This is a genomic window from Streptomyces sp. ITFR-6 (genome assembly GCF_031844725.1).
In the GTDB taxonomy this organism is placed as follows: domain Bacteria; phylum Actinomycetota; class Actinomycetes; order Streptomycetales; family Streptomycetaceae; genus Streptomyces.
On the sequence record NZ_CP134612.1, the window covers coordinates 1,376,800 to 1,828,546 of the forward strand.

At 70.3% G+C, this 451,747-nt stretch carries 419 protein-coding genes, 2 tRNA genes, 1 other RNA gene, 29 pseudogenes and 1 riboswitch (2 of these 452 running past the window's edge); of the genes and pseudogenes, 155 read left to right on the forward strand and 296 right to left on the reverse strand.

Translation table 11 applies throughout. The annotated features are described in order from the left end of the window. A protein-coding gene (locus RLT59_RS05925; protein WP_311302409.1) for an ROK family protein crosses the window boundary here: on the reverse strand, positions 1 to 264 show its beginning. Its footprint begins 1,095 nt before the window's first position; only the first 264 of its 1,359 coding nucleotides appear in the window; its start codon is at positions 262 to 264; its stop codon lies off the left edge, out of view. A gap of 540 nt (positions 265 to 804) precedes the next feature. Between RLT59_RS05925 and RLT59_RS05930 the strand changes: the two genes are divergently transcribed. Continuing rightward, positions 805 to 3,255: a DUF8508 domain-containing protein gene (locus RLT59_RS05930; RefSeq protein WP_311302410.1), complete on the forward strand. Its 2,451-nt coding sequence runs from the start codon at positions 805 to 807 to the stop codon at positions 3,253 to 3,255. Positions 3,256 to 3,293: 38 nt separating this feature from the next. Here the strand turns inward: RLT59_RS05930 and RLT59_RS05935 are convergent, their stop codons facing one another. The 3 genes from RLT59_RS05935 to RLT59_RS05945 are packed head-to-tail and all read right to left on the reverse strand — an operon-like array spanning position 3,294 to position 5,717. Next, positions 3,294 to 4,217, reverse strand: a complete 924-nt coding sequence (locus RLT59_RS05935) for an alpha/beta fold hydrolase (protein WP_311302411.1) — start codon at positions 4,215 to 4,217, stop codon at positions 3,294 to 3,296. A gap of 22 nt (positions 4,218 to 4,239) precedes the next feature. Further along, complete coding sequence (locus RLT59_RS05940; protein WP_311302412.1) at positions 4,240 to 5,487, reverse strand: beta-ketoacyl-[acyl-carrier-protein] synthase family protein; 1,248 nt, start codon at positions 5,485 to 5,487, stop codon at positions 4,240 to 4,242. Then, positions 5,484 to 5,717, reverse strand: coding sequence for an acyl carrier protein (locus RLT59_RS05945; protein WP_311302413.1), 234 nt, complete (start codon positions 5,715 to 5,717; stop codon positions 5,484 to 5,486). Before RLT59_RS05945 ends, RLT59_RS05940 begins: the two co-directional genes overlap by 4 nt. A 378-nt stretch (positions 5,718 to 6,095) precedes the next feature. On the opposite strand from RLT59_RS05945, the gene RLT59_RS05950 reads away from it, so the two are divergent. Next, positions 6,096 to 7,649: a peptidoglycan-binding protein gene (locus tag RLT59_RS05950; protein ID WP_311302414.1), complete on the forward strand. Its 1,554-nt coding sequence runs from the start codon at positions 6,096 to 6,098 to the stop codon at positions 7,647 to 7,649. A gap of 60 nt (positions 7,650 to 7,709) precedes the next feature. Here RLT59_RS05950 and RLT59_RS05955 read toward each other — a convergent pair whose 3' ends face one another. Together RLT59_RS05955 and RLT59_RS05960 are read right to left on the reverse strand one after the other, a co-directional pair. Then, positions 7,710 to 8,573: a haloalkane dehalogenase gene (locus RLT59_RS05955; RefSeq protein WP_311302415.1), complete on the reverse strand. Its 864-nt coding sequence runs from the start codon at positions 8,571 to 8,573 to the stop codon at positions 7,710 to 7,712. Between the two features lie 31 nt (positions 8,574 to 8,604). Then, on the reverse strand, positions 8,605 to 9,426 hold the full coding sequence (locus tag RLT59_RS05960; RefSeq protein ID WP_311302416.1) for an SDR family oxidoreductase: 822 nt from the start codon (positions 9,424 to 9,426) through the stop codon (positions 8,605 to 8,607). A 96-nt stretch (positions 9,427 to 9,522) separates the two neighbouring features. Here RLT59_RS05960 and RLT59_RS05965 point away from each other — a divergent pair, with 96 nt between their 5' ends. Continuing rightward, complete coding sequence (locus RLT59_RS05965; RefSeq protein WP_311302417.1) at positions 9,523 to 10,131, forward strand: TetR/AcrR family transcriptional regulator; 609 nt, start codon at positions 9,523 to 9,525, stop codon at positions 10,129 to 10,131. Between the two features lie 68 nt (positions 10,132 to 10,199). Here the strand turns inward: RLT59_RS05965 and RLT59_RS05970 are convergent, their stop codons facing one another. Beyond that, on the reverse strand, positions 10,200 to 10,778 hold the full coding sequence (locus tag RLT59_RS05970) for a dihydrofolate reductase family protein (RefSeq protein WP_311307627.1): 579 nt from the start codon (positions 10,776 to 10,778) through the stop codon (positions 10,200 to 10,202). Positions 10,779 to 10,983: 205 nt separating this feature from the next. Between RLT59_RS05970 and RLT59_RS05975 the strand changes: the two genes are divergently transcribed. Both RLT59_RS05975 and RLT59_RS05980 read left to right on the forward strand, forming a co-directional pair. Further along, positions 10,984 to 12,060, forward strand: a complete 1,077-nt coding sequence (locus RLT59_RS05975) for a hypothetical protein (RefSeq protein WP_311302418.1) — start codon at positions 10,984 to 10,986, stop codon at positions 12,058 to 12,060. 134 nt (positions 12,061 to 12,194) lie between these two features. Further along, the gene (locus tag RLT59_RS05980; protein WP_311302419.1) at positions 12,195 to 13,442 is read left to right on the forward strand and encodes an MFS transporter; all 1,248 of its coding nucleotides are present in this window, start codon (positions 12,195 to 12,197) and stop codon (positions 13,440 to 13,442) included. A gap of 3 nt (positions 13,443 to 13,445) precedes the next feature. On the opposite strand, the pseudogene RLT59_RS05985 reads toward RLT59_RS05980, so the two are convergent. From RLT59_RS05985 to RLT59_RS06040, 12 genes and pseudogenes are all read right to left on the reverse strand, one after another. Then, positions 13,446 to 14,163, reverse strand: a pseudogene (locus tag RLT59_RS05985) (urease accessory protein UreD). Beyond that, the gene (gene ureG, locus RLT59_RS05990) at positions 14,160 to 14,834 is read right to left on the reverse strand and encodes an urease accessory protein UreG (RefSeq protein ID WP_311307628.1); all 675 of its coding nucleotides are present in this window, start codon (positions 14,832 to 14,834) and stop codon (positions 14,160 to 14,162) included. The pseudogene RLT59_RS05985 and the gene ureG overlap by 4 nt, the downstream one beginning before the upstream one ends. A gap of 49 nt (positions 14,835 to 14,883) precedes the next feature. After that, a pseudogene (locus RLT59_RS05995) lies at positions 14,884 to 15,592 on the reverse strand (urease accessory protein UreF). A gap of 10 nt (positions 15,593 to 15,602) precedes the next feature. Beyond that, positions 15,603 to 17,292, reverse strand: a pseudogene (locus tag RLT59_RS06000) (urease subunit alpha). Position 17,293: 1 nt separating this feature from the next. Continuing rightward, on the reverse strand, positions 17,294 to 17,632 hold the full coding sequence (gene ureB, locus RLT59_RS06005; protein ID WP_311302420.1) for an urease subunit beta: 339 nt from the start codon (positions 17,630 to 17,632) through the stop codon (positions 17,294 to 17,296). After that, positions 17,629 to 17,931 (reverse strand): urease subunit gamma, encoded by a 303-nt coding sequence (locus RLT59_RS06010; RefSeq protein WP_311302421.1) that lies wholly within the window; start codon positions 17,929 to 17,931, stop codon positions 17,629 to 17,631. The genes ureB and RLT59_RS06010 overlap by 4 nt, the downstream gene beginning before the upstream one ends. Positions 17,932 to 18,174: 243 nt before the next feature. After that, on the reverse strand, positions 18,175 to 21,930 hold the full coding sequence (locus RLT59_RS06015; RefSeq protein WP_311302422.1) for a S8 family serine peptidase: 3,756 nt from the start codon (positions 21,928 to 21,930) through the stop codon (positions 18,175 to 18,177). Between the two features lie 117 nt (positions 21,931 to 22,047). Further along, positions 22,048 to 23,199, reverse strand: coding sequence for an XdhC family protein (locus tag RLT59_RS06020; protein ID WP_311302423.1), 1,152 nt, complete (start codon positions 23,197 to 23,199; stop codon positions 22,048 to 22,050). Positions 23,200 to 23,234: 35 nt separating this feature from the next. Continuing rightward, positions 23,235 to 24,692, reverse strand: a complete 1,458-nt coding sequence (locus tag RLT59_RS06025; protein ID WP_311302424.1) for an NCS2 family permease — start codon at positions 24,690 to 24,692, stop codon at positions 23,235 to 23,237. Positions 24,693 to 24,916: 224 nt separating this feature from the next. Continuing rightward, positions 24,917 to 27,301 carry a xanthine dehydrogenase family protein molybdopterin-binding subunit gene (locus RLT59_RS06030; protein WP_311302425.1) on the reverse strand — a complete coding sequence of 795 codons (2,385 nt, stop codon included), beginning with the start codon at positions 27,299 to 27,301 and terminating at the stop codon, positions 24,917 to 24,919. A gap of 3 nt (positions 27,302 to 27,304) precedes the next feature. Next, entirely contained in the window at positions 27,305 to 27,898 is a 594-nt protein-coding gene (locus RLT59_RS06035) for a (2Fe-2S)-binding protein (protein ID WP_311302426.1), read from the reverse strand. A gap of 2 nt (positions 27,899 to 27,900) precedes the next feature. After that, complete coding sequence (locus tag RLT59_RS06040) at positions 27,901 to 28,791, reverse strand: FAD binding domain-containing protein (RefSeq protein WP_311302427.1); 891 nt, start codon at positions 28,789 to 28,791, stop codon at positions 27,901 to 27,903. A 257-nt stretch (positions 28,792 to 29,048) separates the two neighbouring features. On the opposite strand from RLT59_RS06040, the gene RLT59_RS06045 reads away from it, so the two are divergent. Both RLT59_RS06045 and RLT59_RS06050 read left to right on the forward strand, forming a co-directional pair. Continuing rightward, positions 29,049 to 30,797 carry a PucR family transcriptional regulator gene (locus RLT59_RS06045; protein WP_311302428.1) on the forward strand — a complete coding sequence of 583 codons (1,749 nt, stop codon included), beginning with the start codon at positions 29,049 to 29,051 and terminating at the stop codon, positions 30,795 to 30,797. Positions 30,798 to 31,027: 230 nt separating this feature from the next. Further along, entirely contained in the window at positions 31,028 to 31,813 is a 786-nt protein-coding gene (locus RLT59_RS06050; protein WP_311302429.1) for a hypothetical protein, read from the forward strand. 35 nt (positions 31,814 to 31,848) lie between these two features. Here the strand turns inward: RLT59_RS06050 and RLT59_RS06055 are convergent, their stop codons facing one another. Next, entirely contained in the window at positions 31,849 to 32,601 is a 753-nt protein-coding gene (locus RLT59_RS06055; protein ID WP_311302430.1) for a GntR family transcriptional regulator, read from the reverse strand. Between the two features lie 144 nt (positions 32,602 to 32,745). Between RLT59_RS06055 and RLT59_RS06060 the strand changes: the two genes are divergently transcribed. After that, positions 32,746 to 33,606 (forward strand): (2Fe-2S)-binding protein, encoded by an 861-nt coding sequence (locus RLT59_RS06060; protein WP_311302431.1) that lies wholly within the window; start codon positions 32,746 to 32,748, stop codon positions 33,604 to 33,606. A gap of 191 nt (positions 33,607 to 33,797) precedes the next feature. Beyond that, positions 33,798 to 34,886 carry a DUF2637 domain-containing protein gene (locus tag RLT59_RS06065; protein WP_311302432.1) on the forward strand — a complete coding sequence of 363 codons (1,089 nt, stop codon included), beginning with the start codon at positions 33,798 to 33,800 and terminating at the stop codon, positions 34,884 to 34,886. Positions 34,887 to 35,012: 126 nt separating this feature from the next. Here the strand turns inward: RLT59_RS06065 and RLT59_RS06070 are convergent, their stop codons facing one another. After that, positions 35,013 to 35,411 (reverse strand): ATP-binding protein, encoded by a 399-nt coding sequence (locus tag RLT59_RS06070; protein ID WP_311302433.1) that lies wholly within the window; start codon positions 35,409 to 35,411, stop codon positions 35,013 to 35,015. A 233-nt stretch (positions 35,412 to 35,644) separates the two neighbouring features. On the opposite strand from RLT59_RS06070, the gene RLT59_RS06075 reads away from it, so the two are divergent. Continuing rightward, entirely contained in the window at positions 35,645 to 36,037 is a 393-nt protein-coding gene (locus RLT59_RS06075) for a guanyl-specific ribonuclease (protein ID WP_311302434.1), read from the forward strand. A gap of 104 nt (positions 36,038 to 36,141) precedes the next feature. On the opposite strand, the gene RLT59_RS06080 is transcribed toward RLT59_RS06075, so the two are convergent. From RLT59_RS06080 to RLT59_RS06095, 4 genes are all read right to left on the reverse strand, one after another. Then, positions 36,142 to 38,529: a M9 family metallopeptidase gene (locus RLT59_RS06080; RefSeq protein WP_311302435.1), complete on the reverse strand. Its 2,388-nt coding sequence runs from the start codon at positions 38,527 to 38,529 to the stop codon at positions 36,142 to 36,144. Positions 38,530 to 38,862: 333 nt separating this feature from the next. Next, entirely contained in the window at positions 38,863 to 39,534 is a 672-nt protein-coding gene (locus RLT59_RS06085; protein WP_311302436.1) for a GntR family transcriptional regulator, read from the reverse strand. 98 nt (positions 39,535 to 39,632) lie between these two features. Beyond that, entirely contained in the window at positions 39,633 to 40,169 is a 537-nt protein-coding gene (locus RLT59_RS06090; protein WP_311302437.1) for a hypothetical protein, read from the reverse strand. A gap of 80 nt (positions 40,170 to 40,249) precedes the next feature. Continuing rightward, positions 40,250 to 42,502, reverse strand: coding sequence for a glycoside hydrolase family 3 N-terminal domain-containing protein (locus RLT59_RS06095; RefSeq protein WP_311302438.1), 2,253 nt, complete (start codon positions 42,500 to 42,502; stop codon positions 40,250 to 40,252). A gap of 178 nt (positions 42,503 to 42,680) precedes the next feature. Here RLT59_RS06095 and RLT59_RS06100 point away from each other — a divergent pair, with 178 nt between their 5' ends. Then, a complete protein-coding gene (locus RLT59_RS06100; protein WP_311302439.1) occupies positions 42,681 to 43,283 on the forward strand; it encodes a TetR/AcrR family transcriptional regulator in 603 nt (200 codons plus the stop codon). Between the two features lie 4 nt (positions 43,284 to 43,287). On the opposite strand, the gene RLT59_RS06105 is transcribed toward RLT59_RS06100, so the two are convergent. After that, a complete protein-coding gene (locus RLT59_RS06105; RefSeq protein WP_311302440.1) occupies positions 43,288 to 43,623 on the reverse strand; it encodes a hypothetical protein in 336 nt (111 codons plus the stop codon). A 5-nt stretch (positions 43,624 to 43,628) separates the two neighbouring features. Beyond that, complete coding sequence (locus RLT59_RS06110; RefSeq protein WP_241199923.1) at positions 43,629 to 43,823, reverse strand: hypothetical protein; 195 nt, start codon at positions 43,821 to 43,823, stop codon at positions 43,629 to 43,631. 168 nt (positions 43,824 to 43,991) lie between these two features. On the opposite strand from RLT59_RS06110, the pseudogene RLT59_RS06115 reads away from it, so the two are divergent. Both RLT59_RS06115 and RLT59_RS06120 read left to right on the forward strand, forming a co-directional pair. Beyond that, positions 43,992 to 44,829: pseudogene (locus RLT59_RS06115) on the forward strand (helix-turn-helix domain-containing protein). Between the two features lie 29 nt (positions 44,830 to 44,858). Then, positions 44,859 to 45,038: pseudogene (locus RLT59_RS06120) on the forward strand (DUF397 domain-containing protein); the annotation flags it as partial. Positions 45,039 to 45,101: 63 nt separating this feature from the next. Here the strand turns inward: RLT59_RS06120 and RLT59_RS06125 are convergent. The 5 genes from RLT59_RS06125 to RLT59_RS06145 all read right to left on the reverse strand — a co-directional run bounded on the left by RLT59_RS06125 (position 45,102) and on the right by RLT59_RS06145 (position 50,193). Beyond that, positions 45,102 to 46,103, reverse strand: a complete 1,002-nt coding sequence (locus RLT59_RS06125; protein WP_311302443.1) for a proline racemase family protein — start codon at positions 46,101 to 46,103, stop codon at positions 45,102 to 45,104. A 90-nt stretch (positions 46,104 to 46,193) separates the two neighbouring features. Beyond that, on the reverse strand, positions 46,194 to 47,102 hold the full coding sequence (locus tag RLT59_RS06130; RefSeq protein ID WP_311302444.1) for a dihydrodipicolinate synthase family protein: 909 nt from the start codon (positions 47,100 to 47,102) through the stop codon (positions 46,194 to 46,196). 115 nt (positions 47,103 to 47,217) lie between these two features. Next, a complete protein-coding gene (locus tag RLT59_RS06135) occupies positions 47,218 to 48,678 on the reverse strand; it encodes an FAD/NAD(P)-dependent oxidoreductase (protein WP_311302445.1) in 1,461 nt (486 codons plus the stop codon). Then, the gene (locus RLT59_RS06140; protein ID WP_311302446.1) at positions 48,659 to 48,997 is read right to left on the reverse strand and encodes a (2Fe-2S)-binding protein; all 339 of its coding nucleotides are present in this window, start codon (positions 48,995 to 48,997) and stop codon (positions 48,659 to 48,661) included. Before RLT59_RS06140 ends, RLT59_RS06135 begins: the two co-directional genes overlap by 20 nt. Further along, positions 48,994 to 50,193, reverse strand: a complete 1,200-nt coding sequence (locus RLT59_RS06145) for an NAD(P)/FAD-dependent oxidoreductase (protein WP_311302447.1) — start codon at positions 50,191 to 50,193, stop codon at positions 48,994 to 48,996. The genes RLT59_RS06140 and RLT59_RS06145 overlap by 4 nt, the downstream gene beginning before the upstream one ends. Positions 50,194 to 50,492: 299 nt before the next feature. Between RLT59_RS06145 and RLT59_RS06150 the strand changes: the two genes are divergently transcribed. After that, positions 50,493 to 51,098, forward strand: a complete 606-nt coding sequence (locus RLT59_RS06150) for an ALF repeat-containing protein (protein WP_311302448.1) — start codon at positions 50,493 to 50,495, stop codon at positions 51,096 to 51,098. A gap of 65 nt (positions 51,099 to 51,163) precedes the next feature. Here the strand turns inward: RLT59_RS06150 and RLT59_RS06155 are convergent, their stop codons facing one another. From RLT59_RS06155 to RLT59_RS06165, 3 genes are all read right to left on the reverse strand, one after another. Continuing rightward, positions 51,164 to 52,906 carry a pyruvate dehydrogenase gene (locus RLT59_RS06155; protein ID WP_311302449.1) on the reverse strand — a complete coding sequence of 581 codons (1,743 nt, stop codon included), beginning with the start codon at positions 52,904 to 52,906 and terminating at the stop codon, positions 51,164 to 51,166. 113 nt (positions 52,907 to 53,019) lie between these two features. Next, positions 53,020 to 54,624, reverse strand: coding sequence for a protein phosphatase 2C domain-containing protein (locus RLT59_RS06160; RefSeq protein ID WP_311302450.1), 1,605 nt, complete (start codon positions 54,622 to 54,624; stop codon positions 53,020 to 53,022). Positions 54,625 to 54,764: 140 nt separating this feature from the next. Next, complete coding sequence (locus RLT59_RS06165; RefSeq protein WP_311302451.1) at positions 54,765 to 58,532, reverse strand: S8 family peptidase; 3,768 nt, start codon at positions 58,530 to 58,532, stop codon at positions 54,765 to 54,767. A gap of 211 nt (positions 58,533 to 58,743) precedes the next feature. Between RLT59_RS06165 and RLT59_RS06170 the strand changes: the two genes are divergently transcribed. The 3 genes from RLT59_RS06170 to RLT59_RS06180 all read left to right on the forward strand — a co-directional run bounded on the left by RLT59_RS06170 (position 58,744) and on the right by RLT59_RS06180 (position 62,859). Further along, positions 58,744 to 59,733: a helix-turn-helix domain-containing protein gene (locus RLT59_RS06170; protein WP_311302453.1), complete on the forward strand. Its 990-nt coding sequence runs from the start codon at positions 58,744 to 58,746 to the stop codon at positions 59,731 to 59,733. A gap of 82 nt (positions 59,734 to 59,815) precedes the next feature. Then, positions 59,816 to 60,298: a DUF456 domain-containing protein gene (locus RLT59_RS06175; RefSeq protein ID WP_311302454.1), complete on the forward strand. Its 483-nt coding sequence runs from the start codon at positions 59,816 to 59,818 to the stop codon at positions 60,296 to 60,298. Positions 60,299 to 60,477: 179 nt separating this feature from the next. Further along, on the forward strand, positions 60,478 to 62,859 hold the full coding sequence (locus RLT59_RS06180) for a glycosyl hydrolase family 95 catalytic domain-containing protein (protein ID WP_311302455.1): 2,382 nt from the start codon (positions 60,478 to 60,480) through the stop codon (positions 62,857 to 62,859). A 3-nt stretch (positions 62,860 to 62,862) separates the two neighbouring features. On the opposite strand, the gene RLT59_RS06185 is transcribed toward RLT59_RS06180, so the two are convergent. Both RLT59_RS06185 and rsgA read right to left on the reverse strand, forming a co-directional pair. Beyond that, positions 62,863 to 64,230, reverse strand: a complete 1,368-nt coding sequence (locus RLT59_RS06185; protein WP_311307629.1) for a DNA-3-methyladenine glycosylase 2 family protein — start codon at positions 64,228 to 64,230, stop codon at positions 62,863 to 62,865. A gap of 69 nt (positions 64,231 to 64,299) precedes the next feature. Beyond that, positions 64,300 to 65,469, reverse strand: a complete 1,170-nt coding sequence (gene rsgA / locus RLT59_RS06190) for a ribosome small subunit-dependent GTPase A (protein ID WP_311302456.1) — start codon at positions 65,467 to 65,469, stop codon at positions 64,300 to 64,302. Between the two features lie 387 nt (positions 65,470 to 65,856). Between rsgA and RLT59_RS06195 the strand changes: the two genes are divergently transcribed. Next, the gene (locus RLT59_RS06195; protein ID WP_311302457.1) at positions 65,857 to 66,357 is read left to right on the forward strand and encodes a DUF5949 family protein; all 501 of its coding nucleotides are present in this window, start codon (positions 65,857 to 65,859) and stop codon (positions 66,355 to 66,357) included. A gap of 128 nt (positions 66,358 to 66,485) precedes the next feature. Here the strand turns inward: RLT59_RS06195 and RLT59_RS06200 are convergent, their stop codons facing one another. The 6 genes from RLT59_RS06200 to RLT59_RS06225 all read right to left on the reverse strand — a co-directional run bounded on the left by RLT59_RS06200 (position 66,486) and on the right by RLT59_RS06225 (position 69,629). Next, positions 66,486 to 66,893, reverse strand: a complete 408-nt coding sequence (locus RLT59_RS06200) for a rodlin (RefSeq protein ID WP_311302458.1) — start codon at positions 66,891 to 66,893, stop codon at positions 66,486 to 66,488. Between the two features lie 119 nt (positions 66,894 to 67,012). Next, positions 67,013 to 67,204 (reverse strand): hypothetical protein, encoded by a 192-nt coding sequence (locus tag RLT59_RS06205; protein WP_311302459.1) that lies wholly within the window; start codon positions 67,202 to 67,204, stop codon positions 67,013 to 67,015. Between the two features lie 163 nt (positions 67,205 to 67,367). Continuing rightward, complete coding sequence (locus RLT59_RS06210; RefSeq protein WP_123527393.1) at positions 67,368 to 67,778, reverse strand: rodlin; 411 nt, start codon at positions 67,776 to 67,778, stop codon at positions 67,368 to 67,370. Positions 67,779 to 67,960: 182 nt separating this feature from the next. Further along, entirely contained in the window at positions 67,961 to 68,251 is a 291-nt protein-coding gene (locus RLT59_RS06215) for a hypothetical protein (RefSeq protein ID WP_311302461.1), read from the reverse strand. Positions 68,252 to 68,699: 448 nt separating this feature from the next. Further along, entirely contained in the window at positions 68,700 to 68,933 is a 234-nt protein-coding gene (locus RLT59_RS06220) for a chaplin (RefSeq protein ID WP_311302462.1), read from the reverse strand. A 294-nt stretch (positions 68,934 to 69,227) separates the two neighbouring features. Continuing rightward, positions 69,228 to 69,629 (reverse strand): rodlin, encoded by a 402-nt coding sequence (locus RLT59_RS06225; RefSeq protein ID WP_311302463.1) that lies wholly within the window; start codon positions 69,627 to 69,629, stop codon positions 69,228 to 69,230. 470 nt (positions 69,630 to 70,099) lie between these two features. Between RLT59_RS06225 and RLT59_RS06230 the strand changes: the two genes are divergently transcribed. After that, the gene (locus RLT59_RS06230; protein ID WP_311307630.1) at positions 70,100 to 70,924 is read left to right on the forward strand and encodes a chaplin; all 825 of its coding nucleotides are present in this window, start codon (positions 70,100 to 70,102) and stop codon (positions 70,922 to 70,924) included. A 101-nt stretch (positions 70,925 to 71,025) separates the two neighbouring features. Here the strand turns inward: RLT59_RS06230 and RLT59_RS06235 are convergent. The 5 genes and pseudogenes from RLT59_RS06235 to RLT59_RS06255 all read right to left on the reverse strand — a co-directional run bounded on the left by RLT59_RS06235 (position 71,026) and on the right by RLT59_RS06255 (position 77,460). Beyond that, positions 71,026 to 71,792 (reverse strand): annotated as a pseudogene (locus RLT59_RS06235) (dihydrodipicolinate synthase family protein). A gap of 27 nt (positions 71,793 to 71,819) precedes the next feature. Further along, positions 71,820 to 72,827, reverse strand: coding sequence for an ABC transporter ATP-binding protein (locus RLT59_RS06240; protein ID WP_311302464.1), 1,008 nt, complete (start codon positions 72,825 to 72,827; stop codon positions 71,820 to 71,822). Continuing rightward, positions 72,824 to 74,794, reverse strand: a complete 1,971-nt coding sequence (locus tag RLT59_RS06245; protein ID WP_311302465.1) for a dipeptide/oligopeptide/nickel ABC transporter permease/ATP-binding protein — start codon at positions 74,792 to 74,794, stop codon at positions 72,824 to 72,826. The genes RLT59_RS06240 and RLT59_RS06245 overlap by 4 nt, the downstream gene beginning before the upstream one ends. A gap of 1 nt (position 74,795) precedes the next feature. After that, positions 74,796 to 75,722: an ABC transporter permease gene (locus tag RLT59_RS06250; protein WP_311307631.1), complete on the reverse strand. Its 927-nt coding sequence runs from the start codon at positions 75,720 to 75,722 to the stop codon at positions 74,796 to 74,798. A 142-nt stretch (positions 75,723 to 75,864) separates the two neighbouring features. Further along, positions 75,865 to 77,460: pseudogene (locus RLT59_RS06255) on the reverse strand (ABC transporter substrate-binding protein). Between the two features lie 172 nt (positions 77,461 to 77,632). Here RLT59_RS06255 and RLT59_RS06260 point away from each other — a divergent pair. The 3 genes and pseudogenes from RLT59_RS06260 (at position 77,633) to RLT59_RS06270 (ending at position 81,299) form a co-directional block, all read left to right on the forward strand. Next, on the forward strand, positions 77,633 to 78,364 hold the full coding sequence (locus RLT59_RS06260) for a FadR/GntR family transcriptional regulator (RefSeq protein ID WP_311302466.1): 732 nt from the start codon (positions 77,633 to 77,635) through the stop codon (positions 78,362 to 78,364). A gap of 311 nt (positions 78,365 to 78,675) precedes the next feature. Continuing rightward, positions 78,676 to 79,989 (forward strand): annotated as a pseudogene (locus RLT59_RS06265) (exo-alpha-sialidase). Positions 79,990 to 80,057: 68 nt separating this feature from the next. After that, positions 80,058 to 81,299, forward strand: a complete 1,242-nt coding sequence (locus RLT59_RS06270) for an FAD-dependent monooxygenase (protein WP_311302467.1) — start codon at positions 80,058 to 80,060, stop codon at positions 81,297 to 81,299. Between the two features lie 74 nt (positions 81,300 to 81,373). Here RLT59_RS06270 and RLT59_RS06275 read toward each other — a convergent pair whose 3' ends face one another. Beyond that, a complete protein-coding gene (locus RLT59_RS06275) occupies positions 81,374 to 82,060 on the reverse strand; it encodes a FadR/GntR family transcriptional regulator (protein ID WP_311302468.1) in 687 nt (228 codons plus the stop codon). Between the two features lie 151 nt (positions 82,061 to 82,211). Here RLT59_RS06275 and RLT59_RS06280 point away from each other — a divergent pair, with 151 nt between their 5' ends. From RLT59_RS06280 to RLT59_RS06295, 4 genes and pseudogenes are all read left to right on the forward strand, one after another. Then, the gene (locus tag RLT59_RS06280; protein ID WP_311302469.1) at positions 82,212 to 83,171 is read left to right on the forward strand and encodes a dihydrodipicolinate synthase family protein; all 960 of its coding nucleotides are present in this window, start codon (positions 82,212 to 82,214) and stop codon (positions 83,169 to 83,171) included. Beyond that, positions 83,168 to 84,185: pseudogene (locus tag RLT59_RS06285) on the forward strand (ROK family protein). Before RLT59_RS06280 ends, RLT59_RS06285 begins: the two are co-directional and overlap by 4 nt. Before the next feature lie 80 nt (positions 84,186 to 84,265). Further along, positions 84,266 to 84,874: pseudogene (locus tag RLT59_RS06290) on the forward strand (N-acetylmannosamine-6-phosphate 2-epimerase); the annotation flags it as partial. 70 nt (positions 84,875 to 84,944) lie between these two features. Continuing rightward, positions 84,945 to 86,411: a sialate:H+ symport family MFS transporter gene (locus RLT59_RS06295; RefSeq protein WP_311302472.1), complete on the forward strand. Its 1,467-nt coding sequence runs from the start codon at positions 84,945 to 84,947 to the stop codon at positions 86,409 to 86,411. 24 nt (positions 86,412 to 86,435) lie between these two features. Here the strand turns inward: RLT59_RS06295 and RLT59_RS06300 are convergent, their stop codons facing one another. Both RLT59_RS06300 and RLT59_RS06305 read right to left on the reverse strand, forming a co-directional pair. After that, on the reverse strand, positions 86,436 to 87,662 hold the full coding sequence (locus tag RLT59_RS06300) for an acetyl-CoA C-acetyltransferase (protein WP_311302473.1): 1,227 nt from the start codon (positions 87,660 to 87,662) through the stop codon (positions 86,436 to 86,438). Positions 87,663 to 87,700: 38 nt separating this feature from the next. Further along, positions 87,701 to 88,597 carry a LysR family transcriptional regulator gene (locus RLT59_RS06305; protein WP_311302474.1) on the reverse strand — a complete coding sequence of 299 codons (897 nt, stop codon included), beginning with the start codon at positions 88,595 to 88,597 and terminating at the stop codon, positions 87,701 to 87,703. A 182-nt stretch (positions 88,598 to 88,779) separates the two neighbouring features. Between RLT59_RS06305 and RLT59_RS06310 the strand changes: the two genes are divergently transcribed. Together RLT59_RS06310 and RLT59_RS06315 are read left to right on the forward strand one after the other, a co-directional pair. Next, a complete protein-coding gene (locus tag RLT59_RS06310) occupies positions 88,780 to 90,321 on the forward strand; it encodes a 3-hydroxyacyl-CoA dehydrogenase (protein WP_311302475.1) in 1,542 nt (513 codons plus the stop codon). Positions 90,322 to 90,332: 11 nt separating this feature from the next. Further along, positions 90,333 to 90,776, forward strand: coding sequence for a VOC family protein (locus RLT59_RS06315; RefSeq protein WP_311302476.1), 444 nt, complete (start codon positions 90,333 to 90,335; stop codon positions 90,774 to 90,776). Positions 90,777 to 90,835: 59 nt separating this feature from the next. Here the strand turns inward: RLT59_RS06315 and RLT59_RS06320 are convergent, their stop codons facing one another. From RLT59_RS06320 to RLT59_RS06330, 3 genes are all read right to left on the reverse strand, one after another. Continuing rightward, entirely contained in the window at positions 90,836 to 91,063 is a 228-nt protein-coding gene (locus tag RLT59_RS06320; RefSeq protein WP_311302477.1) for a hypothetical protein, read from the reverse strand. A gap of 1,088 nt (positions 91,064 to 92,151) precedes the next feature. Continuing rightward, positions 92,152 to 92,421: a DUF3253 domain-containing protein gene (locus RLT59_RS06325; RefSeq protein ID WP_311302478.1), complete on the reverse strand. Its 270-nt coding sequence runs from the start codon at positions 92,419 to 92,421 to the stop codon at positions 92,152 to 92,154. 96 nt (positions 92,422 to 92,517) lie between these two features. After that, positions 92,518 to 92,838, reverse strand: coding sequence for a hypothetical protein (locus RLT59_RS06330; protein ID WP_311302479.1), 321 nt, complete (start codon positions 92,836 to 92,838; stop codon positions 92,518 to 92,520). 581 nt (positions 92,839 to 93,419) lie between these two features. Here RLT59_RS06330 and RLT59_RS06335 point away from each other — a divergent pair. Beyond that, the gene (locus tag RLT59_RS06335; protein WP_311302480.1) at positions 93,420 to 93,548 is read left to right on the forward strand and encodes an LPFR motif small protein; all 129 of its coding nucleotides are present in this window, start codon (positions 93,420 to 93,422) and stop codon (positions 93,546 to 93,548) included. Positions 93,549 to 93,665: 117 nt separating this feature from the next. Here the strand turns inward: RLT59_RS06335 and RLT59_RS06340 are convergent, their stop codons facing one another. Further along, positions 93,666 to 94,394: a DUF6597 domain-containing transcriptional factor gene (locus RLT59_RS06340; RefSeq protein ID WP_311302481.1), complete on the reverse strand. Its 729-nt coding sequence runs from the start codon at positions 94,392 to 94,394 to the stop codon at positions 93,666 to 93,668. Positions 94,395 to 94,459: 65 nt separating this feature from the next. Between RLT59_RS06340 and RLT59_RS06345 the strand changes: the two genes are divergently transcribed. Further along, complete coding sequence (locus RLT59_RS06345) at positions 94,460 to 94,843, forward strand: CU044_2847 family protein (protein ID WP_311302482.1); 384 nt, start codon at positions 94,460 to 94,462, stop codon at positions 94,841 to 94,843. Between the two features lie 9 nt (positions 94,844 to 94,852). On the opposite strand, the gene RLT59_RS06350 is transcribed toward RLT59_RS06345, so the two are convergent. Next, positions 94,853 to 96,016 (reverse strand): YihY/virulence factor BrkB family protein, encoded by a 1,164-nt coding sequence (locus tag RLT59_RS06350; RefSeq protein ID WP_311302483.1) that lies wholly within the window; start codon positions 96,014 to 96,016, stop codon positions 94,853 to 94,855. A 17-nt stretch (positions 96,017 to 96,033) separates the two neighbouring features. Here RLT59_RS06350 and RLT59_RS06355 point away from each other — a divergent pair, with 17 nt between their 5' ends. The 14 genes from RLT59_RS06355 (at position 96,034) to RLT59_RS06420 (ending at position 109,613) form a co-directional block, all read left to right on the forward strand. Continuing rightward, positions 96,034 to 97,671: an acyl-CoA dehydrogenase family protein gene (locus RLT59_RS06355; protein ID WP_311302484.1), complete on the forward strand. Its 1,638-nt coding sequence runs from the start codon at positions 96,034 to 96,036 to the stop codon at positions 97,669 to 97,671. A 265-nt stretch (positions 97,672 to 97,936) separates the two neighbouring features. Further along, positions 97,937 to 99,217: a GAF domain-containing protein gene (locus RLT59_RS06360; RefSeq protein WP_311302485.1), complete on the forward strand. Its 1,281-nt coding sequence runs from the start codon at positions 97,937 to 97,939 to the stop codon at positions 99,215 to 99,217. 106 nt (positions 99,218 to 99,323) lie between these two features. Beyond that, positions 99,324 to 99,953, forward strand: coding sequence for a GNAT family N-acetyltransferase (locus tag RLT59_RS06365; RefSeq protein WP_311302486.1), 630 nt, complete (start codon positions 99,324 to 99,326; stop codon positions 99,951 to 99,953). Positions 99,954 to 100,114: 161 nt separating this feature from the next. After that, the gene (locus RLT59_RS06370) at positions 100,115 to 100,198 is read left to right on the forward strand and encodes a putative leader peptide (RefSeq protein ID WP_309486338.1); all 84 of its coding nucleotides are present in this window, start codon (positions 100,115 to 100,117) and stop codon (positions 100,196 to 100,198) included. Between the two features lie 114 nt (positions 100,199 to 100,312). After that, complete coding sequence (locus tag RLT59_RS06375; RefSeq protein ID WP_311302487.1) at positions 100,313 to 102,010, forward strand: nitrite/sulfite reductase; 1,698 nt, start codon at positions 100,313 to 100,315, stop codon at positions 102,008 to 102,010. Further along, positions 102,007 to 102,186 carry a hypothetical protein gene (locus RLT59_RS06380; RefSeq protein WP_311302488.1) on the forward strand — a complete coding sequence of 60 codons (180 nt, stop codon included), beginning with the start codon at positions 102,007 to 102,009 and terminating at the stop codon, positions 102,184 to 102,186. The genes RLT59_RS06375 and RLT59_RS06380 overlap by 4 nt, the downstream gene beginning before the upstream one ends. Continuing rightward, a complete protein-coding gene (locus RLT59_RS06385) occupies positions 102,183 to 102,899 on the forward strand; it encodes a phosphoadenylyl-sulfate reductase (RefSeq protein WP_311302489.1) in 717 nt (238 codons plus the stop codon). Before RLT59_RS06380 ends, RLT59_RS06385 begins: the two co-directional genes overlap by 4 nt. Positions 102,900 to 102,922: 23 nt before the next feature. Then, the gene (cysC, locus tag RLT59_RS06390; RefSeq protein WP_399124909.1) at positions 102,923 to 103,468 is read left to right on the forward strand and encodes an adenylyl-sulfate kinase; all 546 of its coding nucleotides are present in this window, start codon (positions 102,923 to 102,925) and stop codon (positions 103,466 to 103,468) included. Further along, on the forward strand, positions 103,465 to 104,400 hold the full coding sequence (cysD, locus tag RLT59_RS06395) for a sulfate adenylyltransferase subunit CysD (RefSeq protein ID WP_311302491.1): 936 nt from the start codon (positions 103,465 to 103,467) through the stop codon (positions 104,398 to 104,400). Before cysC ends, cysD begins: the two co-directional genes overlap by 4 nt. A gap of 1 nt (position 104,401) precedes the next feature. Then, positions 104,402 to 105,745 (forward strand): sulfate adenylyltransferase subunit CysN, encoded by a 1,344-nt coding sequence (locus RLT59_RS06400; protein WP_311302492.1) that lies wholly within the window; start codon positions 104,402 to 104,404, stop codon positions 105,743 to 105,745. Positions 105,746 to 105,988: 243 nt separating this feature from the next. Next, positions 105,989 to 107,104, forward strand: coding sequence for an aliphatic sulfonate ABC transporter substrate-binding protein (locus RLT59_RS06405; protein WP_311302493.1), 1,116 nt, complete (start codon positions 105,989 to 105,991; stop codon positions 107,102 to 107,104). A gap of 40 nt (positions 107,105 to 107,144) precedes the next feature. Continuing rightward, positions 107,145 to 107,936 (forward strand): ABC transporter ATP-binding protein, encoded by a 792-nt coding sequence (locus RLT59_RS06410; protein ID WP_311302494.1) that lies wholly within the window; start codon positions 107,145 to 107,147, stop codon positions 107,934 to 107,936. Then, complete coding sequence (locus tag RLT59_RS06415; protein ID WP_311302495.1) at positions 107,923 to 108,843, forward strand: ABC transporter permease; 921 nt, start codon at positions 107,923 to 107,925, stop codon at positions 108,841 to 108,843. The genes RLT59_RS06410 and RLT59_RS06415 overlap by 14 nt, the downstream gene beginning before the upstream one ends. An 8-nt stretch (positions 108,844 to 108,851) precedes the next feature. Next, entirely contained in the window at positions 108,852 to 109,613 is a 762-nt protein-coding gene (locus tag RLT59_RS06420) for a sirohydrochlorin chelatase (protein ID WP_311302496.1), read from the forward strand. Positions 109,614 to 109,619: 6 nt separating this feature from the next. On the opposite strand, the gene RLT59_RS06425 is transcribed toward RLT59_RS06420, so the two are convergent. Both RLT59_RS06425 and RLT59_RS06430 read right to left on the reverse strand, forming a co-directional pair. Beyond that, positions 109,620 to 110,288, reverse strand: coding sequence for a mycothiol-dependent nitroreductase Rv2466c family protein (locus RLT59_RS06425; RefSeq protein WP_311302497.1), 669 nt, complete (start codon positions 110,286 to 110,288; stop codon positions 109,620 to 109,622). Between the two features lie 68 nt (positions 110,289 to 110,356). Continuing rightward, entirely contained in the window at positions 110,357 to 110,515 is a 159-nt protein-coding gene (locus tag RLT59_RS06430) for a hypothetical protein (RefSeq protein WP_311302498.1), read from the reverse strand. A gap of 76 nt (positions 110,516 to 110,591) precedes the next feature. Between RLT59_RS06430 and RLT59_RS06435 the strand changes: the two genes are divergently transcribed. Continuing rightward, the gene (locus tag RLT59_RS06435) at positions 110,592 to 111,461 is read left to right on the forward strand and encodes an aldo/keto reductase (RefSeq protein WP_311302499.1); all 870 of its coding nucleotides are present in this window, start codon (positions 110,592 to 110,594) and stop codon (positions 111,459 to 111,461) included. 14 nt (positions 111,462 to 111,475) lie between these two features. Next, on the forward strand, positions 111,476 to 112,312 hold the full coding sequence (locus RLT59_RS06440) for an ABC transporter ATP-binding protein (RefSeq protein WP_311302500.1): 837 nt from the start codon (positions 111,476 to 111,478) through the stop codon (positions 112,310 to 112,312). Between the two features lie 27 nt (positions 112,313 to 112,339). Here the strand turns inward: RLT59_RS06440 and RLT59_RS06445 are convergent, their stop codons facing one another. From RLT59_RS06445 to RLT59_RS06460, 4 genes are all read right to left on the reverse strand, one after another. Beyond that, positions 112,340 to 112,726 (reverse strand): nuclear transport factor 2 family protein, encoded by a 387-nt coding sequence (locus tag RLT59_RS06445; RefSeq protein WP_311302501.1) that lies wholly within the window; start codon positions 112,724 to 112,726, stop codon positions 112,340 to 112,342. Further along, entirely contained in the window at positions 112,723 to 113,274 is a 552-nt protein-coding gene (locus RLT59_RS06450; protein WP_311302502.1) for a DUF1697 domain-containing protein, read from the reverse strand. The genes RLT59_RS06445 and RLT59_RS06450 overlap by 4 nt, the downstream gene beginning before the upstream one ends. A 91-nt stretch (positions 113,275 to 113,365) precedes the next feature. Next, the gene (locus RLT59_RS06455; protein WP_311302503.1) at positions 113,366 to 114,568 is read right to left on the reverse strand and encodes a S8 family peptidase; all 1,203 of its coding nucleotides are present in this window, start codon (positions 114,566 to 114,568) and stop codon (positions 113,366 to 113,368) included. A gap of 218 nt (positions 114,569 to 114,786) precedes the next feature. Beyond that, complete coding sequence (locus RLT59_RS06460) at positions 114,787 to 115,782, reverse strand: helix-turn-helix transcriptional regulator (protein ID WP_311302504.1); 996 nt, start codon at positions 115,780 to 115,782, stop codon at positions 114,787 to 114,789. Positions 115,783 to 115,907: 125 nt separating this feature from the next. On the opposite strand from RLT59_RS06460, the pseudogene RLT59_RS06465 reads away from it, so the two are divergent. After that, positions 115,908 to 116,317 (forward strand): annotated as a pseudogene (locus RLT59_RS06465) (VOC family protein). Between the two features lie 186 nt (positions 116,318 to 116,503). On the opposite strand, the pseudogene RLT59_RS06470 reads toward RLT59_RS06465, so the two are convergent. The 4 genes and pseudogenes from RLT59_RS06470 to RLT59_RS06485 all read right to left on the reverse strand — a co-directional run. Next, a pseudogene (locus RLT59_RS06470) lies at positions 116,504 to 117,685 on the reverse strand (IS701 family transposase); the annotation flags it as partial. Between the two features lie 67 nt (positions 117,686 to 117,752). Beyond that, positions 117,753 to 119,045: an ABC transporter substrate-binding protein gene (locus RLT59_RS06475; protein ID WP_311302505.1), complete on the reverse strand. Its 1,293-nt coding sequence runs from the start codon at positions 119,043 to 119,045 to the stop codon at positions 117,753 to 117,755. Then, positions 119,045 to 119,884, reverse strand: coding sequence for a carbohydrate ABC transporter permease (locus RLT59_RS06480; RefSeq protein WP_311302506.1), 840 nt, complete (start codon positions 119,882 to 119,884; stop codon positions 119,045 to 119,047). Before RLT59_RS06480 ends, RLT59_RS06475 begins: the two co-directional genes overlap by 1 nt. Further along, positions 119,881 to 120,831, reverse strand: coding sequence for a carbohydrate ABC transporter permease (locus RLT59_RS06485; RefSeq protein ID WP_311302507.1), 951 nt, complete (start codon positions 120,829 to 120,831; stop codon positions 119,881 to 119,883). Before RLT59_RS06485 ends, RLT59_RS06480 begins: the two co-directional genes overlap by 4 nt. A gap of 126 nt (positions 120,832 to 120,957) precedes the next feature. Between RLT59_RS06485 and RLT59_RS06490 the strand changes: the two genes are divergently transcribed. Then, complete coding sequence (locus RLT59_RS06490) at positions 120,958 to 121,824, forward strand: phosphotransferase enzyme family protein (RefSeq protein WP_311302508.1); 867 nt, start codon at positions 120,958 to 120,960, stop codon at positions 121,822 to 121,824. Positions 121,825 to 121,835: 11 nt separating this feature from the next. On the opposite strand, the pseudogene RLT59_RS06495 reads toward RLT59_RS06490, so the two are convergent. Beyond that, a pseudogene (locus RLT59_RS06495) lies at positions 121,836 to 122,276 on the reverse strand (3'-5' exonuclease); the annotation flags it as partial. Between the two features lie 65 nt (positions 122,277 to 122,341). On the opposite strand from RLT59_RS06495, the gene RLT59_RS06500 reads away from it, so the two are divergent. The 5 genes from RLT59_RS06500 to RLT59_RS06520 all read left to right on the forward strand — a co-directional run bounded on the left by RLT59_RS06500 (position 122,342) and on the right by RLT59_RS06520 (position 129,454). Further along, entirely contained in the window at positions 122,342 to 123,532 is a 1,191-nt protein-coding gene (locus RLT59_RS06500) for a tyrosine-type recombinase/integrase (RefSeq protein ID WP_311302509.1), read from the forward strand. 90 nt (positions 123,533 to 123,622) lie between these two features. Continuing rightward, positions 123,623 to 125,095 carry a site-specific integrase gene (locus tag RLT59_RS06505; RefSeq protein ID WP_311302510.1) on the forward strand — a complete coding sequence of 491 codons (1,473 nt, stop codon included), beginning with the start codon at positions 123,623 to 123,625 and terminating at the stop codon, positions 125,093 to 125,095. Positions 125,096 to 125,103: 8 nt separating this feature from the next. Then, positions 125,104 to 126,813, forward strand: a complete 1,710-nt coding sequence (locus RLT59_RS06510) for a hypothetical protein (RefSeq protein ID WP_311302511.1) — start codon at positions 125,104 to 125,106, stop codon at positions 126,811 to 126,813. Next, positions 126,810 to 128,996 (forward strand): site-specific integrase, encoded by a 2,187-nt coding sequence (locus tag RLT59_RS06515; RefSeq protein ID WP_311302512.1) that lies wholly within the window; start codon positions 126,810 to 126,812, stop codon positions 128,994 to 128,996. The genes RLT59_RS06510 and RLT59_RS06515 overlap by 4 nt, the downstream gene beginning before the upstream one ends. After that, positions 128,993 to 129,454, forward strand: a complete 462-nt coding sequence (locus tag RLT59_RS06520; protein WP_311302513.1) for a hypothetical protein — start codon at positions 128,993 to 128,995, stop codon at positions 129,452 to 129,454. The genes RLT59_RS06515 and RLT59_RS06520 overlap by 4 nt, the downstream gene beginning before the upstream one ends. A gap of 38 nt (positions 129,455 to 129,492) precedes the next feature. Here the strand turns inward: RLT59_RS06520 and RLT59_RS06525 are convergent, their stop codons facing one another. Next, on the reverse strand, positions 129,493 to 129,891 hold the full coding sequence (locus RLT59_RS06525) for a YunG family protein (protein WP_311302514.1): 399 nt from the start codon (positions 129,889 to 129,891) through the stop codon (positions 129,493 to 129,495). Between the two features lie 234 nt (positions 129,892 to 130,125). Between RLT59_RS06525 and RLT59_RS06530 the strand changes: the two genes are divergently transcribed. The 3 genes from RLT59_RS06530 to RLT59_RS06540 all read left to right on the forward strand — a co-directional run bounded on the left by RLT59_RS06530 (position 130,126) and on the right by RLT59_RS06540 (position 134,248). After that, positions 130,126 to 130,419 (forward strand): hypothetical protein, encoded by a 294-nt coding sequence (locus tag RLT59_RS06530; RefSeq protein ID WP_311302515.1) that lies wholly within the window; start codon positions 130,126 to 130,128, stop codon positions 130,417 to 130,419. Between the two features lie 119 nt (positions 130,420 to 130,538). Then, the gene (locus RLT59_RS06535) at positions 130,539 to 132,227 is read left to right on the forward strand and encodes a hypothetical protein (RefSeq protein ID WP_311302516.1); all 1,689 of its coding nucleotides are present in this window, start codon (positions 130,539 to 130,541) and stop codon (positions 132,225 to 132,227) included. Further along, the gene (locus RLT59_RS06540) at positions 132,227 to 134,248 is read left to right on the forward strand and encodes a hypothetical protein (RefSeq protein WP_311302517.1); all 2,022 of its coding nucleotides are present in this window, start codon (positions 132,227 to 132,229) and stop codon (positions 134,246 to 134,248) included. The genes RLT59_RS06535 and RLT59_RS06540 overlap by 1 nt, the downstream gene beginning before the upstream one ends. Positions 134,249 to 134,441: 193 nt before the next feature. Here the strand turns inward: RLT59_RS06540 and RLT59_RS06545 are convergent, their stop codons facing one another. Continuing rightward, the gene (locus tag RLT59_RS06545) at positions 134,442 to 134,627 is read right to left on the reverse strand and encodes a hypothetical protein (protein ID WP_311302518.1); all 186 of its coding nucleotides are present in this window, start codon (positions 134,625 to 134,627) and stop codon (positions 134,442 to 134,444) included. A 174-nt stretch (positions 134,628 to 134,801) separates the two neighbouring features. Between RLT59_RS06545 and RLT59_RS06550 the strand changes: the two genes are divergently transcribed. Further along, positions 134,802 to 136,301, forward strand: coding sequence for a S1 RNA-binding domain-containing protein (locus RLT59_RS06550; RefSeq protein WP_311302519.1), 1,500 nt, complete (start codon positions 134,802 to 134,804; stop codon positions 136,299 to 136,301). A 9-nt stretch (positions 136,302 to 136,310) separates the two neighbouring features. Here the strand turns inward: RLT59_RS06550 and RLT59_RS06555 are convergent, their stop codons facing one another. The 3 genes and pseudogenes from RLT59_RS06555 to RLT59_RS06565 form a co-directional block, all read right to left on the reverse strand. Next, a complete protein-coding gene (locus RLT59_RS06555; RefSeq protein ID WP_311307632.1) occupies positions 136,311 to 137,024 on the reverse strand; it encodes a 3'-5' exonuclease in 714 nt (237 codons plus the stop codon). 86 nt (positions 137,025 to 137,110) lie between these two features. Further along, positions 137,111 to 137,422 (reverse strand): annotated as a pseudogene (locus RLT59_RS06560) (exonuclease domain-containing protein); the annotation flags it as partial. 83 nt (positions 137,423 to 137,505) lie between these two features. After that, positions 137,506 to 138,738, reverse strand: a complete 1,233-nt coding sequence (locus tag RLT59_RS06565; RefSeq protein ID WP_311302520.1) for a DUF5919 domain-containing protein — start codon at positions 138,736 to 138,738, stop codon at positions 137,506 to 137,508. 378 nt (positions 138,739 to 139,116) lie between these two features. Between RLT59_RS06565 and glgX the strand changes: the two genes are divergently transcribed. Beyond that, complete coding sequence (gene glgX, locus RLT59_RS06570) at positions 139,117 to 141,291, forward strand: glycogen debranching protein GlgX (protein ID WP_311302521.1); 2,175 nt, start codon at positions 139,117 to 139,119, stop codon at positions 141,289 to 141,291. 91 nt (positions 141,292 to 141,382) lie between these two features. Further along, positions 141,383 to 143,764: a malto-oligosyltrehalose synthase gene (gene treY / locus RLT59_RS06575; protein WP_311302522.1), complete on the forward strand. Its 2,382-nt coding sequence runs from the start codon at positions 141,383 to 141,385 to the stop codon at positions 143,762 to 143,764. On the opposite strand, the gene RLT59_RS06580 is transcribed toward treY, so the two are convergent. Together RLT59_RS06580 and RLT59_RS06585 are read right to left on the reverse strand one after the other, a co-directional pair. Further along, the gene (locus RLT59_RS06580) at positions 143,736 to 144,752 is read right to left on the reverse strand and encodes a cytochrome P450 (RefSeq protein ID WP_311302523.1); all 1,017 of its coding nucleotides are present in this window, start codon (positions 144,750 to 144,752) and stop codon (positions 143,736 to 143,738) included. The genes treY and RLT59_RS06580 overlap by 29 nt on opposite strands. A 140-nt stretch (positions 144,753 to 144,892) precedes the next feature. Further along, positions 144,893 to 145,858, reverse strand: coding sequence for a LysR family transcriptional regulator (locus RLT59_RS06585; RefSeq protein ID WP_399124922.1), 966 nt, complete (start codon positions 145,856 to 145,858; stop codon positions 144,893 to 144,895). Between RLT59_RS06585 and lpdA the strand changes: the two are divergent. Continuing rightward, positions 145,748 to 147,134 (forward strand): annotated as a pseudogene (lpdA, locus tag RLT59_RS06590) (dihydrolipoyl dehydrogenase). The gene RLT59_RS06585 and the pseudogene lpdA overlap by 111 nt on opposite strands. A 6-nt stretch (positions 147,135 to 147,140) precedes the next feature. On the opposite strand, the gene RLT59_RS06595 reads toward lpdA, so the two are convergent. Continuing rightward, positions 147,141 to 147,707 carry an FHA domain-containing protein gene (locus RLT59_RS06595; RefSeq protein WP_311302524.1) on the reverse strand — a complete coding sequence of 189 codons (567 nt, stop codon included), beginning with the start codon at positions 147,705 to 147,707 and terminating at the stop codon, positions 147,141 to 147,143. Between the two features lie 205 nt (positions 147,708 to 147,912). Here RLT59_RS06595 and RLT59_RS06600 point away from each other — a divergent pair, with 205 nt between their 5' ends. Both RLT59_RS06600 and RLT59_RS06605 read left to right on the forward strand, forming a co-directional pair. Then, positions 147,913 to 148,866, forward strand: coding sequence for a GNAT family N-acetyltransferase (locus RLT59_RS06600; protein WP_311302525.1), 954 nt, complete (start codon positions 147,913 to 147,915; stop codon positions 148,864 to 148,866). Between the two features lie 43 nt (positions 148,867 to 148,909). Next, positions 148,910 to 149,803 carry an aminoglycoside phosphotransferase family protein gene (locus RLT59_RS06605; protein ID WP_311302526.1) on the forward strand — a complete coding sequence of 298 codons (894 nt, stop codon included), beginning with the start codon at positions 148,910 to 148,912 and terminating at the stop codon, positions 149,801 to 149,803. Between the two features lie 9 nt (positions 149,804 to 149,812). Here the strand turns inward: RLT59_RS06605 and RLT59_RS06610 are convergent, their stop codons facing one another. Next, complete coding sequence (locus RLT59_RS06610) at positions 149,813 to 151,168, reverse strand: GH1 family beta-glucosidase (RefSeq protein ID WP_311302527.1); 1,356 nt, start codon at positions 151,166 to 151,168, stop codon at positions 149,813 to 149,815. 195 nt (positions 151,169 to 151,363) lie between these two features. On the opposite strand from RLT59_RS06610, the gene treZ reads away from it, so the two are divergent. Next, a complete protein-coding gene (gene treZ, locus RLT59_RS06615) occupies positions 151,364 to 153,124 on the forward strand; it encodes a malto-oligosyltrehalose trehalohydrolase (RefSeq protein WP_311302528.1) in 1,761 nt (586 codons plus the stop codon). Between the two features lie 89 nt (positions 153,125 to 153,213). Further along, the gene (locus RLT59_RS06620; protein ID WP_311302529.1) at positions 153,214 to 154,230 is read left to right on the forward strand and encodes an aldo/keto reductase; all 1,017 of its coding nucleotides are present in this window, start codon (positions 153,214 to 153,216) and stop codon (positions 154,228 to 154,230) included. Between the two features lie 21 nt (positions 154,231 to 154,251). Here the strand turns inward: RLT59_RS06620 and RLT59_RS06625 are convergent, their stop codons facing one another. Together RLT59_RS06625 and RLT59_RS06630 are read right to left on the reverse strand one after the other, a co-directional pair. Further along, complete coding sequence (locus RLT59_RS06625; protein ID WP_311302530.1) at positions 154,252 to 155,382, reverse strand: M24 family metallopeptidase; 1,131 nt, start codon at positions 155,380 to 155,382, stop codon at positions 154,252 to 154,254. 92 nt (positions 155,383 to 155,474) lie between these two features. After that, positions 155,475 to 156,109, reverse strand: a pseudogene (locus RLT59_RS06630) (nucleoside/nucleotide kinase family protein). A gap of 68 nt (positions 156,110 to 156,177) precedes the next feature. Between RLT59_RS06630 and RLT59_RS06635 the strand changes: the two are divergent. Continuing rightward, entirely contained in the window at positions 156,178 to 156,564 is a 387-nt protein-coding gene (locus RLT59_RS06635) for a VOC family protein (protein ID WP_311302531.1), read from the forward strand. A gap of 15 nt (positions 156,565 to 156,579) precedes the next feature. Here RLT59_RS06635 and RLT59_RS06640 read toward each other — a convergent pair whose 3' ends face one another. After that, positions 156,580 to 157,239 carry a LuxR C-terminal-related transcriptional regulator gene (locus RLT59_RS06640; protein ID WP_311302532.1) on the reverse strand — a complete coding sequence of 220 codons (660 nt, stop codon included), beginning with the start codon at positions 157,237 to 157,239 and terminating at the stop codon, positions 156,580 to 156,582. Between the two features lie 11 nt (positions 157,240 to 157,250). Continuing rightward, positions 157,251 to 158,435, reverse strand: a complete 1,185-nt coding sequence (locus RLT59_RS06645; protein WP_311307634.1) for a sensor histidine kinase — start codon at positions 158,433 to 158,435, stop codon at positions 157,251 to 157,253. Positions 158,436 to 158,446: 11 nt separating this feature from the next. On the opposite strand from RLT59_RS06645, the gene RLT59_RS06650 reads away from it, so the two are divergent. Then, complete coding sequence (locus RLT59_RS06650) at positions 158,447 to 159,586, forward strand: ABC transporter permease (protein WP_311302533.1); 1,140 nt, start codon at positions 158,447 to 158,449, stop codon at positions 159,584 to 159,586. A gap of 116 nt (positions 159,587 to 159,702) precedes the next feature. Here RLT59_RS06650 and RLT59_RS06655 read toward each other — a convergent pair whose 3' ends face one another. The 7 genes and pseudogenes from RLT59_RS06655 to RLT59_RS06685 form a co-directional block, all read right to left on the reverse strand. Next, complete coding sequence (locus RLT59_RS06655; RefSeq protein ID WP_311302534.1) at positions 159,703 to 160,629, reverse strand: LysR family transcriptional regulator; 927 nt, start codon at positions 160,627 to 160,629, stop codon at positions 159,703 to 159,705. A gap of 43 nt (positions 160,630 to 160,672) precedes the next feature. Then, on the reverse strand, positions 160,673 to 161,866 hold the full coding sequence (locus RLT59_RS06660; RefSeq protein ID WP_311302535.1) for a glycine C-acetyltransferase: 1,194 nt from the start codon (positions 161,864 to 161,866) through the stop codon (positions 160,673 to 160,675). A 38-nt stretch (positions 161,867 to 161,904) separates the two neighbouring features. Beyond that, positions 161,905 to 162,933, reverse strand: a complete 1,029-nt coding sequence (gene tdh, locus RLT59_RS06665) for an L-threonine 3-dehydrogenase (RefSeq protein ID WP_311302536.1) — start codon at positions 162,931 to 162,933, stop codon at positions 161,905 to 161,907. A gap of 287 nt (positions 162,934 to 163,220) precedes the next feature. Beyond that, a pseudogene (locus RLT59_RS06670) lies at positions 163,221 to 164,037 on the reverse strand (alpha/beta fold hydrolase). A 70-nt stretch (positions 164,038 to 164,107) separates the two neighbouring features. Then, positions 164,108 to 166,222: a bifunctional serine/threonine-protein kinase/ABC transporter substrate-binding protein gene (locus RLT59_RS06675; protein ID WP_311302537.1), complete on the reverse strand. Its 2,115-nt coding sequence runs from the start codon at positions 166,220 to 166,222 to the stop codon at positions 164,108 to 164,110. A 5-nt stretch (positions 166,223 to 166,227) separates the two neighbouring features. Next, positions 166,228 to 168,381 carry a bifunctional serine/threonine-protein kinase/ABC transporter substrate-binding protein gene (locus RLT59_RS06680; protein WP_311302538.1) on the reverse strand — a complete coding sequence of 718 codons (2,154 nt, stop codon included), beginning with the start codon at positions 168,379 to 168,381 and terminating at the stop codon, positions 166,228 to 166,230. 48 nt (positions 168,382 to 168,429) lie between these two features. Next, positions 168,430 to 169,209 carry a hypothetical protein gene (locus tag RLT59_RS06685; protein ID WP_311302539.1) on the reverse strand — a complete coding sequence of 260 codons (780 nt, stop codon included), beginning with the start codon at positions 169,207 to 169,209 and terminating at the stop codon, positions 168,430 to 168,432. A gap of 592 nt (positions 169,210 to 169,801) precedes the next feature. Here RLT59_RS06685 and RLT59_RS06690 point away from each other — a divergent pair. The 3 genes from RLT59_RS06690 to RLT59_RS06700 all read left to right on the forward strand — a co-directional run bounded on the left by RLT59_RS06690 (position 169,802) and on the right by RLT59_RS06700 (position 170,795). After that, positions 169,802 to 170,005, forward strand: coding sequence for a hypothetical protein (locus tag RLT59_RS06690; RefSeq protein WP_311302540.1), 204 nt, complete (start codon positions 169,802 to 169,804; stop codon positions 170,003 to 170,005). A 149-nt stretch (positions 170,006 to 170,154) separates the two neighbouring features. Next, positions 170,155 to 170,277: a cupredoxin domain-containing protein gene (locus RLT59_RS06695; protein ID WP_311302542.1), complete on the forward strand. Its 123-nt coding sequence runs from the start codon at positions 170,155 to 170,157 to the stop codon at positions 170,275 to 170,277. Between the two features lie 44 nt (positions 170,278 to 170,321). Then, entirely contained in the window at positions 170,322 to 170,795 is a 474-nt protein-coding gene (locus RLT59_RS06700; protein WP_311302543.1) for a hypothetical protein, read from the forward strand. 33 nt (positions 170,796 to 170,828) lie between these two features. Here the strand turns inward: RLT59_RS06700 and RLT59_RS06705 are convergent, their stop codons facing one another. From RLT59_RS06705 to RLT59_RS06715, 3 genes are all read right to left on the reverse strand, one after another. Beyond that, the gene (locus RLT59_RS06705; protein WP_311302544.1) at positions 170,829 to 171,638 is read right to left on the reverse strand and encodes a hypothetical protein; all 810 of its coding nucleotides are present in this window, start codon (positions 171,636 to 171,638) and stop codon (positions 170,829 to 170,831) included. A 40-nt stretch (positions 171,639 to 171,678) separates the two neighbouring features. Then, a complete protein-coding gene (locus tag RLT59_RS06710) occupies positions 171,679 to 172,125 on the reverse strand; it encodes a hypothetical protein (protein ID WP_311302545.1) in 447 nt (148 codons plus the stop codon). 148 nt (positions 172,126 to 172,273) lie between these two features. Further along, positions 172,274 to 172,726 (reverse strand): MarR family winged helix-turn-helix transcriptional regulator, encoded by a 453-nt coding sequence (locus RLT59_RS06715; protein ID WP_311302546.1) that lies wholly within the window; start codon positions 172,724 to 172,726, stop codon positions 172,274 to 172,276. Positions 172,727 to 172,919: 193 nt separating this feature from the next. Between RLT59_RS06715 and RLT59_RS06720 the strand changes: the two genes are divergently transcribed. Then, positions 172,920 to 173,540, forward strand: a complete 621-nt coding sequence (locus tag RLT59_RS06720; protein WP_311302547.1) for an L-threonylcarbamoyladenylate synthase — start codon at positions 172,920 to 172,922, stop codon at positions 173,538 to 173,540. A 38-nt stretch (positions 173,541 to 173,578) separates the two neighbouring features. Here the strand turns inward: RLT59_RS06720 and RLT59_RS06725 are convergent, their stop codons facing one another. After that, on the reverse strand, positions 173,579 to 174,040 hold the full coding sequence (locus tag RLT59_RS06725; RefSeq protein ID WP_311302548.1) for an ATP-binding protein: 462 nt from the start codon (positions 174,038 to 174,040) through the stop codon (positions 173,579 to 173,581). Positions 174,041 to 174,193: 153 nt separating this feature from the next. Here RLT59_RS06725 and RLT59_RS06730 point away from each other — a divergent pair, with 153 nt between their 5' ends. From RLT59_RS06730 to RLT59_RS06750, 5 genes are all read left to right on the forward strand, one after another. Further along, complete coding sequence (locus RLT59_RS06730; protein WP_311302549.1) at positions 174,194 to 175,018, forward strand: helix-turn-helix domain-containing protein; 825 nt, start codon at positions 174,194 to 174,196, stop codon at positions 175,016 to 175,018. After that, positions 175,015 to 175,263: a DUF397 domain-containing protein gene (locus tag RLT59_RS06735; protein WP_311302550.1), complete on the forward strand. Its 249-nt coding sequence runs from the start codon at positions 175,015 to 175,017 to the stop codon at positions 175,261 to 175,263. Before RLT59_RS06730 ends, RLT59_RS06735 begins: the two co-directional genes overlap by 4 nt. Before the next feature lie 267 nt (positions 175,264 to 175,530). After that, positions 175,531 to 177,999, forward strand: coding sequence for a GTPase-associated protein 1-related protein (locus RLT59_RS06740; protein WP_311302551.1), 2,469 nt, complete (start codon positions 175,531 to 175,533; stop codon positions 177,997 to 177,999). A 120-nt stretch (positions 178,000 to 178,119) separates the two neighbouring features. Continuing rightward, entirely contained in the window at positions 178,120 to 178,578 is a 459-nt protein-coding gene (locus RLT59_RS06745; RefSeq protein ID WP_311302552.1) for a hypothetical protein, read from the forward strand. A 787-nt stretch (positions 178,579 to 179,365) separates the two neighbouring features. Next, positions 179,366 to 180,172 (forward strand): hypothetical protein, encoded by an 807-nt coding sequence (locus tag RLT59_RS06750; RefSeq protein WP_311302553.1) that lies wholly within the window; start codon positions 179,366 to 179,368, stop codon positions 180,170 to 180,172. Between the two features lie 13 nt (positions 180,173 to 180,185). Here the strand turns inward: RLT59_RS06750 and msrB are convergent, their stop codons facing one another. The 4 genes from msrB to RLT59_RS06770 form a co-directional block, all read right to left on the reverse strand. Continuing rightward, positions 180,186 to 180,593 carry a peptide-methionine (R)-S-oxide reductase MsrB gene (gene msrB / locus RLT59_RS06755; protein ID WP_311302554.1) on the reverse strand — a complete coding sequence of 136 codons (408 nt, stop codon included), beginning with the start codon at positions 180,591 to 180,593 and terminating at the stop codon, positions 180,186 to 180,188. Between the two features lie 10 nt (positions 180,594 to 180,603). Then, positions 180,604 to 181,998: a UDP-N-acetylmuramate--L-alanine ligase gene (gene murC, locus RLT59_RS06760; protein ID WP_311302555.1), complete on the reverse strand. Its 1,395-nt coding sequence runs from the start codon at positions 181,996 to 181,998 to the stop codon at positions 180,604 to 180,606. Positions 181,999 to 182,039: 41 nt separating this feature from the next. Then, positions 182,040 to 182,492 carry an indole-3-glycerol phosphate synthase gene (locus RLT59_RS06765; RefSeq protein WP_311302556.1) on the reverse strand — a complete coding sequence of 151 codons (453 nt, stop codon included), beginning with the start codon at positions 182,490 to 182,492 and terminating at the stop codon, positions 182,040 to 182,042. Between the two features lie 147 nt (positions 182,493 to 182,639). Then, complete coding sequence (locus RLT59_RS06770) at positions 182,640 to 183,404, reverse strand: pyrimidine reductase family protein (protein ID WP_311302557.1); 765 nt, start codon at positions 183,402 to 183,404, stop codon at positions 182,640 to 182,642. A gap of 36 nt (positions 183,405 to 183,440) precedes the next feature. Between RLT59_RS06770 and zapE the strand changes: the two genes are divergently transcribed. The 9 genes from zapE to RLT59_RS06815 all read left to right on the forward strand — a co-directional run bounded on the left by zapE (position 183,441) and on the right by RLT59_RS06815 (position 193,329). Next, positions 183,441 to 184,535, forward strand: coding sequence for a cell division protein ZapE (zapE, locus tag RLT59_RS06775; protein ID WP_311302558.1), 1,095 nt, complete (start codon positions 183,441 to 183,443; stop codon positions 184,533 to 184,535). Between the two features lie 84 nt (positions 184,536 to 184,619). Continuing rightward, the gene (locus RLT59_RS06780) at positions 184,620 to 185,045 is read left to right on the forward strand and encodes an OsmC family protein (RefSeq protein ID WP_073734893.1); all 426 of its coding nucleotides are present in this window, start codon (positions 184,620 to 184,622) and stop codon (positions 185,043 to 185,045) included. Positions 185,046 to 185,239: 194 nt separating this feature from the next. Then, positions 185,240 to 186,100: a polyphosphate polymerase domain-containing protein gene (locus RLT59_RS06785; protein ID WP_311302559.1), complete on the forward strand. Its 861-nt coding sequence runs from the start codon at positions 185,240 to 185,242 to the stop codon at positions 186,098 to 186,100. Beyond that, entirely contained in the window at positions 186,097 to 186,774 is a 678-nt protein-coding gene (locus RLT59_RS06790; RefSeq protein WP_311302560.1) for a DUF4956 domain-containing protein, read from the forward strand. The genes RLT59_RS06785 and RLT59_RS06790 overlap by 4 nt, the downstream gene beginning before the upstream one ends. Then, a complete protein-coding gene (locus tag RLT59_RS06795) occupies positions 186,771 to 188,423 on the forward strand; it encodes a CotH kinase family protein (protein WP_311302561.1) in 1,653 nt (550 codons plus the stop codon). The genes RLT59_RS06790 and RLT59_RS06795 overlap by 4 nt, the downstream gene beginning before the upstream one ends. 206 nt (positions 188,424 to 188,629) lie before the next feature. After that, positions 188,630 to 189,349 carry a response regulator transcription factor gene (locus tag RLT59_RS06800; protein WP_311302562.1) on the forward strand — a complete coding sequence of 240 codons (720 nt, stop codon included), beginning with the start codon at positions 188,630 to 188,632 and terminating at the stop codon, positions 189,347 to 189,349. After that, positions 189,346 to 190,890: a sensor histidine kinase gene (locus RLT59_RS06805; protein ID WP_311302563.1), complete on the forward strand. Its 1,545-nt coding sequence runs from the start codon at positions 189,346 to 189,348 to the stop codon at positions 190,888 to 190,890. The genes RLT59_RS06800 and RLT59_RS06805 overlap by 4 nt, the downstream gene beginning before the upstream one ends. Before the next feature lie 80 nt (positions 190,891 to 190,970). Next, positions 190,971 to 192,344, forward strand: coding sequence for an alkaline phosphatase PhoX (locus tag RLT59_RS06810; protein ID WP_311302564.1), 1,374 nt, complete (start codon positions 190,971 to 190,973; stop codon positions 192,342 to 192,344). A gap of 136 nt (positions 192,345 to 192,480) precedes the next feature. After that, positions 192,481 to 193,329, forward strand: a complete 849-nt coding sequence (locus RLT59_RS06815) for a polysaccharide deacetylase family protein (protein WP_311302565.1) — start codon at positions 192,481 to 192,483, stop codon at positions 193,327 to 193,329. Between the two features lie 20 nt (positions 193,330 to 193,349). Here RLT59_RS06815 and RLT59_RS06820 read toward each other — a convergent pair whose 3' ends face one another. From RLT59_RS06820 to RLT59_RS06835, 4 genes are read right to left on the reverse strand one after another with little or no spacing between them, the layout of a single operon-like run. Then, the gene (locus tag RLT59_RS06820) at positions 193,350 to 193,529 is read right to left on the reverse strand and encodes a hypothetical protein (protein ID WP_311302566.1); all 180 of its coding nucleotides are present in this window, start codon (positions 193,527 to 193,529) and stop codon (positions 193,350 to 193,352) included. 13 nt (positions 193,530 to 193,542) lie between these two features. Further along, positions 193,543 to 194,214: an ABC transporter gene (locus RLT59_RS06825; protein WP_311302567.1), complete on the reverse strand. Its 672-nt coding sequence runs from the start codon at positions 194,212 to 194,214 to the stop codon at positions 193,543 to 193,545. Next, complete coding sequence (locus tag RLT59_RS06830) at positions 194,211 to 195,116, reverse strand: ABC transporter ATP-binding protein (RefSeq protein ID WP_311302568.1); 906 nt, start codon at positions 195,114 to 195,116, stop codon at positions 194,211 to 194,213. Before RLT59_RS06830 ends, RLT59_RS06825 begins: the two co-directional genes overlap by 4 nt. Positions 195,117 to 195,127: 11 nt before the next feature. Next, entirely contained in the window at positions 195,128 to 195,805 is a 678-nt protein-coding gene (locus tag RLT59_RS06835) for an AIM24 family protein (protein ID WP_311302569.1), read from the reverse strand. Between the two features lie 71 nt (positions 195,806 to 195,876). On the opposite strand from RLT59_RS06835, the gene RLT59_RS06840 reads away from it, so the two are divergent. The 3 genes from RLT59_RS06840 (at position 195,877) to RLT59_RS06850 (ending at position 199,210) form a co-directional block, all read left to right on the forward strand. Further along, a complete protein-coding gene (locus tag RLT59_RS06840) occupies positions 195,877 to 196,683 on the forward strand; it encodes a peptidyl-tRNA hydrolase (RefSeq protein WP_311302570.1) in 807 nt (268 codons plus the stop codon). 180 nt (positions 196,684 to 196,863) lie between these two features. Next, positions 196,864 to 198,174 (forward strand): MbnB/TglH/ChrH family RiPP precursor modification enzyme, encoded by a 1,311-nt coding sequence (locus tag RLT59_RS06845; RefSeq protein WP_311302571.1) that lies wholly within the window; start codon positions 196,864 to 196,866, stop codon positions 198,172 to 198,174. Position 198,175: 1 nt separating this feature from the next. Next, entirely contained in the window at positions 198,176 to 199,210 is a 1,035-nt protein-coding gene (locus RLT59_RS06850; RefSeq protein WP_311302572.1) for a TIGR04222 domain-containing membrane protein, read from the forward strand. Between the two features lie 182 nt (positions 199,211 to 199,392). Here RLT59_RS06850 and hemQ read toward each other — a convergent pair whose 3' ends face one another. Then, on the reverse strand, positions 199,393 to 200,127 hold the full coding sequence (gene hemQ / locus RLT59_RS06855) for a hydrogen peroxide-dependent heme synthase (RefSeq protein WP_311302573.1): 735 nt from the start codon (positions 200,125 to 200,127) through the stop codon (positions 199,393 to 199,395). Between the two features lie 4 nt (positions 200,128 to 200,131). Next, positions 200,132 to 201,607, reverse strand: coding sequence for a protoporphyrinogen oxidase (hemG, locus tag RLT59_RS06860; RefSeq protein ID WP_311302574.1), 1,476 nt, complete (start codon positions 201,605 to 201,607; stop codon positions 200,132 to 200,134). 129 nt (positions 201,608 to 201,736) lie between these two features. On the opposite strand from hemG, the gene RLT59_RS06865 reads away from it, so the two are divergent. Further along, entirely contained in the window at positions 201,737 to 202,714 is a 978-nt protein-coding gene (locus tag RLT59_RS06865) for a DUF4349 domain-containing protein (RefSeq protein WP_311302575.1), read from the forward strand. A gap of 83 nt (positions 202,715 to 202,797) precedes the next feature. Then, positions 202,798 to 204,180 carry an FAD-dependent oxidoreductase gene (locus RLT59_RS06870; RefSeq protein WP_311302576.1) on the forward strand — a complete coding sequence of 461 codons (1,383 nt, stop codon included), beginning with the start codon at positions 202,798 to 202,800 and terminating at the stop codon, positions 204,178 to 204,180. Between the two features lie 22 nt (positions 204,181 to 204,202). Here RLT59_RS06870 and hemE read toward each other — a convergent pair whose 3' ends face one another. Beyond that, a complete protein-coding gene (gene hemE, locus RLT59_RS06875) occupies positions 204,203 to 205,276 on the reverse strand; it encodes a uroporphyrinogen decarboxylase (protein ID WP_311302577.1) in 1,074 nt (357 codons plus the stop codon). 92 nt (positions 205,277 to 205,368) lie between these two features. Between hemE and RLT59_RS06880 the strand changes: the two genes are divergently transcribed. From RLT59_RS06880 to RLT59_RS06910, 7 genes are all read left to right on the forward strand, one after another. After that, positions 205,369 to 206,028, forward strand: coding sequence for a DUF3000 domain-containing protein (locus RLT59_RS06880; RefSeq protein WP_311302578.1), 660 nt, complete (start codon positions 205,369 to 205,371; stop codon positions 206,026 to 206,028). Positions 206,029 to 206,310: 282 nt separating this feature from the next. Continuing rightward, positions 206,311 to 206,973: a helix-turn-helix transcriptional regulator gene (locus RLT59_RS06885; RefSeq protein WP_024488613.1), complete on the forward strand. Its 663-nt coding sequence runs from the start codon at positions 206,311 to 206,313 to the stop codon at positions 206,971 to 206,973. Positions 206,974 to 207,088: 115 nt separating this feature from the next. After that, complete coding sequence (locus tag RLT59_RS06890) at positions 207,089 to 208,363, forward strand: HRDC domain-containing protein (protein ID WP_311302579.1); 1,275 nt, start codon at positions 207,089 to 207,091, stop codon at positions 208,361 to 208,363. A gap of 240 nt (positions 208,364 to 208,603) precedes the next feature. Then, positions 208,604 to 209,830, forward strand: a complete 1,227-nt coding sequence (locus RLT59_RS06895; protein WP_311302580.1) for a thiolase family protein — start codon at positions 208,604 to 208,606, stop codon at positions 209,828 to 209,830. Beyond that, the gene (locus tag RLT59_RS06900; RefSeq protein WP_311302581.1) at positions 209,827 to 211,956 is read left to right on the forward strand and encodes a 3-hydroxyacyl-CoA dehydrogenase NAD-binding domain-containing protein; all 2,130 of its coding nucleotides are present in this window, start codon (positions 209,827 to 209,829) and stop codon (positions 211,954 to 211,956) included. The genes RLT59_RS06895 and RLT59_RS06900 overlap by 4 nt, the downstream gene beginning before the upstream one ends. Positions 211,957 to 212,147: 191 nt before the next feature. Further along, positions 212,148 to 212,984 carry an alpha/beta fold hydrolase gene (locus RLT59_RS06905; protein WP_311302582.1) on the forward strand — a complete coding sequence of 279 codons (837 nt, stop codon included), beginning with the start codon at positions 212,148 to 212,150 and terminating at the stop codon, positions 212,982 to 212,984. After that, positions 212,977 to 213,537: a TetR/AcrR family transcriptional regulator gene (locus RLT59_RS06910; protein ID WP_311302583.1), complete on the forward strand. Its 561-nt coding sequence runs from the start codon at positions 212,977 to 212,979 to the stop codon at positions 213,535 to 213,537. Before RLT59_RS06905 ends, RLT59_RS06910 begins: the two co-directional genes overlap by 8 nt. A gap of 13 nt (positions 213,538 to 213,550) precedes the next feature. Here the strand turns inward: RLT59_RS06910 and RLT59_RS06915 are convergent, their stop codons facing one another. Further along, complete coding sequence (locus RLT59_RS06915; protein WP_311302584.1) at positions 213,551 to 214,630, reverse strand: PLL family lectin; 1,080 nt, start codon at positions 214,628 to 214,630, stop codon at positions 213,551 to 213,553. A gap of 206 nt (positions 214,631 to 214,836) precedes the next feature. Between RLT59_RS06915 and RLT59_RS06920 the strand changes: the two genes are divergently transcribed. Further along, on the forward strand, positions 214,837 to 215,928 hold the full coding sequence (locus RLT59_RS06920; protein ID WP_311302585.1) for an LCP family protein: 1,092 nt from the start codon (positions 214,837 to 214,839) through the stop codon (positions 215,926 to 215,928). Between the two features lie 28 nt (positions 215,929 to 215,956). On the opposite strand, the gene RLT59_RS06925 is transcribed toward RLT59_RS06920, so the two are convergent. From RLT59_RS06925 to ngcE, 12 genes are all read right to left on the reverse strand, one after another. Continuing rightward, positions 215,957 to 216,685, reverse strand: a complete 729-nt coding sequence (locus RLT59_RS06925) for an SDR family oxidoreductase (protein ID WP_311302586.1) — start codon at positions 216,683 to 216,685, stop codon at positions 215,957 to 215,959. After that, complete coding sequence (locus RLT59_RS06930; RefSeq protein ID WP_311302587.1) at positions 216,682 to 218,196, reverse strand: amino acid permease; 1,515 nt, start codon at positions 218,194 to 218,196, stop codon at positions 216,682 to 216,684. Before RLT59_RS06930 ends, RLT59_RS06925 begins: the two co-directional genes overlap by 4 nt. 158 nt (positions 218,197 to 218,354) lie before the next feature. Beyond that, positions 218,355 to 220,334 carry a 1-deoxy-D-xylulose-5-phosphate synthase gene (dxs, locus tag RLT59_RS06935; RefSeq protein WP_311302588.1) on the reverse strand — a complete coding sequence of 660 codons (1,980 nt, stop codon included), beginning with the start codon at positions 220,332 to 220,334 and terminating at the stop codon, positions 218,355 to 218,357. A gap of 201 nt (positions 220,335 to 220,535) precedes the next feature. Next, complete coding sequence (locus RLT59_RS06940) at positions 220,536 to 221,048, reverse strand: hypothetical protein (protein WP_311302589.1); 513 nt, start codon at positions 221,046 to 221,048, stop codon at positions 220,536 to 220,538. Continuing rightward, on the reverse strand, positions 221,045 to 221,383 hold the full coding sequence (locus RLT59_RS06945; protein WP_311302590.1) for a PadR family transcriptional regulator: 339 nt from the start codon (positions 221,381 to 221,383) through the stop codon (positions 221,045 to 221,047). Before RLT59_RS06945 ends, RLT59_RS06940 begins: the two co-directional genes overlap by 4 nt. Before the next feature lie 131 nt (positions 221,384 to 221,514). After that, positions 221,515 to 222,840, reverse strand: coding sequence for a sugar ABC transporter permease (locus RLT59_RS06950; RefSeq protein ID WP_399124949.1), 1,326 nt, complete (start codon positions 222,838 to 222,840; stop codon positions 221,515 to 221,517). Continuing rightward, positions 222,837 to 223,631 carry an ATP-binding cassette domain-containing protein gene (locus tag RLT59_RS06955; protein WP_311302591.1) on the reverse strand — a complete coding sequence of 265 codons (795 nt, stop codon included), beginning with the start codon at positions 223,629 to 223,631 and terminating at the stop codon, positions 222,837 to 222,839. The genes RLT59_RS06950 and RLT59_RS06955 overlap by 4 nt, the downstream gene beginning before the upstream one ends. 226 nt (positions 223,632 to 223,857) lie before the next feature. Then, positions 223,858 to 224,955, reverse strand: coding sequence for a substrate-binding domain-containing protein (locus tag RLT59_RS06960; RefSeq protein WP_311302592.1), 1,098 nt, complete (start codon positions 224,953 to 224,955; stop codon positions 223,858 to 223,860). 123 nt (positions 224,956 to 225,078) lie between these two features. Further along, complete coding sequence (locus RLT59_RS06965) at positions 225,079 to 226,278, reverse strand: ROK family transcriptional regulator (RefSeq protein WP_311302593.1); 1,200 nt, start codon at positions 226,276 to 226,278, stop codon at positions 225,079 to 225,081. A 213-nt stretch (positions 226,279 to 226,491) separates the two neighbouring features. Beyond that, positions 226,492 to 227,409 carry a carbohydrate ABC transporter permease gene (locus RLT59_RS06970; protein ID WP_399124952.1) on the reverse strand — a complete coding sequence of 306 codons (918 nt, stop codon included), beginning with the start codon at positions 227,407 to 227,409 and terminating at the stop codon, positions 226,492 to 226,494. Positions 227,410 to 227,503: 94 nt separating this feature from the next. After that, the gene (locus RLT59_RS06975) at positions 227,504 to 228,427 is read right to left on the reverse strand and encodes a carbohydrate ABC transporter permease (protein WP_311302594.1); all 924 of its coding nucleotides are present in this window, start codon (positions 228,425 to 228,427) and stop codon (positions 227,504 to 227,506) included. 50 nt (positions 228,428 to 228,477) lie between these two features. Next, on the reverse strand, positions 228,478 to 229,920 hold the full coding sequence (ngcE, locus tag RLT59_RS06980; RefSeq protein ID WP_311302595.1) for an N-acetylglucosamine/diacetylchitobiose ABC transporter substrate-binding protein: 1,443 nt from the start codon (positions 229,918 to 229,920) through the stop codon (positions 228,478 to 228,480). Between the two features lie 501 nt (positions 229,921 to 230,421). Between ngcE and RLT59_RS06985 the strand changes: the two genes are divergently transcribed. Further along, positions 230,422 to 234,267 (forward strand): GH92 family glycosyl hydrolase, encoded by a 3,846-nt coding sequence (locus RLT59_RS06985; RefSeq protein ID WP_311302596.1) that lies wholly within the window; start codon positions 230,422 to 230,424, stop codon positions 234,265 to 234,267. Between the two features lie 239 nt (positions 234,268 to 234,506). Then, positions 234,507 to 235,220 carry a hypothetical protein gene (locus RLT59_RS06990; protein ID WP_311302597.1) on the forward strand — a complete coding sequence of 238 codons (714 nt, stop codon included), beginning with the start codon at positions 234,507 to 234,509 and terminating at the stop codon, positions 235,218 to 235,220. Positions 235,221 to 235,627: 407 nt separating this feature from the next. Here the strand turns inward: RLT59_RS06990 and RLT59_RS06995 are convergent, their stop codons facing one another. After that, on the reverse strand, positions 235,628 to 236,269 hold the full coding sequence (locus RLT59_RS06995) for a histidine phosphatase family protein (RefSeq protein WP_311302598.1): 642 nt from the start codon (positions 236,267 to 236,269) through the stop codon (positions 235,628 to 235,630). 211 nt (positions 236,270 to 236,480) lie between these two features. Here RLT59_RS06995 and RLT59_RS07000 point away from each other — a divergent pair, with 211 nt between their 5' ends. Continuing rightward, positions 236,481 to 236,864: a VOC family protein gene (locus tag RLT59_RS07000; protein ID WP_311302599.1), complete on the forward strand. Its 384-nt coding sequence runs from the start codon at positions 236,481 to 236,483 to the stop codon at positions 236,862 to 236,864. 21 nt (positions 236,865 to 236,885) lie between these two features. On the opposite strand, the gene RLT59_RS07005 is transcribed toward RLT59_RS07000, so the two are convergent. Beyond that, positions 236,886 to 237,590: a helix-turn-helix transcriptional regulator gene (locus RLT59_RS07005; protein WP_311302600.1), complete on the reverse strand. Its 705-nt coding sequence runs from the start codon at positions 237,588 to 237,590 to the stop codon at positions 236,886 to 236,888. 102 nt (positions 237,591 to 237,692) lie between these two features. Here RLT59_RS07005 and RLT59_RS07010 point away from each other — a divergent pair, with 102 nt between their 5' ends. Beyond that, the gene (locus RLT59_RS07010; protein WP_311302601.1) at positions 237,693 to 238,946 is read left to right on the forward strand and encodes an MFS transporter; all 1,254 of its coding nucleotides are present in this window, start codon (positions 237,693 to 237,695) and stop codon (positions 238,944 to 238,946) included. 41 nt (positions 238,947 to 238,987) lie between these two features. Here RLT59_RS07010 and RLT59_RS07015 read toward each other — a convergent pair whose 3' ends face one another. Then, complete coding sequence (locus RLT59_RS07015; protein WP_311302602.1) at positions 238,988 to 239,473, reverse strand: hypothetical protein; 486 nt, start codon at positions 239,471 to 239,473, stop codon at positions 238,988 to 238,990. A gap of 123 nt (positions 239,474 to 239,596) precedes the next feature. Here RLT59_RS07015 and RLT59_RS07020 point away from each other — a divergent pair, with 123 nt between their 5' ends. From RLT59_RS07020 to RLT59_RS07030, 3 genes are all read left to right on the forward strand, one after another. Then, positions 239,597 to 239,932 carry a hypothetical protein gene (locus RLT59_RS07020; protein ID WP_311302603.1) on the forward strand — a complete coding sequence of 112 codons (336 nt, stop codon included), beginning with the start codon at positions 239,597 to 239,599 and terminating at the stop codon, positions 239,930 to 239,932. Positions 239,933 to 240,062: 130 nt separating this feature from the next. Continuing rightward, complete coding sequence (locus tag RLT59_RS07025) at positions 240,063 to 241,049, forward strand: SDR family NAD(P)-dependent oxidoreductase (RefSeq protein ID WP_311302604.1); 987 nt, start codon at positions 240,063 to 240,065, stop codon at positions 241,047 to 241,049. Between the two features lie 140 nt (positions 241,050 to 241,189). Further along, positions 241,190 to 242,110: an FG-GAP repeat domain-containing protein gene (locus RLT59_RS07030; RefSeq protein WP_311302605.1), complete on the forward strand. Its 921-nt coding sequence runs from the start codon at positions 241,190 to 241,192 to the stop codon at positions 242,108 to 242,110. 99 nt (positions 242,111 to 242,209) lie between these two features. Here the strand turns inward: RLT59_RS07030 and acnA are convergent, their stop codons facing one another. From acnA to RLT59_RS07045, 3 genes are all read right to left on the reverse strand, one after another. Beyond that, positions 242,210 to 244,924 (reverse strand): aconitate hydratase AcnA, encoded by a 2,715-nt coding sequence (gene acnA / locus RLT59_RS07035; protein ID WP_311302606.1) that lies wholly within the window; start codon positions 244,922 to 244,924, stop codon positions 242,210 to 242,212. Positions 244,925 to 245,154: 230 nt separating this feature from the next. After that, positions 245,155 to 245,595, reverse strand: coding sequence for a glutaredoxin domain-containing protein (locus RLT59_RS07040; protein ID WP_311302607.1), 441 nt, complete (start codon positions 245,593 to 245,595; stop codon positions 245,155 to 245,157). A gap of 39 nt (positions 245,596 to 245,634) precedes the next feature. Then, the gene (locus tag RLT59_RS07045) at positions 245,635 to 245,952 is read right to left on the reverse strand and encodes an alpha/beta hydrolase (RefSeq protein ID WP_311302608.1); all 318 of its coding nucleotides are present in this window, start codon (positions 245,950 to 245,952) and stop codon (positions 245,635 to 245,637) included. Between RLT59_RS07045 and RLT59_RS07050 the strand changes: the two genes are divergently transcribed. The 3 genes and pseudogenes from RLT59_RS07050 to RLT59_RS07060 form a co-directional block, all read left to right on the forward strand. After that, positions 245,951 to 246,655 (forward strand): methyltransferase domain-containing protein, encoded by a 705-nt coding sequence (locus RLT59_RS07050; protein WP_311302609.1) that lies wholly within the window; start codon positions 245,951 to 245,953, stop codon positions 246,653 to 246,655. The two genes, RLT59_RS07045 and RLT59_RS07050, sit on opposite strands and share 2 nt — an antisense overlap. A 26-nt stretch (positions 246,656 to 246,681) precedes the next feature. Beyond that, complete coding sequence (locus RLT59_RS07055; protein WP_311302610.1) at positions 246,682 to 247,092, forward strand: VOC family protein; 411 nt, start codon at positions 246,682 to 246,684, stop codon at positions 247,090 to 247,092. Positions 247,093 to 247,112: 20 nt separating this feature from the next. Next, positions 247,113 to 247,343 (forward strand): annotated as a pseudogene (locus RLT59_RS07060) (AraC family transcriptional regulator); the annotation flags it as partial. 95 nt (positions 247,344 to 247,438) lie between these two features. On the opposite strand, the gene RLT59_RS07065 reads toward RLT59_RS07060, so the two are convergent. Then, positions 247,439 to 248,089, reverse strand: coding sequence for an MOSC domain-containing protein (locus RLT59_RS07065; protein ID WP_311302611.1), 651 nt, complete (start codon positions 248,087 to 248,089; stop codon positions 247,439 to 247,441). A 255-nt stretch (positions 248,090 to 248,344) separates the two neighbouring features. Here RLT59_RS07065 and RLT59_RS07070 point away from each other — a divergent pair, with 255 nt between their 5' ends. Next, a complete protein-coding gene (locus RLT59_RS07070; protein WP_311302612.1) occupies positions 248,345 to 249,874 on the forward strand; it encodes a type II toxin-antitoxin system RelB family anti-toxin in 1,530 nt (509 codons plus the stop codon). 449 nt (positions 249,875 to 250,323) lie between these two features. Then, positions 250,324 to 251,145 carry a GH25 family lysozyme gene (locus RLT59_RS07075; protein WP_311302613.1) on the forward strand — a complete coding sequence of 274 codons (822 nt, stop codon included), beginning with the start codon at positions 250,324 to 250,326 and terminating at the stop codon, positions 251,143 to 251,145. 73 nt (positions 251,146 to 251,218) lie between these two features. On the opposite strand, the gene RLT59_RS07080 is transcribed toward RLT59_RS07075, so the two are convergent. The 7 genes from RLT59_RS07080 to RLT59_RS07110 form a co-directional block, all read right to left on the reverse strand. Then, the gene (locus RLT59_RS07080; RefSeq protein WP_311302614.1) at positions 251,219 to 252,145 is read right to left on the reverse strand and encodes an endo-beta-N-acetylglucosaminidase H; all 927 of its coding nucleotides are present in this window, start codon (positions 252,143 to 252,145) and stop codon (positions 251,219 to 251,221) included. A gap of 346 nt (positions 252,146 to 252,491) precedes the next feature. Next, positions 252,492 to 252,845: a monovalent cation/H(+) antiporter subunit G gene (mnhG, locus tag RLT59_RS07085; RefSeq protein WP_073734802.1), complete on the reverse strand. Its 354-nt coding sequence runs from the start codon at positions 252,843 to 252,845 to the stop codon at positions 252,492 to 252,494. Then, positions 252,842 to 253,177, reverse strand: a complete 336-nt coding sequence (locus RLT59_RS07090) for an MrpF/PhaF family protein (RefSeq protein ID WP_311302615.1) — start codon at positions 253,175 to 253,177, stop codon at positions 252,842 to 252,844. Before RLT59_RS07090 ends, mnhG begins: the two co-directional genes overlap by 4 nt. After that, a complete protein-coding gene (locus RLT59_RS07095; RefSeq protein ID WP_311302616.1) occupies positions 253,174 to 253,818 on the reverse strand; it encodes a Na+/H+ antiporter subunit E in 645 nt (214 codons plus the stop codon). The genes RLT59_RS07090 and RLT59_RS07095 overlap by 4 nt, the downstream gene beginning before the upstream one ends. Beyond that, positions 253,815 to 255,467, reverse strand: coding sequence for a Na+/H+ antiporter subunit D (locus tag RLT59_RS07100; protein ID WP_311302617.1), 1,653 nt, complete (start codon positions 255,465 to 255,467; stop codon positions 253,815 to 253,817). Before RLT59_RS07100 ends, RLT59_RS07095 begins: the two co-directional genes overlap by 4 nt. Positions 255,468 to 255,478: 11 nt before the next feature. Further along, positions 255,479 to 256,213, reverse strand: a complete 735-nt coding sequence (locus RLT59_RS07105; RefSeq protein WP_311302618.1) for a Na(+)/H(+) antiporter subunit C — start codon at positions 256,211 to 256,213, stop codon at positions 255,479 to 255,481. Further along, positions 256,210 to 259,128 carry a Na+/H+ antiporter subunit A gene (locus RLT59_RS07110; protein WP_311302619.1) on the reverse strand — a complete coding sequence of 973 codons (2,919 nt, stop codon included), beginning with the start codon at positions 259,126 to 259,128 and terminating at the stop codon, positions 256,210 to 256,212. The genes RLT59_RS07105 and RLT59_RS07110 overlap by 4 nt, the downstream gene beginning before the upstream one ends. A 337-nt stretch (positions 259,129 to 259,465) precedes the next feature. Here RLT59_RS07110 and RLT59_RS07115 point away from each other — a divergent pair, with 337 nt between their 5' ends. The 5 genes from RLT59_RS07115 to RLT59_RS07135 are packed head-to-tail and all read left to right on the forward strand — an operon-like array spanning position 259,466 to position 264,956. Then, positions 259,466 to 262,375 (forward strand): nitrate- and nitrite sensing domain-containing protein, encoded by a 2,910-nt coding sequence (locus RLT59_RS07115; RefSeq protein ID WP_311302620.1) that lies wholly within the window; start codon positions 259,466 to 259,468, stop codon positions 262,373 to 262,375. Then, a complete protein-coding gene (locus RLT59_RS07120; RefSeq protein WP_311302621.1) occupies positions 262,372 to 262,809 on the forward strand; it encodes a roadblock/LC7 domain-containing protein in 438 nt (145 codons plus the stop codon). The genes RLT59_RS07115 and RLT59_RS07120 overlap by 4 nt, the downstream gene beginning before the upstream one ends. Next, positions 262,806 to 263,207, forward strand: coding sequence for a DUF742 domain-containing protein (locus RLT59_RS07125; protein WP_399124962.1), 402 nt, complete (start codon positions 262,806 to 262,808; stop codon positions 263,205 to 263,207). Before RLT59_RS07120 ends, RLT59_RS07125 begins: the two co-directional genes overlap by 4 nt. 6 nt (positions 263,208 to 263,213) lie before the next feature. Continuing rightward, positions 263,214 to 263,789, forward strand: coding sequence for a GTP-binding protein (locus RLT59_RS07130; RefSeq protein ID WP_311302622.1), 576 nt, complete (start codon positions 263,214 to 263,216; stop codon positions 263,787 to 263,789). A 33-nt stretch (positions 263,790 to 263,822) separates the two neighbouring features. Next, the gene (locus tag RLT59_RS07135; protein ID WP_311302623.1) at positions 263,823 to 264,956 is read left to right on the forward strand and encodes an FAD-dependent monooxygenase; all 1,134 of its coding nucleotides are present in this window, start codon (positions 263,823 to 263,825) and stop codon (positions 264,954 to 264,956) included. A gap of 67 nt (positions 264,957 to 265,023) precedes the next feature. Here RLT59_RS07135 and RLT59_RS07140 read toward each other — a convergent pair whose 3' ends face one another. Together RLT59_RS07140 and RLT59_RS07145 are read right to left on the reverse strand one after the other, a co-directional pair. Next, complete coding sequence (locus RLT59_RS07140) at positions 265,024 to 265,425, reverse strand: RidA family protein (RefSeq protein ID WP_311302624.1); 402 nt, start codon at positions 265,423 to 265,425, stop codon at positions 265,024 to 265,026. After that, positions 265,422 to 266,549, reverse strand: coding sequence for an acyl-CoA dehydrogenase family protein (locus RLT59_RS07145; protein ID WP_311302625.1), 1,128 nt, complete (start codon positions 266,547 to 266,549; stop codon positions 265,422 to 265,424). Before RLT59_RS07145 ends, RLT59_RS07140 begins: the two co-directional genes overlap by 4 nt. Positions 266,550 to 266,735: 186 nt before the next feature. Here RLT59_RS07145 and RLT59_RS07150 point away from each other — a divergent pair, with 186 nt between their 5' ends. The 3 genes from RLT59_RS07150 to RLT59_RS07160 are packed head-to-tail and all read left to right on the forward strand — an operon-like array spanning position 266,736 to position 270,073. Beyond that, complete coding sequence (locus RLT59_RS07150; protein WP_311302626.1) at positions 266,736 to 268,373, forward strand: AMP-binding protein; 1,638 nt, start codon at positions 266,736 to 266,738, stop codon at positions 268,371 to 268,373. Positions 268,374 to 268,377: 4 nt separating this feature from the next. Then, the gene (locus tag RLT59_RS07155) at positions 268,378 to 269,193 is read left to right on the forward strand and encodes a PaaX family transcriptional regulator (RefSeq protein ID WP_311302627.1); all 816 of its coding nucleotides are present in this window, start codon (positions 268,378 to 268,380) and stop codon (positions 269,191 to 269,193) included. Positions 269,194 to 269,236: 43 nt separating this feature from the next. Continuing rightward, the gene (locus RLT59_RS07160) at positions 269,237 to 270,073 is read left to right on the forward strand and encodes a GNAT family N-acetyltransferase (RefSeq protein WP_311302628.1); all 837 of its coding nucleotides are present in this window, start codon (positions 269,237 to 269,239) and stop codon (positions 270,071 to 270,073) included. 87 nt (positions 270,074 to 270,160) lie between these two features. On the opposite strand, the gene RLT59_RS07165 is transcribed toward RLT59_RS07160, so the two are convergent. After that, a complete protein-coding gene (locus RLT59_RS07165) occupies positions 270,161 to 272,464 on the reverse strand; it encodes a bifunctional salicylyl-CoA 5-hydroxylase/oxidoreductase (RefSeq protein WP_311302629.1) in 2,304 nt (767 codons plus the stop codon). Continuing rightward, positions 272,461 to 273,288 carry an enoyl-CoA hydratase family protein gene (locus tag RLT59_RS07170; protein ID WP_311302630.1) on the reverse strand — a complete coding sequence of 276 codons (828 nt, stop codon included), beginning with the start codon at positions 273,286 to 273,288 and terminating at the stop codon, positions 272,461 to 272,463. The genes RLT59_RS07165 and RLT59_RS07170 overlap by 4 nt, the downstream gene beginning before the upstream one ends. Before the next feature lie 252 nt (positions 273,289 to 273,540). On the opposite strand from RLT59_RS07170, the gene RLT59_RS07175 reads away from it, so the two are divergent. Then, positions 273,541 to 273,975, forward strand: coding sequence for an ATP-binding protein (locus tag RLT59_RS07175; protein ID WP_311307638.1), 435 nt, complete (start codon positions 273,541 to 273,543; stop codon positions 273,973 to 273,975). A 31-nt stretch (positions 273,976 to 274,006) separates the two neighbouring features. Here the strand turns inward: RLT59_RS07175 and RLT59_RS07180 are convergent, their stop codons facing one another. The 7 genes and pseudogenes from RLT59_RS07180 to RLT59_RS07210 form a co-directional block, all read right to left on the reverse strand. After that, the gene (locus RLT59_RS07180) at positions 274,007 to 275,425 is read right to left on the reverse strand and encodes an amino acid permease (RefSeq protein ID WP_311302632.1); all 1,419 of its coding nucleotides are present in this window, start codon (positions 275,423 to 275,425) and stop codon (positions 274,007 to 274,009) included. 179 nt (positions 275,426 to 275,604) lie between these two features. Continuing rightward, entirely contained in the window at positions 275,605 to 276,609 is a 1,005-nt protein-coding gene (gene argF / locus RLT59_RS07185) for an ornithine carbamoyltransferase (RefSeq protein ID WP_311302633.1), read from the reverse strand. A 111-nt stretch (positions 276,610 to 276,720) separates the two neighbouring features. Next, positions 276,721 to 277,953 carry an arginine deiminase gene (locus RLT59_RS07190; RefSeq protein WP_311302634.1) on the reverse strand — a complete coding sequence of 411 codons (1,233 nt, stop codon included), beginning with the start codon at positions 277,951 to 277,953 and terminating at the stop codon, positions 276,721 to 276,723. Between the two features lie 92 nt (positions 277,954 to 278,045). Further along, the gene (locus RLT59_RS07195; RefSeq protein WP_311302635.1) at positions 278,046 to 280,664 is read right to left on the reverse strand and encodes a polynucleotide kinase-phosphatase; all 2,619 of its coding nucleotides are present in this window, start codon (positions 280,662 to 280,664) and stop codon (positions 278,046 to 278,048) included. Then, complete coding sequence (locus RLT59_RS07200; RefSeq protein WP_311302636.1) at positions 280,661 to 282,148, reverse strand: 3' terminal RNA ribose 2'-O-methyltransferase Hen1; 1,488 nt, start codon at positions 282,146 to 282,148, stop codon at positions 280,661 to 280,663. The genes RLT59_RS07195 and RLT59_RS07200 overlap by 4 nt, the downstream gene beginning before the upstream one ends. Positions 282,149 to 282,191: 43 nt before the next feature. After that, positions 282,192 to 283,232: a homocysteine S-methyltransferase gene (gene mmuM / locus RLT59_RS07205; RefSeq protein WP_311302637.1), complete on the reverse strand. Its 1,041-nt coding sequence runs from the start codon at positions 283,230 to 283,232 to the stop codon at positions 282,192 to 282,194. Between the two features lie 16 nt (positions 283,233 to 283,248). Next, positions 283,249 to 284,076 (reverse strand): annotated as a pseudogene (locus RLT59_RS07210) (LLM class F420-dependent oxidoreductase); the annotation flags it as partial. Between the two features lie 1,259 nt (positions 284,077 to 285,335). On the opposite strand from RLT59_RS07210, the gene RLT59_RS07215 reads away from it, so the two are divergent. Further along, entirely contained in the window at positions 285,336 to 285,578 is a 243-nt protein-coding gene (locus tag RLT59_RS07215; protein ID WP_311302638.1) for a GntR family transcriptional regulator, read from the forward strand. A 108-nt stretch (positions 285,579 to 285,686) separates the two neighbouring features. Further along, positions 285,687 to 286,664: a helix-turn-helix domain-containing protein gene (locus tag RLT59_RS07220; RefSeq protein WP_311302639.1), complete on the forward strand. Its 978-nt coding sequence runs from the start codon at positions 285,687 to 285,689 to the stop codon at positions 286,662 to 286,664. Positions 286,665 to 286,859: 195 nt separating this feature from the next. On the opposite strand, the gene RLT59_RS07225 is transcribed toward RLT59_RS07220, so the two are convergent. The 85 genes from RLT59_RS07225 to RLT59_RS07635 form a co-directional block, all read right to left on the reverse strand. Beyond that, positions 286,860 to 287,015: a hypothetical protein gene (locus tag RLT59_RS07225; protein ID WP_311302640.1), complete on the reverse strand. Its 156-nt coding sequence runs from the start codon at positions 287,013 to 287,015 to the stop codon at positions 286,860 to 286,862. A gap of 50 nt (positions 287,016 to 287,065) precedes the next feature. Beyond that, positions 287,066 to 287,725, reverse strand: coding sequence for a DUF2637 domain-containing protein (locus tag RLT59_RS07230; RefSeq protein WP_311302641.1), 660 nt, complete (start codon positions 287,723 to 287,725; stop codon positions 287,066 to 287,068). 91 nt (positions 287,726 to 287,816) lie between these two features. Beyond that, positions 287,817 to 288,569 carry a hypothetical protein gene (locus RLT59_RS07235; protein WP_311302642.1) on the reverse strand — a complete coding sequence of 251 codons (753 nt, stop codon included), beginning with the start codon at positions 288,567 to 288,569 and terminating at the stop codon, positions 287,817 to 287,819. A 242-nt stretch (positions 288,570 to 288,811) separates the two neighbouring features. After that, positions 288,812 to 289,042: a hypothetical protein gene (locus RLT59_RS07240; RefSeq protein ID WP_311302643.1), complete on the reverse strand. Its 231-nt coding sequence runs from the start codon at positions 289,040 to 289,042 to the stop codon at positions 288,812 to 288,814. Next, complete coding sequence (locus RLT59_RS07245) at positions 289,039 to 289,263, reverse strand: hypothetical protein (RefSeq protein WP_311302644.1); 225 nt, start codon at positions 289,261 to 289,263, stop codon at positions 289,039 to 289,041. The genes RLT59_RS07240 and RLT59_RS07245 overlap by 4 nt, the downstream gene beginning before the upstream one ends. A gap of 68 nt (positions 289,264 to 289,331) precedes the next feature. After that, on the reverse strand, positions 289,332 to 289,514 hold the full coding sequence (locus tag RLT59_RS07250; protein ID WP_311302645.1) for a hypothetical protein: 183 nt from the start codon (positions 289,512 to 289,514) through the stop codon (positions 289,332 to 289,334). A 100-nt stretch (positions 289,515 to 289,614) separates the two neighbouring features. Continuing rightward, the gene (locus RLT59_RS07255) at positions 289,615 to 289,887 is read right to left on the reverse strand and encodes a hypothetical protein (protein ID WP_311302646.1); all 273 of its coding nucleotides are present in this window, start codon (positions 289,885 to 289,887) and stop codon (positions 289,615 to 289,617) included. A gap of 10 nt (positions 289,888 to 289,897) precedes the next feature. Beyond that, positions 289,898 to 289,961, reverse strand: an RNA gene (locus RLT59_RS07260) — hammerhead ribozyme type II. A gap of 174 nt (positions 289,962 to 290,135) precedes the next feature. Further along, positions 290,136 to 290,549 carry a hypothetical protein gene (locus RLT59_RS07265; RefSeq protein WP_311302647.1) on the reverse strand — a complete coding sequence of 138 codons (414 nt, stop codon included), beginning with the start codon at positions 290,547 to 290,549 and terminating at the stop codon, positions 290,136 to 290,138. A 122-nt stretch (positions 290,550 to 290,671) separates the two neighbouring features. Continuing rightward, positions 290,672 to 290,857, reverse strand: coding sequence for a hypothetical protein (locus tag RLT59_RS07270; protein WP_311302648.1), 186 nt, complete (start codon positions 290,855 to 290,857; stop codon positions 290,672 to 290,674). Further along, complete coding sequence (locus tag RLT59_RS07275; RefSeq protein WP_311302649.1) at positions 290,854 to 291,174, reverse strand: hypothetical protein; 321 nt, start codon at positions 291,172 to 291,174, stop codon at positions 290,854 to 290,856. Before RLT59_RS07275 ends, RLT59_RS07270 begins: the two co-directional genes overlap by 4 nt. Continuing rightward, positions 291,171 to 291,692: a hypothetical protein gene (locus RLT59_RS07280; protein ID WP_311302650.1), complete on the reverse strand. Its 522-nt coding sequence runs from the start codon at positions 291,690 to 291,692 to the stop codon at positions 291,171 to 291,173. Before RLT59_RS07280 ends, RLT59_RS07275 begins: the two co-directional genes overlap by 4 nt. Before the next feature lie 52 nt (positions 291,693 to 291,744). Continuing rightward, positions 291,745 to 291,882 (reverse strand): hypothetical protein, encoded by a 138-nt coding sequence (locus RLT59_RS07285; RefSeq protein ID WP_311302651.1) that lies wholly within the window; start codon positions 291,880 to 291,882, stop codon positions 291,745 to 291,747. Positions 291,883 to 291,918: 36 nt separating this feature from the next. After that, a complete protein-coding gene (locus tag RLT59_RS07290; protein ID WP_311302652.1) occupies positions 291,919 to 292,704 on the reverse strand; it encodes a sigma-70 family RNA polymerase sigma factor in 786 nt (261 codons plus the stop codon). Between the two features lie 200 nt (positions 292,705 to 292,904). Next, on the reverse strand, positions 292,905 to 293,120 hold the full coding sequence (locus RLT59_RS07295; protein WP_311302653.1) for a hypothetical protein: 216 nt from the start codon (positions 293,118 to 293,120) through the stop codon (positions 292,905 to 292,907). Positions 293,121 to 293,714: 594 nt separating this feature from the next. Further along, positions 293,715 to 294,131, reverse strand: a complete 417-nt coding sequence (locus RLT59_RS39310) for an HNH endonuclease (protein WP_399124974.1) — start codon at positions 294,129 to 294,131, stop codon at positions 293,715 to 293,717. Continuing rightward, positions 294,128 to 294,811 (reverse strand): HNH endonuclease, encoded by a 684-nt coding sequence (locus RLT59_RS07300; protein WP_311302654.1) that lies wholly within the window; start codon positions 294,809 to 294,811, stop codon positions 294,128 to 294,130. Before RLT59_RS07300 ends, RLT59_RS39310 begins: the two co-directional genes overlap by 4 nt. Further along, positions 294,795 to 296,651: a DNA polymerase gene (locus tag RLT59_RS07305; RefSeq protein WP_311302655.1), complete on the reverse strand. Its 1,857-nt coding sequence runs from the start codon at positions 296,649 to 296,651 to the stop codon at positions 294,795 to 294,797. Before RLT59_RS07305 ends, RLT59_RS07300 begins: the two co-directional genes overlap by 17 nt. Further along, positions 296,648 to 299,140 (reverse strand): phage/plasmid primase, P4 family, encoded by a 2,493-nt coding sequence (locus tag RLT59_RS07310; protein WP_311302656.1) that lies wholly within the window; start codon positions 299,138 to 299,140, stop codon positions 296,648 to 296,650. The genes RLT59_RS07305 and RLT59_RS07310 overlap by 4 nt, the downstream gene beginning before the upstream one ends. Before the next feature lie 95 nt (positions 299,141 to 299,235). Beyond that, positions 299,236 to 299,445: a hypothetical protein gene (locus RLT59_RS07315; RefSeq protein WP_311302657.1), complete on the reverse strand. Its 210-nt coding sequence runs from the start codon at positions 299,443 to 299,445 to the stop codon at positions 299,236 to 299,238. Next, a complete protein-coding gene (locus tag RLT59_RS07320) occupies positions 299,442 to 299,846 on the reverse strand; it encodes a hypothetical protein (RefSeq protein ID WP_311302658.1) in 405 nt (134 codons plus the stop codon). The genes RLT59_RS07315 and RLT59_RS07320 overlap by 4 nt, the downstream gene beginning before the upstream one ends. After that, positions 299,836 to 300,303, reverse strand: coding sequence for an HNH endonuclease (locus tag RLT59_RS39315; RefSeq protein WP_399124977.1), 468 nt, complete (start codon positions 300,301 to 300,303; stop codon positions 299,836 to 299,838). The genes RLT59_RS07320 and RLT59_RS39315 overlap by 11 nt, the downstream gene beginning before the upstream one ends. Next, positions 300,300 to 300,590 carry a hypothetical protein gene (locus tag RLT59_RS07325; RefSeq protein WP_311302659.1) on the reverse strand — a complete coding sequence of 97 codons (291 nt, stop codon included), beginning with the start codon at positions 300,588 to 300,590 and terminating at the stop codon, positions 300,300 to 300,302. Before RLT59_RS07325 ends, RLT59_RS39315 begins: the two co-directional genes overlap by 4 nt. Beyond that, entirely contained in the window at positions 300,587 to 300,757 is a 171-nt protein-coding gene (locus RLT59_RS07330) for a hypothetical protein (protein WP_311302660.1), read from the reverse strand. The genes RLT59_RS07325 and RLT59_RS07330 overlap by 4 nt, the downstream gene beginning before the upstream one ends. A gap of 133 nt (positions 300,758 to 300,890) precedes the next feature. Next, complete coding sequence (locus RLT59_RS07335) at positions 300,891 to 301,136, reverse strand: hypothetical protein (protein WP_311302661.1); 246 nt, start codon at positions 301,134 to 301,136, stop codon at positions 300,891 to 300,893. Beyond that, on the reverse strand, positions 301,133 to 301,345 hold the full coding sequence (locus RLT59_RS07340) for a hypothetical protein (RefSeq protein ID WP_311302662.1): 213 nt from the start codon (positions 301,343 to 301,345) through the stop codon (positions 301,133 to 301,135). Before RLT59_RS07340 ends, RLT59_RS07335 begins: the two co-directional genes overlap by 4 nt. After that, positions 301,345 to 301,539, reverse strand: coding sequence for a hypothetical protein (locus tag RLT59_RS07345; RefSeq protein WP_311302663.1), 195 nt, complete (start codon positions 301,537 to 301,539; stop codon positions 301,345 to 301,347). The genes RLT59_RS07340 and RLT59_RS07345 overlap by 1 nt, the downstream gene beginning before the upstream one ends. Beyond that, entirely contained in the window at positions 301,536 to 301,700 is a 165-nt protein-coding gene (locus tag RLT59_RS07350; protein WP_311302664.1) for a hypothetical protein, read from the reverse strand. Before RLT59_RS07350 ends, RLT59_RS07345 begins: the two co-directional genes overlap by 4 nt. Then, positions 301,697 to 302,077: a phiSA1p31-related protein gene (locus tag RLT59_RS07355; RefSeq protein WP_311302665.1), complete on the reverse strand. Its 381-nt coding sequence runs from the start codon at positions 302,075 to 302,077 to the stop codon at positions 301,697 to 301,699. The genes RLT59_RS07350 and RLT59_RS07355 overlap by 4 nt, the downstream gene beginning before the upstream one ends. Before the next feature lie 72 nt (positions 302,078 to 302,149). Next, a complete protein-coding gene (locus tag RLT59_RS07360) occupies positions 302,150 to 302,707 on the reverse strand; it encodes a phiSA1p31-related protein (protein ID WP_311302666.1) in 558 nt (185 codons plus the stop codon). A 69-nt stretch (positions 302,708 to 302,776) separates the two neighbouring features. After that, positions 302,777 to 303,046 carry a hypothetical protein gene (locus RLT59_RS07365; protein WP_311302667.1) on the reverse strand — a complete coding sequence of 90 codons (270 nt, stop codon included), beginning with the start codon at positions 303,044 to 303,046 and terminating at the stop codon, positions 302,777 to 302,779. Beyond that, a complete protein-coding gene (locus RLT59_RS07370; RefSeq protein ID WP_311302668.1) occupies positions 303,043 to 303,696 on the reverse strand; it encodes a DNA (cytosine-5-)-methyltransferase in 654 nt (217 codons plus the stop codon). Before RLT59_RS07370 ends, RLT59_RS07365 begins: the two co-directional genes overlap by 4 nt. Next, positions 303,593 to 304,093: a DNA cytosine methyltransferase gene (locus tag RLT59_RS07375; protein WP_311302669.1), complete on the reverse strand. Its 501-nt coding sequence runs from the start codon at positions 304,091 to 304,093 to the stop codon at positions 303,593 to 303,595. The genes RLT59_RS07370 and RLT59_RS07375 overlap by 104 nt, the downstream gene beginning before the upstream one ends. Positions 304,094 to 304,175: 82 nt before the next feature. Then, positions 304,176 to 304,658, reverse strand: a complete 483-nt coding sequence (locus tag RLT59_RS07380) for an HNH endonuclease (protein ID WP_311302670.1) — start codon at positions 304,656 to 304,658, stop codon at positions 304,176 to 304,178. An 11-nt stretch (positions 304,659 to 304,669) separates the two neighbouring features. Continuing rightward, positions 304,670 to 305,401 carry a recombination directionality factor gene (locus RLT59_RS07385; protein WP_311302671.1) on the reverse strand — a complete coding sequence of 244 codons (732 nt, stop codon included), beginning with the start codon at positions 305,399 to 305,401 and terminating at the stop codon, positions 304,670 to 304,672. 98 nt (positions 305,402 to 305,499) lie between these two features. Further along, positions 305,500 to 306,135: a hypothetical protein gene (locus RLT59_RS07390; RefSeq protein ID WP_311302672.1), complete on the reverse strand. Its 636-nt coding sequence runs from the start codon at positions 306,133 to 306,135 to the stop codon at positions 305,500 to 305,502. Next, positions 306,128 to 306,673, reverse strand: a complete 546-nt coding sequence (locus tag RLT59_RS07395) for a C40 family peptidase (RefSeq protein WP_311302673.1) — start codon at positions 306,671 to 306,673, stop codon at positions 306,128 to 306,130. Before RLT59_RS07395 ends, RLT59_RS07390 begins: the two co-directional genes overlap by 8 nt. Further along, entirely contained in the window at positions 306,670 to 307,068 is a 399-nt protein-coding gene (locus tag RLT59_RS07400) for a hypothetical protein (RefSeq protein ID WP_311302674.1), read from the reverse strand. The genes RLT59_RS07395 and RLT59_RS07400 overlap by 4 nt, the downstream gene beginning before the upstream one ends. Continuing rightward, on the reverse strand, positions 307,065 to 307,277 hold the full coding sequence (locus RLT59_RS07405; protein ID WP_311302675.1) for a hypothetical protein: 213 nt from the start codon (positions 307,275 to 307,277) through the stop codon (positions 307,065 to 307,067). The genes RLT59_RS07400 and RLT59_RS07405 overlap by 4 nt, the downstream gene beginning before the upstream one ends. 1 nt (position 307,278) lies before the next feature. Beyond that, positions 307,279 to 307,449: a hypothetical protein gene (locus tag RLT59_RS07410; protein ID WP_311302676.1), complete on the reverse strand. Its 171-nt coding sequence runs from the start codon at positions 307,447 to 307,449 to the stop codon at positions 307,279 to 307,281. Beyond that, positions 307,446 to 307,604, reverse strand: a complete 159-nt coding sequence (locus RLT59_RS07415) for a hypothetical protein (RefSeq protein ID WP_311302677.1) — start codon at positions 307,602 to 307,604, stop codon at positions 307,446 to 307,448. The genes RLT59_RS07410 and RLT59_RS07415 overlap by 4 nt, the downstream gene beginning before the upstream one ends. Next, complete coding sequence (locus RLT59_RS07420) at positions 307,604 to 307,798, reverse strand: hypothetical protein (protein ID WP_311302678.1); 195 nt, start codon at positions 307,796 to 307,798, stop codon at positions 307,604 to 307,606. Before RLT59_RS07420 ends, RLT59_RS07415 begins: the two co-directional genes overlap by 1 nt. After that, entirely contained in the window at positions 307,798 to 307,980 is a 183-nt protein-coding gene (locus RLT59_RS07425; RefSeq protein ID WP_311302679.1) for a hypothetical protein, read from the reverse strand. The genes RLT59_RS07420 and RLT59_RS07425 overlap by 1 nt, the downstream gene beginning before the upstream one ends. Further along, positions 307,980 to 308,327, reverse strand: a complete 348-nt coding sequence (locus RLT59_RS07430; protein WP_311302680.1) for a hypothetical protein — start codon at positions 308,325 to 308,327, stop codon at positions 307,980 to 307,982. Before RLT59_RS07430 ends, RLT59_RS07425 begins: the two co-directional genes overlap by 1 nt. Continuing rightward, entirely contained in the window at positions 308,324 to 308,491 is a 168-nt protein-coding gene (locus tag RLT59_RS07435) for a hypothetical protein (RefSeq protein WP_311302681.1), read from the reverse strand. Before RLT59_RS07435 ends, RLT59_RS07430 begins: the two co-directional genes overlap by 4 nt. Continuing rightward, entirely contained in the window at positions 308,488 to 308,739 is a 252-nt protein-coding gene (locus tag RLT59_RS07440; RefSeq protein WP_311302682.1) for a hypothetical protein, read from the reverse strand. Before RLT59_RS07440 ends, RLT59_RS07435 begins: the two co-directional genes overlap by 4 nt. Positions 308,740 to 308,763: 24 nt before the next feature. After that, positions 308,764 to 309,489: a DNA-methyltransferase gene (locus RLT59_RS07445; protein ID WP_311302683.1), complete on the reverse strand. Its 726-nt coding sequence runs from the start codon at positions 309,487 to 309,489 to the stop codon at positions 308,764 to 308,766. Between the two features lie 190 nt (positions 309,490 to 309,679). Continuing rightward, positions 309,680 to 310,024, reverse strand: coding sequence for a DUF7574 domain-containing protein (locus RLT59_RS07450; RefSeq protein ID WP_311302684.1), 345 nt, complete (start codon positions 310,022 to 310,024; stop codon positions 309,680 to 309,682). 65 nt (positions 310,025 to 310,089) lie between these two features. After that, on the reverse strand, positions 310,090 to 310,353 hold the full coding sequence (locus tag RLT59_RS07455; protein ID WP_311302685.1) for a hypothetical protein: 264 nt from the start codon (positions 310,351 to 310,353) through the stop codon (positions 310,090 to 310,092). Beyond that, positions 310,350 to 310,607 carry a hypothetical protein gene (locus tag RLT59_RS07460; protein ID WP_311302686.1) on the reverse strand — a complete coding sequence of 86 codons (258 nt, stop codon included), beginning with the start codon at positions 310,605 to 310,607 and terminating at the stop codon, positions 310,350 to 310,352. The genes RLT59_RS07455 and RLT59_RS07460 overlap by 4 nt, the downstream gene beginning before the upstream one ends. Further along, entirely contained in the window at positions 310,604 to 311,125 is a 522-nt protein-coding gene (locus RLT59_RS07465) for a hypothetical protein (protein WP_311302687.1), read from the reverse strand. Before RLT59_RS07465 ends, RLT59_RS07460 begins: the two co-directional genes overlap by 4 nt. Continuing rightward, complete coding sequence (locus tag RLT59_RS07470) at positions 311,122 to 311,826, reverse strand: PD-(D/E)XK nuclease family protein (protein ID WP_311302688.1); 705 nt, start codon at positions 311,824 to 311,826, stop codon at positions 311,122 to 311,124. The genes RLT59_RS07465 and RLT59_RS07470 overlap by 4 nt, the downstream gene beginning before the upstream one ends. 357 nt (positions 311,827 to 312,183) lie before the next feature. Further along, positions 312,184 to 312,918, reverse strand: coding sequence for a hypothetical protein (locus RLT59_RS07475; RefSeq protein WP_311302689.1), 735 nt, complete (start codon positions 312,916 to 312,918; stop codon positions 312,184 to 312,186). A gap of 79 nt (positions 312,919 to 312,997) precedes the next feature. Beyond that, positions 312,998 to 313,462 carry a hypothetical protein gene (locus RLT59_RS07480; RefSeq protein ID WP_311302690.1) on the reverse strand — a complete coding sequence of 155 codons (465 nt, stop codon included), beginning with the start codon at positions 313,460 to 313,462 and terminating at the stop codon, positions 312,998 to 313,000. Between the two features lie 313 nt (positions 313,463 to 313,775). Then, a complete protein-coding gene (locus RLT59_RS07485) occupies positions 313,776 to 314,006 on the reverse strand; it encodes a hypothetical protein (protein WP_311302691.1) in 231 nt (76 codons plus the stop codon). Then, positions 314,003 to 314,677 carry an HNH endonuclease gene (locus tag RLT59_RS07490; RefSeq protein WP_311302692.1) on the reverse strand — a complete coding sequence of 225 codons (675 nt, stop codon included), beginning with the start codon at positions 314,675 to 314,677 and terminating at the stop codon, positions 314,003 to 314,005. The genes RLT59_RS07485 and RLT59_RS07490 overlap by 4 nt, the downstream gene beginning before the upstream one ends. Positions 314,678 to 314,733: 56 nt before the next feature. Continuing rightward, positions 314,734 to 315,000, reverse strand: coding sequence for a hypothetical protein (locus RLT59_RS07495; RefSeq protein ID WP_311302693.1), 267 nt, complete (start codon positions 314,998 to 315,000; stop codon positions 314,734 to 314,736). A gap of 11 nt (positions 315,001 to 315,011) precedes the next feature. Beyond that, positions 315,012 to 315,605: a deoxynucleotide monophosphate kinase family protein gene (locus RLT59_RS07500; RefSeq protein ID WP_311302694.1), complete on the reverse strand. Its 594-nt coding sequence runs from the start codon at positions 315,603 to 315,605 to the stop codon at positions 315,012 to 315,014. Between the two features lie 86 nt (positions 315,606 to 315,691). Beyond that, positions 315,692 to 317,587 carry a glycerophosphodiester phosphodiesterase gene (locus RLT59_RS07505; protein WP_311302695.1) on the reverse strand — a complete coding sequence of 632 codons (1,896 nt, stop codon included), beginning with the start codon at positions 317,585 to 317,587 and terminating at the stop codon, positions 315,692 to 315,694. Between the two features lie 65 nt (positions 317,588 to 317,652). Beyond that, entirely contained in the window at positions 317,653 to 317,982 is a 330-nt protein-coding gene (locus RLT59_RS07510; RefSeq protein WP_311302696.1) for a hypothetical protein, read from the reverse strand. Positions 317,983 to 317,986: 4 nt separating this feature from the next. After that, positions 317,987 to 319,171 carry a peptidoglycan-binding protein gene (locus tag RLT59_RS07515; protein ID WP_311302697.1) on the reverse strand — a complete coding sequence of 395 codons (1,185 nt, stop codon included), beginning with the start codon at positions 319,169 to 319,171 and terminating at the stop codon, positions 317,987 to 317,989. 78 nt (positions 319,172 to 319,249) lie between these two features. After that, the gene (locus tag RLT59_RS07520) at positions 319,250 to 319,858 is read right to left on the reverse strand and encodes a hypothetical protein (RefSeq protein ID WP_311302698.1); all 609 of its coding nucleotides are present in this window, start codon (positions 319,856 to 319,858) and stop codon (positions 319,250 to 319,252) included. A gap of 20 nt (positions 319,859 to 319,878) precedes the next feature. After that, entirely contained in the window at positions 319,879 to 320,136 is a 258-nt protein-coding gene (locus tag RLT59_RS07525; protein WP_311302699.1) for a hypothetical protein, read from the reverse strand. Beyond that, positions 320,133 to 321,242, reverse strand: a complete 1,110-nt coding sequence (locus RLT59_RS07530) for a DUF5047 domain-containing protein (RefSeq protein ID WP_311302700.1) — start codon at positions 321,240 to 321,242, stop codon at positions 320,133 to 320,135. The genes RLT59_RS07525 and RLT59_RS07530 overlap by 4 nt, the downstream gene beginning before the upstream one ends. A gap of 2 nt (positions 321,243 to 321,244) precedes the next feature. Further along, positions 321,245 to 323,482, reverse strand: a complete 2,238-nt coding sequence (locus RLT59_RS07535) for a hypothetical protein (RefSeq protein ID WP_311302701.1) — start codon at positions 323,480 to 323,482, stop codon at positions 321,245 to 321,247. After that, a complete protein-coding gene (locus RLT59_RS07540; protein WP_311302702.1) occupies positions 323,479 to 323,637 on the reverse strand; it encodes a hypothetical protein in 159 nt (52 codons plus the stop codon). Before RLT59_RS07540 ends, RLT59_RS07535 begins: the two co-directional genes overlap by 4 nt. Then, the gene (locus RLT59_RS07545) at positions 323,637 to 328,826 is read right to left on the reverse strand and encodes a peptidoglycan DD-metalloendopeptidase family protein (RefSeq protein WP_311302703.1); all 5,190 of its coding nucleotides are present in this window, start codon (positions 328,824 to 328,826) and stop codon (positions 323,637 to 323,639) included. Before RLT59_RS07545 ends, RLT59_RS07540 begins: the two co-directional genes overlap by 1 nt. A gap of 400 nt (positions 328,827 to 329,226) precedes the next feature. After that, positions 329,227 to 329,547, reverse strand: coding sequence for a hypothetical protein (locus RLT59_RS07550; RefSeq protein ID WP_311302704.1), 321 nt, complete (start codon positions 329,545 to 329,547; stop codon positions 329,227 to 329,229). 105 nt (positions 329,548 to 329,652) lie between these two features. Then, the gene (locus RLT59_RS07555) at positions 329,653 to 330,246 is read right to left on the reverse strand and encodes a phage tail tube protein (RefSeq protein ID WP_311302705.1); all 594 of its coding nucleotides are present in this window, start codon (positions 330,244 to 330,246) and stop codon (positions 329,653 to 329,655) included. Between the two features lie 60 nt (positions 330,247 to 330,306). Further along, complete coding sequence (locus tag RLT59_RS07560; protein ID WP_311302706.1) at positions 330,307 to 330,672, reverse strand: phage tail termination protein; 366 nt, start codon at positions 330,670 to 330,672, stop codon at positions 330,307 to 330,309. Further along, positions 330,665 to 331,024, reverse strand: a complete 360-nt coding sequence (locus RLT59_RS07565) for a hypothetical protein (protein WP_311302707.1) — start codon at positions 331,022 to 331,024, stop codon at positions 330,665 to 330,667. The genes RLT59_RS07560 and RLT59_RS07565 overlap by 8 nt, the downstream gene beginning before the upstream one ends. Then, positions 331,024 to 331,383 (reverse strand): hypothetical protein, encoded by a 360-nt coding sequence (locus tag RLT59_RS07570; protein WP_311302708.1) that lies wholly within the window; start codon positions 331,381 to 331,383, stop codon positions 331,024 to 331,026. The genes RLT59_RS07565 and RLT59_RS07570 overlap by 1 nt, the downstream gene beginning before the upstream one ends. Then, the gene (locus tag RLT59_RS07575; protein WP_311302709.1) at positions 331,380 to 331,757 is read right to left on the reverse strand and encodes a hypothetical protein; all 378 of its coding nucleotides are present in this window, start codon (positions 331,755 to 331,757) and stop codon (positions 331,380 to 331,382) included. Before RLT59_RS07575 ends, RLT59_RS07570 begins: the two co-directional genes overlap by 4 nt. Continuing rightward, positions 331,738 to 331,977, reverse strand: a complete 240-nt coding sequence (locus RLT59_RS07580) for a hypothetical protein (protein WP_311302710.1) — start codon at positions 331,975 to 331,977, stop codon at positions 331,738 to 331,740. Before RLT59_RS07580 ends, RLT59_RS07575 begins: the two co-directional genes overlap by 20 nt. Before the next feature lie 23 nt (positions 331,978 to 332,000). Next, the gene (locus RLT59_RS07585; protein ID WP_311302711.1) at positions 332,001 to 333,017 is read right to left on the reverse strand and encodes a major capsid protein; all 1,017 of its coding nucleotides are present in this window, start codon (positions 333,015 to 333,017) and stop codon (positions 332,001 to 332,003) included. 15 nt (positions 333,018 to 333,032) lie between these two features. Continuing rightward, on the reverse strand, positions 333,033 to 333,431 hold the full coding sequence (locus tag RLT59_RS07590; protein WP_311302712.1) for a head decoration protein: 399 nt from the start codon (positions 333,429 to 333,431) through the stop codon (positions 333,033 to 333,035). A gap of 22 nt (positions 333,432 to 333,453) precedes the next feature. Continuing rightward, positions 333,454 to 334,017: a hypothetical protein gene (locus RLT59_RS07595; RefSeq protein ID WP_311302713.1), complete on the reverse strand. Its 564-nt coding sequence runs from the start codon at positions 334,015 to 334,017 to the stop codon at positions 333,454 to 333,456. A 41-nt stretch (positions 334,018 to 334,058) separates the two neighbouring features. Continuing rightward, entirely contained in the window at positions 334,059 to 334,868 is an 810-nt protein-coding gene (locus tag RLT59_RS07600) for a hypothetical protein (protein WP_311307639.1), read from the reverse strand. Next, entirely contained in the window at positions 334,849 to 336,363 is a 1,515-nt protein-coding gene (locus tag RLT59_RS07605; RefSeq protein ID WP_311302714.1) for a phage portal protein, read from the reverse strand. The genes RLT59_RS07600 and RLT59_RS07605 overlap by 20 nt, the downstream gene beginning before the upstream one ends. 13 nt (positions 336,364 to 336,376) lie before the next feature. Further along, entirely contained in the window at positions 336,377 to 338,023 is a 1,647-nt protein-coding gene (locus RLT59_RS07610; protein ID WP_311302715.1) for a terminase large subunit domain-containing protein, read from the reverse strand. 91 nt (positions 338,024 to 338,114) lie between these two features. Then, complete coding sequence (locus RLT59_RS07615) at positions 338,115 to 338,579, reverse strand: phage terminase small subunit (RefSeq protein WP_311302716.1); 465 nt, start codon at positions 338,577 to 338,579, stop codon at positions 338,115 to 338,117. Between the two features lie 47 nt (positions 338,580 to 338,626). Continuing rightward, positions 338,627 to 339,232, reverse strand: coding sequence for a bifunctional DNA primase/polymerase (locus tag RLT59_RS07620; protein WP_311302717.1), 606 nt, complete (start codon positions 339,230 to 339,232; stop codon positions 338,627 to 338,629). 264 nt (positions 339,233 to 339,496) lie between these two features. After that, entirely contained in the window at positions 339,497 to 340,426 is a 930-nt protein-coding gene (locus RLT59_RS07625) for an HNH endonuclease (protein ID WP_311302718.1), read from the reverse strand. Positions 340,427 to 340,519: 93 nt separating this feature from the next. Next, positions 340,520 to 340,741: a hypothetical protein gene (locus tag RLT59_RS07630; RefSeq protein ID WP_311302719.1), complete on the reverse strand. Its 222-nt coding sequence runs from the start codon at positions 340,739 to 340,741 to the stop codon at positions 340,520 to 340,522. A 17-nt stretch (positions 340,742 to 340,758) separates the two neighbouring features. After that, positions 340,759 to 341,076 (reverse strand): HNH endonuclease, encoded by a 318-nt coding sequence (locus tag RLT59_RS07635; RefSeq protein WP_311302720.1) that lies wholly within the window; start codon positions 341,074 to 341,076, stop codon positions 340,759 to 340,761. 213 nt (positions 341,077 to 341,289) lie between these two features. On the opposite strand from RLT59_RS07635, the gene RLT59_RS07640 reads away from it, so the two are divergent. Next, the gene (locus RLT59_RS07640; protein WP_311302721.1) at positions 341,290 to 341,778 is read left to right on the forward strand and encodes a DUF4352 domain-containing protein; all 489 of its coding nucleotides are present in this window, start codon (positions 341,290 to 341,292) and stop codon (positions 341,776 to 341,778) included. A gap of 50 nt (positions 341,779 to 341,828) precedes the next feature. Here the strand turns inward: RLT59_RS07640 and RLT59_RS07645 are convergent. From RLT59_RS07645 to RLT59_RS07745, 21 genes and pseudogenes are all read right to left on the reverse strand, one after another. Next, positions 341,829 to 341,905: transfer RNA gene (locus RLT59_RS07645), tRNA-Pro, on the reverse strand. A 292-nt stretch (positions 341,906 to 342,197) separates the two neighbouring features. Next, a tRNA-Trp gene (locus RLT59_RS07650) sits at positions 342,198 to 342,281 on the reverse strand. A gap of 6 nt (positions 342,282 to 342,287) precedes the next feature. Further along, a complete protein-coding gene (locus RLT59_RS07655) occupies positions 342,288 to 342,659 on the reverse strand; it encodes a hypothetical protein (RefSeq protein ID WP_311302722.1) in 372 nt (123 codons plus the stop codon). 685 nt (positions 342,660 to 343,344) lie between these two features. Continuing rightward, positions 343,345 to 345,081, reverse strand: coding sequence for a recombinase family protein (locus tag RLT59_RS07660; RefSeq protein WP_399126849.1), 1,737 nt, complete (start codon positions 345,079 to 345,081; stop codon positions 343,345 to 343,347). A 1-nt stretch (position 345,082) separates the two neighbouring features. Beyond that, positions 345,083 to 345,214: pseudogene (locus RLT59_RS07665) on the reverse strand (LLM class F420-dependent oxidoreductase); the annotation flags it as partial. A gap of 91 nt (positions 345,215 to 345,305) precedes the next feature. Continuing rightward, positions 345,306 to 345,842 (reverse strand): DUF6099 family protein, encoded by a 537-nt coding sequence (locus tag RLT59_RS07670; RefSeq protein ID WP_311302724.1) that lies wholly within the window; start codon positions 345,840 to 345,842, stop codon positions 345,306 to 345,308. Positions 345,843 to 345,967: 125 nt separating this feature from the next. Beyond that, positions 345,968 to 346,327: a nucleotide pyrophosphohydrolase gene (locus tag RLT59_RS07675; RefSeq protein ID WP_311302725.1), complete on the reverse strand. Its 360-nt coding sequence runs from the start codon at positions 346,325 to 346,327 to the stop codon at positions 345,968 to 345,970. Continuing rightward, positions 346,324 to 347,517 (reverse strand): AAA family ATPase, encoded by a 1,194-nt coding sequence (locus RLT59_RS07680; protein ID WP_399124998.1) that lies wholly within the window; start codon positions 347,515 to 347,517, stop codon positions 346,324 to 346,326. Before RLT59_RS07680 ends, RLT59_RS07675 begins: the two co-directional genes overlap by 4 nt. Before the next feature lie 290 nt (positions 347,518 to 347,807). Beyond that, positions 347,808 to 348,206, reverse strand: coding sequence for a cell division protein SepF (locus RLT59_RS07685; protein WP_073734778.1), 399 nt, complete (start codon positions 348,204 to 348,206; stop codon positions 347,808 to 347,810). A gap of 104 nt (positions 348,207 to 348,310) precedes the next feature. After that, the gene (locus RLT59_RS07690) at positions 348,311 to 349,585 is read right to left on the reverse strand and encodes a cytochrome P450 family protein (protein ID WP_311302727.1); all 1,275 of its coding nucleotides are present in this window, start codon (positions 349,583 to 349,585) and stop codon (positions 348,311 to 348,313) included. Further along, complete coding sequence (locus RLT59_RS07695) at positions 349,582 to 350,196, reverse strand: GTP-binding protein (protein ID WP_073734776.1); 615 nt, start codon at positions 350,194 to 350,196, stop codon at positions 349,582 to 349,584. The genes RLT59_RS07690 and RLT59_RS07695 overlap by 4 nt, the downstream gene beginning before the upstream one ends. After that, the gene (locus tag RLT59_RS07700) at positions 350,174 to 350,527 is read right to left on the reverse strand and encodes a DUF742 domain-containing protein (protein ID WP_311302728.1); all 354 of its coding nucleotides are present in this window, start codon (positions 350,525 to 350,527) and stop codon (positions 350,174 to 350,176) included. The genes RLT59_RS07695 and RLT59_RS07700 overlap by 23 nt, the downstream gene beginning before the upstream one ends. Then, entirely contained in the window at positions 350,524 to 350,949 is a 426-nt protein-coding gene (locus tag RLT59_RS07705; RefSeq protein WP_311302729.1) for a roadblock/LC7 domain-containing protein, read from the reverse strand. The genes RLT59_RS07700 and RLT59_RS07705 overlap by 4 nt, the downstream gene beginning before the upstream one ends. Continuing rightward, positions 350,946 to 352,313 (reverse strand): ATP-binding protein, encoded by a 1,368-nt coding sequence (locus tag RLT59_RS07710; RefSeq protein WP_311302730.1) that lies wholly within the window; start codon positions 352,311 to 352,313, stop codon positions 350,946 to 350,948. The genes RLT59_RS07705 and RLT59_RS07710 overlap by 4 nt, the downstream gene beginning before the upstream one ends. Before the next feature lie 120 nt (positions 352,314 to 352,433). Continuing rightward, a complete protein-coding gene (locus RLT59_RS07715; protein ID WP_311302731.1) occupies positions 352,434 to 353,468 on the reverse strand; it encodes an MBL fold metallo-hydrolase in 1,035 nt (344 codons plus the stop codon). A 329-nt stretch (positions 353,469 to 353,797) separates the two neighbouring features. Then, a complete protein-coding gene (locus RLT59_RS07720; RefSeq protein ID WP_311302732.1) occupies positions 353,798 to 354,973 on the reverse strand; it encodes a ricin-type beta-trefoil lectin domain protein in 1,176 nt (391 codons plus the stop codon). Positions 354,974 to 355,121: 148 nt separating this feature from the next. Next, positions 355,122 to 356,297 (reverse strand): Gfo/Idh/MocA family protein, encoded by a 1,176-nt coding sequence (locus RLT59_RS07725; RefSeq protein WP_311302733.1) that lies wholly within the window; start codon positions 356,295 to 356,297, stop codon positions 355,122 to 355,124. A 69-nt stretch (positions 356,298 to 356,366) separates the two neighbouring features. Further along, positions 356,367 to 358,007 (reverse strand): type 2 periplasmic-binding domain-containing protein, encoded by a 1,641-nt coding sequence (locus RLT59_RS07730; RefSeq protein WP_311302734.1) that lies wholly within the window; start codon positions 358,005 to 358,007, stop codon positions 356,367 to 356,369. A gap of 54 nt (positions 358,008 to 358,061) precedes the next feature. Beyond that, entirely contained in the window at positions 358,062 to 359,021 is a 960-nt protein-coding gene (locus tag RLT59_RS07735) for a carbohydrate ABC transporter permease (RefSeq protein WP_311302735.1), read from the reverse strand. Continuing rightward, positions 359,018 to 360,028 carry an ABC transporter permease gene (locus RLT59_RS07740; RefSeq protein ID WP_399125003.1) on the reverse strand — a complete coding sequence of 337 codons (1,011 nt, stop codon included), beginning with the start codon at positions 360,026 to 360,028 and terminating at the stop codon, positions 359,018 to 359,020. The genes RLT59_RS07735 and RLT59_RS07740 overlap by 4 nt, the downstream gene beginning before the upstream one ends. A gap of 450 nt (positions 360,029 to 360,478) precedes the next feature. After that, on the reverse strand, positions 360,479 to 361,279 hold the full coding sequence (locus tag RLT59_RS07745) for a DeoR/GlpR family DNA-binding transcription regulator (RefSeq protein ID WP_311302736.1): 801 nt from the start codon (positions 361,277 to 361,279) through the stop codon (positions 360,479 to 360,481). Between the two features lie 184 nt (positions 361,280 to 361,463). Between RLT59_RS07745 and RLT59_RS07750 the strand changes: the two genes are divergently transcribed. Continuing rightward, positions 361,464 to 362,348 carry an SIS domain-containing protein gene (locus RLT59_RS07750; RefSeq protein WP_311302737.1) on the forward strand — a complete coding sequence of 295 codons (885 nt, stop codon included), beginning with the start codon at positions 361,464 to 361,466 and terminating at the stop codon, positions 362,346 to 362,348. Positions 362,349 to 362,352: 4 nt separating this feature from the next. Further along, positions 362,353 to 363,309, forward strand: a complete 957-nt coding sequence (locus tag RLT59_RS07755) for an acyl-CoA thioester hydrolase/BAAT C-terminal domain-containing protein (protein ID WP_311302738.1) — start codon at positions 362,353 to 362,355, stop codon at positions 363,307 to 363,309. Here RLT59_RS07755 and RLT59_RS07760 read toward each other — a convergent pair. Together RLT59_RS07760 and RLT59_RS07765 are read right to left on the reverse strand one after the other, a co-directional pair. Continuing rightward, positions 363,291 to 363,830 carry a hypothetical protein gene (locus RLT59_RS07760; RefSeq protein ID WP_311302739.1) on the reverse strand — a complete coding sequence of 180 codons (540 nt, stop codon included), beginning with the start codon at positions 363,828 to 363,830 and terminating at the stop codon, positions 363,291 to 363,293. The genes RLT59_RS07755 and RLT59_RS07760 overlap by 19 nt on opposite strands. Before the next feature lie 100 nt (positions 363,831 to 363,930). Then, positions 363,931 to 364,620, reverse strand: coding sequence for a TetR/AcrR family transcriptional regulator (locus tag RLT59_RS07765; protein ID WP_311302740.1), 690 nt, complete (start codon positions 364,618 to 364,620; stop codon positions 363,931 to 363,933). 123 nt (positions 364,621 to 364,743) lie between these two features. On the opposite strand from RLT59_RS07765, the gene RLT59_RS07770 reads away from it, so the two are divergent. Then, on the forward strand, positions 364,744 to 365,694 hold the full coding sequence (locus RLT59_RS07770) for an NAD(P)-dependent alcohol dehydrogenase (protein WP_311307641.1): 951 nt from the start codon (positions 364,744 to 364,746) through the stop codon (positions 365,692 to 365,694). A 16-nt stretch (positions 365,695 to 365,710) separates the two neighbouring features. Here the strand turns inward: RLT59_RS07770 and RLT59_RS07775 are convergent, their stop codons facing one another. Both RLT59_RS07775 and RLT59_RS07780 read right to left on the reverse strand, forming a co-directional pair. Further along, positions 365,711 to 366,112: a Zn-ribbon domain-containing OB-fold protein gene (locus RLT59_RS07775; RefSeq protein WP_311302741.1), complete on the reverse strand. Its 402-nt coding sequence runs from the start codon at positions 366,110 to 366,112 to the stop codon at positions 365,711 to 365,713. 132 nt (positions 366,113 to 366,244) lie between these two features. Then, on the reverse strand, positions 366,245 to 366,913 hold the full coding sequence (locus RLT59_RS07780; RefSeq protein WP_311307642.1) for a TetR family transcriptional regulator: 669 nt from the start codon (positions 366,911 to 366,913) through the stop codon (positions 366,245 to 366,247). A 143-nt stretch (positions 366,914 to 367,056) separates the two neighbouring features. Here RLT59_RS07780 and RLT59_RS07785 point away from each other — a divergent pair, with 143 nt between their 5' ends. Beyond that, positions 367,057 to 367,842: an electron transfer flavoprotein subunit beta/FixA family protein gene (locus RLT59_RS07785; RefSeq protein WP_311302742.1), complete on the forward strand. Its 786-nt coding sequence runs from the start codon at positions 367,057 to 367,059 to the stop codon at positions 367,840 to 367,842. 60 nt (positions 367,843 to 367,902) lie between these two features. After that, positions 367,903 to 368,865 (forward strand): electron transfer flavoprotein subunit alpha/FixB family protein, encoded by a 963-nt coding sequence (locus RLT59_RS07790; protein ID WP_311302743.1) that lies wholly within the window; start codon positions 367,903 to 367,905, stop codon positions 368,863 to 368,865. 86 nt (positions 368,866 to 368,951) lie between these two features. Here RLT59_RS07790 and RLT59_RS07795 read toward each other — a convergent pair whose 3' ends face one another. From RLT59_RS07795 to RLT59_RS07805, 3 genes are all read right to left on the reverse strand, one after another. Next, positions 368,952 to 370,133 carry a macrolide family glycosyltransferase gene (locus RLT59_RS07795; RefSeq protein WP_399125007.1) on the reverse strand — a complete coding sequence of 394 codons (1,182 nt, stop codon included), beginning with the start codon at positions 370,131 to 370,133 and terminating at the stop codon, positions 368,952 to 368,954. Positions 370,134 to 370,387: 254 nt separating this feature from the next. Continuing rightward, positions 370,388 to 371,029 (reverse strand): CatB-related O-acetyltransferase, encoded by a 642-nt coding sequence (locus RLT59_RS07800; RefSeq protein WP_311302744.1) that lies wholly within the window; start codon positions 371,027 to 371,029, stop codon positions 370,388 to 370,390. A gap of 107 nt (positions 371,030 to 371,136) precedes the next feature. Next, positions 371,137 to 372,411 (reverse strand): lipase family protein, encoded by a 1,275-nt coding sequence (locus RLT59_RS07805; protein ID WP_399125010.1) that lies wholly within the window; start codon positions 372,409 to 372,411, stop codon positions 371,137 to 371,139. Positions 372,412 to 372,624: 213 nt separating this feature from the next. On the opposite strand from RLT59_RS07805, the gene RLT59_RS07810 reads away from it, so the two are divergent. From RLT59_RS07810 to RLT59_RS07840, 7 genes are all read left to right on the forward strand, one after another. Next, entirely contained in the window at positions 372,625 to 373,440 is an 816-nt protein-coding gene (locus tag RLT59_RS07810) for an SAM-dependent methyltransferase (RefSeq protein ID WP_311302745.1), read from the forward strand. 729 nt (positions 373,441 to 374,169) lie between these two features. Continuing rightward, entirely contained in the window at positions 374,170 to 376,524 is a 2,355-nt protein-coding gene (locus tag RLT59_RS07815; protein WP_311302746.1) for a sensor histidine kinase, read from the forward strand. Then, positions 376,521 to 376,925, forward strand: a complete 405-nt coding sequence (locus RLT59_RS07820; protein ID WP_311302747.1) for a roadblock/LC7 domain-containing protein — start codon at positions 376,521 to 376,523, stop codon at positions 376,923 to 376,925. The genes RLT59_RS07815 and RLT59_RS07820 overlap by 4 nt, the downstream gene beginning before the upstream one ends. Before the next feature lie 101 nt (positions 376,926 to 377,026). After that, entirely contained in the window at positions 377,027 to 378,229 is a 1,203-nt protein-coding gene (locus RLT59_RS07825; RefSeq protein WP_311302748.1) for an ABC transporter substrate-binding protein, read from the forward strand. 1 nt (position 378,230) lies between these two features. Beyond that, a complete protein-coding gene (locus RLT59_RS07830; protein WP_311302749.1) occupies positions 378,231 to 380,225 on the forward strand; it encodes a branched-chain amino acid ABC transporter permease in 1,995 nt (664 codons plus the stop codon). Next, positions 380,222 to 381,049 carry an ABC transporter ATP-binding protein gene (locus RLT59_RS07835; RefSeq protein ID WP_311302750.1) on the forward strand — a complete coding sequence of 276 codons (828 nt, stop codon included), beginning with the start codon at positions 380,222 to 380,224 and terminating at the stop codon, positions 381,047 to 381,049. Before RLT59_RS07830 ends, RLT59_RS07835 begins: the two co-directional genes overlap by 4 nt. 11 nt (positions 381,050 to 381,060) lie before the next feature. Further along, entirely contained in the window at positions 381,061 to 381,789 is a 729-nt protein-coding gene (locus RLT59_RS07840) for an ABC transporter ATP-binding protein (protein WP_311302751.1), read from the forward strand. Between the two features lie 62 nt (positions 381,790 to 381,851). On the opposite strand, the gene RLT59_RS07845 is transcribed toward RLT59_RS07840, so the two are convergent. Continuing rightward, entirely contained in the window at positions 381,852 to 383,069 is a 1,218-nt protein-coding gene (locus RLT59_RS07845; RefSeq protein WP_311302752.1) for an FAD-dependent monooxygenase, read from the reverse strand. Between the two features lie 188 nt (positions 383,070 to 383,257). Next, complete coding sequence (locus tag RLT59_RS07850; protein ID WP_311307997.1) at positions 383,258 to 384,052, reverse strand: NsdA family TPR-like regulatory protein; 795 nt, start codon at positions 384,050 to 384,052, stop codon at positions 383,258 to 383,260. Between RLT59_RS07850 and RLT59_RS07855 the strand changes: the two are divergent. After that, a pseudogene (locus tag RLT59_RS07855) lies at positions 383,976 to 384,920 on the forward strand (cytochrome P450); the annotation flags it as partial. The gene RLT59_RS07850 and the pseudogene RLT59_RS07855 overlap by 77 nt on opposite strands. A gap of 20 nt (positions 384,921 to 384,940) precedes the next feature. On the opposite strand, the gene RLT59_RS07860 reads toward RLT59_RS07855, so the two are convergent. Together RLT59_RS07860 and cobN are read right to left on the reverse strand one after the other, a co-directional pair. Beyond that, positions 384,941 to 385,999 carry a vWA domain-containing protein gene (locus RLT59_RS07860; protein WP_311302753.1) on the reverse strand — a complete coding sequence of 353 codons (1,059 nt, stop codon included), beginning with the start codon at positions 385,997 to 385,999 and terminating at the stop codon, positions 384,941 to 384,943. A 147-nt stretch (positions 386,000 to 386,146) separates the two neighbouring features. Beyond that, positions 386,147 to 389,743, reverse strand: coding sequence for a cobaltochelatase subunit CobN (gene cobN, locus RLT59_RS07865; protein WP_311302754.1), 3,597 nt, complete (start codon positions 389,741 to 389,743; stop codon positions 386,147 to 386,149). Positions 389,744 to 389,834: 91 nt separating this feature from the next. After that, a riboswitch (cobalamin riboswitch) is annotated at positions 389,835 to 389,910 on the reverse strand. 147 nt (positions 389,911 to 390,057) lie between these two features. On the opposite strand from cobN, the gene cobG reads away from it, so the two are divergent. From cobG to RLT59_RS07880, 3 genes are all read left to right on the forward strand, one after another. Continuing rightward, positions 390,058 to 391,428, forward strand: coding sequence for a precorrin-3B synthase (cobG, locus tag RLT59_RS07870; protein WP_311307645.1), 1,371 nt, complete (start codon positions 390,058 to 390,060; stop codon positions 391,426 to 391,428). Between the two features lie 87 nt (positions 391,429 to 391,515). Next, on the forward strand, positions 391,516 to 392,142 hold the full coding sequence (locus tag RLT59_RS07875) for a precorrin-8X methylmutase (protein WP_311307646.1): 627 nt from the start codon (positions 391,516 to 391,518) through the stop codon (positions 392,140 to 392,142). A 2-nt stretch (positions 392,143 to 392,144) separates the two neighbouring features. Then, positions 392,145 to 393,650 (forward strand): precorrin-2 C(20)-methyltransferase, encoded by a 1,506-nt coding sequence (locus tag RLT59_RS07880; protein ID WP_311302756.1) that lies wholly within the window; start codon positions 392,145 to 392,147, stop codon positions 393,648 to 393,650. Here RLT59_RS07880 and RLT59_RS07885 read toward each other — a convergent pair. Next, complete coding sequence (locus RLT59_RS07885) at positions 393,635 to 394,408, reverse strand: cobalt-precorrin-6A reductase (RefSeq protein WP_311302757.1); 774 nt, start codon at positions 394,406 to 394,408, stop codon at positions 393,635 to 393,637. The genes RLT59_RS07880 and RLT59_RS07885 overlap by 16 nt on opposite strands. A gap of 11 nt (positions 394,409 to 394,419) precedes the next feature. On the opposite strand from RLT59_RS07885, the gene RLT59_RS07890 reads away from it, so the two are divergent. Further along, a complete protein-coding gene (locus tag RLT59_RS07890) occupies positions 394,420 to 395,535 on the forward strand; it encodes a cobalt-precorrin-5B (C(1))-methyltransferase (RefSeq protein ID WP_311302758.1) in 1,116 nt (371 codons plus the stop codon). Between the two features lie 61 nt (positions 395,536 to 395,596). Here the strand turns inward: RLT59_RS07890 and cobM are convergent, their stop codons facing one another. Together cobM and cbiE are read right to left on the reverse strand one after the other, a co-directional pair. Continuing rightward, positions 395,597 to 396,346 (reverse strand): precorrin-4 C(11)-methyltransferase, encoded by a 750-nt coding sequence (cobM, locus tag RLT59_RS07895; protein ID WP_311302759.1) that lies wholly within the window; start codon positions 396,344 to 396,346, stop codon positions 395,597 to 395,599. Continuing rightward, a complete protein-coding gene (gene cbiE / locus RLT59_RS07900; protein WP_311302760.1) occupies positions 396,343 to 397,644 on the reverse strand; it encodes a precorrin-6y C5,15-methyltransferase (decarboxylating) subunit CbiE in 1,302 nt (433 codons plus the stop codon). The genes cobM and cbiE overlap by 4 nt, the downstream gene beginning before the upstream one ends. Before the next feature lie 162 nt (positions 397,645 to 397,806). Here cbiE and RLT59_RS07905 point away from each other — a divergent pair. Further along, positions 397,807 to 398,106: pseudogene (locus tag RLT59_RS07905) on the forward strand (response regulator transcription factor); the annotation flags it as partial. Positions 398,107 to 398,212: 106 nt separating this feature from the next. On the opposite strand, the pseudogene RLT59_RS07910 reads toward RLT59_RS07905, so the two are convergent. From RLT59_RS07910 to RLT59_RS07920, 3 genes and pseudogenes are all read right to left on the reverse strand, one after another. Further along, positions 398,213 to 398,674: pseudogene (locus RLT59_RS07910) on the reverse strand (transposase); the annotation flags it as partial. Positions 398,675 to 398,955: 281 nt separating this feature from the next. Further along, a complete protein-coding gene (locus RLT59_RS07915; RefSeq protein WP_311302761.1) occupies positions 398,956 to 399,858 on the reverse strand; it encodes an SDR family oxidoreductase in 903 nt (300 codons plus the stop codon). A gap of 27 nt (positions 399,859 to 399,885) precedes the next feature. After that, on the reverse strand, positions 399,886 to 400,287 hold the full coding sequence (locus RLT59_RS07920; protein WP_311302762.1) for a Dabb family protein: 402 nt from the start codon (positions 400,285 to 400,287) through the stop codon (positions 399,886 to 399,888). Between the two features lie 154 nt (positions 400,288 to 400,441). Here RLT59_RS07920 and RLT59_RS07925 point away from each other — a divergent pair, with 154 nt between their 5' ends. From RLT59_RS07925 to RLT59_RS07935, 3 genes are all read left to right on the forward strand, one after another. Further along, positions 400,442 to 400,981: a winged helix-turn-helix domain-containing protein gene (locus RLT59_RS07925; RefSeq protein WP_311302763.1), complete on the forward strand. Its 540-nt coding sequence runs from the start codon at positions 400,442 to 400,444 to the stop codon at positions 400,979 to 400,981. Positions 400,982 to 401,063: 82 nt separating this feature from the next. After that, entirely contained in the window at positions 401,064 to 401,345 is a 282-nt protein-coding gene (locus RLT59_RS07930) for a hypothetical protein (RefSeq protein WP_311302764.1), read from the forward strand. 72 nt (positions 401,346 to 401,417) lie between these two features. Next, entirely contained in the window at positions 401,418 to 402,035 is a 618-nt protein-coding gene (locus tag RLT59_RS07935; protein WP_311302765.1) for a TetR/AcrR family transcriptional regulator, read from the forward strand. On the opposite strand, the gene RLT59_RS07940 is transcribed toward RLT59_RS07935, so the two are convergent. After that, positions 402,032 to 402,598, reverse strand: coding sequence for a TetR/AcrR family transcriptional regulator (locus RLT59_RS07940; protein ID WP_311302766.1), 567 nt, complete (start codon positions 402,596 to 402,598; stop codon positions 402,032 to 402,034). The two genes, RLT59_RS07935 and RLT59_RS07940, sit on opposite strands and share 4 nt — an antisense overlap. Positions 402,599 to 402,689: 91 nt before the next feature. Between RLT59_RS07940 and RLT59_RS07945 the strand changes: the two genes are divergently transcribed. The 5 genes and pseudogenes from RLT59_RS07945 (at position 402,690) to RLT59_RS39320 (ending at position 407,006) form a co-directional block, all read left to right on the forward strand. Then, positions 402,690 to 403,658 carry an NADP-dependent oxidoreductase gene (locus RLT59_RS07945; protein WP_311302767.1) on the forward strand — a complete coding sequence of 323 codons (969 nt, stop codon included), beginning with the start codon at positions 402,690 to 402,692 and terminating at the stop codon, positions 403,656 to 403,658. A gap of 198 nt (positions 403,659 to 403,856) precedes the next feature. Then, positions 403,857 to 404,565: pseudogene (locus RLT59_RS07950) on the forward strand (transposase); the annotation flags it as partial. A gap of 119 nt (positions 404,566 to 404,684) precedes the next feature. Then, a complete protein-coding gene (locus RLT59_RS07955; protein ID WP_311302769.1) occupies positions 404,685 to 406,277 on the forward strand; it encodes a GMC family oxidoreductase in 1,593 nt (530 codons plus the stop codon). Positions 406,278 to 406,482: 205 nt separating this feature from the next. Beyond that, positions 406,483 to 406,626, forward strand: a complete 144-nt coding sequence (locus RLT59_RS07960; RefSeq protein ID WP_311302770.1) for a hypothetical protein — start codon at positions 406,483 to 406,485, stop codon at positions 406,624 to 406,626. 53 nt (positions 406,627 to 406,679) lie between these two features. Next, entirely contained in the window at positions 406,680 to 407,006 is a 327-nt protein-coding gene (locus tag RLT59_RS39320) for an IS3 family transposase (RefSeq protein WP_399125019.1), read from the forward strand. Here the strand turns inward: RLT59_RS39320 and RLT59_RS07965 are convergent. From RLT59_RS07965 to RLT59_RS07970, 3 genes and pseudogenes are all read right to left on the reverse strand, one after another. Next, a complete protein-coding gene (locus RLT59_RS07965) occupies positions 406,994 to 407,716 on the reverse strand; it encodes an IS3 family transposase (protein WP_311302771.1) in 723 nt (240 codons plus the stop codon). The two genes, RLT59_RS39320 and RLT59_RS07965, sit on opposite strands and share 13 nt — an antisense overlap. Then, a pseudogene (locus tag RLT59_RS39325) lies at positions 407,697 to 407,816 on the reverse strand (hypothetical protein); the annotation flags it as partial. The pseudogene RLT59_RS39325 and the gene RLT59_RS07965, both read right to left, overlap by 20 nt. Before the next feature lie 95 nt (positions 407,817 to 407,911). After that, a complete protein-coding gene (locus RLT59_RS07970; RefSeq protein WP_311302772.1) occupies positions 407,912 to 408,199 on the reverse strand; it encodes a transposase in 288 nt (95 codons plus the stop codon). A 360-nt stretch (positions 408,200 to 408,559) separates the two neighbouring features. Between RLT59_RS07970 and RLT59_RS07975 the strand changes: the two genes are divergently transcribed. Both RLT59_RS07975 and RLT59_RS07985 read left to right on the forward strand, forming a co-directional pair. Further along, on the forward strand, positions 408,560 to 408,916 hold the full coding sequence (locus RLT59_RS07975) for a hypothetical protein (RefSeq protein ID WP_311302773.1): 357 nt from the start codon (positions 408,560 to 408,562) through the stop codon (positions 408,914 to 408,916). Between the two features lie 1,215 nt (positions 408,917 to 410,131). After that, positions 410,132 to 411,671: pseudogene (locus RLT59_RS07985) on the forward strand (ISL3 family transposase). A gap of 648 nt (positions 411,672 to 412,319) precedes the next feature. Here the strand turns inward: RLT59_RS07985 and RLT59_RS07990 are convergent. From RLT59_RS07990 to RLT59_RS08035, 9 genes and pseudogenes are all read right to left on the reverse strand, one after another. Next, positions 412,320 to 413,078, reverse strand: a complete 759-nt coding sequence (locus RLT59_RS07990) for a hypothetical protein (RefSeq protein ID WP_311302774.1) — start codon at positions 413,076 to 413,078, stop codon at positions 412,320 to 412,322. A gap of 13 nt (positions 413,079 to 413,091) precedes the next feature. Continuing rightward, positions 413,092 to 417,932: pseudogene (locus RLT59_RS07995) on the reverse strand (putative T7SS-secreted protein). Between the two features lie 2 nt (positions 417,933 to 417,934). Then, the gene (locus RLT59_RS08005) at positions 417,935 to 418,591 is read right to left on the reverse strand and encodes a hypothetical protein (RefSeq protein ID WP_311302777.1); all 657 of its coding nucleotides are present in this window, start codon (positions 418,589 to 418,591) and stop codon (positions 417,935 to 417,937) included. Next, positions 418,588 to 419,004: an SseB family protein gene (locus tag RLT59_RS08010; RefSeq protein ID WP_399125022.1), complete on the reverse strand. Its 417-nt coding sequence runs from the start codon at positions 419,002 to 419,004 to the stop codon at positions 418,588 to 418,590. The genes RLT59_RS08005 and RLT59_RS08010 overlap by 4 nt, the downstream gene beginning before the upstream one ends. A gap of 1,072 nt (positions 419,005 to 420,076) precedes the next feature. After that, complete coding sequence (locus RLT59_RS08015) at positions 420,077 to 420,523, reverse strand: hypothetical protein (RefSeq protein ID WP_311302779.1); 447 nt, start codon at positions 420,521 to 420,523, stop codon at positions 420,077 to 420,079. A 10-nt stretch (positions 420,524 to 420,533) separates the two neighbouring features. Then, positions 420,534 to 424,874: a DUF6531 domain-containing protein gene (locus RLT59_RS08020; RefSeq protein WP_311302780.1), complete on the reverse strand. Its 4,341-nt coding sequence runs from the start codon at positions 424,872 to 424,874 to the stop codon at positions 420,534 to 420,536. Next, positions 424,871 to 425,374 (reverse strand): hypothetical protein, encoded by a 504-nt coding sequence (locus RLT59_RS08025; protein ID WP_399125025.1) that lies wholly within the window; start codon positions 425,372 to 425,374, stop codon positions 424,871 to 424,873. Before RLT59_RS08025 ends, RLT59_RS08020 begins: the two co-directional genes overlap by 4 nt. Before the next feature lie 65 nt (positions 425,375 to 425,439). After that, on the reverse strand, positions 425,440 to 425,955 hold the full coding sequence (locus RLT59_RS08030; protein ID WP_311302782.1) for a hypothetical protein: 516 nt from the start codon (positions 425,953 to 425,955) through the stop codon (positions 425,440 to 425,442). Positions 425,956 to 426,102: 147 nt separating this feature from the next. Next, positions 426,103 to 426,360, reverse strand: coding sequence for a hypothetical protein (locus RLT59_RS08035; protein ID WP_311307998.1), 258 nt, complete (start codon positions 426,358 to 426,360; stop codon positions 426,103 to 426,105). A gap of 26 nt (positions 426,361 to 426,386) precedes the next feature. On the opposite strand from RLT59_RS08035, the pseudogene RLT59_RS08040 reads away from it, so the two are divergent. After that, positions 426,387 to 426,553, forward strand: a pseudogene (locus RLT59_RS08040) (GDP-mannose pyrophosphatase); the annotation flags it as partial. A gap of 250 nt (positions 426,554 to 426,803) precedes the next feature. On the opposite strand, the gene RLT59_RS08045 reads toward RLT59_RS08040, so the two are convergent. Both RLT59_RS08045 and RLT59_RS08050 read right to left on the reverse strand, forming a co-directional pair. Continuing rightward, complete coding sequence (locus tag RLT59_RS08045) at positions 426,804 to 428,162, reverse strand: class I SAM-dependent RNA methyltransferase (protein WP_311302783.1); 1,359 nt, start codon at positions 428,160 to 428,162, stop codon at positions 426,804 to 426,806. Positions 428,163 to 428,282: 120 nt separating this feature from the next. After that, a complete protein-coding gene (locus RLT59_RS08050; protein ID WP_311302784.1) occupies positions 428,283 to 430,331 on the reverse strand; it encodes an APC family permease in 2,049 nt (682 codons plus the stop codon). Between the two features lie 350 nt (positions 430,332 to 430,681). Here RLT59_RS08050 and RLT59_RS08055 point away from each other — a divergent pair, with 350 nt between their 5' ends. Both RLT59_RS08055 and RLT59_RS08060 read left to right on the forward strand, forming a co-directional pair. Further along, a complete protein-coding gene (locus RLT59_RS08055) occupies positions 430,682 to 431,350 on the forward strand; it encodes a potassium channel family protein (RefSeq protein WP_024490560.1) in 669 nt (222 codons plus the stop codon). Continuing rightward, a complete protein-coding gene (locus RLT59_RS08060) occupies positions 431,350 to 432,027 on the forward strand; it encodes a potassium channel family protein (RefSeq protein ID WP_311302785.1) in 678 nt (225 codons plus the stop codon). The genes RLT59_RS08055 and RLT59_RS08060 overlap by 1 nt, the downstream gene beginning before the upstream one ends. A 94-nt stretch (positions 432,028 to 432,121) precedes the next feature. Here the strand turns inward: RLT59_RS08060 and RLT59_RS08065 are convergent, their stop codons facing one another. The 12 genes and pseudogenes from RLT59_RS08065 to RLT59_RS08120 all read right to left on the reverse strand — a co-directional run bounded on the left by RLT59_RS08065 (position 432,122) and on the right by RLT59_RS08120 (position 444,433). Further along, positions 432,122 to 432,901 carry a DUF3159 domain-containing protein gene (locus tag RLT59_RS08065; RefSeq protein WP_311302786.1) on the reverse strand — a complete coding sequence of 260 codons (780 nt, stop codon included), beginning with the start codon at positions 432,899 to 432,901 and terminating at the stop codon, positions 432,122 to 432,124. A gap of 3 nt (positions 432,902 to 432,904) precedes the next feature. Beyond that, positions 432,905 to 433,321 carry an OB-fold nucleic acid binding domain-containing protein gene (locus tag RLT59_RS08070; protein WP_311302787.1) on the reverse strand — a complete coding sequence of 139 codons (417 nt, stop codon included), beginning with the start codon at positions 433,319 to 433,321 and terminating at the stop codon, positions 432,905 to 432,907. An 86-nt stretch (positions 433,322 to 433,407) separates the two neighbouring features. Then, entirely contained in the window at positions 433,408 to 434,100 is a 693-nt protein-coding gene (locus RLT59_RS08075; protein WP_073737653.1) for a response regulator, read from the reverse strand. 55 nt (positions 434,101 to 434,155) lie between these two features. Beyond that, the gene (locus RLT59_RS08080) at positions 434,156 to 436,699 is read right to left on the reverse strand and encodes a sensor histidine kinase (protein ID WP_311302788.1); all 2,544 of its coding nucleotides are present in this window, start codon (positions 436,697 to 436,699) and stop codon (positions 434,156 to 434,158) included. 160 nt (positions 436,700 to 436,859) lie between these two features. Next, positions 436,860 to 437,597: an ABC transporter ATP-binding protein gene (locus RLT59_RS08085; RefSeq protein ID WP_311302789.1), complete on the reverse strand. Its 738-nt coding sequence runs from the start codon at positions 437,595 to 437,597 to the stop codon at positions 436,860 to 436,862. Positions 437,598 to 437,671: 74 nt separating this feature from the next. Beyond that, positions 437,672 to 438,349 carry a potassium-transporting ATPase subunit C gene (locus tag RLT59_RS08090; protein WP_311302790.1) on the reverse strand — a complete coding sequence of 226 codons (678 nt, stop codon included), beginning with the start codon at positions 438,347 to 438,349 and terminating at the stop codon, positions 437,672 to 437,674. Between the two features lie 6 nt (positions 438,350 to 438,355). Continuing rightward, positions 438,356 to 440,431, reverse strand: a pseudogene (gene kdpB, locus RLT59_RS08095) (potassium-transporting ATPase subunit KdpB). Positions 440,432 to 440,457: 26 nt separating this feature from the next. Continuing rightward, a complete protein-coding gene (gene kdpA, locus RLT59_RS08100) occupies positions 440,458 to 442,122 on the reverse strand; it encodes a potassium-transporting ATPase subunit KdpA (RefSeq protein ID WP_311302791.1) in 1,665 nt (554 codons plus the stop codon). Between the two features lie 7 nt (positions 442,123 to 442,129). After that, entirely contained in the window at positions 442,130 to 442,219 is a 90-nt protein-coding gene (gene kdpF / locus RLT59_RS08105) for a K(+)-transporting ATPase subunit F (RefSeq protein ID WP_037777601.1), read from the reverse strand. Between the two features lie 330 nt (positions 442,220 to 442,549). Continuing rightward, entirely contained in the window at positions 442,550 to 443,314 is a 765-nt protein-coding gene (locus RLT59_RS08110; protein WP_311302792.1) for a DUF3710 domain-containing protein, read from the reverse strand. A gap of 1 nt (position 443,315) precedes the next feature. Further along, positions 443,316 to 443,849, reverse strand: coding sequence for a dUTP diphosphatase (gene dut, locus RLT59_RS08115; RefSeq protein ID WP_311302793.1), 534 nt, complete (start codon positions 443,847 to 443,849; stop codon positions 443,316 to 443,318). Beyond that, positions 443,849 to 444,433: a PaaI family thioesterase gene (locus tag RLT59_RS08120; RefSeq protein WP_311302794.1), complete on the reverse strand. Its 585-nt coding sequence runs from the start codon at positions 444,431 to 444,433 to the stop codon at positions 443,849 to 443,851. The genes dut and RLT59_RS08120 overlap by 1 nt, the downstream gene beginning before the upstream one ends. A 58-nt stretch (positions 444,434 to 444,491) precedes the next feature. On the opposite strand from RLT59_RS08120, the gene RLT59_RS08125 reads away from it, so the two are divergent. Beyond that, complete coding sequence (locus RLT59_RS08125) at positions 444,492 to 444,950, forward strand: DUF3093 domain-containing protein (protein ID WP_311302795.1); 459 nt, start codon at positions 444,492 to 444,494, stop codon at positions 444,948 to 444,950. A 5-nt stretch (positions 444,951 to 444,955) separates the two neighbouring features. On the opposite strand, the gene RLT59_RS08130 is transcribed toward RLT59_RS08125, so the two are convergent. The 4 genes from RLT59_RS08130 to RLT59_RS08145 all read right to left on the reverse strand — a co-directional run bounded on the left by RLT59_RS08130 (position 444,956) and on the right by RLT59_RS08145 (position 448,557). Beyond that, positions 444,956 to 445,948, reverse strand: coding sequence for a hypothetical protein (locus RLT59_RS08130; protein WP_311302796.1), 993 nt, complete (start codon positions 445,946 to 445,948; stop codon positions 444,956 to 444,958). 13 nt (positions 445,949 to 445,961) lie between these two features. Beyond that, complete coding sequence (locus RLT59_RS08135; protein ID WP_003965732.1) at positions 445,962 to 446,258, reverse strand: DUF4193 domain-containing protein; 297 nt, start codon at positions 446,256 to 446,258, stop codon at positions 445,962 to 445,964. A gap of 404 nt (positions 446,259 to 446,662) precedes the next feature. After that, positions 446,663 to 447,898, reverse strand: coding sequence for a sensor histidine kinase (locus RLT59_RS08140; protein WP_311302798.1), 1,236 nt, complete (start codon positions 447,896 to 447,898; stop codon positions 446,663 to 446,665). Positions 447,899 to 447,903: 5 nt separating this feature from the next. After that, positions 447,904 to 448,557 (reverse strand): response regulator transcription factor, encoded by a 654-nt coding sequence (locus RLT59_RS08145; RefSeq protein ID WP_024490544.1) that lies wholly within the window; start codon positions 448,555 to 448,557, stop codon positions 447,904 to 447,906. Positions 448,558 to 448,951: 394 nt separating this feature from the next. Here RLT59_RS08145 and RLT59_RS08150 point away from each other — a divergent pair, with 394 nt between their 5' ends. Continuing rightward, positions 448,952 to 449,125 (forward strand): hypothetical protein, encoded by a 174-nt coding sequence (locus RLT59_RS08150; RefSeq protein WP_185092415.1) that lies wholly within the window; start codon positions 448,952 to 448,954, stop codon positions 449,123 to 449,125. 107 nt (positions 449,126 to 449,232) lie between these two features. Here RLT59_RS08150 and RLT59_RS08155 read toward each other — a convergent pair whose 3' ends face one another. Together RLT59_RS08155 and RLT59_RS08160 are read right to left on the reverse strand one after the other, a co-directional pair. Beyond that, positions 449,233 to 450,051 carry an inositol monophosphatase family protein gene (locus RLT59_RS08155; protein ID WP_311302799.1) on the reverse strand — a complete coding sequence of 273 codons (819 nt, stop codon included), beginning with the start codon at positions 450,049 to 450,051 and terminating at the stop codon, positions 449,233 to 449,235. 39 nt (positions 450,052 to 450,090) lie between these two features. Continuing rightward, positions 450,091 to 451,218 (reverse strand): ferrochelatase, encoded by a 1,128-nt coding sequence (locus RLT59_RS08160; protein ID WP_311302800.1) that lies wholly within the window; start codon positions 451,216 to 451,218, stop codon positions 450,091 to 450,093. Between the two features lie 165 nt (positions 451,219 to 451,383). Here RLT59_RS08160 and RLT59_RS08165 point away from each other — a divergent pair, with 165 nt between their 5' ends. Then, on the forward strand, positions 451,384 to 451,747 hold the start of the coding sequence (locus tag RLT59_RS08165; protein ID WP_311302801.1) for an MFS transporter. 884 nt of this gene lie beyond the right edge of the window; 364 of the gene's 1,248 nt are visible here — the first part of the coding sequence; the start codon lies at positions 451,384 to 451,386; its stop codon lies beyond the right edge, outside the window.

The window sequence follows — 451,747 nt, forward strand, 5'->3', positions numbered from 1 at the left end:
CGGGCGGCCGAGCCCTCGTGGACCCGCGGTCTCCGCGCTCTCCCGGACCAGCCCGCGGGCCAGCAGCTGGGCGACGTGGCCGGTGACCGAGGCGGGCGAGAGGCCGGTGAGCCGGGCGACGGTGGAGCGGGCCACCGGCCCGTGATCGAGGATCGCCCCGAACACCGCGCCGGTGCCCGCGAGCCTGCGGGCGGGCGGTGCGGCGGGTATGTCGGAGCGGCGCGGCGGACGGGGGCGACGGCCGGGTGCGGACAGACTCGTCACAGTGTCTTCCAGGTCCTCGATGTCAGCGGGTGGCGCGGTGTGTGCTCCGGTACGGAGCTCCGGCAGTCCGCCACCGGCCCCGGGAAAGGGCGGGAGGCGCCGCGCTGCGGTGGAGAGACACCCTGCGGGGCGGCTGGAGAGCCCCCGCCGACGGTTCGCGGGCGTGGTGCTCTCAGACCCGATGACACACGGCGGAGCACACACGCTTCAGGTCGATATGACCTCGCGTCGTCAGGTGTGCGGATCGCTGCATGCCGCGCAACGTAACCGGACCGGCGCAACCCGGTCAAACCATCGCCGCATCCTGGACACCCGTTCGCCCGACGGGTGTTGCCCCGCGTTGCGGCGGTGTGACGGGCGTCCGGCGGGGGTGTGAACAGTGGCGCGGCGGCCGGTGGCGCGGCGGGCCGGGAGCCCGGTCGGCGGCCGGTGTGGGCCGGATGGCGGAACGATTCCCGGAATTAACCTCTGATGCCTTGTCACCGCCGGTTCTACGCGCATAGCTTGTGCTGCCTCATCACACTCTGAGGGGCAGTTTCCGTGCGCATATCCAGACCTCGCTCCGTCCTGCTGGCCGGCGCGGTCGCCGTGACCCTCTCGGCCACCGCGCTGCCCGCCGCCTTCGCGGCCCCGTCCGCGTCCGCCGTGATCTCCGAGGTGTACGGGGGCGGCGGGAACTCGGGCGCGACGCTCACCCGCGACTTCGTCGAGCTGGCCAACGCCGGCTCCGCCGCGTACGACCTGTCGGGGTTCAGCGTCCAGTACCTGCCCGGCGCGCCGTCCGCCGGTTCGCAGTGGCAGGTGTCCCCGCTCACCGGTGCCGTAGCGCCCGGCGGCCGCTACCTCGTCGCCGAGGCCGCGGGCACCGGCAAAACCGTCGCCCTACCCGCCCCGGATGCCACCGGCACCGTCGCGATGTCCGCCGCGAGCGGCACGGTCGCGCTGGTCTCCGGCACCACGGCGCTGACCTGCAAGACGGCGGCCGACTGCGCCTCCGACACCCGGGTCGTGGATCTGGTGGGCTACGGCTCCGCCGTCGTCCGGGAAGGCAGCGGACCGGCGACCGGCGCCTCCGCCACCGCCTCCGTGGCGCGCGCGGCCTCCCTCGCGGACACCGACGACAACGCCGCCGACCTGTCCGCCGGCGCGCCCACCCCGGTGAACGCGGCCGGTGAGACCTCCGGCGGCGGCGAGGACCCCGGCGACCCGGGCAACCCCACCGAGCCCGGCACCGTGCGCGTGCACGACATCCAGGGCGCCACCCGGGTCTCCCCACTGGACGGCAAGGCGGTGACCGGGGTCCCCGGCATCGTCACGGCGGTCCGCACCACGGGTTCGCGCGGATTCTGGATCCAGGACCCCTCGCCGGACGCGGATCCCCGCACCTCGGAGGGCGTCCTGGTCTACACCGGCTCCGCCGTCCCGACGGTCTCGGTGGGCGATTCGGTCCTGGTCAGCGGCACGGTGGACGAGTACTACCCGTCGGCAACCACGCAGTCCGTCACCGAGATCACCGCGCCCAGGACCACGGTGCTCTCTTCCGGCAACGCGCTGCCCGCGCCGGTCGTGCTCAACGCGGCCTCGGTGCCCGGCGGTTACGTTCCCTCCGCGGACGGCGGTCCGATCGACGCGCTGCCCCTCGAACCGGCGAAGTACGCGCTCGATCTCTACGAGTCCCTGGAGGGCACCCGGGTCGAGACCGCCGACACGCGGGTCACCGGCGCCACGAGCTCGTACGGCGAGGTCTGGGTGACCGTCGAGCCGAAGCAGAACCCGACCCGGCGCGGCGGCACCCTGTACTCCTCGTACACCGACCAGAACACCGGCCGGATCAAGGTCATGTCGCTCGACGCCGGCCGGCCCGTCCCGGTGGCGAACGTGGGCGATGTGCTGTCCGGCAGCACCAGCGGCGTGCTGGACTACGACTCCTTCGGCGGCTACAGCCTCCAGGCCACCCGGCTCGGCACACTCACCGACCGGCACCTGAGGCGTGAGGTCACCAGGAAGCAGAAGCGCGACGAACTCGCCGTCTCCACCTACAACGTGGAGAACCTCGACGCGCTCGACGAGCAGGGCAAGTTCGACACCCTCGCCAAGGGCGTCGCGGTCAACCTGGCCTCCCCGGACATCGTTTCGCTGGAGGAGATCCAGGACGACAACGGCGCGGTCAACGACGGCACGGTCGGCTCGGAGGCGACGCTGAAGCGGTTCACCGACGCGATCGTCGCGGCGGGCGGTCCGCGCTACTCCTGGCGCTATGTCGCTCCGCAGGACGGCAAGGACGGCGGCGAGCCCGGCGGCAACATCCGTAACGTCTTCCTCTTCAACCCCGCCCGGGTCTCCTTCGTGGACCGGGCCGGCGGCGACGCAACCACCGCGGTGAAGGCCGTACGGACCCGGCAGGGCGTCACCCTGTCGGCGTCGCCCGCCCGGATCAGCCCGCTGGACGAGTCGTGGGCCGACAGCCGCAAGCCGCTGGTCGGTGAGTTCCGCTTCCGTGGCGAGCCGGTGTTCGTCATCGGCAACCACTTCACCTCCAAGGGCGGCGACCAGCCACTGCACGGCCGCTACCAGCCGCCCGTGCGCAGCTCGGAGACCAAGCGGGTCCGGCAGGCGGCGGAGGTCAACACCTTCGTCAAGTCCCTGCTGGCGGCCGACAAGTCGGCGCGCGTCATCACCCTCGGTGACCTGAACGACTTCGCGTTCTCACCGACGATGTCCGCGCTCACCGCCGGGAAGGCGCTCAAGCCGCTGATCGACACGCTGCCGGCGAACGAGCGGTACAGCTACGTCTACGAGGGCAACTCGCAGACGCTGGACCACATTCTGACGAGCCCGGGTATCCGGCGCCTCGACTACGACGTGGTGCACATCAACGCGGAGTTCGCGGACCAGGCGAGCGACCACGACCCGCAGATCGTCCGGGTACGGGCCGAGGCGTCCGGCCACGGGGACCACGGGCATCACGGCGGCCACCACGGCCACCACTGATCCCTCGCGGGCGGGCGGCGGGGCGTTCCGACGGACGCTCAGCCGCCCGTCCGCGGCAGTGCCGCCCCCGCCGCGCGCGCCCGCGGCCGCGGCAGCGCGGCAGCGAGGGGCCACAGCGCGGGCGCCGGCTCCAGGGGGAGGTCGCTGAAGAAGCGGGCGACCAGATCCGCGACGTCGTCGGGGCGTTCCAGTACGACCCAGTGGTCCGAGTCCCCGATGGTCAGGAAGCGGCTGCCCTCGATCGTCGCCGCGAAGGCCCGCTGCCGTTCGGGCGAGGTCACCGTGTCGTGCTCACCCGCGAAGACCAGCGCCGGCACCCCGCTCAGCCCGCCGGAGAAGTCCGGCCGGTGGCCCAGCGCCCGGCGCAGCGACTGCGCGGCGTGCGGGGAGTGGCTGAGCGCGTGCAGGAAGGAGCGCCGGACGTAGCGCCGGGCGAGCTCCCTGCGGTGCACGTGGCGGTCCGGGTCCAGGCACATCAGCGCCTCCGCTGTCAGGGTGGCGAGCCCCTCCATGTCACCGGAGCCCAGCCGGTCGACCGCCCGGCCCCACTGCGTCCGCTGGGCGTCGCTGATGTGGACCGGGACGCCGCCGAGCACCAGCCGGGCGATGCGGCGGGGGTTCTGCCGGGCGCAGCCGAACGCGATCGACGTGCCGTAGGAGAAGCCGAAGAGGTTGACCCGGGGCACGCCCAGGTCGTCGATGATCCCGGTGACGGCCTCGTACAGGATGTCGTCGCCGGTGCCGGGCGGCAGTGGGTCGGCGCCGCCCATGCCGGGCAGGTCGGCGGTGACGACATGGGCCCTCGGCCCCAGGTGCTCGTCCATCTGCGGCCAGCCGTACATGCCCTGGAGCGCGCCGCCGAGGACGATGACCGGCTCGGTGCGGGGCGAGGGCTGGGGCAGGGTCCGGTAGCTGTAGCGCAGCCCGTGCACCGACAGGTGCCGGACGATCTCGTCGGGCATGGTGGCCATCCTTAGAGCACGGTCAGGCCCTGGTGAGGACGAGTGCGGCGTTGTGGCCGCCGAAGCCGAGCGAGGTCTTGACGGCCGCGTCGAACACGCCGGGCCGGGCCTCCTTGCTCACCACTTCGAGCGGGATCTCCGGGTCGGAGGCGTCCAGGTTGACGGTGGGCGGCACGAGTTGGTACTGGAGGGCCAGCACGGTCAGCGCGGTCTCGATGCCGCCCGCCGCGCCGAGGGTGTGCCCGGTCATCGCCTTCGTGGACGTGACGAGGGGGTGCGTGCCGAGCACCCGGCGCAGCATCACCGTCTCGATCAGGTCGTTCGCGACGGTCGAGGTGCCGTGCGCGTTGACGTGCCCGATGTCGGCCGCGTCGATGCCGGCGTCCGCGAGGGCGGCGCGCAGGGCCCGTTCGATGCCGAGGCCCTCGGGGTCGGGTGCGACGGCGGAGTACGCGTCGCTGGACGCGCCGTAGCCGGCGACGTGCGCGCGGACGGTGGCGCCTCGGGCGCGGGCGTGCTCGGGGCGCTCCATCACGAGGAGTCCGGCGCCCTCACCGACGACGAAGCCGTCGCGGTGGGTGTCGAAGGGGCGGCAGGCGGACTCGGGGTCGTCCCGGCGGGTGGAGACGGCCTTGAGCTGGCAGGCGCTGGCGATCAGCAGCCGGGAGCAGACCGATTCGGCGCCGCCCGCGACGACGATGTCGCAGGCCCCGGTGCGCAGCATCTGGTGTGCGGTGCCGATGGCGACGGTGCCGGATGAGCAGGCGGTGGAGACGGCCTGGCTGGGGCCGTGGGCGCCGAGGTCGGTCGCGACACTGCTGGCGGCGCCGTTGACGACGGTGAGCGGGGCGAGTTTGGGCGAGACCCGGCGGGCGCCGCGCTCAGTGAGGGCGGCGTGCTGCTGGTCGTAGAAGGGCAGTCCGCCGTGGGCGGAGCCGATGACGACGGCGACGCGGGAACTGTCCCAGACCGAGGGGTCGAGTCCGGCGTCGGCGACGGCCTCACGGGCGGCGATGACGGCGAGCTGAGAGAAGCGGTCCATGAGCCGTTGGGTCGCCACGCCGAGGATCGCCCGCGTGTCGAGGCCGGTGACGGTGTACATGAAGTCGCAGGGCAGGTCGTGGAGTTCGGGCCGGTGCGGGACCGAGGGCGCGGTGGCGGCCTCCGAGACCCCGCGCCAGGTGGCGTCGGCGCCGACGCCCGCGGCGGTGACGAGGCCGATGCCGGTGACGGCGGCGGCGAACGGCTCGGGGCGGTACCGGCCGGTCACGCGGCGGCCTTGGCGCGTACCGCGTCGACCAGCTGGCCGACGGTGTCGCGCGAGGTGAGCTGGATGTCGTCCAGATCGACGCCCATCCGGTCCTCGATGAGGAGCCGCAGTTCCTCCAGGGCCAGGGAATCCAGCCTGAGCTGACGGAGCGACACTTCGGGGCGGATCGCCACGGGATCGGTTCCGAAGTTCGCCACCAGCAAGGTGCTGATCTCGTCTGCCGTACTCATGGGCACTCCTCCGCTGTCGTACGCGGTGACGCCTTGCCGCGTGAGAGGTCACTGCCATCGGGGGACGCCGGCCGGTCCGGAGGGACCCTTTATACGCCCTGCGGGAGGCGGCTCCGCTCCGCGTTCCCCCGTGCGGTGGGGGGCTGGGCAGGTGTACGAATCCCCCGGCACGCGGACCGGGAACGGCCGATGCCGGGCACCGGACGCACACACCGGGATACACACGCCAACTCCGTTGGAGTGAAAGCGAGTTCGACACAGGGTGCGTTGATTGTCATGTCCTGGACAGGTAGATAATCTGAGCGGGCTTCGCGGCCCCCGGCCCACCCCACCCCGCGCCCGGGGGCCGCTCTCCTCCCCCACAGAGCAGGAGCACATATGCCCAGCCGCCCGGCAGCCCACACCAAGGCCCGCGCATCCGTGCTGGCGGCCCTCACCGCCACCGTCCTGACCGTCACCGGCACCCCCGCCCTCGCCGCGCCGGACTCCGGCCATCTGCTCAACCTGGCCTTCGAGCGGGCGGCGAACCGGTTCGGCGTACCGCGCGATCTGCTCACCGCCGTCGGATACGGCGAGAGCCGACTCGACGGCCACGCCGGGCTCCCCAGCCAGGCGAACGGCTACGGCGTGATGCATCTCGTCAGCAACCCCTCGAACCGGACCCTGGAGCGGGCCGCCGCCCTCACCGGGGAACCCCTGGCCGACCTCCGCACCGACACCGGGGCCAACATCCTGGGCGGCGCCGCGGTGCTGCGCGGCTACGCGGACAAGCTCGGCCTGGACGCCCGGGACCGCGCGGACATCGACGCCTGGTACCCGGCCGTCGCCCGCTACAGCGGCACCGGGGGTCCGGCCGCCGCCCTCTACGCCGACACCGTCTACACCTTCCTGGCGGACGGGCTCGACACCGTCACCCCGGACGGCGAACACGTCTCGGTGACCGGGCGGCCGGTCTCCCCGCACAAGGGCTCGCTCGCCGCCGCGGAGCCGGGCTTCCGCAGTGCCGACTACCCGGCCGCGCTCTGGGTCCCGGCCGATCCGGCCAACTTCGCGGCGGGCCGCTCCGCCGCGATCGACAAGGTGATCATCCATGTCACGCAGGGCTCCTACGCGGGCTCGATCAGCTGGTTCCAGAACCCGGCGTCCGAGGTGAGCTCGCACTACGTGGTGCGCTCTTCCGACGGCCAGATCACCCAGATGGTCCGCGACAGCGACACCGCATACCACGCGCGCAGCGCCAACTCCTCCGCGCTCGGCATCGAGCACGAGGGGTTCGTCGACGACCCGTCCTGGTTCACGGACCAGATGTACCGCTCCTCGGCGGCCCTGACCGCGTACCTGTGCGACCGGTACGGAATCCCGAAGGACCGGGCGCACATCATCGGCCACAGCGAGGCCCCGGGCAACGATCACACCGACCCCGGTCCGAACTGGGACTGGACGCAGTACATGCGGCTGGTGACCGGCAACACCGGGGGCGGCACCACCCCCGACGGGCTGAGCTTCGGCGCCTACGCCGTCCTGCGCAGCGGCTCGACGGGCGCGCAGGTCAAGGCGGTCCAGCAGCTGTTGAACGAGCAGGGCCAGTCGGCGGGGGCGGCCGACGGCAGCTTCGGCCCGGCCACCGAGGGCGCGGTGACGGCGTACCAGGCGGCGCACGGGCTGAACCCGGACGGCGTCGTGGGAGCCAGGACCTGGACCGCGCTGCTGTCGGCCGGCCCGACGACGACGCTCCGCGAGGGCGCCTCCGGCGACGCCGTGAAGCGGCTCCAGCGCGCGCTGACCGCGACGCTCGGCTCCCCCGTCGGCATCGACGGGAGCTTCGGGCCCGCGACGACGACTGCGGTGCGCGGCTACCAGACGAGCCGCGGCCTCACGGCGGACGGCGTGGTGGGGCCGGACACCTGGGCGGCGCTGCGGGCGGGCCGCTGAGGGTCCCGGACCCGGCCACGGGCGGGGCCCGGCGCCCCGCCCCCCGGTCGCGTTCCGGTGTCAGGAACGGAGACCGAGCCGGTCGGCCCAGGCCGCCACCGCCGCGCCGATCAGCTCGGGCCGGTCCTCGGGCGTGTGATGTCCGGCGACGGCCTGCGAACGCACGGTCTCCAGTCCGGCGATGTTCGCCTCACACCACTCGATGATCCCCTCGCGCATCATCGTTCCCGGGTCGGGCCGGAAGGTGAGCAGGAGCTTGGGCACGTCCAGACTGGTCGTCAGCCAACGGCCGTACGCCTCGATCCTGGCCACGACGTCGGCGGGCTCACCGCCCAGCGGCATCGAGCGCGGCCACCGCAGGAGCGGCAGCCGGCTCTCGCGCGTCGGGTACGGCTTGCGGTAGCCATCCAGGTCGCCCTGGGTGAGACCGGTGGCGACCGTGCCGGGGAGGGCCTGTTCGATGAAGGCGTTGTCGTCGAGGATCATGGCCTCTCCGACGCCTTCCGCCTTGATCGCCCGGAACAGCTCCCGGCCGCCTTCGGGGAATTCCTCCCAGGACATCGGCTTGACGATGGTCTCGGTGAACGCGATCCCGCGCACCCGGTGCGGGTGGCGTGCGGCCCAGTCGAAGGCGAGGGCGCCGCCCCAGTCGTGCCCGACCAGGATGACGTCCCCGAGGCCGAGCGTGTCGAACCAGGCGTCCAGGTACCGGGAGTGGTCGGCGAAGGTGTAGTCGATGGCGGGTTTGCCCGACTCCCCCATGCCGATGAGATCGGGGGCCAGCAGCCGTCCGGGCCCCACGGCGGGCATGACGTCGCGCCACAGGTACGACGAGGTCGGGTTGCCGTGCAGGAAGACAACCGGCGTTCCGGAGCCGGACTCACGGTGGTGCATGGTCGAGTCGAGAATGCGCTGAACAGGCACTGTTCCAGTCCTTCCTAGGAGTTCGGCGCGCTCACCGGAAGGCGGCGGCGTTGCGTTCGGCCCACCGGCCGAAGGTGCCCGACGCCCGGCCCAGGACGCGTTCGACATCGGGGCTCACCCGCTGTTCGGCCTCGGTCGGCTCCCCCAGGATGGCCAGGGTGCCCTCGACCACGGACAGCGGCATGAACCGCGCCATCAGCGCGTGGGCCTGCGCGCGCGTCTGCTCGGTGAAGCGCACCGGCTCGCCCAGCGCGGCGCCGATCGCCGCCGCCCGCTCGCGCGGCGTCGTGGCCGCGGGACCGGTCAGGGTGTACGTGGCCCCGGTGTGCGGGCCTCCGCGCAGCACGGCCGCGGCGACCCCCGCGACATCCTGGGGGTCGACGAAGGGGAGCGCCACGTCACCGAAGGGCGCCTCGGCCTCCCGCCGGGTGCGGATCGACTCGGCCCAGGCGAACGCGTCGGCGGCCATCCCGCCCGAGCGCAGGATCGTCCAGTCGAGCCCGGACCCGCGCACCGCCGTCTCGAACCTCTCCGGGTGCCCGTAGGCCTCGGGGCGTGTCTGGACACCCTGCGAGGACAGCAGGACCACCCGGCTGATCCCGGCGTCCACCGCCCGCTCCAGGACGCCCTCCGGATCCTCTCCGGCCACCAGCAGGAAGAGCGCGTCCGCTCCGTCGAAGGCGTCCTTCAGTCCGGCCGGTTCGGCGAGGTCGGCGGCCACCGCCCGCACCCCGGGCGGCACATCGGCGTCGGTGATGTGCCGTGCCACGGCGGTCACCGGCACCCGCGCCTCGCACAGCGTCCGCACCAGAACCCGTCCGACGTTCCCGGTCGCACCTGTCACCACGATCACGCCGGTCTCCCCGCTCAGATACGAGTTAGTCAGCTGACTAACTTCCTGGACGAGAAGTTAGCACAGTCCGGCGGACGGTTGTCTATAGTGAGTCGGGTGACTGACTCAGTGGATTCCCCGCGCCCTCGCGCCAAGGCGGCGGGAAAACGGCAGCGGCTGACGGCGGCCACCGCCCGGGTCCTGCACGAGCAAGGCGTGGAGCGCACGACCATCGCCGACATCGCCCGCGCCGCGGATGTTCCGGCAGGCAACGTGTACTACTACTTCAAGACGAAGGACGAGCTGGTCAAGGCCGCGCTGGCCGAGCACACCGGCCACCTGGAGGAGCTCACCGGCCTCCTCGACAGGCTTCCGGACCCGCGCGAGCGACTCAAGGGCCTCATCGACGCGTGGGTCGGCGGGCGGGAGACCACGGCCCGCTACGGCTGCCCCACGGGCACCCTTGCCGTCGAGCTCGACAAGCGGACCGGCAACGGCCTCGACCTCGCGGCCGGTCAGGTCATCCGCCTTCTGCTGGACTGGGTCGGACAGCAGTACCGCGAGCTGGGTGCGGCCGACTACGAGGGCCTGGCGCTGACGTTCGTCGGTGCCTATCAGGGCATGTCCCTGCTCTCCAACGCCCTGCGCGACCCGGAGATCATGACGCGTGAGGGAGCCCGCCTGGTGCGCGAGCTGGACAGCCTGGGCCAAGACGGGAACGAATGATCAGGAAGCGTCGAGCGAGGCCCGCCGGGCGATGACCTTGCGGGTCACGACCTGTACCCGCGCGGCGGTCAGCGCGGCGAGGGCTTTTCCACCCGCTCGTAGCGCAGTTCCACCACTCCGTTGCCGAAGGCCCCGGTGCTCACCAGCCGCAGGGGGGTCCTGGTGTCCGTGAGCGGGAACATGGGCTTTCCCTGGCCGATGAGGACGGGGTGGACGTAGACCCAGTACTCGTCGATCAGATCGAGCGCCGCGAAGGACGCGGCCAGACCGGCTCCGCCGAGCGCCAGGTCGCCGCCGGGCTGCTCCTTCAGCGCCAACACCTCTTCCGGGACGACGTCATGGACGACGGCGGTGTTCCAGTCCGCCCGATGGAGCGTCCGGGAGTAGACGTACTTCGGCATGTTCCGCCAGATGACGGCGAACTCGGCCGTCGGCCCGGCGGCGGCCGGGTCCTGGTCGGCGGTGGGCCAGAAATCCGCCATCAGCTCGTGGACGACCCGGCCGTGCAGGAAGCCGCCCATCGCGGCGAGCCGCTCGTTGAAGGCGTGGTGCAGATCGTCATCGACCTGATGCCAGTCGATGTCCCTGTCCGGCCCCTCGATATAGCCGTCGAGGGACATCGACATGAAGTAGATGACCTTGCGCATCGCGAACCTCACCGGTCGAAAGCGTCGAAATCAGGGACGGGTCGGCGGAACGAATCCGGCATTACCGGGCGGCCGGCAAAGGGGCGGCAGGAGACGGCGACCACTTGACGGGCCACGGGTGCGCCGCGTAGATCTTCCGGAAAGGGTCGGGTCACGAGGGGCCGCGCGGTCCGACCGGCCCGCAGCGGCCTTGAGGAGTCCCGTGGTGAGAATCGGAACGGCACGCGCTGCCGCGGCCCGCTGGGTGGCCGCCCACGCCCGCCCCGCAGCCGGGTACCGGGGGGCGTACTTCAGCGGGTCGACCGTCGGCCGGCCGGACGGAGCCGAGCTGGCGCCCTCCTCCGACGTCGATGTCGTGGTCGTCACGGCGCAGGACGAACCGCCCGCCAAGCCCGGCAAACTCCGGTACGAGGGCGTCCTGCTGGAGATCTCCTACGTGCCGTGGGCCGAGCTGCGCGACCCGGCGGCGGTGCTCTCCTCATACCATCTGGCCGGCAGCTTCCGGCTCGACACGGTCATCGACGATCCCACCGGCCGGCTGCGCGCCCTGTACGCGGAGGTCTCGCCCAGGTTCGCGGAGCGGAGCAGGGTGCGCCGCCGGTGCCTGGACGCCCGGCACCGGGTCGAGAGCCGCCTTGCCGCGTTCGACGCCGCCGCGCCCTTCCACGAGCAGGTGCCGGCCTGGATGTTCCCGACCGGGGTCACCACGCACGTCCTGCTGGTCGCCGCCCTGCGCAACCCCACCGTCCGGCTGCGCTACCCGGCGGTGCGCGACGTCCTGACCGACTACGGGCGGCCGGAGCTCTATCCGGAGCTGCTGGCACTGCTCGGCTGCGCGGACGTCACAGAGGAGCTGGTGCGGCACCATCTGGGCGAGCTGATCCGCACGTTCGACGCCACGGTCCCGGTCGCGCGCACGCCGTTCTTCTTCAGCAGCGACCTCACCGCGCGGGCCCGTCCCATCGCCGTCGACGGCAGCCTCGAACTCCTGGACCGGGGCGACCACCGCGAGGCGGTCTTCTGGATCGTCGCCACCCTCGCCCGCTGCCACGCGGTGCTGGCCGTGGACGCCCCCGCGCTGCACGCCGCACGGCTGCCCGCGTTCGAGGCGGCCGTCGCCGGTCTCACCGGGATCACCGGCACCGCGGACATGCTGGCCCGCTGTGCGGAGGTGACCCGGTTCCTTCCCCGGCTGTGGGCGGCCGCGGAAGACGTGATGGCGGCCGGACCGGACATCACCGGGGAGGCCGGAAATTCACCGCCGCCGCTTCGGACAGTCTGATAATTTGCCCGCATGATGCCTCCTCGTGCGTAGGACCCCGCACTGACCGCACCCGGCACCCGGGTGCGGCACTCCTGTGTCCCCGCATGCCCGCCGCGCCGTGTCCCGGCGCTGCCCTCACGAGGAATGTCATCGTGCCCACGTCTCCTTGCGCGCCCACGCGCGCGCCTTCGTACGCCGCTGTCCTGCGTACCCCCCATGCCGCACGCACCTTCGGCGCCGCCCTGCTCGGGCGGCTCTCCTACGGGATCGTCCCGCTCGCCATGCTGCTCGCGATCAAGGACGCCACCGCTTCGTACTCCGCGGCCGGCGGCGCCATGGCCGTGTTCGGGGCAGCCAGCGTCCTCCTCTCCCCCGCCCGTGCCGCGCTGATCGACCGGTACGGGCCGCGCCGGGTGCTGCCGCCGATAGCGGGGCTCTACGCGGCGGCGCTCTGCGCACTCGCCCTCGCCGCCTGGCGGCCGGGCGCCCCGGCCCTCGCCCTGGGGGCGCCCGCCGTGGCGGCCGGTCTCTGCACTCCGCCGCTGGGTCCGGTCATGCGGACGCTGTGGAGCGGTCTCGTCCCCGACCGGGAACTCCTGCGGCGCGCGTACAGCCTGGACGGTGTCGCGGAGGAACTGCTCTACGTCACCGGCCCGTTGCTGGTGGGCCTGATCGTCCGGGCCGGCCGGCCCTCGGCCGCGGTGCTGGCCGGCGCCGTGCTGGTCGTCGTGGGGACGCTCGCGCTGGTGTCGTCACCGGTGGTGTCCCGCGGGCACACGAACACGAAGGCGGCCCCGGCCGAGGCGCCCGCCGCTCCCCGGCCGGTCCTGCGCACCAGCCCCGCCCTGCGCCGCACCGCGCTGGTGACGGCCTCGGTGGGGATCTGCCTGGGGGCGGTCGAACTGCTGGTGGTGGCCTTCACCGAGCAGCGCGGCCAGGCCGAGGCGGTGTCCTGGGTGCTGGCCGCCCTCTCGGCGGGGAGCGCCGTCGGCGGTCTGGCGTACGGGGCGGTCCGGTGGAAGTCCGCGAACCGTATGCGGCTGGCGGCGGCCGCCGCGGGGATGGGCGCGGCACTGGCCGTCGCCGGTCTCTCGCCCCGGCTGTATGTGCTGGCCGCCGCCGTCGCGGTCGCCGGGCTGTTCGTCGGACCGGTCCTCACGACCGGGTATCTGATCGCGGACGAGTCCGTGGATCCCGCCCGTCGCACCCAGGCGGGTGCCTGGGTCAACACCGCGTTCAACACCGGGTCCTCGGCCGGCACCGCGACGGTCGGGCTGCTCGTCGAACGGCTGCCGCTCGCGCTGTGCTTCGCCCTGGCGGCGGCGCCCGCGCTGCTGTGTGCGGGGGCGCCGGTGTGCCCGGGGGGCCGACGGGCCGGCGGGGCCCGCTCCCGCCGCTGACCGTCAGGGGCTGAGCCAGGACTCCCAGACCTGGCTCAGCTCCGCCTCGACGGCCGGCGCCACCGTGTCCAGCAGCCGCACCTGGGCGCCCGGTCCGGCCAGGTCCATCCGGTAGGGGTGCGGCGTTCCCGGCGGTGTCGCGCCGGGCACGGCGACCGAGCCGATGACCCGGTTCGGGCCGAGGAGTCCGGGGAGTTCGCGCACGTCGGGGTCTGTGAGGTCGAGGTCCTCGACCAGCAGCTCCTGGCCCTCGTACGTCACCCGGGTGGTGGCCCGGATCCGCCCGCCGCGCTCGCCGGAGCGGCCCAGGACCAGGGTGTCGCGCCACAGCATCCGGGCCCCGGACGCCAGCCGGGCGTCCATCGCGCGTTCGACGTCCGCCCCGCCGGCCACCACGAACGGCAGCCCGTGCCAAGTGAGTTCGGCGCCCTCCGCGAGGTCGACGCGGGCCCGCCACCGGGCGGAGCCGCCCCGGTGGTCGCAGGCGACGAGTCCGGCCGGCTCGACCAGTTCCAGGCGCGCGCCCGGACCGACCGAGATGTGCAGGGTCAGCTCGTCGCCGGTGAGCAGTCCGGCCCGGATGCCGACCAGCGCGATCCGGATCCGGCCGGGGCACGGCAGCAGCGGGCGGGGGGGCGAGGAAGGCGCCGTCGCGCAGTTCGCGGGCGAGGTGGCGCTCGTCGCCGTCGCGCTCCACGGCGACGACGGTGGGGTCTGTCACGGGTGCTCGTGGCTGTGCGGCGCCATCGGGCCCGGGTCGGTGGGGATGTGGGTGCCCGAGCGGTGACGGGTCAGCAGGGACCTTACCCAGTCCGCGAGTTCGGCGATGGAGGCCGGGTCCTTCCTGGAGAGGGCGAGGACGGGAAGCCCGGCGCGGGCCTCCTCCGCGTCAGCGACCATGGCGGGCACGTCGACCTCCACGTAGGAGGCCAGGTCGGTCTTGTTGACGATCAGGAGGTCGGCGCCGGTGATGCCGGGGCCGCCCTTGCGCGCGACGTCGCCGCCGCCCGCCACGTCGATGCAGAAGAGCTGGGCGTCGGCCAGGGCGGGGCTGAAGGTGGCCGTGAGGTTGCCGCCGCCGCTCTCGATGAGCACCAGGTCCAGCGGGCCGTAAGCCTCCTCCAGGTCCTCGACGGCGTCGAGGTTGGCGCTGACGTCGTCGCGGATCGCGGTGTGCGGGCAGGCGCCGGTCTCGACGGCGCGGATGCGTTCGGTGGGCAGTACACCGGCCGAGCGCAGGAAGCGGGCGTCCTCGTCGGTGTAGATGTCGTTGGTGACCACCGCCATGGAGAGTTCGCCGGCGAGCTCCCGGCACAGGGTGGCCAGGATCGAGCTCTTTCCGGTGCCGACCGGTCCCGCGACGCCCAGACGCAGGGCCCGGGGCTGGTTCAGCGGCTCGTGGAAGTGGGGGTTGGGCTGCCGGCCGGTGGTGGTCTCGTTCTCAGGCAAGGAAGAGTCTCCGTTCGCGTCGTGCGTGTTCGAGCGCCCACTGTTCGGTGAGCGCGGCGGTACGGGCGGGCAGTTGGTCAGGGGTCCGTACGGCGAGGGCCGCGGCCGACGCCGCTGCGGCGTCGGGTTCCGCGGCGAGGATCCAGGCGACCGAGTCGAGCGGGTCGCCGGGCAGGAGTTTCAGTGCGGCGGACGCGACGGTCTGGAGCTCGTCGTAGACGACGGCGTGCGGCGGACGCGACGGTCTGGAGCTCGTCGTAGACGACGGCGTGCGCCAGCTCCTCCTCCGAGACGTCCAGTACGGCTCCGAGGGCGCCGAGCGCGACCGGCCGCAGCGGGCGGGGGCGCATGGCGGTCAGTGCGGTGACCGCCGGATGGCCGGGGGCGAGCCGCCGGGCGAGCCGGTGCACGCCCCGGCCGAGCGTCGCGGAGGTCTCGCGCTGCGGGGCGGCCGGGGTCCGTGCTGCCAGCGCCCGCTGCACGGGGCCGTAGTCGACCGGGTCGCGCAGCGCGGCCCGCAGGGCGAGGACGGCCGCGGCCGCCTCGGTGCGGGCGGTGGTGTGCAGCCGGGCCTTCAGCAGTGCGGGGACGCGGTCGCGGGTGAGGCCCGCGACGACGGCGGGTTCGAGGCCGGCGCTGTAGGTGTACGCGCCGACCGGAAGCCGTCCGTCGCCCAGCAGCAGGGGTGCCAGTGCGCCCATCAGAACCTCATCAGAACATGGAGTACCGCTGGGCCAGCGGCAGTTCGGTGGCGGGTGACGGTTCGACGAGTTCTCCGTCGATGTGGATGGCGAAGGTCTCCGGGTCCACCTGGATGTCCGGGAGCGCGGTGTTGTTCGGCAGGTCCGCCTTGGTGAGGTGGCGGGTGGGGCGTACGGCGACCAGTTCGCGCTCCAGGCCGAGGCGTTCGGCGAGGCCGTCGGCCAGGGCGACGAAGCTGACCGAGAGGTGCGGGGCGGCCCCGGCGGCGGCGGGGCGCAGCAGGACGGGCTGGGTGGTGGGGATCGCGGCGTTGGCGTCGCCCAGCGGGGCGTACACCACCATGCCGCCCTTGATCACGGCGGCGGGGCGGATACCGAAGAACGCGGGGTCCCAGAGCACCAGGTCGGCCAGCTTGCCGGGTTCGACGGAGCCGATGACGTGGTCGATGCCGTGGGCGACGGCCGGGCAGATCGTGTACTTGGCGACGTAGCGGCGGGCCCGTTCGTTGTCGGCGGGCAGTGCGCTGCCCCGGTCGCCGAAGCGCTGCTTCATCACGTGGGCGACCTGCCAGGTGCGGCAGATGACCTCACCGATGCGGCCCATGGCCTGGGCGTCGGAGGAGGTGATGGAGAGGGCCCCTATGTCGTGCAGGATGTCCTCGGCCGCGATGGTGCTCGCGCGGATGCGGGATTCCGCGAAGGCGAGGTCCTCGGGGACGCGCGGGTTGAGGTGGTGGCAGACCAACAGCATGTCGAGGTGTTCGTCGACGGTGTTGACGGTGTGCGGGAGCGTCGGGTTGGTGGACGCCGGGAGGATGTTGGGGTGCGAGGCGACGGTGATGATGTCGGGCGCGTGGCCGCCGCCCGCGCCCTCGGCGTGGAAGACGTGGATGCCGCGTCCGGCGATGGCGTCGGGAGTCCCCTCGACGTAGCCGGCCTCGTTGAGGCTGTCGCCGTGCAGGGCGACCTGGAGGCCGTAGGTGCCGGCGGCCTTCGGCGCGGCATCGATGGCGGCAGGGTGGCGCCCCAGTCCTCGTGGACCTTGTAGCCGCCCGCGCCGCCGAGCGCGGCCTCGCGCAGGGCCTCCGCGCCGACGGTGGAGCCCTTTCCGAACAGCATGATGTTGAGGGGACGCGGTCCAGGGACCGGTGCATCATCGCGAGGTTCCAGGCGCCGGGGGTGACCGTGGTGGCCTTGGATCCCTCGGTGGCTCCGGTGCCGCCGCCGATGACGGTGGTGGTGCCGGTGGCCAGGGCCTCGTGGAGGGTCTCCGGCATCAGGAAGTGGACGTGGGTGTCCACGGCTCCGGCGGTCAGGATGCGGCCCTCGCCGGAGACGACGTCGGTGCCGGGGCCGATCACCAGGTCGGGGTGGACGCCGTCGCCGGTGTCGGGGTTGCCGGAGCGGCCGAGGGCGACGATGCGGCCGGCCCTGATGCCGATGTCCGTCTTGACGATGCCCCAGTGGTCCAGGACCACGACGTTGGTGATGACGAGGTCGAGGGCGCCGTCCGCGCGTGGGGTGGTGGCCTGGGCCATCGATTCGCGGATGGACTTGCCGCCGCCGAAGACCGCCTCGTCGCCGCCGAAGCAGCGGTCCTCCTCGACCTCGATCCAGAGGTCGGTGTCTGCGAGCCGGATGCGGTCGCCGGTGGTGGGGCCGTAGAACGCCGCGTAGGCGGCGCGGGTCAGTTGTGCCATGTCACACGCCTTCCGTCGCGGTGTTCCGCGCGCCCCTGGACCGGGGCGCGGGGCGGACGACGATGCCGGGCACTGTCGCGCGTCCGCCGAGTTCGACGAGGGTGACCTCCGCGCCGACGCCCGGCTCGAAGCGCAGCGAGGTGCCGGACGGAATATGGAGCCGGAATCCCTCGGTCTGCGGCCGGTCGAAGGCAAGTGCGGGATTCACGTCGAAGAAATGGAAATGCGAACCGATCTGAATGGGCCGGCCTCCGTCGTTCACTACCGTGATCCGAAATGCGCGACGTTCTGAATTCAGGTGGACCACGCCGGGCCCGGTGCGGATCTCGCCGGGGATCACGGGATCGGCGAGGTGATCGTGACGAGCTTGCGCCCGTCCGGGAAGGTCGCTTCGACCTGGGCGTCGTGCAGCATCTCGGGAACGCCTTCGAGCACGTCAGCACGGGTGAGCACGGACCGGCCCAGGGTCATGAGGTCGGCGACGCGGGCCCCTTCCCTGGCGCGTTCCATCGCCCAGCAGGCGAGCATTGCGGCGGCCTCGGGGTACTTCAGACATACGCCGCGCTCCCGGCGGTCGCGGGCAACCATTCCGGCGACGCTCAGCAGCAATTTCTCCGTGTCGGACGGAGTGAGAAACATGGGAAACCTCCATGGCGGCAGTCCCCGGAATTCCCGGAATCGCCTTGGCCACGTTCCTCTTATAAGCCTCCGGGTGGCGCCGTGGCAACTCGCGCCGCACCGCAAAAAGTCCCTTTCTTGCATCATGACCCACCATATACGGGCAAAGCAGACGAATTTTAGTCATCGTCGGACCATGCGAAAGGCGGCCGCACCCCCCCCGGCTGGGGGGGTGCGGCCGCCTCAAGAGAGGAGCTCAGCAGGTCACTTCAGGCCGAAGGCCCGGATGATCTCCTGGTCCACGCTGAAACCGCTGCCGGCCTCGGCGTGCGCCTTGAGCGAAACGGCGGTGGCACCCTTCTTCGGGGTCTTGAACCGGGCGGTCCAGGAATCGGCCGAGTCCTTCTTCAACCGCGCCGCGCTCCAGGTCTTCCCGTCGTCGTAGCTGACCGACAGCGAGGCCTTCTTCGCCTTCACGGCACCGTCCAGCCACTCCTGCGTGGTGGAGGAGAGGCCGATCTCGGTCGTCTTCCCGGCCTTCACGTCACCGGCCAGGTCGGTCTTGACGTCGTAGTCCAGCTGGAGCAGCGGGATATCGGCCTGCGCCGGTCCGGACGGGTCGAGCGCGCCCGAGAGGAAGTTCCACTCGGTGTGCGTGCGGACCGAGGTCTTCCAGACGTTCTCGTCGCGCGAGGCGTCGAGCGCCAGCCGGTACGGGAGCTTCTCCGGCGAGAGGTCCCAGGCGTAGCCGGCGCGGCCGGCCGACTTGCTGAGCTGGGTGTCGCCTTGGAAGAAGGCGATGGCGCCGCTGTCGTACTCCTTGTCGGGCATCGAGCCGGAGTGGCCGGTGCCGGAGTCCGTCCACGGCGTGATGTTGAACTGGATGTCGTTGTACGAGGAACGGTTCGGACCCCAGTAGCCGGTGCCCAGCCTCGGGCGGCTGACCGGTGCGAACCACGAGTCCTGGTAGCTGCGGCCGGCCCGGTAGTCCAGGTTGCCGCTGCGCTCCTCCAGCGCGGTGTCCGTGCCCTCGTCGTTGAGGACGGAGTGGTTCTCGTACCAGAACGAGTCGCCGGGCAGCGGGGTGACCCACTCGGTGCGGGTGCCGGGGAACTTCTCGTACTCCTCGAAGCCGACGCCCGGACCGTAGTCCGGGATGTCGTAGCGGAAGCCGCCGCCGACGACGTCCCGGTGGCCGTAGAAGGTGTTCTCCACCTTCGCCAGCTGACGGGTGGACGGGGCGAAGGCCAGCGAGCGGCCCGGGATGGTGCCGTCGTGCCGGTCGACCAGGTCGTACACGTAGCGCGCGAACTTCCGCTGCTCGACGGTCACCTTCTTGCCGCCCCTGGCGGTCTTGACCAGTCCCTCGCCGGCCAGCCGCTGGACGGATGCGACGGGGATGGCCGCCGTGGTGCCGTAGTCGGTGTACGACTCCATGAGCACGCCGTCGCCCTGGTTGACGACGAAGAGCGCCTTGGCCCCGGCGGCGACGGCCGCCGCGAGCCGGTCGGCGGGGGGTACGGAGGCGTCGGCGCGGATCACGACGGCCTTGCCCCTGGCGTTGATGCCCCGGTAGCCGGCGGTGGCGCCGTTGCCCGCGAAGACGCTTCCGAGCTTCTTGTCGCTGTCCTCCGCGACGGGCGATCCGCTCTGCACGGTCACCGGCACATCACGGCCGCCGGCCGTCAGGTCGATCAGCTTCTCGCCCTGCCGCCAGCGGGTCAGGAAGGAGAAGCTGCCCTCGGTCACCTTCTTGGTCGGGCTCGCCCACAGCTGGTCGTACGTCAGCGGGATCTGGTACGCGTCGCGCTGGACGGTGCCGTCCGGTGCGGTGCGCGCCATGTCGTAGCGCAGCTGGCGGTTCTCGGTCTCCTTCGGCGTCCTCACGCTGACCTTGTGGGCCTTGGAGGCGTCGAGGGTGACCTTCGTCGACTTGTCGAGAATGATCTCGGGGGCCGCCAGGAAGGCGAGGGCCCGCGAGTCGGCGGTGTCGCCCTTGATGTCGGCGGCGGTCCAGGCGGTGTAGTTGCCCGGCGGCAGCCGCAGCGTGGTGTCACCGGGGACGGCGACGACGGACAGGTTCTCGTCGCCCAGGGCGGCGAGGACGACCTGTCCGTCCATCGGCTTGCCCGCGCGGTCGCGCAGCTCGATCTTCAGGTCGTAGAGCTCCTGCTCCTTGTTGAGCGCGAAGCCGGTGTGCGCGACGGTGGCGCCGGAGGCGTCCTTCGCGACGACCTGCCCGGAGAAGGTGGTGTTGTCGGCGACCTTCGTCGGGTCGAGCGAGAGGACGGCCTGCGCGGTCGAACCGGCCGGGACGGTCAGCTGCTTCACCGAGAGCGTGTAGGCGTCGGCGTCCGTGTCGGTCGCCAGGTCCAGCGTGACGTCCGTCTTCCCGGTGTTGCGGTAGGTGATGGTGCGCTCGGTGACCGGGTCCGAGTCGGAGTGCGGCCAGGCGTAGGACGCGACCGCGACGGAGCCGGTGGCCTCGATCGTGGTGTCGATCGCCGCCTTCACGTCGAGCCGGCCGGTGCCCTGCTCGTACGGGGTGTGGTCCGGCAGTTCCTTCGACGAGGTCATCAGCGCGTCCTTGATGCGCTGTCCTGACCAGTCGGGGTGCCGCTCCTTCACGATGGCGGCCGCGCCGGCGACATGGGGCGTCGCCATCGACGTACCGGACATCGACTGGTACATGCCCTCGATGCCCGGGACCGACTGGGAGGCGGCGGCGTTGATGTCGACGCCGGGCGCGGAGAGGTCGGGCTTCAGGCCGTAGCTGCGGGTCAGCGGGCCCATGGAGGAGAAGTCCGCGCGGTTGTCCTGCTTGTCGACGGCGGCGATGGTGAGCGCCTTGTCCGCGGAGCCCGGCGAGCCGATGGTGCCCGCGCCGTAGGCGTTGCCCGCCGCGATCACGAAGAGCGGGCCGCCGTCGGCCGAGAGGGAGTCGACGGCCTGCGACATCGGGTCGGAGCCGTCGTCGGGAACGCTGGAGCCCAGGCTCATGGAGACGACGTCGGCGCCCTCCGCCTTGGCCCACTCCATCGCCTCGATGATCCCGGAGTCCGCGCCGGAGCCCTCGTTGCTCAGCACCTTGCCGACGATCAGGTCCGCGCCGGGCGCGACGCCCTTGTTGACGCCGTCGGAGGCGGCCCCGGAGCCCGCGATGGTGGAGGCGACGTGCGTGCCGTGGCCGTTCTTGTCGTCGACCTCCTCGCCGGGCACGAAGCTCTTCGACTCCAGGACGCGGTCCTTGACGTCCGGGTGGTCGGCGTCGATTCCGGTGTCCAGGACGGCGACCTTGGAGCCCTTGCCGTCGTAGCCGGCGGCCCATGCCTGCGGGGCGTTGATCTGCGGTACGGAGTCCTTCAGCGCGGCCTCGACCCGGCCGTCGAGCCAGAGCTTGGCGATGCCGTTGTCCAGCGAACGGGCCTCGGGCGTGGTGGCGATGTCGTCCCAGAAGGCGCGGGTGGTGGCCTTGGCCGCCTTCAGCGCCGCTCCGTGGATGCTCTCCAGCCGGCGGACCGTCCTGCTTCCCCGGGGCGCGGCGGGCAGCGAACGGGCCTTGCTCGCCGGGTAGGTGGCGATGAGCGGGATACCGCCGGACCTCGCGTCGTCGTAGCCCATCTTCGCCAGCGCGGTGACGTCGAAGAGCCGGCGGTCCAGCTTGCCGGCGGCGATCAGGGCGGCCGCCTCGTCGGGCAGGACGTAGATGGCGTCGCCCGCCTGCTGGACGTGCACGCCGCCCGCCGCGCCGTCGGGACGGTCCACGGTGACGGTGTCCTGCTTTCCGGCGCCGTCGGTGTAGTGCACGACGTCACCGGTGAGCAGGGTGATGTCGTACTGCTTGACCGGGGCGGCCGGGTGGCCGGTGGACGAGGGCTGACCGGTGGCCGCGGCGGCGGTGCCCGTGGCGGGGAGCAGCGCGCCGCTCACCAGGGCGACGGAGGTCGCTATGAGGAGGGCTCTGCGCCCCGCACGAGCGGGTCTCGCCCTGCCGTAGACAGTGGAGGGGGTGAATGTCATGCAGCTGATCTATCGCTAAATCGATGGCTGCGGTGCGGTCCACCCCTGGCGTGAATGTGCCGTGGCGGCAACCCGCCGGTCGGCGCGGCCGCCCCGGGCCGGCCCTGGAGGGCCTGATCAGGCCACCGATGCCATCCGCCCGGCGGGCGGCGCGGTCGCGTTGTGGTGGATCGGGGTATGCGCGCCGGTCAGCGGTACGCCGGTGCCGCCGCGCCGGTCGGCGACGATCTCCGCGGCGATCGACAGGGCGGTCTCCTCGGGCGTCCGGGCGCCCAGGTCGAGCCCGATCGGCGAGCGCAGCCGGGCCAGTTCGAGTTCGGTGACCCCGGCCTCGCGGAGCCGTTCGTTGCGCTCCAGATGGGTGCGGCGCGAGCCCATCGCGCCGACGTAGGCGGCCGGCAGCTTCAACGCGGCCTCCAGCAGCGGGACATCGAACTTGGCGTCGTGGGTGAGCACGCACAGGACGGTGCGGGCGTCCACGGCGGTCCTGGCCAGATAGCGGTGCGGCCACTCGATGACCAGTTCGTCCGCCTCCGGGAATCTGGCCTTCGTGGCGAAGACGGGGCGAGCGTCGCACACCGTGACGTGGTAGCCGAGGAACTTCCCGGCCCGCACCAGCGCGGCGGCGAAGTCTATGGCCCCGAACACGATCATCCGGGGCGGCGGGACGCTGGACTCGACGAGCAGCGTGAGGGGCTGCCCGCAGAGCGAGCCGTCGGCGCCGAGGGTGACGGAGCCGGTGCGGCCCGCGTCCAGCATCGCGCGGGCCTCGGCCGCGACGGTGCGGTCGAGCTCGGGGTGTCCCCCGAGCCCGCCCTCGTGGGCGCCGTCCGGCCGGATGAGCAGGGGCCTGCCGAGGAGTTCGGCGGGCCCTTCCGTGACCCTGGCCACCGCGGCCGCCTCCCCCCGGGCGGCCGCGGTGAGCGCGGCGGCGTACACCGGCCGGGCCGGGTCGTCCGCCCGGACCGGTGTCACCAGGATGTCGATGACGCCGCCGCAGGTCAGGCCGACCGCGAAGGCGTCCTCGTCGCTGTAGCCGAACCGCTCCCGGACGGTGATGCCGTCTTCGAGGGCCTGTTGGCACAGTTCGTACACCGCGCCCTCCACACATCCGCCGGAGACCGAGCCGATCACCGTGCCGTCGCGGTCGACGGCCAGTGCGGCGCCCGGCTGCCTCGGCGCGCTGCCCCCGACGGCCACCACGGTGGCCACCGCGAACTCACGTCCCTGCCCGGCCCATCGGTCGAGCTCCTCGGCGATGTCCAGCATCTCGGTCTCCTTGACGGATGTGTGAAGGGAGGGCGTCAGCTGACGCCCAGCCAGCTTTCGAGCGGGTGGAGCGCGAAGTAGACGACGAAGATCACCGTCAGCCCCCACATGAAGGCCCCGACCTCACGGGCCCGGCCCTGGGCGACCTTGATCGCGACCCAGGAGATGACACCCGCCGCCACACCGGTGGTGATGGTGTAGGTGAACGGCATCAGGACCACGGTCAGGAAGACCGGGATGGCGACGGCGCGGTCGCTCCAGTCCACGTGGCGGGCGTTCTGCATCATCATGGCGCCGATGACGACCAGGGCAGCGGAGGCCACCTCGGCCGGCACGATCGCCGTGAGCGGGGTGAAGAAGAGACAGGCCGCGAAGAAGAGTCCGGTGACGACGGAGGCGAGCCCGGTACGGGCACCTTCCCCGACCCCGGTCGCGGACTCCACGAAGACCGTCTGCCCGGAGCCGCCGGCGACGCCGCCGATCGCACCGCCCGCGCCGTCGATGAACAGCGCCTTGGACAGTCCGGGCATGCGGCCCTCGTCGTCGGCCAGCTTCGCCTCCGTACCGACACCGATGATGGTGGCCATCGCGTCGAAGAAGCCGGCCAGCACGAGGGTGAAGACGATGAAGCCGACGGTCATCGCGCCGACGTCGCCCCAGCCGCCGAACTCGACGTCACCGAAGAGCGAGAAGTCCGGGTTGGAGACGGCGGAGCCCTTGAGCTCGGGCGGGCCGCTGCTCCAGATCTTCGGGTCGACGTCGGCGAGCTTGTTGATCACGACGGCGACCACGGTGCCGACGGCGATGCCGATGAGGATCGCGCCGGGGATGTTGCGGGCCTGGAGCATGAAGATGAGCAGCAGCGTCACCGCGAAGATGAGGACGGGCCAGCCGGCGAGTTCACCGGCCGGGCCGAGGGTCACCGGGGTGCCGGTGCCCTTGCCCACGAATCCGGCCTTGTAGAGGCCGATGAGCGCGATGAACAGGCCGATTCCCATGGTGATGCCGTGCTTCAGCGCGAGTGGGATCGCGTTCATGATCAGCTCACGCAGACCGGTGACCACCAGGAGGCAGATCACCAGTCCGTACATCACGCACATGCCCATGGCCTGCGGCCAGGACATTTCGGGGGCGACCTGCGAGGACAGGACGCCGGAGACGCTGAGCCCCGCGGCGAGCGCGAGGGGGACCTTGCCGACGAACCCCATCAGCAGGGTGGTCGCCGCCGCCGCGAGCGCGGTCGCGGTGATCAGCCCCGGCTGGCTGAGGATATTGCCGTCCACATCCTTGCCGCCGAGGATGAGTGGGTTGAGCAGCAGGATGTATGCCATGGCCATGAAGGTCGTGACACCGCCGCGCACTTCGCGTGCGACGGTCGATCCGCGCTCGGATATGTGAAAGTACCGGTCGAGCCATGATCTGCCGGCGGGGACGCGCGAGCCGGGGCCCGCTTCCTCCGCGGTGGTCGTGGGCTCCACTGACTGCTGGGTCATGATGCCTGACTCCCAAGGTTCACAGGGGCACCCGCGATGGAGAATCGAAATGCGGGATTTGGGATGACTGCGCGGGCGGCACGACCCGGGGGACGGCCCGAGACGAACTGTTCATGCAGGGTGTGGGTACGTACGGGTACTGCTGAGGCTCCGGGCGGCGCGGGCGCGGAAGGTGTGACGTTCCCTGGCGCGCACCGCCCGGAGGGTCCGGAGAGGAGCCCGGGTCAGCTGCCGGTGAGGTGCTCGGGGCGTACCGGCGTCCGGTTGAGCTCCAGTCCCGTCGCGTTCCGGATCGCCGCGAGGACGGCCGGGGTGGACGACAGGGTGGGGGCCTCACCGATGCCACGGAGTCCGTACGGGGCGTGGTCGTCGGCGAGTTCGAGCACATCGACCGGGATGGTCGGGGTGTCGAGGATGGTGGGCAGGAGGTAGTCCGTGAAGGAGGGGTTGCGCACCTTCGCGGTCTTCGGGTCGACGATGATCTCCTCCATGACGGCGATGCCCATGCCCTGGAGGGTGCCGCCCTGGATCTGCCCGAGGACGGAGAGCGGGTTGAGCGCCTTGCCGACGTCCTGGGCGCAGGCCAGTTCGATGACCTTGACGAGGCCGAGCTCGGTGTCGACCTCGACGACCGCGCGGTGCGCGGCGAAGGAGTACTGGACGTGGCCGTTGCCCTGTCCGGTGCGGAGGTCGAAGGCCTCGGTGGGGCGGTGGCGCCACTCCAGCTCGACGTCGACCGTCTCGTCCTCCAGTACGTCGGCCAGATCGGCCAGCACCTCGCCGCCGTCGGTGACGACCTTGCCGCCCTCCAGGAGGAGTTCGGCGGTGGCCCAGGCGGGGTGGTAGGTGCCGAACTTGCGGCGGCCGATCTCCAGGACCTGTTCCCGGACGGCCTCGCAGGAGTTCTTCACGGCGCCGCCGGTGACGTACGTCTGGCGGGAGGCGGAGGTGGAGCCGGCCGAGCCGACCCGGGTGTCGGCCGGGTGGATGGTGACCTGCGAGACGCCGAGTTCGGTACGGGCGATCTGGGCGTGCACGGTGACGCCGCCCTGGCCGACCTCCGCCATGGCGGTGTGCACGGTCGCGACGGGTTCGCCGCCGATGACCTCCATGCGCACCCGGGCGGTGGAGTAGTCGTCGAAACCCTCGGAGAAGCCGACGTTCTTGAGTCCGACCGCGTAGCCGACGCCGCGTACGACGCCTTCGCCATGGGTGGTGTTGGAGAGCCCGCCGGGCAGTGCCCGGACGTCGGCCTGTTCCCCGGCGCTCTCCCACTGGCGCTCGGGCGGCAGCGGCCTGGCCTTGACCCGGCGCAGCAGTTCGGCGACCGGGGCGGGCGAGTCGACGACCTGGCCGGTCGGCAGCAGGGTGCCCTGCTCCATGGCGTTGAGCTGCCTGAACTCGACGGGGTCCATGCCGAGTTCGGCGGCGACCTTGTCCATCTGCGCCTCGTAGGCGAAGCAGGCCTGGACGGCTCCGAAGCCGCGCATCGCGCCGCAGGGCGGGTTGTTGGTGTAGAGCGCGACCGCCTCGATGTCGACGTCCTCGATGACGTAGGGGCCGACGGCCAGCGAGGAGGCGTTGCCGACGACGGCCGGGGAGGCGGAGGCGTAGGCGCCGCCGTCCAGCACGATGCGGCACTTCATGTGGGTGAGCTTGCCGTCACGGGTCGCGCCGTGCTCGTACCAGAGCTTGGCGGGGTGGCGGTGGACGTGTCCGAAGAAGGACTCGAAGCGGTTGTAGACGATCTTGACGGGCTTGCCGGTGCGCAGCGCGAGCAGGCAGGCGTGGATCTGCATCGAGAGGTCCTCGCGGCCGCCGAAGGCGCCGCCGACGCCGGAGAGCGTCATGCGGACCTTGTCCTCGGGGAGTCCGAGGACGGGGGCGATCTGGCGGAGGTCGGAGTGCAGCCACTGGGTGGCGACGTAGAGGTCGACGCCGCCGTCCTCGGACGGCACCGCGAGGCCGGACTCTGGGCCGAGGAAGGCCTGGTCCTGCATGCCGAAGACGTACTCGCCGCTGACCACCACGTCGGCGCGGGCCTTCGCCGCCTCCGCGTCGCCCCGGACGATCGGCTGGCGGTGGACGATGTTGGGGTGCGGTACGTGCCCGATGTGGTGGTCGTCGCGGTCCTCGTGGAGGAGCGGGGCGCCCTCGGCGGTCGCGGAGGCCTCGTCGGTGACGACGGGCAGCTCGCGGTAGTCGATCTTGATCTTGGCGGCGGCGCGGCGGGCCGTCTCCGGGTGGTCGGCGGCGACGAGCGCGACGGGCTCGCCGTGGTGGCGGACCCGGCCGTGGGCGAGGACGGGGGTGTCCTGGATCTCCAGGCCGTAGTTCTTCACCTCGGTCGGCAGGTCGTCGTAGGTGAGCACGGAGTAGACGCCGGAGGTGGCGAGCGCCTCGGAGATGTCGATCGAGACGATCTCGGCGTGCGCGACGGTGGAGCGCAGCGTGTGGCCCCAGAGCATGTCCTCGTGCCACATGTCGGAGGAGTACGCGAACTCTCCGGTGACCTTCAGGATTCCGTCGGGGCGCAGCGTGGACTCGCCGATGCCGCCCTTGGTGCGGGTGCCCTGGTTGATGTTGGTGGGGGAACCGGTAACGCCCATCGTCTAGACCGTCTCTTCCGCGCGGGCGGCCGCCAGGCGGACCGCGTCGAGGATCTTCTCGTAGCCGGTGCAGCGGCAGAGGTTGCCGGAGAGCGCCTCGCGGATGTCCGCGTCGGAGGGCTCAGGGGTGCGCTCCAGCAGTTCGTCGGCGGCGACCAGCAGACCGGGGGTGCAGAAGCCGCACTGGACGGCTCCGGCGTCGATGAACGCCTGCTGGATCGGGGAGAGTTCTCCGGTGTCCCGGGTCTCCTCACCGGTCGGCTTGGCCTTCCAGCGCTGTGCCTGGTCGACCGTGGTGCCGCAGGCGCCGGAGGCGCAGCCGGTGCCGGGGTGGGCCTCGGTGCGGTGGGCGGCGAAGTCCGCGAGCCCTTCTACGGTGATGACCTCGCGGCCTTCGACCTGGCCGGCGGCGACCAGACAGGAGCAGACCGGGACGCCGTCGAGGCGGACGGTGCAGGAGCCGCACTCGCCCTGCTCGCAGGCGTTCTTGGAGCCGGGCAGCCCCATCCGCTCGCGCAGCACGTAGAGGAGGGACTCGCCCTCCCAGACGTCGTCGGCCTCGTGACGGCGGCCGTTGACCGTGAGATTGACGCGCATGATCAGGCGGCTCCTTCGGTGCTGCGGCCGTTGCCGCGGTACGACTCCCAGGTCCAGCCGAGGGTCCGGCGGGCCATGATCCCGACCGCGTGCCTGCGATAGCTCGCGGTGCCGCGCACGTCGTCGATCGGGTTGCAGGCGGCCGCGGCGAGCGTGGCGAACTGCTTGGCGACGGACGGAGTGATGATCGTGCGGCTCTCCCAGAACCCGCCCTCGTCGAGAGCGGCGTTCAGGAATTCCTCGGCCTCCTTGGCCCGTACGGGTGTCGGGGCGGCGGAGCCGATGCCGGTGCGGACCGTGCGGGTCTCGGGGTGCAGGGCCAGGCCGAAGGCGCAGACGGCGATGACCATCGCGTTGCGGGTGCCGACCTTGGAGTACTGCTGGGGCCCGTCGGCCTTCTTGATGTGCACGGCCCGGATCAGCTCGTCCGGTTCGAGTGCGTTGCGCTTGACGCCGGTGTAGAAGGCGTCGATGGGGATCAGCCGGGTGCCGCGTACGGACTCGGCCTCCACCTCCGCGCCCGCGGCGAGCAGCGCCGGGTGCGCGTCCCCGGCGGGCGAGGCGGTGCCCAGGTTGCCGCCGACGCCGCCCCGGTTGCGGATCTGCGGCGAGGCGACGGTGTGCGAGGCGAGCGCCAGTCCCGGCAGCTCGGCCCGCAGGTGCTCCATGATGGCGCTGTACGGGACCGAGGCACCGAGCCGTACGCTCTCCTGGCCCACCTCCCACTCGGACAGCTCACCGATGCGGTTCAGGTCCAGGAGGTACTCGGGCCGCCGGTGGTCGAAGTTGATCTCGACCATCACATCGGTGCCGCCCGCGATGGGCACAGCCGTGGGGTGCTCGGCCTTGGCGGCGAGCGCCTCCTCCCAGCTGGCGGGGCGAAGGAAGTCCATGAGTGGCTCTCTTCTTCTCAATCGGTCGTTCGCTGGGGGCTGGGGACGGCCGGCCCTCGTACTTGTTCATGTCTTGTTAACGCGGTGTGTGGCCCAGTACACAAGCCCTGCTCCACCTGGTGCAGTCACCGAAACCATGAAGGAGTTGGCTGGTCCTCGTCCTCGTCTTGTAGATTCGAACGAATGGCGGGTCTCTGTGACCTCACCGCAACACCCAGTTTTCACCCGCACCAACGAATGAGATCGGCGGCGACGAGATGCGGCTGCGCGCACTGCTGGACACCGACGCGCTGGGCCTGCGGCTGCTCGGCGGCGACGACGAGCTGGACCGTTCGGTCCGCGGCGTGATGACCACCGACCTGCGGGACCCCAGCCGCTATCTGACGGGTGGCGAGCTGGTCCTCACGGGTCTGGCCTGGCACCGGGACGCGGCGGACTCGGAGCCCTTCGTGCGGATCCTGGCGAACGCCGGGGTCGCCGGGCTCGCGGCGGGCGAGGCGGAGCTCGGCGACATCCCGGACGATCTGGTCGAGGCGTGCCGGCGGCACCGGCTGCCGCTCTTCGCCGTCAACGAGACCGTCGCGTTCGCAACGATCACCGAGTACGTGGTCCGCCAGGTGTCGGGCGAGCGCGCCGGGGACCTGGCGGCGGTCGTCGACCGGCACCGCCGGCTGATGACCTCGGGACCGGCGGGCGGCGGCCCCGAGGTGGTGCTCGACCTGCTCGGCTCCGACCTCGACCTCCAGGCCTGGGTGCTCTCGCCCACCGGCCGGCAGATCGCGGGGGCCGGTGCGCCGCTCCCCGCCCCGGCCGGGGCGGAGCTGGCCGGCCTCCACCTGGCCGCGGTCCGCACCGGCCGCCGTGCCCCCTACCGGGCCGCGATCGGCGGGGTGGCGTATTCGCTCTTCCCGATCCGGAACAGCAGCCGGGGTGCCGGGCCGGCCTCCCGCGATGTGCGCGAAACGGTGCTCTCCGACTGGCTGCTCGCCGTCGAGGCCGACGCGAGCGACTGGCCGGCCGCCCGGCTCGACCTGCTCCAGGGCGTCACCCAGCTGATCGCCGTCGAGCGGGACCGGCGGGACGCGGCCCGTACGGTGCGCCGCCGGCTCGCCCAGGAGGTCCTCGAACTGGTGCAGGCCGGTGCCCCGCCCGCCGAGATCGCGGCCAGGCTCCGGGTGGCCGCTCCGGTCCTGCTGCCCGGCCTCGGGTCCGCGCCGCACTGGCAGGTGGTGGTGGCCCGGGTCGACTGGGACGAGCAGGGCGCGCCCGGCTCCGCCGGGTCCGGTGTGGCGGGCGGCCCGGTCGCCCAGGCGCTGCTGGAGGAGATCCTCGTCGACCCGGCCGTGACCGGGCCGGACTCCGCGGACCGGATCGCGGTCGCGCACTCCGGCGACGAGGCCGTCGCGCTGGTGCCGCTGCCCGCCGTCGCACTGCCGGACGCGGGCGACACGCCCGACGCGGACGACGCCTCCCCGGACTCCCCCGAGCCCGAGCGCTCCGGGGAGGACCCCGCGCTGCACGCCGACGTCCTGCTCGCCGCCGTCCGCGCACCGCTCGCCGCGGGGCTGGCCGACGACGGCCGGCTGACCCTGGGCGTCAGCGCCTCCGTGCACTCGCCCGAGGGACTGCGCGGCGCGCTGGAGGAGGCCAGGCACGCCCGCCGGGTGGCGGCGGCCCGTCCGGGACGGGTCTGCGCGGCCGGCCACCACGAGCTGGCTTCGCACGTGCTGCTGCTGCCGTTCGTCCCGGACGACGTGCGCCGCGCGTTCACCGCACGGCTGCTCGACCCGTTGCGGGACTACGACCGGCGGCACCGCGCGGAGCTGATCCCCACCCTGGAGTCCTTCCTGGACTGCGACGGTTCGTGGACCCGCTGCGCGGCCCGGCTGCATCTGCACGTCAACACGCTGCGCTACCGGATCGGGCGAATCGAGCAGTTGACGGGGCGTGATCTCTCGCGCCTTGAGGACAAGCTCGATTTCTTCCTCGCCCTGCGTATGAGCTGATTCCCCGGGGCTCCCGCGCTCCCCGGCGGCTTCCCGCCGCTTCCGTCGATTGTGAAAAGTTTCACCTGACATTGCCTCGACCTCTTGGCCCGGCGTGCCTTTCCGTGCTGTGATGCGGCCAGACTCAGAGCATTCGGCCATGGCAGGGGTGGGCGACGCCGCCCCCGATGGCGGGACGTTCTCCACAGCTCAATGGTGCGCTCGGGGAGGGCAATGTGGCGTATACCGCCATGTCTGATTCCGGAACGACAGCAGATGACGATCCGCCGCTCCAGACAGCCGTATGGCGGTTGCGCTCCCGCGCCTGCTGGACGGACGCCGCGGCGCTGCTCGAACACGACGCCGCCACCGATCCGGCCGCGGCGCTCCAGCGGACGGCCCTGCTGACCGAGCGGTGCCTGTACGCGGGACAGGGCTGGACCGAGGCCGAGGACGCGCTGCGCACCGCCGAGGCCCTGGCCCACGACGACGCCGAACGCGGGGCCGCCGCCTGCGAGCGCGGGCACCTCGCGTACGCCTCCACGCTGCTCGGCGTGCGGGACCGGGCCGACGAGGCCCGGGTGGCGCTGAGCCGGGCCGCGGCGCTGCTGTCCCCGGCCGCCGCGGGCCGCCCGCTGCTGGACTTCCGGCGGGGCCTGATCGCGCAGAACATCGCCGACTCGCCGCAGGCCGCGCGCGCCGCGTACCGCAGGGCCCATGCCGGGGCCACCGCGCAGGGCGACGAACTGCTCCTCTCCTCGACCTGGCGCCACCTCGCCCTGATCGCGCTGCGCGAGGGGGAGCTGGCGGAGGCCAGGCACGGCTTCGCGGAGTCCCTGCGGATAAGGGAGGAGCTGGGCTATCTCGTCGGTACGGCCCCGGCGCTCATCGCCATGGCGGACGCCGAACCGGAGCCGGAGGCGGCGACCCGGCTGCGCGCGGAGGCGGGCAGGCTCTTCCGGCTGCTCGGCGGCGTACCGACCTGGCTGGCCCCGCACATCGACCCGCCGGGACCGGAGACCGCGGAGGCGAACTGAGGCCGTGTCCGGGGGCCCGGCCGCAGCTGCCGGAATCAGCCCCCGGAGCCGGCGAAGTGTTCGCGCACCAGCGACTGCACGACCACCACGTCCTGGGCGATCAGCGCGTCCAGGAGCGCGGTGTGCTCGGAGGCGTCCGCCAGCAGGTCGGCGCGGCTGGCGGGCGGGTTGGTCTCCAGGGGCCACTGGGAACGGCGGTGCAGCTCGTCGGCCACCGCGACGAGCTGGGTGTTGCCGGAGAGGGCGAGCACCGCTCCGTGGAAGGCCCGGTCGGCCTCCGCGTAACTGGCGCGGTCGCCGACGGCCGCCGCCGCCACGGTGGCGTCGGCCAGCGGGCGCAGGGCGCACCAGCCCGCCGGCGGCACGCTGCGGGCGAGCCGCAGCATGACGGGCACCTCGATCAGCGCCCGTACCTCCGCGAGCTCGGCCAGCTCGCGCGGGCCGCGCTCGGAGACCCGGAAGCCGCGGTTCGGCACCACTTCTACGGCCCCTTCGCCGGCCAGCTGCTGCATCGCCTCGCGCACCGGGGTCGCGGAGACCCCGAAGCGGCCGCCGAGGGCCGGGGCGGAGTAGACCTGCCCGGGGATCAGCTCGCCGTCGACGAGGGCGGCGCGCAGGGCGTCCAGGATCTGGCCGCGCACGGAGTGCCGCCGCACCTCTGGCCGGGGCGGGGGCGGCTCGCCGTGGGTGTGCTCACCGCGGACCTGTTCGGGGACGCGGACGGACGAGTGGGCGGTCACGGACGCGTACGGCGGCCGCACCTCCTCACACCCTCTGCCCTGCTCCACGGCTGCCTCCTCGGACCTGCGGGCACGGCTCGCCCGCGCCGTGTCCTTTGTGCACGATAGGCGGAGGAGGCCGCAGTTCAAACATCGAGAGGTTCGGGTAAGGTAAGGCTTACCTTTAAACGATCGCGATACGGTGGTCCGCGTATGCCCCTCCCCGCCCTGCTTCCCGCCCCGCTCCCCGCGACGGCGTCCTCCGCCGTGTCCGGGGCGTACGCGCGTCTGGCCGAGGTCTTCCCGGGGCTCCGCGCCGAGGTGCTCGCAGACGGCGAGTCCGCCCCGGACGGCGTCGGCTGGGTGGGCGCGCACGAGCTGGCGGCCGGTGGCGGCGCGCTGGACACCTTCCTCGCCTGGGACAACGCTCAGGTCCTGCGGGACTACGGACAGCAGGCCCGGCCCGACGTGGTCGCCAGCTTCGGACTGCACCGCTACGCCTGGCCGGCCTGTCTGCTGGTGACGGTGCCGTGGTTCCTGCACCGGCGGGTGCCGCGGATCCCGGTCGAGGACGTCGCCTTCCAGCGGGCGTCGGGCCATCTGACCCTCCGGGTACGGGAGTTCGCCTGCCTGCCCGACGACCCGGCGGCGGCGCTGCCGGGCGCCCGGGTGGTGGCGGACGAGGCCGCGCTGCGCGCCGAGGTCCTCGCCTCCGTGGCCGAGCACCTCGGGCCGGTGCTCGACGGGTTCGGGCCGAGGATGCGGCGCGGGAAGCGGGCCCTGTGGGGCATGGCGACCGACGAGGTCGTCGAGGGCCTCTGGTACATCGCCCACCTCCTGGGCGAGGAGCGGCGTGCGATGGCCGAGCTGGAGGCCCTCCTGCCGGGCACCACGAAGCCGTACGTCGGCACGGCGGGCTTCCGCGAACTGACCGGCCCGGACGGCGAGTCACTGCCCACCAGGGACCGGGCGAGCTGCTGCCTCTTCTACACGCTGCGGCCCGAGGACACCTGCGTCACCTGCCCGCGCACCTGCGATGCCGACCGGGTCCGGAAGCTGACGCCCGCTCCCTGATCCACACCACCCCCAAGAGTGACGTAAATCGAACGCAACTGCCCTTCCACTGAGGGGCGTTCGACCAGATCGCGAAAATCCACCGGCTCAGCCACCCCATTGGCGTTCACTTGCCCCGAAACCGCCAGAACTTGAGGGAATCTCCGCCACGATGGCGCCCGAAACGCCCTACGTGACGCAAGGGACCGCGCATGAGACTGACCGACATATCGCTCAACTGGCTGCTTCCGGGCGCCGTGCTGCTCGCGGGGGTCATGGCGGCGGTGGCGGTGGCGGTGGTCGCACGCGGCAAGCGCGCCGCTGACACCTCCGCGGCCGACGACACCTGGGAACGCAGCGAGGACCGCCGCAGACGCAAGGAAGCGCTCTACGCCACGGCTTCGTACGTTCTGCTGTTCTGCTGCGCGGCGGTCGCCGCCGCGCTCTCCTTCCACGGGCTCGTCGGCTTCGGCCGGCAGAACCTCGGCCTCTCCGGGGGCTGGGAGTACCTGGTGCCTTTCGGCCTCGACGGGGCCGCGATGTTCTGTTCCGTGCTCGCCGTACGGGAGGCCAGCCACGGCGACGCGGCGCTCGGCTCCCGGCTGCTGGTGTGGACCTTCGCGGGCGCTGCCGCCTGGTTCAACTGGGTGCACGCACCGCGCGGCCTGGACCACGCGGGCGCCCCGCACTTCTTCGCCGGGATGTCGCTCTCGGCGGCCGTGCTCTTCGACCGGGCCCTGAAGCAGACCCGGGTCGCCGCGCTGCGCGAGCAGGGCCTGGTGCCCCGCCCGCTGCCGCAGATCCGGATCGTGCGGTGGCTGCGCGCACCCCGGGAGACCTTCGGCGCCTGGTCGCTGATGCTCCTCGAAGGCGTACGCACCCTCGACGAGGCGGTCGACGAGGTACGCGAGGACCGCAGGGAGCAAGAGCAGAACCGTCTCCGCAGAAAGGATCAGGAGAAGCTGGACCGGGCCCAGATCAAGGCCCTGAACCGGCAGAACCGGGCCTGGGGCCGGGTGGGCCGGGGCAGCGCCCAGGTGGACGTCCAGGCCCTCACCGCCGCGACGGGCTCCGCACAGTCCGTCGCGGAGCCCGCCATATCCGAGCCGGGTCAGCTGCCCCTGCGGCCCCGGCCATCCCTGCAAGCCGGCACCGGCTCCAGCTCCAAGAACGCCCCGGACCCGAGCACGACTGATCCGAGAGCGGTCGACCTCACAGCGGAGGACGACGACACCCAGGCCCTGCCCCGGCTCGATACGCTGGAGCAGAAACTGAAGGACCTGGAGCAGCAGTTCGGCTGATCCCCGGGGGTCACCCGGCAGGCCGGCACAGTCACGGCCGCGAGGCCGGCGCCGCTCCGGCCGGCGGCTCAGCACAGCGGGCGATGAACGGCCCTGACGAAACGGCCCTGACGATCCGAACGATGGTCAGGGCCGTTCGCAGTCCAGCTCGAACCAGACGACCTTGCCGAGTGCCTTTGGACTGATCCCCCAGGCGTCCGCGAGGCTCTCCACCAGGATCAGCCCCCTGCCGTGCGTACCGTCGTCGGCGTTCGGTACGTGCGACACGGGCATCCCGGGCACAAAGTCCCTCACCTCCACCCGAAGCTTCCTCGGCGCGACGCTGACGGCGACGACCGCGCCCTCGTCCGTGTGGACCAGTGCGTTGGTCACCAGTTCACTGAGCAGCAGCTCGGCCACCTGGGCGGGCTCCTCCTTCCAGCGGTATCTCAGCAATTCCCGTACGGCACACCGCACTTCGGATACCGCTGCCAGATCGGCGCCGCACAGTCTGCGATGCAGCCGGCCCAGTTCCTGACGCTCCATCGTCTCCCCCGCCCGCACAGTGAATCGCCCCCTTCTCGTCGAATGCGCTTCACGCAATGCATGCCCCGCCCACGGGCCGTCACGCTTTCCCGGACGTCAATGAGTGCGGAACCACGGAGTCCGGGCGGAACCGGTGTCACGGGGTGGATCTTCCGCCGTTCAGGTTAACTTGCGAAAAATTCACAGCAGTTGGCGTTGACGGGACAGCATCTACGCGCGTCATCATGGGGGGTATGCGAATCCCCCCACGGATCACCACGCTCGGCGGCGTCGCCGCCCTCCTGTCCGTCCTCTTCGTCGGCGGCCCTGTCGCCGCGACCGCCACCGCGGCCCCCGCCTCGGTCGGCAGCATCTGCTACTCCGCCCTTCCCTCCCAGGCGCACGACACCCTCGATCTCATCGACGCGGGCGGCCCGTTCCCCTACGACCAGGACGGTGTCGTCTTCCAGAACCGCGAAGGCGTACTGCCCGGACAGAGCACCGGTTACTACCACGAGTACACCGTGATCACCCCTGGCTCCCCCACCCGTGGAGCACGCCGGATCGTCACCGGTGAGGAGACCCAGGAGGACTACTACACCTCCGACCACTACGAGACGTTCGACCTGGTCGACTTCGGCTGCTGAACCATCTCCCGGCCGGATCCGCGCCGCAGTCCCCCACCTGCGGCGCGGATCACTTCGTCCGGCCGGTACCGCGCGGAGACCGCGCGGTACCGCGTGCGGACCGGTCAGTACTGTGCGGAGACCTTCACTCCGCCGAAGTCCCGCACGGCGTACAGGCTGGTGTAGTGGGCGCCCTCGGCCGGATGGTCGACGGTCAGGGTGTGGGCGTTCCCGCTGCCGGTCGCCCGGCTGGTGTAGGCGCCCGTGGTGGCCCAGCCGCCGGCGTTGTAGTAGAGGTCGGCGTCCCCGGTGCCACCGCTCGTGGTGATCGTCAGCCGGGCGGTACTGGCGCCCACGTAGAGGTAGAGGTAGGAGTAGTTGCCCTTAGTGGCCTGCTGCCCGCCGCGGACGCAGTTCTGGCCGAGTTCACGGCTGTCGGCGGCGGTGCACTCGGTGCCCGGCTCTGTGGGCGGGTTGGTGGTGGTGCCGCAGCTGCCGGCCGCGCAGGACGTCAGCCAGCTCTTCCAGTCGGCGTCGTAGCTGCTGCCGATGGTGGAGGTGAGCAGGGTGCGGGCGCCGTTCCAGTCGCCCGCGCGGTAGAGGCCCAGCAGCTTGTCCACATCGGCGCGGTGCGACTGGAGCATGTAACGGACGGCCAGGTAGCCCCAGTTGTAGACACGGGTCTGGTCGGCGTTCTCGTATGTCGAGTCGAACAGGGTGCGCAGGGTGTAGGTGTGCGCCGCGGCCTGGGTGATGGCGTCGTCGTAGGTGACGTCGCGGTAGCTGTAGGAGATGTACTCCGCGAAGCCCTCGACCCACCAGATGGTCGGCGTCGTGATACCCGCCTCGAAGTCACCGGCCATGTCGAACCGGCCGTCGAGGTAGTGCGTGTACTCGTGGTTGAGGTTCCATATCTGGAACTCGGGCCGGACCCACTCGGCCTCGTAGGCGATGAACCTCGGCTGGTTGCCGGCCGCGGCCGGGTCACCTTCGAGGTACATGCCGCCGTTGTCGGTGTCGATGCCGTAGATGGCCCCGGCGTACGTCTGGTAGTCGGCGCTCGAATCGAAGACGACCACCTCGATGGTGCTGTTCCGGTCGTTGGCGACGGGCCCCTTGTCGCGCACCACTTCGTGGAAGTAGGCGTCCTGATTGCGCAGGCTGGTGCAGGCGGTCGCGAGATCGTCCGAGGACATCTGCTGGGCCAGGATGCGAATGCTGTCGCTGCACGTGTAGTTGACCGGGAGGACGGCGCTCTTGAGGCGTGCCGAGAGGTCGCAGGTGCCGTAGGCGGAGCAGTTGGCCGCGTCGTAGTAGTCGGTCATCTCCGCCAGCCCGACCCAGAGCGGCGCGGTGCTGCCGGTCATCGAGGTGCGGCCGAGCAGGTCGGTGACGAGCGGGCGGGCCTTGGGCCGCAGCGACTCTTCCTGGAGGAAGCGCGCCAGCTCGCGGCCGGCGTTGGAGGTCAGGTACGACTTGTCCGTGCCGAGCAGGTTCAGATGGTCACGGGCGAAGCCGGCGAGCGAGTCGAGCAGGCTCGGGTCGGCCTCCACGGCGCTGACGAACCCGGGCACCTGGTGGCCGCGGAAGGTCACGGTGTAGACGTTGTTGACCGCGTTGAGCATGTACCAGGAGCTGTCGTACGAGGAGTCGTAGTCGGCGAGCAGCCGCTTGACGAAGTACAGGTAGCGGGCGTTCTGCTCCGCGCTGTCGATGAGGGTGACGGCCTCTGCCAGAGTCTCGCCGTTGGCGTCCGTGACGTCGCCGGCGTGCGCGGAGGCGAAGAAGCCGTCCAATGCGCCCTGGATGGCGGCGCGCAGGGGGGCGCCGTAGCTGCCGACGGTGTCGGGGTCGTAGTACTGGACGTAGTAGCCGGCCCGCAGGAAGAGCACCAGCTGCGGCATGCCGGTGCTGCTGTCGCCGGGGTAGGCGGCCGATCCGTCGCGCATCGCGTCTGCGACGCTGACCATCTGGGCCTCGCGGAAGGCGAGGTAGCCGTCGTTGCCCTTGACGTTGAACAGGGTGTTGACGCAGTCGGTCGTCGATGACTTGATCTGCTGCACCAGGGCGCTGCCGGTGCGGCTGGTGAAGTCCGCGACGGAGCAGGCGGCAGCCGCGCCGGTGCCTGCCGACTTGGCGGCGGCGCGGGCCTTCGCCTTCATCGAGGGGGCGGGGTGGCTCGGCGCGAAGGTGTCCGGGGCGTCGTAGTCGCGCCGGAGCGCGTCCTTGGAAGCGGTCGTGGGCGGTCTGTCCGAGGGCTTGAGCGCCTTGTCGGCTATGTGGCCGGCGTCCTGGACGGGCGCGGTGAGGGCCTGTGCGGCGGGACCGCCCGGCTCCGGCGCGGCCGGGTCCGCGGCCTTCTGTGCGGCGGCCTTCGCGCTCGCGGTCGCCGCGGCGGAGGGGCGGACCTCTGCGGCCCGGCTCGGTGCCGCGAGCATGCCGACGCCCAGGCAGGCCGCCAGTGCCACGGTGGACAGTCCGGTGAATCTCTGACGAACCGTTCGGTTCTTCACGTGCCGCCTCCCAGCGGGGTGGTGGCCGCGCGACGTTGCGCGGCCGTGGGGGATGGTGCGCGCTCGGGGTCGGGAGGGGAAGGCCGGACGGGGATGTACATCGTGGATGAACGCCTGGCATGAACACGACCTCAATCGCGACCGCCTGTACAATGGCACATGTCACATGTCCTTAGGAAGCGGTTGGCGCGAATTCGTGCGTACGCCAACTTCCGCTTTTTCAGAGAGACTTGCAGTGGATCACCGCCGACGGGTCCGGGCATGGCGACGGACCCGACGCGGTGTCGCGTCCGGGTCAGGCGTTCGTCAGGGAGCGGTGGGGGTTCGGCGGTGTCAGGCCTTCATGCCGTCGGCCCACAGGGACCGGACGTGCGACATATGGGCGAGCATGCAGGCCTCGGCGCCAGGGGCGTCCCCGGCGATGACCAGATCCAGCAGCTGTACGTGCTCCTCCGCAGAGGCGGTCAACTGACCTGACTCGGCCAGCCTGTTGAGCCCGTACAGGCGGGATCGCTTGCGCAGTTCACCGACCTCCTCCACCAGCCGGCGGTTCCCGGCCAGCCCGAGCAGGGCGAGGTGGAAGCGGCGGTCCGCCTCCAGGTAGCCCAGGATGTCGTGCCGTCGGGCGGCCTCGACGATCTCCTTCGCGACGGGGCGCAGCGCCTCCAGCTCCACCGTCAGGCCCATCCGCGCGATCCTGCCGACGGTGGGGACCTCGATCATGGCCCGGAGTTCGGTGAAGTCGTCGAGGTCCTGGTCGGTCAGTTCGGTGATCCGGAAGCCCTTGTTGCGGACGGCCTCGACCAGTCCCTCCCGGGCCAGATCGAGCATCGCCTCGCGGACGGGGGTCGCGGAGACGCCGAACTCGGAGGCGAGCGCCGGAGCCGAGTAGATCGTGCCCGGCCTCAACTCACCCGCGATCAGGGCCGCCCGCAGCGCGTGCGCCACCTGGTCGCGCAGATGTTCCTGCGCCGAGATCGCGTTGAGCGACGTGAGGCGGGCCATGTCTGTCCTCCAGCACCGTGCGGAGACCCAGAATACAATGTGACGTTGTCATAGGGCCGCCTGCGGGATCAACGCGGATCAGGCCTTACGGGCAACCCTCAGGACCGGCCGTCGATGTCGAGGGCGTGTTCCTTGAGAAACGCGCCCGCATGGGCCGCCGCCTCTTCCGGGGTCACGTATCGCACCCCGTCAGGGGCCGTACTCGGTGTTCCGTCAGCACCCGTGCCCTCCCAACTCCAGTCGCCGGAGGAAGCCCGTACCAGCTCGGCACTCCCGCCGAAGAGCGCAAGCGTGCGAGTGTCCGCCGCGGACGCGGGGCGAGTGACCGCGTCGGGCCACTTCTTGCGAGCGCCCTGCCGGGTGATGCCCCAAACAGCGCCCAACTGCTCGTAACTCGCGCCGTAGGAGCCGGCGGTCGCCGCCGCCTGCCCGGCCAGCCGCCTGACTTCGGCGTCCATCACCTTCCAAGCGGCCAGGACGGACAGCGCCACTTCGACAGGATTCGCATCCCACATGCGATCCACGGGCTGCCCGGTCTCCCGGGAGCGGATAGCCGAGGCGAGGGGATTCAAGGCGTCGTACAGGGCCTTGTCGAGCTCGATCTGCTCTTCCGTAGTGATCTCAGGGACTGTCATGCGACAACTATAGTTACCGAACTCGCATACGTAAACCAAAGTTTCCATGTGATGCGGGAACGTCAGCCGACGGGGCGGGGTCAGGACTGGAGTCGGGCCAGCAGCTCTTCCAGGCCGGCCGTGGTGACCGCGCCGCCTGCGAAGCTGACCAGGCGGCGGACGGGGACAGAGGCCATCATCCGGGCCATGTCGATGCCGAGGGCGTCGCCGTCGCCGGTGTCCTGGGGGAAGGGCAGCAGGGCGGCGAGTGTCTCGGCGGCGCCGGGCAGGGACATCACCTCCCCGAGCGTGGAGTCCAGTGTCAGCGGCAGGTCCAGCTCGTCCCCGACGAGTTCGACGCTCGCGGTCGCGCGCGGGTCGCGGCTGGACGCGGCGGCCAGCACCTCGTACGCGCCGCCCTCGACGATCCAGCGCCCGGCCCGGGTGTCCCAGTACGCCAGGCCGGTGCGCGGGAGCAGAGCGGTGACGCGCTCGCTCGCCCCGGCATCCAGGGTGACGGTGGCGATGCCCTTGAGCTCGCGCAGCGGGCGGACGACGGCGGAGCCGGGCTTGGAGACGTAGAACTGGACGACCTCGCGGCCGGACCGGGTGCCGGTGTTGGTGACCGTGACGGAGGCGCTGACGCCCCTCTCGTCGGCGCTCAGCTCCAGCTCGCTGTAGGCGAATTCGGTGTAGGAGAGTCCGTGGCCGAACGGGAAGGTGACCTCGATGTCCCGGGCGTCGTACCAGCGGTAGCCGACAAACAGGCCCTCGCCGTACGCGACGTGACCGTGCTCGCCGGGGAAGTCCAGGTAGGCGGGGGTGTCCTGGAGCCGGACGGGGACGGTCTCGGTGAGGCGGCCGGACGGGTTGACCCGGCCGAACAGCACGTCGGCGAGAGCGCCACCGGCGGCCTGGCCGAGCAGTGCGCCGTCCAGCAGGGCGGGTGCGGCGGTCACGGGGGCCAGCCGCAGGACGCCGCCGTGACTGAGGACGACCGCGGTGCGCGGCTGCACGCGGACCACCTCGGCCAGCAGCTCCAGCTGCTCGCGGGGAAGCTCGATGTCCTCACGGTCGAAGCCCTCGGACTCCTGGTGGGCGGCCAGGCCGAGGAAGACCACGGCGGTCTCCGCGGCGGCGGCCAGCGCGACGGCCTCGGCGCGCAGCGCGGCGGCGTCGCCCGTGCCGTCGGTGGGGAAGCCAGGAGCGTGGGTGACCTCCGCGTTCCCGGCGAGGGCGCGGATCTCGTCCAGCGGGACGTCGACCTGCGTCGGGTTCACGTGCGAGCTGCCGCCGCCCTGGTAGCGCGGGGCGGCGGCGAACGCGCCGAGGACGGCGAGCGGGCGCCCGGCGGTGAGCGGCAGCACGGGCGCACCCTCGACGAGGTCGTTCTTGAGCAGCACGACGGAGTTCGCGGCAGCGCGGCGGGCCAGGGCGTGGTGCGCGGCCGGGTCGAACGGGGGGACCGGCAGAGTGCGTCCCGCCAGACCCCGGGCAGCCAGCGCGGCCGTCCGGGCAGCGGCCCGATCGACCGAGGCGCCGTCCAGCTCACCGGCCTCGACTGCGGCGACGACCTGCGCGTCGGTGGTGCCGCCCGTGCCGGGCATCTCCAGGTCGAGCCCGGCGGCGACGGAGGCGACGCGGTCCTGGACGGCGCCCCAGTCGCTGACCACCACCCCGTCGAAGCCCCACTCGCCGCGCAGCACGTCGGTGAGGAGCCAGCGGTTCTCGGAGGCGTAGGTGCCGTTGATCCGGTTGTAGGAGCACATCACCGTCCACGGCTGCGCCTGCTGGACGACCTGCTGGAAGGCACGCAGGTAGATCTCGCGCAGCGGGCGGGCGGCGACGTCGGAGCTGGAGCGCATCCGGTCGTGCTCGGTGTTGTTGGCCGCGAAGTGCTTGAGGGAGGCGCCGACGCCGGTGCTCTGCACACCACGTACCCAGGCGGTGGCGAGGGCGCCGGTGAGCTGCGGATCCTCGGAGAAGTACTCGAAATTGCGGCCGCAGCGCGGGTCCCGCTTGATGTTCACGCCCGGACCGAGCAGTACGTCCACACCCAGTGCCCGGCTCTCCACACCCAGCGCCCGGCCGACCTCCGCGACCAGTTCGGTGTCCCAGCTCTGGCCGAGGCCGACGGCGGGCGGGAAGCACGTGGCGGGTTTGCTGGCCGAGATGCCCAGGTGGTCGGCGTCCTCCGCCTGGAGCCGGACACCGTGCGGGCCGTCGGTCAGGGTCAGGGCCGGGACGGCGCCGACGGCCTTGGTGGTCCAGAAGTCGGCTCCGCTGCCGAGCGCGGCGCGCTCCGCGAGTGAGAGCTCCGGCGTCGCGGGGTCGGTGGGGTCGGGAGCAGTCACGGGGTCTCCTCGGGGTACGGAATTCATGGGCGGACAGCTGGGCCACCCTGCCGAACACGAAAACAGTACGTCACTCTGTTTTGGCGTTACAAGGGCCGCGACCAGGCCATTCCAGTGACGATCAGTGGCAAATCGGTGGCAGTCGGTGGCGGGAGGTGGGTGGCATAGGCTCGCCCTCATGGCTCGAACACGTGGCTCCTACGCGAAGGGCATCGCCAAGCGCGAGGAGATTCTCGACACCGCGCTGGAGATCGTCGCCAGGGTCGGCTACAGCCGCGCCACCGTGCGCGAACTGGCCCAGGCCGTCGGCCTCAGTCAGACCGGCCTGCTGCACTACTTCGGCAGCAAGGAACAGCTCTTCATCGAGATCCTGCGCCGCCGCGACGCCGTCGACCTGCTCACGGTCGGCGGCCGGGAAGAGGGCGAGGGCACGGCCGCCTTCCCGCCCGACCTCGGACGGGCGCTCGCCGCACTCCAGCGCCACAACGCCGAGGTCCCCGGCCTGGTCCAGCTCTTCTCGCGCCTCTCCGCCGAGGCCGTCGAACCCGGCCACCCCGGGCACGCGTACTTTCGCGACCGCTACCGCGCCGCTCGGGCCGGTGGCGCCGACGCAATCCGCACCCAGCAGGCCACCGGGCAACTGCCGGAGGACATCGACGCCGACCGCCTCGCCGTCCTGGTCTTCGCGCTGATCGACGGGCTGCAGATGCAGTGGCAGTACGACCCCGAGATCGACATGGTCGAGCAGCTGTCCTACTTCTGGGACCTGCTGAACCGGTGACCTCCTACCGCGCGTGCGGGAGGTCCTCGAATTCCCAGGAGTGGCCCGGCTCGTGACCGGTGAAAAGCCAGCACGCCTGTTTCAGCCGGGGCTCGATGGTGAGGTCCACCTGTTCGCACGGTTCGGCGCAGACATAGGTGAAATCATCGCCGCTCCAGCGCAGCCATACGTCAAAGGTGCCGCGCCCCATGCTGTCCAGGCAGTCCCCGTGCTCACCACCATGACCCTTGCCGAGCTCACAGACGAGCCAGTCGGGGAGCCCTACGCCCCCGGCCCGCGGGTGGGCCTGTGCCGTCCGGAACCAGGGCGGGCGGACGGGTTCGCTGCATTGCGTCACCATGGGGATCACAGCACCTCGCCCCGACTCCGCGCGTTGCACCGCGCGTTCTCGGCCCGCAGCCGCTCTATGGCGTCTGCGGGGCGCACATGCTCGGGCTCCGCCTCCCACTCGGTCCCGCCACAGACCGGCCGCAGCGACCAGTACGGGCCTGCGACCCCTCGGAACTCACCCACGCGGCCCTGCCGGGCGGTGTCCACCATGAGCGTGCCGGGTGCAGGAAGGTCATGAGGGCGTCCGTCCAGGGAACCGTCTTCTACGCACACGATCGTGCCTCTCCGTAGCCATTCCACTACCAAGACGGCTCAGCGTGGACTACGGTCGAAACCTGATCAACGTGGCACATCAGCCAGCCAAGTTGGGGGTGAAGGTTGAATCGCAAGGAGTTGAACCCGGGGAGCAGCCCGCAGGCAGCGTTCGGGGCACGATTACGCAGCTTGCGCGAGGCTCGCGGCTGGAAGCAGGACGATCTGTCCACCCGTACGGGCATTTCCAGCGGGCACATTTCAGGCGTTGAAACTGGTCGCAAGATGCCATCTTTGCGCTTCGCGAAAGCTGCTGACGTCGCTTTGGGCATTGCGGGCACAGGAGACACGTTCGAACGCCAGTGGCGCGAGATGCAGCACGGGAGCCTGTTGGAAGGGTTCCCGCAATACGTCGGACATGAAGGGCGGGCCGCGGAGATCCGGCTATTCGAGTCCGGCCTGATCCCGGGTCTGCTCCAGACACGGGAATACGCGACGGCCCTTGAGGCAAGCAACGTCAGGCGAGGGTCCGCCACGGCCGAACAGGCTCAAGAGCGGGTCGAGTTCCTGATAGAACGCCAAGCCGCCCTGACACGGACGCCGCCGCCTCTGTTGTTCGTGGTGCTCGATGAGAGCTGCATCCGCCGACCGATCGGGGGCCATGAGGTCATGCGTCGGCAGTTGGCGCACCTGATCGAGTTTGCCGAGCAAGCGAACACGTCCCTTCAGATCGCTCCCTTCGCCATGGGAGAACGCCGTCCCTTCACCCGCTTGGTCAACCTGTTGACGCTCAAGGACCGTTCCGTCGTCGCGTACGTCGAGTCCGAGATGCACGGATACCTGGAACGGGAGAGCGCCTCCGTGCTGCCCTTGCTGAGGGCCTACCCATCAGCTACAGACAGAAGCGCCCTCCCAAGCGGAGTCTGTAGCAATGATCACTCAGGTACGAAAGGGCACCCCGTGACCGATAACCCGTCCTTCCAGTGGGTCAAGTCCTCTTACAGCGGCAACGGCGGTTCCTGCGTCGAGTGGGCGCCGTCGAGCGCATCCGCTACCGGCACAGTCCCCCTCCGCGACTCCAAGCGGCCAAGCGGCCCCGTACTCACCGTCCCCGCCGACGCGTTCGCGTCCTTCGTGGCGGGCGTGAAGACCGGAGAGTTCGGCATCGTCTGAACGACAACCGCCCCGCTCCGCACCCGAGTCGGGGCTGAGCGGGGCGGTCGGCGTTTCAGCGGTTCACAGCAGGAACCCTTCGGGGAACGGGTCGGACGGGTCGAGAAAGTACTGCGCGGTTCCGGTGATCCAGGCGCGGCCCGTGACCGTGGGGACGACTGCGGGCAGCGTGCCGACGGTGGTTTCCGCGACCAGCCGGCCGGTGAACGTGGTGCCGATGAAGGATTCGTTCACGAAGTCCGTGTTGAGCGGGAGTTCGCCCCGCGCGTGGAGCTGGGCCATCCGTGCGGAGGTCCCGGTGCCGCACGGTGAGCGGTCGAACCAGCCGGGGTGGATGGCCATCGCGTGCCGGGAGTGGGCGGCGTCGGAGCCGGGTGCGATCAGCTGGACGTGCTTGAGCCCGTTGATGCCGGGGTCGAGCGGATGGACCGGGCGGTCCGTCTCGTTGACCGCTTCCATCAGGGCGAGCCCCGCCCCCAGCAGCTCGTCCTTGCGCGAGCGGTCGAACGGGAGCCCGAGGTCCGCCAGTTGCACCATCGCGTAGAAGTTGCCGCCGTAGGCGAGGTCGTAGGTGACGGTGCCGAGGCCGGGGACCTTCGCCGTGAGTCCCAGTCCGGCGGAGAAGGCGGGGACGTTGGTCAGGGTGACGGAGGTGGCGGCGCCGTCCTCGACGTGGACGTCGACGGAGACCAGTCCGGCCGGGGTGTCCAGACGTACGGTGGTGACCGGTTCGGTGACCTCCACCATGCCGGTCTCCACCAGCACGGTGGCCACCCCGATCGTGCCGTGTCCGCACATCGGCAGACAGCCCGAGACCTCCATGAACAGGACACCGAAGTCGGCGTCGGGGCGGGTCGGCGGCTGGAGGACGGCACCGCTCATGGCGGCATGGCCGCGCGGCTCGTACATCAGCAGGGTGCGCACCGCGTCGCGGTGTGCCATGAAGTAGTCGCGTCGCTCGGCCATGGTGGCGCCGGGGACGGTGCCGATCCCGCCGGTGATCACGCGGGTGGGCATGCCCTCGGTGTGCGAGTCGACGGCGTGGAATACATGACGCGTGCGCAAGTCTCTCCCTCGGTCGTGCTGCCGGGCCGCCTCGGCGGGTGCCGTGCGCCGGGCGGCGTGTCGAGTGCGTTCCGCCGGTTCCGGCGCCGGTCAGTCCAGGCCCTCGGCCAGCGCCTTCTCCGTGGCGGCGCGCACGGCGGCGGCGGCCTCCGTGTCGAGGGGCAGCCGGGGCGGCCGGGTGGGACCTCCGTGCCGCCCGACGATGTCCATCGACGCCTTGATCGCCTGGACGAACTCCGGCTTGGAGTCCCACCGCAGCAGCGGATGGAGCCGCCGGTAGAGCGGCAGTGCCGTCTCCAGGTCCCCGGACACGGCGGCCCGGTACAGGGCGACACACCCGGCGGGCAGCATGTTGGGGCAGCCCGCGATCCAGCCGACCGCACCGGCCAGGGCGAGTTCCAGCAGTACGTCGTCGGCCCCCACCAGCAGGTCGAGCCCGGGGGCCTCCTCCGCGATCTCGTAGGCCCTGCGGACGTCCCCGCTGAACTCCTTGACGGCCACGATGGACCCGTCCGTGTGGAGCTGCGCGAGCAGCCCGGGGGTCAGGTCGACCTTGGTGTCGTAAGGGTTGTTGTACGCGACGACCGGCAGGCCCGCTGCGGCGACCTCGGCGTAGTGGGCGCGAACCGCGGCGTCCTCGCACGGGTAGCCGTTGGGCGGCAGCAGCAGTGCCGACCCTGCGCCCGCCTCCGCCGCCCGGTGGGCGAGGCGGCGCGACTGGGTGCTGTCGTAGGCGGAGACCCCGGGCATGACCCTGGCCCCGTCCCCTGCGGCCTCGACCGCCACCCGCACCACTTGGTCGCGCTCCTGCTCCGTGAGGGTCTGGTACTCCCCCAGTGAGCCGTTCGGCACGACGCCGTCGCAGCCGGCGGCCACGAGGTCGCGGACGTGGGCCGCGTACGCGTCGAAGTCGATGGACCGGTCTTCGCGCAGGGTGAGCGGCGTGGCGACCATGACGCCTCGCCAAGGACTGTTGCGGGCAGTGGAGTTCGTCGACATCTGGGCTCCCTCAGAGGTGTGGCATGACATGGACCGGCGAAGGGGGACGGAGAGAAGGGGGACGGAGAAGGCGGCGCTCCTGGTGGTGCCCGGGAGATGTGCGTGGCCCGGAAGGTCATTCGTCCTCGGGGCGGGCCGCGCGGGCGAGCGTGGCGAGCGGGACCGGGCAGGCCAGCGGCCGGCGGTCCGGGGCTCCGGTCTCGGCCGCGCAGCCCGCCAGCTCCCGGACCGCGAATCCGCATGTCCGGCCCTGGCACCAGCCCATCCCGGCCCGGGTGAGCAGTTTGACCGTACGGCTGTCCCCGGCGCCGAGGTCGTCGACCGCCGTGCGGATCGCGCCCGCGGTGACCTCCTCGCAGCGGCAGACCTCCGTGTCGGCGGCGAGCCACTCGGTCCAGCCGGGTCCGGTCCGGTGCACGGCGCCCATCAGCTCGGCGAACGCGCGCATCCGCCGCCGGGTCCGGCGCAGCGCCCTCATCCGGCGCGCGTCCCGGCCCCGCCCGCCTCCCCGGGCATCCCCCGTCACCGCGAGAGCGGCCAACTCCCCCTCGACCAGGGCGAGGTGCACGCCGCCGATGCCGCCCGGCTCGCCCGCGGCCCAGACGCCGGGCACGGTGGTGCAGAGGTCCTCGTCCAGCACCAGGGCGGCCGATCCGTCGGCGCCGCACCGGGTCTCGCAGCCCAGGCCGACGGCCAGGTCGAGCTGGGGGACCAGTCCGTGGCCCACGGCCAGGGTGTCGCAGTCGATCCGGCGCCCGGTCCCGGGCAGCGGGCGCCAGTCGCGGTCCAGGCGGCTGACGGTGACGCCCTCCACCCGCTCCGTTCCGTGCACGGCGGTGACCGCGTGGTGGGTCAGTACCCGTACCCGGTGGCCCGCCAGCGCAGCAGAGTGCCGTATCCCCTCCCGGAGCCGGCCGGGGTCCGCGGCCAGCACGCGGGGAGCGCGTCCGTACGCCCCGTATCCGGCGGCCTCCACCAGTGCGGGCACCCGGGCACCGGCCCGCGCCAGGGACACCGCGACGGCCTGGAGAAGCGGTCCGCTGCCCGCGACGACGACGCGCTGTCCCGGCAGCACCAGACCCGATTTGAGCATGGCCTGTGCCCCGGCCGCGCCGACGACTCCGGCCAGGGTCCAGCCGGGGAAGGGGAGTTGGCGCTCGTGGGAGCCGGTCGCGATGAGCAGCCGGCGGGCCCGGAGCGTGGCCGATCCCTCGCCGTCGGGGCCGGTGACAGCGTGCAGGGTCCAGTCGGCCCCGGCCCGCTCGACGGCCCACACCTGGTGCCCGGCGAGGTGGCGGATCCGGCCCGCCTCCCGGTGCCGTCCGAGACGGGCGGTCAGTCCGGCGAACCGCGCCCAGCCGTGGTGCAGCGCCTCGGGCCGGGTGGCGCGCAGGCCGGGGGCCGGGGAGCGGTAGTACTGGCCGCCGGGCGCGTCGGCCGCGTCGAGGAGGACCACGTCGAGTCCGTTGTCGGCGGCGGTGACCGCGGCCGCCAGCCCGGCCGGACCGGCGCCCACCACGGCGAGTTCGGTGAACGGCGGTGCGGGGAGCCGAGGTTCAGCGGTGGAGTCCGGCATGTCCGTCCCCCTCCTGGGTGGTGACCACATCACCGGGGCGGGCGGGCCGCAGACAGGCCCGCCTGCCGGGGACCCCGTTCACGGTGACCAGGCAGTCGAAGCAGGAGCCGATGCCGCAGAAGGCCCCCCGCGGCCGTCCGTTCACCCTGGTGGTGCGCCAGGTGAGGACGGAGTCCGCCCAGAGGACGGCGGCGATGCTCCGGCCGGGCAGGGCGTGGACCGGGCGGCCGTCGAAAGTGATCTCGAACCCCGGCCCCGGCTCGGCACCGACCGCGTCGGCCGGGGTGCGGGGGGCGGTGCGCTTGCGGATACGTATCACCAGGGCTCCTGTCTCGGTGACCGGGCAGTGGGGCGGCCCTCGTGGGCGGTGTCGAACCGGTCGGGCCGGAACGGTTCGGGGTCGATGGCGGGCTCCTCGCCCCGGATCGCCGCGACGACCAGTGCGGCCGTGGCGGGCGCCAGCCCGATCCCGGCGCCCTCGTGACCGCAGGCGTGGAAGAGGCCGGGCACCCGGCGGTCGGGGCCGATCGCCGGGAGGTGGTCCGGCAGATAGGGGCGGAAGCCGTGGTAGGCGCGGAGCACGCGGGCCTGTCCGAGTACGGGGAAGAGGGCGGCGGCCGCGGCTGCCAGCCTGCTGATCACCGGCACGGACAACGTACGGTCGAAGCCCACCCGCTCACGGCTCGCGCCGATCAGTACGGGCCCCGACGGAGTCCCCTCCACGACGGGTGAGGTCTGCAGCGCGGCAGAGCCGCTGGACACATCGGCCACGTACTCCGCCGCGTACACCTTGTGCCTGATCAGCCGGGGCAGCGGCTCGGTCACCAGGACGAAGCCGCGTCTGGGCAGCACGGGCAGTTCCACCCCCGCCAGCGCGGCCAGTTCACCGCCCCGGACGCCCGTGGCGTTGACCACCGCCGGGGCCACCAGCTCGCCCCGGCCGGTCCGTACGCCGCGCACGGCGCCGCCTGGCCCGGTCAGCACGGCCGTGACCGCCTCCCCCAGCCGGACACGGGCCCCGGCCTCGCGCGCCGCGCGCAGCAGGTGCGCCGCCGCAAGCGCTGGTTGGACCTGGGCGTCCTGCGGGTAGAGGACCCCGCCCGCGAGGCCGGGTGCGAGGTGCGGCTCCAGTGCGGGCAGCTCGTGCGGAGCGACGGCCTGGGCCCGTACCCCCGCCTCCGTCTGTCCGGCCGCTGTCGCGGTCAGGGTGGCCAGCGACGCTTCGTCCGCCGCGACCACCAGGCCGCCCTTCTGCTCGAACTCGATCGCAGGCGGCAGCACTTGGGCGAGTTCGCGCCAGAGGGAGGCGGAGTGCAGCGCAAGGGTCAGCTCAGGACCGGGTGGCTTGTCGGAGACCAGGAGATTCCCCTCCCCCGCCCCGGTGGTGCCACCGGCGACCGGTCCGCTGTCCACCACCGCGACCGCGAGTCCGGACCGGGCCGCGTAATAGGCGCAGGCGGCGCCGACCACTCCGGCACCGACAACGATGACATCCAAAGGCTGTCTCGTGAACACGTCAGTAATATGTCACATTGCTCAGAGGGCGCCAAGAGGTCATCATCGCCTCGGACTTGACGGGCCATCACATATTTCACGCGCTGCGTCACGCCAACGGAACGGATGGGCTCCCTGATTCACAAGGGGCGGGTGCGCGCCGATGCGATGCCTGCGCATAGAAGTGTGGAGAGTGTGAATACTGCCGGATTCCGGCAGTGCTTCCAGCCACCGTCACGGGCGATGATGCATAAACCGGCGGTGCGCACGCGCTCGCCGGTGCTCCGATCATCACTGCGTTCCGAAGGCAGGTCCACCCGATGAGACCGACCCGTGCCGCTCTGGCCGTAGCGGCCACCGCCCTGACGCCGGCCCTTCTGCTGACCACTCCGGCCTTCGCCGCCGGCAGCTCCTCAGCGCCCGCCGCCGTGACGGCGGCGGCAGCCACGGACGCCCCCGGCACGCCCGTGGACGACATGTCCGAGGAAGAACTCCGTATCGCGATCCTCCGCATCATGGCGGACGAGGACAGCGGCAGGGGGGTCAACCGGGAGGGGAGCAAGGCCCTCGACGGAACGGTGGAGGACATGCGCGCCTTCCTGAAGACCGGTTACCGCCTGGCCCAGGCGGAGGACGACCGGGTCAGGATCGTCAGCCTCCTCGCCAACCCCGACAGCGGAAAGCGCGTCATCAAGGAAGTCAACGAACTCCTCGACAGCGACGCCACCCCGGAAGAACTCCGCACCTGGCTCGAAACCGGCTACCGCCTCGCCCAGGCGGAGGACGACCGGGTCGCCATAGCCCGCATCATCTCCGACCCGAAGAGCAGCAGCGCGCTCCGGGCCGCGGCCAGGGCCGTCATCGACGGCACTCCGGAGGAGCTGCGGTACTTCCTGGAGCACGGCCGGTACGAGGTGGACGCGTAGGACACCGCCGGAGCGGCCGGGGCCTCGCGGGGCTCCGTCCGCTCCGACCGGGAGGGCTCAAAGGCTCAGGGGCGGGGCACGTTACGGAGGTTGGAGCGGGCCATCTGGACCATCCGGCCCACCCCGCCGTCCAGCACGATCTTGCTCGCGGAGAGCGCGAACCCGGTCACCATGTCCGCGCTGATCTTCGGCGGGATGGAGAGCGCGTTGGGATCGGTGACGATGTCGACGAGCGCCGGGCCCTTGTGCTTGAACGCGTCCTTGAGGGCACCTTCGAGCTGCTTGGGCTTCTCGACCCGTACGCCGTACGCCCCCGAGGCCCGCGCGATGGCCGCGAAGTCCGGGTTCTTGTTGGTCGTACCGAACGAGGGCAGCCCCGCGACCAGCATCTCCAGTTCGACCATGCCCAGCGCGGAGTTGTTGAACAGTACGAGCTTCACCGGCAGGTCGTACTGGACGAGCGTCAGGAAGTCCCCCATCAGCATGGTGAATCCGCCGTCCCCGGACATCGAGACGACCTGACGGTTCCGGTCCGTGAACTGCGCGCCGATGGCCTGCGGCAGCGCGTTGGCCATCGAGCCGTGGCTGAACGAACCGATCACCCGGCGTTTGCCGTTGGGCGTCAGATAGCGGGCCGCCCAGACGTTGCACATACCGGTGTCCACGGTGAACACCGCGTCTTCGTCGGCGAGTTCGTCCAGGACAGAGGCCACGTACTCGGGATGGATCGGGACGTGCTTCTCGACCTTGCGGGTGTAGGCGCTGACCACGCCCTCCAGCGCGTCGGCGTGCTTCTTGAGCATCCGGTCGAGGAACTTGCGGTCGGATTTCGCCTTCACCCGAGGGGTCAGACAGCGCAGCGTCTCGCGGACGTCCCCCCAGACCGCCAGGTCGAGCTTGGAACGGCGGCCCAGGTGCTCGGGGCGGACATCGACCTGGACGATCTTCACATCGGTAGGCAGAAACGCGTTGTACGGGAAGTCCGTGCCGAGCAGGATCAGCAGATCGCACTCGTTGGTGGCCTCGTAGGCGGCGCCGTAGCCGAGCAGGCCGCTCATGCCGACGTCGTACGGGTTGTCGTACTGGATCCACTCCTTGCCGCGCAGCGCGTGCCCGACCGGGGCCTTCACCCGTTCCGCGAACTCCATCACCTCCGCGTGCGCACCCGCCGTGCCGCTGCCGCAGAACAGCGTCACCCGTTTGGCCTCGTCGACCATCCGGCAGAGCTTCTCGATCTCCGCGTCGCCGGGCCGCACGCTGGGCCGGGAGGTGACCAGGGCGTGCTCGATGGTCTTCTCCGGCGCGGCCTGCGAGGCGATGTCACCCGGCATCGAGACGACGCTGACACCGCCCTGGCCGATCGCGTGCTGGATGGCCGTCTGGAGCAGCCGGGGCATCTGCCTCGGGTTGGAGATCATCTCGTTGTAGTGGCTGCACTCCTGGAAGAGCAGCTCCGGATGGGTCTCCTGGAAGTAGCCGAGGCCGATCTCGCTCGACGGGATGTGCGAGGCGAGCGCGAGCACGGGTGCCATGGAGCGGTGGGCGTCGTAGAGGCCGTTGATGAGGTGCAGGTTTCCCGGTCCGCACGAACCGGCGCAGGCCGCCAGGGTGCCGGTGATCTGCGCCTCCGCACCGGCGGCGAACGCGGCCGTCTCCTCGTGCCTGACCTGGATCCAGTCCATGTCCGCGTGCCTGCGGATGGCGTCGACGACCGGGTTGAGGCTGTCACCGACTACCCCGTACAGGCGCTTGACCCCCGCGCGGGAGAGGACATCGACGAACTGCTCCGCCACGTTCTGCTTGGCCATGGGTGCGTGCTCCCTCTGCCTGTGCTCCGTGCACGTTCGGCTGTCCGGGCCCCGGGGCGCGAAACCTCGCCCGGACGGGTTCTCCGGAGTCCATCAACCCATGGCCCGCGCGGTTACGCCTCCCAGACGCCGACGGCCGTGCGGTCGTCGGCGTATCCCTTGACCCTGAGCTGGGTGTCCGCGAGGAAGTCCGCGAGACCCGGTGCGGGGCCCGGTGCCCAGCGTCCGGCCAGTTCGGCGGCGAGCTCCGGCTCGTCGCGCAGCGGATCGGCCAGCCCGTTGCTGCACAGCAGCAGGGTGTCGCCCGGCCGGGCGACAGAGGCCCGGAACCGGAACGGTTCTGCGGGCGGCGGGACCGGGCTCTCGATGTACGGGGCCGGGCCGGTGGTGATCCCCAGGTCCATGGTCAGCCGTTCGCCGTCGGGCCCGCTCTCGGGTGTCGCGGAGCCGAAGCCGACCACTCCCTCCCCGGTGAGTTCGCCGGAGTGCGGGACCACCGGTTCGAGGTCCTGCCAGCTGCCGTCGCGCAGCCGGAAGAGTCCGCCGCCGCCGACGCCGAAGAAGACCCGGGTGCGGCAGCCGGGGTCCGCGGACAGCAGGAGGCAGCGCAGGCCCGCGGTGTACTCGTGCGGTTCGAGACCGAGTTCGGCGGCGCGGGCGCGGAGTCTGCCGTAGGTACGGTCCGCGAGGCGGTGCAGGCCGGATTTCAGTTCGCCGCGGCGGCCCTCCCTTATGTCCTCGGAGAGCCGGGCGTGGCTGCGTCCGACAGCCTCCGCGATCGAGCGGCAGGCGTCGGCGGCGGCCGGGTGCGTGCCTTCGGCCGTACGCGCGCCGCCCGCGACGGCGACCAGGACGAGGGCGTTCCGTGCGGCGCCGAAGCGGACCGTGACCAGCGCGTCGCGCCGGGGCTCGCCCCGGAACCGGGCGGAGTCGCCGCGCACGGAGGCGGCCCGCAGGGTGTACGTGCCGTAGCGGGCGCCGTCGAGCACGGTGTCGGCGACGAGCGCGTGGATCTCGTGCGGGTCCGTGGCGGGCAGCGCGGTGGGCTCCGCGTCGTACGTGGGCGGCCTGGCACCCACGTACGAGACGGGCCGGTGCGCCTCCGGCTCCTGCGGTTTCCGCGCCCCGGCGTCGGGGGCGGCCGGGGCCTGGACCGGGGCCTCCGCGTCGGCTTCTTGCCGTTCGTCCCCGTTCCGCTCGACGACCGGCCGCCTGGGCAGCGGCGGCACCGCGTCAGCGGCGGGCGGCATCCCGGCGTCCCGGCCGGACGGCAGGCTCTGCGCGAGGCGGGGATCGACGGCGGGGGACGGGGACGCGACGGCGAGTGGCGGAACCGGGGCCGCCGGTACTGGTTCCGGGGCCGTCGGTTCCGGTACTGGTTCCGGCATCGGTTCTGGTGCCCGTACAGGTTCCGGCACCGGCACCGGTACGGGAACCGCGAACGTACGGGGCCGGGAGATTCCGGCCGGGGGCTCCCAGGGGGCGCGCGGAGGCTCCTCCAGGGGCGGTGGCGGCGCGACAGCCGGCGCCGTGCGCGGCTCGGGTATCGCGTCCGCGGCCCCGTACGCCGTCCGCCCCACGGCGTCCGACGCCGAGTCGAAGCGATCGTCGAGACTGTCGGCCGCCTGGCTCGCCCCGGTGTCCGGGGCGGATTCGTCATACAGCCTGCGCCACCAGTCGTCCTCCTGGGCGGCGGGCCTCTCCCCCTGCTGACTCATGCCCATATTGTCCACCGCTGGGGCCCCGGCAAAACGGGTCATCCCGAAAATGTGCCCTCGGCCCCCCGCGAAAGAGGTCCGCCGGGCGGCCCCACCCCCCGGGGGAAGGACGCCCGGCGGACCGGTCGGTTGATCCGGCGTCAGCGCACGGCGTAGGCGTCGGTCACGGTCTGCACGACGGAGTTGCCCTTGGCGTCCGTCAGTTCGGTCCGCAGGGTCACCGACTTGCCGGCCGCGTCCGCGTGGTTCACGGTCGCGGTCCAGCGCCCGCCCCGCTGTGCGGTGGTGGCTCCGGTCCAGGTCTCACCACCGTCGTACGAGTACGAGACCTTGACCGAGGTGACCTTGCCGGGCGTGTAGCCGGCATGGCCCGTGACGCTCAGTCCGATCTTCTGACCGTCCTTCGCGGCAAGGGTCTTCATGCCGTCCGACGGCAGGTCATAGCCCGGGAAGAGCAGCGGGATGCCCTGCGAGTAGACGTCTCCGTCCCGGTGCGAGCGGAACTTCCAGGTGGTCTCGGTCGAGGTGGACCGCTTCCACACCGCTGCGGGCTGCCCCGACTTCGCGGTCCGCATGGTGAGTTCGTACGCGGCGTCCTCTGCCGGGACGGTGAACACCCCGGACGGCCAGCCGGACTCGCCGATCACCTTGCCGCCGCTGCTGAGCCGCATACTGCCCATGTCCCCGAAGGAGCCCTGGAGGCCGCTGTGTTCGGTGTCGCTCCAGAAGCCCGGGGCGACGCCGATCAGATTGTCCTGGCGTTCGGCGGCGAGCTGCTCCACGCCCTGGTCGTCGCGGGGTGCGGACGGCACGACGACGCCCCGGTACCAGTCCGAGGAACGCTTCGAACCGGCCTTGTACGTACGGTACTTGTCCACCATGAACTCACCCCAGGGGAAGCTGGAGGAGAGTGCCTGCTGCCAGCTGGTGTCGCCCGCCGTGTAGTACTCGGTGCGCTTGCCCGGTGCGGCGACGGTGTCGAACGCACCGACCGAGTAGCTCGCGCCGTAGGGGCGGGAGACGATCAGAGTGTCGACGAAGTCGGTCTTGACGCCCATCGATTCATAGGTGGACTCGACCGCGCCGAGCGCCTTGTCCTTGACCTGGTACGTGCGGTTCGAGGTGAGGTCGCCCGTCTCGGAGAAGGCCAGGTTGTAGACGAACGGACTGACGGCGGTGGCCTTCCAGCTCAGCTTCACCGGTCCGGCGGCCAGCGCCTCGGTCAGGGCCTTCGCCTCGTCGGCCTGGATGCCGAGCGAGGGCAGGGGCGCCGAGCCGTATCCGACGGAGGGCTGCCAGGGGCCCGCCGACGGGCGGTGCGTGATGATCGCCACGGCGCCGGCGGCCTTGGCGTCACGCGCCTGGGTGACGATGGTGCCTCCGTCCGGAACTCCGACAAGCGCGATCTTGCCGGAGACTCCGGCGGCCTTCAGCTCCTCCGGGGTGCCGCTGCCGGCGTCGACGAGCGCGGCCCGGCCGGTGCCGTCGAGGTTGACGGAGCCGTCGGACGCGGTCGTGGGGTGGAGGGTGGCGCCGCCCACGACCGAGAGCTTCTCGATCTGCGGGGCGTACGCGCGCCAGAAGCTGTCGAACTCGAAGTCGCCGTCGGTGGCCTTGCCCCGGATGTCGGCCCGGTAGTCCTTGATGGCACTGCCGCCTGCGATGGATCCGGTGTGCAGCCAGGCGTCGTCCCAGCTGCGGCCGAAGGCGAGCGTGCCGCTGCGGGTCTCGCTGACCCGGTCGCGGGTCTTCACCTGGACGCGGTGCGCCTTGCGGGCGTCGAGCACCAGAGTGGTGTCCTTGGTGACGTTCAGCTGCGGCCGGGCGAGATAGCCGACGGACTTGGCGAGGGTGCCGGTGGCGTCCTCCGGGTCGGCCGAGACGATGAAGCTGGAGACGAAGTAGGCGCCGGGGCGCACCTGGTACACCTGGTCGGTCGAGCCGTCGTTGAACCGGCGCTCACCGCTCGCGGTGTCGGTACCGATGACGTCGAGGGACGACGAGCCGCCGGCGGGGGCGCCGTTGGTGTCGATCAGCTTGACGCGCAGGGTGACGGTCTCGGCGCCGACGTACAGCGAGAACGGGGTGGAGACCTTCACTCCGCCGGTGGCGGTGGCCAGGACCCGGCCGGTGACGTCGCCGTACTGGCTGTCCTGGAGTTTCGCGGTCGGGTCGAGCTTCAGCGGGACCTGGACCGTGGCCCCGGCCGGCACGGTGACGCTCTTGGCACCGAGTGCGGCGACGGAGGACCCGACGGCCGAACCGTCGTTGCCGGTGACGGTACCGAGCTTCAGTGCCAGCTTGACCGGCTTGCTGCCCGAGTTGGTGTACGGGACCTGGACGGTGGTGCGGTCGCTCTTGTCCTGGGGCCAGTTGAAGGTGCCGCCCTGGACGGCGGACGCGCCGGTGACGGTCGTGTCGATGGCCGCCTTGACGTCGACCCGGCCACCGCCGGTCTCTCGTACGTCACCGGGGATATCGCTCTTCGCGGACGACACGAGTGCCGCCTTGACCTGCTGTGCGGTCCAGTCCGGGTGGCGTTCCTTGACGATGGCGGCCGCGCCCGCGACATGCGGGGTGGCCATCGAGGTACCGGACATCGACTGGTAGGCGTAGATCCCCCGGCCGCCCGCCGCGGCCGCCGAGATCTCGACGCCCGGGGCGGCGATCTCGGGCTTGAGGGTGTGCGCGCCGATGGCGGGGCCGCGGCTGGAGAACTGGGCGGTGGAGTCGTCCCGGTCGACCGCGCCGACGGTCAGCACGCTGGGCGCGCAGCCGGGTGAGGAGACGGTGTTGAGGGCGGGGCCCGCGTTTCCGGCCGCGACGACGAACAGGGTGTCCTTGCTCTTGCCGAACTCCTCCGCGGCCATGCTCATCGGGTCGGTGCAGTCGGTCGGTGCCGCGCTGCCCAGGCTCATGGAGACGACGTCGGCCTTCTGGTCGACGGCCCACTGCATGCCCGCGATGATCCAGGAGGAGTCGCCGGAGCCGCTGTCGTTGAGGACCTTGCCGACGAGCAGGTCCGCGCCGGGGGCGACGCCCTTCTGCTTGCCGTCGCCGGCCGCGCCGGAACCGCCCACGGTGGAGAGGGTGTGGGTGCCGTGGCCCTGGAGGTCGTCGGTGGTGTCGGAGTCGGTGAAGTTCTCCGACGCGGCGATCCGGCCCTTGAGGTCGGGGTGTTCGGCGTCGGCTCCGGTGTCCAGGACGGCGACCTTGGTGCCCTTGCCGTCGTAACCGGCGGCCCAGGCGAGGTCGGCGCGGATCTGCTTGGTGGATTGGGCGAGGCTGGCGTCGACCTTGCGGTCCAGCCAGAGCTTCTTCAGTCCTGCGGCGGAACGGGACCGGGCTCCGGTGACGTCGGCCCAGAACCCGGTCGCCTTCTCCTTGTCCGCCTTGAGCGCCACACCGTCGATGACCGGGAGGGCGATGCCGCGTTCGGCGCCGCGCGGGGTGGCGGGGGCGCTGCGGGCGGTGTCCGCCGCGTAGGTGGCGATGAGCGGTACGGAGTCCGCGTGCGCGTCGTCGTAGCCCTGCCGGATCAGCCCGGTGACGTTGAAGAGTTCCTCGTCCACCGTGCCGGCGGCGAGCGCCTCGACCGCGGTGTCCGGGTAGACGTAGAGGTCGTTGCCGGAGCGGCGGGTCTGCACGAGGGGGACGGTGCCGTCCGCGCCGGCCAGTGCGTCGGCCGTGGCGTTCCCCGAACTGTCCGTGCTCACCAGCACCTTGTCGCCGGTGACCAGGGTGACGGTGACCGGCTTGTCCGCCTTGGCGGCTGCCGCCGCGCTGCCGGTGAGTGGTCTCTTCGTGGCCGCGTCGTCCTGTGGCGCTGCCACGGACGGCGCGATCACCGTGACGGCCAGGACGGCGGCGGTGGCCGCCCCCAGTGCCGTACGCGATATCGGACGCATCGCTCTCTCCAAGTGATACCGGAACAGACGGCGCAAAGCGCCTCATTCCGGAGGTTGTTGGTGCTGCAGTGGCGCCACATTGGCAGAGGGGCGGGCGGTACAGGGATGATGTGCCGAGGCGGGTTTACGCCGTGGCCGCTTTCCGCCACGGCCGGTCGCCCGGGGAGCACGGCATGACACGGAAGTACTGCGTCCGGGGAGGGGTCCGGGGATGCTGGGAGCCATAGGGCTCGACGAGATACAGGAGTCGGCCTACCGCGCGCTGGTGGCGCTGGGGGCGGCGGAGGTCCCCGATCTCGCGCACCGGCTGGCCCTTCCGGAACCGGAGACCGAACGGGCGCTGCGCCGGCTGGAGCAGCACGGTCTGGCCGCCCAGTCCTCGGCGCGTACGGGGCGGTGGGTGGCGGCGCCGCCGGGGGTCGCGCTGGGCGCGCTGCTGACGCAGCAGCGCCATGAGCTGGAGCAGGCGGAGCTGGCGGCGGCGCTGCTGGCGGAGGAGTACCGGGCGGACGCCGCGGAGCCCGCCGTCCACGACCTGGTGGAGGTGGTCACGGGTGCGAGCGCGGTGGCACACCGGTTCCATCAGCTCCAGCTGGGTGCGACGAGCGAGGTGTGCGCCCTGGTCACCGGGAAGCCTATCGCGGTCAGCGGTCTCGACAACGAGTCGGAGGAACGGGCCGCCACCCGGGGGGTGACGTTCCGGGTGGTCGTCGAGCGCGAGGTGCTCACACTGCCCTCGGGCATCCTGGAGCTGTCGGCGGCGCTGAGCCGTGACGAGCACTGCCGGGTGGTGGACCGGGTGCCGACGAAGCTGGTCGTCGCCGACGGCGCCCTGGCGATGGTGCCGCTGACCGGTCGCGGCGCGGAGCCGGCGGCCCTGGTCGTGCACGGCTCCGGGCTGCTGGAGTCGTTGATGGGGCTGTTCGAGGCGGTGTGGCGGGAGGCGATGCCGCTGCGGCTCGGGGAGAGCGGGATCGTGCGGGAGGAGACGAACGGCCCTGATCCGACGGATCTGGAGGTGCTGTCGCTGCTGCTGGCCGGGCTGACCGACGCCAGTGTCGCGAAGCAGCTGGAGCTGGGGCTGCGGACCGTGCAGCGCCGGGTCAAGGGCCTGATGGAGCTCACCGGGGTGTCGACCCGGCTGCAGCTGGGCTGGCACGCCTACGAGCGGGGCTGGGTGTCCCGCGAGCCGCGCGCCTGAAGCCACCGCCCGCCGGGCCGCACCGACGGGCCTGCGGGACCGACGACGGGCGGGAGCGGCCGGAGTCCGGCAGGCTGGTCAGATGAGTGTGTGGCAGCTCGTCGCCGTCGGCCTGGTCATACTGCTCGGCCTGATCGGCGTACTGCTGCCCGGTGTGCCCGGCCAGGCGATCGTGTGGGCCGCGGTGCTGTGGTGGGCGCTGGCGGACAACACCCCGGCGGCCTGGGGCGTGCTGATCGGCGCCACGGCCCTTCTTTTGCTGAACCAGGCACTGAAGCCGCTTTTGCCGCCGCGCCGCCCGCGCGAGTCGGGGGCGCCGCGCGGGACGCTGCTGCTCGGCGGGATCGGCGCCATCGGCGGCTTCTTCGTCGTCCCGGTGGTGGGCGCGATCCTCGGGTACGTGGGCGTGATCTACAGGGCGGAGCGGGTGCGGCTGGGCAGCCGGGGGGCGGGCTGGGCCTCGGTCCGTTCGGTGATGCGGGCCACCGGCTACTCCGTACTGGCCGAACTGTTCGCCTGCCTGCTGGTGACCGGGGCCTGGCTCGGCGTACTGCTCTGGCACTGACGTGACCCGGTCGGCGTCACGCCTTCGGCATCACGTCTTCGGTGCCCAATCACATGGATAGAAACACATCGGATCTCTCGCACCCTATTGACGCTCCGATGGCTCAAGTCTACCTTCCGTGAAGATATAGCTCGGATGAATTGTTGCGCCCGCCTGCGTACGAATCGCCAGGAGATGCCTTGCCCACAGCACCGGATCCCGCCGCCTCCACCCGCACCGATTCCCCGTCGCCCACGCCCTCCCGCAGAACCGTTCTCGCCACCGGGACCGCGCTCGGCGGCGCCCTCGTGGTGGGCGGCGCGGCCGTCCCGGCCCAGGCCGCCGCCCCAGCCGCGGACGCCGCCGCCCCGGTCGCGGTGCACTCCCCCGCCGACAGCTGGCACACCGTCCTGGACGACGCGGATCTGCACTGGCAGAAGCTGCCGAAGACCTGGTACGAGGGCCCCTACCTGGGCAACGGCCGGCTCGGCTCCGGCATCTACGCGGAGCCCGGCGCCGAGAGCACGGCGATCCGGTTCAACGTCCAGCACTCCGAGGTCCAGGACCACCGCCCCGAGTACGGCTCACTGTTCGGCCTCGCCCGGCTCCCGATCGGCCACTTCACCCTGGAACCGGCCGGCACCATCACGGGCGTCGACTGGCGGATGCGGCTGCGCACGGCCGAACTCCAGGGCACCGTCACCACCACCGCCGGCACCCTCACGCTCCGCGCCTTCGTCCAGTCCACCGGCGACGTACTGGCCGTCGAGGTGACCCCGAGCGCGGGCGAGAAGGAATTCCGCTGGGTCTTCCACCCGGCCGAGGCGATCAGCCCCCGGGCCGCGTTCAAGCCGCTGCCCGACGGCTACACGGGCAACCCCCCGGCCGTCGTCGAGAAGCACGGCGCCACCTCCGCGGCCGTGCAGTCGCTGCTGGGCGGCGGACAGCACGTCACCGCCTGGCGCGAGCGGACCCGGGGCGCGGCCCGCACCCTGTACGCGACCGTCGCGCACTCCTACCCGAAACCCACCGCCCGCGACCGCGCGCTGCGCACCGTCACGGTCGCCTCCGCCCTCCCGTACACCCTGCTGTCCGTGCCGCACCGCGTCTGGTGGGACCGCTTCTACCGGCAGAGCTTCCTGTCGCTGCCCGACGCCCGGCTCCAGCGGTTCTACTGGATCCAGCTCTACAAAACGGCCTCGGCCGCGCGCAAGGACGCGCCCGTGATGGCCACCTCCGGCCCCTGGCTGGAGCCCACCCCTTGGCCCAACACCTGGTGGAACCTCAACGTCCAGCTGGAGTACTGGCTGATCCACGGCTCCAACCACCTGGAGCTCGACGCCGTCACACGGGCCCTGAGCGAGTTCCGCGACCAGCTCTCCCGCGAGGTCGCCGCCCCCTACCGGGCGGACTCGGCGGGCATCCCCCGCACCACCGACCCGCAGCTGGTCAACGGCGCGGCCGTGGCCGACGGCGGGTACGGCGTCGGCATCCCCGGCCAGGACCCGCCCACCCCCGAGGTCGGCAACCTGACCTGGGCCCTGCACAACGTCTGGCTCTCCTACCGGCACACCATGGACCGCTCGGTCCTGCGCGACACCCTGTTCCCGCTGCTGCGCAAGGCGGTCAACTACTACCTGCACTTCCTCACCCCCGGCGCGGACGGCAAGCTGCACCTGCCGGCCACCTTCTCCCCGGAGTACGGCGTCAACGCCCCCGACTGCAACTACGACCTGATGCTGCTGCGCTGGGGCTGCCGCACCCTGCTCGAATCGGCCCGGGAACTGGGCGTCCGCGACCCGCTCACCGCCCGCTGGAAGGAGGTCCTGGCCCGGCTCGCCCCGTACCCGGTGGACGAGAACGGCTTCATGATCGGCGCCGGGGTGCCGTTCGCGATGTCCCACCGCCACTACTCGCACATGCTCGCCGTCTACCCGCTGTACGAGATCAACGGCTCCACCGACGCGGAGCGCGCCCTGATCGAGAAGTCCCTCGCCCACTGGGTCGGCTTCGAGGGCGCCCTGCAGGGCTACACCTTCACCGGCGCCGCCTCCATGTCGGCGCTGCTGGGCAAGGGCGAGGACGCCCTGAAGTACCTGGGCGAGCTGATGAGCCGGTTCATCCAGGCCAACACCATGTACAAGGAGTCAGGACCGGTCATCGAGACCCCGCTGTCGGCCGCCCAGTCGCTGCACGACATGGTCTGCCAGTCCTGGGGCGACACGATCAGGGTCTTCCCCGCGCTGCCCGACGCCTGGCGCGAGCTGACCGTGCACGACTTCCGTACCCAGGGCGCCTTCCTGCTCAGCGCGGTGCGGGAAGGGGGCCGGACCCGCTGGGTGCGCCTCACCAGCGAGGCGGGCGCGCCCTGCGTCGTACGGCACGGCATCGAAGGACCGATCGAGGTCCGCGACGGACGCGGGCACCGGCTGGACCACGAGCAGCTGGCCGGCGGATCGGTCCGCATCCCGCTCCGCAAGGGCGACTCGGCCCTGATCACCGCGGCGGGCGACCGCCCGGACCTCACCGTCCGCCCGGTCACCGCGAACGAACCGGCACCCAGCTGGGGCCTGCCCGCCTGAGGCTCACACGGACACCCGGCCCGCCGACCGCGCGTGGCGTACGCCGTAGGAGCGCCACGGCCGCCACCGCTCCGAGCCGGGTGTCCCGTACGGGTCGACGTCCGGGTCGCCCAGCGCGCGCATCCGGATCAGGGCCGCGGTCGCCGGTCCGACGCCCGGCAGCCGCGACAGGGCCCGCTCGGCCTCGTCCCGGTCCGCGCCCGCGTCGAGCCGTACGCCGCCGTCGGCCAGTGCCCCGGCCAGCGCCCGCAGCTCGGGACCGGGTGCCGCACCGGCCAGCACGTCCGGCTCGGGGAACACATGGGTGAGCCCACCGCAGGGCACGTCCAGCCGCTTCCCGTACATCTCGACGAGCTCCGCCGCGGCCGACGGACCGACCAGGGCCCGTACGGCGAACTCCTCCGGGTCCGCGGCGCCCGGCGAGCGCAGCCCGGGGCGGGCGGCGACCCGAGGGGCGAGCAGCGGATCGGCGGCGAGCAGTTCGTCGACGGCGTACGGATCGGCGTCCAGGTCGAAGAGCCGGCGCAGCCGCTGCACCGCCGTGGTCAGATCGCGCAGATCGGTGAGGTGGATGCGGGCCTCCAGCCAGCTCCCGGCGGACCGCTCGTCCACGGCGGCGATGCCGGTGCCGTAGGGCAGGCGCAGGGTGCGACGGTAGGTGCGGCCGCCGGGCTCACCGCTGACCTCCTCGATCCGGGCGACCGTCCCGGCGGCGAGCAGATCGAAGACCTCGCGGGCGGCGTACGGTCCCCGGTGCGCGAGCCGGAGCGGGATTCCGGTGGTGCGCGCCTCCTTGACCGAGGCGCCCAGGCCGGTGCCCGCCTCGGCGCGCAGTTCGCTGGGGGTGCGGGCGTAGATCTGCCGGATCGTGTCATTGAACTGGCGCACGCTCGCGAAACCGGCGGCGAAGACGACTTCGGTGACGGGCAGCCCCGTCGTCTGGAGCAGCACCCGGGCGGTGTGCGCGCGCTGGGCGCGCGCCAGGGCCACGGGACCGGCGCCCAGCTCCGCGTTGAGCTGCCGCTGCACCTGCCGGGAGCTGTAGCCGAGCCGGCCGGCCAGACCGGGGACGCCCTCCCGGTCCACCACGCCGTCACCGATCATCCGCATGGCGCGGCCGACCACATCGGCCCGGACGTTCCAGTCGGCGGAGCCGGGAACGGCGTCCGGGCGGCAGCGCCTGCACGCCCGGAAGCCGTTGCCCTGGGCGGCGGCCGCGGTCGGGTAGAAGCGGACGTTCTTCCGCTTGGGGGTGACGGCGGGGCAGCTCGGCCGGCAGTAGATGCCGGTCGTCTCGACGGCGAAGAAGAACTCCCCGTCGAAACGCGCGTCGCGGCTGCTCACCGCCTCGTACCTGGTCTCTTCGTCCATCACACCGTCCAGTGTGCGGCACCCCACAGCACCGCACTCGCGGTTTTCGGACGTCGACCAGGGCCCCGGCTACTGGACCCGGCCGCGCTTCGCCTCCATGGCGGCCCGGCCCTCGGCGCCCTTGCGCTTCCAGTCGCGCCGGATCTCGTTGCGCATCCGGGCGTCGGTCTTGGCGACGATGCGCTGGTTCTCGCGCAGCAGCTTGCGGTAGCTGTCCATGCGCCGCTCGGGCAGCGAACCGTCCGCGAGCGCCGCCTGCACCGCGCAGCCCGGCTCCGCCTCGTGGGCGCAGTCATGGAACCGGCACCGCTCGGCCAGCGCCTCGATCTCGGAGAAGACCTGGCCGACGCCGGTCTCCGCGTCCCACAGGCCGACCCCGCGCAGCCCGGGGGTGTCGATGAGCACACCGCCGGAGGGCAGTACCAGGAGGTTGCGGGTCGTGGTGGTGTGCCGGCCCTTGCCGTCGATGTCGCGGGTGGCCCGCACCTCCATCTCGTCGTATCCGAGCAGGGTGTTGGCGAGGGTGGACTTGCCCGCGCCGGAGGCCCCGAGCAGCACGCTCGTACCGCCGGAGACGATCGCGGCGAACACGTCGACGCCCTCGCCGGTGGCGGAGCTGACGGGCAGCACCTGGACCCCCGGGGCGAGGCGCTCGATGTCCTGGACGAGGTACGAGAGCGTGGCGGCGTCCGGGACCAGGTCGGCTTTGGTGAGCACGACGATCGTCTCGGCCGCCCCGTCACCGGCGGACGCCCCGTCACGCAGCAGCGCCTCGCCGCCGGTGCTGGACATGGCGAGGGCCAGGAACCGTTCGACCCGCCCCAGGTCGAGTTCCACCGCGAGTGAGACGCAGATGGCGATGTGGTCGACGTTGGTGGCGAGCACCTGTCCCTCGGAGCGCTTGGACGAGGTGGAGCGGACGAACGCGGTGCGCCGGGGCAGCAGCGTACGGACGAACTGCGGGTCGCCCTCGGGGTCGACGGCGGCCCAGTCGCCCGTGCAGACGATCCGCATCGGGTCGCGGGGCACGACGAACGCGGTGTCGGCGCGGACGGTGCCCGCGGTGGTGACGATGTCGCACTGCCCTCGGTCCACCCGGACCACGCGGCCGGGCAGCAGCCCCTGTGCGGCGTACGGGGCGAACTCGGCCGCCCAGTCGTCGTCCCAGCCGTAGGCGGCCAGCGGGTGCGACGGAGAGGAGGAAGAAGAGAAGGAAGAGCAGGAGATCGGGAGAGACAAGGGAAACCCTTCACAGGGTGGCCTCGGCACTGCGCACGGCGGCGCAGAAGTCGAAGAAGGTCAGCCGGCGGCCACGGGGGTGGGACAGATGCACTTCGTCTCGTGGGCAGCGCCCACCGCAATGACAGTCATCAATGTCCTCACCTCCTGGTTCACACCCGGTTTGGGACCGGCGCTCTTGTCCCGCCGTCCGTAACGTCGCAAACGGTAGCGCGGTGCGGCCGGGTGGCGTCAACCGGATTAACGCGACGCCCTGTCCCGGCACTCGGCACCGGGCGCTCCGGAGCAGTCCGCTCCGGAGCCCGGGAGCGGAGATATCCTGAACTATCCCTCGATCGAGTGATCCGCGTGGGGATCGACCTGTCACAGCCGGTTAGGGTGCCGGACATGACCTCCCCCCAGACAGCCAGCGGCACCTTCACCCAGGCCCAGTTGGGCACCCTCACCCTGATCGGCTGGAGCGGCGAACATCCCCACAACGGCCGGGAAGTCGCCTTCCTGCTCGGGTACTCGCTCGGCGACGGATCCGACGGCCCGGCGGCCGGCGAGGGCGCCATGCGCATCGCGCTGGAACGCAGCGGGCTGCACATCGGCGGCGCCCCGGTGCGCGCCGACGAGACTCCCGGCCTCCCGGTGAAACTGCTCATCCAGGCCGGTCAGGCCGTTCTGACACTGCCTCACTTCACCGCCCAGTACCCGGCCGGGCCGGAGTGGCTGGCCGCCGCCCACGAACAGGGCGAGGTACAGGCGATGTTCGCCACCCGCCCCTGGCCGCAGGGTGCGCCGGGCCACCCGGTGACCGAGGACTCACTGCGGTCCTTCGCCGGCGACCCGGAGGTCATCGCGACCTCCGCGCACTGCGTGCTGCCGGTACGCAGCCTGGGCTGACCAACCCTGGCACGTGCGAGGCCCACCGCCCCCGTGGAGCGGTGGGCCTCGCGCGTTCCCGGGTGCCCGCCGACGCGCTACGGGCGGCCCGGAACTTCCCGGACCGCCCGCGGCACGTGTGTCCGGCGTCAGTTGTTGGCGACGCCGTTACCGGAGAGGACCGGGATGCCGTCCACCAGGTGCGACAGGGGCTCGTCGCCCTTGGCCTGGACGGAGTTGTCGGCGCACTGCTGGTTCTGCGGGTTGGACAGGACCTGGACGTCCTGGACCGCGATCGGGACGAGGCCGATCAGCGAACCGACGTTGGCCTTGACCGGCACGCCGAGGCAGAGGTCGTTCAGCGTGCCCTGGATGAGCTGGGCCTGCGGGCTGCCGTCGCCCCGGGTCACGCTGTTGCCGTAGGAGGACTGGGCGCCGTTGCCGTTGACCGACGTCGTGCCCTGGTCGTTGCCGATCGCCATGGCCGCGGGTGCCATCGCGGCGGACAGGCCGACCATGGACACGGCTACGGCCGCGCCGGCCATCATCTTCTTCATCACACTTCACCTTTCGGAACGCCCCGTTCTGGGACGTACTGATCAACCGCTCAGAGCCCCGAGAGTTGCGCAGTACCACCCAAATGGGTTCGATCTCGCGTAAGTTCGACACCCTCTCGTCAACCCGGGAAGGCCTCGCCCGAGGTGCGCGCCGCCGGCACCAGGCCGGCGGTGCGGGGCGCGTCGGGCTCCACTGGCTCCGGATCGCCCCGGGTCGCCTGCCATTCGGCGAGGAGGCGGTCGTAGATCGGCGTGACGCCTTCCGCGGGACGGCGGCGGTCCTGGGGGCTCCTGCTGTCGTACTGGTCCATGAGATGGCCATACCCGGTACGACGAAAAGCGCCCGGTGCGACTACGGCAACCGGCCCAGTGGACCAGCCCTTTCGGGGCAGCCGCAGGACCGCGCCCCGGGATACGACATGGGGCCGACGCGTCCGGGCGGACGGGTCGGCCCCATGGGTACGACGGGTGGGACTAGTCGTTGGCGGCACCGTTGCCGGACAGGATCGGGATGTCGTCCAGGATGTGCGACAGCGCCTCGTCACCCTTGGCCTGGGTGGAGTTCTCGGTGCACTGCTGGTTCTGCGGCGAAGACAGGACGTTGAGGTCCTGGACCGAGATCGGCACGACGCCGAGCAGCGAACCGGCGTTGACCTTGGCGGGCAGCGCGATGCAGGGCTTGTTGAGCGAGCCCTGGATGAGCGCGAACTGCGGGCTCCAGTCGCCGTGGGTGGCGGAGTTGCCGTACGACTGCATGGCACCGTTGCCGTTGACCGAGGTGGTGCCTTGGTCGTTGCCGATCGCCATGGCCGAGGGGGCCACCGCGGCGGAGACGCCGACGATGGAGGCGGCGACGGCCGCCGAGGCCATAATCTTCTTGATCATTGACTAGCCCTTCTGGGTTTTTCTGTTGCCCGCTGACCTGAGCGCTTTGATCAACTCGCGGCCGCGGGAATGGTTGTGGCACTTCACTCGAACGGTGCTTCTGCCATCCGTTCGTTCACGGGAGGCACGGCACCGGAGCGGCGTGGAACGCTTCGGATCGGCAACCGCCGTCCCGGCAGGGGTCAGCCGCCGAGCGGGAGACCGCCGACGAGCGGGGCGGCACCCTTGGCCGCGCCGGTGGCCTGGCCGGCGAGCTTGGTGACGGTGCCGTCCTTCTGCAGCTTGCTGGTGGCACCGTCGACGGTGTCGACGATCGGGTCGACAGCCTGCGGGGCCGCGGCCACCACCTGGTTGATCCCGCCGTCGAGGCTGAAGTTCGGAGCCGTCGTGGTGGTAACGGCGAAGGCGGGAGCAGCCGTTCCGAGAGCGACCACGGATCCGGCAACGAACGCGGCGGTCTTCGCGTACTTCACTTTCAGGTTCCCTTCTGCGGCGGCAGCTGTTTCGGTCGCGTCCCCGCGCCGCACCAGCCTTCTTTAGCTGTGACTTCTGCCGCTTTCCCCATGGCTAACGACCCGATTGCGGCCGGGAAACTGGAGCTTTCGGCTTTTCTCGGAACGACTCACCTGACCACTCGATCGATTGCATGACTAATCACTGAATCGAGTGTGACCGCGGGACAGCGGACACATTTCGGTGGTGGACTGTCGGTGCTCCGTCCCGCGCGCCCGCCCGGATGTCCGCCCCCAGCCGCCGGCGCACCGCGCCCCGGGCCGGTGGAAACGGCTCAGGCCTTTTCACCGTGTCCGGGCAGGGCCGCGAACTCCCGGGACGGAGAGCGCAGGAAAGAGGAAAGCCCCGGATCGCAGGAGATGCGATCCGGGGCAGACCGGTGCCGAGACCGGCTCAGCGGTACAACGATCAGGCGTTGACGCAGGTGTTGCCGAAGGACGGGTTCAGCAGACCGATGATGTCGACGGTGTTGCCGCACAGGTTCAGCGGCACGTGGATCGGGACCTGGATGGTGTTGCCGGACAGAACGCCCGGGGAGCCCACGGCCGCACCCTCGGCGCCGGAGTCGGCGAACGCCGGGGCGGCGGCACCCATCGCGATGAGGGTTCCGGCGGCAACGGCGGCAATCTTGGTGTACTTCACTTTCGACCCTTTCTTTGACGGAGTCCGGAGCGGCAACGAATTTCGTGCCGCACGAGCGCGCGTTCTGACCACTCGTAACTCCGCCGCTGTAATTCGTAACGATTTAAGACGGTAAGCGAAACTCTTCCAGCCGAAGATTTCTCAAAGTCCGCCCGAATGACGCAGTTCCGATCACGCGACGTCACCGCCACGGTCACCGAACCGCTCATGGGCGGACCCCCCCGGAGGGCAGCAGCAGGCCCCGGGCCGCGCGGAGGAGGAGCGCCGGCGGCCCGGGGCCTGTGCACAGCTGGATCAGCGGTTGCCGGCACCGTTGCCGGAGAGGACCGGGATGTCGTCCAGGATGTGCGACAGCGCCTCGTCGCCCTTGGCCTGGGTGGAGTTCTCGGTGCACTGCTGGTTCTGCGGCGACGACAGGACGTTGACGTCCTGGACCGCGATCGGGACGAGGCCGATCAGCGAACCGACGTTGGCCTTGAGCGGCAGGCCGACGCAGGGCTTGTTCAGCGAGCCCTGGACCAGGCCGAACTGGGGGCTGCCGTCGCCGTGGGTCTCGGCGTTGCCGAACGACTGCGAGGCGCCGTTCCCGTTGACCGACGTGGTGCCGCCGTCGTTGCCGATGGCCATCGCCTGCGCGGCGCCGAGACCGAGGATGGAGGCGGCAACGGCACCCGTAGCCAGGACCTTCTTGATCACGATGAACCCTTCTCGTACTGGATACCCCGTACCGGAGCGCACTGACCAACTCGCTTCCGGACGTTTGGTTATGTCCATTCACCCGAATGCCGGGAGTCGACGGACACCCGTACGAAAGAGGCGGGTAAATGCACCGCACATTCGGTAGTCACACGTTTCGATTCAACCCTCAACTTTCTTTCGGCTGGACGGTGCCGAACGGCACGGAACGCGACCCAATGGCTCGAATCCAGGAAACGAACATCCTTTCTTGGCCCGTCCGAGTGGTCACATTATTTTCACGGATCCCACGTTTCCCCGCCAACCGGGCGTCGTTATGGGTGGAGTCAAGCCCGCCCGGCGGGTCGCACACCCAGCTGCACTGGAATGCCCGACGGTTGCTGCACCGGCTGATGAATGAACTGCGGGCATGCGCCCGCGCGAAATGTCCTAAGGAAGGGCAATCAATGCGAAAAGCTCTGAGTAAAAGCGTGCTCGTCATGGCAGCGGCGTCAGGCATCCTGACGGCGTCCGGCGGCTACGCGTTCGCGGACGCCTCGGCCGACGGGGCCGCCATCGGTTCGCCCGGGGTCGGCTCGGGCAACACCGTGCAGGTGCCGGTGCACGTGCCCGTCAACGTCTGCGGCAACACGGTCGACGTGGTCGGTCTGCTGAACCCGGCGTTCGGCAACGAGTGCGAGAACAGCGGCGGCGAATCGGACAGCGGCGACGCCCAGGGCGCGAGCGCCAACGGCGTCGCGGCCAACTCCCCCGGTGTGCTGTCGGGCAACCTGATCCAGGCCCCGGTCGACGTCCCGGTCAACGCCTGCGGCAACACGGTCGACGTGGTCGGTCTGCTGAACCCGGCGTTCGGCAACAAGTGCGAGAACAGCGAGGGCGGGAAAGAGACTCCGAAGCCCCCGACCCACCCCAAGCCGCCGACGCACCACAAGCCGCCGCACCACAACCCGCCCACGCACCCGCCGAAGCCCCCGACGACGGGCCACCACCACCATCACCACAACGGCGACTGCCCTCCCAGCCACCACCACAACCCGCCGAAGCCGCCCACGCACAACCCGCCTCACCACAACCCGCCGAAGCCGCCCACGCACAACCCCCCGACCCACAACCCGCCCACGCACAACCCGCCGACGCACGCCTGGCACCCCCACAAGCCGACGCACCACCACAAGCCGCCGCAGATGGCGCACACCGGTGCGAACAGCAACCTGGGCATCGCCGGTGGCGCCAGCGCCGCGATGGTGCTCGGTGGCGGCCTGCTGATGCGCCGCAGCCGCAAGTCGCAGGGCTGAGCTGAGCCTGCCCCCTGAGCCGTAACGACAGCCCTGGAGGCCCGGTCGGACAGCGCACGCTGTCCGACCGGGCCTCTGACGCGTGCGCGACGGCACGGACCTCAGACGGTCAAGAGCCCCGCCCGGTCCAGGCACCCGGCGATCGTCGCCGTCTCCTCGGCGTCCAGCGGGCGCATCGGCGGGCTCATCACGTTGGTGGCGATGATCCCGCGCAGCATGAGGGCGGTCTTGAAGGCGCCGAGCCCGGCGGCGGTGGCGGAGGCGGTTCCCGGGCGGGCGGCGCGGATGATGTCGAAGAGCCCGACCAGGCGGTCCTGCTCGGCGGTCGCCGCGGCCCAGTCGCCGCGTACGGCCGCTTCGTGAAGGCGTACGTATCCGTGCGGGTCGACGTTGCCGAGTCCGGGCACCGAGCCGTCGGCACCGCCGAGCATCATCGCGTCGACGACCAGCTAGTGGCCGGTGAGCACGGAGAAACCGGGCAGTTCCCGGGCGCCGATGACCAGCCGGCGGAACGAGCCGTCGTCGCCGCTGGAGTCCTTGACCCCGGCCAGTATCCCGTCGGCCGCCAGTGGCAGCAGCAGTTCCGGGTCGAGCTTGCTGTGCACGCAGACCGGTACGTCGTACGCGAGGAGCGGTACGTCCACGGCGGCCGCGATCTGCCTGAAGTGGCGGTCGGTCTCGGTGTCGTGGGTGCGGGTGTAGAAGGGCGCGGTGACGACGACGGCGTCCGCGCCGAGCTCGGCGGCGCGGCTGGCGCGCTCGATGGCCCGGTTGGTGGTGGTCTCGATCGCTCCGACGAGGACCGGTCCAGGGAGGGGCGGTCGAGCTCGCCGTCCGCGGTGAGCGGGGTGACGACGGGCGGGATCACTCCCGAGTAGCGGGGGGGGCCGGGCGGTCATGCGGTGCTCCTTGCGGACGGTACGGGGGTCGGGTCCCCGGCGGGGGACGCGGGGGCCTGGGGGTGGACGCAGTGCCAGCGGTGCCCGTCCTGGCCCTCGGTGCGGGCCGGGAGGACCGTGGCGCACGCGTCGTCCGCCTTCCAGCAGCGGGTGCGGAACGGGCAGCCGGACGGCGGGTTGGTCGCGGAGGGGACCGGGCCGGTGAGCACGATGCGCTCGGTGGTCTCCAGCAGGCTGGGGGTCGCGGAGAGCAGCGCCTCTGTGTACGGGTGCGAGGGGGCGCCCGCGACGTCGGCCGCGCGCCCCTCCTCGACGACGCGGCCGAGGTAGAGGACGGCGATGCGGTCGGCCAGGTAGCGCACGGTCTGGACGTCGTGCGAGATGAACACCATGCCGAGGCCGAGCCGTTCGCGCAGGTCGACCAGGAGGTTGAGGACCTGGGCGCGGACCGAGACGTCGAGCGCGGACGTCGGTTCGTCCGCGACGATCAGTTCCGGTTCGAGCGCGAGCGCGCGGGCGATGGCGACCCGCTGGCGCTGGCCGCCGGAGAGCTGTCCGGGCAGCGCGGCCAGCGTGTGGCCGGGGAGGCCGACCAGGTCGAGGAGTTCCCCGACGCGGGCCCGGCGCTCCTCACGGGTGCCCCGGCGGTGCACGTCGAGCGGGTCGCGCAGGATCTGTTCGACCGTGAGCCTCGGGTTGAGGGCGGTCGAGGGGTCCTGGAAGACGACGCCGACAGCGGAGCCGAAGTCATCGCGCCACTGGGTCCCGGACATCTCCCACAGGTCCTTGCCATGGGAGGTGACCGTGCCCTCCGTGGGCCTCTGCAGACCGGTGAGGACCCGGGCCGTCGTCGACTTGCCGCAGCCGGACTCACCGACCAGGCCGACGATCTCGCCGCGCTTCACCTCCAGGCTCGCGTCGGTGAGGGCGTGCACGGCGTCGCGGCGGAACACGCCTCCGCTGCGTGCCTTGTGGCGTACGTGGACGCCGTCGAGCCTGATCACAGGGCGCTCCCTTCCAGCTGTGCGGCCTTCGCCGGGTGGTGGCAGGCGAAGCCGTGGTCGTACGCTCCGGTGCGCGTGGTGAGTGCGGGGGTGGTGGTCCGGCACAGCTCGGTGGCGGCGCCGCAGCGCGAGGCGAACCGGCAGCCCGTACCGAAGCCCTGGGGTGCGGGGACGACGCCGCGGATCTGGTGGAGCCGTTCGGCGCCCGCCTCCAGCGAGACGACGGAGCCGAGCAGTCCGCGGCTGTAGTGGTGGGTGGGGGCGGTGAGCACGGAGCGGGTGTCCCCGATCTCGGCCAGCCGGCCCGCGTACATCACCGCGACGCGGTGCGACAGGTCACCGACGAGCGCGAGGTCGTGGCTGACGAGCACCATGGCGAAGCCGAGTTCTTCGCGCAGCCGGACCAGGAGTTCGACGACCTGGGCCTGGACCGTGACGTCCAGGGCGGTGGTCGGTTCGTCCGCGATGAGCAGGCGTGGGCTGCGGGAGAGCGCCATGGCGATCAGGACGCGCTGGCGCTGGCCGCCGGAGAGTTCGTGCGGATAGCTGCGCAGGGTGCGCTCCGGCGCGAGGCCGACCAGGTCGAGGAGTTCGGCCGGGGTCTTGGTACCTCCGCGTGAGGTGAGCTGCTTCAGCTGGGTGCCGACGAGTACGGACGGGTTGAGGGAGGAGAGCGCGTCCTGGTACACCATCGCGATCTCGGGGCCCATCAGGGCTCGGCGTTCTTTCGGGGGAAGCTTCAGCAGATCCCGGCCCCGGTAGAGGATCTCGCCGCTGACCTCGGCGTTGCGGGAGAGGAGGCCCATGGCGGCGAGGCTGGTGATGGATTTGCCGCAGCCGGACTCACCGACCAGGCCGAGGGTCTCGCCCTCGTGGACGGTGAAGTCGAGGGCGTCGACGACCGGGGTGGTTCCGTACCGGTCGGAGAAGCGGATGGCGAGGTCCCGTACGGCCAGGAGTCCGGCGGCGTCCTCCGGTACCGGGGCGATCGCCGGGCCGTTGGCGTGGACGCGCGCCGCGAGCTTGGCGAGGGCGGCGTCGATGTCCACGGTGGAGCGGGCCTCCACCGGGTCCGGTGCCGTGGCGGTGTGGGAGGGTTCCGCTGCCGCGCGGGGCTTCTTCGGAGCCGCGGAGGCGTCGGTGAGGCCCTCGGAGAGGATGTTCAGCGCGAGGACGGTGACCAGCAGGGCGAGGCCGGGGAAGAACGTGGCCCACCAGCCGCCCGCGAGGAGGATCTGCCTACCGTAGGCCAGCACGCTGCCCCAGCTGGGGTCGGGGTCCTGCACACCGGCGCCGATGAAGGAGAGGCTCGCCTCGAAGATGATCGCCTCCGCGACCATCACGGTGGCGAAGACCATGACCGGGGCCATGCAGTTGACGGCGACGTGCCGCAGCACGATGTAGCCGCGCCGGGCGCCGATGACCTTCTCGGCCGCGACGTAGTCCTCGCCGTACTGCGAGAGGACGTCGGCGCGGACCACCCGGGCCAGTGACGGGGTGTAGACGAAGGCGATGGTGAAGACGATGACCGGGACGCTGGTGCCGAAGACGGCGACGAGTACGGCGGCCAGGGCGATCGGCGGGAACGACATCACCACGTCGAGGGTGCGCATCACGGACTCGTCGCCCAGCTTGCGCGAGGTGGCGGCGAGCGCGCCGAGCAGGGCGCCGGCGATCAGGGCCAGGGCGGTCGAGCCGAGTCCGATGATCAGCGAGTAGCGCGAGCCGTGCACGACGCGGGCGAAGACGTCGCGGCCGGCCCGGTCGGTGCCGAACCAGCGGCCGCCGCCCGGGGCCTGGACCGGGGTGCCGGTGGTGAGCGGGTCCTGGGTGAGGAGCGGGGCGAACACCGCGCCGAGGATCACGAGGAGCAGCACGCAGAGCGCGACGCGGGAGGTGACCGGGAGGGCGCGGAACGCGATGCCCGGTCGGGAGAGCTTATTGGTCGGCCGGCCCGTGGTGAACATGTCACACCGTCCTGAGGCGCGGGTTGACCAGCAGATAGAGCAGGTCGACGATGACGTTGACCACCAGGAACGCGATGGCGATGGTCAGTACGGTGCCCTGGACCAGGGCGACGTCGCCGCCGGTGACACCTTCGAGGATGAGCTTGCCCATGCCGGGCAGGTCGAAGATCGCTTCGATGACGACGGCGCCGCTGAGCAGGTAGCCGACCTTGACGCCGAGCACGGTGAGCGGGGTGACGAGCGCGTTGCGCAGCACCGAGCGGATCACCAGGAACACCGGCAGGCCGTTGCCGCGTGCGGTGCGGACGTAGTCGCGGTCGAGCTCGGCGACCATCGAGGTGCGGACGAGCCGGGCGAGCGAGGCCGCGACGGGTACGGCGAGCGAGAAGGCGGGCAGGGCCATGGTGCGGAGCCAGCCGCTGAGGGAGTCGGCGGGGTTGGTGTAGCCGCCGGTCGGGAAGACCGGGGTGTTCAGCGCGAACTGCTGGATGAGCAGGACGCCGAGCCAGAAGGACGGGACGGCGACCCCGGCCATGGAGAGCACCCGGAACAGCTGGTCGGGCCAGCGATCGCGGTACATCGCGCCGATGACGCCGGAGACGACCGCGAGGACGATCGCGAGGATCAGGCCGAGGGTCGTCAGCTGGAGGGTGAGCGGGAAGGCGGCGGTGATCCGGTCGACGACGGGCTGGCTCGGCGGGACGGTCGTCCCGAGGTCGAAGTGGAGCAGTTGGCCGAGGAAGTGGAAGTAGCGGACGGGCAGCGGGTCGTTGAGGCCGTTGGCGTCCGCGAAGGCCGCACGGGCTTCGGGGGTGGCGCTCTCCCCGAGCGCGTTGAAGGCCGGGTCGGCCGGCGAGAACTGCAGCACCACGAAGACGAGCAGCGCGATGCCGAGGATCATCACCGGCATCATCGCGACGCGGCGCAGCGCGAGCCGGAGAAAAGCAACCCTCGTCGGGTTCCTTGCCGTTGGGCGGGCCGGTCCGGGACAGCGGGGGTCGGTTGTCTAGGACCGGGCGATCCGGCGCCGGACGAGCGGCGCCGGCTGGGGGCTCGGGGGCGGCGGCCGGTCAGGCGCGGCCGACGTCCAGGAAGGACAGTCCGGTGGTGGGCAGCGGCTTGAAGCCGGGCAGCGCCTTCTCGGTCCAGGCGGTGGAGAGCTTGCGGTGCAGGATCGGATAGAGCGCGGCCTCGTCCGCGACGAGGTCGGTGACCTGGCCCCACAGCTCCTTGCGCTTCGCGTCGTCGCCCGCCTGGGCGGCCTAGTCGAGGGTCTGCTTGACCTTCTTGTACGCGGCGGACTTGCCCCAGCCGTAGCGGCTCTCGGGCCAGAAGCCGTAGTGGAACCAGCGCAGCAGCAGGTCCGCGTCATTGCCGAAGACGGACGGGGCGCCGGGCGCGACGAGGACGTCGAAGTCCCCCTTGTCGACCTTGGCGTACTGGGCCGGGCACTGGGCGATGCCGAGGGTGACCTTGACGCCCGCCTGCTCCCAGCTCTCCTTGAGCAGCGGGGCGATGTCCTTGACCCAGCCGGTGTCGGTGGTCAGGACGGTGAAGGCGAGGTTCTTCACGCCCGCCTCCGCGAGCAGCTGCTTCGCCTTGGCCACGTCGTGCGTGTAGACGGTCGCGGCCTTGTGGTAGTCGGGGTGGGTCGAGGGCACGTAGCCGGTGGCGGCCGCGGCGTTGCCGACCATCGCGGTGGAGATGATCTTCTCGGTGTCCAGGGCGTAGTGCAGCGCCTGGCGCACCCGCTTGTCCGCGAACCGCTTGTCGGCGGTGTTGAACATCAGGAAGAGCAGTCCGAAGGACTGCACGGACTCCGTCTTCGCGTTGCCCGAGAGCCGCTTGACGTCGATGTACGGGACGTCCTCGATGGCCTGGACGCGGCCCGACTCCATGGCGCTGACCCGGGCCGACTAATCGGACATCAGGCGCCAGACCATCTTCTTGGCCTTGGCGGGGTGGGCGCCGTTGTACTTGTCGTACGCCTCGAAGACGATCTTGTCCTCGCGGGTGGCAGAGACGAACCTGTACGGCCCGGAGCCGACCGGCTCGGCGTCGAAGGCCTTGGGGTCGGGCGCCACGATCTTCTTCGGGACGATCCGGGCCACGGCTATCCGGGACGGGAAGAGCGCGAAGGGGTACTTGAGCCTGAATTCGACCGTGCCCGCGTCGACGGCCTCGACCGTGTCGATGAAGGGCACGAACTGCGCCATCAGGGAGGCGTTCTCCGGGTCCGGGATGCGTTCGAAGCTGAACACCACGTCCTCCGCGGTGACAGGGGAGCCGTCGTGGAAGGTCGCCCCCTTGCGCAGCGTCGCCCGGTAGGTGGTGGCGTTGATCTTCTTCGGAATCTCGGTGGCGAGCGCGGGACGTGCCACGAGTGTTGCCGGATCGAGATCGACCAGGCCCTCGAAGATGTGCATGTTGGCGGCGTACGGGGTCGCGCCCGAGGTGATCATCGGGTCGAAGCCGGTCGACAGCGGATACGACAGACCGGCCTCGATGAGGTCGCTGCCGCTGACCTTGTCCGTCGATCCGTCGGCGGTCGAGGACGGTCCGCCGCAGGCGGCAAGGCTCGCCGTGATGGCGGCCGCGGCGCCGGCAGCACTGGTGTAACGCAGGAAGGTGCGGCGCTCGACACCGGCTGCTCTCAGCTCGGGCACGGGTCCTCCAGGGACGTCGAGGTGGGGCGTCGGGGGGATGAAGACGGGCGGTGGATCGCTGGTTCACGGGGACCGCGGAACCTGAAGCATCAGACGTCAGATGTCTGATGCCTTGATAGCGTGGGAACGTAGCTTGACAATCGAGAGGGGTCAAGAGGTGGGGAGTTCACATATGTCCGGAACGAGGCCCGGCCGGCAGCTGCTCCGGCAGGAAGTCGTCGACGGCATCAAGCGGTACATCCTCGAAGAACGGCTCCGCCCCGGGGACCCGCTGCCCACCGAGCCCGCCCTGTGCGAGGCCCTCGGCGCCAGCCGCTCCAGCGTCCGCGAGGCCGTCAAGATCCTCCACGCACTCGACATCGTCGAGGTCCGCCACGGACACGGCACCTACGTCGGCAGGCTGAGCCTGTCGGCGCTGGTGGAGAGCCTGACCTTCCGCGGGCTGCTCTCCCCCGACGACGACTTCCAGGTGATGGCCGACCTGGTCGATGTGCGCGAGCTCTTCGAGCGCGGCATGGCCGACCGCATCGTCACGCTGCTCACGCCGGAGCAGCTCGACGCGCTGGAAGGCCTGGTGGCCACGATGCGCGAGACCGGCGCGCAGGAGGGGCACGGTTTCGTGGACGCCGACCGGGCGTTCCACGCGCTGCTCGTCGCCCCGCTGGGCAACGAACTGATCGGCCAGCTCTCGATGGCCTTCTGGGACGTGTACACGATCGTCGCGCCGCATCTCGACGGATTCACCCACGCCGACGAAACGGCGACGATCGTGGCCCACCAGAACATCGTGGACGCCGCTCGGGCCAAGGACATCCCCGGCTTCATGCAGGCGCTCGGCGAGCACTACGCCCCGGTCAGGCGCCGGATCTCGGAGGCGCGGGCCCGCGGCGGCGCCAAGGGCTGAGCATGCCCGGCAGCGCCCCCGACGCGGCGACGGGGCCGGGCCGCCCTCCTCCCGGGCGCGGCCCCGCACACCCTTGACGGGCACCACGGGGGCTGCCTAGGGTCCGTGTGCCTACAGGACATCTGACGTCACCCGTCTGAGGGCCTGTGGACTCACCCGGATCCGTACCTACGACGTGACGGTGCCCGGCTTCACCGGCCGCCGCGCGCGAACCCTGGGCTGCGTCGTGGAGTTCCCGAGGACAGACCCCAAGGGCTGTCCCGTCTCCCACCCTTCGAGAAGCACCTCCCTTCCGAGAAGAGAGATCGTCCATGCGGCGAACTGCCCCTGTCGCCCTGCTCGGTGCCGCCCTGCTGGTGGTCGCCGTGACCGGCACCGCGCAGGCCGCGGCGCCCGCCCCCGGCACGCTCACGTCCCAGGACCTGACCGTCGACGGCGTGAGCTCCCCCCCACTACCGCATCCCCGCTCCGACCACATCGGTCAGGGGCACCGTGCTGGCGGCGTACGACGCCCGGCCCGCCCTCGCGGACCTGCCCGCCAACATCGGCATCGTGCTGCGCCGCAGCACCGACGGCGGTACGACCTGGCAGCCGCAGCAGGTGGTCCGCAAGGACACCGCGCCCAAGGGCTACGGGGACCCGAGCCTGCTGGTCGACCGGACCACCGGCCGGATCTTCCTGTTCTACGCGGCCGGGGTGAACCAGGGCTTCGCGGGCTCGGCCACCGGCAACGACGAGAGCGACCCCGACATCCTCCAGGCCGACTACAGCTACTCGGACGACGACGGGCTGACCTGGACCCACCGCCGGATCACCAAGCAGATCAAGGACCCGGCCTGAGCCGGGATGTTCGCCGCGTCCGGCGAGGGCATCCAGCTGCGCAACGGCGCGCACAAGGGCCGGCTGATCCAGCAGTACGCCGTCCGTATCAACGGCGCCAACTACGCGGCGAGCGCGTACAGCGACGACCACGGCGCGAGCTGGAAGATGGGCAAGCCGGTCGGCCCCGGCGGCGACGAGAACAAGACCGTCGAGCTGAACGACGGCACGGTCATGCTGAACAACCGCTCCGCGCCCTGCCGAACGATCGCGTACTCCACGGACGGCGGAGCCACCTACACCCCGTTCGTCCAGGACACCGCGCTCCCCGACCCGGCGAACAACGCCTCGGTCATCCGCTACGCACCCGACGCCCCGGCCTCCGACCCGCAGTCCGCCTGGCTGCTGTTCAGCAACACCGAGGACACCGGGTCGCGGCGCAACCTCACCGTCAAGATGTCCTGCGACAACGGGAGGACCTGGCCGATCCGGAAGGTCGTCGACCCCGGCGCCGCGGCCTACTCGACGCTGACCCGGCTGCCGGACGGCAGGCTCGGGCTGCTGTACGAGCGCGGCGACTACGAGCACATCACGTACGACTCGTTCGACCTGAAGTGGCTGGGCGGCACCTGCGCCGACATCACCATCACCCCGCGATCCCGGCACTGAAGCCCGGCCAGGGTGCCAGCGTCAAGGTCCCGGTCACCGTACCGGCCGGCGCCTCGGGCAGCGCCGCGCTCACCGCGACGTACCGGGCGGACGGCAAGCAGGCCCAGGGCACCGCGAAGGTGACCGTCGCCCCGTGACCGAGGCCCAGGGCCGTACGTCCAACGGCCGAAAGGCGGTTGGACGTGCCCCGGTCCGCGACCGTTCAATGGGAGCGACGCGCAGCGGGCGGGGCAACCGGGAAGTGGTGGTGGACGTGGCGGGAGCGGTCTTACGCATCGGGGTGGTCGGCGGGAGCATCGCCGGGTGCGCCATGGCGATCGCCGGCGCCAAGGCCGGCGCGGAGGTGACGGTCCACGAGCGCAGCGAAGCGGCCCTGGAGGACCGGGGGTTCGGCATCGCCATCCCGCCGGCGCTGCACCGGGAGCTGGTCGCGGCCGGCTATCTGGACGCCGCCATGCCGACGGTTCCGGCGCCCTCCCGGCTCTGGCTCACCCGGCAGGAGGGCCGCCCGTATGCGCGTGAACTGGCCTGTCAGGAAGGCACGGTGACGGCCTGTCACTGGGGTCTGCTGTGGCGCACGCTGCGGGCGAACACCGGGTCCGCCGTGCGGTACCACCGGAGGCAGCCCGTCACCGGAGTGGGGCGTCACCCCTCGGGCGGCGCCGTGCTCCGGACGGCGGACGCGGAGCACGTCTACGACATCGTCGTCGGGGCGGACGGGCCCCGGTCCGTCACCCGGGAGGCCGTCGCCCCGGGGGTGCGGCCGGTTCCGGCGGGGTACGCCGTGTGGCGCGGCACGCTGCCGCTCACCGCGCTCGCCGGTCATCCGCAGGTGCTGGAGCTGGTGCGCGGCGCGTGGGTCACGCTGGGATACCGGGGCGGGCACGGGATCTTCTACCTGATCCCCGGCACCGCGCCGGAATCCCGGCTGCTGGCGTACGCCATCTACGGCTCCCCTCCCCCGGCGACCTGGACCGCCGCGCACGAGACGTACGTACGGCACATCGCGCGGGAGCACTTCCCGGCGGACTGGGCCGCTCTCGTCGGCGGGGGCGAGCACACGTCCATGGCGTACCACCCGGTCACCGACCTCGACCCGCCCCAGGTGGCCGATCCGCCGTTCCTGCTGGCGGGCGACGCGGCGAGCATCACCAGGCCGCACACCGCCAGCGGCGCGACGAAGGCGCTGCAGGACGCGCTCTGTCTGGAGCGCGTCCTGCGCGGGGCGCCGTCCTCCCCGGCCGAGGCGCTGCGCCGGTACGCGGCCGAACGGCAGCCGGAGGGGGCCCGGCTGGTCGCCCTGGGGCGCCGGCTGGGGCACGCGATGGTCGAACGGACCCCGGACTGGGAGGCGATGGGAGCGGCGGAGGTGGCGGCGTGGTCCCGGGCGACGCTGGACGGCGCGGACAGTTACCTGCACGGGAGGGTCGAGAGAGTGGAGGGGTGACGGACCGGAACGCGGTCACGCATCGCCGGACGGGCTGAGCGCGGTCACGCGTCGCCGGACCGGCTTGAGCGCAATCACGCCGGGTCGAGCCGGGTGCGGATGCCGTCGAAGTGGGTGCGCATCGCCCGTACCGCGCGCAGGCCGTCGGCCGCCGCCACCGCCTCGACGATCTCGCGGTGCTGGGCGCAGGTGACCCACGGGTCCTGATGGCCGTCGTCGAGATCCTCGCGCACCCGGTCCATCGCCGCCCAGAAGGCGTCGAGCACTTCGCTGAGCAGGTGGTTGTCGAGCGAGGCGTACAGCGCGAGGTGGAAGGCCCGGTCGGTGGCGCGGGCGACCCGGCCGCCGCCCGCCTCCTCCTCCATCTTCGCCACGAGGGCCCGCAGCACGTCGAGGTCCACGCCCGGGGCCCCGGCGGCGACGGCGCCCACCAGCCCCGCCTCCAAGGCCTCGCGCACCTTCATCAGCTCGGCGAGACCGGGCTCGCCCTGGCGGTGGCGGACCGCCGCCCGGAAGGCGAGCCCCTCGGCGAACGGTGACAGCGAGAGCGTGCCGACGAAGGTGCCGAATCCGCGCCGGATCTCGACGACGTTGACCGCCTGGAGCGATTTGAGCGCCTCGCGCACCGAGACCCGCCCGGCGCCGAAGAGATCCATCAGCTCGGCCTCCGTGGGCAGCGCGTCGCCCGGCGCGAGCCGGCGTTCCAGGATCAGTTCCTTGATCCTTCGCTCGATGTCCTGAGCCATGGTGGGCCGCGCCACAACATCCTCCTGAGGTGCCATTGCCCCTTGACCGGTCGCAGGAGCATCTGTATAAGGTAAAGTCAGACATAGGACATCTTACGTCTCACGTCTCAATCCGCGTAGCCCGACAGGCCCCGGATCGGTATCCCGATCAGCTGGAGCCCCCACCATGTCTCTGACCGCACCCCTGCTCGGCGTAGTCCCGCCGGTCTGCACCCCGCTCGACCGCCGCGGCGAGGTCGACACCGCGTCCCTGGCCCGGCTCGTCGAACACCTCATCGGCGGGGGCGTGCACGGACTCTTCGCGCTCGGGTCCACCAGCGAGGTCGCCTACCTCACCGACGAGCAGCGCGGCACGGTCCTGGAGACCGTGGTCAACGCGACCGACGGGCGGGTCCCGGTGCTGGCCGGGGTCATCGACACCACCACGGCCCGGGTCGTCGAGCACGCCAGGTCCGCCGCCCGGCTCGGCGCGGACGCCTTGGTCGCGACCGCGCCGTTCTACACCCGCACCCACGGCAAGGAGATCGCCGGGCACTTCCGCCGGCTGCGCGCCGAGGTGGGCCTGCCGCTCTTCGCGTACGACATCCCGGTCGCCGTGCACAGCAAGCTGTCCGCCGCGCTGGTCCGCGAGCTCGCGGAGGACGGCACCCTGGCCGGGCTCAAGGACAGCAGCGGCGACGAGGGCGGGCTGCGCCGGCTCATCGTCGAACTCGGTGGCCGCGAGGGCCGCGCGCACGGCCCGGTGCCCGGCTTCAGCATCCTCACCGGCTCCGAACTGACCGTGGACGCGGCGCTGCTGGCCGGTGCCGACGGCGTCGTCCCCGGCATCGGCAACGTGGACCCGGCCGGCTACGTACGGCTCTACGAGGCCGCGCGCGCCGGAAACTGGACGCTGGCCGCCGAGGAGCAGGAGCGGCTCATCGCTCTGTTCGCCATGGTGGACGTCGGCCCCGAGGCGGACATGGGCCGCAGCTCCTCCGCGCTCGGCTCGTTCAAGTCGGCGCTCCGGCTGCTGGGCGTCATCGACTGCGGCGACACCGCGTTCCCGCAGATCCAGCTGTCCGCCGAATCCGTCGCGCTGGTCTCCGGACTGCTGCGCGCCGCCGGTCTGCCGCCGGTCCGATGACCGTGACGGCACCGCGGACATCCCCGTCACAGACCGCACGGACCGCACCGGACGGCCGGCCCGTCGTCGGCCTCGACCTCGGCGGTACGAAGATCGCCGCCGCGCTCCTCTGCGCCGACGGCACGGTCCTGGCCCGGCACAGCCGCCCCACCCCACCCCGGCCCGTGCCGGTGCCGGTGCCGGTGCGGCAGCGGTGCTCGACGCGCTCGCCGCCGCAGCGGCCGAGGTCGACCCCGGCGGGGCCGCCGCGCTCCTCGGCATCGCGGCGGCCGGGGTGGTCGATCCCCGCACCGGCATCGTCACCAGCGCCACCGACTCCATCCTCGGCTGGGCCGGAACCGCGCTGGGCGCTGGGCGCCGGACTCGCGGACCGTACCGGGTACGCGGTGGCCTGCGACAACGACGTACGTGCCACGGCCGGCCCGGAGCTCGCCGCGCTCAACGCGGAGCGGCGGGACCACGGTTCGCTGCTCTTCGCCGCCATCGGCACCGGGGTCGGCGGCGCGATCGCCGTCGACGGACGGATGCTGCACGGGGCGTCCGGCATCGCCGGACACCTCGGCCATCTGCCCAGCCCGGAGGCGGCCGGGCTGCCCTGCACCTGCGGGTCCACCGGCCATCTGGAGGTCATCGCCTCCGGGCCCGGTATCGCCGCCCACTACGAGCGGCTGACCGGCGCCCCGGTGGACCGGCTGGAGACCGTCGCCGTACGGGCCGCGCGGGGCGAACCGGCCGCCGTGTCCGCCATCACCACGGGCGCGGCCGCCGCCGGGCATGTGCTCGGCGGACTCGCCAACGCCTTCGGCCCCGACCCGGGTCGTCGTCGGCGGCGGCGTCCCGAGGATCGGCCCGCTGTACGGGGACGCCCTGCGCGCCGCGTTCGACTCGGAGCTGATGGAACCGCTGCGCGGGCTCGTCCCCCGGGCGCCGCTCCTCGGCCACGACGCGGCCGTGCTCGGAGCGGCCGCCCTGACCACCACCCTTCCCCTCCACCACCCGGGAGCCCACCGATGACCGCTCAGAACCTGGCCGCGCGGGACCTCGCCGCCGCCCTTCGGGGCAGGCTGATCGTGTCCTGCCAGGCACCGCCCGGCGACCCGATGCGGGAGACCGGCACCCTGGTGCGCCTGGCGCTGTCGGCCGTCGCCGGTGGCGGCGCGGCGATCCGGGCCAACGAGCCGGCGGTCGTCGCCGCGATCGTGGAGGCCGTCGCCCTGTCGGTCATCGGCCTGTGGAAGGACGGCGACATCGGGGTGTACATCACGCCGACCGTCCGGCACGCCCTGGCGGTGGCGGAGGCGGGCGCGGCCGTCGTCGCGGCGGACGCCACCGACCGGCCGCGCCCCGACGGCTCGGCGTTCGCGGACATCGTCGAGGCGGTCCACGCGGCCGGCGCGCTGGTGATGGCCGACGTCGCCACCTTCGAGGAGGGCGTCACGGCCGCCGCGCGGGGGCCGATTTCGTCTCCACGCCCCTCTCCGGCTACGTGCCCGGCCCCGAAGCAGACCGGCCCCGACCTCGGCCTGATCGCCGCGCTGTCCGCCGCAATCGACGTCCCGGTCGTCGCCGAAGGCCGTATCAACACCCCGGAGGAGGCGGCCGAGGCCCTGCGGCTCGGGGCGCACAGCGTCGTCGTCGGCACCGCCATCACCGCCCCCACGGCCCTGACCGACCGTTTCGTCGCAGGCATCGACAGGACCTAGGACCTGCCCCTCCCCCACCACGCGGGGCGGCCGTTCGAGGGAGAGCGCCGTCCCGCATCCTGGAGTCACCGTGCAGACCACATCACCCCCCACGCTCCCCTGGTACCGCCAGGTCAGCCGCACTCAGTGGAAGTCGTTCCTCGCCGCCTGGATCGGCTACGTCCTGGACGGCTTCGACTTCGTGCTGATCACCCTCGTGCTGACGGAGATCAGTGACCAGTTCGGCCTCAGCACGGTGCAGGCGGCCAGCCTGATCTCCGGCGCGTTCATCACCCGCTGGCTGGGCGGGGCGGTGCTCGGCGCCATCGGTGACCGGTACGGCCGCAAGCTCTCCATGGTGCTGAGCATCCTGCTGTACTCGGTGGGGACGTTCGCCTGCGGGTTCGCCTGGAACTACCACAGCCTGTTCGCCGCCCGGCTGGCCATCGGCATGGGCATGGGCATGGGCATGGCCGGTGAGTACAGCGCCAGCTCCACGTACGTCATGGAGAGCTGGCCCGCCGGGATGCGCAGCCGGGCCAGCGGCTTCCTCAGCTCCGGCTTCTCGGTCGGTTCCGTGCTCGCCGCGCAGGTCTACAACTGGGTGGTCCCCTCGCTCGGCTGGCGCTGGATGTTCTACCTGGGTCTCATCCCGATCGCCATCGCGCCGTGGATGCGGCGCTCGCTGCCGGAGGCCGAGGAGTGGACGGAGTTTGTAGCGGAGCAGGGCGCCAGGCCCAATCCGTTCGCGCCGCTGTTCGCCAGCCGCGCCCGGTCGGCCGCCAACACGGTGCTGGTCGTCGTCGCCACGGTCTCGCTGTTCCTCGTCTTCACACCCGGCGGCGCCGGAATGGTCCCGGCACTCTCGGTGGTCGCCGGTCTCTCGCTCGCCGCGTTCGCCGTGCAGCTGGGCGGGAAGCGGAGCTGGGTGCTGTACCTGTCGATGATCGTCACGCTGTTCTTCGCGTTCCTGTACTCGTGGCCGATCCAGGCGCTGCTGCCCACGTATCTGAAGACCGAGCTGGGCTACACCACGGACCAGGTCACCGACGTCCTCTACTTCGCGGGCTTCGGCACCATGGCGGGCTGCTGTGCGGCGGGCTTCCTGGGCGACCGGATCGGGACGAAGAAGGCGTACGCGCTGACCCTGCTGGCCTCGCTCGCCTTCGTCTACCCGGTGTTCGCCGTGCAGGACAACCTGCTGCTGCTCGGTGCGCTCCTCTTCCTCCTCCAGGCGACGAGCTTCGGCATCTCCGGACTGCTGCCGCGCTACATCGGCGGCCACTTCCCGACGGCGAGCCGGGGCGCCGCCCTCGGCTTCACCTACAACGTGGGCGCCCTCGGCGGAGCCGTCGCCCCGGTCCTGGGCGCCCACCTCGCCTCCGGCATGGACCTGGGCCAGGCACTGGCGGTGCTGACGTTCGCGGGCACGGTGATCGTCGTACTGCTGGTCGGCCTCGACGTACCGGCCCGGCTGAACCGGCTGACGGACCCGGACTCCGCGCCGGACCATCTGGCGCCGCCGCCGCCCCGCAAGCGCGTGCGGGTAAGCCGGTAGCGCCCTGTCCGGATACGGCGGGCGTCAGGGCGCGATGCGCTCGAAGACCGCCGCCAGGCCCTGTCCGCCGCCGATGCACATGGTCTCCAGCCCGTACCGGCCCTCGCGGCGGTGCAGTTCCCTGGTGAGGGTGGCGAGGAGGCGGGCGCCGGTGGCGCCGACCGGGTGGCCGAGCGAGATGCCGGAGCCGTTCACGTTGATCCGCTCGTCGTGGTCCTTCTCGCCGAGCCCCAGTTCGCGGGTGCAGGCCAGCACCTGTGCGGCGAAGGCCTCGTTGAGCTCGATCAGGTCCAAATCGGCGAGGGTGAGCTCGGCGCGGGCGAGCGCCGTGCGGGTGGCGGGGACGGGGCCGATGCCCATGGTGGCCGCCGGTACCCCGGCGCGGGCGAAGGAGACCAGCCGGACGAGCGGGGTGAGGCCGAGCCGTTCCGCCGTGGCGGCACTGGTCACCAGGCAGGCGGCGGCCGCGTCGTTCTGGCCGCTGGCGTTCCCGGCGGTGACGGTGGCCGCCGGGTCGGACTTGCCCATGATGGGGCGGAGCCCCGCGAGTTGCTCGGCGGTGGTGTCGGGGCGCGGGTGCTCGTCGGCGGTGACGACCGTGTCGCCCTTGCGTGTTTTCACGGTGACGGGGACGGTCTCCGCCTCGTACCGCCCTTCGGCGGCGGCACGGGCCGCCCGCTGCTGTGAGCGCAGGGCCAGGGCGTCCTGGTCCGCGCGGCTGATGCCGTATTCGCGGCGCAGGTTCTCCGCGGTCTCGATCATGCCGCCGGGCACCGGGTGGTTGACGCCGCCCGCCGTGACCCGGCCCCGGGCGAGCGAGTCGTGGAGCTGGAGGCCGGGGCCCTTGATGCCCCAGCGGCCGTCGTGCGTGTAGTAGGCGGCCGCGCTCATCACGTCGACGCCGCCCGCGATCACCACCTGGCTGAAGCCGGCCCTGATCTGCATCGCGGCGTCGAGGACGGCCTGGAGCCCGGAGCCGCAACGGCGGTCGATCTGGGTGCCGGTGACGGACTGCGGGAGCCCGGCGTCGAGCGCGGCGACCCGGCCGATGGCAGGGGCGTCGGCGGACGGGTAGGCGCTCCCGAGGATCACCTCGTCGACCCGGTCGGGGTCGATTCCGGTGCGGGCGACGACCTCGGCGATGACGAGCGCGGCGAGGGAGGCCGGCGCCTGCCCGGCGAGCGCTCCGCCGAAGCGGCCGATGGGGGTGCGCAGCGGTTCGCAGATCACGACATCGTCTCTGTCGGGCACGGCGGGGCCTTTCGGGGAGGTGGGACGGGGGCGGACGGTCACGGGGACGGGGTGGGCAGGGCGTCCTGCGCGACGGCGAGTACCGCGCGCAGGGCGGCGGACGGGTTGTCGGTCCGCCAGGCCAGGGCCGCCTGGCGGCGGATGGGCGGACCGGTGAGCGGGCGGTAGACGAGGCCGTTCTGCTGGATGTGCTGGACGGAGGTGACGGTGAGGGTCACCCCGACGCCCGCGGCGACCAGCGCCATGATCGTGTACGAGTCGGGGGCCTCCTGCACCACCCTGGGGTTGAACCCGGCGGCCTCGCAGGCGCCGACCATCGCGTCGCGCACGGTGGAACCGGCGTTGGCGGGGAACGAGACGAACGGCTCCCCGGCCAGGGCCTCGATGGAGACGCTGTCCCGGGTGGCGAGCGGGTGGTCGGACGGGAGCGCGCAGACCAGTTCCTCCTCGTCGATCACCCGGTGGACCACACCCGGCTGCGTCACCGGCAGCCGTACGAACCCCAGGTCCAGCGAGCCGTCCGCGACCCGCGCCAGGGCGACGTCGGCGTAGGTCTGGCCCGTCATCACCAGCTCGATGCCCGGGTGGGCGGCGCGCACCGCCCGGGTCAGCCGGGGCAGCGTTCCGTGGCTGGAGGCACCCGCGAAGCCGATGCCGACCCGGCCGTACTCGCCTCGGCCCGCCGCCTTCGCGGCCCGTACCGCGACGTCGAGGCCGTCGAGCACGGCCCGTACCGGCTGGAGGAACGACTCCCCCGCGCCGGTGAGCCGGACCGAACGGGTGTTGCGCTCGAAGAGCTGGACGCCCAGCTCCTTCTCCAGCCGCCGGATCTGCTGGCTCAGCGGCGGCTGGGCCATCTGGAGCCGCTTGGCGGCCCGGCCGAAGTGCAGCTCCTCGGCCACGGCGACGAACGCGGACAGATGGCGCAGTTCCATGTCCGCCCCTTGCCTCAGCTCCCATTGATCAATAAGTCGTCTCGATCCGACCTTAATTCGGTATTGGACACCGATCAATGGCCGCTGACACGGTGGGACGACGCACCCGCGGGCCCCACGAAGATCTGCGGGAACCACCGGATCGATCCGCCTGTCCGCACCCCGAGAGGACCGTAACCGCCATGCGTATCAGGATCGTCGGAGCCGGAGCCATGGGCCGCGGCATCGCCCAGTGGGCAGCCGTGGCCGGACACACCGTCGAGCTGTGCGACGTACGGACGGAAGCGGTGACCGAGGCGGCCGGCTTCGTACGCTCCATGCTGGAGCGGGCCGTGCGGAAGGGCCGGACGACCGCCGCCGAGGCGGCGGCCGCCGTGGCACGGATCGTCCCGCTGGAGGCCCCGTGGGCGGCGGGCCCGGAGGTCGAACTGGTCATCGAGGCCGTGCGGGAGGACCTCGCCACCAAGGCGGAGGTCTTCGGCCGGCTGGAGCGGGCGCTGCCCGCCTCGGCCGTCTTCGCGACCAACACCTCCTCGCTGTCCGTGACCCGGATCGCCGCCACGCTCAAGGACCCGACGCGCCTGGCCGGGCTGCACTTCTTCAACCCGGTGCCGCTGATGCGGATCGTCGAGGTCGTGCCCGGCGCGGCCACCCGGCCCGGCATCCCGCCGCTGCTCACAAAGCTCGTGGAGAGCTGCGGCCACCGCGCGGTCACGGTCGCCGACACCCCCGGCTTCCTCGTCAACCACGCCGGGCGCGGACTCGTGACGGAGGCGCTCGCGCTGCTGGAGGAGAACGTCAGCGACCCGGCGGGCATCGACCGGATCGCCCGGGACGTACTCGGCCTGCGGATGGGCCCGTTCGAGCTGATGGACCTCACCGGACTCGATGTGACCGCCGCCGTCATCGACTCGATCTGGGAGGGCTTCCGGCACGAGGACCGGCTGCGCCCCTCCTACCTGACCCCGAACCGGGTGACCGCCGGACTGCTCGGCCGCAAGACCGGCAGGGGCTGGTTCGCGTACGGCTCCGAGGCGCCCGCCCCGGCCGAGGAGGCGCCGGTCTCCGGCGACGCGGACCGCCCGGTGCACGTCTTCGCGGCCGCGAGCGGGGACCGGGACGCCGCCGCGCTGCGCGAGGCACTGGCCGCCGCGGGCGCCACGGTCGAAGCGGGACCGCAGCCGTCGGCCGGGGCGCTGGTGCTGGTTCCGGTCTGGGGCACCACGGTCGCCTCCTCCGTCGCCGCGCACCGGCTGCCCGCCGGGCGCACCTTCGGCGTGGACCCGCTGCCCGCCGCCGGGCGCCGCCGGGTGCTCGCGGTGACGCCCGCCGCGGAACCGGCGGCCGCGCGGGACGCCCGCGCGGTGCTGGCACGGGCGGCGGACGGCGGCGAGCCGTTCGCGGTCTCCGTGGCGCGGGACACGGCGGGCACGGTCGCGCAGCGGCTGCTCGCCTCCATCGTGTCGGTCTCGGCGTCCATCGCGGAACGCGCCCTGGCGGCCCCCGCCGATATCGATCCGGCCGTGACCACCGGTCTCGGCTACCCGGTCGGGCCGCTGGCCTGGGGCGACCGGATCGGCGCGGCCCGGATGCTGGAGCTGCACCGGGCCCTGTACGCGACGACCGGCGACCCGCGCCACCGCCCGACCCGCTGGGTCACCGAACGCGCCGCCCTCGGCCTGGCCCTGACGGACCCGGGCACCTCCCCGGAGCAGTGCCTCTGAGGGGGCCCGGCATGACCGATTCGTACAAGACCGTCTGCGGGCGCCCGGCCTACGGTCGGATCATGACTCCACGACTCGACGCGATCAGCATCACCACCGCGGACCTGCCCGCCTCGCTCGCCTTCTACCGCAGGCTCGGCCTCGACATGCCCGCCGACGCGGAATCCGCACCCCATGTCGAAGTGACGCTCCCGGGCGGACAGCGTCTGCTGTGGGACACCGAGGACGTCGTCCGGTCCTTCGACCCCGAGTGGTCGGGGCCGAAGGGCGGTGAGCGCCTCGGTCTCGCCTTCCTCTGCGACAGCCCGGCGGAGGTCGACGCCGTCTACGCGGAGCTGACGGGCGCCGGATACCGGGGCCATCTGAAACCGTGGGACGCGATGTGGGGGCAGCGGTACGCCGTCGTCCTCGACCCGGACGGCTGCGCGGTGTCGCTGTTCGCCGCCGCGTCCTAAGCCGTGTATCGAAAGCGGATCTTGGGCTGTGCATGATCACGGTCCGTGACCGCCTCGCCCTACACCTCGTCGATGGCGTACGGGCCACCGGTGCCGACGCGCAGCAGGGCGGCGGCGATCCCCGCCGCGTTGCGGCCTCCATCGATCCAGCCGAGCGTCATCCACCCGCCGGTCTCGGACCAGGCCCGCAGGTAGTAGGTCGGCGGGTGCCGCCCGCCCGGGAACCAGGTCGGCTCGGCCGGGGCCGGACGCCCCTTCGGCCAGGTGCCGAACGGCAGGCGGGACACCACCGGCCGTTCGGGGCCGGCGTCAGCCGGTGCACCGCTGGGCAGAGTGCCCAGGTCGGAGGTGGAGTGCTCGAAGACCTCGGCTCACACGTGACCGCAGTCGCCGCCGACGGGACGCTCCAGCGCTCTCAGCCGGTGAGCGACCGCTGTTTCCGCCAGGAGCCGTGACGGCGAGATGGCTGGTGTGTGCCGCAGGAAGGTTGGCCGAGTTGACTCTTCTGCGGGCGCCCCTCCGGCCTCATCCTTTGACGTGACCATGACGCGCGCAATTGACGCGGATATTAAGGAAGATGCGGAGGGTGACATGTCCGTTCGGAAACGACTGGCTGTCTCAGCGGCAGCTCTGGCGCTCGCCGGAACCTAACTGGTGGCTGCGGTCGCACCCGCGTCGGCCGCACCGGTTCCTCAGGAGGCAGGCTGTTACGCCGGCGCCATGACAGGGTCCCCAGACACAAGGGTCTGGCGATCTACTGCCTAGGAGGCACCTACGACTACTACGGCCGAATTCTCTGCCACAAGACAGACGGCAGCAACTACAACTACTGGCACTACGGCCCCGTAGTCGGCCCTGGTCTGACGTCCACAGTGTGGTGTGACCAGGGAGCCGACGTGCTCGACTGGGGCATCTCCATCCCCGAGGGCCTGCCCTGGCACCTGTTCGCGGCGGCCCCTCCGGGGCCCGGCTCCTGCGTTCAGCACCCTCGGCCGGGCCCGGATCGCCCCGGGGCCGGCGGCTCGTACCGAGAGGTTTGCTACTCGATACGAGCGGCGCGGGTCTGCTGGGCCTGCTGAAGAACCTCAGCCCTCAGGTCTCCGACTGATACAGCGCGGGGTGCTGCCGAGAGATCCGGGCCCGCAGAGCCTTCACGGTACGGGCGTCGCCGGCAAGGGCCCGGTGTATGGCCGCGTTCTCCCGGGCTTGGGCTGCCGGGCCATGAGCGCGGGAGAGCCGCCGTTCGTCGCTGGTGTCGATCTACTGGACGCGGGCGGGCACCTTGGTCTCGCTCATCGGTGAGTCGGGCGGCGAGGGTAGCGTCGTCCGGAGCCTGGGAAGCGGTCGCTGTGCGGACGAAAGTCGTCACGACCGGTCACGCCCGCCGGATCCGGATCGGTCCATGGACCTCGGATGCGGTGACCGGGCGTCCCGCCTGAGTGATCTCCACCGTCCCCGCCTCGACGAGTCGCCATGCTGCGCGGCGGGTCGCCTCCATCAGATGGCGCCAGCCGTCGTCCTGGCCGTCGTACGCCGCTCTCGCGGCATCGGAAGGACAGATCGAAGCCGTCGGACCGCACCGTTCCAGCAGGTCCACGATGGCCCGCTCCACCCGCTGGTCGATTTGGCGCTGCGTCTTCGCCACCTCGCCAGTATCGCAGTCCCCGGGATCCGATGCCCCGAGACCGGGCGGCAACGGCGCGGGCCGGTGCGAGCCGCCCGCGCCGGCCCGCGCCGCTGTTCACTTCTCGTCGTCCAGACGCCCGAGAGCCCGCTCCCAGCGTGCGCGGCGCTCGTGGGCGGACTGCTCCCACCATGGTGTGCCACGCTCCCCCAGCGCGGTTTTCGCCCACTGCACGCGGGAGCGAGCCGTTCGCTCGGCGTCCACGTCCTTCGCCGACAGGGCTGAACGTACGGCTCGGCGTGCCGCCATCAGGTGATAGCGCAGGCGCGCGGCCGTCTCTTCCGGCAGCGAAGGGTCCGTCGCCCGCCACCGGCGCCCTTCGATCACGACATAGTGGCCGTCGGGAGTCTTTCGGGGCTGTTCTCGCTGGGCGCACATGCACCGATTCTCCAGTCGGCCGGTGCCGGAACACGCCGTACCGCGCCCGTCACCTGTGCGCCGGAGGCATCAAAGCGTGAGGCACCGAGGCGCGAGCCGTGTTGGCGTCAGCGGACCGGACGCGGCAGGCGCACCCGAGGTCACCAGTCCGCTCCGCCCCCGGTACCGCGTCTGATCCCCGTAGCTTCGGGTAACCGAGGGCCATGAACCTTTCCGTAATCTCTGCGGGCGTACCCCTCATTGGCGGCGTTGGTCCCGGTGGGCCTGCTCGTTGTCGTGGTACTGATCACCGCGGTCATCGTCGGCAGCCGACGGACTGCTCGGAAGAGGCTCACAGTCGACACGCGTGCCCGCCCGGCGGTGGGGCACGCGACGGGCAGCAGCGGGGCCGGACCTGGCAGACCATCGACGACGACGCCGACCAGGGAAATCCGCATCGCAGGTCCGGTGGCCGAGCCGGATGATCCGCCCGGCGGCCCGCGCCCCACGCTCCACACCCGCGGCAACAGGCTCAGCGAACGAATGTTCGGCATAATTCGGACTAACGCACTCAGTAAGCAGCGACGACAAGGCACTGACACATGCTGACAGCGATCGCAGATGTACTGAGGTCCGTCGGCGGGGCCATCGCCACCCTCGTGACCCTGCCTTTCAGGGCCGTGGCCCGCCTTTTCGGCGGAGCCGCGGACAGCGCCCACGGCCGGCACTGAGGCACGCGGCGCGGACGCAAGATCGCGGATACCGCCAGATCCGTTCGATCACGCCCGCCTTGATCATCATCCAGATGAGGTTACAAGAGCGGGAGCGTACTCACTTTCGATACCCCCCTAGAAGACCTCTTCCCGGGAGACCTCTTCCTGGGAGGCGGCGAGGTACCCGGTCAGGGTGGTGCCGGCCAGTTCGCGCATCTCCCGGGCGAGATGCGCCTGGTCGGCGCAGCCCGCCGCGAGGGCGGCGTCGGCGTACGGCGTTCCGGACCGTACGAGGGCCAGCGCGCGCTGGAGCCGCAGCACCCGGGCGAGCGTCTTGGGGCCGTATCCGAAGGCCGTCAGGGAGCGGCGGTGCAGCTGGCGTGCGCCGAGACCGGCCGCCCGTGCCGTGTCCGCGACGGACCGGCCGCCGTCCAGCTGCGCGGCGGCGTACGCCATCACCGGGTCCGGGGGCGCGGTGGCGGCCGCCCTGCGCAGGGCGATCTCCTCCAGGGCGGCGGCCGGCTCCTCGGCCTGTGCGACCCGCTCGGTGAGCTCGCGGACCCGCGCGTCCGGCCACAGCCCGGCCAGTGCGATCCGGCGGTCGCGCAGTTCGTGCGCCGGTACGCCGAGCAGGGCGGGGGCCGTGCCGGGGGCGAAGCGGATGCCCGCGATGCTGCCCCCGTCGCTCACGGAGGCGGGTTCGGCACGCGTGTCCGGGCCCGCGACGAGCAGCCTGCCGCCGATCCAGAGCAGGTCCATGCAGCCGTCGGGCAGCACCGGGTGGGCCGAGCCCGGTGGCACGGTCAGCCTCCACACCTTCGCACCGTCGAGTCTCGACGCGCGCTCTTCGTACCGGTCGCCCATGCCACTAGTCTCGTCCAAGGACCGGCGCACGGAAAACGGGCGGAATCGGCACTCCGGGGGCGGTCATGGCGGCACTGGTGGAATTCACCACCGACAGCGGCGCGACGGTGACGGTCGAGGTCGACCGGCACGCTCCGGGTGCGCAGCTGGTCGCGCGGGACGGCAACGTCCTGGCCCGCTCCGGGCGCACCTTCGACCACGCGCTCCAGGGGATCCGGGCGGCGGCCGAATCGGCGCTCGCGGTGTTCCGGGACGGCACGCTGAAGCCGGACGGGGTGGAGATCGAGTTCGGGGTGAAGATCACCACCGAGGCCGGGGCCGTGATCGCGAAGAGCGCGGTGGAGGGCCATCTGACGGTCAAGCTGTCATGGTCGCCCGGTGCCGCACCGCCGACACAGACCGCTCAGCCACCGCAGGCCCCGCAGCCGCCCGCCGCTGCCGTCGGCTGACGGCCGTTCTCATTCGCCGGGCTGGTACGGCTTGTCCGGATCCTTCTCGCGGCTCGGCTGGAGCCTGGACTTCACGTCGTCGGGCGGCAGGAACCGGGACCACCGCTCCGGGAACTCGGACGGCATGTAGGGGCTGTCGCCCTCGTCCCCGTACTCGTCGTCCGCGTCCTCGTCCCAGCTCTCCGCCTGGGTGCGGGCCACGAACTCCGCGGCCTGGACCGCGCGCACCCGGTCGTTGGCCGCACGTGCCGCGGCCGTCGCGACCGAGGGCCACACCCGGTCGATGGCCGCGTTGACGGCGGCGCCCACCAGCACCGCGAACGCGGAGACGCCGATCCACAGCAGTACCGCGATCGGTGCGGCGAGCGATCCGTAGATCGTCGGGCCCTCGACCGTACTCGTGAGATAGATCCGCAGCAGGAAGCTGCCCAGCACCCAGATCGCGAGCGCCATCAGCGCGCCCGGGGTGTCCTCGATCCAGGGCGAGCGGACGGGGACGGACACGTGGTAGAGCGTCGTCAGGAAGGCGATGGACAGCAATATGACCAGGGGCCAGTACATGACGCTTATCAGCTCGGTGCCCCAGGGGATGTACTCCACGACCCGGTCCGGGCCGACCACCAGGAGCGGCAGCACGATCGCGCCGAGCAGCAGCGCCACCACGTACAGCAGGAAGGCGAGCATCCGGGTCTTCACGATGCCGCGCTGGCCGTCGAGCCCGTACATCACGGTGATGGTGTCGATGAAGACGTTGACCGCGCGGGAGCCGGACCAGAGCGCGATCGCGAAACCGATCGAGATGACGTCGGGCCGGGCCCCGGTGGTGACGTCGGCCAGGAGCGGTTTGGCGAAGTCATTGACGCCCCGCTGGGAGAGCACGGTCTGCGCCGCGCTGAGGATGTTGTTCTCGATGGAGGCGACCGTGGTGGTGCTGGTCCACTCGTCGACGTAGCCGAGCAGGCCGATCAGTCCCAGCAGCAACGGCGGCAGGGAGAGCAGGGTGAAGAACGCCGCCTCGGCCGCGAGTCCCAGAATGCGGTACTCCATGCACGAGTTGACGGTGTCCTTGAGCAGTTGCCAGGCCATCTGCCGCTTGGAGACGTTGCGGTAGAGGACTCGCGCCCGGTGGAGCCGGCCCAGTGGCCGCTCGGGTGTTTCATTTGCTGCCTGCACGTCCATACCGTAGCGGCATGGCAGCCACCACCCACACAGTCTCCAACCAGCCCCCTCCCCTGCTCGGCTACGACGTCTTCTCCGCGGACCTCGCGCTCACCGAGGCCGTGGAGCGGCACCTCGCGCCGGAGGTGCTCGACGAGGCGCGGGCCGGACTGGTCCGGCTCGGCCTGTCCGCCGGTTCCGCGCAGGCGCGGCGGTGGGGTGAGCAGGCGAACGAGAACCCGCCCCGGCTCCGTACCCATGACCGGTACGGGAACCGCGTCGACGAGGTGGAGTTCCACCCGGCCTGGCACCGGCTGCTCGGCCACGCGGTCTCCGCGGGCCTGACCGACGCCTGGGACCGGCCGGGCGGGCATGTGCGCCGGGCGGCCGGTTTCCTGGTCTGGACGCAGGCGGAGGCGGGCCACGGCTGCCCGCTCTCGATGACGCACGCGGCGGTGCCCGCGCTGCGCACCGATCCGGCGGCGGCCGCCGTCTGGGAGCCGCTGCTGACCTCGCACGTGTACGAGGAGGGGCTGCGGCCGGCCGGGGAGAAGGGCGGGGTGCTCCTCGGGATGGGCATGACGGAGAAGCAGGGCGGCACCGACGTCCGGTCGAACACGACGCGTGCCGAGCCGCTGTCCGCCGAGGGCGAGTATCTGCTCACCGGGCACAAGTGGTTCTGCTCGGCGCCGATGTCCGACGGGTTTCTGGTCCTGGCGCAGGCGCCCGGCGGCCTGACGTGCTTCCTGCTGCCCCGGGTGCTGCCGGACGGCACCCGCAACGCGTTCGCGATCCAGCGGCTCAAGGACAAGCTGGGCAACCGGTCCAACGCCTCGGCCGAGGTCGAGTTCGACGGCACGTGGGCCCGCCGGATCGGTGAGGAGGGGCGCGGGGTGCGCACGATCATCGAGATGGTGGCGGCGACCCGGCTGGACTGTGTGACCGGCTCCGCCGCGCTGATGCGGCAGGCGGTGGCGCAGGCGGTGCACCACGCCACGTACCGGAGCGCGTTCGGCGGGGTGCTGGTGGACAAGCCGCTGATGCGCAATGTGCTGGCCGATCTGGCGCTGGAGTCGGAGGCGGCGACGGTGCTGGCGATGCGGCTGGCCGCCGCGTACGACGCGGGGACGGAGAGCGAGGCGGCGTTCCTGCGGATCGCGGTGCCGGCGGCCAAGTACTGGGTGACGAAGCGGTGCACGCCGCTGGTGGGCGAGGCGCTCGAATGCCTGGGCGGCAACGGCTATGTGGAGGAGTCGGGCATGCCCCGGCTGCTGCGTGAGGCGCCGCTCAACTCGATCTGGGAGGGCTCGGGGAACGTACAGGCGCTTGATGTGCTGCGGGCGCTGCAGCGCGAGCCGCTGGCGCTGAACGCCTTCCTCTCGGAGGTCGGCCTGGCGCGGGGCGCCGATCACCGGCTGGACCGGGCGATCAAGGACTTGCTGACCGAGCTGGCGGATCTGGCCGGGATCGAGGCCCGGGGCAGGCGGCTGGTGGAGCGGATGGCGCTGGTGCTGCAGGGCTCGCTACTGGTGCGCTGGGCACCGCCGGAGGTCGCCGACGCGTTCTGCGCCTCACGGCTGGGAGGCGACCGGGGCTCGGCGTTCGGGACGCTGCCGCACACCCTGGACCTGGGGTCGGTCGTGGAACGGTCGCGGCCCGTGGAGGACTGACCGCCGCCCTCGGGCGCGCGGGGGCAGCAACGGGGGGTGGTGCTGCGCCGACACGGCACCACCCCCCATGCTGTACACATCGGGCTACGAGGCCGAAGCCGCGCCGTCCGGTGTACCGCCACTCTTGTACGGACCGGGGAGCGTCGCCAGAGTTGCATAGGGTTGCAACCATTGTGTGGAGTTGCGGCATCGGGACCCCGGCAGCGGCAGGATGGGGCCCCGCGTCCTTGACACGGGTATCAAGAGGCTCCAGGGGGGATCCGGCATGGAGGCAAGTCCTGTCGATGTGATGCGGCTGGCGGTCCGGGAGTCGGACCGGGCCGCGCGCCTGATCCACCGTGCCCGCGAGGCGCGGCTGGCCGGTGACCGCACGCCGCTCGCGCCGCGGGCCGAGATCGGCGACTCGTGGAACCGGGTGCTGCGCAGCGGGGTCGATCCGGAGAAGTCCACGTACAGCGTCCTGCTGGAGCCGGACGAGATCGAGCACCGGCGCAGGAACTCCCCGCTGGGCGAGGTGATGCCGCTGCTCGGTGACGCCCTGACGGCCATCGCGGACGCCTCGCAGCAGATCATGGTGGTCACCGATGTGGAGGGCCGGGTGCTGTGGCGCCAGGGCAACACGGGGGTGCTGCGCCGGGCCGACGACATCTGTCTGGCGGAGGGCGCCGCCTGGTCGGAGGAGAGCACCGGCACCAACGCGATCGGTACGGCGATCGCCGCGCGCGGCCCGGTGCAGGTCCACTCCGCGGAGCACTTCGTGCGCAGTCTGCACGGCTGGACGTGCGCGGCGGCCCCGGTGCGCGACCCGAGGGACGGCCGGCCGATGGGGATCGTCGACATCAGCGGCCCCGCGTCGACCTTCCATCCGACGACGCTCGCCCTGGTGGGTTCGGTGGCCCGGCTGGCGGAGAGCGAGATCAGGACCCGGCATCTGGAGTCCATCGACCGGCTGCGCTCGGTGGCGGCGCCGATGCTGTGCCGGCTGGGCGGCCGGGCGCTGGCCGTGGACGGCAACGGCTGGCTGGCGGCGGTCACCGGGATGCCGCCGGTGGACAGGCTGCCGCTGCCGAAGTCCCTGCGGCCGGGCCGGGTGTGGCTGCCCTCGCTCGGGATGTGCCGGGTCGAGCCGCTGCCGGAGGGCTGGCTGGTGCAGGTGGCGGACGGTGCGATGGACAGCCCGCCGCGCCGGGTCGTGCTCGATCTGAGCCGGCCCCGCGGCCTCGCGGTGAACGTGGTGAGCCCGGTGGGCACCTGGACGCAGCGGCTGTCCCCGCGCCACGCCGAGCTGCTGTTCGCGCTGGCGCTGCACCGCGAGGGGCGTACCGCCTCCGAGCTGGCGCGGGACATCTTCGGTGATCCGACCAGGACGGTGACGGTGCGGGCCGAGATCTCCCGGCTGCGGCGCCATCTCGCGGAGGTGCTGGCGCACCGCCCGTACCGCTTCGGTGACGGGGTCGAGGTGGAGGTGATCCACCCGGAGCACCCGGGCGATCTGCTGCCGCGTTCGAACGCCCCGGTGGTGACGGCGGTGCGCGACGCGCGCTGAACGGGTGCGCGCGGGCCCGGAGCGCTCGGTGTCGGCGCAGGTCGTGGCCGTCCGGCTGCCGGGACCGGCTTGGGCCGGGGCACGGGGGCATGGTTTTCTGGCAGCCATGAGCAACCCCGAGCGCCCCGTAGAACCGACCGCAGAGGTGTCCCCCGAGGTCACCGCAGAGGTGACCGTCTGGTCGCTGGAGCAGACCTCCCCCGATGATCTGCGGCCCTCCGCCGCACCGGAGGGGGATGTCCGGATCGTCCGGTCCGGGATACCGCTGCCCGAGTTCAGCCGCTTCCTCTATACGGCGGTCGGCGGTGACATCCGGTGGACGGACCGGCTGTCGATGACGTACGGGCAGTGGCAGGAGGCGCTGGACCGGCCCGGCGCGGAGACGTGGGTGGCCTACGCGGACGGGACGCCGACCGGCTACATCGAGCTGGACCCGCAGGACGACGGCGTGGTCGAGATCATGTACTTCGGCCTCATACCGGCGTTCCGGGGGCGCCGGATCGGCGGCCATCTGCTCTCGTACGGGGTGGCCCGCGCCTGGGACCTGGCGGAGCGGTGGCCGGAGCGGCCGACGACGAAGCGGGTCTGGCTGCACACCTGCTCCAAGGACGGTCCGCACGCCATGGACAACTACCTGCGCCGGGGCTTCCGGCTCTTCGGCACCAGGACCGAGGTGGAGCCCGACGTGGCGACTCCGGGCCCGTGGCCGGGTTCCGGCCGGGAGCCGCTTCCGTAACCCGGCACTCGGGGAAATGCGCATGGTTGTCCGGTTATCCGGATGGCCCGACGCCCGTCACCTCAGTGACGGGCGCCACAGCGTCTCACCTGACGGGACAGTCTCGTCCACATCATGGATAGTGGTGGACTGGTCCGAGATCCGCGTGACACGCTTCCGTCATGTCTGGAACTGGAATTGCCTTGGTGAGTCGACGCCACGTCGACCTCGGCCGCATGTCCAGCGCCATCTGTCCGGCGAGCTGAGAGTTTCCAGCACCGCCGCGCTCCCTTTCCTCTGCAAACCCCGCGCACCGCCGCGCCCAGACGCGAGTGTGCAGTTCAGAGCCGCCCTCCCGCAGTCCAGAAGGACGTACCGTCATGGCCGCTACCCCGGAACAGCCTGCGCCCGCCGCACCTCGCCGCAAGGCAGGACGCCACCGTGGCGAAGGTCAGTGGGCCCTGGGGCACTACACCCCCCTCAACGGCAATGAGCAGTTCAAGAAGGACGATGACAGTCTCAACGTGCGGACACGCATTGAGACGATCTACGCCAAGCGCGGGTTCGACTCGATCGACCCGAACGACCTTCGTGGACGCATGCGCTGGTGGGGCCTGTACACGCAGCGCAAGCCCGGGATCGACGGCGGCAAGACCGCGGTCCTGGAGCCGGAGGAGCTGGACGACCGGTACTTCATGCTCCGGGTGCGGATCGACGGCGGCCGGCTGACGGCGGCGCAGCTGCGGGCGATCGGCGAGGTCTCCGAGAAGTACGCGCGGGGCACCGCCGATGTCACCGACCGGCAGAACATCCAGCTGCACTGGATCCGCATCGAGGACGTCCCGGCGATCTGGGAGAAGCTGGAGGCCGTCGGCCTGTCCACGACGGAGGCCTGCGGCGACTGCCCGCGTGTGATCATCGGCTCCCCGGTGGCGGGGATCGCCGCCGACGAGATCATCGACGGCACCCCGGCGGTCGACGAGATCCACGACCGCTACATCGGCAGCAAGGAATTCTCGAACCTGCCGCGCAAGTTCAAGACCGCGATCTCCGGCTCGCCCGTGCAGGACGTGGTCCACGAGATCAACGACATCGCCTTCGTCGGCGTCGTCCACCCCGAACACGGCCCCGGCTTCGACCTCTGGGTCGGCGGCGGCCTCTCGACCAACCCCCGGCTCGCTGAACGCCTCGGCGCCTGGGTGCCGTTGGCCGAGGTCTCCGACGTCTGGGCCGGAGTCGTCGGGATCTTCCGTGACTACGGGTACCGTCGGCTGCGCACCCGCGCCCGGCTGAAGTTCCTGATGGCCGACTGGGGCCCCGTCAAGTTCCGCCAGGTACTGGAGGACGAGTACCTCAAGCGGCCGCTGCTCGACGGCCCCGCCCCCGAGCAGCCCAGCAGCCGCTGGCGCGACCACGTGGGCGTCCACGAGCAGCAGGACGGCCGCCGCTATGTCGGCTTCGCACCGCGGGTCGGCCGGGTCGACGGCCCCACTCTCACCAAGATCGCTGATCTGGCCGCCGCGCACGGCTCCGACCGGCTGCGCACCACCGTCGAGCAGAAGATGCTGATCCTCGACGTGGAACCGGACCGGGTCGACTCACTGGTGGCCGGCCTTGAGGAGCTCGGCTTCCAGGTCAAGCCGTCCCCCTTCCGCCGGGGCACGATGGCCTGCACCGGCATCGAGTACTGCAAGCTGGCGATCGTCGAGACCAAGGCGCGCGGCGCCTCGCTCATCGACGAACTGGAGCGCCGCATGCCGGAGTTCGACGAGCCGCTCACCATCAACATCAACGGCTGCCCCAACGCCTGCGCCCGCATCCAGACGGCGGACATCGGGCTCAAGGGCCAGCTCATGCTGGACGGCGAGGGCAATCAGGTGGAGGGCTACCAGGTGCACCTGGGCGGTGCGCTGGGCCTGGAGGCCGGCTTCGGCCGCAAGGTCCGGGGCCTGAAGGTCACTTCCGACGAACTGCCCGACTACGTCGAGCGGGTCCTCGGAAACTTCCAGAAGGAGCGCGAGGGCGACGAGCGCTTCGCGACCTGGGCGGCGCGGGCCAGCGCGGAGTCGCTGTCATGAGCGAGCGCGCCGCACCGTTCCACTGCCCCTACTGCGGTGACGAGGACCTGCGCCCGCACGAGACGGGACACGGGGCCTGGGAATGCGCCTCCTGCAACCGGGCGTTCCAACTGAAGTTCCTGGGCCTGCTGTCCCGGGGACTGGCGCGCAACGACGTTGGCGGGGACGGGATATGACGAACACGCTGCAAGTCGAGAAGCTCACGTCGCGGGAACTCAGGGAGCTGGCCGAGCGGGCCGGGCGCGAGCTGGAGGACGCCTCGGCGGCGGAGATCCTCGCCTGGGCGGCCCGCGTCTTCGGGCCGCGTTTCTGCGTCACCTCCTCGATGGAGGACGCGGTCGTCGCGCACCTCGCCTCCCGGGCGCTGCCGGGTGTGGACGTGGTCTTCCTCGACACCGGGTACCACTTCCCCGAGACGATCGGCACCCGCGACGCGGTGGAGGCGGTGATGGACGTCAACGTCATCACGCTGACCCCGCGGCAGACCGTCGCCGAGCAGGACGCCGAGTACGGGCCGAAGCTGCACGACCGCGACCCCGACCTCTGCTGCAAGCTGCGCAAGGTCAATCCCCTCAAGGACGGCCTGACTTCGTACACTGCCTGGGCGACCGGGCTGCGCCGCGACGAGTCCCCCAGCCGGGCGGACACCCCGGTGGTCGGCTGGGACGAGAAGCGGCAGAAGGTCAAGGTCTCACCGATCGCCCGCTGGACCCAGGACGACGTCGACGCGTACGTCGCGGAGCACGGGGTACTCACCAACCCGCTGCTGATGGATGGTTACGCCTCGGTGGGCTGCGCACCCTGCACCCGCCGGGTGCTGGAGGGCGAGGACGCGCGCGCCGGCCGCTGGGCCGGAAGCGGCAAGACCGAGTGCGGGCTGCACGGCTGATGACGACTGATCAGGAGACGTCGATGAGCGTGACGGAGACGGGAGCCACCATCTGGCTGACCGGTCTGCCGAGCGCGGGCAAGACCACCATCGCCCGCGAACTCGCCGCGCGGCTGCGCGGCGAGGGCCACCGGGTGGAGGTGCTCGACGGCGACGAGATCCGGGAGTTCCTCTCCGCGGGCCTCAGCTTCTCCCGCGAGGACCGGCACACCAACGTCCAGCGGATCGGCTTCGTCGCCGGACTGCTGGCGGCCAACGGAGTGAAGGTGCTGGTCCCCGTCATCGCACCGTACGCGGACAGCCGGGAGGCTGTCCGCAAGCGGCACCAGGCCGGGGGCACCGCGTATCTGGAGGTGCACGTCGCCACTCCGGTCGAGGTGTGCTCGGTGCGCGATGTGAAGGGGCTCTACGCCAAGCAGGCGGCGGGCGAGATCAGCGGGCTGACCGGGGTGGACGACCCCTACGAGGCCCCCGAGTCGCCGGACCTGCGGATCGAGTCGCACCAGCAGACCGTGCAGGAGTCCGCGGCGGAGCTGTACGCGCTGCTGAGCGAGAGGGGTGCAGCATGACGACCGTCGCGACTGTGTCGGAAGGCACCGCCAATCCGTACGCACTCAGCCACCTGGACTCCCTGGAGTCGGAGGCGGTGCACATCTTCCGTGAGGTGGCGGGGGAGTTCGAGCGGCCGGTGATCCTGTTCTCCGGCGGCAAGGACTCGATCCTGATGCTGCACCTGGCGCTCAAGGCGTTCGCGCCCGCGCCGGTGCCCTTCACGCTGCTCCACGTCGACACCGGGCACAACTTCCCCGAGGTCCTGGAGTACCGCGACCGGGTGGTGGCCGAACACGGGCTGCGGCTGCACGTGGCCTCCGTCCAGGAGTACATCGACGCCGGGAAGCTCCGCGAGCGCCCCGACGGCACCCGCAACCCGCTCCAGACCGTGCCACTGACCGAGGCCATCCAGCAGCACCGCTTCGACGCCGTCTTCGGCGGCGGCCGCCGCGACGAGGAGAAGGCACGCGCCAAGGAGCGGGTCTTCTCGCTGCGCGACGAGTTCTCCCAGTGGGACCCCCGCCGCCAGCGCCCCGAACTGTGGCAGCTGTACAACGGCCGGCACGCACCCGGCGAGCACGTACGCGTCTTCCCCATCTCCAACTGGACCGAGCTCGACGTCTGGCAGTACATCGAGCGCGAGGGCATCGAACTCCCGCAGATCTACTTCGCCCACCAACGCGAGGTCTTCAGCCGCTCCGGCATGTGGCTCACCGCGGGCGACTGGGGCGGCCCCAAGGAGCACGAGCGGACCGAGACCCGCCAGGTCCGCTACCGCACCGTCGGGGACATGTCCTGCACCGGCGCCGTCGACTCCGACGCCACCACCCTGGACGCCGTCATCACCGAGATCGCCGCCTCACGCCTCACCGAACGGGGCGCGACCCGCGCCGACGACAAGATGTCAGAGGCCGCGATGGAAGACCGCAAGCGCGAGGGGTACTTCTAACATGACCACACCCACCCAGCTGACCGAGCAGTTGTCGACCACCACCCTGCTGCGGTTCGCCACCGCCGGGTCCGTGGACGACGGCAAGTCCACCCTCGTGGGACGGCTCCTCCACGACTCCAAGTCGGTCCTCACCGACCAGCTGGAGGCGGTCCAGGACGCGTCCCGCAAACGCGGCCAGGAAGCACCCGACCTGGCACTCCTGACCGACGGACTGCGCGCGGAGCGCGAACAGGGCATCACCATCGACGTCGCCTACCGCTACTTCGCCACACCCCGACGCCGGTTCATCCTCGCCGACACCCCCGGCCACGTGCAGTACACCCGCAACATGGTCACCGGCGCCTCCACCGCCGAGCTGGCCGTCGTGCTGGTCGACGCCCGCAACGGGGTCGTCGAGCAGACCCGCCGGCACGCCGCCGTCGCCGCCCTGCTCCGCGTCCCGCACGTGGTCCTGGCCGTGAACAAGATGGACCTGGTCGGCTACGCGGAGCCGGTGTTCGCCGCCATCGCCGGGGAGTTCACCGCCTACGCGGCCTCGCTCGGCATCCCCGCGGTCACCGCGATCCCGATCTCCGCGCTGGCCGGCGACAACGTCGTGGAACCGTCCTCCCACATGGACTGGTACGGCGGCCCGACCGTCCTGGAGCACCTGGAGACGGTACCGGTCAGCCACGACCTCACCGCCTGCCACGCCCGCTTCCCCGTCCAGTACGTGATCCGGCCCCAGACCCCGGAGCACCCCGACTACCGGGGCTACGCGGGTCAGATCGCCGCCGGGGTGTTCCGGGTCGGTGAACCCGTCACCGTACTGCCCTCGGGCCGTACGTCGACGATCGCCGGGATCGATCTGCTCGGCGCCGGCGTGGACACCGCCTGGGCCCCGCAGTCGGTGACGATCCGGCTCACCGATGACGTCGACGTCTCGCGCGGCGACCTGATCGCACCGTCGGACGACGCCCCGGCCGTCACCCAGGACGTCGAGGCGACCGTCTGCCACGTCGCGGACCGGCCGCTCACCGTCGGCCAGCGGGTCCTGATCAAGCACACCACCCGCACCGTCAAGGCGATAGTCAAGGACATCCCGTCCCGCCTCACCCTGGACGACCTCTCCCAGCACCCGGCCCCCGGACAACTCGTCGCCAACGACATCGGCCGCGTGGTCGTACGCACCGCCGAGCCGCTCGCGCTCGACCCGTACGCCGACTCGCGCCGCACCGGTTCCTTCCTGCTGATCGACCCGGCGGACGGCACCACCCTGTCGGCCGGCATGGCGGGCGCCTCGTTCGCCGCCGCAGCGCGGGCGGCGGCCACGGCGGACGACGAAGCGGAGTGGGACTTCTGATGAGCGGGGACATCTTCTCGACCTTCGCGAAGGAGGGCGGCCGCGTCGGCAGCGGCGCCCTCGGCAGCGGCCAGGGCGGGGTCGCACGATGTGCGCGATGACGTACGCGCACTGCCTGCGCGCCCGGCAGCACCAACCGCACCGCCCGCAAAGCCAGTTCAGACGAAGACCTGCCGACCGCCCGGCCGCGCCCCCCGCCTCAGCGGGGGCGTGAGCACCGGGCCTCCGAGAGGAATCCCTCCCGTGTCTGCCCCACGTACCACGCTGCGCCGCAGCATCGCCGCCGCCGCTGCCCTGCCGCTGCTCGCCGTGGCGCTCACCGCCTGCGGCTACGGCTCCGACTCGAAGGACGACGACGCCAAGAAGGAACACGTCGCCGCCGGCGGTAAGAAGCTCTCCGCGGACACCGTGAAGATCGGGTACTTCCCGAACCTCACGCACGCCACCGCCCTGGTCGGCATCCAGGAAGGCATCATCGCCAAGGAGCTCGGCTCCACCGAGGTCAAGCCCTCGACGTTCAACGCCGGCCCGTCCGAGATAGAGGCGCTCAACGCCGGCTCGATCGACATCGGCTTCATCGGCCCCTCCCCCGCCATCAACGGCTTCACGAAGTCCAAGGGCAAGAGCCTGCGCATCATCGGCGGTTCGGCCTCCGGCGGGGTGAAGCTGGTCGTCAACCCGAAGAAGATCAAGACCCTGGACGACCTCAAGGGCAAGAAGATCGCCACCCCGCAGCTCGGCAACACCCAGGACGTGGCGCTGCTCAACTGGATCTCCGAGAAGGGCTGGAAGGTCGACGCCCAGAGCGGCAAGGGCGACGTCTCCGTGGTCCGCACCGACAACAAGGTGACCCCGGACGCCTACAAGTCCGGCTCCATCGACGGTGCGTGGGCGCCGGAGCCGACCGCGTCCAAGCTGGTCGAGCAGGGTGCGAAGGTGCTCCTCGACGAGCGGAAGCTCTGGCCGGACGACCAGTTCGTGATCACGAACATCATCGTGTCGCAGAAGTTCCTCGACCAGCACCCGGACGTCGTCGAGGCGGTGCTGCGCGGTTCGGTCAACACCAACGCGTGGATCAACGCCAACCCGGACAAGGCGAAGGCTTCCGCCAACAGCGCGCTCAAGACGCTGTCCGGCAAGGAGCTTCCGGCCGACGTCATCGACCCGGCGTGGAAGTCCATCGAGTTCACCGACGACCCGCTGGCCGCCACGCTCGACGCGGAGGCCGAGCACGCGGTGAAGGCCGGTCTGCTGGACGAGCCGGACCTGAAGGGCATCTACGACCTGAGGCCGCTGAACAAGGTGCTCAAGGCCGCGGGCAAGCCCGGGGTCGCCGACGCCGGTCTCTCGGTCAAGTAAGCACCCGACCCGTTCCAGGATCTCCCAGGAGGTGACGACCATGGCCACGACCACGATCACCACGGCCGAGGGCCGCACGGCGGTCGGCCACGCCGCCCGTCTCGACCACGTCTCGAAGTCCTTCGGCGGACCGCAGGGGCAGCAGCTCGTCCTGGACGACATCACGCTCGATGTCGCTCCCGGCGAGTTCGTCACCCTCCTGGGAGCCTCCGGGTGCGGCAAATCGACACTGCTCAACCTGGTGGCGGGGCTCGACCGTCCGTCCGCGGGGTCCATCGAGACCCCCGGCGGGCGGCCGGCCCTGATGTTCCAGGAGCACGCCCTGTTCCCGTGGCTGACCGCGGGCAAGAACATCGAACTGGCGCTGCGGCTGCGCGGCGTACCGAAGTCGGAGCGCCGCCCCGAGGCGGAGCGGCTGCTCGAACTCGTCCGCCTGGGCGGGGCGTACGGCAAGCGGGTGCACGAACTCTCCGGCGGCATGCGGCAGCGGGTGGCGATGGCCCGCGCGCTCGCCCAGGACAGCCAACTGCTGCTGATGGACGAGCCGTTCGCCGCGCTCGACGCCATCACCCGGGATGTGCTGCACGACGAGCTGACCCGGATCTGGCGCGAGACGAACGTCTCGGTCCTCTTCGTCACGCACAACGTGCGCGAGGCGGTCCGGCTCGCCGAGCGGGTCGTCCTGCTCTCCTCGCGGCCCGGCCGGATCGCCCGGGAGTGGACGGTCGACATCGAGCAGCCGCGCCGTATCGAGGACACCGCCGTGGCGGAGCTCTCCGTCGAGATCACCGAACAACTGCGTGGGGAGATCCGCCGACATGGCCAGCACTGAGACCACCGCCGGGAGCGGCACCGCCGGGGCCGGAGCCCCGAAGGACGCCGCCCAGGACATGGCGGGCCTCGAAGCGGGGCTGGACGCTCTCGACGCGGTACGGATCAGCCGGACCCCGGTGCGCCAGGTGCTGACGCAGAAGGTGCTGCCCCCGGTGGTGGCCGTCGCACTGGTGCTCATCGTCTGGCAGATCCTGATCTGGGCGAAGGTCACCGACGACTACAAGCTGCCCTCGCCGTCCCAGGTATGGGGCGAGGTGTCCGACGCCTGGGCCCAGGGCACCCTGCTCGGCTACATCTGGACCAGCGTCTCGCGCGGCCTGCTCGGCTTCCTCCTGGCGCTCGTCATCGGCACCCCGCTCGGGCTGCTGGTCTCCCGGGTGAAGCTGGTGCGCGCGGCGATCGGCCCGGTGCTCTCGGGTCTGCAGTCTCTGCCCTCGGTGGCCTGGGTGCCACCCGCGGTCATCTGGCTGGGCCTGGACGACACGATGATGTACGCGGTGATCCTGCTGGGCGCCGTCCCGTCGATCGCCAACGGGCTCGTCGCCGGTGTCGACCAGATCCCGCCGCTGCACCTGCGGGCCGGCAAGACGCTCGGCGCCACCGGGCTGCGGGGCACCTGGCACATCGTGCTGCCGGCCTCGCTGCCGGGTTATCTGGCCGGTCTGAAGCAGGGCTGGGCCTTCTCCTGGCGCTCGCTGATGGCCGCGGAGATCATCGCCTCCTCGCCCGATCTGGGCGTGGGCCTGGGGCAGTTGCTGGAGCAGGGCCGTGAGACCAGCAGCATGTCGATGGTCTTCCTCGCCATCTTCCTGATCCTGATCGTCGGCATCGCCATCGACCTGCTCATCTTCAGCCCGCTGGAGCGGTGGGTGCTGCGCAGCCGCGGTCTCCTCGTCAAGAACTGAGCTCCGACATGACTTCTCCGGTCCTCCTCGTCATCGCCCACGGCAGCCGCGATCCCCGGCACGCCGCGACCGTGCACGCGCTCACCGCGCGGGTACGGGCGCTGCGGCCGGGGCTGCGGGTGGAGACCGGGTTCCTGGACTTCAACGCGCCTTCGGTGCCGCGGGTCCTGGAGCGGCTGGACGGGCAGGGCGTGAGTGAGGTGGTGGCCCTTCCGCTGCTGCTCACCCGGGCCTTCCACGCCAAGTCCGACATCCCGGCGGTACTGCGGGAGGCGCGCGGCAGGCTGCCTCGGCTGCGCGTGCAGCAGGCCGAGGTGCTCGGCCCCTCGCCGCTGCTGAACTCCGCCCTGGAACGGCGGCTGCACGAGGCCGGGGTCCGCCCCGGCGACAGGGACTCGACCGGGCTCGTCCTGGCCTCGGCGGGCTCCACCGACCCGGAGGCCATCGCAGTGATCGCTGAAATCGCGCGGGAACTGCGGCACACCGGTTGGTGTTCCGTGCGGCCTGCGTTCGCCTCCGCATCCCATCCCCGCACCGAGGACGCGGTTCGGGCCCTGCGGGCGGAGGGCGTACGCAGGATCGCGGTGGCCCCCTACGTGATCGCGCCGGGCCGCCTCCCGGACCGCATCGCGGCGGGGGCGGCCGAGGCCGGCGCGGATGTGCTGGCCGGGGTGCTGGGCCCGTCGCCGGAGCTGGCGCGGCTGCTGCTGGACCGGTACGACGAGGCCCGGGTGCCGGACGCCGCCCGGATGGCGCCGCTCAGCGCGTAGTCCGGCTCAGCCGACGTCGAGGCTGCCGGTGCGGGTCCGCTTGAGCTCGAAGAAGTCGTCGTAGCCGGCGAGCACCCGGAAGCTGTCGAACAGCCGCGCGGCCTCCTCGCCGCGCGGCACCGCGCGCAGGACCGGGCCGAACCAGACGGTCCCGTCGACATGGAGGGTGGGCGTCCCCACATACGCGTCCGCCTCGGGGTCCTTGCCCGCGTCATGGCTGCGCCGCAGAGCCTCGTCGTACGTCTCCGTGTGGGCGGCGGCGGCCAGTGCGGCGGGCAGCCCCAGCTCGTCGAGGGACTGGGCGATCACCTCGTCGAAGTCCTCGTTCTTCCGCTGGTGGATCCGGGTGCCGTAGGCGGTGTACAGATCCCGCAGCACCGCCTCGCCGTGCTGCTCGGCCGCGGCCGCGGCGACCCGCACCGGTCCGATCGACTTGTCGACCAGGGCGCGGTACCAGTCGGGGAGTTCGTTGCCGGTGTTGTGCAGGTAGAGGCTCATCACGTGGAAGCGGAGCTCGATGTCGCGCCGCTGCTCCACCTCCAGCATCCAGCGGGAGGTGATCCAGGCGAACGGGCAGGCCGGGTCGAACCAGAAGTCGACGACGGGCCTGCCCGTGTCCAGGCCGCTGTCCGGAACGTGCTCCGGGGTGCTTTCCGCGCTGCGGTGAGTGGTCATGGGATGAGCCTAGCCAGCCAGTGGCTCAGTCCCTCGGGCCATTCAGCAGCTGCCGGGCTGGGCCATTCTCAGGCGAGCATCTCGGCGATGTCCGCGGCCGGGGAGGCCGAGTCGCCCCCTCCGATGGTGCTCTCCCAGACGGCGGGGTCCGACCAGGCGGCGACGGCGCGGGCGATCCGGGCCGCCTCTGCGGCGCATTCGGTCATCTGAGCGTGCTCGGTCTTCATGCAGGTCAGGCCAGGACCGAGGCCTGTCTCTGGTATTGAGGAAAGCGACATTCGGCAGGTGGATTACTGTTCTTCCATGTTCAACGAGCTCCTGTCCCCCGATGACACCTTCCTCCTCGGCGGCGAGCTGCCCGTGCGCCGTCTCGGCTACGGCACCGCGCAGCTGACCGGCCCGGGGTACTGGGGGCCTCCCGCGGACCGGCAGAAGGCGCTGGCCGTGCTCCGGGCGGCGGTCGACCGGGGCGTGACCCTGATCGACACCGCGGAGAACTACGGCCCGGGGGTCGCGGAGGAGCTGGTGGCCGAGGCGCTGCACCCGTACCGCGACGATCTGGTGATCGCGACCAAGGGCGGTGTGGTGCGCACCAGCGACAGCAGCTGGCACATCGCGGGGCGGCCGGAGGATCTGCGGGCGCACTGCGAGTCCAGTCTGCGCCGGCTGCGGACCGACCGGATCGACCTCTACCAGCTGCACCGGCTGGATCCTCAGGTGCCGATGGCCGATCAGCTGGGCGCCCTGGATGAGCTGCGGCAGGAGGGTAAGATCCGGTACATCGGTCTGGACACCCTTACCGCCGACCAGCTGGAACAGGCGCTCTCCCTGACCGGGATCGCCTCGGTGCAGAACCGGTTCAATCTCCTGGACCGTTCGTCGGACGCGGTACTGAAGGTGTGCGAGGCCCACGGCCTGGCCTTCCTGCCCTGGTTCCCCCTGGCGAACGGCACGCTGACCGGCGAGGGCGCCGCGGCGCTCACCGGGATCGCGGAACGCCACGGCGCCACCCGTGGGCAGATCGCCCTCGCCTGGCTGCTGCACCACTCCCCCGTCCTGTGCCCGACTCCGGGCACCGGTTCGCCCGTTCATCTCGCGGAGAACCTCCGGGCCGGGGAGATCTCGCTGTCGACCGACGACATGAGCCTCCTGGAGGCGCTCGCATCCGCATGAAGGAGTAACCGCACGTGACCACCACCGCCCCCCTCGCCCCTTCCTCCTCCACGGCCCCGGTGCCGGTGATCAGGGCCGACGGCGTCACGCTCGTACGGGACGGCAAGGTCCTGCTCGACACGGTCTCGATGACGGTGCGCGGCGGGGAGCACTGGGCGCTGCTCGGCGCCAACGGTGCGGGCAAGAGCACCCTGCTGGGGCTGCTCGGCGCGATCAGGCACCCCACCCGGGGCACGGTGGAGGTGCTCGGCCGCACCCTCGGCCGGGTCGATCTGCGGGAGCTGCGGACGCTGCTGGGGCACGTCGATCCGCGCCATCCGCTGCGCTCCCCGCTCTCGGTGAAGGACGTGGTGCTGACGGGACTGACCAACTCGGTCGAGCCGGTGCCGCGCTGGTCGGCCAACCCGGAGCAGCGGGAGCGGGCGGAGCGGCTGCTGAAGATGCTGGGCATGGGCGGCAAGGAGGGTTCGCGCTGGCCCGCGCTGTCGCAGGGCGAGCGGGGCCGTACGCTCATCGCCCGCGCGCTGATGCCGCAGCCCCGGCTGCTGCTGCTCGACGAGCCGGCCACCGGTCTGGACCTGGCCGCCCGGGAGCAGTTGCTTGACAGTCTGGACGCGCTGCGCGAGGAGCACCCGGAGCTGGCGACGGTCCTGGTCACCCACCATCTGGAGGAGCTGCCCGCCTCCACCAGCCACGCGATGCTGCTGCGCGGCGGGCGTTGCCTGGCCTCGGGTCCGGCGGACGAGGTGCTGACCACGGAGCGGGTCAGCGACTGCTTCGGTCATCCGGTGCGGATCTCCCGTACGGACGGCCGGTGGGCGGCGCGGGCCCGGCGGACGCCCCGTGGCTGACGGTTGCCGCTGACGGTGCCGCCCGGCTCAGGGGCTGTCGGTCTCCGGTCCGGTGACGAAGGGGGTGGCCTGGTGGTAGTAGAGCAGCCAGCCGGCGGCGGTGAGCCGCCACAGCGAACTGCGGTGGGCGCGCATCCCCTTGGCCTCTGTGTCGAAGGTGACGTGGACGAGTCCGTCCGCGAGCTGGACCCCGCGCATGCGGGAGGCTGTGAGCTGTCCGGGGCGTGCGGCGGTGCCGGTGATGAGCGAGGTGATGACCGTGTCCCGGTCCCGGTGCCGGCCGGTGGTGTCGACCTCGTGGAAGTCGGGGTGCAGGACCTGGGCCAGGAGTTCGCTGGAGGCCCGCACCAGCGGGTCGAGGAGGCGGAGTTCGCCCTCGACCGCCGCGGCCACGCCGGGTGTCGGCTCGCTCACGCCTCGCCTCCGGTCATCTCGACGAGTCTGACGACGGTGTTCCAGTTGCGCAAGGTGCCGGTGAGGCCCTTGTTGAGGGACGGCCGGGAAAGTGCGGCGGCGAGCTCGGAGCGGCCCAGCCCGTCGGGGGCGTAGAGGTAGAGGGCGCGGTCACCGAGCCGGAATTTCTCGGGGAGGAAGGCGGCGGCGTCCAGCGGGGCGAAGCGGGCGGCGTCGACGGGCCGGTCGAAGTACGTGACGTGCAGTTGCCTGCCCTGGAGCTCGGCGGCCGGGAACGGGCAGCCGGCGACCACGGCGGCGAGGTAGGCGGCATCCCTCACCAGGCACTCCACCGCGAAGCCGAACTGCTCCTCGATGGCCCGCTCCAGCTCCGCCGCCAGGGTGTTCTCGTCGCCGGACCCGCTGCTGAAGACCGCGTTGCCGCTCTGCAGGTACGTCGCGACATCGCCGTGGCCGAGCCCGGTGAGCAGCGTGCGGAGTTCGGCCATCGGGACCTTGCGGTGGCCGCTCACATTGATCCCGCGCAGCAGCGCCGCGTACATCGCCATGGGCACACCATAGGACGATCAGCCCGAGCCGTGCGGCCGCCGCGCCCCGTGGGGGAGGGCGCGGTGACCGCCGGCTCAGGGAGCGGTGCTGCTACTCAACGACCTTCAGCAGCTTGTTCGCCGTGCCCGCGGTGGCGTTGCTGATGGCGTCCGGGGTGGCTCCGTCGGTCAGGGCCGTGGAGACGTCCGCCGGGGTGGCGTCGGGGTGTCCCGCCAGGTAGAGGGCGGCGGCACCGACGACATGCGGAGTGGCCATGGACGTACCGGAGATGGTGTCGGACCCGGTGTCGCTGTCGTTCCAGGCCGAGGTGATGTCCGAGCCCGGGGCGTAGAGGTCCACCAACGAGCCGTAGTTGGAGAACGACGACTGCTCGTCGTCCACCGTGGAGGAGGCGACCGTGATGGCCTCCGGGACGCGCGCCGGGGAGTTCTCGCTCGCGTCGCCCGACTCGTTGCCGGCGGCCACTGCGTAGGTGACTCCGGAGGCGATGGACTTCTGGACCGCCGCGTCGAGCGCCTCGTCCGCGCCGCCGCCGAGGCTCATGTTGGCGACGGACGGGCCCTCGTGGTTCGCGGTGACCCAGTCGATGCCGGCGACGACCTGCTCGGTGGTGCCGGAGCCCGAGTCGTCGAGGACCCGGACGGCCACGATCTTGGCCTTCTTGGCGACGCCGTACGTCGCACCGGCGATGGTGCCGGCCACATGGGTTCCGTGGCCGTAGCCGTCGTCGGCGTTGTCGTCGTCGTCCACGGCGTCGTAGCCGTAGCTGGCCCGGCCCTCGAACTCCTCGTGGGTGATGCGGACCCCGGTGTCGATGACGTACGCGGTCACGCCCTCGCCCGCGCTGTCCGGGTAGGTGTACGCGTTGTCGCCCGCGGTCTCGGTCTGGTCGATGCGGTCCAGGCCCCAGGACGGCGGGTTGGCCTGGGTGGCGTCGACGTGGAACTTCTTGTTCTGGACGACCTTGGAGACCGACGGGTCGGCGGCGAGCCGCTTGGCCTCGGTCTGCGAAAGGCCGCTGGCGGAGAAGCCGTTGATGGCGGAGCTGTAGTTGCGCTTCAGCTTGCCGCCGTACTCCTTGGCGAGCTTCGACTTGTCGGCCTTGTGGTCCAGCATGACTATGTAGCTGCCGGAAACGGCGGTTGCCGCGTCGGCACCGTAGATCTTGCCCATGGCGGGGGCGGGTGCCGCTCCGGCCATGGGGCTGCCCAGCAGGGTGATGCCGGCTGCGGCGGCCACGGCGGTGATCGCGGCGGTGAGCTTGATCCGGTGGGTGCGCTTGTTGAGTGCCATGAAGAGGGGTCTCCTCGTCATTCTTTGTGGGGGGATTGGCCCCCGGCCGGAAGATCTCCGGGGGCTGGCTCGAAACCCTCGCTTATTGACGCGCTCAGATCAAGACCTTCAGCCGGCTGTAATTTACTCAACAAGGTTTCGTAATAAGAATCCGGCCAACAGCACCCAAGCCGGACCAGCTCGCCCGCGACCGGCGCCAGTTGACGTGTTCTCACTGCTCAGCGGGGGCCTCCGTCCCCGGAGGGCGGCCGGGCCGCGCGGGCGTAGCGGACGGCGAGGTCCCCGAACGCGGCGGCCAGCGGGGGCGGGCCGACCACCTCGATCTCCGCGTCGAAGCGGCCGAGGGCGGCGGCGAGTCCGGTCCATGACCAGGAGCCGAGGATGAGCCGGCAGCGGTGCGGCCCGAGTTCCACGGCGATGCCGTCCGGGGCGAAGGGCGCGACATCGGCGGCCGGAAGATCGAGGATCACTTCGCCCCGGCAGGGCCAGTCGGTGGTGGTGCCGTCGTTGCCGCGGAACCGGCTGGTGACGAAGGCCGAGACGCTGCCGCCGGGAAGTTCGCGCGGGGCGAAGCGGGGGCCGGTGGGCGTACGGGGCCGGATCCGGTCGGCGCGGAAGGTGCGCCAGTCCTCGCGGTGGAGGTCCCAGGCCACCAGGTACCAGCGGTGCTGCCGGGTGACCAGGTGGTGGGGCTGTACCCGGCGGACGTCATCGGCCCGGGTATCCGGGCCCGGGGCGTAGTCGAAGCGCAGTTCCTCGCGGGCCCGGATGGCGCGGCTCAGGTCCAGCAGCACGCGGGCGTCGGGCTGCTCGGTTTCCTCGGCCGCGGGCGGCCGGACCGCGGTGACGCGCAACAGGTCGATGCGGTGGCGCAGTCGGGGCGGCATGACCTGTCCGAGGGTGGCCAGCGCACGGGAGGCGCCTTCGGCGACGGCGGCGTCGGCGGCCGCGGTCCGCAGCGCGACGGCCAGGGCGACGGCCTGCTCGTCGTCGAACAGCATGGGCGGCAGATGAGTGCCGGCCTCCAGCCGGTAGCCGCCGGCCGGTCCTCTGACGGTCGTGATCGGGTAGTCGAGTCCGCGCAGGCGGTCGATGTCACGGCGCACGGTGCGCGGGGTGATGCCGAGCCGCTCGGCTAGATCGTCTCCGGACCAGTCGCGGGGCGTCTGGAGGAGCGAGAGCAGCGCGAGCAGCCGGGCGGACGTCTTGTGCATGCGGCCATGCTCCCAGGAGTAGCGGACCCATCCTGTCCGCTACCCCTGCCATCGTGGCGTACGAGCCGTCCGGGGCCACCACCTCCGACGGCGCACATGTGTCACATCGAGGCAAGGAGCACGTCATGTCCGTCACGACCACCACCCATCTGAACTTCCGGGGCAACGCGCGTGAGGCGCTGGACTTCTACCGGTCCGTCTTCGGCGGACGCACCGTCGCGGTCACCTACAAGGACGCGGGCGCCGTACGGCGGACTGGGTGATGTGGGGCGAGGTGACCGGCGCCGACGGCTTCCACGTCATGGCCTACGACGTGCCCTCGCAGCTGCCCTGGAGCCAGGGCGACAACCCGTTCTTCGTCTCCGTGCGGGGCGAGGACGCCGAGGAGATCAGCGCGCTGTGGGGCAGGCTCACCGAGGACTCGGCCATCGTGAGCCCGCTGGAGCCCGCGCAGTGGGCGCCGCTGTACGGCATGCTCACCGACCGCTTCGGCGTCACCTGGGTGCTGGACGTCGCGGCCCCGTACAACGGCTGAACCGGCCGGGCGCGTCCTAGTACTGCAACGGTCTTTGTTCTGATGTGTGGGCAGTTTCTGGTGGTGTGTGGCCGCGTCGTTTGTAGTGGCTCGTCCGGGCTTGGAACTGTCGTCGGCGGCGCCAGTGTGACCAGTGCAGGACATGGTCGATGAGGTTCGCGCGGGGTCGGGCCAGGCGGGTGGTCGGTCGCCGGATTTCGGGGGGGGTGAGGGCGATGAGCTGGGAGGATCCGTTTCTGCTTTGTCGGTGTCGAGCGCGCGGGCCCGCAGGACGGTGAGGCAGGCATGGGCGGCCATGGCCAGGGTGATGTGGCGGTGCCAGCCGGGGTAGCGGCGGACCTGGTAGTCGTCCAGGCCGCACTCCTGCTTCGCGGTCTGGAAGCATTCCTCGACCGCCCACCGACTGCCCGCGACATGGATCAGCTCGTCGAGGGTTGTGTCGGCTGGGCAGTAGGCGATGTAGTACGAGATCTGATCGGGTCGGCTCACGCTGCGGCGAGCGATGACCCAGTGCCGGCGGTCCTCACGGTGCCAGGGCCGGACCTCGCCCCTGACCCAGTCGTAGACGCGTGGCCCGTGGGCGCCGTTGCCGCAGGAACGACGCTTCCACTTCTGCCTCGGCAGCCCGGGAAACAGGTCATGGACGGGATGATCCATGGCCCAGCGGGTCACGACCGTGTCGTGCCGGGTGGTGGCCATGACGTGGAAGACGTCAGCCCGCTCGAGCTCGGTCCGCCAGCCCTTGCTGAAACCGTAGGCGGCGTCCGCCGTCACCCACCGGAACGGGATCTTCTCCGTGATCGCCCGGCGGACCATCGTCTTGGCGATGGCCACCTTCGTCTCGAAGGCGACCGCGTCCTCGATGCCCGCGGCCCGGCAGCGTTGCCGGTCATCGGTCCATGATGTGGGCAGATACAGACGCCGGTCGATCAACGTGCGGCCGCGTTCGCCGGCATAGGCGAGGAAGACGCCCACCTGGCAATTCTCTGTCCGTCCCGCCGTTCCCGAGTACTGGCGCTGGACCCCGGCCGAGCGGACCCCCTTCTTCAGGAAGCCCGTGTCGTCCACGATCAGCACCGCACCGGGGTCACCCAGTTGCTCGACCACATAGTCACGCACGTCGTCCAGGACCTCATCGGCGTCCCAGTCAAACAGGTTCAGCAGCCGGTGCATCCGGTCAGGGCTGCCATGCCCAGCCTCCTCCGCGAGCGTCCAGCCGTTCTTCCGCTCCAACGGCGCTATGAGCCCCCGCATATACGCCAGCGCCGACTCCCGCGGCTCCGACCGGGCAAACCGGTGCACGAACCGCTCATGCACCTCACCCAGACCCGCCGCCCACACCCTCACATCACCAAGCACCCCACCCATAACCAGCCCGACGACCAACCTGGCCACCAGCCACGCCAAAGACCGTTGCAGTACTAGGGGGTGCGGCTCAGCGCTGGTAGCGGGCCAGCACCCGGTTGCCGTCCTCGACCAGACGCTTCCTCAGTTCGGCGGCGTCGATCGCGCCGCTGTAGTACTCCTGGTACGCGGGGGTGGCGACCTTGTCCTTCCACTCAGGGTAGCCGCGGACGGACTGGGCGGGCGCGGAACGCAGTCCGCCCGCGAGGGCGACGCCGGTCGCCCAGCCCCGGTCCGGGGTGTGCAGCGAGGGGTCCGCCAGCGCCTCCTCGCCGGTGGGCAGCATCCAGTCCCCCTTGGCGAGGCGCACCATGTTCGCCGGCCGGAGCAGGAAGTCGATGAACTCCACGGCCTCCTTCTTGTGCGGGCTGTCCTCGGCGACGGACAGGGTCTGCGGGCTCACGCCCTGGGCCGGGCCCGCGCTTCCGGCCGGGGCGGGCAGCACCGTCCACTCGAAGCCCTTCGGGGCCTGTTCGACCACCTGCTGACGGTAGGAGAACCCCAGCGGCACCATGGCGTACTTGCCGCCGAAGAGGCCGGGAAGGGTGTCGCCGCCGCCCATGCCGAGCGCGGTACGGGCGGCGCTGTGGTCGGTGTTGACCTGGTCGTGGATGGTCCGGGGGACGACGAGATCGCCGTCGTCCATGGCGAGCGTGACCTTGCCGTCGGCGCCCCGGTGGAACAGCTCACCGCCGGCCGAGAGGCCGAGGTTGAGGGTGACGGAGACCGGTTCCTTGAGCGGCCAGGCGACTCCGTAACGGCCCTTGCCGGTGAGCTTCTTGGTGACCTGTCCGAATTCCGTCCAGCTCCAGGGCTTCTCCGGGGTCGGCACGCGGACCCCGGAGGCCTTGAGGATCTTGGTGTTGGCGATCAGGACGCGCGGCTCCTGGAGGAAGGGCACGCCGTAGACGCCACCGTCGAAGGTGCTGGTGCGCCAGCTCTGCTGCGGGATGTCGGCGGTGAGCCGGCCGGGCAGCAGGGTGCGCAGGTCGGCGAGGTAGCCGCCGTAGGCGAAGTCCGCGAGGTCGTCGGAGGCGTCATGGATGACGTCGGGTGCCTCGTCCCCCTCGAACGAGGTGAGGAGCTGGTCGTGGACGCTGTCCCAGCTGCCCTGGACGTACTGGACCCGGACATCGGGATGGCTCGCGTTCCACTCCTTCACCAGCTGCTTGTTGGCGTCGACGGACTCCTTCTGCCAGGCCAGCGACTGGAAACGGATCGTGATCCTGCCGTCCGTCCCACCGTCACCGCCCCCGCCGCACCCGGTGAGCAGGAGGGCCAGTGCGGTGGCCGCCGCGGCTGCCGTGCGTACCACTGCGCGCATCAGCTCTTCACCGCCCCGGCGAGCATGCCGCCCGTGATCCGCCGCTGGATGACGGCGAAGAGGACGAGTGAGGGGAGGGTGGCGAGGAACGCGGCGGCGGCGAGCGGCCCGAGGTCGCTCGCGCCCTCCGCGCCGAGGAAGTGGGTCAGTACGACCGGCAAGGTCTGCTTCTCCGGTGTCTTGAGCAGGACGAGCGCGAAGAAGAACTCGTTCCACGCGGTGATGAAGGCGAAGAGCGCGGTGGCGACGATGCCGGGGGCCAGCAGCGGTGCGGTGACCGAGACGAGCGTCCGCAGCCGGCTCGCGCCGTCGACCGCGGCCGCCTCCTCCAGTTCGGGCGGCACCGCCCGTACGTATCCGACCAGCATCCACAGCGCGAACGGCAGCGACCACACGACGTACACCATGATCAGCCCCCACAGTGTGTTGATCAGATGCAGGTACTTGAGCACCAGGAACAGCGGAATGATCAGCAGGACGAACGGGAACGCCTGGCTGACCACCACCCAGCCGGTGGCGGCGGCGGAGAGCCGCGAGCGGTGGCGGGCCATCACATAGGCCATCGGGGTGGCGATGACGACCGCGATGATCCCGGCCGAGACGGCGGCGATCAGCGAGTTGGCGGCGGCCCGCAGCAGCGGCTGTTCGTCGAACGCGGCGCGGAAGTTGTCGAGCGTCGGGTGGTGCGGGATCCAGGTGGGGTGCAGGGAGCCCAGCTCGGGCGCCGGTTTGAAGGCGGTGGAGATCAGCCAGAGGAAAGGGAACGCCAGGAAGACCAGGTAGCACAGCAGCGCGAGGTACTGTCCGGCCCGCACGGACCCGCGGGTACGCATACTCATCGGTCCTCGCCTCCCCCGAGCCGTCCCACGAGGTACACGGCGAGGATCACGGAGATCACCGCGACCATCACACAGCCCATCGCCGCGGCGTAGCCGAACTGTCCGTACCGGAAGGCCTCTTCGTACGCGAAGAGCATCGGCAGCCGGGTCCGGCCGCCGGGGCCGCCGTTGGTCAGTACGTAGACCAGGGCGAAGGAGTTGAAGTTCCAGATGAAGTTGAGCGCGGTGATGGAGAGGGCGACCGGCCTGAGCGCGGGCCAGGTGACGGTACGGAAGCGGCGCCAGGCGCCCGCGCCGTCCAGCGCGGCGGCCTCGTGGAGTTCGTGCGGGGTGTTCTGCAGGCCGGCCAGCAGGGCGACCGTGGTCTGCGGCATGCCGGCCCAGACCCCGACCAGGATCACCGCGGGCAGCGCGGTGGCGAGGCCGGTCAGCCAGTCCCGGCCGTCGCCGAGGCCGAGATCGCGGATGGTCTCGTTGAGGATTCCGGCGTCCGGGTTGTAGACCAGCCGCCACATGATGCCGACGACCACCTCGGGCATCGCCCACGGGATGATCGCCAGCGCCCGCGCCAGCCACCGCATCCGCAGGTTCTGGTTGAGCAGCAGCGCGAGGCCCAGGGCCAGCACGAACTGCGGGACGGTGACGCCGACCGCCCACACCAAACCGATCCGGAACGAGTCCCAGAACAGTCCGTCGTGCAGCAGGTCCTGGAAGTTCAGCACCCCGGTCCACTGGGTGGACCGGGTACGCCCGGACTGGGCGTCGGTGAACGCCAGCGTGATGCCGTAGAGCAGCGGGCCGACGCTGAGGACCAGGATCGGGAGGAGGGCGGGCAGCACCAGGAACCAGGTTCCGGCGTTCCGGTTGATCCTCGTGGGCCCCTTGTCGTGCGGGCCGCCCGGCGGTCCGTGCCGCCCGGACTGCACGGTTGCATTCGCCAATGTCATGGATGCGACCCCCTTGCGTCATTCGACCGGCTTGATACCGTTCCGGCCGCTCAGGTGGCCTCCGCAATCGTGCTGAGACCCCGCCGGTTCGTCAAGACAACCTGCACGGATGCGAAAATCGGATCCATGAACGAGATGCGAGCGCGCGAGGTACTGACCGCTGCCGGGCACCCCGGCGACGCGGAGCTCCTCGCGCTGGGCGAGAACGCGGTGTTCGCCGTGGGCGACCGGGTGGTCAAGATCGGCCGGGACGCCGTGCGCAGTCCCGAGCTGCGCGAGCGGGCCGAGCGCGAGGTGGCCGTCGCGCGCTGGCTCGCCGCGTCCGGCGTCCCCGCGGTGCGGAGCGCGGAGCCCGCGGCCCGGCTCGTCGAGGGCCACCCGGTGACGGTGTGGCACCGGCTGCCCGAGCCGGTGCGGCCGGCCGAGCCGAGGGATCTGGCGCCGCTGCTCACCGCGGTGCACGCACTGCCGGCCCCGGAGGGCCTCAGCCTGCCCCGGCGGGAGCTGCTCGGCGGGGTCGAGCGCTGGCTGACCCTGGCGGGCGAGACGATCGACCCGGCCGACGCCTCGTATCTGCGCGAGCGCCGCGACGGCTTCGCGACGGCCGCCGCCGCACTGGTGCCGCACCTGCCTCCGGGCCCGATCCACGGCGACGCGCTCCCGCGCAATGTCCATGTCGGCCCGGACGGGCCTGTCCTGGTGGACCTGGAGACCTTCTCCACGGATCTGCGCGAGCACGACCTGGTGGTGCTGGCCCTGTCCCGCGACCGGTACGGGCTGCCGGCCGAGGCCTATGACGCGTTCACCTCCGCGTACGGCTGGGACGTCCGGGAGTGGGACGGCTGCGCGGTGCTGCGCGGGGCGCGGGAGACGGCGAGCTGCGCGTGGGTCGCGCAGCACGCGCCGGCGAACCCGAAGGCGCTCGCGGAGTTCCGCAGGCGGGTGGCGTCGCTGCGCGACGGGGACACGGCCGTGCGGTGGTACCCCTTCTGAGCGTTATGTCCTCAATCGCCGGACGGGGTTGATTTCAGCTCAAGCACCGGCTCCCGTACCGGCCAGCGGCCGTCGATCACCGCGTCCGCCGTGCCCTTACGGCGCAGGAACCGCTGGAAGTCGGCGGCCCACTCCGCGTACCACTCGATCTGCCGTTCGTGGAGCTCGGCCGCGGACAACGCGGCCACCGAGCCGTGCCGCGCGGCTATCGCGTAGGCCACCCGCACGGCGGCCAGCGCGTCCGCCGCCGCGTCGTGGGCGCCGCCGTGGACCACGCCGTACTCGACGGAGACGGCCTCCAGATTCCGCTTGCCCTTGCGGTAGCGGTCCACCGCCCGGTCGATGGTGTACGGGTCGACGACCGGGCCGATCCCCGAGCCGCCGAGCCGCTCGCTCAGCGACGGGAGTCCGTGCCGGTGCAACTCCGCCGTCAGCAGCGTCAGATCGAACGCGTTATCCACGCACGACCGTGTCTCACGGTCGCCCTCGTCGTTGATTGACCAGGGGGTGCGATCAGATGGAGATCTTCTTCACGGACCCGGATGCGCTGGAAGCGGCCGGGGTAAGCGATGCGGCGAAGGCGCTCGAACGGCACGGGCTACATGCCGGTGCACCGTTCATCCTCAGCGAGGACGGAAGCTACGACGTCCAACTCAACCGATTCCTGTGGTCCTTGCCGACCCTCGGAGTGAGGTCGCCACATTCCTGGCGTGCCTACGCTCTGGACCTGCTGACCTGGGGACGGTTCCTTCAGGAACATCGCGGCAAGACCCTGTGGCACGCCGACCGTGAAGACGTCATCGCCTTCCATCGAGCCCGGCGCGTCTCTCCCGACCCGACACAGGTTGTCTCGGCCTCGACCTGGAACCGGGGCGTCGCTGCCTTGGACAAGTTCTACACATGGGCGGTGGACGAGGCCCTGGTCGAGCGGACGCCGTTCAAGCACTACGAGAGCTCTCGGCGCACTGGCTCCGGGCAGCAGGTACGCGTCCGCAACAACCGCGCGGCAGAGAAAGCCGCCAAACGCGGGAACGTGAAGTTCCTCTCCGTTCCCCGCTACGCGGCCTTCCGCGACATCGGCCTACGGGGCCAGATGCGGACGGGCACCGCCGATTCGAGCTTCCGAGGCCGCAATGCGGAGCGAAACGTCGTCATGGCCGAGCTACTGGTCACCACCGGCTTGCGCATCGAGGAGGCCGCCTCGCTCTGCTGGCCGGAACTCCCGGCCCTGGACAGTCAGAGGAACACGAAGAGCGTGCCGTTCGACCTGGCACCGCCGACAGCCAAGCGGGACAAGGGACGCAAGATCCTCTTGCCCCATCGAGTCCTGCGCGCCGTGGCCGACTACGTGGAGATCGAGCGCTCCCTAATGCTGGACCGCTGGCGTGCCCGCGGCTGTCCGCTGCCGGCCGGCGCAGTGGTGGGGAGCCAAGCCGACAGGCGAGGTGTGCGGGTGCCCATGAAAGACGGCAAGCTCCGAAGGGTGTCCTGGTCGCGTTTGCCACCAGCACTCCGATCCCGTCTGTACCTCGTTGACGATCAGAGCCGTGCCCTCGGCCCGGCGTGCGTCTGGCTGGGCCAGGCGGGGCGGCCTGTGTCTCTGTCTGCCTGGGAGTCGGTCTTCGTACGGGCCTCGGAGAGATGCCGTACGTGCGGGATCGACGTCGACGCCACACCGCACGTGCTCAGGCACATTGTCTCCGCTTAGTTTTCGTGTGACGATTGACGCCAACTGGGGTACTGGGCTGGGTATTTGGGCTTTGCACTGAGCCGTGTGGTGTTTCTACTGTCGGCTCTCATGATTCTGAACTTCTTCTCGTCCCGGGGCTGGCAGTCCTGGGACGTCGAGTACCGGCCGTTGATCCCCGATGGGATGCCCGTGCTCATCGACGTCGACCTGCGCTTCGAGGACGGTCCGGCTGCGCCACGTCCGACGGCGGTGGTGAACCGGTGGTTGCGTGAGCTCCCGGCCAGCGGGGCGCCGGCACCGAGCTCGTGGGAGAACTACGCACGGGTGGTCAAGGAGTGGATGGAGTTCCTGGCCGAGCACGGGGTGGGGCTGTTCGACTCGCGGGTACGGCTGAAGGCCGCGTTGAGCCGGTACGCCGAACACCGCGCCGCCGGACCGTTGAAGGCCCGGTTCGCGGCGACGACGTGGGGCCAGCACATGAGCATCCTGGCGCTGTTCTACCGGTGGGCGATGCACGAGGAGTACGCGCCGGCCGAGCCGTTCACCTACCGGGCCGCGCGGGCTCTGTTCGCCGGGACCGGGCGGGAGGTGAAGGTGAATCTGGCGGTCCGCCGCACCCCGAAGCCGCACGTGACGATCAAGTATCTGGAGCCGGACTTCACCGAGTTGTTCCGCAAGGGGCTGCGCGGGCTCGCCCCGGACGGCTCGCAGGACACCGGATTCCACGGACGGGAACTGACCCGCAACGGGGCAGTTGGGGATCATGCGCTGGCCACCGGGATGCGGCTTCAGGAGTTCACCTATTTGCTGCCCTGGGAGATTCCCGCGCTGACGCCGGAGCCGACCCCGGTTCCGATCCCGTTCCCGGTGCCGGCCGGGATCACCAAGGGCAAGAAGTTCCGCACCACGTGGACCTCCTACGAGGCCCTCGCCGGACTGCACGACTACTTGGAACTGGACCGAGCGGCCACCACGGAGGGCTCTGACTGGATGCCGCCGCGGCGGTGGGGCGAGCCGCTCATGGTCACAGACCCCGGCCCGCGGGGCGGTCGGGTCAACGGAGTCCGCCGCTCGTGGGACTCGCTCACCCCGGCCGAGCGCCGCCGTCTGGTCGCCCCCGAGGGCGGGTCGTGCCTGCTGGCGGTGAAGAGCGGCGGCGGCCCGTTCACTGCCTGGGCGACGGTCTTCGAGCGGACCTCCGATCGGGTCCGGGCCCGCTTCGAGCCGCGATTCCCGCACGTCTGGCCCCACCGATGCCGCCACACCTTCTCGATGAGGACCTTGGAATACCTGGTCACGGGGCACTACCGGCAGGCCGCGAAGCTCGTGCGGGACACCGATGCCGACGCCGCTCTGGTTTTCTACCTCAGCAAGGCGGACCCGCTGCTGGTGCTTCGTGATCTTCTCGGACATTCCACTGTCCTGACCACGGAAAAATACCTCCGGCGCCTGGATACGACGCGCATCTACCGGGAGGCATACGAGGGGGCCGGGGCCGCGGCCGGACTGACCGAAGATGCGGCTTCCGAACGAGAGGTCTCAGCCGAGTTCGACGACGAGACCGGGGACGGTGGCGTCTGATGCCGACCATGCTGATCGACGAACCCCTCGGCCTGACCTGCGTGTTCAGCGACGGCAGCCGCGCGGAGTTCTTCCTGGAAGGGCTGCCGAACCCGCTGCTGGCCCGGGACTTGGCCACGGGCCTGGTGGACCTGATCCACCCGCATGGCACCGCGGATTCTGCGGGCACGGTCAACTTCTACATCCAGGCCCTGCGGAGGATGGTCCGCACGCTCGCCGAGCGTGGGTTCACCGGAGGCGCCGCCCAACTGCGACGAGGGCAGTTGGCGGAGTACTGGATGGGGAACACGGGCAAGCAGGAGGCCCAGACGCGACGCATGCTGGAGGGGTTCTGCCAGGTCGGCGGCCTCCTCGGCGAGGGGGTCCTGGAACTTGCTGTCGGCCGTCACTTCAACACCCAGCCCAACCGGCGGGCCCTGCCGCCCTACCCGGAGGCGGACTGGCAAAGGCTCACCGAGGCATGCCGCGCACTGGTCGACGAGTCGTACGCCGCCCACCGCCAGGCCCTGAATGTTGCCTATTCCGGCCAGCATCCGGCGGAGGGAGGGTGGAAGCCGGAGAATCTGCGCTGGCTGCTGGCCCGGCTCGGGCCGGTGACCACGAAGGAGTTCGGCGCAGAGCTTGCCTGCACCAAGGGTGCCATCTGGCAGCGGGGCGGTTTCCTGCAGGCCAGCGCCGAGGTTTTCCCCACTCACGACGCGATGATCGCCTATCGGCTTCTGTTCGGTATCTACTCCGGCATCGTTCCCGACGGCATCGACGACCTGGTGACCGGAGACATTGATTGGGCAGGGGACGCTACTGTCCTGCTCTCCTACGTCAAGGGCCGCACTGCGGCCGAGAGTTTGAACCTGCCCCGCCGGGCAGTACGGCTACTGGAACAGTGGATGGCGCACTCGGCCCTGCTGAGGAGCTTCGCGGCCCCGGAGGACCGGCAGCGGTTATGGCTGGCGCTCAGTCGGCCAGGAAGCTTCGCGGTGATCACCGGCTCCGGGGCGAGGCTGGCCATTCAGCAATGGATCGTGCGCCATCAGGTGTTCACCGAGACCGGGCAGCCTCTGAAAGTCCACCGTGCTCGGATCCGCACCACCCATGAAGCGATGCGGGACAAGAGCACATGGACCGGCAGCGGGCGGGCGACCATCGACCCGAACCACACTCCGGCGGTCGAGGGCGACCACTATCTGACTGCCACGACACCGGCCCAGCAGCAGGTGGTCGAGACGATCGTCGAGGACGCCCAGCACGACATGCTGCGGCGTTCCCATCCACCGGTGGTCATCACCGAGGACGACGCGGCTGCGCTGGCCGACGGTTATCCGCATCTGATGGCGAACCTGAACCTGAATGACGAAGTGATCGCCGAACTCGTCGGCGGGCAGCGGGACGTATTCACGGCCGCTTGCGGCGACCAGCTCTCCGGGCTGCACGGCCCGAAGGGCAAGCCGTGTCCGGCTCGCCCCTGGGTCTGCCTTCTCTGCCCGCTGGCGCTCTTCGCTCCGCGGCACGCGGCGAACCTGCTGCGGCTGAAGGCATTCTTCTCCCGGCAGTGGCAGCAGATGCCCGCCGCTCAGTTCATGGCCGTCTTTGGCCCCTACGCCGCCCGCATCCAGCAGGTGCTCGACCGGTTCGATCCCGCTGTCCTCGCCGCGGCAGCCGAGCAGGTCGACGACCGGGATCACGAACTTCCCCTGCGTCCCGAGGAGCTCACCGCGTGACCACTGCCACTTCGCCCCTGTTCGATGGACGGTCCGCGATCTTCGCCGGGGCCGATGTCTGCCGCGAGGCCGGTCTCACGCTGCCTGGAGGCGTCGGCCGTCCGGTCTTCGAAGATGATGTCTGGGATTTCACCGACGTCGTCGGACTCCCGGTCCAAATGGGCCTATCCATGCGGCAGTTCAACTTCGTCACGATCACCGATCTCCGCTGGCAGCTGGTCGCCAAGGAACTCGTGCTGGCCATGCTCGTTCCGCGGCATCCGGCGGTCGCCCCGCTGCCCCGCGCTTACCGCACCGCCCTGCACCTCCTCAGCTGCAGGGCGCGGCTGGACGAACTCGAACGGTTGCTGTCCTGGCTGACCGCGCGGGGAGTCATCAGCCTGGAACGGATCGACACGCAGATCTGCGAGGCATACATGGCCCACCGGCGCTACGTGCTCGACGAACACGGCGCTGTGGTCGGCGAGCAGAGTCACGGAACCCGACGCCAGGCCGCGCAGATCATCGTCGACCTGGTCAACTACCGCGAGCTGTTCACCGCCGACCGTGTCCCCGCCAACCTGCGGCCATGGGGCGGAGCCACCGCCTCAGCCGTCGCCGAGATGCCCAGTGGCCGAACTCAGAACAAGACCCCACCCGTCGCGGACGACGTCCTCCAGCCGATGCTCGCCGCCGCCCTCTTCCTGGTCTCCTCACTCGGACCCCACGCCGTCGAACTGGCCCGGCAGATCCGGGAAACCGACCACCTCTCCACCCGAAGAGCGACAGGACTTCGCAACAGCGGCCCCGCTCCAGTGGCCGAGTTCACCGCGCTGCTGAACGAGTACACGGATACGTACACACCATTGCCGATGCTGGCCGAACACCACATCGCCGACCGGCTCGCCGACGGCTGGTCACCCGGTGATCCACTCCTGCCGGTGGCCACTGGAGTGCTGGCCCGCCAGGCCGGCGACAGACAGTTCTGGACCAGGTGGATGCCCGCCCTGCGAGGCCCGTTAGAAGACGCTGTCGCCGCAGTCGGAGTGAAGGAGGTCTTCGCCCGGGACGTTGCCGAGACCACCACAGCAAACGACTCGTCCGTGCTGCCCTGGACCCTTCCCCTGCACCGGCTTCAGGCCGTCGCCCTGGTCGGTGTCGTCCGCACCGCCGCCATCACAGTCCTGGCTGCAGTCTCAGGAATGCGGGCGAGCGAGCTGATGGAACTCCGTATCGGATGCCGAAAGCCACCCGAGGAACCGGTCCCCGGCCTGCACCGCTACCGACTCGCCAGCAAGATCGTCAAAGGGCAGCCTCTCGGCGGCACCGACGACGAGTGGGTGGTGATCGAGCCGGTCTATCGCGCTGTCGAACTCGCCGAGGACCTGCACGACGATCCGAAGGACGGGGCCCTGCTCTTTGGCCGGTTCGCTTTCACTGTCCGCTACCAGTGGTTCAGGAACTGGGTGAACTCCCCAGACGGGCAACGGCTCGGCCTCACGGAAATCCCCGACGGCCAGGTCAACTTGAGGATGCTCAGGAGGACCTTGGCCCTGGAATTGGCCTACCGTCCCGGCGGCGTGCTGGCCTCCAAGATCCACCTAAAACATGTCGTTGTGGCCACAACGGAAGGGTATGCCTCGCGCCCCGGCGGAGCCCAGGCCGAGCTGCTGGCCGAGGTCAACAAGCACGAGAGCGACCGCAACCTGGATCTGGTCTTGGCCGAGTTCCGCAACTACCAGCAAGGAATCCTGCCAGCCGGCCCGGGGGCCCGGAGCCTCACCGAGTTCTTCTCCAGCATCGACGAGAAGCTCGAGGCAGCAGCGTCGGCACCGAAGACGCAGCACAGTGACCGCGACGTGCTCAACCTGCTGACCAAACGGGCCAAGGTCCTCCACCTCGGTCCCGCGAACTACTGCTGGTTCACCGACCCATCCCGGGCGCTCTGTCTCAAGCTCGCCGGCACCCCCACCGCCGACCGTCCGCTGATCGGGATGTGTGACTCCGCCCGCTGTCCGCAGGCCACCCACCACTCCTGCCACCGCCCCGTCTGGGCCGAGCATGCCGAACGCACCGAGACGTTCATCGGACAGCTCGGCATCACACGCAAGACCGAACGCACCCGGCTCCAGGTCGACTACGACCGGGCCCTCCGCGTCGTCGCCGAGATCGACACCGCCACCGCGCACGAGGAACCTTCATGAGAATCTCCGCAGCCCAGCGCACCCAGAACGAGAACCGCATCCGGGCCGCCATCGACCGCCTCCTCCGAGGTGAGATCCCGCCCGGCGGAAGGTGCGACATCAAGACCCTCGCCAGCGAGGCTGCGGTCGACCGCACCGCGTTCTACGGCATCCGCCCGTACTCTCACCTCCGCACCGAGTTCGAGCGGCGCCTCCAGGCACTCCAAGATGCTGGCGAGATCCCCGATCCTCGCGAGGCTCAGATCTCCCGGCTCAAGGCCGAGAACACCAAGCTCCAGGAACGGCTCGCCAAGTCGGAGCAGACGATCGACGAGCTCACCGACTTCCGCAGCCAGGCCCTGGCCCGGCTCGCCGCCCAGCACGAGGAGATCGTCCGGCTTCGCGAGATCGCCGCCGGGCCAAGCCGAGTGAGCCACCTGCCCGCTCCGCGAACCACGGTGATCGGCAGCTGCAGTTGAGGCAACGATCCGAAAGCGGACAGTCCCTGACTTCGCGATCAGATGGCGGGCTCCGGCAGATGACCGAGATGCTTGATTACGCGCTCGCGCAAGAGCAGGTACTCGTCCCAACGGCGAAGAGGGCCGGGCGGGCGTTCGACGACACGGGCTGCGGTGACAGCCTGGCCACGCTGGAACTGCTCGTGAGTCAAGTCGAACTCGATGCCGCTGGGCAGGCGGTTCCACCAGTGAAAGCCGTGCTGATCCCCGTCAAGGTGCACCTCGCCGACCATGAGGTCACCGCCGAAGATGTCATTGACGATCAAAGCTGTGATGTCGCAGTGGCCCCAGGCCGGGTTGTCGGGATGCCAGTCACCTTGATCGTCGGGCGAGCAGGTGTCGGCAGCCCAGCTGACTCGCAGGGCCTTGTCCAGGACAAGCAGGTTCCAAGGGATCATGTCGGCAGCATCGCAGCCACCACTGACATCACCCCCGGAGCCTTCGCCTGGGTCCGAGACTGGCCAGCTCATTCGAGAGCACCCGAGAGCGTGATCCGCGCCACACGTCTCCGTCTGGAATGCAACACGCTCGTCGATCCCCATTGCGAACCGCGCGTCCGGGGATCAGCCTGCTCAATCGCCACACGAGCACACCCGCACACGGCCTCTGCGGACACAAGGCACACCTTCGCCGTGCATCTGCTGTCTGCGTTAATCCAGGAACAGATCGGCTCGGTGGAGAAGGGCGAGATGAGCGACGGCGTGTACCGACGCATTATCGGCGACCCGCTCGATCACCTTCGCCGCCTGTTGGGGCATTCCTCGATCACCACGACGTACATCTACCTCGGCTGTACCGACCAGGCCCAGGCTCTGATCGACGGCGCGGTGGATGCCTGGACGTCCGAGGTCGTAGACACAGCGCATCACGTGTCGCATGAGATCGACAACTCCTCTGCTCAGGCACCGGAAGCGAACTCGTGGTAGGCCGGGGGCGGCGTAAGGCCCGATTGAACGCACCCTCACCCCAGGTCGTCGACCCGGCTCCGGCCACGCTCGGACTTCTGAGGTTCGAGGTCACTTTCCCGGACAACCGGACGGCCGTCGTGGACTGGACCCGGGAGCCGCAGCAGCGGCTGCTGAGGGCTCTGGAAGCCGAGTTGGCGGCTTCGTGCGACGTGGGGCAGGGAACTGGTTCGCCACATACGCTCCGCAATCGCGCGCGTTCGTGCCTGCTGTGGGTGCGGTGGCTCGACTCCACGGAAGCGACGCGTATCCGCGTCAGTGACCTCCTTCCGCACCACCTCGACGGATTCGAGAGCCATCTCCGGGAGGGCCATCCAGTATTCTCCCGGACGCCCTACGCGCGTATCGCTGACGTCGTATGGATCTTGCGCCGACTCGGCGAGAAGGACCAGGGACTATCCCCCTCGATGCTCCGGAGGCTCTCCTACACATCCGCTGGCCCGGTCGGCTCCTATACCCCTCGCGACGCCTACTCGCCGCACCTCGTCGAGCAGCTACGCACTGCCGCACGTTCCGATGTCGATAACGCGGTCCGACGCCTGACGCTGGACGGGCCGGCGCTCCTGGCACGGGGGCAGGACCCGCGGATCGCAGGCTGGGACTCCGACCCGAATGTGTTGTGGGAAATCTCCCGGACCCACGGGACCTTCACACGGACACAGTTGGCCAATCTTGTCGGCACGGCACTGGCTAATGCGCACACTCCCGGCCGTCTTGCACCCTTGGTGTACCCGACCAGCCGCGACGTGTTCGCTCTGCTCCTGCTGTTCTGTCTCGAAAGCGGCATGGAGGTGGAAGCGGCCAGAGAGCTGACCGCCGACTGCTTGAAGAATCCCAACCGGGGCTATGTGCAGGTCGAATACCTCAAGCGACGGCGGCACGGCCAGGAATGGAACACGATCAGGGTCCGGGACGGTTCATCCAACTCACCCGGCGGGCTGCTTCGGCTGGCCTTGCGGCTCACAGCACCCGTCAGAGATGCCACCGGCTCGCCGGCGCTTTGGCAGTTCAGAACGAAGGATGGGATCCTGTCCGCCGGACTCAGCGCTGGAGCTGCGTCGAGTGCGGCTCGGAGCTTCGTCTCGGCACACCGGCTCACGGATGCCGGGAAACCCTTCGACCTGCGCCTGTCGCGACTTCGGAAGACACACAAGGCCGCTGTCTACAAGGTGACCGGCGGCAGGATGTCGGCGTTCGTGCAGGGCCATTCGCCGGACGTCGCCGCGGCGCACTACGCAGACATCCCCTCACTGCGCGCTCTCCACGAACAGGCCGTGGCAGACGGCCTGCAGGACGCACTCGCTGACGCCCAGACTCCCGCGATCCTGACGCCGGAAGAGGAAGAGCGCCTCACTCAACAACCAACGGATGCAGTTGAGTTGCTTGGGATCCCGGCCGAGCAACTACCGCCACTCCTATCCGGCGAATCCGACCTATGGTTGTCGTCCTGCCGCAGCTTCTTCGACTCGCCTTTCGGAGTCAAAGGCAAGCCCTGCCCAGTCTCCTTCTTCGCCTGCTTGGGGTGCAGTAATGCCGTTATCACCCGAAGGAAACTCCCAGCAATCCTGGCCTTCCTCAACCACATCCAGACTGAACGGGCCAAGACGCCCGCAGCGGAGTGGGAAGCGCGGTTCGGCAACGCTCACCAGCAGATTCTTCAATTGATCATCCCGAGGTTCAGTCAGCGTGACGTGCTGGACGCCAGGGCAATCGCCGAGTCTTCCGAACGCCTGCTCTTTCTTCCCCACAACCTGCTGGGAGGCCACTGATGCCCGCACTGCCTCTTCCACGCAGTGTCGCCGCCAGCCGCCCTTCCGACGCGACAGCCGTACTGTCCGGACGCCCGCTCACCGCTGATCCATCCCTCATGCCGCGATTCGGAGACCGCGCCTGGAATCTCGCGGTCGCCGGGCATGCCGGGAACCGCTACGCCAGTGAGTTCTTCATCGACTTCGAGTCACTCAGCGATGTCACACGGCGCGAGGCGGCGCGTGAGTTCCTGTTCTGGAGACTCAACACCCGCCCGGTTCGCGGTCCCCTTCCGTCCATCTCGACAGTGTCGGCTGAGTGGTGGAACCTACGGTGTTTCCTCCGATTCCTGGACTCCGAACACGACGGGCTTCGCCTGGACGCTGTGACGCAGCCGGTTCTCGATTCCTACCTGGTTCACTGCCGGGCCGAGGAACTGATGCACAGCAGCATGCGTCACCGCCTCCAGGTCATCCCACGCCTCCACCTCGCGGCAGAGGCCATGCCGACGGACGCGCTGGCGACCAATCCCTGGAACGGCCGCCCCCTCACACGCATCATCGGCGGCCCTGTCGTCAGCAAGCACGAGAACCAAACTCCCCGAATCCCGCCCCAGGTCATCGCCCCGCTGGTACAGGCGGCTCTGTTCTACGTCCGCACTGCGGCATCGGACATCATCGACGCGCGTGCGGAGCTGATGGAACTGCAAGCCAACGTCAATGAGATCCACGGGCAGTCACTCGCCCGCCTGGACCGCTACCTCGACGGCCTCGCAGCCGACGGGCGAGGTGTCCCGGTGCTGGATGGCGCCGGTCTCCAACCTCACCTGGCCGGTTCACCCGCCTACACGTACATCATGCGCAAGTCGGAAGCAGGACGGGGGGTCGCCAGCGGCTCCTACGCCAACCACATCGTGAGGACACTGGAGCGGCTCGGGCCCGAGCCCGGCGGCATGGACACGCCCATCACTCCACATCCGCAGACCGGGCGGCCGTGGCGGGACAGGTTCAGCCCTCCCGCCGTTTCCCATGAGGAACGGCTCCTGCGGGCCGCCTGCTACATCCTCATCGCCTACCTGTCCGGCATGCGTGACTCCGAAGTCAAGGAACTCCGGGACGGCTGCCACTTCACCGAGCGGAGCGCAGACGGTGTCGTCGTCCGACACAAGGTGCGCTCCCAGCTCATCAAGGGTGGGCGAGGCACACCGGGGAGCTGGGTTGTCATCGAGCCCGTCGCGCAAGCCATCGAAGTCCTGCAACGCCTGCCCCACCGTGACCTGCTGTTCTGCCGCCCGGTAACAGGACGACCGCACTCGACGATCTCTGCCAACCGCATGAATGACAACCTCAACGAGTTCCTGGCTCAGTGCGCCGGCATCGGATTTCCGGTGCCCGATGTCGATGGAGAACCGTGGAACCTTACGACCCGCCAGTTCCGCAGGACCGTGGCCTGGCACATCGCACACCGCCCGTTCGGCACCGTGGCCGGGATGATTCAGTACAAGCATCTCTCCGTGGCCATGTTCGAAGGGTACGCGGGTACTTCCTCCTCTGGCTTTCGCGCGGAGGTGGCTGCTGAGGAGGCGCTGGCCCGCCTGGCCGACGTCATGGAGCGCTACGAGGATTTCAAGGCAGGCGTACGCTCGACCTCCCCGGGTGGACCCCGGACGGACAACGAGTTCGCACGAGTACAGCAAGAGCTCCAAGATTTCCCAGGCAGGGTCGTCGATGAGCGGCGCCTGCTCTCCATGCTCAAGGCCTCCGCACGCACCCTGCACATCGGAAGCTACTACCAGCCCGAGACCGCCTTGTGCCGTACGCCGAGCGGCGAGGACCGACCTCTGCTCAACAGCTGCCGCCCCGATCGCTGCGGGAACTCGACCATCACGACCCGGCATCGCAGCGGGTGGGAAGCGGCACGTGGAGATACCGAGCGCGCGCTGGCCTTCGTCGGCCTCTCCGATCTCCAGCGAACGGCTCTGCGAGGGCACCTCAACGACGTCACCAAAGTGATCGAGGGTATTGACTGTGCCAACGACTGACGCAACCGAATCAGCCCTCCGCGCGGCTTCCGAACGCCTACTCCGGGGAGGGCCCACCCGTAGCGACGGTTCCCTGACCGTCGCATCACTCGCCGTTGAAGCCGGCGTCAGCAGGGCCAGCGCCTACCGCTACCCCCATGTTCTGGCAGAGTTCCGAAACCTCGTAGCCGATCGAGAAGAAGCAGCCGCGCCCTCAGTATCCCTCCGGCAGGAGGTCCAGGCCCTGGAGGGTGCCGAGCGCCGACTCCGCCAAGAGCATGCGCGCGAGGTCCGGGAGCTGCGCTCCTCGATCAACGTCCTCGCACAGCAGGTTCAGCTCCTCACGCTGGAGAATCAGCGTCTCTCCAAGGCATCTGAGCGAAGCGATCGCGTCACTCACATCGACCGCCGCTGATCGATGCGACCTGATGCGGCACGGTATCCCGCTTGCAGAAGGTGATCCCACTCGCCATCCTCAAAGGCGGCGATGCGCCAGCTCACCCCACCCCACCCCACGCTCCCGATCACGAGATCGGCTGCTGAGGGAGCATCGTCAACAACCACGGGGAGCAACGTGCCGCCTTTCGTCTACCGGATCACCAAGTACGACCCTGCCGACCGCGACGAGCACGGCAGCTACATAGGCACTGAGGGCTCGACCAGCGACCACGGACCGGTCGAGGCCGCCTATCTGCAAGCGATTGCCGCCTTCGCCGAGGACACCGGCATCGACCGACTGGCCATTCGCGAGCCGGGGATCTCCGGCCTTGCCCACTTCGGCCTGGAGCCATCGGTCGACGGTCACGGCCTTGCCGGGCTCTTCCCGCCCAATCTCAGCGGGTTCCACGACGGTGCTGAGGTGTCTCTCTCCCTCGGCCTGGAGCTGGTCAGGGTCATGCTCCGCGACAACGGTGCATGGTGCCGTCTGGAGGTGGAGGACAGGTTCGTCGTGCAGGTCGGTTGGGACCAGTACGTCTACGTCAGCAGCGACAAGCCCTGCGAGCGCGCCTTTGCCCGCACCCTGGCTCTCGGGCTCTTCCCGGAGCGGCTGGAGGCCTCGCCCTACGACGCGGACTTCGACGAGCCCGGCGTGCAGCGGCCCGCCGACGAGGACTTCTGGGCCCGTCTGCGCTGGTCCATCGCCATGCGGCAAGCAGCGATATTGGAGGAGGGGTACCTCCACAATGCCTCCCGCTGGCATCGCCTGACTGATGGGAACCTCGCTGCGGCACGCGCCCGGCTCACCCCGCGTGCCCAATTGACCGTCTGGCCTGACCTGTCCACCGATGTCGACGCGGTCCTCGCGTCGCTTCCCGACGAGGGTCCGGTGGAATTCGTATGGGAAGACGAGAACGGGGCTATCTCCAGCACGATGGCCGACGAGTCCGAGTACCGGGAACTGGCCGCCCAGGTGGCGGGCGCCCGTGCCGCTATGGCCCTGTCCTTGGCTCTCGACGAACGCCACCCTCTGTTCACCGCGGTCCTTCCCGACAGCGACGGTGTCCTCCGCGCGCGGTGGAGGACCGAGCCGACGCCGAGCGACTGGAACTGGGCCTTTCTGAAGACTCTCCACCGGGGGCAGATCTGCACGGGCACGGTCACGGAGATCGCCAGTTTCGGCGTGACCTTTGTGGACATCGGCGGCTTCACCGCGATGATCAATATTCCAGAGCTGTCCTGGCGCCGTTTCGATCACCCTTCCGACGTCGTCGCTGTCGGCCAGGAGATCTCGGCCGAGATCCTCGACGTCGACTTGGTGCGCGAGCGTGTGGCGCTGTCACTGAAAGCGTTGCAAGAGGACCCGATGCCGCCGTTCGTACAACAGGTCGGCCAGACGGTGACCGGCGTCGTGACCAAACTCGTGCCGTTCGGCGCCTTTGTCCGTATCGAAGACAGAGAGGACGGCCTCGAAGGCATGGTGCACCTCACCGAGTTGACCGAAGGACAGGTGGACCGGCCCGAGGATGTTGTTCAGGTCGGAGACAGCCTCCCCGTGAAGATTCTGGAGGTCGACCTTCCACGGCATCGGATCACCCTCTCCCACCTGCAGGCCTTCGCGCCCGGAGAGCGTTGACCAACGCGGTCATCGCTGCCGGGGAATGAGCGGCCAGGCCGGCTCGACGACTGCCGTCGGATCCGCGGTACGCCGCAGATAGGCCTGCAAAGAGACAGACTGTTCAGCCGCCGCTCGTACCTGAAGGTCATGTAGATCCGCCAACGGCATCAGGCCGACGGGCTGGTGCTTCTCACCCATGCGTCGCACCACACGGGCGGCGGCCACGGCATCGGCCTTCGCATTGTGCGCGTCATCGAGCGACACCCCGTAGTGAGCACACAACGCATGCAGGGCTCGCGTGCCCTTCCGGTACTTGTCGATGTGCTTGTCGAGCACCAGCGGATCGATGACGGGCAAAGGCACACCGCCCAGCCGCTCGCTGATCGACTCGATCTCGTAGCGCCGACACTCACGGTCCAGCAGCGACAGGTCGTAGCGTGCGTTCATCACCACCAGAGGCGTCCCAAGGCGCAGCCCCTCGGCGACGGTCTGCGCGATGTCCTCGATGGCGGAAGCAGCCGGTACCCCGTGCTCGCGGGCATGTTCCGTCGAGATGCCATGGATCGCCGAGGCCTGCTCGGGTATGGCCACCCCGGGATTTAGCAACCAGGTCCGCTCAGCCGAGACGACACCCCTCGAATCCAGGCGCACGACCGCCGCCGTCACAATGCGATCGGTCTCTACGTCGGTGCCCGTGGTCTCCAGGTCGAAGGCCACCAACGGCCCACTGATCCAGCTCATCACGCGGCCCTCATTCCAGCGTGGGCCGCCAGCTGGCGCCGCCCTGCTCCATGAGACATCTGAGACGCGTCTGGCGTGCGGGGATAAAACGCGGCGTTGTACGCGACGACCGGCACACCCTGGCGCCAGTAGTCCGCCAGGGTGTCGGCGATCTCGTCGGCCACCTCGCGCACCGGCCGGCCCTCCGCCGCCGCCCGCTCGCTGCTGATGCCGTGGATCGCGGAGGCCTGTGCGGGGATCCGGATGCCCGGATCCGCCAGCCAGGTGCGCTGCCGCGCCGGCTCCGCGTCGCCGTCACGGAGACCGACGACCGCGGCCGTCACGATCCGGGCCTCCAGCGGCTCCGTGCCCGTCGTCTCCAGGTCGAAGCCGACCAGCGCATGCCGGTGCCAGCTCATCCCTTACCTCCTTCGTGGTGCTTCCCCCAGGTGACGACCACCCTCGCACGGGCCACTGACAGCACCCTCCCGAGGTCCGTACGTCAGGAGACCGGCCGGGAGTCCGTCCACACGGATTCGAACTCCTCGCGGTACGTCTCGAACAGGCCGTGCTCGCTGTCCTGCCCGGCGCGCACCACCGCACGGCCGCCGCCCCTGAGCACCAGCACGGGCGCCTCCATGCCCCGGGCCCGGCGCAGATACGTCTGGACGACGCCCACCGCGTCGGCGCCGTCGCCGTCCACCAGGTAGGCGGTGAAGCGCGGGGTCTCGTCGAAGACATGGATCTCGAAGGCGCCCGGGTCGCGGAGCTTGGAGCGGACCCGGCGCATGTGGAGGATGTTCATCTCCACCGTCCGGCTCAGCTCCCCCTTCTTGAGCCCCAGCTCCCGCTCCCGGCGCTTGACCGCGCTGCTGGCCGGGTTGATGAAGAGCAGCCGGACCCGGCAGCCCGACTCGGCCAGCCGGATCAGCCGGCGGCCGGAGAAGTTCTGCACCAGCAGATTGAGCCCTATGCCGATCGCGTCCAGCCGGCGCGCTCCGCCGAAGAGGTCCTCCGCGGGCAGCTGGCGCTGGAGCCGCACCCGGTCGGAGTGGACGGAGACCACGTCCGCGTACCGGTCGCCCACCAGCTCCTCGACGGCGTCGACGGGGAGCCGGTCCGCGGAGGGCACAGAGGCGCCGCTGCCGAGGATCTGCAGCAGCCGCGCCGAGGCGCGCTCCGCCTGGGCGAGCACCGCCTCGTTGAGCGCGCGGTTGCGGGAGACCACGTTGCGGGCGACCTCCAGCTCGTCGAGGGCCAGCTCGACATCGCGGCGGTCGTCGAAGTAGGGCTCGAAGCAGGGCCAGTGCTGGACCATCAGCTCACGCAGCTGAGGCAGCGTGAGGAAGCTCAGGACGTTGTCGTCGGCCGGGTCGAGCAGATAGCCCTTGCGGCGGGAGACCTCGCGCACGGCGACGGCGCGCTGCACCCACTCCTGTCCGGCGGGCCCCGCCGCGGCCACCACCCAGTCCTCGCCGTGGACCGGCTCATAGATGGGCTGAAGCACCGCGGCCACCACGGCGCGCAGCCGCTGTTCCACGAGATTCAGCCAGATATAGGCGCGCCCGGCCCGCTGCGCACGGGTGCGCACCTCGCTCCAGGCGTCCGCTCCCCAGTCCAGCTCCGCGCCGATCTCCAGGGGCCGGGCGAGCGAGACCGCGCCGGGCGGCACATCGGTGGCGTCCCCCTCGTGACCCGCGTCACCTGGGGGCAGCTCGAAGCCTCCCGAGCTCACCCGCACACCGCCTTCCACTCCCCCACCAACGATCAAGGAAGGGTACTCCGGGAGCGGGAGCCGGTGCAGCCGGATGCACAGGCTCCTTCTTCAACTCCCCTACGGATCAAGCCTGTTCTCCGGGACGAGATCTGCCGTAGTGAGCGGATTCATAGTGATTAAACACCCCATCGCAAGCCGCATACCGGGCAGCGGGCAGAGCGGGGCCACCGGATTCGGGTTCCGGGCGACAAGAAGAGGCCCGATGTTGACCGGACTGTGCGACGCCGTCCCCCCGATTGCCGGTCGGTCCTAGGTAAGTGCCGCCCTTTCGGGGAAGATCTGGCAGGGAGCCCGCATTCCCCAGGCAACCGCATCAGAGTGGAAGAGTCGAAATCTATGCAGGTCTGGCCGGGACAGGCGTACCCCCTCGGTGCCACGTACGACGGCGCCGGGACCAACTTCGCGGTCTTCTCGGAGGCCGCCAACCGAATCGAGTTGTGCCTGCTGCACGACGACGGCTCCGAGACGGCGGTGGAGCTGCGGGAGACCGACGCGTTCGTCCGGCACGCCTATCTGCCCGGGGTGATGCCGGGTCAGCGCTACGGGTTCCGGGTGCACGGGCCGTACGAGCCGCAGCACGGCGCCCGCTGCAACTCCGCGAAGCTGCTGCTCGACCCGTACGCGCGGGCGGTCGCCGGGCAGATCCAGTGGGGCGAGGCGGTGTACGGCTATCCGTTCGGCCGGCCCGACGCGCGCAACGACCTCGACTCGGCGCCGCACACCATGACGTCCGTCGTGGTCAACCCGTACTTCGACTGGGGCGACGACCGGCGTCCCCGTACGGACTACCACCGCACGGTCATCTACGAGGCCCATGTGAAGGGCCTGACGATGCTTCATCCGGGGCTGCCCAAGGAGCTGCGCGGTACGTACGCCGGGCTGGCGCATCCGGAGGTCATCGCGCACCTGACGGAGCTGGGCGTCACGGCGATCGAGTTAATGCCGGTGCACCAGTTCGTACAGGACCACCGGCTGGCGGACGCGGGGCTCGCCAACTACTGGGGATACAACACCATCGGCTTCTTCGCCCCGCACAACGCCTACGCTTCCTGGGGCGACCGGGGCGAACAGGTGCTCGAATTCAAGCAGGCGGTGCGGGCGCTGCACCAGGCGGGCATCGAGGTGATCCTCGACGTGGTCTACAACCACACGGCGGAGGGCAACCACCTGGGTCCGACGCTCTCCTTCCGGGGCCTGGACAACGCCTCGTACTACCGGTTGACCGACGATCAGCGCTACTACATGGACACCACGGGGACCGGGAACTCCCTGCTGATGCGCTCCCCGCACGTGCTCCAGATGATCATGGATTCGCTGCGGTACTGGGTGACCGAGATGCATGTGGACGGCTTCCGCTTCGATCTGGCCGCCACCCTGGCCCGCCAGTTCCACGAGGTGGACCGGCTGTCGTCGTTCTTCGACCTGGTGCAGCAGGACCCGGTGGTCAGCCAGGTGAAGCTGATCGCGGAGCCGTGGGACGTCGGCGAGGGCGGCTACCAGGTGGGGAACTTCCCGCCGCTGTGGACCGAGTGGAACGGGAAGTACCGGGACACGGTGCGGGACCTGTGGCGCGGTGAGCCCCGGACGCTGGCCGAGTTCGCCGGGCGGCTGACCGGCTCCTCCGACCTCTACCAGGACGACGGCCGCCGGCCGCTCGCCTCGATCAACTTCGCCACCTGCCACGACGGCTTCACCCTGCACGACCTGGTCTCGTACAACGACAAGCACAACGACGCCAACGGCGAGGGCAACCGGGACGGCGAGAGCCACAACCGGTCCTGGAACTGCGGCGTGGAGGGCGAGACGGACCGGCCCGAGGTGCTGGAGCTGCGCGAGCGGCAGATGCGCAACTTCATCGCCACGCTCATGCTGTCGCAGGGCGTGCCGATGCTGAGCCACGGCGACGAGTTCGGCCGCACCCAGCTCGGCAACAACAACGGCTACTGCCAGGACAGCGAGCTGTCCTGGGTGCACTGGCCGGACCCGGCCCAGGCAGCGGCCGACGAAGAGGGCGACGGCGAGGAGGCGGCGGAGCCGGGCGGCGACGGGCTCTCCCGCAGCCTGCTGGAGTTCACCCGGGCGATGGTGTGGCTGCGCCGCGACCATCCGGTCTTCCGGCGGCGCCGGTTCTTCCACGGGCGGCCGGTGGAGGGCACGCACGACGAGCTCTCCGACATCGCCTGGTTCACACCCGAGGGCCAGGAGATGACCCAGCGGGACTGGCAGGCGGCGCACGCGAAGGCCCTGACGGTCTTTCTGAACGGGCACGCCATCTCGGAGCCGGGCCCGCGCGGCGAGCGGATCTCCGACGACTCCTTCCTGCTGATGTTCAACGCGAGCGCCGAGACGCTGGAGTTCGCCGTCCCGGTGAACCACGGCCGGCAGTGGCATGTGGTCGTCGACACGGCGCGCCCGGCCGGAGTGCTGACCGGCGCCGGGCCGAAGGTGGCGGCGGGCGATCGGGTGACGCTGGTGGGCCGGAGCATGGTGGTGCTCCAGCGGCCCGCGTAGGGCGAACGGAGGTGTGCTGCCGGGCCGCCGGTCGGACCCTTGTGAGCGAAGGGGTGACACAGGCGGCCCGGATCTGGGTACGAACGTCTTCATGACGCCTTCCGCCACGTACCGGCTCCAGCTCCAGCCGGACTTCCCGTTCTCGGCCGCCGAGGACGCCGTGCCGTACCTCGCCACGCTCGGCGTCTCCCATCTGCACCTGTCCCCCGTCCTCGAAGCCGTGCCCGGCTCCACGCACGGCTACGACGTCGTCGACCACGGCCTGGTGCGCGCCGAGCTGGGCGGCGAGGAGGGGCTGCGGCGGCTCGCCCGCACCGCCCGGCGCCACGGGCTCGGGCTCGTCCTGGACATCGTGCCGAACCACATGGCCACAGACCCTCGCCACAACCACGCGCTGCGCGAGGTGCTGCGCAAGGGGCCCGACTCCCCCTACGCCCGCTGGTTCGACATCGACTGGGCGGCGGGTGACGGGAAGATCCTGCTGCCCGTGCTGGGCGGCCGGCTCGGCGACGAGATGGACGGGTTCCGGGTCGACGGGGACGTGCTGCGCCACGGTGAGCAGGAGTTCCCGCTCCGGGCCGGCACCTCCGGCCTCGCTCTGCCCGAGCTGCTGGACGCCCAGCACTACCGGCTCTGCTGGTGGCGGCTGGCCCGCACCGAGCTGAACTACCGGCGGTTCTTCACCATCTCCGAGCTGATCGGGGTCCGGGTGGAGGACCCGGAGGTCTTCGCCGCCACCCACGCCAAGATCCTCGAACTGGTCCGGGACAGGACCGTCGAGGGGCTGCGGATCGACCACCCCGACGGGCTCGCGGACCCGGCCGGGTATCTGGAGCGGCTCTCCGCGGCGAGCGGCGGCGCGTGGACCGTGGTGGAGAAGATCCTCACCGGCCCCGAGCCGCTGCCGGCCGGCTGGGCGGTGGCCGGGACGACCGGGTACGACGCACTGCACCGGATCGACGGCCTCTTCGTCGACCCGGTGGGCGCGGCGGAACTGCTGGGCCACTACCGGGAGTCCGCCTCCCCGGCGGGTGACCGGGGCGGCTACTGGCAGGCGACCGTGCGCCGGGCCGCGTACCGCGTCGTCACCCATGAGCTGGCCGCGGAGACCGCGGCTCTGACCCGGCTGGCGTCGCGCGTCTGCGCGGAGGACCCCGCACTGCGCGACCACGCCCCGTGGGCGCTGCGCACCGCGGTGCGTGAACTGCTGGTCCAGGTGCCGGTCTACCGCCCGTACGTGACGGCCGGCGGACCCTGCACCGAGTCGGCCGGGGCGACGCTGGACGCGACGGCGGTGAGCGACGCCAAGGCGGTGTTCGCGGTACGGGAGGAGGCGTCGGCCGTCGATGTGGTGCGGGAGCTGGCGCTGGGGCGGCTCGGTCCGGGCGGCGACCGGGCGGCGTTCTGCGACCGGTTCGCGCAGACGGCGTCCGCACTGCGGGCCAAGTCGGTCGAGGACACCGCGTACTACCGGTACGTGCCGCTGATCTCGGCGAACGAGGTGGGCGGCGATCCGGGCAGGCCGGCGGTGGACCCGGCGGACTTCCACGCCTTCTGCGCCCGTCTCGCCCGGGACTGGCCGGCCACCGGCACCGCGCTGACCACGCACGACACCAAGCGCAGCGCCGATGTCCGGGCCGCCGTCGCGGTGCTCTCCGAGTGTCCAGGGCGGTGGTCGCGGCTGGTGGCGGAGCTGACCCGGACAGCCCCGGCGGCACCCGATCCGCAGCTGGCCTGGCAGGCGTGGCAGACCGCGTTCGGCTGCGTGGGGTTCCCGGCCGGTGAGCAGGCGGCACGGCTGGAGCCCGCCCTGCTGAAGGCGGTGCGGGAGTCGGGCCTCTTCACCAGCTGGACCGAGCCCGATCCGGGGTACGAGCGGGCGATGTCCGACTTCGTGGCCGCCGGTCCCGCCGCCGCGACCGGCCCCGCCCGGCAGCTGCTCGCGGAGTTCGCTGCCACGCTCGCCCCGCATGTCCGGGCCAATGTCCTCGGCGCGGCGCTGGTGCAGCTGACGATGCCGGGGGTGCCGGACCTCTACCAGGGCACCGAGCGCGAGTACCTGGCGCTGGTCGACCCGGACAACCGGCGGCCCTTCTCGCCGCCTCCCCCGGACGCGCCCGCCTCCGCGAAGGAGGCGCTGACGGCGGCGGCGCTGCGGCTGCGGCGCGAGCGGCCCGGGGTGTTCGGGGAATCGGGAACGTACGCCCCGCTGGCGGCCTCCGGACCGGCGGCCGGGCACTGTCTGGCCTTCTGCCGCTCGGGCGAGGCCGTCACCGCGGTGACCCGGCTGTCGCTCCGGCTGGCGGAGTCGGGCGGCTGGCGCGGGACGGAGCTGGCGCTGCCGGACGACGGGGTGTGGCGGGATCTGCTGACGCCGGGCCGGGAGTTCTCCGGCGGTACGGTCGCGGTGGCCGAACTGTTCGAGGAGCGGCCGGTGGCGCTGCTCAGCAGGGTCGCACCAGCAGGGACCTAGGACCCCGGGTGAGCAGGCCGGTGGCGGACGGCCGGAATCCGTCCGCCCAGCGGAGCCCCGGCATCGCGGCCAGCAGGGCGCGCACCCCCTGTTCGGCCTCCAGCCGTCCGAGCACCACGGCCGGGCAGCCCGCCGGGCCGACGGTGGTGCGGCCCTGGTCGCGGCGGAAGGGGTCGAACAGGTCCGGTGCGGCGAACCGTTCCGGATCGCGTCCCGCCGCGCCGATCAGGCAGGCGACGGGGGCCCGCGCCGGGAGGGTGCCGCCGCTGAGGGTGACCTCGGTGAGGGTGCGCCGCAGGACGACCTGGACGGGCGGGTCCCGCCGCATCGTCTCCGTCCAGGCGCGGCCGGCGAGCGCGGGTTCGACGCGCAGGGCGGCCAGCAGGTCGGGGTCGTCCAGCAGGTTGGCCAGGAACGAGGCGAGGGCCGTCTCACGCAGTCCGGTGTGCCGGGTACAGGGCCCGTCGCCCGGGTGGGCGCGGTCGCCGTCGCGGGTCCGGAAGGGGCTGCTGCCCGCGGGCAGCCAGCGGCAGAACTCCTCGACGAGATCGGCCTGCCGCCGCCCGGCGATGCGCCGGGCCAGCACGAACGCGGTCCGCTCGACGCGCTCCGCCAGGTGCGGGGGCACGGTGCCGGTGACCACCGTGTACCGCTCGCGGGGCAGGCAGCGAGCGCTGCCGTGGCAGAGGCCGAGCGGGGCGGGGCCGCCGCGCGGCGCCCCGTCGTGCGGGAAGCCGGTGAACCGGGGGCCGGTGAGCGCGGCGACCACGTCGTCGTACCGGCTGACCAGCCAGGCGCCCAGCGCGGCGTCGTAGCAGAGCGGATGGTCCTCGCGCAGCACCCGGTAGAGCCGGTACGGGTCGCGGGCGGCGCCGGGGGCGAGGAGACTCGGGCCGGCTCCCGGGCGGGCGGAGCGGGACGGCCCGGCGGGGCGGTGGTCGGGCGAGGGCGTCGGGGCGGGTATGCCTCCTGGAGCGTCGGCCTGCATCCGTACCCCCGGTGGTCGGTGCGCCGGTGTGCGGCGCGGTCCCTGCCAGGGGATCACCCGGACGGGCCCGCCGCAGTCGGCGCGCGGCCGTCCGGGTGACGGGGCGGGGCGTGCGGCGGCGGGAGCAGTCCGGACAGGCGTCAGGGGGCGGGCCGGGGGCCCGCTGGCCGGGTGGCGGCGAGCAGTTCGGCGAACGCAGCGGCGGCGCCGGTCAGTTCGACGCGGGAGAAGACCGCGAGCGGGCGGGACCACGGCGGGTCCACGGTGAGCACCGCGCAGTCCTCCCCGACGGCTCCGCGCACGACATGCGCGGGGGCGGTCGCGATTCCGACCCCGGCGGCGGCCATCCGTACCGCGGTCGAGGTGTGCTCGGTCCGCACCGCTGTACGCGGTACGAAGCCGGCTTCGGCGCAGACCCAGTCCAGGAACGGCCGGCCGTGCACGACGGCCTCCATCGCGCACCGCACCCAGGGGCGGTCCGCGAGCTCCTGGAGACGGACGGAGGCGCGTCCGGCGAGCCGGTCGTCGAACGGGACGACCAGCACGATGCTCTCCTCACCGATCGGGACGAGGGGGCCCGGCCAGTCGGCGGGCGGCGGGCCGACGGCGAGGTCGGCGGTGCCGCGCTCGATCTGTTCCCCCAGGGCCTCCGTGGTGGCGTACTCGTGGAGTACGAGGCCGACGCCGGGGTGGCCGGCGCGCCAGCGGGCGAAGACCTCGGGGAGGACGCCGCCGGCGATCGCGTGCGCGGTGGCGATGTGCAGTTCGCCGCCCTCCGCGCCGGCCGCCGCCCGTGCCGCGCGCCGGGCCTGGGCGGCGCTGCGCACGGACCGTTCGGCGTGCGGCAGGAAGGCGCGGCCCATCGGGGTCAGCCGCACGCCGCGCGGCAGCCGTTCGAGCAGGGCGCCGCCGGGGGTCCGCTCCAGGGCCTTGATCTGGTGGGACAGCGCGGGCTGGGTGACGTGGAGCAGCTCGGCGGCCCGGGTGAAGGAGGTCTGGTGATCGGCGGGGGGACGGGCGGCTACTCGACCGCGCTGCGGGCCGCGGCGCTCGGGCTGCGGGTGGTGCTCGTGGAGCGCGACAAGGTGGGCGGCACGTGTCTGCACCGGGGCTGCATCCCCAGCAAGGCGATGCTGCACGCGGCGGAGTTGGTGGACGGCATCGCGGAGGCGCGTGAGCGGTGGGGGGGTGAAGGCGACCCTGGAATCGGTGGACTGGTCCGCGCTCGTCGCGACCCGGGACGACATCGTGGACCGCAACCACCGAGGGGTAACCGGCCATCTCGCGCACGCCGGGGTGGAAGTGGTCTACGGAAGCGCGGAGTTGACGGGCCCTCGCGGTGTCCTGATCGACGGGTACGGGGAGGTCGCCGTCCGGCGCGGCATCGTGCTGGCCACCGGGTCACGGCCGCGCACCCTGCCGGGCCTCACGGCCGACGGGCGGCGGGTGGTCACCAGCGACGACGCGCTGTTCGCCGCCGGTCTGCCGGAGTCGGTGCTGGTGCTGGGCGGCGGGGCGATCGGCGTCGAATACGCCTCCCTGCACCGCTCGATGGGCGCCCGGGTCACCCTGGTGGAGGCCGCGGACCGGCTTGTGCCGCTGGAGGACGCCGATGTGTCCCGGCACCTGACACGCGGGCTGAAGCGGCGCGGGATCGATGTGCGCACGGGTGCGCGGCTGCTGGAGGCGACCGTGCTGGAGGACGGGGTGCGGGCCGCTGTCCGGACCCCGCGCGGCGAGACCCGCACGGTGGAGGCGGAGCGGCTGCTGGTGGCGGTGGGCCGGGTCCCGGTGACGGACGGGCTGGGGCTGGCGGCGGCCGGACTGTCCACCGATGAGCGCGGCCATGTGGTCCCGGCGGACTGGGACCGGCTGGAGACCTCGGTGCCGGGCATCCACGTGGTGGGCGACCTGCTGCCGCCGCCGTCCCCGGGGCTGGCCCACGCGTCCTTCGCGGAGGGCCTGTTGGTGGCCGAGACGCCGGCCGGGCTGCGTCCGGCGCCGGTGGACTACGCGGCGGTGCCCCGGGTGACGTACTCCGCCCCGCAGACCGCCGCCGTGGGGCTCTCCGAGGCCGGGGCCCGTGACGCCGGGCACGACGTGGTGGTCGGCACGATGCCGCTGACGGCGGTCGCCAAGGGCATGGTGCACGGGCAGGGCGGGATGGTGAAGGTGGTCGCGGAGCGGAACGGCCGGGTCCTGGGCGTCCATCTCGTCGGGCCGCACGTCTCGGAGATGATCGCGGAGAGCCAGCTGATCGTCGGCTGGGACGCCGAACCGTCCGACGTGGCCCACCATATGCACCCGCACCCGACGCTCTCGGAGGCGGTCGGTGAGGCCTTCCTGACCCTGGCGGGCCGGGGGCTGCACCAGCAGGCGTGAGGCCCTCTACGCGGGCGGCCGGAGCGCGGGGGCGGAGAGCCGGAACATCATCGTGCCGAAGCTCACCTGGTCCCCCTCGCGCACCGAGACCGTCCCCGTGACGCGCTGGCCGTTGACGCAGGTGCCGTTGGTCGAGCCCAGGTCGCGCAGCAGCCAACGGCCGCCGTGCACGGTGAGTTCGGCGTGCGTCCGGGAGACGGTCTCGTGGCTGAGACGCAGACCGTTGCCCGGGTCCCGGCCGATGAGCAGGGGGTACGGACTCGGCGCCGGCAGCAGCAGTTTGGGCAGCCGCTCCGCCCACCAGGCCCTGCGCACCCGGCCGGGGAAGCCGGAGACCCCGCTGACGACCCGGATCAGCTGCCGCGACAGCCGGCCCCCGGTGTCCAGATCGGCGGTGAGCGCCGCCAGCTCCTCCGAGCGGTTCGCGGTCAGGGCCAGTTCCATGCGCCGTATGAAGGTGTCGTGGGAGAGCCTTCCCTGCGCCGCGCCTTCTCTGAGCACGCCGAGAACACGGTCGCGCTGGGCGTCGGACACCCGCGCGGGATACGTGTGGAACTCGAAGGAGGACGTCACAGGGACAAGTGTCGGGCCGATGGCCCCAACGTGTCCAGAACGGCCGTCTCTTCCCCGCTCCTGACCTGCGCGGGCGGACCGGCCGGGGGCTCTCGGACACCCCCCTTCCGGATATTCGCGGGCGCCCGGAGCGGGACGTTGCTACCGTCTGCCGCCGTGCCGCCCCGACGACCGCCGGGGCATCCCCGTAGTCTCTGGAGACTTTGTGCCCGCTGCACCACTCGAACTGAACATCCGGCCGCTCGCCGGCCCGCAGGAGCTGGATCTCTTCCGCCGGCTGCCGTACGTCCTGGACCACGAACTGGCGGACGACCTCGACTCCGGCCGGCGCCGCCCGGAGTGGATGTGGGTGGCGCTGCGGGACGACCGGGTGGTGGCGCGGATCGCGTGGTGGAGCCAGGACGGCAAGGTGCCGCTCCTTCTCGACTTCTTCGATCTCGACGACACCCTGCCGGAGCCGGAGCGCGGCGAGGCGGGCCTGCGGCTGCTGGAGACGGCGAGCGCGGCGGTGCTGCCCGCCGGCGCCCCGCGTCCCGAGTACGGGCGGTACGTGCCGCCGGACTGGCGCGAGGACCCGGTGGTCCGTGACGCCGTCGAGGCCCGGATCCGGGTCATGGAGCGCACCGGTGCCCGGATGCTGGTCGAGCGGCTGCGGCTGGAGTGGCGCGCGGGCACCCCGGTGCCCGCCGGCAGCGGCCGGCTGCGGTTCCGCCCGGTCGCCGGGCGCGCGGACCTCCTCGCGCTGATGGCGCCCGTGATGGAGGGCACCCTCGACGCGCACGGCCAACAGGACCTGGCCTCCGGCCTGTCGCCGCTGCGGGCCGCGGAGAAGCACTACGACGAGGAGCTGGCCCGCTACACCACGCCGAAGGACTGGTGGCGCGTCGCGGAGCTGCCGGACGGCGAACCGGTCGGCTTCGTGATCCCGGCCCGCAACAGCTACAACCCGATCATCGCGTACATCGGTGTGCTGCCCGCGCACCGAGGTCACGGCTACATCGACGACCTCCTCACCGAGGGGACCCGGGTGCTCGCCGGGCAGGACGGGGTGGAGCGGATCAGGGCCGCGACGGACCTCGGCAACGTACCGATGGCGAAGTCCTTCGAGCGGCTGGGGTACGTCAACTTCGAGCGCGCGTTCGACATGGTGTGGGACTGAGGAACCCGCCGCCTACGCTGGCCGTGACCGCTTGGAGGAGCGCATGGAACGAGACAGCGTCGACGAGGGCTTCGTCCGCACCCTGGTCCGGGACCGCTACCCGGAGCTGGCCGGTCTGGAGATCCGGCGGGTCGCCTCCGGCTGGGACAACCAGCTCTGGCGGCTCGGGGACGAGCTGGTCGTCCGGCTGCCGATGACCGAGCGCGCTCCCGAGCTGCTGCGCAAGGAGTTCCGCTGGCTCCCGGAGCTCGCCGGGCGGCTGCCGCTGCCGGTGCCGACGCCCCGGTTCCTGCACGAGCCGGACGGGCTCTTCCCCCGGCCGTGGTCCCTGGTGAGCTGGGTTCCGGGCGAACCGGCGGACGGCGTCGAGGTCACCGACGCCGCCCGCTCTGTGGCGAACCTCGCGGGGTTCCTCCGCGCCCTGCACCGGCCGGCGCCGGCAAACGCCCCCACGGACCCGGGGTGCGGCGGCTCCCTCGCCTCGGTCACGGACGACTTCGAGGCCCTGCTCGCCGGGGTGGCGGAGGCGGTCGACGTGGCGCGGGTGCGCCGGGTGTGGGAGCGGGCGGTCGCGGCGCCGCGGTGGACCGGGCCTCCGGTCTGGCTGCACGCCGATCTGCACCCCGCCAACGCCGTCGTCGCCGACGGCGCGATCTCCGGCATCGTCGACTTCGGTGATCTCTGCGCCGGTGATCCGGCCGTCGACCTGGCCGCCGCGTGGAAGCTGCTGCCGCTGGGCTCTGACGGCGACTTCTTCGACGCGTACGGCGGGACGGACGAGGCGACCGTGCGGCGGGCCCAGGGCCGGGCCGTGCTGAAGGCCCTCGTGCTCGTCTCGGTGGGCCAGGCGTGGGACCGGGGTCTGCCCGGCGGCCAGCCGACCTGGGGCCGGGCCGGCCGTCAGGTCCTGGAGCGGGTCTTCGCCTGCGCCGCCTGAGGGCGGCCGTCAGCCGCCCTGCCGCTTCTGTTCCCTGATCATGTCGCGGTACCAGCCGTACGAGTCCTTGGGGGTGCGGCGCAGCGTCTCGTAGTCGATGTGGACCAGCCCGAAGCGCTTGGCGGCCCCCTCGATCCACTCGATGTTGTCGGTGAGCGACCAGGTGAAGTAGCCGCGTACGTCGACGCCCGCGTCGATGGCCGACCGCAGCGCGTTCAGATGGGCGTCGAGGAAGGCTATCCGGCGGGTGTCCTCGGCGGGTTCGTCGATGGCACAGCCGTTCTCGGTGATGTAGAGCGGCGGGAGCCGGTCGCCGTAGCGGCCGTTCAGCTGGACGAGGGTGTCGCGCAGTCCGTCGGGGACGACGGGCCAGCCGAAGTCGGTCGTCTCGTACCCCTCGATCTGCCGTATGCCGAAGGGCAGTCCGGCAGGCATGTCGAATCCGGCGAAGGTGTCGAGGGCGGCGGCCGCGGGAGCGCCGACGAGCGTGGGGTTGTAGTAGTTGACCCCGTACCAGTCGAGTGGGGTGGAGATCGTCCGCAGGTCGTCCTCGACCGGTCCGGGCATCAGTGCGGCGAAGTTCTCGTCGGGGTAGCGGCCGGTGAGGAGCGGGTCGGAGAACAGCCGGTTGGTGAGGGTGTCGTACAGCTCCGCGGCGAAGCGGTCCTCCTCGCTCTCGCCCGCGGTCCAGACCGGGGAGTGGGAGACGGCGATGCCGATGTTCCCCGCGCCCGCGGCCCGCAGTGCGCGGACGGCCAGTCCGTGGGCGAGGAGCTGGTGGTGGGCGGCGGGCAGGGCGTCGAAGAGGAGGGTGCGGCCGGGGGCGTGCTCACCGAGTGCGTAGCCGAGCAGGGTCACTTCGGCGGGTTCGTTGATGGTGATCCACATGGGGACGCGGTCCGCGAGGCGTTCGGCGACGGCACCGGCGTACTCGGCGAAGCGGTGGGCCGTGTCCCGGTTGAGCCAGCCGCCCGCCTCGTCCAGCGGGAGCGGGGTGTCCCAGTGGTAGAGGGTGGGGGCCGGGGTGATCCCGTGTGCGCAGAGTTCGTCGACGAGACGGTCGTAGAAGTCGAGCCCCTGGGGGTTGACCGGCCCGCTGCCGCCGGGGACGACGCGCGGCCAGCTCACCGAGAAGCGGAAGGCGTCCGCGCCGAGGCCGGCCAGCAGGGCGACGTCCTCCCGGTAGTGCCGGTGGAAGCCGGTGCCCCGGTTGGTGTCGGCGCCGTCCTTGATGCGTCCGGGCTGCGCGGCGAAGGCGTCCCAGCCGGACGGCCCCTTGCCCTCGGTGTCCGCGGCCCCCTCGGTCTGGAACGCGGAGGCGGAGGCGCCCCAGAGGAAACCGGGCGGGAACGTCGGCACAGTCATCTCGGCCTCCACAGCCGTTGGTAGGACCACCGGCAATCGGGGACGGTCCAAGAGGGAGTGCGTATGGCAGAAGTCGGCAGGGCAGTGATCAGAACCAGACCTTAATCGCCAGTAACGGGCTCGTTCCAGTGTCGTTGGTCGGTGATCGCGGCTTCTGCCGACCATGGCCAGGGGCGAGGAGACGAGGAGCGTCGCATGCTGTTCGACGTATGGGCACCGGATGCGGAGTCGGCCGCGCTGCGGCTGGCCGGTGAGCTGCGGTCCATGGAGCGCGACCCCGTACGGGCGGGCTGGTGGACGGCCGAGGCGGAGGCCGGGGACGGCGACCGCTACGGCTTCGTCCTCGACGGCGGGCCGGTGCGACCCGACCCCCGCTCGCGCCGCCAGCCGGACGGGCCGGACGGTGAGAGCGCGGTCGTCGACCACTCCGCGTACGCGTGGCGCTCCGAGTGGGCCGGGCGCGGACTGCCGGGCGCCGTCCTGTACGAGCTGCACGTCGGCACGTACACGCCGGAGGGCACCTTCGACGCGGCGGCCGCGCGGCTCGGGCATCTGGCCGAGCTGGGCATCACCCATGTGTCCCTGATGCCGGTCTGCCCCTTCCCCGGTGTCCACGGCTGGGGGTACGAGGGGGTGTCGCTGTGGGCGGTGCACGAGCCGTACGGCGGCCCGGAGGGGCTGAAGCGCTTTGTCGACACCGCGCACGGGCTCGGGCTCGCCGTCGTCCTGGACGTGGTCCACAACCACCTGGGCCCCTCCGGCAACTATCTCCCGTCCTTCGGCCCGTACTTCACCGAGACGCACCACACCCCGTGGGGCGCGGCGGTCAATCTGGACGCCCCCGGCTCGGACGAGGTGCGGGCGTTCCTGCTGGGCAGCGCGCTCGCCTGGCTGCGTGACTACCGGCTGGACGGGCTGCGGCTCGACGCGGTCCACGCGCTGGCCGACACCCGGGCGCTGACGTTCCTGGAGGAGCTGTCGGCGGCGGCCGACGCGCTCTCCGCCGAACTGGGCCACCCGCTCTCGCTGATCGCGGAGTCCGACCTCTGCGACCCGCGGACGACGACGCCCCGGGAGTCGGGCGGCGCCGGTCTGCACGCGCAGTGGAACGACGACTTCCACCACTGTCTGCACACCGCCCTCACCGGCGAGTCCCAGGGCTACTACGCGGACTTCGCGGTCGCCCCGCTGGCCGCGCTGGCGAAGACCGTGTCGGGCGCCTTCTTCCACAACGGCACGTATTCCGGCTTCAGGGGCCGTACGCACGGCCGCCCCGTCGACGTCACCCGCACCGCCGCCCACCGCTTCGTCGGCTACGCCCAGACGCACGACCAGATCGGCAACCGGGCGCTCGGGGACCGGCTCGCCGCCTCCCTCTCCCCCGGCCTGCTGGCCTGCGCGGCGGCGCTCGTGCTCACCGGCCCGTTCACGCCGATGCTCTTCATGGGCGAGGAGTGGGGCGCCCGTACGCCCTGGCAGTTCTTCACCGACCACACGGACCCGGAGCTGGCCGAGGCGGTGCGCAGCGGCAGGCGCCGGGAGTTCGGCGCGCACGGCTGGGCGGAGGAGGACATCCCGGACCCGCAGGACCCGGCCACCCGGAACCGCTCCTGCCTGGACTGGGACGAACCGGGCCGGGAACCGCACGCCCGGCTGCACGCCTGGTACCGCGAGCTGATCGCGCTGCGCCGCGCCATGCCCGACCTCTGCGACCCGGATCTGGCGACGGTGAAACCGGCGTACGACGAAGAGGCCCGCTGGTTCGCCTGCCGCAGGGGCGATCTGCGGATCGCGGTCAACCTGGACGAGAAGCCCGCCGCGATCCCGCTCGGCGGCGGCCGGCACCGCAGCGGCGGGGGCAGGGTGCTGGCCGCCTGGCAGCCGGTCGGGGCGCCGGGCGCGGACGGCGTGCTGCACCTGCCGGCGGAGTCGTGCGTGGTGCTGGCCGACGGCTGAGCGCGAGGCGGTCCGCGCCCCGTAACCCGCTTGCCCTGAAGCGCACTTCTACTCATAGCCTGCCGGAAACCAACGGGAGGATCTCCTTTATGAAGCAGCGATTTCTCGGCCGGTCCGGGCTACGTGTCAGCGAACTCTGCCTGGGCACCATGACCTTCGGCCAGGACACCGACGAAGCGGACGCCCACCGGGTGCTCAATGCCTTCACCGAGGCGGGCGGCACCTTCATCGACACCGCCGACGTGTACCAGCAGGGCGTCTCGGAGGAGATCGTGGGCCGCTGGCTGAAGAGCCGGCGCCGTGACGACCTGGTCGTCGCCACCAAGGTGTTCGGCACGATGGGCGAGTCGCCGAACGCGGGCGGGCTCAGCCGCAAGCACATCATCTCGGCGGTCGAGGCGAGCCTGCGTCGGCTCGGCACGAACCACATCGACCTCTACCAGACGCACGTGTGGGACGCGACGACACCGGTCGAGGAGACCCTGTCCACGCTCGACACCCTGGTGAGGTCGGGGAAGGTGCGCTACCTCGGCGCAAGCAATGTCTCCGCCTCGCAGCTCCAGCGCGCCCAGGACCTGGCCGCCCGCAACGGCTGGGAGCGCTACATCGGCCTCCAGCCCCTCTACAACCTCCTCGCCCGCGAGGTGGAGTGGGAGCTGGCGCCGGTGAGCGAGGCGGAGGGGGTCGGCATCATCCCGTGGAGCCCGCTCCAGGGCGGCTGGCTGACCGGGAAGTACCGGCGCGGCATGAGCGAGGCCGCACCGGGCACCCGGGAGGCGCGCTACCAGCGGGAGCTGGGGCGCGAGGCCTGGCGGGAGCGGGACAACGACGAGACCTGGCGGGTCGTCGAGGCCGTCGTCGCCGTCGCGGAGGAGACCGGGCGCACCCCGGCGCAGGTGTCCCTGCGCTGGCTACTCGGTCGGCCCGCCGTGGCCGCGCCCATCATCGGGGTGCGGACCGTCGAGCAACTCGCCGATAACCTGGGCGCGGCGGGCTGGGAACTGACGCCGGAACAAACGGTCCGGCTCGACGAGGCGAGTGCCCGTCCGCTGCCGTACCCGTACGACGTGCTGCACCGGTTCCGCGACCGCGAGCCGCAGGGCTGACCTGCCGGGGCCCGGTGACCGCTACTCGACGATCGCCAGTTCGCGGGCGGTGGAGTTGAGGCGGCGCCCGCCGTCCTCCGTGACGGTCACGATGTCCTCGATCCGGACACCGAAGCGGCCCGGCAGATAGACGCCGGGCTCCACGGAGAAGCACATGCCGGGGACGAGCCGCTGCTCCTCGCCCTCGATCATGTACGGGGGTTCGTGGGTGGTGACGCCGATGCCGTGGCCCGCGCGGTGGATGAAGCGGTCTCCGTAGCCGAACTCGGTGATGACGGCTCGGGCGGCCCGGTCGATGTCCTGGCAGGCGGCGCCGGGCCGCACCGCGTCGCAGCCGGCCGCCTGCGCCTCCCGCACGATGTCGTGGACCCGCTGCTCCTCCGGCGTGGGCCCGCCGACGTGGACCGTACGGGAGGTGTCGGAGCCGTAGCCGTGCTTGAGGCCGCCGAAGTCGAGCACGACCATGTCGCCGTGCTCGATGGTGCGGTCCCCCGCCTCGTGGTGCGGGTTGGCGCCGTTGGGCCCGGAGCCGACCACGGTGAAGTCGACCTGGGAGTGCCCGTACTCGGTGAGCAGCCGGGCCAGGTCCGCGGCGACCTCGGTCTCCCTGCGGCCGGAGAAGCGGACCTTGAGGATCTCCTCGTACGTGGCGTCGGCGGCGGCCCCGGCGGCGGCGAGCCGGTCCAGCTCCGCGGCGTCCTTCACGGCGCGCAGCATCGGCAGCGCCTCGGTGAGGGAGGCGTACGAGGTGCCGGGCAGCAGCTGCTGGAGGCCGAGCAGATGTATCGCCCAGGCGTTGTCACTGATCCCGAACCGCCCGTTCGCGTCGAGCAGCGGCGCCGTCACGGCGTACGGGTCCTTGCCGTCGGTCCAGTCCCGCAGCGTCAGGGCGGGCGCGCCGGCGCACTTCTCCGCGTCGGGCGCCTCCAGTGTCGGTACGACCAGGACGGGGTCCTGCCCAGCCGCGAGGACGAGGAGGGTGAGGCGTTCGGTGTCCGCGGTGGGCCGGTATCCCGTCAGGTGGACCATGTCGGGTCCGGGTGCGACCAGGACGCCGGCGAGCCCGGCGGCGGCCGCGCTCGCGGCGGCCCGCTCCATCCGGGCCCGGTAGTCGTCGGCGGTGAACGGCGCGGGCTGGTTCGGGCTGGACATGCGGACCTCCTGGCGGCGCGGCACGGCTCCCCGCATCCTGCCGGGTGCGGGGCGCCCGCGCGAGCGGTCAGGGGCGTTGCCGGTGCGGTTCTTCACCTGCTCCCGAGCCGCACGACGGTATCGGCCCGGTCCCGTCCCCGGGCGACGAGCCGGGCGTTCGCCTCGTCGGAGCCGGCGACCCAGCGCTCCGCGTACGGGCGCGGCTTCCCGAACCGCACATGCCGGTCGACGAGCCGGCGCACCCGTACGTCCTGGTCGAGCTCCGGGTACCACGCCTCGTCGAGCGGCCCGCGCACCGGCGCCCAGCCGCCCTCCGTGTGCAGCACAGGTAGTTCCCCTCGGTGATGACGAGGGAGATGTCCGGGCCGACCGGGACGGACCCGGCGACCGGCTCCTCCAGGGCCCGGTCGAAGGCCGGGGCGTACACCACGGTGCCCGGTTCCGGCGCCCGCAGCCGGCGGAGCAGGGCGGCGTACCCGGCGGCGTCGAAGGTGTCGGGCGCGCCCTTGCTGTCCGCCCGGCCGAGCCGTTCCAGTTCCCCCTGGGCGAGGTGGAAACCGTCCATGGGCACGAGCGCGGCGAGCGGCCCGAGGGGGTCGGCCAGCTGTGCGGCCAGGGTGGACTTCCCGGCTCCCGGCGGACCCGCCAGTCCGAGAACACGGCGCTTCCCGGTCAGGGCGAGCCGACGCGCGCGGGCCGTCAGCCCGGTGAGGTCACTGGTCTCCATGGCGGATATTGTCCCGCTACGGGCCCGGCGACCTCCCCTTCCGTCCCACGAGGAATCCGGGGAACCCCATGTCCCACATCGCCCTGGTCACCCTGGTCGTCCGCGACTACGACGAGGCACTCGCCTTCTACACCGATGCCCTCGGCTTCGAGCTGGTGGAGGACACAGACCGGGGTGACGGCTCCCGCTGGGTGGTGGTGCGCCCGCGTGGCACACAGGGCACGGGGCTGCTGCTGGCCCGCGCGAAGGGCGAGGCGCAGGGGGCGAGCGTCGGGGCGCAGACCGGTGGCCGGGTCGGCTTCTTCCTGCACACCGAGGACTTCGCGGCCGACCACGCGCGCATGCTGGCAGCCGGGGTCCGCTTCCTGGAGGAGCCCCGGCACGAGGTCTACGGTTCGGTCGCGGTCTTCGAGGACCTGTACGGCAACCGCTGGGATCTGCTCCAGCCCGCGTGACGCGCCGGAGGCCGTTCAGCGCGTCCCGTTGCCCTCCAGGTAGGCGAGCACGGCGAGGACCCGGCGGTGGACCGTTCCGTCGTCCGGTCCGAGGCCGAGCTTGGCGAAGATCGAGCCGATGTGCTTGCTCACCGCCCGTTCCGTGACGACGAGTTCGGCGGCGATGGTGCCGTTCGCCTTGCCCTGGGCCATCAGTTCCAGGACCTCCCGTTCGCGGGGCGTGAGGCTCAGCAGCGGTGTCGCGGACGCCTTGCGGGTCATCAGCTGGCTGACCACCTCCGGATCGAGCGCGGTGCCGCCGTCCACCACCCGGTCCAGGGCCTGGAGGAACTGGTCGACCCGGCCCACCCGGTCCTTGAGCAGATAGCCGACGCCCTGGGCCCCCTGGGCGAGCAACTCGGCGGCGTAGGTCTCCTCGACGTACTGCGAGAGGACCAGGATCGGCAGGCCGGGGAGTTCCCCACGGGCGGCGACGGCGGCGCGCAGCCCCTCGTCGCGGAAGGTGGGCGGCAGCCGGACATCGAGCACGGCGGCGTCCGGGCGGTGTGCCAGCAGGGCGGGCAGCACCTCGGGCCCGGCCGCGACATCGGCCACCACGTCGTGGCCCGAGCTGGTGAGCAGCAGGATCAGGCCCTCCCGCAACAGGGCGTTGTCCTCCGCGATCACGATCCGCACGGCAGCTCCACTTAGATGTCGGTCGGCCCTCCGATGGGGCTGCTGATGCGGGTGGTGCCGTCCAGGGCGGCGATCCGCCGCCTGATCCCGACCAATCCGCTACCGGCGCCCTCGTCCGCGCCGCCGCGCCCATCGTCCCCGATGGACACGAGCAGCGCTCCGGGGGCCCGGTCGATCCGTACGGTCGCGGCCGTCGCGCCGCTGTGCTTGCTGATGTTGGTGAGCGCCTCCGCCACCACGAAGTAGGCGGCGGCCTCGATCGCCGCGGGGAGCCGCCGTCCGTCCTCGACCCCGTCCAATTCAACCGTCACGGGGATGCCCGCCCCGGCCGCCAACGCCCTGACGGCGCCGCCCAGTCCACGGTCCGTCAGTACCGGTGGATGGATGCCGCGCACGACGTGCCGCAGCTCGGCCAGGGCCGCGTCGACACCGTCCTGGGCCTCCTCCAGGCGCAGCCGGGCGGCGGCCGGGTCCCGGTCCAGGAGCTGTTTGGCCAGCCCGACCCGCATGGACAGGGCGACGATCCTGGCCTGGGCGCCGTCGTGCAGATCGCGTTCGATGCGGCGGAGTTCGGCGCCGTGCGCCTCGACCGCGCCGGCCCGGCTCTCGGTCAGCTGGTCGATGCGCTCGGCCAGCTCCGCGGAGAGCGAGGCCGTCAGCAGGGACCGGGTCCAACTCGCGGACAGGTCCGCCATGACGGGGTGCCAGCGCAGCACCCAGCCGCGCCGCACGGGCGGCGGTGTGCCGTACTCGTCGGCGGTGCGCCGGTCCAGCAGGTGTACGACGGAGAGCGCGATCCCGTCCACCAGCATCCCCACCGGCCACAGCACCATCGTGAGGTAGCCGAGCCCGTTGCCGATGAGGGCCTGGACCGGGAGCCAGAGGGCCTCGCGCCGGTTCGTGGGGTCGCTGAGCACCCGCCTGACCCGCTCGGAGAGTTCACCCCGGTCCAGCGGCAGATAGCGCGTCGGACGGAACGGCACACCGAGGTACGCGGCCGCCCTGCGCCGCTCGGACTCCGCGAACCGGTGCAGCACCTTGGCCGCCTCCGGCAGGGCGGGCAGCCCGATGATCACGGCGCCGAACAACAGGACCGCCACCACCAGGAACGCCCCGACATAGGCGACCAGCGCGACCGGGATGCCGATGAGGAGGTACTGGGAGGCGTGCCACGAACGCCGGACAGCGGCCGTCAGCGGGGATCGCGATGCGCGTCCTCGGCGCCCCGGTCCGGCGGGCGGGCGGGGTCGCCGGATTCCTGGCCGCCCGGACCGCCGCCGCGCACCACCGGCGGCTGGGGGCGGCGCTCACCCCGGTGGTGCTGGTCGTGGCGTTCGTCTGCGTGCAGCTGGCGGCGGGCAGCACGCTGGAGCGGGCCGCCGACCGCCAGGCCTCGGACGCCCTGCGGGCGGACCTGGTGGTGACCGGGCCCGCCGCCGGTATCCCGTCCGAGGTGGCCGACGCGGTGCGCCGGGCCCCCGGGGTCTCCGCCGCGACGGGCCTGCTCCGGTCGTCCGTGGTCCTCGCCCACCGCGAGACCGGCGATCCGAAGCTGGACCGCTACCCGGTCCTGGGCGTCACGGCGGACCAGCTGTCCGGCACGCTCGATGCCCGGTTCACGGCGGGCGATCCGGCCCGGCTCACCGGCCGGGGCACCGTCGCGGTCGGCAGGGACCGGGCCGACGAACTCGGCGCGGGCGTCGGTGACACGGTGCGGCTGCGCCTGGGCGACGGTGCGAAGGTCCGGCTCCGGGTGGTGGCGGTCTACGAACGTTCCCTGGGACTGGGCGAGTTCATGCTCCCGCGCGAGACCCTTGCCGCGCACGTCTCGGCACCGCGCGACCGGCAGATCCTGGTGCGCTCGAAGGACGGCGGCGCGGCTTCGGCCGTACGGCGCGTGCTGGCACCGTACACGGGGCTCGATGTCCGCACGGCGACAGCGGACGACGTACGGATCAGCCCCGCCTCCTCTGAGCAGGACGACGCCCTGATCGTCATCGGTGTCGGCGTGATCGGCGGCTTCGCGCTGCTCGCCGTGGTCAGCACGCTGGCCCTGATCACGGTCGGCCGCCGCCCCGAGTTCCGCCTGCTGCGGCTGGTCGGCGCGGGGCGCGGCCAGCTGCTGCGGATGCGGGTCCTGGAGACGGGCCTGATCACGGTGGCGGGCCTGACCATCGGAACCGCGGTGGCGGCGATCCCCCTGCTCGCGTTCGCCCTGACCGCCACGGGCTCGCTGCCCTACCTCCCGCCGGTCCAGTACGGCGTGCTGGCGCTGACCGTGACACTGGCCGCGGCGGCGGACACGCTGTTGCCGGGGGCGGCGGGCGGTGCGGGCCGGACCGGTTAGGGCGTCTCACGTACACCGGCCCCGCTCCCACGAAACGTCGCCCGGCCCGGGGTGTGACGTCGAGGTGGACGGCGGTGGAGTTACCGGAGATCCACCACGGCCCGGACCCCGGCGCCTCAGCCCGTCCCGCGCCCGAGCCCGACCCCGCCCGCCGCCCCCGCCAGCGCGTCCAGCACCGGGGCGATCAGCGGATGGGCCTCCGCGCCACGGCGTACCGCCGCGAAGACCCGGCGCGTCGGGGCGCTGCCGTGCACCGGGCGGACCACCACGCCGGTCAGGGCCATGCCGCGCAGCGCGGATCTGGGGACCAGGGCCACCCCGGCGTCCGCACCGGCCAGTGCGACCACGGCGTGGAAGTCGTCCGAGGAGTGTTCGAGGGCGGGCTCGAAACCCGCGTACTGGCAGGCCAGGACCACCACGTCGTGGCAGGGGTTGCCCGGGTAGGGGCCGATCCAGGTGTCCTTCGCCAGGTCGGCGATCGCCACCTGCTCCCGGTCCGCCAGCCGGTGCCGCACCGGAAGGACCGCGTCGAACGGCTCCGAGTACAGCGGCACCCGGGTCAGCCGGCGGTCGTCCTCGCCCGGTGCGCCCCGGTACTCGACGGCGACGGCCACATCGACCTGGCGGTCCAGCACCATCGGGACGCTCGCGTCGCCCTCCGCGTCCTGGACCCGGACCCGGATGCCGGGTGCGGACTCGCCGAGGGTGGTGATCGCGGGGGCGAGGACCAGACCGATGCCGGTGGCGAACGCGGCGACCGTGACCGTCCCGGCGTCGCCCGCGCCGTAGGCGGCCAGCTCCGCCTCGGCCCGCTCCAGCTGGGCCAGCACCGCGTTGGTGTGGGTCAGCAGGATCTCCCCGGCCGAGGTGAGCCGGGCTCCCCTTGCGTTGCGCTCGACCAGCCGGTGCCCGGTCTCCTGCTCCAGCGCGGCCAGCTGCTGGGAGACGGCGGAGGGGGTCAGGTAGAGCGCGGCGGCCGCGGCGGTCACCGTGCGGTGATCCGCCACCGCACGCAGAATGCGCAGCCGCCGTGCATCGATCATGTGCCCTATTGTCCCAGGTCGCGAGGGATGCCCCCGCCGGGCCTCACTCCCCCAGCGCTGCCCGCGCGTCGACGAACGCGTCCACCGCACGGTTCACGTCCGCCGTGGAGTGCGCGGCGGACAGCTGGACGCGGATGCGGGCCGCGCCCTGCGGGACGACCGGGTAGGAGAACCCGATCACGTACACACCGCGCTCCAGGAGAAGCTCCGCCATCCGGCCTGCCTTCGCCGCGTCCCCGATCATCACGGGGGCGATGGCGTGGTCGCCGGGCAGGACGTCGAAGCCTTCCGCTGTCATCCGGGTACGGAAGAGCGCGGTGTTGGCGTTGAGCTGCTCACGCAGGTCGCCCGCGGACTCCAGCAGGTCGATGACCTTCAGGGAGGCCGCCGCGATGACCGGGGCGAGCGAGTTGGAGAAGAGGTACGGGCGCGAGCGCTGGCGCAGCAGGGCGACGATCTCGGCGCGGGCGGCCACATAGCCGCCGGAGGCACCGCCGAGCGCCTTGCCGAGGGTCCCCGTGATGATGTCGACGCGGTCCATCACACCGTGCAGCTCGGGCGTGCCGCGCCCGCCGGGGCCGACGAAGCCGACGGCGTGCGAGTCGTCGACCATGACCATGGCGTCGTAGCGCTCCGCCAGGTCACAGATCTCGCGCAGCGGTGCGACGTAGCCGTCCATCGAGAAGACACCGTCGGTGACGATCAGTCGGCGCCGGGCCCCGGACGCCTCCTTGAGCTGCTGCTCCAGGTCGGCCATGTCGCGGTTGGCGTAGCGGAAGCGCTTGGCCTTGCACAGCCGGATGCCGTCGATGATCGAGGCGTGGTTGAGGGCGTCGGAGATGACCGCGTCCTCCGGGCCGAGAACCGTCTCGAAGACGCCGCCGTTGGCGTCGAAGCAGGAGGAGTAGAGGATCGTGTCCTCCTGGCCCAGGAAGGAGGAGAGCCGCTGCTCCAGCTCCTTGTGGACCTCCTGGGTGCCGCAGATGAAGCGGACAGAGGCCATGCCGTAGCCCCAGCGGTCCAAGGCCTGGTGCGCGGCGGCGATCACGTCGGGGTGGTCCGCGAGGCCCAGGTAGTTGTTGGCGCAGAAGTTCAGCACCTCACCGGGGCGGCCACCCGAGGTGACCGCGACGGTGGCGGACTGCGGGGTGCCGATCACGCGCTCGGGCTTGTGCAGCCCGGCGGCCTCGATCTCTTCGAGGGTGGTGCGCATGTCGTCGCGTACGGAGTCGAACATGAGGGGTGTCTCCCGGCTCGGTAGCTGGATACGGGTGGTCAGACGGTCCAGTCGAGGATGACCTTGCCGCCGCGTCCGCTCGCCGCGTCGTCGAAGGCCGCCTCGAAGTCGCGGTAGCCGTAGCGGCCGGTGATCACGGGGGCGAGGTCGAGGCCGCCCTCCAGCAGCACGGACATGGCGTACCAGGTCTCGTACATCTCGCGGCCGTAGATGCCCTTGACCGTGATCATGGAGGTGACGATCCGGGCCCAGTCGACGGCGAACTCCTCCGACGGCAGCCCGAGCATGGCGATGCGGCCGCCGTGCGTCATGTTCGCGATCATGTCGCGCATCGCCTCGGGGCGGCCGGACATCTCCAGGCCGATGTCGAAGCCCTCGCGCAGTCCCAGCTCCCGCTGGCCGTCCGCGATGGTCTGCTCCCCGACGTTGAGCGCGAGGCTGACGCCGACCTTGCGGGCCAGGTCGAGACGGGCCTCGCTGACATCGGTGATCATGACGTTACGGGCTCCGGCGTGCTTGGCGACGGCCGCGGCCATGATGCCGATCGGGCCGGCGCCGGTGATCAGGACGTCCTCACCGACGAGCGGGAACGACAGCGCGGTGTGCACGGCGTTGCCGAACGGGTCGAAGATCGCCGCGACGTCGAGGTCCACGGGGACCCGGTGCACCCATACGTTGGACGCGGGCAGCGCCACGTACTCCGCGAACGCCCCGTCGCGTCCGACGCCGAGCCCGACTGTGGAGCGGCAGAGGTGGCGGCGGCCGGCCAGACAGTTGCGGCACTTGCCGCAGACCAGGTGGCCCTCGCCGCTGACCAGGTCGCCCACCGCGATGTCGACGACGTCCGCGCCGATCGCGGCGACCTCTCCGACGAACTCGTGGCCGAGGACGAGCGGCGTCTTCACCGCCTGCTGCGCCCAGCCGTCGTAGTTGCGGATGTGCAGGTCGGTACCGCAGATGCCGGTACGGAGCACCTTGATGAGTACGTCCGAGGGACCGGTCTCCGGCTCGGGAACGTCCATCAGCCAGAGTCCCGGCTCGGCCTTCTGCTTGACGAGTGCCTTCACGGCTGCGGCTCCCTGTACCTGGTACGGCGTTGAGCTCCCCGGGCAGGGGGCATGCCTGAGGAAGCCTGTGGCCCGGGGAGGAATGGGGGACGGCGTGGCAGCGCGTTACGACCGGCTGCCGCGCACCATCCTGCGCCGTCCCGGAGAAATCTGCCGTACCGCGCGCCCCAGGTCCATCGAGGTTTTCTTAAGCGCGGCCGCAGCTCCGCTTCACGCCCAGGCCGCGCGGGCGGGAAGCGACCTGCTCCATCAGGGGGATTCCGGGGCTCCGGGGCGCCCGGCCGGGGTCACTCCTTCCGCAGGAACTCCCTGATGTGACCGGCGAGACGTCCGGGCTGGTCCTCCGGGATCAGGGTGCGGCTGTCCTCGATCTCCACCAGTTCGCCCCTGGGCAGCAGCTCGGCCAGCCGGCGACCGTGTTCCGGCGGCATCACCCGGTCCTGCGCCGCCCAGGCGACCAGTGCCGGCCGGTCGAAGCTGCGCAGCGCCTCCGCCCAGCCGAGCAGCTCGGCCCTGGGCGGCACCCCGAGGACGTACTTCCGCAGGTCGCGGCGGATCTCCTTCGAGGTCCACAGCGGCCGGAACCAGCCGTCCATCACCTCGTCCGGCACCGGCCTCCTGGTCATCAGGCCCCAGGTCATCGGCAGCCGCCGCATCGGCTTCAGCCTGAGCAGGCCGAAGGCCGCCCGGCATCCTGGCGGAGGCGTACAGGTTCTTGCCGGGCAGGCCGGGCGGGAAGTTGTCGAAGGCCGCGCAGGAGGTGATGACGAGCCTCCCGATCCGCTCGTCCCGGCCGTCCGCCACCAGGGCCTGCGCCCCGCCCCAGTCGCTCATCACCAGGGTGACGTCGGTGAGGTCGAGCGCCTCCAGGAACTCCGCGACCAGCCGTGCGACGCCGAGGACCGACAGATCGGCGTCGGGCTTCATCGGACGGCGGTGGGCGCCGAGCGGCAGTGTCGGGACGATGCAGCGGTGCCCGGTCCGCAGATCCGCGACCACGTGGCGCCAGAGCGTGCCGTCCATCGCGACGCCGTGCAGCAGTACGAGCACCGGACCGTCGCCGCCGGTGTCCTCGTACTCCACGGCCCCGGCGGACAGCTCCAACACGCCTGCGGAAGGCTCCGTTCACCCATCTGGCACCCCTTTCACGGTTTCACGGGACAGCTGCGCACGGTCACCGTACCGATCCGTACAGGCCGAGGAAGCGGGCCCGCCCGTCGTCGATCCGGTAGAGGAAGATGCCCTCCTTGCGCGGGACCAGGTGGCTGCTGTCGAAGGCCAGCCGTCTGGTGATGCCCCGGTATTCGGTGCGGAAGACGCGCTGGGCGATTCCGCCGCGCAGGGAGTCGGTAGCGCTGGTGGTACCGGCGGCCCGCGCGATCAGGCCCACCGCGTCGTAGGCCTCGGCGGCCCAGGTGGCGGGCGGCGCGCCGAACCGTTCGCGGTGCGCGGCGGTGAAGGCCTTGGCGGCGGGCAGGGCGGTGGGGTCGGTGTAGGCCTCCGCGAAGACCCAGCCCTCTGCGGCCCTGCCCGCGGCCCGGAGGAAGCCGGGCGCCAGGACGGGCCCGGTGGACAGGGCGGTTCCGGTGAATCCGGCGGCCGCCAGGTCGGTCGCGCAGCGGGCGCCCCGGGCGGGGGACGTACCCGCGTAGACGACCGCTCCGGCCTTGGCGTCCACCACGGCGCGCGCGGCCTGGGCGAAACTGCCGGTGTCCGCCGCGACGGTGTGCGTGGTGACGGTGATGCGGGACGTCTTTGTGTCCCGGAGCGGGTTGGCAGCCATCCAGCTGCCCTGAGGATCGGCCCGGTCCTCGATGACCACGGCTTTCCTCACGTGCTTGACGTTCGCCATGTGGTCGATCAGTCCGGAGGCGAGCGAGGAGTCGTACGGGCGCAGGACGCACAGGTACTCGGAGTCCGCCGAGTCGGTCGCGTACCGGGCGGCGATGACGACCTGGGTGAGTCGGGCCTTCGCGTAGCGGCTGACCACCGCCGCGGCGGTGACGTCCGCGGTGGGGCCGATGACCGCGAGCACCGCGGGGTCGGCGGCCAGCCGGTCCGCGACGCCGAGGGCGCGGGTGGCGTCCCCCGCGTCGTTCTCGACGCGCAGGCCGAGCCGGAAGGTCTTGTCCGTACGGGAGTTGTGGTCGTCGACGGCGAGCCGGACGCCTCGCTCATGGGCGAGGCCGACGGTCTTGCCCGGTCCTGTGGTGTCCGTGTGCAGTCCGATCGTGTACGTGGGGAGCGCATGCGGCGTCGCTCCCGTACCGCTGCCGCCGAGCCGGGCGGCCAGCCAGGCGGTGGTACCGCCGCCGGTGAGCAGTACCGCACCGGCGGCCCCGGCGGTGAGGACGCGCCGGCGGCTCGGGCGGCCGGGGTCCGGGGCCCGGTCCTCTGCGGGGCGCGCGGGTTCCGGGTCCGGCAGGGCGAGGGCGGCGGCGGAGCGTTCGGCGATCGCGGCGGACAGGCCCGGCACCTCCCAGCCGGTGCCGTCGCCCTTGAGCAGCCGCTCGGCCTCCGCCGCCGTCGGGCGGTCCGCCGGGTCCTTCGCGAGGCAGGCCGTCACCACCGGCAGCAGCGCGGACGGCAGGCCCGCCAGGTCCGGTTGGCCGTGAACGGTGCGGAAGAGCACTCCGGCGGCCGTCCCGTAACCGAACGGGCGCTGCCCGGTCGCCGCGTACGCCAGGACGCAGCCCAGCGAGAACACGTCGCAGGCCGGTCCGAGCGGCCCCGCGGAGGCCTGTTCGGGCGCCAGGTAGCCGGGCGTGCCGATCACCGCGTCGGTCGCGGTGAGCGCGGTGGCGCCCTCGTGGCGGGCGATGCCGAAGTCGATGAGCCGGGGCCCGTCGAGGGCGAGGAGCACGTTGCCGGGTTTCACGTCGCGGTGCAGGAGCCCCGCCTCGTGGACCGCGACGAGGGCCCCGGCGAGGCGGGCGCCGAGGGCCAGGACCGTGGCCTCCGGCAGGGGGCCCTGCTCCCCGACGGCCTCGCCCAGCGAGGGGCCGGGGACGAACGCGGTGGCCAGCCAGGGCTCGCGGGCCTCGGTGTCCGCCCCGGTGACCGGGACCACCCAGGGGCCGGTGATCCGGGCGGCGGCCTCGGCCTCGCGGCGGAACCGGGCGCGGAATCCGGGGTCGGCGGCGTGCTCGGCGCGGATCACCTTCACGGCGGCGAGCGCCCCGCCCGCGGAGCGGGCCAGGTAGACCACACCCATGCCGCCCGCCCCGAGCCGGGCCAGGGTGCGGTACTCGCCGATGGTGCGCGGGTCGTCCGAGGTGAGAGGGCGCATCCGGATCAGGTCTTTTCGGCCTTCGGCGCGGCGCCGAGGTGGACGAAGCGCCCGTCCCGCACTCCGTAGAGGTAGGCGTCCGCGCCCTTGAGCCGGTGCAGTTCGTCGAAGGCGTAGGTCCGGGAGACGCCCTTGTACGAGGATCCGGCGATCTTCGCCACGAGGGCGGTCCGGGTCGGCCGCACGGGCTTGGCCCCGCTTCCGGCGAGGGCGGTGACGGCGGCGGTCACGAGCCCAGCCGCGTCGTACGCCTCCGCCGCCCAGTACGCGGGGGCGGAGCCGTAGGCCGAGCGGTGGGCGGCGGCGAACTTCTCGGCGCCGGGGGCCGTGGCGTCGGTGTAGGGCGCGGTGAACTCCCAGCCTTCCGCGGCCGGTCCGGCGTCCTTGAGGAAGCGCGGCTGCATGGCCGTGTGCATGGCCATCCGGGGGCCCTTGAAGGGGGTGCCGCCGAGCGCGCTCGCGGTGCGGGCGGCCCCGGCCGCGTCGCCCGCGTAGAAGAAGGCGTCGCTGTCGTGCTGGAGCATGTCCTCGATGACCGGGGCCAGGTCCTTGGTCCCGGCGGGGACCACGCGCGGGTAGGTGGTCCCGGTGGTGATGATGCCGGTCTGCATGTTGGTGAGGTAGCCGACCTGGTAGGCGGACTGGCCGCCGACCCGGTCGAGCAGCACCCCGAGCCGTTCGACGTCCGGCCGGAGCACCAGCCTCCGGATGACGGGCGCGCACAGCACGCCGTCGGACGGGACCGCCTGGAAGAACGACTTCTTGGAACCGGCCCGGTAGGTCAGCAGCATCGAGGAGACGGTGATGATCGGCAGCATCGCCTCGTCGTAGGTGGTGAGGACCGCCTCCGTGGTCTGGTCCCCGGTGGGGCCCACCACGGCGAGTACATCGCGGTCGCGGGTGAACTGTGCGGCGGCCCGGACCGCGCGGGCGGTGTCGCCGCCGTCGTCGATCGCCTTGACGGTCAGGGTGAACGGCTTGTCCGTACGGGAGTTGAACTGGTCGACGGCCAGCCGCACCCCGCGCTCCTGGGCCCGTCCGGCGGCGCTCTGCGGGCCGGACAGGTCCGCCTGGACGCCGATGGTCCAGGCCCGTTCGCCGGACTTGGCCGCCCCGGCGCCGGAGTCGTCGTCGCGCAGCCATTCCCGTACGGCGAATCCGCCGCCTGCCGCGATGACGGCCCCGGCGCCCGCGAGCAGCAGTCTTCGCCGGCCGGGACGGGCCTCGGGCGGCGGCGCTCCCCGGTCGGGGACGGTGGGTTCGATGCCGGGCAGGTCGAGCATGGCGGCGGACCGGGCGGCTATCAGCGCCACGACATCGTCCGGCAGCCAGTCGATGGAGCCGTTCGGCGCGTCCTCTGTGATCCGGGTGTCGAGTTCGGCCGCGGTGGGCCGGTCGGACGGCTCCTTCGCGAGGAGCGCGCCGAGCAGTTCGCGGAGTCCGGGGTCCTGGACCCCTTCGAGGTCGGGTTCGTCGTGCACGGTCCGGTAGAGCAGCGCGTCGACGGCTCCGCTGCCGAACGGCGGCCGTCCGGTCGCGGCGTACGCCAGGAGGCAGCCGAGGGAGAAGACGTCGCTGGCGGGTCCGGCCGCCGTGCCGTCCCCGGAGGCCTGTTCGGGCGAGAGGAAACCGGGGGTGCCGACCACGAGGTCGGCGGCGGTGAGCGCGGTGGCGTCGGTGGCCCGCGCGATCCCGAAGTCGATCAGGCGCGGCCCGTCGACCGTGAGCAGCACGTTGCCCGGCTTGACGTCCCGGTGGACGAGTCCCGCCGTGTGTACGGCGGTCAGGGCGCGGGAGAGCAGTCTGCCGAGCACCCGGACGCTGCGGGCGGGCAGCGGCCCGCACCGCGCGACGGCCTCCGACAGCGCGGGCCCCGGCACGAACGCCGTGGCGAGCCAAGGGCGTTCACCCTCCGTCTCGGCACCGGTGACCGCGACCGCCCAGGGGGTCTCCACCCGGCGGGCGGCCTCGACCTCGCGGCGGAACCGGGCCCGGAACTCCTCGTTCTCCGCGAACTCCGGGAGGATCACCTTGATCGCGGTCAAGGCTCCGCCGTCCGCGCGGCCGAGGTAGACGACGCCCATGCCGCCGGCGCCGAGCCGTCCGAGCAGCCGGTGTCCGCCGATCGTCGAGGGGTCTGCGGGACGCAGCCGTTCCATCACGCTCTCCGCTCTCTCAGCACTAAGCCTTCTCAGCTCCGAGCTCTCTCAGCTCTGCTTCTCGACGGCCGACTTGAGCCGCAGCAGCATGGCTGCCTGGGCCTGGTTCGTCAGCTCGTCGAGTTCCTCTTCGGTCCGCCCCTTGGCCCCTTTCCCGGTCACCGCCACGGTGAACTGGAGGGCCTGGGCCTGCTGCCAGACGTACGGGAAGGGGCCGCCGAGCGTGGAGCTCCTGTACTGCCCGATCTCGGTCAGCGCGTCCGCGGAGTTCACCTGGCCGCCTTCGCCCTGCGGCAGGGTGGCGGCGACCAGCGAGCCGATCAGTTCGCCCTTCCGGAGCTGCTGCGTGGGGCAGCGCATCGTCTCCTCCACCGATTCCGCCATCTCCCACTGCGCGCCCTCGCGGCTGCGGTGCACGGTGACGACGGCGGAGAGCCGTACCGGCCCCTTGCCGGCTGCGGCGGGCACCTCGAAGGAGCGGCTGCGGGTGGCCAGCACGCTCGACAAGGGCTTCTGCTGCTCCCAGACGCAGTCGGTGCCGAGGACCGGCCAGGTGGCCGGGTCGCTCTCGTACGGGCTCCACCTGGTCACGTCGGGCCCGAAGCTGGCGGGGTCCGCGATGACCCGGTCGATGAAGTCGAGCGCCTCGCCGCGGGACGTGGGCAGCCTGGCCGGGTCCGCCTCGATGTCGCCCGTGTCCTCGATGCCCGAGCTGGTGTCCGGGGCCGGTTCGGAGGAGGCGCCACCGGTCGCCCGGGTGCTCCTGCCCTCACCGCCCGGACTCCCGCCCCCGCCGGAACACGCCACCAGCACCAGCGGAGCCAGCACCAGCACTCCGTACCTGTGTATCGGCCCGCCGTACGCCACGATCCGCCACCCCGTCTCCCCGAAGACCACCCTGATCCTATGATCACGGGCCCGTTCGGGGCGGCGGTACGCCAAACTGTTGCACCATCAAGACGGTTTCGGTGCGGCTCACTTACCGTTGCGCGCGGCGCACCGGGGACGGGAAGCACGCACGGTCCGCCGATCGGGTGACGCCCTCGTGGACGGTCGCCCGGCCCGCTACCCGAACAGCTCCGCCCCGATGGCCCGCCCCCGGGGCCCGCGGTCCACTGGGGCCGACCGTCCCACTCGTGCGGGCGGCCGGAAGACCGAGGAGTCCCGTCGAAACGCCACACCAGGACGGCCGCAGTGCTGGCCTCCGCGACTCTGCTGGCCGCCGCGGCAGCCGGATGTTCCGGGAGCGGATCCGACAGCGGCGGCTCCGCCGGTACGGACACGGGCGGCCTGAACAACGCCCGCCGGACCGACGCGCCCGCCGCCGCTTCCACGTCGCCCAGCTCCGTCCGGGTCCCCTGCCCCGACGGTCTCTCTCAGGAAGGGCACGTACGGCAGGACCCTGGCGAACGAGAAGAAGATGACGCTCTACGTCCAGGTGACCTACAACGGCCGCCCGCTGTACCTCTTCGACGAGGACAAGAAGCCCGGCGACGCGAAGGGCCGGGGCCTCGACGCGTTCGGCGCCAAGTGGTACGTCGTCAGCACCAGGGGCAAGCAGGTCACCACCACCGCCACAGCGACGCCGACGAGCAGCAGCAGTGGCACCGGCAACGGGTACTGACCCCCGCCGCTCCGCCCCACGCATCCCCGCAGACGCCATGCCGTTCCCGTTCCGGCCCGCCAAGCGGACCGTCGCGCCCAGTACGCGGACCGCCGTGCCGAACGACGACACGACCACGCACACGATGACGGCGACCAAGGGAAAGGTTGTTGGGCACCGGCGACATCGCGCCGGGCAAGTCGGCCACCTTCACCGCCCCGTCGAATGCCGGCGCGTACCCGTACGACTGCACGATCCACCCCTTCATGACGGGGACCCTCACCGTCAAGTGAGCCCCGGACGCCGCCCGACGGCCACCGGCGCGAATGGAGCCGCAATGTCCGCAGAACTCCCCGTCACACCGGACGCCCGTTCGCACGGCGGCGGCTCCGGCCGCCTTCCGCGCGGTGCGGCCCGGGTGGTCGCCGCGGCCGGTCTCGCCGTGGACGCCTATGTGCACGCGCACCTGGCCGGGCGGTACGACGCCGTCGTGGCCGACATCAGCCAGGGCACGCTGTTCCGCATCGAGGCGGCCATGGCGGCACTGGCCGCGCTCCTCGTCCTGGTCTGGCGCCGGTGGCCGGCCGACCTGTTCGCCTGGTCGGTCGCGACCGGCGGACTCGCGCTCCTGCTGATCTACCGGTACGCGGACATCGGTGCCTGGGGGCCGTTCCCGAGCATGTACGAACCGGCCTGGTTCACCGAGAAGCGGGTCACCGTCGTGGCCCAGGCGGTCGCGATGGTAGCCACGGTGTACCTGCTGCTCTTCCGACCGAGGCCCTCCCGGACCCGCGACGTCCGCCCGCACTGACCACCCGGCTCCCGGGTACTCCGGCGGTACGGCTCAGACATCCGGGGAGACCGTGACGATGACCGGGCCGGAGAGCCCCGTCACCGCCCGGACCGAGTCCGCGAACACTTCGGTCGCCCAGGCGGCCACATCCGTCGACCACTCGCGCGCCTCGCAGCGGTAGGCGAGCGCACGCCGCAGCCCCTCTGCCTGCACCACTCCGGCGAGGGGCCGCGCCAGCCCCGGGGTCTGCACCGTGACGGGCTTGAGAGGCTCGACCGCCAGGTGCCCATAGGTGCGTTCGAGCGCCGCGTCGCGGATCTCGGCTGCCCGCGCGCCGAGGTTCGCCGACGGCAGGGCGGACACGGTGACGGTCAGCGAGGCCGCACCCGACGGGTCGGCGAGGGCGAACCAGTCCGCCACCTCCGCGAGTTCGACGCGGGCGTCACCGGCACGGTGCAGCGGCACGAGGGCGTGCGTGCCGGTGAGGCGGACGGTCCCGACGCGGCGCAGCGCGTCCGAGAGGACCGTGATGACTGGCAGCACCGGGAGGCGGCGGGCGCGCTGCCGCTTCCCCGGGGTGTTCGAGGGCCGGGGAAGCGACGACTGCAGCCAGGCCAGCTGACGGACCTGCCCGTCCTGCGTCCAGTCGCCGTCCGCGTCGTTGTGGTCCCAGAGGTTCTCCGCAGGCCTGTCCGTAAGGACCGTGGAGCTCCAGGCGTAGGCGGATGCCCGCTTCACGGCGAGGCTGAAGACGTCTTCCTCAAGGTCGAACTCGGCGCTCACGCGGTCGATCCAGGGGTGCCGGTCCAATACCCCGTGGAGCCCCACGATGAGGGTGGCGCCCGGATCGGTGTCACTCATGGTCGTACTCCTGGATCGAGCGGGTGTTGGCACCAGGGAATCAGACGCCGCACTTGACGGTGACCGGCTTGGTGTACGCCTTCTCCGGCGAGTCGGCCACCCCGATGAGATCGACGTCGATCTTGGTGCGCCACTGGCGCTTGCTGCGGTTCGCGCACTTCTTGCGCGCGACGACCCGGCGGGCGCTGCCGCCGTTGCCGGACTTGAGGTTCTTCGCGTTCCTGGCGACCGAGTGCCACTTCTTTCCGGACTTCATCTGCAGCCAGATGGTGACCTTGGCCTTCGTACCCGGGCCGCTGACATGGGTCCACCAGGCGTGAGCCGACGCCGTGCGTGGCGGGGTGCTCGAAATGTGGACGCGGTCGCCATTGGTGACGAAGACGCCGGGGCCCTTCGCGGTGGCCGGGGCGGCCGTCGCGGGGACGACGGAGCCCGCGAGCAGCGCGGTGGTCAGAGCCGCCGACGTCAAGAAGGTGCGCGTGCGCATGGTGTGGAGTCCCCCGTCCTCGTGGGCGGTCGGCAGGAGTGGTGCCGTCCGCGCACACATCACGCTAGGGGGAGGTCTCGTCGCGACGCAATCACACAAATGATGGTGATTCAGCGACTCTTCTCATGCGTCCCGAAAGGCCGTCGGATCAGGACTTGTCGCGCGGCCAGGGCCGTCCGTCGAGGCGCTCGATGCCGCGGTTGAGCCGGGCCAGGCTGTCCGCGAGCTGGCTCGCCTCCTCCGGCGTCCAGTCGGCCAGCAGCGCTCCGAGGCCCTCCAGGTTCTCCGACCGGTCCCGGTACAGGCGCCGCGTGCCCTCCTGGGTGATGACGAACTTCCGGGCGATGCCGCCCTCCGGGTCGGGGATGCGCTCGACGACACCGGCCCGCAGCATGGCGGCGGTCTGCCGGTTCAGCGTGGAGGCGTCCAGGCCGAAGGCGTCGCGCAGGTCACCGATGGACATCGGGCCCTCGACCTGGATACGGCTGAGGAGGATGTAGGCACTCCGGTCCAGCCGTCCGCCGCCCCGGGAGGCGAGCAGGCTCATATGGCGGCCGAGAAGCATGGTCTCGAACTCGATCCGGTCCACAGGCATGTCCACGTGAGGCTTCCTTCGACTGCGAGTGCGGGCCCGCCTCCCTGCGGGGAAGGCCGCCTCTCTGTACAGATATACCACGGATTGTATGCATGCTGCATTGAATATGCATGACACACCACCAGTGCACGATACACATCGGTTGCACGATGCATCCCACCTGCGGGCCGGACCGCCCGCGCGCCCGTAGACTCGCTGGATGGCGAAGTATTTCGATGTACACCCCGAAAACCCCCAGCGGCGCACCATCAGCAACGTGGCCGACAGCATCCGCTCCGGCGCGCTCGTCGCGTATCCGACGGACTCCTGCTACGCGCTGGGATGCCAGCTCGGCAGCCGTGACGGCATCACCCGCATCCGCGCGATCCGCAACCTCGACGACCGCCATCACTTCACGCTCATGTGTCAGAACTTCGCCCAGCTCGGGCAGTTCGTGCACATCGACAACGACGTGTTCCGCACGATCAAGGCGGCGACGCCCGGTCAGTACACCTTCATCCTTCCGGCGACGAAGGAGGTGCCGCGCCAGCTGCTGCACCCGAAGAAGAAGACCGTGGGCGTCCGCATCCCCGACCACGCCGTCGTCCAGGCCCTGTTGGGTGAACTCGGCGAGCCGCTGCTCTCCAGCACCCTGCTCCTGCCCGACGAGGAGGAGCCGATGACCCAGGGCTGGGAGATCAAGGAGCGGCTCGACCACGAGGTGGACGTGGTGGTCGACTCCGGCGACTGCGGCACGGAGCCGACCACTGTCATCGACTTCTCCAGCGGCGAGCTGGAGATCGTGCGGCGGGGAGCGGGCGACACGTCCCGCTTCGAGTAACCGGGCCGGCGCGTAACCAGCGGGAGCGGCAGCCCGGTTCAGTACACCAGGTCCAGTTCCACACCGACCGTCTTCCCCGGTACGCGATCCAGCACCGCCCACCGGTCCGCCAGCGCCTCGACGAGGACCAGCCCGTACCCGCCGCCCGACCCGGGCGGCGGCTTCACGACCTCCCCCGGGCCGGGCGGGCGGCGCTCACCCCGGGTGTCGGACACCTCGATCCTGAGTCTGCCCAGCACCTCCGGGCATCCGGCGATCATGCCGAGCAGCAGCTCGAAGTCCCTTCCCGGTACGCGGCCGTGCGTCGCCGCGTTGGCCGCCAGCTCGGCCACCAGCAGCGCGGCCGTGCCGGACACGTCGGAGCGGTACGGGATGCCCCAGACGTTCAGCTGATGAACGGCGAGTCTGCGGGCGAGCCGCGCCCCTCGGGGCGTGGAGCTGAACCGCTGCACGAACAACCTCTCGGTGCGCGGCGGGTGGGGGGTGACGGGTGCTTCCATGCGGGTCAGCCTGCTCGGCGGGAGCCCAGGCGACCAGCCACAGAACCCGTACGCTCGGTCAGCGTACGGGTACGGAGCGTGGACAGTGTGGATCACGACGCGTGACCATGGACGGGTTGCGGATCGGGGACAGCACGCGAAAGGCGGCCGCGCATGACCGACGAACCCGAGTACTCGGAGAGCCTCAAGTCGTTCGGAGAGGTACTCAAGGTCCTGCGCAAACGGACCGGGCTCACCCAGGAGCAGTTCGCCCCGATGGTGCGGTACTCGGTGCCGATGGTCGCCTCGATCGAGCAGGGCCGCAGGTTTCCGCCGCCGCTCTTCGTGGAGCGGTCCGAGTCCGTGCTCGACGGCCTAGGGGTGCTGAAGGCGGCGGCGAAGCATCTGTCGCGGCGGCCGGGGCTGGCGAACTGGTTCCGCCAGTGGGCGCAGCTGGAGCAGGAGGCGATCGCCCTCTACACGTACGAGTGCCGCGTGGTCCCCGGGCTGTTGCAGACCGAGGCGTATGCGCGTGCTATCTACTTGAGTGTTCCACCCCCGCCAAATGAAGACGAGATAAACGAGAGGATCAGCGCGCGCCTGGCGCGTCAGGAATTGCTCTCAACGAAGCGCAGGCCACCCAGAACATTCAGCTTCATCATCGAACAAGCAGTACTGGAACGTCAGACTGGCGGCGTGGATGTCACACGCGAGTTACTCGACCACGTGATCGAAACAGCCGAGCGCCACTGGAACGTCGAGCTGCAGATTATGCCGCTCAGGCAGCCGATACACGCAGGGTTGGACGGACCGCTCCAACTCCTGGAAACGCCTGAGAATCGATGGTTTGCATACTCGGAGGGCCAGGACACCGGCCAGCTCATCTCCGATCCGAAGGTGGTCAGCCTTCTGCACCAGCGGTATGCCAAGATGCGCTCGCAGGCTCTTACCCCGGAGGACTCCTTGAGCCTGCTGCGGCAGATGCGAGGAGCATTATGAGCAGCACCACCGAACTGGCCTGGTTCAAGAGCAGCTACAGCGGCGGCTCCGGCGACGACTGCGTCGAAGTCGCCCTGTCCTGGCACAAGTCCAGCTACAGCGGATCACAGGGCGACTCCTGCGTCGAGGTCGCCACCTGCCCCACCACCGTCCACATCCGCGACTCCAAGGTGCACGAGGGCCCGCAGCTCGCCCTCGCCCCCGCCGCCTGGACCCGGTTCGTCGGCTACGCCGTTCAGGGCTGAGGGTCCACCCCCGGGCCGGGTGACCGGCCCTCAGGTACGGCAGGCGCTCGTCCCGGTCGGCGCCGGTGAAAGCTGTCGCCGACCGGGACGCCCGCCCCCCGCCCCGGCTTCTCGCCGCAAGCGCACGCGGGTACTTGATAGCGTCGCCCCAGCGACTGCGGAACTCTCCCCGCCGGGGTCGTCGCTCTGCCGGGTCGGCGCTGCCACCACGGACGGCGGGTGCGGGTGGCAGGGGACCTTCATGGCAGGGACGAAGAGAGCCGACGCATGAGCCTCGCGCAGTTGCACTACACCTCCGCAACGGCCGGGGACGGACCCGAGAGCGGCGAGGACGCGGAGATACCCGCCCGTTTCACGGCGGTGGACGCGGCGATACCCTCGGCAGCGCTCACCGAGGCCGGCCCGCTCCTGGCGTACGAGCCACCGGCCGGCACCGCCCGCCAGGTCACCGAGAACGCGCTGCGCGCGCTGCCCGAGTCGCTCAGTTTCAGCGTGCTGTCCGACGGCAGCCATCTGCTGGCCCGGACCGTGCCCGTCCGCACCGCGCAGCTGTCCTCGCTGCGCTTCCACGCCCACGCGGTCCACCTCCCCGCCGGCACGCGGCTGCCGGGCGGGATGCTCCCGATCACCGCCTGCCGCTCCGCCCGTTGGGCCGCCGCGACCCCGGACCGGGTGCCCGCCGTCGACCCGGTCACCGCTCTGTCCGTCGCGACGGGCCGCACCGGTGACCGTGAGGGGCTCAACGACTTCGCCGTCTCTCGCGGCCCCTGGCTCGCGGGCGTGCTGGCCGATCTGCGCCGGCTGAGCGAGCCCGCCGAGTCCGTGAAGGTCGTGCTCGTCGAGCGGCAGAGCGCTGACGTGGCCCGGTGGATCGCGCTGGCCGCCGCCGTCCTGCCGCCTTCGAGCGCCGAGCGGCTGACCTTCACCACGTACACCCGGCACCCGGAGCGTGCCCCGCAGCGCGTCGTCGGCGTACTGCCGCAGGACGCGCACGAGCTGTCGGGGCCCGGGTTCCGGGTGCACACCTGCACCGGTCCGCGCCCGGAGGGGACGGTGGACGACGCCTGGGCCGAGACCGCGGCCCGGATCTGGCGGAGCCGCACCCCGGAGCTGTTCCGGGAGGCGGCCGAGCTGCCCGGCGAGCCGTTCGCGGCCGGCCCGGTCGCGGTGACGGCCCTGTGCGCGGGCATCGCACTGGGCCCGTGCGGCCGCGCCGCGGCCGCCGGCTGGGCGGCCGAGCGCCCCTACGCGCTGGACGCGAAGCGCACCCGGCAGCTCGTCGACGCACTGACCTCGGCAGGGGTCGACGACCGCACCGGGGCCGAGTTCGACGCCGCGGGGCGGCTGTTCGCCGCGCTGGACGGCCGCTCCCCCGCGACGACCACCGCCCCGCTGGCCGCGATGCTGGTGACGGAGGCGGTACGGGGCGGGAACGGTTCGGTGGAGCTGCCCGGCCGGACGGCCTTCAGCGGTCCGCAGGGCGCGGCCGTCGCCGCGGTGCTCGGCCCGGAGATCGTCACCGAGCTGAGCGGACCGGGGGCCGGGCAGGACGTGGCCCGCACCGTGCAGCTGCTCCGGGTGGCCCGGCTGCTCGGGGTGGACTGCGCGGAGCTGCTGCCCGGCGTCGTGCGGCGGCTGGCGTCCGCCCTCCTCGCGGACACCCGCGACGCGGCCGCGCCGGACTCCCCCGGCTGGGCGCCCGCGCTGCTGGAGCTGATGGACGAGCAGTTCGACGTACGTACGGCGTTGCTCGGCGCACTGGACCGGATCGCTCCGGAGGACCCGGCCGGGGCGGAGCGGCTGCTGGGCCGGGTGGCGCTGCCGTTCACCGGTACGCAGCTGCTGCCGCACCTGCGGATGTGCGCGGAGGCGCCCGAAGCCAAGGCTGCCTGCGGCGACGACCGGGTGGGCGCGGTGCAGCGGGTGCTGCGGGCCGCCGGAATGTCACCGTTCGCGGAGCCGCTGGTACTGCGGACGGCGGTGGGTCTGGTGTGGGAGGAGGGCGCTCCGACGGTGGCCGAGGCCCGCCTGCTGCTGGAGGCCGCGACGTCCGACGCCCACCGGACGGCAGGCACCTGGTCGCACCTGGTCGCCGCCGCGCTGAACGCCCCCGCGGAAGAGGAGGAGGCGCCCCAGCTCGCTCACGACCTGCTGCGCGGCTTCCCGCAGGAGATCACGGGCCGGGAGCGCGGGGCCCTGCTGTTGCTGGACTTCGCCCGCGAGCTGCGCTCCGGGTCGGCGGAGCCGGAGTGGGCCCAGCGGGTCCGCGCGCTGCGGCCGGGCGCGGAGCCGGTGGAGCCGGGGGTGCTCGGCCACGCCTTCGGCGCCCTGGCCGGGCGGCTGCTCGCCCCGGACGGGCCGGAGGCCGAGCTTTACGCCTTCGCGCACAGCGCCGACGCGGATCTCATCGCCGCGTACGACCGGGCCGCGCACGGCCCCGACGTCCGGGCCCGGCTGGCGGCGGACCCCGGCTACGCGGCCGGCTGCTTCGCCGTCTGGACGGCCCACCCGCACGCCGGGACCGAATGGAGCCGGATCACCGCCGCCCTGCTGGAGGAGGTGCTGCGCCCCGCTGTGCGCGCACTGTCCGCCGACGGGGTCGCGGCCGTGGAGGAGGCCGTCGGACGCTCCGGCAGCAGCGGCCGGGCCGAGGCCTTCCGGGACTGGAACCGCCGCAGCCAGGGCACCCTGGGCCGGCTGGGCAGGCGGCTCGCGGGCCGGGTCCGCCGGGGCTGACGTCCGCCGGGCGCGGGCGGGCCCCGGAGTGTCGCGGGCGCCTCACCGCGCCCGGTAACCTGAGGCCTACCGATCTCGTGGGCCACCTGGCGGGCTGCGTGACACCCCCAGGAGGAACAGATGACGACGAACCGCGGGCGCAAGGACGTGATCCGGGACCGGATGGCCGCGACCGGTGAGTCGTACAACGTGGCCGCCCGCAACCTCAAGGCGATGAAGGACATGGGCGCCACGCGCGAGGCCGTCCTCACCCAGCGGTGGCGCCCGGCCGAGTCCCTCGACGTGCCGTGCCCGTGCGGCGGCACCTGCGAGCCCGGCGAGACGTGCGAGCGGTGCCACGCCCGGCACCGGCACGTGGCGCGGTACCCGGGAAGCGCCACCGAGGTGGAGACCTGGGTCGACCGCTACGAGTGCACCGGCTGCCCGGCCTCGTACACGCTGCTCGTGGAGCTGCCGGGCCGGCCCTGGGGTGTGGCGGAGACGGTGATCCAGGGCGGTTCGGCCGAGGAGGTCGTGCGGGCCCGGGTCTTCCCCGGCGTGGTGCACCCGCTGCTGAAACCGGAGACCGACGAAGCCTGAGCTTCACGCGAGGGGGATCTCCGACCCGGCGGGTTTCCGGGCCGGTCGCTGCGTAGGCTTCTGCCCCGGGAGCCGTGGGGCACACCGCCGGGTCGCGACGCCCCGGACACGACGATCGAAGGGGGCGCTCGGTGCGCGGAGAGGTGCTCGAAAGCCGCTACCGGCTGGTGGAGATGCTCGGGGCCGGAGGTATGGGCCAGGTGTGGAGGGCGGTCGACACACGGCTCGACCGTGACGTGGCCGTCTAGGTCATCACCCAGAGCCCCCTCGCGACCAGCCAGTCGGCCGCCCGGTTCCGCCAGGAGGCACGGGCCACCCCGCGTCTGACCCACCCGCGCATCGTGACCACTCACGACCACGGCGAGGCGGCCGTCGCGGGACACCAGGTTCTCTTCCTGGTCATGGAGCTGGTCCCCCCGGCCGCTCCATGGCCTCCTTCACCGCCACGGAACGGCGGAGCGTCGAGTCGGTGGTGGCCTGGGGGCTCCAGATCTGCGCCGGCCTCGCGGCCGCCCACCGTGCGGGCGTTGTCCATTGGGACAACGAACCGGCGACCGGACTCTCGACGGGCGCAGCGACCTCTACTCGCTGGGCTGCCTGCTGTACGAACTCCTCGCGGGCAGACCGCCCTTCGAGGGGGCCGGATGGTCGGTACTGGCCCAGCACCTCAACGGGACGCCGGACCCGCTGAGGAGCCTGCGCCCCGACGTTCCGGCCGCTCTCGACCACCTGGTCATCTCCCTGCTGCGCAAGGACCCGGACCATCGGCCCGCCAACGGCCGAAGAGGTGTCGGAGCGCCTGCGCGGTGTGCCGGCCGGCTCCGGGGACGGGCCTCCCGGGATCCCCGGGGTCCGGGAGCTCGCCGCTGCCCCGACGGTCGACGCGCCTCGCGCACCGGTGGCCGGGCCCCCGCGCGGACCGGCACCGGCACCTGCTGCGGCACCGGAGCCGGAGCCGCAGCAGGTCGCTCCGCAGCCCGCCCCGGTGACCGAGCCGGACGCCGCCCCCGCGCCCGCCGTGGCACAGACGATCCCCGGGGCCGGACGGGTACCGGCCTGGAGCGGACTGCTCGCCACCGGCGCCCTCTGGTCCCAGTTCGCCCTGCTGACCGGCTGGTCCCCGGTCTGGACCGTGTCCCCGTGCCTGCCGGTCTTCCTGGTCGCCATGGCGGCGGCCTACATGGGGGCGCCGACCGTCGCACCGGACGACAAGACGGACGCGGACACCGGTCTGCTGCTCATGGCGATGCTCTGCACCGTGCTCGCCGTCGTGTTCCTGCTCATCTGGCCGCCGTCGCCCTGGTGGACAGCGCTGCTGTCGGGCGTGCTCGGCGTCCCCGCGCTGTTCTTCATCGGCCTGGGACTGCGCAGGGCGGTCGGTACGGTGGCCCGCAGGGCACCGTGGCACACGGCGGCCGGCACGGCCGGCGGTCTGCTCAACGGCGTCGTGCTGGCCGGCCTGCTGGCCACCGGGAACGATGTCTCCGTACGTCTCGCGCTCGCGGCCGGTGCGGGGGCCTGGGCGGTCTTCTCGCTCGTGGCCACCCTGCTGATGCCCCGCGCCGGGGCATCAGCGATGGTTCGGGCGCACTGACCCGCGCCTCGGCTCAGTTTCCGTCCGGCGTGAGCCGCAGCGAGATCGAGTTGATGCAGTACCGCTGGTCCGTGGGGGTCGGGTAGCCCTCGCCCTCGAAGACGTGGCCCAGGTGCGAGCCGCAGCGGGCGCAGCGGACCTCGGTGCGGACCATGCCGTGGGTGCGGTCCTGGATCAGTTCGACCGCGTCGCTGTCCTTCGGGTCGTAGAAGGACGGCCAGCCGCAGTGCGACTCGAATTTCGTGTCGGAGCGGAACAGCTCCGCGTCACAGGCGCGGCAGGAGTAGACGCCCGTCGTCTTGGTGTCGGTGTACTCGCCGACGAAGGCGGGTTCGGTGCCGGCCTGGCGCAGCACCGCGTACTCGGCGGGGGACAGCTGCGCCCGCCACTCCTCGTCGGGCTTGTCGATGTCGTACGGCACGGTGGCTCCCTCAGCTCGACAGGTGGTCCAGGATCTGCGGGCCAAGGTCCGTGACGTCGCCCGCTCCCATGGTGAGAACGAGATCGCCGGGCTTCGCCATTCCCGCGACGGCTTCGGGGACCTTCGCCTTGTCGTGGACGGCGGTGACGTCGGCCCCGGCAGCCCGCGCGGCGTCGATGATCAGGGTGCTGGTGATGCCGGGGATCGGGTCCTCGCGGGCCGGGTAGATGTCCAGCACCACGGAGGCGTCGGCCAGCGCGAGGGCCTGCCCCATCTCGGTGCCGAGCTCCTGGGTGCGGGAGAAGAGGTGGGGCTGGAAGACGACCAGGAGGCGGGCGTCGGAGGCGGCGCCGCGCATCGCTTCGAGGTCGGCGGTCATCTCGGTGGGGTGGTGCGCGTAGCTGTCGATGACCTGGACGCCGGCCGCCTCGCCCTTGAGCTGGAGTCGGCGCTTGACGCCGGTGTACTTGCCGAGGGCCGAGGCCAGGTTGTGCGCCGGGATGCCGAGGGCGACGCCGGCGGCGAGGGCGGCCACGGCGTTGAGCGCGTAGTGGCGGCCGGGTACGGAGACGGTGAAGGTGAGGTACTTCCCGTTCAGGACGACGGTGACCTCGCTGGTCAGGCCGCGCTGGTTGATCTTCTGGACGCGTACATCGGCGGTAGCGGCCTCGCCGTAGGTGACGACCTTGAGCGCCGACTGGTCGCGCACCCGGCGGGTCAGCTCGACGGCACCGGCCTGGTCGGCGGAGATCACCAGCGTGCCGTCGGGGACGATCTTGCCGACGAAGGTCTCGAAGGAGTCGTAGATCTCGTCCATCGACGCGTAGTTCGCGTGGTGGTCCAGCTCGACGTTGAGGACGATCGCGACCTCGGGGTCGTACTTCTGAAAGCTGCGGTCGCTCTCGTCGGCCTCGGCGACGAAGATCTCGCCCTCGCCGTGGGTGGCGTTGGTGCCGGGTCCGGCGAGGTCGCCACCGATCGCGTACGAGGGATCGAGGCTCAGCTCGGTCAGGGCGACGGCCAGCATCGAGGTGGTGGTCGTCTTGCCGTGGGTGCCCGCGACGGCGATGGGCCGCGCGCCCTCCATCAGCGAGGCGAGCGCGTCGGAGCGGTGCACGACGGGGATCGAGAGCTCCCCGGCGCGCACCAGCTCCGGGTTGTCCGCGCGGATGGCACTGGAGACGACCACGCAGGTGGCGTCGTCCGCCAGGTGCCCGGCGGCGTGCCCGATGTGGACGGTCGCCCCCAGCGCACGCAGCGCCCCGGCGGTGGGCGACTCCTTGGAGTCGCTGCCCGCGACCTTCGCGCCGCGACTGGTGAGGATCTTCGCGATGCCCGACATTCCGGCGCCGCCGATGCCGATGAAGTGCGGCCGTTCCATGGCGGCAGGAATACCGGGTGCCATGCGTGTGTCTCCCAGGGTCGGTACGGGTGGGGCCTCCCAGCCTATTCGCTGTGCGCGAAGAGCTTGAGCACCGGTACGCCGACCTTGTGCCGGGCGCGGGACGCCCAGTCGCGGTGGAAGAACTCCTCGACGTAGTGCGGCGCGGTCAGCACGATGACCTCGTCGGCCTCCGACTCCTCGACCACGGAGGTGAGCTTGTCCAGGGGGTGGGTCTCGATCACTTGTCCGACGGCTTCCGAGCCCGACTGGCGCAGGGCCTCCAGGGACACTTCGAGCGCCAGTTCGGCAGACGCCCTGGCGTTCCTGCCCTCTGGTTCCTCGCCCTCACGGGCCGCTTCCTTCAGTTCGCCCATCGCCAGGTCGTCGATGGCCCGCAACAGCACATCCGCCTGGTCGCCTCGTGGCTGCATCAGCACGACGAAGGAGATCTGCTCCTCCCCGTGCAGGGTGGTGACGAACTCGACGTCCTCGGAAGTGAGGGGCTTCTCGATCATCAAAACGCTGGTGAACACCACAGGCGCCCTTCTGCTTCAGTGACCGTCGCCGGCCACTGCTGAAACCATCCTTCCCCGCGCTCGCACGGGGTCCGCGTTCCATTCTGCCCACCGAACGCTAACCGGAACGGTGTATTCCGCTGATTGTCAGATCCGACGGTACCGAGAGAAGAGGAACCCGGCCTCTTCCAGCACCGATGCCAGGGCGAATCGTTCCGGCACAGCCACCGACGGGCCGTCCGCGATCCGCTGGGCATCCCCGGCGGTCAGCATCGGCGCCAGCGTCAGGCACATCTCGTCCAGCACGCCCGCCGCCACGAACTGACCGAGCAGCCTGGGCCCGCCCTCCGTCAGCAGCCGCCGGTGGCCCAGGCCCGCCAGCTCCCGTACGGCCCTGGCGGGGTCCACCCGGGACCCCTTCCCCGCGATGACCACCTCCGCGCCCGCCGTCCGGGCCGCCGCGATCCGGTCCGGCGGCGCGCCCGCACCGGTCAGCACGAGCGTCGGGACCAGCGGCGAGACGAAGAGCGGGAGGGAGAAGTCCAGGTCCAGGCTGCCGCTCACCACGGCGACGGCCGGTGCGGGCCCCTGACCGGCCGCCTCCCGCCGGGCCGCGAAGACCTCCCGGGCGCGGGCGGGCCGGTACCCCTCCAGCCGTACCGTCTCCGCGCCCGCGATCACCACGTCCGCGAGCCCCCGCAGGGTGCCGAAGATCCGCATGTCGCTCGCGCAGGAGATGGGCTGGGAGCGGCCGTCGTGCTGGGCGGCCCCGTCGAGCGTCGACACCATGTTGGCGCGCAGCCAGGGGCCGTCCGTATCCGGGTAGGCGTAGGCGTCGGCGAGGGCGTCCAGGCTCCACTCGCCCCGGTCCTCAGCCGCTGTCAGGTCCGTCACAGGGAACAGGCGTCGCATGTCAGGCAGTCTGGCACGCCCGTAAGGTAGACAGTTGTGTCGTCCTCCCACGCCGTGCCGGGGCCCAGCCCCATAGCCGAAACGGCCCCGCTGTCCCTGTGCGCCCTCGAACCGCGTGTGCCCGCCGACCGGCTGGTCGCGGAGATGGTGCCGCCGCCGCGCTTCGATTCGGTGCGCTTCGATACGTACGTCCCCGACCCGAACCAGCCGAGCCAGGTCGAGGCGGTCGAGGTCCTGAGCGACTTCGCCGCCGGGCTCGGCGGGGCGCACGCCTCGGGTGAGGGCAAGCGCAAGTGGTTCGGCCGGAAGGCCTCGGCGGCGCCCGGCACGCCGCGCGGGGTCTATCTGGACGGCGGCTACGGCGTCGGCAAGACCCATCTGCTCGCCTCGCTCTGGCACGCCACGCCCGCGGCGCCCTCCCTCAAGGCCTTCGGCACCTTCGTCGAGCTGACCAACCTGGTCGGCGCGCTCGGTTTCCAGCAGACCGTGCAGACGCTGAGCGGGCACCGGCTGCTGTGCATCGACGAGTTCGAGCTCGACGACCCGGGCGACACGGTGCTGGTCTCCTCGCTGCTGAGCCGGCTGGTCGAGGCGGGGGTGGCGCTGGCCGCGACTTCCAACACGCTGCCGGGCAAGCTCGGTGAGGGCAGGTTCGCCGCCGCCGACTTCCTGCGCGAGATCCAGGGGCTCTCCTCGCACTTCCGCCCGCTGCGCATCGACGGCGAGGACTACCGGCACCGCGGTCTGCCCGACGCCCCGCCGCCGTTCTCGCAGGAGCAGGTCACCCGGGCCGCGTACGCGACGGAGGGCGCCAGCCTGGACGACTTCCCCGCGCTGCTCGACCACCTGGCCCGCGTCCATCCGAGCCGCTACGGCGCGCTGACGGACGGTCTGCGGGCGGTGTGCCTCACCGAGGTGCGGCCGGTGCCCGACCAGTCGACCGCGCTGCGGCTCGTGGTGCTCGCGGACCGGCTGTACGACCGGGAGGTTCCGGTCCTCGCCGCCGGGCTGCCGTTCGACCAGTTGTTCAGTGAGGAGATGCTGAACGGCGGGTACCGGAAGAAGTACTTCCGGGCAATCTCCAGGCTGACGGCACTGGCGCGCGACGCAAAGGGACTGGTGGCGCAGTAGGTTCGGGGGCGTAACACCGGCCGGGCACGACGGAGTGCCCCGCCATCCCCGTACAACCGCGCATTCCGTTTGAAGGGATCCAGCATGGCTACCACGCGTCAGGCGCACACGGTCTGGGAAGGCAACCTGATCGAGGGCAAGGGCGTCGTCACCCTCGATTCCTCGGGGATCGGGGAGTACCCGGTCTCCTGGCCGTCCCGCGCGGAGAAGGCGAACGGCAAGACCAGCCCGGAGGAGCTCATCGCGGCGGCGCACTCCAGCTGCTTCTCGATGGCGCTGTCCAACGGTCTGGCCACGGCCGGTACCCCGCCCACCCGGCTGAACACCCAGGCCGAGGTCACCTTCCAGCCGGGCACCGGCATCACGGGCATCCACCTCACCGTCGAGGGCGAGGTGCCCGGTCTCGACGAGGCGGGCTTCGTCAAGGCGGCAGAGGACGCGAAGGCGAACTGCCCGGTGAGCCAGGCGCTGACGGGCACGACGATCACACTGAGCGCGTCGCTCGCCTGAGCAGTCCCCTGTGCCCCCGGAGGCCGGCCACGGCCGCCTCCGGGGGCACTGCCGTTCGCACTCCGGCTGCGTTCACCTTCCAGCCATCTTGAATCCTCCCGCAATACACCCGGGTTTTTCATCACTTCCTCATCCGTCGTTGGTTGCGTATCGCGGGCCGGCCGGTCCGGCACGGACGACGAAGGAGGCACGCGGTGTCGCAACCCGACACGGCTCCGCTGCACGTGGCGAGCAGACTGCACGCGTTCAACAGATATGAGCTCAAATACCTGGTCCCGGTGGATCAGGCCGCCGAGTTGCGCGACGAACTCGCGGAACGAATGGACCGCGACCTGAACAGTCCGGTCGGCGGATACGGCGTGTGGAGCCTGTACTACGACTCGCCTCAACTGCGGTTCTACTGGGAGAAGATCGAGGGTCTGAAGTTCCGCCGCAAGCTGCGCATCAGGCACTACGGCGAACCGGACGGAGTCACGGACGACTCCCCCGTATGCGTCGAGATCAAGCAACGCGTCAACCGGGTCACCCAGAAGCGCCGCATCACACTCCCCTACGGCACGGCCCGTCAGCTCTGCGACGGGCGGGAGATGGTGGAGCACACGGCGAAGGAGCGGGCTTTCATCCATGAGGTGCTCGACCTCATCGTGCGGCTGAACCTGCGCCCGACGGCGATCACCGGCTACCAGCGCGAAGCTCTGGTGGGGCGCGCCTCGGACACCGGCCTGCGGGTCACCTTCGACCGGCGCATCCGGGGCCGCGACCGCGACTTCCACTTCGGGCAGACGAATCCGGAAAACCGGTTCACTGTCCCGCCGCACCTGTCGGTGATGGAGATCAAGGTCAACGAGCGCACACCTCACTGGATCACCGACCTGGCGGCCCGGCGCAACCTCAGCCTCATCCGGGTCTCCAAGTACGTCCAGTCCATCGAGGCGTTCGGGCTGGCGCCCCGTTCCATCTTCCATCTCGACGAGACGGCCTTCCCGCCGCCCGCCACCCCCCTCGACACGCGGCTGCCGGCTCAGGAGTCGCCGGTGAAAGCAGGAGCACAGTGAATTTCGATCTGCAGGAACTCAGCGGAACGTTCAGCGTCACCGACGTCGTGGCGGCGATGGTGCTGTCCTTCGTTCTGAGCACGGTGATCGGCTACGTCTACCGATACACCCACCGGAACGTGTCCTACAGCCAGTCCTACGTCCAGACCCTCGTGATCATCGGCATGATCGTCGCGCTGATCATGCTGGTCGTCGGGTCCAACCTGGCGCGGGCGTTCTCGCTGGTCGGCGCGTTGTCCGTGGTCCGGTTCCGGAACGCGGTCAAGGAGACGCGGGACGTGGGCTTCATCTTCCTGGCCATGGCGATCGGCATGGCCTGCGGCGCGCGCTTCTACACGCTCGCGGCGGTCGGCGCGGTCGTCATCTGCGTGATCATCGTGATCATGCACAAGTTCGACTGGTTCGCCCTGAACGTCCAGCGCCAGGTCGTCAAGGTCCAGGTCCCGGCGGGCGAGGACTACACCCCCGGCATACGTGACGTCCTGATCAAGTACACGACCGAGTTCGAACTCGTGAGCACCGAGACGATCCGCGGCGGAGCCTTGAACGAGGTGTTCTACACGGTCCGCATGAAGAAGGGCACCGAGCCGGGAGATCTGGTCAGCGCCTTGCAGGAGCGAACCTCCGGGCAGCGGGTCACGGTCCTGACCGGTTACGACACCACCGACCTGTGAGCCCCGTCGACGGCACGCCCCGGGCGCGGCGGCTGCACGACCGCGTCCCCGTACGGCTGCGCCACCATTGGAAGCCGGCCGGGGCCCTGTGCGCCGGACTCGCGGTGATGCTCTACGCCTTCGGCGACGCCCGCATCTCCCCGTACGTCACCTCCGCCTCGCGGGTGGAGGCCAACGCCATCACGGACGACGTCAGGGGCACTGTGGGGCTGTATGACACATCCGTGCGGCACTCCGTGCAACTGGAGTACCAGCAAACCGACTTCGACAAGATGATGAAGGAGTTCAAGAAGGACGGAACCAAGGACTCGATCCCGGCGGACCTCACCATCGACGGGGTCTTCCTCCAGGACGTCGGCATCCGCCTCAAAGGCAACTCGACCCTGATGTCCCTGCGGGGCAACCGGGGCGGTGGCCCGGGAGGCGGGCGGGGCGGCGGCCCGGGAGGCGGGCAGATGCCGGACCTCCCCGCGGCCGGCGGCCGGGCGGACGGTGGTGACACGCCTGCCGACGGCGCGGCCGGCGCACGGGGCGGCGCACGGGGCGGTGGGATGACGCAGTACAACCTGTCCGCCGACAAGCCCGAGGAACTCCCCTGGCTCATCAAGATCGACGAGTACGTGGAGGGACGCGCCTACCAGGGCGAGCGCGAGATCTCGCTCCGCCCGGGCAGCAACGCCCAGGTGCCGGTCAACGAGGCACTGTCCCTCGCGCTGATCGACGGGACGGGCGAGCCGGCCGAGCGCTACAGCCTCTCGTCCCTGAAGGTCAACAACCGTCCGACGGCCGTACGGCTCATGGTCGAGAACCCCGACACGGAGTACGCCGAGGCCGTCGAGGGCGAATCCGTGGTCTACAAGGCCAGGGCGGGCGGCACGTTCGACTACCAGGGCGACGACCCCTCGAAGTACGAGACGTCCTTCCGGCAGCTGAACAAGGTCGGCAGCCAGGATCTCGAACCCGTGATGAAGCTGACCAAGTGGGTGGAAGAGTCCTCGGACACGGAGTTCGCCGAGAACCTGGACAAGCACGTCGATGTCGACTCGCTCGCCCACTACATCGCGGCGCAGAACCTGCTGATGAACTTCGACGACATGGCGGGCCCTGGGAAGAACTATTTGCTCGGGTACGACCTGAACACCAAGAAGTTCTCGGTGCTGGGCTGGGACTACAACCTCACCTTCAGCGGGGACGTGACCGCCGGGCCGGACGACCAGATGAGCATGGGCGGCGGACGCGGCGGCGCCGGCGGTCAGGGCGACGACGCCGGCGGCGGGATGCCCGAGGGCATGCCGGAACTTCCCGAGGGCGTGGAGATGCCCGGCCCCGGTGATCTGCCCGGTGCGCCGGACGGTGGTGCGGGTGGGAGCGGCGGCGCGGGTGGCGGCGGCATGCGGTCCGGCCATGCGCTCAAGACCCGGTTCCTCGGCCTCGACGCCTTCGACGATGTCTACAAGAAGGCGTACAAGGACCTGTACGAGAAGTTCTACGCCTCCGGCAAGGCCACGAAGGTGCTCGCGGACCTCACGGAACAGGCGACCCGGGCCGGCCTCTCCGCGAAAGAGGCCAAGGGCGCGGTCGGCACCCTGCGGACCACGGTGACACAGCGGACCGCCGCTCTGGCGAAGGACAAGGAGGTGGCCGGCTGAAACTTCGGCGCGCCCCGGTTGGAAGGCCCCGTCCGCCTTTCGCGCCCCGGGGCGCGCCGACGTGCACCCGGGCCGGTCACGGCCCCTGAACCGTTCCTGTGAAGGCGCACATCTGCGTCCGTTAGCATCGCGCCGCATCCGACCGCACAGCGCCGTACCGCCCGCTGAGCGCCTTTCCCCTCCGACGCCACGAGGTGATCCTTCCGATGGGCGCCCAATCAGCCCGCCCCTGTGTTCTCGTCGTCGAGGACGACCCGAGCATCCGCACTCTGCTCACCACGGCGCTGACCGCGGCCGGGTACAGCGTCGTGCCGGCGGCCGGCGGGCGGGACGCGGTGGAGGAAGCGGGCCGCTGTCACCCGGACCTGATCGTGCTGGACGTGATGCTTCCGGACACCGACGGGTTCGCCGTGACACGTGAGCTGCGGGCCCGGGGCGACTACACACCGGTGCTCTTCCTGACCGCGCGTACCGACATCGAGGACCGCATCATCGGGCTCAGCTCCGGCGGCGACGACTACGTCACCAAGCCCTTCCACATCCAGGAGATCCTGCTGCGGATACGGGCCATCCTGCGCCGCACCGCCGGCTCGCCCCGGCCGCCGGCCGAACAGCCCCCGCTGCGGTACGCGGACCTGAGCGTCGACCGCGAACGGCACACCGTGCACCGGGCCGGTGAATCCGTACCACTCTCCCCCACCGAGTTCCGGCTCCTGGTCTGCCTGGCGTCCCACCCGGAGAAGGTGCTGGAGAAACAGGAGATCCTGCTGGAGGTATGGCAGTACGGCTTCGCCGGGGACACTCGCATCGTCGACACATACATCAAGAGCCTGCGCCGAAAGATCGACCGCGCGGACGTGCCCCTGATCCACACCGTGCGCGGTGTCGGCTACTGCCTGCGGCTGCCCCGCGAGGACGCTCGGTGAACCTCCGGCTGCGTCCCCGCTCCGTTCGCACCCGGCTCGTACTGATCTCCACCGTGCTCGCCACGCTGGCCGTACTGGTGTCGCAGGCGGCCGGGCTGACAGTCATGCGCAGCTGGCTCACCGGCCAGATCGACCACCGTCTCACCCACTTCCGCCCACCGCCCCCGGCCCCCTACGCCCCGGCCGGTGACGAATCCTCGGGCGGCCCGGATCCCGTCCCCCGTGAGGCCTCCCTGCCCTCCGACTACCGGGTCTTTTTCTACGGCTCCGACGGGCGGCTCCGGCCCGATTCGCTGGGCAGCGGCGAAGGCCGCCCCCGGCTGCCGCGCACCGAGGCGACCCTCGCGCTGACGGACGGACGGCCGGCCACCGTCCCCGACCGGCGCGGGACGTCGGACTGGCGGGTGATCGCGGACACCGGCCCCGACGGTCGGCGCGTCGTCGTCGCGCTCCCCCTGGACACCGTCGAGGGCGCCACGTCCAAGCTGCTGTGGTTCAGCCTCGCCATCGGGGCGGCCACCGCGGCAGGTGTCGGGCTGCTCGGCAGCGCTGCGGTCCGCCTGGGACTGCGCCCCCTGGACCGGATGGAACGCACGGCCCGGCGCATCACCGGGGGCGAGTCGGCGCTGGTCGTCACCGACACCGATCCTCGGACCGAGACCGGGCGGCTGGGCATAGCCTTCAACACCATGCTCGACCAGGTGCGGGCCGCCCTGCACCGCAAGGACGCCTCCGAGCAGCGGCTGCGGCGGTTCATGGCCGACGCGGGCCATGAGCTGCGCACCCCGCTCACCTCCATCCAGGGCTTCGCGGAGCTGCTCGTCGAGCAGCCCCGTATCCCGGCCGCGCGCCGGCAGGAGGCCCATGAGCTGATCGCCCGGAACGCGGAGCGGATGAGCCGTCTCGTCGACGATCTCTTTCTGCTGGCCAAGCTGGGGTACGCGCCCGTGGCGCACCGGGAGACGGTGGACCTGCTCTCCCTGGCGGCGGACGGGGTCGGCGCGGCTGTCGTCGCGCATCCCGGCCGGGAGGTGCGGCTGATGCCGCTGGCGGCGAGCGGCCCGGAGGGGCGCCGGTCCGCGCTCGACGTGGTCGAGACGCTGGGCGACACCCACCAGCTCTCCCAGGTGATCGCCAATCTCCTGGCCAACGCCTGTCTCCACACTCCACCCGGCGCGAGCGTCGAGGTCCGGGTCGGCACCGTGCGCACCGGCCCGGACACCGGCGGGACCGACCGGAGGGGTCGCAGCAGTGCAACGGCCGCCCTGCCCCTGGGCATCGCGGTGTGCGTGGTCGAGGTGGCGGACGACGGGCCGGGGCTGGCGCCGGAGGCGGCCCAGCAAGTGTTCGAGCGCTTCTACCGGGGGCCGGCGGGGGCGGGCGGCCCCGAGCCCGGTTCCGGCCTCGGCCTGTCCATTGCCTCCACCATCGCCGAGGCACACCGCGGCCGGCTCGAACTCGACACCCGGGCGGGTCACGGCTCCACGTTCCGTCTGCTGCTGCCCCGGAGCGCCGGACCCGGGCCGGACCGGACGGCATGACAACGTTCGCCGAGGGGCTCGAACGGCCGGCCCGATCTCGACGATGTCATGTCACCTGTCCATCAACAGGGAGTTGCCTCATGACCACCGCGTCTCGACGTAGCGCGACCCGCCGCCAGATCCTGGCCGCGAGCGGGGGAACCACCTCGATCGCCTTCATCGGCGCCCTCCCCGAACTCTTCGCCGGCACCGCCGCCGCCCGGGGACACAGCGGCTACGGTCCGCTCGTGTCCGACCCCGACGGGCTGCTCGACCTGCCGGAGGGCTTCCGTTACCGGGTGCTCTCCCGCGAGGGCGACCCGCTCCGCTCCGGCGAGGGGCCGGTCCCCAGCCACTGCGACGGCATGGCCGCGTTCGCCGGCCGGCGCGGACACGTCCGGCTGGTGCGCAACCACGAGAACCGGGCCGACGCGGCGATCGCCGTGCCGGTCGTCGAGGGCCTCACCTACGACCCGATGGGCAAGGGCGGCTGCACGGCCCTGGAGCTCGACAGCGACAACCGCGTGCTCGGCGAACGGGTCGCCATCGCCGGCACGGCGGTCAACTGCGCGGGCGGGCGCACTCCTTGGGACACATGGCTGACCTGCGAGGAGACCGAGGACAAGGCCGGTACCAACGGCTACACCAAGGATCACGGCTACATCTTCGAAGTGGACGGCGCCGACCCCCACCGCACCGGAGCCGTGCCGCTGACCGCGATGGGCCGCTTCCAGCACGAGGCGATCGCGATCGATCCGCGGAGCGGCGTCGTGTACGAGACCGAGGACGCGTTCGACAAGCCGTTCGGGCTCTTCTACCGCTTCCTGCCGAAGAAGCCGCTCGGCGGCACGGGCTCGCTGCGGGCCGGGGGACGGCTGGAGGCGATGCGGGTGCCCGGCGTCCCGGACCTGTCCGCGGTCCAGGAGACCGGGACCGTCTTCGACGGCGTCGAGTGGGTCCCCGTACCGGATCCGCAGGCGGCCGAGACCCCCGTCCGCTTCCAGGACTTCGGCCCGAAGGGCATCACCCACGGCCAGAAGCTGGAGGGCTGCTACTGGGGCGGGTCGTCCGTCTACTTCGTCTCCAGCTTCGCCCACAGCGCCGAGGGGTCGGCCGCCGACCACTTCGGACAGGTGTGGCGGTACGAGCCGAAGCGGCGCCGGCTGACCCTGGTCATCGTCTTCGGACCCGGTACGGACATCCAGCTGCCCGGCGAGTCCCCGGACAACATCTGTCTGGCGTCCGACGGCGGACTGATGGTGTGCGAGGACGGCGGTGGCGCCCAGCACGTGTTCGGCCTGACCAGGCGCGGTGAGGTGTACGCGATGGCGCGCGGCCGGCAGAACATCGGAACGCCCGAGAAGCCGGAGTGGGGCGAGTTCGCCGGGGTCACGTTCTCCCCCGACTACCGGACGATGTTCATGAACTGCTACACCCCCGGCACGACGTTCGCCGTGACGGGGCCGTGGCGCTGACCGGCTGAGTCACCCCCGGACGGCGGCGGTCCGGCCCGCCGCCGTCCGGGGGCCGCTTCGCGGCGCGGGGGCGCCATGGAAGAGCCGGTGACGGTTGATCAGTTATTTTCCGATAATGACATCTTCTGTACGAAGAATGACCGCCGTGACCGTTCTGGGAGTGGTGCTCGGAAGCGCCCTCGCCGGCTGCGCGAGCACCTCGGAGGGCTCCTCAGCCGACCGGCCGGCGGCCGCCCTGGCCGCTCCTTCGAAAGCCCCCTCAAGCGCTCCCCCCGCCACCGCGAAGCCGCCCACCATGGCGCCGGGCCCGGCGGGCCTGGCCCGCGTCCTCGAACGGGGCCCGAAGAGCGCCGACAAGGTCGTCGCGCTCACCTTCGACGCCGATATGACGGCCGACGAGGGCTCCCGCGCGGCCGGGGGCGAGCACTTCGACAACCCGGAGCTGATCGCCCTGCTGCGCCGGCTGAAGGTGCCCGCGACGGTCTTCATGACCGGCCGCTGGGCCGAGGAGTACCCCTCGCAGGCCCGCTCCATCGGCACGGACCCGCTCTTCGAGATCGCCAACCACTCGTACAGCCACTACGCGTTCACGTCGCCCTGCTACGGGCTGCCGACGATGGGGTCCGACGAGATCGGCGGCGAGGTGGAGCGGGCCTTCGGCGCGATCCGGAAGACCGGCGCCCGCAATGTGGTGCCGTACTTCCGCTTCCCCGGCGGCTGCTACGACGATGCCTCGCTGCGCGCGCTCGCGGCGGAGAAGGTGACGGCGGTGCAGTGGGACGTCGTCAGCGGCGACGCCTTCGCGACGGACGCGGACGCCGTGGCGGAGCAGGTGCTGGACGGCGTGAAGCCCGGTTCGCTGGTGGTCATGCACTGCACCCGCAGCGCGGCGCCGGTCACCGGCCAGGCGGTCGGCCAGGTGGTGCCGGAACTACGGAAGCGCGGATACCGCTTCGTGAAGGTGTCGGAGCTGATGCGCAGCTGAGCGCCAGCCGGGCGGAGGCGTCAGCCCGAGCAGGCCGTGCGCTGGGCCTCCTGCCATTCGCAGACCGGGCAGAGCGTGATCCCGCTGACCGACTCGGCGTACTCGGTCGGCTTCCGGCACAGCACGCACTCCGCGAACGGCGGCCCGCAGTCCGGCTCGTCCACGCTCTCGTCCACCTGGTCATGCGCACTCCGGTCCATGGCAGGAGCCTACTCAGCCGCGTACGGAGGTGAGCCCGCAGGCGAGTGCGAGCGCCGCCGCCGTGACGGCCGCCGCGCCGGCGAAGGGGAGGACCGGCACATGGACGGTGCCGGTGAGCGAGCCGGTGACCAGCCCCGTCACCGCGTACTTCGCGGGCGATCCGCCGGTCACCAGGGCCAGCAGCGCGGCGAGCACGGTAACGGCGACGGACCAGCCACGCCGGTGCAGCAGCGGACGGGTGCACAGCGCCCCGACCGCCGCCCCCACCAGGACGCAGCAGCCGGCCGCGAGCAGCCCGGCGAGCCCGGCGGACGGCAGCGGGACCCGGACGGTGTGGCGGGCATCGGCCGGATCGCTGATCAGCAGCACGGCCGCCGTCGCCGCCGTACCGAGCAGCCCGGCGCACCCCAGCGCAGCGAGGAGCGACGCCAGATGGGCCCTCGGCTGCCCGCCGGCCGCCGCGGCGACGACAGTCCGGGCGGCGGGCGGTTCCTGGCCGACGCAGATTCGCACGAGCCACGCGGTGACGGGCAGCAGCCCGGCCGCGGCGTAGCCGAGCGAGTCCAGCACGGGCTGCCCGGGGCGGGCGCCGATGCCGAGGAAGGCCAGGTAGACGAGTACCGGCGCGAGCCAGTGCTGCGAGCGGAGCAGCAGAGCGGCCTGGTAGCGGACGAGCGCGGTCATGGCGCCTCGCCGGGGGCGGTGGAGTCGGCGGATGCCTGGGCCGGGGGCCGTGCGGTACCGGCATCTTCGGGCAGTGGCGTGAGCCGCCGGATGTGCCAGGGCGGGCGGGCCGCGAGCAGCGCGCTCAGCAGCGCGTCGGAGTACGCGGCGGTCACCGTCAGCCGCAGCATGCCGTCCTCGCGCTGCGCCTGTTCGGGGTCTCCGGGCAGTCCGGCGGGGAGCGGGCTGCCCGGCGGGCCCACGGCGTCGATCCGTACCCGGGGGCCGGGGTTCGTCCCGGCCGGTGCACGGGGTACCGCGACCAGCCCGCGCCCCTCGACGCGGAACGTGTGGCCGGCGGCGCCCGCGAGCCGGCGCGGGTCGTGGTCGACGAAGACGACGGTGGCCCCCGCGGCGACCCGCTCGGCGACGGCCCGGTCCAATTCCTGGCGGGCCGCGGTGTCCAGGCCGGTCCAGGCCTCGTCCAGCACCAGCAGCTCCGGCTCCGCGAGCAGCGCCTGCGCGACGGCGACCTTCTGGCTGGTTCCCTTGGACAGCTCCGCCAGCGGGGTGCGGGCATGGCCGGCCGCACCGAAGCGGGTCAGCCACGCCTCCGCGCGCGCCGCCGCCTCCGCGGTGCGCAGCCCGTGGACGCGGCCGAGGTGGACGAGGTATCCGGCGGCGGTGAAGGGCAGCGCCGCCGGGAATCGCTCGGGGACGTACGCCGTGCGCGGCCGGTCGCCGGAGATCCGGCCCTCGCTCGGGGCGTCGATGCCGGCGAGGAGCCGCAACAGGGTGGACTTCCCGGTGCCGTTGGCCCCCTCGATCCGGACCAGGGCGCGCGCGGGCACGGCGAGGTCGACCCCGCGCAGCACCCAGGGGCCCGTCAGTCCGTACCGGCGGCCCACGCCCCGCAGCCGCATGATGTCGGTACTCAGTTGGCTGACGCCTTCTCCGGCTTGACCTCGCTGGGCCGTACGATCACGAAGCCCTCGCCGTCGAGACGCAACTGGACGGCCTCGCCGGAACCGCCGCGCAGCATCGAGCCGACGCTCTGCGAGCGGTGCAGCGAGGTGGTCAGGTGGGCGCTCCAGCCGACGACCGCGTCCGTATCGACGCACACCGGCTGCTGCGGCGTGACGGGGATCACGATGGGGTTGCCCTCGCACATCAGGCCGAGCTTTCCGTACCCGGTGAAGACGCTGTTGAAGAGGCCGCCACCGGTCATCCCGGCGCCCTTCACCGTCTTGATCTCGTAGCCGAGTGTGGCGTCGAAGCACAGGACGTTGCGGCCGTTGATGGTGAGGACGTCGCCCTGCTCCATCTCCACGATGAAGCAGTTGGCCGCCTCGTGCGCGAACCAGGCCTCGCCCTGGCCGCGCACCACCATCAGCGGCAGCCCCTCGCCCGTGACGGCACGCTTGAGCATGCCGCCGAGCCCCTGCCCCTTGCGTTCGAACTGGAGGTCGCCCCGGAAGGCGATCATCGCTCCCTGCCGTGCGTGCATCTCGCCGCTGACCGCGTACTTGATCGATTTGGCGTTCTGCAGGGTCATCCCGGGGGCGGTTGCCTGCTCCGCCATGTGCTCGCTGGAGAATAGATCGCTCTTCATGCGGTGCATCCTCGCCCGGAGGGGTTCATTCCGCCAAGAGCCGGATTCCGGGCGACTGGCAGACTGGACGGGTGAGCAGCAACGACACCCCCGTATCCCCGTCCGAGACCGCCGGCCTGCCTACGGACAGCCCCTTCCGCCCCGAGCGGACGAACCGGGACGAAGCACAGCAGTACGTACTCCCGCTGGTCGTCCATATCGAGAAGGCGGCTCCCCCGGCCCGCACCGACGCCCTGCGCACGGCGGCCCGCGCGGTGCTGGTGATGCTCTCCGACGAGCGCTCCGTGGGCGAGGGCGAGTGGGCGCAGGCGATGCGGGACTGGCAGGACGCCCGCATCCGCAAGGTGGTGCGCCGGGCGCGCGGCGCGGAGTGGCGCAAGGCCTGCGCGCTGCCCGGGATCACAGTCACCGGCGAGAGCGCCGAGGTGCGGGTGTTCCCGCCGGTGCCTTCCCCAAGTTCTCGGCTTCGCTCGAACAGGGGACACCCCACCGACGGCTGGCCCAAGGAGCTCGCCAAACTCCAGGTCTCCGGGACGGAGCTGGACGACCCCGAGCCGCCCGCCGCACCCGATGTCACCGGGCCGGTGCTCTGGCTGAACCCGGAGCTCGACATGTCGGCGGGCAAGGAGATGGCGCAGGTCGGGCACGGGGCGCAGCTCGCCTGGTGGGATCTCTCCGAGCCGGAGCGCACGGCATGGCGCGAGGCGGGCTTCCCGCTGTCCGTCGCCACGGCGCCCGAGGGCCGCTGGCGGGAACTCACGGTGAGCGGGCTGCCGGTGGTCGAGGACGCCGGATTCACCGAGATCGCCCCCGGAAAGACCGTGGTGGCCGAGGGCGCCCACCGCGTCGGCTCCCTTCCGGCACTGCCCCGGCCATGAGCGCGCGGGCCATGGGCACGCGGGACATAAGCACGCGGGCATAGGCACGGACAGCAGGATCGCGGAAACTCGCGGGCTCCGGGAACCTCAAATCCAGCTCTGAACGTCCCTCTTCCCGGATTCACCGCCGCGTGCCGGGGCCATGACACCTGCACGGAGTGGAGCAGCAGGGGGGACACCATGAAGCTGGGTATCGGTATCGGCTGGCGGCCGGAGATCGCCGACGAGGTGGAGGCGCTGCCGGGGGTCGACTGGGTGGAGGCGGTCGCGGAGAACCTCTGCGCCGACCATCTGCCCGCCTCCCTGACGCGGTTGCGGGAGCGCGGTGTCACCGTGGTGCCGCACGGGGTCTCGCTCGGGCTCGGCGGGGCAGACCGCCCGGACCCCGGCCGGCTCACCGCCCTCGCGGAGCGGGCGTCGCTGCTGGGCACGCCGCTGGTGACCGAACACATCGCGTTCGTACGGGCGGGCGGACCGCGCACCGGTTCCCCCGTGCTGGAGGCGGGGCACCTGCTGCCCGTGCCGCGCACCTGGGCCGCGCTGGACGTGCTGTGCGAGAACGTGCGGATCGCGCAGGACTCGCTGCCGGTGCCGCTGGCCCTGGAGAACATCGCGGCGCTGATCTCCTGGCCGGACGAGGAGCTGACCGAGGGCCAGTTCCTGGCCGAGCTGGTCGAGCGCACGGGGGTCGGGCTCCTCATCGACGTGGCGAACCTGCACACCAACCACGTCAACCAGGGCGAGGACCCGGCCACGGCCCTGGACGAGCTGCCGGTGGAGGCCATCGCGTACGTGCATGTGGCGGGCGGCGTCGAGAAGGACGGCGTCTGGCACGACACGCACGCCCACCCCGTCACCGCACCCGTCCTCGACGTCCTGGCCGAGCTGCGCTCCCGGGTCAGCCCGCCCGGGGTCCTGCTGGAGCGCGACGACGACTTCCCGCCGGCCGCCGAGCTGGCGGGCGAGCTGGACGCGATCCGGGCCACGCTCGACGCGGGTGCCGGGGCGGCCCCAAGGTCCACTGAGCCGTCGACCGCCCCGGCCCCGGCTCCGCTCCCGGCGAGCGGGCCCGCCGGTGCGGACGCCGTCCGGGACCGGGTAGCGGTGGCGCAGTCCTCGCTGCTCGCCGCGCTGGTCGCGGGCGCCCCCGTCCCGGAGGGCTTCGACCACCAGCGGCTCGGGGTGCAGAGCCGGGCGCTGGCGGCCAAGCGTGCCGATGTCGTCGCCAAGGTGGCACCCGAACTCCCGGAGATCCTCGGCCCTGACTACCGGGACGCCTTCCTCGCGTACGCCAGGACCCGCCCGATGTCCGCCGGTTACCGGCGCGACGCGCTGGACTTCGCGGAGCGGCTGCTCGTCGCGGGCCGCCCCGAGGACGACGCGGCCCGCCGCCGGCTGACGTACTGGTGGCAGGACCGGGCCGCGCCACGCCCGCCCCGCCGCGCCACCCGGCTGGCGCGGGCCGCCCGATCCGTACTCGCGGGGCGATGACATGGCCGCAACGAGCATCGTGGCCCTGCTCATGGTGATCGCCATCGCGGTCTCCTCGACGCTGCTGATCGCAGCGGGCCGGCGCGCGGGGCGCGGGCCCGGCGGCCCCGCCCATGACCTCTTCGAGGTGGCCTTCCTGAACGGCGGCCCCGCCAGGGTCGTGGACACCGCGCTCGCCGCCATGCACGCGGACGGCCGGCTGGCCGTCGGCGGGCCCGGCATCGTCGTGGTCCAGCGGCACCTCGCTCACGACCCGGTGGAGCGGGCCCTGCTCCAGGAGCACGCCGCGGCCCCGAACGGTGCGCTGTGGACCCTCAGGATCGCGACGATGCGCCACGCCGCGGTGCAGGAGATCGGCGACGGGCTGGCGGCGCGCGGTCTGCTGAGCCCGCCCGGGGGGAACCGGGCCCGGGCACGCTGGGGTATGGCGCAGGGGGTGCTCTGCCTGCTCGCCCTGCCGGCCTCATTCGCGGTAACCATGCAGGAGTTCACCTCCTCGGAGTCCTTCAACGAACCGGACTTCCCGTTCTTCGCGAAGGTGTTCCTGCCGCTCGTCGTCGGAAGCGTCATCGGCTTCGTCTGCGCGGCCGCTTCCCGGTACCGGATCACCAAAGCGGGCCGCAGGGCCGTCTTCACGTACGTCACAGCCAACAGGCACCGGACCGATCCGGCCCATCTGGTGGCGGTCGGGGGGCCGCGGGCCGTACCCGATCCCGAGCTGCGGAGTCAGCTGCTCGCCGCGTCCCGGGTCAGGCCGGCCCCCATGTCCACCACTTCGCACCAGTTCTCGGGTTCCTCCGGCGCCCCGTTCGTCGCGACAGCGTGGTGCGCCGGTACGACGCCGGACGGTGGCGGGTGCGGAGGCTCGTCCGGGCACGGCGGCGGGGTTGGCGGCAACGGGTGCGGTTCGGGGTCCAGCTGCGGTTCCGGCTCGGGGTCCAGCTGCGGAGGCGGGTCCAGTTGCGGCGGAGGATCGAGCTGCGGCGGCGGGTCCAGTTGCGGAGGCGGCGGGTCGAGCTGCGGCAGCAGCTCATGACCGGTGCGGGGCCGCGTCCTGGCAGGGCCGCGCTCCCGGGCCCGTAAAACGACGCCGGTGCGGCGCGCAGGCTGCGCGCCGCACCAGGAGCCGAACCCGGTGTCGCTGGAACGGCGGGCGGCACACAGTGCCGCGGTGCCCGCCGTCTGATCTTCCGGGTTGGGGTGATCGGAACCCGCTCGCTACGCGAGCCCGGCCACCAGGTCTGCGACCGACTTGCGCCGGCCGGTGTAGAAGGGGACCTCCTCGCGGACGTGCATCCGCGCCTCGGAGGCCCGCAGGTGACGCATGAGGTCGACGATGCGGTACAGCTCGTCGGCCTCGAACGCGAGCACCCACTCGTAGTCGCCCAGGGAGAAGGAGGCGACGGTGTTGGCGCGCACGTCCGGGAAGCCTCGGGCCATCTTGCCGTGGTCGGCGAGCATGCGGCGGCGGTCCTCGTCGGGCAGCAGGTACCAGTCGTAGGAGCGCACGAAGGGGTACACGCTGATGTAGTCGCGCGGCGTCTCGTCAGCGAGGAACGCCGGGATGTGCGACTTGTTGAACTCGGCGGGGCGGTGCAGCGCCATGTTCGACCAGACCGGCGTGAGGCTCCGGCCCAGCCGGGTGCGCCGGAAGAGGTTGTACGCCTCCTGCAGGGCCTCCGCCGTCTCGGAGTGCCACCAGATCATGACGTCGGCGTCGGCACGAAGTCCGGAGACGTCGTAGGTGCCGCGAACGGTGACGTCCTTGGCGGCGAGCTGGTCGAACAGCTCCTGCACCTCACCGGAGTACGCGGCACGGTCCGCGTCCGCGGGCAGCACGTCACGGAGCTTGAAGACGGACCACAGGGTGTAGCGGACGACGTCGTTGAGGTCCTTCGCCTTCTTGCCGGCGTTCGGGCCCTTGCTTGATGTCACAGTCTCGGGAGCACTCATACGGTTATTGTCCCGCCTCGCTCCCTGTGCCCTGAACCAGGGTCGGGGTGGCGATGATCTCCCCCGCGATCTCGTCCGTGATCTCGTCGGCGGCCCGGTGGGCGCTCGCGATGCACGCCGGGATGCCGACTCCGTCGTAGACCGCGCCGCAGACCCGCAGCGCGGGGAGCTTGGCGACCTCCTCCCTGATGCGGGCGACCCGGCCGAGGTGCCCGACGGGGTACTGGGGCAGTCCGCCGATCCACCGGGTGACCTCGGTGGCCACCGGCCGGGCGGCCAGTCCGGTCGCCGCCGCGAGATCGCCCAGCGAGACGTCGACGATCTCCGCGTCCTCGCGGTGCAGATGGTCCTCCTCGCCGTACCGGCCGACCGAGGTCCGCAGGAGGAACAGGTCGGGGGACGCCTCGTCGACCCACTGCCACTTCCGGCTGGAGAAGGTGGCGGCCTTGATCGTGCGGCCCTCGACCGGCGGCACCAGGAAGCCGGAACGCCCGTCGAGCGTCCCGGCGGCGGTCACGTCGGAGCGGCGGAAGGCCATGGTGACCAGGGCCATCGACGCGTACTCGACGCCCGCGAGTTCGGCGGAGGCGGCCGGTGACTCGGCGGCGAGCAGGGTCGAGGCGGACCAGGCGGGGGCGGCGAGGACGATGCCGTCGGCGGGGATCACCCGGGTGTCGGTGCGGACGTCCCAGCCGCTCGCGGTACGGGTCAGCCCGAGCACCGGGGTCTCGGTGAGGATCTCGCCGCCTCCCGCCCGTACGGCGGCGGCGACCGCGTCCGGGAGGGTGCCGATACCCCCGGCGATGCCCTGGAAGACCGGCCCGGTCTGCTGCCGGGCCGCGGCCCGCTCCTGGATGCGGGTGACCCCGTCGAGCAGCGAGCCGCCCTGCCGGGCGATCTCGAAGAGCTGGGGTACGGCGGCGCGCATCGAGATCCGGTAGGCGTCGCCCGCGTACACCCCGCCGAGCAGCGGCTCCACCAGCCGGTCGACGACCTCGCGGCCCAGCCGGTCGGCCACGTACGCCCCGACCGCGACATCGTCCCCGACCTCGGTCGGGGTGAGGTCGCGCTCCTGAGCGATCCGGGCGAGCCCCTCGGGCGAGAGCACCTCGCCGAGCGCCGCCGGGTCGCCCGGTACGCCCATCACATGGCCCTTGGGCATCGGGCGCAGCGCGTCGCGCGTCCACAGGGAGGCGGTGGCCGTGGCGGGCGGCTGTAGCCGGTCCGCGAGGCCGACGGCCCGTGCCAGGCCGACCGCCTCCGGACGGCGGGCCAGCATCGATTCGGCGCCGAGATCGACCTGGACGCCCGCTACCTCGCCGGTCCTGAGTTTGCCGCCGAGCCGGTCGGTCGCCTCCAGGAGGGTGACCCGCAGCCCGGTGCCGAGGAGCCGTTGGGCGGCCGCGAGTCCGGCGATGCCGCCGCCGATGACGACGACGTGTCCCGTGGCCCTGTCCGAGCGGTTTGCTGAACGCTGCATACCCCCACTCTCTCAAACCTCTTCCGAGTCCTGACCGTGACCGCTTCGAAACCGGTGTCGCGCAACCCGGAGCGGCCCCCCGTACGTCGAACCGACACCACTAATCACCAGTCCTGGGGGGGGACAGTTATGCACGCAGCACCAGCTACCCGCACGAAGAGACATACGGACCGTCAGGGGCGTCGGGACCGGCCGGGCCGTCCGGGTGCCCGCCGCACACAGACCGCTCTCGCCGCCGGACTGCTCACCGCCCTCCTGACGTTGAGCGGCTGCGGCGGGTCCGGTGACGACTCCGGGAAGAGCGCGGACCGCCGGGCTGCCGCCCCGGCGCAGCAGAACGGCGCGGGCTCCGGCGCCGGAGGCGCAGAAAAGGGCGCGGGCAGTTCGGCGGCGGCGAAGAAGCCGGATCCGTCGGCCGCCGCCCATGTCATCCGTACCGCCTCGCTGTCCGTGGAGGTGAAGAGCGCGCCGGAGGCGGCGGCGGCCGCCCGGGTGACGGCGGAGGCCGCCGGCGGTCTGGTGGCCGACGAGAAGACCGATCAGGTCGACGCCGCACGGGCCTCCTCGCATGTGGTGCTGCGGGTTCCGCAGGGCGAGTACGACAGCGTGCTGCGGGAGCTCTCGGGCACGGGCAAGCTGCTGTCGCGGACGTCGACCGCCAAGGATGTCACCGACCAGGTCGTGGACGTGGACAGCCGGATCGCCAGCCAGCGCACGAGCGTGGCGCGGGTGCGCAAGCTGATGGACCGGGCCGACGAGCTGTCCGAGGTGGTGTCGCTCGAAGGTGAGCTGAGCAACCGTCAGGCGGCGCTCGAATCGATGCTGGCCGAGCAGGCGTCGCTGAAGGACCGCACCACGCTGGCCACGATCACGCTCTACCTCTCGGAGCCGGAGCCGCACGCGAAGGCGGTTGCCGACGACGAGGACGATCCGGGGTTCCTGGACGCCCTGAGCGGTGGCTGGGACGTGTTCGTGACGGTGATCAAGTGGCTCGCGATGGCGCTGGGCGCGGCAGCCCCGTTCCTGGCCGTGGCCGCCGTCGTGGTGGTGCTGTGGCAGCGGCTGGGCCGCCGGGGCGGGAAGAAGGCGGGCCCGGAGGGCGAGTGAGTGCCTCACGGGGGCGCCCCGGCGCCCCCGTGGGCCGTGGCGCCGTAGCGTGGGCCTTCGGACGGGGTACCGAAGGGACGGACATGACGGCGGAACGACTGGTGGTCATCGGCGGGGACGCGGCGGGCATGTCCGCCGCGTCCCAGGCACGACGGCTCAAGGGCCCGGACGAGTTGAGCATCACCGCCTTCGAGCGGGGCCACTTCACCTCGTACTCCGCCTGCGGCATCCCGTACTGGGTCGGCGGTGACGTGGAGGGGCCGGACGAGCTGATCGCCCGCACCCCGGAGGAGCACCGCGCCCGGGACATCGATCTGCGGACGCGCACCGAGGTGACGGAGATCGATGTCGCGGGGCAGCGGGTGCGCTCCCTGGACCGGGAGTCCGGCGAGACGGCCTGGACCGGTTTCGACAAGCTGGTGATCGCGACGGGCGCCAGGCCGGTGCGTCCGTCGCTGCCCGGCATGGACGCGCCCGGGGTGCACGGGGTACAGACCCTTGACGACGGGCAGGCGCTGCTGGACTCCCTGGACCGGGCGACGAACCGGCGCGCGGTCGTCGTGGGCGCGGGCTACATCGGTGTCGAGATGGCCGAGGCGATGCTGAAGCGCGGCTTCGAGGTGACCGTGCTCAACCGGGGCGAGCAGCCGATGGCGACGCTCGACCCCGACATGGGGCGGCTGGTGCACGACGCGATGGACGGGCTCGGCATCACCACGGTGAACCGGGCCGAGGTCACCGCGATCCGCACCGGACCCGAGGGCCGGGTGAGCGCCGTGGAGACGGCGGACTCCTCGTACCCGGCGGATGTGGTGGTGCTCGGCATCGGCGTCGAGCCGGAGACGGCGCTGGCCCGCGCGGTCGGGCTGCCGGTCGGTCCGCACGGCGGGCTGCTCACCGATCTGTCGATGCGGGTCGCCGGCCACGACAACATCTGGGCGGGCGGCGACTGCGTGGAGGTCCTCGACCTGGTGGCGGGCCGCACCCGGCACATCGCGCTGGGCACGCACGCCAACAAGCACGGCCAGATCATCGGGTCCAATGTCGCCGGCGGCTACGGCACGTTCCCCGGGGTGGTCGGCACGGCGGTCAGCAAGGTCTGTGATCTGGAGATCGCCCGCACCGGGCTGCGGGAGAAGGACGCCCGTGCGGTGGGCCTGCGGTTCGTCACGGCGACGATCGAGTCGACGGGCCGGGCGGGCTACTACCCGGGGGCGCGGCCGATGACGGTGAAGATGCTCGCGGAGTACCGCACCGGGCGGCTGCTGGGCGTGCAGATCGTGGGCCGGGACGGGGCGGCGAAGCGGGTGGACGTCGCGGCGGTGGCGCTGACCGCCGGGATGACGGTGGAGCGGATGACGTCCCTGGACCTCGGCTACGCCCCGCCGTTCTCCCCGGTCTGGGACCCGGTGCTGGTGGCCGCCCGCAAGGCGGTGACGGCCGTGCGCGAGGCGGGCACCGCCTGAGGGCGGCGCCCGGCCCGGTGGTTCAGCGGGCGGTGCTGGTGTGGACGTACTCGACGAGCCGCGACAGCGCGTCGGGGTCCATGTTCGGCGTCACGCCGTGGCCCAGGTTGAAGATGTGGCCCTCAAGACCGGCGGCCGCTTCCAGCACCTCCTGGGTCTTGGCCTCCACCGCCGCGGTCGGCGCGAACAGCACGGAGGGGTCGAGGTTGCCCTGGAGCGCCTTGCCGGGGCCGACGCGGCGCGCGGCCTCGTCCAGCGGGACCCGCCAGTCGACACCGACGACGTCCGCACCGGCCTCGCCCATGAGGCTGAGCAGTTCACCGGTGCCGACGCCGAAGTGGATGCGCGGGACGCCGTACGACGCGACGGCGTCGAGGACCTTCGCGGAGGCGGGCAGCACAGAGCGGCGGTAGTCGGCGGGGGCGAGCGCGCCCACCCAGGAGTCGAAGAGCTGCACGGCGGAGGCACCGGCCTCGATCTGGACCTTGAGGAAGGCGCCGGTGATCTCCGCCAGGCGGTCGAGGAGGTCGGCCCAGAGCTCCGGGTCCCCGTACATCAGGGCCTTGGTGTGCTCGTGGTTGCGGGACGGGCCGCCCTCGACCAGGTAGCTGGCGAGGGTGAAGGGGGCGCCCGCGAAGCCGATCAGCGGGGTGGAACCCAGCTCCGCGGTGAGCAGGCCCATGGCCTCGGTGACGTACCAGACGTCCTCGGGGGTGAGATCGCGCAGCCGGGCCAGGTCGGCCCGCGTACGGATCGGCTCGGCGATGACCGGCCCGACGCCGGGCTTGATGTCGAGGTCGATGCCGATCGCCTTGAGGGGGACGACGATGTCGCTGTAGTAGACCGCGGCGTCGACCTTGTGGCGGCGGACTGGCTGCATCGTGATCTCCGCGACGAGCTCCGGCATCGTGCAGGAGTCGAGCATCGGGATGCCTTCGCGCACCTTCAGGTACTCGGGCAGCGAGCGCCCCGCCTGGCGCATGAACCAGACCGGCGTGTGCGGTACGGGCTCGCGGCGGCACGCCTTGAGGAACGCCGACTCGTGGGCGGCGGAGGTCTTCGTCTGCTGGCCCGAAGGGCGTTCGTTGGCACTCACGCACAGAATCTTCGCACGCGTGCGGAAGGAGCCCGGCCCCGCATGGGTGTCCCTCCCTGCGCGAGGCTCCGGTTCCGCCTACTCTTCCCCGCATGGCTCCGGCTCAGGGACACTTCTCCGGTCAATCCGACGGCACTGACAGCAAGGACAGTGCGGAGGGTGGTTCCGTCCCGCCCGCGTTCCGTGCGGCGGTGGACGCACTGCGCTCGGCACGGCTCCGCCCCGAACTGGAGGTGGAGCCGACGCGCCCGCCGAAGCGGCTGGCTCCGCACGCGTACGCGTTGGAGGCGGCCGTCGTCGACGGCGAGGACGATCTCGCGGACGGGCGGCTCGTGCTGCTCCACGATCCGGCCGGGCACGAGGCCTGGCAGGGCAATTTCCGGCTGGTGACGCTGGTGCGTGCCGAGCTGGAGCCGGAGATGGCCTCCGATCCACTGCTGCCCGACGTGTGCTGGTCGTGGCTGACCGGGGCGCTGGAGGCGCGCGGCCTCAGCTACGGGGAGGCGGGCGGCACGGTCACCCGGGCGAGCTCGCACTACTTCGGCGCTCTGGGGGCGCGGCGTCCCGCGACGCAGATCGAGATCCGGGCGTCCTGGACGCCCCGCGAGGGGCGCGGCGGGGTGCCGGACACGGCGGCGCATCTGATGGCGTGGGGCGACCTGCTGTGCCAGATCGCCGGCCTGCCGCCGTCGGGCCCGGCCGACGCGGCGGTGGTGACGCTGCCGCAGCGGCGCGGGCCGCAGGTTTCGTAGAACGGGCGGGCGGTCGGTCGGGCGGACACGGCCCGGCGGCCCGGCGCCGCAGGGGATGCCTCCACGTTTCGTGACACTGCGTCATAATCCTCGCACAGACACCGGCTCTCTTTTCGTACAATCGATCGCATGTCCTATTTGCCCGAATTGTTACTCACCAAATCGTGATCTTCCTCTAAAGGAGCGGGCTTCCGGTGCCGAAGAGGTCAATGACCCTTCAAGCACGGTTCGCCCCGGCTTCATCCCCGAGCCGCCCCGTACCGCCACTCCCCAGGAGGCCTGGTGTCCGTTCTCCTAGAGCAGCCCGCAAGCCTGGTCGCCTACCGCCCGAACAAGCCGACGGCCATGGTCGTCGTGGCCGACCCGCGCGTCCGTTCCACCGTCACCCGCCATCTGTGGGCACTCGGAGTACGTGACGTCATCGAGGCGTCGTCCATCGCGGAGGCCCGCCCCCGCGTCGGCAACCCGCGCGACATCTGCGTAGCCGACGTCCACCTGCCCGACGGTTCCGGGCTGACCCTGCTGTCCGAAACCCGAGCCGCCGGCTGGCCGAACGGCCTCGCCCTCTCCGCCGCCGATGACATCGGCGCGGTGCGCAACGCCCTCGCGGGCGGCGTCAAGGGCTATGTCGTCACCGGCACCCGTACCAACATCGGCCACCCCACCCGTCCCGGCGTCGCCCCCATCGGCGCCAATGCCGCCCGTATGCACCGCCGTCCCCCCGGCACCCCGAGCCACCCGGGCGGCTACCGCGAACTGTCCGGTCGCGAGGTGGAGGTCCTCCGGCTCGTCGCCGAAGGGCAGTCCAACAAGGCGATCGGCGTCTCCATGGGCCTGTCCGCCCTGACCGTCAAGAGCCACCTCGCCCGCATCGCCCGCAAGCTCGGCACCGGAGACCGCGCAGGAATGGTCGCCGTGGCCCTGCGGACGGGCATCATCCACTGAGTCGACACCCCCGCCGGTGTGCAGAAATGCGGATCCGGCTGGTTTACGTGCATCGGCGCCCGTCGACGGAACGTTCCGTCGACGGGCGCCGTGCATACACAGATACCCTTGAGGCGTGACCGACGCCCAAGAGACCGCAGCAGACACTTCACTGCGAACCACCGGGGGCGCCCCCCCGGACGACGTCGCCCCGGCGCCGATCCCCTTGCTCGAACCTCGCGAGGGCATTCCACCGGTGGTGGCCTCCGACGATGCCCTGGCCGGGGTGATCGCCGCCTTCGCCGCGGGCTCCGGCCCGGTGGCCGTCGACGCCGAGCGCGCCTCCGGCTACCGCTACGGGCAGCGCGCCTATCTCGTCCAGCTGCGCCGCGAGGGCGCGGGCAGCGCGCTCGTCGACCCGGTCGGCTGCCCCGACCTGTCCGGGCTGGGCGAGGCGCTGCACGGGGCGGAGTGGATCCTGCACGCGGCGACCCAGGACCTGCCCTGTCTGCGCGAGATAGGGATGACGCCGACCGGGCTCTTCGACACCGAGCTGGCCGGGCGGCTCGCGGGCTTCCCGCGCGTCGGCCTCGGCGCGATGGTCGAGAACGTGCTCGGCTACTCCCTGGAGAAGGGCCACTCCGCCGTCGACTGGTCCACCCGCCCGCTGCCCGACCCGTGGCTGCGCTACGCGGCGCTCGACGTCGAGCTGCTGATCGATCTGCGCGACGCCCTGGAGGAGGAGCTCGACCGGCAGGGCAAGCTGGAGTGGGCGCGGGAGGAGTTCGCCGCCATCGCCGCGGCCCCGCCCGCTCCCCCGCGCCAGGACCCGTGGCGCCGCACCTCCGGGATGCACAAGGTCCGCCGCCGCCGCCAGATGGCGGTCGTCCGGGAGCTGTGGAACACCCGCGACCAAATCGCCCGGCGCCGCGACATCTCGCCCGGCAAGGTGCTCGGGGACGCCGCGATCGTCGAGGCCGCACTGGCGGTCCCGGCCAACGTCCAGGCGCTGACAGCGCTACCCGGCTTCGGCCACCGGATGGGACGGCGGCAGCTGGAGCAGTGGCAGGCCGCCGTGGAGCGGGCGAAGGAGCTGCCCGAGACGGAGCTCCCGCAGCCCGGCCAGCCGCTGACGGGCCCGCCGCCGCCGCGCGCCTGGGCGGACAAGGACCCGGCCGCGGCCGCTCGCCTGCACGCCGCGCGGGCCGCGGTGTCCGAGCTGGCGGAGCGGCTGCACATGCCCCAGGAGAACCTGATCACGCCGGACACGGTGCGCCGGGTGTGCTGGGAGCCGCCGAAGAATCCGACCCGGGACGCGGTGGAGAACGCCCTCGCGGGATACGGGGCGCGGCACTGGCAGATCGAACAAGTCGCCCCGCTGCTGTTCAGCGCGCTGACTCCGGAGGCCTGAGAGGCATCGGACAGGGGCGTATTCACGCCAGGTTGCGCGGTCTTCGGCCGTTCACTCCGTGCCGCATGGCCCGGACGACCCTCTTTGGGGGCCGTCCGGGCCATTTCGCGTGTGTGACCTTCGCCGCTCCCGGCACCAGGACTGGGCAGTCTGGTTACCCGCAAGTAGCATGAGCGGTGGCGGCGCGCTCCCGGGCGCGCCCCGCAGCAGTGCCATCCCGCACCCTGGAGGAGAGCCACCGTGCCTCGTACCATCCGGGACGTCGTCTTCGTCGACGGCGTCCGCACCCCGTTCGGCAAAGCGGGCCCGAAGGGCATCTACCACGAGACCCGCGCCGACGATCTCGTCGTGAAGGCCATCCGGGAGCTGCTGCGCCGCAACCCGGACCTGGACCCGGCCAAGATCGACGAGGTCGCCATCGCCGCGACCACGCAGATCGGCGACCAGGGCCTCACGCTCGGCCGCACCGCCGGAATCCTGGCCGGTCTGCCGCAGTCCGTCCCCGGTTACTCCATCGACCGCATGTGTGCGGGCGCCCTGACCGCCGTCACCTCGACGGCCGGCTCCATCGCCTTCGGCGCGTACGACGTCGTCGTCGCCGGTGGCGTCGAGCACATGGGCCGCCACCCGATGGGCGAGGGCGTGGACCCGAACCCGCGCTTCGTCTCGGAGAAGCTGGTCGACGAGTCCGCCCTGTTCATGGGGATGACCGCGGAGAACCTGCACGACCGCTACCCGACGATCACCAAGCAGCGCGCCGACGCGTACGCGGTGCGCTCGCAGGAGAAGGCCGCCAAGGCGTACGCCAACGGCAGCATCCAGCAGGACCTGGTGCCGGTCTCCGTGCGCCGCACCAACGCTGAAGCCGGTGAGACGGGCTGGGGCCTGGTCACCGCCGACGAGCCGATGCGGCCGGGCACCACGATGGAGTCCCTGGCGGGTCTGAAGACTCCGTTCCGCCCCCACGGCCGCGTGACGGCCGGTAACGCCGCGGGCCTCAACGACGGCGCCACCGCCTCGCTGCTCGCCGCAGAGGACATCGCCCGCGAGCTGGGCCTCCCGGTCAAGATGCGCCTCGTCTCCTACGCCTTCGCGGGCGTCGAGCCTGAGGTCATGGGCTACGGCCCGATCCCGGCCACGGAGAAGGCCCTCGCCAAGGCGGGCCTGTCCATCTCGGACATCGGCCTCTTCGAGATCAACGAGGCGTTCGCCGTGCAGGTGCTCGCCTTCCTGGAGCACTACGGCATCGCGGACGACGACGCGCGCGTCAACCAGTACGGCGGCGCCATCGCCTACGGCCACCCGCTGGCCTCCTCCGGGGTCCGGCTGATGACCCAGCTGGCCCGCCAGTTCGAGGAGCAGCCGGAGGTCCGCTACGGCCTGACCACCATGTGCGTCGGCTTCGGCATGGGCGCCACGGTCGTCTGGGAGAACCCGCACTTCGACGCAGACGGAGGCAGCAAGTGAGCTCCACCACCGAGCTTCTGAAGGGTGCGGCCGAGCTGTTCCCCGACGAGGTCGTCACCCAGGCGCACGTACGCCACCTGGACCTGCCGGGAGGTGCGGGCAACTTCGCCCTCATCACGCTGGACAACGGCCTGGACCACACCAAGCCGACCACCTTCGGACCGCAGTCGCTGGCGAACCTGAACGCCGCGATCGACCAGGTCGAGAAGGAGGCCGCCGAGGGCGCGATCACCGGCATCGGCATCACCGGCAAGCCGTTCATCTTCGCGGTCGGCGCCGACCTCAAGGGCGTCGAACTGCTCAAGGAGCACCAGGACGCGCTCGCCATCGGCAAGGGCGGCCACGACGTCTTCCGCCGGCTCTCGGGACTCGCGGTCCCGACGTTCGCGTACTACAACGGCGCGGCCATGGGCGGCGGTGTCGAGGTCGGTCTGCACTGCTCGTACCGCACCGTCTCCAAGGCGCTGCCGGCGTTCTCGCTGCCCGAGGTCTTCCTCGGCCTGGTCCCCGGCTGGGGCGGCTGCGCGCTGCTCCCGAACCTGATCGGCGCGGACCGCGCGGTCTTGTTGATCATCGAGAACTCGCTCAACCAGAACCGTCAGCTCAAGGGCACGCAGGTCTTCGAACTCGGGATCGCGGACGCGCTCTTCGAAGGCGCCGACTTCCTGGAGCAGTCGCTGATCTGGACGGCGGACGTGCTGAACGGCACGGTCGCGGTGGAGCGCCCCGAGGTCGACCGCGGGGACGCCTGGGACCAGGCCGTCGCCCGGGGCAAGGCGATCGCCGACTCCAAGGTGCACGGTGCCGCCCCGGCCGCGTACCGCGCGCTGGAGATCATCGCCGCGGCCAAGGACGGCGACCTGTCCGCCGGCTTCGACCGCGAGGACCAGGCCCTGGCGGACCTGATCATGGGCGGCGAGCTGCGCTCCGGCATCTACTCGTTCAACCTGGTCCAGAAGCGCGCCAAGCGACCGGCCGGTGCCCCGGACAAGAACCTGGCCCGTCCGGTCACCAAGGTCGGCGTGGTGGGCGCGGGTCTGATGGCCTCGCAGCTCGCGCTGCTGTTCCTGCGCCGCCTTGAGGTGCCGGTCGTGCTGACCGACATCGACCAGGAGCGCGTCGACAAGGGTGTGGGCTACGTCCACGCCGAGATCGAGAAGCTGCTCGGCAAGGGCCGCATCAACCAGGACAAGGCCAACCGTCTCAAGGCCCTGGTCTCCGGTGTGCTGGACAAGGCGGAGGGCTTCTCCGACGCCGACTTCATCGTCGAGGCCGTCTTCGAGGAGATCGGCATCAAGCAGCAGGTGTTCGCGGAGGTCGAGGCGGTCGCCCCGGCGCACGCGATCCTCGCCACCAACACCTCCTCCCTCTCGGTCACCGAGATGGCGTCGAAGCTGAAGCACCCCGAGCGGGTCGTCGGCTTCCACTTCTTCAACCCGGTCGCGATCCTGCCGCTGCTGGAGATCGTCCGCGGTGAGCAGACCGACGACGCCTCGCTGGCCACGGCCTTCGGTGTGGCCCGCAAGCTGAAGAAGACCGCGGTGCTGGTGAAGGACGCCCCGGCGTTCGTCGTCAACCGCATCCTCACCCGCTTCATGGGCGAGATCCAGAACGTCATCGACGAGGGCACCCCGGTCGAGGTCGCGGAGAAGGCCATCGAGCCGCTCGGCTTGCCGATGTCCCCGCTGGTGCTCCTGGAGCTGGTCGGCCCGGCGATCGGCCTGCACGTCTCCGAGACCCTGCACCGCGCCTTCCCGGAGCGCTTCACCGTCTCGCAGAACCTCGCGGCGGTCGTGAAGGCCGGCAAGCGCGGCTTCTACGTCTACGACTCCGGGAAGCCGGAGCTGGACCCGGAGGTCGCGGCCCTCCTGAAGCAGGGCGACTCCGTCCTGTCAGAGGAGCAGGTCCGCGACCGCGTCCTGGACGCGGTCGCGCAGGAGATCGGCCTGATGCTGGACGAGGGCGTCGTCGCCGAGGCCCAGGACATCGACCTCTGCCTGATCACCGGCGCGGGCTGGCCCTTCCACCTGGGCGGCATCACGCCGTACCTGGACCGCGAGGGCGTCTCCGAGCGGGTCAACGGGAAGAAGTTCCTGGCGCGGGGCGTGGCGAGCGTACCGGCGTAAGTCAGTCGGCCGGGCCTTGCGAGAGGCCGGCCGCGGCAGCGGAAGGGCCGTACGGGACATGTCCCGTACGGCCCTTCCGCATGTGGTCGCACACCGGCCGCGGGGACGGGACCGGCGGTTCCGGGCAGGGTTGACACGCTCGGCTAATACACTTAGCTTTATGGCTAACGATATTAACAACGGGGGTGAACATGACCGAGTTCCTGGACACCGACGGCGGCCGGCTCGCGTACGACGTGACCGGTGAGGGCGCGCTGATCGTGCTCGCCCACGGCATGGGCGACAACAGAGGCGCCTTCCGCGAGCTGGCGGACCTGCTGGCGGCGGCCGGCTTCCGGGTCGCCGCCATGGACCAGCGCGGGCACGGCGAGTCCAGCACCGGCTGGAGCTCCTACACCCGCACCGACTCGGCGGCGGACCTGCTGGCCCTGATCCGGCACCTGGGCGGCCCGGCCGTCATCGTGGGCCACTCCTTCGCGGGCGGCGCCGCCACCATCGCGGCGGCCGACGAGCCGGACCTCGTCACCGCGGTCGTCGAACTCGGCCCGTTCACCCGCGCGCAGAAGGTCGACATGGGTGCGCTGCTGTCCAACGCCCGCTACCGCAAGGGCATGTCACTGCTCATGGCGACGGGCCTGCTGCGCAGCGTCGGGATGTGGAAGCGCTACCTGGACCACGCCTACCCCGGCACCAGGCCCGAGGAGTACGCGGCTCACATCGCCGCTCTTGAGGCCGACCTGCGCAGGCCGGGCCGGATGGCGGTGGTCAGCAAGATGGGCATGTCCGCGCCCACCGACGCGGGCGCCAAGCTGGCCGGCGTCCGCTGCCCCGTCCTGGTCGTCGAGGGCACGCTCGACCCCGACTGGGCAGACCCGGAGGCCGAGGGCGAGGGCATCGTGGCGAGCATGCCCGCAGGGCTGGGGCGGCTCCAGATGATCGAGGGAGTGGGCCACTACCCCCACGTCCAGGCACCCGCCGAGGTCGCCGCCGCGGTGCTGGCCTTCCTCAAGGACACCGCCCGTGCCTAGGGCCGCCCTGTCCCCGGACGCGGTCGTCGCCCTCGCGCTGGAGGTCGTGGACGAGGGGGGCGCCGCTGCCCTCACCCTGTCGGCGGTGGCGAGCCGGGCGGGCGTCGCCACCCCTTCCCTCTACAAGCACGTGCGCGGTCTCGCCGAACTCCGCGTCCTCGTCTCCACGCGGATCATGAACGACATGGCGGACGCCGCGGGCCGGGCGGTGCTCGGCCGCTCGGCCGACGAGGCGGTCCGCGCGTTCATGGAGACCTGGCGCACCTACGCCCGTCGCCACCCGCACCGCTACGCGGCGATGCTCCAGACCCCCGAGCCGGGTTCGACCGAAGCCGGGGAGCGGCTGCTCGGCATCATCCTCGCCGCGCTGCGCTCGTACGGCCTGACGGACTCGGCGGCGATCCACATGACCCGCTGCCTGCGCGCGGCCGTCCACGGCTTCGCGGTCCTCGAAACCGGTGGCGCGTTCGGGCTGCCGGAGAGCCTGGACGAGAGTTACGACCTGCTCATCCGCATCGTGATCGCAGGGGTGCGGGCCACCCCTCCGGTCTGAGGCCGGGCGGCGCTCACAGCGCGCGCCATTCGTCGAAGCCGAGCCCCGGCCCCTCCGTCTGCCGTGCCACCCGCGGCGCCCCGTCCGTGCCGACGGCGGCCATGACCACCCGGCCGAGCGCGTCGTGCGTCAGCGCCGGAGTGCCCAGGCAGGCCGCGCCGGTGTCCGACCACCAGACGCCGTCGGCCTCCTTCTCGGTCACCGCGACTCCCACGGCCACCGCGCCGTTCACCCCGCGGTGGGCCAGCACCGTGCAGTCGAGCCCGTCCAGCTCCGTGCGGATCACGGCGTGCCCGCCGTCGCCGGGCGTACCGCCGAGCTCCATCGGCGTGCCCTCGGCCCGGTAGGCGACGACACCGCCCGAGGGGTCGGTCCAGAAGTACGTCGCGCGGCCGGGTGCCGTCTCCAGCACCGCGAGCGACCCCGGGCTCACCGCGAAGGGGGAACGCCCGACCTCGCCCCAGCCGCCACCGGGCTTCTCCTGCTGCCAGTGCAGCGTCTCCTTGTCGGTCGAGGCGAAGATCTCCAGACAGCCGGAATCGAGCGCCACCACGGCGGGGACCTCCTTGATGCGCGTGCAGCGCAGATCCTCCCAGCCGCGCCACTTGCCGTCGGCGCGCTCCCGGCGCACCATCATGCCGCCGCGCCCGTTGCGGGCGGCGACGTGCACCTCGCCGGAGGCCTTCACCACGACGACGGGCGCGCCGAACCTGCTGCCCACATCGGCTTCCTTGTGCGGGTTGCCCAGCGAGTTCCAGGACGAGACCGGGCGCCCCGTCTGGTACTGAATCGCGTGCACGATGTCCACGGTGACGCCGCCGGAGGCCGCGGGCCGTTCGCGCCGGCCGGCGAAGTGCACGTAGCTCTGGGAGTTCTGCGTCACGGACAGATGCGTCAGCTTCGGCAGCCGCAGGACATCCGGGGCGCCCCACTCCGGACCGCCGGGACGCGTCTCCGACCAGCGGCGCAGACCGCCCTCACCGGCGACGTACGCGGTGAGCCTGCCGTCCTTGCCGCGGGTGAGCCAGATGCCGCGTAGCGCTGGAGCCCCGGGAGCAACCTTCGAGGTCGCGCGGGCATCCTGTCCGAGCATGATTCTGCGATTACCTTTCCAGAACTGACATCCGACAACTCGCGCACGAATTCGAATCTGTTACATCCTAAACCCCGGTAAGGAGGGGTATTCCGGGGTTCATCAGCGTACGATTCGCGGCCGGAACGGGCTCCGGTACGTGCCAGGGGCCGTCACGATCCCGCTGTGGGCCCCGTGCGCACACCAGTTGTGAGGACTCATTCAGGATGAGCCAAGACGCCAGCACACCTGACAGACCGAGTTCCCCGGACAGTCCCCGTCGCGGGCGCGAGCGGACGCGCGGCCGGCGATTACGCCGGGCGCTGCTGCTGTCGTTACTCGTGATCGTCATCGCCGCGGGCGGGACAGCGTACTGGCTCTACAGCCGGCTCGACGGGAACATCAAGGGCGTCGACATCGACAGGGCGCTCGGTGACGACCGGCCCGAGCGGCTCCCCACCAGCGGGCAGAATCTGCTGGTTCTCGGCTCCGACTCGCGCGCCGGGGCGGAGAACAAGGCGCTGGGCGGCGGGGGCGGCGTCAGCGGTGCCCGCTCCGACACCGCGATGGTCGTGCACATCCCCGAGGGCCGCAGCAGGGCCGTCGCCGTGTCCATCCCGCGCGACACCCTGGTGACCCGGCCCGAGTGCGTCACGTCCGACGGCTCGGCCATGGACTCCGCGAACCGCGTGATGTTCAACTCCGTCTACTCCCAGGTCGGTCCGGCCTGCGTGGTCAAGACCGTGGAGAAGATGTCCGGGGTCCGTATCGACCACTACCTGGAGATCAACTTCGCCGGGTTCAAGGACCTCGTCGACGCCATAGGCGGCGTCACCGTCGATGTGCCCCAGGATATCCACGACAAGGCCTCCGGACTCGACCTCACCGCCGGGCCCCACAAGCTCAACGGCACCGGGTCCCTCTCCTACGTCCGCACCCGCCACGGCATCGGTGACGGCAGCGACCTCGGCCGTATCGGACTCCAGCAGCAGTTCCTGCTGGCACTCCTCAGCGAGGTCAAATCGCAGGATCTGCTGGGCAGTCCGGCCAGCGCCTACCGGATCGCCAACTCCGCGACCAAGTCCCTCACCACCGACGAGGGGCTCGCCTCGCTCAAGTCACTGAGCCGGTTCGCCCGTTCGATGAACGGGGTCGACCCGGGCTCGACGGACACCATCATGCTGCCGGTGGCCTACGACCGGATCGACCCCAACCGGGTGGTGGCGGCGCAGCCGCAGGCCAGGATGGTCTGGAAGGCGCTGCGCGAGGACTCCGCCATCCCCGCGTCCGCCAGGAAGTCGCCCGCCACCGGCGGCTGATCACCAGCTCATCGCGGGTGCGACGCGGTCAGGAGAGCCAGTCGGCGTAGCGGGTCGGCGCGAGGTGCGCGCCCGGATCGGTGAGGGCGTCCCCCTGGACGGCGGCGAACATGCCTGCGGTGGGGTCGGTGACGACCCTGCGGTTGTCGCCCTTGGCGGACAGCGTCCGGCGGCCCAGCTCGTCCAGAGTGAAGACCTCGGGTCCGGCGATGTCGTAGATGCCGTTCAGCGGGGCGCCCTCGGCGATCCGGGTGACCGCTTCGGCCACTTCGGCAGCGGCGATCGGCTGGATCGGCGTGGCGGGCAGCCGTACGGTGTCGCCGTCGGTGGTCCAGGACAGCACGGCGTCGATGAACTCCATGAACTGGGTGGCCCGGACGATCGAGTACGGGACCGGGCCCGCCGCCAGGATCTCCTCCTGGAGCACCTTGGCCCGGTAGTAGTCCACTTCCGGCACCTTGTCCACGCCGACGATCGAGAGAACGACGAAGTGGCCGGCGCCGCCCTTCCGGGCGGCGGCCAGCGAATTGTTCATCGACGTGCGGAAGAACTCCGGTGAGGCTTCGTCGAACGTCGGCGAATTGGTCAGGTCGATGACGACGTCGACTCCGGCCAGCGCCGCGTCCAGGCCCTTGCCGCTGATGATGTCGACACCGGTGGACTTCGAGTGCGGGAGCGCCTCGTACCCGGCGGCGTTCAGGTTCCTGACGACCTGTGCCCCGATGAGCCCGGTACCTCCGAGGACTGTGAACTTCATGACGTGCCTTTCGTGGTGCGGTGGACCCGGCTGTGCGTGCGGCCGTAGGCGAAGTAGATGACGACTCCGATGACCATCCAGATGCCGAACCGCAGCCAGGTCTCGGTCGGCAGGTTGAGCATCAGCCAGACGGACGCGGCCACCGAGAGGACCGGGATCAGCGGGACCCACGGGGTGCGGAAGGCGCGGTGCAGCTCCGGGCGGGTGCGGCGCAGGACCATGACGCCGAGGGCGACGACCACGAAGGCGAAGAGCGTGCCGATGTTCACCAGGGTCGCGAGCTCGTCGATGCTGGTGAATCCGGCGACGATCGCGATGATCACACCGAGCAGGATGGTCGGGCGGTACGGGGTGTGGAAGCGCGGGTGGGTCTTGGAGAAGAAGCGCGGGAGGAGTCCGTCCCGGCTCATCGCGAAGAACACCCGGGTCTGGCCGAGCAGCAGGATCATGCAGACCACGGTGAGGCCGACGGCGGCGCCGAAGCTGATGATCCCGGCGTAGACGGGGTGCCCGACGGCCTTGAAGGCGTCGGCCAGCGGGGCGTCCACGGAGAGCTCGGTGTAGTGCTCCATTCCGGTGACCACGATCGATACGGCGACGTAGAGCGTGGTGCAGATGAGGAGCGAGGCCATGATGCCGCGCGGCATGTCGCGCTGCGGGACCTTCGTCTCCTCCGCGGCCGTGGCCACCACGTCGAAGCCGATGAAGGCGAAGAAGACGACGGAGGCGGCGGTGAAGATGCCCATGACGCCGAAGTTGGTGGGCGCGTACCCGAAGATCAGCTGGACGAGCGGCGCCTGCAGGCCCGATCCGGCGGACTGCGGCTGGGCCTCGGGGATGAAGGGCGAGTAGTTCGCGGTGTCGATGAAGAAGAGGCCCGCGATGATCACGATCAGCACGACGGCCACCTTGATCGCCACCACGACGGTGGTGACCCGGGCGGAGAGCTTCATGCCGAGCACCAGGATGACGGTGAGGACCAGGACCAGGACGAACGCGAGGATGTCGAAGCCGAATCCTTTCGTCGCGTCGGTCCCGGAGAGCGCGTTCGGCAGTGACCAGCCGATGTTGTCCAGCAGTGAGCGGACGTAGCCGGACCAGCCGACCGCCACCACCGCCGTGCCCAGCGCGAACTCCAGCACCAGGTCCCAGCCGATGATCCAGGCGACCAGTTCACCGAGCGAGGCGTACGAGAAGGTGTACGCGGACCCGGCCACCGGGACGGTGGAGGCGAATTCCGCGTAGCAGAGGGCGGCCAGGGCACAGACGACGCCCGCGACCACGAAGGCGATGGCGGTGGCGGGTCCCGCCGTCTCCTTGGCCACCTTGCCCGTGAGGACGAAGATCCCGGTGCCGATGATGACGCCCACTCCGAAGACCGTGAGGTCCAGGGCGGAGAGGGACTTCTTGAGGGCGTGCTCCGGCTCCTCGGTGTCGCGGATGGACTGTTCGATCGTCTTGGTCCTGAACAGCCCGTCCCGGCTGGGGGGCAGGTCCTGCTGCGTGCTCACCGGCGTACCTCCACGCACTCGTCGTGGATGCCATGATTCGGAGATTCGGACCGGCTCGCTCCCGGCACGCCCCGCAGGCCGGGATTTCACGCGAATGGGCCGGTCGGACCACCCGTGGCGGGTGGGCGACCGGCCCATTCGTGGAACCGCGTTACGGATCAGTCCCGGACGGGCTCCGCCACGGAACGACTCTCCGCGTCCGTCTCGTAGCGGCCGTCGAGCTTGGCCACCAGACCGGTGACCTGACGGGCGATGTCCGGTGCGGTCAGCCCGATCTCGGCCATGACCTCCTTGCGGGAGGCGTGGTCGAGGAAGACCGGCGGGATGCCGAAGTCGCGCAGCGGTACGTCGACGTCGGCGTCGCGCAGCGCCTGGGCGACGGCCGAGCCGACGCCGCCGGCCCGGCTGTTGTCCTCGACGGTGACGACGACGCGGTGCCGCGCGGCGAGCGGTGCCATGGCCTCGTCCACCGGCTTCACCCAGCGCGGGTCGACGACCGTGGTCGAGATGCCCTGGGCGTCGAGCAGGTCCGCGATCTCCAGGCACATCGGGGCGAGCGCGCCGATGGAGACGAGCAGGACGTCGGGCCGGGAGGTGCCGGGCTCGCGGAGCACGTCCATGCCGCCGGCCGTGGAGACGGCCTTGACCGACGGGCCGACCGCGCCCTTGGAGAAGCGGACGACCGTCGGGGCGTCGTCGACCGCGACGGCCTCGCGCAGCTGGGCGCGGACCTGGTCGGCGTCGCGCGGGGCGGCGATCCGGAGCGAGGGCACGCACTGCAGGATCGACATGTCCCACATGCCGTTGTGCGAGGCGCCGTCCGTACCGGTGACCCCGGCCCGGTCCAGGACGAAGGTCACGCCGCACTTGTGCAGGGCGACGTCCATCAGGACCTGGTCGAAGGCGCGGTTGAGGAAGGTGGCGTAGACCGCGAAGACGGGGTGCAGACCGCCGGTGGCGAGGCCCGCCGCGGAGACCGCGCCGTGCTGCTCCGCGATGCCGACGTCGTAGATCCGGTCCGGGAAGGCCTTCTCGAACTTGGTCAGGCCGACCGGCTGGAGCATGGCCGCGGTGATCGCGACGATGTCCTCGCGCTCCTTGCCGAGCTTGACCATCTCCTCGCCGAACACGGAGGTCCAGTCGAGGCCGGAGGTCGCGACGGGCAGTCCGGTGTCGGGGTGGATCTTGCCGACGGCGTGGAAGCGGTCGGCCTCGTCCAGCAGCGCCGGGGTGTAGCCCCGGCCCTTCTCGGTGAGGCAGTGGACGATGACCGGGCCGCCGAAGCGCTTGGCGCGCTGGAGCGCGGACTCCAGCGCCTCCAGGTCGTGTCCGTCGATCGGGCCGACGTACTTCAGGCCGAGGTCCTCGAACATGCCCTGCGGGGCGATGAAGTCCTTGAGGCCCTTCTTGGCGCCGTGCAGCGTCTCGTACAGGGGCCTGCCGACGACGGGGGTGCGCTCCAGGAGGTCCTTGCCACGGGCCAGGAAGCGTTCGTAGCCGTCGGTGGTGCGCAGGGTCGCCAGGTGGTTGGCGAGGCCGCCGATCGTCGGGGCGTAGGAGCGCTCGTTGTCGTTGACGACGATGACGAGCGGGCGGTCCTTGGCGGCGGCGATGTTGTTCAGCGCCTCCCAGGCCATGCCGCCGGTGAGCGCACCGTCACCGATGACCGCGACGACGTGGTCGGGACGCTTCAGCACCTCGTTGGCCTTGGCGAGGCCGTCGGCCCAGCCGAGCACCGTGGAGGCGTGGCTGTTCTCGATGACGTCGTGCTCGGACTCGGCGCGCGAGGGGTAGCCGGAGAGGCCGCCCTTGCTCTTGAGCTTCGTGAAGTCCTGGCGGCCGGTGAGGAGCTTGTGTACGTAGCTCTGGTGGCCGGTGTCGAAGAGGACCTTGTCCTTCGGGGAGTCGAAGACCCGGTGCAGGGCGATGGTCAGCTCGACCACGCCCAGGTTGGGTCCGAGGTGTCCGCCGGTCTTGGAGACGGCGTCGACGAGGAAGGTCCGGATCTCTTCGGCGAGCTGCTCCAGCTGCTCGGGGGTGAGCCGGTCCAGGTCACGCGGTCCGCCGATGCTGGCCAGCAGATCCCATCCGTCGCCCACCACCGCCCGTGCATGACGCGCTTCGCGCGGCTGTGTCACCGTGCCTCCTTGCGATTGAGCTGGTCGAGCATGCCGATCCGATGAGTCTAATGTTCCGTTCGCCGCCACGGACATCGGGCGGGCGGGTGCGGACCCGCCGGTCCCGGCCCGCGCGGCCGGGCCGACCGGTCCCACCTGTGCGTTCGGGGCGCGTCGCGAATGGTTCCGGGCGGGCACTGTGACGGGAACGACGCCGCGGATTCAGGCCCGCGCCTCCGCGAGCCGCCGCATCACCCCGCGCGCGCCCGCCAGCAGGACCAGCAGGACGGCCGCGGTGTAGAAGCCGTCGGGGGTGTGCCAGCCGCCGTTGACGTCCGCCAGGAAAGCCGGGTCGAAGAACTCCCGCCGGTAAAGGATCCACGCGAGCGGCAGCGTGAACGCCGCCTCCGCGGCGATGTTCCACAGCGCGAGCGCCCGCGTCGGAGCCCGTACCGCCCGGATCACGTCGAGCGCCACGAGTCCGGCGAGCCCGGCCAGGACGGGCCAGATCCAGCCCGACCACAGGCCGGGGTCGAGCACGTCGAGGTGTACGCCTTCGTCGGTCCGGTACGGCTGCGCGGTGTGCTGCCACACGATGAGGGCGATCAGCAGGGCGTGCCAGGCGGTACCGGCGTACGCCCCCGCGCCGCGACGGCCCGGCGGGATGCGCCGGACTACCTCCGCCACATACCGGTCGGTCAGCGTGCCGGTGCCGGGCGCGCTCAGCGTTCTCATCGGTCCCCCTTGGTCAGGCGTGCTATCGAGGCGTCCAGGGCCCGCCACTCGCGCAGCAGCCCGGTGCGGACCCGGGCCCCCTCGGCGCTGCTCCGGTAGAACTTCCGCGGCCGGGACTGCTCGGTGTTCCACTCGCTGACGAGCAGCCCCTGCTTCTCCAGGCGCCGCAGCAGCGGATAGAGGGTGTTGCCGTCCACCGTGATCCCGGCGTCACCGAGCGTCTCCAGCAGTGCGTAGCCGTACTGCGGTTCCTCCAGAAGCGCCAGGCAGGCCAGCACGACCGTGCCGCGGCGCAGTTCCTGGGCCTGGCTGAGGATCAGTTCATCGGTGCCCACGTCCGACACGATACTGTGTGCCGCACACTGATGTCACCAGCGAGGACGACCGCCCGTGCCGCGCACGCGAAAGTGCCCGGCGCCCCCCGAAGGGGCGCCGGGCACTGCCGTGTTGAGGTGCGGGCGCCGTACTAGGCGCGGCCCGCGGTCTTCTGCGTGCGGCGGGAGACCGAGTCGATGACCACGGCGGCGAGGAGAACCGCGCCGGTGATCATGTACTGCACGGCGTTGGCCATGCCGATCATGTTCAGGCCCTGCTGGATCGACTGGATGACGACCATGCCGAGGAGCGCGGACCAGACCTTGCCCCGGCCACCGAAGAGGCTGGTGCCGCCGATGACCGCGGCAGCGATCACCAGCATCAGGGTGTTGCCGCCACCGACGCTCTTGGTGGCGCCGCCGGAGAGGCTGGCGATGAAGAGTCCGCCGAAGGCGCCCAGCGTGCCGGAGAGCGCGAAGACGATGATCCGGATGCGGTCCACGCTGATACCGGCGCGGCGCGCGGCCTCCGCGTTGCCGCCGACCGCGAAGACCTGGCGGCCGAAGGTGGTCCGGCGGGCCACGAAGTCCGCGATCACCAGGACGGCGAGGAAGAGCACCAGGGCCAGCGGCAGACCGCGGGCGCCCTCGGGCTCGTTCAGGACGTACGCGACGACGAAGCACAGGACGGCGACGACGGCGGTGCGCAGCACGATCTCGGTGACCGGGCGGGCGGGCAGGTTCGCGGCCTTGCGGCGCTTGCTGTCCACCAGCAGGGACACGGCGTACGCGATCACGGCGACCAGGGCGAGGCCGTAGCCGACGGCCTTGTCCTCGAAGAAGTAGTTGGTGAGGTCCTCGACGACACTGCCGGACGGCGTGTTGATCGAGCCCTCGCCGCCCATCATCCAGTCCTGCAGACCGCTCCAGCCGAGGAAGCCGGCCAGGGTGACGACGAAGGCCGGCACCCCGATCTTCGCGAAGAAGAAGCCGTGCAGGGCGCCCAGCGCGGTCCCGGCGAGGACGGCGGTGAGGATCCCCAGCCACTCCGGCCAGCCGTGGTTGACGTTGAGCACGGCCCAGGTGGCCGCGCCGACACCGGCGACGGAGCCGACCGAGAGGTCGATCTCGCCGAGCAGCAGCACGAACACGATGCCGACCGCCATGATGCCGAGGCCGGAGCTGTACACGGCGATGTTGGCGACGGAGCTGGCGGAGAGGAAGTTGCTGTTCTGGAACTGGAAGACGATCGCGATGACGATCAGCCCGACGAAGACCGGCAGCGAGCCGAGCTCACCGCCGCGCACCTTGCGGGTGAACTCCGACCAGTAGCCCTTGAAGCCCTCCTCGCGGATGAGCAGGCGCGGGTCCACCGCGGGGACGGTCGCCTGGGCCGGCACCGTGGCGCTCTGCCCGGCCTTCTCGGTCTTCTCGGTCTTCTCCGCGGAAGGCCCGGGGGTCTTGGCGAGGTCGCTCACTTTGCGTCCTCCTTCGTGACTGTGCGTGCCTGGCGGCGCGTGACGGCATTGTCCGTGGCGCCGGTGATGGCGGCGATGACCTCTTCGTGGGACGTGGTCGCGACGTCGAAGACGCCGTTGTTGCGGCCCAGACGGAGCACCGCGACCCGGTCCGCGACGGCGTTCACATCGGCCATGTTGTGGCTGATGAGGATGACGCCGTGGCCGCGTTCGCGCAGCCGCTCCACGAGGTCGAGGACCTGGGCGGTCTGCTCGACGCCGAGTGCGGCGGTCGGCTCGTCCAGGATGACGACCTTGGGGTCGCCGATCAGGGCGCGGGCGATGGCCACGACCTGGCGCTGTCCACCGGAGAGCGAGGCGACCGGGATGCGGACGCTGGGTATCCGGATGGACAGGGTGTCCAGCAGTTCCTTGGCGCGCTTCTCCATCGCGATCTCGTCGAGGACGGAGACGCTGCGGAGCTCGTTGCCGAGGAAGAGGTTGGCGACGACATCGAGGTTGTCGCAGAGGGCCAAGTCCTGGTAAACGGTGGCGATTCCGAGGTCCTGGGCGTCGTTCGGCCGGTTGATCCGGACCGTCCCGCCCTCCCACTCGATGGCGCCTTCGTCGATCGGGTGAACACCCGAGATGGTCTTGACAAGGGTTGACTTGCCGGCGCCGTTGTCGCCGACCAGGGCAACCACTTCGCCGGAGTGAATCTCCAGGTTCACATCGGTGAGCGCCTGAACGGCGCCGAACCGCTTGGAGATTCCGCGCAACGCCAGCACGGGCGTAGCGGACACGTGAATCATCTCCTTCGCCGCCTGACCGGCGGGGATGGTGCTGCATTGCACAGGGGGGTGCCGGTTCGGGCCGTCGGACCACCGTCGTCGCCTGGTGGCCCGTGGGGCCTGGGGCGGCGGCAGTCCGACGACCGGATCCGGTGGGAAGAGTCCGGCCCCGCCCCCGCTTTGCGGGGCGTTGACGGGGCGGGGGCCGGACTGGCAAGGGGCGCCCCTGAGGGCTTGCCCGCCGGTGTTACTTGATGCCGGCGGCGTCGCACGCCTTCTTGTACTCGGGGGTGCAGATCTCGGAGGCCTTGTAGACCTTGTCCGCGACGATCGTGGAGCCGATGTTCTCCTTGGTCACGACCGTGGCGTCGTACAGACGCGACGGGGTGGCCTTGAACTCGCCCGAGAGGCTGTCGACCTTGGTGTTGACCAGGTCGTCGAACTTCTCGCCCTTGAGGAGCTTCACCGCGATACCCGCGGTGGTGTCCGCCTGCGGCTTGATCTGCTTGTAGATCGAGAAGGACTGCTCACCCGCAAGGATGCGCTGCAGACCGGCGAGCTCGGAGTCCTGGCCGCCGACCGGGACCTTCACGCCCTGCTTCTTGAGGGCGGTGATGATGCCGCCGGCCATGCCGTCGTTCGCGGAGTAGACGCCCTGGAAGCCGTTCTTGCCGAGCGAGTCGAGGGCGGCACCCATCTTCTTGTTCGCCTCGTCCGGCGACCAGTCCGGGATGTCCTGCTCGTAGACGACCTTCTTGACCTGGGTGTCCAGGACGCTGTGCGCGCCCTTCTTGAAGAAGGGGGCGTTCGGGTCGAGCGGCGAGCCGTTGATCATGACGACGTTGCTGCTCTTCGCCTTGTCGCCCAGCGCCTTGACGAGCGCCTCGCCCTGGAGGCGGCCGATCTTCTCGTTGTCGTAGCTGATGTACGCGGAGATCGGGCCCTCGGCGAGACGGTCGTACGCGACGACCTTCACGCCCTTCTTGTCGGCCTGCTGGACCCAGGACTTCACGGCCTTGTAGTCGACCGTGTCCAGGATGATGACCTTGACACCCTGGGTGACCAGCGAGTCGAACTGCTTCTTCTGCGTCTCGGCGTCGCCGCCGGCGTTGTTGTACTTGACGTCGCAGTCCGAGCAGAGCGCCTTGATCTTCGCCTCGATCATCGGGCGGTCGAAGGTCTCGTAACGCGTGGTCTTGTTCTCCGGAAGCAGCAGACCGATGGTCTTGCTGTCGCCACCGCTCCCGCCGTCCTTGTCGTCGCCCGCCTTGCCACAGGCTGCGAGGGAGACGGCCATGGAAACCGCGGCCGTGCCTATGACGATGCGTCGCGTCATTGCGTTCATTACGGGTGTGCCTCCCTGACGAGGCCGCAGCGTTGCGGCCGAGGTGGCTGGAAGTCAACTCGGCCGCGAGGCCAGCGTCAAGGAGTAAATCCTTAACGAGATGACAACGGTGCCATTCGTTATCTAAGTGAAGGCAGGAGTCGCCGTGGGGAGGGTGCTCTCCAAAAGGGTTGAATCCCCCATCTCGCTCAGGACGAGGGCGAGCGCGCCCAGCACCTCCGCCCGGCCGCCGAGCGCCCCGGGGAGCACCGAGAGCTGCCGTGCGGCGCTGGGGATGGAGTAGCGCGCGACGGAGTCGCGGATCGGTCCGAGGACCAGTTCGCCGGCCTCCGCGAGCGAGCCGCCGAGCACCACCCGGCTGGGGTTGAGCAGATTGCAGAGGTTCGCCACCCCGCTGCCGATGTGCCGCCCGACGTCACCGATCACCCGGCGGCATCCCGGATCGCCCTCACGGGCCAGCTGGACCACCCGCTCCATGGTGAGATCGGGGCCGTGGCTGGGCTGGAGCAGCGGCAGCACGTACCGGGCGGCCGTGAACGTCTCCAGGCAGCCCCGGTTGCCGCAGCGGCAGACCGGGCCCGATTCGTCGAGGGTGATGTGGCCGATCTCGCCGGCCGTGCCGCCGGGTCCCCGGTAGATGTGCCCGTCGATCACCAGACCGGCGCCGACACCGCTGGCGACCTTGATGTACGCGAGGTCGCTGACCCCGCGGCCGCTCCCCCAGACCAGCTCCCCCAGCGCCCCGAGGTTGGCGTCGTTGTCGACGTGGACCGGCACTCCGAGGCGTCCGGCCAGCTCTTCCCTGGGGTTGATGCCCGTCCAGCCCGGCAGGATCGACGTGGAGCCCAGCGTGCCGGACTCGACGTCGATCGGGCCGGGTACACCGAGGCCGACCCCGATCACCTTGCCGGGGCTGATCCCGGTCGTCTCGATCAGCCGGTTGACCAGCTGTTCGGCCCGCCCGAAGCCCTCGGCGGAGGAGGCGTCCACGTCCAGCGGCTCCGACTCCTCGGCCAGCACCTGGTGGGCCAGGTTGCCGACCGCCACCCGCAGGTGCGTGTGCCCGAAATCGACGCCGATGACGATGCCCGCGTCACCGCTGAGGGAGACGCTGCGGGCGCGGCGGCCGCCCGCCGAGGTGGGGGTCACCTCGACCGTGCCGCCCTCTTTGAGTTCGCGAACGATATTGGAGACGGTGGCCGCGGAGAGGCCCGTGCTCCTGGCGATCTCCGCCTGGGTGAGTGACCCCGCCATACGTACGGCGCGCACGACCCGCTCAAGGTTGGCGCGATGCAGAGATGTCTGCGACCCCGGAGTCTCCATCGACTCTCTCACTCCTGCCATATTCTCCAACATGTGAACTCTAAGCTGAGCGTTTTGGGGTACTCCCCGTCAAGACCTTGAGCAGTCGAAGCCTCGGATGAGCACCGGACCCTCGCACCTCGACCCCTGCGAACTCCCCCGTAAACAGACGAACCGCCCGCCGGCGAGGATGCCGGCGGGCGGTTCGGTCGTTCGGTGCGAGCGTTCGAGGAGTTACTTCACCGCTCCCGCGGTGAGGCCCGCCACCACCTGGCGCTGGAAGATGATGTAGGCCGCGAGGACCGGCAGCATCGCCATCACCAGTCCGGCGAAGAGCCCGGACCAGTCGCCCTTGTAGCCCTGCCCGTTGGCCAGTTCGACCAGGCCCTGGGAGAGCACCCGGTACTTCGGATCGGTGTTCAGCACCGTTGGCAGCAGGTACTGGTTCCACTGCCCGAGGAAGTTGAAGATACCGACGCTGATCAGGCCGGGCTTCGCCATCGGCAGCATCACCTGGAAGAACGTCCGGGTGTGCGAGGCACCGTCGAGCATCGCCGCCTCCGCCACCGAACTCGGCAACGAGCGGAAGAACGAGGTGAGGAAGAAGACGGTGAACGGCAGCGAGTACGCGATGTAGACCATGATCAGTCCGTGCCGCGTGTTCAGCAGACCCATGTTGTTCATGACGAAGAACAGCGGGACCAGCGCCAGGATGATCGGGAAGCTCATCCCGCCGATGAACATGTAGTAGATGAAGCGGTTGCCGGGAAATTCGAACCGCGCCAGTACGTACGCCGCCATCGAGCCGAGCAGCAGGGTGCCGATGAGCGAACCGCCGACCACCAGAATGGTGTTCAGGAAGTAATCGCTCATGTGCGCCTGACCCCAGGCGCGCGACCAGTTCTCGAAGTGAAGCTTGTCCGGCAGCGCCCACGGCGTCGACAGGATCGAGTCATCTGTCTTGAACGAGGCCATGATCGCCCAGAGCAGCGGCATGACCACCAGGATCGCCCAGATGACCAGCACACCGTGCGAGAAGACGTTGAGGACCTTGCCCTCGCTGCTCTTCGCCTTGACGGCCGGTGCGGGCGCCTTGGACACGGGGGCCGGTTCCGTCACCTTATCCACGGGAGGGGTGTCAGTGGCCTTCACGTGTGCTCACCTCGTACTACTGTCGAGCCGGCCACCGCGGCCGGGCTGTCTTGCCTGCTGGGGGTCCGGGCACCGCGCCCCGGGGAGCGCGGCATCAGAACTCCAGCCGCTCGCGCCGGCCCAGTCGCATCACGATGGCGGCGAACGCCATGGTGATGACGAGCAGTCCGACACCGATCGTCGTCGCGTATCCGGCCTGGCCGTCACGGAACGCCGTCTGGTAGACGTACAGCGGCAGGACGGTGGTCGAGTAGTCGGGGCCGCCGGGGCCCACGGTCATGACCTGTACCGCCGTGAACGCCTCGACCCCGAGCGCCAGGATGCCCATGTAGACCCAGCCCGACTGCACGGTGTCCCAGAGCAGCGGCAGGGTGATCCGGAAGAACGTCGTGACGCGGCTGGCCCCGTCCAGGAGGGCCGCCTCGTAGAAGTCCTTCGGAATGGACGCCATTCCGGCGGAGAAGAGGACGACGAAGAATCCGACCGTCGACCAGATCAGTACCGACATGACGCAGATGAGCGCCAGGCTCGGGTCACCCAGCCAGTCGGGCTGAATGGAACCGAGACCGACCCCCTTCAGCGCCGAATTCAGCATTCCACTGCGCGGGTTGAACGCGAACTGGAACAGCAGGGCGACGATGACGATCGACAGCACCTGCGGGAAGAAGTAGGCGATCTTGTAGAAACCCGAACCCCGCACGCCGGAGACCGCGGCGTTCTTGCGCCGCCGGCCTCCGACATTGAGCATGAAGGCGAAGAAGAGCGCGAGGCCCAGCGTCACCAGCGGCAGCAGCAGCACGAGCAGCAGGCTGTGCTGCAAGGACTTCCAGAAGATGTCGTCCTTCAGCATCCTGGTGTAGTTGTCGAAGCCGACCATCTTGAAGTCGGGACTCAGACCGGTCCAGTCCGTGAACGAGTAGTAGATGGCCTGGATGAACGGCCAGATGACGAAGACCGCGTACAACACCAGTGGGACTACCAAGAACCCCACAATGAAGCGGTACTTGCCGTGCTGCATCGTTTACCGACCCCGATCTTTCCGCGGGTGCCGCCGCTGGTGACGGTTACTCACTGGTGCTTGTAGTGCTTGATGGACTGGTCCTTGGCCGCGGCGTCCGCGTAGGCCTGGATCTTCTTGATGGCTTCTGCGGGCGTCAGACGCCCGGCCATCATCTCGCCGAGGCCCGCACCGATCTGCTCCTTCTGGAGCTTCACGTACCAGTCCTGCATACGCGGGTTCACCACGTTGTCGCCGGCCTTCTTCAGCGCGTCGACACCGGACTGCATGGCCGTGGACAGGGTCAGTCCGTCGGTACCGCCGTTGTAGGCGCTCAGCGACTTGACCTGCTTGGTGAAGTTCTTCGAGGACGCCTCGGAGAGCATGATGCGCAGCTGCTCCATGCCGCCCTCGGGGTTCTTCGCCTTGGCCGGGATGATGAACGGCTCGCCGCCGGACGCCCAGAGGGTGCCGAAGGGCAGCTTGTCGGACGAGTCCAGGCCGGACGGCGCCGCGACCATCATCTTGAAGTCCTTGGGCGTGGTCGGCGCCGCCTCGTTCTCCACCCACGAACCGTTCGGGAGGAAGAGCGCCCTGCCCTTGGTCCACTCGGTCTGCGACTGGATGTGGGTCAGGCCCGCGGTGCCCTTGAGGATGTACCCCTTCTGCTGGAGCTCGTAGTACGCCTCGAACGCGGCCTTGACGGCCGGGTCCTTCCAGGCGTTCGGCTCCAGGTTGTCGATCTTGTCGAGAACCTCCCGGCCGCCGATCTTGGCGATGAACGGGTAGAGCGAGAACGGGAGGTAGTAGGGGTACTTACCGGCGTACGTCCAGCCGGCGATGCCCTTCTTCTTCGCCTTCGCGCAGAGGGCGAGCATGTCGTCCCAGGTCTCGGGGTACTGGGCGTCCAGACCTTCGAGCGCGGTCTGCGAGTACCAGACGCCGTAGACCGTGTACGCGTAGTACATGATCCAGACCGGGTCGCCGTCGAACTGACCCATCTCCAGCACGCCGGGCCGCAGGGTGTCGCGGACCTTCTTGCTCGGGTCGTCGAAGGACGGGGCGTCCATCAGCGGCGTCAGGTCGAGCAACTGCTTCTTGCCGACGAGGACACCCATGTCCATCTGCTCGGCGCCCGAGTTGTCGATCAGGTCCGGCGGGGTGCCACCGTTGAAGCGCGGCTGCAGCTGCGACTGGATCTTCTGCGTCGCGGTGTGCTTGACCTTCGCCTTGGGGAACGCCTTGGTGTACTCCTTCTCGGCGTCGATGGCGTACTGCTCGCCGAAGCCGCCGTTGAAGATGACCACGTCGAGACCGGCCGTGTCATTGACGCCCAGCGGGTTCTTCGCGCTGGTCTTGCCCTTCTTGACCGTGTCGTCGTCGCTGCTGTCGCTACTCGCACACGCCGACAGGAAGCTCATTGTCGGGACGGTGATCAGACCGAGTGCGGCAGACCGCTTGATCACGTCGCGACGGCCAAGGCCCTCATTCTTGCGGGCGGAGGTGGATGCCATGCTCAAGTCCTCGCCTTCTCCAGGACTCAGGCGGTGTTGTACCGGTCGCCCATCGATATTCGCCTCAGGCGAAGGGCCCCGCCACCGCGGTCAGTTGCGCTTGGGTGGTGCAGATTGCAGGCTAGCCATGCAGTGGGGGGTGTAGGGGGAGGGGCCAGCCGACGCACCTGTGGCGCGTCGAGTTGCCCGGACCCCGTTGTCCCCCTTGTCGCACAGATGAAAAAGTCCTGTGCAGACGCCGACAGGTATAGTCCACTTGCGGCCAACTGAGCAAGATCGAATGCAGGTTTGAGCGGCAGTCTTTCCCGAGTTGAGACCTCGCGGATACCTCGGCACCGCACGGCCTCCTCCAGATGTAACGATTTCCGCAATACGGTTGATTCGGAACCGGGCTTCCATCCAACACCCTTGACACCACCAGGCACTTCACTTCCTACTGGTTCTTGCGCACGCTTCTGACAACGTTGTCCAAGCGCACTTCCCCGGGAGGAATGGCTCGGCATGCAGCCCCGACACGGTTCTCGCAAGAGACAAAACAGCACGGTCGCGCTGATCGCGGCTTCACTGGTCCTGGTCGTGACAGCCCCCACCGCGGCCGCCGCTCAGTCGGCCGGGTCAGGAGAAAAGGGTCATAAGCCTGCGGGCGACCGGACTTTCAGTTCGTCCTTCGAGGAGGACGAGAAGCAACCGGACTGGCGCAATACCGTCGAAGAAGGCCCGGACGGAAAGAAGCAGACATCGGGTATCGATGGCGGCTTCTCCGCCGGAATACCGGGCAATGTCACCGACAAGGTCACAGACGTCCGCGCGAGTGACGAGAACACCGGCGGCGGTGAGGTGAAGGAAAACCTCGTCGACGGTGAATCGGGTACGAAGTGGCTGTCGTTCAAGCCCACCGCCTGGGCCGAGTTCGATCTGTCCGAGCCGGTCAAGGTCGTCACCTACGCGCTGACCTCTGCCGACGACCACGACGAACGGGACCCGAAGGACTGGACGCTCCAGGGCTCGGAGGACGGCAAGAGCTGGACGGATCTGGACTCCCGCACCGGCCAGACCTTCTCCGAGCGCTTCCAGACCAAGTCCTACGACTTCACGGCGGACAAGGCCTACCAGCACTTCCGCCTGGACATCACGAAGAACAACGGCGCCGACGACGCGACCCAGCTCGCCGACGTCCAGTTCTCCGACGGGGACACCTCCGCCCCGGCCCCCGACGACATGCGCAGCCAGATCGACCGCGGCCCCTCCGGCTCCCCCACCGCCAAGGCCGGCGCGGGCTTCACCGGAAAGAAGGCGCTGCGTTACGCGGGCACCCACAAGGCGGACGGCCGGGCCTACTCGTACAACAAGGTCTTCGACGTCAACACCGCCGTCACCCGGGACACCGAGCTGTCCTATCTGGTCTACCCCCAGATGGGCGAGACGGACCTGTCCTACCCGGCCACGCACGTCGCGGTGGACCTGGCGTTCACCGACGGCACGTACCTGAGCGAGCTGCGCGCCACCGACTCCAACGGCGGTCTGCTGACCCCGCAGGGCCAGGCCGACGCCAAGCGGCTGTACGTCAACCAGTGGAACAAGGTCGACGCGCGCATCGGCACGGTCGCGGCGGGCAAGACCGTCGACCGGATCCTCGTCGCGTACGACTCCCCCAAGGGCCCGTCGAAGTTCCAGGGCTGGATCGACGACGTCAAGATCGCCCCGAAGGCGCCGGAGAAGCGCAAGGCGCACCTCTCGGACTACGCCTCGACCGTCCGCGGCACCAACTCCAGCGGCAGCTTCTCGCGGGGCAACAACTTCCCCGCCACCGCCGTCCCCAACGGTTTCAACTTCTGGACCCCGGTGACCAACGCCGGATCGACGAGCTGGCTGTACGACTACGCCTCGGGCAACAACGCGGACAACCTGCCCACCATGCAGGCCTTCAGCGCGAGTCATGAGCCGAGCCCCTGGATGGGCGACCGGCAGACCTTCCAGCTGATGCCCTCCGCGGCCTCCGGCACCCCGGACGCCTCCCGAGAGGCACGCGCGCTGCCGTTCAAGCACGAGAACGAGACGGCGAGGCCCCACTACTACGGGGTCACGTTCGAGAACGGCCTCAAGGCCGAGATGACGCCGACCGACCACGCGGCGCGGATGCGGTTCACGTATCCGGGCAAGGACGCGAGCATGGTCTTCGACAACGTCTCCAACGACGGCGGGCTCACTCTCGATGCGAAGACCAGCTCCTTCACCGGGTTCTCCGATGTGAAGAGCGGCGGCTCGACGGGCGCGACCCGGCTCTTCGTGTACGGCGTCTTCGACGCCCCCGTCACCGGCAGCGGCAAGCTGTCCGGCGGCGGCGGTGACGATGTGACCGGCTACCTGCGCTTCGACGCGGGCAAGGACCGCACCGTCAACCTGCGCCTCGCCACCTCGCTGATCAGCGTCGACCAGGCGAAGCAGAACCTGGCCGCGGAGATCCCCGCCTCGCGCTCCTTCGACCGGGTCGAGAACAAGGCCCAGGACGCCTGGGACGACCTGCTGGGCAAGGTCGAGGTGGAGGGCGCGAGCGCCGACCAGCTGACCACGCTGTACTCCAGCATGTACCGGCTCTACCTCTACCCGAACTCGGGCTTCGAGAAGGTCGGCGGCAAGGACAAGTACGCCTCGCCGTTCTCGCCGCAGGTGGGCTCGGACACCCCGACGCACACCGGAGCCAAGATCGTCGACGGCAAGGTGTACGTCAACAACGGGTTCTGGGACACCTACCGGACGACGTGGCCGGCGTACTCCTTCCTCACCCCGAAGAAGGCCGGCGAGATGGTGGACGGCTTCGTCCAGCAGTACAAGGACGGCGGCTGGATCTCCCGCTGGTCCTCGCCCGGCTACTCGGACCTGATGACCGGCACCTCCTCGGACGTCGCGTTCGCGGACGCCTACGTCAAGGGCGTGAAGTTCGACGCCGAGGCAGCGTACGACGCGGCCCTGAAGAACGCCACGGTGGTCCCGCCGTCCTCCGGCGTCGGCCGCAAGGGCATGGAGACGTCCCCGTTCGTCGGGTACGCCGACACCACGACCCACGAGGGCATGTCCTGGTCGATGGAGGGTTACGTCAACGACTACGGCATCGCGCAGATGGGCCAGGCGCTCTACAAGAAGACGCACAAGCAGCGCTACAAGGACGAGTCCGAGTACTTCATGAACCGGGCCCGCAACTACGTCGAGCTCTTCGACGACAAGGCCGGCTTCTTCCAGGGCAAGGACGCCAAGGGGGACTGGCGGCTGCCGTCCGACCAGTACGACCCGCGGGTGTGGGGCTACGACTACACGGAGACCAACGGCTGGGGCTACGCCTTCACCGCCCCGCAGGACAGCAAGGGCCTGGCGAACCTGTACGGCGGCCGGAACGCCCTGGGCAAGAAGCTGGACACGTACTTCGCCACCCCGGAGACGGCCGGCCCGGAGTTCGTCGGCAGCTACGGCGGCGTCATCCACGAGATGACGGAGGCCCGTGACGTACGGATGGGCCAGTACGGCCACAGCAACCAGGTCGCCCACCACGTCACGTACATGTACGACGCGGCCTCCGAGCCGTACAAGACGCAGGAGAAGGTCCGCGAGGTCCTCGGCCGCCTGTACACGGGCAGCGAGATCGGCCAGGGCTACCACGGCGACGAGGACAACGGCGAGCAGTCGGCCTGGTTCCTCTTCTCCTCGCTCGGCTTCTACCCGCTGGTCATGGGCAGCGGTGAGTACGCGATCGGCTCCCCGCTGTTCACCAAGACCACGGTGCACCTGGAGAACGGCCACGACCTGGTCGTCAGGGCACCGAAGAACAGCTCGAAGAACATCTACGTCCAGGGCCTGAGGGTCAACGGCAAGAAGTGGACCTCCACCTCGCTGCCGCACGACCTGCTGGCCAAGGGCGGCGTGCTGGACTTCGACATGGGTCCGAAGCCTTCGGCCTGGGGCACCGGCAAGGACGCGGCCCCGGTCTCCATCACCAAGGACGACAAGGTGCCCTCCCCCGAGAAGGACGCCCTGAAGGGCGCGGGCGCCCTCTTCGACAACACCTCGGCGACCTCCGCCCAGGTCGAGTCGGTGGAGCTGCCGGCCCCCGCCGGCACGAAGGCGGTCCAGTACACGCTGACCTCGGACGCGGCGGCGGAGGCGCCGGCGGGCTGGGTTCTGCAGGGATCGGCGGACGGCACGACCTGGAAGGACCTCGACAAGCGGTCCGGACAGTCGTTCGCCTGGGACAAGCAGACCCGGGTCTTCTCGGTGCCGGCTCCGAAGGCGTACGCGAAGTACCGGCTGGTGAGCACGGCGGCGGCGACGCTGGCGGAGATCGAGCTGATCTCCTGAGTCACCCGCAGAGCGCATGAGGACGGGCCGCCCGGTTTCCGGGCGGCCCGTTCCCGTGTGCGCGCCGGACGCGGGACCGGCGCGCGCACGGGCGGCCGGTATCTCCCCACGAGACGCCGGCCGCCCATGCTCTCCGGATCAGCAGTTGGGAGCGCTCCCAAGTGCTGATCCGGGGAGGTTAGCGCGGCGGTGCGGGAGTGTAAACGCTCCGGCGGGAACTCCCCCGGACGGGCCGCGTCATGAAGACCGTGATGGACGCGGACGGCACGACGCTCGACGAACTCAGCGAGATCTGGGAGGACATACGGGAGAACTACCAGGAGGTCCGCAACAGCGACTACGACCGGGCGGTGCTGGACTGCGCAGCCCGGCTCGCCGCCGATCCCGGCGGCGCTTCGGCCCACGTGTGGACGGTCGGGCTGACGCTCATGGCCCCCTACCTGACGTGGGTGCCCGGCGCAGGGGTCGCACAGCAGGCCGTATCGGCGCTGGAAGCCGCCGACAGGGCGCTGCGCGGGGGTGATTGCACCCATGACTCGCATCCGTACCTGAGCCATGACGACGAAGAGGACGAGAACCTCGCCGAGTTGCTTCTCGCGCTCGACGACGAGACGGCCGACTGGGAGGAGGACCGTCCTCGGAGCGAGTGGCGATGTCCGCTCAACGCGGCCGGATTCGCGCGGATTGCCCTGGACATCATCGACCCCGGCTCCGTCACCGATGTGCCGCCCCGGCTGCCGATGGCGGCCAAGGACGCGATCAGCACGCTCTCCGCGCTGCTGCACGGGTACCCGAAGCCGTGGACGGACATCGACGACGAGATCAGCGTCCAGGCGTCCGAACTGGTCGACGCTGCCCCGGCGGACCGGGCCGGACGTCTCATGGTGGTCAGGGCGGTGACCTGTACGCGGTCTCCGGCATGGTGCGTACGAAGTCCGTACTCGACGGCCTGATCGAGGCCGTGGAGGAGGCGCTGCCGCGCTTCGCGGACGCCGGCTGCGCCCACGACGGGCACCCGGCCCTGCCGAGCAGCGGACCGGACGCGGCGGAGCTCGGCATCGAGCTGAGCAGTGCCGGCGGACGCGACCTCTACGAGCGGTCCCGCCTCGCGTCCGGCCGGAACTCCCCGCTGGACGCAGTGGTGTGCCCGGTCCTCATGGCGGAGACCGCCGCGGCCGAGACACTCGCGCTGCTGCGCGGGCGGCGGGACGAGCTCTTCGGGGAGCGCGACACCTCGCACGCCGACGCCGAATACCTGCGGGCGGACGGGCCTGTACGAGGACGAGGAGCTGTCCGACGCGGGCTGACCGCCCGGCCTCCCGGCCCTGGAGCGGCCCCGCGGACACGGCCCGCGGCCGTGTCAGGGCTGGGAGGCGTCCGGAACGGCGGTCGGGAACAGGCTCTCGGGCAGGGACACGTTCCACGCCGTGATGACCGGGTTGCCGTGCTCCCTGCCCAGCCGGGAGACCGCGCCCGTGGCGAGCTGGAAGAGTGTGCCCTCGGCGGGCGACAGGCCCAGGTAGCGGGCGGTCAGGACGCGCAGGAAGTGCGAGTGGGCCACCAGCACGATGTCCTCGTCCCCGGCGCGTCCTGCCGCCTCCCTGACCTCCGCGAGCACCCGGTCGGCTCGCTCGCCCACCTCCACGGGGTTCTCACCGGGGTGCGCCTCCGGGCCGGCTGCGACACCGTCCGTCCAGAGGTTCCAGTCGGGCCGGTCGACGCGGATCTCGTCCGTGGTGATGCCCTCGTAGCCGCCGTAGTCCCATTCGCGCAGCTCGGGCGTGATCCGGGGCGCGGCGAGCCCGGCGAGTTCCGCGGTGCGCCGGGCCCGTACCGAAGGGCTGACCAGCGTGAGGGCGATGTGCCGGTCCGCGAGCAGCGGCGCGAGGGCGCGGGCCTGGCGCTCACCGAGGGGGGTCAGGGGCAGGTCGGTATGGCTCGTGTGCTGCCCGTTACGGGACCACTCGGTCTCGCCGTGCCGGATCAGGATCAACTCGCCCATGTGAAGGCCATCCGCTCTCGGTGCTGTTACCGCTCAGGTGCTGTCGATGGTGCGAACCCGCTGGCCCACGATCCCATTCCGGCCGTGGTGAGGCGGGCGGGCGCGCCCACCCGGATTCCGTTCGGAAACACCGACAGGGGGCTGTCGCCGCAGGCACCCAGAGTGGTCAGGGCCGGGGCAAGCCCGGCGGAACACGTAAGGGATGTATGTCATGGCTCAGTTCAACGCGGTCGCCTGGTTCGAGATCGGCACCGCCCGTCCGGCGGAGGCGGAGCGGTTCTACGGTGACGTCTTCGGCTGGACGGTCGCGCACGACGACACCAGGAGCACCGACCAGGCGTACCGGATCATCACCACGGGCGACGGGGAGGGGATGAACGGCGGGCTGTTCGCGACCGAGGGCAGGATGCCGGACTACGCGGTCTTCAGCGTGCTCGTCAAGGACGTCGAGGCGACCTGCCGCCGGGTCGAGGAGGCAGGCGGCAGCGTTCAGCGCGCGCCGCACGTCAATTCGGTCGGGGTGACCTTCGCGCATCTGCTCGATCCGGCCGGCAACCACTTCTCGGTGTTCACGCCACCGTTCGCAGGGGCCTGATCAGGTCGGCTGAGCGAGAGCTCAGCTCAGCGAGAGCTGGTGCACGACGCCGTACGGGATGTCGAGGTCCTCACGCCGCAGCTCCCTCGGCTCCGGCACCTCGGCCGTGACGTGGACGGAGACGATCCGGTCGGTACGGAAGGCGCGCAGGGCGTCCCGCATCCGGCACCAGGCGAGCAGATACCAGTGGCCCGTCTTGCCGATGTATCCGAGCGGCTCGATGTCACGCGTCGTCGGGGTACCTTCGCGGTCGCCGTACTCGATGCGCAGCACGCGGCCGGTGGACAGCGCGTCCGCCGCCCCTCGCGGCCCCTGCGCGGGCGCGGGCGCGTCCACCGGTCCGAGCAGGTGGACGCGCCCGGCCATGTCGTGCGCGGCCGCCGCGTCGTCCTCCCCCATGGCCGCGACCAGCTTCCGCAGCGCCGCCGCGGCGGTCGCCCGGAAAGGTGTTCCCTCCATCCCGCGCAACGCAACCGCCATCGCCACCGCCTCGCCAGGGGTGAGGTTGACCGGCGGTAGCGTCCGGCTCCGGTCCAGGCAGTAGCCGCCGGTGCGGCCGGGCTCGGCCCAGACCGGCACGCCGGCCTGGAGCAGGGCGCTGATGTCCCGCTCGATGGTGCGCGGGCTGACCTCGAAGCGGTCGGCCAGCCAGCGCGCGCTGCGCGGACGGGGCGAGACGGCGCGCAACTCCTCGACCAGGGCATAGAGGCGATCGGTCCGGTTCATCCGGCCAAGTCTAGGGAGCGTCCGTAAACCCCGTTGACCGACAGTGGTCAAGGCGTGAGAGGGTCGCCCGGGTCGCAGTCAACGGCGTACAGGGGATGGTGTGTGGTGGTCGGCTCGGACGTGACCCGAGAGCTGCGAGCCGAGGAGGCCCCGCCCGGTCCAGTACTGTGGACGGCGGATTTCCGCCGGTTCTTCACCGCCCGCACCACTTCCCTGCTGGGCGACGCGATGCTCCCCGTTGCGATCACGGCCGCCGTGATCCACGCCGGGTACGGGGCGAGTGGCGTGGGTTACGCGCTCGCCGCACTCGTGGCCCCGTTCGCGGCACTGATCATCTTCGGCGGGGTGATGTCCGACCGCCTGGGTGCCCGGCGGCTGATGGTCGTCTCCGACACGGCCCGGCTGTGCTCCCAGGGGCTGCTCGCGCTGCTGTTCCTCCTCGGCACGCCTCGGCTGTGGCAGATCCTGGTGCTGCTGGCCCTGATCGGGGCGGGCAGCGCGCTGTTCCAGCCGGGCGTCGCCAGCATCACGCCGCTCATCTCCCGGGACGTGCAGCGGGCCAACGCCACCCTCCGCATCTCGGAGTCCGTCACCGTCGTCATCGGACCGTCCCTGGCGGGCCTGCTGCTGGCGGTCTCCTCGCCCGCCTCTGTGGTCGCCCTCGACGCGCTGACCTATGCGGCCAGCGGGGCGTGCCTGCTCCGGCTCCGCTCGGTCCCGATGGGCCCGGCCGAGCGGGGCGGTGAAACCTCGTTCCGGGCCGATCTGGTGGAGGGCTGGCGGGAGTTCAGGTCAAGGACCTGGCTGTGGAGTGTCATCGTCGTCTTCATGCTCTGGCAGCTGGCCGGGGCCGGTCCCACCACCACCCTGGGCAACAGCATGCTCGTCACCGACTACGGGGCGTCCGTGTTCGGGCTGGTCATGTCGTCCCTGGGGGCGGGAAGTGTGCTGGGCGGGATCATCGCGATCAGGCTCCGACCGAGGTATCCCCTGCGGGACGGAGCCTTCTCGATGATCCTCTGGGTGCTGATGCCGCTCGGAGTCGCTCTCGACCTTCCCGCGCCGCTCATCGCCGGGTGCTACGGGGTGAGCGGCATCGGCATGGCGTTCTGGGTCGTCATGTTCCACACGAGTGTGCAGACCCACATCCCGCAGAACGTCCTCGGCAGGGTGCACGCGTACGACGCGGCCGGCTCACTGGTGATGAAGCCGGTCGGGCAGGCGGCGGCCGGACCCCTCGCGCTCGTCGTGGGGTCCGGGCCGCTGCTCTACGTGTCCGCGTCGATGGCGGTCGTCGCCTGCGTCCTGCTGCTGGCGATCCCGGCCGTGCGCGGCCTGAAGCGCGTGGAGCGCTAGGGCCTGTCTTCAAACTGCCGTCTGCCGGGCGACGCGCAGGGTCACGCGGGCGCTGATCCGCTGTCCGGGAGCGGGAGGGGCTCGGCCCCGTACCGGTCGGCCGCCGCCTTGGCCTCGGCCAGTACGCCCCGGTCGGTGAGGCGGTCGGCACGAACGACGACGTCGACGCCGGCCGGGGTGAGCAGCGACCGGGTGAAGGCGATGACGGCCCACGCGTCGTCCTCGCCCGTCTCCCTCACCTCCCACACGCTCGTCAGCACCGCCAGGAGGCCCTTGCCCCGCCAGCGGTAGACCGTGCCGGGCCGAGAGGTCAGCCGGGTGTCCGTGCCCGGGATACGGCGCGTCCGGCCTCGTACCCGGTACGCGACCTCGTCCCGCATCCGGGGCGGGCCCGGATTCCGGCCCGGCAGTGGGGTGTAGGTGGACGTGGCGTCGGTGCGCCTGCCGCCCAGCCACATGGGGAACGACGAGCACACGATGTGCCATGTTCCGGCCAGCCGTTCGGGGTTCGCGTCCACATGGTCCATGAACGGGAGCCTACGGGGCGCTTCCGGGCGGGCCGACGTGCCTCCAGCACCCGCACCTGGTTGCGAGCCGGGAATGGGGGAAGCCGGACAAGACGCCCTTACACAACGGAAGCAGGAGCCGTCGTGACCACCTTCGTCATCACCGTCCCCGGAACCTTCGTCACCGGGATCTCCGACACCTCCCGTGCGGCACTTGAGGAGGCGCTGGCCAAGCGGCACACGGACCTGAGCAGAAGCGAGGGGATCGACCTGCTGACGCTCAACGACGACGACACCTTCTCCATCCGCCTGGAGGTCGAGGCCGCGGACCGGTACGAGGCGGAGCTCGAAGCGGCGGGGCTGGTGTCCACGGCGCTGCGGGAGACAGGGTTCTCTGCGCAGGACGCGCCGCTCGGAACCCCGGTCGTCACGGGAATCGACAGCGACCTCAACAACAGGCAGCCCCCCGTCGGCGATTGAGCCCGGCCCGTTCACCTGCGGGGCTGTCGGTGATCCGTCAGCCGTATGTCGGTGGCGGCTGACACCTTGATGCCGAGGGTGTCCCGCGGAACAGCCGCGGCCGCCCCCGACGCGAGGGAGCCGCACCACCATGCCGTCGTCCATGTCCTCCACGCCGCCCTGGGATGTCCGGCGGCCACCGCGCGCCGACGGCAGCGTCTTCCTGGTGACCGGCGGCAATGCCGGTATCGGGTACTTCATCGCGGAGCAGTTGTCCGCGACGGGTGCCACCGTCGTGCTGGCGGGCCGGAGTCCCGCGAAGACCGAAGCCGCCTGTGCCTCGGTCCGCTCACGGGTGCCCGGCGCTCAGGTGCGTGCCGTCCGGCTGGATCTCGCCGACCTCGCGTCGCTCGGACCGGCGGTGGAGTCCCTGGAGGTGGAACGCCTCGACGCCGTGGTCCACAACGCCGGCGTCGCCCTCGACGACCCGCCGCGCCAGGAGACGGGGGCCGGCCACGAACTCATGTTCGGCACCAATCATCTGGGGCACTTCGCGCTGACCCGGTGGCTGATGCCGCTGCTGTCGGCCGCACCGGCCGCACGCGTCGTGACCATGGGCAGCTTCGCGGCGAAGTCCGAGCAACTCGACCTGGACGATCTCCAGTCCCTCCAGGACTACCGGCCCAAGCGCGTCTACGGCCGCTCCAAGCTGGCCCAGATGCACTTCGCCCTCGAACTCGACCGCAAGCTGCGCGCCGCCCGGAGCACGGTGGCGAGCATCGTGGTCCATCCCGGCGGGGCGCTCGACTCGCTCACCCCGTCACGGCCGCCCGTCCATGTGCGGACCGCGGGTGCCCGGCTCGGTGTCGCACCGGCCGGCCTTCTCCTGCAGGGCAAGCACGCCGGCGCGTGGCCCGCGGTCCGGGCCGTGCTCGACCCTGCCGTGCTCGGCGGGGAGTTGTGGGGGCCGCGCGTCTTCGGGCTGCGCGGCAGGCCACGGCGCGAACCGGTGTGGGACCGCCTCACCGACACCCGCGTCGCGGAGCGGTTGTGGAACGCCAGCTGTGAGGCGACCGGCACCGACTCCGCGCCCTTCGTCACGGCGCCCCCCGCAGCCACCGCTGGTACCAGCAACTGATCGCGGCCCACCGGAGGTAGCTGGCCTTCTGATGAAAAACGCCGGTTTCGGACCCGAAGTCATGACACGATTCGGCTGAATCCGTGGCCCGCCGCCACCGCGCGGCGGGCCACGACCGATCACGATCCATGGAGCACTTCGTGGCCGAAACCGCTGGCCGTACCCTTCGACGCACTGCCGCTCGCGCGGCAGCCGCGGCGCTCACCGCCGGCCTCGTCGCCACCGGCACCTCAGCCGTGGCCGCCAACTCCCCGCAGCCGTCGGCCGCGGCCGCAGAGCCCGCCCCGGCACCCGCCGCCGTGGCGGCGGCAGCCGCCGTCACCCCCAGGTTCGCCCTGTACGGCGCCAACTCCGCGGGCACCCTGTACGCCTACACCGGGAACGGGAAGGGCGGGCTCACCGCCCGCGCGGACAAGGGGTCGGGCTGGACCGGTGTCAGCGCCATACTGCAGGTCGACAACGACAACAAGGCCAACGGGTACAGCGAAGGCCTCTGGTTCCGTGAGACCAACGGGAACGTCGGCTTCCTGAAGTTCGAGGGCGAGAAGCCGGTCAAGGTCGGCTCCGGCTGGAACATCTACGACAAGCTGGTCTCCCCGGGCAACATCGGCGGCGCCGCCGCGGGCGATCTGCTCGCCCGAGACGCCAAGGGCGACCTGTACCTCTACCTCGGCTACGGCAACGGCACGGTCACCAAGCGCCTCAAGGCCGGTTACGGCTGGAACATCTACAGCGAGATCGCCGGCAACGGCGACCTGACCGGCGACGGCAAGAACGACGTCGTCGCACGTGACAAGTCCGGCGTGCTGTGGCTCTGCAAGGGCACCGGCAACCAGAAGGCGCCGTTCGCCAAGCGCACCGAGATCGGCAGCGGCTGGAACCAGTACAACCGGCTGGTCTCCACGGGTGACATCAGCGGGGACGGCCGCACCGACCTCCTCGCCCGCAACGCCAAGGGCGAGCTCTACCTGTACAAGGGCACCGGCAAGGCCACCGCCCCGTACCAGGCCAAGGTGAAGGTCGGCACGAGCGGCTGGAACAGCTACAAGTTCCTTTTCTGATCCGACTGATCCGACGAGGTGTCAGCAGGGCCGGAACACGCGGGAGGGCCGCATCCCCGTCGCGGGGATGCGGCCCTCTCCTCGTACTGCCCGCCGGTCCTACTTGCGGATCAGGCTGCGCAGCACGTACTGCAGGATGCCGCCGTTGCGGTAGTAGTCCGCCTCGCCGGGGGTGTCGATGCGGACGACGCCGTCGAACTCCACTCCGGTGTCGGTGGTGACCTTGACGGTGGTCGGGGTGGTGCCGTCGTTCAGCTCGGTCACGCCGGTGAAGGAGAAGGACTCCTCGCCGGTCAGGCCGAGGGACTCGGCGGTGTGGCCCTCCGGGAACTGGAGCGGGAGGACGCCCATGCCGATGAGGTTCGAGCGGTGGATGCGCTCGTAGGACTCGGCGATGACGGCCTTGACGCCGAGGAGCGCGGTGCCCTTGGCGGCCCAGTCACGGGACGAGCCGGAGCCGTACTCCTTGCCCGCCAGGATGACGAGCGGGGTGCCGGCGGCCTGGTAGTTCTGCGAGGCGTCGTAGATGAACGCGACGGGGGCGTCGGCCTGGGTGAAGTCGCGGGTGAAGCCGCCCTCGGTGCCCGGCGCGATCTGGTTGCGCAGGCGGATGTTGGCGAACGTGCCGCGGATCATGACCTCGTGGTTACCGCGGCGCGAGCCGTAGGAGTTGAAGTCACGGCGCTCGATGCCGTGCTCCGTAAGGTACTTGCCGGCCGGGGTGTCGGCCTTGATCGCACCGGCCGGGGAGATGTGGTCGGTGGTGACCGAGTCGCCCAGCTTGGCGAGGACGCGGGCGCCCGTGATGTCGGAGACCGGGGTGGTCTCCATCGTCATGCCCTCGAAGTACGGGGGCTTGCGCACGTAGGTGGACTCGGAGTCCCACTCGAAGGTGTTGCCGGTGGGGATCGAGAGCGCCTGCCACTGCGCGTCGCCCGCGAAGACGTCCTGGTAGGACTTGTTGAACATGTCCTCGCCGATGGAGTTGGCGACGACGTCGTTCACCTCGGCCTCGGACGGCCAGATGTCGGCGAGGAAGACGGGCTTGCCGTCCTGGTCGACGCCGAGGGCGTCCTTGGTGATGTCGACCTTCATCGAACCGGCGATGGCGTACGCGACGACCAGCGGCGGGGACGCCAGGTAGTTCATCTTGACGTCGGGGTTGATCCGGCCCTCGAAGTTACGGTTGCCGGAGAGCACCGAGGTCACGGCCAGGTCGTGCTCGTTGACCGCCTTGGAGACCTCTTCCGGCAGCGGGCCGGAGTTGCCGATGCAGGTGGTGCAGCCGTAGCCGACGAGGTTGAAGCCGACCTTGTCGAGGTACGGGGTCAGGCCCGCCTTGTCGAAGTAGTCGGTGACGACCTTCGAGCCCGGGGCGAGGGTGGTCTTGACCCACGGCTTGCGGGTCAGGCCCTTCTCCACGGCCTTCTTCGCGACGAGCGCCGCGGCGACCATGACGTACGGGTTCGAGGTGTTGGTGCAGGAGGTGATCGCGGCGACGGTGACGGCGCCGTGGTCCAGCTCATACGTGGTGCCGTCGGGGGCGGTCACGGTGACCGGGTTCGACGGGACGCCATTGGTGGCGGCCGGGGAGTCGGAGGCCGGGAAGGACTCCTTGCCCGCCTCCTCGTCGTCCGAGACGTAGTTGCGCACGTCCTGGGCGAACTGCGCCTTGGCGTTCGCGAGGACGATGCGGTCCTGCGGGCGCTTCGGGCCGGCGATGGAGGGGACGACCGTGGAGAGGTCGAGCTCCAGCTTCTCGGAGAAGTCCGGCTCGGCGGCCGGGTCGAGCCAGAGGCCCTGCTCCTTGGCGTACGCCTCGACGAGCGCGACCTGCTGCGCGTCGCGGCCGGTCAGGCGCAGGTACTTCAGCGTCTCGTCGTCGATCGGGAAGATCGCGGCGGTGGAGCCGAACTCCGGCGACATGTTGCCGATGGTGGCGCGGTTGGCGAGCGAGGTGGCGGCGACGCCCTCACCGTAGAACTCGACGAACTTGCCGACGACGCCGTGCTTGCGGAGCATCTCGGTGATGGTCAGCACGAGGTCGGTGGCGGTGGTGCCGGCCGGGAGCTCGCCGGTCAGCTTGAAGCCGACGACGCGCGGGATGAGCATGGAGACCGGCTGGCCGAGCATCGCGGCCTCGGCCTCGATGCCGCCGACGCCCCAGCCCAGCACGCCGAGGCCATTGACCATGGTGGTGTGCGAGTCGGTGCCGACGAGGGTGTCGGGGTACGCCTGGCCGTTGCGGACCATGACCGTACGCGCCAGGTGCTCGATGTTCACCTGGTGGACGATGCCGGTGCCCGGGGGGACGACCTTGAACTCGTCGAAGGCGGTCTGGCCCCAGCGCAGGAACTGGTAGCGCTCCTTGTTGCGGCCGTACTCCAGCTCGACGTTCTGCGCGAACGCGTCGGTGGTGCCGAACTTGTCGGCGATCACGGAGTGGTCGATGACCAGCTCGGCCGGGGCGAGCGGGTTGATCTTCGTCGCGTCACCGCCGAGCTCCTTGACGGCCTCACGCATGGTGGCGAGGTCGACGACACACGGCACACCGGTGAAGTCCTGCATGATCACGCGAGCCGGCGTGAACTGGATCTCCTGGCTGGGCTGAGCCTGGGAGTCCCAGCCACCGAGCGCCCGGATGTGGTCGGCGGTGATGTTCGCGCCGTCCTCCGTGCGGAGCAGGTTCTCCAGCAGCACCTTCAGGCTGTAAGGGAGGCGCGCGGAGCCCTCGACCTTGTCCAGCTTGAAGATCTCGTACGACTCGTCGCCCACGCGCAGCGTGCTGCGGGCGTCGAAGCTGTTCGCCGACACGACAGTCTCCTTCATCAATGTGCGCGTAACTCCGCGCCGCGCCTCACTACGGCGGGCGCCGCGTGGTGCTGCCTACAGCCACTCCAACCATCCGCTAAGGTAAGGCTTAGTTAGGTAACCCTTACCGCGCAGCGGCCCGCTGTGCGCCTTCGGCATATATCTCGATGTCGAGATAACTCTAGTACATCGCCGGGGAACGGTCATGTCGGGGCTCGCCTGTCGCGTGCGCCTCATCCCCGATGAGGGGCGAGCTGTGCGCGCACCCATGCGGGATCGGGGTTGGTGTGGGGCAGGCCCGCGACGAAGACGGTCGGCACGGTCTCGTTGCCGTCGTTGACCGCCCGCACCGCCGCGGCTCCTTCCGGATCGCGCCAGATGTTGACCCAGTGCATCCGGCCGGCGCCGCGGCCCAGCCGGATGCGCAGCCGCATGCAGTACGCGCAGCCCGGCCGCCAGAAGACGACCGGCCGGCCGTCGGCGGCGCTGCGGCGTCGCGCCTCCTGGGCACCGGTCGACCTCGGGAAGATCAGGGGCGAGTGCAGGCCCGCGAGCGCCAGGAACACCAGCAGGAGTGCCACCGCCGTACCGATGCTCCCCTCCAGGATCGACCCCGTCGCGACGGCTGAGCCGCAGAGCAGGTAGAGCAACGGGAGGATCCAGGCGCGCGTCATGGTGGAGCAGGCTACCGATGGGCCGAACCACCCGCCAGGTCAGGACTGTCGGGACACCACCTCGGGATATGCGGCGGAGGGGCCGTCGAGGAGGGGTTGCGGAATACCCCGCAGGTGCAGGTCGAAGAAGGCCGCGACGTAGTCACGGGTGATGTGCCACCCCTGTTCCGAGGGCAGCGGCACGGCGGCGTCCGACAGGCCGAGCTGGTCGGCCAGGTACGACAGGTCCGTGAAGGAGAAGTGTCCGGCGCCGGCCACGGTCAGCCAGCGCTTCCAGCCCTCCAGGTGCCGCCAAGCGTCGGACCAGTCGCCGGTCGCGCTGCCGGGGCTGCGCGAGTCCTCGGCGCCGAGCATCATGAAGGGGGCGCCCCCCGAGTCCTGTCGCGGCGGGGCTCACGAAGAAGTCGCCGTCGAGGTCGGCCCCCGCCCGGACGCGTCGGTCGCCCGCCATGGTCGCCGCGGCGGCCGCGAAGCCGCCTCCGACGTCGTCGAGGTGCTGCGCCACGACGTCGCGGCCGATCCTCCGCCGCCGGGCGGCTTCGACCTGGTGCACGCCCGGCTGGTCCTGGTGCACGTCGTCGACCGGGCCGAGGCCCTGCGCCGCATGGTCCAGGCGCTGCGACCCGGCGGCGTGCTGCTCCTGGAGGACGCCGATCCTGGGCTGCAGCCCCTGCTGTGCCCGGACGAGTCGGGCCCCGAGCAGCGGCTGGCCAACCGGCTGCGGTCCGGGTTCCGGGAGCTGATGGCGGGGCGCGGGGCCGATCTCGCGTACGGCAGGACCCTGCCCAGGCGGCTGCGCGAGGCGGGTCTGCTCGATGTGCGGGCGGACGCCTACTTCCCCATCACCTCGCCGGCCTGCACCGTCCTTGAGGCCGCGACCGTCCGGCAGATCCGTGAGCGGCTGGTGGCGGCGGGGATCGCGTCCGACGCGGACATCGACCGCCATCTCTCGAACGTCGCCACCGGGGAACTCGACCTGGCGACGGCCCCGATGATCTCGGCCTGGGGCCGCCGTCCGCAGGGCGGGTCCCGGCCCGGTCAGGATTCGAGAAGCGCCTGACGCGGACCGTGCCTAATCTGACCGCCATGGACATCACCATTCACACCAGCGTCCTTCCGCACGACGACCCGGACGCGTCCCTAACCTTCTACCGTGACGCCCTCGGCTTCGAGGTCCGCAGTGACGTCGGTCAGGGACGGATGCGCTGGATCACGGTCGGCCCGGCCGGTCAGCCCGACACATCCATCCTCCTGGCGCCCCCGGCCGCCGACCCCGGGGTCACGGAGGACGAACGCCGCACCGTCACCGAGATGATGGCCAAGGGCACCTACGGATGGATCCTGCTGGCCACCCGGGACCTCGACGCGACCTTCGAGAAGGTGCGGGCCGCCACCACCGAGGTCGTCCAGGAGCCGACCGAGCAGCCGTACGGAATCCGCGACTGCGCCTTCCGCGATCCCGCGGGCAACATGGTCCGCATCCAGGAACTCCGCTGAGGACTGAGAGGGGTCCGCTCATGTGCCATCCCTCGTGGGCGCGGGCCCGCGCCCAGGACCAGTGGTTGCACGAACTGGCCCTGCTGCGCCGGGTCCGTGACCGGATCGACCGGCAGTACGCGCGGCCGCTGGACGTCGAGGCGCTCGCGCGCGGCGTCCACATGTCCGCCGGCCACCTCGCTTGCCGGTTCCGGCTGGCGTACGGCGCATCGCCGCACGCATACCTGATGACGCGTCGTACAGAGCGCGCCGCCAGGAATCGTGAGGCGTCCGCCCCGGACGCCTCCGCCCGCGAGGCCGCCCCGCCGGCGCTCACGCCCTGACCGGACGGCGGCCGAGCCCGCGCCTACCCGGACGTCCGCCGCCGGACCAGCTCTCTCTCCTCCTCCGGCAGCGCGTCGGCGGCCAGCAGCCGGGGCAGCAGGCCGCCCTCCAGGGTCATGGCCCGGAACACGAGAGCGACGGTCACGTCGTGATCCGGCCGGTGCACGGCCTCGACCGGATCACCGGCGCGGATCTCGCCCGGCTCGATCACGCGCAGGTACGCCCCGGGCAGCGCGGCCTGCGTGAACCGCTTGATCCAGCCGTCACGCCCCAGCCAGCCCTGGAACGTCCCGCACGGGATCCGCGGGCAGGACACCTCCAGGACCACATCGGCCCCGATCCGCCAACGCTCCCCGATCAGGGCGCCGTTGATGTCGAGCCCCAGGGTCGTGAGGTTCTCCCCGAAGACCCCGTCGGCCAGCGGCCTGCCCAGCTCGGCCTGCCAGCCGTCGAGGTCCTCGCGGGCGTAGGCGTAGACGGCCTGGTCGGCGCCGCCGTGGTGCTTCACGTCGTGGACCCGGTCACCGGCGAGGCCGACCGCGCCGGTGCCCTTGGGGCCGGGGGCGCTGACCGCGACCGGTCCGGTGACCGGCCGCTTGTCGATCCCGGTCGCGCTCAACCCCTTCCAGGGGTTGGGGCGGGGGCGGCCGATGTTGACCGAGAGCAGCTTCATTCCGGGGACCATACGGCCGCCTCCGCACCGGGGCGACACCTTTTCCCCGCCGCCCGGTGCCGGCCCGGGGGCACCCCGATGGACGCGCTCCGGGTGCCGGCCGGTTCCGGCGGGCGGACGATGGAGGCGGGTGGCGGCGCCCGTGCGGTGCCGCGCGCCCGCACCGCCGTCCCACGCCGGCGCCTGCACCCGCCCGTCACTCGAACACCACACCCCACCAACTGGCTCATCTCATATCTGAGATAGCCTTTTGGCATGTCAGATGACTACCTCGTACGTATCGGCAAGCTCATCCGTGACGCCCGCCAGCACCGGGGCTGGACACAGAGTCAGCTCGCCGAGGCGCTCGCCACCAGCCAGAGCGCCGTGAACCGCATCGAGCGCGGCAATCAAAACATCAGCCTTGAGATGATTGCCCGCATCGGTGAAGCACTCGACAGTGAGATCGTGTCGCTCGGCTACGCCGGCCCCATGCACCTGAGGGTGGTCGGCGGGCGCCGGCTGTCCGGCGCCATCGACGTCAAGACCAGCAAGAACGCCTGCGTGGCGCTGCTCTGCGCCTCGCTGCTCAACAAGGGCCGCACCGTGCTGCGCCGGGTGGCCCGCATCGAGGAGGTCTACCGCCTCCTGGAGGTGCTGAACTCCGTCGGCGTGCGCACCCGGTGGATCAACGACGGCACCGATCTGGAGATCGTCCCGCCCGCCCGGCTCGACATGGACGCCATCGACGCGGACGCCGCCCGCCGGACCCGGTCGATCATCATGTTCCTCGGTCCGCTGCTGCACCGGACGGACCAGTTCAAGCTGCCGTACGCGGGCGGTTGCGACCTCGGCACCCGGACCATCGAGCCGCACATGATCGCGCTGCGCCGGTTCGGCCTGGAGATCGCCGCGACCGAGGGCATCTACCACGCCCGGGTCGACCACACCGTCACGCCCGGCCGCCCCATCGTGCTGACCGAGCGCGGCGACACCGTGACCGAGAACGCGCTGCTGGCCGCCGCCCGGCACGACGGCACCACCGTCATCCGCAACGCGTCCTCCAACTACATGGTCCAGGACCTCTGCTTCTTCCTGGAGGCGCTGGGCGTACGGGTGGACGGCGTCGGCACCACCACGCTGACCGTGCACGGTGTGCCGACCATCGACGTGGATGTGGACTACTCCCCCTCCGAGGACCCGGTCGAGGCGATGAGCCTGCTGGCCGCCGCCGTCGTCACGGAGTCCGAGCTGACGATCCGCCGGGTACCGATCGAGTTCCTGGAGATCGAGCTCGCGGTGCTGGAGGAGATGGGCGTCGACTGCGACCGCACCTCCGAGTACGCGGCCGACAACGGGCGCACCCGGCTGGTCGACCTGACCGTCCGGCCCTCCAAGCTGGAGGCGCCGATCGACAAGATCCACCCGATGCCGTTCCCCGGCCTCAACATCGACAACGTGCCGTTCTTCGCGGCCATCGCCGCCTCGGCCCACGGCCAGACCCTGATCCACGACTGGGTCTACGACAACCGCGCCATCTACCTCACCGACCTCAACCGCCTCGGCGGCCGGCTCCAGCTCCTGGACCCGCACCGGGTGCTCGTCGAGGGCCCGACCCGGTGGCGCGCGGCCGAGATGATGTGCCCGCCCGCGCTGCGGCCGGCGGTGGTGGTGCTGCTCGCGATGATGGCGGCCGAGGGCACCTCCGTACTGCGCAACGTGTATGTGATCAACCGCGGTTACGAGGAGCTGGCGGAACGGCTGAACTCGGTGGGCGCCCAGATCGAGATCTTCCGGGATATCTAGGTCCTCTCGCGTCACGTGCCGCCGCACCCGCCGCGTGCGGCGGCACACCCAGCCGCTCCGCACCTCTGCCCCGGCCCTCGGGCCGGGGCAGTTTTCATTCCTGGAAACTTCCGGCCGGCGCGGGGCCGTTCCCGCAGCTCCACCCCTTCCGCACTGGTCTGGACCATAGCTGGAACCCGTACCCCCTTTACACCGCGGGCCCGCCCATGCGTCACTCATGACACGTTCACATCAAGAACACTCTGTGCATCGCACTCCCCGCACCTCCCCCACCGCACCCCACGCGCACCTGCGACGAACCGCCGGCTACGCGGGTAGACCCGCACGGCCGACGGGCACCTCTGGACACCGTCCCACCCCATCGACGCGCCAGGAGGCACCCGTTGTTATCCCGAATCCGCAGTCCCCGGTCCGTCCGTCACAGACTCGTGGCGGCCGCGGCGGTGGCCATGACTGTGGCCCTCGCCCCGATGATGTCCGCGGTCCCCGCCGCGGCCCGGCCGGCGCCCGTCGGCAGCACCATCCCTCTCGGTGACGGCTATATGGGCGTCGGCTACACCGAGGACGGCAGGACCTTCCAGCCGGACACCGGGCAGCTCCGGCTCGACGCCGAGGGAGCCTCCCCGCAGCTGAACGCCACCGTGCCGGGGATCGACGTCTCCCACTACCAGGGAACGATCAACTGGGCGTCCGTGAAGTCCGCCGGGATCCAGTTCGCCTACATCAAGGCCACCGAGTCGACCACGTACCGGGACACCGCCTTCAACGCCAACTACCTGAACGCCTACAACGCCAAGGTGATCCGGGGCGCGTACCACTTCGCGCGGCCGAACCTCTCCACCGGCGCGGCGCAGGCCAACTACTTCGTGGCCCACGGCGGGGCCTGGTCCAAGGACAACCTGACGCTGCCCGGCATGCTCGACCTCGAAGGCGGCTGCTACAGCAAGTCCACCGCGTCGATGCGTACCTGGATCCTCGACTTCTACAACACGTACAAGGCGAAGACCGGCCGGGACGTCGTCATCTACACCAGTGCGAGCTGGTGGAACACCTGCACCGGCGGCTGGACCGGCATGTCCGCCAAGAGCCCGCTCTTCGTGGCCCACTGGACCAGCGCCTCCAGCCCCTCCATCCCGGCGGGCTTCCCGTACTGGACGTTCTGGCAGTACACCGACTCCGGCTCGGTGGGCGGCATCTCCGGCGCCGTGGACCGCGACCGCTTCAGCGGCACCAGCGCGAGGCTGCTGGCACTGGCCAACAACACTCCCTGACCACGGACTCGGTGACCGGGAGAACGCCGGCGGCGCGGAACGGGGGACCGCGCCGCCGGTACGGGTCGTATCCCTAGGGCGTGTAGCGGGCGTCGCTGCCGTACAGCTCTCTGGTGAACGCGGAGACGTCGGCACTGCGGTCGGCGCCGTCGAGGTTGTACGTCAGGTAGACGCCGTACCCCTCGCTGACGGTACGGCGGGCGAGATCGGCGGCCGTGCTCTGCGAGGTACCGCCGATCTCGACCGCCGCCGGGGACAGCTTCGACTTGGGCAGCGCGATGCCGGGAACCTGCCAGCTGCCGTAGTACGGGTTCCAGGCGTAGTCGAACTCGGACGAGACGTCCACGCCGTCGTAGGAGAGCCGCGAGGCCGCCGGGCCGATGTTGTAGAGGCTGATGATCTTGTCCGGCATGTTCGAGCGCAGCGCCGTCACCAGCTGTACGAAGGAGCTGTCGTTGGGCTGGCCGGTGCCGTTGTTGCCGTAGTCGGCGTACTCGTCGTCGAAATCGATCCCGTCGAGGCCGTACTCGGCCACGGTGTCCGAGAGTTGCGTCGCGAACGCCGAAGCCGCTTGCTGGTTCGGGAAGTTCGCGAAGCCCGCGCCCTCGTGGTTGCCGAGCACCGAGAGGACGACCTTGATGCCCTTCTCCTGCAACGGCCGTATCTCCGTGACAGCGTTGTCAAGGACGCGCTGCACGTTCTCGTTGAAGTCAAGATACGCGGCCTTCGTACCCGTGTCGTAGTTGATGTTCGCCGCGAAGACCACGGCGACGTCGAAGACGTTGCCGCCGTCGGCGAGCGTGTACTTGCCGACGTTGAGCATGCTGTTGTTGTTCACCTCGACGTACGCCACCGAGGTCGGCCCCTGCTTCGCGGGAGCCGGGACGGGAAGGGGCGCCGCTGCCGCGCCCGCCGTGGCGGTCGTGCCGAACGCGAGGGCCGTGACGGCCGAGAGCGCGAGCACGGCGGTCCGTACTCTGCTGCGTACCGGAGTGAGCATCGTTGATCGGTCTCCCATCGCATAGGCCGGCGCCGCGGACCTGTTCGGGAGCGCCGGACGATCCCTCCGAGCCTTCCGCCCCCGTCACCGGATCCCGGGAACCTTGCGCGAACCCTCACGACTCCCACCCACGCTCCACAGCAAATCCGGCAGCCGGCGGGCCTGCCGCGCCCCGCTGACGTCGAACGAGTGCCTGATGCGCGCGGAGGATACGGAACCGGCCCAAGCGGCCGATCGGGTCGCAGCTGCGCCTGCGGGGTACGCCCCCGTTGCGCGGGCCGGCGGAGGAAGGTCTCCAGGGCGCGCGGTGCGCGCTGTCCGGTGCCGCTGTCAGCGGCCGCCCCCGTCAGCTCTCCTCCGTCAGCTGCTCGTCCAGTTCGTCGAAGAGCAGCTCACCGTGGTCGACCTGACCGGTCCGGTACGCGGAGCGCGCGACCAGGTGCGCGGCGACCGGGCCGGTCATCAGCTGGAAGAAGCCGATCAGCGCCAGGGTCGCCAGGTCCATGCCGCTGCGCAGCCGCAGCGCGACCCCGGCCAGCACGATCAGCATGCCGAGGGACTGCGGTTTGGTCGCCGCGTGGCTGCGGGACAGGACGTCCGGCAGCTTCAGCATGCCGATGACGCCCAGCAGGCAGATGGCCGCGCCGAGAAGGACCAGGACCGCGCCGGCCGTGTCGGTGATCTGGAGCCAGACGCTCATGGTGTCTCCCTGCCCGGCCCGTCGGGACCGTCGGCGCGCGCTCGGCCCGACGGCCGGTCGCGTACGGCGATGAAGCGCGCGATGCCGACCGAGCCGGTGAAGCCGAGGAAGGCCAGCACCAGCATGATCGGGAAGTAGAACGGGTCCCGGGCGAAGGCCGACTTGGCGCCGAGCCCGGCGATGATCAGGGCCGCGCAGACGTCCAGCGAGATCGCCCGGTCCAGCATGGAGGGGCCTCGCCAGATGCGGGTCAGCAGACCCGCTCCCGCGATGACGATCACGACGACAGCCGCGATGAGCAGCCCCCGGTCCACGGCCTCCGGAACGCTCATGCGTCCTCCCCCCGGTCTTCCGGCCGCTCGCCGGTGTGCGGTGCCGCCGGAGGTGGACCGGCGACGCGGGCGATCTCGTCGCAGGTGCCGAAGGCCCGGACCGTCAGCTCCTCCATGCGCCATACCGAGCGGCGGGCCGCGTCCAGTTCCGCTGGCCGGTCCGCGTCCAGGACGTGCAGGAAGACGGTGGCCGTGGCACGGCGCACCTCGACGACGGAGCCGCCGGGCACGTTGGACATCGCGACGGCGGTCGCCGTGAGCATCAGGTCCGAGCGGCAGCGCAGTGGTACGGCGATCACGGCGGCCCGGTGCGGACGGTCCGCGAAGATCTGCCGGGTGACCTTCACGCCGGAGGTGTACATGTCGTAGAGCAGGAAGCCGGCCAGCCGCAGGATGCCCCAGGGGTGCAGTCGGAGCCCGAGGTCGACCTGCGGGAGCGGGAACGCCAGGCAGACCGCGACCGCGACCACCACTCCGGTCAGCACGTTGATCCAGTGCAGGCTGGACCAGAGCAGGACCCAGATGACGGTGAGCCAGGCGATCAGCGGCAGGTCGAGCACGCGCCGGCGGTGGCCCCGGAACTCGCAGCTGAACGGCGGCAGGTCCTTGTTCCGGTAGGAGAACCTGATGAGTCGTCTCACCGTCCGAGCACCGCCTCGATGTAGGGGGAACGTGCCAGCAGTTCGGCGGCCGAGCGGTCGGTGTACGAGGTCAGCGGACCGGCGAACACGGTGAAGGCGAGTCCGAGCGCGACCGTCGCGGCGGTGGCCCAGGTCATCGGCCTCGGCAGTTTCTTCGTGGTGGTGACGGCGTGGCCGTGCAGGGTGGCCGCCACCGCGCGCCCGGCCGGCTGGTGACGGATCCGGACCCCTTCGTCGCCGGTGCCGGGCATCCGGTCCGGGCCCTCGTCGGCGTCGCTGTCGTCCTCCTCGTCGGACTCCAGGACCGTGCCGTCCAGCGCCTGTCCGGGGGGCGCGGCCCGCCAGAACGCCAGGTTCCACACCTTGGCCATCACGTACAGCGTGAGCAGGCTGGTCGCCGTGGAGCCGATGACGAGGATCCAGGCCCAGACACCGCCGTCGGCGACACCCGCGCGCATGAGTCCGAGCTTGCCGATGAATCCGGACAGCGGCGGGATCCCGGCCAGGTTCATCGCGGGTACGAAGAAGAGGACGGCGAGCAGCGGGGCGGCCTTGGCGATGCCGCCGAGCCGGGTGAGTTCGGTGGTGCCGCCGCGCCGTTCGATCAGCCCCGCCACCAGGAACAGCGTGGTCTGCACGGTGATGTGGTGGACGACGTAGACGATCGCACCGCCGTACGCCTGCCGGGTGGCGAGGCCGATACCGAAGACCATGTAGCCGATGTGGCTGATGAGGGTGAAGGAGAGCAGCCGCTTCAGGTCGGTCTGGGCGACGGCCCCCAGGATGCCGACGACCATCGAGGCGAGGGCCGCCGCCATCAGCAGGTCTCCGAGCCGGTTGCCGGGGAAGAGCAGGGTCTCGGTGCGCAGCATGCAGTAGACGCCGACCTTGGTGAGCAGTCCGGCGAAGACCGCGGTGACCGGGGCGGGCGCGGTCGGGTAGGAGTCGGGGAGCCAGGCGGCGAGCGGGAAGACGGCGGCCTTGATGGCGAAGACGGTCAGCAGCATCGCCTGGATCAGGGTCTGGACACCCAGCGGGAGTGCGGTCAGGCGCCCGGCCAGCTGGGCGAAGTTGGCGGTTCCGGTGGCCGCGTACGTCATCGCGATGGCGGTGAGGAAGAGCATCGAGGAGAACAGCGAGATGATCACGTAGGTGGAGCCCGCGCGGACCCGGGGGCCGGTGCCGCCGAGGGTGAGCAGCACGAAGCTGGCGACCAGCATGATCTCGAAGCCGACGTAGAGGTTGACCAGGTCACCGGCGAGGAAGGTGCAGGAGACCCCGGCGACCAGGATCAGGTAGGCGGGGTGGAAGACCGCCACGGGCGTCTCCTCGTCCCGGTCGGCCATGCCCTGGCCGAGGGAGTAGACGAGGACGCAGAGGGTGACGGCGGAGGAGACCGTCAGCATCAGTCCGGAGAGCCGGTCCGCGACCAGCGTGATGCCGAGCGGCGGCGCGAAGTCGCCCAGGTGCACGGTGAGCGGCCCTTCGATGTCCGCGTCGATCATCAGGGTGACCGAGAGGCCCAGTACGGCGGTGAGCACGGCGACGCTGATGAAGCGCTGGAACTGTTTGAGCCGGGTGCCGAAGGCGAGGCTCAGTCCGGTGGCGCAGAGCGGCAGCAGCACCGGCAGCGGGACGAGTGCGTTCACCCGGTGTCTCCTCAGTTCGGGTCGTCGGGGCGGGCCGGGTCATCGGGGCGGGCCGGATTATCGGCGGTGGTCGGGTCGTCGGGGCGGACCGGGTCGTCGGGGGCGGGGGCCGTGTCGGAGGCGAAGCCGGTGCCCGGTCCCGGTGCGGCGTCGGGGCCCGGCGCGGGGCCTTCGCCGTCGGCCGTCGCCGCGTAGTGCTCCGGGTCCGCGCCCAGGACGTCGTGCCACAGGTCACCGGACGCGTCCCGGCCACGGGCCTGGAGGGCGCGGTCGGCGCGCAGTCTGGCTCTCAGCCGGCGGCGCTCCGCGCGGTAGCGGCGGCGTTCCTCTTCGGTGCGGTCGGACTCGGACCGGTAGCGCTCGCGCAGTTCGTCGCGCTCCCCCAGTACCTCCGCACGCAGCACGATGCGCCGATCCTCCAGGTCGTCGTGGACCTCGTCGGTGCCGGTCAGCTGGTGGCTGCGGTAGGCCATGGCCAGGAGGAACGCGGTGGTGGCGAGGGTGATGACGATGGCGGTGAGGGCGATGGCCTGGGGCAGCGGATCGGTGACCTTGCTCAGCGCGACCCCATAGAGCAGGGGTTCACGGCCGGCCGTTCCGGTGGCGGACAGGACGAGCAGGTTGATGCCGTTGCCCGTGATCACCGCGCCCAGCAGGATCCGGGTGAGCGGCCTGGTGAGCATGAGGGCGCCGCCGACCGCGCACAGGACCGCGGCGGTGGCGAGGAGGGAGGCGCTGACGGTCATCCCGCGCCTCCCGTCCCGGGCGCCGGTCCGCGTCCGGCCGCCAGGTCCGAGGCCTCCTGGGCGGCGGCCCGCTCGATCTGCCGGTCGACCTTCGCGCCGAGGGCTCGCACGATGTCGAGCACCACGCCCAGCACCAGGAGATAGACACCGAAGTCGAAGATGACCGGCGTACCGAAGTGGTACGCGCCGATCAGCGGCAGGTGTCCGTAGTACGTCCAGGCGTGCAGGACCGTTCCGTCGGCGAGGCCCAGCAGGGCGACCCCGGTGGAGAGGAAGAGGCCGAGGCCGGTGAAGAGTCCGGGCTGCAGCGGGGCGGCCTCGGCCAGTTCGAAGCGGCCGCCCGCCAGGTAGCGGACGATCAGGGCGACTCCGGCGACCAGTCCGGCGACGAAACCGCCGCCCGGCATGTTCTCCGCGCAGAACAGCAGATACACCGAGAGCACCAGGATCGGGTGGAACAGCAGCCGGGCCACCACCTCGAAGACGACGGAGCGGTGCTCGGGCGCGAGCGTGGCGCCGGCCGCCAGCCAGCCGCGTTCCGGTGCCCCCTCGTCGCCGTGCGGCAGCCCCGGCAGCCGGGGCGTGGCCAACGACCAGGCGGTGTGCCCCTCCCGCTCCGGGGGCGCCGCGGCACCCTCGGCCCGGCGGTGCAGATAGATCAGGCTCGTCACACCGATCGCGGCGGCGGCCAGCACGGCGGACTCCCCCATCGTGTCCCAGGCCCGCAGGTCGACCAGGATGGTGGCGACCACATCCTTGAGGCCGTGGTGCGCGGTCTCCTCGACCATGGCGGCGCCCGCCGGGCTCGCGGTGCGCGCGGCCGCCGCGACCCAGACGGCCACGCTCAGCGTGGCGGCCGCGGCCAAGGCCACCGGGATGCGCACGGCACGGCGCCAGCTGCTGACCGACTCCTGGAAGTGCACCGGCATCCTTCGCAGCACCAGCACGAACACGATCATCGACACGGTCTCCACGCAGAACTGCGTGAGCGCCAGGTCGGGCGCGCCCTGGACGACGAAGAGCAACGCGGTCCCGTATCCGGTGAGTCCGGCGAGCACCACGGCCTTCATACGGCGTCTGACGGTGAGGCAGAGCAGGGCCGCGGCGCAGGTCAGCACGGCTACCGCACCTTGCAGCGGTGCGTCCCAGAGCCGGGGCGCGGCGGCCCCCCGCCAGGGCCGGTCCGTGGCGAGCACGGCCAGCTGCCCGCCGAGCATCACCAGCAGCGTGGTGGCGAGGTAGACGGAGAGCGAGCCGCGCTGGACGAAGCCGGTGATCTGGAGGGAGAGCCGCTCCAGGCCGAGCAGCAGATGCCCGAAGACGTTGTCGGCGGTCGGCCAGGCGATCCGCCGGGAGAGCCGGGTGACCTCGCCGCGCCACGCGAAGAGCGCGGCGCCGCCCGCCACGGCGACGGCCGAGAGCAGCAGCGCGGTGCCGAATCCGTGCCAGAGCGCGAGGTGGTAGGGGTGCGCGGGGGCGGGGAAGGTGTCCGCGTAGGCACTCAGCAGGTGGTCGGTCCACCCGACGCCGGGGCCGAGGACCAGTCCGCAGGCGGCGAGCAGTGCGGGCGGGGCGAGGAAGGCCCAGCCGACCCGGTGGACCGGGGTGTCGGTGACGCCGGGCTTGCGCAGGAAGGCGCCCCAGACGAACCGGACGGTGTAGGCGACGGTCAGCATCGATCCCGCGACCGCGACGCCCAGCGCCCAGCGGTCCGCGGTGTCGCCGTGCAGCAGCGCTTCGAAGGCCGCCTCCTTCGCGGCGAAGCCCAGCAGCGGGGGGAGCGCGGCCATGGACGCGGCGGCGATCACGGCGACGGCGCAGACGTGCGGCAGCGCGCGTCCGACGCCGGAGAGTCTGCGCAGGTCCCGGGTGCCTGTCGCGTGGTCGACGATGCCGGTGACGAGGAACAGCGGCGCCTTGAACAGGGCGTGGCCGAGGATCATGACGGCGGCGGCCAGTGCCGCGTCACGGTTGCCGATTCCGGCGAGCAGGGTGAGGAAGCCGAGCTGGCTGACGGTGCCGTAGGCGAGGACGAGCTTGAGGTCGTTGAGCCGCAGCGCCCGCCAGCCGCCGAGCAGCATGGTCGCGGCGCCTAGGACCATCACGACGGGCCGCCACACGGGGACGTCGGCGAATCCGGGTGCCAGCCGGGCGACCAGGTAGACACCGGCCTTGACCATGGCGGCGGCGTGCAGATAGGCGCTGACCGGGGTGGGCGCGGCCATGGCGTTCGGGAGCCAGAGGCTGAACGGCCAGATCGCGGACTTGGACAGCGCTCCGCACAGGATCAGCACCACGGCGACCGAGACGGCGACGCTCGTGCGGGGCGGGTCCGCGAGGATCGCGGAGATCCGGTAGGTGCCGCTCGCCTGACCGAGGATCAGGAAGCCGATCAGCATGGTGAGGCCGCCGAAGGTGGTGACGGTGAGCGCCTGGAGGGCGGATCTGCGGCTGTGCCGGTGCTCGCTGTTGTAGCCGATCAGCAGGTAGGAGAAGACCGTGGTCAGCTCCCAGAACACATAGAGCGAGATCAGGTCGTCGGCCAGGACGAGCGCGAGCATCGCCCCGGCGAAGGCGAGCAGGTTCCCGGCGAATCCGGCCAGTTGCGGGGTGTCGTCGGTGAAGTACGAGGCGCAGTAGAGCAGGACGAGCGTGCCGACACCGGCCGCGAGCAGCACCATCAGTTCGGCCAGCGCGTCCAGGCGCAGGCCGAGCGCGACGTCGTAGTCAGGGATCCAGTGCCACGACCAGGTGACCGAGGCGCCGGAGGCGGTGGTGTCCCACTGGGCGAGGGCCCAGCAGGTGGTGGCGGCCGGGGGCAGTGCCAGTACGACGAACGCGCGCGTGCCCAGTCGCCGGACCAGCGGGTGGGCGCACGCGGCCAGGACGAAGTGGCAGACGATGAGCGCGGTCATACGGCTCCGCGGTTCGGTCCGCCGCACGGTGTTGCAGAACGGGCAAAGGGCACTAAATACAGATATATCCCTGAACCGGCTTCACCCGTACGGCGCGCCGCGCCCACCCGTGCGCACTCAGATCGGTCACCACGGCTCCGCACAGCTCCGCGCATAGATGGTGAGTCCGTGATTGTCCGGTGTTGCTCATGTGAGGCCGCTTACTTTTCATTTTTACAGTGTGGCTAATATCTATCTGTCGAAGTTCTAAACGGATTTGACCAGTCGTGAGGCTGGCATTATCGCCAAGGAGCATGCCCTGCGCACGCGCGCGTCTCGGCGGAGCGACTCGACCACCATGTCGCTGCGGACAGCCCTGCTCGTACTGGCCGTCGTCCCCGGTGTCGCACTGGCAGCCCTCTGGGCCGTCACCAGTGGTCAGACTCTGCTCGACTTCCAGACCCAGGCAGCCCAGGGGCAGTTGGCCCAGAAGGCCGGCCAGCCGTCCAACATCGTGTACTACAACCTGCAGGAGGAGCGTCGTCTGAGTGCCGAGGCGCTGGCCCGCGGCGGAGGAGCCACCGACGCGCTGAGCAAGCAGCGCAGGCTGACCGACGAGGCGATCACCAGCTTCCAGACCCTCTCCGACATCGACACCGGCGACGCACCCCGCGAGGTGCGCGACGCGGTCACCCAGGCCCGCCAGGCGATCACCCAACTCCCCGCCCAGCGGACCCTCGTCGACGAGGGCGACGGCGATCAGCAGAAGGCCGTGTACCGCTACTACACGGATCTGATCACGATCGATCTGCAGCTGTTCACCGCGCTCAGCCATGTGGACAACGGCAAGATCACCACGCTCTCGCAGCCGCTGGTCGACCTGTTCTGGGGCAAGGAGATGATCTCCCGGACGGATGCCCTGCTGGCCCGTGGCTGGCCTGACGGCAAGATCAGCACGGCGGACCTCCAGGAGGTCCGGCAGGCCGTCGCCGCCCAGCCGTTCCAGTACTCCTCCAAGGTCGCCCCCTACCTTCCGCCGGACGAGAAGGCGATGTGGGACGAGATCGCCGCCGGTCCCGCCTGGAAGACCAAGACCCAGGTGGAGACGGAGGTGCTGCGTCCCGCCGATCCGGACAGTGCCGGATTCGTCAGCCTCGGCGCCAAGGAGAAGACCTGGCGCGGCGCGATGGACGAACTGACGCCCCAGCTGAAGAAGCTGATGGAGCACCGCACCGCGATGGTGGTCGAGAGCGGCAAGGACAGCGTCATCTCGCTGCTGATCAGGGTCGTCCTGACCACCGTGGTCGGTCTCCTCGCGGTCATCGCGGTCATCTGGTTCACCTGGCGCCTCAGCCGTAACCTGCGCCGCCGTATCGGCGGGCTCCAGGAACGCGCCGAGGAGCTGGAGAAGACGCTGCCCGATGTGGTCGAGCGCCTCGCCAAGGGCGAGCGCATCGATGTCGAGGCCGAGGCCCGTGCCATCACGCCGGACAGCGGGAGCGGCAAGTCCGACGAGTTGACGCAGCTGGGCAACGCGCTCAACCTGGCCCGCACCAGTGCCGTGGAGGCGGCCGTCAGACAGGCCGACCAGCACCGCGGCTTCGAGCGGCTGCTGCAGCGCATCGCGCGCCGCACCCAGCAGTTGATCGGCCAGCAGCTGAAGAAGCTGGACGAGCTGGAGCGCAAGCACGAGGACCCCGAGGTGCTGGACGGCCTCTTCGACCTCGACCACCTCACCGCCCGGCTCCGCCGCTACGAGGAGAACCTGGTGATCCTCGCCGGCGGCTCCCCGCACCGGCGCTGGCGCAAGCCCGTTCCGCTGCTGGACGTCATGCGTTCCGCCCAGGGCGAGGTGCAGGACTACCAGCGCGTGGTGCTGGATCTGGACGGCGCCCCGTGGCTCTCCGAGCGGGCCGTCGGTCCGGTCTCCCATGTGCTCGCGGAGCTGATCGAGAACGCCCTCAGCTTCTCCAGGCCCCCGAGCCCCGTCGAGGTCAGGGCGGCCCGGGTGAGCCGGGGACTGGCCATCGAGGTCGAGGACCGCGGCCTCGGCATGGACGAGCAACAGCTGGCCGACGCGAACGAACTGATGAGCCGTCCACCCAGGATGGACGTGCTGGCGCACTCCGACGACATCCGGCTGGGCCTGTACGTGATCGCGCGCCTCGCGGACCAGCACGGACTGCGGGTGGAGTTCCGCCCTTCGGCCTTCGGCGGTACCCGCGTCGTCCTGCTCGTCCCGGACGCGCTCACGGTCACCGAGCCGCGCACCGGCCCGGTGGGCGTGCCGTCCCCGGAGGCCGCCCGGCCCCCGATGCCCGCCGCGACCGGCGAGGCGGAGGCGCTGCCCAGCCGGGGCCGCGGCCAGGCTCTCGCCGGGGTCACCGCGTTGCACACCTCCGGCGCGCCGTTCGACGCGGCGGCCCCGTACGGCGTGGCGGCCCAGCCCTTCCCGGACCGGCAGCAGCCGCCCGCACCCGCCGCCCCGGCGGAAGCCACCGCGGAAGGCACTGCGGGCGCCCCGGCGGACGACCCGTTCGGCGGCTCCTTCGGGGGCTCGTCCGACGCCTCTTCCGACGGACGCGAACACCCGTACCCGCCGTACACCGCCCCCGCACCGGCACCCGCGCCCGGCCCGGCCCCCGGCCCCGCGCCCAGTACGTCTCCGTACGGTTCCGCCGGACCGGCGTCCCCGTACGGCGGGTCCCACCAAGACCCGTACGGCGGGTCCCACCAAGACCCGTACGGCGGGTCCCACCAGGACCCGTACGACCGGGGCGAGCAGCCGTACATGAAGGCCGAGGGCCAGTACCCCGTACCGCACCAGCCGTACCCGACGCCGGAGGAGCCGTACATGACTCCGCAGCAGCCGTACCCGGGCCCGTATCCGGCGGGCGCCACCGGGCACCCCGGGCGGCTGCCGGTGGCCGAGCCCGACCATCCGGCACCGCCGTCGTCCGCCACGGCCCCCGGCGGCGGGTCCGGCCGGCCCGCACTGCCCGCCGCACCGGCCTCGGAGCCCCCGTTGCCGCGCCGGGTACGGCAGGCCAGCCTCGCGGACGAGCTGCGGATCGACCCGGCCGCCGGGCCCGCCGCGCCGCAGCCGCAGAGCCGGGACGAGAACCCGCTCCGGCGGCCGGCCCCCCGGAGGGCCGGAGCCGCGATCGGAGCCTTTCAGCGCCGGTCCCGCGCCGCCCGCGCGGCCGACGAACCGCCGACGGATCCCGGCCCGCCCGCCCACCTCCCCACGAGAGAAGAACGGTCATGACACGCACAACCGCCACTCATCAGGACCTCGACTGGCTGCTCGACGGCCTCGTGGACTCGGTGGCCGAGACGCTGAACGCCGTGCTGCTGTCCGACGACGGCCTGGTGGTGAGCCATTCGCGTACCGTCGAGCGCGCGGACGCGGAGCGGCTGGCCGCCATCTGCACCGGCCAGCAGAGTCTGGCCCGGGGAGTCGGGCAGCTCTTCAACGGCGGCGGCGTGCACCAGGTGATCGTCGAACTGTCTGACCTGTGGCTCTTCATCATCTCGGCCGCCCAGGGCACGCACCTGGCCGTCGTCGCCTCCCAGGAGGTGGACGCCGAGATCATGTCGCTCGCCATGCACAACCTCGTCCAGCAGGTCGGTCAGAAGCTGAGCACCCCGGTGCGCGGTGAGTTCAACGCCTTCGGCGGCGGGGACGGGCCGCACGCGTGACCCCGCACTGGGAGGAAGAGGAGGAGGACGGGGCGGGCACCATGGTGCGCCCGTACACCATCACCCGTGGCCGGACCGCTCCCGAGCGGGACGACCTCACCCTCATCACCGTGCTGACGACCGCACACGACCCGCGGGACGAACACGGCGCGGCGGCCCGGCCCGGCCGGCTCCAGCCGGAACACCGGATGATCCTGGAGCGCTGCGTGCGTCCCGCGGCGGTCGCCGAGGTCTCGGCCGACCTCAACCTCCCGGTCTCGGTGACCAAGATCCTGCTGGCGGACCTGGTGTCGCACGGCCTGTTGCTCGCCCGCGCCCCGCTCTCGGTGGCACGGGCGGCCGGCGGTGCGGACATGGGCGTGCTGGCCGCTGTTCGCGACGGACTCCGGAGACTCTGAGTAAAGATGACAAGCAGTCAGGCGGCCCCGGCCGCCGTAAAGATACTGATCGCCGGCGGCTTCGGCGTCGGCAAGACCACCCTGGTGGGCGCGGTCAGCGAGGTCGCGCCCCTGCGTACCGAGGAGTTCCTGACCAAGGCCAGCGTCGGCGTCGACGATCTGGCCGGTGTCGGCCAGAAGGACACGACCACCGTGGCACTGGACTTCGGCCGGATCACGGTCAGTCCCGAGCTGGTCGTGTACCTCTTCGGCACACCGGGCCAGGAGCGTTTCTGGTTCATGTGGAACGACCTGGTGAACGGCGCGCTCGGCGGCGTCGTGATCGCCGACACCCGCCGGCTGGAGACCAGTTTCGCCTCGATCGACTTCTTCGAGAGCCGCGACATCCCGTTCGTGGTGGCGATCAACTGCTTCCACGGCCACAACACCCGCACCGCGGACGAGGTGCGGGCGGCGCTCGACCTCGATCCCCATGTCCCCCTGCTCGTCGGTGATGTGCGTGAGCGGACGTTCGGCCGGGACGTGCTGCTGGCCCTGGTCGAACACCTGATGAGCCTGCCGGTCGCGGCCGGTACCCGCTGATTCCCGTTGACTCCCTCTCTGGAGAGACCCGATATGGCAACACCCCTGCGCGTCCTGGTACACGGCGGCGGCATCGGCGGGCTGACGCTCGCCACCGCCCTGGCCCGGCGCGGCCACACGGTCGAGGTCGTCGAGCTCCGCGACGAGCTCGACGCGCTCGGCGTCGGCATCATCCAGCCGTCCAACGCGCTCCACGTCATGCGGGAGATCGGGGTGCTCGACGACTGCCTCAAGGCGGGCTTCGAGTGGGAGGTCCTGACCCTCGCGGACCCGGCCGGGAACACCCTGGCGGAGATTCCGCAGCCCCGGATGGACGACGCGCCGTCCAACAACGGCATACCCCGCCCCGCGCTGGCCCAGGTGCTCGGCAAGGCCGCCCAGGCGGCCGGCGCCACCATCCGCTTCGGCGCCACCGTCGCGGAACTCACGGACGACGGCCAGGGCGTGGACGTCACCCTGTCCGACGGCTCGGCCGGCCGCTGGGACCTGGTCGTCGGCTTCGACGGCATCGGCTCGCCGCTGCGCACCCGGCTGTACGGCGATCGTTACGCCCCCCAGTACACGGGATTCGCCAACTGGCGTGTCACCGTGCCCCGTCAGGAGCGGGTGCGGGGGGTCGTGATGAGCACCGCGGGCCAGGCGGCCAAGGCGCTGCTCACCCCGATCACGGATGAACTGATGTACCTGGGCACGGTGTTCCCGGAGTCCGAGGACTTCCGGCCCGATCCTACGAGCTCCCACGAGCAGCTCAAGGAGCGGCTGCCGATGTTCTCCGGTCCGGTCGCGGAGGCACTCGCCACGGTCACCGGACCAGAGGACGTGGTGTACTCGCGGATCTCCCAGGTGACGGTCGAGGAGCCGTGGCACGTCGGCCGGGTCGTGCTGGCCGGTGACGCCGCGCACGCGAGCACCCCGCACATCGCGCAGGGTGCGGCGATGGCCGTGGAGGACGCGCTGGTGCTCGCCCAGTCGCTGGACGCCGTGCCGGACCTCGCGGCCGCGCTCGACGCCTGGGAGGAGCGCCGCCGTCCCCGTGCCATGTGGGTGCAGGCGATGTCGCGTGCCGTGCTCAAGCAGGAGACCGGCGGCGAGACGACGCCCGAAGAGGACGAGCTGCTGAAGGTCGGCATTCCGGGCGCGGCCCACGTGCTGGTGAAGCCGTACTGATCCGTCATGCGGGCCGCGCGGTGCCGGCCGCGCGGCCCGCTCGGGGCCGTACCGCCGCGCGGCCCGGTCAGGGCAGCACCGCCGTCCCGTCGATCTCGACGAGCGCCTGCTCGTCCCAGAGCCGCACCGCCCCGATCACCGCCATCGCGGGGTAGTCGCGGCCGGCCAGCCGCCGCCAGATCCGGCCCAGTTCCGCGGCGTTCGCCCGGTAGTCGGCCACGTCGGTGGCGTACACCGTGACCCGCGCCAGGTCCGAGGGGGCGCCGCCCGCCGCGCGCAGGGCGGCGAGCAGATTGGTGAGCGCGGCGGTGAACTGCTCGGGCAGGGTGGTCCCGACGATGTCGCCGCGCTGGTCGAGCGCGGTCTGTCCGGCCAGGAAGACCAGCTGGCTCCCGGTGACGGTGACCGCGTGCGAGAAGCCCGCGGGCGGCGAGAGTTCGGCGGGGTTGATGCGGTGGATCGGGCTCATGCGGACGGCTCCCGGTTCGCGTACAGCTCCTTGGCGATGATCGTGCGCTGCACCTCGCTGGCACCCTCGTAGATCCGCGGGGCGCGGACCTCACGGTAGAGGTGTTCGAGCAGGTGGCCCCGGCGCAGGGCGCGGGCGCCGTGCAGCTGGACGGCCGTGTCCACCACGTACTGCGCGGTCTCGGTCGCGAACAGCTTCGCCATGGCGGCACGGCGCGGGACGCCCGGCTCCCCCGCGTCGTACGCGGCGGCGGCCGCGAGGACCAGCAGCCGGGCGGCCTCTGTGCGGGTGGCCATCTCGGCGACCTGGTGGGAGACCGCCTGGAGGCTCGCGAGCGGGCCGCCGAACGCGGTGCGGGTCGCGGTGTGCTCCACGGTGGCGTCGAGAGCGGCCGCGGCCATGCCGACGGCGAAGGCTCCGACGCTCGGCCGGAACAGGTTGAGGGTGTTCATCGCGACCCGGAAGCCCCGGTCCGGCTCGCCCAGCACGTCGTCCCGGGTCACCGGTACCCCGTCGAAGGCGAGGGCCCCGATCGGGTGCGGCGAGAGCATGTCGAGGGGGCTGCCGGTCAGCCCCGGGCGGTCGGCCGGGACCAGGAACGCGGTGACGCCCCGGGCTCCGGCGCCCTGCGTCGTACGGGCGAACACGGTGTAGAAGTCGGCCTCCGGGGCGTTGGAGATCCAGCACTTCTCGCCGGTCAGCCGCCAGCCGTCCGGGGCGGGCGCGGCGTCGAGCGCCAGGGCCGCCGCGTCGGAACCCGCCTCCGGCTCGCTGAGCGCGAACGCGGCGACGGCTCGGCCCGCGCGGACCTCCGGCAGCCAGCGCTCCCGCTGGGCCGCCGTGCCCGCCTGAACCACGGGGCAGCTGCCGAGGCCCTGGAGCGCGAGCGCGGTCTCGGCCTCCGTGCAGCCCCGGGCCAGGGACTCACGCAGCAGGCAGAGGTCCAGTGCGCCGGAGCCCAGCAGCCGGTCCAGCAGCCCGAGCTCACCGAGGGCGGCGACCAGCGGACGGTTCACCCGGCCGGGCTCGCCCTTCTCCGCGAGCGGTCGCAGCCGCCGCTCCGCGAGAGTGCGCAGTTCCTCGCACCAGGCGGTCTGGGCCGGATCGAGCGAGAATGCCGTCATACCGGCGCCTCTCTTGTCGGAGTCCCGTCGGAAGCTGTACGCGGTGCCGTTCTTTACCCGGTGCCGTTCTTACGTGCCTTGCCCAGCAGCTCTTACGCGCCTTGCCTCGCAGTCAGTTTTATCGCGGACCGTTGACTACCGTCACCCAAACGATACGCTCCAGGGGCGACAAGGGGGCGATCCGTCATGGACCCGAAGACCTCAGCGCACATCGACAGTTTTGCCAGGGACCACCTGCCACCCGAGGACCAGTGGCCGGAGCTGGTCTTCGACCTGCCCGAGCTGCACTATCCGGACCGGCTGAACTGCGCCGCCGAACTCCTGGACCGTACGACCGAGCGCTTCGGACCGGACCGCGCCGCCTTCCGTACGCCGGACGGCGCGGTGCTGAGTTACGGGGAGCTGCGCGAACTGGTCGACCGGATCGCCCATGTCCTCACCTCGGACCTCGGGGTCGTGCCCGGCAACCGGGTCCTGCTGCGCGGACCGACCACGCCCCGCCTCGCCGCCTGCTGGCTGGCGGTCCTGAAGGCCGGCGCGATCGCCGTCACCGTGCTGGCCCAGCAGCGGGCCTCCGAGCTCGCCACGATCTGCTCGATCGCCCGGATCAGCCACGCCCTGTGCGACACCCGCTCGGTCGACGACCTGGCGAGGGCCCAGGTACCGGGGCTGCGGATCACCGCGTACGGCGGTGACGCGCCGGACGACCTGCTGCGGCTGGCAGCCGGGAGGCCGGGCCCCTACCCGGCCGTGGACACCGCGTCCGACGATGTCGCGCTGATCGCGTTCACCTCGGGCACCACCGGCCGCCCGAAGGGCTGTATGCACCTGCACCGCGATGTGCTGGCCATCGCGGACACCTTCTCCCGGCACGTCCTGCGGCCGGTGCCGGACGACGTGTTCGCCGGTTCCCCGCCGCTCGGCTTCACCTTCGGGCTCGGCGGACTGGTGGTCTTCCCGCTGCGGGCCGGCGCCTCCGCGCTGCTGCTGGAACAGGCCGGCCCCAAGCTGTTGCTGCCCGCCCTCGCCGCCCACCGCGTCTCGGTGCTGTTCACCGCGCCCACCGCCTACCGGGTGATGCTCGACGGGATCGACGGGCACGACCTCTCCGCGCTGCGCCGCTGTGTCTCCGCGGGTGAGAACCTGCCCGAAGACACCTGGCGGGCCTGGCACGAGCGGACCGGTCTGCGCATCATCAACGGCATCGGCGCCACCGAGCTGCTGCACATCTTCGTCTCCGCGGCCGACGACGCGATCCGCCCAGGCACCACCGGCGTCCCGGTGCCCGGCTGGCAGGCCCGGGTGGTGGACCGGGACGGCGTACAGGTCCCGGACGGCGAGCCGGGGCTGCTGGCCGTACGCGGGCCGGTCGGCTGCCGCTACCTCGCCGACGAACGGCAGCGGGACTACGTACGGCACGGCTGGAACCTCACCGGCGACACCTATGTGCGCGACGCGGACGGCTACTTCCGGTACGTGGCCCGCGCCGACGACATGATCATCTCCTCCGGCTACAACATCGCGGGCCCCGAGGTCGAGGAGGCCCTGCTGCGCCACCCGGAGGTGGCGGAAGCCGCGGTGGTGGGCCGTGAGGACGAGCTGCGCGGCCGGATCGTGGCGGCGTACGTGGTGCTGCGGGAGGGCTCCGCGCTCTCGGCCGACGCGCTGCGCGCCTTCATGAAGACGGAACTGGCACCGCACAAGTGCCCCCGCCTCATCACGTTCCTGCCCGCACTCCCCCGTACCGCGACGGGCAAACTGCAGCGGTTCCGGCTGCGTACGGGCGACCGGGGTGCCGGCCCCGCCGCGCCGGGACGAGAATGATCGCATGGCCGAACCGCACGCACCCCGCTCGCTGATCGTCACCCTCTACGGTGCCTACGGCCGGACCCCCGAAGAGGCCCCGCTGCCGGTCTCCGGGATCGTCCGGCTGCTCGGTGCCGTCGGTGTGGAGGCCCCGGCCGTACGGTCCTCCGTCTCCCGGCTGAAGCGGCGGGGGCTGCTCGTCGCCGCCCGGACGGCGGACGGGGCCGCGGGGTACGCGCTGTCGGCCGACGCCCGCCAGCTGCTCGACGACGGCGACCGGCGCATCTACCGGCACCCGGCCCCCCGGCTCGACGACGGCTGGGTGCTCGCGGTGTTCTCCGTGCCGGAGGCCGAGCGCGACAAGCGGCACCTGCTGCGCTCGCGGCTGTCCCGGCTGGGATTCGGCACCGCCGCCCCCGGTGTCTGGATCGCCCCGGCGGGTCTGTACGACGAGACCCGGCACACTCTGGAGCGGCTCGGGCTCGCCCCGTACGTCGACCTGTTCCGCGGTGACCACCTGGGCTTCGCCGCCACCGGCGAGTCTGTGGCGCGCTGGTGGGACCTGCAGGCGGTGGCCCGGCTCCACCACGGCTTCCTGGAGCGCCACGAACCCGTGCTGCGGGCCTGGGACTCCCGGCCGGACGAGGTGCCGGATCCGGAGGCGGCGTACCGGGATTACCTGAGGGCGCTGGACTCCTGGCGGCAGGTGCCGTACGCGGACCCGGGACTGCCGCCGGAACTCCTGCCGCAGGGATGGCCGGGCACCAGGTCCGCCGAGGTGTTCGGAAGGCTGCACGAGCGGTTGCGGGACGCCGGGGCGGAGTTCGTCCGCGGATAAACCGGCTGCGCCCGCGGTGCCGCGCCCGGCAGAATGCGCGTGCATGACATGGACTTTCACCGACGACGTCAACGTCTTCCTCGACGCGGCCGGCGCCTCGCTGGCGGCCCGGCCTGCCGAGAACACACTCGTGCTGACCATCACCGCGGCCCTTCGCCGCCACGGTCCGCACGCCTTCGGCGAACATCCCCCGGTCACGGGCTGGTGGCGCGGTCCCAGGGGCGAGGTCGCGGGGACCCTGATCCACACACCGCCCTACCCGGTCTCGCTGAACACGCTCGCCCCGCAGGCGGTCGGACCGCTGATGGCCGCCCGCCCGCTCACCCGCGTCAACGCGGACCGGGCCATCGCGGAGGCGGTGGCGGCCCACTGGCCCGCGCACCGTGTCGATGAGGAGGAACGGCTCTACCGGCTGGGCGAACTGGTCCCGCCCTCCCCCGCGCCCACCGGCCGGGCGAGGGCCGCCACCCCCGCCGACCGGGAGCTGCTGCTGCGCTGGTTCGCGGCGTTCAGCGCCGAGATCGGCGGGCCGGACCGCGGTGTGGGCCATCACGAGCGGGCGGTGGACGAGCGGACGGCGGAAGGCAGGCTGACGCTCTGGGAGGACGGCGGTGTCTCCGTGTCGATGGCGGGCGTCTCCCTCCGGCTCGCCGGCACGGTCCGCGTCGCTCCGGTCTACACACCGCCCGAGCACCGCGGCCGCGGCTACGCGGCGGCGGTGACCGCCGAGATCAGCCGCGCGTCCCGGCAGGCGGGCGCGGCCGAGGTGCTGCTCTTCACCGACCTGTCGAACCCGACCAGCAACGGCGTGTACACGCGGATCGGCTACCGGGCCGTCTCGGACCGGATGCTGGTCAGCGTGGCGTCCGACGATGACTGAGGGCGCCGAACCGCTCTGGCTGGTCGCGGCGAACGTGGTGCTGTGGCGGCGGTACGGGGAGCTGGGGCAGCCACGCGTGCCTGCCGTTCAGCCCAGGGTGAGCCGGGGTTTCGGTGCGTCGGTGCGGCCGGCCGGCGGGGTGCGGCTGCCCGCGCGGTACGGGAGCGGCCAGGGCGCGCCCGGTCCCGGGTAGCCCTGTTCGGCGGCCGCGTGCAGCGTCCAGTGCGGGTCGTAGAGGTGGGGGCGGGCCAGGGCGCAGAGGTCGGCGCGGCCCGCGAGCAGCAGGGAGTTGACGTCGTCCCAGGAGGAGATGGCGCCGACCGCGATGACCGGCACGCACAGGGCGTTGCGGATCCGGTCGGCGTACGGGGTCTGGTAGGAGCGGCCGAACTCGGGCCGCTCACCCGGGACGACCTGCCCGGTGGAGACGTCGATGGCGTCGGCGCCGTGCGCGACGAACGCGCGGGCGATCCCGACGGCGTCCTCGGCCGTGGTGCCACCCTCGGCCCAGTCCGTGGCGGAGATCCGGACGGTCATCGGCCGGTCGTCCGGCCACAGCTCCCGGACCGTGTCGAAGACCTCCAGCGGGAAGCGGAGCCGGTTCTCCAGTGATCCGCCGTAGCGGTCGGTGCGCTGGTTGGTGAGGGGCGAGAGGAAGCCGGAGAGCAGGTAGCCGTGGGCACAGTGCAGTTCCAGGAGGTCGAATCCGCAGGCGTCGGCGCGGCGGGCGGCGTCCGCGAACTGCCCGCGCACGGCGTCGAGACCGGCCCGGTCCAGGGCGTGCGGGATCTGGCTGGCCCCCTGCGCGTACGGGATCGGGGAGGCGGCCACCAGGGGCCAGTTCCCCGTGTCGAGCGGCTGGTCGATGCCGTCCCACATGAGCTTGGTGGAGCCCTTGCGGCCGGAGTGGCCGAGCTGGACGCCGATGGCGGTGCCGGGTGATCCGGTGTGCACGAAGTCGGTGATCCGGCTCCAGGCGGCGGCCTGGTGTTCGTTGTAGAGGCCGGTGCAGCCGGGGGTGATGCGCCCCTCGGGGCTGACGCAGACCATCTCCGTCATGACCAGCCCCGCGCCGCCGAGCGCCCTCGCGCCCAGGTGGACGAGGTGGAAGTCGCCGGGGACACCGTCGGTCGCCGAGTACATGTCCATGGGCGATACGACGACGCGGTTGCGCAGTTCGAGGCCGCGCAGCCGCAGCGGGGTGAACATCGGCGGGGTGCCGGGCGGGCAGCCGAACTCCTCCTCGACGGCGGCGGTGAAGGAGGAGTCGCGCAGCCGCAGGTTGTCGTGGGTGACGCGGCGGCTGCGGGTGAGGAGGTTGAACGCGAACTGGCGGGGCGGCTGGTCGACGTACGTACCCAGCTCCTCGAACCAGCGCAGGCTGGCCGCGGCGGCGCGCTGGGTCGATTCGACGACGGGGCGGCGCTCGCTCTCGTACGCGGCGAGTGCCGCGGGCAGTCCTGGCCGCTCCTCGATGCAGGCGGCGAGCGCGAGGGCGTCCTCCACGGCGAGTTTGGTGCCGGAGCCGATGGAGAAGTGCGCGGTGTGGGCCGCGTCGCCGATGAGGACCGTGTTGCCGTGCGACCAGTGGGCGTTGACGACGGTGCTGAAGGTGAGCCAGGAGGAGTTGTTGGAGCGCAGCGGCCGGCCGCCGAGCGCGGCGTCGAAGATCGTGGCGCAGTGCCGGACCGACTCGGCCGGTTCGCAGGTGTCGAATCCGGCGGCCCGCCAGACCTCTTCGCGCATCTCCACGATGACGGTGGAGGCGTCCGGGGAGAAGGGGTAGCCGTGCAGTTGCATGACGCCGTACGCGGTCTCGGCCGTCTCGAAGCGGAAGGCGTCCAGGGCGAAGTCGGCGGCGAGCCAGATGTAGCGGCAGCGGTGGTCGCTGACGCGGGGGCCGAAGCTGTCGGCGTGGGCCTCGCGGGTGGCGCTGTGCACCCCGTCGGCGGCGATGACCAGGTCGTGGGAGGAGGCGAGTTCGGCGGCGGGCGGGGCCTGGGTGCGGAAGCGGAGCCGCACCCCGAGGGAGGCGCAGCGTTCGTGCAGGATCTCCAGGAGGCGGCGGCGGCCGAGCGCGGCGAAGCCGTGGCCGCCGGAGGTCTGGGTGTGGCCGCGGTGGACGATGTCGATGTCGTCCCAGCGGACGAACTCCTTCTGGAGCGCGCGGTGGACCGTGGGGTCGGCGTGTTCGATGCCGCCGAGCGTCTCGTCGGAGAGGACGACGCCGAAGCCGAAGGTGTCGTCGGGTGCGTTGCGCTCCCAGAGGGTGATCTCGCGCTCCGGGCCGAGCCGCTTGAGCAGCGCCGCGGCGTAGAGCCCGCCGGGGCCGCCGCCGATGACGGCGATGCGGTGCGGGCCCGCGGGGTGGCCGGTGCCGGAGGCTGTCACCGGCCCTGCCACTTCGGCGGCCGCTTCTCGGTGAAGGCGGCGTGGAACTCGGCGTAGTCCTCGCCGTGCATCAGGAGGGCCTGGGTGGCGGCGTCCATCTCGACGGCGGCGGCGAGTGGCATGTCGAGTTCGGCGGTGAGCAGCGCCTTGGTCTGGGCGAGGGCGAGCGCGGGGCCGTCCGCGAGGCTGCGCGCCAGCTCCGTGGCCCGCTCGTCGGCGCGGCCTTCCTCGGTCAGTTCGCTGATCAGCCCGATGCGTTCCGCCTCGGGTGCGCGGACGTGGTCGCCGAGCATCAGGAGTCTGGTGGCGTGGCCGAGGCCGACCACCCGGGGCAGCAGGTAGGCGGCGCCCATGTCGCCGCCGGAGAGCCCGACGCGGGTGAAGAGGAAGGCGAACCGGGCCGTCGGGTCCGCGATCCGGAAGTCGGCGGCCAGCGCGAGGACGGCGCCCGCGCCCGCGGCGACCCCGTGCAGGGCCGCGACGACGGGGAAGGGGCATTCGCGCAGGGCCCGTACGACCTGGCCGGTCATCCGGTTGAAGTCCAGGAGCTGGGCGGTGTCCATCGCGAGGGTGGCCCCGATGATCTCGTCCACGTCGCCGCCGGAGCAGAAGCCGCGCCCCTCCCCGGCCAGCACCAGGGCCCGCACGGAACGCTCCGTGGACAGCTCGGCCAGCAGATCGCGCAGATCCGCGTAGGCGCCGAAGGTCAGGGCGTTGAGCTTCTCGGGGCGGGCCAGGGTGACGGTGGCGACCCCGTCGCGCGTCGTGACCCGGAGGTGGCGCCAGTTCTCCGTACGTGGTGCGGAGCTGGGAAACGGGCTCATGGAGGGTGGTCCCCTTCAGCCGACGGGCTGCTGCTTGCATCGAATTTATCACTCGTACGTGACTTCCGTCACGAGTACGCGATAGCTGACGCGGAGTGTGAGGCCTCGGATACGTGGAGCGGGGAAAGCAGTGACGAAAGTCCCCCTTCGTACCGGTCGACAGCCCCTTGTCCGAGCCGCGATGCTTCGTACGGTTGAACCAAGAAGCAATGCGTTCCAGGAACGTTTCGACTCCGAATGGAACCCCCCGCCGTGCCGCCCGATGTCCCCGCCCCCGCCTCCTGGCGGATCGCGCTGCCGCACACGGCCGCGGCCGTGCCGATCGCGCGCGCCCTGATCCGTACGGCGCTGGCGGACATCGAGGCCTCGGCGGACAGCGACACCGCCGAACTCCTCACCGCAGAACTGGTCGCGAACGCGGTGGAGCACACGCCGGGCGACGAGCCGGTCGAGCTGGTGGTGGAGCTGCTGCCGACCGGCTGTCAGGTGGAGGTGCACGACCGCGATCCCGCGCCGCCGGGCGACCTCTCCCACCCCGGCCCCGGCAGCGAGCAGGACCCCTGGCAGGAGCACGGCCGGGGGCTGCTGCTGATCCGCACCCTCAGCTCTTCCTGCGGTCACCGCACGACGGAAGGGGGCAAGGCGGTGTGGTTCACCCTGCCGTCCCAGGCCGGCCCCTTGGACTGACGGACTGGCGGGCTGACGCGTTCCGTACGGATCAGGCCCCGGTCCGGCCCGCCAGACGTGACCGGCTTCGGCCGTAGCAGGCGTACAGCACCGCACCGGCCGCGAGGAACACCGCGAACTGCGCCCAGGTCGTCCAGCCGGTCCCGTACATCAGGTAGACGCAGAAGCCGACCCCGAGCAGCGGGCCGACCGGGTGCAGCGGGATCCGGAGGGCGCCCCGCACCTCGGGGTTGCGGCGGCGCAGGACGATCACCGCGATGTTGACCGCGACCATGGTGGCGAGCGTGCCGATGGTCGTCACGTTCACCACCACGTCGAGTGACGAGAAGGCGGCGGGGACGGCGAAGACGGTGGCCACGATCCAGGTGTTGGCCACCGGTGTCGAGGTGCGCGGCGAGACCCGTTCGAAGACCCTCGGGACCAAGCCGTCGCGCGACATCGACATGAGGATGCGGGTCTGCCCGTACATCACCGCGAGGACGACCGAGGCGATGGCGACGATCGCCCCGAAGGCGATGATCCCGCCGCCGACCGTCGAGCCGGTGACCTGGTCGACGATCAGCGAGAGCGCGGCCGGCTTGTCCGACACGGCGTCCGGGCCGAGGGCGGCGAGGGCGACCGCGCAGTAGAGCAGCGTGACCAGCCCGATGCAGATCATGATCGCGACCGGGATGTTGCGCCGGGGGTTCTTGACCTCCTCGCCCGCGGTGGTGATGGCGTCGAACCCGATGTACGAGAAGAACGCCAGCGACGCCCCCGCGGTGACCCCACCCGCGCCGTGCGCCGCGAACGGGGTGAGGTTGCCGTGCTCGAAGGCGGTGAAGGCGATGGCGCAGAACATCACCAGGACGGTGATCTTGAGGACCGCCATCGCGGCGGTGGCTCCGGCGCTCTCCCGGATGCCCCGCACCAGCAGGGTGGCGGCCATCATGACGACGATGACCGCGGGCAGGTTGATCACGCCGCCGTCACCGGGTCCGGAGGAGAGCGCGATGGGCAGCTGCCGTCCGAACAGGCTGTCGAGCAGCTCGTTCACGTACTGGCTCCAGCCCACCGCCACGGCGGAGACGGATACCCCGTACTCCAGGAGCAGGCACCAGCCGACGAGGAAGGCGACGAGTTCGCCGAGGGTGGCGTAGGCGAAGGAGTACGAACTGCCGGACACCGGGATCGCGCTGCCCAGCTCGGCGAAGGAGAAGGCGGTGAAGATGCAGGTGATCGCCGCGAGTACGAAGGACAGCACGACGGCCGGGCCTGCCTCGGCCACGCTGTCGGAGAGGCCGACGAAGATGCCGGTGCCGACGACGGCGCCGACTCCGAAGCACACCAGCTGGAAGAGCCCCATGGTGCGCTTGAGGCCGTGCCCCTCCAGGTCGGACCCCGACTCCGCGATCAGCTGGTGGGGGTCCTTGACGCGGTACGGCGGTCCGGGCAGACGCAGGGGGCTCACGGGGCTGTTCTCATCTCTGGTGGCACATGCGGGGGGAGTGCGCCGGGGGCCGTGGGGACCGGTGGGGCGCACGGAAATGGGGTTCGAGCGTGCGAGCTCGAACCCCACCGACGGGACCATAATAGGTACCCATGCGCATGTTCACCCAATTGAGCGCATGAACATGCGGTCTGTACCGATCAGCGCCCGGCCAGCGTCGCGACCAGCACCGCCTTGATCGTGTGCATCCGGTTCTCCGCCTCGTCGAAGACGACCGAGTGGGCCGACTCGAAGACCTCGTCGCTGACCTCCAGCTCGGTCAGCCCGTGCCGGGCGTGGATCTCCCGTCCCACCTTGGTGCCCAGGTCGTGGTAGGCCGGGAGGCAGTGCAGGAACTTCACGCCGGGGTTGCCGCTGGCCCGCAGGACGTCCATGGTGACGGCGTACGGCGCGAGGGCGGTGATGCGCTCGTCCCAGACCTCCTTGGGCTCCCCCATCGAGACCCAGACGTCGGTGGCGATGAAGTCGGCGCCGCGCACGCCCTCTGCGATGTCCTCGGTGAGCGTGACGGTCGCCCCGCTTGTCTCCGCGAGCCTGCGGGCCTCCGCGACGATCCCGTCGGCGGGCCAGTAGGCCTTCGGCGCGACGATCCGCACGTCCATGCCCAGCAGGGCGCCGGTGACCAGGTAGGAGTTGCCCATGTTGAACCGGGCGTCACCGAGGTAGGCGAAGGCGATCCGCTCCAGCGGCTTCGTGCTGTGCTCGGTCATGGTGAGGCAGTCGGCGAGCATCTGGGTGGGGTGCCAGTCGTCGGAGAGCCCGTTGAAGACCGGCACCCCGCCGTACTCCGCCAGCTCCTCGATGGCCGCCTGGCTGTCGCCCCGGTACTCGATCCCGTCGAACATCCGGCCAAGGACGCGCGCGGTGTCCTTCACCGACTCCTTGTGCCCCATCTGGGAGCCGGACGGGTCGAGGTACGTGGTGGCCGCACCCTGGTCGGCGGCGGCCACCTCGAACGCACACCGGGTACGGGTCGAGGTCTTTTCGAAGATCAGCGCGATGTTCCGGCCGCGCAGCCGCCGTACCTCGGCCCCCGCCTTCTTCGCGGCCTTCAGCTCGGCGGCCAGGTCGATCAGGCCGCGGAACTCCTCGGCCGTGAAGTCCAGCTCCTTGACGAAGTGGCGGCCTGCGAGGTCTATGGCCATGGTGACTGCTCCTGGGTCGGGCGGGGGGACGCATACGGTAACCCTGGAAGTCTATACGATGCAATGCATCGCTATACAGGACCTTGGGGGCGCCCTCCCGCCGGTCCCGCGCTACACCGGATCGCGCACCACGGGGCAGCTCATGCAGCGGGGCCCGCCCCGGCCCCGGCCCAGTTCGCTGCCGCGGATCTCGATGACCTCGATCCCCTCCTTGCGCAGGTGGGCGTTGGTGGTGGCGTTGCGCTCGTAGGCGACGACGACGCCCGGTTCGACGGCCAGCACGTTGCAGCCGTCGTCCCACTGCTCGCGCTCGGCGGCGTGCACGTCCTGGGTGGCGGTGAGGACCCGGATCGAGTCCAGCCCCAGCGCCTCCGCGATGGCGCGGTGCATGTGCTCCGGCGGATGGTCGGTGACCTTGAGATCGCGCGGGCCGTCTCCCGGTTCGATGGTGTACGAGCGGAGCATCCCCAGGCCCGCGTATTTGGTGAAGGTGTCCCCGTCGACCATCGTCATCACGGTGTCGAGGTGCATGAAGGCCCGGCTCTTGGGCATGTCGAGCGCCACGATCGTCCGGGCCGACCCGGCGTCGAAGAGCCCGCGGGCCAGCATCTCCACCGCCTGCGGGGTGGTGCGCTCACTCATCCCGATGAGGACGGCGCCCCGGCCGATGACCAGGACGTCGCCGCCCTCGATGGTGGAGGGGTAGTCGTCCTGCCCCTGCGACCAGTGGTGGAAGGCGCCCGCGTCGGGGCCGGTGAAGAGCGGATGGTGGCCGTAGATCGCCTCGAAGTGGACGGTCTCGCGCTGCCGGGCCGGCCAGCGCATGGCGTTGATCGACACCCCGTCGTAGATCCACGCCGAGGTGTCACGGGTGAAGAGGTGGTTCGGCAGCGGCCCGAGCAGGAAGTCGTCCAGATCCATGACGTGGAAGCGGACCGAGGTCGGCTCCCGGAACCGCCCCAGGAACTCCCGTTTGGTCATCCCGCCGACCAGCGCCTCGCAGAGCTCGGCGGCGGTCAGCTCCTCGAAGGCGGCCCGCAGATGTTCGGTGGCGAGCGGGCCGTACTCCTTCTCCTCGAAGACCCGGTCCAGGACGAGGCGCCGGGCCACCGGAATCTCCAGCGACTCCTGGAGCAGGTCCCCGAAGAGATGCACCTCCACCCCGCGGTCGCGCAGCACGTCCGCGAACCCGTCGTGCTCCTGGCGGGCCCGGCGCACCCAGAGCACATCGTCGAAGAGCAGCGCGTCCTTGTTGCTCGGGGTGAGCCGTTTCAGTTCCAGACCGGGGCGGTGCAGGATGACGCGGCGCAGCCGCCCGGCCTCGGAGTCGACATGGAATCCCATACCCACATCCTCACCGCGCGGAGCGCCGTTCACCCGGCGAATCGCCTGCCGGTTCTGCGCGGACCGGCACTACGGGCGAGGGTCCACCGGCACTACAGGCGGGGGTCCACCGGCTCCGACTCCAGGGCCAGCACCGCGAACACCGCCTCGTGCACCCGCCACAGCGGTTCGCCACCGGCCAGCCGGTCCAGGGCTTCGAGCCCCAGGGCGTACTCGCGCAGGGCGAGCGAGCGCTTGTGGCCGAGGAACCGGCCGCGCAGCCGCTCCAGGTTCTCCGGGCGGGTGTACTCCGGTCCGTAGATGATCCGCAGGTACTCCCGGCCGCGCACCTTGATGCCCGGCTGGACCAGCCGCCCCTTGTCGTCCCTGGCGAACGCACCGAGCGGCTTGACCACCATGCCCTCGCCGCCCCGGCCGGTCATCTCCCGCCACCAGTCGGTGCCGGAGCGCACCGAAGCCTCGTCGGCGGTGTCGACGACGATGCTTCGGGTGACCTGGAGCAGCCCCGTGGGGTCGTGCTCCACCAGCCGGTCCAGCCAGCCCAGTTGCTCGTCATGGGGAACGGTGGCGAGCGAGCGGCCCTGCACCGCGAGGACCTGGAACGGTGCCAGCCGCACTCCGTCCAGCCCCTCGGTGCTCCAGCAGTAACGGCGGTAGGCCTCGGTGAACGCTGCCGCGTCCTCCGCCCGGCCGCGCTGCCGGTCCGCGAGCGCGCCGACGTCGATGCCGCGCTCCGCCGCTGCGGCGAGGGCGGCCTCCGCCGCGGGGAGGACGGCGCCGGACGCGGCGCCGACCGCCGCGTACTGCGAGCGGAGCAGTCCGGCCGCCTTGAGGGACCAGGGCATCAGCTCGGCGTCGAGCAGTACCCAGTCGGTGTCCCACTCCTCCCAGAGCCCGGCGGCGGTGACGGCGGCACGCAGCCGGCCGAGGACCACCTCGGTCAGCGCGGCGTCGTCCAGGAACGGGCGCCCGGTGCGGGTGTGCAGGGCGCCCGTCGGGCCGTCTCCTGCGCTACCGGAACCGGCGTCCCCCGTCCCGAAGCGCTCCCGCGCCACGTCGGCGTCCCGGCAGACCAGGGCGACCGCCCGCGAGCCCATGTGCTTCTCCTCGCAGACCACCCTGGCCACGCCGTCCGCCCGGTACTGCGCGAACGCCTCTGCCGGGTGCTCCAGATAGCCCTCCTCCTTCGAGGTGGCCGTCGGCGCCATGGTCGGCGGCAGGTAGGCCAGCAGCCGGGGGTCGACGGCGAACCGGCTCATGACCTCCAGCGCGGCCGCCGCGTTCTCCTCGCGCACCGCGATCCGGCCCATGTGCCGGGTCTCCACGATCCGCCGGCCGCTCACATCGCCGAGGTCCAGCGGACGGCCCTCGTGGCCGCCCGGCGCCTCGGAGGCCAGCGGCTTCACCGGCTCGTACCAGACCCGCTCGGCCGGTACGTCGACGAGTTCACGCTCCGGCCAGCGCAGCGCGGTCATCTTTCCGCCGAAGACGGCGCCGGTGTCCAGGCAGATGGTGTTGTTGACCCAGGAGGTGGTGGGTACGGGGGTGTGGCCGTAGACGACGGTGGCCCGGCCCCGGTAGTCCTCCGCCCACGGGTAGCGCACCGGCAGGCCGAACTCGTCGGTCTCGCCCGTGGTGTCGCCGTACAGCGCGTGCGAGCGGACCCTTCCGGAGGTGCGCCCGTGGTACTTCTCCGGCAGCCCGGCGTGGCAGACGACCAGCTTGCCGCCGTCCAGCACGTAGTGGCTGACGAGCCCGTCGATGAACTCACCGACCCGCTTCCGGAACTCCGGGTCCTTGGTGTCCTCCCGCTCCAGTTGCTCGACGGTCTCCGCGAGTCCGTGGGTCTGGTGCACCTTGCGGCCCTTGAGGTAGCGGCCGAGTTTGTTCTCGTGGTTGCCGGGCACGCAGAGCGCGTTGCCGTCCGACACCATCGACATCACGCGGCGCAGCACGCCGGGGCTGTCGGGTCCGCGGTCGACGAGGTCTCCGACGAAGACCGCGGTACGTCCCTCCGGGTGCGCTCCGTCCGCGTAGCCGAGCTTGCCGAGGAGGGTCTCCAGCTCGGAGCTGCAGCCGTGGATGTCTCCGATGATGTCGAACGGTCCGGTGAGGTGGCGGAGGTCGTTGTAGCGGCGCTCCCGCACCACTTCGGCGTGAGCGGCCTCGCCCTCAGTGCGCAGGATGTGGACCTTGCGGAAGCCCTCGCGCTCCAGTCCGCGCAGCGAGCGGCGCAGCTCGCGGCGGTGGCGCTGGACGACATGGCGGCCCATGCCCGCCCGGTCGGGGCGGGCGGCGTTGCGTGCCTGGCAGACCTCCTCCGGCAGGTCCAGCACGATCGCGATGGGCAGCACGTCGTGTTCCCGGGCCAGCTTCACCAGCTGCCGGCGGCTCTCGGGCTGGACGTTCGTGGCGTCGACGACGGTCAGCCGTCCGGCGGCCAGCCGCTTGCCCGCGATGTAGTGCAGGACGTCGAAGGCGTCCCGGCTGGCGCTCTGGTCGTTCTCGTCGTCGGCGACCAGTCCCCGGCAGAAGTCCGAGGAGATGATCTCGGTCGGCCTGAAGTGCCGGTGCGCGAAGGTGGACTTGCCCGAGCCGCTCGCCCCGATGAGGACCACGAGGGAGAGGTCGGTCACCGGCAGGACGCGCGGGACGCTCCGGCTGGTGCTGTCGTCGGTGCTGTCACCGGCGCTGTCGTTGGTCCCGCTCATGCGGCTTTCGCCTCCTTCTCCTTCTCGTCGGCCGCGGTCATGGTGAACACGGCCATCTGGGTGGGCGGCCCCACCTCCGGGTCGTCGGGTCCGACGGGCACGAACTCCACCCCGTACCCGTGCCGGCGGGCCACTTGGCCGGCCCAGTCCCGGAATTCGGCCCGGGTCCATTCGAAGCGGTGGTCGCCGTGCCGGACGTGCCCGGCCGGGAGCGTCTCCCAGCGGACGTTGTACTCGACGTTCGGCGTGGTCACCAGGACGGTGCGGGGCCGGGCAGAGCCGAACACCGCGTACTCCAGCGCGGGCAGCCGAGGCAGGTCGAGATGCTCGATGACCTCGCTGAGCACCGCCGCGTCGTACCCCTTGAGCCGCTTGTCCGTGTACGTGAGCGAGCCCTGCTGAAGCGTCACGCGAGCGGCCTGCCGCTCCCCCATCCGGTCCAGCTTCAGCCGGCGCGAGGCCACGGTGAGGGCGCGCATCGAGACGTCGACCCCGACGATCTCTGTGAAACGCACGTCCTTCAGCAGGGCCTGTACCAACTGGCCCTGTCCACAGCCCAGGTCGAGCACCCGGCTCGCTCCGGCGCCGTCCAACGCGGCCAGGATCGCGGTCCGCCGCTGCTCCGCGAGCGGCACCGGCCGCTCCTCCGTGTCGGTCGTCTCGTCGACCGCGTTGTCGACGCTCTCGACGTCGAGGTCGTCCGACTCCGCGAGCCGGACCAGCTCCAGCCGCTCCATCGCCTGCCTCGTCAGCCCCCAGCGCCGGGCCAGATAACGGCTGGTGATCAGCTTCTGCTCGGGGTGGTCGGCCAGCCAGCCCTCACCCGCGCGCAGCAGCTTGTCCACCTCGTCCGGCGCCACCCAGTAGTGCTTCGCGTCGTCGAGCACCGGCAGCAGGACGTACAGCTGCCGCAGCGCGTCCGCCAGCCGCAACTCGCCCTCCAGCACGAGCCGTACGTACCGCGAGTCCCCCCACTCGGGGAACCGCTCGTCGAGCGGTACGGCCACCGCGTCCACCCGCGACCAGCCGAGCGGACCGAAGAGCCCCCGCACCAGCTCGGCACCACCACGGGCCGGCAGTGCGGGCACCTCGATCCGCAGCGGCAGCGTCGCCTCGGCCCGCTCGGGCATCGCCCGACAGGTGCCGCTCAGCGCGGACTTGAAGACGGTGCTCATCGCGACGGACAGCAGCGAGGAGGCGGCGTACGGGCGGTCGTTGACGTACTGGGCGAGTGCCGCGTCGGGGGCACCGCTCCGGCCCTTGCCCTTGCCCTTGCCCTTGCCCTTGCGCACCAGCGCCACGGGGTCCACCTCCAGCAGCAGCGCCGCCGTGCAGCGCTCCGCGGACGCCTCGGGATAGAAGACGTGCGCGGTGCCGTGGGAGGTGGAATACGTCTGCGCCTTCTCGGGATGCTTGTGCAGCAGGAATCCGAGATCGGTGGCGGGACGCTCCGGGTTGCCGGTTGTACTGATCGTCAGGAACACGCGCCCGATTATGGTCCGGTTCGCTCCCTCCCACCAGGCAATTTCAGCCCGGCTCCGGTTCTTCCCGCCCTCCTTCCCGCCCTCCCTCCCGGTGGTTCGCCGACGGTGCGGCGAGCAGCGCGGCCAGCTCCCCGATGGTGTCCGGACCGACCCGGCAGCAGCCTCCGACCAGCCGGGCACCCGCCGCCCGCCAGGCCCGGACCCGGCCGGGATCGAACGTGGCGCCTCCGGTCCATCCCCGTCCCCCGGCATCCCAGTGCTCCCCGCTGTTCGGGTAGACCACGACCGGCTTCCCGCTCACCTCCGCCGCCGTCCGCACCGCGAGGTCCGCCTCTGCCGGATCGCAGCAGTTCACCCCGACCGCCACCACCCGTCCGTACCCCGCCGCGAGGCCGAACGCCTCCTCCAGCGACTGCCCTGCCCTGGTCTCCCCGCGCGCCACGGTGTAGGAGAGCCAGACCGGCAGCCCGGTCCCCTCCGCGACCCGCAGGAGCGCCTCCGCCTCATCGGTGTCCGGCACCGTCTCCAGTGCCAGCGCGTCGGGCCCTGCGGCGGCCAGCGCCTCGATCCGGGGGCGGTGGAAGCGTTCCAGCTCCCGGACCGAGAGCCCGTACCGGCCCCGGTACTCGGCGCCGTCCGCCGTCACCGCCCCGTACGGGCCGACCGAGGCGGCGACCCACACGTCCCGCTCCACCGAAGCGGCCGCACGCCGGGCCAGCTCCACACTGCGGGCGAACAGCGCGGCGGCCTCCGCCCACCCGGCCCCGCGCCGCCCGAACCCTTCGAAACTCGCCTGATAACTGGCGGTGATCAACACCTGCGCACCCGCTCGCACATACGCCGTGTGCGCCTGTTCGATCTGCTCGGGCCCGTCGGCTAGCAGCCTCGCGGACCACAGCGCGTCGGACAGATCGCAGCCCTGCGACTCCAGCTGGTTGGAGAGGCCACCGTCGAGCAGGACCGTCCCCGCCGCGAGGGCGGCCGCGAGGGGCCGGGACGGCGTCCCGGCGAACGGCCGGCCCGAGGCGCGGGCATCACAACTGGAGGCGTGGACGTCACGGCCGGGATCGTGGGCGGGCTGCACGGGTGTTCCTCCGGTCTCAGGTGAGCTGGGACCGGACCTGCGACGAGATCAGCTCCAGGTGGTCCAGGTCATCGAGATCCAGCACCTGGAGGTAGATCCTCGAAGCGCCGATGGCCTCGAACCGGCCGATCTTGTCCACCACTTCGGCGGGCGAGCCCGCCAGGCCGTTCGCCTTGAGCTCCGACACGTCCCGTCCGATGACGGCGGCACGGCGCGCCACCTCGGCATCGCCCTTGCCGACACAGACGACCAGGGCGTTGGAGTACACCAGGTCGTCCGGCCTCCGGCCCGCCGCCGCGGCCGCTTCCCTGACCCGGCCGAACTGCTGCTCGCTGTCCTCCAGACCGGCGAAGGGGATATTGAACTCATCGGCGTACTGGGCGGCGAGCCTCGGCGTGCGCTTCGCGCCGTGCCCGCCGATCAGCACCGGCACCTTGGCCTGCGCCGGCTTCGGCAGTGCGGGCGAGTCGCTGAGCTGGTAGTACGTGCCGTCGTAGCTGAACGTCTTGCCGACCTCGGTCGACCACAGCCCGGTGATGATCGCCAGCTGCTCCTCCAGCCGGCCGAACTTCTCCTGCGGGAACGGAATGCCGTACGCCTTGTGCTCATCCTCGAACCAGCCGGCGCCCAGGCCGAGTTCGACACGGCCGCCGGACATCTGGTCGACCTGTGCCACCTGGATGGCGAGCACGCCGGGGAGGCGGAACGTCCCTGCCGTCATCAGCGTGCCGAGGCGGATCCGCTTGGTCTCGCGCGCCAGTCCGGCGAGGGTGATCCAGGCGTCCGTCGGGCCGGGGAGACCGTCGCCCCCTCCCATGCGCAGATAGTGGTCGGAACGGTAGAAGCGCCAACGTTGCTACCCTACCGCAGCTCTGGGCCTCGCGCACGCGAAAGAGCCCCCGCCCCTCCAGGGTTCCATCCCCTGAACGAGCGAGGGCTCGACTGTGGGCCCCGAAGGGCTACATCATGTGTCCGCAGCCGCCACAGACGAACTGCGATTCGTTCGTCGGGTTGCCGTTCGCATCCGTATCCACCGTTTTGTACATCGTACCGCCGCATTTCGGGCAGCCGGTTGTTCGAATATCCTGACCCATGGTCGCTTCCAGCCCTTCGAGGATCTGTCGGTCCGATTCCCGCTCTACTGCCCGCGGGCCCAGAGCGGCGTCAAGAAGAGCCAGAGCCCGGAGGCGTCCGGCCTCGCGCTGTTCAATCGCGTCGGGAGTCTCTCCCGGCCGGCCGACACGAGGGCATGTGGCACACCACCGGCGGTCGGTGCCGTCGGTGACCATCTCCGTGTGGCAGTGAGGACACATCACAGAACCTGTCTACCTCCTCCGGGACCGTATATGCGCGAGCGGCAGGGGGTGGCATGCCAACCTCTCCCCTGCCGCCCTCCGCGCGCTGGAGGTGACGCCCCTAGCGCGCGGGTCTGCGGGAGGAGATGGAGCCGCTGGGTGAAATCGGCCCCACCTCCTCGTTCCGCGCCCATCGGGGGCGCGACCGCACCTAGCCGTCAGCGGGCGTGGGGGACGCCCTGGGTGTCGGTACGGAGTCTTCTCCTTCACGGGTGACGAAGGCCAGCCCCGTCACCGTCCGCCGGAACTGGCGGTGGTTACTGCGGCCGGCGTGCTCCATGCATTCGGCGTCGACGTCTCCGCCGTTCTTCGACTTCCGGGCGGTCCACGGGCAGTGGAGGCATGCGGCTTCGTACGTGATGGTGTCCGGGTGTTGCCGTAGCGTGTGGACGACGCTGCGTATCAGCGTTCGGACGGTCATCTGTGCCGCCGGATCTCAACGTTGCAGTCGGTCACGGTGGCCAGGTCGCCGGCCTTACGGGCTTCTTCCCGCCGACGGCCCCACGCTGTGCAGGTCTCACAGCCGAAGTTGGGGATCGGCTCCGGTGGCGCGTCCAGCGGGTCCGCCAGGTGAGCTTCCCGAGGTAACTGGTTAGTCTGATGCATGTCGATGCTCCTACTCAGCGTTGGCCGTACCCCCGGACCGGTCGCACGGTCGCGGGGGCCTTGCTTGCCTACAGCATGCTATAGAACACTGCGGCAGTCTATCGCTCGCACTGGCGTACCATGATCATCTACGGTCCGACGTGTGAGCATCAAGCTGGACGAGACGCGGCCCAAATGGCGACAGGTGGCCGACATCTTGCGTGCCCGGATTGCTGACGGAACCTACCCTCCAGGCGCCCGCGTACCGTCCGTTGTCGCGATCACGGGTGAGTTCGGTATCGCTGCCGTGACGGCCCAGAAGGTGCTGAAGGCACTTCGTGAGGAGGGACTGATTCGCACCGAAACCGGAATGGGTTCGTACGTCACGGACCCTCCCCCTCACTGATCAGCCTCGCCGTTGGAAGCCCCAGCATTGCGCGTCGATCGCAGGATTAGTGGTGACTGCTTGGTGACTGCATGGTGACTGACCGGGTTCGCGGGCTACGCTGGTGCCATGACTGGCGGGGATTTCGGACTCACCGTGCGGCAGGCTCTGCGCGAACGAAAGATCTCTATGCGGGCCGCAGCCCGAATGCTCTCGTATGATCATGCGTTCTTATCGCGAGTTCTGTCGGGTAAACAACTGCCGTCACCGCAGCTGGTCCAGGCGCTGGACAACCTGCTGGGGGCAGAGGGGACGCTCGTTGAACTTGCGGCGCCCCTGTCCGACCCCGACGTTGTCGACAGGGTTGAGCGAGTGGTAGCCCAGCCAAGCCGGCTGGACGCCCGGACCGTCGGGGCACTGGCTGACGTGTTGGCGGCTCAGCGGCGCCTGGACGATGCCGTGGGCCCTACGGCCGTCCTTCCCGCCACACAGGCTCAAGCGTCGACCGTCCGGAGCCTGTTGCGATCCTCTGGCGGCCCGCACCGTGGCGCGCTGGCGGACGTCGTGGCCGAGTGGGTGCAGTTCGAGGGGTGGCTCCATGCGTCCGCTCGAAGCGACGCACGGGCGCTCATACTGCTTGACGAGGCCGTGGAGCTGGCGGACGAGGCAGAGTCCGGGACCCTGGTTGCACAGGCACTGAATTTCCGCGGGTACGTTGCCCGTCAGCGCGAACAGCCCAGGGCGGTGACACGGTGGTTCTCCGCCGCCTACCACACCCCTGGGGCTCATCCGGCCCAGCGCATGGGCGACGCGACCCAGGCTGCGCATGGTTACGCGGAGCTGGGTCACACCGACGAGGCGCGGCGGATGCTTGACGAGGCCGCGAACCTTGCTGACGCTGCGGCAGATCAGCCGCCCGGTACGGCGTACTGGCTGACGCCTACGTTTCAGCGGTTGAGCCTCGGGCTGGCTCACCTCGGTCTCGGTGAGCACGCTGACGCCGCCGAGCATCTCCGCGCCGGCTTGTCGGGGCTTCCGGCCGACCAGCAGCGTGCGGAGTGGACCGGCGAGTACCGGGACGCGCTGGAGGTTGCGGAGGCTGCTTGACCCGGAACGCACGAAGCCCCCGCCGCGGAGTGCGACGAGGGCTCAGGGGTGGGGCTCAGATGGCGCGAAGTTCTCGACGGCCGCAACGCTCGCATCGGCGCGTCTGGCCGTCGACGACCTTCGGAGGGAGTCGGAGCAGTGGGGAGGAGTGCAGGACCGGGACGTCGGCCCACTTGGACCACTTGTGAATGTGGATCACTTGCCCGCCTCCGCCTCGTCCGCAGCACGCAGCAGAGCGGCGGCCAGCTCGCGGGCCTGAGCGGGGGTCAGCTCCTCCGGAGTGGTCGGGGACGTAAGGGCCACTACGTAGACCTGATCCTTGCTCCACCACGGCTCGTCTGCGAACACCACGAACCGAGCATCTCCGTTAACGGTCCCGATCTCTTCTCGCACGATCTCTCCTAAACGCTGACGGAACGACGACTCTTGACACTCTGGCACTCCCGGAGGTCAACCAGAACGTTGTTGGCGCCCTGACCCGGGTAGCTGATGATCTTTCCCTGTGCTTTCCACCCACGGACAGTCTCCGGGGCGACGTTCAGGACGTCAGCAACCTCCGCGTACGTCCGCAGGAGGGGCTTCTCCGGCTCCTTCACGGGCTCCTCGGGGTGTTGGGGCTCAGGCTCCTCGTCAGGCGCTCCAACGGCCTCCTGCGGGCCCTCCGTGGGTGCCTCGGTCACCTCCGCCGGCTTGGCGTCGTGCACCAGCAGCGAGCCACCAAGGAACGCCACCGCCGGCCAGCCCGCGACGAGGATGCGCAGCCACGTCGGAAGAGCGGACAGGTCCAGGACGCCGGAGGTGCCGACATTGGCGCCGAGCGACGTTGCCAGGGAGAGCAGAAACCAGAACCACGCCATGCCCTTATCGCGGCGCTCCTCCCCCGTCCGCATCCGACGCCAGGCCATGACCATCAGCAGGTCGACACTGATTGGGTATGCCCACGCCTTCCAACCGTCCTGACCGGCAGCGGCTGCGATGTCGTGGATGTGCGCGAAGGAAAGGGCGGCTGCGATGGTGGCCTGGATCAGGATGGGATCGATACGTCCCAACTTCGCGCGCATGAGGTCCTCGTCAGTGTGAATGGGTGTGCGTGGTGGTGTGTGGTGGAGCCCCTGGGATCTCTACTTCCAGGGGCTCCGGGTAGACCGTGCCCTACGCGGCAGTCGGTCTCACGTCGACCACGTATGGCATGGGGTGCAACTCCGCCGGGAGGTCCGTGTCGATCCCGTAACACGCCTGGTACTCAACGATTTTCTGTCGGGCCTCCTTCTCCGTGAGGCTCGGGAAGGTGTCGATGGTGAAGCCCTCTACGGGTTCTTCAATGCTGACGTAGTAGACCGGTGTGAGGACAACCGGCTGCGGGAACTCGCGGCACAGGTCCACTCCGAAACCGTTGATCTTGTTCCGAACGATCGGCTGTACTGGCGTCGTGATGTTGTCCAGGTCGAAGCACTCGTCCGAGCAGTACAGGGCATCACCGGGGCACTCGTTCGCACATGCCTTACGGTCACAAACGACCTTCGGCGGCTCAGCCTTCGACGCCCGGAAGTCCTGCCAGAGCGTATATGTTCCGTAGTGCCTGACTGCCCATCCGACGTCGTCGCCGTAGCACTTCCGCAGATACTCCTTGTACTCGCGGGTCTCACGGTCTTTCGCCTCGATAGCCCGCTCTCTGGCCTCGCTCCTCTCCCGGTGAGCTGCCTCTCGAACTCGCTCGTTGACCTCGCGCACGGTCCAGCCAGATGCCTTTGAGGCGCAGTGTGTCCCGAAGTACGCAACGCCCCCGTCCTCGTTGCCGTCGGCGTCGAGCGTCGCCAGAACGACGGTGCCCTTCAGTTCAGCGCGCCCGCAGAGGTCACATTCGGTGACGTCATCCGTGGTGCCCTTGATCTTGTAAGCCTTCATGTCCGCTCCTCCGTAAGTCACTTGCGATGTCTCGACTATGACAGATTCTGTTGCGCAACACAACACCTACGTCGGACCTCCGCAAGTCGACTCACGGAGCACCGCAACGAGCGCTCCCCCGGGCAGCGTCACGACCCACCCACCGCGCATCCTCGTCCGTCCGTAGCCGGCACGAACCGCCTGGCGGAGAAAGTGGCGTTGGGCCACGTCGTCGACGACGGTGGAGGCGCCGTTCTCCAACGTCACCCGGTAGCGCACGGGACGTTCCTGACGGGCCGGCAGACGTCAACGGGAGCGTCATGGTCGAGGAACGCCTCTCCCCCGTCGGTGAAGCGGATCCGGACGCACCCGACGGTGAAACGGTAGGCGTGCAGTGCGGCTGTCCGGGTGCGGCGGTGGAGGGTGAATTCGTCGCCGGCCTGGATCAGGCGAGCGGGAACGGTGAGGGTGGTGTGCGTCGGCAGGGTGTTCATGATGTCTCCTCCGCCAGTGACTCGCGGTTCAGGTCGACGTTGTCGAGCATGATGCGGACGCGCTCCCCGTGGATCAGGTAGTCCGTGATCCGGTCCGTGTCGGCCCGCGGGTAGCGCTGCACCATCTGCCAGGCGCGGGCGATGGCGACGGGGTGGGAGATGTGCGGGTAGGCGATGGTGAGGGCGGTTGCTGCGCGGCGGATTCTGCGGTGGCGGAACATCAGCGGTCTCCCGGGTCAGTGAGCTCGTCAGCAGCGCACCGGGCGTAGGTGCCCGTGGTGACGCCGTACTACTCGTCGGCCGGCACGTGGGCGGTGCACTGGTTCGCGGTGTAGCGGCTCTCCGTCCGCCCGTCGGTGTAGAGCCACGGCGTACGGTCGCCTGCGTGAAGGGGTGCGTAGCGGACCGGGGCGCCGTTATGGAGGATCTCCGCTCCGGCACGTTGAGCGCGGATGAGCTGGGCTGTTGTCATGTTGGCCGTCCTAGCGGTTGATGGAGTGCCCCGCCGCGGATTCGAACCGCGCGCCCTGGCGCTGGGGGCGCCGTGGACTTTCCTATGCGGGGCGGGTTGATCAAGCACTCACGCGCTCGGTGAGCTTCTCCAACCACTGCTCTCCCGCAGTCGTGAGGCCGACGAGGTACCCGCGCCCGTGCTCGAAGTGACCGGCTAGGCCGTGCCCACACGCCCAGTCGACGTCACGCGTCGAAGCGTCGATACCTTTGCGTACGGTGTAGAGGTTTTTCCGGTACGACCATCGCACCGTGCCTGCCGCGATTGCCCGAAGGGCTGACAGCTTCCGCTCGGGGTCGTACACCGAGTCAACCCGCTCCCGTGTGGCGTCCATCTCGTCCTCCTACGGCCTGCCTCATCAGCGCGGGTAGGCCAGTCCCCGCGGACGCCCCGGAGGGCGTTTCGGCTAGTGGAAGGTGCAGGCGTCACGACCCTGCACCTTCATCCGCTTGCACGTGCTGCCTCTCTTCGTGGGGGCTCCGCACTGCCGACGCGGGTCGTGGCTGGCGCACACCAGACGACCGGGCCGCACCGGGTTGATGCAGACATTGCCCCGCGACGTGGTGGCGACGCACCCCCCGCTCACAGCGCACCGCAGGACGGGCAGAAGGTGTACTGACTGGCGTACGGACCGCTTTCGATCTCGCTCCGGGTGCGTCGGACTCGGCGGTCTGTCTGACTGATCGGCCGGTCGTAGGCCCGGTACCGGCGGTTGCACAGAGCCCGTCCGTCAGGGCCGAATCGGTGTTCCACGTTCCCCGTGGCGGTAGAGGCCCAGTCCATGGGATCCGCGTCAGCCTCCGCCGGAGCGTCGACCTGGACGAGCCGGACGCTGCGGCCGTCCTTGTACTCGATGGCGTAGTCCGTGCGGGTAATGGAGGACATCGTCCGGACCTCACGCTTGCCGGCCATCATCGCGTTGTTGATCTCCGCCAGGCCCTCCTTGACGCTGACCTGGGAGGTGCTGCCGTTCTCGGTGCGCTCGTAGACCTTCATGATGTCCTCTCCTGCCAGACCCTCCGTGAGTCCCTGGCGATGTCTCGACTATGGCAGATTCTGTTGCGCAACACAACACCGCTGAGGAAGCTCCGCAAGTCGACTTGCGGAGCCCCCGTCGGCTACTCCGCGAAGTAGGTGTTCGGGTCTTCGATCAGGCGCCAATCGCCGTCGACGTTCTCCCACACCATGACCGTCACGCTCCAGCGCCGGCCCGTTGCCAGTGCGGTGCGGACGTGGCGCTCCAGGCTGTTGCTGGTCCACGCGCTGTTGCGACGCGGATTGAAGGTCAGGAAGCGGTCGTTCATGCGGCACCGCCTGCCAGGAACGCCGCCATGGCCACCACGTCGGCGCCCGTGTGCTCGGTGCCGGCCAGGAGGGACTTGGCGCGGGTAACGAGGGACTCTCGGTCAGCGGCGGCCGAAGAGACGGAGTCCAGGAGTTCTACCTCGTGCACCCACAGCCCCTCGCCGTTGACGCCTCCGTCGGTACGAACCTCGTATGGGAAACGGTCGTCGCGGTTGTCGATCGAGACAACCGATCCAACCGCCCCAGCGTGCCGACCCGGGGTGTTCTCGTACTCCCGGACCACGCGGACCCGGTCGCCAACCGTGATGTCGCTCATGCGTTGTCTCCTGCCAGGAAGCGGGCGACGGCCAGGAGGTTCGGCACGTCGCGGGAACCGACCAGGGCACGGGCCTGCTCCAGGATGTCCATGCGGGCGTTCTTCGCGCACAGCTGCTCTGCGTTGTCCGTGTCGACGGGGGCCACCTCGTACGCCCACACGATGTTGTCGTCCGCCTCGTCAACCCGGACTCGGTACTTGCACTCGGTGCTGTCGGTGCGCGTCAGCACTCCGACGCGGCCTGCGTACTCTGGGAGGCAGCCCTCCGGGCGAAGGATGCGCACCCTGTCGCCCACCTTGATGTCGCGAACGGCGGGCTCCGTCGGCATGGGCGCCTCTCCCCCGTCCACCTCATCCGCCAGGGCCAGGATGCCGCGGGCGAAGGTGCGGGCGTCGGCCGGCGAGACGTAGACGCTGTCACTGCCGTACGGGTAGAAGGCGACGTGTTCGCCCACGGTGCCCACGGCCTTGATGCGGTCGCTGGGGTCGTCCTGGCACGTGATCTTGTACTCCGTCATGCTCTCTCCTCCGTCGTGATGATCAGTAGCTCCGCAAGTCGACTTGCGCAGCTCAGTCGAAGCTGTAGCCGTCCATCGGTTCGCCGTCGCTCCGCGCCTCCACGGCCAGGAGGACGTCACCGCCCCAGAGGGCGGCCTCCTCCGGTCGCACGCCCTGGACGTCGTAGTCATCGAGAGAGGGGAAGGTCATGGTCGTTGTCCGTTCCGTTGTAGTTGGACGAGTGACTCAGGCAGCTAGCGTGATGTGGTTGCCGGCCGCGACATTGCGGGCGGAGACGACTCCGTGCGCCCGCAGCTGACGCACGGCCTGGCACTTCTTGTGCGAGGTGACGCCCAGTTCGTCACTGGCCTGCTCATCGGTGATCTTGCGCCCGCCGACGCCGTAGAAGGCGCGGAGCGCGTACGCCTGACGCTGCGGAATCTGCGTCAGCAGCCACTGGGCCAGATTGCGGCGCTCAGCCTCGTCCGTGAAGTCGGCCGTTGCGTCCGGCAGGGTGTCCCCCAGCGTGGCGCCGTGAGCGTCGGAGGAGAGGGGAGCCTCCAGGCTGTCCACGTCCGCAAGTGCCTCACACACGCTCACAAATGCTTCACGCGAGATACGGTGCGTCACGTCCGGGAAGGTGGATACGATCATCCAAGCGCGGTCGGCGTCCCCGTCGGCCTCCCAGAACGCCCGGCGAACCCGGATCACCATCACAGGGTTGACGGTCAGTGCGCTGCTCGTCCGGATCCACTCCTCCGCAATGGCGCGGCGGATTGCCCGGTAGGCGAACGACGAGAGGGACGCTGCACTGCCGTCCGTGGAGTACTCGCGGATGTGCTGAATGAGTACGATCCGGCCCTCCTGGAGGAGATCCTCCGCCTTGCCCTCCTCGGCCGCACCCTTCGCCGCGGAACGGATGACGCTTCGGATCATGGGGTCGTACGCCGAGACGATGTCCCACATCGCCATCTCATCCCCGCCCTGCGCGGCCAGGATCTGAGCGTCTGTTACGGCGACCGGGTTCGACATGGGATCTCCTCGTGAGTGCTTGGCGTGACTTAGTTATGGGGCGATGGAGCCAAGATGTGACGCGGGACTTTTGTGGCCTGCGTCACATGTAAGGCGGCGAATGAGGACGCACTCCACCCAGCCCCTGGCGTGAGGTGAGTTGAGGCTGCCGGAGCCCCGCAGTCCGAGCGCTGGGGGGCTCCGCTAGTCGACTTGCGGAACTAGACGTCCTTGATCAGGAGTCCGTAGGCGTCGGCAATGTCGACGTCGGCAAGGGCGAGCGGGCAGGAGTCCCAGCCGGCTGCGCGGTAGAGGGTCTCTGCGTCGATGAGATCGTCTTCAGAGTTGTGCAGGAGCGGAAGACCCAGCAGCTGCGACAGGTTCCGAAGTTCGGCCGCCTGCTGAACGGTTGAGCGCGGCCCCGTCAGTACGTTCATTGCATTCCCCCGGAACTGGAGCCTCCCCCTCCCAGTGAGCAAGGGCTCGGTCCATTGATGCGGTAGCACCTCGCACGTAAGCGATGGCGTACGTGGTGTGCGAGATGCCGATTACCAGTTGTTGCTGTAGCGCTCCACGAGCGCCGTCCAGGGCGACGTTCTCTGTCGGGCGGGAGGGGTCGTGCGTCCCGGCACGTCCGGTCCCATCCGGATCCACGTCAGGCCGTCGGCCCGGCATGGTCACTGCATCGTCGTAGATCGACGCCATCTGACGGAGTTCGATCAGGTCACGTTCCAGCGTGTCCAGAAGAACCGTCAAATGCTGTCCGTCTGCGATGTGAGATGGACTGTAGGTCACGGACCCTCCACGGGCAATCGTCAAGCGGCTGGGATACGACGGCTTTTACTAGGGGTATGTGCCGGTTTGCGGTACCTGTGTGAACGCTGAGTAAGTACGACTAATGTCGCGCGACCCGTCCGACCTGCGGTTCTGTCGCGCAACAGACGACTGGTCCAGTATTGAACCTGTTACCCAGTCGTGACATCTATGAGGATGTGAAGGCGGCGTGTACGCCGTGAGATTGCGTCAGGATCTCAGCGCGTAACCGTAACCTCGCGCTCCGTGTCTGCTTGAGCTGCGAGAACTGACAGCCAGTCGGACATGTCCAGATCACTCTTCATCCGGTTGCACTCGGCGCACGCCGGCACGAGGTTGCACTCCTCGTGAACGCCCCCCTTCGCAAGGGGAATTGCGTGGTCCACTTCCAGTACAACCATCGGGCCGAACGAGGCGTCACAGTAGACACAGGACCACCATTCCAGCTCCTCCCACCGTCGCAGAGTGTCACGGTGGGAGGGGCCGTGCGGCGGCTCGGGAGTGCGCATAGGGGGCGATATGGGACGAGGGCGAGACGCCGAGCGGACGGCAGTGGGCGCGAATCCGGCCACTGCCGTTCGGTCAACTCCGGTCATCCGTCGGGGCGATGGTGCGGGGAGACGGACCGGCATCATGCGCCCTCCGGCTGAGAGCCGAACTGGCGGTGCAACCACTCCCACGGGTCCGCGTCGTTCTTGCTCAGGTTGCAGTCCGCACACGAGGGCACGAGGTTTTCAATGCCGTGCTCTCCCCCCCTGGACAGCGGGACGACGTGGTCAATGTGCTCGAACGGGCCCGGACAGTAGACGCATCCGTACATGCCGTCTTCGTCCCACTGCCGGTAAAGCTCCCGCATCGTGAACGGCACGATGCTTGCCGCGATCTTCCGCGCACGCCTGCGGTCGTTGTTCTCCCGGAGCGTTTCGGGATGCGCCGCCCCGTACGCACGGGAGTACGCACGGGCGTGCTCCACGTTCTCCCGGTACCACTTCCGGTGGCGGGCCCGGTGCCGCTCAGGATCCTCCCGGTAGTTCCCCCGGGCCCATGCCCGGTACTCATCTCGTCGGGCCTCACGGCTGTCTCTCAGCGCCTTACGGAACCGCTCCGGGTCGTCGGCGTACCTTTCCCGGGAGCGTTCGTTGACCCGGTCCCGGTTGTTCAAACTCCAGGTAGCGGTTCGTGAGTTGTGACACGACTTGCAGGACGGGTACAGCCCGTCCTTCTTCCGCGTGTCCTTGTAGTAGTCGGTCGAATGCTTCGACTCGCCGCATGTTGAGCACGGCTTCGACGATGCTCCGTCAGTAGTCGGCGCCATACGCCGCTCCCCAAGATCGCCCACCGATTTCGGCCTCCGCCGCGATGGGTACGCCGAACAGGTCAAAGGTCATGCACTTCTCGATCTCGTGGCCGATCTCCTTTGCCTGAGCGGCAGGCACTGACGCGATCGTCTCGTCATGGACGACCAGGCGGAGGTACTCCGTCAGGCCGGCGTCGTCCATGTTGATCAGCGCCTGCCCCAAGCAGTCCCGAGCCGTGGACTGGCAGAGGTAGTTGGTCGCCGCGTACGTCCGCGACCGGTCCAGCGGAAGACGTCGTCCGGTGACGCTGGTCAGCACCATGCCGTTGGAGAACGCCTCGCTCTGCCACCGGTTCGCCGCTCGTCGTACCTCTGGGTACACCCGGTGGTAGGCAGCGACGGCCCGCTGTACCTCCTCCATCGGGGCGCCAGTCTGTCGCTGGATCGTCGTCGCACCACCCCCGTAAACGACCCCGAACCCGATAGCCTTAGAGATCTTGCGGTGCTTAGGTGTGAAGTCACGGCCGAAGACAAGTTCCGCGGTGAACGAGTGCAGGTCCCTGTCTTCGTTGATCGCCTCCTTCATCCTCTTCACGCCGGCCAGGGCCGCCAGGACACGCAATTCCACGGCCTGGAAGTCAGTGCTGATGAACACGTGACCCTCGTCAGCCAGGAAAGCCCGCCGGATCTTCCAGTCCCCCGACGGCAGAGTCTGTACGGCAGGGTTCGTCACGGACATGCGTCCCGTGCGAGCCTGCATGGTCCGGATGTTCGGGTGGATGCGTCCCGCCCGGTCCACGGTGGTCAGGAAGTTGTCCGCGTAGGAGGACTTCCACTTGCCCGCCCGCTTGGCCCGGATCACAGCAGCTGCAAGCGGGTTGGGGGTGCGGACGTCCAGTCGGTTGCCGTACAGGTCCATGTCCGCCAGGGCAGATAGGACCGCCTTGTCTACCTTGACGGCACCGCCGGCCGTACGCTCCAGGAGTGACTCACCCATGCCAATCAGAGCCTCGGAGATCTGTGCGGGTGAGCCGATCTTCTCCACGCCGTACGACCGGACGATGGCGGACTGCGTGGCCTCCTCCTCCCCCAGTTCGACGGACAGCTGACGGGTGTAGTCCTGGTCCAGGAGAAGGCCGCGGATCTGCATGTGACCGCAGATGCGGGCTACCTCGTGCTCGTAGTCAACGAGACGTTGCGGAACGCCCAGCGTCCGCAGCTCTGCCATCAGCTTGGGCAGGAGGCGCGCCGTCAGGATGACGTCTCCGCCCCCGTAGGACTGGTAGATCGGGTGCCAGAGATCAATACGGCTGAAGCCGGTGGCCTTCGTCAGTCCCAACGACCGGAAGACGCCCGTCAGGTCGCCCTGTGTGTCCGCCGCCTTCGGGTCGATGTAGTGGTCTGAGAGCGGCTTGAGCGAACTCCCGATCCCTCCCTCCTGCACCTGTCGCGGGTCCACCAGTTTGGACATCAGCATCGTGTCCCGCGACGCCCGGCACAGCTCGTTGTAGTCAACCCCCAGGTGCACATGAAGCGCAGGAGCGTCGAAGCCGTGCCAGTTGTGACCGACGATCCCGACGCCGGCGATCAGGATCCGGAGCGCGGTGCGAGCGGCCTCCTTGAACGGCTCACCAAGCTCCGTCGGGATGTTCCACGCCTCGTCGGCGCTCCCGAACTGAACCATCCGGATGTACTCCGGGTCGCCGCTCAGGATCTGCAAGCCGTGGGACTCCGAGTCCACGGCCACCCGCTCACGCTGTCGGCTGACCCACGCGATGAACTCCGCCAGGTCCTCCGGCCGCTCCGGGACGGAGACCGGGAACTCACGGCCCAAGAGAGGAAAGGTGTAGTGCCTCACGATGCCTCCTTCGGCTGCTGAAAGATGTCGGTCGGACCGGCAGGGCCGGCTGGCTCGCTTACGTCCTCCGCGAGTCGACTCGCGCGCTCCTTCTCCTGGTCCGTCATGAGACGAAGGTTGTTGAAGCCCCATGCCCCGCGCTTCTTGTCCTTCTTGAAGCCGCGGGACTCTAGCTCGATTGCGAGGGCCCACCCCGAGAGCCGCTCCTTGCGGTCCAGGCTGGCATCCTCGGCCCACTCCGCGTAGGTGCGCCGAATCGCCATGGGAGCCACTCGCACACCCTCCTCGCGGACAGTGCAGGCGTTCAGGAACTCCTGAAGCCGGTCCTCCGACTCCCGGTAGTCCTGTGTTGCGGTGGCGACGGAGGACGGCTCGCCCAGCCCCTGCGCGTACCACTCCACGGCGCCGGCAACGGCCCACGCGAGGATCCCCTCCGCCTCCTCGCGCAGCCTGGCGGGAAGGGTCGTGTCCTTGTTGCCCCGGGCGTAGGAGAACGTGGCGTCGAACGGGATCAGCTTGACCCGCCTCCAGGTCCCTTCGTCCTGGCTGAGGATGGCTGGCTTGAAGTTCCCGGCGACGAGAAGGAGGAACGACGGCACGTAGGTGAACGGGTTCTGGTTCAGGAACCGGCACGTGATCGGATCTCCGCCCGTCAGCTGCTTGACAAGCGCCTCCGCCAGGCGGGAGTACTTCTCCGTCTCGCTCGCTGTCACGAGCCGCGCCCCGCGAAGGGAAGCCAGTTCGGGGCTCGCCTGGCCAACGTTGACGGACTTCTCGAAGGTGCTGAACTGCGTCGCCTGCGTGACGCCGCGGAAGACGTGGATAAGTGCGTCCAGGAAGACCGACTTCCCGTTGCTCCCCTGCCCGTGCATGAACGCGAAGCAGTGCTCAGACGTGCTCCCGGTGCAGCCGTAGCCGACGAGCCGCTTCATGAACCCCGGAAGGTCGGGATGTCCGGGAAACACCTCCGTCAGGAACTGGTTCCACCGCTCCGCGGGTGCGTCGGGGTGGTACGCAACGGCCAGACGCTTCGTGATCATGTCCGCGGGGGTGTGGGTATGGATCTTCCCCGTACGAAGGTCGACGGTTCCGTTGGCCACGGACAGCAGATCGTGCCGTGCGTCGAAGTCGGCCGCCTCTGCTCGTACGCCGGGAACAGACGGCAGCACCTCGATGACGTTCTTGATGGACAAGTTACTCAGCGCCTTGAGCGCCAGCTTTCGAGCACCGTCGTCACCACTGCTGATCAGCTCCGCTCCCATCTGAAGCAGGGCGGACCGCACGTCGCCGCCTCCAGGGGCCCACACCCTGCCGTCCCAGACGAGAAACCCGATCCCATCCGCGTACCGAACTCCTCCGCCGGTGCGTGCCATGTAGTCACGCAGCCGGACCGCGATGCCTACGTCAGTGATGTCGAACGCTTCGCGGGAGGACACGCTCATGGTCTGAAGTGCAGCGTCGGTATCAGACACGTCCGTTTCCTCCTTCGGCAGTTCGGGTGTCGGGGCGGGCCTCAGCTCCACCACGGGGGCGGAGCGAACGGCGGTGTGAAGCTCCGCGGGGAACGTCGCCGGCGTGCGCTCCCGCCAGTCGGTCAGGTCCTCCTTGGCGTTGGGGAACGGCAGCTGTCTCGGGTGGTTGCCGTCGGCCACGAGCGCTGTCGCCAGGGCGCCAATGCCTCGCGCTCCTGCGTCGTCGGGGTCGAAGGCGAGCACCACGTCACGGCCGCGCAGCTGCTCCACGAGTTCCGCCACGAGGGCGGCGTTCCGGGCCGGTCCGGCGCCACGGATGATCAGTGCGTCATAGCCGACGCCGACAGAGGTCAAGCCGTCTCCGGGGCCTTCGGTGACAAGGATCGTGTCGTAGCCCGTACCAGCAGAGAGAACGCCGTACTTCGCCCATGTCTTGCCGTCAACGTTGGCCAGGGAGACCCAGCGTGCTGGGCACTTACCGGACAGGTCCCGCCCCTGGAGGCCACGAACCACGCCGTCGAATCCGACGAGCGGGACAGTCAGCCGCGGGTAGCGGGAGAATCCGCGGGTGAGCCAGGCTTGCGGGCGGTCACCGGGCGCCGCATAGCCGACGTCCAGGTCGTCCGCCTGCTCTACGGAGAGGCCGAAGCGGTCAGCCAGGTACGCCACCGCCTCCGGTGAGTCCGTCAGTGCGGCCGACGTCTCGTCGACGAACATCTTCAGGCCGGCGATCTCCCCTGGCCCGATGGACTCCGGCGCCTTCGCGCTGATGGTCCGAGCGCCCTGGCCGTCGACGTTGAAGAAGTCGGACGGAGCGAGCCCCAGCTCCTGCATCTTGGCGGTCACGACCTTCTGCGCGCAGCCGGCCCGGCAGACGTAGAGAAGCTGCCCGTCCTCCTTGAGAGTCAGCTTCAGGCTGGGGGTGGTGCGGTCTCGATGCGCCGGGCAGAGCGCAAGGTGGCCGTCGTGATCGTCGACGACCCCACTCAGGCGCCCCAAGATTTCGGTCAGTCGCACGGCTCTCCTCTCGTGGTGGGCGGTCTCCTACGCACTCAGCCCCCGGGACCAGTGGTCACCGGGGGCTAGGTACTTGCGCAAGTCGACTTGCGGAGCTACTCCTCGTCCTCGGACTCCTCGTACGTCACTGACGTCGGGGAGGCGCCGTACGCCGTGAAGTTCGACGCGTGCTTGTCTCCGCGCGAGAGCACGTGAGCGACCCACCCGCGGGCGTCCTCCAGAGTCAGTTCACCGCCCTCGTACTCGTCGCCGTCCTCCTTGACGACGAGCGTCGCAGTGAACTCGATGACGACCTGCTGTCTCACGCTGCCTCCCTGTGTCGCTTGTCGAAGTCCTCGTACACCGTCGGAGCGATGTCTCGGAGGATCTCCTCCGCGTCTTTCAGCCGGTTCATCAGCCGCACGTCCGTCGCCACATCGCGCACGACGTAGCCGTCAGCCACGCCCTTCATGCGCCGCTTGACGACCGCGCAGCCGAAGGGCTCGCCGGCGTTGATGGCTTCGCGGTTGGCCTGCTTGATGTAGTCGGAGAGCGTGATCGTCTTCTCGGCCTTCGCCTCCAGCGCGTGGAGGTACAGGCCGCTGATGTCTCCGATGTCGAGACGGCCCATTTGGACATTTCTGTGGGCTGACGGGTTGTGGTGCTCGCGGAGGTAGGCGACGATCAGCGATTCCCAGGCGGTGCCCTTAGCCTTATTAACGGACATGGGCCCACGACCTTCCGTGGATGAGGTTGTTGATCCCGGGGCGCGACAGCTTGAACTCGTCAGCGAGATCGCATTGACGTTCTCCCAATGCCGCCCGTCGTCGAATGCTTCGGACGTCGTCCTCAGTGAGGCTCGTGGAGTAGTGCTGCTCGCCCCGCCTGGTGGTTCCGTGCCGCCCCTTGTCTTCCGCGTTCTCTCCGGCCGTGGCCCATCGAAGATTCTCCGCACGGTTGTCGTGCGGGTCACCGTTGCTGTGAGCTGCCTGGTGGAGTGCCGACGGGGGCGGTCCGTGGAACGCTTCACACACTGCTCGGTGCACGCTCCGACATCTTCCGTTCAGCGTCACCTTCAGGTAGCGAGTGGTGGTGCTGTACAGCTTCGCCTCTCGAAGTACGCGCCCGTCGGACGCTACCCACAGCCCCGGCTCTCCGGGAACCTCTCTGATCTCAAGCGTCATGCGCTCTCCTCTCGCAGCTCCCGCGCCTTGCGCTTCAGCACGCCCGGCAGATCAGTGGTTCGACTCAGCGTCTCCGCCATGTCCTCCAGCACGCCGGCCAGCAGCGCGCGGACGTCGGGGAGGACCTCCGTCAGAGGGCCGTGTTCGGCGCTGACATCTTCGATCGAAACTCGCTGAGTCGACGGGTAGATGGCGGACCCGTTGGCGCGCGCAGACAGCCGAAGCCACCCGGGCTCCACTTCCATCCACGTGTCGCCGTCGCAGTCCTTGAACTGTCGGTCGCTCATGCGCTCTCCCCTCTCGGTGTGTGCAGGTGTGCGTAGAGCCGCGACAGCGCCGGCCAGAAGGATGGATCGACGACCCGTTGCAGTTCTTCGAGCAGTCGCTCCCGCTCCTCGGTGGTGAGGTAGACGCAGTACTGATGGAGCGTGGCTGACTTCCGATAGGCCCTCATGCGCTCTCCAACTCCCTCAGGAACTCGTCCGTCATCCACGGCCAGGCCGACCGGGTCGCGCGGGATGTGCGCTCTACTGGTTCCTCGTCGGGCTCGGCGTGGATGATGCGGAGTCCGGGGCCGTCGCCTATCATCACCACTCCTCGTGCTCGGAGATGTCGCCGTACGTCAGGCCAGCTCCCGGCTTGGCCGGCAGCTCCACGTACTCCAGCTTGTGCACCATGACGGCCGCCACGTTCGGGCGAGCAGCCATACCGGCAACCATGTCGGGTACGTCTTTGGCGTCGTAGGTGAAGTTCTCCGAGACGCGGGCGGTGGTGCCGTCCTCGTTCACGAAGCGGGCCCGCATCCGGAACAGTTCTCCGTCGAAGACGCTCACTGGACGTCGCTCCACTCCGTGTAGGCGCTCTGAATCTGTGCCGACGACACCCAGTCCAGCTTGGCGTACGTCGTACGCTGGCCCCGCGCTGCTCCGATGCTGTTGAACGGCCCGAAGACCTCCACGCTCTCCCCACGCCAGTTCGGGCGAGACAGCGTTACCTTCAGCCGGTAGACATCGACGCCATCGCCAACCATCTGCCGTGCCATCAGTTCTCCTCCCGATTGATCACGTGGACGATCGCCCCGCGCACGAGCGCGACACCGACGGCCTCCCAGTACCGCGCGAAGTCCTTGCGCTCCGTTGCCGACCGGCGCAGCCGGATCAGGTCGTCCCTGCCAGCCGCGCGGATGTCGCCCAGCGCGGGGGCGTTGGCGGCGTCGATGGTGTGGATGGCGGTCATCGGGCCTCCAACCACACGATGTCGTGCGCCTTGCTGTCCTGGTTGTCGCTGATGGCCAGCACCTCGCCGGAGTACAAGACGCCGTCGTCGTAGCGGGCGATCTGGACCGTGCGGTTGGGGTCGGTGTTCTTCAGTCGGGCTATGAGTTCAGCGACGGTCATGACGTCACCTTCTCCAGGGGGCCGTAGCCGTGAACGATGCTCGACAGGGTGTCGCCCCGGTTGTCTCGGCCCGCGTACATGGTCACGTAGGGGTCGCCTCCGTCAGTCCGGCGCCCGGTGAAGGTCCAGGTGTCGTCCTCCTGATCGATGTACGCGGCGTGCAGGTCGTACGTCACACCGCCGTACTCGAAGGTGTCGGCCGACGTCTCCGGAGCCGTGGGCTTGGTCAGTGACGCCAGGAGGCTCGTCAGGCATCCGGTGTAGTCGAGCGCCTCCAACACACCCTTCAGGCTGCTGGCCTCGTCCTCCGTCAGCGTCAGGACGACGACCGTCTTCTCCACCGTCTCCGTGCGGATCTCGTACTGTGCCTCAGCCATGCTCTCTCCTCGTCTCGGCTGTGCTCCTACGCACTCAGCCCCCGGGCCACATGGGCGCCGGGGGCGAGGGTGCTACTGCGCGGTGAGCGGGCCCCACGCACGGACGACGTCACTCAGCGGCTCCCTGATCCAGCACGACGTGTCGTCGGACAGGGGCATACCGCCCGTGCCGGGGCGGTCGAACTTCCAACGGTCGCCGTCACGGTCCTCGTACGTCACGCCGTACTCGTAGATGGTGCCCTGGTACTCGAAGCCGTCGCCCGGGGTGACCTTCTCCATCACGCTCGCCAGCGCCGTGAAGGTCCGCGGGCTGTCGTCGGCCGGCGGATCCACGAGCTTGACGACGTAGACGTCCGCCCCTCGCGTGTTCGCGCTGTCGAACGGACCGTACTCCACCGTGGCGCGGCTTCCGGGGCGGGTCGTCAGGGTGATGGTGCCGCCAACGGCGAAGACAGGGGCGACGGGTGCGGCAGTCAGGTCGGAGACCCTGTGCGTGACCTCCTCTCCGTTCTCCTTGCGCACCACATAGACCGTGTAACTCCCGAAGGTGCTGCTCACCGGTCCGTACGTGATCTCACCGTTGGTGCTCTTGAACGCCTGCACCTTGTCGCCAACCTTGAACTCCGTCATGCTCTCTCCTCCATGCCAAGCGGAAGGCCCCCGCATCATCGGTGCGCGGGGGCCTAGTGGTGCGATCGGTCAGGCGGTCGGGGCGTCGCCAATGACGACGAGCCGGTCAGCGGTGACGGTCTGGATGGTCAGCGTCTTGCGTGCGATGAATCCGGAGTCACGACCGGTCGGCTTCACGACGACCTTCGGTACGACGATGCCCGCCGCCTTGTCGCTCTTCAGCTCCAGGACCACGGCCTCTGAGAGGCGAACGACGTTGCCCTGACGGGAGGCGTAGGACACGACAACACCCGGTCGGATCTCGGCTCCGGTGTAGTCGGTCAACCTTGCCTTGCTCATGTGCTCTCCTCTGTGAGTGTCTTCTGCTCCAGGCACCAGCGGAACGCGTAGTAGCTCTGCATCGGCACCACGCCGTTCCCAATACGGCCGATCTGCTCTTCGCGCGTCAGCCCGGGGACGTCGGTGACCCATCCGTTGGGCAGACCCATGAGCCACTCAGCGAACTTCGGCGCCAGCTTCACGCCGCCCCGCGGACCGAACATGATGGGGACCGGTGCCGCCGTACCCATCAGAACTTCCCAGCGATGGACGGCTGCCGCGAACGGCCCCCACCACTCGGCCGGCGTGTGCGGACCGTCGACCGGATCCGCGTCGGGGTCGACGTCCAGGAGGAAACAGACCTCGTCCTCCAGCGTCGGCCCGTGGCCGCCAGCTTTTCGCTTGTCCGGGTGCTGAGCGCTCCCGTTCCGTGCCAGGTTGGCGGTCGGAGTCTTGAACAGCTGCTCCGCCCTCTCCCGCGGGAAGAGTCGGGCGACGGCCGTTACGAGGTCGTCTCCACCCGAGCCGTCCCGGTCCCGCTTCGCGAAGTCCGGTCCGCGGTACCCGTCAGAGACCGTTGGGGATGGAAGGTGTGGCAACGCAAAACCACCTGTCACGGTGGTGAGGGGCGCCGACCTCTGAAGCTCGAAGAGACGTCCACGTCGCGTCATACCCGATCTCGTAAAGCGATGCGAGGACCTCGTCTTGTCCCCGATTACGGAGTGCTGAGACGTTCTCCAGGAACGCGTATCGGGGTCGAAGGACCCGAATTGCTTCGGCAACGTTGAACCAGACTGAGCTTCGGTCACCCTTGATCCCCTCCCGCTTTCCTGCGTTGCTGATGTCCTGGCAGGGGAACCCCGCCGTGATGGTGTCGACTTCTCCGACGAGCGGTGTCCACGTCTGGTACCTGATGTCACCAATGTTCGGCGCGTCGGGGAACCGGTAGGACATCACCTTGCATGCCGCTCCGTGCACCTCCGCGACGATGGTGACCTTGTCACCGATCAGCCGCTCCACTGCGATTCCCAGACCGCCGTACCCAGCGCAAAGTTCAAGGATCGGCATGCGCCGCCCTCCTCATGTGTGCGTATGCTCGTGAGTACGCAGCCCCTTCCGATCTCTACTCGGAAGGGGCTGCGCTAGTGGGTTACTGCACGTGCTTCCATGTGCGTCCGGTCTCGATGAACCGGATAGCCCGTCGGGACACGCTGTGTCGCGTGGCAATGCTGGCGATCTTCTCGCCGTCCGCCAGGCGTACACGGACGTCCGGCACTTCGTCGGCAGTCAGCTTCGAGTTGCCGTTCCGCTCCCCGGTCTGACTCGTGCCGTGCACCTTCTTATGCGCGTGGTTCTCGGCCGGCGTGATCCACGCCAGGTTGCTGACGTCGTTGTGGTCCCGCACACCATCCATGTGCGCACACTCCGTGCCCTCCGGGGCGGCGCCGCTGAACGACTCCAGCACCACCCGGCTTACGGACTTGTTCACCCGCGCACCGTCGTCCCGGATCATCATCACTCGCCGGTACCCGTCGGGCGTTGCCGCACTGCGCAGCTCCCGACGGGGCCCAAAGATGCGACCGTCAGAACTGACGACGTACTTCGAGAACCCCGGCACCGGAGCGAAGCTCACGCCGCCCACCGTCAGGCGACCTTCGCGAGCCACTCCGGGTCACCGTCCGCGTTCGCCGTTGCCGCGTAGGCCCCGGTAACGGTGATCAGCGGGCGGGAGTAATTGACGTCCCGCCCGGACTTCGTGGTGTACGACACCGGGTCGATGACCAACGTCGCCGTGACCGGGCCGTCGTACTCGTCGATGGCGGCAATGACGTTGTGCAGGTTCTTCACAAGGTCCCAGGACCCCGAGTTGAACCGGAACACGCCCAGCTCCGGCTTCTCCGCCAGCTTGAACTGAAGGTCAATGCTCGGCTTCGGTCCGCGGCCCGCACGTGCCTTGTCCTTCCGATCCTGGAGGAGCGGCGGGCAGCCGCACGCCTCGCCCTTGTCCTCGTCCGGCGAGAGGAACTCGACCCCGTCGCAGTGGTGGACGAGGCCGGACATCCCGAAGAGCTTCATCGAGGCGTCCAGCTTGTCCGACGACTCGATGATGATGTCCACCGAGGCCGACTCGGTGAGGACTTCGAGGTTGTCTTCGCGATCGGTCTGCCACTCCTCCGGCTCCCCGCCCAGCAGGCTCGCCAGTTCCGCGGCCACCACCGGGTCACCCGTCGTGACGCGCCACTCGTTCAGCGCCTCCGGCTGCTTGCCGACGAGGCGACCGGAGCGGAAGCGGCCGACGATGTCGGAACTGAACTGCCGCTCGCGGGGCTTGCTGTCCGGGTCGGTGTCCCAGATACGGCTGATGTTGTTCGCCATGTGTGAGTGCCTCTCGTAGGTTGCGTGTGCGTCGCGGGTGCGCTCTCCCCCGCTGACTTAGTTATGGGGCGATGAGGACCAGATGTGACGCGGGACTTTCAAGATCTTTTTAGCCGGTAGACGGCGCCGTCCTCGTCGGTTCCCACGTGCTCCAGCTGGGGGGCTGCGCAAGTCGACTTGCGGAGGTCGGCCAGCTCCGCTTTCAGGCGGGCGATCTCCGCGTCACGCAGCTCCAGCGCCTCCATGCCGAAGTTCGCTTCGTCCGCGGCTCGCCGGCGGGCGGAGATCCAGGCGAGGCGGTAGCGGTCGCGCTCGTCGGCGGTACCTTCGTACGCCATCAAGGCGCCTTCGAGCATGGCCGACCGGGCGTTCACGTTGTCGACGTGGAGCTTCGCCCCGCCCACCTTTGCTTCGGACAGGCGGAGAGCACGGGTCAGGCGTGCCACCTCCGCGAGCGCCTCGTTCAGGCGGCGCCCATTGGACTCCGCCCACGCCTGGAAGTACGTCACATCGGCGCGGGCGTCCTTCAGGGCTTCGCCCAGGCGCTCCACGTTGTCCACAGCGGCGTTACGTTCACGGGCTGCGTCGTCGTGTGCCCGCTCCACGCTCTCGATCTTGGCGCGGGTACGGGAGTTTTCGTCGCGCCAGCGCACGACGTCGAACCGGTCGTAGCACACTTCGGCGGAGTGGATCTCAAGGAGCGTCTGCCCGTCACACGCGCACCGCTCACCCATTGGCCAGCCTCCAGAGGTCTCGGTCCGTCGACGTCACGCGCTTCGCGTGCAGGAGCTTCCACAGGTCCCCGGGCGTGACGTCGCCCGGGAGCCGGCCGTCGTCAAAGAGATGCACGTCGGCGCGGAGGTGTACCTCGTCGACCAGTTGCGAGCAGATCAGATGCCCCGTGGACGCCACGAAGTTCCGCACCAGCCGGGGCCGGACGTGGAAATGCGCCAGGCCCAGCGAGACGTAGTCCAGGTAGCTGTACGGGGTACCGACGAGGGAGCGCGCCTCCATGGCGATGTTGAACCGCGTCTGATCGTCCAGCTCGAAGTGCCCCGTCGACCACTCGACAACGGGACTCGCGTCCTCCAGGCGGATTAGCTCCGCGCCCGACGGCATCGCTTGCACGATCATGCCGTTGCCGACGTACACCAGAGCGTGCTGCACCGGAGCGGCGTCTCCGATGAGGGCCTGTCCGACGGCGATGGCCTTACCCGTGATGCCGGTGATCTTGGTCAGCCCGAAGTCTCCGACCTGCGGGATCTCGGTCACTTGAACTCCTCCTCAGATAGCGTGTGTGCCTTGCTGAGCGCCTCCACAACGAGCGGCGCCCACTTCCTCCGGCGTGCCTCCACGACGCGCTCCCACGGCCGCAGGTGGGCGCGGAAGGCGTCACTGGAGGACGGTGCCGTGTCGACGAGTCGCTGAAGCCGGAGCGCCTGCGCATACCGCTGATACGCCCGTAGCTTCTGGCGGGTCTGCTCCAGCTGCCACTGCATGCGGGCGTCGTACTCCAGCTGCCAGAGCGAGCGGCCAGCGGGCCCGGGGAAGGTCTCGCACCGGATGCATTCGGATGCCCGCCCGTGCCAAGGGGTCTCGCGGAAGTCCGTGCGGGGCTTGTGGCGTCGGCAGAGACCGGTACAGAGCAGGGCGGTACGGTCGTTCACGCCGCCCCCACCTTCGCCAGCATGGCCGCGAGCCACTGGCCGGCTAGGTAGTCAACGATCCCGGGTGACCACCCGCGGGCGATCAGGTCCAGTCGCATGCCGTCGGCCGTGTCGAAGAGAGGCTCAATGTAGGTGCCGCGGACCTCCATGAGTCCGGCCATGAACGCTTCACGCTGCTCGTCGACGGTGGGTGTCTTGGATCCGAACATGTCAGCGGCCTCCCCGCGGGTCGTGGTCTCCGACGTACTTGCCGGCGTCACGGCGCTGCCGCCAGTACTCGTCTTCCTCTGCCATCCGCTTTACGGCGTGCTTCGCCGCTCCGACGATGGCCGTCAGCCCGTCCGCCTCGTCAGTCCGGACGTGCGGGTCTGCGGTGCTCACGCGGTCACCTCCAGGTCTGCCAGGAGCGCGCGGGCGGGGCGTTCGTCGTCGGTCAGCCCGTAGTTGTCGATCAGCCGCAGCGAGCGGCGGATTAGCTCCAGCTCCGCGAGCGTCAGCTCCACGTCGACCGTGCCTGTGGACTTGATGACTGCCATCAGCTCTCCTCCTTCTTCCAGAGACGTGCTTCACGGCGCCGCACGATGCGGCGGAACCACGCCCCCTTGTCGCCTTCGTCGGCGTAGCGGTGCGGGATGATGCGGCTTGCGGCCAGCAGACCGTTGGGACGGCCGGCACGGTTCTTGCGGCTGTGCCAGCGCGACCGGCCGGTCCCGGGGACGGGAGCGCTCATCAGCTCTCCTCCTTCTCCTCAAGAAACCTGGCCACCTGCAGCACGTCATAGACGCTGATCGCCTCGCCCCACGTCAGGTCAGTGACGAGGCCGTGTGCCTGCCGGAACAGATCCAGGCGCCGCATCTGGCGTTCCACGTCGGCCAGTTCGGGCGACGGGTCGCCGGCGTCGATGGCTGCCATCAGACACACCCCCCGAACTCCGCGCCGTAGCCGTGCACCTGGCCGTCGTTCTTCGAGTTGCCGCAGCCCTGGCACCGGTTGACGTAGCTGTCCGGGTCAATCTCGTCAGCGGCCTCGTTGCAGTCGCTCATGTGGTCGTCGGTGTAGTCGCGCAGGCGGTCGGAGTTGCGGATCTTCTGCGCCGCTTCGCGCAGGATCGCATCCCGGTAGGCGCTGACCTCGCTCGCTGCGATGGCCCGGTACTCGTCAGCGTCAGCCGTCCGGGCGTTGTGCCAGGACGTCATCACCTCGTCGCTCTCGAAGAGCGCTGCGGCGAATCGCTCGATGAACTCTGTGTGGGCGCTCATGACTCGCGCCGCTCGCTGGGTGTCCAGTCCGCTACCACGTTGGGCAGCATGTGTTCCCGGATGTACTCCTTGGTCCCCTCATTGGTCCAGCAGCCGACTTCAAGCAGGCCCCGGAGTGCCTCGCTGAGGATGTGTCGTTCACGCATCAGGTCTCGGGCGCTCATGCCGCCAGCTCCTCGTTCATCTCCGCCAGGAGCGCGCTCACGTCGTCGGAGTTCATGACCACAGTCGAGATTGTCTCGCCCTTGGCGTTGCGGGTTTCGAGGTCGAACTCAATGCCCCGGCGGGTGATGGTGACTTGCGACCCGTCGGCGGTGTGGATGGTGGTGGGCACCGGGCGGCTGGCCATGAGTCGGGCGGCAGCCGGGTTGTCTCCAACGATGCTGATCTTGGTAGCGCGTGTGTGCTTCATGGTCTCTCCTCGGCGTAATGGGTGTTACAGCGCTTCGGCTGCGTCGGCGACCTTCTCCGCGGCCTTGATCCGCTCCACGGTCGTGGCGGCGTAGGTAGCGTCCAGCTCCACGCCGATGAACTTCCGGCCTTCCAGCACGGCCGCCACGCCCGTGGATCCGGAGCCGGCGAAGGGGTCCAGAACGGTTTCACCGACGGTGCTGGACGACTCGACCAACTGACGCATGAGCGGCACGGGCTTCTCCGTCGGGTGGCGCTTGACTCCGCGGGAGTTCGGACGTGGAAAGCGCAGGACCGATCCTTGACGGAGACGTGCCGCTAGCCGGCCATCGCCGGACGCTCGGTTCGCCGCGCTGGGGGTCAGCACCCCGAAAGTGAGTCGCTCATGTTGCGGGGCCCACGGCGACGTCAGGTCGCCCGGTCCGATCAACTCCTTGTCCCAGACAAGATCAGTCGTACCGCCCAGCCGCATGGGTCCGCTCAGCTGCTCAGTGGTGTACCCGAAGACGTAGACGTGTCGTCGCGCCCGAAGGACAGTGGTGTACACACCGAGCAACGCGGGAACGTCAAGGGATCCGTCGTCACCCGCCAGCTTTGCAAACTTCGACGCCCGACGTCCGGACTGCCACTTGACGCCGTAGGGCGGGTCGGTTGCGATCATGTCGACCTTCTCCGCCACCAACTCCAGCGCGTCCGCTGCGTCTCCGTGAATGATCGTGGCTCTCTCGGACTGGTAGACGATCTCTGCCATGGCTGCTCTCTCCTCTGCTCTGTGGTTACACGCCGAAAGCCCCCGGCGCCGAAGCAACCGGGGGCTGAAGGACTTGCGCGAGTCGACTTGCGGAGCTAGTGCGGACCGGGACACTGGCTGGACGGGCAACCGTGGGAGTGGCACCAGTCGGGCGACCGCATGTCTTCTTCGGTGGCGCTCAGGGTGTGTCTCATGCTGCTGCCTCCTGCTTCTTCGCCAGCCGGCGGACCTTGCGAACGAGCCGCTCCACGTCGTCGCGCTGGATCTCCTGTCCGCTCACCCACGAGCGCGCCTCACGAACGAACGCCGTGACGTCGTCGATGCGCTGGAGGTCGTTGACCGACGTGTGGTTCTCAAACGGGGACGGGCAGGAGCAACCGGAGTCGGTCGCCCAGAACAGGACGCCGTCCTCCGCCCGCTGCCACACCGCCAGGATGCTGAACTCGTAGTACAGGGTCGGGTCACACAGCTCACCAACGGACGTCAGCCCGAACTTCTCCGGTGAGCAGTAGACGTCATCGTCGCCGTATCCCATGCTCTCTCCTCGTCGCATGCCGAAGTGGGGGCGCCCGGTGTGGACGCCCCCGTGTGTGCCTCGCGTTACTTGCGGAACTTCTTCGCCACGGCCGACAGGGCGTCCGCCCCGAGGACGAGGAGGATCGTCGTCCCGTATCCGATGGCGGGGATGGCCGGCGCGAAGCCGTGCACAGCGCCGATGGCGAGCATGAGCAGGAAGGCGATCAGAGGCAGGGCGAGCAGGTTCGTTGCGAGGCTGCGGGCCCGCTGCTGGAACGCCTCCTTCTGCTCCTGCTCCTTCACATGTGCTCGGTACTGCGCGGCCGTGGTCGGGTGGTTGTCGGTCATGCGCTCTCCCCCATCAGGAACCGGGCGAAGGCGTCCATCGCCTGCACCTTGTCGGACAGCCTCACGCCGTCCTGGTAGCCGCGAGAGTTCGTCGACATGGCTTCGACGTGTTCCCGGGCAGCCTTCAGAGCGTCGACGCGGGACATTTCGGCGGGTGCCACCGGGCCGCGCATGACCAGGAGTTCGCGGAGGTTCTGGACGGCTTCTTTCAGCGACTCCACGTCACTGGCGACGTCGTCAAGCATGTCGGTCATGCGCTCTCCCCCTTGAGTCGCGCGATCTCCCGCGCCTGGCTGACGATGGCGGCCCGGAGTTCGTCACGCTCGCGCTCCAACTGCCGGACGTAGTCCCCCATCTCTGCGGCTGCTTCGTCCGAAGCCTCCTCCCGCGCAATGGCGGCGTTGGCGCGCTCACCCTCCGCACGCAGGAGGTCGGTCAGCTTCACCTTCTCCGCGGCCAGCTCGTTACGCTCGTCGTCCACCGCATACGCAGAGGTCACCACTCGCTGCATGTGGTCAGCGTCCCAGCGGTGCCCCGGGCCGGCGTCGATGTCGGTACCGAGGATCAGGGCGACATCGGCGACGACTTGACGGGCTTCGCCTCCGCGGTCGTTCTCTGCGTAGAGCGCCTCGCGGTGCGCCTCGTCAGCGGCGTCCAGCATGTCCACCACGCCCCCCTTCGGGAAGGAGAACATCGTGTGGGCTTGCCGAACCAGCTCCGGTGTGAAGCCGCCCGACGTCCGCCAGCTCAGCGGCCCTGCTCCTCGACTCATGCCGCCCGCCTCGCCGTGCCGGTCTGCTTCTCCCCGCCGGACGCGATCGGCTTGCCGACGACGCCCTTCTTGCCCTCGCGATCCCACTCGAAGATCGCTCTCAGCGCCTTGAACGTCTCGTGGACCTCCGGGCCGCACTCGATCGGATGGAACGCCCAGCCCTCGGGGCGCACGTGGAGAACCGCCCCGCCGTCGATCTCCGGCATCGGGATGGATTCCCCGGTGTCCGCCAGGATGATGCGGGTGGCGTAGCGGTAGGCGCTCAGCTGGAGAGCCACCGACTCATAGACGGCCTTCGAGGTCTTCCAGTCGATGAGTACTGTCTCACCGTCGATTTTCGCGATGGCGTCGAACGAGCCGGCGACGTGGATGTTGTCGTCCCAGACGGTCTCCTCCAGGTGGAGGAACTCTGGCTGGATCTGCTGAAGGAACTCGTCGAAGTGCTGGACATGCCGCTTGATGTCGGCGTGGACGTGGCGCGGATTGATGATCTCGCCCCGCGCCTGCCTCTCGAAGGCGTCGTGAGCGGCCGACCCGATGTCCGAGGCGTTTCCGCTGGAGCGTCGGTGAGCGCCCTTCAGATAGTCGGTCGCGCCCTTCGGGTCCCGCTCGATCAGCTTGCTGACGATGTCCCAGTTGTCGACGGCCGCTGTAGCCGCCTCCTTCGCCGCCCAGAAGACCAGGAAAGGCTTGGGCTCCATGCCCACCACGCTAGTGACTCCCGGAACCTTCTTGTGAGCGTCTGCGGGGTCGATGTAAAACCGGCTGCCGCCCCTCTTGATCGTGCTGACTCCGGCCATGTGGCCTCCACCCTCGTCGTGTGCGTTCGTGCCTACGACTTAGTTATGGGGCGATGGAGCCGAGATGTGACGCGGGACTTTCAAGATCTTTCCGCCCCCTCCCCCGGAGAACAGACCGAGGACAAAAAGACAAACCTGACCCCTATTTCACTTCTCTCTAACGCGCGTTAAGGAGAAAGGAAAATAGGGGTCAGGTTTGTCGTTCTGGCCAAACTCTGACCGGGGCGGAGGAGGACGCGGGTTGACGTTAGGCGACGATCAGGCCCCTGAGCTGGGCTTCTTTGTGAGCTTGCGCAGGGAGGCGAGTTTCCGCTCCATGGCGACCAGCTCCTTGTCCAGCGCCGCCCGTTGCCCGTCCGTCATGTCACGCTTGATGACGTTCCGGTCGAACTTGTCCAGGATGTTCTTCGCTACCTGCGCGAGGCGGAGGTGATCAGCCGTCGCCCTGACGGGCTGGCCAGCCTCCTCCGGGGCGTCCCCCTTCTTCGCCGCCCGCTTCGGCGTGGACTTGTCGACAGCGGACATGGTTTTCGACGCCTTGACGATGATGGAGTCCACAGCGCGGGCGTCCTGCAGCCGCTCCAGTGCGCTCGTGGGCTGGAGATTGTGCTTCTCCAGCTCCCGCGGCGTCATGTAGCGGCGCAGTGCCGTACTGATGTGCCACCTGACGGCGCCTTGAACACGGGCGGCACTGTCCGGCGGAATACCCGCGTCGCGGTACATGGCTGCTACGACCTGTCGGTACCCGTTGCTGGAGCCCCGCATGTCGTCGTGCCTGACCCTGATCGCCACGATCACCGTGGCCAGATTCCTGAGCAGGGTGGTTGCCGTACCCTCCACCCTGGCGTACTCCTTGGCGTAGGCGGCGCCGCGAGCTTGGAGTAGTTCCTCCGACTCCCCCGCGATGTCGTCCATCTGGAGGGTGGGGAGGTCGTCAATGCTGACGTCGACCCCCCGTCGCTCAGGGCGGTCCAGCTCACTGGAACTCATCATGACCTCTCGAATCAACCGTGGGGGCGCCGTCACCGTAGCGCGAGGCACTGATATTAGCCAGACCTTACCCGCCGAATGATCACGCCTCCGTGAACGGCTTCTCGCAGACGCCGCAGAGGACCGGACCGAGAGCAGCCACCGTCGGGGAGATCTGGATCCGACGAGGCTTCGGCGCGCACTGGCACTGAAGGTAGAGACGGTTCGCCGGCCGACGTCGTGACGGCGCTTCCGGGATGACGAGGTGAGGAAGGACTAGCGGAATGGCCGTTGCCAGTACCCGCAGGTCGTCGGCGTAGCGCTCCAGGGTGTCCTTCGTGGGGGAAACGTTCCCTTTCCCGCGGGTCCGCGCCTGGCCCATCGGCGGAGCTAGCCCCACCTCCCCCGCAGCAGCGATGTAGTGCGCATTGTGGTAGGCCCCGTGTGTGGAGGTGTCCTGTACGCCACGGATCCAGCACAGCACGTGGGCGGCCTCGTGGAGGAGGTGCTCCAGCACTGCGGCTGCCCCAGCATTCAGAGTCTCAGCACTGACGACAAGACCCGTCACTGTCTCGTCCTCCCATGCCCAGCGCTCTTGATCGTGGTTCGGAGATGGGGACAGAGGCGTTAGAGCTATCCGGGCGTTGGGCAGACCCGGTGCGCTCGTACGGATGTGCGCCCACGTTGCGTCGAGTGCCTGGAGAAGAGGCCCGGGAGGAGAAGAGGTTGGCATGCGGAGATCGTAGCCAAAGTCTGTTGCGCAACACAATGTTGGGTGTACGGGTCCGCGAGTCGACTCGCGGAGGCCCGGAACGCAAAAAGGCCCCGCACCCACCGGTTACGGCGAGTACGGGGCCTGGGCGTGCAGGGGAAAGCTTTACCTACAGGTGGCGGTCCACGTGATCTTGGTCGTAGTCCTCGTCCCCGTTCACCATCATGATGGCGCGGCCTGTGTTGAGGTTTGATTCAGTCTGCGAGGCGGCGCAGCTCCCGCAGTACGTACCGGCGTACAGCTCGTTGTACTCGTCGGCCGCACCTCCGGACTCTGCCCGGTACTCCCTCTGCGCGTCCGAGACGTCGAAGTCCTCGGCGCATTCCACGCATGTCGTCATGGCTGCACCCTATCGCCGTCGAAGAAGGCCAGGCATGCGTCAAGGTCGATCCCCCGGGCGGCCAGGTGCTCGGTGAGCACGCCCCACTCCTCCTTCGTCCCCTTGCTCAGGTTGCAGTCCCGGCAGGAGGGGACGATGTTGTGGAGCGCGTGGGGGCCGCCGTTGTCGAGAGCTTCGAAGTGCTCGATGTTGAGCGTGTCCAACGGGCCGGCGCAGTAGAAGCACTGGTACAGGTCGTGCTCTTCCCAGTCGTCGTACATGTCGCGGGCGGTGAAGGTCTCGATGGTTGCGGCGGCTTTGAGTGCACGGCGTTTGTGGCAGTACATCCGCACTCGGTCGGGGTTGGCCTGGCGCCACACGCGCATACGGTCAGGGTCGGCCTGGCGGTAGTTTGCTTGGTATTTGCGGATCTTTGTGGCGTTTACACTTTGATACTGCGCCACACGCGCTAGTACGGCTTCACGTGTTCGGGCATACCGAGCCTGATCGAATGCCGACTTGCACACCACACATACCGCCGAGCGTTGATCAGAGCTTTTGCCGTCGCTGCGGAACTGCGCTGTTGCCTTCACCACGAAGCACTTCCCGCAAGCCTTCGCCGCCACCCCCTGCTCCCGCATCGCCTTGTTGAACCGCCTCCGGGCATTCTTGTCCGCCAGCGGACTCGTCATAGTCTCCATACGCCAAAAGCCCCCGGCTCCGAAGAGACCGGGGGCTGATGGTGCGCTTACTTCTCGTCGTCGTCCGCCGGGGCGACCTTTTTGCGGGTCGACTCGCCTACCACGATTGGTAGGAGGACGGCGCCGACGAAACCAACTCGGTCCGCCACGCTCGCCGTGATCGACGGGGTGAGGAACGCCAGGGCCAGGACCGCCGACGTCAGGGCCGCCCGGAGGCGGACAGGCTCCTGGGAGGCGAAGACCTGGAGGGCGACGTAGAGGCGGAGGGGGAGGTCTCTGACGGCCTCTACGAGTTTGCTGAGCAAGGGCTTCATGCAGCGTCCTTTCAGGAGTGGGATCGTGCGTACTGGCGGCGGGACTCGTCGGTGTAGATGTGGGCTACCGCCACCTGGAGCTTCGCGAGGAACAGCTCCCGCGTGCCGTCGTTCGTGATCGCGTAGTCCGCATCAGCGGCTGTGAGCGCGCCCTCGGACTCGTGCTGGAGCTGGGGGACGTCGGGCCGCTCGATGTAGAGGAGGTGGAAGCCCGCGGCTTTCAGGGACGCCGCCTCGTTGGGGTAGCGCACGTCCGTGATGACCGCCGGTACGCCGGCCTCGTTGGCGTCGCGCACCTTCGCCAGCGCCGTGCGGAGCCAGAACTCCGGGTCGATGGCGCGGATGGAGGCGCCCAGCTCCTGGAGGATGCGGCGTACTTCGGGGTACCCGTCCTTTGCACGCTCCCACCCAGCGTCACGAACGACGTTGGACAGGCGGAGCATCGGGCCGGATCCGTACTGCGTGACGAACGGGTCCAGCTTCAGCGCCGCATCCCGGAGTGGGTCCGCGAAGGACACTCGTCGGTACCCGCGGTTGTCGACGAGCCATTGTCCAGCAGTGTCCTTGCCGACGCGCATCCTGCCCGTAATCCCTATGTTCGCCATGACGTCCTCTCCCCTACTCGGCCCTGCCTACATACGAGTTATGGGGCGATGGGGGGAGGATGTGACGCAAGGCGCTCATGATCTTTCTACGGAGCGGTAACCGACACCGCCCGCCAATGCGGCTTGTTTGCCGTCGACGTCACGGAGCCCGTCGACAGGTGGAAGTACCCGCCCCGGTACGATGTGTTGGCGACGTTGATCGAGACTGGCGTCACGAGGTCCGTTCGTGTCAGCGTGATGTCCGTCGCCGTGACGGCGATCGTGAAGGACATCCATCCGCCGGCCGTGGGCGCCGTGGTGGATACCGTGGAGCCGATCTGTGTACCGGCAGTAACCCCCGCAGCGTGTGTATACAACTGCATGTCGCCGTTGCCGCGTATGGCCATGTGATAGCCGCCGGACGCGTTCGCCTGCGAGAACCTGTAGATGTCGTCAGAGGCCTTGCCGAACGCGATGCCTGCATGCTCTGTCGATCCGGGCACGCCCTCGTACATCATGTCGAACTTGATCGTGTACGCGGCTGGCGGCGTCGGGTTGCTCAACGAGCCGAGCAGGACGGAGCGCTGGGGCAGGGCGTTGATGTACGCCGACCCGCCCGTGTCGTCGAACTTGAGCGCGCTTGCGGCATCGTAGTTGATCGTCCCCAGGTCTCCCGGGGCCTTCACCTGCGTCGCGAAGTCGTCGCTGGTCCGGCTCGGTGCGCTCCGGCGGACGTAGATCAGCTCAGAGCACATCATGCCCTGCACACCCAGCCCCGCCAGGCGGTCACGCTCGGAGCGGCGGTGGACCTCCCACGCGATGACGGGCTTCCCGCGAGCGACGATGGCCGTCACGCGAGCGTCAGCGGTGTTCGTTGGGACGCCCCACATGTCGATCAGGGACTGATCCAGGGCGTTCATCTGCGCGTCGGTGGTGGCCGCATCGACGTACGCCCAGGTCTTGAAGCCGTTCTCCTTCGCCCACGGCCAGGAGGTAGCCGTGTAGTAGTTCTTCCAGACGACGGAGTCTTTCGCCTGGGGGTAGAAGTCCGTCAGGATCTGCTGGACAACCGGGACCGAGGGGTTGCTCTTGGCCTCCAGGAAGATGACGACGCGCCCAAGGAAGCGGTCCAGTACCTCCCGTAGCGTCGGGATGGGAGCGTCAACTCGTCCCTGCCCCAGCATGAGGCGCCCGTTTGTGAGCACCTTGTACCTCAGCGCCGCATAGTTCCAGTCACTGACGCTGCCCGTTGCGTAGGTCGTACGGGAGAGATCCTCGTCGTGGATGCAGACCGGGATGCCGTCGGCCGTGAGCCTGACGGACACCTCGATCGCCCGTGCCCCGGCAGCTACCGAGGCCTCGTACGCTTCGAGCGTGTGCTCAGGGAACTCTCCGCCGCTCCCCCGGTGCGCGATGTAGAAGGGGGACATCGACAGGAGCGTGCTCACAGGCACGATGGCCCGGGGCAGTGCGCCGACGTCGGCGGGCGTCAGAGAGACGGCGCCGGTCTTGCCGTTGACGGAGGAGATCAGTCCTCCGCCGCCCAGCTCCACGCCCGTGGACGGCCAGGCGCCAGCAGCCTTCGGGCCGTAGAGCTTGACGTTGCCCGTGGTCTTGTCGACGAACATGTCTCCGTTGGCGCCGAGCAACGGCGAAGGAACTCCGGTGCCCGTCAGGATCGACGTCCCCGCCGGCCCTGTGGGTCCGGGGACCAGCACGTACTGACCGGTCGACGGATCCGACGGAGCGATGTCCGCTATGGAGACGATGGGGACGGCCGACGGGAGACGGATGGCGTAGGTCCGGGCCGCGATATCGGTGAACTTCTCCGACACCTGGTACGCCCAGTCCGTCGGCTGCATGTCCATCTGGTCGGTGGCGATCAGGAGGACGGAGAACGCTCCCGTCGAGTCCAGCGTCACCGACGCCGAGCCGGCGCTGATTGTGTCCGCTCCCGGTAACGTGACGAGGCTGGGGGCCGCGATGGTCACGGTGCCCTTCAAGGGCGTTCCGTCGGGCCTGAGGTAGCGGCCGGTCAGTGTGACCGTGGCGATTCCTGCGGGCATGCTCATGTACCGCCACCTCCGTTGCGTGGCCGTCCGATCGTGAGGTGCTCCGCGTCGTGGCCGGCCTGCCACTCACGGACGCGCGCAACGCCCTCGCGCACGTTGTCGATGTCGTCGCGCACGTCGTCGATGCGGGCGTTGAATCGGGCCTCCAGGCGGGTGCCCACGGCGTTCAGCGCGTCCAGGGTGGCGGCGCGGGTCTCCGCCCCCTGGGCCTCCACGGTGCCGCGGGTCCTACGGGATGCCTGGAGGAAAGGGGGCAGAGCTGCCACCACAGCAGCGACCACTACGGCCACTGCTGCGATGGCGGCGACGAGAATTTCAGGGCTCACGTCGTCACGCCTTGACCTTGAAGCCGTGCGCGGTGCCGAGCTTCTCCAGAGAGGCCTTGCCGGGGATGCCATCAGCGTCGGAGCCGGAGTAGCCCAGCTTCTGTTGCCACTTCCGGTACGCCGCCACGGTGGTGGAGCCGAAGGAGCCATCTGCCGCGTAGGCCGCCGCGAGAAGCCCCTCCGCCTTGAGCGCCGCTTCGACGATCTTCACGTCAGCCGCGTGACTCGTCCCGCCCTGCTTGAGGCCGGGGTCCTTGCGGGCTGCGGCGATCAGGTTGGAGAGATCGACGGTCGGCGTGACCGCCGGCTTGGCCGGAGCCTTCGCAGGGGCCTTGGGCAGGGTCCCCATGAGCTTCTTGAGGCTTGCCTCACCGGGGACACCATCAGCGCCAGTGCCGCTGTAGCCGCACTTCTTTTGCCACTTCTGGTAGCTCTTGGTGTCCGCGTCCGACCACGTCGGGCCGGGGCCGTCGACGTAGGCGGAGCAGCCGGCAGCGACGAGCGCCTTGCCGACGGCCGTCACGTGAGCGCCTGTCGCCCCGTAGCCGTAGGCCAGACCGTTGATGGTGACCTTCGCGCGGGAAACGCCGGAGGTCGACGTCGACCCGCCACCGGACGGGGTGGAGCTGCCTCCCGGAGCCGCCTTGAGGATGGCGTTCCGGTCGATGTTGCCCGGGTCCCAGTGGTCGTTCCCGGGGATGTGACAGTGGCCGTAGTGCCCGCCCTTCGTCGCCCAGGTCGTCCGGTTGCGCGAGGCGCCAGGGGCGCAGGATCCGGCCGGCCAGGTGTCCGGGACGCCCCACGAGCGGACTGCTCGCATGAGTGCCTTGAAGTTCGGGCCCGGCTTCCAGTAGCCCGTGAACGGAGTCGCAGCGCGGGCCAGGACCTCGATCTGAATGCAGACCTTGCCGGTTCGGTTCGTCCGGGTGCTGCCGTCGTTCTTCAGCGCCCGCGCGCTCTGGTTCAGCGGCCCGTACTGACCGAGGCGGTCAGTCGTGGGGTCGTACAGGAGGTGCGGCTCCGAGGCGACGGTACGCAGGTAGCTGCCCACGCTGTTGAAGCTGGCGTTGCCGGCCCCGCTCTCCGTGGTGTGCCAGACGACGCGACCGGGCGTCGACGGCGAGTCCATCGCGCCTCCGATGCTCCCGTCCCCGAGGCGTTCGGCTTCCTTGATCCAGATTTCACCCATGTGATGATCCCCCTCCAGGGCATAGAAAAGCCCCGACGCTGCGGAGCGATGAGATGTGCGCAAGTCGACTTGCGGAGGTCAGTCGATGCTGAAGTGGATGCCGTCCAGGGACAGCCATTCGCTCTTCGAGTTCAGCGGCATGATGTAGATCATGCTGCCGTCAGGCGCGATGCCGACTCGGCCGGAGAAGTAGCTCTGTCCCCCAGCGTTCACGAAATTCGCCGCCGCCAGGAAGAACCGGTACACCCCGGTGGGGCGCGCTTCCGCCGGCAGGGTCGCAAACTTAGTGTCGGCGTTCACCACGAGGTCGGTGTTGGCGGCTGTTCTCCGGATTGTTCCGCGCAGCTGAACCTGGTTGTTGACGATGCGATAGGCGGGAGATCCGCTCTGCGCGGTGTATCCCGATGCGTAGGAGAGCGGCTTCCAAACGCCAGGGCTGAACGGGCGCCAAACATTGTCGCCGTCCCGCCGGTCCCACCGGTCTTCCGCGATGAGGTAGGTAATCATCCCCGGAACGGGCTTGTAAGCTCCGGTGAGCGTCGCGGAACGCTCGTTGGCGTTGGCGAAACGCATCGTCGTCAGCGGAACGACGCCGTTTACCAGCGCCTGGAGCGCGGTCTCGATGTTGGGCGTGTCGGAGAGAACTGGATACTGGACGGACTGGCCGTAGTTATCGGGCTTCGGCATTCGTGATGCTCCTCAATGTCTTAGGACGCGAGTACGCCGACGACGATCCAATTGCCGTCCGGGTTGTAATCGACTTTCACGACGTCACCCACTGCCGGAGACGTATAGGACTTCAGCCGGCGCACTTTCTCGATTGCTCCGCGGGCAGTGCTGATGTCAACGGTGCCGTCCGTGTACGTGGCCGTCACAGAGGCCAGGCACCAGCCGGAGGACTCCTGGACCACCGTGCGGCTCGCAGCCCGCTGTACGGCGTCTGCGAGCCTCTGACGTCCGCTCACGCGTCCTCCTCCTTGCCTCCGCGCAGCACTAGCGATGCTGAGCCTTCGGCCGTCAGGGGTGTTGTTACGGACTGCACGATGAAAAGCTCCTTTTTGCCGGAGTAGGAGATCCGAATGCAGTCGCCACCCTCCAGGGCTGGGTTGGGGACGGCCTCCACCGATGTCGAGATATTCGGTGCGGTGGCGTCGAACAGAGCGAAATTCGCGGCGGCCTGACAAGCTCCGACGGACACCCATAGGGCGGACGATATGAATTTCGGGACGTGCCCGAACGGCCCGCTCCATCGAGTGGGGCTCGTCGGGTCGGTGTCGTAAACAACGGCACTGACCGGCGCCACGTTCGCAGCTGCGTTCTCTCCGCTCGCCACAACGCCGTTGTAAACGGCGGTGCGTGACATCTGGCGGGACGCCGACATCAGCGTTCCGCCCTCGCCCTCCGCAATGTCCCAGACAACGCGAGACGTCAACACCTGCGGAACGTCAGCGATTACGAAACGGTCCAGGGCATCGACGTAAACCTCCGCCTGCATTGCAAGGGCGACCTGTTGTACTGCATCCCAACGGTCAGTGTTCGCATCCCACGTGACAACGGCGCACGAGGGATTCCGCGCCCCAGCCGTCTTGTTGACGATTGCGGCGTTGGGGAGCGAATGCCGGATCAGATATTCGATCGCGTCGACACAGTTGGAATAGCCGCGGGTTGTGGTAGGCGCCATGAATTTGTCATCGATGACGTAGCATTCCGACGACTGCCCGGTGAGAGTGACCGGGCCCAGGAGGGTGTCCCCCTGTGGCTCGTTGATGCGGAACGTCCCCAGGGGGACCATCTCCGTCGCGCCTCCCGCATAGCGGATGCCGCGGGAGACGATGAGCTTCTGGCCGTAGACCGCGAGAGGGTCTAGCGGTCCCCACGGGAGTCGCCTCGGGTCGCTCACCGTCAGGGAGAGCGAGCGACGCACCTTGCTCCCCCGGTCCACCGTGACCGACCCGTCCGTGATACGGAGGTCGGCCAGGGTGGTGGCTCCGGAGTACATGGCGCGGACGTTCGTGACCATGGAGTGGGAGGTCGTCAGGGTCTGGAGGAACTGTGGTGTGACGTCCTGCATGCCTAGCCTCCGTTCACTCCGGTGTAGACGTCCAGCCACGAGGTTGCGGCGGACATGACTGCGAGCCAATCGGCGTTGGTGTCCGCAACGGTCTGCCAGGTGCGGCCGGCGCTGCCGACGGAGCCGCCGATCGGACGGTCCACCTCGATCAACGGGATAGACCACGTGCGGTCGCGGTACTCCGCGAAGTCGACAATGGGCGCTTCTGTGACGTCCCCGATCTGGACGTAGGCGTCGGGCTCACCGAAGAGCGACGGCCACTGGATCAACAGCGTGTTCCCTGTCTCCAGCAACCACCACATGTCCGCCAGGTCCTGACCGGTCTCGGTGACAAGCGTCATCGTGCCCTCGCGTGATGTGCGCACGTCGGAGATGATGACGGGCCTCGTGCGGCCTCGAATTGCGTTGATGCCCTGGCGGGCCTTCCGCGTCCACTGGGGCTGGCCGCCAGCTGCTACGACGGCTGTTGTCTGCCTCGCCGGCACTCCCGGGTCCTTCAGTACGATGTCGGTGGGCTCGGGTTCGGGGATGCCACTCAGCTCCGTCACCGTCGCGCGGTAGTTGGTCGGCGTGGTCCACACACGCAGGTAGTACGAGATCGGTACGCCTAGCGGGGCCTCGTAATCTTCGGCAACCGCCGTGTCGCCAGTGATCGTCACCTGAGACAGATCGCCGGCCGGTCCGCGGACCGCCGTCATGCTGCCGCTCTCGTCCATCCGCCAGAGACCCCAGTAGGCGTACCCGCCCGCCGTCAGACCCTGCATGGAGATCGACGCGCCGTATCGCTCCGGAATCGGGTCCACGACGACGGCCAGACCGCCAGGCACCAGCGACACGTCGTCGACGTAGATCGTCTCGGTGGTCTCTGGGGAGGTGATCAGGAGGCCAATAGCCAGCCCGGTTGCACCTGACGGAGCTACGGTGCTGGACTGTGGGCTGTACCAGCCTCCGCCAGAGGCGGTGAGTGTCCATCGCAGGTCGACGTACGACAGCAACACATCAGCACTGTCGTACCAGGAGAATCTAAGTGTCGCGTATCGCAGTTCGGTGGAGGGTCCCAGCCGAACGCGCGGCGTCACCTGGTAGGCCTGCCGTGCGGTGATCGGCACGTGAGCGACGGTTTCCACCATGGCGTTGGCCGCCAGGCCGGCCGTCGGCGTCACCTTCAGCGATGCGCCGCCCTCGTAGGCATAGTCCGTCGACCGGTCCACGGTGCAACCGCTGACGGCCGTCCATCCAGAACCGTCGATCTCCATCGATCGGACGTTGTACGAAAGCAGCTCGCCGGCAGCCTTCGGAGTGGCGATCACGGCCATGCGGTCGCACTGCCACGCCTGACCCGCAGCAGTGGCCTGCGGTCGGAGGATGAGTCGAGCGGTGACCGCTCCCGCCGGAGCCACCCCCGCCGTGGTCACCCTTGTCCAGCCGCCCGACGGCAGCGACCAGCGCACTGATGCGGCGGTCATGAAAGTGGCTGTAGCGTCGTACCACCACAGCTCCACCAGGAAGTCACTGGCCGTCGACGTCTGCACCATTGCGGATCCCGCGTACTCAGTGCCTGCCGTTACCGGCAGTTGAGCGACCAGCCGAGATTCCACTTCCCCTGCCGCAACCGACGTCAGCAGCAGGCTGTACCAGCCTTCCCACGCCACCGAGGACGCGCGGCTGACAACCACGTTTGCGTAGGTGTCCCACCCTGTTGCGTCGATCTCCGCGGAGGAGGCAGCGTAGCCGATCAAGTTCCCGGTCACCGTCGCCGGCAGGCCGAAGCTGATCAGGTCCGCCGCCACCACGCTGCCGAGGGTCAGCCCCGTCACCGTGACGGATACGGACGCGTAGTTGGCGGCCGTCGGAGCGTTGGCGAGCAGGATGGGCGGAGGTGTCACCCATGTCGTGGCAGCTGGTAGCGGGATCGCTGGAGCCGTCACGGAGCTGAGCGCGCTTCCCCCGGTCACTGCCGCATACCAGTCGACGCGAACCGTCGCCGTCCGCCCGGAGGCAGTGGCGACGTTCGCGAAGTAGGCGTAGGCGGTGTACTGCGTACCGGGCGTCACAGCCACGCGCGCGGACGTGGTGGCTGTGACGGTTCCGGCAGCGGAGGCGGTCATCCCGAGGGAGTACGCTCCGGTGTAGAAGCGGCTGGACCGCGACAGCGTGGTGTTCGCTCCCGCGGTCCAGCCGCTTGTATCCGTTTCGACGCCGGCTGTGTTCGCCGGCAGGAGGTTGGCGGCTACGCTCATCCCCCGTCGCCCCCTCGTTCACCCGGCGACGGGTGGTTGTCGGGGATGTAGGGGTCCGGCTCCGGGGGCGGCGCCGTATAGACGGGCGACGGTCCGGGGTCCGGATCGGGCTCCGGGAACGGGCCGATCTCTGGCTCCGTCGATGCCTCGCTCATCAGATCCACCTTCCTGTCTCGATGGCCGAAGCCGTGGATGCCTCGTGGGCCGTCACCTCAGTGCGGACGATGTCCGTGATCTCGCGGTCACCGACGAAGACGCGCACGTCGGCGTTGATGGTCGTCGCGCCGCCTCCGCCCTTTTGGCCTGCGGCCTCGCGGAACATCGAGCGCGTGTCGGTGTTGCTGATGACCTGGGCCGGAGAGCTGAAGTACGCCAGTTCCGGGCCGTTCTCACCGACGATCGAGAACTGACCGACGGGCGGGTAACCGCCATTTGCGTAGCCGCCTGGACGTCCGTACGCCTTGCCCAGGTTGCCGTAGGCCGCCTTCGCGTAGCGCATGGAGGAGTAGACGTTCGCCAGGGGATCAACCGAGACTCCGTTGAGGAACGGCCCCTTCCCGCTCATGGAGCCGGCGTAGTGCTGGAACGTCGGCCGGATGACCTGCATAAGCCCCGTCGACGGATAGCCCGCCCTCGCGTTGGAGTCCCAGTTGTTGACCGCGCGAGGGTTGCCGCCGCTCTCTTGGTTCATGCGCTGGAGTGTTACGTCGGCGTACGACGACGGGTTGCCTGTCAGGCGCAGTGCCTGGCTGACCACTCCACGCCAGCGCTGGACGCCGGATCCGCCGCTTCCTGCGCCGTTCGTCAGGTAGCCCATGGGGTCGATGGCCTTGCCCCTGAGCCGCGCCTCCAGGTGGAGGTGAGGCCCCGTGACGTTGCCAGTGGCGCCGACCTTGCCGATTACCTGACCCTGCTTCACAGCTGTACCGACTGACGACAGGATCCGGCTCATGTGCGCGTACAGCGACGAGAGCCCGCCACCGTGGTTGACCATGACGTGATTCCCGTACGGGCCGCCAGACGTCGCCATGGAGACGCGTCCTTCGGCCACCGCCTTGACGGGCACGCCCAGTGCCGCCGGGAAGTCGAGCCCGGTGTGATGCCCGGACGACCACATGGATCCGGAGGCACCGAATTTCGTGCCGTACGGAACGTTGACTGGCTTGTGCCACGTACCGTTTCCGCCTCCGCCACCCCCGAAGAGGTCCAGGAGGGAAAGCGCCTTGTCCTTCAGACCGGTCAACATTTTGACTGGAGCCTTAGCGACTGACTTAGCCCACGGGTTCGTCAGGATGGGCTTCATCTGGCCGACCAGGAAGTCCTTCGCCTTGCTGAAGATCTTCGTCGGATCCAGGTAATCAGTGATGCCCGTGATGGCGTTCCCGACGTCCTTACCGCGATCCTTGAACCAGCCGAGAGTGTTACCGACAACGCCGCCATCCTTGAACGCTGGCATTCCGTCAGAGATGGCACGCTGAACGCCTCCAACGCCGCCTGAGCGGGCTGCTGCGTTCCACGAGTTAATCCGGTCCGCTCCAACTGCGCGCGTCCACTCAGGGCGCATCACAGCCTCACCGCCACCGACCGCAATTACGCGATCGTCACGACCCGGGGAATAGCCGGACATGATGCCGCCGGTTGCAAACCCCTTCAGGTTCATCGGCTTCAACTTGCCCGCACCCGTAATACCAGCGACACCGTTCCACAGTGGGACGATGCCCTTGTTGTACACGTGGTCGATGATGAACTTCACGGGCGTGCTGGCGATCTTCTTCAGCTGGTCCCATTGGGTCTTGATGTTGTCTTTCGCCGTCTTGAAGGCGGAGGCGACGAGTCCAAGACCGTCCGAGATGAGATCAAAGGGGGGCTTCAGCCCCTTGTCCCACAGCCACTTGGCTTTCTCAGCGATCCATCCGAAGACGGGACTGATGATCTTGTTCCACAGCCACTTTGCAGCGGCAGCAAGACCGTCAAGGGCTTCCTTAGAGTGCTTCATGGCGGGCTTGATGGCGTTGTCATAAAGCGACGTGGCCTTGTCGCCTATCCAGCCGAAGACGGGATCGATTGCTTCCGTCCACAGCCAGTTGGCCGCTTCTCCGATGGAGTCGAACGCAGGCTTGATCGCCTTTTCCCACAGCCAGGTTCCAATGTCCCCCAGAGCCTGGAAGGCGAGGTATGCGGGCAGCAGGAGTACCGTCACCAGTGCTGTGAACAGCAACTGAGCTGCCTGTCCGATGAAACCGAAGGCGGGGCTGATCGCGTTTTCCCAGACCCACACAGCTGCGTTGCCGATGGCCTGGAGACCTGTCCAAATGCCGTCAAACACAGGCTGAAGGATCGTCGACCACAGCCAGGTTGCGGCGGTGGCAATTCCGCTGAGTGCGCCGTCAACTGCGTCGTGGAACCAACCCCAGTGCTTGTATGCGTACATCACGCCTGCAACCAGTGCGACCAGCGCGACAATGATGATCGTCACAACGGCGACAATGGGGTTTGCCTCAAACGCGAGGTTGGCTTGCCACATCGCGGCCGTCCACCCGCGCGTCAACAGGACGGCAAGCACCATGCCCGCCCGGTATACGGCCATCGCGACTTCGAAAGCGATAACCATCAACTTGATGGCCTTGACGGCTGCGTACACGAGCCATAGTGTCTGAATCACTCCCGGTGCGTTTACCGCTATCCAGGAAAGTGCGCTCAGCAATGGTCCCATCACGCCGAACATCGACGCCGAGAGCGGGGCCAGAGCCTTCGTCAGATCCAAGGCCGTGCGCATGAGCTGGCCAATGAAATCCGCGAGGCCGGGACTTGTGTCCTTGACGTACTGAAGGAACTTCTCGAACTGCGGGCTACCCTTCAGGCTCGTTCCCCACGTGGCGAACTTGGCCGTAACGCTGTCCGATGTCGCGGCGATCCCGTCCATGTGCGGGAGGAAGGCGTCAATGACCCCCGCAACGCCCTTGATGACGTTGCCAAACGCGATTCCGAAGCCCTCAACGGCCGGCTGAACGCTTTCCTTCAGGTCGGTCTTGAAACCTTCCCAGAATGGCGTCTTCAGCTGCGCCGACGCCTTGTCCATCAGCGTCTGAATTCCCGCTGCTGCACCGATGACGAGAGGCGTCAGACCGGGCAACGACGCTTTAGCGCCGTCAACGCCCTGGGTGAACAGCGGGAGGACCTCCGGCTGTAGCGTCTTCTGCCAGTCGTCGAATGCGACCTTCAGCCCCTTCGAGCCGGCGATGGCGTCGAAGAGATCCCGCTGTGGGGCGCTCAGCTTCGCGAGGGCATCCGCATACTCGTCGCTCTTGGTGATGGCGGCAGTTGTGGTGTCGATGCTGGAGAGCCGCGCGGACTCCACGCCCCGCTCTGCGGAGGCGATGCTTTCCGCGGCCGACACCTGAGCCTCGGCGGCGGACTGCACGGCGTCCGTGACGTTCTGGTGGGCGTCGACGACGCCCTGAGCGGCGCGGGTCTGCGCGCGAGCAGCGTCCGACTGAGCGTCGGCAACTGCCTTCGCCTGGTCGCGGACACTCTTTTGCGCGTCCGCAACGGACTCGATCTGGTCCTTAACACCCTTCTGGGCATCGGCCACACGCTTATGCGCAGCCGTAACGAGATCGGAGCCTTCGACACCGGCCTTCGTCTGCTTCGCTGCGTCTTTTTGCAGGTCGGAGTAGCTCTTCTTCTGCTCCTTCGCCTGCTGCTTCGCGCGGTCAACCGCTAGCTGCGCCGCCTCGACCTGTAGCTGAGTAGCCTTGCCGGCGTCAGCAGCGGCCAGGGTCTCGTTGAGGTCCTGCTGTGCCTGCTGGACGCGAAGAGTTGCCTCCCGCTGGTCCAGTGCGCCGTCAGTGAGCCGATCTTGCAGAGCCTTGAGCTGCTGTGCCGCGTCTCGCCGGGCCTGCGTGAGATCCTGCTCCGCCTGGCGCGCGCTGACGTTAGCGTCCGTGAGGGACTCCTGAGCATCGCGCACCTTCCGGTGTGCGGATACAAGAGCCTCCTGTGCCCGTTCGACCGTTGCCGCGGACTGCCGGCGCTGATCCGCTGCGCGCTCCACGGCGTCACCGACTGCTCGTTCGGCGTCCGTGACCGCACGGTTGGACGAGGCGATGGAGCGGGCGGCGTTGCGGTAGGCGGACGAGAGAGCTGACTGCGCGCTCGTCATCTGAAGCGCGCGCTGGGCCGCCTGGACGCTGGCCTTGGCGCCGTTGTCGGTGGATTTGTTCGCCTCGTCTTCCGCGGCCTTCTTCGCCGTGATGGCGGTAGTCACGCCCTTGATGGCGGGGATGGCGGCCAGGGCGAGCGCACCGACGCCAGCACCTGCGGCCGTCGCCATGGCGGCGATGGAGCCGAGTCCCGCCAGAAGGGCGGGGGCGACCGGCAGTGCAGCCAGTACGGCCACCTGCATGCCAAGGCCCATCAGCGCAGACATCGCCTGCGACGTGTCAACGTTGACGCGCTTCGTCTCGTCGCCCGCCAGCGCGCGTACGGCCGCCAGCTGCGTAAGGGCGGCAGCAGCATCGACGCGCACGTCAATGTCAGTGCGCTGCATGCTCAGAATGCCCAGACGGGTCTGAATCGCCGTGATCTCCGCCAGTGCTGCGCCAGCGTCGATGTCAATTCCGACGCGTGCGTCGGAGAGTGCCGCCAACCGGGCGCGCAGTGCCTGGATCTCAGCACGAGCGGGGCTCGTATCCGCGTCGACGTTGATGTCCGGCAGGGATGCCTGCGCCTCCGCCACGACGGCTCGCAGCTTGGCACCGAAAGCGCCGTCGACCTCCAGTGCGATCGTCTTTCGGCCACCGATGGCAGCAATCTCCGCGCGGATTTCCGCAAGGGCCGCACGTGCTGCCCCGGTGTCGGCTCGGACAGCTACGTTCGGGTGTGCGGCCCCCAGCTCGCGGAGCTTCGCCTCCAGGCGAACGATCTCCGCCTCCGCCGCCTCCGCCGAGACGTCGATTCCGATGCGCTTGTTGGAGAGGCTTTCCAGCTTGGACCGGATGCGTGCGAGTTCGGCGTCAACGCCCTCGTCGCCCAGCTTCACGTCCAGCTTCGGCATCGCCTTGAACGCAGCCTGGAGCTTGCGGCGGATGGAGCGCGCGAACGCCCCACCCGCGTCGTCACCCTGCTGGCCAGCCGCGCGGACGCCCGCCTTGCCACCCTGGTTGATCGCGTTCGGGATGGCGATGACAATGTTCTTGCTGATCGCCTCCCCCATCCGCTTGCCGGCCTCTTCACCGACCTTGTCGGCAACGGGGAGGACGAGCGCCTTCAGCTTGGTATGGAACTGCGGGATGATCGGTACGACGTCGACAGCAGCACCGCCGACGATATCCAGGTCCGCCATTACGCCTCCTGCGTCTGATTTCTCAGCCGCGGATCAAGCGCGCGGCGCTGCTCGTCAGACAGCCCCGAAGAGCGTGTTGACGTTGGGGGAATCCCGGGTCGTGGTGTGGGCTGGAACGGGGGCGGTGTCCCGCCAGCTGCGGCAATAGCGACGCCCCGGGCAAGGACCAGCTGGTCCTTGATGTCCGCGAGGATGAGCATTTCGCTGCTCCATGCCGCTCGGTCCGGGCGGTGCTCGGGGGCCGGAGCCGTGTCGTCAGGCTCGGGTGCGGCGTTGCGGATGGCCGTCTTCGTCGCGCTCTCCGGCGGCAGATGCTGAATCAGCACTCGCAGCCGGCGCAGCGATAGGCGTCCGCGGTAGACGTCCAGGAGGTCAATACCGCGGAACGCCAGGTCAGCCTCTAGCGCCTCCGCGTGGTCCGCGAGGACTTGGCACGTCCAGAAGACTTTCCCGGGGCCTCGCCCGTGGACTCCATGGCCGTGGTGGTGAAGACGTTGATCTCGTCGAACGTCGCATCCAGGTCGATGAAGGTGGCGACGTCATCCGGGTGCAGCACGCCGGCCGCCCAGCCGTCGTAGTCGCCCTCGCGAAGGGACCGCAGGTACGACGGGCGCCACTTGGACGCCGGCTTGATGCGCAGGTCCACGCCGTCCAGAGGGACGGTCGCGAACTCCTCGGTGGCCTCGATCTCCTGGGCCTCTGCGGGGGTGATGTCAGTCATGGGCGCGGGTCTCCTATGTCAGGGGTTTGGTGCGGTGCGCGAGTCGACTTGCGGAGGTGCAGCGACGCCCCGGACCCGCGCGGTACAGGGCGTCGCTGGTAGGTGTTACGGCGTGGCGGGGAAGAACCCGGAGACGTCGACGCCGCCGTAGTCGAGCGAGCGGGTGACAGCGGAGCTGTTCGCGGCGCCCTTGTAGAACTTGAACGTCATCTGGACCGACATGACGTCGCTGGTCTGGGGCTGCTCGTCGCCCCGCTCGGTGACCTTGCCGTTCGGCATGTACAGGCGCATGCGCTTGTCGCCGTCCATGGTGTCGAAGACGAAGGCGTACCGGAGGTCGTTCGGCTTGTCCGGGAGGGCGTAGGTCACTACGTCCTCGTCGGGCTCCAGCGTCGCGATCGGAACGTTGTCGTACAGCGACCGCACGAGCGGGTTCAGGCCCTCCAGGAACGTGACCTGAGCGCTCTTGACGCTCTTGGTCATCAGGGTGCGGATGGGCTCCAGCGAGCCCGCCGCTTCGACGTCCTTGGACTCCTCCTCGATCTTGAAGAGGCCACCCTCCGTGGTGATCCAGCCCAAGTTCACCCACGGAGTCGCGGGGTCCGCGAAGTCCACGGGCGACACGGTGTTGAGTGCCGCCGCGTAGACGAGGTAGTCAGTTGCGCCGAAAGTGAGATCGGCATTGCGGGTGTCCGCCATGATGCCTCCAGGGCATGCGAAAGGGCTCCGCAAGTCGACTTGCGGAGATGAGGTCAGGGGTTACGCAGCCCGGAGGCTCACGGTGTAGGTGGCGCCACGTCGGTGAATCGCCTCGTTCGCCCACGGCTGTCGCGTCGGGCCGGCGTCGCACCTGACGGAACGGATCACAGCGCCGTTGACGGGGCCGGTCAGGAAAATTAGGGCATCTCGCACGTTGTTAGCTAGGGTGCGGGCCTCATCCGCCGTTGCGGCGAACACGTCGACGGCGACACGTGGGTGATCGCTGAACCGGTCGTCAGCTCCACCGATGCGCTCCACACGGATCACCGGGAGTTGGTCCTCCAGGTCCGCGGGGGTTTCCGAGCAGCCGAAGGCGTCGAACGTCGCCTCCGCCCACGGGGCAAGGACTGCTTCGATGTCAGCCACTGCGCGCCGCCTTCACGGCGTCAATGGCCTTCTGGAGAGGGGCGTAACGGGGTACCCGTCCATCACCGTGCTCGACCCGCCAGGCGTGGCCGGCTCGGTTGATGACTCGCGCGCTCGGTCTCAGCCGGGGCTTGCCGCGGAAGGGCACGTTCTTGACGATCGGTTCGACGTCAAAGGAGGCCCGGTAGAGACCGGGGTGCCGATCCTCTTCGGGGTCACCGACCGGGGAGACCGTCTGAGCTGCGGACATGATCTTGACGGCAGCGTCCTTGCAAGGGCGCTGAAGCCACGGCTTCTGGAGCATCGTCCCCATGCCGGAATACCGACCGGTGAACTTCGAGCGGTATGCCATCAGCCGGTCACCTCCTTGAGGGACGCTTCAACCCGTGCGAGGGAGGTCAGCGGGAACACGAGCGGGCGGCCGACGACCTCCCATACCTCCGAGCCGTCCTCGCTCGCGACGCGATCCGCGGGGCGGACGTCGGTACCGAGGGGAGCAGCGAAAACCCGGCGGGTCGTCACGGTGTCGGACGCGTCGTGCGTCTCCGAGGAAGATCCCACCGTCACGCCGTACGGGCTCATGACCGCGCAGTGATCCACCCTGATCCGGACACGAGGACCTGGGATGTACGAGCCGGTGGAGTCCCGGACCCGCTCCCCCGGTCTCTCGATGTACCACGTCGCTGACATGACGTTGGCGATCAGGCTCATGCCTGCCACCAGGGGTACGTACTGATCCGATGCTCCGTCGGAGCGATGTCCAACATCCCCGCACCCGACGCCCTACCGACCGCTCGTCGCAGCCGGCGCCGCTCGTCGTCCGACAGGATCACTCCCGTCTGCGAGTCGGCGTAGGACTGGAGCATCCCGCCCGCCTGCTCCGACCGAAGCCCCTGCGGGTTGGTCAGGATGCGAGCGGCGATGGAGAGCGCCACGGTCTTGATGCCGTGCTGCGGGGGAATGGCGATCCGGGCCCCCACCTCGCCAAGGATCGCGTCCTCCGCCAGCTCGTGGGCCAGTTCCGCGCGCTCGTCGCTGATGGGCGTACCGAGAAGGGCGCGAAGCTCAGCCGTCAGAAACAGCACTGCCGCCCGCCTTCCGTCGCGCCGGAGCGCGCTTGGCTGGAGCCTTCTTCGCGGTCGGCACCGGAGCGGGCTCCGCGAGTCGACTTGCGGGCGGCTCCAGCCACGCCTTCGGGTTGGTGATGAGCGCCTGTGCCCACTCCGGGACCTCGTCCGCGGGGCCGAACACGTGCGGCGTCCCGCTGTCGTCCGTCACGTGGACGTAGTTCTTCAGGGTTGCCATGCGTGAGTGCCTCGCGTTTCAGGTCAGAGGACGTCAGCGACGAAGGTCAGGTCCGGGGCCGCCACAACAGGGAGCGCAATGGCGGTCGCGCGCGTCCACACGGTCTGCGGGTCCTCGGTCTTGTACGCACCGACAGCCACGCCGGCAGCGTCGCCAGCCAGGCCGTACCGTGCGTCGTCCGCCTCCACGGGGACGCCCCACAGGGTCTGCCCCAGCGTGTCACCCTGTGCCGGCATGAAGGCCAACTTGTCGTTCGGGGTGATGCGGGTGGAGACGCCGGAGACGTTGACCTTCGCGTCATATCGGACCAGCGGCGGGATGCCGTGGTCAGCGAGGATCGCGGCCAGGAGGCTGTCCGTCAGGATGGACGGAGCCGTCGCGCCCGTGGTGGAGAGGCCGCGGAGCTGTGTGTTGCGCTTCAGGGCGGTCCAGATGGCGCGTGAGATCAGGACGGAGTCCGGGTCACCGCCGTTGGTGTCGTTGTAGACCTCCAACCACGTCTGGAAGTTGCCAATGACGTCGGCCGCAGGGTCGGACCAGACGGTGCCAGCGGTCACGGTGTGGCCCGCTGCGCGGCCGAAGTCGACGCTGGCCTGTACGCCGTTCTCGTTCAGCGCGACGGAGGCATTGAAGATGGCCTCACCTCGCGCCAGTTCCATGCGGGCTTCGATCTGACGGGCGAGACGCACGCCGTCGTCCAGCATGGCGTCACGGATCTCGGCGTTCTGAGTGTCGATGTTCCGGCGCTTGATGCGCTCGTACTCACCGACGGGGATCTTCCGCGAGATGGGCGGCAGTTCGCCGCTCACACGCGCGCCGCCAGGCCGGACACCGACGTCAGCGCTGGCGTCGTAGGCGCGGAACGTCGCAGCCTCGGTGAGGCCGCCACCCCCGCGGGTGAAGCGGTACGAGAGATCGTTGATGGTTCGGTTCGGGAGCCAGCGGTCCAGAGAGAATGCGTTCTCCGGCCGGTCCGCCAGCGCCGCTCGTGCGTACCCCGTGAGTTCCGCCGGGGTCGCAAACTCGTCAATGAGCTGCATGGATGGTTACGCCTTTCAGACGAAGATGACGCGGGAGGCCAGATCGACCTTGCCAGCTGCGTCAACTGCGACGGGGAGCTTGGACTCCTTCACCGCGCAGTGGACGAGCATAGAGCCGACGGCGGACGAGAGGGTCTGGCCGCGCTTGGTCACGACCTCCACCCCGGTGTAGAGGAAGCCGACGCAGGTCTGACGACCGTCGGTGGCGGTGTCGTCGTACGGGCCGTACGTCCCGCCCGTGGTGATCTTTCCGAGCGGGATGCCCGACACGATGTAGCCGTCGGGGTAGTGGGTGCCGGCGGTGAACTTTCCGACGTCCAGCGTCACGGACGGAACGATGTCCGTGCCGTGCGCACCCGCCAGCCAGTCTCGCCGGTCCTGAGAGAAGCTCTCAGTGATGAGTCCGAGATTCATGGATCCTCCTGTGAGGGATAGGTCAGTTCTTGCCGTGACGCTGGCGGTACAGGTCCGCGCCGGACGCAGTGGTGCGGGTGTTGCCGCCCACGTCTCCTCCACGGGCGCCGCCCGCGCGAGGCGGAGGCGGAGGGGTGCCGAGGGTGGAGGGTGCGAAGTCCTTCAACAGGTCGTCCGCGTCGGTCTCCAGCTCCTCCTTCGTGGAGCCCTGGAGGCGTCGCGCCTGTGCGGGCGTCAGCCCCTTCTCAGCCGCCACGGTGATGCGCAGAGCGTCGGCCCGTGCCTCATCCCGCTCACGTTCGGCGGTCAGGCGGGCTGCCTCTGCGGCCTCCTTCTCAGCCTGGAGCCGTTCGGCGTCGGAGAGGTCCGCCGCCTTGCGGGTGGCGAGTTCGGCCTCAGCCGCCCGCAGGCGCTCCAGCTCCACGGAGTCAGGAGCCTGTGACGCTCGCTGCTCGTGCTTGCGGGACTGGAACTTCCAGTACGCCGCCTGGTGCTCCGGCGTCATGTCGGCAGTCGGAGTGTTGTCCGGGTAGCCGTGCTCGTTGACGGCCGGCGGCGTGACGGGCGGAACTACGGGCTCAGGCATGGTGGTTTCCCCTGTCGGGAGTCGTCAGCCCGTGACGGGCGTCAGGTCGGAAGTTTGATGTCGTTGGGGCCGCTGAAGCGCTGGCCCCGGTAGCCCAGAACGGGCCCGATCTCGCCGTGGTCGTTGGCGATGACGATCTTTCGGTAGTCAACCGCTCGTCCTCCGCGGTCGCTCTTGCCGAGCGCCTCCTCGACGAGGTCATGAATGCGCTCAAGCTTGTCTTCGTCGATGACCTGGCCCGGATCCTCTTCGGCCGTCACCAGCTTCACGAGGCAGTCACAGCCGGGGTGGATCGGCGCCAGGTCCCGCTTCCGGTATCGCTGGGTGGAGGCGATCATGCAGAGAGCGCAGTCGTACTCACCTTGCAGCTCACGAACGGTGTACTGAAAGCGCGGCATGTCATCGCCAACCTCGCGCACCGTGTGCGTGCGGGCTAGCTGGAGATCGGTCTTCGCGATCGTCTCCAAGCGGTGCGTCCCGCGCTCCAGAGCGACGTCAAAAGAGACGTCGTGGTCCAGCGCGTTCCAGATCTCTTTGAACGGGCGCCGGTAGACGTCTTCGGGTGCGACGTCGCGTAGCGCACGTCCAGTCACCTTGTCGAAGTCGAGGTCTACACGGTGGCCCGTACCGTCGATGTCCCGGTAGAGCTGTTCCAGGTATGACGCCGTCAGGCTCGCTACCCGTCGCTGGCCGGCGAGAAGTACCGGGAGCGCAGTTCGCTCGAAGCGCCGGACGTCGGCGTCGCGCCAGGATCCGAGATCGGTCCAGGCGCGCGAGGTGCGGCCCAAGGTCGTCGTCCAGACGCCGCGAACGGCTGTCCCGTACTGTCGGTCAAGCCGCGTCAGGGACATCGTCACGTCCGATCACGGGCTTGTCGACGGGCTGCTTGGCGTCGCGCTTGCCCTGGAGTGACGCCGGCTGCGGGTCCTCCGCGGGGGCGGCGTTCAGAGCGTCGGCCGCACGGTCGATCTCCATGCGGTCGATCTGCGATGGCGTGTAGCCCATGTCCTCCATGCGCTGACGCCACGGAACGCCGGCACTGGCCTTCTTCACAGCAGCGTCAGCAAGCTCAGAGATCGTGCGGGACTCAGGGTCTCGCCAGAGGGTCTCAGCGTCGAACGACGTTGCCTTGTCCTCGTCGCCTGTGACCTTGAAGGCCAGGCGCATGACGCTCTCCCAGCTGTCTCCGAACGTGCGCTGACGGTCTCGGACCTTGCTGATCAGTCCGGTCTCCGCGGCCTTCAGAGCGTCGCCGCTGACGTTGACCACCGCGCCGATCAGGTAGTGAGGAGGCGTCCGCGAGATAGCTGCCAGGTCCTGGACTGCGGCCTCCACGGCACGCACATACGGAACAAGGTCTGTGGCCGCGAACTCCCCGAACTTCACGTCGGGGTTGTCGGTGGTCCAGAGCTTCCGAATGTCCAGCTGGAAGGGCTGGATCGCTGCGCCTGTAAGGGGGTCCTCGTCGACCTCCAGGCCGGCGGCGTACCGCTGACGGAAGGCGCCGTATTTCATCGCGGCAATCAAATTGATCAGCGAGAGGTTGATCCGGTTCTGAATCGAGAGCACGTCCTCGTGTTCCGCGAAGCCGTCCAGGGAGCGGTTCCGGCGGTTGACGAAGGGGACGAGTGGGACGGCGCCAAGCTCGTTCGTCCACTGCCCGTCAGTGATGGTGGGCAGCGAGAGCGCGTCCCACTGGCGCAGAGTCGCCGTGCTGTCATAGAACGTCGGTGACGCGTGCTTGGCGGTGAAGGCGTAGTTCGTCTGAGGCGTCCACAGGGTGGCCACCGTCCCGCCGGTCCAGTCGTCACGCCGCATCTTCAGACCCGCACGGATCTTTCGACGGTTCCCGGGCTCGTACTCCACGGCCACTTGGTAGGGCGTCTCGTGGGTCAGCACAGGGCGGCCATCGTCACCCTTCTCGACCAAGACGAAGGCTCGTCGCTGCGACAAGGCGCCGTAGTGGACGAGATCGCTGTCTGCGTCCATCTGGTTTTCCTGCCAGATGCGGTTTGCGTCGTCGTCCGCGGTCTTGGCGGACTTGCCGCCCTTCGCGGCTCCGAATCGGAAGCCGTCGACGCCCATTCGCTCCGTCGGAGAATCGATGACGAGGGACGTCCAGTTGGTGCGGGCGTCCTTCATCCACGCGGCAACCTCTGCCGGGTCGACGCCGGGCACGTGCGGCAGAGGCGCCCGCCCTTCGGCGTAGCGCTTCAGTGTGTCCAGCCCCGGAGTGATCTCTCCGTTGCAGTCCGGAAGGGAGTCGTCGCGCTCGTCCAGCAGCTTCTTGCCCAGCCGCTTGAGCCACCATCCGGGAGACTCCACCTGTGTGGCATCGATAGGCACTAGTGGACCCTCCTTAGAATGCGCGAAGGCGGCCGGTCCGCTTCTTGCGCTTGGTGATTCCTGCTGCGACGGCGTCAGCGCGGCACTCGTAGGCGAGCGTGGCGCTCATGGCGGCGTCGATCTTCTTGGGGCTCTTGGGGTGTTCCTTGCCGATGCCGATGTGATTGCGGCCCATCGGCCGGCGCTTCGCGTTCAGCACGTGGCGGGTGAGCGTGGCGCCCAGCTTCGAGTAGGGCTCTTCGTCATCGGCCTTGTCAGTGCCGGCGTACGAAAGAGCCTTGTCGTCGACGGCCTCCACGAAGCGGTCCAGGGCGTGTTCCATGGCCGTCGGGCGCGTCGTCCACCACTCCAGCGGGCGAGCCTGTGTGGCGCTCAGCTGGAGTCCCTCACCGTGCTCCGCGGTCCACTTGTCCACGTAGTCTTGCCACTTGGGCGGGTCGCAGTAGAAGCCCGCAACCTCGTAGCGGTCAAAGGCGCGCGCAACGGCGCTGTCAACAGACTCGCGGTCGACCTGCCAGCCCTCACCTTCGGGACCTTCGGGCTTCTCCCAGCAGCCGAGTAGCTGTAGGTGTCCGTCAGACACGCGGCAGGCAACGAGGGCGGTCGCGTCGTCGTTGATGGAGCCGTCAAACCCCAGCGTGACGAGTTCGCCAGCCTCGATCTGCTCCTCGCGCCGGCACAGCTCCCACGCGTCCGGGTCCATCCACGCATCGGAGGAGGACGTCCGGCTGTTCAGGAAGTAGCGCTTGCCGTCGGCGCTATCGTTACGGAGGTCGTAGAAATCGTCGACAAGCGTGTCCTCGTCGATCCACTCCATCGCGTCGCCGTACGCATCGCGGAGGGCCGCGCGGAGCTGCTGCTCGTCCTTCAGATCCTTGACGACGCCGTAACGGTGGTCGTACATCAACCTCGCACGGCCACGCTTCTTGCGGCCCTCACGGATCGCTTCAGCCTCTTCGTACGTGCGCTCTGCGACGGAGTCTTGCCCCGGGGCGAACATGGTCGTCGTTTCGAGATACCACGTCTGCGCGATCTTCTTCCGCTTGCGGAGGTTACGCGTGACGGTGGCGTACATGCGCCGGAGTTCAGGGGTGTTGTAGAGGTGGGTCTCGTCGAAGCAGACCCACGTTTCCTTGCCGCCGTCCTTCGAGGAGGACGAGGCGGTTGACGGAGTGATCTCTCCACCGTCAGGAAGATTGATCTTCGTCAAGCCCGGGTCGACGTTCGGTACGTGGCTCAGGCGAGCGGCGTCGTCCGTCAGGTTGAAGTAGATCGTGTCGTAGACGTTGCCGGTCTGACCTTCCTCGGTGGCCATGATCCGGAGGTACGGCACGGTGACCGGGCGACCCATCGGCTCGCCGGCAATGTAGACGTGCTCAAAACCGAGGTTCCAGGGGTCTCGGTAGACTTCCCCGCCTTCGGCCCATCCGGCGAACCGGCAAGGGCCTAGGGCTTCGAACAGGCCGAGCCTCGCGCCCAGTCCGCTCTTGTCGCAGCCCTTCGGGCGGGAGAAGAACGCGGAGTCGTACATCATGCGGCCGTCGTCCTTGCCGTCCTCGCCCAGTGCGTAGCAGTCGACGACGAAACCCGTGTACTCGTCCCCGTGGGAGACAGGCATGCCCTGAACGTCGCCAGGACCGTGGACTACGAAGTACTCCATCCACGCAAGTGCCAGCCAGCCCAGAGAGCGGGAGCGGTCGTGTCCGGGGGCGCGTACCGTGACGTGCGGCATTGACGCCCCCTCTCGCTGGTTAGCCGGTCAGCCTCGCTCGTCGTGAGTTGATGTCGGAAACGTTGGGTGCAGGGGCCTGCACGGGCGCTTGTGGGGCGCTCACGGGGTCGGTGACCTTGAGCTTCAGTCGCGCCCGGTCCTCCGGCGTAGCGCCAAACTTGGCAGCTCGGAGACGCACCTCAGCGGCCAGAGTCCACTGGCCTTTCGACCACATCGAGGTGTGCATTAGGGCGGTGTCCATGAGGAACGCCCAATCCGTCGCGGTGAACGTCGACGCCTGCGCAGACTCTCGCCAGGTCTGCCACCAAGCGATCGTCATGGGGTGCCACTCGTACTCGTTGCCGTCCTTGTCGCAGCCGAGGACACCCTCCGGCAGCTCAGGGCCGCGAACCTCGTCGTCAGAGGTGATGACGGTTGGCGCCTCAACGGAGTTGGGCCGGCGAAGCTTCGTAGGATCCTTGGGAGGTCGCCCTCTGCCTGCCATGTTGGTACCTCCTGAACAGGAACGGCTGCACCGTCCCGTGTCGGGAGCTAGGCAGTCAGCTTGGAAACCACCGCGGAGAGGTCCGCGAGGATCGACGGGCAGGAGCCATGCCGGCGGCCCGTCATTGCGATGTACCGGCCGGTTCCGTAGACCTCTACGGCCGTACCGTCGGGGCGTCGAATGCGGCGTCCCTGTCGGACGTCCGCGCGGCCCCAGATGTGAAAACCTGTCAAAGAGGGTGAGAGCTCTACGTAGGTGCCCTCAGCGTCCCGCAGGATCGCAACCGCCCACGGCTCGGTACGGCCGGTGAGCGGATTACGCGCGTGGTCAAGGTCGATACAGACCACGTCGTCGACGCCGGAGAGCACGAAGCCCAGTCCAACGCCGGCCGTCGACTTCACGGCCTCTGTATAGCTGCTCCACGTCCGCGGGTCCGTGCTGCTCGCCGGCATGGCGCCGATCGTCAGCGGGACCTTCGTGGAGGAGCGTCGGACCCACCTGTCGCGGGTCGTCAGCTCCACAGGGAGCGGGTTGCGCTTAGCTGCGCGGTGAGATGCCATGCGGCAGCGGGTGGAGCAGAAGCGTGCGCGGTGCGAGCGGCTAGCTTTCAGCGGCTCCGGGCACCAGGCGCAGACTGCGTTCTCCTTCTCCATGAGCCCCATCCTAGCACGGCGCGTTACGGTAATACATGGCCTGACCTGCTGGTTTATGGAACGTCACCAGAGCCGGCGCGTTACGGTAAACCGCCTCCCGCGCCCCTCAGATACCCCCAGGAGGCTCTGTGTGGGCGCCTGACGGCCTGCCAGCGCCCTCGGCTTCGCGGACCGATTTCAAAGTCCCAGACTCATTCGCGGGGCCAGGCCCAGCACTCTTACGGCACGGAAGGAATGACCAGGGGGGTGATCGGGTGGGGTTGATCATGCTGCAAGATCAACTGCACGATCGCCCTTGATCAGGTTGCATCGCAGGTGAGCGGCCTTGACGTTCGCCAACGTGTGGCCACCACCTCGCGACAGCGCAACCACATGATCAACACTCCGGCTGTCTGAAGCAGGCCATGAAGCCTCGCGGTTGATCGGCGTTGAACACAGCCAGCAAATCCAGCCGTCACGTTCGTAGACGTCAGCAGCACGGAACACCTCGCTCGGGTCCGCCTGATCCCTCTCCCTCTGCCGGCGCTCTGCCCGGTACCTAGCCAGGCGCCCGTCCTCTTCACGCCGTGCGTTGTACGCACGCATGGAGCAGGCAGCTGTGCAGTACGTGCGTGTACGTAAGCCTGGATGGAACACCACGTCACACGTGGGGCACTGTCTTACCCGCTCAAGCAGAGCCGCCATGTGGCGTGTCTTAACAGCATCCGCCCACTGCTCAAGCCGTCCGTCCACCGCAGCACGCTTGGTGCACGCGAGTGCCTTGCACGTCCCACTACAGTACGCCGCTGGCGGCCCACTACGGCGGACAGGCATGGTCTCGCCACACTCCGCACAAAGCAGGGGTTTACGTACGAGCTTAGGCTTGCGAGGCATCCCCTCACGCGCAGCGTTCCATACAGCCTTCCCACACGTGCGGGTGCAGTACTTCCGCCTCCGGGGCGCCTCGAACTCAGCGCCGCACGGGGCGTACTCACAGATCAAGGTGTGCGTCGCAGGTTCGACGCGGGGTGCCACAGCCTTTTTCTCCTCGGCTGCCACCCTCCATTTTTCAGCCCGCCCATCCACCTTCGCGCGCTCGCGGGCGGCAGCTACGCGACAGGTGGTGCCGCAGTACATTGCGTCCTTCCGGAGTGCGGGGAACTCACGCACACAGCGGACGCAGATCTTGACAAGGGGCACGGCTCGGTTCGGCATCTCTACTCCTGGGAATGGCGAGAGCCCCCAACGCCAGGAACGTCAGGGGCTCTCTTCCTGTGGGGATCAGCCACAGGCGTTTATGGGGTTGTGCTACTCGGCGGTGAAGCCGATGGGCTTACGGTCTGCACGGACGCCGTCTCCCTTGACCTCCACGGAGGAGGGGAGAAGCACGAGCGTCACTGTCGTGGCCTCGTCGGCGTCCATCGAGATCTTCGGCGCCTTCGCCAGCAGCCCGACGTCAATGCCGTTCACACGGACGTTCGTTGGCACTACCGGGCCGCCTGCCTCGTGGTCCGCCTCTACGATCTCCACACGGGCGCCTGAGACACTCACTCGTCCTCCAGGGCAGGATGTACGCGCTTCGGACGGTGGACGCTTACGCGGGCATGTGCGGCTGCTGTGCCGCCCTCCGAGGAAGATTTCTGAGCGTGGTGCCATGTACACAGAAGCTGCAAGTTCTGATCGTCCTCCGACCCGCCAAGCGAGTACGGAACGACATGATCGACGTCAGTACCGGGCAACTCGCATCGCCGGCCGTCGGAGTACGTCGCAGTGCACTGTCCGCCGTCGCGACGGATAATGCGGCGCCTCGTCCGTGCCCAGCCCTTCGGCAGCGTGTGGCGTCGATTGCTTCCTTCCCACGCCATTCCGCCACCTCCACCAGGGATTTGCACGTACGCTCGGTTCGTTCGCGGCAGGGGGTGCCGCTCAAAAATTCGGGGGTCGCCGTGAAGGCGTTCAGTCAGCGCGCCGCTTTTTCAGCAGCCGCGGGGATAGCTGTTTTCTCGCTCGTCACCGGGTGCTCGTCGAAGGACGATCCGGCGCCGGCGAAGTCGTCCGCTCCAGCGGCTCAGAAGGCCGTGGAGGAGTCTCCGGAGCCGCCTGCGTCCGCCGCTCCCACCAAGCCCCTGAACGTCGGTCAGACGGGCACGTACGGGCTGATGGAGACCGACGAGTACGGAGAGAACCCGAAGCCGGCGACAACGATGCAGGTGACCGTCAAGGGCGCGGAGTACGTGACGCCCGCGGACGTCGACACCACGAACAAGCCCAAGCTGGGCCAGTACGTCCGCCTCACCCTCACGGTGAAGAACGTCGGCCAGAAGGAGGGCGAGTTCAGCGGCTACGGGATGATCAAGTGGGAGAACAAGGGAACAGCCGCTCAGGACGCCACCACGCTGGAGGGCGTCGGAACGGGGCCGGAGCTGGATACGACGTACAAGCCGGGCCAGGCTGTCACCGGGTCACTGGTGCTCGATGTCGGCGCCAAGGGCGGGACGTTGAGCTACTGGGACGAGGACACGGGCACCGACGAGCCGGCGTTCACGGTGACGCTGCCGACGTCATGAAATAGCTCAGCCCCGTCAGGGGATCGCTCCTCCCTGACGGGGCCGGTCTGTGGTCGGGACAGCAGGATTTGAACCTGCGGCCCTCCGCTCCCAAAGCGGATGCGCTACCAAGCTGCGCCATGTCCCGTAGAGCCCCAAAGACGTCAGCGAGCGGTCCACCGGGGCTTGGTGCTCGGATGCCCCTCCCATTTGAGCATCGTTGAGAGGCTTGGGAGGGGGCCGAGAGTGCTGCGCGGCATTGAGTCCGCAGACCCCTCAGCGGCTGAACCTGAGAGCCGTGCCACGCAGCATGCTGTCCGGGTCCCGCCGTCGGACAGCCGCAGCGGATCACGCGCACGGTCCAGAGCGCTTCTGGCCGTACGTCGGGCGCTGCTACAGAGGCCGCGCGCTAGCTAGTCGCAGCACGGGACGGCCCTCTGCACAGGCGGCGGGATTCGAACCCGCTAGGTCTTTCGACACCGGCTTTGGAGACCGGCCCAACCCTCCAGCGTTGGCGCGCCTGCATAACGTCACCTCGCCAGTCTGTAGGCCCGCATGTACTCGGCCTTCTGGCTCCGGCAAGGAGCGCACTTACAGTTCCGCTTACCCGTCTTGCCCTGACCGTGACCCACGGACTGGGCAATCCGCGTCTTCGACAAGTGGCAGTCGCTACACAGCAGCTGGCACTTCACAAGCTCGGGGGCCAGGATGCTCATGGAGGCGGTCCACTTCGAGGCTATGGCGAAGCTCTTGGTATCGGGGTCGACGTGGTCAAACTCCAGTCCGTCCCCGCCCCCGCACTCCACACACGACCCGCCAAGCAAGGATACGAGGAACTCCATGCATGCCACGTACCTGCGTGCGTCGTACGCGCTGCGGTCGCTCCAGTCCACGGACGTCATGACACTCCCTAAGAAACGCAAGCAGCCCCACGGCTTAGGGTCCGTGGGGCTGCTCTAGGCGTCAGGAGCTACCCGACGCTTGCCTATGTGGTTGTTCCTCGTCCTCCACGCCCTAAGACTCTGCGGAGGTAAGCACTGCTCAGGGTGAGAGGGACGCCGCGCCACTCGCCGGCGTCGCCGCCCTCACCCTGAAGTCTTCGGCCGGCAGGCTCGACCGCGCTCTACCCGGAGGAGAGTGCGGGGAGCACGGGAGCGCTGCCGACCGTCGGAGAGGGAGTCACGCGCCGTTGCAGGCGTGGATGGTTCTCCCTCTGACTTGGTTATCGGGCGGGATCGGCCATAGGTGACGCGTGGTTATCAATCCGTTATCTGTGTGATCTACGCCTCTCCTTCTCCCCCTGGTCAGACTGGCGACAGAATGACAAACCTGACCCCTATTTTCCTTTCTCCTTAACGCGCGTTAGAGAGAAGTGAAATAGGGGTCAGGTTTGTCCTTTTGGCCATTCTGGCTCGCAGGTGACTACACACCGCGACGAGGTGGACCCTCATTGGCACTCACTGTAGTTATCCACAGGAGCCTGTGGATAACCTGAGCCGCGTGCGGCGTCGACGAGGCGGCGGCGGAGCGCGACGAGGAGGCCACGGGTGTGACCGACGCAACACCCAGTCCCCTCCACAGGGCGCCCTACTCCTCCGCTTCCGAGCCTGGGGCGGACGCCCAGAAGATCTCAATCCGATCTTCCGCGCGTTCTTTTGCCGGACCTTGACTTGTCTGGGCAGGAGCCACAGTCACGCGATCGACGAACAGGGAGAGGAATGCCCGCCGCTCCGGCACGTCCCATCGAGCCCACACACCCTCGCTGGAGAACGGATCTCCGTCCGAGCCGAACCACTCGTCCACGGGCATGCGCACGGACGACGAGGCAGCGCTCCTAAGCTCGTCGATACGGTCCGCACATCGCTGTTCGTGTGCGGCGTACTTGGCCATTGTCTCGCGAAACGCCTTGCGGGCTGTCGGGCCGACGTAGGCGTCACGGTCCTCCGACAGTTCCCGGATGCTCACCTGAACGTGCTCCAACTGAGCTTCCTGCTCCGCCAGCTCCTCCGCGGCCTCCGGGTCCGCACCCTGTACCGCGAATCGTTCGGCTGCAACGGCGAGCCACTCGGAGTCGTTGGGATCCGACGGGTCCAGGGCTCCGAGCCTGGACCAGACTCGGCTTGCCACGACGTCGTCAGCGGCCGGCATCTGGATCCGCAGTACGTGCTTCTGCTCGTCGCCCACCGCCCGACGCAGGTTGCACACGTAGCTATCAGTGGCGCGGGCAACCGTCATGCCCGACGCACACCGGCCGCACCGCAGGACGCCCCAGGATCCCAACAGCGTCAGGTTGCCGGTCCGGTCCTTGCGGCGCTCGTTCTTCCGGCCGTCCAGGAACTGCTGCATGGCGTACCACCTCCGCGGCGACATGAACCCCTTGTGCGGCGCCACGGGCTGTCCCTCCGCGTCGCGCAGGATGGTGCGTCGTTTGGTGACCGGGTCGACGGGTCCGATCGCGAAGCCTGCTAGCCGCGGGTCACGCAGGATGCGCAGGGCGACGGACGGGGACCACTCCGCAGGCGCTGCGTCGCCCCCTGTACGGGCTTTGGAGGCCGCTGCGCGCCTGGCTTTACCGTCCTCGTCACTCAGGCTTGTCAGGGCGGTGGGAACGCCCTTAGCCGTCAGCTCGTTCGTTGAGGCGTTCGTAGGGCTGCCGGCCTCTGCCCTGTCGATCAGGAACCGTACGACGTCGGACGGAAGTGAATCGGGACCGATCTCATCCTTCCCGCTTCCGGGTGCCGGACTCAGCAGCCGAATCGTCAGTCCGTCGACCTGAGTTGCCTCTGCCTGGAAGCCGTACGGCACTGGCCCAGTGCTGTGACTCCCCTTCTCCTTCAGCTTGGCGAGCGCGTCCTTGATGAATTTCGACTTGTTCTTTGACTCCTGGTGCGCCAGGCCGGCGATAAGCGCGAAGAAGGCGACACCGAAAGGGTTGTCGTCCGACGTGTTGATGAAAGGCTCTTGCGTCGACACGAGTGCGACCCCGTGCTTGGCCAACTCCTGCTGAATCGCCATGGCTTCCGCGGCCCCTTGCCGGGTTAGGCGTGACAGCATGTAGATCACTACGACATCGAACTTCTTCGCCCTGGCGTCCGCCATAAGCCTCTCGAAGCCGGGCCTGAAGACGTTAGGGTCGTACCCAGACAGTCCAACATCCGAGTAATCCACGTCGACATGCGTCCAGCCGTCCTGCGAATTGACGTACGCGATGCTCTTGTCCCGCTGCATCTGCGGTGACGCCTGGCTGTCCGTCTCACTCCGATGGCTCTGCCGCTCGTACGTGACTGCGCGGACCACGTCCTGCCCCCTGTCCCCCAGGGCGATTAGCTCCATGGGTAGCAACGTTACCGCATCTGTAGAAGGCGTCGAAGCCGAGGTCCTCTGTCGCCTTGGCGACGGTGAGCAGGGTGTCGTAGCTCGCCCCTTGCTGGGGCTCGGTGAAGATTCGAAGATCCATGGATCCATCCTGCACCCCCGGGCTCCGCCCGCCCCTCTCCCGCCTCCATTCGCCGCCGCGGTGTCCGGATCGTCCCCGGCACAGGGGCGTGTCAGGGCCGGCCGGCAGCCGGTCCCGCCGGTCCGTGCAGCACTCCGTGGGGGCCGTCCCGCTCCCTGCTGCGCTCCAGGTCCTCTTGCCGCTCACGGTCCCGTTCATCGAGGAGCCGTAGCATTCCATGGACCCGGTCCGTCGACTCGTCGGCGGCGTCGATCGCCTCCATGCACTGCCAGTAGAGGCCCTGTTCATCCGTCTCGCACGCGACCCCGACCAGGGCGATCCCCACCTCCCCCAGCAGCGCGCCCAGCCCCGTCAGTGCGGCGCGCGGGTCGGCCACCTCGGAGAGCTGCGCCGCCCTGGCCACCCCGGCCCGCGCCGCCGGGTGGTCCAGTGCCCCGTTGCTTCTTCCGCCGATCTCACTGAGGCCTCCCGCCTCGCCCCGTAACTCCTTGGGGCCGCTCGCCGCCAGTCTGCTTCCGACCGCCTGCGCCAGAGCCTGGGCCTGCCAGGCCTCGGCGATGATGTCCGGCGTGCCCCTGCTCCGGGCCAGCGCCTGCCTGATGACCGCTACCAACCGCTCCGCTTCCATGTGTTGCCCCCGTTCGGTACGAAAACCCGCTCACCTCTTTCATTACCCACGGTGAGGGTGGTGGTACCGGAAAGCCAGAGGATTTCGGAAATCTGTGGACACCTTGTCGACTGTGAATAAGTCGATCACTCCGAAGAGTGACGATCGGCTGTATCCGGGCCCTTCGTGGCCGGGAAGCGCGCCTCATTCCGCTCGATCTTGGCCGCCAGCGCCGCGAGCGGGTCGATGTCCAGTACCGCGCAGAACTGCAGCAGATAGGCGAGGACATCAGCGACCTCGTCCGACACCCGGTGCGCGGAACCGGGCTCCTCCATCACGCGGGCCGACTGGTCCGGCGTCAGCCACTGGAAGATCTCCATGAGTTCGGATGCCTCGACGCTCAGCGCCGACGCCAGGTTCTTCGGGGTGTGGTACTGCTCCCAGTCGCGTGCGGCCGCGAAGGCGGCGAGTCGTCGTTGCAGGGCGGGTACGTCGAGTTCTGTCACGGTTCCAGGTCTACCACCGTCGCTCCCGCCGTCCCCCGGGCCCGTGCGGCACCCGCCTCCGTCACCGTGCCGAGCAGCCGGACCCGGCCGCCGGCCACCGCGGAGGCCGCCTCGGTCAGCAGCTCCCGGCTCTGCCGCCCGTCCAGGTCGCGGTCGAACCCGTCGGCCAGCACCGTGCGGGTCTGCAGGGCCGCCGGCACCTCTGAGCCGGCATCCGCCGGGTCCGCCCCGGGGCCCAGCAGCAGGGCCACGCCCAGTGCCAGGTACCGCAGTTCGCCGTCACCGAGCCGTTCCAGCGGGGTGCCGGGTCCGTCGCCCCTGGCCAGGACCGCGCGGATCTGACCGTCCGCGAGCCGCTCGGCGTGGAGCCCGGTCACCGGACGGGCGCACCCGGCATCCGCCAGCGCGACCAGCCGGGCATGACGCCGCCCGTACACGTATCCGTCCCCGTATCCGTCCCCGGCCCCGTGTCCGCCCCCATCGCCGCGCCCACCACCGCGCCCGCCTCCACGCGCGGGCCCTCGCCCGTTGTGCTCGGCGTGCAGAACCGCCGCGAGGTTTCCGCAGTCGCGGCGGAGCCGGCCCTCGCCCGGCGGCACCGGTGTCCGCATCCGATGAGGCCTCGGTTCGCAGGCGAAGGCCGGGCGCAGAGCGACCACCAGCTGTTCGGCGGCGGCCAGCACCTGCAGCTGGCCCGGCGTCCGGCCCGCGACCCGCAAGGGCAGCAGGGCCGTGCCGAGCCGGTCGTCCGGCAGCCGTTCCCGCGTCACCGGAAGCTCGTCGCCGGTGTGCCAGGCCGCCTGGAGCGTCGGCTGATCCGGGTCGCGCAGCGCGGTGCTGAGCAGGGTCACCCCGGCCAGGGTCAGCCGCTCCCCGACGATCCGCAGGACGGGCTCGGCCTGGACGGCGAGTTCGAGCCGGACCGGGCCGGCCGGACCGTCCGCCGTGCACCCGATCCGGAAGCCGCGCCGCCCCTGCCGGTCGGCCCCGGCCCCTTCTGGCACGCACCCCGCCGGATCCGGGAAGACCTCGTCGAGCGGCGCCCCCGCGGCCAGCCGGGACAGCGCCTCGTAGGCCCGCAGCACACTCGACGTACCGCTGCCGGAAGGGCCCGCGAGGAGGGTGAGCGGGGCCAGCGGCACGACCGTGCCCCGGTGGGCCGCGAAGGCGGAGAGCCGCAGCTCGGTCACGACGGGTCCGGCACAACGCTTCGACCACCGGGCGGAGTCGGAACCGGATGGCCGCGAAGGATCGGCGCCGGGCGGATCAGCGCAAGGCGGATCGGCGCGAGGTCGATCGGCACGGGCAGGATCGGCGTCGGGAAGACGGTCGGCGTGGAGGCTGGGTGCGGTCATGCCAAGGACCGTATGCACCCGCCTCCCCGCCGAACCGTTCCGCCGGATCGCTCGTCCTTCCATCGAAGGAACGGTCTCCCCCGCCCGCATGGCACGCCGCCCACCGGGGTAGACCGCGACACGGTTCAGGCTCCCGGCACACCCGCTGCCGTCACGCCCTCGACCTCCATGCCGATGGGCGACAGGAGGAAGACGTTCCGGTCCACCCGGTGCATCCCGCTGCCGAGACCGAAGACGACACCGCTGGTGAAGTCCAGGATCCGCTTCGCCACATCGGGTTCGGCGCCGGTCAGATCGAGCAGCACCGGAACCTGTCCGACCAGGTACTCGGCCACCTCGCGCGCGTCCGCGAAGACCTGGACCCGCAGCACCACCATGCGCCGCTGCTCGGCGCTCTCCCGCTCCTCCGGGACCGTCCGGTGGTCCACCCGGGAGGGCCACTCGTTGCGGCTGCGCAGTGGTACGACCTGGGCCAGTCCCTCCCACTGCTCGTCGGTGACGTCATACCTGTCGTACCTGCTCACCGGACCACTCCGTCTGTGCATCGTTCGGCGTTGCGCCGGCTGCGCTCACTGTTCATCGGGCAATTCTCTCGCCCCTCACCCGTTCGGCCTACCAGCGACACGGTTCAGGACCCGATCGGCACCTTCGGAGTAATTCCGGAGGCGATCGCGGAGCCCTCGTCCGGGCCGGTGGCGGGGGTCGTGTCGAGTGGTGTGAAGCGAACCGGAAGGTGTGCCAGGGCCCGGTGGAACGGGCCGGGGCGCCACAGCAGTTCGCTCACCGGCACGGTGAGTTCCGCGTCGCACAGCTGACTGGTGAACTGTTCGATCGCGGTCATCGCGATGAGCAGCGCGGGCTGCTTCGCGGGGCACCGGTGCGGCCCCGCCGACCAGGCGAGATGGGCGCTGGCCCCGGAGCGGACCCCTTCTTCCGGGGTGACCGCCGCGGACTGGGTGTTGGCGGCGCCGAAGGAGACCAGGATCAGTTGTCCGGCGTGCAGCCGTACCCCGTGGAACTCGGTGTCGTGGCGCGGGTAGTGCGCGGCGAGGTTGGCGATCGGCGGTTCCTGCCACAGGACCTCGTTGATCGCCTCGTGCGCCGTCATCGCTCCGCCGTGCAGCGAGCCCGCGTACCGCTCGTCGGTGAGCATGTGCAGGATGGAGTTGCCGATCAGGTTGGTCGTGGGGTCGTGGCCCGCGCTCATCACCAGCGCGATCTGGCTGACCGTCTCGTCGTTGTCGAGACGGGCCGGATGTGCGAGCAGGTACGAGGTCAGATCGCGGCGCGGACGGGCGCGCCGGTCGGCGACGAGGCGGGTGACGACATCGACGAGGTCGGCGTACGCCTCGGTGGCGCCCTGGGCCGAGTTCATCATGCCGCTGATGCCGTCGACGATCCGTTCGCCCTCGTCGGGGGCGACGCCGAACCAGGTGACGAAGACGTGCAGCGGAAGCCGCGCGGCGTACTGGGCGATGAGGTCGCCGGTGCCGGTGGCGGCGAACTCCCCGATGAGCTGCTGGGCGACCCTGGCCACCTCCGCCCGCAGGACGTGCGGTTCGATCAGCGCGAGGCTGTCGTTGATGGCTTCGCGGTAGCGGGTGTGCTCGCCGCCGTCGCTGAACAGCGCGGTGGGGCGGTGGCCGAGCACGGGCAGCACCGGCGAGTCCGGCGGGACGGTCGCCTGCCAGTCGCGGGGGTCCTTGCTGAAGGTGTGGGTGTCGCGCAGCAGGTCGACGGCCGCCTGGTAGTCCGTGACCAGCATCGCCTCCACGCCGGGCGCGATCCGGACCGGTGTCAGCGGGCCCTCTTCGCGCAGCCCGCGGTAGTGGCCGTGCGGGTCGGCCGCGAAGTCGGGGCCGTACAGCGCGACGGGCTGCGGCGGCTGTACGAACAGGGTCATGACGGGTCCTCGGGTCGCGGCAGTCGGGTCAGCACGTGTTCGGCCAGCGCGATCAGGGCGTCGATGCTGCCGCGCCGTTCCCGGGCATCGCACTGGATCAGCGGGGTCCCGGGAGCGAGGTCGAGGTGTTTGCGCAGCACCTCGTCGCTGTGGGCGGGTGCGTCGGGGAAGCGGTTGACCGCGACGGCGTACGGCAGCCCCTGCTCCTCCACCATGTCCATGACCGCGAAGGAGTCACCGAGCCGCCGGGTGTCCACCAGGACGAGCGCGCCTAGCGCACCCCGCGCGATGTCCTCCCACAGCGGCAGGAACCGCTGCTGGCCGGGTGTGCCGAACAGGTAGAGCACCAGGTCGTCCAGGACGGTGAGACGTCCGAAGTCGATGGCGACCGTGGTGGTGGTCTTGTCGGGGAGCCCGGCGGTGTCGTCGAGCAGGGTGCTGGACTGGGTCATCGCCTCCTCCGTATGGAGGGTGGCTATTTCGGAGAGCGTACGGATCAGGGTCGTCTTGCCCACGCCGAAGGGACCCGTGACGACGATCTTCATCAGGGTCCGGGCGGCCGTCGGCAGATAGCCGACGCCGGTCCGGTCAGTGGAGGGAGCGGAGTCCAACGAGCAGCCTCTCGACGAGCGACCGGTCGATCTCCCCGGCACTGGGTATCGGCGGTCGGGTGAGCAGAAGTCCGGCGGCCGCGAGGTCCGTGGCCAGGAATACGGTGGCGCTGACCGGCAGGTCCAGATGGGCCGCGCACTCGACGACGGTGAGCGCGCCCGGTGCCAGCAGTTCGCACAGCCTGCGCTGTTCCGAGCCGGTGTCCGGGGGCAGGACCGTATCGGTGCGTACGAGCACGGCGAGCCGGTCGAGCGCGGGGCCGACGGGCCGGGACCGGCCGCCGGTGACGAGATAGGCGGGGATCAGACGGCGTCCCGGTCCGGAGCTCATGGCCGGGCGGTGGTGTCCGGTTGGCGGGCGGGCGCGTGCATCGCCCGGGTCAGCGCGGTGACCTGCACCTGCATCTGGTAGGCGATGTCACCGAGTTTGGCGCCGGGTTCGGCAAAGAGGGCGAGCGTGGTGTTGTTCCCCGCCGGTACGACGACGGCGAAGCCCAGATCGGATTCGACGACCGTCTGGGCCAGTTTCGGTCCCTCGACGTCGGTGAACGCCGTGGTGAAGGCGCGCGCCGCGGCGTGCAGCGTGGCCGTCATCGCGGCGACCCGCTCGCCGGACGCCCGGTCGAGGCCGGGTGAGGCGCCCTCGATGAGGCCGTCACCGGTGGCGACCACGGCATGCTGGACTCCGGGCAGCTCCAGCAGCGGGGTCAGCACCCATGCGAGGTCGCCGGTGGTGGGGCTGGGGGCGCTCACGTCTCGTCGTCTCCTTGGTCGTCCTGGTCGCCCAGGTGGTCGTGGCCGTCCGGTTCCGGTGCGGGGGCCCGCCCGGCGACACTCCTGCCGTTGAGGGTGCCCTGCTGGAGGGCCGCCCAGGAAGACTCCGCCTGCTCCGGTGTACGGGGCACCTGTCCGGCGGCCGGGACGGCGGCGGGGACCGGGGCCGCGGCCGGCCGGGGTGCGCGCCGCCGTCTGCTGGGCAGTCCGGCGGGTTCCGCTACGGGATTCGCCGTCGGCGGTTCCTGCGCGGGCGCGGCGGGGGCGGCCTCCTCGGCCGGGGCGGCCTGCGCCGATACGGGCGCCGGGGCCAGGGCGGAGAGGGTCCGGTCCTCCTTCAGCACGGTCAGCAGATGTGCGGGGACGCGCAGGATGGTCCGCATGCCGCCGAACGGCGAGGCCTCGATGTGGCAGTGGAAGCCGTACTGCGTCACGAGCCGGCCGACGACCGCGAAGCCGGTCTGCGGCGGGTCGCCCAGCTCGGTCAGGAGCACCTCGGAAGGGCCCGCCAGCAGTGCGCGGGCCCGGTCGAGCGCGTCCTCGTCCATGCCGATGCCCGCGTCGTCGACGACCAGGAACGCGCCCCGGCCGCCGCTCTGCTGGAGCGTCACCGTCACATCGGTGTCGGGGTGGGAGTACGCGGTGGCGTTGGCGAGCAGTTCTGCGAGGGCGATCGCGAGGGGTTCCGCGGCCCTGGCGGCGAGCGCGATCCGTTCCTCGCGCAGGTGGTTGGCCACCTTGATGCGCTCGTAGCCGGCGACGCGGGACTGGGCCCCGAGCACGATCTCGACGAGCGGGGAGTTCTGCCGGGCCAGACCGGGCCAGGCGTCGCAGAGCACGGCGGTGGACTGGGTCCGGCGCAGGGCCAGTTCGTTGCGGAAGTCCAGTTGCAGGATGCGCGGGTCGTCGTACTCGTGCTGGAGCTCGTGCAGCAGTTGCTGGGACTGGTTGAGCAGCGACTGGATCTTGGCCGAGGTGCCCCGCATCGCCGCGCGGGCCGCCGCGTCGACGCGCTGCCGCTCTTCGAGGACGGCGGTCCTGGCGGCCTGCACGGCCTCGGTGAGCAGCCGGGCGGCCTCGCCGTCCACCTCGGCCGCCTCCCGCAGTCCGGGGACCTGGGCGCTGGAGTGCGAGAGGGCGACCGCGGCGGCCGGGATGCGTCTGTGGGCCAGCTGCCGGATCTCGTCGACGAGCGCGGCGGTGCGTGCCTCCGCGGCCTTCATCTGCCGTTCGGTCAGCTCGGCGTGGGCCACGGCGAGGTGTTCCGAGCGGGCGGACCCGTACGAGCGCGCCGTCGCCGCCACGGCGGCCACGACGGCGATCACCGCCAGAATCCATCCCATGCCGTTACCGCGTTTCTGTCGTCGGGCCGGTCCTCCGGGCGGGGAGGCGGCGGAGGACCGGACGGTCGGCCCGTCCCGGGGGCCGGGCGGGTGGCCCGGCCTGTGCGGCGGGCCGGGTGCTCACTCCGGCGCGCCCGCGGGCTCACAGGCCTGCTCCGCCAGCCGCGCCCCTTCCCGTTCCACTCCCTGCTCCACTTCCCGGGCGAGCAAGGCCACCTCGGTCATCACCTGGAGCACGCCCGGCATTTCCGAGCCGTCGAGCTGCCGGTACTCGCTGCCGATGGTCACGACCAGCCGCTCGGGGAGACCGAGTTCGGGGTGGCGGCCCTCGCCGATCACCCGGCGGGCCGCCTCCGGTGCGGGCACCCCGGCGGCGTGGAGGGCGTGGGCCCGCTCCCGTACGTACTCCAGGTAAGCGATGTGGTCGCGTACCCCGGCCCGGTCGAGGACCGGTCCGTGGCCCGGCACGATCGTCTCGGCTCCGGTGGCCAGCACCTGTTCGCAGGCGGCGATCACGTTGCTCAGCGGGCCCGCCCAGTGGATCGGGTGGTCGCCCGGCTGCCCGGGTGTCGAGGAGAAGATGATGTCGCCGCTGAACACGGCGCTCTGGGCGGGCAGGTGGACCATCAGGTCGCCGGTGGTGTGCGCGGGCGGCAGGGCGATGATCCGGACCGGGTACTCCCCCAGGGTCAGTTCGAGCTCGCCGGTGAAGTAGGTGGTCGGCTGGACCGGTTCGGTCCGCGACCAGTCGAACAGCCCGAAGTGGCGGCCGAGGTAGGCGCCGAGCGGCCCTGCCGGGTCGCCGCCGTTGACCAGGGCGTGCTGCTGCTTCGGGGTGGGCTCGTAGTGGATGTGGTCCCGGGCCTCGCGGGTCGCGATGATCTCCGCGTCGGGAAGCACGCCCGCGCCCCAGAAGTGGTCGCCGTTGGCGTGCGTGACGATCACCCGGTCGACGGTGACGCCCGCGGGCAGCAGTTTCGTGCTCTCGGCCAGGAACTGTCCCGCCAGTACGGGGTCGTAAGGGGTGTCGATCCAGAGCGCGCCCCGGGGCGAGACGAGGAGGCCGCAGTTGGCCAGCCCCCAGCCCCGCTTCGGCGGCAGCCATGCGTGCAGGCCCCGGCCCAGGTCTACGACGTGCCCACCCGTGATCGACATGACCGCGATTATGCCGACCGGTTCCCGGTCGCGCGTTCGAAATCGGACACAGCAACCACTTACTGGCTTGAAATCGCCGTTTCATTCCGCCCGGAACGGCTGACCGGTGACCGTACGAGAGCGGCGAAGCCGCCCGCCTTACGGGATTATCGGGATGAACCAGTCGATACAGCCTGGCCGATGATTCCCTCTTCGTCAATACGCAGTGAGCAGCCGTCAAACCGGAAGAGGCCGATTACCCACCGAGCATGACTCAAAACAGACGCCACCGGGCCCCCGACAGAACCGCTGGAAACGGCCTGTCGGGGGCCCGGTGACGCGATGGGGGGCTAGGGAACGGCCGGCACACTCCACTGCTGGTTGGCACCGCCGCCGCAGTCCCACAGCGTGAGCGCGGTCCCGTTGCCGGTGTCGCCGCCGGGCACATCGAGACAGCGGCCGGACGCCTTGTTGACGAGTGCGTGTGTGGAGCCGCTGTACGTCCACTGCCTGGACGGGTCGGTGACCGCGCCGCCCGCGGCGGTACCGGCGCAGTCACGCACCCGTACGGCGGCGCCGTTGCCGGTGCCCTCCGCGGCGAGGCAGTAGTCGGATGCCAGGCGCAGCGTGCCGTCGGCCGCTCTCACCCAGGCCTGGTTGGCACCGCCCGAGCAGGTGCAGAGGTCGGCGGCGACACCGTCGGACACGCCTCCGAAGGCGTCCAGGCACTTTCCGTCCTGCCCCGTCACCGCACCGCGCACCGAGTTGCCCACCGCGAGGTTCTGCACCGTGGAGTCGGCCGCGACATCGGTCCTGGTCATGGGCGCGCAGGCGTTGCCGCTGTCGGACGTGGCCGGGACCGCGCCCGTGACCGTACCGCCGTTCCCGGTGGGCACCCCGAAGCGGGCGTCGCTGAACGGCTGGTCGTAGCAGGTGGAGCGGCGGTCGTTCCACTCGAAGTACTCGGTCCAGTCGACCATCCCGGACGGGGAGATGGCGGTCGCCGGGGTCTTGATGCTGCCGAGCTTGTACGAGGCGCCCGTGGCGGTGTCCGCGACGGTGGCGCCGAACCAGCCGTCGCCCTCGGCCGCGACCGTGAAGGTGTACCGGTGGCCGGCGGTCCAGTCGAGGTTCATCCGGCAGCTCATGCCCTCGCCCTCGCCGCCGAATCCCTGGCACCAGCTTCCGGCGGAGCCGGCCCTGGCCTCCGAGACGTCCCAGACGGAGAACAGGAGCGTGCGTTTCGAGCCTCCGTTGGACTGCATCCCGAGGTAGGCACCGTTGCCCTGGTCGAAGCCGAACTGGTGGCTCCAGAAGACGTTCGCCCGGTAGCCGGGGTCGTGCAGGACGGTGGTGGACCAGGTGACGTCGGTCAGCTTCGGCGCGCCGGAGAAGGAGTAGTTGGTGTAGGTGCCGGGGGTGGTGCCGAGATCCGCGGCCTGGGTGGGGGACGCCGTGCCGAGCAGGGCCAGAGCGGCTGCCGCAACGGTGGCGGTGAAGGTGCCTGACAAGTGGCGCAGGGTCATGCGTTGCACCTGCTTCTGATGGGGGGAATGGGGATCGTTGCCTTGCCCGCACCGGCCCCGGACGGGGCGTGGGTGCGTCTCGTGCGGTGAAACCCGCCGGACAGGGCCGCCGTGGCACGGCCCTGTCCGGTCTTTCCCGGTCAGATCCTCAGGAGCGGACCTGACCGCGTTCGAAGTACGCGATCAGCTCGGGGTCGAGGGCGGGCACGTCGTACGGCGCACCGCCCTCACGCAGCGAGCGGGTCGCGAGCACACCGGCGGCGACGCTCATCCGGGCGGCGACCGGCGAGGTGTCGGTGACGCCCCCGTCGCGCACGAACCGGCAGAACTCCTCCATGATCCGGCTGTCACCGCCGCCGTGCGAGCCCTTGGCCTCCGGCACCCGGTAGGTGATGTCGGCGTCCGCGCGGTAGCCGCTGGGGCCGGAGTTCCAGACCTTGACCTCGTCGCCGGGGCTGTCGCCGAAGTTCTCCAGCCGTCCCTCGGTGCCGATGACGGTGTAGTTGCGCCAGTAGTCCGGGGTGAAGTGGCACTGCTGGTAGGCGGCGACCACGCCGTTGTCGAGCTGCATGTTCATCACGGAGACGTCCTCGACGTCCACGATGTGGTGCAGGTCCTTGCGGGCCGTCGGCGGCCAGTCGAACTCGCGCAGCCAGTTGTCCGGACGCGGGGTGTCCGGCTCGCGCCGCGGCAGGTCACCGTAGACCAGCAGGTCGCCCAGCGCGTTGACGCGCCGGGTGTAGCCGCCGGCCAGCCAGTGCAGCACGTCGATGTCGTGCGCGGCCTTCTGGAGCAGCAGACCGGTGGTCCGGGTCCGGTCGGCGTGCCAGTCCTTGAAGTAGTAGTCGCCGCCGTAGCCGACGAAGTGGCGTACCCAGACGGCCTTGGGCTCACCGATGTCGCCGCGGGCGATGATGTCGCGCATCAGCCGCACGACACCCATGTGCCGCATGTTGTGGCCGACGTAGAGCCGGGTCCCGGTCTCGTACGCGGCACGCAGGACGTTGTCGCAGCTCTCGACGGTGATCCCGAGCGGCTTCTCGACGAAGACGGCCTTGCCCGCCCGCAGCGCGTCGATGGCGATGGCCTCGTGGGTGTCGTCCGGGGTGGCGACGATGACCGCGTCGATGTCGTCCCGGCCGAGGAGCAGCTTGTAGTCCTCGACCGCGACATCCGTGCCGAAGCGCTCGGCCTCGCGGCCGCGCACCTCGGGGTCGAGGTCGCAGACGGCGGTGATCGCCGAACCCTGTCCGGGGTGGTGGGCGGACATCGCGATGGAACGGCGCAGGCCGAGTCCGATGACGCCGAGTCGCAGGTCTGACACGGGGGTCCCTTCTCTGTCTGTACGGGTGGTGCGGGTGGTGCGGACGAGGATCAGGTCCCCGGCCCTGGATTACTTTCCGGCGAGCGAGGCCTCGAACTCGGCACGCATCTTGTCACCGCCGCCGGAGCGCCACTTGCGCAGTTCCTCCTTGTAGGCGGAGATCGGCTTGCGGCCCGCGATGATGTCCTTCTGACAGTCGGCCATGGCGGTGGTGAGCGAGGGGCTCTTGCTGGTTGACGTGTCGGAGAAGTGGCCGCTCGTCGGGTTGCTCTGGCTGATCTTGAGCAGCTCCTGCTGCCAGCCGTGGATCTTTCCGGCCAGCTCCGGCTGTCCGGGCAGGTAGATGTACTCGGGACCCGCGGCGAGGAAGGCCAGCGGCATGGCCGTGGTCACCGCCTCGGAGTTCCCCTTGGCGGTCAGCTTGACGTCGCCCTTGGCCGTACGGGTGAAGTGCTTGCCCTCGATGCCGTTGTCGAGGAAGAGACGCTCCTCCGTACCGAACGGGGCGGCCAGGTAGTCCAGGACGCCCAGCAGCATCTTCACGCGCTTGGCGTCGGCCTTCTTGTTGATGGCGGTGTAGCCGACGGAGCCGTAGCCCATGCTGTACCTCGGCTTCGCACCGGCCTTGGCGGCGAAGGGCGCGATGATGCCGAACGGGAAGTCATACGTCTTGGCGTCCACCAGGAAGCTGGGGAAGGACTGTACGTAGGCGCCGAGCGAGCCCTGCGCCATCTTCTCCATCGTGGTGGACAGGTTGGGGTCCGGCCAGAAGAGTCCCGCCTTGGCCACCTTGACGGCGAACGCCACGGCCTCCTGGTACTCCTCCGTCTCGTACATGTGGGTCAGCTTGCCGCCGTCGAGCCGCCAGCCGCTGGGCGCCCCGAACCACTGGCCGAACATGCCGATGTGGTTCACGTACTCCGGCTCCAGGACGTACTTGTTGCGCTTGGCGTCCAGGAGCTCCTTGCCCTTGGCGAGGAAGTCCTCCGCGCTGCTGAACTCGGCGCCGCCGACCGGCTTCCAGAAGTCCTGGTTGACGACGTAGACCTGGCCCATGGAGCCGTAGGCCACGGTGACGCCGCGGATCTTGCCGTTGATGACGGCGGTCTTCCAGGCGGTCGTCGGCAGGTTCGCCAGGTTCGGGTAGTCCTTCACCGCGTCGCCGGAGAGGTACGGGGTGAGGTCGTGGAACTTGGCGTCGAGCAGCTCGGGCACCCGCTGGATGCCCTGGTTCGGCGGGAACCAGACCAGGTCGGGTATGTCGCCGCCGGCCATCATGGCGTTGAACTTCTGGAGGTAGGCGTCCACGCCCTGGTCCACGACGATCGTCATGTCGAACTGAGCGCCGAGGCGCTTGTTCAGCTCCTGCCAGTAGGCGTTCTTGCCCTGCGGCGGCGCGGGGGTGGTGAACGTCTCGGTGAGGGCCGTGATGCGGCTGCCGTCACCGGGCGCCTTGGCCACCGACTTGGTGAGGGCCTTGGGGTAGCGCAGGTACGTGGCGTCCAGACCGGCCGCGTTGCCCGCCAGGTCCGCGGGGGCTGTCTGCACGGCCGCGTACGTCGGCAGCTTGAGCTTGGCCGATGCCTTGGCACCGCCCTTGCTGACCGTGGCACCGCTGCCGCAGGCGCTCAGGGTCGACAGCCCGGCCACGGTCAGGCCGGCGATTCCCGCGGCGCCCATGAAACCGCGCCGGGACAAGTTGGTGGACATGGGGCTCCTTGAAAAGTGTGAAAGTGCGTGGCGGCGACGGAGGCGGTGGGCGGATCAGCCCTTGATCGCCCCGGTGAGGACGCCCTTGACGAAGAACTTCTGCAGGAAGGGGTACACACAGAAGATGGGCACGATGGCGATGATCAGGACGGCCATCTGCAAGGACGTCGAGGGCGGCACCGAGTGGACGCCCATGGCCGAGGCGTTGATGCTCTGCCCGTTGAGCACGTAGCTGCGCAGGATCACCTGGATGGGGAACTTGCCGGAGTCGTTGAGGTAGAGCACCGCGTTGAAGAAGCTGTTCCAGTACCCGACCGCGTAGAACAGTCCGACCACGGCGAGGACCGCCTTGGACAGCGGGAGGACGATCCGGAAGAGGACCGTGACCTCACCGGCGCCGTCGATCCGGGCTGCGTCGTACAGCTCCTCGGGGATGCTCTGGAAGAAGGAGCGGACGACCACGATATTGAAGGCGTTGAGCAGCACCGGAAGGATCAGCGCCGCGTAGGTGTCCAGCATCTTGAACTGCTGGACCGCCAGGTACGTCGGGATGATCCCGGGGGCGAAGAGGAACGTGCCCAGCACCAGCAGCAGGACCGGCTTGGCGAGGACCGTGCCGGGGCGCGAGGTCCCGTAGGCGATCATCACCGTGCACGCCAGGCTGAGCGCGGTGCCGACCAGTGTGATCCCGATGGAGACGAGCGCGGCCTGCGTGACGACCCCGCCGGACAGGACGACCCGGTAGGCCTCCAGCGTCGGGTGGTGCGGCAGCAGTACGTAACCGCCGTTGGCGTTCAGCTCCTCGCGGCCCGCCAGGCTGGTGCCGATGGCGAGGACGAACGGGTAGAGCACGATCACGGTGAGGACGATCAGGGCCAGCCCCTTGGCGCCCTGTCCGTACCAGTGGGGGCGCTCCATCCACGGCGGCCTGCCGTTGGAGACGCGCAGGCCCCCGCCGGCCCGGGGGCCGAACCTGGCGCTGCGCGGCCGGGTCGCGACGGACTGCTGGCTCATCGGTAGACTCCCTGCTCGCCGAAGCGGTGGGCGAGCTTGTTGGCGGCGAGGATGAGGGCGAATCCGATGACGCCCTTCATCAGTCCGGCGGCGGTGCTCATGCCCCAGTCGCCGTCCACGACTCCGTGGAAGTAGACGTAGGTGTCCATGACTTCGGAGGCGTCCGGGCCGACGGCGTCACGCTGCAGAATGATCTGCTCGAAGCCGACCGAGAGGATGTCGCCGAGCCGCAGGATCAGCAGCATCAGGATCACCGGCCGGATGCCCGGCAGGGTGATGTGCCAGATCCGGCGGAGCCACCCGGCGCCGTCCATCGCGGCGGACTCGTACTGGCCCATGTCGATCGAGGCGATGGAGGCCAGGAAGATGATCGTGCCCCAGCCGGTGTCCTTCCAGATGGCCTGGGCGGTGATCAGCAGCTTGAAGGTGCCGGGGTCCGTCATCACGTTGCCGATGCTGACGCCGTGCTCCATCAGCAGCGTGGTGACCGAACCCGCGCCGCCGAGCACCTGCTTGAACATGGCCACCACGACGACCCAGGACAGGAAGTGCGGGAGGTAGACGACGGTCTGGATGAACCGCTTGATCTTCTCGCTGATCAGCGAGTTGAGCAGCAGGGCCAGGGCGATCGGTGCCGGGAAGTACAGCAGCAGCTGGATCGCGGTGATCTGGAGCGTGTTGGAGACCGCGCTCCAGAAATCCGGCTCGGCCAGCAGCGCGGTGAAGTTCGAGAGCCCGACGAACGGGCTCTGCTTGAAGCCCAGGAACGGCTGGTAGTCCTGGAAGGCGATGACGTTGCCCGCGAGCGGCAGGTAGAAGAAGAGCGCAAAGTACAGAACACCGGGCAAGCAGAAGAGCAGAAGCGCTCTGTCCCGTTTCAGCCGGTGTCGGAGCGGCTGCCGTATCTGGTTCTTCTTGGGCTTCTTCCCGGCGGGCAGGTCGGCGCCGTCCGGGTCGCGGGGCTGCGGCACGGACTGCCGCACTGCTGTGACCGGCACATCTGCCATCGTCACAGGCACCTCCAGGGCTGATGGAGCGAGAGAACGTCCCGCATACGTGGAGGTGGGCCGCATCCCGGGAGGGGCGGCCGCTGCTCCTTCACGGCGACAGGCACATAGTTCACGACAGCCCACCCGAATGGCAAGAGTTGTTCATTTCACAGAGGTAACGAACATCTATTGACATCCAAAAACCACAACACGCAGCACGTCGGCACGCCTCATGGATCGAAATATGCATAGAAGAGGCACAAGGTGGTCGTGAAGCGACCGCAATCGATGCTGCCGGCTCGCCAAATCCGGTCTCCGCATGCTCGGTTGTGATCGATCACGCACGCGCACGTGCATGATCCAGCACTGCCGGTCCCCGTCCAGGGCACGCGAAACGGCGGGCCGCCCGCACCCTTCGGGTGGGGTGGCCCGCCGTTCGGCCGACGCGTCCAGCTCGGTACTGAGGGTTCAGACGGCGATGACGGTGACGCCGGCCTCGGTGAAACGGGCCGACGCCTCGGCCGGGATCCCCTTATCGGTGACCAGGAAGTCGATCAGCCCGAGGTCGAAGACCCGGGCGAAGGCCCGCTTGCCGATCTTCGAGGAGTCGGCCGCCACCACCACCCGCTGGGCCTGCTGGGCGAGCAGCCGGTTGATGCTGGCCTCGCCCTCGTGGTGGACGTACGCACCACGTTCGGTGTCGATGGCGTTGACGCCCAGCACGGCGACATCCAGCGTGATCTCACCGAGTACGCCACTGGCCAGCGGGCCCGTCAGCTCGTACGACTGGGGCCTGGCCACCCCGCCGGTCACCACGATCTTTATCTGCGGCCGGATCACCAGCTCGTTGGCGATGTTGAGGGCGTTGGTGACCACGGTCAGGGTCGGCTGGCCGGACGCCCCCGCGGCGGCGTCCCCCACCAGGTCGGAGCGCACGGCGAGCGCGCGGGCCACCTCGGTGATGGTGGTGCCGCCGGTCAGCCCCACCACTTCGCCGACCGCCACCAGTTCGGCCACGGCGCGGCCGATGGCCTGCTTCTCCGGGGCGTTGCGCCCGGTCTTGTAGCGCAGCGCCAGCTCGTAGCTGACACCGTGCGCGACCGCGCCGCCCCGCGTACGGGTGAGCAGTTGCTGCTCAGCGAGCTGGTCAAGATCTCGGCGGATGGTCGCCGCCGAGACATCCAGCACCTTCGCGGCGTCCTCGACGTCCACCCGGCCATGCTTGCCTACGAGCTCCAGCAGTGAGTTCCACCGGGTATCCCTGGACACGTGCACTCTCCTCACAGGTCCGGCCGCGTGCGCCCATCCCCTTGGGTGCCATCACCGGACTCGCGCAAGCGTCGCACAAGGCCCTCCCGAGTCAAGCCACCTGCAAGGAAAATGCTTGATAATGCTTGCACGTCCCGTATATCGTGCGTTTACGAGCATCCCATCACCAGTACGGAGTGCAAAAGTGTCATTCGTCGAGATCGAGACAGCCAGTCAGCCGGACTGCTGGCGTCGCGCCGCAGATCTGGCGCAGAGCCAGGCGGCCGTACTGCCCGCGGCCGGTGAGCGCATCGCCGTGGTGGGCTGCGGCACCTCGTTCTACATGGCTCAGGCATACGCCCCGCTCCGTGAGGACTCCGGCCAGGGCGAGACCGATGCCTTCGCCGCCTCGGAGTTCCCGTTCGGCCGCCGCTACGACCGAGTCGTGGCCCTCAGCCGTTCCGGCACCACGACCGAGGTGCTCGAACTCCTCGACCGGCTGCGCGGTGTCACCCCGACGGTGGCCATCACCGGTGACCCGCAGACCCCGGTGATGACGTCCGCGGACGCGGTCGTGGTGCTTGACTTCGCCGACGAGCAGTCCGTCGTGCAGACCCGCTTCGCGACCACGCTGCTGACCCTGCTCCGCGCCCACCTCGGTCTGCACACCGACGCCGTGATCCGCGACGCGGAGACCGCGCTGGCCGAACCGCTGCCCGAAGGGCTCCTGGACTGCACCCAGTTCACCTTCCTCGGCCGAGGCTGGACGGCCGGTCTCGCCAACGAGGCCGCGCTGAAGATGAAGGAGGCCTCACTGTCCTGGACGGAGGCCTACGCCGCTATGGAGTACCGCCACGGCCCCATCAGCATTGCCACCGAGGGCACCGCGACCTGGATGTTCGGCACCGCGCCCGAGGGGCTGCGCGAGCAGGTCGAGGAGACCGGCGCCCGCTGGGTGGAGAGCGGTCTGGACCCGCTGGCCGAGCTGGTCCGCGTCCAGCGCCTGGCCATCGCCCGCGCCGCCGCCCGCGGCCTGGACCCGGACAGCCCGCGCCACCTCACCCGTTCCGTGGTGCTGGCCGACGCCTGAGCCGGTGCCGGACATCGTCGAGGGCGGCGCGGATGCCGCGGCCGGGCGCGGCGCGGATGCCTGGACGGGTTTCCGCGCCGCGCCCGCCCTCGGCAGTGACGCCGGGGTGCTCGTGCTCTCGGGGTCCAGCGGGCGGGTCGAGGAGGAGCGGTGCCGGCTGCTGACCCGGGAGGGCCTGGCCGCCCTCTCGATCCGCTGGTTCGGCGGCCCCGGACAGCCGCCGGGCATCTGTGAAGTCCCGCTGGAGACCTTCGTGTCCGCGCTCGACCGGCTCCGCGCGGAGGGGGCCCGCCGCATCAGCGTGCTGGGGGTCTCCAAGGGCGCGGAGGCGGCGCTGCACCTGTCCGTGCTCCAGCCCGGCATCGACGCCGTGGTGGCGCTCTCCCCCACCTCGCTGACCTGGGCCAACATCGGCCCCGGCCGGGACGGTCCGGCGGCTCCCCACCGGTCCTCCTGGACCTGGCGCGGGCAGCCGCTGCCGTTCGTTCCCTACGCCGCCGGCTGGACGGCCTCCGAGCCGGCGGGCGCCCCGGTCTCGGTCCTCGGCTGGTACGAGCAGAGCGTGCGGGCCCGCCCGGACCTGGTCACCGCCGCGGCCGTCCCGGTGGAGAGGTCCGCAGCCGAACTCGTGCTGGTCGCGGGCGGGGACGACCTGATGTGGCCCTCGCTCCGGTACGCGCAGGAGCTGGCCGCCCGGCGGCGGGCGGCAGGCCTCCCCGTCCGGCTGGTCACCCGCGCCGACGCGGGACACCGGCCCCGGCTGCCCGGCGAGGGAGCCCTGCCCGCGTCCGCCACGTTCCGGCACGGCGGCTCACCGGCGGCCGACGCGGCGCTCGGAGCGGCCGCCTGGCCGCACATACGCCGCGCGCTCCTCGGCCCGCGTCCCAGTGGTACGGTCCCGGCCGCGCCGACCGCCGATCAGGGCCCCGCGCCGACCGCCGGTCAGGACTCCTCGAAGTAGGCGTCCAGGACCGCGTCGAACCCTTCCGTCCACTCCTTGAGGCTGCTCCTGGCCGCCGCCTCGACCTCGGCGTTGAACCACCGCATGCTCGACATGTGGACCGTGACCGTGAACCGGCGGCCGAACCGGGCCGGCTTCAGCTCCACCGCGCCGATCTCGTCCCAGCGGAAGTCGGCCTCCTGGTCGTCCAGCGTGAACCGGATACCCGCGCGGTCCGCGGTGATCGAGCCGCGGCGGTCGCTCACCTCGAACGCGGGACCGTCCTCGCCCGTGTTCGCCTTCTCGTCCTCGTCCTCCTCGTCGTCCGCCGCCTCCGCGACGGCCTCGCCGTCGGATTCCGCTTCCCCGGACGCGGCCTCCGCCTCGGCGGGCACGGCGTCCTCGGGTACGGGCTCCTCGGTCCGCTCCGGCTCCTCGTCCGCCTTTCCGGTGGCTCGGGGGGCCGTGAGACCAGGGATGTACGCCGGGTCTGTCCCTGCGGCGTACACGGGCTGAGTGTTGGGATCTATGCGCTGCTCCACGGCGGGCAGTATGGCCGACGAACCTGTACGGGGCCAGTAAGACCGTGTCCACCCGCCCGGTTCGGGGCTCTGCGCGGGCAGCCGAACCGGCCGGGCGGTGTCACGGACCGGGCGGAAGCCGGTGGACGCGGTTCAGTTCCAGCAGGGCGGGCGGCGGGAGCGGTGCGGCGTGCTCGGCCCGGAAGGACTGGAGCAGGTAGCCGGTGAGCCGCCGGGATGCGGCCGCCGAGACCTCCGGAGAGTCTCCGGCGACGCCGTTGTTCGCCAGCAGCAGGAGCGTGACGTCGCTGGGGTCGAAGTCGGCGCGGAGCTGCCCCGACTCCTGCGCGCGCCACACCAGTCGGGCGATGCCCTCCTCCGCGCGGACGCGCTGTCCGTCGAGGTCCACGGCGTCGGGGAACCGGGAGAGGAACGCGGCGGTGCAGCCCCGGTCGGTGGCCTGCATCGCGCACACCTTCTCGATGAGCGAGCAGAAGCCGCGCCAGGGGTCGGGGTCCCGCAGCGCGGCGTCGAGGGCCGCGACGCACACGGCGAGCTGCTCGGAGAAGGCCTCCGTGACGAGGGCGGCGCGCGTGGGGAAGCGCCGGTAGAGCGTGGCGACCCCGACACCGGCCCGGCGGGCGATCGTCGTGACGGGCACGTCGATGCCGTGGGCCGCGTAGGCCTCCCGGGCGGCTTCGAGGATGCGGTCACGGTTGTGCTGGGCGTCGGCCCGCAGCCTGGCCGGGGCGGCGGAGGCGGAGGTTTCACCGGCCTTGGCGGGGCACTTCCGAGAGGGCTGAGCAGGCATGTCTCTCACTTTACGGTAAGTGGAAGGCACCATCCACTTAGCCTGTTAGCTTGAGGAGAAGGAAGCGGAAACATCATCCCGCTTACGTTTCCCGAGGCAGAGCAGGACAGATACGTGGACGAGATGCGCGCGGCCCTCTACGACCGGTACGGCCCTCCGGAGGTGCTGTATGTGGGCAAGGTGCCCGTGCCGGACGTCAAGCCTGGCGAGGTACTGGTCCGCGTCAGGGCGGTCGGGCTCAACGGCGGTGAGCTGTACGGCCGGGCCGGAAAGGTACGCCTGGTGACGGGGCGTCGATTCCCCCAGCGCACCGGGATCGACTTCGCGGGCGAGATCGCCGCGCTGGGCCCGTCCGTGACCGGGGTGCGGGTGGGCGAGCAGGTGTGGGGCATTCTGCCGAGGCGGATGGGCAGCGCGGCGGAGTACGTCGCCGTCACCGCGCGGAACATCTCGCACGCTCCGGCGAACCTGACGCCCGAACAGGCCGTCTCCCTGGTGGCCGGCGGCACGACGAGCCTGACCGCGCTGATCGACAAGGCCGGCCTCAAGCCCGGCGAGCGGCTTCTGGTACGCGGGGGCAGCGGCGGGGTCGGAAGCGTCGGGGTCCAGGTCGGCGCGTTGCTTGGCGCCCGTGTCACCGCTCTCGCGGGGGCGAAGAACCTCGACTTCGTGCGAGGCCTGGGAGCCGAAGAGGCCTTCGACTACCGGACGACCGGACCCGCCGAACTGGGCGCCTTCGACGTCGTCCTGGACACGGTCGGCACCCGGCACCGCGACTTCCGGCGGCTGTTGGCCCCGGGCGGGCGCATGGTGGCCGTGTCCTTCGACATCGACAACACCTTCCGCTCCCTCGCCTACCTCCTCGCCTCGACCCGCCACGGCTCCGGGCGCGTACGGTTCTTCAGCGGCAACCCGGACACCGGACTGCTCACCCGGCTGGCCCGGTACGCGGAGGACGGCAGCATCCGCCATGTCGTGGACACCGTCCGCCCTCTCGCGGACATCGCGGACGCCCACCGCGCCCTCGAAGCCGGCGGCGTACGCGGCAAGCACATCCTGCGGGTCGAGGAGTGAACCGCCCCGGGCGGTCTCAGTACCAGCCGGCCGTAAGCGGCGGGTCGCACAGTTCGAGGACCACCTCGCCCGCCTCCGAGGTCGTGCCGCCCACGGGCCGGACCCGGTCACCGACGCTCACCAGGTGGGGCGCCGCGCCCACGATCCGACACCGGTACACGAAACCCTCCGGGAACCGGACCAGCGACTCGTTCCGCATCACCCGCGAATAGCGGTTCACGACGCTGGACCGTACGACGACGCCGTGACCGTCGCTGCGTTCCGGTTCGAGATCGCTCGACGCGCAGACGGGGCACAGCAGTTTGCGGAACGAAGCGGTGCCGCACCATCGGCACAGCTGGTAGACCAGCCCCTCCACGGTATGCGGATCGGCCGTGTCGCGGGCCGTCCGCCCCACATCGGTTCCGGTACTGAACACGTCTCGGCCTCCCGCGCTCGACTGGGTGCGCCGCACCGCCGGCGACGGCACACCGGCACCGTATGGCACTTAGTGCCAGGACGTAAAGGTACTGAGTGCCGAAAGTTGCCGAAGCACCCCTCCGCCGGTCCCTCAGTCCTGGCCGAGAGCGGACTCGATGCGCTGCACCACCCGCCACATGGGGGCGCCCTTCGCCGCGACCATCACGATCACCTCGTCGTCCGCGGCGGTCACGGCGGGCCGCGCGGACGCCCGCCCCCACACCGTGCGGACGAGTTCGAGCGCCCGGTCCACCTCCGCGCCCGCATCGCCCTGACCGCCCGAACGCAGCCAGGACCGGAGGCCGTTGTTGTGCGCCGCGACCACGGAGGCGGCGATCACCTCGGCGCGCAGCGCGGCCTCCCTGGTGCCGTCGCCGCGCCGCTCCAGATATCCGGCGAGGGTCCGTTCGTAGCGGCGCACGACGGAGAGTTCATAGGTGCGCAGTCCGGGCACCTCCCGGGTGAGCCGGTAGCGCTGCACGGAGAACTCCGGGTTCACGGCGTACATCCGCAGGACGAGCCGGGCCGCGTCACACACCGTGTCCACCGGATCTCCGTCACCGGCGGCGTCCAGGAACGCGGTCATGTCCGCGAGACACCGCTCGTGATCGGGGAAGACCGCGTCCTCCTTCGACGGGAAGTAGCGGAAGAAGGAACGCCGCCCCACCCCCGCCCTGGCGACGATGTCGTCCACCGTGGTCCGCTCGAACCCGCGCTCCATGAAGAGCCCGAAGGCAGCCTCCGCGAGCACGTCACGCATGGGCGGCTTCTTGGCCGGTCCGCGGTCATCGGTCATGGCGGAAACGTAGCACCAGAAGCAGCCGTCCGGCACTGCGTACCTTTACTCAGGGTACTGAGTGCCATAGAGTCGGATCACGAACCGCATCAGTGAGGAGAGCCGGCGTGAGCTTGAGGATCGTTGTCTGTGTGAAGTACGTGCCCGACGCGACCGGTGACCGGCATTTCGCCGATGACCTGACGTTGGATCGTGAGGATGTCGACGGGCTGTTGTCGGAGCTGGATGAGTACGCGGTCGAGCAGGCGTTGCAGATCGCGGACGGTGCCGATGACGCGGAGGTGACCGTGTTGACGGTGGGTCCGGAGGATGCCAAGGACGCGTTGCGCAAGGCGTTGTCGATGGGTGCGGACAAGGCTGTTCATGTCGAGGACGACGATCTGCACGGCACGGATGTGATCGGTACGTCGTTGGTGCTGGCGAAGGCGGTCGAGAAGACGGGGTTCGACCTGGTGATCTCGGGGATGGCGTCGACGGACGGCACGATGGGTGTGGTTCCGGCGCTGCTCGCGGAGCGGCTGGGGGTGCCGCAGGTGACGCTGCTGTCCGAGGTGTCGGTGGAGGGCGGTGTGGTGCGGGGGCGTCGGGACGGTGACACGGCGTCGGAGCAGTTGGAGGCGTCGTTGCCGGCGGTGGTGTCGGTGACCGACCAGTCGGGTGAGGCGCGTTACCCGTCGTTCAAGGGGATCATGGCGGCGAAGAAGAAGCCGGTGGAGTCGCTGGATCTGGATGATCTGGGGATCGAGGCGGATGAGGTGGGTCTGGGTGGTTCCTGGACGGCGGTGGATTCCGCGGCCGCGCGTCCGGCCCGTACGGCGGGCACGATCGTGAAGGACGAGGGCGAGGGCGGCAAGGCGCTGGCGGAGTTCCTGGCCGGGCAGAAGTTCATCTGAGCCGTCGCGCTGTTCATCCCCGTTTCGTCGTTCGTCTCAATCGCAGGAGATTGAAGTTCCATGACTGAAGTTCTTGTCTATGTCGATCATGTGGACGGTGCTGTCCGCAAGCCCACCCTGGAGCTGCTGACGCTTGCCCGCCGTATCGGTGAGCCGGTCGCTGTCGCTCTGGGCAAGGGTGCCGCGGACACGGCCGCCACACTGGCCGAGCACGGTGCGGTCAGGGTGCTGACCGCGGATGCACCGGAGTTCGCCGAGTATCTGGTCGTGCCGAAGGTCGACGCGCTGCAGGCCGCCTTCGACGCGGTGTCCCCGGCCGCCGTGCTGCTGCCTTCCTCGGCGGAGGCCAAGGAGATCGCGGCGCGTCTCGCGGTCCGGATCGGGTCGGGCATCATCACCGACGCGGTGGATCTGGAGGCGGGTGAGCAGGGTCCGGTGGCCACGCAGTCCGCGTTCGCCGCTTCGTACACGACGAAGTCGCGTGTTTCCAGGGGTGTTCCGGTTGTCACGGTGAAGCCGAACTCGGCGCCGGTCGAGGCGGCTCCGGCCGCCGGCGCGGTGGAGTCCCTTACGGTGTCGTTCTCGGAGCGGGCCACCGGTACGAAGGTTGTGTCCCGTACGCCGCGTGAGTCGACGGGGCGTCCGGAGCTGACGGAGGCCGCGATCGTGGTCTCGGGTGGCCGGGGTGTCAATGGTGCGGAGAACTTCGGCATCATCGAGGCGCTCGCGGACTCGCTGGGTGCGGCGGTGGGTGCCTCTCGGGCGGCGGTGGACGCGGGCTGGTACCCGCACACCAACCAGGTCGGTCAGACCGGTAAGTCGGTCTCGCCGCAGCTGTATATCGCGTCGGGTATCTCGGGTGCGATCCAGCACCGGGCGGGGATGCAGACGTCGAAGACGATCGTCGCGGTCAACAAGGACGCGGAGGCGCCGATCTTCGATCTCGTCGATTACGGCGTCGTGGGTGACCTCTTCGATGTCGTGCCGCAGCTGACCGACGAGGTCAACACCCGCAAGGGCTGACCCGCACCCGCACCACGATCCAACGGCCCGGGGCCGCACGGTGAACACACCGCGCGGCCCCGCCGCCGTGATCGGGGCCGGAGGGATCAGTCCAGCAGCTCCTCGATGAGGTCTGCGGCCCTCATGGTGCCGCCCTCGGCCCGCGCCTCCGCACGCAGCCGCGCCGAACGATCCGCGACCGCCGGGTCGTCGACGAGCTCGATGAGGGCGGTCCGCAGCGCATCCGCCGTGGCGTCCTCCGTGTCGATGCGGCGGGCCACGCCGAGCTCCACGAGCCGGTCGGCGTTCATGAACTGATCGACGCCCTGGGGGACGGCGATCATCGGGACGCCGGCGAAGAGCCCCTCAGAACTGCCGCCCATGCCCGCATGGGTCACAAAGGCATCGGCCTGCTCCAGGATCTCCGGCTGGGGCACCCAGGAGTGCACCTCGACGTTGGACGGGATGTCACCGAGCTCGCGCCGGTCGGTGTGCCTGCCGACCTGGAGCACCACGTGCCAGCCGGGCAGGTCGCCGTACGCGGCCAGGCACTGGCGGTAGAACGCGGGCCGGTCGGTGTACGCCGAGCCCAGCGAAACCAGCAGGACGCGTTCCGCGCCCGCAGGACGGGTCCAGGGCTGCTCGCCGTCACGCGGGCCGCCGCACGAGCCGACGAACGTCACCGTGTCCATGTCGACGTCCTCGGCGTGCGGCTGCATCGCCCGGGGGATCAGGGCGAGGGTGTTCGCGGGGCGGCTGCAGAAGACGTCCACGTCGGTGGTGGTGGCACCGCACTCGCTGAGCCACCGGCTGAACCCCGCCCGGTACGCGTCGGCGCCGGGCAACTCCCAGAGCTTCGCCGCCACGTCCTCTCCGTAGCTCTCCCAGCCGACGATGGTCGGGGACAGCTGCATGAGGGGGCGGTGCTGCGATTCGGCCAGCGCACGCGCGGCGTATGCGCCGATGTCGTACAGGTAGAGGTCCGCGGGGTCCTCGTCGTAGAAGGCCCGCAGCTGCGGAAGGGCCTGGACGGCGTCGTCGAAGAAGAGGGTCATCGCGGCGATGGGGTCGTCGGGCCAGTTGTTGTCGGCGACCGGCAGCACGGTCCCGCACGGGACCAGCTCCGCACCGGTGGCCACGATCCGGTCGGCCACCATCGGGCCGTTGGCGTAGGTCACCCGGTGGCCGCGGGCCACCAGTTCGCGGATGACCTCAAGGCTCGGCAGCACGTGGCTGACGGCGGAGACACCGACCATCGCGATGTGCGCGCGGGAACGGGGACGGGACATGGGAATCACTCATTTCGGCTCTACGGCAAAAGGGACACGACAGACCGGCACGTCGGCCACCCCGGCGGATATGCCGGGTCGTGGACGCGCGCAAAGGTCATGCCGGACGCGGGCGGGGCACTGCCCCGACGGCGTCAGCCGTAGATCTGAAAAATGTGCATACCGTAAACCCTAGCCCGCGTTCCGGGCCCCCGCACACGGATATCGCGAGTGTCGCGCTCCGCTGCCGCGCGACGGCGCCACGGCGGAGGCTGTCACGCGGGCGGGGCCGCGGCCTCCAACTCGTCGACGCTGCCCGACATCAGGGTCCGCACATGCTCGGTGATGTGCTCCGTCGGCCAGTCCCACCAGGCCACCGCGAGCAGCCGGGCGATGTCCCGTTCGCTGTAGCGGGTGCGCAGGAGACGCGCCGGGTTGCCGCCGACGATCCCGTAGTCGGGCACGTCCTTGGTGACCACGGAACCGCTGCCGATGATCGCACCGTGCCCGATGCGCACCCCGGGAAGCACGGTGACGCTGTGCCCGAACCAGACGTCGTTGCCGACGACGGTGTCTCCCCGGCCCGGCAGTCCGGTCAGCAGGTCGAAGTGGTCCGTCCACGATCCGCCCATGGTCGGGAACGGGAAGGTGGAGGGGCCGTCCATACGGTGGTTGGCGCCGTTCATGATGAACCGCACCCCGGTGCCGAGCGCGCAGAACCTGCCGATGACCAGCTTCTCCGGGCCGTAGTGGTAGAGCACGTTGCGCGTCTCGAACGCGGTGGGGTCGTCCGGGTCGTCGTAGTAGGAGTACTCCCCCACCTCGATCAGCGGGGACTTCACCAGGGGCCTGAGCTGCACCACCCGCGGCTGGCCGGGCATCGGGTGGAGCAACGTCGGGTCGGCCGGCACTGACATGCGCGACTCCTTACGCGTGAGGGGCAGGACGGGCCCATGATCGTGCCCGTCGCCCCGCCGGGACAACGGGCTCCACCACGACCTCACTCGCCGGGCGGCTCCCCGTCTCACGCCGCCCGGTGGTCGACGACCACCTCACGGTACTGGACGGCGCCGGGCTCGCCTCCGGGGGCCGGGCAGCCGGGGCAGGGCTGGATCGGCATGCTCCAGCAGTTGGACGTGGCCGGCCTGCCCGCGAGCCGGTCGGTCAGCCATGAGATCGCGTTGCCCTGGTCGGTGATGAGCGGCACCACGTGGTTGGTGAGGAGCTTGTCGCCCAGGTTGGGCAGGATGACGGCGTCGTAGGTGATGTCGGCGCCCCTGCGGCACCAGTCCACGGCCAGCTGCCGGGCCTGTCCGTGCGGAACAATGTCGTCCTGGACGCCGGTCGCCAGGCGCACCGGTCCGGCCGGCTTGAGGTTGCCGATGCGCTGCTTGTCGAGGGCGGCCTGCGCGCGGGGCTCGGCGGCGATGACGTCACCTATGGACGCACCGCTGTTGGTCCACTTGCTGCTCTTGGCGAAGCCGTAGCCGAGGATCGCGTCGCCCACGCACTGGAGTTCGGCGGCCGAGGCGCTGGCCCCGCCGCCCTGGCTGTATCCGTACAGGCCGGTGCGCGAGCCGGCCGTGAGGGACGCCCCCGGCACCGCGTGCGCGGCGCGGGCGGCGTCCAGCAGTGCGTGGCCCTCGTCGACCCGGTTGACGTAGGTGTGCAGCCGGTCTGTCGTTCCGAGTCCGACGTAGTCGGTGACGACGACCGCGGTACCGGCGGCGAGCAGTCGGTAGATGGCCAGTGACTCGTAACCGACCGACACCGTCTCGCCGTTCAGGGTCAGCGGGTACTGGAGCGCCATCGAGGGCGCGCACTGGTCGCCCTGGCCCATCGTGCCCGAGGCCACCGCCATCAGCGGCCGGGGGCCGCCACGCTTCCAGGCGGCGGACGGCTCGATGTAGGCGCCGGTCACCGCGACCGGCTGCCCGTTGGAGTCGGTCGACCGGTACATCAGCCGGGTGGCGGTGCCGGGCATCGGACGGCCGTCGAGGCCCGGAATGCCCAGCCCCAGAGGGAGCGGCTCATGGCGGATCAACGCGCCATTGGCTGCGGGAAGTTTCGTGGGCGGGGTGTAGAAGTCGGGGATCGTCACGCCCCGGGACACCACGGGCTCCGCCCCGCCGGCGGCCGTGGCGGGTACGGCGTACGTGATCGCACAGGCGGCCACCGTCACGGCGACGGCCGGCGCCCGTGCGGTGCCGGCACGTCGCGAACGGCCTTTCGGCGTAACCGGCGTTACCGGCTCCGCGGTCCTGAAGGTGGAACGCGAAAGGGTGCTCTTGCGGCTCACAGCTCACTCCTCGCTCTGCTCCGATATACGGGTGAGCGCAAGCTAGCAGCGGAACTTACCGCGGGTAACCCGTCAGTAAGTTACGCTGCGGTAACCATTCCCCGCGTGGCGGTGGGACCGGGTGCGCGAATGAACTGGGCTTGTCCGGAGCGCGCGTTGCCTATTCTTGGGGCCAGCTGATCAGCCAACGCCTCACGCACTCTGGAGTTCACCATGTCCGTACCGGGGAACGACGCCACCTCCCTGCGCATCGACACCAGCAAGCCGCACCCCGCGCGGATGTACGACTGGTTCCTCGGCGGCAAGGACAACTACCCGGTGGACGAGGCGATGGGACGCCAGATGCTCGCACTCGAACCGGGCATCCCGGTGATGGCGAAGGTGAACCGGGCCTTCATGCACCGCGCCACCCGCTGGCTCTCGGGCCAGGGCATCCGGCAGTTCCTCGACATCGGTACGGGCATACCCACCGAGCCGAACCTGCATCAGGTGGCCCAGAGCTCCGAGCCCGCCACCCGGGTCGTCTACTGCGATAACGACCCGATCGTGCTGGCCCACGCCGAAGCCCTGCTGAGCGGCACCCCGCAGGGCGCGATCGACTACGTGCAGGCCGACGCGCGCGATGTGGAGGCCATCCTCGAACACGCTGGAAAGACACTGGACTTCAGCCAGCCGGTCGCGCTCTCGTTGATCTCGCTCCTGCACTTCGTGAGTGACGAGGACGGCGCCTATGAGCTGACCAGAAGGCTCTGCGACGTCCTGGCGCCGGGCAGCCACATGGTGATCTCGCACCTCACCGCCGACTTCCACCCGGAGGAGGCCCGGAAGGTCGACGAGATGTACAAGGCCAACACCCTCACGCTGGCCCCGCGCGACCGTCAGCAGTTCGCCGCCTTCTTCGACGGACTGGAGATCGTCGAGCCCGGCATCGTGGCCGCAGAGGCATGGCACCCCGAGCTCGGCAAACCGGTCCCCGGCCAGGACGACATCATCAGCGCGGGGTACGTGGCGGTGGGCCGCAAGCCGTAGGGACGGCACCTCACCGGGCTCCGTCACCTCCGCCGCACCGGGGGCGGCGGAGCCCGGCGGCGATCGGCCACAACCGCTCGGGCGCCCCCTCCGAACGGCGTCACTTCAGGCACGCACGGCATCGCTCACGGTTCGTCACCGAATCTGGCGCATCAACACCAACCCTTTGCCATAAGGGACTTGCGCACAGCCGGCTCCACCCGTGTCGGACGCCGGCCCGCCACACGCATCCGTCGGCGCGGAGGCTGTCCGAAACGGTCACCATCGCTCTTCGGATCTAACCATTCCGCAACGGCGATCCGGAACCTTGCCCGGACAGCTCGACGCCGGGCGAGATGCGGCACGCGTGCATCCCGCATTCAGATGCGACTGCTCGTCATCCGTATACGCCATAACAGCCACGGCGTTCCGACCGAGGCGCCCATGAGATTCCGCTTAGCCTCTCGGGCTGCTCTCTTTGACTCGGGCTGCTCTCTTTGAGCAGTATCGATCGAGTCGGATCGGTTCAACATCGCCCCCTGCGCGCAAACTTTCACCGATCTTCGCATCGGTAGTTGCGTGGCACGGCATAGGATCAGGCCGCGCCGCCGGGGTCCCGCCCGCCCCTCCTGTCCCGACTGCAACTGTGCACACGATGCACCCATGTCCGTATCGACACCCCCACACCCCGTTAACAGGTATCTTTGTGTCACCGATACTCAGCACCGGTTCCGGTGATGGAGCCGTGCAGTGAAAATCAATCGCCGTCTCGTCCTGCTCGTCAGCGCACCTCTCACGGTCGCGGTCACCTTCTCGGTTCTCGCCCTCGCACCCGCCACCAGCCAGGCCCTCCAGGCCTACCGGCTGACGAAGATGGTGGATGTCGCGGCAGCCGCAGGTGATCTGACGTACCAGCTGCAGCGCGAGCGGGCCACCGCCACCGCGTTGGTCTCCAAGCAGGGAACTCCCGACGCCTTCCTCACGAGTTCCAACGCGACCGACAAGAGCATCGCCGCCTTCAACAGCAGTACGTCCCACCTGTCCGAAGTACCCGGCAGCGCGCGGACTGCGCTGACCCGTATCCAGCGCTTCACCGAGGAGCTGCCGACCCTGCGTGCCCAGGTGCGCTCGGGCAGCAGCACCATCTCCGCGCTCGCCTTCGGCTACCGGATCGTCATCGCCGACCTCAACGGCTACCGCGACGGCATCGCGCTGGCCGACGGAGTCGACGCCGACATCGCGGACCGCATCCGCGCCGCGGCCGCCCTGTCCGAGGCCACAGAGCACACGGCCCAGCAACAGGTCACCGTGGCAAGAGCACAGGCCGCGGGCGGCTTCACCATCGCCTCGCAGCGCACTTTCGACGCCAGCCGGCTGGGCTACACGGAGTCGACCGGTGTCATGTTCGGCCTCGGTCCCGCCGAGTGGCGGACCTGGCTGGAGCGCACCCTTTCCGGCCCGAAGGCGCTGGCGGCCCGGCAGCTGGAGGACAGGATCGGTCGTACGGGCACCAACAGGAGCATCGACGTCTCCGCGCAGGAGTGGCTGAAGGCCTCCGACGACCGTCAGACGCTGCTGCGCGCCGTGGAGAGGAGGATCGACGCCTCCGTCATCGTGACGGTCTCCAAGGAGCGCACCCGCCTCATGTGGACCGCGGGCGCCGAGGTCACCCTGGTGCTGCTGACCCTCGTGGGCGCTGTCGTCCTCGCCGTCCGCCTGGGGCGCGTCATCATCCGGCGGCTGCGAGATCTGCGCAACGCCGCGCACGAGGTCGCCCACACCGGACTCCCCGCCGTGATGAGCGAGTTGTCCCAGCCCGGCGGGCTGAGCGGCTCCACACCCGAGCAGGTCGCCGAGCGGTCGGGCAACCCGGTCGGGACCACGGGCGGGGACGAGATCGGTGAGGTGGGCGAGGCGTTCAACGCCGTCCACCACGAGGCCGTACGGCTGGCCGCACAACAGGCCCGAGTGCACGAGCAGTTCGCCGAGACCCTGGTCCGGGTCGCCCGGCGGGGCGCTCAGCTGACCAGCGTCATGGTGTCCGAGCTCGACGCGGTGCAGCGCGACGAGGCCGACCCCGACCGCATGCAGACGCTGTTCGCGCTCGACCACCTCGCCATCCGCATGGAGCGCAACACCAACAACCTGCTCGTACTGGGCGGTTACGGCAACGCCCGGGTGCGTTCGGCCGACATCGGCTGCTCCACGGTCATCGTGGCGGCAGCCCAGCAGATCGAGCGCTTCGACCGCGTCTCCCTCGGCGTCATCGAATCGGGCATCGGCATCGCCGCACGCGCCGTGCACGACGTGGCGCACATCCTGGCGGAACTCCTCGACAACGCCACCCGCTTCTCGCCCCCCGACGCGCCGGTCGGGGTCGCCCTGTGGCGGCTGCGGGACCGGGCCGTCGTGCAGATCGTCGACGAGGGAGTGGGGATCACGCCCGAACGCCGCGCCGTCCACAACGCCGCGCTGCGCGAGCCGAAGGGCGGCATCGGGGACGTCCGCTCCATGGGTCTGCATGTGGTGGCCCGGCTCTCCGCACGCCACGGCATCGTGGTCGAACTGCGTGACTCCTCCGGCCCCGGCACCATTGCCGAGGTCACCCTGCCGGCCGGCGTACTGACCGAGATCCCGCAGGAGACCGCGCCGGGCGCGCCCGGCGCGGAACATGGCAACGATGTCCGCTACGAGGCGCCCCGTCCCGTCACGGCACTCGGACAGTCCGTCCGCAGGCAGCCGGGCCGCGGAAACGCCCCGTCCGGCGGCGCCCGCGCGGCGGACACCGTCGGCGGAGGGCGGGAGCACGCCACCACCGCGGCTCCGCATCCCGCGCATGACGAACAGGTCTCACGCGTGGCCGGAGTCAGCTCCTCGGGTCTGCCCCTGAGGCAGCGCAGCACGCCCCAGCAGTGGCCCACCCTGGGCAAGCGGGGCACCACCGATCAGCGGTCCGGCGCCACCGCACCGAGGCCGTCGCCCCGCCGCCGGGACTCCCGGCAGGTCTCCGACGTCCTCGCGGCCTACGCCCAGGGGATCAACCGGAGCACGAACACCCGTGGGCGTTCCGCTACCGACGACAACACCGAACGGACCAAGAAATGACCTCACCCACCGACCTGAGCTGGATCCTGAGCGACTTCGCCGGACGCATTCCGGAGGTCACCCAGGCGATAGCCGTGTCCGTGGACGGACTCGCGCTGGCATACACCGGTGTGGAGCGCGACGACGCCGACCGGCTGGCGGCCATCGCCTCCGGCGTCGTCAACCTGCTGTCCGCCGCCGCCCAGTTGACGAACACCGACCCCGTCGAGCACAGCCTCACCGCGATGGAGGGCGGCTACATGTTCTCGATGGCCGTCTCCAGCGGTGCCTCGCTCCTGGTGACCACCACCAGGGACGCGGACATCGGCGAGGTCAGCTACATGATGTCCGAACTGATCAACCAGGTCGGTGACTCGCTGTCCCCCCAGGTCCGCACCACCGGCGGCCCGCCCGCCCGCTGACCGGCGGCCGTTCCCCCGGCGCCGCACCCGGCCCGGCCGCCGTCCCCGCTCGGCGGCCGGGTCACCCCGTTCCGCCCATCACTCCCCCGATGAGAGCCCTCATGTTCTTCGACATATCCCGTCCACGCCACCGCAGAATCCGGCCGGTGGGCGCTGCCGCCCTCGCCCTCGGGCTGGCAGCCGTCACCGGGTGCAGCAGCGACAGCGGCACCGGCGACGAGACCGTGAAGGTCGGCCTGGTGGCCTCCCTGTCCGGCACCTACAAGCCGGTCGGTACGGACCTGCGCGCCGGCTTCGAGCTGTATCTGAAGACGCACGGCAACAAGCTCGGCGGCCGCAAGGTCGAGCTGATCGTCGCGGACGAGGGCGACGGTCCCCCCACCGCCGTTCCCGCCGCCACCAAGCTGGTCAAGAAGGACAAGGTCGACGTGCTGACGGGCCTCGTCAGCGGTGGCTCGGTCGCCGCGGTGATGCCGCTGGTCAACCAGGCCAAGATCCCCTTCCTCGGGTCGAACGCCCGCCCGCCGGTCAAGGACCTCAAGTACGTCTGGACGACGAGCTTCATGTCCGACGAGCCGGGCAAGGCCATCGCCCCGTACGTCAAGGAGAAGGTGAACGGCCCGGTCTACGCGATCGGCCCGGACTACCAGGGCGGTTACGACGAACTGCGCGGCTTCACCGACGAGTTCAAGCGCATCAAGGGCAAGCTCGCCAACCCGGACGGCAAGACGACCTGGACGCCGTTCCCGAAGACCACGAACTTCATGCCGTACTTCGCCGACATCGCCAAGACGGACGCGAAGGCGGTCTACTCCTTCTACGCCGGCAAGGCCGCGATCGACTTCGCCAAGCAGTACGCCCAGTCCGACGTCGCCGACCTGCCGCTGTACACGGCCTTCGTCACCGAGGGCAGCGTGCTCCAGGCGCAGGGCGACGCGGCGAAGGACATCTACTCGGTCCTGAACTACGCCCCCGACCTCGACAACACGGCCAACCGCAAGTTCGCCGCCGACTGGACGGCCGCGCACGACTCCCAGCCGACCACGTACGCGATGTCGTCGTACGACGCTGCCGCCGTGCTGGACAAGGCGATCGCCGACGCCGCGAAGAAGGGCGACGTGACGCCCGAGACCATCAACACGGCCATCGCGGGCCTGGGCCAGATCGACAGCCCGCGCGGCGCCTGGGAGTTCGGCGAGAAGGCGCACTCCCCGGTGCAGACCTGGTACCTGCGCCAGGTGCGCCCCGACGGCAACCAGCTCGCCAACGTCATGGTCCAGGACCTGGCGACCCTCGGCGGCTGACATGGAGCTTCTCGATGCCCACCTCGTGCCGGCGGTGGACGGAGTGGCCTACGGGCTGCTGCTGTTCGTGGTCGCCGCCGGCCTGAGTCTCGCGTTCGGCACGGCCGGCGTGCTGAACCTCTCGCACGGCACGCTGTACGCGATCGGCGCCTACACCGGCGCCGAGCTGAGCGACGGAACCTGGGGCGGCCTCGCCCTCGGGCTGGCCGCGGGCACCGCGGCGGCCGCCCTCGCCGGGGCGGGGCTGTCCGCCGCGACGGTTCCGCTCGCCCGGCGTGGGCATCTCGCTCAGGCACTGCTGACCTTCGGGATCGCCCTGGTCGGCGGTGATCTGCTCATCCAGCTCTTCGGGGCGGACGAGCTGCCGGTACGCGTCCCCGGGGCGCTCGACACCTCGGTCCACCTGCTGGGCCACCGCTACCCCGCCTACCGGCTCGGCTTCATCGTGATGGCCGTGCTGCTGGCGGGGTTCGGCACCTGGGTGCTCACCCGCACCCGGGTGGGGGCGGCGGTACGGGCCTCCGCCGACGATCCGCAGATGCTCGCGGCCACCGGCCACAACCCCCGGGCGGTGCACACCGGCGTCCTCGCGGCGGCGGGGGCGCTGGCCGGTGCCGCGGGGGTGCTCGGGGCACCCATCATCGGGCCCGGCCCCGGTACGTCGGAGAACGTCCTGATGCTCTCCCTCGTCGTGGTGGTCCTGGGCGGGCTCCGCTCGCTGTGGGCCACGCTCGCGGCGGCGGTCGCCGTGGGCGAGGTCCAGACACTGGGCGTCTCGGTGCTGCCGGAGCTGGCGCCGTATCTGCTGTTCGCCGCGATGGCGGCGGTGCTGGTGTTCCGCTCCCGCTTCGCGGAACCGACGGCGGCGCACGGCCCCGAGGGCACGTCGGCCGACCCGGTGACCCGGCTCCGCCGCCTCCTCACGGCGCGGCTGGGGACGCGCCTCGGAGCGCGTACCGGCGAGGCCCGCACGCGGAAGGCTCCGGCACAAGTCTCCGGCGGGTTCGGGGCGTGGGTGCGCGGGGCGGCGTGGCGGCGGGCGGCCCCGCTGCTCGTCCTGCTCCTGGTGCTGATCGCGCTGCCGGGGCTGCTCGACTCGTACAGCATCTCGCTGGCCGGCTCCGCCCTGGCCCTCGGGCTCCTCGCGGTCAGCGTCACGGTCCTCACCGGCTACGCGGGGCTGCCCACGCTCGGGCAGACCGCGCCGTTCGCCGTCGGCGCGTACGCCACCGCCAATCTGGCGGACGCCGGCTGGACGGTGGGCCCGGTCCAGATCGTCCTGTCGGCGCTCGCGGCCGCCGTGTTCTCCGCGGTGACCGGGCCCGCCGTGATCCGGGCCCGCGGCACCACCGTGCTGATGATCACCCTCGCGGTCGGTGAGCTGGCCAGTGCGGTGATCAACCAGTTCAAGTCCGTCACCGGTGGCGCCGACGGCCTCGTCGGCTTCCCCGCCACCCAGGCGCTGTGGGGTGGTGAGGGGATGACCGACGAGAGCGAGCTCTACACCTACGCGCTCGTCGTCGCCGTCGTAGCCGTCGCCTTGACCCTGCTGGTGCTGCGCTCCCCGGCCGGGAAGCTGCTGACCGGCACCCGGGGCGCCGAGGCGCGGATGCGTGCCTCAGGGCATCCGGTGGGGCGCTATCTGCTGGTGGCGCACATCTGCGCCGGAGCGCTGGCCGGGGTCGGCGGCTCGCTGACGGTCAGCGTGCAGCAGTACCTCTCGCCCGCCGACGTCGGCTTCGAGATCGCCGCGTTCGCGCTGCTGGCGGCCGTCATCGGCGGCACGACGTCCGTGATCGGCGCCCTGCTGGGCGCCGGGCTCATCGTCTTCACCCGGGACTGGGTCGCCGGCTCCTGGCCCGGACACGGACCGCTGCTGCTCGGGGCGCTGTTCATCGCCGCCGTGTATCTGCTGCCGCGCGGCCTGGCCGGTCTGCGCGCCGCGCCGCGCCCGGCAGCGCCCCTGCCCCTGCCCACCGGGAAGGCCGCCCCATGACGCCCGCGCACACCGAGGCACCGGCACCGCCCGTGCTGGTCCTCGACCACCTCACCCGCCGGTACGGCAGCCTCACCGCCGTCGACGACGTCAGCCTGCGGCTCCCCGCGGGCGCCCGGCACGCCGTCATCGGCCCCAACGGCGCCGGCAAGACCACCCTGCTCAACCTGATCGCGGGCACCGACCGGCCCGACCGGGGCACCATCGCGCTGAACGGTACGGACATCACCCGGACGGCCACCGCGAAGCGCAGCCGGCTCGGTATCGCCCGCAGCTTCCAGCAGCCGTCGGTCATCTCCGAACTGACGGTGCTGGACAACGTCGTCCTGGCGGGCTGGCCGCACCACCCCAAGCGCCGGGGCGCCTGGCGCAGCCCGTCGCGCTACCGGCTGCACGAGGAGTCCGCGGCCGGCCATCTGGAGACGGTCGGGCTCGCGGACCTCGCCCACCGGCCCGCCGCCACGCTCTCCCACGGCCAGCGGCGGATGCTGGACCTCGCCGCCGCGCTGGCCGGCGGGCCCCGGCTGCTGCTCCTGGACGAGCCGGCGGCCGGGCTGACCGACGGCGACATCGGCCGGCTGCTCGCCATCCTGAGCGGTCTGCCGGACAGTGTGGCGGTCATCCTGGTCGAGCACCATGTCGAGGTCGTCGCCCAACTCGCCACATCGGTCACCGTGCTGGCCGCCGGGCGGGTCCTGGTCACCGGACCGACCGCAGAGGCGCTCGCCCACCCCGAGGTCCGCGACGCCTACCACACGGCCGGCGCGGCGTCCGGTGCCGCACCCGCCGTCATCGGCCCGTCCCCCACCGACGCGAGAGGATGACCCGGCCCACGATGCTCGAAATCACCGGCCTGACCGCGGGCTACGACGGCGGCACCGTCCTCCACGGTCTCGACCTGTCCGTCCCCGCCGGCACGGTCCACGCCGTCGTCGGCCACAACGGCGCGGGCAAGACCACCCTCGTGCACACCGTCGCCGGACTGATGCGCCCCGACGCCGGCACCGTACGGCTGGGCGGCCGGGACGTGACGGGGCAGCCCGCGCACCGGATCGCGCGCGCCGGCATCGGTCTCGTCCCGCAGGGCCGCCGGGTCTTCGCGGGCCTCACCGTCGCCGAACACCTGCGGCTGTCCCACCGCCCGCCGCGCCGCGGCGACACCGAGCGCCCCAGTGTGTGGACGCCCGCGCGGGTCCTGGAGCTGCTGCCCCGGCTGGGCGAACGCCGGGGCAACCGGGGGACGGATCTGTCCGGCGGCGAGCAGCAGATGCTTGCCCTGGCCCGCGCGCTGCTCGGCTCCCCCGGCGTGCTGCTGCTCGACGAGCCGACCGAGGGCCTCGCGCCCGCCCTGGTCCGTCAGGTCCACGAGCTGGTGACCACGCTGGCCGCCGAGGGCATCGCCGTCCTGCTGGTCTCCCCGAGCCCGGACCGGGCGGCCGAGTGCGCCGACACGATCACGGTGCTGGCCTCGGGGCGGGTGGCGCTGCGGCAGGACGGCGCGGACGCCCGTACCGACGCCACCGCCCTGCACGCCGCGCTCGAACTCGCGCCGACGGGGCACTGAGCGCACGCGACAACGGCGGGGGCGGTGACCGGTTCCGGTCGCCGCCCCCGCCGTGTCGCGTCCTACTTGACCTTCAGGCTGTGGCCGCCGAAGCCGCTGCGCCGGTCGGAGCCGCTGTTCTGGTCCTGCCACCAGGCGTCGAACTCCGCCTGCTCCATGGCGGACCAGTCCGGGGTGTTCTCGACCTGGGCGCTGCCCATGCGGCGGGCGAGCGCGACCATGGCCGCACCGACCGCGCCGCGGCCGGCGTCGTACCGCTCCAGCACCTCATTCCAGCTCTCCCCCGCCCCCCAGGCGGCCTCCAGCGCGGTGGCGTCCTGGAGCGCCTTCACGCTGCCGCCGCCGATGTGCGGCCGGGCCACGCTCGCCGCGTCACCGACGAGCACCATCCGCCCGGAGGTGTAGTGCGGGACCTCCAGGTCGTAGATCGGCTGGATGAAAGTGGTCTCGGCGGGGGTGCGGAGGACCCGGGCCGCCCAGTACGGGGGAAAGTTCTCAGCCACAAGTGCGCGCAGGTGCTCGGTGAGTTCGGCGTTGAGCCTGCCCGGCGGAAGCGAGGTCGGGGTCCGCAGATCGGGGTGGAGACCGTCGACCTGCGGGGGCGCGGTGTAGAGCACCCAGTTGAGCCGGTGTCCGCCGTCGCCGTCCGGGATGCGGTAGATCATGCAGTGGCCGCCGGGGAAGACGATGTTGTGCGCGGACTGCCCGTCGGAAGGGAGCCCCTCGACGTCGGAGGAGGTGCCGCGCCAGCCGATGTACCCGGCGTACGAGGGCGTGACGCCGGGGAACATGGCCTCGCGGACGACCGAGCGGTAGCCGTCGGCGCCGATCACGACGTCGAAGTGCTTCTCGTACCCGTCGGCCAGCCGCAGCGTCACCCCGTCGTCGTCCGGCTCCACGGCGGTGACCACGGCTCCCGAGCGGTACGTGACCCCCTCGGGCACCCGGCGGCGCAACTCGCTCCACAACGAACCCCAGTTGTAGGCGCGGAAGGGGAACGGCTGCTCACCGATGGCCCGGCCGTGCTCGGCGTCGCCGTGTCGCACGCTCCACACCCGCCGGTTCAGCGGCGCCCAGGGCATCTCGGGCGCCACATAACCGGCGTCCCTCAGCTCGTCGTAGCGGTCGCTGTGCAGGGCGATGCCCACGCCCCGGTCCCGGAGTTCGGCGTCGGCGCGCTCGAAGACGGTGACCTCTGTGGCTCCCCCGCGCGACGCGGCCAGGGCCGCGGCACACCCCGCTATGCTGCCGCCGACCACGGCTATGCTGCCTCCGCGCATGACTGGTTCTCCGCTCACTTGGTGTTCCGGTCGCCGTGCGTGGGCTCCGCCACGCCGGCTCGACCGGCCGAAATCCACAAGCACTGGGGCTCGTTGTGCCGTTCAGGTAGGTCAGGGCACGGACGGAATCCTATCCAGGTGCTGCCGGCCGGTGCGCCGCGCGCACCCGGGCACGGTGTGCGGGACGGTCATAAACGCACGGTGGCCGCGATCCGTTCGCGCAGGGCTGCGACTTCCGCGTCGCCGGCGTGCCGCCGGCACTCCTTCGACAGGTTCATCACGTCCTCGACCGCGCGGTTGGAGCGGAGGCGCGCCACCTCGTCCAGGGCCCGGTGCGCCACCGGCAGAGCCTCCTCCGGGTCCCCGGTCGCCATGATCAGTGTGGCGAGCTTCGTTCCGGAGAGGGCGCGCGAGCGCACATAGACGTCGGCGTACCCGTGAACCGCCTTCGTGAGTCTGGCCGTCGCCACCGCGGGTGACTGCCCGGAGAGCAGCGCCAGATCGAAGGCGGCGTACCCGGTGTCGCCGTGATGCTGGGCATCGTCGTAGAAGCTCATCCAGACCGAGTCCTCGTCCCCCTTGGCCGGGCCGAAGACCTCGTCGGACCGGCCGATGGCCGTCAGGGCCTGGCCTGGGCGCCCCATCCTCGCCCACGCCCTGGCACGGGCGTTGTGCAGCATCGCCTGCTCGCGGGGCGTGAGCCGGTCCGCACGCACCAGCCCGTCCTCCGCGTGGGTGAGCCCTTCGTCCGGCATGCCGCACCAAATTGACTGCCGGGCAAGCCAGTTGAGAGCGGAGGCCCTCAGGTGCCAGTCATCGGCCCGCTCGGCGCACCAGCGGCCGAAGCGCAGGAGCCGGGTCGCGTCCTCATGCTCGTACGCGTCGAAGGCGCTCGCTCCCATCACGATCAGGCGCATGGTCGCCCCGGCGTTCAGCGCCCGCCGGGTCCAGACCATGGCGGCCACCGTCGAGGCGATCGTCACGGCCCTCCTCGACTCCATCGAGTCCCGGCCGGCCGGGGAGAGCGTCGGCCTGCGCGAGGAGCTCACCTATCCCCTGCCGATCGCCGTGATCGGACGGCTCATGGGCGTCCCCGACGACCAGCGCCAGGGCTTCCGCAGCGTGGTCGACGGAGTCTTCTCCACCGCGCTCGCCGCCGACGAGGCCGCGGCGAACGCGGCCGCCCTGTACAAGCTGCTCGACGAACTGATCGATGCCAAGCGCGCCGCACCGGGCGACGACATGACCTCGCTCCTCATCGCCGCCCGGGACACCGAGGGCGACGGCGGCGCGATGGCCGACGCCGAACTGCGCGACACCCTGTTGCTGATGATCAGCGCCGGGTACGAGACGACGGCAAACGGGATCGATCATGGCATCACGGCCCTGCTCACCAACCCGGAGCAGCTCGCCCACATCCGGGCCGGCCGGGCCGACCGGAGCGATGTCGTCGAGGAGACCCTGCGGTAGGAGTCCGCCGTCAAGCACCTCCCGCTGCGCTGCGCGCTGGAGGACCTGCCGCTGCCCGACGGACAGACGATCCGGGCCGGAGAGGCGATCCTCGTCTCCTACGCGGCGGCCAACCGCCACCCCGACTGGCACGGCGAGTCCGCCGACCGCTTCGACGTCGCCAGGCCGTCCTCCGAGCACCTCGCTTTCGGGCACGGCGTGCACTTCTGCCTCGGCGCCCCGCTCGCCCGTATGGAGATCGCCGCGGCGCTGCGTCTGCTGTTCGAGCGCTTCCCGTACCTCGAACTCGCCGTGCCGGCCGCCGAGCTGAAGCCGCTGCACTCTCTCATCAGTAACGGCCACCAGACCCTGCCCGTCCGACTGCGGCCGGCCACCGCCTGACCGGCGCGCCGAACGGGGTTTCAGAGCATGATGAGCAGCCGCGTCTTCGGCTTGAGCTTCCTGTTCACGGAGCGGCTCTGCACATAGACCTCCAGTTCGGGATTGCTGCCCGCCTTCACCGAGACCGTTCCGTGGATACCCGTACCGAACAGAAGGCTGCGCGCCGCGTCACCCCTATAGGCGCGATCGGTGTCCTTCTCGACCACGACGACTTCCTTGTCGGGCTGGACCTGGACCCGGGCGCCCAATTGGTAATAGCAAGAGCCGCGTTCGTACGTCACACCCGGATGCGAATCGACGAAGGGCCGGATCTCGATCTCCTTGTCGACCTTCAGGAGACGGTATTTGTCGGCGGGTATCGGTTCGAGATTCGCCCGTACCTCGTCAACGGATATGTCCTGTCCCACGGCGAACAGATTCTTTGTGCCGCGCACGCCCTGCTCGCGGCCCCGCAGGAAGCTGGTGGCGGCGGCGCGCACGGTGCCGATCGCCTCCTCGACACCCTCCTGGGAGTCCGCGTCCCAGATGGCGATGTTCCCCGCCGGGAAGCCGTAGTTCTGGGCGGTGCGCTTCGCCAGCGAGTTCGGCACCAGGATCGCGGACGTCCAGTGGCCCGGGAGCCCGCCCATCTTCGCCGTGATCCTGTCGAGCCAGGGACCGAGGACGGCCATGTCGCCGTCGTGCCGCCGGTCGCCGCCGGAGGCGTTCTCCTCGCCGTCCGTCACAACGATCTGGAGGAAGCTGTGCTCGCCGTATTCCTCCCAGATATGGCCCAGGTCGTCCAGGGACTTCAAGGAGGCCTCGATAAGGGCCGTGGCACCGTTGTTGACCCTGTACAGCCCCCGCATGGACGGCAGATGCTTCACGTCCATGTCCCAGACCAGGTTCTCCACTCTGTGGTCGAAGGAATAGAGACTGATCCGGGTCTCATGGCCGAGGCTGTCCGATTCGGCCTTCAGGCCGGCCACGAACTCGTCCACGACACGAATGAGCTGGCCCTGGTGCGGGCGCATGGAACCCGAACAGTCGACGACCAGCGCGACGTGATTCACCTTGTGCTGAATCCTGTTGGCGGACACGTTTCCGCTCCTTCTCCGAAGCTCCCCGAGTGATAACTGAACTCTATGGGGAGGCACTGACAACGGAGTTGGACGCGGACAAGGGCCCCGGCCGCGCGAGCGGCCGGGGCCCTTGTCATCCGTACGGCGGCCGGTGCGGCCGGTGGCTCAGTCCTCGCCCTCCAGGTCGCCCTCGGTCTCCAGGAAGACCTGGCGCAGACCGGCGAGGATCTCCGGGTCCGGCTTCTCCCACATGCCGCGCGACTCGGCCTCCAGGAGGCGTTCCGCGATGCCGTGGAGGGCCCAGGGGTTGGCCCGCTGGAGGAACTCGCGGTTGGCCGGATCCAGGACGTAGGTCTCGGTGAGCTTGTCGTACATCCAGTCGGCGACCACCCCCGTCGTGGCGTCGTAGCCGAAGAGGTAGTCGACGGTGGCGGCCAGCTCGAAGGCGCCCTTGTAGCCGTGGCGGCGCATCGCCTCGATCCACTTGGGGTTGACGACGCGGGCCCGGAAGACGCGCGAGGTCTCCTCGACCAGGGTGCGGGTCCGGACGGTCTCCGGCCGGGTGGAGTCCCCGATGTACGCCTCCGGGGCGGTGCCCTTGAGCGCGCGCACGGTGGCCACCATGCCGCCGTGGTACTGGAAGTAGTCGTCCGAGTCCGCGATGTCGTGCTCGCGGGTGTCGGTGTTCTTGGCCGCGACCTCGATGCGCTTGTACGCCGTCTCCATCTCCTCGCGGGCCGGGCGTCCGTCGAGTTCGCGGCCGTAGGCGTAGCCGCCCCAGACGGTGTAGACCTCGGCCAGGTCCGCGTCGGTGCGCCAGTCCCGCGAGTCGATGAGCTGGAGCAGTCCGGCGCCGTAGGTGCCGGGGCGGGAGCCGAAGATACGGGTGGTGGCGCGGCGTTCGTCGCCGTGCGCGGCCAGGTCCGCCTGGGTGTGCGCCCGTACGTGGTTCTGCTCGGCGGGCTCCTCCAGCGAGGCGGCAAGCCGGACCGCGTCGTCCAGGAGGCCGATGGTGTGCGGGAACGCGTCGCGGAAGAAGCCGCTGATGCGGAGCGTCACATCGATGCGCGGGCGCCCCAGTTCGGCGGCCGGGATGGCCTCAAGCCCGGTGACCCGGCGCGAGGCGTCGTCCCAGACCGGGCGGACGCCGAGCAGCGCGAAGGCCTCCGCGACGTCGTCGCCTGCGGTACGCATCGCGCTGGTGCCCCACAGGGACAGGCCGACCGAGGTGGGCCAGTCGCCGTTGTCGGTCCGGTAGCGCTCCAGCAGGGAGTCGGCCAGCGCCTGTCCGGTCTCCCAGGCCAGCCGGGAGGGCACCGCCTTCGGGTCGACGGAGTAGAAGTTGCGGCCGGTCGGCAGGACGTTGACCAGGCCGCGCAGCGGGGAGCCGGAGGGGCCGGCGGGGACGAAGCCGCCGTTCAGCGCGTGCACGGTGTGGTCGAGTTCGTCGGTGGTGTCCGCCAGCCGGGGCACGACCTCGCGGGCCGCGAAGTCCAGGATGTCGGCGACGGGACCGGGGTGTCCGGCGGCGACCCCGGCCACGGCCTCCGGCGCCCAGTGCGCGTCCTCCATCGCCTGGACCAGGGTGCGGGCCCGCTCCTCCACCTCGTCGGCGGTGGTGCGGGTGGCCGCCGACTCGTCGAGGCCGAGCGCCTCGCGCAGTCCGGGCAGGGAGGTGGTGCCGCCCCAGATCTGGCGGGCGCGCAGGATCGCCAGGACCAGGTTGACCCGGTCGGCTCCGGCGGGTGCGCCGCCCAGGACGTGCAGGCCGTCGCGGATCTGGGCGTCCTTGATCTCACAGAGCCAGCCGTCGAGATGCATGATGAACTCGTCGAAGCCCTCGTCCTCCGGACGGTCTTCGAGGCCCAGGTCGTGGTCGAGCTTCGCGGCCTGGATCAGGGTCCAGATCTGGGCCCTGATCGCCGGGAGCTTCGCCGGGTCCATCGCCGCGATCTGGGCGTGCTCGTCCAGGAGCTGTTCCAGCCGGGCCACGTCGCCGTAGCTCTCCGCGCGGGCCATCGGCGGTACGAGATGGTCCACCAGGGTGGCGTGGACGCGGCGTTTGGCCTGGGTGCCCTCGCCCGGGTCGTTGACCAGGAACGGGTAGACGAGCGGGAGGTCGCCCAGCGCCGCGTCGGGCCCGCACGCGGCGGACAGCCCGGCGTTCTTCCCGGGCAGCCACTCCAGGTTGCCGTGCTTGCCGAGGTGGATCATCGCGTCGGCGCCGAAGCCGTGGTCGTCCACTGCGGCGGCGATCCAGCGGTAGGCGGCCAGGTAGTGGTGCGAGGGCGGCAGATCGGGGTCGTGGTAGATCGCGATCGGGTTCTCTCCGAAGCCGCGCGGCGGCTGGATGAGGATGAGCAGATTGCCCCGGCGCAGGGCGGCCAGGACGATGTCGCCCTCCGGGTTGCGCGAGCGGTCCACGAACATCTCGCCCGGAGCGGGGCCCCAGTGCTCCTCGACGGCCGAGCGGAGTTCGGCCGGCAGCGTCGCGTACCAGCGCCGGTAGTCGGCGGCCGGGATACGGACCGGGTTGCGGGCCAACTGCTCTTCCGTGAGCCACTCCTGGTCGTGGCCGCCCGCCTCGATCAGGGCGTAGATCAGCTCGTCGCCGTCACCGGAGGCGAGCCCCGGCACCTCCTCGTCACCGAAGTCGTACCCCTCGGCGCGGAGCCGGCGCAGCAGGGCGACGGCGCTCGCCGGGGTGTCGAGTCCGACGGCGTTGCCGATCCGGGAGTGCTTGGTCGGGTACGCGGACAGCACCAGGGCGAGGCGCTTGTCCGCGTTCGGGATGTGACGGAGCCGCGCGTGGCGCACGGCGGTCCCGGCGACCCGGGCGGCGCGCTCGGCGTCGGCCACGTACGCCGGCAGGCCGTCCTCGTCGATCTCCTTGAACGAGAACGGCACCGTGATGAGACGGCCGTCGAACTCGGGGACGGCGATCTGGCTCGCGGCGTCCAGCGGCGAGACGCCCTCGTCGTTGTCCTCCCAGTCGGACCGGGAGGATGTGAGGCAGAGCGCCTGGAGGATGGGCACGTCGAGGCCGGTCAGGGCGCCTGCGTCCCAGGACTCGTCGTCACCGCCGGCCGACGCCTCCGCGGGCCGGGTGCCGCCCGCGGCGAGCACCGTGGTCACGATCGCGTCGGCGCCCCGCAGGGCGTCGATCAGCTCGGGCTCCGGTGTGCGCAGCGAGGCGACGAACAGCGGCAGGGCGCGGCCGCCGGCGTCCTCGACGGCGCCGCACAGGGCGTCGATGAACGCGGTGTTGCCGCTCATGTGGTGGGCGCGGTAGTAGAGCACCGCGATGGTGGGGCCGTCCGTCGCGCGGGGCGTGCGCTCCAGCGGGCCCCAGGAGGGTGCCGGGGCGGGCGGTTCGAAGCCGTGGCCGGTGAGCAGGACGGTGTCGGAGAGGAAGCGGGCGAGCTGCTCCAGATTGCCGGGGCCGCCGTGTGCCAGGTAGGCGTGGGCCTCCGCGGCGATGCCGATCGGGACGGTGGAGGCGGCCATCAGCTGGGCGTCGGGGGCCTGTTCGCCGGTGAGGACGACGACGGGGCGGCCGGTGGCCAGCACCTGGTCGAGGCCGTCCTGCCAGGCGCGGACCCCGCCGAGCAGGCGTACGACGACCAGGTCCGTGCCCTCCAGGAGCTGCGGCAGGTCCTGGAGCGGGAGCCGGGAGGGGTTCGCGTAGCGGTAGGCGACCGGGCCGTCGGAGGCGCGGGCGCTGAGCAGGTCGGTGTCTGACGTCGACAGGAGCAGGATCATGCGGCGTCTGGCCTTCCTCGGGGTATCCACGCCCCGGGCGGTGTCGGAATGGGACTCCCCTGCTCGGACGGGCCGAGGGGCACGGGGAAGGGAGTTCCTGACTTACCCGGCCGGTGCGGCCGGGATCACAGTGGCGGGACCGCGCCGGAATCGCACCGGGCTTCCTCCCCTTGTCGCCGTCGGTGGCGACGACGGGCCGGCTGGCCCGTCCGTACACCGCCTCGGCCAAGGGTTTTCCCGTGCTGACGCGGCACTAGGCATAGTAAGGGGCGGTCAAGAACTGGGAGGCATACGGATCTGATGAGATGGTCGGTATGCTCGCCGCCATGCCCCCGCCAGCCACTTTGCCCGTGCCCACAGGAGCCGCGTCCGTCCGTGACCGCGGTGACGCCTGCCCCGGCACGCTGCGGCTGCACCGGGCGGACGACGGTGCGCTGGCCCGGGTCCGGATCCCCGGGGGGGTACTGAGCACGGCCCAGGCCGATGTGGTGCGGGAGTTGGCGGAGCGGCTCGGCGATGGTGAGCTGCATCTCACTTCGCGCGGCAATGTGCAGCTGCGCGGTCTGCGCCCCGACTGCGGTGGCGAACTGGCCTCCCGCATGGCTGAGTCGGAGCTGCTGCCCTCTGAGCGCCACGAGCGCGTCCGCAACATCGTGGCCTCCCCGCTGTCCGGGCTCGACGGCCGGGGGCGGCGGGACATCCGCCCGTGGCTGTCGGCGCTGGACGAGCTGGTGTGCGCGAGTGACCTGACGACCGAGCTGTCGGGCCGGTTCCTGTTCGCGCTCGACGACGGACGCGGCGATGTGGACGCGCTCGGCGCCGATGTGACGCTCCTGGCACGGGCCGACGGGGACGCCGCTCTGCGGACCGGCCCGGCAGGGACCGGCCAGGACGGGACCGTGCTGCGGATACCCGGTGAGCACGCTCCTCGGGCCGCGCTGATCGCCGCGGAGACCTTCCTGGACATCGCGCGCGGCTCCGGCGTCTGGCGGGTGACGGAACTGCGCGCGGACGCCGGGATCCTGCTGGACCAGGTGGTCCGGCGGTTGGGGCAGGCCGGAATCCACGCCACGCGCACCGCCGGACCCGTACGCCCCTCGCCGTCCGCTGCTCCCGCTCCCGGCATCGTGGACGGCCCGTACGAGACGGTCGCGCTGTCCGTCGGCGTACCCCTGGGCCGCGTCGGCGCGCAGCAGTGGCGGGCGCTGACCCGCGCCGCCCGGCAACGGGAGGGTGACGGCGGCGAGCTGCGGCTGACCCCTTGGCGCGGCGTCGTCGTACCGGGCGTGGCGCGCGCACGGGCAGCGGCGGAGCTGGCGGCGCTGGCGGCCGCCGGCCTGATCACCGGGGTCCGCTCCCCCTGGACCGGGGTGGGGGCCTGCATCGGGCGTCCCGGCTGCGCCAAGTCCCTCGCCGATGTCCGGGCCGGGGCGACGGCGGCCCTGGGGCCCGTGGGCACGCTGCCGGTGTACTGGTCGGGGTGCGCACGCCGGTGCGGCCATCCCCGGGGCTCGTGGGTCGACGTCGTCGCCGCCCCGGACGGCTACCGGGTCTCCCTGGTGCGCGACGGTGAACGGCACGCCCCGCGGCCCGTCCCCGACAGCCCGGCCGCACTCGCGGCGGCCGTGGCCGCGGCCCGGGGCGGCCTGGCCGAGCAGCGCCCCGCCCCGTGCCCCGGCACCTGACCTTTCCCACCGGCCGTTCCACACCGGCCGGCCGTTCCCCGGACCCGACCGACCCTTTCCATGCCCGATGAAGAGAGCGACAGCACTGTGCACCAGTACGAGAAGGACGGACCGGCCATCTATCGCCAGTCCTTCGCCACGATCCGCTCGGAGGCCGATCTGTCGGGACTGCCCGCCGATGTGAGCCAGGTGGCGGTCCGGATGATCCACGCCTGCGGCATGGTCGACCTCGTACGCGATCTGGCCTTCACCCCGGACGTGGTGGCCCGTGCCCGCGAGGCGCTGCGCGCCGGCGCGCCCATCCTGTGCGACGTGGCCATGGTCGCCAGCGGGGTCACCCGCAAGCGGCTGCCCGCCGGCAACGAGGTCGTGTGCACCCTGTCGGACCCGGCGGTGCCCGCTCTCGCGGCGGAACTCGGCACCACCCGCAGCGCGGCCGCCCTGGAGCTGTGGCGCGACCGGCTGGACGGCGCGGTCGTCGCCGTCGGCAACGCGCCCACCGCCCTGTTCCGGCTGCTCGAACTGATCGAGGAGGGCGCGCCGCGCCCTGCCGCCGTCATCGGTGTGCCGGTCGGCTTCATCGGCGCGGCCGAGTCCAAGGACGCCCTGGCCGCACACGCGTCCGGGCTCGACCATCTGATCGTGCGCGGCCGGCGGGGCGGCAGCGCCATGGCGGCCGCCGCCCTCAACGCGATCGCCAGCGAGGAAGAGTAAGCGTGAGCGAGCAGAAGAACGGCCGGCTGTACGGAGTCGGGCTCGGCCCCGGCGATCCGGCCCTGATGACCGTACGCGCCGTGCAGGTCATCGCGGAGGCCGATGTCGTCGCCTATCACAGCGCCCGGCACGGACGGTCGATCGCCCGGTCCATCGCGGCCGGGCACATCCGCCCCGACCACATCGAAGAGGCCCTGGTCTACCCCGTCACGACGGAGACCACGGACCACCCGGGCGGCTACCGGGGCGCGCTGGACGACTTCTACGCCGAGGCGGCGGCCCGCCTCGCGGTCCACCTCGACGCGGGGCGCACGGTCGCCGTGCTCGCCGAGGGCGACCCGCTCTTCTACGGCTCGTACATGCACATGCACAAGCGGCTCGCCGACCGCTACCCCACCGAGGTGATCCCCGGTGTCACCTCGGTCAGCGCGGCGGCCGCCCGGCTCGGCACCCCGCTCGTCGAGGGCGAGGAGGTGCTGACCATCCTGCCCGGCACCCTGCCGGAGGAGGAGCTGACCGCCCGGCTGGCCGCCACGGACACCGCGGTGGTGATGAAGCTGGGCCGGACGTTCCCCTCGGTGCGCCGCGCCTTCGAGGCGTCGGGGCGGCTGCCGGAGGCCCGTTACGTGGAACGCGCCACGATGGCCGGGGAGCGCACGGGCGAGCTGGCCGGGATCGACGCCGGCTCCGTGCCGTACTTCGCGGTCGCCGTGCTGCCCAGCAGGATCGACGCGCCGCGTCCCGAGGAGACTCCGGGCGGGGGCGAGGTCGCCGTGGTCGGCACCGGGCCCGCCGGACCGCTGTGGCTGACGCCCGAGACGCGCGGGGTGCTGGCCGCCGCCGACGACGTGGTCGGCTACACCACCTATCTGGACCGGGTGCCGGTCCGGCCGGGGCAGTCCCGGCACGGCTCCGACAACAAGGTCGAGTCGGAGCGCGCCGAGTTCGCCCTGGACCTGGCGCGTCGCGGACGGCGGGTGGCCGTGGTGTCCGGCGGGGACCCGGGGGTCTTCGCCATGGCGACGGCCGTCCTGGAGACGGCCTCCCAGGACCGGTACGCGGACGTGCCGGTACGGGTGCTGCCGGGCGTGACGGCGGCCAACGCGGCGGCCGCGCGGGCGGGGGCCCCGCTGGGCCACGACTACGCCACGATCTCGCTCTCCGACCGGCTCAAGCCGTGGGAGGTCATCGCGGAGCGGCTGCGCGCCGCGGCCTCGGCGGACCTGGTGCTCGCGCTGTACAACCCCGGCTCACGCAGCCGGACCTGGCAGGTCGGCAAGGCGCGCGACCTGCTCCTGGAGCACCGCTCGCCGGACACCCCGGTGGTGCTCGGCCGGGACGTCGGCGGACCGGCCGAGAGCGTACGCACCGTGCGGCTGGCCGATCTCGACCCGGCCGAGGTCGACATGCGCACGATCCTGATCGTCGGGTCCTCGCAGACGCGGTGGGTGCGGCGCGGGGACGGGCGGCAGATCGTCTGGACGCCGCGCCGCTACCCGGAGGGCTGATCCCCGGTCCGGCCGCCGCCGGACCCGCGCAGCCAGTCGAGGGCCCGCTCCGGGGTATCGGCCACCGCGATCCCCTCGGGGACCGGTGGCCGGCGCACCACGACCACCGGGATCCCCACCTCGCGGGCCGCGGCGAGCTTGGGGGCGGTGGCGGCGCCGCCGCTGTCCTTCGTGACGAGGACGTCGACGCGGTGGCGGCGGATCAGCTCCCGCTCCCCGTCGAGACCGAACGGTCCCCGGTCGAGCAGGACCTCCATCCGGGCGGGGTACGGCGGCTCGGGTGCGTCGACCGACCGCATCAGGAACCACAGGTCGTCCAGCCCGGCGAAGGCGGCCAGTCCCATGCGTCCGGTGGTGAGGAAGACGCGCCGCCCCAGCGCGGGCAGTGCGCGTGCGGCCTCCTCCAGGGAGCCGACCGGGTGCCAGTCGTCGCCACGGCCGGGCACCCAGCCGGGGCGGCGCAGTGCCAGCAGGGGAACATGGGCAGCCGAGGCGGCTGTCGCCGCGTTGAAACTGATCGTCCCGGCGAAAGGATGGGTGGCGTCGATGAGCGCGTCCACCTGGTGCGTGCGCAGCCACGCGGCAAGGCCCTCGGCGCCGCCGAACCCGCCGACGCGCACCTCGCCCGGCGGGAGCCTGGGGCCGGCCACGCGCCCCGCGAGCGAACTGGTCACCCGGGCGTCCTCGGGCAGTGCCGCCACCAGCAGCTCTGCGAGGCGGCGGCCCTCCGTGGTTCCGCCGAGTACGAGTACGTGCATGAGGTCCATCCGTGGGTGAGGCGAAGGGCGGGCGCAGCGCCCAACTCAAACACACCGGTCTGCGGCCCGGCTGGACGACCGGTGCCTGCGCGACCGCGGCGGCCACGGCCGCGTACACCGCCCTGCTGAGCGGCGATTTCCCCGACCCGGTGACCATCACCCTCCCCCGGGGCCAGACCCCGGCGTTCGCGCTGGCGGTGGAGGAGCTGGCCGGGGAGCGGGCGACCGCCGGGGTGGTCAAGGACGCCGGGGACGATCCGGACGTCACGCACGGCGCTCTCGTACGCGTCACCGTCCGGCGGCTGCCGCCGGGCTCCGGTGTGGTGTTCAGGGCGGGGCCAGGGGTGGGCACGGTCACCCTGCCCGGCCTGCCGCTCGATGTGGGCGAGCCCGCCATCAACCCCGTGCCCCGGCAGATGATCCGCGAGCACCTCGCGCGGGTCGCCGAGGCGCACCGGGGGACGGGGGACGTCGAGGTCACCGTGTCCGTCGACCACGGCGAGGAGATCGCCCGCTCGACCTGGAACCCGCGCCTGGGCATTCTGGGCGGCCTGTCGATCCTGGGCACGACCGGTGTCGTGGTGCCGTACTCCTGCTCGGCGTGGATCGACTCGATCCGCCGGGGCGTGGACGTGGCCCGCGCCGCCGGCCACACCCATGTGGCGGGCTGCACGGGTTCGACGTCGGAGAAGACCGTGGTGGCCGAGTACGGGCTGCCGGAGATCGCCCTGCTCGACATGGGGGACTTCGCGGGTGCGGTGCTGAAGTACGTGCGCCGTCATCCCGTGGACCGGCTGACCATCTGCGGCGGGTTCGCCAAGCTGTCGAAGCTCGCCGCCGGCCACCTCGACCTGCACTCGGCCCGCTCCCAGGTCGACAGGCCCTTCCTCGCCGGACTGGCCCGGCGGGGCGGCGCGGACGAGGCCCTGGCCGCGGAGGTGGCCGCGGCGAACACGGGCCTCGCCGCGCTCCGGTCCTGCCAGGCGGCCGGCGTCCCCCTCGGGGACCTGGTGGCGGTGGCCGCGCGGGACGAGGCGCTGACGGTACTGCGCGGCTCGCCGGTCGCCGTCGATGTCATCTGCGTCGACCGGGCGGGCACGGTCGTCGGGCGCAGCGCGGTGCGCTGACCCGCCGCCCGATGCCGAGGGGCGCGGAGTGCGGGGTGCGGGGTGCGGGGTGCGGGGTGCGTCAGCAGGCGTGCCGGTCGCGTCCGGGCGAGTAGAGGTGGCTGTCACGGAACTGGTCGGCGCCGAGCGTGCGGCCGACCATGATGACGGCGGTACGGATCACGCCCGCCGCCTTGACCTGTTCCGCGATGCCGTCGAGCGGTCCGCGCAGGATGAGTTCGTCGGGGCGGGAGGCGAGGGCGACGACGGCGGTGGGGCAGTCGGTCCCGTAGTGCGGCAGCAGTTCCGCGACGACCCGGTCCACGTACCTGGCGGCAAGGTGCAGGACGATCAGGGCCCCGCTGCGGCCCAGCGTCGCGAGGTCCTCCCCCTCGGGCATCGCCGTGGCCCGGTTGGCGATCCGGGTGAGGATGACGGTCTGGCCGACCGTGGGGACGGTCAGCTCCCGCTTGAGTGCCGCGGCGGCGGCCGCGAACGCGGGCACGCCCGGAATCACCTCGTAGGGCACGCCCGCCTCGTCGAGGCGCCGCATCTGCTCGTTGACCGCGCTGAACACCGAGGGATCGCCCGAGTGCAGCCGCGCCACGTCGTGACCGGCCTCGTGCGCGCCGATCAGCTCGGCCGTGATCCGGTCGATGTCGAGCTGCGCGGTGTCCACCAGCCTGGCGTCCGGGGGGCATTCGGCGAGGAGTTCGGCGGGCACCAGGCTGCCCGCGTACAGGCACACCCCGCAGGCGGCGAGCGTCCGCGCGCCGCGCACGGTGATCAGGTCGGCCGCGCCCGGACCCGCGCCGATGAAGTACACGGTCATCTGTTGTCTCCTGAATGTTCTGTACGGGTGTGCGCTGCGGATTCCGCGCCCGCGTCCGCCGGGGGCTTGCGTACCGACCACTGGGTCACCGGCATCGCCTGCCGCCAGCCGGTGAAGCCGCCGACCGGCACGGCGTGCGCGACGGCGAGGCGGACCAGCTCGCCCCCGTGCCGGCGGTACCACTCGGTGAGCACCGCCTCGGATTCCAGCGTGACGGTGTTGGCGACCAGCCGGCCGCCGACCGGCAGCGCTTCCCAGCAGGCGTCGAGCAGGCCGGGCACGGTCAGCCCGCCACCGATGAACACGGCGTCGGGCGACGGCAGTCGGGCCAGGCTGTCCGGGGCCCGGCCGGTGACCACGCGCAGGGCGGGCACCCCGAGCTGTCCGGCGTTGCGCGCGATGCGCTCCGCCCGCACGGGGTCGCGCTCCACGCTGATCGCACGGCACGAGGGGTGGACACGCATCCACTCGATCGCCACGGACCCGGAGCCGCCGCCGACGTCCCAGAGCAGTTCGCCGGGTGCCGGTGCGAGCGCGCCGAGGGTCGCGGCCCGGATGTGGCGCTTGGTGAGCTGGCCGTCGTGCTCGTACGCGTCGTCGGGCAGGCCGGGTACGGCGCCGAGGTGCGGGGTGTCGGGGGCCCGGCGGCATTCGACGGCGATCACGTTCAGCGGGTCGCCGGGCGGGTGGGCCCAGGTGTCCGCGGTGCCTTCGGTGCTCGCTTCGCTCTCGCCCCCGAGCTGTTCCAGGACGCGCAACGTGCTCGGCCCGAAGCCGTGTTCCCGCAGCAGCCCGGCGACCAGCGCGGGGGTGCTCGCGTCCGCGCTGAGGACCAGCAGCCGGCGGCCCTCGTACAGGGCGGCCGCGAGCCGGGCGGCGGGCCTGCCCACCAGGGTGACGACCTCGGTGTCCTCCAGGGGCCAGCAGAGCCGGGCGCAGGCGTAGGACACGGACGAGGGGTGCGGCAGAATCCGCAGCCCGTCGGCGCCGAGCACTTCGGTCAGGGCCCGGCCGATCCCGTAGAACATCGGGTCACCGCTGGCCAGCACGGCGATCCTGCTCCCCGCGTGCGCGGCGAGCATGCCGGGAACCGCGGGCCGCAGCGGCGAGGGCCAGGCCACGCGCCGCCCCGCGCACCGCGGCGGGAGCAGGCCGAGCTGGCGCTCGCCGCCGATCAGGACCTGTGCGCCGATGAGTGCGGAGCGCGACGCCTCGGGCAGTCCGGACCATCCGTCGGCTCCGATCCCCACGACGCTCACCGGCGGCGGAACGGAGGGTGCGGCGGGTTCGGGAGTCACGGACGATACCTCGGTGTTCGGGGGCTGACGCACCCGAACTCTACTGTCCGGCCTTATCAGGACACCGGCCAGGTGGACGGGGCGCGGCACCCTGCCGGAGCGCGCCGGGACCTGCGGGCGGAGCGGATGGTCTCGTGGCCCGGGCTGGAAGAACGGCCGGTCGTGACGATTCGCGTACTTCTCGCCGACGATCAGGACATGGTGCGCCGCGGGATGCGGCGCATCCTGGAGCACCAGCCGGACGTGGAGGTGGTGGGCGAGGCGGCGGACGGTGTCGCAGCCCTGGAGGCGGCCGACGCCCTGCGGCCCGATGTGGCCCTCCTCGACATCCGGATGCCCCGGCTCGACAGTCTGGAGGTCACCCGCCGCCTCCTCTCCCCGAAGACTGCGGCGAACCCGCGCGTCGTCATCGTCACCACGTTCGACCTGGACGAGTACGTGTACCCGGCGCTGCGTTACGGTGGGCTTGATCCGCTTTGACGGACATCCGAGATCAGGGGTTCAGCCCCGGGAGGGTCTGTCAAAAGAGCGGGTCTGGCCGGTAGTCGGTGGTGACGCTGGGTGTCTGTCAGGGCAGGAGGATGCGGTGGCGGAGGAGATCGAATCCGGCGCGTCCGTGCATCTGCCGCATGATCCTTTTGGTGCGGGTGTTGACGCCCTCGGTGCGGCCGTTGTGGTAGGGCAACGTGAGGCCGGCGTCCACGGCAGGCCGGTCGATTTCGAGGCCATTGGTGAAGCTGCGCGGATAGGGCAGATCGACGGCGCGGGCGGCCGTGATCCACTCGGTGAGTTTCACGTCGTTGTCCTCGCCTGGTTTCAGCAGGGCGGCGAAGCCGCGTATGAGATCGGCGAGTGCGGTCATCTCCGGGCAGGCCGCGGCGATCTTCTCCAGCAGGGTCGTTTCCTTCGGGTGCAGGTTTTCGGGGTCGGTGAGCAGGAGGCGGCCGGCGTGGCGCGCGGTGGTGACGGGGCGGTCACCTTCGGCGCGGCCCTGGTTGAGGTAGCGGACCAGGAGGTTCGAGCTGCCGGTCCGGACACGGCACCGCCACATCCCGCGTGCGGGCCGTGACCAGCACTGCGTCACCACCGTCCACCACGTCCTCGACGACGAGCACCGACAGCCCGGAAAACGCCGTCCCGACAAGGGAGTTGACATCCATCACAAGATCATGATCGCGGATGGCCACTCGGCGTCACCACCGACTACGGGCCAGACCCAAACGTTTTATAGCCCCACCGCTGGTGCCGTGATCACGGACGTTCACGGTGTCGGCGGCCATGCTGTCGGCCTGCCGGTGTGGCGGCGGGAGTTCAGCCGACCTCGTCGCGGACGGCGGAATCGATGTCGGTGGCGGTCAGGCCGAAGGTCTCGGCGGTCTCCGTCGCGTCCATGTGGAACGGCGCGTACCACTGGTAGTCCATCTCGGCCATCTCGCGGGCGATCGGCACGATCAGCCCGGCCGTACGCGTCACGGAGCGCGGCATCTGGATCAGTTTGACCGGTGGCCGGCCCGCCGCGACGGCGTAGCGCCGCGCCAGCTCGCGAATGGTGACGGCCGGGGGAGACGGCACGTGCCAGGGTCGGCCCCACGCGCGTTCTTCCGAGGCCAGCGTGATGAGGGCCTGCGCCATGTCGCCGTTGTAGGTGAAGGTATGCGGCATGTCCAGGTGGCCGGTGATCCAGGCCGCTTTCCCCTTCTGCAGGGCCGACTTGATGAGCAGGGAGTAGATGCCGTTGGCGTCCTTGCCGATGTAGTCGGAGCCGCGGACCTCGACGGTACGGATCCCCCCGGCGAGGGCCTGTTCCCACATGCGCCTGCGCAGGCGGCCCTTGTGCCCGGTGGCGGCCATGGGGGTGTGTTCGTTCATCCGGCCATCGGGCTGCGGGCCGTAGGCGTAAAGGCTGCCGGTCAGCGAGAGGACGGCGTCGTTTGCCTTGGCGGCGGTGATGGCCGCCGTCTGCAGGGGCGGCAACAGGCGCTCCCACACCGTGTAGGAGGGTGGATTGGCGCAGTGGTAGATCACTTCGGCGCCGCGGGACAGCTCGGTCAGGCGGGACGGGTCGGACGCGTCTGCGGCGACCCTGTCGACCAGCTGGTGCTCGGGGCCGGAGCCGCTGCGGGTGACGATCCGGACGCTCTCGCCGCGCTCGGCGAGCAGGCGAGCGACGTTGGTACCGATGGAACCGGCACCGATGATGACGTGCTTGGCCATGACGTTTCTCCTTCTCCGGGTTATCGGTCAGTCGTCCACGCCGGAGCCGGTATAGGTGGGCACGTCGGCGAGCAGGCCGGCGATCTGCGGGTTGAGCTCGTTGCGGCGCCGGTGCAGTTCCTGAATCTTGGCGTCCAGGTCGGGGTCGTCGTCACTGACGTCGAAGATCTCCAGCCGTTCGACCAGGTGCAGCCCGAGGTGGTCGGTCTGGTAGGTGGTCGGATGCGTCAGGTAGGCGAAGAGCCCGTCGAGATGTTCGACGACGAACACCGCGCCGTACGTGTAGTCGCCGCCGTGGTCGCGGCCGACGACGTAGGACTTGATTGCGGGGTTCGACCGGCCCTGATCGCGCCAGCTCTCCAGCACCTCCTCGATCTGCTCAGGCGTCGCAGTGGCCTTCATCGTGACTCTGTTGATGTGGTAAATCATGACGAAACACCCGTTCCTAACGTCGTTAAATTTTCTAACGCCGTTAACTATGACACGCGTCGCCGGCGCGGTCAAGACAGTGACTACGAACTTGATTGGGTAATGTCGGGCCGTTCGCCTGACAGCGGCTGAGTCGGTCGGTAGCTGTGGGCGTGTGAGATACGCGCAGGGCGGCGGTTTGACCGACGCCAAGAGGGCTGCAAGAGAGCGGATCCGGCTGGAGGCGGTCGGTCGTTTCGAGGGCGGTGCGAAGAACCGGGAGATCGCGGCCGGGCTGCGGGTCAGTGAACGGTCGGTGGAGCGCTGGCGCCGTCAGTGGCGGGAGTCCGGCGAGGAGGGTGTCCGGTCGAAGGGCTCACCAGGTCGCCCGAGGCTGTCCACGGACCAGATCGCCGAGTTGGAGCGTGAGTTGGAGCGTGGTCCGCTTGCTCATGGCTGGGTGGATCAGCGGTGGACGCCGGCGCGGGTGAAGACGTTGATCGGGCGGTTGTTCCACGTCAGCTACACGGTGGAGGGGACATGGCGGCTGCTGAAGCGGCATGGCTGGTCGTGGCAGCAGCCGGCCCGCCGGGCGATCGAACGTGACGACGAAGCCGTGGAGTTGTGGAAGAAGGAGGTGTGGCCGCAGGTGAAAGTACGGCGGCGGCCCGCGGGGCCTGGACCGTCTGCGAGGACGAGGCCAGCCAGTCGCTGAGGCCGCCACGCGCGAGGTCCTGGGGCCGGGTCCACCGGACACCGGTCGTGCACGTCCGGGGCAGCGGTTCCGGACGGGTTCGATGGCGGGAATGGTTCGCTTCCACCCCGGAGACCGCTCCCGGCTGATCTACAGCTTCCGCGGCCACCGGGGCCGCAAGGGCGAACCCAAAGGATTTACCTGGCAGGACTACCGCGACCTCATCGTGCGGGCGCACAACCAGCTCAACGGCCCCATCGTCCCGGTCCGGGACAACCTGCGCACCCATCTCATGCCGCAGATGAAGGACTTCATCGCCGCGAACGAGGCCTGGCTGACCGTCTTCCACTTTCCGTATAGGCACCGGCCCGACCCTGACAGCTGACACGATCAAGCCGACATCACACATTCAAGTTCAGTACTGTTCGAGAACACCATCGAAGCGAAGTGACAGACCATGCCGACCAGCACAAGACGGGCCCGCGAACGTGCGAACACCCGCGAGCGGATCATCAGGGCCGCGCTGCACGTCCTCGAGACCGAGGGCATCGCGGCCCTCACGATCCGGCGCATCGCCACCGACGTCGAATACTCGGCTCCCGTCGTCTACCAGCACTTCGCCAACAAGGATGCGCTCGTTCTGGAACTGGTCGCGTACGGTCACCACCTGATGTTGACCGAGTTCCGCCAAACGGTGCAGGAGTCCGATGCGGACCGGCGCATGACGCGCATTGCGTCGCAGTACGTCCGGTTCGCCGGCGAGCACCCCCACCTCTTCCAGGTCATGAACGACCCGGTGGTCGACGCGGAAGAACGCCGACGCGTCGCGGAACCGGCCATCGACGTCCTCAAGGAGCTGCTTACCTTCTGGTCGGCCGCACACGACGTGGTCCTGGCCGATTTCGACCAGGCTTGCGAGATCCTCTGGGGCACGCTGTACGGCATCGCGTCGCTCAGTTACCTCGGCAACGTAGGCAGCGATCGCGCCCGCCGCCTCGCCGAACAGGCGCTCCGCGCGATCCTTCTCGGCTGGCAAACCGAAGCGCTGGCGAACGGTCGACCGGCGAGCAGCTAATGAGGCCGAAGGCCATCCAGGAGGATGTCCAGAAGGCGTCCGGCTGTGACCGCGTGGCCGGACTGATGCGCGACGGTGAAGATTCCGATCAGGCAGGCTGCGATCTCTTCGGCGGTGATGTCGGGCCGGAGGTCGCCGGCTGCGCGGCCTGCGTCGAGGATCGTCGATATCGCGCTCAGGAGCTGGTCCCTGGTTTGGGCGTGGCCGACCGCGCCGGACTCGATCAGGGTCAGCAGGGTGTCGAGCATGCCGTTCTTCGTCGCGATCCAGTTGCCGAAGAGGTCCATCCAGTGTCTCATCGCAATGGCAGGTGCCTCGTGGGCGAGCAAGTCCTGGGCGCCGTTCGTGAGGCGGACGACCTGGTCGCTGTAGACGGCCTCCACGAGGGACTCGCGCGTCGGGAAGTGGCGGTAGAGCGTCGCGATACCGACACCGGCCTCGCGGGCGATAGCGCGCATGGACGTCTCGGTATCGGGCGAGGCGAGCACGCGTGTCGCGACCTCAAGCAGCCGTTCGCGGTTGCGGGCGGCGTCGGCCCGCGGCGCCCGCGGCTTCGAACTCACCAAAGGGATCACGCTCCGGTTATGGTGGACTGTGCAAGCGGAGCATAGTCCGCTTTAGATGACTCCATGGACACGAGGAAACTGGTAACACATGCGGCAACACGACGACGCATCCCGAGACGGCCTGAGCAGGGCTGTCCTGCTCGATTCGTTCGGCGGCCCGGATGCCCTGGCCCTCAAGGACGTGCCTGAACCTCAGGCGGGCGACGGGCAGATCCGCATCCGCGTGTCAGCAGCCGGGCTGAACCCGATGGACTGGTTCATGACCTCCGACGCCGAGACCGCGGCACGGTTCGGCCTGAGCCTTCCTTGCGGTTTCGGGACCGACTACGCCGGAGTCGTCGACCAGGTCAGTGACGGTGTGAACGGCTACGCGGTCGGTGACCGTGTGTTCGGGACGGCCCTGTCCCGGGCGATCGCCGACTACGTCGTCCTCGACGCGGACGGGCACATCGCCAGCGGTATTGCGCACCACACCCCGGACGGCGTCGACAACCGCACCGCCGCCACGCTCTCGATCGCGGGCGGCACCGCGTCCGCTGCTCTCGACGTCCTGGACCTCGGTCCCGGAGACACGGTACTGGTCGGCGGCGCGGGCGGCGGGGTCGGCGTGTTCGCTGTCCAGCTGGCACGGATCGCGGGCGCACGCGTCATCGGGAGCGGGTCACCGTCGTCGGCGGAGTACCTGCGAAGCCTCGGCGCCGAACCGGTCGCGTACGGAGAGGGCCTGGCGGACAGGGTCCGCAACCTCGCTGCGGGCGCCGTCACGGCAGCCCTGGACCTGCACGGAACGGACACCGTGCACGTCGCGCGCGAGCTGGAAGTCCCGGATAACCGCATCTGCACGATCGCGGGCCAGATCGACGGCATTCCCACTGCCAACGGCGCAAACGCCGCGCCCGACGCCCTGGAGAACATCGCGCGCCTTGTCGCGACAGGCCGCCTGCGTGTACCCATCGCGGCGACCTACCCCGTCGAGGACATCCGCGCGGCCGTCGAGATCCAGGCAGCCCGACACGTCCGCGGAAAGGTCGTCATCGACATCTCCCCCCAGCCCTGACGGCGCGTGCCGGACTCAGGAGCGGCCGACGCTGCACGCAGACGCCGCCCGAGTTCCGGTCCCTCAGGGCCGCACAGCAGCCCAGGTGACAGAGCTCGCCTGTCCGTCTTGCGCTTGCAGTGGGAACAGAGCTGGCCTGTCCGTCCCGGTGTTCCCGTGAGAGACTCTGTCAGGAATCTTGAGTTTCGGGGTCATTTGCCTTGCTTGGAACGCGCCCTCGGTCCGCGTCTGGACCACCGGGCCGCCACCTGGCTGCTGAAGCGCTGCGGATCCCCGGCCGCCCTGCGCAAAGCTGGCCGGCGCAGACTCGTCGAGCTGATCCGGCCCAAGGTCCCACGCATGGCCGCCCGGCTGATCGACGACGTCTTCGACGCCCTGGACGAGCAGACCGTTCCCGGCACCGGCACCGGCACCGGCACCCTCGACATCGTGGTCCCGTCCCCGGCCCGCTCACTCGCTGCCGTCCACACCCAGCGCCGGGCGATGGAAGCCCAGATCATCACCCTGCTGGGGGCCCACCCTCTTTCCCAGGTCCTGACCGGGGAACCCGGCGTCGGCGTCAGGACCGCCGCAGTCCTGCTGACCACTGTCACCGACGGCACCAACTTCCCCAGCGCCGCCCACCTCGCCTCCTGCGCCGGCCTCGCCCCGACCACCCGACAATCCGGACCTCGATCCACGGCGAACACGCACCACGCGGCGGCAACCGGCAGCTCAAACGCGCGATGTTCCTCTCCGCGTTCGCCGCCCTGCACGACCCCACCTCCCGCACCTACTACGCCAAATGCCGGGCCAGAGGAAAGACCCACACACAAGCCCTCCTCCGCCTCGCCACCGCATCAGCGTCCTCTTCGCGATGCTCCGCGACGGCACCTTCTACGAACACAGAACGCCTCGCTTCACTTGACGAAGGACATAGAGACACCCCCCGAAACCGGCGGCGTGGCCCCTCGGCACAGATCGCGGTGGGGGTTGTCGCCTGTCTGGGTTTACGGTGGGAATTATCGTCTGAAAGGTGTGAAGCTCATGGACTACGACTACGTCATCGTCGGCGCGGGTGCCGCAGGTGCGGTGCTGGCGAACCGGTTGTCGGAGAACACGGAGAGTCAGGTACTGCTACTGGAATATGGGCCGATCGACGCCAACCCTCTGCACTCCATCCCGAAGGGGTTTTTCTTCACCCTGAACGGGAGCCGGTACACATATCACTATCCGACGCAGCCGATCACGGGCGGTTCCGCTTCGGAGACGTGGACGAGGGGGAAGGTGCTGGGGGGCTCGACGACGGTCAACGGAATGATGTACAGCCGCGGCTCGCGGGCGGACTTCGACGCGCTGGAGAAGCATACTGGCGCGGGCCACTGGGGCTGGACAAACGTCCTCGCCGCCTTCCGTACGATGGAGGACCACCAACTCGGGCCGTCGGAGCTGCGTGGAGCAGGCGGTCCGCTGGGCATCTCGATCGACGAACCCCATGAACCGGTCACCGACGCGCTCATGGAGGCGGGCCAGGCCGCCGGCTGGCGCCGTGTCGCAGATCTCAACGCGGCCGAGGACGAGCGGATCGGCTTTACCCCGTCCACGGTGAAGAACGGCCGGCGTGTCAGTTCGGCGACCGCGTTCCTGCGCCCGGTCCGTCGGCGCAAGAACCTGACGGTCATGACCGGTGCACGCGTCGGCTATCTGCAGTTCGACGGCAGGCGCGTCATCGGCGTGCGGGCCTCGGTTCGCGGCAGGGTCCAAGACTTCCGGGCTCGGCGCGAGGTGATTGTCTCCGCCGGGACGATCGAGAGTACGTTGCTACTCGAACGATCCGGCATCGGCAGTCCCGAAGTACTGCGCGCCGCTGGTATCACTCCTGTCGTGGAGAGTCCGAATGTCGGCGAACGCGTCGTCGAGCAGCACGGTGTGGCGATGCAAGTACGTTTTAAGGAACCGATCGGGCCGACGACCGAGCTGAACTCGATCCCGAAGCAGGGCGCCCAAGGGGTCAAGTACCTGCTGACGCACCGCGGACCGATCTCGACGGCCGGCTACGACGTGACCTCGCAGTTCAAGTCGACCCAGGATGTCGATCGGCCCGATATCGCCGCAGCCTGGGTCCCTCTCGCGCTGGACACCTCGTCTGCGGCGATGAAGCTCGCCAAGCACGGCGGAATCATGATGATGGGATACCAGCTACGACCCGAAAGCCGCAGCTCTATCCACGCCAGTGGACGCCTGCCCGAGAACCTTCCGGTCATCACACCGGGCTATTTCCAGACGGAGACCGACCGTAAAGTGACCTCTACGATCCTTGATCACGCACGCGAGGTGTTCGCCCAGGGGCCGCTCGCACGTTTGATCGCCGCAGAGGAGTATCCCGGAGCTGCGGTCTCGACTCCCGAGCAGGCACTGGAGTACGCGACGAACACGGGTGCGACGATCTACCACGCCGTCGGGGCGAACGCCATGGGCCCGGCCGACGATGACGTGGTCGATGCCGAACTGCGTGTCCGGGGTGTCGATGGACTCCGGGTCGTGGACGCCTCCGTCATCCCCTTCCAACTTTCCGGAAACACCGCCGCCCCGACCATGGCGGTCGGCTGGATCGCCGCGGATCTCATCCTGCGGGACTGAGACCGCGATAGGCTGAAGCTTCCCCTTGATCGTGGACACCTGGAGACTGGGATCTTGAGGTTCCAGAGCAAGTAGCACCAGGTGGGAAGCACATACACGAAGCGGTACACCGAGTAGTTCAAGCGGGACGCGATCGCGCTCGACGACTCCTCGGGCGAGACGGTCACCGCGGTCGCCCGAGGAGCTGGGCATCAGCTCGGAGTCCTTGCGCGGTTGGTACCGCCGGGCCAAAGCCGACCGGGGTGAGGGCGCCCCGGGCGAGCTGACCAACGCCGAACGCGACGAACTGCGCCGGCTGCGCAAGGAGAACCGCGAACAGCGGCAGACGATCGAGATCCTGAAAAAATGACCGCCTTCTTCGTGAAGGAGAACGACCGGTGAGCGAGTTGTACCGGTTCATCCATGCGGAGAAGGCGAACTGCCCCATCACCCTGCTGTGCCGGGGTCCCGCATGTGGCCCGCTCCTCCTGCTACGCCTGGCGCGAGGGCGTAGCCGCCCGTCGCAGGCGCCAGGCCGCCGACGACGCACTCGCGCACGAAATCACCGTGCCGCACCTCGCCTCCCACCGTACCTACGGTGTCCCGAGCGTCCACGCCGAGCTGCGTCGCCTCGGGCGGCGGGCGAACCGCAAGGGCGTAGCCCGCGTGGTGCGCGAGCGCGACATCCGTGGCGTCACCCGAGCTGAAGTTCCCCCCGCGGGCTGGGCAGCGGGTGTTTACGCTGCCTGACCGAGGTTCTGCCTGAGTAGGGATCTCGTTTCGAGCGGGGTGACGTATCCGTAGTCGGGGTGCCGGCGGAGTCGGCTGCGGTTGTACTCGACCTCGATATAGCGGAAAACGTCGGCCCGGGCAGCCTCGCGGGTCTCCCACACGGTCGTCCCGACCTCCGCTTTCACGATGGCGAACCAGCTTTCCGCGGCGGCATTACCGTAACAAGATCCGACACGGCCCACCGACTGCGTCATGCGCGACTTGCGTATGACGGTGCGGAATTCGTCACTGGTGTACTCGCTGCCGCGATCCGTGTGCATGACGCATCCATGCTCCAGGCCGCCACGTCCTGCGGCCATCCGCAGGGCGGTGACCGGCAGCTCGGCGCGGTGATGGTCGGCCATCGCCCAGCCGATCACCTCCCGCGTCGCGAGATCGATGCAGGTCGCCAGATACAACTTCCCTTCCAGCGTGACCAGTTCGGTCATGTCGCCGACCAGCCGCATTCCGGTCCGGGGTACGGTGAAGTCCCGGCCGATCAGGTCGAGGGCGAACACTGCCCGCTTCGCCTGCCGGGTCAGGCCCCCACGCCGGCGGCGGGTGATCCCGGCGATCCGGTGCTTGCGCATCAGCCGCTCGACCTTCTTGGAGTTCACCGCCCGCCCGCCCGGCCCGCCGCAGGGCGGCGTGGATCCTCGGGGCCCCGTAGGCGCCGCGAGATCCGGCATGCAGTACCCGGATCTCGCCCACCAGCGCCTCCTCGGCCCGCTCCCGCACCACCCGGGTCGGCTCCGAGGCCCGGTGCGCGTAGTAGGTGGAACGTGGCACCCCCAGCGCACGGCACAGGAACGAAACGCTGTGACCTGTGGGATTGCCGTCCGATGCCTTCTCCGCATCGATGAAACGACACCGTGCCGCGGTGTCTACCTCATCTTGTCCTGAGCGAAGAAGGCGGTCGCTTTTCCCAGAACCTCGATCGTGGCCTCCTGCTCGCGGACCTTCCGCCGCAGCCGGACCAGCTCCTCACGCTCCGCAGTGGTCAAAGCCCCCGCAGGCCCCTCACCGCGGTCGGTCTTCGCCTGCTTCACCAACCCGCGCAGCCCCTCCGGACTCACGCCCAGATCCATCGCGACCTCGGTGACCGTCTTGTCCGTGGACATCGCCAAGGCGACCGCGTCCCGCTTGAACTCGGCCGTATACCGCTTACTCATGTTGCTCTTCTTGCTCACTATCTGTGACTGCTTCCTCCGGGACCATCCGTCCCAGTATCAAGCTGTCCAGCCAGCAGGGGGAACCTCAGTGAACGGTAAACGGATGCCGAAGGGGATCTACAGCCAGCTGCCGCAGCGCTCCTTGCTGGCCGACAGCGACTGCGTGGTGGTGGGCCGCCCGTGGGGCCGGGTGGTAGACCCGAAGTGCTGCCACGACGCCCGGCGCAAGCCGCACTGGCACGTCCTGTACGAGCACGACGCCGAGCTTTTCGTCTGGGTGGTGTTCAAAAGTCGGGACGACGCGCCCTGGCACCTCCAGGACCGCGGCCGCAGCCCTGCTCGAAGGCGGGCACGGAGTTCTTGGACGCGTGCCTGCTGGAGACCCATCTGGGGGCCGCCGACTTCTTCCAGGGAAAGGTCTTCAGCTACGTGCCGGAGGGCGAGCTGGTGACCCGGATCGAGGACATCAAGGTCTATCTAACCTGCTCGAACGAGGCCAATCGGCTCCGGTCGGCCCGTGAGCGGTGGCCGGGCCACCCCAGCCTCGAAGAAGCGGAGAAGAACCTGCGGGCCGTGTACGAGAAGCGGGGCAAGGGGGCCCGCGAGCTGCACCCGGAGGTGGTCGCGGATGTGCAGCAGGTGAAGCAGGCTCGGACCAACTACGTGGCGGCGCTGGAGATGGTGGCCGGGCTGCCTCAGCTCTTCCTCGGCGCCTGAGTGCGTGATTGGAATCTCTGCTCGTGTGGCTCGGGGGCCGGATGCGTTGCCGGTCACGCTACGGAGCCACCTCATGGAGCGTCAGCGCGCGCCGGGCTCAGGTGCTGGACCGTTTCCCCGAGTCTTCCCACTCGTTGATGGGAGCATGAAAAATCCGTTTCCTAGCGCCCACCGTCGCCTGCTCGTCGTCGGCGTCATCGCGGCAGTGGCCCTCCCCGTGGTGACAGCATCTCCTGCCAGCGCCGACGCAGCCGAACCGCCGGGCTGGCGCGCGGCCGCCAACAGGGCCTGCGCCGGGCTGACCGCGCAGAGAGATCCCAATGAGATGGACTATCCGGCCACCGTCCAGTGCGTTGATGAGCAGGGGAAGGTGGTCAAGAGGGCGAGGCTTGCCAATGGGAGTCCCTGTACCAAAATCCACTACGTCGCCCCGCCCTTCCCCGTGCTGAACGGCACCGCCGAAAACGGCTACTGCACGCCCCGTTGTACTGACCGGTCTGCGTGCTGAGTGCCTGATTGGCATCCTCCGTCGCCGTGCAGCCGTGCTCTTGCCAGAGCGTGCAAAGGGGGGCTGTACTGGTAGCTGGACCAGCCTGGAGGAACACGGGCACCACCGTGATCATCGACCTTCCCGGCAAGGAGCCCATTCTGGATGCGCGAGCGGTTCCGAAGAACCGTCACCGAGACGCTTCTTCGGAACGGCGACTGTCCCGTCTCATTTGATCTTGCCCATGAGCGAGGCTGTGACCAGGGGCGATGCAAGGGCAGGTGAGATGGGTCTTTGACCGATTCTCACCTCGTGTTGTCCCGCTGGAGCACACCTCCGGGAACGTCTCACTAGATGTTGTCGGTAGTCGGCGGTCGCGTCGTCGGGGGCGCCTTCGGCCAGCAGCTGCCACTGCTCGCTGACGGCGGCCATGGCAAGCGGTTCTGATCCACTTCTTGTGGGCGGGTGGCAGAGGGTAGCGATGTTCAGTCCGCGAGGAGGATTTGCCGTCGGAGGAGGTCGAATCCGGCCCGGCCGTACCCGTCCCTTTTGATCCGCTTCACCCTGTTGACGTTGCCCTCGACTCTGCCGGAATTTTATTCCAGGGCGAGCCCGGCGGTGACGGCATCGAAGTCCTGCCGCAGACCGCGGGCGGGACTGTAAAACGTTTGGGTCTGGCCCGTAGTCGGTGGTGACGCCGAGTAGCCATCCGCGATCATGATCTTGTGATGGATGTCAACTCCCTTGTCGGGACGGCGTTTTCCGGGCCGTCGGTGCTCGTCGTCGAGGACGTGGTGGACGGTGGTGACGCAGTGGTGGTCACGGCCCGCACGCGGGATGTGGCGGTGCCGTGTCCGGCGTGCCGGACGCCGACGGCGAAGGTGCACGGGTATCACCGCCGGACGGTGACGGACGTGCCGGTCGACGGCCGCCCGGTCGTCGTCCACCTGCGGGTACGGCGGCTGGTCTGTCCAGCCCCGGGCTGCCGAAGACAGACCTTCCGTGAGCAGATTTCCGGACTGCTGGAGCGCCATCAGCGCCATCAGCGCCGCACGGTGCGGCTTGCCTGGCAGATATCCCAGGTGGCGCGGGAGTTATGCGGCCGGGCGGCCGCACGCCTCGCTGGTCTAATGGCCGTGCCCGTTTCCCGCAGCACCGCGCTGCGCCGTCTGCGGCGCCTGCCGCTGCCGCAGCAGGCGGTCCCGCGGGTGATCGGCGTGGACGATTTTTCCCTGCGCCGCCGCCACCGTTACGCCACGATCATCACGGATGCCGAAACCAGCAGACGCGTCGAAGTCCTGCCCGACCGCGAGATGGCCACCCTCGAGTCCTGGCTGCGCAAACTTCCTGGTGTCGAGGTCGTGTGCCGGGACGGCTCGGCCACCTACGCCGAGGCTGTCCGCCGCTCCCTGCCCGACGCGGTGCAGGTCAGCGACCGATGGCACCTATGGCGAAATCTCTGCGACAAAACCCTGCTCGAGGTCCGCGCGCACGCCGGCTGCTGGGCCACCATCAACCCGCCCCGCCCCGGCGGAGTACGCGAACAGAGCACCCGCGAACGCTGGAACAAGATCCACGAGCTCCTCGGTCAAGGCGTCGGCCTCCTCGACTGCTCCCGCCGCCTGGGCCTGGCCCTGAACACCGTCAAACGCTACGCCCGCATGCCCGAACCCCAGGCCCTGCGCATCGCTCCGGCCTACCGGCCCACCCTCGTCGACCCCTACCGCGAGCACCTGCGCCGGCGCCGCGCCGAGGAAACGGCTGTCCCTCACCCACCTCCTGGAGGAGATCCGGGAGTTGGGCTACACCGGCAGCTCGAACCTCCTGGTCCGCTACCTCAACCAGGGCCGCGCCGAAGGTGACCGCCCCGTCACCACCGCGCGCCACGCCGGCCGCCTCCTGCTCACCGACCCCGAAAACCTGCACCCGAAGGAAACGACCCTGCTGGAGAAGATCGCCGCGGCCTGCCCGGAGATGACCGCACTCGCCGATCTCATACGCGGCTTCGCCGCCCTGCTGAAACCAGGCGAGGACAACGACGTGAAACTCACCGAGTGGATCACGGCCGCCCGCGCCGTCGATCTGCCCTACCCGCGCAGCTTCACCAATGGCCTCGAAATCGACCGGCCTGCCGTGGACGCCGGCCTCACGTTGCCCTACCACAACGGCCGCACCGAGGGCGTCAACACCCGCACCAAAAGGATCATGCGGCAGATGCACGGACGCGCCGGATTCGATCTCCTCCGCCACCGCATCCTCCTGCCCTGACAGACACCCAGCGTCACCACCGACTACCGGCCAGACCCGCTCTTTTGACAGACCCGGACAGGAAAGGACAGAGATCGAGGCGTGGCTCGCCTTCGCGGACGCCCGGCTCCAGCACCTCACCGGGTCCGCCGCAGCGCCGAAGCTGCCCACCCCACCCAAGCCCAGCGGCGACGACCTCAAGCCTTTCCTCGGACACTGGAGCCCTTACGGACCCCGTTCCTATTGAGCCATAAATCAGGCGAAATCGAGCACGGGTTCACCAAGAGGCGGTAAAGAGGGAGCCCCTTCAAGCTGTACCCGACACACCGTCACCTGCGGAAACGGGCATCGGCCACCTCATCAGAACGTGCGTCAGAAGGGCCCAACGTGCGTCGAATATGCGTCAAGATATCGCCCGTAACGCCCACAGCGCACATAACGCACACTCGGCGAAACCGCAGGTCAGACGCCCTTTGCGGCGGGCTCAAGGATCGCGACGCACTCGACATGGTGGGTCATCGGGAAGATGCCGACCTGAACACGTCATGGAAAATCCCAGGTCAGAGCCAGTTTCTCAGCTCGCCGCCCTGCCTGTGGGTGGCTGGAGCGTCAATCGAGCGTCACGGCCGACAGCCTGTGACAGGCTCCACAGGCCAGCTCGGCCGACCGTCACCGGCTCCCGTATTCCTCGACCAGTTCGCCGATCAAAGCGAGGAGCGCGTCAGCCCGGTTCCGGTCCTCACGCTGGTCACGCAGCCTGTGCTCAAGCTCCCGCAGAGCGGACACTGCGGCGCGATCACGGTGCCTCACCGCGTCCAGCCAAGGTGTGGTGGCGAGGTCCATGCACATGCTGAACAGGAGCCGAGTCGACGGGACGGGGGGAGCCGGGTCGGGGGCGGCGAACCCGGTGGTCACGTACCGGACCGGGTCGGTCAGGCTCCAGCCGACGACGCTACCGTCCTGAACGAGCAGTGCCACGTCCGGGGCAATGCCGACTCGTGCCCCCAGCGGTTCGTCGAGCACATCGAGGTCGCGCAGACAGGTCAGTACGGCGTCCTCCGGGGCACGGCAGAGCTCGGTGGTCACCTCCAGACGGAAGTCCCGGACCTCGTCCGCACGAAGTCCCCCCGGACGAACGGCGGGTACGTCCGGAACGCGGACACAGTCCTCGGTGTCGGCAGCCTCGTGGGGCAGGCGGAAACCGGCACCGACCAGTTCCCGGCTGTCCGGGTCGAACCGGAGCTCGTCGGGGTCGTCCCACAGCCACTCCTGGCTGCCGAAGGTGTCTCCGAGAGACTGTTGCCATTCCTTCACATTCGCGTACTCCGCGACACGCACACACTGATCCCGGAAGTCGAAGCGCGGACAGATGCGCAGGGCATTGCCCGTCACCGTCGCACTCCAGTCGCCGTCCAGGGTAAGTCTCATGGTGAATGCCGCCTCATCGAATCTGCACCGCGGGAGCCATGTAGCCGTTCTTGGCAGGAATTCTGCCTTCCACCACGTCCGCATGGGTAACCGGTCCCCCCGGATCGGTGGGCAAGCCGCCGAGTGCACGCGCACCGGAGTCGCCCCTGATGCCTGACGGGCCGTACGCCGTGATGGCATTGCCCGCCCCGGCGCCGCCACCCTCCGTCACTACAATGTCCTCTCCTTGCCGGAAGATCAGCCTTCCGCTGCCCGCCGTCGAGTGGTATACGGCGTCCGGGCTCTTGAGAATCTCCAGGACGCGTTCGTCGCTGAAACTGTGCATGGTATCCGCGTGGTAGCTTCCGGCCTTTTTCATCCGGTCGCCCTGGGCTCTCTCAACGACCTCGTCCGCAGTCTCTAGGGCTTTTTCCCTGGCCTGTTGGGCTTTCTCCTCCTTCGTGTACTTGGGCATCAGGCCCAGCGGGTCCGACGCGGTGTTCGGGTTGTCCACGTAGCCGACGGGGTTCGGCGCGGGAGCGAGGCCGAGCGGGTCCGGGGAGGCGTAGCGGCCGGTCTCCGGGTCGTAGTGCCGGAGGCAGTTGTAGTGGAGGCCGGTCTCGGGGTCGTAGTACTGGCCCGGGAAACGGAGAGGGGTGTAGGTGCTGCCGTCACGGGCCCATGCCGTGGTGCCCCACAACGTGGCTCGGGAGCGCCATACGATGTCGCCGGATTCGTCGATCAGTTCGGTGGGAGTGCCGATGAGGTCGGTGGCGATGGCGAAGAAGCGGCGGTCGATCTCGTTCTGCCGGTCGTCGGCGGTGAGGAGGCGCTCGGTCTGGGCCAGGGGGGTGTGGCCGCGGTGGTCCCAGGTGAGGGCGACCGTGTTCAGCTGGTCGGGTCCGTGGCTGGTCTGTTCGCACAGGGTCAGGCCGTCCCAGGTGAACCGGACCTCCTCGACCAGGCTCTCGCCGTCGTCCGCCAGGCGCTGCTTCGCGGTGCGTCGGCCCAGCGGGTCGTAGCGGTACCTCCAGCAGGTCCCGTCGGGGGTGGTCACGGAGGTGAGGCGGTTCTCCGTGTCCCATGTGTAGCGCCAGGTGTCGGGCTTGCGGGAGAGACGGGTCTTCCGGCGCAGAATGACCCTGCCGAGGGCGTCGTACTCGAAGCGGACATCGCCTGCCCAGGTGACGGTGGTGCCGGTGTAGGTGCGTGGCCCGGTGGCCTCGCGGCCGGGGTGGCCGGACGGCCAGGACGCCGAGGTCTGATTGCCGGCGTCGTCGTAGGCGTACCGCTCCGTCCAGCCTTGGGCGTGGACGGCTGTGACGCGGCCAGCCCGGTCCAGGTCGAAAGTGCGAGTGCCTGTCAGTCGGTCCGCGACGGAGGTCAGCTGACCGTCGGCGCGGTAGGAGTAGGCGCGGCTGTTGACGGTACGCCCTGACGCGGTGACCTGCTGCTCGGCCAGCCGTCCGGCCGCGTCCCAGGCAGAGGTCACGGTGACCGTGTCACTGAAGACGCGGGCGAGCTCCCGGCCGGCCGCGTCGTGCGTGAAGTCGATCCGCCGATCGCCGCTGGTCAGGCGGTGGGGCATTCCGTCGGCACCGTAGGTGTAGGTGGTGACGTGGCCGGTGGGGGTGATTCGGCGGGTACGGCGGCCCAGGAGGTCGTAGGCGTAGATGATGGGGCGGCCGTCGACGAGTTCCGTCTTGGTGAGCCCGCGACGGTCGTACTGGTAATGGAGTTCGCCGTCCGGCCCGACCGCTTCCAGCAGTCGTCCGGCCCGGTCGTAGCCGTAGGTCGTCACGCGCCCGTCGACATCCTTGCGGATCACCTGGCCGAGCTGGTCACGCTCGAACGAGATGGTCCCGCCGAGCACGTCGGTGCGGGCGGCGAGCCGACCCGTCGGGTCCACCTCGTAGCTGAGTGTGCGGCCGTCGAAGTCGGTCTCGGAGAGGACGTTTCCGGCCGCGTCGTACTCGTAGGTCCAGGTCAGCCCCTGCGCGTTGTGGACACGGGTGAGGCGCAGCTCGGCGTCGTGCTCGAACTCGAACCGTGCGCCGTCGGGGCGGACCCGGGCGAGCGGGAGGTCGAAGTGGGTGTACTCGAAGCGGGAGACGCCGCCAGACGCGTCGGTGCGGGCGAGCAGGTTGCCCTCGCCGTCGTACGTCCACGATTCCGTGGCACCGTCGGGCCCGGTGCGCCGCGCTAGCTGCCCGTCCGCGTGCCACTCAAAACGTGTGACGCCACCGACCGGGTCGGTGATACGGATAGGGCGGCCCAAGGCGTCCCGCTGCGTGCGGGTGACAGCCCCTGCCGGGTCGGTCACCTCCACGGGCAGTCCCGCCGCGTCGCACACCGCGTGCGTCGTGGCGCCGAGGGCGTCGGTGACCGAGGTGAGCCGCCCGCCGCTGTCGTAGGTGTAGCGGGTGGTGGCGCCGGCCGGGTCGGTGACCGCCGTGCGGTTGCCTCGTTCGTCGAACTCGTGGACCGTGCGGGCGCCACCCGGACCACAGACCTCGGCCGGCAGTCCGAGCGGCCCACGCACGGTGCGTAGTTCGCTTCCGTCGGGGCGGACGGCGGAGATCAGCCGGTCGTGCTCGTCGTACGAGAAGGCGGTGGTCAGACCCAGCGGGTCGGTGCGGGTGCGTGTGTTACCGCGCGGGTCGTAGGTGAACCGGGTGGTGTGGCCGAGCGGGTCGGTGACGGCCAGGAGACGGCAACCGGGGCCGAACAGGTGGCGGGTCGTGTGCCCGTCGGCAGTGGTAAGTGTGGTAAGCCAGCGGCCGGTCCCGGGATCCGGGTCGGTGTAGGCCAGAGTGATCTGGACGTGACCCGCCTCGCCGCCCTCCGCCACGACGCGGTCGCGGTCGTCGTAGACGTAATCGTAGCGGCTGCTGTTCGAGTCGATCCAGGCGATGACGCGCCGACGGTCGTCGTAGACGTAGGTGGTGGTGGCGCCGGAGGGCTTGGTGACGGTGGTGAGATTGGCGCCCTCGTAGCCGTAGGCCATCAAGGGCAGGTCGACGCCGCCCTCGCCCACACCGGCCAGTGCCAGTGCGGTGACCAGGCCGTCGGCCGTCGACAACTTCACCTGGTGGCCCGCCGAGTGGACCAGGGCCAGCGGCAGACCGTCCTCGCCGCGGTCGATGTGGATCGTGTGGCCGTTGCGTTCGGTCACTTCTGACAGCCAGGCGGTTCCGTCGCCCCCCGGTTCGCTGCCGGACGGGGCGGTGAAGTGAAAGATCAGTCCGCTGTCGGGGGCGGTGACCGTGTAGTCGCCGTCAACATCGCGGGCCAGCAGGGTGCGGGCACGGCCGGTCGCCGGTGCGGTGGGCGCGCCGGGGGCCGGGTGCGGGTACGGGACAAGAAGCCCTTCGGCGGTGACGTGGACGACGCCGACCGCGTCGATCTGCAGACGCTCATCGACGGTGGACGTCCATGCGGGCCCCAAAAAGCGGCCTACCGCACAACCCGACTCGGTGCGGCGGGTGAAGACCAACGGCAGGATGCCGGGGAGTTCGACGTCGGTCTGGGGCAGGTACATCCGGCCCGTGGCGAGGTCCACCGGGTCGCCGCCCGGGTTGCGGTCGCCGTCCGGGGTGTTGTGGGTGCCGTCAGGGACGTCGTCGACGATCCTGCGCAGCCGGTCGGCCTCAGCGCCTCGTCGGCGACCTTGCGCAGCCGGTCGGCCTCGGCGGCCTCTTCGGCGACCTTGCGCAGCCGGGCGGCCTCTTCGGCGACGCGCGCGCCCTTCACCGCGGCGCCGCCGCCGCCGGTGGCGATGGTCATCGCTATGTCGGGTATCAGCCGGCCGAAGCCCTCGGCCGGGTCCTTCATGAAGTCCTTGGCCATCTGGATGCCGGTGCCGGTCGGGTCGTTGGCAGCGACCACCAGCCCGGCGGCCAGACTGTTGAGGGACGTGACGTACTCGGCCGGATGCGTCAGGTTGTACGGGTCCATGGGGTTGACGCTGCGGACGAAGTTGAGGGTGCCGGCCGTGGCCTTGATGATGCCGCCGTCCATGTGCACGCTCATGATCTGGAATTCCTCGGCCCCGTCGCGCAACTGCTCGGCGTACGAAGGCTTCTGCGGCGCCATGTCGCGCGCGGCACACACCGCCGTGCGCGCAGTCTGTGCCGCCGAGTTCCGCTGCTCGCGGGCCTCGGCGAGGAGGTCCTGCGCGTCCTGCATCAGCTTCATGCCGGGGTCGACGAACGTCGACGCGGGCCGGGGAGGCAGAGACGACGGGTCGCGCTTGTCGGAGGGCTTGGCGTTGTAGCGGTCAACCGCGCTGTTGAAGTCGTCGACCTTCTTGCGGTGGGCGTCCGCCGCGTCCTCGGACGCCTTGACGCCCGCCTTCCACTTGTCGATCGCCGTCTGCGCCTGCCCCTGCGCCCAGGTGACGGTGTCGGCGAACGCGTCGAGAGCTCCGATCGCCTTCGTGGTCGCATCGGCGGCGGCGTACCACTTGGGCGGCTGGGTGCCTACCGCGGTGCGCAACGCGTCGGCTGTCTCACCCTTGAGCTGTCCGGAGTCCAGCCCCTTGAGACCGTCGCCGGTGCCGTCGAAGGCCGACTGGAAGGCGCGGAGCTTGGTGACGGTGGCGTTGAGCTTGCTGGGGCTGCCGTAGATCAGCTTGGTCTTGTCCTCGGTCTGCCCGAGGTCCATTTCGTCGACCTCGGCGCCCATCCGGTTGGCGACCGAACGGGACTGCTCGCGCACCCAGTCCGCACCGGAATCCCAGCCGACGTCATCCAGCCGGTCGGCGGTCCAGTTCCCGGCGTCCTCGACCCGGTCACCGGCCCACTCGACGCCGTCCTCGACCACGTCCTCGACCGAGTCGGGCGTGATGTCCTTGATGAAGTCGCCTATGCCCACGGTCAGTTGTCCCCCGACTCGCCCTGCTGCTGTGTCTGCTGGGCGCGCTCTTCAGGTGACGGGCCGAGCGTGTCTTCCAGCGCCTGGTCGAACTGGTCGTCGGAGATGCCGAGCGCACTGTTGAACATGTCGGACTGCCGGCCCCCGTAACCCTCGGTGAGGACGGTGCGACCGGTGTCCTTCCAGGTCTGCCCCATGTCCTGACCGGCCTTCTCGAACGATTCGGGGCTGAAGTCCGGGTTCAGATAGTCCGGCGTGAAGATGTCGCCCCAGTCCTGCTCGGCGATCTCCTCCTCACTCGCATGCGGGTTCCCGCCGAACATCGCGTTGGCACCCACCTTGAACGTGCCCGCGAGGTACTGGTCGTTCTCCCACTGGGTACCCGCCGCCAGACCGAGCCGCTTCGCAAGCCCACTGGCATCCCGCACCAGAGCACGCACACCCCACTCCCAACGCTCACAGAAGTCTTCGAAGTCGACCGCGAGACCATGGTGCCCGGCCTCCATCCCGGTCATCGCCATCTCCGAGAAACCCTTGCCCATCACCGACCCCGTGGCACCACCGAGGTCACCAAGCTCGTTGATGGTCGCACCCACACCCTTGGTGAACTTGGTGACGGACTCCTGGTCGAGATACAGGTCGGCCCCGTCGCCACTCATCGACCCGCCCCCTCTGCCGCCGCACCGGCATCGACGGCGACCGCCTCCGGGACGATGCCGACGACCGGCGGGAAGAACATCGACCCGTCCTCCGTGGCGATATCGACGGCAAGCCCGGCGGGCTCAGCCAAGGACGGCACCACCTCGTCCACGATCCGCGCGCCCAACAGCGCCACATAATCCATGGGCTGATCACCCGGTTCGCGGAGCAGAGCGAACCGGGTGAGAGCGGCCTCGTCGGTGAAGCCGTAGATCCACCGCACCCCGCTCAACCGCGCCGACCAGAGCCGCTCATCGGCTACCGGCACCAGAAGGAGCGAGCGCCGCATCTCACCGACCAGCGCCCGAGGATCACCGATCCCCGCTCTCCGCCCGGCAATGCGCCCAGCGAGCACTGTTCCTGTCTGCCCCATGGCCCGTCCCCCACGCTCGTTTCAGTGGGCACACTGTAAAACAACTCATTTGTGTGAGCAGCGCAGTTCGGGGTCACCGACGATTCGACCGGCCTCAACCGCGCCCGGACCGCAGAACCGTCCCGAACTGTGATCCGAGTTCGCGGACAAGGGCGCCCGCATCCCCGCTGTCAGCCAGGCTGGTCCATTGCTTCACCGGAGCCGGCCTGATCTCCATACCGTCCTGCTTCGGCCCGGGCAGCAGGCGGTCGACCGGCCGGGCGAGACCCAGCGTGAACACCGAGCACCAGGGCCAGCGGCCGCCGCTCCGGCGCGAGTGCACACAGCGCCTCGGCGCAGGAATCCGCCGATGCATCCTCGACGCAGTCCACAAGGTGGTGAGTGCCCTGACTGCCAGCCCCCTGTTCGCGCACTGAGCATCGGCGGCGCCGATTGCAGCTCGTGCCACCGCTGGTGAAATACAGCGGGACGCCCGTACCGGCGTAAAGCGCTGCCGTACCAATGCTCCGGTCCGCACGGCCCCAGCCGGAAGCCCGCGAGGACGCGACTTCCGCCTCGAGCGTCATCCGAGCGTCAAGAATCTCCGAACGTGGCCCTGAGAGCCTCGCCGCCGCAAGCGCCTTCTTCATGAATTCGCAGGTCAGACCGTCTAAAGGGGCGATCCATCCGCTCGACCCGCTGCACGGAGGAAAACAGGTCGAGCAACCCACCCGGACCACAAAACCGCAGGTCAGGCACCCTTGGCAGCAGGCTCCAAAATGGCCACGCACTCCACGTGCGAAGTCATCGGGAAGACGTCAGAAGGGGAGGATCTGACGTATTTGCAGGTCAGCGGCCATTTGTAGCCCGCCGAAGGACCCCACAGACTCCAAGAGCGTCAAACGAGCGTCACAGCCGAGGAATGAACTTGGCCTCCGCCCAACGTCAGCCAGCGGTAAACGCTCGCGCCGCCCGCCAGCGTTCGCGGCCCTGACCGACTGACCTCCAGCGGCGGTCAGACCGCCCTCAGCCTCAATGTCCACCCGGCCCGCCGTCGGCGCTTCTCCGTGAGAAGGCCAGGCACGAATGGGTCTCAGTAGTCCGGCAAGGTTTCCAGTGCTTCGCGCAGCTCATCGGTTGAGTAGCCAGTGCGAAGGGACATCTCCCGTGGACTGTGGGCATGGAGGATCCAGCGCGCCGCAGGAGCCCACCACTGCGCGACGCTCGCGGGAACGGTGACGGTCATGTGGGCGGGCGCCGCACAAGGGTCGGTGTCTCCGTCGGTGGCAAGAGCTGGTGCGGCGTCCGATTCAGGGAGCGCCGTCGAGAAGACAAGTGTCAAACGGCTGGCTTCACCATACTCTTTGGACTTCCGACGAGCGCTTCTGAGCCGCGACAACAGATCACCCAGTTCTTCGGCATCGCATCCGAAACCCTGCAGCCTCTCGGCGGGGAACTCATTGAGTTCACGCGTCAGGAAGTAAAGCCTCGTGAACTCCGAGTAGGAGAGACTGACGCTGCGGAGATTTTGCTCGGACATACCGCTCCTCTTATTCCAGTTCCTCGAAGTAGGAGTATCCATTCTTGGGGGTGAACACGGTGCCCCCGTCACCGTCCACGATGACCACGGCCTCCTTGTCCGGGTCCCAGAATGCCTCTCGACCATTTCGCAGTCCGTATTTCGGTTCGATGTTGGGTATGCGATCGTTGATCACTCCGTCGACGTAGAACTTCAGGGCCTTGGGGTCGACTCCTCGCACGTAGTGCGTTCCGTTGCCGTCGGGGCGGAGCGCTTCGCCGTTGGCGTGGTCCGCGATCTTCTCCGACTCGGGTTCGAGGTCGTAGGGAGCCAGTCCGAGCGGATCGGTCAGCCGGATCGGGTTTCGTGGATACGCATGGTGGTTGTCCGAAGGAGTGAGACCAAGCGGGTCCGGGGTTAGGAATCGAGCCGTTTCCGGGTCGTAGTACCGGAAGTAGTTGTAGTGCAGGCCACTCTCGGGGTCTGCGTACTGGCCCGGAAAGCGGAGGAGACAGGTCTCCGCGTCTGAGGGGGCGGGGACAGGGATTCCCCAGAGGGTGGTCCTGTGCTGCCACGTCACCTCGCCGTCCGTGGTGAGCAGTTCGGTGGGCGTTCCTGTGGCATCCGTCACTACGACACGGAAGCACGCGGTTCCTGCTTCTCCGCCCGTCTGGGTCAGGGGGCGGTGAGTCTCCGGAGCGTGGTCCCACGTGCAGGTCTCACCATCCCGAGCGGTCTGTTCCGCGAGGCGGGTCATGTCCCAGGTGAAGGTGAGAGTCGCGCCCTTCTGGTCCGTCTTGCCGATGCGGCGGCCCAGAGGGTCATAGGAGTACGTCCACGTCGCGCTGTCCGGCGTGACGACCCGCGTCAGCCTGTCCTCGGCACTCCACGCGTAGGCCCACGTCCGAGTCTGACCGTTGAGCAGCTTCCGGGCCTTGCGGATCAGGCGGCCCGCGGCATCGTGTTCGTACACGGTGCGACCCGCCTTGCGGACCAGGGTTCCGGTGAACTCCCGCTCACCCGAGGCTCCCTGGCCTGGCACCGAGGCGTGGGTTTGGTTCCCGGCCGCGTCGTAGGCGTAACGCTCGGTCCAGCCGTGCGCTTGCACACCTGTGACCCGGCCCGCCGAATCCAGGGTGAAGTGGCGAGTACCGGACGTCAGTTCGCGGATCTGAGTGACGTAGCCGTCGGGCCGGTACGCGTAGGTGCGGTACTGGATGAGGTCATCGGCGGCGGAAGTAACCGTCTGTGCGGTGATTCGACCGATGTCATCCCAGCGTTGGCCGAGGGTGACACCGCCGACGGTACGCTGCGTCTCGTGACCGGTGGCGTCATGGGTGAAGGTAAGGGTGTTGTCCGCCGTCGTGAGGGTCAGGGGCCGGTCAGCGGCGTCGTACGTCCACGTTGATGCCGACCCGGACGGCGTCGTGCGCGTCAGACGGTTACCCACCGCGTCGTAGGTGGAGGCGATCGTGCGGCCATTGACCGTCTCTGCCAGAACACGGCCCAGGGGGTCCCGTTCCAGGGTCAGGACCACGTCGCTGCTGGAGGCGCGGGCGAGAGCCCCTCGCGTACCGTAGGCGAAGGTCGTCAGCTCGTCCGTCGTCTCGTCGCGCTGGGTAAGCACTCGCCCCATCGCGTCATGTGTGTACCGCAGCGTCTGGCCAAGCGCATTCGTCCGAGCGGTGAGGCGGCCCGCCGCGTCTCGTTCGTAGGAACGGGCTGCCCCGTTGAAGTCCGTCTCGGCGACCAGGCGGCCGGCAGCGTCGTACTCATAGCGCCATTCATGTCCCTGGGGGTTGGTGACGGACACCAGGCGCAGTTCAGTGTCGTAGGCGAAGGCGTAGAGGGCGCCGTCGGGGTCGGTGCGGGTGGCGGGCAGGTCGAAGTGGGTGTAGGTGTACTCGGTGGTATGACCGGCCTGGTCGGTGTGTTTGGCGAGGTTGCCCTCGCAGTCCCACTTCCATTCCTCGCGAGTGCCGTCGGGGTGCTCGCGCCAGGCGGGTTTGCTCTCTATGGTCCAGCCGAACCGAGTGGTGCGGCCCAGCGGGTCGGTGATGGCGGTGGCGCGGCCGTGGGGGCCGCGGCGGACGTGTGTGGTGTGCCCCAAGGGATCAGTGACCGTCACCGGGAGCCCCGCGGTACCCGTCGTCACTGTCGTGGTGCGCCCGAGCGCATCCGTGACGGAGGCGAGATGACCTGCCGCGTCGTACGTCCAGTGCGTGGTGACGCCCGTCGGGTCCGTGGTGGACGTGCGTGCGCCACGGCCATCGTAGGTGTGGCGCCAGACCACACCATCGGGCTCGCGGATGTCCAGCGGGAGGCCCTGCTCGTCGTAGACCGCCTCGGCGCTGCTTCCGTCCGGACGCTCGACATGGGTGAGGTTCCCGTCCTCGTCGTATGTGTACCGCGTCGTGTGGCCGAGTGCATCAGTGACGGTGAGGGGGAGCCGGTTGGTCTCGTCCCATTCGGTGCGGGTGGTGTGGCCCAGCGGGTCGGTCACCTCGACGACCTTGTACGCCTCGTTGAGTACGTACGTGGTGACGTTGCCCTGAGAATCGGTGTAGCGAGTGGTGCGATGGGCGTCGTCGTAGTGGAAGCGGCCCGAGAGGATGCCGGTCGGTCCCAGGGTCCGCAGGACGCGACCGCGGTGGTCGTAGACGTAGGCGAACGCGGTGCCGTTGCGGTCCTTCCAGGACGTGATGCGGTGTTCGTCGTAGCGGTAGAGCTGCGGTGTGCCGGTGGAGTTGACGACCTCGGTCAGGTCGCCGCTGGCGTCGTAGGAGAAGGCGACGAGCCGGGCGCTGTGCTCAAGTTGATCGCCATGCAGGAGACGCAGGGCCGTGACGCGATGCAGGGCTGTGTCGGTGTCGACGGCGATGTGGTAGCCGCCGGAATGGGTGATCCGAATGGGGACGCCACGCTCGTCGTAGACGAAGTCGATGCGATCACCCCCACCGCTGCGATCGGTGATCGCGTGGAGCGCAAGTTCCGGGCTTCCCAGTGGGAGCCGGGCAAAGTGCAGGCGGCGGTTCTCCTCCGGGACGGTGAGGGTGAAGGTACCGTCCCGTTTGCCGTCCCAGTGCACCGGCCAGCGCGGTCCGGAGGCGGGCAGGGTGGGGGTCTCCGGCTCCGGGACCGGGTATCGCAGCACCATGCCGTCGGCCGCGATGTAGACGAGTCCAGCGTCATCCAGCTCCAGGCGCTGGTCGAGCGTGGCCGCCCAGGTAGGACCGAACCAACCGCCACACGGATGTCCGGAGACGTAATGCCGCTCCAGAACCAACGGCAGGGTGCCCGGCAGACTGACGTCCGTGGCGGACATGAACATCTCGCCGGTTGCGACGTCGACCGGCTCACCCTCTCCGCACTTCTCCTTGGTGCACTTGTCGTGCTTGTTCGGCTCGCCATCGGCACGTTTGGCGGCGCTGCCGTCCCGACGCAGCGCCCGCTCGCGTCGCGCCAGCCTCTGAGCGGCAGTCTTGGCCGTCGAGGCTCCCTTCCGCAGGGCGCCACCGCCGCCGGTGGCGAGGGCTAGCAGCAGATCCGGGCTGAGCTGGCCGGCAGCACGGCTGGGGTTCCGCTGCCACTCATCCCAGTTGGTGACGGCCTTGGCGAACTCCTGGGGATGGTTCGCGGCGTAAGCAGCGCCGTCGATCACGCCCGCCAGTTGCAAGCTGGCGCCACCGGGACCGTCCTCAGCCATGTACTCGAACTGCTTCCACATGTCCTTGGCGCTGTCGCCCATGCCGCCAAAGAAGTCCCCGACGCCCTTCTTGAAGCGGTTCCATCCCTCGGGCGCGTTGGGAGCCTTCTCAGCAGCCTTGACCAGCTTGGCTCGGGAGTGGTCGACGACGCCCTGCAGCTCGCTCTCCAATTTGTCGAGCCGGCTGTAGCAAGAGTTCAGCCCGGTAATGGGATCGTCGTCCGGCGGCCGCTCGGGCAGCGTGTCATCCCCGCGGTCGACAGCAGCGTTGTAGGCCCTGACATTCTCCCAGTACTTCTTCGACGCAGTCCTTACCTCGTCCGCGTCTTCGATGATCGGCTTGACCCGCCTCTGCACGGACCGCAGCTTGTCAGCGTAGGCGTCCAGAGCGCCCGCCGCGGAGGTGAAGTACTTACGGGCCGACTCCAGCTCCCTCGGCAGACGCTTGCTCGCGTCCTGGAAGGTGTCGGCCGCGGCGCCGGTCCACGGCAGTAGCGACAAGTCGGTCAGCTTGTCGTAGCCGTCCTTGAACGCGTCCGCATAGACACGGAGCTTGATGACCAGGTCGTCAAGCTTCTCGGGCTTACCCGGTATGACTTCATCGGACTCGGCATGCGGGGGTATGCGCTCATAAGCGCCGCCGTCGATGGCGTCCTTCTGCGTCATGCGACAGGGACCTTTCCACCGCCGTCGACCACCCAGCCCTCACCGCCTTCACCGGCCACGCGGTAGCGAGGATTGCTGGGCGGATCGCCCGCGACGGCCGTACCGTCACCACCGCCGCTACCGCTGTCGAGCCACGGCTCCTGGTAGATCTCGGGAGGCGGATCGAAATGAGGTCTGTCTCCGTTCTTCCACGCGCGCAGGCCGTGTTCACCGAAGGGGAGTTTGGCGATGTTGTCCTCGGTCGGTGCAAAGTGCTTGACCTGCAGCAGGTCCGCCATCATGTAGGCCGCGATGGCCTGCCTCAGCCCTTCGACGATGGAGTCGGCGTGCTCGGCGAGCCGCCCCATGCCGAAGCCCCACTCGGTCAACACGTCCTTGGCCGGCTTCTCGATGTCGATGGTGGCCGCGTTCTGGATGCCCTGGGCCATGGACATCCAGTCATTCTTGATCTTGTGCGCCGCGACGACGGATTCCTCCATCGGCTTCATGATCTTGCGCACCCCGGCGATCTCGATCCTGTAGCCGTCCCCCGGCGCAGGCCCATCCGCTCCGCTCCCTGTCATGTCTACTCCCCCTCCACCTCTGCCGGTTCCTCCAGCATCGAGGTCTCCAACAAGAACGGATTTGGCCCCAACGGGTCTACCAGGGCCCGCACCCCTTCAGGCAGCAGATCTACCAGGTCCTCGGCTGTGGTCGACGCCCATTCGCACACTCCCGCGAAAAGAGCCAGCCCCTCCCAGGAGGTGAAGACCGGCACGATCGGACCATCCACCGTCTCGGACACGAAAAAACCAGGGCTCTCCGGCCGCTGGAAGTACAGCCGTGCGGACCTCAGTTGAGCCAACCGTTCCGCCGGAGTCATCTGCGCCATCGCCTCGTCGCGGACCAGGTCACGCAACGACATCCCTGTTCCCCCTCTTCCATCCGGGCCCTGAGCTGGACGAAACACGGCAAGGATCATTGCATGTCCATCGGTATCGGCGCTGATGGAGAGAGCGATGAAACCCACTGGAACGATCGTGTGGCAAACGCCGACTCCGCAGCCGGCTTCTGCCCTGTCACGATGGTCAGGGGTGACCATTCCCGGTCCTGGCGTGGCAGCAACGGCCACTTGCGTCGGACTCCGGACGGCACCGCGCAGTCCGGGTCCGGGGGTTCGGCATCCAGTTTGACGTAGTTCTCCAGGATGCAGTCGACTGGGACGTGCGGCTCAAGGCTGCGTGTCGGCTCAGTCGGTGGCCCGGTGGAGCGTGGTCCGTCCGAGGCAGGGCTTCGCGGTCGTGCCGGTGGCGACGCGCCGCCAGGCCCCGGCGATCACACGTTGCCCGTGCTCGATGTCCTTCCGTACTGCGACCCGGTCGCAGGTCGTCGTCCGGCCAGCGTCTTTCGCGACCGGCCGACCGTACACCTTCCGTACCCGCTCTTCGAACTCGGTCGGTCCGGCGGTATCCGCGGCGTCGATCGTGCCCGCCTTCGACGGCGGCACCGCGACGTCGACCTCACGTCCCAGGGCTCATCGAGGCGGCGGCCAGACTGCTCGACGCGGACGACCCGCACACCGCGATCCGCCGCGAGAGCGCCGAGGAACTCGGTGTCAGGCTCGGGCCGCTCCCCCACGTCCTCGACGCCAACATGAGCCGGGCTCCGTCACCGAACGCCTTCACTTCTTCGCCGCCCCGATGTCGATGACCGGCTCCGCCGAGAAGGGCTCGCTGGCCCCCGCCCAGCCCAGTCGTCCGAGGCCGTGTCACTGTCGGGCCATAGACGCTGAGCGAGAACGGAGCCAGCCAGCTTCAGGCCGGAAGACCGAGGCGTCGCGCTAGCATCGCTCCAGGGGCAGATCAAGTAGCGCAACGCACTCCACACGGTGTACCCGTCCAAGCCTCGAAGGCAGATCGAACAAGCTCACCGGAACTGCAAAATGGCAGGTCAGACGCCCTTCGCTGCTGGCTCTAGAACAGCAACACACTCAACATGCGAAGTCATCGGAAACAGGTCGAACGCCCGCAGCGTCCGTACCTTGTAGCCGCCCTCCGCGAAGTACGCCAGGTCCCGCGCCAGGGCTGCCGGGTCGCACGCGACGTAGGCGATGCGGCGCGCGCCCAGGGACGAGAGGCGCTTGACGACCTGCTTGCCGGCTCCCGCGCGGGGCGGGTCGAGGACGATGAGGTCGGCCTCTGTGATGCCGGTGCGGGGCAGGATCTGGTCGACCTTGCCGTGCTCGATGCGGACCCGCTCCAGGTCCTTGAGGTTGTGGCGGGCGTCCTCCACCGCGCGCTTGCCGGACTCGATGCCGAGGACCGCGCCCTTGTCGCCGAGGCGTTCCGCGAGGGAGCCGGCGAAGAGGCCGACGCCGCAGTACAGGTCGAGGGCCATTTCGCCCTTGCGCGGCATGAGGCCCTGCATGACGGCCTTCACCAGGGTGTACGCGGCCTGCGGGTGGACCTGCCAGAAGCCGCCGGAGCCCACGCGGTAGGTGCGGTCGTCGGCGCGTTCGCGGACGAAGCCGCGGCCGTGGACGCGGTGGACGCCGCCGTCGTGCTCGTCGACGCGCAGGACAGAGACGGGCTTGTCGAGCTCGACCAGCGGGAGGCGGCCGCCGGTGCGGGGGGTCAGGATGACCTGGCGGTCGTTGGAGCCGGTGGCGGCGATGGCCTCCACCGTGGCCATCTGGGGCCAGTCCTGCTTCTCGATGCCGAGCTCGGAGACGCCGGGGGCGGCGATCAGGCACTGGTCGATGATCTCGATGTCGTGCGAGCGGTGCTTGCGCAGTCCGACCCGGCCGTCCTCGTCGATGGCGTACTGGACCCGGGTGCGCCAGGCCGGGACCTCGCCCGGCGGGAGCTTGTCGCCCTCGGCCGGCATTACGGTGCCGTCCCAGCCGGCCTCCTCCGGGGTGAGGCCCGCGAGGTGCTGGAGCTGTTCGGCGATCACTTCGCCCTTGAGCCGTCGCTGGGCGCCGGGCTTGGCGTGCTGCCAGTCGCAGCCGCCGCACTTGCCGGGGCCCGCGAACGGGCAGGGGGCCTTCACCCGGTCCTTGGACGCCTCGATGATCTGTACCGCGTCGGCGCGCAGGAAGCGGGATTCGGCCGTTCCGTCGGTGACCTTGGCGATGACCTTCTCGCCGGGGAGCGTGTGGCGTACGAACAGGACCTGGCCCTCGGCCGTACGGGCGATGCAGTGGCCGCCGTGGGCGACCGGGCCGACCTCGACCTCGTACTCCCGCCCCACGAGCGATTCCACGGTCTGGGCTTCGCCCGTCTGCGGCGAAGTGGATTCGTTCTGCATGAGGGGGAGGCTCCAGAGATCAAGGGGGGAACGGCAAGCGGCCGGACAACAACCTACGAGTCTACGTGGGTGTCGTACGGCCGCTTACCAGGAAGATCGGGCAAGGCCGGGCAAGGCCCGTCAGCTCTTGTGCGTGTGCTCCTTGGACCTGCGTTCCACCGGGCCCCGGCGCACCGAGCCCGGTGCGGTCCAGTTCGCGCGCCTGCGGGCGCGCTTCTTGGCCGCTTCGGAGGACTCCAGCTGGTACGGGACGGAGGTGACCATCACGCCCGGGGTGAAGAGCAGCCGGCCCTTGAGCCGCAGGGCGCTCTGGTTGTGCAGCAGGTGCTCGTACCAGTGGCCGACGACGTACTCGGGGATGTAGACGCTCACGACATCGCGCGGGCTCTCCCGGCGCAGGCCCTTGACGTACTCGATGACCGGACGGGTCACTTCGCGGTACGGGGAGTCCAGGATCTTCAGCGGTACGTTGATGCCGCGCCGTTCCCAGTCCTCCCTGAGGATCTTCGTCTCGGCCGGGTCGACGCTGATGGAGAGCGCCTCCAGGTGGTCCGTGCGGATCAGCTTCGCGTAGGCGAGCGCGCGCAGGGTGGGGCGGTGGAGCTTGGAGACCAGGACGATCGAGTGGACCCTGGAAGGCCTGATGCTCTCGTCGGACGGCCCCTCGTCGGCGGCGATCTCCGCGGCGACCCGGTCGTAGTGCTTACGGATCGCGGTCATCGTGCCGTAGAAGATCACCATGCCGAGCAGCGCGACCCAGGCGCCGTGGGTGAACTTGGTGGCGAGGACGACGACGAGCACCAGGCCGGTGAAGAAGGCGCCGAAGGTGTTGATCGCGCGGGAGCGGATCATGTGGCGGCGCTTGAGCGGGTCCCTCTCGGCGCGCAGGTGGCGGTTCCAGTGCCGCACCATGCCGGTCTGGCTCAGGGTGAAGGAGACGAACACGCCGACGATGTAGAGCTGGATCAGCCGGGTCGAGTCGGCCCCGTAGATCACGACCAGCAGGATCGCCGCACCGGCCAGCAGCACGATGCCGTTGGAGAAGGCGAGCCGGTCGCCTCGGGTGTGCAGCTGGCGGGGCAGGTAGCTGTCCTGGGCCAGGATCGAGCCGAGCAGCGGGAAGCCGTTGTACGCGGTGTTCGCGGCCAGGAAGAGGACGAGCGCGGTGGCCGCGGCGAGGATGACGAAGAAGAACGTTCCGTCGCCGAACACGGCGGCCGCGACCTGGGAGATCACCGGGTCCTGGACGAAGCCGGAACCGACCGGGGAGCCGTTGCTGATCAGGTCCTTCGCCGGGTTCTCGGCCATCTTCACGTCGGTGGCCATGGCCAGCCCGATGATGCCGCAGAACATGGTGACGGCCAGCAGGCCCATCGCCGCGAGGGTGGTGGCGGCGTTCTTGCTCTTGGGCTTGCGGAACGCGGGGACGCCGTTACTGATCGCCTCGACGCCGGTGAGGGCGGCGCAGCCGGAGGAGAACGCCCGCAGCAGGAGGAAGACGAGGGCGAAGCCCGCCAGGCCCTGGTGTTCGGCCCTGATCGTGTAGCCGGAGGTCGGGGCGTGCATCGTGTCGCCCAGGACGAGTCCCCGGAAGGCACCCCAGATGATCATGACGAAGACGCCGGCCACGAAGAGGTACGTCGGGATGGCGAAGAGCTTCCCGGACTCCTTCACGCCGCGCAGGTTCATCACCGTGAGCAGCACGATGGCCGCGACGGCACAGGCCGTCTTGTGCTCGACGACGAACGGGATCGCGGAGCCGAGGTTCTCCACCCCGGAGGCGATCGACACGGCGACGGTGAGGACGTAGTCGACCAGCAGGGCGCTGGCCACGGTCAGTCCGGCCTTCGGGCCGAGGTTGGTGGTCGCGACCTCGTAGTCGCCGCCCCCGCTCGGGTACGCGTGCACGTTCTGCCGGTACGAGGCGACGACGGTGAACATCAGGACCACGACGGCGACCGCGATCCACGGGCTGAAGTGGTACGCCGACACGCCCGCGATGGACAGCACCAGGAGGACTTCGCCGGGTGCGTACGCCACCGAGGACAGCGGATCGGATGCGAAGACGGGCAGGGCGATGCGCTTGGGGAGGAGTGTCTCCCCCAGCTTGTCGCTGCGCAGGGCCCGTCCGATCAGGATCCGTTTGGGCACGTCGGTCAGTTTGGACACGCTGTGGATCGTAAGGGTTCTGTATGGGGCCCGCCCACGCACCACCCCCGTATCACTTGAATCTCCTGCACTCCGACGGAAAAGCCACGAAATCCTTGACGCAATCCTTGCGCCGGGGGGCTCCGAAGAGCCCGGAAACGCGCCGGAACAGTTCGGGAGCCGCCCCTTTGCCATCGTGGCCACGGGGAAAGGAGACTCGAATGAGGCAACGCACCCGGCGCCGCATAAGCTCATCCTGGGCAACGGGGCGAACCGTTGCCCCATTGTTTGCCCGGCCAGCCGAGGAAAGAGTGTGAGCAGGGTGTTTTCGCAGGTCAGCCGGACGATCAGGACTGCGAGGTAGGCGCAAGGTGCACATCGTCATCATGGGCTGCGGGCGAGTAGGAGCCGCTCTCGCGCAGACCCTGGAGCAGCAGGGGCACACGGTCGCCGTCATCGACCAGGACCCCACCGCGTTCCGGCGCCTCGGCTCCGGATTCGGCGGCCGTCGTGTCAGCGGCGTCGGTTTCGACCAGGACACCCTCCGAGAGGCGGGGATCGAAGAGGCCGGCGCGTTCGCGGCGGTCAGCAGCGGCGACAACTCCAACATCATCGCGGCCCGGGTGGCGCGCGAGATGTTCGGCATCGAGAACGTCGCGGCCAGGATCTACGACCCCCGGCGCGCCGAGGTCTACCAGCGGCTCGGCATCCCGACGGTCGCCACGGTGCGCTGGACCGCGGACCAGATGCTGCGGCGGCTGCTGCCCTCGGGCGCGGAGCCGCTGTGGCGGGATCCGAGTGGCGGTGTGCAGCTCGCGGAGGTGCACACCACGCCGTCCTGGATCGGCCACAAGATCAGCACGCTGCAGGAGGAGACGGGCGTCCGCGTGGCGTTCCTCACCCGACTGGGCGAAGCCATACTGCCGTCGTCGCAGACGGTGCTGCAGGAGGGCGATCTGGTCCACGTGATGATGCGTACGGACGAGATCGCGAAGGTCGAGGCGGCCTTCGCCGAGGGCCCTGAGGAGGGCGGTCACTGATGCGTGTCGCGATTGCCGGGGCCGGTGCGGTGGGACGTTCCATCGCGGCCGAGCTGCTGGAGAACGGTCACGAGGTGCTGCTCGTCGACAAGGCGCCGACCGCCATCTCGGTGGAGCGGGTGCCGATGGCCGAGTGGCTGCTGGCGGACGCCTGCGAGATCACCTCGCTGGACGAGGCGGCTCTGCAGCGCTGCAACGTCGTGATCGCCGCGACCGGCGACGACAAGGTGAACCTGGTCGTCTCGCTGCTCGCCAAGACGGAGTACGGCGTGCCGAGGGTCGTCGCCCGGGTGAACAACCCGAAGAACGAGTGGCTGTTCAACGAGTCCTGGGGCGTCGATGTCGCGGTCTCCACCCCGAGGCTGATGTCGGCCCTGGTCGAGGAGGCGGTGAGCGTCGGTGATCTGGTCCGGCTGCTGCGCTTCAGCCACGGCGACGCCAACCTGGTCGAGCTGACGCTGCCCCCGGAATCGGCGCTGGCCGGTACCCAGGTCGGGGATGTGGCGTGGCCCGAGGACACCTCGCTGGTGACGATCATCCGCGGTCAGCGGGTTCTGACGCCGAGCACGGAGGAGACCCTGGAGGCCGGTGACGAGCTGCTGTTCGTCGCGGCCCAGGCGCGCGAGGAGCAGTTGGAGGACCTGCTGTCGGTGCGCCAGGGGGACTCGGGGAGCTGACCGGAACGTTGGAGGGGCCCGGCACCGCCAGTGGCGGTGCCGGGCCCCGCTACGTGTCCCCGCTCAGAATTCGTGACCCCGGGCGTGTCCCCGCTCAGAATTCCTGACCGCGGGCCGCTTCGGCGGCGGCCGCCGCACGGTCCTGCTCGGCCTTGTGGTCCTTCTCGGCCTGCTCCTCCGCCTCCATCTCGGCGAAGACGTCGATGGGCGGCGGCGCCTTGGCGAGGAAGACCCAGGTGAGGTAGACCGCGAGCAGGAACGGCGGGATCTTCAGTGCCACCAGGACCCAGCCGAACTGGGTGGTGTCGCCCCACCAGTACAGCGGGAAGAGGATCGCGCACTTGGCGAGCAGGATCAGTCCCCAGGCGTAGCTGGCCTTGGCGTAGGCCTTCTTGCGGCCGGGGTTCCTGGTGCGCCAGGAGAGGTTCTCCTTGAAGACCGGGCCCAGGATCAGGCCGATCAGCGGCAGTCCCGCCACCGTGGTGACCAGGTAGGCGAGGGCCAGTCCGAGCGTGTAGATCATGCCCGGGAGGTAGAAGTCCTTGGCGTTGCCGGTCATCTTCGCGAAGACGACACCGAAGGCCACACCGAAGACCCCGCTGAAGGCGTGCTTGACGGTGTCCCTGCGGATGAGCCGGACGGCCACGAGCACCAGCGAAACCGCCACGGCCGCGATGGCCGAATAGGTGAGGTTCTTGTCGATGGTGAAGATCGTGACGAAGAGCAGCCCCGGCAGGACTGTCTCCACCATGCCCCGGATGCCGCCGAAGGCCTCGAAGAGCGCGGCCTCTGTGACCGCCTTCGCGTCGGCCTCCTGCTGGTCGGTGCGGGTGGTGGGGTCCGTGTCGGACGTCGGCTTGTCAAGAGACGTCACCGGCTACTCCTTGCCGAGCGGTCGGAGTTCGTATTTGGGGTTGAACAGCACCCGGCGCCCGTGGCTCATGGAGATCCGGCCGGAGGCGATGAGCTTGCGGCCCGGCTCGATGCCCACGATGGAGCGGCGGCCGAGCCAGACCACGTCCAGCGGCGCGGTGCCGTCGAAGAGCTCCGCCTCCAGGGCGGGCACTCCGGCGCGCGGTCGCAGGGTGACCGTCCGCAAGGTACCAGTGACCTTGACGATCTGGCGGTCGCTGCACTCGGAGATCCGGGTGCATCCCGAGGCGTGCGAGTCCTCCGCCAGCTCCTCGCGCTCCAGCTCCTCCTGGGAGCTGGAGAGCCGGTCGAGCATCCGGCGGAAGCGCCCGGACGGCCGCTCGGCCTTCCCGGCCTTCTCGAATCGAGGGACAGCACTCATAACCGAAGCGTACCGGTCCCCGGAGGTCGTGGCGGGTGGCCGCGGTCTCACTCGAACGGGTTAGCGGAGGAAGCGGGCGGCTGACGTCAGGCCCGCTCGAAGCGGTAGCCCATCCCCGGTTCGGTGACGAAGTGCCGGGGATGGGCGGGATCGGCCTCCAGCTTGCGCCGCAGCTGCGCCATGTAGACCCGCAGATAGTTGGTCTCGGTGCCGTAGGAAGGTCCCCAGACCTCCTGGAGCAGCTGCTTCTGGCTGACCAGCCGGCCGCTGTTGCGGACCAGTACCTCCAGCAGGTGCCACTCGGTGGGGGTGAGCCGTACGTCCCGGCCCTCGCGCTGGACCTTCTTGGCGGCCAGGTCGACGGTGAAGCCCGTGGTCTCGACGATCACGGCCTGGTCGCCGCCGTCCTGTCCGACGGGCTCGGCGCGGCGTACGGAGGCGCGCAGCCGGGCCAGCAGCTCGTCCATGCCGAACGGCTTGGTGACGTAGTCGTCGGCCCCCGCGTCCAGCGCCTCGACCTTCTCGTCGGAGGTGTGCCGGGCCGAGAGCACCAGGATCGGCACCCGGGTCCAGCCGCGCAGCCCCCTGATGACCTCGACGCCGTCCATGTCGGGCAGCCCGAGGTCCAGCACGACGACGTCGGGGTGGCGGGCGGCGGCGAGCTGGAGGGCGGTCGCTCCGTCGGGCGCGGCGTCCACCTCGTACTTGCGCGCCTTCAGGTTGATCACGAGGGCGCGTACGATCTGCGGCTCGTCGTCGACCACAAGCACCCGGGTCATCTCGGTCCTGCCTCTCTGCTGTACGGGGGTTGTGCGGCGGTCTGCGGTACGTGGGTCATGAGGTGACCCGCGCGGGCAGGTCGGGGGCGGCCGGGAGGTGTCCGGAGGCCGCGCTGAGGGTCAGGACCATGGTGAGGCCGCCGCCGGGGGTGTCCTCCGCGTCCAGCGTGCCGCCCATGGACTCCACGAAGCCGCGGGCCACGGCGAGGCCCAGGCCGACGCCGGCGCCGCGCGGGGCGTCGCCGTAGCGCTGGAAGGGTTCGAAGATGCGTTCCTTGCCGTCGTCGGGGACGCCCCGCCCGCGGTCGGCCACCCGCAGCTCGACGCGGGCGCCCAGCGCGCTGGCGGCCACCGTGACGCGGTCGCCGTCCGGGCTGTACTTGACGGCGTTCTCGACGATGTTGGCGACGGCCCGCTCCAGCAGCCCGGGGTCGACGGCGACCATCGGCAGCGTCTCGGGGATGTCGAGTTCGACGCTGTCCTCCGGCACGCCGCCCAGGGCCATCGGTACGACCTCGTCGAGGTCGATCTCGCGGATCAGCGGGGTGACGGTGCCGGTCTGCAGCCGGGACATGTCGAGGAGGTTGCCCACCAGGTGGTCGAGGCGGTCGGCGCCGTCCTCGATGCCTTCCAGGAGCTCGGCCTCGTCGTCCTCGGACCAGGCGACGTCATCGGAGCGCAGAGAGGAGACGGCGGCCTTGATGGCGGCGAGCGGGGTGCGCAGGTCGTGGCTGACGGCGGCCAGCAGGGCGGTCCTGATCCGGTTGCCCTCCGCGAGCCGGCGGGCCTCCTCCGCCTCGCCGACGAGGCGCTGGCGGTCCAGGACGACGGCGGCCTGGGCGGCGAAGGCGCCGAGCACCCGGCGGTCCTCCGCGGGCAGCACCCGGCCGGAGAGCGCGAGGGCCATGTGGTCACCGACGGGCATGTCCACATCGGCCTCCTCCGGCCGGGCGACCGGCCCCGGCCCGACGCTCCCGGCGCAGGTCCAGGGATCGACGTCGCTCTGCCGCTCCAGCAGGGCGACGGACCCCATGCCGAAGGTCTCGCGGACCCGGTCGAGCAGCGCGGCCAGGGTCGTCTCGCCGCGCAGCACGCTGCCGGCCAGGAACGACAGGATCTCGGACTCGGCGCGCAGCCTGGCGGCCTGGTGGGTGCGGCGGGCCGCCAGATCGACGACGGAGGCCACCGCGACGGCCACCGCGAAGAAGATCACGATGGCGACGAAGTTCTCGGGGTCCTGGACGGTCAGGGTGTGGGTGGGCGGAGTGAACCAGTAGTTCAGCAGCATCGAGCCCACGGCGGCCGAGGCGAGGGCGGGCAGCAGTCCGCCGAGCAGGGCGGCGGCGACGGTCATGAAGAGGAAGAGCAGGACGTCGTTGGCGAGCCCGGGGCCGTTCTCCAGGCCCTTGAGGAGCAGCGCGAGGAGGACCGGGCCGCCCACGCCGACGATCCAGCCCCAGATGATCCGGGCCCGGCCGAGCCGGGCGCCCCTGGCGATGGGCAGGCCCCTGCCCTTGGCGACCTCGTCGTGGGTGACGATGTGGACGTCGAGGTCGGTGCCGGACTCGCGGGCGACGGTGGCGCCGACGCCGGGTCCGTAGATGTACTGCCAGGCCTTGCGGCGGCTGGAGCCGAGGACGATCTGGGTGGCGTTGACGCCCCGGGCGAATTCGAGGAGGGCCGAGGGTATGTCGTCGCCGATGACGTGGTGGAAGGTGCCGCCGAGGTCCTCGACGAGCGTGCGCTGGACGGTGAGCTCCTTGGGCGAGGCCGAGGTCAGCCCGTCGCTGCGGGCGATGTAGACGGCGAGGATCTCGCTGCCGGAGCCCTTGGCCGCCATCCGGGAGGCGCGGCGGATGAGGGTGCGGCCCTCGGGACCTCCGGTGAGCCCGACGACTATGCGTTCGCGGGCCTGCCAGGTGGTGCGGATGTTGTGCTCGCCCCGGTACTGCTGGAGGTATTCGTCGACCCGGTCGGCCACCCAGAGGAGGGCCAGCTCGCGCAGGGCGGTGAGGTTGCCGGGGCGGAAGTAGTTGGAGAGCGAGGCGTCGATCCGGTCCGGCTTGTAGATGTTGCCGTGGGCCATCCGCCGGCGCAGCGCCTGGGGCGACATGTCGACCAGTTCGAGCTGGTCGGCGCGGCGGACCACCTCGTCGGGCACGGTCTCGCGCTGGCGCACGCCGGTTATCGACTCGACGACGTCGCCGAGGGACTCCAGGTGCTGGATGTTGACGGTGGAGACCACGTCGATGCCGGCCTGGAGGAGTTCCTCGACGTCCTGCCAGCGCTTGGCGTTGCGGGAGCCGGGCACATTGGTGTGCGCCAGTTCGTCCACCAGGGCGACGGCGGGTGCGCGCTCCAGGACCGCGTCGACGTCCATCTCGGTGAAGACCGCGGAGCGGTACTCGATCTCGCGGCGCCCGGTCTGTTCGAGGCCGTGCAGCATGACCTCGGTGCGCGGGCGGTCGTGGTGCTCGACGAAGCCGACGACGCAGTCCGTGCCCCGCTCCACCCGGCGGTGCGCCTCGGAAAGCATGGCGTACGTCTTGCCGACGCCCGGTGCCGCACCGAGGTAGATCCGAAGTTTGCCGCGCGCCATGGCCCCATCGTCTTCCCGAAACCGGCTGCGGCCGATGCGGCAGCCACTGTCGAAGCTACCCCGTGAATTTCCGGCATATCGGGCGGGGGGTGCTGGAGCTGACCGTATTGACGTAATTCTGATGCCCGGCCGGGCGGGCTCCCGCGGCCCTGGACAGCCCTCAGGCGTGTTCGACGATGTGCCCGTCGCTGAGTTCCAGTACCCGGTCCGCGAGGCCGAGCAGCTGGGCGTCGTGGGTGGCGACGAGCGCGGTGACGCCCTCGCTGTGCACGACCGCGCGCAGCAGTTCCATCACCGCGAGGCCGGTCTCCGCGTCGAGCTGTCCGGTGGGCTCGTCCGCGATCAGCAGGGCGGGCCGGTTGGCGAGCGCTCTAGCGATCGCCACCCGCTGCTGCTGGCCGCCGGAGAGCTCGCCGGGGCGCTGGGCGGCGTGGTCCGCGAGGCCGACCAGGGAGAGCAGCAGCGACACCCGCTCCTCGCGCTCGCGCGGCTCTGCCTTGCGCAGCCGCATGGGTACGCCGACGTTCTCCGCCGCCGTCAGGATGGGGATCAGGCCGAACGACTGGAAGATGAACCCGATCCGGTCGCGGTGCAGTTCCAGCAGGCCGTTCTCGCCGAGCGTGGAGAGGTCGGTGCCGTCCACGGTGATCCGGCCGCTGTCCGGGGTGTCGAGCCCTCCGACGAGGTTCAGCAGGGTGGTCTTTCCGGAGCCGGAGCGTCCCTTGAGCGCGACGAGCTCACCGCGCGGTACCTCGAAGGACACCCCGCGCAGCGCGTGCGTGGCGGCGGCGCCGGAGCCGTACGAGCGGTGCAGGTCCTCGACCCGGACCATGGGCCGCTCCGTGAGGGTCGTGCCGCTCTTCCGGCCGGTGCCCGCCGCGTCGATGCTCTCGGTCATGTATGTGCGGGAGGCCCGGCGACGGGCAATGCCCGGGTCCGGCCGAGGCGGCCGGACCCGGGCACCGCGGCCGGTCAGCGCCCGGCCGAGGCGTTCACGAGCTGCTTCAGGGCGATGTTCAGCCGGAGCACGTTGACGCTCGGTTCACCCGCGAAGCCCAGGATCCGGCCGTCGGTGTGCCGCTCCACCAGCTCCGCCATCCGCGCCGGGTCCAGGTGGTTGCGCTCGGCGACCCGGCGGACCTGGAGCCGGGCGTACGCCGGGGAGACGTCCGGGTCGAGACCCGAGCCGGAGGAGGTGACGGCGTCGGGCGGCACCTGCGCGGGGCTGACGGGGTGGCCGGGGACGGAGTTGTCCTTCACGGCCGCGGCCTTGGCGGCGGTGACCCACTCGATCAGCTCCTTGTTGTCGCCGGAGCGGTTGGTCGCGCCGGAGACCAGCAGCGAGTACCGCGTGTTGACGCTGTTTGTGCCGAGACCGTTGGAGGGGTGCGGCTGGAACCACCTGAGATCCGGGGCCGGGGTCTGCTGGCCCTTCCTGAGCGGCAGGTCGTAGCGCTGCCCGATGAGTCCGGAGCCGACGGTCTCGCCGTTCGCGGTGATTTCGGAGCCATTGGCCCGGCCCGGCATGAGGCCCTGGGCGACCCCGGTGACGGCGGGCGGGTAGAGGACGCCGCAGATCAGGGTGAGGACGAGCAGGGCGCGCAGCGCGGACCGGAGCGGCCGCACGGCGTTCGCGAATGAGTTGTTCATGGCAGGTCAGCCGATTCCGGGGATGAGGGAGATGATCAGGTCGATGATCTTGATGCCGATGAACGGGGCGATCAGTCCGCCGAGTCCGTAGATCCCGAGGTTGCGCCGGAGCATCGAGTCGGCGCCGGCCGGCCGGTAGCGCACGCCCTTCAGCGCGAGCGGCACCAGCGCGACGATGATCAGCGCGTTGAAGATCACGGCGGACAGGATCGCGGACCGGGGCGAGGACAGATCCATGATGTTGAGCCTGTCCAGGCCCGGATAGACCGCGGCGAACATCGCGGGGATGATCGCGAAGTACTTCGCGACGTCGTTGGCGATGGAGAACGTGGTCAGTGCGCCACGGGTGATCAGCAGCTGTTTGCCGATCTCGACGATCTCGATCAGCTTGGTCGGGTCGGAGTCCAGGTCCACCATGTTCCCGGCCTCCTTGGCGGCCGAGGTCCCGGTGTTCATGGCGACGCCGACGTCGGCCTGGGCGAGCGCCGGGGCGTCGTTCGTGCCGTCGCCGGTCATCGCGACGAGCCTGCCGCCGGCCTGTTCCCGCTTGATGAGGGCCATCTTGTCCTCGGGGGTGGCCTGGGCGAGGAAGTCGTCGACGCCCGCCTCCCGCGCGATCGCCTTCGCCGTGAGCGGGTTGTCGCCGGTGATCATGACCGTGCGGATGCCCATCCGGCGCAGTTCACCGAACCGCTCGCGCATGCCCTCCTTGACGACGTCCTTGAGGTGGATGACGCCCAGGACCCGGGCGCCCTCCCCGTCGTCGACCGCGACCGGCAGCGGCGTGCCGCCCTCGCGGGAGATCCGGTCCGTGAGCGCGGCGACGTCGGGGTGGACCGTGCCGCCCCGCTCCCGGACCCAGGCGGTGACCGAGCCGGTGGCGCCCTTGCGGATCCGGCGTCCGTCGAGGTCCACCCCGGACATCCGGGTCCGGGCGGTGAAGCCCACCCACTCCGCACGGGACAGCTGCCCCTGATGGCGCTCGCGGAGCCCGTACGCCTCCTTGGCCAGGACGACGACGGAGCGGGCCCTCCGGCGTCTCGTCGGCCAGCGAGGAGAGCTGGGCGGCGTCCGCCAGCTCGGCCTCCGTCACGCCCCCGACCGGGAGGAACGCGGCGGCCTGCCGGTTGCCGAGGGTGATGGTGCCGGTCTTGTCGAGCAGCAGGGTCGACACGTCGCCCGCCGCCTCGACGGCGCGGCCCGACATGGCGAGCAGGTTGCGCTGTACCAGCCGGTCCATGCCCGCGATGCCGATCGCGGAGAGCAGCGCGCCGATGGTGGTCGGGATCAGGCAGACCAGCAGTGCGGCCAGCACGGTCATGGACTGCTCGCTGCCCGCGTAGCCGGTGAACGGCTGGAGGGTGACCACGGCCAGCAGGAACACGATGGTCAGCGAGGCGAGCAGGATGTTCAGCGCGATCTCGTTGGGCGTCTTCTGCCGGGCGGCGCCCTCGACGAGGGCGATCATCCGGTCGATGAAGGTTTCCCCGGGTTTGGTGGTGGTCTTGATGACGACGCGGTCGGAGAGCACCTTCGTACCGCCGGTCACCGCGCTGCGGTCGCCGCCGGACTCCCGGATGACCGGTGCGGTGTCGCCGGTGATCGCGGATTCGTCGACGCTGGCCACGCCCTCGACGACGTCCCCGTCGCCCGGGATGATGTCGCCGGCCTCGCAGACCACCAGGTCACCGACGCGCAGTTCGGTGCCGGCTGTCCGCTCCTCGCCGCCGCCCGTCAGGCGGCGGGCGACAGTGCCCGTCCCGGCCCGGCGCAGGGTGTCCGCCTGGGCCTTGCCGCGGCCCTCGGCGACCGCCTCCGCCAGGTTGGCGAAGACCGTGGTCAGCCAGAGCCAGGCGGTGATCGCCCCGGCCGGACGGGTCCAGGGCCGCCAGCACGGTGGTGAGCACCGAGCCGGTCAGCACCACGAACATCACCGGCGACTTGATCATCACCCGGGGGTCGAGTTCGCGGACCGCGTCGGGGAACGCGGCGATCAGCATCCCCGGGTCGAAGAGGCCTGCGCCGACGCGCCCTGACGGGTTGTCCCGGTGCGGTGCACGGGCCCGGTGTGACGGTGGACATGGTGTCCTTCTGCTTCGTACGGAGGGTCATGACGCGAGCCCCTCGGCCAGGGGGCCCAGAGCCAGGGCCGGGAAGTAGGTCAGACCGGCGACGATCATGACGGTGGCGGCGAGCAGTCCGCTGAAGAGCGGCCGGTGCGTGCCGAGGGTGCCGGCGGTCACCGGCACGGGCCGCCGCTCGGCGAACGAGCCCGCGAGCGCGAGGACGAACACCATGGGCAGGAACCGGCCCAGCAGCATCGCCAGTCCGATCGTGGTGTTGAACCACGGAGTGTCGGCGGCCAGTCCGGCGAACGCCGAACCGTTGTTGTTGGCGCCCGAGGTGTAGGCGTAGAGGATCTCGGAGAAGCCGTGCGCGCCCGTGTTGGTCATCGAGTCGGCCGGGGTGGGCAGGGCCATCGCGACGGCGGTGAAGCCGAGCACCAGGGCCGGGGTGACGAGGATGTAGCAGGCCGCCAGCTTGATCTCGCGGGTGCCGATCTTCTTGCCGAGGTACTCGGGCGTGCGGCCGACCATCAGTCCGGCGATGAACACCGCGATGACCGCCATGAGCAGCATTCCGTAGAGGCCGGATCCGGTGCCTCCGGGGGCGATCTCGCCAAGCTGCATGCCGAGCATCGTGATGCCGCCGCCGAAGCCGGTGAACGAGGAGTGGAAGGAGTTCACCGCGCCGGTCGAGGTGAGGGTGGTGGCCACCGCGAAGAGCGAGGAGCCGCCGACGCCGAAACGGTTCTCCTTGCCCTCCATGGCGCCGCCCGCGATCTCGAACGCGGGCCCGTGGTGGGCGAACTCGGTCCACATCATCAGCGCGGTGAAGCCGAGCCAGATGACGCCCATGGTGGCGAGGATCGCGTAGCCCTGCTTGAGCGAACCGGTCATCCGGCCGAACGTGCGGGTCAGCGCGAACGGGATGAGGAGGATCAGGAAGATCTCGAAGAGGTTGGAGAGCCCGTTCGGATTCTCGAAGGGGTGGGCAGAGTTGGCGTTGAAGTAGCCGCCGCCGTTGGTGCCCAGCTCCTTGACGGCCTCCTGGGAGGCGACCGCTCCGCCGTTCCACTGCTGCGAACCGCCCATGAACTGCCCGACCTCATGGATGCCGGAGAAGTTCTGGATCGCCCCGCAGCCGACCAGCACGAGCGCGCCGATCACCGAGACCGGCAGCAGGATCCGTACGGTGCCGCGCACCAGGTCGGTCCAGAAGTTGCCGAGTTCACCGGTACGGGTGGCGGCGAGGCCCCGTACGAGCGCCACCGCGACGGCGATGCCGACGGCGGCGGAAACGAAGTTCTGCACCGCGAGGCCGCAGGTCTGCACGACGTGGCCCATGGCCTGTTCGCCGGAGTACGACTGCCAGTTGGTGTTGGCGACGAAGGACGCAGCCGTGTCGAACGCCTGGTCGGGGTCGATCGAGACGAAGCCGAGCGAACCGGGCAGCGAGCCCTGGAGCCGCTGCAGCAGGTACAGGAAGAGGACGCTCACGGCGGAGAAGGCCAGCACACCGCGGAGACAGGCGGGCCAGCGCATCTGTGTGTTCGGGTCGGCGCCGATGGCCTTGTATATCCACTTCTCGGCCCGCAGATGGCGGGGCGAGGTGTAGACGCGGGCCATGTGGTCACCGAGCGGGCGGTACGCCAGACCCAGCGCCACGACGAGCGCGAGCAGCTGGAGCACACCTGCGAGGACGGGGCCCATAACGGGCTCAGAACCTCTCCGGGTACAGGAGGGCGAGGACGAGATAGCCCAGCAGGGCGACGGCCACGACGAGGCCCACCACGTTTTCCGCGGTCACAGCTTCGTCACCCCCTTAGCGATGAATGCCACCAGCGCGCAGACCGCGATCGTGGTGACGACGAAGGCCAGATCGGCCATCGGATGCTCCCGGTTGAGGTGCGGATTTCTCGGACCCCCTGAGCAAACCCGCCACAGACACCGCTTTGACCTGCGTTGATGCCCCCCATACGGAGAGGAGCCGGTCCTTGACGGCACCTGTACGTGCCCGATACGCGCCCCATACGACGCCTGCCGCCCCGGCCCCGGCGGCAGCCGGGAACGCGAAAGCCGGTGGGCCGTGTCCCTGTACGGGGACACGGCCCACCGGCCGGTGCTTACGGGTGCGGGGTCAGCGCACCTCGGTGATCTCGGGGCCGCGCTGGAGGCCCGCCATGCCACCGGAGAACTTCGAGCTCTCCTGCTCCTCCTGCTGAACGCCCTCGGGCACCATCTGGGCATCGTTGGGAAGCTTCAGGACGATCGGGTCGCGCGGGGCCATCGGGCCGTCGCCGCGGACCACCACGGTGTCCCGGAAGACCGTCTCCAGCAGACCGGCCGCCTCCGGCTGCACGGCACCCTGGCCGGAGATCACACCGCGCAGGAACCAGCGCGGGCCGTCGATGCCGACGAAGCGGACCAGCTGCACGCCGTTCGCCCCGTCGGGAAGCTGTACGGGGACCTGCGCGCGCAGCTCCCAGCCCAGCGGGCCCTCGACCTCGTCGATGATCCCGCCCTGCTGGGTGATGCCGGAGGCGATCTCGTCGCGGACCTCGCGCCAGATGCCCTCCTTCTTGGGGGCGGCGAAGGCCTGCAGCTGGATCGCGCTGTCACGGAGCACCACGGTGGCGGCGACGATCGCGTCACCGGCCACCTCCACGCGCAGCTCCATGCCCTCGACACCGGGCACGAAGATGCCGCCCAGGTCCACCCGGCCCTCGCCGGGCTGGGAGACCTCTTCGATGTCCCACGGCCCGTCCGGCCGCGGCGCCGGCGGAAGGTTCATCCGGCGCGACCCGCCCTCGGCGTCATCGAGCCCGTCGACGACCTGCTCGGCCTCGCGCGCTTCGTCCGCCTTGTCCTCGGCGGCACCACTGTCCTTGCGACGTCCGAACACGTCACTGTCCTTCCCGGTCGGAATCGACCGAAGCGTAGCTGTTCCCGTCCTGGGGAAGCTCGCCCCGGACGCCATCAACATCAACGGCGGCATGACCGCCGGTGGACCCGAAGCCCCCTTCGGCCCGCGCCGAACCGGGAAGCTCCGACACCTCGTGGAAGCGCACCTTCTCGACCTGCTGCACGACCAGTTGGGCAATCCGGTCGAACCGCTCGAACCGCACGGACTCGCGCGGGTCGAGATTGATGACGATCACCTTGATCTCTCCACGGTACCCGGCATCAACCGTCCCCGGGGCATTCACCAGTGCGACTCCACAGCGCGCGGCGATACCTGACCGGGGGTGCACGAACGCGGCGTACCCGTCGGGCAGTGCGATCGAAACCCCGGTGGGCAGCACGGCCCGCTCGCCGGGCGCGAGCTCCGCGGCCCGCGTGGTCACCAGATCGGCTCCGGCGTCGCCGGGGTGGCCGTAGGACGGAATCGGCACGTCCGGGTCCGTCCGGCGGATCAGCACGTCCACGGGGTGTCGCATCAGGGGTTCACCTCGAAGGCGCGGGCGCGCTTCACCTGGTCCGGGTCGGCCATCGCCGCCTGGATCTCGGCGGGGCGGCCGTTGTCGATGAAGTGGTCGACTTTGACCTCGATGAAGAGGGCCTCGGCGCGGACCGCCACGGGCCCGTCCGGGCCGCCGATCCGGCCGGTGGCCCTGGAGTAGATCTTGCGGCCGTGCACGGCGGTGATCTCGGCGTCGAGGAACAGCACGGTGTCGACGGGTACGGGGCGGACGAAGTCGGTCTCCAGCCGTCCGGTCACCGCGATCACCCGCAGCAGCCAGTTCAGCGAGCCGAGCGTCTCGTCGAGCGCGGTGGCCAGCACCCCGCCGTGCGCCAGGCCGGGGGCGCCCTGGTGGGCCGCCTGGACGGTGAACTCGGCGGTGACTCCGACGCCCTCGCCGGCCCTCGCCTGGAGGTGCAGCCCGTGCGGCTGTCCCCCGCCGCAGCCGAAACAGTCTTCGTAGTGCGCGCCGAGGAGCTCGCCGGGGGCCGGCGCGTCGGGATGCCGGACCGGTTTCACCGCGTCGGCCGGGGGCTTCAGAGCCGCAGATGTTCCACTCACAGCCGCAGACCTTACCCGCGCGGCTACCCGCAGGTCGCGCCGTGCCAAGCTTGGGCTCATGCAGCCTTCCGCCCCGCCCTTCGACGAACGCCTCACCGCACCCCGTTCCTGGTGGGTGATCTGCTTCCTCTTCGGCATCGCCTGCGCGCTGATGCTGCTGCCCCTGGGCACCCTGCCGCTGCTCGCCGGACTGGTGGGCGGCACGGTCGCCTCCGCGGTGGTGGTGAGCTCGTACGGCTCCATCCGGATCCGGGTGGTGGGTGACGCCCTGGTGGCGGGTGACGCGCGGATCCCGGTCTCGGCGCTCGGTGAGGCCGAGGTGCTGGACGCGGAGGAGGCGCGCGCCTGGCGCTCGTACAAGGCGGACACCCGGGCCTTCATGCTGCTGCGCAGCTACATCCCGACGGCGGTGCGGGTGAAGATCACCGACCCGCAGGACCCGACCCCGTACGTCTATCTGTCGACGCGCGAGCCGAAGGCACTGGTGGCGGCGCTGAAGGCGGCGGTACGGGCCTGAGGCCCCTAGGGCTTTTCTTCCGGGTCTTTCGGGGGCCGGTCCGCCGTGGCCTCCGGGAGGGGTTCGTACGGGAGCGCGGGCCGTTCCAGCGGGGGCAGCTCGGGGAGCCGGTCCCAGGGGACCTGCCGCTTGCGCAGATCCTTCCTGACCCGCTCCGCGAGTCTTCTGGTCTCGCGGCGGTTCATCATCGCGCCGACCGTGGCGCCGACCATGAACGGGATCAGGTTCGGCAGATCGCGCACGGTGCGCTTCATGATCTGCTGGCGCAGCTCGCGCTTCATCTGGCCGCCGAGTGCCGCGTTGACGGTCACCGGACGGGCGACGTCGATACCGCGTTCCTCGGTCCAGGAAGTCAGGTAGGCGGTGGAGCGCTGGGCGATGCCGCCCGGCGGACGGAGTCCGTACACCTCGTGGAGCTCGGCGACGAGCTTCATCTCGATCGCGGCCACGCCGGTGATCTCCGTGGCCAGCTCGGCGAGCATGGCGGGTGGTATGGGCATCATGGCCGCCGCGCCGATTCCGGCGCCGACGGTGGCGGTGGCCTTGCCCGCGCCCGCGACGAGCCGGTCGGCCAGCTCCTCGGGCCCGAGGCCGGGAAACTGCTTGCGCAGGGTGGCGAGATCGCGCACAGGGACGCGGGGAGCGATATCGATGATCAGGTCCGCGATATGACCGATCGCTGCCCTGGCGCTCTCCCCGCCCTTGCGTACGCCCCGTTTCACTGAGTTCAGACGGCCTGCCCCGGTCACGGGCTCCGTCCTGTCGACCTGTTCGGCCCTGTCGGCCGCGTCGACTTCCGCAGCCGCTTCGGCTGTGCCGGCTGCTTCGAGCGAGGCCGGCCGACCCCGCTCCTCTTCCTGTCCGCCCGGCGAGGGTGGCAGGGCGGACGGCTCGGCAGGCGCTGCTAGGCCTTCTGCCGGGCCGGTACCGCCCTCATGCGCCTCCAGCTCTTTACCGCGCCGGTGACGCCGCTTCCGGAACGGTGTGTCCCCTGCCACGGCCGACCGGACCTCAGTCGCAGTCGCGGCAGATCGGCTGGCCGTTCTTCTCACGGGCCAGCTGACTGCGGTGGTGCACGAGGAAACAGCTCATGCACGTGAATTCGTCGGCCTGCTTGGGCAGGACCCTTACGGCCAGCTCTTCGTTGGACAGGTCTGCGCCGGGCAGCTCCAGTCCTTCGGCCGCGTCGAACTCGTCGACATCGACGGCCGAGGCCGTCTTGTCGCTCCGACGAGCCTTGAGCTCTTCAAGGCTGTCCTGATCGACGTCGTCGTCGGTCTTTCGTGGGGTGTCGTAATCCGTTGCCATGTCGCTCTCCCCCTCTGGGTGTCTGCGGTGTCTCAGCGCACGTAACGCGTGAGAGGCCGGACTTGTGCCCGACCCGAGGCGGAGATTTTGCCTCACATCAAGGTCTGTTACTCAATCGACACCCGAAAGGACCGCCTTATGGCGATCGGCTTGGGTGGCGATGGGGACCGTACACGGTCCCGGCGGTGCCGTTGACCGGTACCACCCCGTGTACTTCCCGTGATAATGACCCCCGAAAACCCCGACTTTTGGCGGATTTCCGGTGGGGGCCCTGATCACGGAGCGTGGACGGCCGGCAATTCGCTCTTGTGATCGATCACACACGGGCCGTCCGGGATCGGGTCCCGAAAATTCCGCTCAAAGCGAACAAAATAATCCTCGTGCGAATCGCTCCGTCCTGCCTGTCAGACAGGCAGTGAGACGCGCATCACTAGACCACCACCCTCGCGGGGCTCCGCGATGATACGGCCTCCGTGAGCCCGCGCGACGGACCGCGCGATCGACAGGCCCAGCCCCACCCCCTTGTCGCTGCCCGTCCGCTCGGTACGCAGCCGTCTGAAGGGCTCGAAGAGGTTGTCGATCTCGTACGCCGGGACCACCGGCCCGGTGTTCGAGACGACGAGCACGGCCTGGCCCGGCAGGAGCTCGGTGGTGACCTCGACCCAGCCGCTGTCCGGGACGTTGTAGCGCACCGCGTTCTGCACCAGGTTCAGCGCGATCCGCTCCAGCAGCACACCGTTGCCCTGCACTACGGCCGGGGCCAGCTCACCGCGCATCTCCACGCCCTTGGCCTCGGCCTCCGCCCGGGTCTGGTCGAGGGCGCGCGAGGCGACCTCCGCGAGGTCGACGGGTTTGCGCTCGACGATCTGGTTGTCACTGCGGGCGAGCAGCAGCAGGCCCTCGACCAGCTGCTCACTGCGCTCGTTGGTGGCCAGCAGCGTCTTGCCGAGCTGTTTGAGCTCCGGGGGCGCCTGCGGATCGGAGAGGTGGACCTCCAGCAGCGTGCGGTTGATCGCCAGGGGCGTGCGCAGCTCGTGCGACGCGTTCCCGACGAACCGCTGCTGCGCGGTGAAGGCCCGCTCCAGCCGCTCCAGCATGTCGTCGAAGGTGTCCGCGAGCTCCTTGAGCTCGTCGTCCGGACCGTCCAGCTCGATGCGCCTGGACAGATCCGTGCCGGCCACCCGGCGCGCGATGCGGGTGATCCGGCCCAGCGGCGAGAGCACCCGTCCCGCCATCGCGTAACCGAAGGCGAAGGCGATGATGCTCAGGCCCACGAGGGCCAGCAGCGACCGGTTGAGGAGCGTGTCGAGCGCCTGCTGGCGCTGGTGGTTGACGCAGGAGTTCATCGCCGCGTTGACGGAGTTCGGCGACGTCCCCTCCCCCAGCAGATTGCAGACGTTGCTGGACACATGACCGTCGACGATCTTGAACGGCAGCTCGCTGCCCACGTGCAGGGCCTGCGCGGCCAGCATGTAGATGATCGAGAGCAGCAGGATGCCGGCGATCAGGAACATGCCGCCGTACAGCAGGGTGAGGCGTATCCGGATCGTCGGACGCAGCCAGGGGTACGGGGGCTCCTGCTGCTTGGGCTCCCAGGTGGGCTTGGGGGGCGCCGTCGGTGGCGGCTGGACCGTGGGCACCGCCGTCAGATCCGGTAGCCGGAGCCGGGCACGGTGACGATCACGGGCGGCTCACCGAGTTTGCGCCGCAGGGTCATGACGGTGACCCGGACGACGTTGGTGAACGGGTCGGTGTTCTCGTCCCAGGCCTTCTCCAGGAGCTGCTCGGCCGAGACCACGGCGCCCTCGCTGCGCATGAGGACCTCCAGCACCGCGAACTCCTTGGGCGCGAGCTGGACCTCCTGCTCGCCGCGGAAGACCTCGCGGCGGTTCGGGTCGAGCTTGATCCCGGCGCGTTCCAGGACGGGGGGCAGCGCGACGGTCGTACGGCGGCCGAGGGCGCGTACCCGTGCGGTCAGCTCGCTGAAGGCGAAGGGTTTGGGCAGATAGTCGTCGGCGCCGAGCTCCAGGCCCTCCACCCGGTCGCTGACGTCCCCGGAGGCGGTGAGCATGAGCACCCGGGTCGGCATGCCCAGCTCGACGATCCGCCGGCACACGTCGTCGCCGTGCACCAGGGGGAGGTCCCGGTCCAGCACCACGACGTCGTAGTCGTTGACCTCGATGCGCTCCAGTGCCGCCGCACCGTCGTACACGACATCGACGGCCATGGCCTCCCGGCGCAATCCGGTGGCCACCGCATCGGCGAGCAGCTGCTCGTCCTCCACGACGAGTACGCGCACGGCGCTTCCTTCCTTAGAACTTCCACAACAGAGCCGCACAGTGTCCGAAAGCGACCGGCGGAACGTTCGAATCGGACCGCCGGCCGGTGATCCGGGCCGCACCCGGGCCGGGTCTGTGCGCCTCCATCCTGCCCGTAACGCGTATAAACCGGCGGTAAGACGGCGCGGTCCCACCTGCGGCTTCCCGGAAGGCGGTGGTTTTCCGGGCCAGTTGAGGTTTCTCTGAGGGTCGGGCTGGGGAGGACGTTTTCACACCCGCGATCACGTCTCGTATGTGGCGTACCACTGGCCCCTCCGTTCCTCCGGAGGCCGCGTGATCACCCGCCCTACCGCTTCGGCGGAGGGAAACCCGGGCACACCCCCGTGCCACCGACCCACGATGAGGGGGCGCCTCATGGACGCTTTCACCGCAGGTCTGCTGCAACGCATCCAGACCACCGAGTCCGACCTCACGAAAGCCCGCGAGACGGGCGACGACTTCCTCGCGGACGTCGAGCAGAGCGAGCTGGAGGATCTGCACCGCCTCGCCGCGGAGCACGGAGTCCACATCGGCGCCACAAGCGTCTGAGCCGTTGCGAGAAGGCCCCGCAGGTGCCGTACCGGCACCTGCGGGGCCTTCTCCGTTCAGGTGCCGCCCACGGGCCGCACAGCGGTTTCCGGGTGGTCCGGGCGCGCTCAGTCGTGCCAGGCGCCGAGCTCCTCCAGCAGGGACTGGAGCGGTTCGAAGACACCGGGTGAGGCGGCCACCGTCAGGCCGCCGTCGGCCGCCGCCTCCGGCCGCCCGCCGGTCAGCGCGCCGGCCTCCCTGGCGATGAGGTCACCGGCCGCCAGGTCCCACGGGTGGAGGCCGCGCTCGTAGTAGCCGTCGAGGCGGCCCGCGGCGACGTCGCAGAGGTCGATCGCGGCGGACCCGCCACGCCGGATGTCCCGGAGGCGCGGCAGCAGCACCCGGACCACCTCGGCCTGGTGCGCGCGGACGTCGGCCACGTAGTTGAAGCCGGTCGACACGAGCGCCTGGTCGAGCGGCGGGGCGGGCCGGCAGCGCAGGACGGCACCGTCCCCGTACGCGCCGCCCTTCGCGTACGCGCCGCCGCCGAGGACCGCGTGGTAGGTCTCCCGGCGCATCGGGGCCTCCACCACGCCCACGACCCGCTCGCCGTCCCGCTCGGCGGCGATGGAGACGGCCCAGGTGGGCAGCCCGTACAGGTAGTTCACGGTGCCGTCGAGCGGGTCGATCACCCAGCGGACGCCGCTGCTGCCCTCGGAGCTGGCGCCCTCCTCACCGAGGAAGCCGTCCTGCGGGCGGCGCTCTGAGAGGAAGCCGGTGATCAGCTTCTCGGCGGCGATGTCCATCTCGGTGACGACGTCCACCGGGCTGGACTTGGTCGCGGCCACCCCCAGATCGGCGGGGCGTCCGTCGCGCAGCAGCGCGCCGGCCCGGTGGGCGGCGTCCAGGGCGAGGTCGAGCAGTTCGGACAGCAGGGGGTCGGTCACGGCGCTCCCGGAGGTGTGAGGGGTACGGATCGGATCGCTCTACGCGTAGGGGCTGTCGGCGCCCGCGGCGGCCGGTTTGAGCGCGCGGGCCGGGCAGCAGCCGGCCGGGCAGAGGTCATGGCTCGGCCCGAGCGCCCCGAGGGCACACCGCCGCGGGTCCCGGCCCTGTTCGGTGGCGGCGCGCTCCAGCACGAGGTCGCGCACCGCGGCCGCGAACCTCGGGTCGGCGCCGACGGTCGCGGACCTGCGGACCGGCAGGCCCAGCCCGGCGGCCTTCTCCGTGGCCTCGGTGTCGAGGTCGTACAGGACCTCCATGTGGTCCGAGACGAAGCCGATGGGCGCCATCACCACGGCGGGAACGCCGTCGCTGTGCAGCAGCTCCAGGTGATCGCAGATATCGGGTTCGAGCCACGGGATGTGCGGGGCGCCGCTGCGCGACTGATAGACGAGCTGCCAGGGGTACTCGACACCGGTCCGCTCCCGGACGGCCTCGACGATCACCCGGGCCACGTCGAGGTGCTCCGCGACGTACGCGCCGCCGTCGCCGTGCGCCTCCGCCGGTCCGGAGGAGTCGGCCGCGGAGGTGGGGATGGAGTGCGTGGTGAAGGCGAGGTGCGCCCCGGCCCTTACGTCCTCCGGCAGGTCTGCCAGGGAGGCGATCACGCCGTCCACCATCGGCTCGACGAAGCCGGGGTGGTTGAAGTAGTGCCGCAGCTTGTCCACGCGCGGCACCGGCAGCCCCTCGGCCTCCAGGGCGGCCAGCGACTCGGCGAGGTTCTCGCGGTACTGCCGACAGCCGGAGTAGGAGGCGTAGGCGCTGGTCGCCAGGACGGCGATGCGACGGCGTCCGTCCCTGACCATCTCGCGGAGGGTGTCGGTCAGGTAGGGCGCCCAGTTGCGGTTGCCCCAGTAGACCGGCAGGTCGAGTCCGTGATCCGCGAAGTCCTTGCGCAGGGCGTCCAGCAGCGCCCTGTTCTGGCCGTTGATCGGGCTGACGCCGCCGAACAGGAAGTAGTGCTTGCCGACCTCCTTCAGCCGCTCCTCGGGGATGCCCCGGCCGCGGGTCACGTTCGCCAGGAACGGAACCACGTCGTCGGGGCCTTCGGGACCCCCGAAGGAGAGCAGCAGCAGGGCGTCGTAGGGAGCGGGCTCACGCAGATCGGACATGGCATCGATCCTGCCACCCGCCCCCCGCGCCGCTCCCACCGACATCCGCACCGCACGGCCGCCGGCCCCGGCCCCGGCGGCGGTCACGGGTGAGGCCGTAAGCTGTGAAGGCCGCATTCACCCCTGACACCGCGTGTGACCGCACCACGCGTACCGGAGTACCCCGTGCCCAGTCCCTACCGCGCGATCTTCGCCGCCCCCGGATCCAAGGGGTTCTCCGCCGCCGGCTTCCTCGGCCGGATGCCGCTGTCCATGATGGGCATCGGCGTGGTGACCATGGTCTCCCAGCTGACCGGCCGATACGGGCTGGCGGGCGCGCTCTCCGCGACGCTGGCGATGGCCGCCGCCGTGGTGGGGCCGCAGATATCCAGGCTGGTCGACCGGCACGGGCAGCGCCGGGTGCTGCGCCCGGTGACGCTGGTCGCGCTGGCGTCGGTGGCCGGTCTGCTGGTCTGCGCGCAGCAGGGGCTGGCGGACTGGACCCTGTTCGTGTTCGCGGCCGGCGCCGGCTGCGTCCCCAGCGTCGGCT

Coding starts and splice junctions, on each gene's coding strand:
- RLT59_RS05935 (WP_311302411.1), bottom strand. CDS start 4,217: ATGCCCGACGAGATCGTCCGGCACCTGTCGGTGCACGGGCTGCGCTAC.
- RLT59_RS05945 (WP_311302413.1), bottom strand. CDS start 5,717: ATGAGTACGGCAGACGAGATCAGCACCTTGCTGGTGGCGAACTTCGGA.
- RLT59_RS05950 (WP_311302414.1), top strand. CDS start 6,096: ATGCCCAGCCGCCCGGCAGCCCACACCAAGGCCCGCGCATCCGTGCTG.
- RLT59_RS05970 (WP_311307627.1), bottom strand. CDS start 10,778: ATGCGCAAGGTCATCTACTTCATGTCGATGTCCCTCGACGGCTATATC.
- RLT59_RS06010 (WP_311302421.1), bottom strand. CDS start 17,931: ATGTTTCTCACTCCGTCCGACACGGAGAAATTGCTGCTGAGCGTCGCC.
- RLT59_RS06015 (WP_311302422.1), bottom strand. CDS start 21,930: ATGACATTCACCCCCTCCACTGTCTACGGCAGGGCGAGACCCGCTCGT.
- RLT59_RS06020 (WP_311302423.1), bottom strand. CDS start 23,199: ATGCTGGACATCGCCGAGGAGCTCGACCGATGGGCCGGGCAGGGACGT.
- RLT59_RS06025 (WP_311302424.1), bottom strand. CDS start 24,692: ATGACCCAGCAGTCAGTGGAGCCCACGACCACCGCGGAGGAAGCGGGC.
- RLT59_RS06030 (WP_311302425.1), bottom strand. CDS start 27,301: ATGGGCGTTACCGGTTCCCCCACCAACATCAACCAGGGCACCCGCACC.
- RLT59_RS06035 (WP_311302426.1), bottom strand. CDS start 27,898: ATGCGCGTCAATCTCACGGTCAACGGCCGCCGTCACGAGGCCGACGAC.
- RLT59_RS06040 (WP_311302427.1), bottom strand. CDS start 28,791: ATGGACTTCCTTCGCCCCGCCAGCTGGGAGGAGGCGCTCGCCGCCAAG.
- RLT59_RS06045 (WP_311302428.1), top strand. CDS start 29,049: ATGCGGCTGCGCGCACTGCTGGACACCGACGCGCTGGGCCTGCGGCTG.
- RLT59_RS06050 (WP_311302429.1), top strand. CDS start 31,028: ATGTCTGATTCCGGAACGACAGCAGATGACGATCCGCCGCTCCAGACA.
- RLT59_RS06060 (WP_311302431.1), top strand. CDS start 32,746: ATGCCCCTCCCCGCCCTGCTTCCCGCCCCGCTCCCCGCGACGGCGTCC.
- RLT59_RS06065 (WP_311302432.1), top strand. CDS start 33,798: ATGAGACTGACCGACATATCGCTCAACTGGCTGCTTCCGGGCGCCGTG.
- RLT59_RS06070 (WP_311302433.1), bottom strand. CDS start 35,411: ATGGAGCGTCAGGAACTGGGCCGGCTGCATCGCAGACTGTGCGGCGCC.
- RLT59_RS06075 (WP_311302434.1), top strand. CDS start 35,645: ATGCGAATCCCCCCACGGATCACCACGCTCGGCGGCGTCGCCGCCCTC.
- RLT59_RS06085 (WP_311302436.1), bottom strand. CDS start 39,534: ATGGCCCGCCTCACGTCGCTCAACGCGATCTCGGCGCAGGAACATCTG.
- RLT59_RS06090 (WP_311302437.1), bottom strand. CDS start 40,169: ATGACAGTCCCTGAGATCACTACGGAAGAGCAGATCGAGCTCGACAAG.
- RLT59_RS06100 (WP_311302439.1), top strand. CDS start 42,681: ATGGCTCGAACACGTGGCTCCTACGCGAAGGGCATCGCCAAGCGCGAG.
- RLT59_RS06105 (WP_311302440.1), bottom strand. CDS start 43,623: ATGGTGACGCAATGCAGCGAACCCGTCCGCCCGCCCTGGTTCCGGACG.
- RLT59_RS06110 (WP_241199923.1), bottom strand. CDS start 43,823: ATGGTGGACACCGCCCGGCAGGGCCGCGTGGGTGAGTTCCGAGGGGTC.
- RLT59_RS06130 (WP_311302444.1), bottom strand. CDS start 47,102: ATGTCGACGAACTCCACTGCCCGCAACAGTCCTTGGCGAGGCGTCATG.
- RLT59_RS06135 (WP_311302445.1), bottom strand. CDS start 48,678: ATGCCGGACTCCACCGCTGAACCTCGGCTCCCCGCACCGCCGTTCACC.
- RLT59_RS06150 (WP_311302448.1), top strand. CDS start 50,493: ATGAGACCGACCCGTGCCGCTCTGGCCGTAGCGGCCACCGCCCTGACG.
- RLT59_RS06155 (WP_311302449.1), bottom strand. CDS start 52,906: ATGGCCAAGCAGAACGTGGCGGAGCAGTTCGTCGATGTCCTCTCCCGC.
- RLT59_RS06160 (WP_311302450.1), bottom strand. CDS start 54,624: ATGAGTCAGCAGGGGGAGAGGCCCGCCGCCCAGGAGGACGACTGGTGG.
- RLT59_RS06165 (WP_311302451.1), bottom strand. CDS start 58,532: ATGCGTCCGATATCGCGTACGGCACTGGGGGCGGCCACCGCCGCCGTC.
- RLT59_RS06170 (WP_311302453.1), top strand. CDS start 58,744: ATGCTGGGAGCCATAGGGCTCGACGAGATACAGGAGTCGGCCTACCGC.
- RLT59_RS06175 (WP_311302454.1), top strand. CDS start 59,816: ATGAGTGTGTGGCAGCTCGTCGCCGTCGGCCTGGTCATACTGCTCGGC.
- RLT59_RS06185 (WP_311307629.1), bottom strand. CDS start 64,230: ATGGACGAAGAGACCAGGTACGAGGCGGTGAGCAGCCGCGACGCGCGT.
- RLT59_RS06195 (WP_311302457.1), top strand. CDS start 65,857: ATGACCTCCCCCCAGACAGCCAGCGGCACCTTCACCCAGGCCCAGTTG.
- RLT59_RS06200 (WP_311302458.1), bottom strand. CDS start 66,893: ATGAAGAAGATGATGGCCGGCGCGGCCGTAGCCGTGTCCATGGTCGGC.
- RLT59_RS06205 (WP_311302459.1), bottom strand. CDS start 67,204: ATGGACCAGTACGACAGCAGGAGCCCCCAGGACCGCCGCCGTCCCGCG.
- RLT59_RS06210 (WP_123527393.1), bottom strand. CDS start 67,778: ATGATCAAGAAGATTATGGCCTCGGCGGCCGTCGCCGCCTCCATCGTC.
- RLT59_RS06245 (WP_311302465.1), bottom strand. CDS start 74,794: ATGTTCACCACGGGCCGGCCGACCAATAAGCTCTCCCGACCGGGCATC.
- RLT59_RS06260 (WP_311302466.1), top strand. CDS start 77,633: ATGTCCGGAACGAGGCCCGGCCGGCAGCTGCTCCGGCAGGAAGTCGTC.
- RLT59_RS06270 (WP_311302467.1), top strand. CDS start 80,058: ATGGGAGCGACGCGCAGCGGGCGGGGCAACCGGGAAGTGGTGGTGGAC.
- RLT59_RS06280 (WP_311302469.1), top strand. CDS start 82,212: ATGTCTCTGACCGCACCCCTGCTCGGCGTAGTCCCGCCGGTCTGCACC.
- RLT59_RS06305 (WP_311302474.1), bottom strand. CDS start 88,597: ATGGAACTGCGCCATCTGTCCGCGTTCGTCGCCGTGGCCGAGGAGCTG.
- RLT59_RS06310 (WP_311302475.1), top strand. CDS start 88,780: ATGCGTATCAGGATCGTCGGAGCCGGAGCCATGGGCCGCGGCATCGCC.
- RLT59_RS06315 (WP_311302476.1), top strand. CDS start 90,333: ATGACCGATTCGTACAAGACCGTCTGCGGGCGCCCGGCCTACGGTCGG.
- RLT59_RS06330 (WP_311302479.1), bottom strand. CDS start 92,838: ATGTGCGCCCAGCGAGAACAGCCCCGAAAGACTCCCGACGGCCACTAT.
- RLT59_RS06335 (WP_311302480.1), top strand. CDS start 93,420: ATGCTGACAGCGATCGCAGATGTACTGAGGTCCGTCGGCGGGGCCATC.
- RLT59_RS06340 (WP_311302481.1), bottom strand. CDS start 94,394: ATGGGCGACCGGTACGAAGAGCGCGCGTCGAGACTCGACGGTGCGAAG.
- RLT59_RS06345 (WP_311302482.1), top strand. CDS start 94,460: ATGGCGGCACTGGTGGAATTCACCACCGACAGCGGCGCGACGGTGACG.
- RLT59_RS06355 (WP_311302484.1), top strand. CDS start 96,034: ATGGCAGCCACCACCCACACAGTCTCCAACCAGCCCCCTCCCCTGCTC.
- RLT59_RS06360 (WP_311302485.1), top strand. CDS start 97,937: ATGGAGGCAAGTCCTGTCGATGTGATGCGGCTGGCGGTCCGGGAGTCG.
- RLT59_RS06365 (WP_311302486.1), top strand. CDS start 99,324: ATGAGCAACCCCGAGCGCCCCGTAGAACCGACCGCAGAGGTGTCCCCC.
- RLT59_RS06370 (WP_309486338.1), top strand. CDS start 100,115: ATGTCTGGAACTGGAATTGCCTTGGTGAGTCGACGCCACGTCGACCTC.
- RLT59_RS06375 (WP_311302487.1), top strand. CDS start 100,313: ATGGCCGCTACCCCGGAACAGCCTGCGCCCGCCGCACCTCGCCGCAAG.
- RLT59_RS06380 (WP_311302488.1), top strand. CDS start 102,007: ATGAGCGAGCGCGCCGCACCGTTCCACTGCCCCTACTGCGGTGACGAG.
- RLT59_RS06385 (WP_311302489.1), top strand. CDS start 102,183: ATGACGAACACGCTGCAAGTCGAGAAGCTCACGTCGCGGGAACTCAGG.
- cysC (WP_399124909.1), top strand. CDS start 102,923: ATGAGCGTGACGGAGACGGGAGCCACCATCTGGCTGACCGGTCTGCCG.
- cysD (WP_311302491.1), top strand. CDS start 103,465: ATGACGACCGTCGCGACTGTGTCGGAAGGCACCGCCAATCCGTACGCA.
- RLT59_RS06400 (WP_311302492.1), top strand. CDS start 104,402: ATGACCACACCCACCCAGCTGACCGAGCAGTTGTCGACCACCACCCTG.
- RLT59_RS06410 (WP_311302494.1), top strand. CDS start 107,145: ATGGCCACGACCACGATCACCACGGCCGAGGGCCGCACGGCGGTCGGC.
- RLT59_RS06415 (WP_311302495.1), top strand. CDS start 107,923: ATGGCCAGCACTGAGACCACCGCCGGGAGCGGCACCGCCGGGGCCGGA.
- RLT59_RS06420 (WP_311302496.1), top strand. CDS start 108,852: ATGACTTCTCCGGTCCTCCTCGTCATCGCCCACGGCAGCCGCGATCCC.
- RLT59_RS06425 (WP_311302497.1), bottom strand. CDS start 110,288: ATGACCACTCACCGCAGCGCGGAAAGCACCCCGGAGCACGTTCCGGAC.
- RLT59_RS06430 (WP_311302498.1), bottom strand. CDS start 110,515: ATGAAGACCGAGCACGCTCAGATGACCGAATGCGCCGCAGAGGCGGCC.
- RLT59_RS06435 (WP_311302499.1), top strand. CDS start 110,592: ATGTTCAACGAGCTCCTGTCCCCCGATGACACCTTCCTCCTCGGCGGC.
- RLT59_RS06450 (WP_311302502.1), bottom strand. CDS start 113,274: ATGGCGATGTACGCGGCGCTGCTGCGCGGGATCAATGTGAGCGGCCAC.
- RLT59_RS06455 (WP_311302503.1), bottom strand. CDS start 114,568: ATGGCACTCAACAAGCGCACCCACCGGATCAAGCTCACCGCCGCGATC.
- RLT59_RS06460 (WP_311302504.1), bottom strand. CDS start 115,782: ATGCACAAGACGTCCGCCCGGCTGCTCGCGCTGCTCTCGCTCCTCCAG.
- RLT59_RS06475 (WP_311302505.1), bottom strand. CDS start 119,045: ATGCGCGCAGTGGTACGCACGGCAGCCGCGGCGGCCACCGCACTGGCC.
- RLT59_RS06480 (WP_311302506.1), bottom strand. CDS start 119,884: ATGAGTATGCGTACCCGCGGGTCCGTGCGGGCCGGACAGTACCTCGCG.
- RLT59_RS06485 (WP_311302507.1), bottom strand. CDS start 120,831: ATGACATTGGCGAATGCAACCGTGCAGTCCGGGCGGCACGGACCGCCG.
- RLT59_RS06490 (WP_311302508.1), top strand. CDS start 120,958: ATGAACGAGATGCGAGCGCGCGAGGTACTGACCGCTGCCGGGCACCCC.
- RLT59_RS06500 (WP_311302509.1), top strand. CDS start 122,342: ATGGAGATCTTCTTCACGGACCCGGATGCGCTGGAAGCGGCCGGGGTA.
- RLT59_RS06505 (WP_311302510.1), top strand. CDS start 123,623: ATGATTCTGAACTTCTTCTCGTCCCGGGGCTGGCAGTCCTGGGACGTC.
- RLT59_RS06510 (WP_311302511.1), top strand. CDS start 125,104: ATGCTGATCGACGAACCCCTCGGCCTGACCTGCGTGTTCAGCGACGGC.
- RLT59_RS06520 (WP_311302513.1), top strand. CDS start 128,993: ATGAGAATCTCCGCAGCCCAGCGCACCCAGAACGAGAACCGCATCCGG.
- RLT59_RS06525 (WP_311302514.1), bottom strand. CDS start 129,891: ATGATCCCTTGGAACCTGCTTGTCCTGGACAAGGCCCTGCGAGTCAGC.
- RLT59_RS06540 (WP_311302517.1), top strand. CDS start 132,227: ATGCCCGCACTGCCTCTTCCACGCAGTGTCGCCGCCAGCCGCCCTTCC.
- RLT59_RS06555 (WP_311307632.1), bottom strand. CDS start 137,024: ATGAGCTGGATCAGTGGGCCGTTGGTGGCCTTCGACCTGGAGACCACG.
- glgX (WP_311302521.1), top strand. CDS start 139,117: ATGCAGGTCTGGCCGGGACAGGCGTACCCCCTCGGTGCCACGTACGAC.
- treY (WP_311302522.1), top strand. CDS start 141,383: ATGACGCCTTCCGCCACGTACCGGCTCCAGCTCCAGCCGGACTTCCCG.
- RLT59_RS06580 (WP_311302523.1), bottom strand. CDS start 144,752: ATGCAGGCCGACGCTCCAGGAGGCATACCCGCCCCGACGCCCTCGCCC.
- RLT59_RS06605 (WP_311302526.1), top strand. CDS start 148,910: ATGGAACGAGACAGCGTCGACGAGGGCTTCGTCCGCACCCTGGTCCGG.
- RLT59_RS06610 (WP_311302527.1), bottom strand. CDS start 151,168: ATGACTGTGCCGACGTTCCCGCCCGGTTTCCTCTGGGGCGCCTCCGCC.
- treZ (WP_311302528.1), top strand. CDS start 151,364: ATGCTGTTCGACGTATGGGCACCGGATGCGGAGTCGGCCGCGCTGCGG.
- RLT59_RS06620 (WP_311302529.1), top strand. CDS start 153,214: ATGAAGCAGCGATTTCTCGGCCGGTCCGGGCTACGTGTCAGCGAACTC.
- RLT59_RS06625 (WP_311302530.1), bottom strand. CDS start 155,382: ATGTCCAGCCCGAACCAGCCCGCGCCGTTCACCGCCGACGACTACCGG.
- RLT59_RS06635 (WP_311302531.1), top strand. CDS start 156,178: ATGTCCCACATCGCCCTGGTCACCCTGGTCGTCCGCGACTACGACGAG.
- RLT59_RS06650 (WP_311302533.1), top strand. CDS start 158,447: ATGCGCGTCCTCGGCGCCCCGGTCCGGCGGGCGGGCGGGGTCGCCGGA.
- RLT59_RS06655 (WP_311302534.1), bottom strand. CDS start 160,629: ATGATCGATGCACGGCGGCTGCGCATTCTGCGTGCGGTGGCGGATCAC.
- RLT59_RS06660 (WP_311302535.1), bottom strand. CDS start 161,866: ATGTTCGACTCCGTACGCGACGACATGCGCACCACCCTCGAAGAGATC.
- RLT59_RS06675 (WP_311302537.1), bottom strand. CDS start 166,222: ATGCGCCCTCTCACCTCGGACGACCCGCGCACCATCGGCGAGTACCGC.
- RLT59_RS06680 (WP_311302538.1), bottom strand. CDS start 168,381: ATGGAACGGCTGCGTCCCGCAGACCCCTCGACGATCGGCGGACACCGG.
- RLT59_RS06690 (WP_311302540.1), top strand. CDS start 169,802: ATGACGCTCTACGTCCAGGTGACCTACAACGGCCGCCCGCTGTACCTC.
- RLT59_RS06700 (WP_311302543.1), top strand. CDS start 170,322: ATGTCCGCAGAACTCCCCGTCACACCGGACGCCCGTTCGCACGGCGGC.
- RLT59_RS06705 (WP_311302544.1), bottom strand. CDS start 171,638: ATGAGTGACACCGATCCGGGCGCCACCCTCATCGTGGGGCTCCACGGG.
- RLT59_RS06710 (WP_311302545.1), bottom strand. CDS start 172,125: ATGCGCACGCGCACCTTCTTGACGTCGGCGGCTCTGACCACCGCGCTG.
- RLT59_RS06720 (WP_311302547.1), top strand. CDS start 172,920: ATGGCGAAGTATTTCGATGTACACCCCGAAAACCCCCAGCGGCGCACC.
- RLT59_RS06725 (WP_311302548.1), bottom strand. CDS start 174,040: ATGGAAGCACCCGTCACCCCCCACCCGCCGCGCACCGAGAGGTTGTTC.
- RLT59_RS06730 (WP_311302549.1), top strand. CDS start 174,194: ATGACCGACGAACCCGAGTACTCGGAGAGCCTCAAGTCGTTCGGAGAG.
- RLT59_RS06735 (WP_311302550.1), top strand. CDS start 175,015: ATGAGCAGCACCACCGAACTGGCCTGGTTCAAGAGCAGCTACAGCGGC.
- RLT59_RS06740 (WP_311302551.1), top strand. CDS start 175,531: ATGAGCCTCGCGCAGTTGCACTACACCTCCGCAACGGCCGGGGACGGA.
- RLT59_RS06745 (WP_311302552.1), top strand. CDS start 178,120: ATGACGACGAACCGCGGGCGCAAGGACGTGATCCGGGACCGGATGGCC.
- murC (WP_311302555.1), bottom strand. CDS start 181,998: ATGGCACCCGGTATTCCTGCCGCCATGGAACGGCCGCACTTCATCGGC.
- RLT59_RS06765 (WP_311302556.1), bottom strand. CDS start 182,492: ATGATCGAGAAGCCCCTCACTTCCGAGGACGTCGAGTTCGTCACCACC.
- RLT59_RS06770 (WP_311302557.1), bottom strand. CDS start 183,404: ATGCGACGCCTGTTCCCTGTGACGGACCTGACAGCGGCTGAGGACCGG.
- RLT59_RS06780 (WP_073734893.1), top strand. CDS start 184,620: ATGGCTACCACGCGTCAGGCGCACACGGTCTGGGAAGGCAACCTGATC.
- RLT59_RS06800 (WP_311302562.1), top strand. CDS start 188,630: ATGGGCGCCCAATCAGCCCGCCCCTGTGTTCTCGTCGTCGAGGACGAC.
- RLT59_RS06810 (WP_311302564.1), top strand. CDS start 190,971: ATGACCACCGCGTCTCGACGTAGCGCGACCCGCCGCCAGATCCTGGCC.
- RLT59_RS06815 (WP_311302565.1), top strand. CDS start 192,481: ATGACCGCCGTGACCGTTCTGGGAGTGGTGCTCGGAAGCGCCCTCGCC.
- RLT59_RS06820 (WP_311302566.1), bottom strand. CDS start 193,529: ATGGACCGGAGTGCGCATGACCAGGTGGACGAGAGCGTGGACGAGCCG.
- RLT59_RS06825 (WP_311302567.1), bottom strand. CDS start 194,214: ATGACCGCGCTCGTCCGCTACCAGGCCGCTCTGCTGCTCCGCTCGCAG.
- RLT59_RS06830 (WP_311302568.1), bottom strand. CDS start 195,116: ATGCGGCTGCGGGGCGTGGGCCGCCGGTACGGACTGACGGGCCCCTGG.
- RLT59_RS06835 (WP_311302569.1), bottom strand. CDS start 195,805: ATGAAGAGCGATCTATTCTCCAGCGAGCACATGGCGGAGCAGGCAACC.
- RLT59_RS06845 (WP_311302571.1), top strand. CDS start 196,864: ATGAAGCTGGGTATCGGTATCGGCTGGCGGCCGGAGATCGCCGACGAG.
- RLT59_RS06850 (WP_311302572.1), top strand. CDS start 198,176: ATGGCCGCAACGAGCATCGTGGCCCTGCTCATGGTGATCGCCATCGCG.
- hemQ (WP_311302573.1), bottom strand. CDS start 200,127: ATGAGTGCTCCCGAGACTGTGACATCAAGCAAGGGCCCGAACGCCGGC.
- hemG (WP_311302574.1), bottom strand. CDS start 201,607: ATGCAGCGTTCAGCAAACCGCTCGGACAGGGCCACGGGACACGTCGTC.
- RLT59_RS06865 (WP_311302575.1), top strand. CDS start 201,737: ATGCACGCAGCACCAGCTACCCGCACGAAGAGACATACGGACCGTCAG.
- RLT59_RS06870 (WP_311302576.1), top strand. CDS start 202,798: ATGACGGCGGAACGACTGGTGGTCATCGGCGGGGACGCGGCGGGCATG.
- RLT59_RS06880 (WP_311302578.1), top strand. CDS start 205,369: ATGGCTCCGGCTCAGGGACACTTCTCCGGTCAATCCGACGGCACTGAC.
- RLT59_RS06905 (WP_311302582.1), top strand. CDS start 212,148: ATGACCGAGTTCCTGGACACCGACGGCGGCCGGCTCGCGTACGACGTG.
- RLT59_RS06915 (WP_311302584.1), bottom strand. CDS start 214,630: ATGCTCGGACAGGATGCCCGCGCGACCTCGAAGGTTGCTCCCGGGGCT.
- RLT59_RS06920 (WP_311302585.1), top strand. CDS start 214,837: ATGAGCCAAGACGCCAGCACACCTGACAGACCGAGTTCCCCGGACAGT.
- RLT59_RS06925 (WP_311302586.1), bottom strand. CDS start 216,685: ATGAAGTTCACAGTCCTCGGAGGTACCGGGCTCATCGGGGCACAGGTC.
- RLT59_RS06940 (WP_311302589.1), bottom strand. CDS start 221,048: ATGAGAACGCTGAGCGCGCCCGGCACCGGCACGCTGACCGACCGGTAT.
- RLT59_RS06955 (WP_311302591.1), bottom strand. CDS start 223,631: ATGATTCACGTGTCCGCTACGCCCGTGCTGGCGTTGCGCGGAATCTCC.
- RLT59_RS06960 (WP_311302592.1), bottom strand. CDS start 224,955: ATGAACGCAATGACGCGACGCATCGTCATAGGCACGGCCGCGGTTTCC.
- RLT59_RS06965 (WP_311302593.1), bottom strand. CDS start 226,278: ATGGAGACTCCGGGGTCGCAGACATCTCTGCATCGCGCCAACCTTGAG.
- RLT59_RS06975 (WP_311302594.1), bottom strand. CDS start 228,427: ATGCAGCACGGCAAGTACCGCTTCATTGTGGGGTTCTTGGTAGTCCCA.
- ngcE (WP_311302595.1), bottom strand. CDS start 229,920: ATGGCATCCACCTCCGCCCGCAAGAATGAGGGCCTTGGCCGTCGCGAC.
- RLT59_RS06985 (WP_311302596.1), top strand. CDS start 230,422: ATGCAGCCCCGACACGGTTCTCGCAAGAGACAAAACAGCACGGTCGCG.
- RLT59_RS06990 (WP_311302597.1), top strand. CDS start 234,507: ATGAAGACCGTGATGGACGCGGACGGCACGACGCTCGACGAACTCAGC.
- RLT59_RS06995 (WP_311302598.1), bottom strand. CDS start 236,269: ATGGGCGAGTTGATCCTGATCCGGCACGGCGAGACCGAGTGGTCCCGT.
- RLT59_RS07000 (WP_311302599.1), top strand. CDS start 236,481: ATGGCTCAGTTCAACGCGGTCGCCTGGTTCGAGATCGGCACCGCCCGT.
- RLT59_RS07005 (WP_311302600.1), bottom strand. CDS start 237,590: ATGAACCGGACCGATCGCCTCTATGCCCTGGTCGAGGAGTTGCGCGCC.
- RLT59_RS07015 (WP_311302602.1), bottom strand. CDS start 239,473: ATGGACCATGTGGACGCGAACCCCGAACGGCTGGCCGGAACATGGCAC.
- RLT59_RS07025 (WP_311302604.1), top strand. CDS start 240,063: ATGCCGTCGTCCATGTCCTCCACGCCGCCCTGGGATGTCCGGCGGCCA.
- RLT59_RS07040 (WP_311302607.1), bottom strand. CDS start 245,595: ATGACGCGCGCCTGGATCCTCCCGTTGCTCTACCTGCTCTGCGGCTCA.
- RLT59_RS07050 (WP_311302609.1), top strand. CDS start 245,951: ATGAAGGGGGCGCCCCCCGAGTCCTGTCGCGGCGGGGCTCACGAAGAA.
- RLT59_RS07045 (WP_311302608.1), bottom strand. CDS start 245,952: ATGATGCTCGGCGCCGAGGACTCGCGCAGCCCCGGCAGCGCGACCGGC.
- RLT59_RS07055 (WP_311302610.1), top strand. CDS start 246,682: ATGGACATCACCATTCACACCAGCGTCCTTCCGCACGACGACCCGGAC.
- RLT59_RS07065 (WP_311302611.1), bottom strand. CDS start 248,089: ATGAAGCTGCTCTCGGTCAACATCGGCCGCCCCCGCCCCAACCCCTGG.
- RLT59_RS07070 (WP_311302612.1), top strand. CDS start 248,345: ATGTCAGATGACTACCTCGTACGTATCGGCAAGCTCATCCGTGACGCC.
- RLT59_RS07075 (WP_311302613.1), top strand. CDS start 250,324: ATGACTGTGGCCCTCGCCCCGATGATGTCCGCGGTCCCCGCCGCGGCC.
- RLT59_RS07080 (WP_311302614.1), bottom strand. CDS start 252,145: ATGCTCACTCCGGTACGCAGCAGAGTACGGACCGCCGTGCTCGCGCTC.
- mnhG (WP_073734802.1), bottom strand. CDS start 252,845: ATGAGCGTCTGGCTCCAGATCACCGACACGGCCGGCGCGGTCCTGGTC.
- RLT59_RS07090 (WP_311302615.1), bottom strand. CDS start 253,177: ATGAGCGTTCCGGAGGCCGTGGACCGGGGGCTGCTCATCGCGGCTGTC.
- RLT59_RS07105 (WP_311302618.1), bottom strand. CDS start 256,213: ATGACCGTCAGCGCCTCCCTCCTCGCCACCGCCGCGGTCCTGTGCGCG.
- RLT59_RS07110 (WP_311302619.1), bottom strand. CDS start 259,128: ATGACCGCGCTCATCGTCTGCCACTTCGTCCTGGCCGCGTGCGCCCAC.
- RLT59_RS07115 (WP_311302620.1), top strand. CDS start 259,466: ATGTCGCTGCGGACAGCCCTGCTCGTACTGGCCGTCGTCCCCGGTGTC.
- RLT59_RS07120 (WP_311302621.1), top strand. CDS start 262,372: ATGACACGCACAACCGCCACTCATCAGGACCTCGACTGGCTGCTCGAC.
- RLT59_RS07130 (WP_311302622.1), top strand. CDS start 263,214: ATGACAAGCAGTCAGGCGGCCCCGGCCGCCGTAAAGATACTGATCGCC.
- RLT59_RS07135 (WP_311302623.1), top strand. CDS start 263,823: ATGGCAACACCCCTGCGCGTCCTGGTACACGGCGGCGGCATCGGCGGG.
- RLT59_RS07140 (WP_311302624.1), bottom strand. CDS start 265,425: ATGAGCCCGATCCACCGCATCAACCCCGCCGAACTCTCGCCGCCCGCG.
- RLT59_RS07145 (WP_311302625.1), bottom strand. CDS start 266,549: ATGACGGCATTCTCGCTCGATCCGGCCCAGACCGCCTGGTGCGAGGAA.
- RLT59_RS07150 (WP_311302626.1), top strand. CDS start 266,736: ATGGACCCGAAGACCTCAGCGCACATCGACAGTTTTGCCAGGGACCAC.
- RLT59_RS07155 (WP_311302627.1), top strand. CDS start 268,378: ATGGCCGAACCGCACGCACCCCGCTCGCTGATCGTCACCCTCTACGGT.
- RLT59_RS07160 (WP_311302628.1), top strand. CDS start 269,237: ATGACATGGACTTTCACCGACGACGTCAACGTCTTCCTCGACGCGGCC.
- RLT59_RS07170 (WP_311302630.1), bottom strand. CDS start 273,288: ATGAGCCCGTTTCCCAGCTCCGCACCACGTACGGAGAACTGGCGCCAC.
- argF (WP_311302633.1), bottom strand. CDS start 276,609: ATGGCCATAGACCTCGCAGGCCGCCACTTCGTCAAGGAGCTGGACTTC.
- RLT59_RS07190 (WP_311302634.1), bottom strand. CDS start 277,953: ATGGGATTCCATGTCGACTCCGAGGCCGGGCGGCTGCGCCGCGTCATC.
- RLT59_RS07195 (WP_311302635.1), bottom strand. CDS start 280,664: ATGAGCGGGACCAACGACAGCGCCGGTGACAGCACCGACGACAGCACC.
- RLT59_RS07220 (WP_311302639.1), top strand. CDS start 285,687: ATGACTGGCGGGGATTTCGGACTCACCGTGCGGCAGGCTCTGCGCGAA.
- RLT59_RS07230 (WP_311302641.1), bottom strand. CDS start 287,725: ATGCGCGCGAAGTTGGGACGTATCGATCCCATCCTGATCCAGGCCACC.
- RLT59_RS07235 (WP_311302642.1), bottom strand. CDS start 288,569: ATGAAGGCTTACAAGATCAAGGGCACCACGGATGACGTCACCGAATGT.
- RLT59_RS07240 (WP_311302643.1), bottom strand. CDS start 289,042: ATGAACACCCTGCCGACGCACACCACCCTCACCGTTCCCGCTCGCCTG.
- RLT59_RS07245 (WP_311302644.1), bottom strand. CDS start 289,263: ATGTTCCGCCACCGCAGAATCCGCCGCGCAGCAACCGCCCTCACCATC.
- RLT59_RS07250 (WP_311302645.1), bottom strand. CDS start 289,514: ATGACAACAGCCCAGCTCATCCGCGCTCAACGTGCCGGAGCGGAGATC.
- RLT59_RS07255 (WP_311302646.1), bottom strand. CDS start 289,887: ATGGACGCCACACGGGAGCGGGTTGACTCGGTGTACGACCCCGAGCGG.
- RLT59_RS07265 (WP_311302647.1), bottom strand. CDS start 290,549: ATGAAGGTCTACGAGCGCACCGAGAACGGCAGCACCTCCCAGGTCAGC.
- RLT59_RS07270 (WP_311302648.1), bottom strand. CDS start 290,857: ATGAACGACCGCTTCCTGACCTTCAATCCGCGTCGCAACAGCGCGTGG.
- RLT59_RS07275 (WP_311302649.1), bottom strand. CDS start 291,174: ATGAGCGACATCACGGTTGGCGACCGGGTCCGCGTGGTCCGGGAGTAC.
- RLT59_RS07280 (WP_311302650.1), bottom strand. CDS start 291,692: ATGACGGAGTACAAGATCACGTGCCAGGACGACCCCAGCGACCGCATC.
- RLT59_RS07285 (WP_311302651.1), bottom strand. CDS start 291,882: ATGACCTTCCCCTCTCTCGATGACTACGACGTCCAGGGCGTGCGACCG.
- RLT59_RS07290 (WP_311302652.1), bottom strand. CDS start 292,704: ATGTCGAACCCGGTCGCCGTAACAGACGCTCAGATCCTGGCCGCGCAG.
- RLT59_RS07295 (WP_311302653.1), bottom strand. CDS start 293,120: ATGAACGTACTGACGGGGCCGCGCTCAACCGTTCAGCAGGCGGCCGAA.
- RLT59_RS39310 (WP_399124974.1), bottom strand. CDS start 294,131: ATGATGCCGGTCCGTCTCCCCGCACCATCGCCCCGACGGATGACCGGA.
- RLT59_RS07300 (WP_311302654.1), bottom strand. CDS start 294,811: ATGGCGCCGACTACTGACGGAGCATCGTCGAAGCCGTGCTCAACATGC.
- RLT59_RS07320 (WP_311302658.1), bottom strand. CDS start 299,846: ATGTCCGTTAATAAGGCTAAGGGCACCGCCTGGGAATCGCTGATCGTC.
- RLT59_RS39315 (WP_399124977.1), bottom strand. CDS start 300,303: ATGACGCTTGAGATCAGAGAGGTTCCCGGAGAGCCGGGGCTGTGGGTA.
- RLT59_RS07325 (WP_311302659.1), bottom strand. CDS start 300,590: ATGAGCGACCGACAGTTCAAGGACTGCGACGGCGACACGTGGATGGAA.
- RLT59_RS07330 (WP_311302660.1), bottom strand. CDS start 300,757: ATGAGGGCCTATCGGAAGTCAGCCACGCTCCATCAGTACTGCGTCTAC.
- RLT59_RS07340 (WP_311302662.1), bottom strand. CDS start 301,345: ATGGCACGGCAGATGGTTGGCGATGGCGTCGATGTCTACCGGCTGAAG.
- RLT59_RS07345 (WP_311302663.1), bottom strand. CDS start 301,539: ATGACCGCCATCCACACCATCGACGCCGCCAACGCCCCCGCGCTGGGC.
- RLT59_RS07350 (WP_311302664.1), bottom strand. CDS start 301,700: ATGACCGTCGCTGAACTCATAGCCCGACTGAAGAACACCGACCCCAAC.
- RLT59_RS07355 (WP_311302665.1), bottom strand. CDS start 302,077: ATGGCTGAGGCACAGTACGAGATCCGCACGGAGACGGTGGAGAAGACG.
- RLT59_RS07360 (WP_311302666.1), bottom strand. CDS start 302,707: ATGACGGAGTTCAAGGTTGGCGACAAGGTGCAGGCGTTCAAGAGCACC.
- RLT59_RS07365 (WP_311302667.1), bottom strand. CDS start 303,046: ATGAGCAAGGCAAGGTTGACCGACTACACCGGAGCCGAGATCCGACCG.
- RLT59_RS07370 (WP_311302668.1), bottom strand. CDS start 303,696: ATGACGCGACGTGGACGTCTCTTCGAGCTTCAGAGGTCGGCGCCCCTC.
- RLT59_RS07375 (WP_311302669.1), bottom strand. CDS start 304,093: ATGCCGATCCTTGAACTTTGCGCTGGGTACGGCGGTCTGGGAATCGCA.
- RLT59_RS07385 (WP_311302671.1), bottom strand. CDS start 305,401: ATGGCGAACAACATCAGCCGTATCTGGGACACCGACCCGGACAGCAAG.
- RLT59_RS07390 (WP_311302672.1), bottom strand. CDS start 306,135: ATGGGTGAGCGGTGCGCGTGTGACGGGCAGACGCTCCTTGAGATCCAC.
- RLT59_RS07405 (WP_311302675.1), bottom strand. CDS start 307,277: ATGTTCGGATCCAAGACACCCACCGTCGACGAGCAGCGTGAAGCGTTC.
- RLT59_RS07415 (WP_311302677.1), bottom strand. CDS start 307,604: ATGGCAGTCATCAAGTCCACAGGCACGGTCGACGTGGAGCTGACGCTC.
- RLT59_RS07420 (WP_311302678.1), bottom strand. CDS start 307,798: ATGAGCGCTCCCGTCCCCGGGACCGGCCGGTCGCGCTGGCACAGCCGC.
- RLT59_RS07425 (WP_311302679.1), bottom strand. CDS start 307,980: ATGGCAGCCATCGACGCCGGCGACCCGTCGCCCGAACTGGCCGACGTG.
- RLT59_RS07430 (WP_311302680.1), bottom strand. CDS start 308,327: ATGAGCGCCCACACAGAGTTCATCGAGCGATTCGCCGCAGCGCTCTTC.
- RLT59_RS07435 (WP_311302681.1), bottom strand. CDS start 308,491: ATGAGCGCCCGAGACCTGATGCGTGAACGACACATCCTCAGCGAGGCA.
- RLT59_RS07440 (WP_311302682.1), bottom strand. CDS start 308,739: ATGAAGCACACACGCGCTACCAAGATCAGCATCGTTGGAGACAACCCG.
- RLT59_RS07445 (WP_311302683.1), bottom strand. CDS start 309,489: ATGGCAGAGATCGTCTACCAGTCCGAGAGAGCCACGATCATTCACGGA.
- RLT59_RS07450 (WP_311302684.1), bottom strand. CDS start 310,024: ATGGGATACGGCGACGATGACGTCTACTGCTCACCGGAGAAGTTCGGG.
- RLT59_RS07455 (WP_311302685.1), bottom strand. CDS start 310,353: ATGACCGACAACCACCCGACCACGGCCGCGCAGTACCGAGCACATGTG.
- RLT59_RS07460 (WP_311302686.1), bottom strand. CDS start 310,607: ATGACCGACATGCTTGACGACGTCGCCAGTGACGTGGAGTCGCTGAAA.
- RLT59_RS07465 (WP_311302687.1), bottom strand. CDS start 311,125: ATGAGTCGAGGAGCAGGGCCGCTGAGCTGGCGGACGTCGGGCGGCTTC.
- RLT59_RS07470 (WP_311302688.1), bottom strand. CDS start 311,826: ATGGAGCCCAAGCCTTTCCTGGTCTTCTGGGCGGCGAAGGAGGCGGCT.
- RLT59_RS07475 (WP_311302689.1), bottom strand. CDS start 312,918: ATGATGAGTTCCAGTGAGCTGGACCGCCCTGAGCGACGGGGGGTCGAC.
- RLT59_RS07485 (WP_311302691.1), bottom strand. CDS start 314,006: ATGACGACATGCGTGGAATGCGCCGAGGACTTCGACGTCTCGGACGCG.
- RLT59_RS07490 (WP_311302692.1), bottom strand. CDS start 314,677: ATGACGAGTCCGCTGGCGGACAAGAATGCCCGGAGGCGGTTCAACAAG.
- RLT59_RS07495 (WP_311302693.1), bottom strand. CDS start 315,000: ATGAAGCCCTTGCTCAGCAAACTCGTAGAGGCCGTCAGAGACCTCCCC.
- RLT59_RS07500 (WP_311302694.1), bottom strand. CDS start 315,605: ATGGCGAACATAGGGATTACGGGCAGGATGCGCGTCGGCAAGGACACT.
- RLT59_RS07515 (WP_311302697.1), bottom strand. CDS start 319,171: ATGGGTGAAATCTGGATCAAGGAAGCCGAACGCCTCGGGGACGGGAGC.
- RLT59_RS07520 (WP_311302698.1), bottom strand. CDS start 319,858: ATGCCGAAGCCCGATAACTACGGCCAGTCCGTCCAGTATCCAGTTCTC.
- RLT59_RS07530 (WP_311302700.1), bottom strand. CDS start 321,242: ATGCAGGACGTCACACCACAGTTCCTCCAGACCCTGACGACCTCCCAC.
- RLT59_RS07535 (WP_311302701.1), bottom strand. CDS start 323,482: ATGAGCGTAGCCGCCAACCTCCTGCCGGCGAACACAGCCGGCGTCGAA.
- RLT59_RS07540 (WP_311302702.1), bottom strand. CDS start 323,637: ATGAGCGAGGCATCGACGGAGCCAGAGATCGGCCCGTTCCCGGAGCCC.
- RLT59_RS07545 (WP_311302703.1), bottom strand. CDS start 328,826: ATGGCGGACCTGGATATCGTCGGCGGTGCTGCTGTCGACGTCGTACCG.
- RLT59_RS07550 (WP_311302704.1), bottom strand. CDS start 329,547: ATGACTGACATCACCCCCGCAGAGGCCCAGGAGATCGAGGCCACCGAG.
- RLT59_RS07555 (WP_311302705.1), bottom strand. CDS start 330,246: ATGGCGGACACCCGCAATGCCGATCTCACTTTCGGCGCAACTGACTAC.
- RLT59_RS07565 (WP_311302707.1), bottom strand. CDS start 331,024: ATGGCATACCGCTCGAAGTTCACCGGTCGGTATTCCGGCATGGGGACG.
- RLT59_RS07570 (WP_311302708.1), bottom strand. CDS start 331,383: ATGAGCCTGATCGCCAACGTCATGTCAGCGACGTGGTACATCGAGAGA.
- RLT59_RS07580 (WP_311302710.1), bottom strand. CDS start 331,977: ATGGCAACCCTGAAGAACTACGTCCACGTGACGGACGACAGCGGGACG.
- RLT59_RS07585 (WP_311302711.1), bottom strand. CDS start 333,017: ATGCAGCTCATTGACGAGTTTGCGACCCCGGCGGAACTCACGGGGTAC.
- RLT59_RS07590 (WP_311302712.1), bottom strand. CDS start 333,431: ATGAATCTCGGACTCATCACTGAGAGCTTCTCTCAGGACCGGCGAGAC.
- RLT59_RS07595 (WP_311302713.1), bottom strand. CDS start 334,017: ATGCCTGAGCCCGTAGTTCCGCCCGTCACGCCGCCGGCCGTCAACGAG.
- RLT59_RS07600 (WP_311307639.1), bottom strand. CDS start 334,868: ATGTCCCTGACGCGGCTTGACCGACAGTACGGGACAGCCGTTCGCGGC.
- RLT59_RS07610 (WP_311302715.1), bottom strand. CDS start 338,023: ATGGAGTACTTCGTAGTCCACGGTCCTGGCGACGTTCAGGGCATGCCT.
- RLT59_RS07615 (WP_311302716.1), bottom strand. CDS start 338,579: ATGGCAGGCAGAGGGCGACCTCCCAAGGATCCTACGAAGCTTCGCCGG.
- RLT59_RS07620 (WP_311302717.1), bottom strand. CDS start 339,232: ATGGAGAAGGAGAACGCAGTCTGCGCCTGGTGCCCGGAGCCGCTGAAA.
- RLT59_RS07625 (WP_311302718.1), bottom strand. CDS start 340,426: ATGCCGAACCGAGCCGTGCCCCTTGTCAAGATCTGCGTCCGCTGTGTG.
- RLT59_RS07635 (WP_311302720.1), bottom strand. CDS start 341,076: ATGGCGTGGGAAGGAAGCAATCGACGCCACACGCTGCCGAAGGGCTGG.
- RLT59_RS07655 (WP_311302722.1), bottom strand. CDS start 342,659: ATGACGTCCGTGGACTGGAGCGACCGCAGCGCGTACGACGCACGCAGG.
- RLT59_RS07670 (WP_311302724.1), bottom strand. CDS start 345,842: ATGGAAGCGGAGCGGTTGGTAGCGGTCATCAGGCAGGCGCTGGCCCGG.
- RLT59_RS07690 (WP_311302727.1), bottom strand. CDS start 349,585: ATGACCCTGTTCGTACAGCCGCCGCAGCCCGTCGCGCTGTACGGCCCC.
- RLT59_RS07700 (WP_311302728.1), bottom strand. CDS start 350,527: ATGAGCTCCGGACCGGGACGCCGTCTGATCCCCGCCTATCTCGTCACC.
- RLT59_RS07710 (WP_311302730.1), bottom strand. CDS start 352,313: ATGGGATGGATTCTGGCGGTGATCGCCGTCGTGGCCGCCGTGGCGGCG.
- RLT59_RS07715 (WP_311302731.1), bottom strand. CDS start 353,468: ATGTCGATCACGGGTGGGCACGTCGTAGACCTGGGCCGGGGCCTGCAC.
- RLT59_RS07720 (WP_311302732.1), bottom strand. CDS start 354,973: ATGACCCTGCGCCACTTGTCAGGCACCTTCACCGCCACCGTTGCGGCA.
- RLT59_RS07730 (WP_311302734.1), bottom strand. CDS start 358,007: ATGTCCACCAACTTGTCCCGGCGCGGTTTCATGGGCGCCGCGGGAATC.
- RLT59_RS07735 (WP_311302735.1), bottom strand. CDS start 359,021: ATGAGCCAGCAGTCCGTCGCGACCCGGCCGCGCAGCGCCAGGTTCGGC.
- RLT59_RS07740 (WP_399125003.1), bottom strand. CDS start 360,028: ATGGCAGATGTGCCGGTCACAGCAGTGCGGCAGTCCGTGCCGCAGCCC.
- RLT59_RS07765 (WP_311302740.1), bottom strand. CDS start 364,620: ATGCCTGCTCAGCCCTCTCGGAAGTGCCCCGCCAAGGCCGGTGAAACC.
- RLT59_RS07770 (WP_311307641.1), top strand. CDS start 364,744: ATGCGCGCGGCCCTCTACGACCGGTACGGCCCTCCGGAGGTGCTGTAT.
- RLT59_RS07780 (WP_311307642.1), bottom strand. CDS start 366,913: ATGCGTGACGTGCTCGCGGAGGCTGCCTTCGGGCTCTTCATGGAGCGC.
- RLT59_RS07790 (WP_311302743.1), top strand. CDS start 367,903: ATGACTGAAGTTCTTGTCTATGTCGATCATGTGGACGGTGCTGTCCGC.
- RLT59_RS07795 (WP_399125007.1), bottom strand. CDS start 370,133: ATGTCCCGTCCCCGTTCCCGCGCGCACATCGCGATGGTCGGTGTCTCC.
- RLT59_RS07800 (WP_311302744.1), bottom strand. CDS start 371,029: ATGTCAGTGCCGGCCGACCCGACGTTGCTCCACCCGATGCCCGGCCAG.
- RLT59_RS07810 (WP_311302745.1), top strand. CDS start 372,625: ATGTCCGTACCGGGGAACGACGCCACCTCCCTGCGCATCGACACCAGC.
- RLT59_RS07820 (WP_311302747.1), top strand. CDS start 376,521: ATGACCTCACCCACCGACCTGAGCTGGATCCTGAGCGACTTCGCCGGA.
- RLT59_RS07825 (WP_311302748.1), top strand. CDS start 377,027: ATGTTCTTCGACATATCCCGTCCACGCCACCGCAGAATCCGGCCGGTG.
- RLT59_RS07830 (WP_311302749.1), top strand. CDS start 378,231: ATGGAGCTTCTCGATGCCCACCTCGTGCCGGCGGTGGACGGAGTGGCC.
- RLT59_RS07835 (WP_311302750.1), top strand. CDS start 380,222: ATGACGCCCGCGCACACCGAGGCACCGGCACCGCCCGTGCTGGTCCTC.
- RLT59_RS07840 (WP_311302751.1), top strand. CDS start 381,061: ATGCTCGAAATCACCGGCCTGACCGCGGGCTACGACGGCGGCACCGTC.
- RLT59_RS07845 (WP_311302752.1), bottom strand. CDS start 383,069: ATGCGCGGAGGCAGCATAGCCGTGGTCGGCGGCAGCATAGCGGGGTGT.
- cobN (WP_311302754.1), bottom strand. CDS start 389,743: ATGATCCTGCTCCTGTCGACGTCAGACACCGACCTGCTCAGCGCCCGC.
- cobG (WP_311307645.1), top strand. CDS start 390,058: ATGCTCGCCGCCATGCCCCCGCCAGCCACTTTGCCCGTGCCCACAGGA.
- RLT59_RS07885 (WP_311302757.1), bottom strand. CDS start 394,408: ATGCACGTACTCGTACTCGGCGGAACCACGGAGGGCCGCCGCCTCGCA.
- cobM (WP_311302759.1), bottom strand. CDS start 396,346: ATGACCGTGTACTTCATCGGCGCGGGTCCGGGCGCGGCCGACCTGATC.
- RLT59_RS07915 (WP_311302761.1), bottom strand. CDS start 399,858: ATGGCCAAGCACGTCATCATCGGTGCCGGTTCCATCGGTACCAACGTC.
- RLT59_RS07920 (WP_311302762.1), bottom strand. CDS start 400,287: ATGATTTACCACATCAACAGAGTCACGATGAAGGCCACTGCGACGCCT.
- RLT59_RS07930 (WP_311302764.1), top strand. CDS start 401,064: ATGGCGGGAATGGTTCGCTTCCACCCCGGAGACCGCTCCCGGCTGATC.
- RLT59_RS07935 (WP_311302765.1), top strand. CDS start 401,418: ATGCCGACCAGCACAAGACGGGCCCGCGAACGTGCGAACACCCGCGAG.
- RLT59_RS07945 (WP_311302767.1), top strand. CDS start 402,690: ATGCGGCAACACGACGACGCATCCCGAGACGGCCTGAGCAGGGCTGTC.
- RLT59_RS07955 (WP_311302769.1), top strand. CDS start 404,685: ATGGACTACGACTACGTCATCGTCGGCGCGGGTGCCGCAGGTGCGGTG.
- RLT59_RS39320 (WP_399125019.1), top strand. CDS start 406,680: ATGCGGAGAAGGCGAACTGCCCCATCACCCTGCTGTGCCGGGGTCCCG.
- RLT59_RS07965 (WP_311302771.1), bottom strand. CDS start 407,716: ATGCCGGATCTCGCGGCGCCTACGGGGCCCCGAGGATCCACGCCGCCC.
- RLT59_RS07970 (WP_311302772.1), bottom strand. CDS start 408,199: ATGAGTAAGCGGTATACGGCCGAGTTCAAGCGGGACGCGGTCGCCTTG.
- RLT59_RS07990 (WP_311302774.1), bottom strand. CDS start 413,078: ATGAGACTTACCCTGGACGGCGACTGGAGTGCGACGGTGACGGGCAAT.
- RLT59_RS08005 (WP_311302777.1), bottom strand. CDS start 418,591: ATGAGTGGCGACGGGGCCGACCTGTATCTCGACCAGGAGTCCGTCACC.
- RLT59_RS08010 (WP_399125022.1), bottom strand. CDS start 419,004: ATGGGGCAGACAGGAACAGTGCTCGCTGGGCGCATTGCCGGGCGGAGA.
- RLT59_RS08015 (WP_311302779.1), bottom strand. CDS start 420,523: ATGTCCGAGCAAAATCTCCGCAGCGTCAGTCTCTCCTACTCGGAGTTC.
- RLT59_RS08020 (WP_311302780.1), bottom strand. CDS start 424,874: ATGACGCAGAAGGACGCCATCGACGGCGGCGCTTATGAGCGCATACCC.
- RLT59_RS08030 (WP_311302782.1), bottom strand. CDS start 425,955: ATGGTCACCCCTGACCATCGTGACAGGGCAGAAGCCGGCTGCGGAGTC.
- RLT59_RS08045 (WP_311302783.1), bottom strand. CDS start 428,162: ATGCAGAACGAATCCACTTCGCCGCAGACGGGCGAAGCCCAGACCGTG.
- RLT59_RS08060 (WP_311302785.1), top strand. CDS start 431,350: ATGCGTGTCGCGATTGCCGGGGCCGGTGCGGTGGGACGTTCCATCGCG.
- RLT59_RS08070 (WP_311302787.1), bottom strand. CDS start 433,321: ATGAGTGCTGTCCCTCGATTCGAGAAGGCCGGGAAGGCCGAGCGGCCG.
- RLT59_RS08075 (WP_073737653.1), bottom strand. CDS start 434,100: ATGACCCGGGTGCTTGTGGTCGACGACGAGCCGCAGATCGTACGCGCC.
- RLT59_RS08080 (WP_311302788.1), bottom strand. CDS start 436,699: ATGGCGCGCGGCAAACTTCGGATCTACCTCGGTGCGGCACCGGGCGTC.
- RLT59_RS08085 (WP_311302789.1), bottom strand. CDS start 437,597: ATGACCGAGAGCATCGACGCGGCGGGCACCGGCCGGAAGAGCGGCACG.
- RLT59_RS08090 (WP_311302790.1), bottom strand. CDS start 438,349: ATGAACAACTCATTCGCGAACGCCGTGCGGCCGCTCCGGTCCGCGCTG.
- kdpA (WP_311302791.1), bottom strand. CDS start 442,122: ATGGGCCCCGTCCTCGCAGGTGTGCTCCAGCTGCTCGCGCTCGTCGTG.
- dut (WP_311302793.1), bottom strand. CDS start 443,849: ATGCGACACCCCGTGGACGTGCTGATCCGCCGGACGGACCCGGACGTG.
- RLT59_RS08125 (WP_311302795.1), top strand. CDS start 444,492: ATGCAGCCTTCCGCCCCGCCCTTCGACGAACGCCTCACCGCACCCCGT.
- RLT59_RS08135 (WP_003965732.1), bottom strand. CDS start 446,258: ATGGCAACGGATTACGACACCCCACGAAAGACCGACGACGACGTCGAT.
- RLT59_RS08150 (WP_185092415.1), top strand. CDS start 448,952: ATGGACGCTTTCACCGCAGGTCTGCTGCAACGCATCCAGACCACCGAG.
- RLT59_RS08160 (WP_311302800.1), bottom strand. CDS start 451,218: ATGTCCGATCTGCGTGAGCCCGCTCCCTACGACGCCCTGCTGCTGCTC.